This window comes from Streptomyces sp. NPDC021080, assembly GCF_044333225.1.
Classification (GTDB): Bacteria; Actinomycetota; Actinomycetes; order Streptomycetales; family Streptomycetaceae; genus Streptomyces.
The window spans coordinates 291658-624433 of record NZ_JBIRQM010000002.1 but is presented as its reverse complement, the minus strand read 5'-3'; the positions used below and the strand labels follow the sequence as shown (position 1 = coordinate 624433).

Sequence of the window (332776 nt, the reverse complement as noted above, 5' to 3'; positions counted from 1 at the left end):
TCACTAAAAAAATCTAACTTACACTCCACCTTTTCCCGGTGTTCGTCAAATCCCCCCCCCAACTCTTAATCAACCCCCCCCCCCCCCGCCCCCCCCCCCCGCCCCCCCCCCCCCCCACGGCGCTGTCCGCTCGCGGCTGCGGGGAGTCCGAATCCGCTGGAGCTCTTCATGAGTCAACCTCCCGGCAGCGCCGTGTCCTTCGGGCCGGCGACGCCCGCCGAGGCCGTCCCCCGTACCGACGTCCCCGCGCCGCCCGAACCCCTGGCGGCCCAGCGGGTCCTTCCGCTCCGGCGCCCCGGCCGCTGGATCGTCACGGCCGTCGTGCTCGTGCTGGTCGCCCAGATCGCCCACGGCCTGGTGACCAATCCCTTCTACCAGTGGGACCGCTTCCAGTACTGGTTCCTTCGTCCGACCATTGTCGACGGCCTGCTCATCACCCTCGAAGTCACCCTCTACAGCGCCGTGCTGGGCCTGCTGGGCGGCATCCTGCTGGCTCTGGCCAGGCTCTCCCCGAGCCCGGTGCTCCGCGCGGTGAGCTGGGTCTACACCTGGCTGTTCCGTTCGGTGCCGCTGATCGTGGTCCTGCTGTTCCTCTACAACTTCAGCGCGCTGTACCAGACGCTGAGCGTGGGCGTTCCGTTCGGGCCGGCCTTCTTCACCTTCGACGAGTCCCGCCTGGCCACCGACATGGCCGTCGCCGTCGTAGGACTGAGCCTGAACGAAGCGGCGTACGCCTCCGAAGTGGTCCGCGGCGGCCTTCTCTCCGTCGACCAGGGCCAGCACGAAGCAGCCGCCGCCCTGGGCCTGCCGATGCGGTACCGGTTCACGAAGATCGTTTTTCCGCAGGCGCTGCGCTCCATCACCCCCAACTACGTGAACCAGCTGATCGGTCTGATCAAGGGCACCTCGCTGGTGTTCTACGTGTCCCTGCTGGACCTGTTCGGCTCCGTGCAGAGCATGGGCAGCACCTACCCCGGTGACATCGTGCCGCTGCTCCTCGTGGCCACAGCCTGGTACCTGATCCTCACCAGCGTCGTGTCCGTCATCCAGTTCTACGTCGAGCGGTACTACTCGCGGGGCGCGCTGCGCGTCCTGCCGCCGACCCCGCTGCAGAAGGTGCGCGGCGGTCTGCGTGACCTGAGGGCGCGCGTCCGGAGGGAGACGGCGATATGAGCGTCGAGACGAACAGCCCGCGGCCCGCGGCCGTCGACGTCCACGACGTCCACAAGTGGTACGGCGCCCAACACGTCCTGAAAGGCGTCCGGTTGACCGTGCGGCCCGGGGAGGTGACGGTCGTCGTGGGGCCGTCCGGATCCGGCAAGTCCACCCTGCTGCGCGTGATCAACCATCTGGAGAAGCCCGAGAGCGGCCATGTCGGTCTGAACGGCGAACTCATCGGCGTACGCAGGCAGGGCGCGCGCCTGAAGGAACTGAGCGAGCGGGTCATCCTGGCCCAGCGCAGCCGCATCGGGTTCGTGTTCCAGAACTTCAACCTCTTCCCGCACCTGACCGTGCTGGACAACGTGGCCGCGGCTCCCGTCGCGGTCGGCCGGCTCTCCAAACCCGGGGCCCGGGAAATGGCGCGCGATCTGCTCGCCCGTGTGGGGCTGGCGGACAAAGCCGACGCCTATCCCCGGCAGTTGTCGGGCGGGCAGCAGCAGCGCGTGGCCATCGCCCGCGCTCTAGCCCTGCGGCCCGGGGTCATCCTCTTCGACGAACCGACGTCGGCGCTCGACCCCGAACTGGTCGGCGAGGTCCTCGCCGTCATCAAGGACCTGGCCCACAGCGGCACCACGCTCGTCATCGTCACGCACGAGATCGGCTTCGCCCGTGAGATCGCCGACCGGGTGGTCTTCATGGACGACGGCCGGATCGTCGAACAGGGCACACCCGCACAGGTGCTGGACCATCCGCGACAGGAACGGACCAGGGACTTCCTGAGCAAGGTCCTCTGAACCCGCGGCCACCGCGAGGGGGCCGTCCCGACCGACTGCGGCCACCGCGAGGCGGCCGTCCCGCATACCCGCGGCCCGCCGGAACCACCCCCCACATCTCTCACCGCACACACCCGAAAAGGACAGTCATGCGCACCCTCAGCCCGAACAGCAGGACCCTGCGCGGCGTCGCCGCGACCGCCGCCGTCGCCTCCCTCGCCGTCTCCCTCACCGCGTGCGGAGCAGACAGCGACGCCGCCACCCGGACGCGGACCGACGCGGCCGGAACCGTGACCGTGGGCGCACTGTCCAACGGCGCCGCCGAGGAGACCACGCTCAAGGTGCCCGAGGTGAAGTCGATCCGCGCGGAGCTGCCCAAGTCCATAACCCGAAGAGGCACGTTGGTGGTGGGCATCGGCGCCCTGCCCGCCGGATCACCGCCGTTGAACTTCGTCGGCGACGACCAGAAGACACTCACCGGCAGCGAACCCGACCTCGGCAAACTGGTCGCGGCGGTCCTCGGACTGAAGCCGGTGGTCAAGAACTCGACCTGGGAGAACCTGTTCGTCGGTGTCGACAGCGGCAAGGTCGACGTGGCCTTCTCCAACGTCACCGACACCGAGGAGCGCAAGAGGAAGTACGAGTTCGCCTCCTACCGGCAGGACAACCTCGCCTTCGAGGTTCCGAAGAAGAGCACCTGGAACTTCGCCGGCGACTACCGCAACCTCGCGGGCAAGACCGTCGCGGTGGGCGCCGGCACCAACCAGGAGAAGATCCTCCTGGAGTGGAAGGCGAAGCTGGCCGAGGAGGGCAAGAAGCTCACCGTCAAGTACTACCAGGACAACAACGCCACGGCCCTCGCCCTGAACAGCGGGAAGATCGACGCCTCCTTCGGCCCCAACCCCGCCGTCGCCTACCACGTCACCCAGAACGCCAAGTCCCCGCACCCGACCCGCAACGCGGGGCAGTTCTCCGGCGCGGGCGCGACGATCCAGGGGCTGATCGCGGCCACCGCCAAGAAGGACAGCGGGCTCGCGAAGCCGGTCGCCGACGCGATCAACCACCTGATCGAGAACGGCCAGTACGCCAAGTGGCTGGCCGCCTGGAACCTCTCGAACGAGGCGGTGAAGACCTCCGAGGTCAACCCGCCCGGCCTGCCGCTCGACAACTCCTGAACCACACCGCCCGCCCAGGGGACTCCGCCGTGCCCCGGCGGAGTCCCGGGGCGCGTCCGGCCGCGTTCCAGATACGGAGAACCCGCACCGCCATGTCCACCAGCCTCCACCTCGTCCCCTCCCCGAGTCCGACCGCACCGCACATCCTCGACAATGCGGTGTGGGCCGCGCTGACCGGCCCGCACGCCCACCTCGCCGAGCGCGTCGGGCGGGCCGCCCGCTATCCCCGGGACGTGTCCCCGTTCGCTGCCGTCGCCGACCCCGCCGACCCCCGCTCGTGGGACGACCTGGCCGAACTCGTCGGTCCGGGCACCCTCACCCCGGTCACCGGGGTCCAGGCCGTACCCGTCGGCTGGAGCGTCGAACAGAGCGGTGAGGGAGTCCAGTTGACCGCCACCGCGCTGCGCTCCGAGCCCGCGCCCGAAGCGGTACGACTCGGCCCCGCCGACGTGCCCGAGATCCTCGAACTGATCGCCCTCACCCGGCCGGGCCCCTTCCTGCCCCGTACCGTCGAACTCGGCACCTACCTCGGCATCCGCGAGGACGGTCGTCTGATCGCCCTGGCCGGCGAACGGCTGCGCCCACCGGGGTGGACCGAGATCAGCGCGGTGTGCACCCGTCCCGGCCACCGGGGCCGGGGCCTGGCCACCCGTCTGGTCCGCGCGGTCGCGGCCGGGATCGGGGAACGGGGGGACACCCCCTTCCTCCACGCCGCCGCCGAGAACACGAACGCGATCCGGCTCTACGAATCGATCGGGTTCACCCTGCGCCGCCGCACGCGGTTCATGCTCGTCCGCACCCCCGGCGGACAACAGGACGCGCGAGAGAGACAAGAAGAAGCCCGGCAGCCGGAAGAAAAGGCATAGCCGTGCGGTTGCCCTTGTCCGAGGGCGTGCGGCGCCCCGCCGGAGACCCGTGGCGGCCCGGCGGACGCGGAACCCGGGAACACCGGGCCGAGAAGGCGGAGGTGAGGCACATGCGGCAGGTGTCCCGCCGTGCGCCGAGACCGCTCCCACCCCGCCGCACGCACCTGTACGGCCGGCCGCACATCGATCTGCTGCGGGTCGCCGGCGCGCTCTGTCGCCCCTGACCCGTTCCCACGCAGCCGCGCCCCGCTCGCCGGGGCGGGCTTCCTCGTACGGTCGATCAGGAAGGCACCTCCGTGTCCTCGTCACCCTCTTTGCTGCACCTCGCCGTCGCCCTGGACGGCGCCGGCTGGCATCCGGCCGCCTGGCGCGAGCCCGTGGCCCGCCCCCGCGACCTGCTGACCGCCGGCTACTGGACCGACCTCGTCACCGAGGCCGAGCGCGGTCTGCTCGACTTCGTGACCATCGAGGACGGGCTCGGCCTCCAGTCCTCCTCGTTCACCGGACCGGACGGGCGCACCGATCAGGTCCGCGGCCGCCTGGACGCCGTCCTCATCGCCTCGCGCGTCGCGCCGCTGACACGCCACATCGGCGTGGTGCCGACGGTCGTGGCCACCCACACCGAGCCGTTCCACCTGTCCAAGGCGATCGCCACCCTCGACTACGTGAGTTCCGGCCGGGCCGGCCTGCGCGTGCAGGTCAGCGCACGCCAGAACGAGGCCGCGCACTTCGGACGGCGCACCTTCCCGCCGTTCCGCCTCGAGGACTACGACACGCCCGCCGCGCAGGAGCTGGTGACCGAGCTCTTCGACGAGGCCGCCGACTACGTCGAGGTCGTGCGCAGGCTCTGGGACAGCTGGGAGGACGACGCGGAGATCCGGGACGGCGCCACCGGCCGCTTCATCGACCGCGACAAGCTCCACTACATCGACTTCGAGGGCGGCAACTTCCGCGTCAAGGGCCCCTCGATCACGCCCCGGCCGCCGCAGGGGCAGCCGATCGTCAGCGCCCTGGCCCACGCCACCGTCCCGTACAAGCTGGTGGCCCGGTCCGCCGACGTCGGCTATGTCACCCCGCACGACGCCGGCCAGGCCCGTGCCGTCGTCGGGGAGATCCGCGCCGAGCAGACCGCGGCCGGCCGGGGGGACGAGACCCTGCACGTCTTCGGCGACCTCGTGGTCTTCCTGGACGACGACCCCGAAGCCGCCGAGGCCCGCCGCGAACGGCTGGACGCCCTCGCGGGCAGTCCGTACACGAGCGACGCCCGGATCTTCACCGGAACACCCGCCCAACTCGCCGACCTGCTCCAGGAACTGGGCGAGGCGGGGCTGTCCGGCTTCCGGCTGCGGCCCGCCGTCGCCGGACACGACCTCCCCGCGATCACCCGTGCCCTGGTGCCCGAACTCCAGCGCCGGGGCGCCTTCCGGCGGGCCTACGAGGCCGACACCCTGCGCGGGCTGCTCGGGCTGGCCCGCCCCGCGAACCGCTACGCCACGACCGCCTGAGCCGGAAGGACCCCGACCATGAGCAAGCCGCTCAAGCAGATCCACCTCGCGGCGCACTTCCCCGGCGTCAACAACACCACCGTGTGGAGCGACCCCGAGGCCGGCAGCCACATCGAGTTCAGCTCGTTCGCGCATTTCGCGCGGACCGCCGAGCGCGCCAAGTTCGACTTCCTGTTCCTCGCCGAAGGCCTGCGGCTGCGCGAACAGGGCGGAAAGATCTACGACTTGGACGTCGTGGGGCGGCCCGACACCTTCACCGTCCTCGCCGCGCTCGCCGCCGTCACCGAACACCTCGGGCTGACCGGCACCATCAACTCCACCTTCAACGAGCCCTACGAGGTGGCCCGCCAGTTCGCGAGCCTCGACCACCTCTCCGGCGGACGCGCCGCCTGGAACGTCGTCACCTCCTGGGACGCCTTCACCGGTGAGAACTTCCGCCGCGGCGGCTTCCTGCCGCAGGAGGAACGCTACTCCCGGGCCAAGGAGTTCCTGAGCACGGCGAACGAACTCTTCGACTCCTGGCGCGGGGACGAGATCGTCGCCGACCGGGAGACAGGAACGTTCCTGAGCGACGCCAAGGCCGGAGCCTTCGTCCACGAGGGCCTGCACTTCGACATCGAGGGGCAGTTCAACGTCCCGCGCTCCCCGCAGGGCCGCCCGGTGATCTTCCAGGCCGGTGACTCCGAGGAGGGCCGCGAGTTCGCGGCGTCGAGCGCGGACGCGATCTTCAGCCGGTACTCCACCCTCGAGGAGGGCCAGGCCTTCTACACCGACGTCAAGGCGCGCCTCGCCCGCCACGGCCGCCGCCCCGAGCAGCTGCTGATCCTGCCCGCAGCGACCTTCGTGCTCGGGGACACCGACGCCGAGGCCCAGGAGCACGCCCGTGAGGTGCGGCGCCAACAGGTCAGCGGCGCCACCGCCATCAAGCACCTGGAGTTCGTCTGGAACCGCGACCTGTCCGCGTACGACCCGGACGGACCGCTTCCCGACATCGACCCGGACCTCGGCGAGCACACCGTCGCCCGCGGCCGCGCCCAGGTCCGGATGTACCGCGACCCACTGGCCACCGCCCGGGAGTGGCGCGAGCGGGCGGCCGCCAACAACTGGTCCATCCGCGACCTCGTCATCGAGACCGGGAGCCGGCAGGCCTTCGTGGGCAGCCCGGCGACGGTCGCCGAGACCATCGACCACTTCGTCCAGGCCGACGCCTCCGACGGCTTCATCCTCGTCCCGCACATCACGCCGGGCGGCCTGGACTCCTTCGCGGACACCGTCGTCCCGCTCCTCCAGGAGCGCGGCGTCTACCGCACCGAGTACGAGGGCAGCACCCTGCGCGACCACCTCGGCCTCGCCCACCCCGACGCCGAGGCGTACGCCGGCCGGGCGGCGTCGTGAGGTCCCCGGCGCAGCCCGTTCTCGAACCGATCCGCACAGCCGCCGAGCGCTGAGGAGACCTCCGCACATGTCCGAAATCCCTCTCGGTGTCCTCGACCTGATCCCGATCTCCTCGGGTTCCACGGCGGCGGACGCGCTGCGCAACTCCATCGACCTGGCCCGGCGGGCCGAGAGTCTCGGCTACAGCCGCTACTGGTTCGCCGAACACCACCTCAACCCGGGCGTGGCCGGGACCTCGCCCGCGGTCGTCCTCGGCCTGACGGCCTCCGCGACCTCGACCATCCGGCTCGGCGCGGGTGCCGTGCAACTCGGCCACCGCACCGCCCTGTCCACGGTCGAGGAGTTCGGCCTGATCGACGCGCTGCACCCCGGGCGCTTCGACCTGGGACTCGGACGCTCCGGCGGACGGCCTTCCGGCAAGTCCGCCGCCCCGCCGGCGACCGCGACCCCCGTGGTCGACGGCCGTGCGCCGAACGGACTCCGCATACCGGCCCGCTTCTCCTTCGAGCACCTTCTCGGCTCACCGCGGGTCGCCCTGCAGCGCACGCTCCTTCAGCAGCCGGGCGCCCAGTCGCAGGACTACGGCGAGCAGATCGACGACATCCTCGCGCTGCTCGCGGGCACCTACCGCTCCGCGGACGGCGTCGAGGCGCACGCCGTCCCGGGCGAGGGCGCCGATCTGGAAGTCTGGATCCTCGGCAGCAGCGGCGGGCAGAGTGCCGAGGTCGCGGGCCGCAACGGGTTGCGGTTCGGGGCGAACTACCACGTCAGTCCGGCGACCGTGCTGGAGGCGGTGGAGGGCTACCGGGCGGCGTTCCAGCCCTCCGACGTTCTCGACAAGCCGTACGTCAGCGTGTCCGCGGACGTCGTGGTCGCCGAGGACGACGAGAAGGCCCGCGAACTCGCCACGGGATACGGCCTGTGGGTCCGCAGCATCCGTACGGCCGAGGGGGCCATCGCGTTCCCCACTCCGGACGAGGCGCGCGCCCACGTCTGGTCGGACGCCGACCGGGCACTCGTCCAGGACCGCCTCGACACCCAGTTCGTCGGCTCCCCGAAACGGGTCGCCGACCGACTGGAGCAGCTCCAAGAGGCGACCGGGGCCGACGAGTTGCTCATCACCACGATCACCCACGAGCACGCGGACCGGGTGCGGTCGTACGAACTGCTGGCCGAGGAGTGGCGCACGCGGTGAGCCGGCATCGGCCTCCTGAGAGACGGCCGGAGCCGACGAGCGTGCACCCCGTGCCCGGAGCTCCGGGCACGGGGCCGTCCCCATGAACGCCCGCACGTGTTCCTCACGAAGGACAGGCGATAGCGTGCGCGCATGACATGGCGGGGACCGACCTATCGGATGGTGGACGGAGAGCGAATCGACGGGGCCTGGTGTCACGTCTGGCGGCGGTATCGGCCGGATGGTGAGTACTACCCCGAGGACCTGATCGTCTTCGCGGACGGAGCGATCACCTGCGGAGAAGGCACGGACCTGGCCGGGCTCGGGAGGATGCTGGAAACGGGCCGGCTGGCGGTGACCCGGCCCGATGGGCCGCCGCTTCCCGACGAGCCCTCGAAGTGGGCCTCTCGTCACGGCGAGCCGCTGACGCCGGAGGGATTTCTTCTGGACGTCGCCGACCGCATCGAAGAGCTCAACGAACGGCCGACCGCCGGGCAGCGCTGCCGGGAGGCGATTCGGTGCTTTCAGCAGGAGCAGACCGAGTCCAACCGGGAACTTCTCCGAGCGGCCTATCTGGCCGTGCCGGCGCATCTTCGGATCTACGTCCTCGGCGACATGGACCGCCAGGACCGGCCTTTGCGGATCCTTCTCACGGACATCGGCGAGAGAGTCGACGGAGACGGCCCCGTGGTGACGGCGCAGATGCATCAGGACGTCCTGGACTACTTCGACCGCGGAGATCAGGGAGTCCAGCGCGAGCGGGAGCGGCGAGCCGTCCAGCATTCCGACGATCCCTCAGGACCCGGCCGGCCGGCCCTCGTCTCCCACGAAACCGTCTACCCCCGGGGCTGGCCCGAGGAGCCGGGGCTGTTCATGCTCCGCAACGACTTCCCGGCTCGGATCGAGTTCACGGGCGAGTGCTACGCGTCCGTGCTCCATGGCTACTGGGCAACGGCAGCGGCCGACGACGCCGACAGAAGCAGGATCAAGGACGCGGCCTCCGGCCGGGAGGCGCGTGACCTGGGCGGCCAGGTGAAGCACAGGAGTGACTGGCCGAGCGTTCGCCTCGCGGTCATGGCGGGGCTCCTGCGCGCGAAGTTCACCCAGCACCCCGAACTCGCCCAGGTACTCGCCTCCACCGGGGACGCCAGGATCAGCTACACCGGCCTCTGGGACTCACCGTTCTGGAGAGACGAATCCGGCGGCCGAGGGCGGAACTGGGTCGGGCGGTTGCTCGAACTGACCCGCTCCGAGCTCGCCGCCCGGCAATAGTTCCGCTCCGAGGAACCCGGTGCTCGCATTCAGCCGGTCGACGCGAGTGCGGTCGTACGGCCGCCCAGCGCGGCCGAGAAGTGGTCCGTCACCTGCTCCAGTGCCTGGGCCGCGCCGGGTGCGATCACGACGGTGCCGTCCTCGCCGGCGGCGATGTCCTTGTCGAGGGTGAACCAGCCGGGCACGATGTGCGACGCGCCCATGGACGTGAGCACCGGGCGCAACGCGTAGTCGATGGCGAGGACATGGGCCGTACTGCCGCCCGTGGCGAGGGGCAGCACCGTCTTGCCGGCCAGCGCGTACTGCGGGAGCAGGTCGAGGAGCGACTTCAGCAGGCCGGAGTAGGCCGCCTTGTAGACGGGCGTGCCGATCACCACGCCGTCGGCCCCCTCGAACAGGGCCGCCGTCTCGACGATCGCCGGATGCCGGAAGTCGGCTCCGAGCAGCGCGTGGGCGGGCAGCGTACGCACCTCCAGGGGGACGACCTCGTGGCCCTGGAGGCGGAGCCGGTCGTCGAGGTGGCGCAGGAGCCGTGTGGTGCGGGAGGTGGGGGAGGGACTTCCGGAGACGGACACGATCGTGGCCATGGCGGACCTTCCGGGTCGGGATTCGGTTGCGTGGAAGCGGGTGGTCGTGTGCCGGCCGGTCGGCCGGGCCTTCTCGTCGGGAGAGCCGTCGGCGGACGTCGGCCGGCGGCTCTCCCGACGGGCTCTCACCAGGCGCTGGACCGCACACTGATCAGCGGCCGCAAGTCACCCCGCAGTGCTTCCAGGAAGCCGACGACCTCGGCCGCCACCGAACGGTGCTGGAGGTCGTTGAGGACGTCGTGGTGAGCGCCGTGGACGACCGAAAGGCGGGCCAGGGGAAGCGACTTGGCCAGACTGGCGAGTGCCTCGTCATCGGCGAGCGGATCGGCGTCGCCGACGAGCAGCAGGGTGGGCAGGGGAGACTCGCTGTCGTAGGCCGCGCCGACCAGGGAGTCCGGGACCACGTCGTCGAGCGACCCGCGCCGCACCTCGGGGTCCTGGGTGAGGCGGCCCCGATGGGTGGGGCACGCGGTGCGGACGTCGAGCTCGGCGTCCCACGTCCCGCCGGCGGCGCCGGGCTTCGCGGACGGGCCGGGAAGACCGGCGAGGACCAGGGCGTCCGGCCACCAGGCGGCCGGAGTCCGGGCCCCGCCGAGGAGCGCGGCGAGCGCGACGGCCCCCGCGTCCGCACCGACGAGGACGACCGGCCGTACGACACCGTCCTTGGGAGCGGTGTCCTCGACGGCCTCGGCGAGCCGGGCCTCCAGCTCGGTCAGGGACGCGGCCGGGTCCACGGCGTCGAGGGACGGGGGGTCGATCACCCGGACCCGGTAGGCGTCGGCGGCGAGCCGTCCGCCGAAGCGCGCATAGGTCGCCCGGGTCTCGCCGCGGCCGGGAACCACGAGGATCGTGCCGCGGACGAGGAGCCCTTCGGGCCCGTGGTGGTCGGTGTACCGGTGCATCTCAGGCTCCTGCGGATACGGGTTCGACGGTTGCGGGCTCGCTCGTGCGCGCGGGCTTCCAGCCCAGCGCGGGTGCCACCTCGGTCGCGATGAGTTCGAGGGCACGGACGGCGGCGTCGTGGTCGGGGACGGCGGGGTTGAACTGTGCGATCAGGTCGGTCGCCACGGGCAGGACCTTCTCCCGGCTCAGCGCTTCGACGACGTCGTCGGGATGGCCGTGGAAGGAGTGGAAGCGGCGCAGCGCCTCGTCCCTGTCGAGGCCCTTGGGGAACGCGCCGCTCTCCGCCATGCGCAGTGCCGCCCGGTGCACGTCGTCGCCGATCGCGCGGAGCGCCGTGCGCCGGTCCTTGGCCGGGAAGACGAAGCGGGACAGGCCGAGGCGCGGGCGGTGCGGCTGGTCCCACGCGGCGAGGAAGGCGTCGGCCCAGGGCCGCTGCACCTCGTCGGTGGGGGAGTCGAATCCGTAGGCCGCCCTGTTGAGCAGCAGGTTCGAACCGCGGCGCGCCGCGTACTCGGCCCCTTGCGCGCTGAACACGCCCTGCCAGACGCGGCGGCCGAAGTCGCCGGGGCGGGGCTGGATGCGGAAGCCCGGTGCGCCCACCTCGCCGTGGGCCAGGGCCCGCCGCAGGACGTCGAGGTTGTCGCTGGTCAGCTCGCGTCTGCGGTCGGCGTCCTTGCCGAACGCGGCGTACTCCTGGGCGCTCGATCCGCTGCCCACGCCGATCTCGACGCGGCCACCGCTGAGGGCGTCGACGGTGGCGATGTCCTCGGCGAGGCGGACCGGGTCCTCCAGCGGGAGGACGGTGACGGCGGTGCCCAGGCGGATCCGGGTGGTCCGTGCGGCCGCGTGGGCGAGGAAGGTCCAGGGCGAGGACAGTCCGCCACCGCCGAGGGCGACGTGGTGCTGGGCCACCCAGCCGACGTCGAAGCCGAGCTCGTCCGCCACGGCGAACAGGTCCTGCGCGTTGCGGTAGGTACGGGCGATGTCCTGATCGCGTCCCTGGACGTGGGTGAGGAAGCCGAGCCTGAAGCGTGGTCGCTCGCTCGTCATGGGATGTCGGCCTTTCGGTGGCGGGTGATCTCGTCGGGGCGCCGTGCCGGACGGTTCTCGGGTGAGGCGGCCGCCGGGCGCGGCCGGTGGAGGCCGGTCCTGCTCCACCGGCCGGTCGCGGCGGGGTCTCAGTCGTTCGCGAGCTGCGGCCCGCGGGTGTACCGGTTGGCCGGCACGGGCAGGCCGAGGTTGCCGCGCAGGGTGTCGGCCGCGTACTCGGTACGGAACAGCCCACGCTTCTGGAGGATCGGCACGACCCCGTCGACGAAGAGGTCCAGTTCGTCCTCGGTGCGGAAGGCGAGGTTGATGCCGTCGAAGGTTCCGGCGTCGAACCACTGCTCGATGGTGTCGGCGACGGTCTCCGGAGCGCCGACGAACGGCGAGCTCCGGAACTGGTTGACGGACTCGGCGACCTGGCGCAGCGTCAGGTTCTCGGTGCGGGCCCGCTCGATGAGGGCGGCCGCGCCGGTGCGGCCGCCCTTCTCCGCGAGGTGCGCGACATCGGGGAAGGGTGCGTCCAGGTCGTGCTTGCCGAAGTCGTAGGCGCCGAAGGAGCGTCCGAGCAGTGCGAGGTTGCGTACGAAGTCGTTGTCCTCCTCGAAGATCTCCCGTTCGCGGCGCCGGGCCGCCTCGTCGGTGGCGGCGACGACCGGGCTCCCGTGGATGAAGATCTTGATGTGCTCGGGGTCGCGGCCGTAGGAAGCGGTGCGCTTCTTGATGTCGGCGTAGTACTCCTGGGCCTGCTGGAGCGTGCCGCCGGGCGCGTAGATGCCCTCGGCGACCTGCGCCGCGAGATCGCGTCCCTCCTCGGAGACCCCGGCCTGGAAGATCACGGGCTGGCCCTGAGGGGAGCGGGAGAGGTTCAGCGGACCCGCCACCTTGAAGTGCTCGCCCTCGTGGTCGAGCGCGTGCAGCTTGGCCGGGTCGAGGAAGACGTCGCGGGCCACGTCGGCGGGGAAGGCGTCGTCCTCGTAGGAGTCCCACAGACCCCGGGCCACCCGGACGAACTCCAGGGCGCGGCCGTACCGGGCGGTGTAGTCGAGGTGTTCGTCGAGCCCGAAGTTCCGGGACGTGCCGGTGTCGAAGCTGGTGACGACGTTCCAGCCGGCCCGGCCGCCGCTGATGTGGTCGAGGGAGGCGAACCGGCGGGCCAGGTTGAACGGCGAGTTGTACGTCGAACTCGCCGTGCCCACCAGGCCGATGTGCCGGGTGTGCGTGGCGACCGCCGACAACAGGGTGAGCGGTTCCAGGCGGTTGAGGTAGTGCGCCGGATAGGTGGCGTTGATGAACTGGCTGTCGACGATGAACAGGGCGTCGAACAGGGCGTGTTCGGCCGCCTTCGCCAGCCGGATGTAGTAGTCGATGTCGATGCTCGCGTTCTTCGCCACGCGAGGGTCCTTCCACAGCCCGTGCTGGCCGGGACCGCCGACGCCGTAGGGGTGCAGGGCGAGATGGATGGTGCGGGTCATGGTGTTCTTCCTGTCTTCGAGGGCTTCAGGCGTTCAGCATGGCGCGCAGGGCGGCGCGTTCGGCCCGGTCGGCCGCGGCGGTGCGCAGGGTGGGCGCGGAACGCACGAGCAGGCGCGTGTAGGGGTGCCGGGGCCGGGCGATGACATCGCGGGCGGCCCCGGTCTCGACGAGTTCGCCCCGGTAGAGCACGGCGATGCGGTCGGCGATCCCCGCGACGGAGCCGAGGTCGTGGGAGATGAAGACGAGGGCCACTCCGTCGTCGCGGAGTTCCTCCAGGATGCGCAGGATCTGGACGCGGTTGGCGGAGTCCAGGGCGCTGACCGGCTCGTCGAGGATGACCAGCCGGGGTTCGGTGACCAACGCCCTGGCCACGGCGACGCGTTGGCGCTGACCGCCGGAGAGTTCACCGGGCAGCCGGTCCAGCAGGTCCTCGGAGAGATGGACGCGGGCCAGGAAGGCGCGGACCCGGTGTGCCGTCTCGGCGCGGGACACGCCCCGGACGAGCAGGGGTTCGCTCAGCGAGGCCTCGACGGTGAGGTCCGGATCGAGGCTGCGCAGGGGGTCCTGGAAGACGTACTGGACCAGGCCGCGGCGGCGCAGCGCACGCCACTGCCTGCGGCCGTGGGCGGCGACGTCCTCGCCGTCGACGACGACGGACCCCGCCGAGGGCCGCACCAGACCGAGCACCGCCCGGGCCAGGGTGGACTTGCCCGAACCCGTCTCGCCGATGATCCCGACGGTCTCGCCCGGCGCGACGCTCAACGAGACGCCGTGCAGCGCGTGCCGGGGCCGCCTGCGCGGTCCGTAGCGGACTGCGAGGTCCCTGATCTCCAGGACGGGACGCTTCGGCTCCCCGGCCGGGGCGGATCCGGTGGCCGGGGCGGACCCCGGGGCCGGAGCGGACTTCACGGTGTCGGTGGTCATGACTCCCCTTCGGGCGCGAGGAACTTCTCCAGGCCGTACTGCTCGTGCTCGGCGATCAGCAGCCGGGTGTACTCGTGCCGCGGACGGTGGAGTACGTCCTCGGCCGGGCCCTGTTCGACCACCTCGCCGTGGCGCATGACGAGCACCTCGTCGCACAGCTGGGCGACGACGGCCAGGTCGTGGGAGACCACGACCAGGGCCAGTCCGGTCCGCTCGCGCAGGTCGGCCAGCAGGTCGAGGATCTCGGCCTGGACGGTGACGTCGAGCGCGGTGGTGGCCTCGTCGGCGATGAGGATGCGGGGACCGGCGGCGATGGCCACGGCGATGAGGACCCGCTGGAGCATGCCGCCGGACAGCTCGTGGGGGTACTGCGAGGAGACGAGTTCCGGGTCCCGGAGCTGGACCGACCGCAGCAGTTCGATCGTCCGGAGCCGTGCGGCGCGTCGCTTCAGCCCCGTCTTGACCCGGAGGACCTCGGCGATCTGGGCCCCCACGCGGATCGAGGGGTTGAGGTAGGACGCCGGGTCCTGGAAGACGGCACTGATCGTGGCACCGCGCAGGTCGGTCCACCGCGCCGGGGACAGGCCGGCGATGTCATGGCCGTCGATCTCCACCGAGCCGCCGGTGATCTCGAAGGGGGCGGGCAGGATCCCCAGTGCGGCACGGCAGGTGAGGGTCTTGCCGCTGCCGGACTCGCCGACGATGCCGACGGCGCTGCCGGGCGTGAGCGTGAAGCCGACGCCGTGGACGATCTCCCGGCCGCCGCCCCCTTCACCGATGCGCACATCGCGTACGGCCAGCACCGGGGACGGCGGTTCGGAGGGTGTCGTCGGAGCGGACTCGGTTGTCTCCGGCGTTTCTTCGACCTTCACGGTCTCGGTGAGGAGTTTCCCGGACAGGGTCGTCATCGCACACCTCCGGCGGGAACGGGACCGGCCTGGGAACGCCGGTCGGGGCGGGTCCTGCCGCGGCCGGCCGGAGTGCGGCCCGCCTCGCCGGAGACGTCACGGACGGCGTCGGCGAGGAGGTTGCAGGCCCAGACGGTGACCATGATCAGCAGGGCGGGGGCCAGTGGTGCCCACGGCTGGTGGCTGAGATAGCCCAGATCGGACGCGAGCAGACCGCCCCAGGTGGGCGCCGGGGGCTGCACCCCGATCCCGAGGAAGGTCAGGCTCGACACGATGACGAAGCCGACGCCGACGGTCTGGGCGAGCGCCACGGCGATCGGCGGGAGCACCTTGGCCCACACGTGACGGCGTACGATCCAGCCGGTCGAGGCGCCCGAGACGATCGCGGCCTCCACGTACGGCGAGCGGGCGACGGCCAGGGTGGCGGCGCGGGCCACGCGGTAGAACAGCGGGGACACCAGGGCGCCCGTGACGAGCATGGCCTGGGTGAGCCCGTTGCCCAGCAGCGCGACGACGGCGACGGCGAACAGCAGGAACGGCAGGGCGACCAGCGTGTCGGCGAGCCGGAGCGTGACCCATTCGAAGGCCCGGCCGAGGTGGACCGACAGGATGCCGGGGACGGCACCGATGGCCAGGGCCGTGAACGCGACCTCCAGCGAGCCCAGGACGCTGACGCGGGAGCCGGCCAGGAGCCTGCTCAGCACGTCACGGCCGAGGTAGTCCGTCCCCAGCCAGTGGGTGCCGGAGGCGGCGGCGAGCGTGTGGTCGCTGGTGGCCAGGGGGTCCTGCGGAGCGAGCAGCGGCCCGAACAGGGCGAGCACGGCGATCGCGGCGAGGACGGCGAGCGCGATCCGGGCGGAGGTGAGGGTGAGAACGCGGCGCACCATGCTCACACCCCCCGCCGCGCGGCCGGCGTGACGCGCGCCAGCACCAGATTGACGAGCAGGTTGAAGGCGACGACCAGGACGATCGACACCACGAGGACCCCCTGTACGGCCGGTACGTCGCCGGCCTGCGCGGAGTCGTTGGCGAACCGTCCGAACCCCTGGAGCCCGAAGATCCACTCCGTGACGACGGAGGCGCCGACCAGGGCGGGGAACTTCAGTCCGAGGGTGGCGAGCGCGGGTCCGAGGCCGTTGCGCAGGACATGGCCGAAGAAGATCCGGCGCGGGCTCAGACCCCGGACGACCGCGCCGGTCACGTAGTTCTCGCGGTAGGCCCCGACAAGGCTGCCGCGCAGCTGCCGGGCGACGTCGGCGACGACGTCGAAGCTGAGTGCCACGGCGGGGAGGGTGATGTGGGCGAGCCACGGACCGAACCCCTGCTCCGCCGGGACGTACCCGGCGGAGGGGAACAGATGCAGTCCCACCGAGAAGACGGCGACGAGCACGATGCCGACGACGAAGGCCGGCATCACCGAGATCAGCGTGACGAAGCCCGTGATCGCGCGGTCGATCCAGGTGGTGCGGCGCACGGCCGCGACCGTGCCGAGGGCGAAACCCGCGACGACGCCGATGAGCAGCGCGAACGTCGCCACCGACAGGCTCACGCCCAGGCCGAGGCCGATGAGCGTGGAGATGTCCGCGCCGTTGGTCCAGCTCGTGCCGAGCCGTCCGTGCAGGACGCCCCCGAACCAGTCCCCGTACTGGACGAGGAAGGGCCGGTCGAGGCCCCAGTGGGCCTCGACACGGGCGACCGCCGCGGGCGTCGCCTCCTCGCCCAGCTGGATGCGCGCCGGGCTCAGCCCGCTCAGCGACCGCAGGGCGAAGGTCACGAACGTCGCGACCACGAACACGGGCACGAAGATCGCGGCCGACCGGGCGAGGACGGTCAGAACACGGCCCAGGGTGTGCCCGGTCCTGACCGCGGCGCCCGGGAGACGGACACCGGACGGGGCCGGTGCCTCCGTCGTCGTCATGGGTTGCCCCCTCTCTGTCGTGGGCGGGTCGTCAGTTGCCGCCGGCGATGGTCACGCCGGTCCAGTCGATGTGGGCCGGGTTCTTCGGCAGGGCGGAGATGGACTTGCTCTTGGCGATGAGGTTGGGCGAGGAGTACGTGAAGACCAGCGCCTTGCTCTTGAGGCCGGCCCGGGTCGCCGCCTGGAGGACCTTCGCGTAGTCCGGCGAGTCCAGCGGGGTCCGGCGCACCTTGGCGATGGCCGCCTCGAAGCCGGACGGCTCGTAGGGGGAGCTGAGGTTGAGCGGACCGTTCGGGCCGAAGTGCGCGGTCAGGGTCTGTGCCGCGGAGTCACGGCCCGTGGTGCCGTACAGCGAGAACGTCAGGTCCTTGGCGAAGAACGGCGTGGCCCAGTTCTTGTCGATCTTGATCGTGACCTTGACGCCGACCTTCGCCAGCTGCGCCTGGACGATCTCGGCCTGCGGGTCCTCGGCCGGGATGACCAGGTTCAGCTTGAGGGCGCCCGCCTTGTAACCGGCCTCGCCCAGCAGCTTCCTGGCCTTCGCGGGGTCGTAGGCGTACGCGTTCTCGGACTCCGGGTCGTAGGCGACGTATCCCTTGGGGAACGGCTGGTCGGTCACCGAGCCGTAGCCGAACGTCAGCTTGTCGACGAACTCCTGACGGTTGATCGCGTAGCGGACCGCGTCGACGACCTTGTCGTTGTCGAACGGTGCCTTGTTGGTGTTGAGGCTGAGGTTGGAGGCGTTGAAGCCGGGCTGGACGAAGACGTCGAGTCCGGCCTTCTTGGCCGCGTCGGCCTGACTGGGCGCTATGTCGGCGAAGTTGTAGACGCCGGTCTGGAGTCCGGAGACGACGGTGGAGGCGTCGGGGGCGGAGCTCAGCTCGACGCGGTCGATGTGGATGTTCTCGGCGTCCCAGTAGTCCGGGTTCTTCTTCAGCACCGCCTTGGTGCCGGGGACGAGCTGGGTGACGACGAACGGGCCCGCGCCGACCGGGCTCTGGTCCAGCTTGCCGGGAGACGCCGCGGCCCTGGGGCTGGCGATCTGCAGGACGCGCTCGCCCAGCAGTTGGGGGATCTGGTAGTCGACCTGGCTCAGGTGGATCACCGTGTCGAGACCCTTGGCGTCCACCGCCTTGATGGAGGTCAGATCGCCGAAGAGGGCGGAGTTCTTCTGCTTCTTGGCCCGCTCGATGGCGGCCTTGACGGCGCTGCCGTCGACCGGGGTGCCGTCGCTGAACTTGAGATGGGGGCGCAGATGGAAGGTGATCACATCGCCCTCGGCGTTGTAGTCCCAGCTCTTGGCCAGGTCCGGGACGGCCTTCCCGTGCTCGTCCGTCCGGGTCAACGAGGCGTAGACCAGGGCGAGTTCACGGAATTGCGCACCGCTGCCGCTGACGACCGGGTCCCAGTGGGCGGGGAAGTAGGAGGAGGTCCACTTCAGTGCGGTGGAGCCGGTGGCCGACGCGGCCTCGCCGCCGCAGGCGCTCAGCGCGGGGACGAGCACGGTGGCGAGGGCGGTTCCCAGGGCGGCGGCGCGGAGCCGCCCGGGGCGCCGGGAGGAGCGGAGTGCCGCTGCGGAGGGGCGGGGCGTGAGGCGTCCGGACATCGGTTCGCTTTCTGCGAGAGCTCCCGCCCGCGCCGGGGCGACGGAGGGGGGAGCGAAGGACGGCAGCCCCGACGACGGGCGACGCGCAGCCCGGGAACGGGCATGCCGGTGCGTGCTCGGGCGCACACGGGGGCATGCCGTGTCAGGGCAGGAGGCGTCGGCGGGCCGCGGGGAGGGCCGGGAGACTGGGGGAGGGGAGGCGCGGGAACGCCGGGAGGGCGGCGCGCTACGACGGCGGCCGGGCGGCGACACGGCGCGGGGCCGGTGCCGGCGGGACGGGAGTCAGGCGCCTGGGAGCCGTGGTCGGCGGGCGGTCAGCGACAGAGAGCGCTGGAGGTGCGCCGCAGGTCCACGTAGCGGCACACCACGCCGGGGTGCGTCGTGAGCATGGTGCACATCCTGGGGCCGGTTCTCGACGGCTGTCAATGGACACCAATTGGTGTCTCATTGGGCGGGACGGGTTCTGACCGCTGATCAGAAGGCCGCAGGGCCGGGCGGATGCGCCTCGCACCGGTCGCCACGGCCCGACCGCCGACGGGAAGGCCGGCGGACCGGTCCGCCGACCGGAAAGACCGTCCGGCCGTCCGCCGGCGGGCCGTCAGGGTGCGGCAGGAGCTCCGCGGTCGCGGGCCGGGTGCACGGCGGCCTCGTCCGGGTGCAGCCAGAGGGGGCCGTTGCCGGTCTCGACGCGCACGGCGTCCCGGGGAGGCCACGGTCCGTCGCTCAGTACCGCCGCCTCCGGGCCGGTCAGACTCCGGTACCGCGCGAGCGCATCCGCCCCTGCCGGCCTCGTGGGCCGCGTCGGCAGCCCGGGGCTCAACTCTTCGAACACCGCCGCGTACTCCTCGTACGGCCGCCAGCCGGGGACGGCGCGCCGCCCCGCGGGAGTGCGCACCAGCAGCGTCGGCAGCGCGTAGCGGTACCCGCCCTCGGCGGTCTCCTTCGCGGCGCCGGGATGCGGCGAGTCGCCGCGCACCGACAACACCTCGGCGACCGGTCGGCGCGCCTCGGCCCGGTCGGCACGTACCGCTTCCCGTACGGCCGCTGACGCGGCGTCGGCCGCCAGCCGCTCATGGTCGAGGCCGGGCACACCCCGTACCGCGGACAACACCAGCGCCGCCGTGTCCGCCGGTTCACCCAGCACGAACACGCTCTCCCGCAGCCGCCGCAGCACCCGCTCGGTCACTTCGTCGCCCTGCCGCTCCGCGGCCTTGGCGGCCAGCGAGGACGGCCAGGAACTCGCCGCGACCCGGCTCAGCCGCCGCGCCCGCGGGGCCCCCGTGTGGGCGCCGATGTCCTCGACGTAGCGCGCGTACCAGGCGGTCTCGGCCTCCAGGTCGGGCGCCGGGTCGTCGTCGTCATCGAACAGGACGCAGTACGCGCGTCGCCAGCGGACCCGGCCGGCCAGCGCGGCGCGCAGCCCGCGGAACACCGGCTCCGATCCCCAGGCCCAGGGACACAGCGGGTCGGTGTACTCCACGACCTCCACCACGTCCACGGCGTCCGCCTCAGGCGCCGTCGGGTCCGGGGCGCGGTTCACGCAGCTCCCTCGCGGTCCATCCGCCCGGTCGCCCCGGCGGGCAGCAGCGCGGCCAGGGTCGTCCCGCCGAGAACCGCCGCGGCGTCCGCCTCGATACGGCGCCATATCCCGGGGAGTCCGGAGGCGGGCCCCGGGTAGTCGAGCCCGGCCAGCGGCTCGCCCCGCAAGGTGATCAGCTCACCGTCCACCGCGCGTACGACGTCCAGAAGGGTGATCTCGTCGGCGGGCCGGCCGAGCCAGTACCCGCCCTCGCAGCCGCGCTGGCTGCGGACCAGTCCGGCCCGGCGCAACTCGCCCACCACGGACTTGAGGAACCGGAACGGAACGTGTTGTGAGGAGGCCATGGCCTCGCAGGTCAGGGGGCGGGCCGGTTCGCGGGCGAGCTCCAGCAGGGCCCGCGTGGCGTAGTCCGCCTTCGCGGAAATATGCATGCGCACATGATGCCCGACGCGGTGTCCGCCGACCGGGTTTCTCCCCCTTCCCCGCATACATTGCGGGAACATTGCCGCAGGTGAACGGCAATGGACACCTCTTGACATCCTTTTCCGGGCCGCTCTAGCGTCCCCCTCCATGAGCGAGCCGCCCACGACCCCCGGCGAAGGTTTCCACCCCCATCTCCCGGACGCCGCAGCGCAGTCCGGACACCCGCTGCGCACCCGCCTGCACCACATCCGCGCCGACGCCCTCGACGGCGACACGGCGCAGACGGGAGGCATGCGCCGATTCGCCGCCATCAGCGGCACCACCGTCGGCTCCGAGAAACTGTGGATGGGCCAGACCCACGTCGCCCCCTCCACCGCGTCCTCGGACCACCACCACGGAGAGTCCGAGACCGCCATCCATGTGGTGAGCGGGCACCCCGAGTTCGTCTTCGTCGACGACTCGGGGGAGCGGCCCGAGGAAGTACGCCTGCGCACCTCGCCCGGTGACTACGTCTTCGTGCCCCCGTTCGTCCCGCACCGCGAGGAGAACCCGGATCCCGACGAGGAGGCCGTCGTCGTCATCGCCCGCAGCACCCAGGAGGCGATCGTGGTCAACCTGCCGCGGCTGTACGCGCTCGGGCAGGGCGACGAGCAGGCCTGACGGCCGGGCCCGGTCACCCGGTGGGTACGGTGGCGGGGAGATCGCCGTCACCGGCGAACCGAGCGGACCGTGGAAGGAACCACCGAGATCATGCGCGTCATCGTGGCCCGCCGCCGGACGGAGGCGTTCGGATGAACGGCACCGAGGCGTCCGGCGCGGAGGAATCCGTCCTGCTGCGCACCGACGGACGGGCCGCCCACCTCACCCTCAACCGGCCCAGGGCCCTGAACGCCCTGAACCACGCGATGGTGCGCCGGATCGACGAGGCGCTCACCGTCTGGGAGCACGACCCCGCCGTCGAGACCGTCGTCATCACCGGCGCCGGGGAACGCGGGCTGTGCGCGGGCGGCGACATCCGTGTCGTCCACGACGACGCGCGCGACGGGGACGGCACCGCCTCCGCCGCGTTCTGGCGCGACGAGTACCACCTCAACGCCCGGATCGCCCGCTACCCCAAGCCGTACGTGGCGGTCATGGACGGCATCGTCATGGGCGGCGGCGTCGGGATCTCCGCGCACGGCAGCGTCCGGATCGTCACCGAACGCTCGCGCGTCGCCATGCCCGAGACCGGCATCGGATTCGTCCCCGACGTCGGCGGGACCCGTCTGCTCGCCCTCGCCCCGGGCGAACTCGGCACCCATCTGGCCCTGACCGGCACCTCGGTCGGCGCCGGGGACGCGATCCTGTGCGGTCTCGCCGACCACCATGTGCCGTCCTCCTCGCTCCGGCAGTTCGTGTCCGACCTCGCGGACCGGCCCGTGGCGCAGGCACTGGCCACGCACACGCGGCCCGCGCCCCCGGCGGAGCTCGCGGAGCGGCGCGCGTGGATCGACGCCTGCTACAGCGCCGACACGGTCGAGGAGATCGTCCAGCGGCTGCTCGCGGTCGGCGACCCGGCCGCCAAGGAGACGGCGGAGATCCTCCTCGGGAACTCGCCCACCGCCCTGAAGGTCACGCTGGCCGCCCTGCGCCGCGCCCGGCGGCTCGGCTCGCTGGAGCGCGTGCTGGACCAGGAGTACCGGGTGTCCTGCGCGGCTCTGTCCGCCCCCGACCTGGTGGAGGGCGTCCGGGCCCAGATCATCGACAAGGACCGTGACCCGCGCTGGTCCCCGGCCACGCTCGCCGAGGTCACCGACGCGGACGTCGAGCGCTTCTTCGCCCCCCTCGGGGAGCGTGAACTCGGGCTGTCCGACGGCGCCTTCTGACCGCTGCGAGGACCCGCCACCTGGGACGAGAGGAAGATCACCCCGGTCGGCGCGGTCTTGGCGGGGTAGTCGGCACGCGGTACGGTCGGTCCGATATCGATGACGTCAAGACGGAAGCCGGTGGAAATCCGGCACGGTCGCGCCACTGTGAACGAGACGTCCCAGCCACGCTGGGCGCCGCGTGAGTCAGACCCGTAGGCGTCATCCTGTGCACCACCGAGATGGGACGCGAACTCCCGAGGAGGTCCTGCCATGGCGCAGACCGTCGCTCCGCCGACAGCCACCACTTCCGCTCTCCCCGCCAAGCTGCCGATCGGTGCGATCGTCCCCTGGGCGGTCTTCTTCGGCATCCTGATGCTGGTCCTGCTGTACTTCGTCGGCGCCGAACAGGGCGCCACCTCCGTCGTCTCCGGCGAGGACGTCCACGAGTGGGTGCACGACGCCCGCCACCTGCTCGGTTTCCCCTGCCACTGACGCGAGGGACAGCACTCACTCATGAACTCCGCAACGGTAAGAAACCTGCTCGTGCGCGGCATGCTCGCCGGCCTCGCGGCGGGTGTACTGGCCCTGGTCGTCGCCTACTTGCTCGGTGAGCCGACTGTCGACAGCGCCATCGGCTTCGAGGAGGCCCACTCGCACGCCCACGGGCACGAGGTCGAACTCGTCTCCCGCAGCCTCCAGTCCACCGCGGGCCTCGCCACCGGTGTCCTGGTCTACGGCGTCTCGTTCGGCGGCATCGCAGCGCTCGCCTACTGCTTCGCCCTCGGCCGCGTGGGCCGCTTCGGTCCCCGCGCGACCGCGCTCCTGCTGTCCGGGACCGCGCTCCTGGCCGTGTACGTCGTGCCGTTCCTGAAGTACCCGGCCAACCCGCCCTCGGTCGGCGACCCCGACACCATCGGCAAGCGGACCGCCCTGTACTTCCTGATGATGGTCCTCAGCGTGCTCCTCGCGGTGGGTGCCACCATCCTCGGCAAGCGCCTCGCCCCGAGTCTCGGCACCTGGTACGCCACCGTCACCGCGGTGGCCGCCTTCGCCGTCGTCATCGGCCTGGCCTACGAGTTCCTGCCCGTCATCAACGAGGTGCCCAAGGACTTCCCGGCCACCCTGCTGTGGCGGTTCAGGCTCTCCGCCCTCGCCATCCAGACCGTCCTGTGGGCCGGATTCGGCCTGGTCTTCGGCGAGTTGGCCGAGCGCATGCTCAACCCCAAGCCCGCGACGGTCGCCTCCGGGCGAACGGTTCCGACTGCGAGCTGAGTCGCCCGGCATGAAGGAGAGCCCCTCGGTACCGTCCGAGGGGCTCTCTCGCGTCAGGGCCGCGGAGACATGCCCGAGGCCGGTCTCACCGACTACCGGCTTCCTGCCGGACCGCCTCCGCCTCCGGACCGGGCTCGGCACCACGGCGCTCCTGGACCTGCGCGTAGGCCATGAGGCCGAACAGGACGACGAGCAGCACGGCCGACGAGCCGGCGGTGCCGAGGTCGAGTCCCCCCTTGGCGATCGGCTTGGTGAGGAAGTCACCGGCCGTCGCGCCGAGCGGGCGGGTGAGGACGAAGGCGATCCAGAACAGCAGGACGTTGGACACCGGCGGAACCTTCATCAGCGCGACGAGCACCGCGAGCAGCCCCGTGACGAGCAGTGCCCCGCCCAGGTAGCCGAGGCCGGAGCTGTCGGAGAGGAAGTCGCCCATCGACGTGCCGAGCGTGTTGGACACGAGGATCGCCGACCAGAACAGGGCCTCGCCGCGGAAGGTGACGATGTCCCGGATCTGGAAGGTCATCCCGCTCAGCTTCCAGGCGAGGAAGATCGCCAGGAGGAGCGAGATCAGGATGGCCGCGCCCTCGGGATAGCCCAGACCGAGGCCCTGCGGGCCCCAGCCGAGCGAGGTGGCGCCGCCCGAGAGGTACTTGGCGCTGGCGTCGCGGTTCATGAAGTCGGACATCGTGGTGCCGGCCATGCTGGTCGACAGGATCACGGTCCAGTAGAAGAACGGGTTGTACCGGCGGGACCTGAGCTGGACGACCAGCGTCACGACGAAGAGCAGGAACAGGATGATCGTGGTCACGAAGTAACCGAGCTTGAGGGTCTGGGCGAAGAGGTCACCCGCCGTCTCACCCAGGGTCGTCGCGGCGATCTTCATGATCCAGAACGCCAGAGTGACCTCGGGCAGCTTCTTCATCACGGATTTCGTCGTCAAAGGAGTTCTCCTGCGGCATGTGGGGGATTTGATCTCTGTCGAACCTTGACAAGGTCAACCTGAACGCGTCCTGAACGTGCGCGGCATACGTATTGACGTACTGCGCCCGTGCTGATCCCACTCTGGTTCTCGGCACCGTCTGCACCTCGCCCGATAGCAACGCCCGTCCGGCTCGAAGACCCGGCGGCGAGACGCCGGAGGGTCAAAGAGCAGGAGCACCGGAAGGTTTCCGGTGCTCCTGTGTACGGCGGCCGGGCGGCCCGTGTTCATGACGTGCGGTGCGGCCCGATGGGCAGGGCTGCTCGGGGACCGACGGGCGGGGCTGCTTCGGGGACCGTTCGCGCGGTCACCCGGCGCCGCGGCGGCCGGGGCCGGGCACCGGTGCGGTGCCCGGCCCGCGACTGCCGGTCCTGAGCGGTGGCCGGGCTCCGACCTGCCCCGCCACCGCCGTTCGTGTCAGCGGCCCTCGCCGCCGAATGCCTTCAGAATCCGTTCCGCCGCGAGCGTCGCCGTCAAGGCGCCCTCCCGTACCTGCCGTTCGAGGTCGGGAGCCATGGCCCGTACGGCCTGGTCGGAGCGCAGCCGGCCGAGGAGCTCGTCCCGGACCATGGTCCAGGTCCAGTCCACCTGCTGGTCACGGCGCTTGTCGGCGAGAGCGCCGGTCGAGTCGAGCAGCGTCCGGTGCTGTTCCAGACGGTCCCAGAGAGTGTCCAGGCCGGCCGACTCACGGGCGCTGCAACTCAGCACCGGCGGCGTCCAGACGGCGTCCTTGCCGTGCATCAGCCGCAGCGCGCCCGCCAGTTCACGTGCCGCCGACTGCGCGTCACGCTCGTGCGGGCCGTCCGCCTTGTTGACGGCGATCACGTCCGCCAGCTCCAGGACACCCTTCTTGATGCCCTGCAACTGGTCGCCGGTACGGGCCAGCGTCAACAGCAGGAAGGAGTCGACCATGTTCGCGACCGCGGTCTCGGACTGGCCGACGCCGACCGTCTCCACCAGTACCACGTCGTAGCCGGCCGCCTCCATCACCACGATCGACTCGCGGGTCGCCTTCGCCACCCCGCCGAGCGTGCCGGCGGTGGGGGAGGGGCGGATGAAGGCTGCCGGGTCCACGGCGAGGCGCTCCATACGGGTCTTGTCACCGAGGATCGAGCCGCCCGTACGGCTGGAGGACGGGTCGACGGCGAGCACCGCGACCCGGTGCCCGAGCGAGGTCAGCATCGTGCCGAACGCGTCGATGAAGGTCGACTTGCCCACGCCCGGCACCCCGCTGACGCCGATGCGCCGGGCCTTGCCGCTGTACGGCAGCAGTTCGGTCAGCAACTCCTGCGCCAGCGCACGGTGCTGGGGCCGGGTGGACTCGACGAGCGTGATGGCGCGGGCGACCAGCGCCCGCTTCCCGTCGAGCACACCCTTGACATAGGTGTCGAGTTCGATCACAGGTCGTGCCCGAGGTCGGCAGAGAGCCGCTGGACGAGGTCGTACGCCGCGTCCGGGATCACCGTCCCGGGCGGGAAGACCGCCGCCGCGCCCATCTCCAGCAGCGTCGGCACGTCCTGCGGCGGGATCACCCCGCCGACCACGATCATGATGTCCTCACGCCCCTCCGCCGCCAGCTCCTCGCGCAGCGCCGGTACGAGGGTGAGGTGTCCGGCGGCCAGCGACGAGACGCCCACGATGTGCACGTCCGCCTCGACCGCCTGCCGGGCCACCTCGCCCGGCGTCTGGAACAGCGGGCCGACGTCGACGTCGAAGCCGAGGTCGGCGAAGGCCGTCGCGATCACCTTCTGGCCGCGGTCGTGACCGTCCTGGCCCATCTTGGCGACCAGGATGCGCGGGCGCCGGCCCTCGGCCTCCTCGAACGCGTCCACCAGGGTGCGGGTGCGGTCCACGGACGGGGACTCCCCTGCCTCGTTGCGGTACACCCCGGAGATCGTACGGATCTGGCCCGCGTGCCGGCCGTACACCTTCTCCAGCGCGTCGGAGATCTCGCCGACGGTGGCCTTCGCGCGGGCCGCGCGCACCGCCAGCTCCAGCAGGTTGCCCTCACCGGCCGCCGCCCGCGTCAGGTCCTCCAGCGCCTCCTGGACCGCCTGGCTGTCACGCTCGGCCCGCAGCCGGCGCAGCTTCTCGATCTGCTGCGCGCGCACGGAGGAGTTGTCGACCTTGAGGACGTCGATCTGCTCGTCGGTCTCCACGCGGTACTTGTTGACGCCGATGACCGGCTGGCGGCCGGAGTCGATGCGGGCCTGGGTACGGGCCGCAGCCTCCTCGATCCGGAGCTTGGGGATGCCGGCGTCGATGGCCTGCGCCATGCCGCCCGCCGCCTCGACCTCCTCGATGTGCTGCCAGGCACGGCGCGCGAGGTCGTACGTCAGCTTCTCGATGTACGCGCTGCCGCCCCACGGGTCGATGACCCGGGTCGTACCGGACTCCTGCTGGATCAGCAGCTGCGTGTTGCGGGCGATCCGCGCGGAGAAGTCGGTGGGCAGGGCGAGCGCCTCGTCCAGGGCGTTGGTGTGCAGCGACTGGGTGTGCCCCTGGGTCGCGGCCATGGCCTCCACACACGTACGCGTGACGTTGTTGAACACGTCCTGCGCGGTCAGCGACCAGCCCGACGTCTGCGAATGGGTCCGCAGGGAGAGGGACTTGGAGTTCTTCGGGTCGAACTGGCGGACCATCTTGGCCCACAGCAGGCGCGCCGCCCGCATCTTGGCGATCTCCATGAAGAAGTTCATGCCGATCGCCCAGAAGAACGAGAGCCGCGGAGCGAACGCGTCCACGTCGAGGCCCGCCTCGCGGCCCGCCCGGATGTACTCCACGCCGTCCGCGAGGGTGTAGGCCAGCTCCAGGTCGGCCGTCGCGCCCGCCTCCTGGATGTGGTACCCGGAGATGGAGATGGAGTTGTAGCGCGGCATCCGCTGCGAGGTGTACGCGAAGATGTCGGAGATGATCCGCATCGACGGCTTCGGCGGGTAGATGTAGGTGTTGCGGACCATGAACTCCTTCAGAATGTCGTTCTGAATGGTTCCGGCCAGCTTCTCCGGCGGTACGCCCTGCTCCTCCGCCGCCACGATGTACAGCGCGAGGACCGGCAGCACGGCGCCGTTCATCGTCATCGACACGGTCATCTTGTCCAGCGGGATGCCGTCGAAGAGCTGGCGCATGTCGTAGATGGAGTCGATGGCCACGCCCGCCATGCCGACGTCGCCCGTCACCCGGGGATGGTCGCTGTCGTAACCGCGGTGCGTGGGCAGGTCGAAGGCGATCGACAGACCCTTCTGGCCCGCGGCGAGGTTGCGGCGGTAGAAGGCGTTGGACTCCTCGGCCGTGGAGAAGCCCGCGTACTGGCGGATCGTCCAGGGCTGGTTGACGTACATCGTCGGGTACGGACCGCGCAGGTACGGCGCCACGCCCGGGTAGGTCTCCAGGAAGTCCAGGCCCTCCACGTCACGGCCGGTGTACAGCGGCTTGACCGCGATGCCCTCCGGGGTCTCCCAGAACGTGTCACCGGCGCCCGTGGCCTTGCCCGCGGCGGCCTTCCACTCGTCGGCGCCGCCCTCGGCGGTGGGGGTCCCCAGGTCGATCCCGGAGAAGTCGGGGATTCCCATCAGGAGGACACTCCCATGCGGTCGAGGGTGGCGGTCAGGACGGCGACGGCGTCGCAGCCCGCGAAGACGTAGGAGTCGACCCCGGCGTGGTCCGCGGGGCGGCCGGCCAGGAAGACGTGCCGGGCACCGGCCGCGGCGAGGGCTTCGGCCGCGCTCGCCGCCTGCTCCTCGTACAGCGCGTCGCTCGAGCACAGGACCGCCTCGGTGGCGCCGCTGTCCTCGAACGAGCCCTGCGTGACCGGCTCGATGCCACCGGCCTGGAACAGGTTCGCCACGAAGGTGCTCCGCGCGGTGTGCGCGGCGGCGGGGCCGATCGTGGCCAGGTAGATCCGGGGACGGGCCCCGGTGGCGGCGAGATGCGCGTCGGAGCGGGCCCGCAGCGCCTCGTACGCCTCGTCGCGGCGCACCCGCGGCAGACCGCCGGACGGCGCCTCGGGAGCGGGCTCGCGCTCCACCGGGCGCTCCGCCAGATGCGGGAACTCGCTGACGCCGGTGATCGGTTCGCGCCGCTTGGCGAGCTTCGCCGAACGGGCCGCCCAGGTGTCCGCCAGGTCGCGCGCCAGTCGGCCCGAGCGCAGCACCGCGGCCTGGCCGCCGTCCCGCTCGATGCCCTGGAAGAACTCCCAGCCCGCGTGGGCGAGTTCGTCGGTCAGCTTCTCCACGTACCAGGAGCCGCCCGCCGGGTCGATCACCCGGGACAGGTGCGACTCCTCGATGAGGATCGTCGAGGTGTTGCGGGCGATGCGCCGCGCGAACGCGTCCGGCAGACCGAGAGCGTGGTCGAAGGGCAGGACGGTGACGGAGTCGGCGCCGCCCACACCGGCCGCGAGCGTCGCGATCGTCGCGCGGAGCATGTTCACCCACGGGTCGCGGCGCGACATCATCACCGGCGAGGTCACGGCGTGCTGCGTCTGCGCACCCGCGCCCGGCGCCCCGCACACCTCGGCGACCCGCGCCCACAGCCGGCGCGCCGCGCGAAGCTTGGCGATCGTCAGGAACTGGTCGGCGGTCGCCGCGTACCGGAACTCCAGCTGCGCGCAGGCCTGCTCGACGGACAGTCCGGCTTCGGTCAGCTCGCGCAGATAGGCGACACCGGTCGCCAGCGAGGCGCCCAGCTCCTGCGCGGCCGAGCCGCCGGCCTCGTGGTACGGGAGCGCGTCCACGGTCAGCGCCCGCAGCCCCGGGTACTCACCGGCGCACCGCAGAGCGAGCGGGACGACCGTCGCGAAGTCCATCGCGGTCCCCGTGCGGGCCTCGTGGCCGAGCGGGTCCGCGCCGAGGTTGCCGTGCACCGCATCCGCCGCGACGCCCCGCGCCGCGTACAGTCGCAGCAGCTCCCCGGCCGCCGCCTCGACGTCGGCTCCCGCGTCGAGGACGACGGGTGCCAGGTCGAGGTACACGCCGTCCAGGACCGCCGCGAGCGAGGGGAGCGGAATGCCGCCCTCGCCGACCGTGAGCCACAGCGAGGTGACGCCGTTCTCCAGGTCACCGAGGACCAGGGCGTTGTCCGCCGCCGTGTGCCGCTGCCGTACGTCCCAGCCGCCCGCGGTGTTGCCCTCGGGCCGGCTGCCCCGGACGAAGGGGGCGAAGCCGGGGAAACCGGCATCGGCGGCCGCGTCGCGCGCGGTGTAGAGGGGCCTGGTGGCGAGCCCGTCCTCGAGCGCGGTGGACAGCGCGCCTTCGGCTGCCGGGCCCGAGGCCTCCTTGCCCGATTTGCGCAGCACGCCTTCTACCAGGAGTTGCCACTGGTCATGGGTCGCGGAAGGGAACTCGGCGGCCAGCGCGAGCCCGTCGTTGGGCAGGACTGTCATGCTCGGATGCTAGGTCAGAGAGCTGCGACGACAGCAGAGGTCAGGCCTGTGACCTTGACCTCTCGGTAGCGGTGATCCAGATCTCTCTGCCAGGCTGAAGCGATGCGGATACCCAGGCAGGCAGCCAGAGTCGCGGTGCTGGACCCGGACGGCGCCGTCTTCATGTTCCGGTACGACAACGAGGAGGTCGGCGTCCACTGGGCGTTGCCCGGCGGGGGACTGGACCCGGGGGAGACCCCGCACCAGGCGGCGCTGCGCGAGGTGCGGGAGGAGACCGGCTGGACGGACATCGAACCCGGCGGCACGGCGCTGTGCTTCTGGGAACACGACTTCACCCGCGTCGGGGTTCCCGTGCGGCAGTACGAGCACATTTTCCTCGCGTACGGGCCGCACCGGGTACCGGGAGGTGAACTGGGCGCGTCCCAGGCGGCGGAAGGCATTCTCGGGGGCAGATGGTGGTCGCCGCACGACCTGTCCGCCCCGGCGGAGGCCCTGTGGCCGCCGCGCCTTCCGGAACTGCTGGACGCCGTACGGCGGGACGGCCCGCCCGCGACGCCCGTCGACCTCGGTTTCACTCCGCACGGAGGGCTCACGCCCTGAGCCGGGGACGGGCCCCCTACGGCGGGCACCCACCGTGCCGAGCCCGCTCCGGGCGCCCGCCGCGGTCAGTACACGTCGCGGACGTACCGCCTCTCGGCCGTGAGCTGCTTGAGGTACGCGGCGGCGCCGTCCGGGCTGTGGCCGCCGTGGGTGACGGCGATGTCCCGCAGGGCCTGGTCGACGTCCTTGGCCATGCGGGACGCGTCGCCGCACACGTAGAAGTGCGCGCCGTCCCGCAGCCAGGACCACAGCTGGGGACCGCGCTCGCGCATCCGGTCCTGGACGTAGACCTTGGCCCGCTGGTCGCGGGAGAAGGCCGTGTCGAGGCGGCTGAGGGTGCCGTCGGCGAGGAAGGCGTCCAGTTCGTCCTCGTAGTAGAAGTCGGTGGCCCGGTGCTGCTCGCCGAAGAACAGCCAGTTGGGCGCGTGGTGGCCGAGCGCGCGTCGCTCGTTCAGGAACCCGATGAAGGGCGCGATGCCGGTGCCCGGGCCCACCATCACCATGGGCGTGGCCGGGTCGGCCGGTGGCCGGAACCGGGGGGAGGGCTGGACGAAGACCGGTACCGGCGTGCCGAGGGGCGCGTCGGCGAGAAAGGGCGAGCAGACTCCCTGGCGCGGGCGCCCGCCGGGACTCTCGTAGCGGACGACGGAGACCGTCAGCGAGACGAGAGCGGGGTCGGTCAGCGGGCTGGAGGATATGGAGTACAGCCGGGGCTGCAGCGGCTTCAGCACCTCGGCCCACTCCTGGGCGTCGGCCCGGACCGGGTGCTCGGCGATGAGGTCGACCGCCTGACGGCCCCAGGACCACTGGGCCAGTTCGTCCTTGTTGTCGGGGCGCAGGAGCTTCTTCAGCACCCGGTCGTGGGTGCGTTCGGCGACGAAGCGCAGCAGCCCGGGAGTGATCCGGGTGATGTCCAGGTGCCGGTGCAGGGCGTCGTGCAAGGAGACCTCCCCGCTTCCGTCCAGGCGCACGGCGCTCTCCGGCGCGAGTCCGGTGGTGGCCAGCCATTCCGAGACGAGTCCGAGGGAGTTGACGGGGCGTACGCCGAGGGCGTCGCCGGCCTGGTAGACGAGCGGGGTCGCGCTGTCCCGGGTGTCGAAGGTGAAGCGCCGGACCTCCTTGCCCGCCCCGGGCAGGCTGAGCAGCTGGTTTCCGGCCAGGCGGGCGGTGACCGGGCCCGGCCTCTTCGGCGGGGCGGCCGACGGCGGCCCGGAGGGAGAAGGCGCCTCGGGCGTGGCTGTCGCCGGTCCGTCGGTCAGGGAGGCGAGGACCTGGTCGAGCCAGGCCGTGGCCGAGGGCCCGTAGTCGGGTTCGCAGTCCGTGCGCGGGGCGAGCTGTACGGCGCCCAGTTCACCGAGGCGCTGGTCGAGGCGGCGGCCGTGCCCGCAGAAGTCGTCGTAGGAGGAGTCGCCGAACGCGAGGACCGCGTAGCGCAGGCCGTCCAGGCGGGGCGTGTCGGGTGCGGCCAGGGCGTCCCAGAACCCGGAGCCGTTGTCGGGGGCGTCGCCGTCGCCGAAGGTGCTGGTGATCAGCAGGACGTCGGCGCCGGCGGGCAGTTGCCCCGGGTGGGTGTCGTCCATGCCGACCAGGGTGGCCTTGTGCCCCGTGGTGGTGAGCCGGTCGGCGGCGGCCGTGGCGAACTCCTCGGCGTTGCCGGTCTGCGATGCCCACAGGACGACGACCTCCCGGACGGGGCCGACGGGCGCCGGGGCCGGGGGCGGTGTTCCGGGCGTGGCCCGTGAGTACATGCCGGCGAGCACACCGTTCACCCACAGGGCGTGCTCGGGGCTGAAGGGCGCGCCCGGCGGCAGCACGGGCACCCCCGGAGCGCCGGGTTCGATGCCGGAGAGGAAACCGATCAGGTACTGGCGCTCGTGCTCGGCCAGGACCGGTGGCGGAGCGGGCTCGAGCCCGAAGACGCCCGTGGGACCCGCCGGACCCGCGGGCAGCGCGGCCGGCCCCCCGGGCGCGCCGGCCACCGCGACGGCGGACCCCGAACCGGACCCCGAGCCCGATCCGGCCCCCGTTCCGGCCATGGCCGGTGCCGTCACGGACACCGCGGTCGCCACCTTCGTCAGGGACACCGCGCAGACCTTGAACTCCGGCTGGAAGGACAGCGGGTCGACGGCATCACTGGTGACCGCGTTGACACTCAGGTACTCACCGAACAGGTCGTTCCAGTGGAAGGGCGCGAAACAGCAGCCCGGCCGCACCCGGTCGGTCACCACCGCGGGCAGCACCGCCCGGCCGCGCCGCGACGCGACCTCCACCGAGTCGCCGTCGGCGACCCCGAGCGCGGCGGCGTCGTCCGGGTGCAGTTCCACGAAGGGCCCGGGGTTGAGCTTGTTGAGCTTGGCGACCCTGCCCGTCTTGGTGAGGGTGTGCCACTGGTGCTGCACCCGGCCGGTGTTCAGGACGTACGGGTAGTCGTCGTCCGGCATCTCGGCGGGAGGCAGGTGCGGGCGGGCGTGGAACACCGCCCGCCCGCTCGCCGTGGGGAACACCGGCCCACCGCCGCGCTCGTCCACATAGCGGATCGGGTTGCGGTCGGGGCCGTCCTCGCGCGCGGACGGCCACTGCACCGGCGTGGAGCGCAGCCGGTCGTAGCTGACGCCCCGCAGGTCGTAGCCGGTCCTCGGGTTGTGGGCGCGCTTGATCTCCTCGAAGACCTCTTCCGCGCTGTCGTACGAGAAGCCCTGCTCGTAGCCCATCGCGCGGGCGACGGCGGCGATGATCCGCCAGTCCGCCGTCGCCTCCCCGGGCGGGTCCACCGCGGGCCGGGCGAGGGTCACGTTGCGCTCGCTGTTGACGAGCACGCCCTCGGTCTCGGTCCACAGCGCTCCCGGCAGGACGACGTCCGCGTACGCGTTGGTCTCCGTCTCGGCGAACACGTCCTGGGCGACGACGAACTCGGCCCGCTCCAGGCCCTCGATCACGGTCCTGCGGTTGGCCACGGAGGCGACCGGGTTCGTGCAGATGATCCAGCAGGCCTTGATGTCCCCGTCGGCCATCCTGCGGAACATCTCGACCGTGCCCTGACCGGACCCGTCCTCGCGCAGGGTGCCGGGGGCCAGCTCCCACAGGTCCTCGACGAAGGCCCGGTCCTCGTCGAGGAGAACCGACCGCTGGCCGGGCAGTCCCGGACCCATGTACCCCATCTCCCGGCCGCCCATGGCGTTGGGCTGGCCGGTCAGCGAGAAGGGGCCGCTGCCGGTCCGGCAGATCGCCCCGGTCGCCAGGTGCAGATTGACGAGCGCGTTGGTGTTCCAGGTGCCGTGCGTGGACTGGTTGAGGCCCATCGTCCAGCAGCTCATCCACTCCCCGGCCGCGCCGATGAGCCGGGCCGCCTCGCGCAGGTCGTCCTCCGGGACACCCGTGATGTCCGCGACCGTGGCGGGCGGGTAGTCGGCCAGGAACTCCGGCATCGCCTCCCAGCCCTCGGTGTGGGCGGCGATGAACGCGGGGTCGGTGTGCCCGTTCTCGTGCAGCAGGTGCAGCAGGCCGTTGAGGAGGGCCAGGTCCGTGCCGGGCCGGACCGGCAGGAACAGGTCCGCCTTGTCGGCGGTCGCGGTGCGCCGCGGGTCGACGACGATCAGCTTGGCGCCGCCCGACTTGACCCGGTCCATCATCCGCAGGAACAGGATGGGGTGGCAGTCGGCCATGTTGGAGCCGATCACGAGGAAGACGTCGGCGTGCTCGAAGTCCTGGTACGAGCCGGGCGGGCCGTCCGCGCCCAGCGACAGCTTGTAGCCGGTGCCCGCGCTGGCCATGCACAGCCGGGAGTTCGACTCGATCTGGTTGGTCCCGACGAATCCCTTGGCCAGCTTGTTCGCCAGGTACTGGGCCTCCAGGCTCATCTGCCCGGACACGTAGAACGCGAAGGCGTCCGGGCCGTGCTCGTCGATCACCGCCCGCAGCCGCCGGGCCGTCTCGGCGATCGCGGTGTCCAGCGGGGCGGGCTCGGCCTCCGCTCCCCGCTCGGTCCGCACGAGGGCCGAGGCCAGCCGCCCGGGGGCGGCGAGCATGTCGGCCGTGGTGGCGCCCTTGGTGCACAGGCGTCCGAAGTTGGCGGGGTGCGTCTTGTCGCCGGACGCCTTCAGGACCGTACGCCGTCCGTCGGGCCCCATACCGATGTCGAGGACCATCCCGCAGCCGACACCGCAGTACGAGCAGACCGTCCGCACCTGCTGGGTGGTCGTGGTCACGAGCGGCCCTCCGTGTGATCGGTACCTTTCCCCACCGACGCTACGAAGGCCCCATTACGCGGTTGTCACGCCGCTCGATCACCGGGGGTTACACGCTCCACACACCACCTCTCCGAGCCCTGTGAGGTGCGGCCGCCGGAGTGGCCTGCACCGATGGCGCGGATCGTACGGTCATCGCCGACCAGCGGGCCGCGTCCGACCGGCGCGAGCCTTCTTCGCCGGCGGCTTCCATGACGGGGCGTACACGCTGCACCACTGTGTCCCGTCGTGCGAGCGGGACATCCGCCGACGCCGGAAGAGACACCGCTTCCGTCTCAGTAGCCCAGGCTGGAGGTGGTGTACGCGCACTCCGTGTAGACGTAGCCCGGCGACAGTTTGGCCGTGTCGGAGGCGGGGGACTTCCCCGTGCTGGTCCGGGACTTGTGCACGAAGTAGGTGGTGCCGACGGGCAGGTGGATGGTCCGCTGCGGGTAGTGCTTGCCGCTGTTGCTGCACGGCTTGAAACCGATCCTCAGGGTTTCGCCGAGCGAGTACGAGGTGCACTTCCCGCAGCCCTTGAGGGTGAAGCTCCCGGTCACCGGCCCCGTGTACAGGACCGTGATGTCGTCGGGGCTGTCGTTCTTGACCGTGACGGCGATGCTGCCGCCCGAGGCCGTGGTCGGAAGACGCTTTCCGGCCGCGGGCACCGTCTGCGCGACCTCCGCGGCGATGGCGATCTTCTGGGCGCGCGCCCGGTTCTTGTGGTGCGGGTTGTTCTTGGCGAAGTCGTTCATGGTGGTGACGGCGTCACTGAACTTCTTGTCCTTGTACTGGTCGACACCGCAGGCGTACGCGCCCGAACGTGCGCTGCCCGAGGCCCGGTCGGCGTCCTTCCCGAGGGCGTCGGCCACCCCGGCCTGCTCCCCGGGCAGTCCGCGGACCTGGGTGTCGAGGCCGTCGAGCCGCTGCACCGCGGCACAGGGGTCGTCACCGCCCACGGACTTGACCGCCTTGTCGACCGCGCTCTTCACGGCGGGCTCGACCTTCCCGGCCTGCGCGGATCTGGGGAACGTCGACAGGAGCTCGCCGAACTGCGCGGTCCAGCCCTCGCTTCCCTCGCTCAGGGAGGCGGCCGCGCACGAGTAGAGCGACGTGGCCAGCCGGTCGTCGGGCCAGCCGGCGAGGTCTCCCAGCTCTTTCCTGTCGATCGTGCGCGGCACCGTACGCAGGTACTTCAAGGGCGCCACGGCCGAGCAGTAGTCCTTGCGCGCGTAGGGGGTGGCGACGGTCTCGTAGTAGGTCCTGAGCCGGTCGGGCACACGCCGGGCCGCGCGGGAGCCCGGGTGGTCGTCGCTGAGCGCGCCGTAGGCGGACAGGGCGCGGCGATAGCCGGCCTCGGCCGTCGTGAAGTCCTGCTTCCCGGACTTCACGACGAGTTCGTCGGCCCGGTCGAGCCGGTCGAGGAGCATCCGTTCCGTGGCCTCGTCGCGCGCTCCGTCGTAGAGCACGACCCCCGCGGCGGGCACGGCCAGCAGGACGACACCGAGCACGGCCGCGATCAGGGCGCTCGGCAGCCAGGCCAGCCGGGTCCGCAGGCCCACGGACGCGCCGTGCGCGGCGGCGAGTGCCAGGAAGACGAGGTACAGCACCACCGTGGTGCCGGGGACCCCGTCGGGGTCCGCGGGCAGGGCCACCAGGAGCAGGATCGCCGTCGCGACCCAGCACACGGCCATCAGCCCCCAGCGGCGCACGGCCGCGTAACCGAGCCCGAGCCCGCTGAGGTTCAGCAGCGCCACCGCGAGGGCCCGCCAGGGATGAGCGGGTGCGGGTGGCGGCGCGCTCGGCATCGGCGGAACGACGAAGCCGTCGCGAGCACCTTGTTGATCCCAGGACATGACGGTCCCCCCGTCGATCACGCCCGAAGCTGTTGAGTTGTCAGCGTACGGACAGTCAGCGCCCGGCAACAGAGCAGACGGCCGCGGACTGTGATCCACCTGCCGCACAGGACGACTTCTGCCCCTCACGCAACACGCGGGCGGCCGACGCGATCGGGCGCGTGGCGAACGCGCGTCGCGCCCACCTCCGTGACATCGCGCACCTCCATGACATGTGGTCCGGGCGGGGTCTTCGGTGCCGTCCTGACGGGTGGTTTCGTGACGGTGAGCCAGGGCCCGGCCATACCTCGGTTGCCGCTCGATGAGCGGGTCCGCACATGAATGCCGAGCCGCCGTGGGGCGTGTGTGTCTGTGGCGCCGCTCCACCTGACGGCCCTCGCTCTCTGGTGAGAGGCGCTCTCGCCGTGTAACGTCGCCGACAGATGTCGTGGTTCGCAGTACCTGCCCGCGCCGTGGTGCGGGCGTTTTGCTGTGCAGTGCCCGAGGACCAGGACGACTACCTCCGGGTTCGCGCGGTGCGGACCCGTCATCGAGTGAGAGGCACTGGCATGGCCAGCGGAACTGTCAAGTGGTTCAACGCCGAAAAGGGCTTCGGTTTCATCGCGCAGGACGGCGGCGGCCCCGACGTCTTCGCCCACTACTCCAACATCAACGCCACTGGCTTCCGTGAGCTCCAGGAAGGCCAGTCCGTGACGTTCGACATCACGCAGGGTCAGAAGGGCCCGCAGGCGGAGAACATCACCCCCGCCTGACCTTCGCGTCACGCCGGCACGGCGCCTCGACCCACCTGTGTGATCGAGGCGCCGTGCCGGACGGCGGACGGTGAAGTCCGCCGCGGCCCCAGGAGGGGCTTCCGCGCCGCGTGCTGACACGACGTCGGCACGCCACATGCGCCCCTGGCCGGGCACGCGCCGCTCTTCCGGCGTTACCGCGCCGATGGCTCCGACGACCGAGTGTCCGCCGTCCTCCCTCGTCGGTGTCCGAACTTTCTTGGCCTGAACTTTCTCGTGGAGCGCCGTGCCGAGGCGCCCGAGTCCTTCCGGTCCGCGGGATCCTGATATCCCCGTCGATTCCGCGGCCCGTGTTCCCTGTGGATTCCCCCGCCTGCCGCCGTTCTGACGACGTGTCCGCTTTCCGGGTCCGCGAGAACGGCCTGTCACACGGCCGTGCCGGACCGGAGGGGCGTTACTCACTTTCGGGTGACCGGCGCGCGGACTGCGGTGACGCGGCGGATGCCCGAGTGTGCCCAGGAGGCCACAGGCGCAAGGGAGTTGGTGACGACGAGCCCGTCACTCATCAGCTTTCAGCAGTTAAAGGGCTGATACATGCATCCGTAACCGACATGTCCGTAATTGGTAACAGCGGACGGGTGTCGCCCGTCCTGGGCGGGGATGTGCAGCAAGTTATGAGTCCTCGGCCACACCGGGCCGGGACTCGCACAGGGTCGCACCGTGCGGGCTCCCCGAAAGGGGTGTCCGCACGGGGTGTGCCGGCTCTCGAACCTTGAGGAGCTTTCATGTCCCCTTCCACGTCTGTCACTGCCCGCCGTCTGGCGGCCGCCGCCCTGGCGGCCGGCGCTCTGGTCGGCTCGGCCTCCGTGTCGGCCTCGGCCGCGGAGCCCCGCTTCGAGCGCACGCACGTCGCGATCAGCCGGGTCCAGGCCGACGCACCGGGCTTTGACGACCGCTCCGCCCGTTCCCTGAACGCGGAGTGGGTGGAAATCACCAACGAGGGTCGCCACGGCGTGAACCTGGACGGCTGGACGCTGTCGGACCGGGCGGGCAACCACTACACGTTCAACCACTACCGCCTGGCCGGCCGTTCCACCGTCCGCGTCCACACCGGCTTCGGCCGCGACACCAGCCGTGACCTGTACCAGGACCGCCGCAACGAGGTCTGGGACAACCGCTCCGACGCGGCCACCCTGCGCACCGAGCGCGGCCGCTACGTGGACAGCGTCTCCTGGGGCCGGCACCACGACCGTGACGGCCACTGGGGCCACGGCCGTGACGACCACCGTCGTGACGACCACCGTCGTGACGACCACCGTGGGCCCGGCGACCACCGTCGTGACGACCACCGTGGGCCCGGCGACCACCGTCGTGACGACCACCGTGGGCCCGGCGACCACCGCGCTCCCCTCGGCCACTGAACGGCCCCTGACGGCAAGCCTGTTCGGAGCCGGATGATGGCGGATGCCCGACCGAAGGCCGGGCACCGCCGAACCCCGTGATCACTCGGCTCACCGGACGGCCTCGCTGTGGAAGACCCGCACCGCACGGTGCGGGTCTTCCGCGCGTCTGCCCACGCGCCCGTTCGCCTGAACAGCCGGACGCCGGCGACGCCTTCGGTACGCGGGCCGGGGCCACGGCGCCCGTGAACCCCTCTCCCGCCCGGACGAGGCTCGCGCCCAGGGCCCACGACGTTTCAGCCGGCCCCCATCCCGGTGCCGCCCAGCAGCAGGGCCACGTCCACCGCGGCGACGACGACCGCCGTCGCGAACGCCAGCCGCTCCCGGCGGCGTCCGAGCACCGTCCCCGTCACCGCCACCAGGAAGACCAGGGCCAGCGCCGTCACCCCGCGCCGGCCTGGTGGTCCTGGAGGCCCGAGGGCCAGCAGCGCGGACGCGATCACCAGGGGCACCGGCAGCAGCAGCCGCACACGGTCGGGGCCCAGCCGCTGCGGCCACCCGCGGACACCCGTCGCCAGATCACCGCGGATGTCCGGAAGCACATCGCCCAGATGCGCCCCGATCCCCAGGAGCGCCCCGGCGGTGAGGACCCACCAGGCCGGCCATGGACGCCCGGGCAGCCCGAGCGTCACGAACGCGGGAAGCGCGGCGAACCCCAGCGCGTAGGGCACCCAGGACCAACGCGTGGCCTTGAGCCGCAGGTTGTACGCCCATCCCGCACCGACCGCCGCCAGGTGGACGGCACCGGCCCAGGGGCCGTTGAGGAGCGAGAGGGGCACGCACAGGGCCAGCGCCGTGCACGCGGCGGCCCACACCTGAACCGCCCCGACCGCTCCGTCCACGACGGGCTTGCCGTGGCGGCCCGTCGCGATGTCCCGTCCCGCGTCGAACGCGTCGTTGCACCAGCCGACGGACAACTGCCCCGTGAGCACGGCGGCCCAGGCCAGGACGCACCCCCCGGCCCCGCGGCCGGTGATCACGGCCAGCGCCGCCGTCAGGCTCGTGACGGCCACGACCGGCCCGGGATGGCACGACCGGACCAGACCGCCCGCCAGGCCGCTCCCACGCCCCGCGGGGTCACCGGCCGTCGCCTGCTCGGGAGTACCCACCCGGCGATGGTAGGAGGCGTCGTCCACGCGGTCCGGGCGCGCCACGGGACGAACGGCCGGACGGGCGATCCCTGGTGGCGGGGTGCCGGTCCGGGGAAGGCCTGTTGAGCAGCCCACCCCAGTCGGTTCGGACGGGAGCCCTATGACGCGGATCGCCGCCGTTCACGGAACCCTCGCGCCGCACCGCTACGACCAGTCCGAGATCACGGACATGGTGGCCCGCAGATGTCTGCCCGGCGGCGCCGACCGCCGCACGCTCGACCGGCTGCACCGCGCCGCGACGGTCCGCGCCCGCCACATGACACTGCCGCTCGAACAGTACGAGGCGCTGGACGGGTTCGGCGCCGCGAACGACGTCTTCGTCCAGGCCGCGACCGACATGGGCGCCAAGGTCGTCCGGGAGGCACTGCGCCTCGCCGGACTGTCCGCGGCCGACGTGGACCTGCTGGTCTTCACCTCCGTCACCGGCATCGCCGCGCCCTCCGTCGACGCCCGGGTCGCCGGCCGCCTCGGACTGCGGCCCGACGTCAGGCGCGTGCCGATGTTCGGCCTGGGCTGTGCCGGAGGAGCCGCGGGCCTGTCCCGTGTCCACGACTATCTGCTGGGCCGGCCCGACGAGGTCGCAGTGCTGCTGTCGGTGGAGCTGTGCTCGCTCACGTTCCAGCGCGACGACGCCTCCTTGGCCAACCTGGTCGCCACCGGCCTGTTCGGCGACGGCGCCGCCGCGGTGGTGGCCCGCGGATCCCGTCGTACGGGCGACACCACCGGTCCCGTGATCGTGGACACGCGCAGCCGACTGTATCCGGACACCAGCCGCATCCTGGGCTGGGACATCAAGGACTCGGGCTTCCAGGTCGTTCTGGACCCGGAGGTCCCCGACGTGGTGCGCCGTCATCTCGCCGATGACGTCCAGGAGTTCCTGGACGGCCACGGACTCAAGCCGAAGGACGTGAGCGCGTGGGTGTGCCACCCCGGCGGGCCCCAGATCCTGGACGCCGTCGGCGAAGCACTCGACCTGCCCGAAGAGGCACTCGAGGTGAGCCGGCGTCATCTGGCCGAGGTGGGCAACCTCTCCTCGTCGTCCGTGCTGCACGTACTGCGCGACACCCTGGCCACCCGCCGCCCGCCCGGCGGCACACCGGGTGTGCTGCTCGCGATGGGACCCGGCTTCGCCTGCGAACTGGTGCTGCTGCGCTGGTAGGCCGCCCGGCGCACGACATGGAACGGTGGGACACGGACACATGGACTGGTACGTAACTCTGGTGGCCGCCGTCGCCGTCGAACGGGCCGGTGAACTTCTCGTCGCCCGCCGCAACGAACGGTGGAGCCGGGCGCGCGGCGCCACCGAGACGGGCCGGGGCCACTACCCGGCCATGGTCGCCCTGCACACCGCCCTGCTGCTCGGCTGCCCGGCCGAGGTGTGGCTGGCCGACCGGCCCTTCCTCCCGGCACTGGGCTGGTCCATGCTGGCCGTGCTCGCGGGCGCCCAGGCGCTGCGCTGGTGGTGCATCACCACCCTGGGGCACCGCTGGAACACCCGGGTGATCGTCGTGCCCGGTCTGCCGCTGGTGGCCCGTGGCCCCTACCGGATGCTGCGCCATCCGAACTACGTGGCGGTCGTCGCGGAGGGAGTGGCCCTCCCGCTGGTGCACACCGCCTGGGTCACGGCGGTTCTGTTCACACTGGCCGACGCCGCCGTGCTCACCGTGCGCATCCGGTGCGAGAACCGGGCGCTGGCCGGCACGGTCTCCTCGCCCGGGTCCGTTCCGGCGTGATCGACGTCCTGGTGGCCGGTGGCGGCCCGGCCGGTCTGGCCGCCGCGATCCACAGCGCGCTGGCCGGTCTGGAGGCGGTGGTCGTCGAGCCGCGCACCGCACCGGTGGACAAGGCCTGCGGAGAAGGCGTCATGCCCAGCGGCGTCGCCGGGCTGCGGGCCCTCGGCGTCGAGGCCCGGGGGAGGGAACTGCGCGGAATCCGGTACGTGGACGGCACCGCCCGCGCCGAGGCGTCCTTCCGCGGCTCCCGCGGCCTGGGAATCCGCCGTACAGAGCTGCACCGCGCGCTGCACGAGCGCGCCCTCGGCCTCGGCGTACGGATCGTGCCGGGCAAGGTGGGGGAGGTGCGCCAGACCACCGGGACGGTCACCGCGGCGGGTCTCACGGCCCGCTGGCTGATCGCCGCCGACGGCCTGCACTCCGCCGTCCGCCGGAGCCTCGGGCTGGACCTGCCCGGGGGCACGCACCGGCGCTACGGACTGCGCCGCCACTACCGGGTCGCGCCCTGGACGGACTTCGTCGAGGTCCACTGGTCCGGCCACGGCGAGGTCTATGTGACACCGGTCGCCGACGACCTGGTCGGTGTCGCGGTCCTCAGCCGGCTGCGTCGCGGATACGACGAGCACCTGGGCGACTTCCCGGACCTCACCGCGGCCCTCCACGGGGCCGGGGCCACGGACGTGCGAGGCGCCGGGCCGCTGCTCCAGCGGGCGCGGCGCCGGGTCGCCGGGCGTGTCCTGCTCGTCGGTGACGCGGCGGGCTATGTCGACGCCCTCACCGGCGAGGGGATCGCGCTCGGCCTGGCGACGGCCGACGCGGCGGTCCGCTGTCTCGCGGCGGGGCGGGCGCGGGAGTACGAGCGGGCGTGGACCCTGCTGACCCGGCGGCACCGGCTGCTGACCGGAGCCCTGCTGACCGCGAGCCGCCGCCCCGCCACGGCCCGCCTGGTCGTCCCGACGGCGTCCAGGCTGCCCCCGGTGTTCACGGCGGCGGTGCGCGCACTGCAGTAGCGGAGGGGAAGGCCGTACGCGGTCACGGGTCCGGGCCGCCCGGTGCGGGAACGTCGTACGCGGCTTCGGGTCCGGTTCGAAGGGAACGGCCCTGGACCGGCGGGATCGGGGTACCCGGTTCTCGGTGATCGCCGGAGCGCGACGGAGTGCGCCGGCCGAGCCGGGCTGTCACCGTGGTGCTGGGTGTCATGGCGGCGGTCATGGCGCTGACCGGGAAGAAGCAGGCCGGCCGGGCGGCACGGCCCGAGCCCGAGCAGGCGATCGAGAACGTGAAGACCGATGCCGCCGAGATCAAGAGGAGTGCCCACCGATGAGCGAACCGTCCGACGACAAGCACACGACCACGAACCCGGACGAGATGCGCGAACAGGTCGAACGGACCCGCGCCGAGCTGGGGGAGACCGCCCAGGCACTGGCGGACAAGGCCGATGTGAAGGCACGCGCCAAGGACAAGGGCGCCGAGGTCAAGGAGAGGACCGTGGAAGTCGCCGAGCAGGCCAGGCAGAGGACGGTGGAGGCCGCCGGGCACGCCAAGGAGAAGACCGCCGAGGTGGCCGAGCAGGCCGCCGCCAAGGCGGCCGAGCTGAGGACCAGGGCGGCCCGGGCCGCCCACACGGTCCAGGACAAGGTGCCCGACCCGGTCAAGGACAGGGCGGCCCAGGCCGCGGACCAGGTGCGGGACAAGGCCGCGCAGGCGGGCGGTGTCTGGCAGGAGAAGGCACCCGAACCAGTGCGTCGGCAGACGGCCCAGGGCGTGCGGCTGGCCCGCGAGAACCGCATGCTGGTCCTGGCCGTCGCGGGCGCGGCCGTCGTCGTATGGCTGGTGCTCCGCCACCGGAAAGGGTGAACAGGCGCGCACGGCCGTAGGGACGTACTCCCGGGCCGACCGTGAGCCCGCCGGTCTCGGGGGTGCTCGGGGGTACGTACGGGCCACGCCCGGGAAGGGGACGCACCATGCCTGCGGGATCGGACGACAAGCATGAGCGGCAGTACGAGCACATCAAGCGGAGCGCACGGGAGCGCGGGGAGTCCGTGCGCCGCGCCAGGCCCGAGCCGGCGTCGCGGCGGGGCGGCGAGCGTTCGCACTCCGGGGCCCAGGGCACCAGCAGGGACCAGCGGTACGAAGAGGCCAGGAAGCGCGACGTCCGGGGACGCTCGTCCATGAGCGGGCAGCAGCCGAAGAACGCGCCGGGCCGCTGAGCGCCGTGCCGCCGGGAGAAGGGCCGCCGATGCGGAGCGGCAGAGGAAGCGACGGACGCGACGGACGCGACGAGTCGCCCGAGGAGCGGGCCGACCGCAAGTGGAGCGACCTGCTCCAGGAGATCCGTGTGGCCCAGACCGGCGTGCAGATCCTGTTCGGCTTCCTGCTGACCGTGGTGTTCCAGCCGTCCTACCGGCGGCTCTCCGACGCGGACCAGACGCTGTACGTGGTCACCGTCGTCCTCGGGGCGACGGCCATCGGGGCGCTGGTCGCCCCCGTCGCGTTCCACCGCGTCGTGACGGGCCGCTTCATCAAGCCGGAGGCCGTCGTGTGGGCATCCGGGCTGACCCTGCTCGGCCTGCTGCTCCTGCTGCTCACCATGGCCTCCTCCCTCCTGCTGGTGCTGCGCACGGCCACCCACGACGACTCGTACGTGCCCTGGATCGTCGCGGGTGTGGCCGGGCTGTACATCCTGTGGTGGTTCGTCGTCCCGGCGGCTCTGCGGATGCGCCTGGCTGGCCGCAGAGCCCACGCCCCCGACGTGGACGGCGGCGAAGCGGACCGGAACTGACTCCCCCGTCCGCGCCCGGGGGAGGGGCGGCCTTCCCGGCGGGCCGCGCGTCGTGCGGGTCCGCGTGGGACGTGCTGGTGTCAGCGGCTGCGGATGGCGCTGGTGGTGAAGAATCCGGTGGCGGCGGCGGCGACGAGAGCACAGACGGAAAACAGCATGGTTCGACGCACGGGACGTCCTCTCTGACTGGCGTTGAGTTGGCATCCTGCACAACGCCGCTCATGCCGCCGGGGGCTCGCCGCCGCCCCATACGCCACCCGCATGGACGCGATGCCGGGCCGCGTCGCCCGGATCGCCGGGGCGCGGCTCCGCCGTTCCGGGCACGCTCAGCGCACGCGTGCCACCGCCGCGTAGATGCCGCTGTCCTCCTGCGCCGGCGCAGGAGCCGACTGGAACCACTCCGTCGCCGTCACCAGACCGGGAGCGACGAGGTCGAGGCCGCCGAAGAAGCGCTCCACCTCGGCCCGGGTACGGAAGCCGAGCTGGATGCCGCCCTTCGCGTACTCGGCGGTCACCTGCGCGGAGAGCTCCGGGAAGATGTCGGAGGAGGCGTGCGACAGCACCAGGTAACTGCCCGAGGGCAGCGTCTCGACCAGGTTGCGCACGATGGAGTGGGCGTCCTGCTCGTCGGGTATGAAGTGCATCAACGCGATCAGCGACAGCGCGATCGGGCGGTTGAAGTCCAGCACGTGGCGGGCGTGCCGGACGATGTCCTGCGCCTGCCGCACATCGGCCTGGATGTAGTCGGTGACGCCCTCGGGCCGGCTGACCAGCAGCGCCTCGGCGTGACGCAGCACGATCGGGTCGTTGTCGGTGTAGACGACCTTCGCCGACGGCGTGATGCCCTGGACGATCTGGTGCAGGTTGGGCTGGGTGGGGATCCCGGTGCCGATGTCGAGGAACTGGTCGACGCCCTGCTCGGCGAGCCAGGCGGACGCCCGGTGCATGAACTCGCGGTTCTGCCGGGCCGCGTCCCGGGCCTCGGGCGGCAGCTTCTCCGCCACGGCCTCGTCGACCGGGTAGTTGTCCTTGCCGCCCAGCAGCCAGTCGTAGACCCGCGCGGGATGCGCCTTGCTGGTGTCGAGCGGCGGAAACGACTGTCGGTCGATCGTCATGCTAGCTCCCATCGCACCACGCGAACGCGGGCAGGCCAAATGTTCGATCATCCTACTCGGCACGGCCATGTGGTCCGCGTGGTAAGGGAGTTGAGGTGAGCGAAGCAGCCGATGAGGTGGTCCGGAACGCAACCGGAGAAAATCGGCGGCGGGACGAAGGGCGGGCTGATAGCTTCCTTTCGACCGTGACACCGCCCGAGGAGGTGAGACCCGTGAACGCTGTATCGACGTGGGTGCTCCCCCTTTCCGACACGGCCGGACGACCGACATAGGTGTCGCCGGGAGCGCCTCGACCACCAGGCACTCCCGAAGGGCAACACCTCATGCATTCTCTGCAGTTCACCCACCGGACGTCGTCGAACGGCATGACCGAGCGCGACTTCGTCGTGGCCGGGGTCCCCGGCGTCCTCTGGTCGCCGCCCTCCGGCGCCGACCGGGCGCCCCTGGTGCTGATGGGGCACGGCGGCGGCAACCACAAGAAGCATCCGGCCATGGCGGGCCGCGCACACCTCCTGGTGACCGGCTGCGGTTTCCACGTCGCCGTCATCGACGCCCCCGGTCACGGGGACCGGCCCCGCTCGGAGCACGACGAGCGGGAGATCGCCGCGCTGTACCGGGCGAGGGCGGCGGGTGAGCCGGAGGGCCCGATCGTCGTCCGCTACAACGACCATCTGGCGCACCTCGCCGTGCCCGAGTGGCGGGCGACCCTGGACGCGCTCCAGGAACTCCCGGAGATCGGCACGGACGGGCCGGTCGGCTACTTCGGCATCAACATGGGAACCGCCATCGGAGTCCCGCTCGTGGCCGCCGAACCCAGGATCACGGCCGCGGTGTTCGGCCAGCACTGGCCCGATGCCCTGGCCGCGAAGGCCAAGGAGATCACCGTCCCGGTCGAGTTCGCCATGCAGTGGGACGACGAGCACATCCCCCGCGAGGCCGCGCTCGCCCTGTTCGACGCCTTCGCCTCGAAGGAGAAGACCCTGCACGCCAACTCCGGACGGCACAAGGAACTGCCCCGGTTCGAGGCCGACAGCGCGGTCCGGTTCCTCGCCCGGCATCTGAGCCGCCCCGGCACCGGCACCCGGGCGTGAACAGCCTGAAGTGACGGGTCATCGGCGCCCGGCCGTCGGCCGGGCGCCGGTACCGGAGGTGTTGCGCGCCGCAGCCGTGCGGGCGAGGGTGCCTCCCGAGTCGGGTTTTGAACCGCGCTTTACACATCCACTGCAACCGCGGACCGGCGTCCGCAGTCCAAAAGAGATAGTGAGGCAGGCACGATTGTGAGCCGGGGTAAAAGTGAAGCGACGTAGCGGGATATCGATGGCACTCGTCATGACGGCGGTGCTGGCGGGCGCCAGCGCCTGTGGCGGGGGTACACCGAAGGCGAGTTCGGACGACTCGAAGGGCGGCGGGTCGAAGAAGCCGGCGGCCAGTGCGAAGCCGTCCCCGACGAAGCCCGCCGGGCCGCCGATGCTGTTGGAGACGATCACGCCGCAGACCGGTGCCACGGTCGGCGTCGCGATGCCGATCTCGGTGATCTTCACCAACCCGGTGGGGCAGAAGGCCCGCGCGGACATCGAGAAGCACATGAAGGTCACCAGCTCCCAGCCGATGACCGGCGCGTGGCACTGGTTCGGTGACCGGCGCGCCGACTGGCGGCCCAAGTCGTACTGGGCGGCCGGCACCAAGGTGAAGGTCACCGCCGACCTGAAGGGCGTCACCAACGGCAACGGCCGCTACGGCACGCGGTCCTACGTGCACGACTTCACCGTCGGCGACGACGTCCGCGCGGACGTGTCCGTCACCGGTCACACGATGAAGGTCACGAAGAACGGCGCGCCCGTACGGACCCTGTCGATCAACGCGGGAAGCGCCGAATACCCCACGTGGAACGGTGTGATGGCGGTGATCGACAAGGCGAAGACGGTCCACATGACCTCGTGCAGCGTCGGTATCAGCTGCACCAAGGGCGCCCCCAACTATTACGACCTGACCCTTCCCTGGGACGTCCACCTGACCCAGTCCGGGACGTACGTCCACTACTCGACCGGTGACCCGAACCCGGGCAGCGGCAGTGCCCGCGGCTCGCACGGCTGTGTCCACCTGTCGATGTCCGACGCCGAGTGGTTCTACAACCAGGTCAAGCAGGGCGACCCGGTGTCCGTCACCGGCTCCCCGCGCGCGAAGGCCCCGGCCGACAACGGCTACGCCTCGTTCAACCTGAGCTGGGACCAGTGGCTGGCGGGCAGCGCGAGCGGCGAGACCACCGCGGGCTGACCCGCGGCGGCGCACCGGGGCCGGGCCGGTCGGAAGGGCTCAGAAGAGCATCGACAGATCGCCCGGCCGCACCCGGGCCGTGACGGGGAGGGTGGCCTCGACCTCCCCGTCGGCGCCGTACGGCACGGGCCGGTCGGCCTCGATGCGGATCTCCCGGCCCCGCAGGATCACCACTTCGGGTCTGGCCACGTGCGCGCCGGTCTTCAGCTCGTTCATGAGGGTGAAGAACAGCCGGCGCGGGGCCTCGCGGATCATGACGACGTCCAGCAGGCCGTCGTCCGTCAGGGCCAGCGGGGCGATGATCCGCCCGGAGCCGTAGTAGGCGGAGTTGGCGGCCACGACGGTGTAGCCCCGGTGGAAGTGCTCCTCCCCGTCGACGGTGACGCGGTACGACACCGGACGCCAGCCGGTGACCGCGCGCAGACCTCCGGCGTAGTACGAGGCCGCCCCGCGCAGCACACGCGCGTGGTTGGCGTGCTGGTTGGCGAGCGCGTCGACGCCCGCGTACACGCTGCCGAGCACCACGGTGCGCGGGTGCACCGCCGATTCCACCTCGATCGTGTCGACGCGGCGGGGTTCGTTGCGCAGCAGGACGCGGGTCAGGTCCTCGGCGGCGGTGGGCAGCCGGAGCGCGCGGGCGAAGTCGTTGCCGCGGCCGGCCGGGACCAGGCCCAGCACGGTGTCCGTCCCGCTGAGGGCGCCGCCGATCCCGCCCGCGATCCCGTCGCCGCCCACGGCCAGGACGACCCGGCCCCGCTCCCCGGCGCGCAGGGCGAGCTCCTGCGCGTGGGCCAGGCTGCGGCTGTACTCGGTCTCCAGACCGGCTCCGGCCTCCCGCAGCAGACGGGCGACCGGGAGCAGCGCGGCCGCCCCGGTGGAGCCGCCCGCGGTGGGATTGACGACGGCGGTGAACTGTCGCATCGGTGTGCCTCCGGGCAGTGACGGTGGGAGGGAGCGGGGCAGGGGCGGAACCTGTGCGCGGCAGCGGCGTCGGGCCGGGGCTGCCGCGGAACGTGCGCGGCGGGCGTCAGTCGACGGGGAGCAGGATCCCGGGACTGAGAACGCCGTCGGGGTCCAGCCGGCGCTTGACGGCCCGCAGTGCCTCGACGCCCAGTGGCCCCGCCTCGCGCAGATACCAGTCACGGTGGTCCGTCCCCACCCCGTGGTGGTGGCTGATGGTCCCGCCCGCGCCCAGCACGGCCTCGTTCGCGGCTTCCTTGGCCGGCGCCCAGTGGGCCACGGCGTCCTCGCCCTGGGCGGAGACCACCGTGAAGTAGAGCGAGGCACCGTTCTCGTAGACGTGCGAGATGTGGCACATGATCAGGGGCGGGGTCCCCGCCGCGGTCAGGGTCCCGGTCAGCGCGGTGCGCACGGCGGCGTACAGCTCGGGGACGCGGGACCAGAACGTCGCGGTCTCCAGGGTCTCGGCGAAGGCCCCGGCGTCGAGCAGCGCGTCGCGCAGGTACGGCGCCGAGTAGCGGCCGTGCGCCCAGCGTTCACCGGGCTCGGCGCCGAGGTAGGTGCCCCCGGCGGCGCGCAGGACCGCCGCGGCCTCCTCGCGGCGGCGCGCGGTCTCCTCCTCGGTCCCCTCGTACCCGGCGATCGCCGTGCAGCCGGCGGTCGCGGAGGCCTCGGCCGAGCCGATGGCGTCGGGCTGGGCGAGACCGACGAAGGTCTCGGTCTCGTCGGACAGCCGCAGCACCGTGGGGCGCGGTCCGTCCTGGGCGAGCCGGCGCAAGGCGGTGGCGCCCTCCTCGAACGAGGCGAACCGCCAGCCCTCGTACACACGCGTCTGCGGCAGCGGCCTGATCCGCACGGTGACGGAGGTGATGACGCCGAAGGCGCCCTCGGAGCCGAGGACCAGCTGCCGCAGGTCGGGGCCGGCCGCCGAGCGGGGGGCGCGGCCCGTGTCCAGGGTGCCCTCCGGGGTCGCGAGGGTGAGCCCGAGGACCATCTCGTCGAACCGGCCGTATCCGGCGGAGGCCTGACCGCTGGAGCGGGCGGCGGCGAACCCGCCGATGGTGGCCCATTCGTAGGACTGCGGGAAGTGGCCGAGGGTGAAGCCGTACTCGGCGAGGAGAGCCTCCGCGTCGGGTGCGCGCAGGCCCGGCTGGAGCGTCGCGGTCCGCGAGACGGGGTCGATGCCGAGCATGGCGTTCATGCGGCGCAGGTCGAGGGCGACGAAGGCGCTGCGCTCCGGGGCGAGGCCGCCGACGACGGAGGTGCCGCCGCCGAACGGGACGACGGCGAGGCCGTGTTCGGCGCACACGCGCAGTACGGCGAGCACCTCGTCGTGGGTCGAGGGCAGGACCACCGCCCCGGGGGCGTCCCCCGCGTCGCCGGCGCGGATCTTCAGCAGATCGGGCGTGGACTTCCCGCGGGTGTGCCTGATCCGGGTCTCCGCGTCGGTGCGTACGTGCGCCGGGTCGCCGACGGCGTCCGCGAGCGCGCGCAGGACCGGGGCCGACGGGGGCTCGGCGAGGGGGATCTCGTCGAGAGCGTGCGGGGCGGTGTCCCGCGGCTTCACGCCGAGCAGGTCCCGCAGCAGGCCGGTCACCGAGTCGGGCAGCGGCGCCGCCTTCGCCGGGTCGCCCCAGCCACTCCACAGCATGTCCATGAACGTAGTCCTCATCGGTCGGTTCGCGACGCGCCGGCTCCCGCACGGCCGCTCAGGGCGTTACACTGTGACACATGGCGCCTATTCGTCACAACCACTCGGACGGGGACCCCGTCCTCGACGCCGTACGCGACTGCGTCCTGGCGGTCGGAGTCCGGCGTACCACCCTGACCGACGTGGCCCGCCGCGCCGGTGTCTCGCGCATGACGCTCTACCGGCGCTGGCCCGACGTGCGCTCGCTCGTCGGCGACCTGATGACCCGTGAGTGGATCGACGTGGCGACCCGCGCCATGCCGGAGCCGCAGCCGGACGGGCAGACGCGGACCCTGATCGTGGACGGTCTGGTGGCCGGAGTGGAGGGCTTCCGGGCCCACCCGCTCTTCCGCAAGATCATCGACGTCGACCCCGAACTCCTGCTCCCCTACGTACTGGACCGCCGCGGAGCCAGTCAGGAAGCCCTCCTGGAACTCCTCGCCGACGCCCTGGAGCAGGGGCACACCGACGGCTCGGTGCGGATCGCCCCCACGAGACGGCAGGCCCGTGCCGTGCTGCTCGTGGTCCAGTCCTTCACCCTGTCGCTGCGGACCATGACCGACGAGGACGACCCCGAACTGACCAGCACCGCCTTTCTCGACGAGCTGCGCACCCTTCTGGAGAGGACCCTCACGCCATGAGTCCCACAAGCGGTCCGTCCGGCAATGAGTCCGGCATTCCGTCCGGCCCGGCGGCCCCGGCGCCCGGATCGTCGCTCTCCGCCGACCGCCGCCGCCGTGAACTGGCCGAGGCCGTGGGGGGCGACACCGTGGACGTCCTGGTCGTCGGACTCGGCGCCACCGGCGCCGGGGTCGCCCTGGACGCGGCCGCGCGCGGTCTGAGCGTCGTCGCGGTCGACGCCCACGACCTCGCCTTCGGCACCTCCCGCTGGAGTTCCAAACTCATCCACGGCGGACTGCGCTACCTGGCCTCCGGGCAGCTCGACGTCGCCCACGAGAGCGCGGTCGAACGCGGTGTCCTCATGGAGCGCACCGCCCCCCACCTCGTACGCGCCCAGCCCTTCGTCCTGCCCCTGACGCCGTTGGTCTCACGCGGTCAGGCCTCGCTGGCCTGGGCCGGATTCCGGGCCGGGGACACCCTGCGGCTGGCGGCCCGCACGTCGCGCGCCACGCTGCCCGCGCCGCGCCGCCTCACCGCGGTCGAGGCCCGTCACCTGGCGCCGTCGGTGCGTTCCGCGGGACTGCGCGGCGGTCTGCTGTCCTGGGACGGCAAGGTGACCGACGACGCCCGGCTCGTCACGGCGCTCGCCCGCACCGCCGCCGCCCACGGCGCGAAGATCCTCACCCGGGTCAGGGTCCTCGGGACCGGCGGGAGCGTCGCCCGCGTCCGCGACGAACTCACCGGAGAACAGGGCGAGATCAGGGCCCGAGCGGTCGTCAACGCGTCCGGCGTGTGGGCGGGCGAACTGGTCGAGGGCATCCGTATCCGCCCCTCGCGCGGAACCCATCTGGTGCTGCGCGCCGACCTGTTCGGACCACTGCCCGCCGGACTGCACATCCCGATCCCGGGCGAGTCCAACAGGTTCGTCCTCCTCCTGCCGCAGGACGACGGCCGCGTGTACGTCGGCCTGACCGACGAACCCGTCGACGGGGACCTGCCGGACGTGCCCGAGGCGCCCGAGTCGGACATCGGCTTCCTGCTCGACGTCGTCGGCTCCGCGCTGGACACCCCGGTGCGACGCCACGATGTGGTCGGCGCCTTCGCGGGGCTGCGCCCCTTGCTCGACACCGTGCCCGCCCGCTCGGGAGAGGCCGCCCGCACCTCCGACATCTCGCGCCGGCACGCCGTCCTGACCTCCGACGACGGAGTGGTCACCGTGGTCGGAGGCAAGCTCACCACCTACCGACGGATGGCCCAGGACGCCGTCGACGCGGCGGTCGAGGCCCGGGGACTGCGGGCCGGTCCCTCGACGACCGCCTCCCTGCCGCTGGTCGGCGCGGCGGCCCCGCACCGGCTCGGGGCACTGGCCGTCCCCGGCCATCTGATCCGCCGGTACGGTGCCGAGGCGCCCGCCGTCCACGCCCTCGCCGCCCGCGATCCCCGGCTCGGCGAGCCCGTGGTGCCCGGACACCCGGTCACGCGGGCCGCGCTGCTGTGGGCCGTGCTGCACGAGGGCGCCCTCGACGAGGCCGACCTCCTGGACCGGCGCACCCGTATCGGCCTGGTGCCCGAGGACCGGGCAGCCGCTGCGGCCGCAGCCCGGGAAGCCCTCGACACGGCCGCGGAGTACACCGTCTGACGCAACGTCACAACAGCCTGTGCGGCAACGTCACAGCAGCCTGTGCGGAGAGGGGAAGGCGATCCCTGGGGGCGTCTCATCGCCGGCCGCCGGACGGGACGCACGGCGGCCTCCGCCACGGCCTGACGGCCGACGACGGTACCGGGGCGGGGCCGGTCGGCCGCTCCCCGGTACCGAGCCGCACGCGGCGAAGCCGTGCGGGCCGGACAGGCCCTAGTCCGTGGTGACTCCCCAATAACCGATCTGTGCCGGCTCGCCATCGGCGTACAGCACCGTGCATCTGCCCTGTGAACGGACAGGGAAGTCCAGTCGGCCGGAGTCCAGTGCCGCGTCCCAGTCGGCGTGAGTGGGCCGGCCGTCGGGGGCCCAGGCCCGGATCTCCTCGTCCGTCAGGGGGCGCATGAACGGGCCGTCGTCGGGGTCCGTCGCGTCGATCATCTCCGGCTGGTCCAGGACAGTGGCGGTACCGCCGGTGAAGATGTACTCGTGCCACTCCGGGTCCCGCCACAGCTCCTCCACGGTCCGGCCGGGGAAGCCGTGGTCGTCCTCGGACAGCTGTTCCTCCTGGGCCCTGCGGAACGCAGCCGCCAAGTCGGGCTCGTACGGTCCTGTGTGTGCCCAGCAGTCGCCGCCCATGCCGTTCCGTCTCCCTCGTCCTTCGAACAGTGGGTGAGCAGTTTAGGAGGGGGCACCGACAGTCCGGCCGTCGCACGGTGCGCGCACGCCGACCGAGGCCTCGGCGCGCCGTCCATTGGCGGCACGGTCGTCGCGTTTCGGCCCGGACACCGCGGCTGTGGCGGCGCCGTTGCCGAGACTGACCGCATGAGTGAAGAATCCGGACCGCCGCCGTCCGCCGAACGACGCGAACGCCGACGAACCGTCGTCATGGCGACCCTCACCGTCCTCGCGGGCGCCTCCGACGCGGTCAGCTTCCTGACCATGGGGCACGTCTTCACCGCCCTGGCCACCGGCAACGTGCTGTTCCTGTCCTTCGCCGTCGCCGGTGAGGGACAGACACCGGTGGCTCGCCCGGCGATCGCCCTGATCGCCTTCGTCCTCGGCGCGCTGGCCGGTGCCCTGACGACCAGAGGTCTCGTCGCACGCCACCGGCACTGGTTCGCGGCCGCGCTCGCGGTGGAAGGGGCGTTCCTGGCACTCGCGGGCGCGACGGCATTGTGGCGGCACGGCACCGGCTCGCTCGCCCAGGACCCGGACAACCTGGTCATCGCCATCGTCGGCTTCGCCATGGGGCTGCGCGCGGACACCGCTCTGCGGGCGGCCGTTCCCGGTATGCCCACGCTGCTCGCCCAGGTGTCGCTGGTCCGCCTGATCCACGGTCTCTCCGGAGCCGTCCCCGCGACCCCGGAGCGGCACATGATCCGTTCCCGGCTCGTCGCGACCGTCGCCGGCATCTTCGTGGGCGGCGTCCTCGGCTCCCTCATCACGCCGTGGGGCACGGGCCGGGCGCTGCTCACCATCGCCGCCGCGGTCCTGGTCATCGCGGCGCTCGATGTGCTCTTGGTGCGGTACAGGCGCGTACCGGAACTGATCGGCTGAACTCACCGGAGCCGAACCGGTGGTGGGGACCCGGCGGCGCGGCGACCGCCTCCCGACCTCGCGGCCGTTGCGGACATGGGGGGCCGGACGGGAGTATCTGTGCAGGTCACGGCCGTGCATCGGTTCGCGGAGCGGGGTTTCTGCTGAAGATCGACAGCGGCTAATCTCCGCGTATGTCCCCAACCGCTGCGCAGCGTCTGCTGCGTGACGACCCCCGCACCACCGAAGTGGCCGCCCGGGAGATCGCCCTTCCCCTCCCCAAGGCGGAGGCCCTGCTCCGTACGCTCCGGTCCGGGGAGAAGGTGCTGGCCCTCTACCACCAGGGGATGGGGTACGCCGCTCTCACCGGGGGCGCGCTCATTCTCCTGAGCGGAAAGGAGCCTTCGAGGATCGCGAGGCCCTTGGTGGTGCTGCGCCCCGCGTACGGGGCCGCGTCGCGTGTCGACCTGGCCGTGAACGGGCGACGGATCACCGTGTGGGGATCGCGGATCGACGCGTACGGCGCGCTCGTGCAGGGGACCGGCCGCGAGGCGTCCGGTTCCCTCGCCGACGATCCCCGCCTGGCCACGGTCCTCGTCGACGAGAAGCCCTCGCTGCCCGACGACCACAAGACCGTGCTGCTCGCGGAGCTGGGACCCGGTGAAAACGTCCGGGCTCTCTACCACTGCGGCTGGGGCTACGCCGCGCTCACCGACAGAGGACTCGTCCTCCTCCGGGGCCTCATGTCCCCCAAGGCGGCCCGGGTGGCCGAACCCTTGGCGATCCTTCGCCGCGAGCACGGCATCCTCGACTCCACCGTGATCGTCGTCGACGGCAAGGAGTACGGCCTTCACGGGTCCCGGCTCGATCCCAGGGGAGAACTCCTCGCGGCGAGGGGCGAGCTCCTGCCCGTCGGCTCCTCCGCCCGCCCGCGCGGCGGAGCGCGTGTGTCGGCATGGGTCCGCAGACGCCCCGTGCTCGCCGCGACGGTCGCGGCCACGCTGGTCTTCGCCGCCTGGGGCACGGGACACGACACACCGGCTCGTGCCGGCGCCGACCGCTCCGTGACGATGCGGGACTTCGAGGGCGCGGCCCTCACCACGGCCGTCGTGGACGCGCGACGCCAGTCCTGGATGTCCGTGACGACGGCCGACGCCTCCTCGTCCTTCCGGCCGGTGAAGGGCACCGCGCCCGGCTGGAAGGTCTGCTTCCAGACACCTTCCCGACAGGAGAAGGTCCGCCCGGCCGTCCGCGTGCTGACGCTGTACGCGGTCCCCGAGAAGGAGGCGTGCCCCACGAGCCTCCACGCCCCGCGACGCGTGGTCATGCCGGACCTCCGGGGCGAGAGTCACGGCGTGGCCTCGGGTGCCCTGGACGACCTGGGGTTCGCGTACACGGCCGCCTGGCACGCGCACACGGGCGAGCGCCTCGGCGCCGGTACCCGGCACCTGGAGGACTGGCGGGTGTGCCGCCAGCGGCCGGAGCCCGACCGCGAGGTCGTGCTGCCGACGCGGGCCGACCTGTGGCTGATCGGTCCGGGCGACTCCTGCGCCAAGCCCGGCCCGAAGCCCACTCCGAAGCCGAAGCCCACTCCGAAGCCGAAGCCCACTCCGAAGCCGAAGCCGAAACTCAAGCCGAAACCCGAGCCGAAGCCGCGTACCGGGGGCACGAGCGGTTCCACCACGGCGGGCGGCACGTCAGGAGGCGGCAGCGGCGGCGGTGGTTCCACGGGAGGTTCCTCCGGCGCCTCGGGCGGAAGCAGCGGCGGCACGGGCGGCCGGTCCGGTATCGGGTTCGGACAGTACTGCTCTCCCGTGGGCGCCACCGCGACCACGGCCGACGGACGCCCCGCGAAGTGCTTCATGGGCAGGGACGGCCACGCCCGCTGGGGCTACAACTCCGGCTGACCTCGGCCGGTCGGGGCCGGCCCGCGTACGCCCTCGATCTTGCCGGGAACCGGCAGGCCGGCCGGGGTCCGACACTTCCGGGACCTGCCGTGTCGGCCGATCGGACACGTGTGACCTAATGCCTCTGGACGAAGGAGATGCAGCGGTGGCAGCGCAGACGACGGACCAGCGGCCCTCGGCACGGATCCGGCGGGAGTGGTGGCATGCGGCCGCCTGGACCCTGCTCGGACTGGCCCTGTCGGCCGTGGCCGTGGGCGTGGGTCTCCTGGTCCCCGGACGGGTCGCCACGGAGGCGGCCTTCGAGGGTGCCCGGTCCTGCGTCGGTGAAGCCGTGGCGCGGGACGACGGCGCGAGCTGCCTGCGCACGATCCGCGGGACGGTCCTCTCGGCCCGGACGGCCAAGAGCGGGAGGACGACGGTCTTCCGGGTGCGGTTGCGGCCGCCGGTTCCCGCCCCTGCCGATCAGTCGATCGACCTCGACTCGCACGGCGACCTGTCGGAACTCATCCGGCCGGGGGAGCGGGTGGACGTCACGACGTGGCGGAACGACGTGGTCGCCGTGAGCCGGGGCAGGGTGCGCGAGAGGCTCGCGGGACTGCCGGACGAGGACCCCACCGTCTTCACCGGAGCCGCCTTGGCCGTCGTCTGGTCGGCGGCCCTGACCTTCATCGGCGCGTTCGGCGGCGCCCGGCGGGCCCGTTGCCTCGCCACCGGCCGTCCCGTGGTCCCCCGGGTCCCGATCGGGGCGAAATCCGTGGCCGTGATAGTCGTGCCGTTTGTCGCGGCTTTCTGCGCCGGGCACTTCTGGGACACCTGGACGGCCGTGGTCATGGCCGTGGTCATCTGGGCCCTGATAGCGGTCCCGGTCACGATCCTCGCCCTGCGCTGGGACCGGGAGCCGTCCTCGACGCCCCCGCCGGGCGAACAGGCCGACGCCCGGATCACCGTGTCCGGCTGACCCGGTACGAGAGGGAGTTCGAGGCGCGGCCGCGCGGACTCACCGTCGGGTCCGCCGCCGGAGGGCCTTCACCCCGGTGGAGAACTCCTCGTGTGCGAACCGCCCCGCCAGCGCGCCGCCGAAGACGACGACTCCGACACCGACCAGCCAGGACTGGACGACCAGGACGGTGCCGAAAGGACCGTAGGTGACAGCGCTGGAGGCGATCAGGGGCGAGAAGACGTGACGGGAGAAGACCCGCAGGCCGAGCAGGCCGAGAGCCGTCAGCACCGCGCCGGGCAACAGGGCCTTGCCGGGGATCCTGCCCCCGAGCAGCATCCACTGCGACCACCAGAAGAAGAGCACGGCGCTCAGTGCCGCGGCCGGCGTCGCGGCGGCCGAGTGCCGCCACAGTGTCGTCGTCGCGGTGACGTAGAGGGTGCCGATGAGCACGGCGAGCCAGAGGACATGGCGCCACCGGGCGTACCAGCGGGCCGGCGGCAGGTTCCAGACCTTCTCGTAGCCGGTCTGGACCGCCGCGCCGAAGCTCAGGCCGAAGACGGCGAGGGCGGCGAGGCCGAAGGCCGTCGTCGTCCGCAGTACCTGCGCGGGCCCCGCGAACAGCCGTGCGACCTCGTCCCGGGCGGCTCTCGACACGCCGAGTCCGTCGCCCAGCCATTGGGCGAAGCCCCGCCCGTGCGCCGGATCGGCGGCGGAGACGACGATCAGCAGCGGTACGAGCGTGAGGAAGCCGAGGGCCGCGAAGCCCAGTGACCGCTGCCCCAGTTCGATGTCCTTGCCGTGCCGCCATCCCCGGCCGACGGGGGAGTCGCGCAGCGTCGTGGAGAGCCGTGCCCGCAGGGTGGGCCGGTCGTCGGCGGAGGGAGCCCTTTTCGGCATGAAGGTCGATTACCACAGACACCGCCGGCGCCGACAGCATCAGGACAGGGCGGTCCGGGATCCGCCTCTGCCGGTGCGGACACGGGACGGCCGGGGCGCGATCAGGAGGGGCGGACCGTCCGTGCCGGTGAGCGACGGGCGGGCCCGGCCGGACATCGGGTCCGGCCGGGCCGAAGGGCGGCGAGGCGGGGTCAGCCCAGCGCGAACTTCTGGGCGGCGGCTCCGTTGCAGTCCCAGATCTGCAGCCGCGTGCCGTTGGCCGTGGCGCCGTTGGGGGAGTCCAGGCAGCGGCCCGACTGCGGGTTGAGCAGCGAGCCGTCGGCCTGCTGCTGCCAGATCTGGCCGCCGGCCGTATTGCAGTCCCACAGTTCGACCTGGGTGCCGTTGGCGGTGCCGTTGCCGACGATGTCGAGGCAGCGGCCCAGGGTGTGCAGCCGGCCGTCCGAACTGTGGAACCAGTGCTGGTCGACCGCGTACGACTGGCAGCTCCAGAGCTGGACGGCGGTCGCGTTGGTGCCGTTGTCGTCACCGGCCACATCCGCGCAGGTGCCGCCGGGGCCGATGACCGGCGCGCCCGCGTTGACCGCGAACCGCTGGGCGGCGGACCCGTTGCAGTCCCAGATCCGCAGCCGCGTGCCGTTGGCCGTGGCGCCGTTGGGGGAGTCCAGGCAGCGGCCCGACTGCGGGTTGAACAGCGAGCCGTCGGCGCGCTGCACCCACTTCTGGCCGCCGACCCCGTTGCAGTCCCACAGTTCGACCTGGGTGCCGTTGGCGGTGCCGTTGCCGACGATGTCCAGGCAGCGGCCGATGGTGCCGAGCGATCCGTTGGCGTTGTGCGTCCAGTGCTGGTCCTCGGCGTACGACTGGCAGTTCCACAGCTGTACGGCGGCACCGTTCACCCCGGTGTCGTCCGCGGCGACGTCGACGCACTGGCCGCCGGGGCCGCCGATGGTGGCCTGCGGCCCGTTGGGGACGTTGGTCTGGCCCGCGTAGCCCACGGAGACGATGTTCGCCTGGACGGCGTTCTCGGCCGCGTCGGTCGGATAGCCCGCGACCATGACGCCCTCGAAGAACGTCCCCATGTTCCAGTTGCTGTTGTCGCCGCCCGTGCCCAGGATGATGCCGCCCTCCTGCTGCATCGGCCGGTAGCCGCCGCGGGTCGGCAGCGCCCCGTCCCACCAGGTCGTCAGGCCGCCCGACTGCGCGTTGCCTCCCTTCAGCGCGTACGTGGTCTGCCCGTTGTTCTTGAGGACGGCCGTCACATACGTGCTGCTGTTGCCCTTGTTGGCGGTGTTGGAGCCGTTGTCGCCCTGGAACATGCCGTTCTCCAGGTCGGCCTCGATCCAGGGGCCCGAGCCGCTGCAGGGAGCGAAGTAGCAGGTGGTGGCGATGGACACGGCATCCATGTGGCCGTTGCCGGTGTCGGCGGGGGTGGCCTCGGCGTTGCCGTAGTCGAAGCAGCAGGCGGAGCCCACGTGGGTGCCGCTGGCGACCATGTAGGCGCCTTCCGCCTGGCCGTTCACCGCCGTGCCGGACGCGGCGCCGTGCGAGCGGTAGCCGACTCCGGGGGAGATCCAGATCCCGTACACCTTGTGGCCGCCCGCCGTGACGGACAGTTCACCGGCGTCCGCACCCCGGTCGGCACCCATGCCGGCCGTGCCCGCGGGCCCGGGGAACAGGTCGTTGTGGCGCGACGTCTGGTCGTACACCTTCGAGATGCTGCAGGTGGTGTTCGCGCAGAAGCCGTCCTGCCGGTCGGCGTTCGCGTAACCGCCGGCCGCCAGCAGTCCGATGTCGGCGCTCGCGCCGTCGGAGACGCGGGTGACCTGGTACAGCGGCCCGTTGTACGCCGCGAACAGCGCGCGGGTCGTGCTGTGGGCGGCGACGCACGGGGTGCCCGCGCCGGCGTAGATGTCGCACGGCTGGGACGACGCGGCCCGGGCGACGCCGGGCATGCCGGCCAGGACGGTCACCAGGAGACCGAGGACTGCGGCGGCGGACAGCAGGGCACGGCGCAGTCGGGACACCGGACCGGCCGCGGGAGACGGGAAGAGACGCGAGGGGGCGGATCTTCTTCTGCGCATGTGTGCTCCCAAGGTGGAGGGTGGAGCTACAACTCGCCCTCGGAACAGCCGAGTTCAGACTGCCTGGCGACTGAGACGGAAGTTACAAGCGCTGATTGATTGCGTCAATATTTGTTGCTTTCCTTTCTGCTGGATCCCCTTCCTGTGTCCGAACGTGTGGCTTTGTGGCGGCCGGGTGGTCCGCGCGGCACTCTGCCCGGGCCCTGCGCCCCCGCTCCACCGGGGCGCGGGCGGCGACAGGACGTACAAGGTGGTACCACCGCGTATCGCCACCGTTCCCCGGCCCGCCGTCCGGCCCGGCTCGACCCACTTCGGCTGGATCATCCCGTTTCCCCTCGCGGCCCCGCCGTTCGTCCTGAACATGCGGGGCACGACCGGAATTTGAAAGGGATACGACGACCGAAAAGTGCCTACGGCGGCCCGGGGGAGTTTTTTCGACCCGCCCTGCTGTGCAACATTCGGGCGAGGCCGAGCAACACCCTTGGAGGGGAAGCGCATTGTCGCCCACCACGGGATCCGAGCGCGGGTCCCTGCACGTCCTCACGCCGTCCAGTGACGAATCCACGGCCGCCGAATGGGCCGGTGGAAAAGGGAAGAACCTGCACACCCTGACCGCGTCCGGATTTCAAGTACCGCGCTGGTCGGTCATCGGCCTGGACGTATTCGCGGAATTCTGCCGCGACGGCGGCCTGGACGGACACCTGGCACGACTGCTCGCCGGCGACCTCGAGTCCCGAGCGGGCCGGATCGCCGCGGAGATCGCCCGTCTGATCGAGGACGCGCCGCTCGGCGACCGTCTCACCGACGCCATCGGACTGGCCTACGGACTGGCCGGCGGCGGCGCGGTGGCCGTCCGCTCGTCCGGCCCGCAGGAGGACGGCGCACGCCACTCGTTCGCCGGTCAGTTCGACACCTTCCTCAACGTCCGCGGCCTCGACGAGGTCATCGCCCACGTCCGCCGCTGCTGGGCCTCGGCGTTCTCCGAGCGCTCCCTGCGCTACCGCGCACAGCGCCGGCTGCCCGTCGGCACCCGCGGCGTCGCCGTCGTCCTGCAGCACATGGTGGCCCCCGAGCTCAGCGGAGTGATGTTCACCGCCGACCCGGTGACCGGACGACCCGACCGGTACGTCGTGAGCGCCGTCCCCGGGCTGGGGGAGGGGCTGGTCTCGGGCGCGGTCGACGCCGACACCGTCGTCCTGGACGCCACCACCGGCGAGCCGCTGACCACGGTCATCGGCGACAAACAGGAGCGCTACGACGCCGGATCCGGACCCGGCTGCCAGGTCTCGTCCGTCGCCGACGAGGACCGCGCGGCACTGTCCCTGACCGCCGGCCGACTGGAGCGGCTGCACGCGGCCGGGGCCCGCCTCACCACCCTGTACGGCGCCCCCCAGGACATCGAATGGGCCATCGCCGAGGACGCCCTGTGGATCCTGCAGAGCCGGCCCGTCACGGCCCTCGCCCCGGCCGCCGACCCCGCGCCGGGGCCCGGGTGGGACCTGCGGCTCTGGGACAACTCCAACATCATCGAGAGCTTCAGCGGTGTCGTTTCCCCGCTCACCTACAGCTTCGCCGCCGACACCTACGCGAAGGTGTACGACAGTTACGCCCGCGCCCTCGGGGTCCGCGGGAAGCGGCTGCGCGAGGTGCAGGAGTGGACCCCGCACCTGCTCGGCCATATCCACGGACGGGTCTACTACAACCTCTTCCACTGGTACCGCATGGTGCGCCTCGCCCCGCTGTACCCGCTGGGCCGGCGCGTCCTGGAGAAATCCCTGGGCGTCGCCGAGAGCATTTCCGACGAAGTCGCCGACACACTCCACCCGTTCACACCCCGGCCCGGACTGCGCGGTCAGGTCTCACGTCTGACACGTACGGTCATCTTTGCCGGAAGATTTCTCAGCATCCGAAAATCGGTCGCCACGTTTCATCGAGATTTCTATCGCGAGTACACGGTATTCAACAATGTCGACTACGACGCACTGCCGGGAGACGAGACGTACCGCCGTTTCCGGCGGCTGCAGCGGGAACTCATCGAGAAATGGGGCCCGATGCAGACCCTCGACGCGACGATCCTGCTCTCCGTGGGACTTCTGGCCCTGCTCACCCGCCGCTGGCTTCCGGCGGCGCCCGAGTGGTTCACCTGGGCCGCGGCGGCCCCCGGCGCCGCCGTCGAGTCCGCGGAACCCGTGTGGGCGCTGCGTGAGCTGGCCGCCCGGGCACGTGCCGACACCGAGATCCTGGAACTGCTGGAACACACCTCCGACGCCGAGGCCCACCAGGCCCTGCACGACGCCGGTCACACCCGGTTCCTGCGGGCCGTCGACGCGTACATCACGGACTACGGCTACCGCAGCCCCGACGAACTCAAGCTGGAGGTCCCCGACCTGCGCGAGAACCCGGCCGGAGTCTTCACCCTGCTGCGCGAAGCGCTGCCGGACACCGGCGACGGCGACGGCGCGCCGGACCGTGGCCGCGAGGCCGGCGCCTACCTCGACGAACACCTGAGCCGCCCGCGGCGCCTGGTGTACGAACGGGTGCGGGCCAAGGCCCGCACCGCGCTCGCCGACCGGGAACGGCTCAGGTTCTGCCGCACCCGCGCCTTCGGAGCGGCCAAGCGCATGCTGCGCGCCCTGGGGCGCGACCTGGCGCGCGCCGGCGCCATCGACGCCTGGGACGACATCTTCTTCCTGCGTCTGGAGGAGATCCGGGGCGCCTACGAGGGCATGATCGTCCACACCGAACTGCGGGACCTGGTCGTGCTGCGGCGCAGGCAGCAGGCCGCCGACGCCGCGCTGCACGCTCCGTCCCGCTTCACCACCCGCGGCGCACCGTACTGGTCCGGCAACCTGGAACGGGCCGGCTGGAGCGGCGGCCCGGCCGCCCCCAGCGGCGCCCGCGAACTGAGCGGAGTCCCCTGCTGCCCCGGCGTCGCCGAAGGGCCCGCCGTGGTCACCGACACCCCGCGCGACATCGGCGGCGGCATCCTGATCACCTACCGCACCGACCCGGGCTGGGTGCCCGCGCTGTCCTCGGCCGCCGCCCTCGTCATCGAACGCGGCAGTCCGCTGACCCATGTTGCCGTTGTGGCAAGGGAGTTGGGCATTCCGACCGTCGTCCAGGTCAAGGGCGTCACCACCGACATCCGCACCGGCACCCGGCTGCGGGTCGACGGCGCCGCCGGGACGGTCACCGTACGCGCCGACCCGCCCCACGACAGCACGGCCGCCGCCCCGGACAGCCCCCGAACGGAGACACGCCAGTGATCCTCACCGAGGAACGGCTGCAGGACCTGCTCGACAAATCCCTCGCCGAACTCCCCCCGGACACCGAGTGGGCCGTGACCCTGGAGGGCTCCATCGCGGAAGGGTTCGGCAACCCCTCCTCCGACATCGACTTCCTCCTCGTGAGCCGCCACGACGACGACCCGCCGACCATGCCGTCGCTTTTGTTCGTGGACGGCAGACGGGTGGAGATCCGCACCCGGTCGGTGCGCCAACTGGCCGACCAGTTGCAGGAGGTGGAGAAAGGAGCCGGACGACCGGACCGGCTCTCCGAGGACCTCCTCAACCGCTGCCAGCGCGTCCTGCACAGCCACCCGCTGCGCGGCCACGCCCTCATCGAGGAGGTGAAGGCGCTGCTGCCCGTGGAGCGGTTCCGCCGGATCACCGCCGACTGGTGGGCACACCGGGCCCGGCAGTCACTGCGGCACGCGATGGCCCTGCAGTGCCTCGGCGAGAGCGACGAGGCGGTCGACTGGACCCGCGCCGCGCTCGTACAGAGCGTCAAGTCCTGGGCCGCGGGCCTCGGCGAGACCTATCTCGAACCCAAGTGGCTGTCCATGCAGCTGGACCGGGCGGGACGCACCGACATACGCGACCGCTACTGGGAGCTGGAGGCGGCCGCCGTACCGCCCGGCGACGCCGATGCCGCCCAGGTCCGGCTGACCGCCTGCCTCGACTTCGCCGAGGACCTCGGACTCACCGATGTCCCCCGGCGGCCCGAGCGGCTCACCGTCGAACGCGTGGCCCGGGTGACCACCTGGCAGACCGGCGAACGGGTCCACGTCGTCCGCGGCCGGCGCGACGTGTTCGTCCTCGGCACCGACGCCGGAACCGTCTGGCGCTCCCTCGTCCTGGGCAGGCCGCTGCTCCGCGTGCTGGCCGAGAGCGCCACCACCGGCGTCAGCGGCCCCGGCCCGCTGCTCGCCGCCTTCCTGCGCTACGGACTGGTCCGGCTCGCCTGGAAGGGCTCCGGAGCCGTCACCCCAGCGCTTCCGCTCGCCGCCCCGCCCGGCCCCGTGACCCCGCCGCCCTCCACCGCGCAGCCCCTCCTGTCGGTGCGCGGCGCGGCCGTCACCGGATCCCGCGCCGTCGACCTGATGCCCCTGCCCGCCGACCGGTTCGCCGCCGCGGCCATGGCCCTGGTGTGGTCCAACGTGGTGGTCGAGAACGCCGTCGAGGACCTGACCGGGGCCCTGCAGCGCGGCCAGCGGCGGGTCGCCGAACTCACCGCGCGCCGCGCCGTCCACGCCGCGCTGCGCGGGCTGTTCAGCGCCCACGGGGTCAACCCGCTGCCCGCGGACGCCGATCTCGTACGCCGCATGGACCTCCTGCCCGACTCCACCCGGCCGATCGGTGTGCGCGCCGGGGAACTCCTGGCGCGGGGCGTGGACTCGGCGGAGGACGGCGACGCCCTCCGTGCGGAGCTGCGCCGTTTCATCGCCCTGGTGCGCGGTGCCGTCGGCGCCGACTCCTTCCCGCTCTCCTTCGACTCCGCGTACGCCTGGCGGGCGACGCTCCAACTCGGCCACGACTGGCTGCGCATGGGCGCTCACCTCGGCGCGGAGCTGCCCATCGAGGAGGCCCGCGACCTGCTGGCCGGCAACGGGGCCCAGCCCCACCAGGTCCGCTGACGGGCCGACTTCACCAGGCCCGCAGACGGGCTGGCCCGGCGAGGCCCGCCGACGGGCCCGGGTTCCCGAGCATCCCACCCGACGTTCCGTGCGGAGGATCCACCGATGTCCGATCAGACGCATCCCGATCAGACGCATCCCGATTCGGCGACTCCCGATCCGAGGACCCTCGATCCGGCGACTCCCGATCCGATGACGGTGCTGGTGACCGGTGCCAGTGGTTTCGTGGGAGCCGAGGTGACCGCCCGGCTCACCGCCGCCGGCCACACCGTGCTGGCCGTGCTGCACCGCAACGGCGACCTCGTCCGCAACAACGGCAGGAAGCTCACCGCCGGTCCGGGCACCCTGACCCGGATCACCGGCGACATCACCCGCCCCGGCCTCGGGCTGAGCGGCGCGGACCGCCGCCTCGCCGCGGGCGCCGACCGGATCGTGCACTGCGCCGCCGTCACCGACTTCGGACTGCCGCCGGGCCGCTACGAGCGACTCAACGTCGAGGGCACCCGGCACGTCCTGGGCGCCGCCCTGGCCTGCCGCACCCCCCTGGTGCACGTCAGCACCGCCTATGTGTGCGGGGAACGTGAGGGCACCGCGTACGAGGACGAACTCGACCTCGGCCAACGCCCGGGCAACGACTACGAGAAGAGCAAGCTGGCCGCCGAGACCCTGGTCCGCAAGGCCGCGGCGGACGGCCTGCCGGTGACCGTGGTGCGCCCGAGCATCGTCACCGGCGCCACCCGCACCGGCCGCGTCCGCGACCTCAAGACGATCTATCCCGTGCTCCGGGTCCTGACCAGGGGGCTGGTCCGCACGGTGCCCGGCCACCAGGACGCCGTCCTCGACCTGGTCCCGGTCGACCGGGTCGCCGACCTGGTGACCGAGGCCGCCGTCCGGTTCCAGGACGCCGAGGGCCGTACCCTGCACGCCGTCGGCCACCGGCTGACCCTGCGGGACATGTCCGACGTCCTCGCCGAGTACCCGTCCTTCCACGTGCCGCGGTTCATCCCGCCGTCCGCGTTCTCCGCCAGGGCCCTGCCCGGCCGCGAACGCCCGTACTACGACCGCGTCGTCTCCTTGTACGCGCCCTACTTCCGGCGCCGCGTCCGCTTCGACGCCACCCGCGCCGAGGCCTTCGGCCACCGTCCGCCCACGACGGGCGCGCACTCCTACTTGCGCCGCCTCCTCGACCACTGCCTCGCGACCGGCTATCTCGGCCCGCCCCCGCGCAAGGAGCAGGCCGCCGCCCGACCCGACGGGAGCACCCACCGATGACCCCCGCCCACCTCGCCGAGCCCTCGTACGGCATACCCGTCTCACCGCTGCTGACCTGCCATCCCGCCAAGCAACGGCTGTACGGCGCCGACACCTACTACCAGGAGAGCCACGACCAGCTCGCCGCGCTCACCGGCGACATCACCGGCTTCGCCCACCGGCACGCCGCGCTGCTGCTCAAGCCCGACGCCGTCGTGGCCCGCAGACTGCACACGGCCGTGGACTGGCTGTCCGGGCAGGGCTTCAGGATCGTCGGCGCGGCAGTCACCCGGCTGACCCGCACCATGATCCGCTCCCTGTGGTACTTCCAGTGGAACCTCGCCACTCCCTACCGCAGGCGGCTGGCCGCACTCTTCCTGGAGGACGCCGACGCCCTCGTCCTGCTCGTCCGCCCCGAGTACGACCTGGACGTGCCCGCCTCGGTCGAACTCACCCGGCTGAAGGGACCCACGGACCCGGACGCCCGTCGGCCCGGCCAGCTCCGTCATCTCCTGGGCCGCTACAGCTACTTGCTGAACCTGGTGCACACCCCCGACGAACCCGCCGACGTCCTGCGCGAGTTGGCCGTCCACTTCGACGACACCGACCGCGACCGTCTCTTCCGCTCCGCCCTCGCCGACGAGGACCGCACCGCGCACGCGCTGGAACTGGCCGGCCGGCTCCACGCCGCGACCGAACCCCGGGACCTCGACTTCGACCCCGCACTCGCGCGGCTGCGCGACACCGTGTCCCGGCACCGGGGCGCCGACCCCTTCGCCACCCCGCGCACGCTGCTGGAGACCGCCTGGCGAGGGGGGATCGACCTCGACCCGTGGGACGCCGTCATCGTCGGCTCGAAGGTCCTCCCCATGCGGCAGCCGGGCCGCGCGCCCGTGCTGGACGGCGCCGACACCGACACCTGGCGCCGCCACCTGGAGATCGTCCACGCCACCGCGAACTGAGGGAGAGAGCCGTGCAGTTCACCCGGACACTTCCCAAGGAACTGGTGCACCGCTCCGCGGTCGCGGAGGTCTTCCTGACCGACGCCGAGCGCCACGGAGACGACGAGATGCTGCTGGCCGCGCGGTTCCCCCGCCGTCACGCCTTCTACGACGACACCCTCGGGCCCCGGACCCACCTCGACCCCTTCCTCCTCCTCGAGGCCTGCCGGCAGGGGATCTTCGTGGTCGCCCACCGCCACCTCGGCGTCCGGCTGGGGCACAAGTTCCTGCTCCGGGCGGTCGAGTTCGAGGTTCCGGACCCGGCCGCCCTCACCCGGGGAGGGGGACCCACCGAGGCGGTCATCACCACCCGGATCGACAAGCGGTTCCGTACCGGGGCCGCGATCCGTGGCCTGCGGCTCCGCTTCACCCTCGCCATCGGCGGCCGCGAGGCCCTGCTGGCCCGCATCGACTACTCCTGGATGCCGCCCGGGGACTGGGCGAGTCTGCGGGCCGGACAGCGCGGCGCGCTCGGCCTGCCCGCCGTGCCCGTCGCACTGCGCGGACCACACGTCGACCCCGCGCTCGTCGGCCGGCGCAGCCCGGCCAACACGGTCATCTCCCCGCCGCGCACCGCGGACGACGGCAGCCACACGGCACACCTGGTGGCCGAGACCTCGCATCCCACTCTCTACGACCACTGGGTGGACCACGTGCCCGGCATGCTGGAGCTGGAGGCCTTCCGCCAACTCGCCCTGCGCGCCGCCGTGTCCGCGGGGACCGTGCGCACGTCCAGTCCGCTGCCGGTCGCCCTGGCCGCGCGGTTCCGCAGTTTCGCCGAGATGGATCTGCCGCTGGAGTGCCGGGCCGCTCCGGCCCTGCCGGGTGCCGACATCGAGTGCACCCTGAGCCGGCCCGGCGCCCTGGCCGCCGAGGGCCGGATCAGGCTCGCCGACGCGGATGGGGGACCGGCGCGGGCCCTGGCGGCGCCGACCGCGCACAGGGCCGCATGAGCCCCCGCCCACACTCTCCCGAGCCGCACCCGTCCACGGCGCGCCCACTCCGAGCCACATTCGTCCGAGCCGCATCCGTCCGAGACACACCGGCCCGAGACACACCGGCGCGAGCCGCACCCGCCCGGAGGGACGCAGTGACCGCCACCGTCGCCGCCCCACAAGTGCCCGCCCGGCTGGGGCGTTTCGTGCTCCGCAGGTTCCGGCCGCAGCTCTACGTCACCTACGGACTGCTGTGGGTCTTCGCGCTGGAGGGCTCGGCGGTGGCCGCGACCGGCACCGCCTGGCGTCCCTCCGGCGCCACCTGGATCCGGGTCGCCAGCGTCGTACTGGCCCTGCTGTTCCTGCGGATGCTGGACGAACAGAAGGACCTCGCCCACGACCGGGTCCACCACCCGGACCGGCCCCTTGTCACCGGCGCGATCACCGCGGCCGAACTGCGCGGCGCGATGGCGGCGATCACGGCGGTGGTGACCGGACTGAACGCGGCCCTCTCGGCGACCGACGTCCTGCTGATCCTCGCGGCTCTCGGGTACGGGCTGTTCCTCGCCCCGCTGGAACGGCTGTGCCCCGCGGTGCGCGACCGCCCGTTGCTCGGCCTGGCGGTCGCCTACCCGGTCCAACTGCTGCTCGGCGGCTATGTCTACGGCTCGCTCGTCACCGCGGGCACCGTCACCGCCGACCGGCGCGGCGCCGTGCTGCTCGCCCTGTGCGCCGGTGTCTTCCTGCACTTCGAGTTCGCCCGCAAGACGGCGTGGGAGGCGGTGCCGGGGGCCGGGCTGTACTCGGCCGGCCTCGGTCCGCGGCGCGCCGCCGCGGTGACCGCGGGCTTCGCGGCCGGCGCAGTCGCCTGCGAGGTCCTGCTGTTCGCACCGCGGGGCCCGCTCGCGCTGCTGCCCTGCCTCGCGGTCGTCCTTCCCGTCCACGGCGCCCGGCGGTTCCTGGCCGCGGGGCGCGGCGGGTGGCCGATGCCTGCCGCGGCCGCTTTCGTCGCGGTCACCCACCTGGCGCTGACCGTCCTGGCGGTGCTGCGACCATGACCGGCGAACTGCCTTTGTCCTGCGAGGAGTTGCTGACCACCACGCGGTCCGTCCGGCACGGTCTCGACCTGGACCGGGCCGTGGACCCGGCTCTGGTCGAGGACTGTCTGCGGATCGCCCTGCAGGCGCCGAACGGCAACAACCGGCAGAACTGGCGCTGGATCGTGCTCACCGACCCGCGTGTCCGCGCCGACGTGGCCGAGGTGTACCGGGCCGCGTTCTACGAGCGCAACGCCGCCTGTCTCGGCCGGCTCGCGGAACTGCCCGGCGCCTCGCGCTCCGTGCTCACCGCGGCCCGCGCCCTGGCGGACCGGCTGCACCGGGTGCCCGTCCTGGTCATCCCCTGCCTCGAACTGGCCGGCGGGCGGCTGCCCGCGGGCAACCAGGCCGGTCTGTGGGGGTCGTTGCTGCCGGCCGCCTGGAGCTACGCGCTCGCCGCGCGCAGCCGCGGTCTCGTCACCGCCTGGACGGCGGTCCACCTGGACCGCGAGCGGGAGGTCGCCGACCTGCTGGGCCTGCCGCCGACGGTCCGCCAGGGCGCGCTGCTGCCGACCGCCCACCCGCTGCGCGGCACTTTTCGTCCGGGCCCACGGCTGCCCCTGGACCAGGTCCTGCACCACAACCGCTGGCAGGGCACCCGGCCGGACCGGCCCCGGGGCGAGGGGGCCGTCTGACGAGGCCGGAGGGTGTTCCCCGGACGTGAGGCCGCCGGCCTTTGCCGGTCAGCCGACCGTCGGGCTGGGGGTCGGGGTGTCCGTGTGCACGTTCAGGTCCGGGCGCGGGGTGAGGACCACCGTGGGGGCGCCCGGCTGCGGCGGGGGCGGGGTGAGCTGGTCCTTGGGGAGCGTGGGCGGGGCGCTCTGCGCGGCGTTGACCTGGTTGAAGTCGATGGTGCCCGTCTTCTCCATCATGGTGATGTGGTCGAGGACCGTGTCGTTGGCGAGGTCCGCGAGCTCGCGCACGAGGGAGTTGTCGGTGGTGGCGCGCACCTTGGCGATCACGGAGAAGATGGAGCCGTGCGTGATGCGCAGGATGTTGGCGGCGGTCGTGTCGAACGCCTTGCCGTTCTGGGCCACGGAGGTGGCGATGAACTGCTGCTGCTGCGGGGACGCCTGGTTGGGCAGCGTGATGTTCAGCTGGGCGGCGACCTTGCGGTCCAGCTCGTCCAGCCGGGCGTGCCCCACTATCAGGTGCTTGCCGGCCTCCCGCATCGCCGGTGTCGAGCCCTTCTTCAGCGCGATCTCGCCCAGGGGGTACTCCCACAGCCCGGCCGCGCGGACCTTGACGACGAAGTCGCGGTCGCCCTCGGTGAGCGGACCCCACTGGGTGTCGGCGATGACACGGGTCTGGGCGCTGGACGCGGTCTGGTAGCCGAGCATGGTCGGGTATACCAGCGCGGCGAGAGTCAGGGTCACCGCGCCGCCCACGAAGACCGTTCCTGCCAAGTTGCGTGAGACGGGCATGATGCCTCCTGACGAATTGATCAGATTTCACAGGGGGTACGGATGCCGCGGCCCCGGTGATCATTTTGCTGGGTAAAATCTGACGTCCCCCCTGTGTTCTGCGTCACAGTCGAAGCACAGGTTCCCGGCGGGGCGCCGCCGGTGCGCCGGGCCGTGGGCCGGCCGGGCGAAGCGGGCGGGTCGCCCTCGGCGCACTTCATCGGCAGGAGCGTACGGCCGGGCCGCGGGCGATGCGGCGACGTTCGCGAAATTGTCTCCATCAATCGATTGATCGACGTGTTCCCGCGGCATATCCTCCCCGCCATGTCCGACTCGCCACCCGCCGCACCGGCCCCCGCCCCACCGCCCGCCGATGCCAGCCGCGAACGCATCATCGCGGCCGCCACCTCCCTGTTCGCCGACCACGGCTACGACGGCACGAGCACCCGCCGGATCGCCGCCGAGGCAGGGCTGAACATGGCCACCGTCGCCTACCACGTCGGCGGCAAGCCGGACCTCTACCGGGAGGTCATGCTCCGCGCCCACCTCGCCGAGCAGCGCGTGCTCACGGACGCGCTGGCCGCGTTCCGGGAACTCGCGCCCACCGATCCGGTCGCGGCCGTCACCGGCCTGGTCGACCGGTACCTCGACTTCTGTCTCGACCAGCCGCACATCCCGGCCCTGTGGATGCGCCGCTGGCTCTCGGACGCCGCCGAGTTCGCCGACCTGGAGGCCGCCTACGCGCGGCCGCTCGTCGAGGCGGTCCGCGACACCGTGCGCGAGGCCGTCCCGGCCGGGCCGCCCGCCGGGTCCGGCGCGCCCGCCGACGTCGAGATGACCGTCTGGACGGTTCTGTGGAGCACCCACGGCTTCTGCCGCTCGGGCATCCGCGCCGACGTACCCCGCTTCCGCGCCCACCTGCGCGCCCTCGTCCTGCGTGATCTGGGGCTCGACGCCCGGGAACAGCGCGACCAGGAGCGCGGATGACGACAGCCCTCGTCCCCCCGGCCGCCGTCGGGGAGATCACCCGGCGCCGCCTGTTCGTCTACGGCCTCGGCTCCGTGGGCACCGGTGTCTTCTCCACCGTCCCCGGCCTGCTGCTGCTCTACTTCATGACCGACGCGCTCGGCGTTCCCGCCGGCATCGCCGGACTCGTGGTCGCCCTGCCGAAGGCCTGGGACGCCGTGTTCAACCCCGTGGTCGGGGCCGCGAGCGACCGTGAGGCCGTCCGCACCGGCCGCCGGACCAGGCTGCTCGTCGCCGGCGGACTAGCGCTGCCCGCCGCGTTCGCGGCGATGTTCCTGTCCCCGATGACCGGCACGGGCGCCGCGGTGTGGGTGACGGTCACCTTCGTCCTGGCCGCGAGCGCCTTCTCGTTGTTCCAGGTGCCCTACGTGGCCCTGCCCGCCGAGATGTCGTCCGTGCCGTCCGTCCGCACCCGGATCATGGTCTGGCGGATCGTCTTCCTGACCCTGGGCATCCTCGTCGCGGGCGGCGCGGCCCCCCTCGTCGTCGACGCCGCGGGCGGAGGCCGCAAGGGGTACGGAACGATGGGGCTGACCGTCGGCCTCGTCATCGCGGCGGTCCTGCTGATCCCCGCGTTCGGCACCCGCTGGGTGCGCTCACGGCCCGGACCCGAACCCCTCGGACTGGTCGCGGCCTTCCGTACCGCACGCGGCAACCGCGCCTTCTTCGCGCTGCTGCTCTCCTTCGTGCTGCAGGCCGCCGCCGTCGCGATCATGCTCGCCGCCGCACCCTACGTCGCCACCTACCGCCTCGGCGGCTACGGCCTGACCTCGATGCTCTTCGTCTGTCTGGTCGCTCCCAGCGCCGTCGCCGTCCCGCTCTGGGCCAAGGCCGCCGGACGCTGGGGACGGCTGCGCTGCCTCACGGTCGCCACCTGCGGCTACGCCGTCGGCGCGGCGGGCCTGTTCCCGGCCGCGGGCAGCGGCAGCGGCACCACCGCGGTCGCCGCGACGCTCGCGCTCTGCGGGCTGCTCGGCGTCTGCTACGCGGCGCTGCAGGTCCTGCCGCTCGCCCTGCTGCCCGACACGGTGCACGCGGACACCGCCAGGACCGGACAGGTCCAGTCCGGCGCGTTCACCGGACTGTGGACGGCCGGGGAGACCGTCGGCCTCGCGGTCGGACCCGGCGTGTACTCCATCGCCCTGGCCGCCACCGGCTTCGTCTCCTCGACCCTGGACCACCCGGTCGCCCAGACCGCCACCGCGCGCACCGGCATCCTCCTGGGCTTCAGCCTCGTACCCGCCCTGCTCATGCTGCTCTCCCTGCCCGCCCTGCGCGCCTACGGCCGCCGCCGCGCCGTGCGAGAAACGGAAACCACCTGATGACGACGCCCCAGCAGACCGCCGCCGACGCCCCGGCCGCCCACCCGGGCCTGCCCGAGACCGGCCGCTCCGGCGCCGACCTCCTCGCCGAACTCGCCGTCCTCACCGCCGCCGACCTCCCCACCCGGGGCGGCAACACCACCGCGTACGTCTACGACAGCGGCCGCCCCGAAGTGCGCGAGGCCGCCGAACAGGCGTACCTGACGATGATGGAGGTCAACGGCCTGGACCCGACCGCGTTCCCCAGCATCGTCACGCTGGAACGCCAGGTCGTCGGCGCGACCGCGGCCCGCCTCGGCGGCGACGACACCACCCCGGGCATCTTCACCAGCGGCGGAACCGAGTCGATCATCCTCGCGGTGAAGGCCGCCCGGGACGCCCGCCCGGACGTCCTCGCCCCCGAGATCGTCGTTCCCGTCACCGCCCACGCCGCCTTCCACAAGGCCGGCAGCTACCTCAGGGTCACCGTGCGCAGCGCACCGGTCGATCCCACGACCTACCGGGCCGACCCGGCCGCGATGGCCGAACTCTGCAACGAGAACACGGTCCTCGTCGTCGCGTCCGCCCCCTCCTACGCCCACGGCGTCATCGACCCCGTCGCTGAGATAGCCGCCGACGCCGCCGCACGCGGCATCCCCTGCCACGTCGATGCGTGCGTCGGAGGCTGGCTGCTGCCCTGGCTCGCCGAGGCCGGCGCGCCCGTCCCGGCCTTCGACCTCTCCGTCCCCGGCGTCACCTCCCTCTCCTGCGACCTGCACAAGTTCGGCTACGCCCCCAAGGGCGCCTCCGTGCTGCTGTTCCGCGACGAGGCGCTGCGCCTGGACGCGTACTACGCCTGTGCCGGCTGGCCCGGCTACACCGTCGTCAACTCCACGATCCAGAGCAGCAAGGGAGCCGGACCCCTCGCCGGGGCGTGGGCCACGCTGCAGGCTCTCGGCGCCGACGGCTACCGCGAACTGGGCCGCGCCGCCCTGGCCGCGACCCGGGCACTGATCAGCGGCGTCGAGGAGATCGACGGCCTCACCGTCCTCGGCACCCCCGAGGCCACCCTGGTCGCCATCGGCACCGACCCGGCGGCCGAGACCCCGCTCGACCTGTTCGCCCTCGCCGACGAGACCCGTGCCCGCGGCTTCTTCCTCCAGCCGCAGCTCAGCCTGGACGGCCTTCCGGCCAACCTGCACCTGACCCTCACCGGGGTCAGCGAGCGGGGCGTCGGCGAACTGCTCGCCGTCCTGCGCGAGTGCGTCGACGTCGTCCGTCCGCTCGGACCCCCGACGCCCCCCGCGGACATCGTCGACCTGCTCCGGCACGTCGATCTGACCGAACTCGACAACGCGTCCTTCGCGGCACTGCTCCCGGCCGCGGGCGTCGACCTGAGCGGCGACAACGCGGCCCGGATGGCCCCGGTCAACCGCCTTCTGGACGCCCTCCCGGCAGCGACCCGCGAGGTCATCGTCACCCGCTTCCTGTCCGCGCTCTACAGTCCGTATCTCGGAGGCTGAGGACAACACCGTTCCTGTGGGCTGAGCGAGCATGGGTCCTGTTGCCAGGACTCATGCTCGGCCGAACGCCCCGGACGGTGTTGGGCGTTCTGGTTGCCCGCGTTCGCTGCGCGTCCGGGCGCCACGGATCGTGTCCGTGGTCCGGGGATGCGGGGGCGGGGGCCCTCACACCCCGGGGTTTCCGGTCTGGCCTGGACGGTAGAGCAGTTGCATCCCCGGCTTTGTCTGGGGGCGGCCCGGGTATAACCCGGGACCTAGCCAACGGTCGGGCTTCATGGATGGCTAGGGAGAGACCTGCCAGCGTCGGCCGCCCCGAGCATGGCGTCGCCGCGGGAGCAGCCGTACGTTTTCCAACTGTGGTGGTGGTCCGTCGGGCCTGGTGCCAGCCCATTCACCTGCGTTCATGCCCGTCCGGATCCTCAGCGTGAGTCGACGGCTGAACCCTCGTGAACGGTGGCGATCGTCGCTGAATGAGACGGAAACTGAGTCAGACAGGCGCCGCCTGAGCGGGCCGTTCGAATCACTGGCCGCAGGCACATCCCGCCGCAACTGCTGGGGCCTCCTCCTCGGTGGCCTGGCTGGTGCAGCAACCGTCGCCGGAGGCGCTGGGATCGGCACTTTTGCCGAGCGTATCGGCGTCGGCCTTGACCACGTACACCTCCCACGGCTCCTTCCCGGGCCGTGGACCCACACCTTGTCCTGAAGGGCGTAGCAGCAGGATGGGGTTCAACTCCCGGTACGCGGCCCTGCTCGCCTGCCTGGACCGCGCGTTCAACGGCAAGCCCGCGTCATGGCCCTGGCTGTGCCCACCAAGCTGGAGCTGCGCGACCGGGCCGAACAGTTCCACCACAACCCTCACCTCGATCCGGCGCTGGCGGCGCTCGGCATCTTCGCCGGCCCCACCTTCGAGTTCGGCCGGCCCCAGTTCGACGTCGCCGCGCAAGCGGTTGATGCCGACATCGCCCTGGCCGGCTTCGAAACCGGCGAGCCCGTTGATCTGTCCGCCCTCACCCCTGCCACCGGCGAGACGTTCGCCTGAGCGGACGTAGCCGGCATGTTCTCGGCCTGAAATCACCTGAGCTCACCTGAGCTGCCTCGGCCGGCCGAGTGTGATCGCCCTGGCGGCTGTCACCCGCTCCTCGGTCTCACCGCCGCCCGGCTCGGCTCGCGCGCCGCGCCGGCGGGTGTATGACGCTGTCCCTGCCGCCGCACAGGCCTGACACCTACGCCGCCAGGCCTGTGCATGGTCAGAGGTCGGTGCGGCAGTACATCGTCACCAGCAGTACCGGGACCAGCAGTACCGGGTCCTTGGACAGGGTCCGTGAAGGCTACGAGGAGGTCTCCAGCTCGTGGTGGTCGGTGCGTGCCGGTCACAGACCGCGCAGGAAGGAGAGCGAGGGCATGAAGAAGTACTCGCCGCCCTTCATGGTCACGGCCTGCACCATTGCAGGGACTTCCTGGCCCTCCGCCCTGCCCCACACCCGCGGCCAGGTCGCCGGGGGGCGATCGCCTTGCCCGATGACCTGGTCGAGACCGGGGGCCGACTCACCTTCACCGGGCTCTGGGAAGCCAGGGTTGTTGGCCCAGGTGTGCTGCGTGAACTCGAACTGTTTGTTCAGATCGGAGTTGAATGCCATGAACAGCAGGCCGACGCCGGTCTCGGGAAGGTCGCCCTCGGACCGCTCGCCATAGGTCTGCCCGCGCCGCGCCATCAGGTGGCGGCGTTCGGCTTCCGGTGGCTGCCCGAAGCCGCCGGAGCCGCGCGGGTTGGTCTTGCGGATGTGTGCCTGGTACGGACACTTGTCGGCGGCGCCGTCGCTCGCGTAGTTGAAGTTGTTCATCACCGGGCTGTGTGTTCCGGGCGTGGCCTGCAGCGTGAGCGGAGTGCCGTCCTTGAAGCGGCCGACGAGCATGGCACCGGCTCGCTCTCGGTCGTTGTTCTCAAGCTTCAACGCATCGGCGAGGGCTTCCTCCGCCTGCCTGAACGCCAGGACGTTCTGCTCCAGCTTGCGCAGCACGAAGTAGCTGCCGAAGTCCGTCGCGGGGTCGGGTGCGGCCGGATCCGCGACCAGTACGCGTTCCAGTGGCTGGGTCGGGTCCCATACGGAGACTCCGTCGGTCCGGCGGAGCTCTTCCTCCAGGTCCTCGGTAAGGAACAGCGGCTGGCTGCGGCCGTCGACATAGCCGAAGTGCTCGATCCCATCACCGTTCGCATTGTGCATGCCGTGGCCCGTCTCCCTGCCGAGCACACGGATCGAGCCCGTCAGCAGACCCTCAATCTCCTGGTGCTTGCTGTCCACCGGGCCGGCTTCGGCGCCGCCGACCAGAACGACGGCGTGGATCGTCTCCTGAAAGCCGGCTTCCCACTGCGCGACCTCCGGGTCTCCCAGCTTTTCCCGGGCCCCGTCGTCCCGCATCCCCCTCCTGAACGCCTCATCGGAGGGAGCCCGGTCCGCCAGTTCCAGCTGTTCGTAGCCTGCGAATGTCAGTCCCACACCGACGTAGGGCACGTCCGACACGTCCATCGGCCCGTTCTCCTTGAAGGCCTTCACTTCCTGAAGTTGCGTCTTGGCCGACTTCACCAGCGGGGCCAGCCCGGTCAGGAACGCCCGCGCCTCCGCAATGGCTTCCGCGCCCTGGCCGAACTGCAGCAGCAGGATGTGAAGGTGTTCGCGTACGTGGCCCTTCAGAATATTGGCCTGCAGATTCTGCAGCATCGTGTCGGCGTCACCGGTGGCGTTCTTCCACGACAGGGGATTGTTGAGATCGACGGGCATGCGGGCCCCTTTCATCGAGCCTGGAACGTGACGTCTTCCGGGCTGGCCTACAGGGTGGCCGGTGCCGGAAAAGAAGCCCGCACCGTGGATGGGTCCGTCTGACCTGGATCAGTCGGAGGCAGCAGAAGGCTGTCGTGGGCGGTGCAGGACCTGATGTCCAGCCTGGTGGATCATTCAGTGATACGCGACTTGGCCATCACGTCCTCAGTTGCTCCCGACTGCCGACTTGCGTTCACCTGAGCACGAGGTTGCCCGACAGCTTCGCGAGTGAAGGCGGGCTCCAGGAGCACCGTTCCTCTTCTGCGGTCACCTCCGCGGAGGCCTGTCGTGCCGGTTCGCACTCCGACGAGCCGCGGCCAAACAGGTGAATGTGACAGCAGTCGACACGGGAATCCCTACCGGGCCACAGGAATTCCTCCCCGAGCGCCGATTCGACGTATCGCAACCCGCGCCGACCGTACGGATGAACTCTGCCAGCGCGATCTCACACCTCCAGTGACGCACACCCGCCGTATTTCACAATGAATCAGAATCCCCCGTGAGCGAGAAGGAGACCACTGTGTCCACGGTTCTCAACTATCGAAGCAATATGATCGTCGAACTGATGCGGATGCCCGCCGAGGAACACGACGAGCTGTGGCTAAAAAACGCACTGCAGCAGGCGGTCCTGCTGGAGCTGGCGACGCTTCCCCCTTACTTGTGCGGTCTCTGGTCGATCGAAGATCCGGACCGTGACGGCGACGTCTCTGAAACGATCAAGGAAATCATCTTCGACGAGATGTCCCACATGGGCCTGGTCTGCAACATGCTCACCACCATCGGCGGCGCCCCCCGGATCGCCGACGCGGCACTGGTGCCGAAATATCCCGGCCCACTGCCCGGCGGCGTACAGCCTGAGCTGTCCGTTTCCCTCACCGGCCTGACCAGGGAGGCGGTCAACATGTACTCCCAGATCGAGAGGCCCGACGACCCTGTCGTCGAGGACGCGGAAGTCCACACGTCCATCGGGGCCTTCTACACGCAAATCCTTGAAGCGTTCCGGAACCAGCCGCAGCTCATCAAGGGAACCAGGCAGGTCACCAGGGACATGTCGTTCCACGGCAAGGGGAACGATGTCGTCGCACTCACATCGCTGGATGACGTAGATGCTGCCATCACCATCATCAAGGAACAGGGGGAAGGGACTACCGCGTCGCCGGACAACCCCTTCCCGGGGCAGCCGGGGGAACTGGCCCACTTCTACTCCTTCCGGGAGATTTTCCACGGCCGAAAACTGGTCCTGGTGTCAAGCGACCCGCAGCGGTTCGACTTCCAAGGCGACGAGATTCCCATGCCACGGACCTCCCGCATGGGGACAGTCCCCAGCGGTGGCTGGGAGCAGGGAGGGGTTCCGATCTCCAGTGAGGTGCGTGGACTCCTTGACACCTTCAATCAGCACTACAGTGCGATGCTTCGGTCCCTCGAAAACGCCTGGCAGGCTGATCCGTCAAGTACGCCAACACCGGCACAATTGCTGAACCAAGCCGTCAAGGAGATGCGCAAACTGGAGAATCCGGCGCGGCAGCTGATGCAGATCCCACTGTCGGATGGCAGCGAGATGACCTTCGGTCCGGAATTCCGGTACGTCGAGGCCGGAGGGTGACCAGGGCCCCGGCGCTTGTCCGGATCATCTCGTCCTGGGGTGATTGATCTCGGCGGCGGGCCCCAGAAGCAGGTGAAAACGGCACCTGTGGATCATGTAGTTCTCTACGCTGCAAGATCCACGAAGGTGCCGTGTTCGTTCCTCCATCATCCCCTGTCGCTGTCCACGCGCCTCATGCGCCCTGCCTGGCTGTCCTCGGCGAGAGGGCAGCCAAGGACCAAGTCCGCGGCCTGGTTGCCGAGTTCGAGTCGGTCACCGATCCGAGAGGGGCTTGCGGAGTGCGGTACCGGCTCTCCTCGCTGCTGGCCCTGGTGGTCTGCGCGATGACACCCGCCGGCCACGACTCGATCACCGCGGCGGCGGAGTGGTGCCGGCGTGCGACGCTGGAGGAACTGGCCGCCTTCGGCCTGCCCTACCACCCGCTCCTTGGCCGCTACCGGGTGCCGAGCGAGAAGACCCTGCGCAGCGTCCTATGCAGGCTCGATTCCGGTGAAATCGGCGCGGCCAGCTACGCATACCTTCGGCCTCTGCTGTCCGCACAGCCCCACCGGCCAGAGCCGGTGATGCCCGACGGCGGCACCGAGCGCGAACAGCGCCGGGCCCACCGGGCAGCCGCCCGTGCCGAGCCCGTACGGCTGCGGCGGCGGGCGATCGCGGTGGACGGCAAGTGCCTGCGTGGCGCGAGACGCCCGGACGGCAGCCGGGTCTTCGTCCTGTCCGCCGTCCGTCACGGCGACGGTGTCACTCTCGCCTCCCGCGAGATCGGCGCGAAGACCAACGAAATCCCCGAGTTCGCACCACTCCTCGACCAGATCGACGACACGGATCTCGCGGGAGCGGTCGTTACCGCCGACGCCCTCCACGCCCAACGCGACCACGCCACCTACCTGCGCGAACGCGGTGCTCACTACCTGCTGACCATCAAGAACAACCAGCGCGGCCAGGCCCGTCAGCTCCACGCCCTGCCGAGGAAGCGAACGCAGCCGAGATCGCGTCCTGGGCTCGCGGCACTGGACCGTGGAAAACACCGTCCACTGGTGTCGAGATGTCACCTTCAACGAGGACAAGTCCCAAGTCAGGACCCACAACGCGCCCGCCGTACTCGCTGTCCTGCGCGACCTGATCCGCAGCGCGCTCAAGCTCGTCGGCTACGTCAACACCGCCGCCGGACGACGAGCTCACACCGAACGCCCCCGCGTCCTCGCCCTCTACCGCATCACATGATCAAACCGGACGATCCAGGCACTCGCCGGGGCCTGGGAGGGTGACAGAGAAGATCGGACCGGCACATAATATGCACCCCTTCGCGGCATCGTGACTGTCGCCGCAGTACGTCGCCGGCTCCTTTCCTGACCCGCCGACCGGTTCCTGGGAGGCCCGGTTCAGTGGCACAGAGCCGTTTCCACGACACCCCCAGGCGCTTCTGGGTCCCGGGTTCAGCCCTCGTGAGCCTGCCGTGCCGCACAGCTTCACCGTTGTACCGATCACACACCCGACGTTCAGGAGGCACTCGGAACATTGCGTCATCCGTCCTCCCGCACCGGCGCACCCGGCCTGGTCCGCGGGCCCGACCTGCGGTGGAGGGAGGGGTGAAGCTTCCGCCTCAAGCCAGGCCGACACCCGTGCTCGCGCAGCTCACGGATTCGTTCAGCCGGGCCCGGGCGACGAGCTCCTCGCAGGCGTCGAGCTAGGCGATGTGGACGGCGGCCGTCAGCGCCTCGCGGGTAGCGAAGCGCCGGTAGACCGTGCGCCGGTCGACCACCCCGGCTGTCGCGATCGCCGCGATGCTCGTGCCGGGGCGAGCGGCGACAACGGGCCGATCTTGGCCCCGCTTCGGTGGGCCAGAGGCGGCGAAGGCGAAGATCAGGTGTCGGGCCGTACAGAAGATTTCAGTGGGCGTGGCTGTGACCTGGGCCCTGAAATCTTCTGTACGGCGCCTCGGGGCGGTGCGAGCGCACCGATCACTTCGTACCTGGTGGTCGTGACGTCTGCGGTCTCTTCTGCGGTGGGGCTGGTCGGTGGGGACCGGGATCACTGCCGGGATTCCGCGGCGTCGCGGATGGCGCGGGATGAATAGGCCTTGTCGGTCAGGACCGCATCCGGCCTGGGCCGGGGTCTTTCGATGGGTCGTGGCATCCGGACCTTGGCCATGACGTGTTCGAAGGCGGGTGCGTCGTCGGCCTGCCCGGGTGTGAGGACGAAGCACAGTGAGCGGCAGCGGCCGTCGGCGGCCAGGTGGATCTTGGTCGTCAGACCGCCGCGGGACCGGCCGAGGGCATGGTCGCCGGGCTCGTCGGCCGGGGCCCCTTTTTGCGACGTGTCCTGGCTGATGGCCGCGCTGTCAGGCATTACGCGTAACCGGTCGACATACCCGCCATGCCCGGGGCAAACTTCACAGCCCGCCTCCGGGCCGCTGTGTGTCCGGCTGGTCCCGCCGGCACGCGCAGAGCTCGCTCAGGCCGCTCCGTCATCCCACCGGAACTCCGGACGGATCCCTCGCTTGATCAGGTCCCGCCCGAGGGTCTGAAGCTGGAACATGGCCGCCACGTTCGGCGGTGCGCCAGACGTCCAGCACGTCTCCAGGTCGACCAGCAGCTTCGACAGGGCGCGGTTGAACTCGGTCGAGGGGTTCGGCCGGGCCTGTGAGGACGCGAAGTCGTACACCTCCGGCAGGGTGACGGGAGCTCCGCTGAAACTCCACTTGCCGCCGGTTTTGACCAGCCGCTTCTGGACGTAGAGCTCCTTGAACAGGTAGTAGTGCGCGTGTCCGCTACCCCCTTCCTCCGGCGGCTGATCGGGGGAGCCCTGCGTCCCCTCCCCCTCGCGCTTGATCCGGTCGATCGTGTCGACCGCGTCGGCGACCGTTCTGATCGGCTTTGCGAAAGGCACCTCCACCGCGTGGGCCTTCAGGTCGATCGCCGGCTCGAGCTTCTGGAACGTCTGGATGATCGTGTCGTAGAAGGCGCCGATCGTGGCAGGTGGCCGCCCGCGCAGGAGGGCGATCGGGGGGAACTCCGGGTACTCGATCTGCATGAACACCGCGAGCTGGTGCTTGACCAGCGGCTTCAGATCAACCGGAAGCTGCTGCGGAATGCCGCCGGGCAGCTCGTCGGCCGGATAGGTCGGCAGGAAGTCCGGGTGCGCGATCGACGGCTGGCCGCCGATCGCGGCCAGCAGGTTTCCGGCCAGTGCGAAGTGGTTCATCTCCTGGCTGACGATTCTGTGCAGCGCACCCTCAGTGCGGTCCGGGTCGTCCTTGACCGACCACTGCGCACACAGATACGGCGGGATAGTGGCGAATTCCAGCCGCATCGCGAGCTGCAAGGCGCCTTTGAGGTCGTCCAGCGGCAGAACCCCCGCCTCGACGTACTCCCTGATGGTCTTCATGCGCGGAGTGCCCGCGGTCACCGAATTCACGCTACAGCCCCAGCTTCCTGAGTTCGTCGTCAATAATGCGCTGCGCCTCCGGCGGGACGCCCGGAAAAGCGAGCAGCGGCACGTTCCCGGGATAGCCGATCGCCTCGAAGCCGATGTCGGAGGTGAAGTAGCCGGCGAGCAGCAGGGACCGGAACCTCGTGAAGAAGCTCCGGTCCGTCGCGGTGGCCGACGCGATCTGGTCGACGATCGTGCGCTGCCGGGAGCCGTCCAGTTCGACGAACCCCGTCCCGAACTGGCGCCGCGCCTCCGCGTCGACCATGGCGAGGCCGGTCGTGATGACGGTCCTGTGGCCCTGCTGCGTCGTGTAGGGAGCACTCACCCAGTCGTCGAAGAAGTCGGCGATCCCCATCGCACTCGGCGCCGGGTACTCGGCGGTGCCCGGCAGAACGATGTCGGCGAGGGCCCCGACGAGTGCGCGCTCGCGCTCCGAGAGGGTGCGCGACCATGGCGTGTGCGGCGTCACGAGGTTGGGATCGGTGCCGTAGCCCTGCGGTGCGGTGCCGGCCTCGGCGGCACTGTGCTGGTCCATCTCTTCCTTTCGCTTCCGTTGTACCGTCATCCGGTCGCGCTCGCTCGGCTGTTAGGTGCCTGGCGTGGTCAGATGCCACCGCTCCTCAGCAGTTCGAGGATGCGGGCCGAACTCCGCGCGGCCAGGGCCAGGATGGTGAGCGTGGGGTTCTTGTCCGGGCTCGACGCGAATGAGGCGCCGTCGACGACGAACAGGTTCCTCACGTCCCAGCACTGGTTGTAGGCGTCGAGCACGGAGTTCTGCGGCGAGGTCCCCATCCGCGCGCCGCCGACCTCGTGGACCGCCCCGCCGCCCTGCGGCATCGCGACGGGACTGGTGTCCGGCGCGCCGCCGAGCAGGCTGAAGACCTTGTTGAAGGTGTCGCGCATGTGCGTGACCTGCTGGACTTCCGGGTTTCCCCATTTCCAGTGGAACCGCAGGACCGGAACACCCCACTTGTCCTTGACCGTCGGATCGAGCTCGCAGAAGGAATCCTCGTTCGGGATCATCTCGCCCTCGCCGATGAGAGTGACGGCGGTGCCGTACCTCCGCCGGACCTCCGCCCGCAAGGCGTCGCCGTAGATCGCGCTGCTGTTGTCGATCAGGCTTCCGATGCCGGTGGTCGGCATCCTGCGCCCCCCACGCGGCTCGATGTGGTACCCGCGCGGGAACCCGAGCTGCCCGGCAGCCTGCTCGGGCAGCAGCCACCACGGCACGTAGATGTGCGGGGTGAAGATGCCGTCGTCGTTCAGCACGGGGAGTTTTTCGAGCATCGGAATTCGCGACGAGCGCGAGAACTCAACCGAGTCCATCAGGTACTTGCCGACCAGCCCGTGGCCGTTTCCGATCCCGTTGGGGAACGCGGCGCTTCGCGAATTGAGCAGGATGCGCACTGACGAGCAGGTTCCCGCCGCCAGCACCACCACCCGCCCCGTGACCGAGAACTCGGAGCCGGTCACCCGGTCGTTGTAGGTGACCCCGGCGGCCCGCCCGGTCGCGTCGACGTCGACCCGGGACACCATGGCGTTGCACACGACGGTGAGATTGCCGGTGGCGTGGGCCGGAGGAATGAGGACGGTCGTGCTCTGGAAGTTGGAACGGCTGGAGCAGCCGCGGGTGCACTGGGTCGAGTACAAGCACGCCGCGCGGCCGTTCAACGGGCGGGTGAGTACGGCCGCCCGGATCGCCGCCGTCTTCATGCCCAGGTGCTCGAACGCCCGGCTGAGGACCATCTCGAAGGCGCGCGGGGGCGGCGGTGGGAGCTGGACGCCGGGCGGGGAGTCGGGGGCGTTCTCGATCCCGTGGGGAAGGCCGGTGACACCGATGAGGCGTTCGGCCTTGTCGTACCACGGCGCCAGGTCGGCGTACTCGATCGGCCAGTCGAAGCCCAGTCCGTCACGGGTCTTCGGCTTGAAGTCGTACGGTCCGAAGCGCAGCGCCACCCGACCCCAGTGGTTGGTGCGACCGCCCAGCATCCGCGGCCGCCACCAGCTGAACTGATTCGACCTATCCGGATTCGGGGGGTCCGCCTGGCTGTAGGGCTCACCGGCGATCTGTGAGCCGCCATCGACGGTGGCGTCGTAGAAACCCTGCGGCTTGTCCGACGTCGAGGCCGCCCGCAGAGGCGCGTCCTGCGGCGTGTTGAACATCGGCGTCTCGGTCCCTGGATCGTAGTCCCGGCCCGCTTCCAGTATCAGGACGCGAGCACCCGCCGCACAGAGCTCGTGCGCCGCCATTCCACCGGCAGCCCCGGAGCCGACGATAATGACGTCGAACGCCTGAATATCGGACAAGAGATCACCTTTCACCGGATATCACTGCACAGCGCATGGATATCACTTTCAGTGAGCCCATTCCAACTTCAGGCGACATCGGGTGTGTCAATTTAACGGCTTATCTTGGTTGTTGATGGTCAGCTGTTGCTCGGGGTCAGGCGTCCCTCGAAGGCGATCTGGAACGCGTTGAGGGGTGCTTTCCAGTACCGCCTGCGGCCCTTCCCGGTCGGGTCCAGGCTCATCAGCGCCATGTAGATGCACTTGAGGGCGGCGGCCTCGTTGGGGAAGTGGCCTCTGGCCTTGACCGCCCGACGGATGCGGGCGTTGACCGACTCGATCGCGTTGGTCGTGCAGACGATGCGGCGGATCTCGGTGTCGAAGCGCAGGAAAGGGGTGAACTCCTCCCAGGCGTTCTCCCAGAGTTTCACGATCGCCGGATACTTCCGGCCCCAGGCATCGGCGAATTCGGCGAACCTGTCCAGGGCGGCCTCTTCGGTGGGAGCGGTGTAGACGGGCTTGAGAGCCTTGGCGACCTTGTCCCAGTCCTGACGGGCGGCGTAACGGAACGAGTTCCGCAGCAGATGCACCATGCAGACTCCCCCTGTCAACCTTCCGGGTTGTGGATCACGAGACGTGCGTTGTTTCGGATGGGACTGAGGGCATGTCGAAGAGCCGAGGGTCGGTGGTGTGATCGGCGTTCGCGATGGCGCCGTCACGCGCCCGCACCTGGGGCCGGCGCGGGCAGACTCCTGTCGTGAGAGTGCGGGGACGGTCCCGGCGGCGGATCTCGGTCGCCGCACTGTGCTGCTACCGGCCCGGCGAACGGTCCCGGCTGATCTACCGGCCCGCTTCCATTTACTCGTCAAAGGAGCACGCAAGAGTTTTGCCTGGCAGGACTACCGCGACCTCCTGGTCCGAGCTCACCTGCAGCTCGGCGCCCCGATCGTGGCCGTCTGGGACAACTTGAACACCCATCGTGCCGCCGGGATACGGAAGTACGCAGCCGACCACGACTGGCTCACCATCATCCAACTTCCCTCCTACAGCCCGGACTTGAACCCCGTGGAAGGCATCTGGTCCCTGCTGCAACGCGGATGGATGGCCAACACCGCCTTCACCGACCCCGACCACCTCACCCGGACCCTCCGCCGAGGACTCACCCACATCCAGCGCCATCCCGAACTCATTGACGGCTGCCTCACCGAGACCGGACTGACCCTCACCCCAGACCACCCGAAGCCAATCCGAAAAGGTCAGTAACCGGCGTATCGAGGACCTGTTGCGCGAGTACGAGTGAGACAAACCGGAGAGGAGCGCCCGAGCTAAGGGCGCTTCTCTCCTCAATGGCCCCTGAAAGTGGAAGGATCTCAACACCGCAGAGGTGGGAGGAAGTCTGTGTCGAAACAGGTCATACGTCCGAGTGATGTGAACCCCTCGGCTGAGATGGCTGAGTTCCAGTTCTGGAAGTGCCGTCAATGCGGAAGCGAGCCCTTGGGGCTGTTCGTCGACGAGCGGGGCCGGTACCACTACCGGCACGACGACCCTGATGGCCTGGATCCGCACACCGATGTCGTAGCTCTTGGGTACGTGGACGGGGTACTGACCCGGTTCTGAGGTACGGACGCGCAGCGGCCCTGGATTGCTAAAGCATCCAGGGCCGCGCCCGTTTGCCGGCTCGGTGACGTAGGCGGATTCACGGTCTTGTGGCCTCATGTCTCTAGCTGCTGCCATGTCGGCAACGTCAGTTCGAGAGCGCAGGGGGCCTTGTGGAACTGCACGTAACTCGCTGGAAGCGCTATGGGCATGATCGTCTGTACGTCAACCTGTCTGATGGCACCGCAGTTGGCTGGGCGGACGCCAAGACCGGGGACATCGTGGTCTTACGGACCGACTATCGCGACGACGTCATTGCCGTGTTGACCCAGCACTTACAGAGCTTCACCGAGCCAGTTCCACCCGACAGGGCGCCTGAGACCAAGGCGCGTCCGGTGTTGCCGCCGCTGACGCCGGCCGACGACCTGGCTGTCAACCCTCCCGGGAGGTCCCTGCGTGAACTGCTCGACAAGTCGGGCCCGGGTCTCGTGGAGCGAGCTGTCACACGCCTTCTACGGCGACCGACGGAGTGGGACTCCTGGCAAAAGGGATTGGCGGGGGAGCGGCGCGTGGGAGCTGAGCTGAACCGCTTGTCGCGCCATGGCTGGCACGTCCTGCACTCCATACCCCTGGCCGACAAAGTGGATGTCGATCACTTGCTGATCGGGCCCGGTGGCGTGTTCAGCATCAATACAAAGCACCACGACAAAAGGGCGAGCAATGCTCGGAACCTGTGGATCGGTGCTGGGAGGAACGCGGAGGGCGTACCTTCCCGATGATCCTTTGATGGTCTCCGAGTAGGCCCGCGTTGCAGCGCGGGTCGGGAAGGTACGCCCGTGCTCAGCGTAGTTACCGGTGACGGTTCCACCCAGTTCGGCTCCTTGATTGACGAGATCGTCCGCGAGGGCGCCCGCCGAATGCTGGCCGCCGCACTGGAAGCGGAAGTGAACCAGTACATAGCCGAGTTGGCAGCCGAGACCGACGAGCACGGACGGCGTCTGGTCGTCCGCAATGGCCACCACCGGCCCCGGACCGTGGTTACGGCGGCTGGCCCGGTCGAGGTGAAGGCCCCGCGCGTGAACGACCGTCGCGTCGACGACGCCACCGGCGAGCGCAAGCGGTTCTCTTCGAAGATCCTGGCTCCGTGGTGCCGTAAGTCGCCGAAGATCTCGGAGGTCCTGCCACTGCTCTACCTGCACGGATTGTCGTCCGGCGACTTCGTGCCCGCGCTGGAGCAGTTCCTCGGCGGCGCGGCCGGCCTGTCGCCGGCGACCGTGACCCGGCTGACGAAGCAGTGGAGCGACGACCACGCCGCCTTCCAGGACCGGGACCTGTCCGACCGCGACTTCGTCTACGTGTGGGCGGACGGCGTCCACCCCAAGGTCCGGCTCGGGCAGGCGCACTCGTGCGTCCTGGTCCTGCTCGGTGTCCGCCTGGACGGTACCAAGGAGCTCATCGCGATCGCCGAGGGGCTCCGGGAATCGACCGAGTCGTGGGCCGACCTGCTGCGGGACTGCCGCCGCCGCGGCATGCGCGACCCCGAGCTCGTCATCGGCGACGGCGCCATGGGCTTGTGGCGGGCGCTGGCCGAGGTGTTCCCCGCCGCCCGTCACCAGCGCTGCTGGGTTCATAAGGCCCGGAACGTAACGAACTTTCTTCCGAAGGCCGCACAACCGGGCGCACTCAAGGCACTGCAGGAGATCTACAACGCCGAGGACCGCGCCCACGCGGAGAGAGCGATCGAGGCGTTCGCTCGCACCTACGGCACGAAGTGGCCCAAGGCCGTCGCGAAGATCACCGATGACCAGGACGAGCTGCTGGCGTTCTACGACTTCCCCGCTGAGCACTGGGTCCACCTGCGGACCACCAACCCGATCGAGTCCACGTTCTCCACGGTCAAGCTGCGGACGAAGGTCACCCGCGGCGCCGGCAGCCCGGCCGCAGCCCTGGCGATGGTGTTCAAGCTCGTCGAGTCCGCTCAGGCACGCTGGCGTGCGATCACTGGTGCCCACCTGGTCCCGCTCGTCCGTGCCGGCGCTCGGTTCGAGAACGGCGTCCTGGTCGAGCGAGAGGAGACCGAAGCGGCATGAATTCAAGTGGCGCTCCTGCCGCTACCTTCGAGATCATCCGCCCATGTCGCATGACGAATCAGAATGGAACGATGCTGCCCCGGCCAACGCCCCGGCTGGCGAGACCAGCGGTGTTGCACTGCCTGACCAGGGGCCGGGCGGGCTGATCATCTTCCTGAACGGAACTTCGAGCTCCGGCAAGTCGAGCATCGCCCGAGAGCTTCTCCAGATCCTGGACGAATCGTTCTTTCACATGCCGGTGGATGCCTTCCACGCGATGCGGTCCGATCGGGACATCCCTGACGAACACCTGCAGGCCGAGATCGACCGAACCGCCATGGGCTTCCACCGCGCCGTCGCCGGGATGTCCGCGGCCGGCAACCACGTCGTGGTGGACCACATGCTGACCCAGCGTTGGCGCCTCCTCGACTGCCTCCGCCTGTTCCCTGCCGAGAGCGTCGTCCTGGTGGGCGTTCACTGCCCGTTGCCGGAGCTGGAGCGACGGGAACGGATCCGCGGCGACCGGACGCCGGGTCTTGCCGCGCGGCAGTTCGAGCAGGTCCACGCACACGGTATTTACGACCTCGAATGCGACACGAGTAAGAGCACCCCGGGGGAGATCGCCCAGCAGATCAAGAACACCCTGGCTCAGCTGCCGACTCCGACAGCATTCACACGACTGAAGCTCGCCCTGCACGACAGCGATCCGAACTGAGCTCCACCCACAAGTCTTGACAATTGCTCCAAAAGGGCTGTGTGGGTCGGAGATGACTCCGTGAAGGTCGATCACGGAAAGCCGGCGCCCTACGCGCGCAAGAGCCGGGCGGAGGCCAAGCGAATAGGCCGAGTGCTTGAGCACTATTGCGGCTTTTCTGTACCGGTGGAGCCGGTGCTCGTCTTCGTCGGCGTGACTGATCTCAAGGTGGTCGCCACGCAGCTCAGCGTGCGCGTGTACCGGGAGCGTGAGGTGGCGGCACTGGCGCCGCTCTCAGGAGTGCTGACGGCCGAGCAGATCGAGCAGGTGTACGGCGTCGCACGCCATCGCCGGACTTGGAGAGGCGTCGTCGACGGCGACACGAGGAATCTGAACATCTAGGGCCTGTTTCATAAGTGGATCAAGGTCTGTCATGATCCACTCGTGGGCCGTGGAGATCTGACGAGCGAGCAATGGGCCAGGCTGGAGCCGCTGTTGCCGGTGGGTAAGAAGCCGGGGCGGCCTCTGGTCTGGTCCAAGCGGCAGCTGATCAACGGCATACGCTGGCGGACACGGACCGGTGCGCCCTGGCGCGACGTTCCCGCACGTTACGGCGAGTGGGAGACTGTCTACGGCCTCTTCCGGCGCTGGCAGCGGGACGGCACCTGGAGTCGGATCCTCACCCAGTTGCAGGCCGAGGCCGACGCGGAAGGCCTGATCACCTGGGATGTGAGCGTGGACTCCACGGTTGCGCGGGCCCATCAGCATGCGGCCGGCGCCCGCAAAAGGGGGATCTGCAGCGGGACAAACCCGGCGGAGTCGCAGTCGAGCCAGCCGACCACGGGCTCGGACGCTCACGCGGTGGACTGACCACGAAGGTGCACCTGGCGGTCGAGCACGGCCAGAAACCGCTGTCCTTCCTGGTCACCGCAGGCCAGCGGCATGACAGTCCCGAGTTCCAGCCGGTCCTGGCGCGCATCCGGGTGCCCCGCGTAGGTGTCGGCAGGCCGCGCTGCCGACCGGACCGCGTTCGGGCCGATAAGGCCTACGGCTCCCGAGCCAACCGCGAATACCTGTGCAGACGCGGCATCCGCTGCACGATTCCGGAGAAGTCCGACCAGATCCGCAACCGCAAGAAGCTGGGCGCGCGCGGCGGCCGTCCGCCGAAGTTCGACAAGGTCGATTACTGCGAGCGCCACGCGGTCGAGTGCGGGATCAATCGCCTCAAGCGCCACCGGGCCGTGGCCACGAGGTACGACAAGCTTGCCGTCCGCTACGAGGCCACTGTCACGGTCGCCGTCATCAACGAGTGGCTCTGACCTTGCCTGCCACGCTCGGTGAGCGAGTAACGCGGTATCGCTGCAGGTCGCCAGGCATTTAGCCTGTGGCGCATGCATCAGCCCCGAAGGCGCGACCGGCACCTGTCTCGCCGTCTGCCGTCGGAGCCGGCCCAGCGCCAGGCGTTCCGATTCACGGCCGTGGGCGCTGATGTTGTCCTGGTTGGCTTCTTCTCTGCGAAGCAGAAGGACTTCGAGACACTCATGGCGTCGGCGGCCACAGAGCTCGCAGCGCGCGGCGCTCGGGTCGTCGTGCAGATCGTTCAGCGACGAGGTGTCTCGGACGGCGGGGTCCAGAAGATGGGGCTGCCCTACTCCTCGCGGACTCTGCTGAGCTACGGAAAGATCCGCGAGGTAGCTCAGGCCTGCGCTCAGGCCAACGCCGACGCAGTGATCTTCGTTGCCTCCTTGACTGAGCGCCAGCAGCGCGTGCTGACAGGCATGCTTGGCCGCCCGGCTGTGAGTCTTTCCGACATCCTCGCTGCCGACTGAGGGCTCACTCGAAGCAGGCTTTTGAAACAGGCCCTAGTTGCGCCACGCTTTGGGCTGGTGCTCTCGGGATGACGCCGATCGATGTGGCCCCTGCTGGTGGGTAGCTGCGGTCTCGTCAGCCCCACTGAGTGACGATGGCTTCCTCGACGCTGAAGACCGCATCGCACTCGGCGCACTGCGCGTCACCGAAGACGTGGGTCAGTTTCCGGGCGATGTCCGGCTGGCCGTCTGCAAATGCGCGGGAGTGGAGTCTTTGGGCCAGTCCCTCCAAGGCTTCGGGGGCCCGAGGCCGTAGCGGCACCTGCCTCGCCGAGGTGGAGGGCTCCATGTACATGCTGTCCGTGGTCGAAAAGAAGCCGTACTCGCCGAAAGCTATGAAGTTCTCCGTGCCGCATGCGGGGCAGGGTACCTCGTACTCCTCGTCGTTCAGCGCGTCGAACTGCTCGCCCCAGACCTCGACGCCCTGGAAGCTGAGCAGCGCGGCCAGAAGGTAGACGTAATTCGTGGGGTCGTCGGCGAGCCCGGGATCCTGGAGGGCTTCGTCGGTCAGTTGCGCCAACTCGGAAATCTGGGAGGCGTAGGTGACGTGGGGATCATCGTCGCCGTATGGCTGATCTGTGCTGGCCACAATGGAGCCGGCCAGGCAGAGGGTCATCCTTCGGTCCACCGCTGACCACTGACGCGCCATTGCGGTCAGAGCGGGCAAGGCCGCGTAGCTCGCCGAGTAGACCGTGCCCTGATGGCACAGTCGGGACCAGAGTTTGGTCCAGCCCGGGTCCTCGGCGTCAGGGCCCACTGCGGCAAGCAGTCCGGGGACGTCTTCTGCCGTGCCGTAGGCGTGGTGGAGCCGGGACCAGTCCGTCATGCTGATGATCTAAGCAGTCGGGCGCCGCACGATGCCGCGGCGGCCGCGAGGGCGTGTGAGCCGGCCGTCTCTGAAATCCGGCAGTGACCTGCGGCGATAGGCCAAGATCCCGTCCACGCCTCGTCCACAGACCCCGACATAGAGCCGCTTCGGACTGCATCTGGCTGCATACGCGAAGACCCCGGCCTCAGCGTTTCCGCTGGTGACGGGGTCTTTGGGAACCTTATGCAAGGTGCCCCCGGCAGGATTCGAACCTGCGCACACGGCTCCGGAGCCCAGGTGAGACGGATGGGCCTTGGCTCCTCTGACCTGCGGCGTAGGCCCCGATCAGGCGAGCGCTGAGCAAGGTCATTACGCCCCTATTACGCGGGCGGTCTGTCGGGCTGTCGGTGCGGGCCGTATGGTCGAAGCATGATCTCGGGCAGCGGCGAGGGAACGGTCGGCGGCGGCACGGAGTTCACGGCGGAAGGCCTGGAGCCAGTCCTCCAGGAGGCATGCGCGACGGCCGGACTCGACTACCGCGGCGCCGAGTTGCTGCGGCTCGGATCGAACGCGGTCTACCGCCTGGCGTCGTTACCCGTCATCGTTCGCATCGCACGTGATCCGGCGGTTGAAGCGGAGATGGCACGGGCCGTGGGTGTAGCCCGGTGGCTTGAGGAGCAGGACTTCCCGGCCACGCGTGTGCCGGCGTCCATCGCTCAGCCGCTTGTCGTCGGCGGCCTGGTGGTCACCTTCTGGGAGAGCGTCCAAGAGACCGAGGAGTACGCGACGGTCGCTGAGCTGGCCGACCTGATACGCCGCTTGCACTGGCTCGAAGAGCCCGAGTTCCTAGGCCTGCCGTACTTCGATCCGCTGGCCAAACTGACATCGTCGCTCGATGGGCTCGACGGCATTCCGGGGGAGGACCGCACGTTCCTGGAGGAGCGAGCGGCGAGGCTCGCCAAGGACTACGACCGGCTGGACTTCGTTCTCCCCTTCGGCATGATCCACGGTGATGCCAGTATCGGGAACATCCTCCGCCACCGGGACGGGCACGCTGTGCTCATCGACCTGGACGGCTTCGCCCTCGCTCCCCGCGAGTGGGACCTGATCCAAACGGCGATCTTCTACGACAGGTACGGCTGGCACACCAAGGCGGAGTACGCCGAGTTCGTGCACCGGTACGGCTTCGACCTGATGAACTGGCCGGGCTACGAGACGCTCGCTGATCTACGAGAGCTGATGATGGTCAGCTGGCTTGGCCACCAGGTCGCGACGAGTGACTCGTCTGCTGCTGAATTCGCTCGGCGAATGCGATCTCTCCGCACAGGGGAGGGGCGGGACGAGTGGGACCCGATTTGAACGCGCGTCGACCCTTGCGAGCACGGGGGTTCTGGAATCTGTCGCATCCGCCTCGAAGGTGGCGGTCGTGCAGTTCGGCATGGACTTCGGTTTTGCCGAGCAGACCAGCGAGTGGAAGCTGTCCTAATCAGACAATGATGATCGGCCCGGCCATACCGCTCCCAAGTGGCCTGACTGGGCAGCATCATGCACGGCAGCAGTCAACTCCCCGGGAGACACCATGCGCCGTCGCACCGCCACCGCCCTGCTGCTCACCGTAGGCATCGCACTTTCTGGCTGCTCCAGCGAACACCACGCCCCTGATCCGGCCGCGTGCCGGAAGGCGATCAAGGCGCAATACGAGCCGGGCACTCTGAAGTTGAAGGGGAAGCCGGAGCGGCCCCAGGAGTGCGACGGGCTGAGTACGGACCAGGTATCGAGCATTGCCCAGAGCGTGATCGAGGAGATCACCAAGTAGTTGATGACGCTCAGAGGGCGCCACTCCAGGTTCGGGCAGGATCTCTGCCGTGCGGTGATGGGGGCCAGAAGCTGGCCTCAATCCAGTCCGGCCAGCCCGACCCGGTCCAGTACGCGAAGCTGGCTGGGGTGCCAGTGCCCACGCTCGGGCTGAGGCGGAAGCAGCGGAGCCATGCGCTCCTACGGAACCTTTGAATCAAGATCACCGGGCACTTCGCAGACCCTGCCTGCGAAGATCGCCGACCATCAAGTGGCATGCTCATCTCATTTTGAAACCATCGGCTCGATACCGAGGTGATCGCCTGAAGCTATCCACAGCCTGTGATCTCTGATCTGCTCAGTAAATGCCTGGACTTCGGCGGTGTCGTCGACCGCTGCGAGATTCTGTCGGAACTCGGCCAGGTAACTGACGCACCGTGCCGACTTGAGCTGTTCACCCAGGTCAAGTGCATCGACTGCCACGCGGCAAGCCTCCTCAAGGTCCCCGGCACGTAGGTGGGCGTCGGCCAGAACCATGGTCGCGAAGAAGTCGCTCCGCACATGGTTGCCGCTCATCGCGTTCTCGGCATGGGCGACGGCCTGACGGGCGCTGTTGACGTCACGGAAGCAGTGGGCGGCCTCTGCGGCGAGCTCGGCTTCGTCGAAGTAGCTGATCCATTCGGGTTCGTCGTCGGTGTTTCGGCTCTCCAGCGCTTTCGTGGCCGCGCTCAAAGCGGCCTCGCAGGCTCGTACATCCCCTGTCCGGGCAAGAGCGCGGGCCTCCATGGCGTGGAACTGAGCGCGAAGTGTGGGCGTGGCCACCGGGGAGATGCCCATGAGCGCAGCGCGGGCGAGTGTCGCGGCCTGTGTGTAGCGACTGAGGAAAGTCGCCTGGTGGCTCATGGCCGACAGGATGCTTCCGGCGAGCCGGCGGTCGTTGGCGTCCTGGGCCAAGCGGAGAGCTTGGAGGAAGTACCGCTGTGCCAGACCGTGACGGCAGGCGTCGTACGACATCCAACCGGCGAGGAGCGTTGCTTCCGCCGCGGTGGAGAGCAGCGCACGGCCGACCTGCTCGGTGTACTGACCGCGCAGGAGCGGGGCGACTTCGGCGCTGAGGTACTGGATCGCCGCGTGTCGTGCGTGGTCGCCGCCGAACCGGTCGTCCAGTTCGGCGAACATGTCCGCAGTGGTCTTGATGGCGGCCACGTCTCCGAGACCGACGCGGATTCCGGCCCGGCGCTGCCGGGGGACGGCCGGCTCGGGTGCCACGAGCCACCGGAGGGACGCTTCGTTCCATGCGGGCTCGGACGGCTCGGCCTGTAAGAGGGGCTCGTACCGGTTGAGGTCGGCACGCCACAGCTGGCCGACTGCTTCGATCGCGTCGTCGGGGCTTGCTGGATAGCTGACGTCCATGAGTGATGTATCCCGGCCGCTCTCGTGGTTCAGCCCGAGTTCGGCCGCGCTGAGGCCGTACGCCTCGCAGAGGAGCGGCCCGTAGAAGTCGTCCGGAACGCTGTGACCGTTCTCCCAACTGGCAATACGCCGCTTGACACTGGCGTCTGCCGGGAGCTGATGACCGCGGTGGGCCGCTGCCTGACGCAGTTCGCGCACCAACCGCGGCTGACTCCACCCGCGATCCGAACGGGCCTGCCGTAAGCGAACGCTGGTCGATTCCATCGAAGACGTGACCGTCCTCTCCCGGTGAGTGAACTGGTGCGACCACTGGGGCGCACGACTCTGAGGCCGTAGGACCGAATGTACGCGCGGTTCGTGGCCGGATCCCCCAAGTAGCAATAGATCGGCGGTGATTGAGCCAGGACGGGGGATGACGCGTCCACGCGTAACGCGTCATCCCCCATCACCCCTCGTCATCTGCCCCGACCAGGGTGGCGAACGTGAGTCTGGAGGCAGAGCGGCATTGCGGCCGCGAATGAGACTGACCGAGGTGAGATGACGTGCAGAGGATGACCACCAGGGGCGTCGAATGGCTCTCTGCGGCGGCCGACGATCCGGCCGGCTGCCGGGCGACCTGGGCGGACGACCCACGCGCACCGTACGCGCTGGCTGCCGGCCGCTTCTTCGACGTGGTGACGGTCGAGCAGCGGGTCGGCATGGAAGCCTTCGACCAACTTCTCCACCGGGGACTGCCGTTTGGCCCTGCGGTGCTCGATCACAAGGCCCGGCGAGTGGGCTTCTTCCTCAGCTCACGGAGTCAGGAGACCTTCGTTCACTACCTCGCCCAGGAAGACGGTGCTGCACCCGCGTACCGCTATCTGGGGCACGGCTCGGTAGTCGTTGTTCCGGGTCCCATGCCCATGAGCGGTGACCGCTACCAGTGGCTCCGGGCCCCGACTCGACGCCCCACCGCCAACCCCCTGCGTCCGGTGGCTCTGGCCACCATGCTGGTTGCCTCCGCCGAACTGCTCGCCCGTGTGGACCGGTATGGCGAGCGCTACCCGTCTGCGGCTGCCCTCGCCCTCCCTGTCTTCGAGGGGACTCCGACCGATGCGGGATGACCCCACTCATCGGCATGATGCTGCCACTTGGTCGCCTCTTGACACTGACGACTGGTACGCCGCACGCAATGCCACGACTGCCCTCCGGGACGCCCTGCTCCGTGCTGGCCTGGAGAAGGACTTCCCGTACCTGCGAGCCGACTTGAACGCATTCGGGCATGGCTTGGTCGACCTGGGCCGAGTCTCGCCGGCCACCGCCGAACGCCTGGCGGAACTGCTGCGACTGGCGCTTTCCGCGGGGCTACAGAGATTAAGAGAGGGTGGCGACGGAGCTACCGAACATCGCGGAGAAGAGGACTGACCTGATGACCGACCGACGCGGAGTCGTCGCCAAGCGCGCAGAGAACCTGATGCCTGGTGTGCCGTACGTCAGGGGCTGGGCACAGGCTAGACGTGGCGCTGACGAGCTGGCTGCGCAACTGACCGCCCTGGGACTGGAGCCGGACTTCCCCGGCCTCACGGCAGACGTGAACGTCTCGGGCGACGGCCTGGTACGCCTTGGCGTCGTACGGCCTGATGCGGCCTTGATCCTGGCGGAACTGATCGTCGCGGGCCTCGCGGCAGATACGCCTACGCATGTCGAGACGCTGGCACAAGAGGCAGGGAGCGCCCGTCGCAACTCGACGGCTGCCTGACTGCTGCGTTCCGAGAAGCCCCGGCAGGTCGTGGTCCGAGCATGCTCCTGCGATTCGCCGGACTGGCCCCGTGCGTCGCTGTTCCCCAGCGGGACGATGCGCGGGGCTTCTCGCTGCCCGAAGTCCCGCCGATTGTGGTCTGCCGTTCGGCCGGGACCGGCGCCCCAGCGCCGCAGCCCGGACGAAGCGGCAGACAACCACGCCTGAGTTCGCACGGGCAGCTCTACTGGCGCACCAGCCTGACGTTCTGGATCGTGGCGCGCAGTTCGCTGTCCGTATGCGCCGACGAGTTGGGCCTATGGTCGAAGGAGAGTACCCACGTGGACGTGGCGCCATCATCGGCACCTAGCAGCATCGTGAGCTCGTACTTCCCATCGCCAGCCAGGACGGTTTGTTTGTCTTCGGGGCTAAAGTCATAACCTACTTCGACTTCGAGCTGTCTGTCGCTGTAGCCGGGGGTTTGGATTCGGTATCGGAGAATGTCAAGGCGTAGCCACATGCCTGGGAGCACCGACTGTGGCTCCGGTCCGATGCTCGACCAAATCATTGGACCGCTGGGAACGACGGAGCGGATGGGGTCGCTGTTCGCTCGCCGCACTCTAACGAGTCTGACTTGGGTACCTCGTGCGGTGCGCCGACGCTGCTTGGCTATGACCTTTGCCCTGACCCATAGTTCCACGACGCTGGGACTTGTACCGTCGCTCCGTATGACAACAATGTCCTCTTCATCGGAGTCTTCCGAGATCTGCATCATTAGGGCTGGGCGGCGGCGCCACACCAAGTAGACCTGGACGAACAACGCCAGAATCACCGCAGAAACAGTTCCCACAGCTTCGGCAATCTGAGCAGCATCCCCCACTGGTGCCCTGCACCCCCATGCTTGCAGCTTCGATCGGCCGGTAGCGTGACTACCCGGATCGACGGGCAGCGAACCTCTGCCGACTACTCACCCACAAGCCGTGAGTCTCTAACTGGCACGCCATCAGCTTGGGAAGCTGCGGGCCTTTGAGGGTGGTTCGCGCGTAGACCTGGGCGAACAGCCGAGATGCGGCCTCGCGTGGCCCGACTGATTTCACCGTGGTTCCCCGCTGTGACCCGCACGATCTGGTGCGGTTGTGGTGCGAGCCGCACAGCGGCGGAGATCGCACCCGCCTGTTGAGGGAAATGAAGCGGGAGCACACAGTTCCGGCCGCTCGACTCATGGGCAGCATCTCTGGCAGATCCGCCCAAAGCCGGTGGTATCCGGGCTAGCCTGCAACTCCAATGCCTTGGGGGGATGTATGGGACTGCGCATCAACAAGTCGTTCAAGATCGCGCCAGGCGTGCGCGTCCGACTCGGCAACAAGTCGAGCAGCCTGAGTATCGGAGGCAAGGCCGGCCGGGTCACTATGAACAGTCGCGGGCGCCGGACCACGACAGTGCGCCTTGTCCCTGGAGTGTCGTACTCCACCTCTAGCTCTCGCTCGGGCTCTAGCCACACAAAGCCCAAGCCAGCCCGCTCTGTTCCAGAAACCCCAGCGGCCCTCACCGTGAGCGCTCCCCTTGGCCCGCTCATCGCACCACGCCGAAAGACGATTGACGGCTGGGTTGCGGCAGACCTTCGTGGCGTCGTCGTCCATCGGCGGGCCCTCGACGAGGTGCGCATCCCGTTGGTCCAGCTCATCAGTGCAGAGCTGGACGGTAAGGAACTGACTCTGAAAACCTCAGACGTGGTGACGTACCGCCTGATGCTGACCACGTTCTCCGCCGCACGAGATCTCCACTTCGTAGAGACCTTGGCTCGTGCCGCGCGACTGACTCAGAGCTGACCGCAGCAACAAGTCGGTCTTCTGCGACACTCGCATTAGGAGTTCGATCAGCCGCACAGTCAGTCGCGAGACTGGGCACGTCGCGGGTAGGTGGTGCGCTGTCCAGGGTCGGTACGGGCCGATGCCGTTGCCGTCCAACCGCATGTCATCGGACCGCCTTTGGTCGTCCACAAGCCGGGTGAAGGTCCGTACACAGACCTGGAGTCCGCGGCCAACGTGACGGCGGTCCAACGAGGCTTCCGGCCGTGTTGCACGGGCTGAACCGGTTTGCTGAAAGGGCGTTATGGCGGGCCGTCAGGAATCCGGTCTGTTGCGGTGCCAGGATCGCTAGCATGGGGCAAGCCTCAGTCAACAGGCGGAGGCCGAATCATGAGGTTCGGGGGCGTTGTGGGGGCGAGTGCTGATTCGGCGGGGCGTGGAATCTTTGACTGTGATGAAGCCTATAGGACACCTGTTTCATCCGACTATGAGCGACTTTTCCAGGTGGGCTTGATCGCACTTGATACGAACGTCTTGCTCAACCTGTATCGATCGAACGAACGCACCAGGAAAGACACTTTTGCCGTTCTTGATAGGCTACGAGATCGCCTCTGGGTGCCGCATCAAGTTTTGGTAGAGTTCTGGCGGAATCGGGCTCTTCCTTCAGTTCGAGGACATCATCACAGTAAGGCACAGGAAGTCAGCGCCTCTCTAAATAAAGCATCTCGATCGGTTCATGACGCGCTGGACAGATGGATGAAGGACGTTCACCTGTCCAGCGATGAAGAAGTGCGCCGCCGTATTGACTCCAGTAGGAGTACTCTAAATGGCACACTTGAGAAGCTTAAATCGCTTATTCAGGAACAGGCTCAAAAGGATGCCGTTGGCGGGACTGCTGTCACGCATGGTGACCCGATTCTTAGAGAACTTGAAGGACTGCTTCAGGGGAGAATTGGCGAGCCGCTGTCAGTCGAGGAGTTCGGCAAGGCGGTTCGAGAGGCGCAAAGTCGTGCCGATAGTGAAATCCCTCCAGGATACGCAGATTTCCAATCAAAGTCTCCAGAGCAGGCGGCGGGGGACTATATTCTGTGGAAGCAATTGCTGGATGAGGTCGAGAAGCGCAAGCAGGACGTTCTGATGGTCACTGGCGACGTGAAGGAGGACTGGTGGGTCAGGCGTGACGGGGAAGTCCCAGCTCGCCCAAGGAAAGAGCTTGGAATGGAACTACGTCAGCGTGCGGGAGTCAGCCTCTTCATGATGACCCCGAGTCAGTTGCTCGCGGAGGCGAATGAGATTCTCGGGTTGAAGGTCGATAAGAGATCCGTGATTGACCTGGCGCTTTCAGAGAATGTGGACGCTCAGAACTTTCCACACGATTTCATTCGGCAGTTCCTTCCTCTATCTCGCATTGCACATCGTCGTGCGCGCGAGGCGACTGAAGCTACTTCAAGGGGGGACCTAGGGCACGTCTATCAGTCTGCTCTGTCGATCGCATTATTGAGGGAACTTTGCCGAGAGGCAGTCGCGCAAAGGGGGGCGACTGTTCCATTTAGAGGACGTCATTACCCTCTCATTGAAGGAAATGTTGTGATCCCCTTGGCCTGCGGTAAGCATGAGGGAGACTTGCGGGATGCTCATGTGCGTGTCGGTTCGAGCGCCAGGATCGCGAGAGCGATTGAGTACCTGGAAGCCTCTACGTATTCTCGGAAGAGCGTAAATGGGCTTAGTGAGGAGATCTCCGCTTGGGGCGAATCTGAAGTGAAAGGAATTGCCGTGGTCGCCTATGTCGCCAATGTAGAGAGTGGCGTGACCGTGATTCAATATGGGAAGCTGACGCGAATTGATAAGGGGGGAACGACCTGGCGACTGCGAGGCGAAGCTAGGGACACGGGTGTTATTAGCTACCCTATGTAGGTCGTGGCCTTCGGCTGTCGATGAATGGCAGCAGTAGAATGCCGTTCAGCCCTTCGACTTAGGTGCGGTTCCTGCTAGACAGCGTCTGTCCGTCGTCGGTCGCCACCGTCGATATCAGCGGGAGCCCTGCCAACGACCAACAGGTGCGAGCTGTCGGTGAGTAGTTCCGGGTACGGCTCTGCCATACGGGCTGTGTACCTGGCTTCGAACCTGTGACACCCGCTTTAGGAGTTCGATCTGCACCCGCGTTCGGGGCCGTCCACGGCTGGTCCGGTGGTCGCCCAGGGGTCCTGTCGTATGCCGCCGTCCGGGCTCGTTGATGTCAGCCGTGGATGTCAGACCGCCGTGACATCGCTCGTGCCAATGACCTGGGAAGACTTCGGGGCGCTGATAGCGATCTTGGAGGGTCGCGCCACCCAGCGAACTGCGAGCGCCTCGCCGAAGAGTTGAGCCGCCGCTCTGCTTACATCGTCGGCACTTGAGTGGTTGCCGAATTGAGCTCCCCCAGTCGGGGAGCTTTAGCTACCATGCTGAGGTGGCAGAATCAGCGGAGCATCAATTCTTATCTCAGTGCACGACAGAAGTCCTAGAGAGATTGTCGCGCACCAGCCTGTACGCATACGTAGAAGCCGAACGTCGAAAGTTTGACTTCGCTTGCGAACTCCGACGCGACTGGTCGCGACCCCTTGTGGGGCAAACTCTCTGGAATCACACGGCTGGAGTGGATAAAGATGTCCGCACCATGCTGCTAGATACAGAGGCTGATATCTGCGCGTATGTGGCCAGGGATACGATTAAGGCTCGTCGACTTTTGTCGGAAGCCATAAAAGACTTCAGGTCGGGTCGTGATCTTGCACGATCACATCGGCTGCGCATTTTTTGGATCCCTGAAGGGTTTGATGCCGATGATGAAAGTCAGCGTGATTTTGTAGCCGAGCTACTTGAAGAGCAAGTCAGCAGAGACATTCTAATGAACGTAGTCTTCGGAAATCTGACTGCCGAGGACGTTCGATTCTTCGGGCGCACAAGCGGTCTGGCGGGCTTGCACCTTGCCCTCTTGTTCGCCATCTCGACGGCCTCCGAAGAATTTTCCAGTACTCGCGACTTGGCCGAAAGGCTTCAGGTCTCGCAGGGGGCAGTGAGGGAGCGCCTCATTAGGCTCGCAGGGTGCGGCCTGTTGAGGCAATTCGGCGGTGGCGCCACTTTGGCGGGCGCCACTTTGAAGGGGCGAGTCTTTTTGGATTTCTGCGGCGTGCTTCGCCGGGAAATCGACTCGGAGGCCATGTCGGCCGAATTGCTTCATTTGATGCGACTGCTGGATATGCGTTACGCGCCGTCAGCGCTGCAGTATGCTAGAGATAGCCTTCACCTTGCAGGGCCGGCCTTGACTGAGGTGCCCGAAATGGTTACTGGGCGCTTGGTGAGTACTATCGAGGTGGCGGAAGAGCGATGGGGTGTTGATTTGCAGGATATACCTCACGTGATTCACGAAAATAGGGACTGGGGTCTGGCGGGAGATGAACTCGCTCGGAGATTTCGCGAAGAAAGTCGGCGTTACGACCCGTGAGGTCGGTGAATTCTCAATGACCGATGCAAGCTGGCGGGGCGCCGTCCAAAGGTTGAGGACGACGCCCCACGCTGGACGCGGGATTTGAACCTCTGACCTCATCCTTATCAGGTCGATCCTTTGGGGCTCCCGGGCCTGCATTGAAGCCGCTCCGTGCCCTTAGATCGGCCGTTCAGGTCCGCACTGATCCGCAGTCGTTCGCCGCTGTTGGTGTCAGCCATTGATGTCAGACATCAGTCGCCGCTTGACGCTCTGACCAAGACCAATGAAGCTCGAAGCCACGGAGCGTCACGGAGTCCACGTAGGATTCCGAAGCTCGATCGCCGGTTATCGAAAAGTCACATTCGGTGCGGTATGGCTCCGTCCTGCCAGCGGTAGAGGTCGCGCAGCAGGGAAATCTCAGCGCCGTGATGGATCAGTTCCCTATTGACGTGCAGGACCCTGTTCTCCATGGGAAACCGCTCGGGACCCACTGTGGGCGGATTCTCCAGGTCGGCGTCCGAGAGCGCGCGGACCCCCTCGTTCCATCTCCCGTACATCTCATCGAGCTGTTTCAGCGCCTCGTCAGCTGTCCCCGCGTAGGCGAATGTCTGGGAGTCGACGTCCTGGCCGCCGAAGTACCATCCGACCCGATAGCCCAGGCACGAGACGATGATGTGTGCCAGCCGCCAGGCAATCGTGGTCACCGGCGCTGGCACTGGACCAGGGGACGCGAAGTCCACCGTCCACGCCCCCGAACCTTCCGACATCGGTGCGGCCGACGTGCCACGCGGGCGGACGCTCCAGCAGCCGCGCACCGGCTCCCAGAAGTACTCCTCATCGGTAAGACCGTCCAGCCGTGGCCGCAGGTTCGTGCGCCAGTGCCAGTCCAGCTGCTCCCCGAGCCGCTCGCCTCTTGTCATTTCCGCACACTACATACAACGGAGACCTGTGACTGAGCAGTTCACTTGGCGAGTTGAGCGTTGGTCGGGCACATGTCGTCGACGGACTCAACCAGACCCGTGGCCTCGGCTGCGACGACGTCGCCCTTCCTCCGCGGAGTACCGGAAACCAGCGGCGCGCTTACCGCCAGGCAGTGGTGGTGGCGATGACGGCTTGGGCCAAGGCCACGGGTTGGTTGCGGGCAATGAGGTGCCCGGCGCCGCGGATGGGCCGGACTGTGGTGTGAGGAGCCAGGTGCAGCAACTGGTCGATGTCCTCGCCGGTGAGCGCCGAGCCGTTGTCGCCATGGACGAGCAGGAGGGGCAGGTCGAGTTCCGCGGTGACCTGCCGTAGCCGTGGGACCTGGGCGAGGATGTCCTCGACGAGCTCGGTGTGGGCGCCGAGCGGGCCGACGGAAGCGAGGAAGCGGCGAACCCTGGAGGGCTCAAGGCAGGGTACGACGTCGACCAGCACCAGCCCCGCCACCCTGACTCGCACTGCCGGATCCGTGAGAGCGGCGATGGCGGCGAGCCCGCCGAGTGAGGCACCGACGACCACGCTTGCCGGTGGCTCGGTGTGCACCATCGCGGCGACGTCGTCCGCGCACGCGGACAGTGTCCGAGCGCTGCCCTCGCTGTCGCCGTGGCCTCGCTGGTCGAAGGCCAAACATCGGTACCCGGCATCAACGAGGACCTCGCTGACCGGTCTCCACACCTGACGACGTTCGCCACCGGCGTGAAGGAGCAGGAAAGTCGGTCCGGCACCGACCTCCTCCCCGCGCAGGATCACATCGGGGCGAGTGATGCGCCGTTCGCGTGGGGCGGTAGGGCCGATCATGAAACTGACACCTCCCCTCCTCCTGCCGCAAGTGTCCTTAGCCAGGCCGCCAGGGTCGGCCAGTGCCCCAGCTGAACGCGACACTTCATCCTGCCCGCAGGGCACGTTGGGAACGGTACCGCCACCTGTGCAGGTGTTGACCCAAGGCGGCACGAGCACGCGCTCATCGGGCGCGGCGGCTGATGTCGGCAGCCCCAACAAGGTGCCAACCTGGCACATTGCATTCTGTCAACACCGCAAGCTCAACTCGCCAACTCAACCGCTCATCCGCCAAACGAAGCGCTCAGTCACAAGACCTGGCTGCGCTCTATCCACTGGGCTACAAGCATTCAAGTCGTAGTCCATGAAGTGGATTTGAGGCGAATCGGGAATCCAAACGATCACGACACAGACTTCCGCAACCCCCACCACCCCCAGCTCCCATCCCGTCCGCCGTCGACCCACACACCGTGGAGCGGGCGTGGTTCAGGGGCGTCAAGGTGGAGCGCGCCACTGTACGAACGACCTTGACGCCCCTGGGCCGCGTCTGCTCGGCTCTGCCTGGGTCGACGGCGGACGGGATGTGAGCTCCCCACGCACGCCCTCTACGGGCCCGCGGTCGGGAACGGCGCCCCCACCATCCCGGTGCCGGCCGATCCCCCGCCGGAGGCATTGTCTTGACCGTGGGCCGCTCTATGTGGTGATCGACTCATGGCCGTCGGCCCTATCTACCTGTGGGCGCGCGGAGGCGCAGCCGGGGCGGAGCGGGCCGGAGGCAGGAGCGGCGCCCCGAGCGGAGCCGGGAGCGTGCCCGGCGGAGCGGAGCGCAGCCGGGGCTTGAACCAGTAGAGAAAGTCTGAGCCAACAGGCCTTCTGCTACAGCCTGAAGGAGAGCTCCAAGTCGTCGCCAGGAAGGTGGAACTCCTCCAGTGCGAGCGGCTTCTCTGCCGCAGTGAGTGTCACGCGGATGATGTGGAGCAGCGGCACGCCTTCGGGGAGTCGGAGGGCTTGGGCCTGGTCTGGGAGTGGCATGCGCGTGCGGATGTACTCCGTGAAATGGAGTTCGTGACCCAGCTCGGCGAGCGCTGCGTAGAGCTCCGGGGCCGGCGGGGGCGCTTCCTCTTCGTACTTCGTGTCGATCAGCACGGAGAACGGCACGTATGTGCGGTGGAGTTGGCGGAGGCGGCCGTTGTCGGCGGTCTGCAACGCGTCGTAGGTGAACATCGGCTCGCCCGGCGGGATGCGCAACAGGTCGGCGAGTGCGAGCGGGGCGTCTGTGCGGGTAGCCACTGGGGGTTCCGCGTTGGCCCAACGGATGCCGTCGGCCTCGACGTAGCCGCCGTCTGGTGTGCGTCGGATGCCGCGCGGGCGCGTGTGGCTGGGGCGGGTCTGGGGTGAGCGGGCGAAGGTGCCCCGTCCCATGATGACCTCGACGAGACCGGATGCCCTGAGCTCGGTGAGGCCCTGACGGACTGTGGGGCGTGTCACGCCGAACTGCTTGGCCAGTGTTTCCTCGGAGGGGAGTGGCTGGCCGGCAGGGTACGTGCCGTTCAGGATGCCTTCGCGCAGGTACTCGGCGATCTGCCGGTACTTCGGCTGCGTGTTCTGTGGCGGCATGTAGGCCCTCCGTGGCCGTGATTCTGGGCAGCTTGCCCAACTCCTTGGACAGCGTCCCCCATCGCAAGACGGTTGACAACCCGTACTACGGGTGGCCACTCTGGATTCCGAACCCGTAGTACGGGTTGTAAATCAGCCCGAGGGATCGGCCTTCGGGTGCGATGGATGAGGAGTCCAAACAAGTGGCAAGCCTTCCGATCGACACCGCGAAGTTCACGGGGATCATCTGTGCCGTTCCCCCTGCTCCGCGGATCGCGAACCGTGAGACCGGTCAGCTCCGCGTTGACCGCGACACGGGCAAGACCATGTACCAGGTCGGCCTGTGCCTGATGTCGGGCGCGTCCGCCGACGTCGTGACCGTGAACGTCCCCGGTGAGCCCAACGGCGTGCAGCTCGGCATGCCCGTGGCCGTACGGGACTTGGTGGCCACGCCGTGGGAGAACGACGGCCGGCACGGCGTCGCCTTCCGCGCTGCGGAGATCCGGCCCCTGAGTGCTCTGGCTCCGGCCGGGAAGGGGGCCGCGCAGTGATGATCCTGGCCTCCACCGCTTCGGCCGGGACGACCTGGCCGAGTTCGTTTCTGGTGGCGGCCGCAGTGCTGGTGTCGGGCCTGCTCCTCGCAGGCCCGGCCCTGCACCGCCGCTACCCCGTTGCCTGGTGGCTCTTATTCGGGCTCCCGGTCGCATGCTGTCGCGTCATCCGTACGTGGCGGCCGTTGATGGCCGGGTGCGGTCTGGCCGTGAGTCGCCGCCCTGCCCTGACGGTCGTGTCGGGGCTCGTCGGCAAGGGGGCGCCACCCCCTCAGCCGTTGGTGCCGCGGTTTGGGTTCATACGGCCGACTGTCGGCGGCTTCTGGCTGCTGGCGCGCCTTCTTCCGGGTCAAGTGCCCGACGACTTCGTCAAGGCAGCGCCCGCCATGGCTGAAGCCTGGGGGATGCATGCCGTCCGGGTCACTTCCCAGAAGCCGGGAACGGTCCGGATCACGGCCTCCGTCACTGACCCGCTGGCGTACCCGCGCATACCGAAGCAGCGTGGGCCCGTGCATTTGCTCCGCGTTGCGGTCGGGGCACTGGAGACCGGCGCCGCGTGGGTGATCGACCTGCGTCGCATACCGCACTGGCTGATCGTCGGTGCCACCCGTTCCGGGAAGTCCACGCTGATCAACGCACTCGTGGCGGGCCTGGCTCCGCAACCCGTGGCCTTGGTCGGCGTCGACTGCAAGGGCGGCATGGAACTGTCGCTGTACGAACCGCGGTTATCGGCGCTCGCGACCAACCGCGAGCAAGCCGTCAGGCTCCTGGCCTCGTTGGTCGATCTCACCCTCGACCGCATGACCGTCTGCCGTGCGGCTCGCGTTCGGAACATCTGGGGCCTCCCGGAGCAGGAGCGGCCGGTCCCAGTGGTCGTGATCGTCGACGAGATCGCGGAACTGTTCCTCATCGCGAGCAGGAACGAGAAGGACGAAGCGCACGCGGCCGGTACGGCGCTGATCCGGCTGGCCCAGCTCGGCGCGGCGCTCGGCGTCTTCCTCGTCGTCGCCGGCCAACGCGTCGGCTCCGACCTAGGGCCCGGAGTCACGGCCCTACGTGCCCAGCTCGGCGGGCGAGTCTGCCACCGCGTCGCAGACCCCGGCACAGCAGAGATGGCCCTCGGTGACCTCAACCCGGACGCGCTCAAAGCAGCGCAGGCGATCACGCCGGAACAAGCCGGTACCGCGGTGCTGGCCTCCGGCGACGGCTGGGAACGCGCCCGATCCCACCTGATCACCGAAGCGGACGCGGAAGCCATCGCGGCCGAGTACGCGCACCTCACCCCGCACCTTCCCGAACTGCTGGACGCGAAGTGAAAGGGGGCCACCGTGCTCGTGTCCGTCTCGGCGGTGCTGCTGCTCGGACTGCTCATCTGGTTCCTGCTGCGCATCCGCTACCTGCGCTGGGCCGACCTGCTGCTCTGCTCGGCCTTTGGCTTCCTGCTCGCCCGGACGATGGCCGCGCCCCTCGTGGCCACGGTCCTCGACGGCCTCGGCGCCTTCCTCGGAGGGCTCCGCTTCTGATCCGTCCCGCACGACCTCAGCTGAACAGCGCCCGCACAACGGGCTCCCGACGGGGCGCGAAGTCGCCAAACCCGACCCCGTCAGGAACCCACTCCATCCGCCACGTGAGCAGTGAAAGGAGCACCCTCACTTTGTCCACCGCGCATCGTCCGCGCAAATCCCCTCTGCTCGAATGCGAGCTGAGGGACAGAGAACAGCCGACCTGCGCCGGACGGGAACAGGTCGTTCTCGTCGGACTCGACGGCTTCGAACGCTGGCTCTGCCCGGCGCACGCCGCCGCCCTCTGGCTCACCGATCCGACACTTCGCTTCAGTGCCAAGACTCGGCCCCAAGGGATCTCTGCCGTCATGGGGCAGGCGTTCGGCGGGGGTGGTCGTCCATGACCACGTCTTCCCTGACCCTCCCGAAGGACGTCTCCGCGCTGATCGACAGGGCCGGAGAACCGGGCTTCGAGGCCTGGCGACGCCAGATCATCCGCCTCGGGGGCTGCGCCAACCCGATTCACCTCGTCGGCACCGCCACGGTCGTCGACTCGTCGACCGGCGAGGCCCTGCTCTCGTACGGCTCGGACGTCTACGGCGGCCGACTGCTCACCGCCTGCGGCAACCGCCGGGCGACGGTCTGCCCGACCTGCGCCCGCATCTACCAGGCGGACACGTACCAACTGATCCGTGCCGGGCTGGTCGGCGGCAAGAACGTGGGGGAGGAAGTGGGCGGCCACCCGCGGGTGTTCGCGACGTTCACCGCTCCTGGCTTCGGCCCGGTCCACACTCGCCGGGAGCGTGACGGTCGCGTACGGGCCTGCCGACCCCGCAAGTCCGGGGAGCCCTGCCCGCATGGATCGCTCGCCGGATGCCACGCACGGCACGCGGACGACGACCCGCGGCTCGGGGAACCTCTCTGCCCGCGCTGCTACGACTACGCCGGAGCCGTGCTCTGGCAGGCGCAATCAGGCGGACTCTGGCACCGCTTCGTCCTGGAGCTGCGCCGCGAGATCGCCCGGACGGCTGGGCTCTCCCGAGGGGAGTTTGGCGAGAGCGCCCGGCTGTCGTACGCCAAGGTCGCTGAGTACCAACGGCGCGGACTGGTCCACTTCCATGCCGTCATCCGCCTCGACGGCCCGGAGGGGGCCAACTCGACTCCACCGGGCTGGGCCACGACTGCCCTGCTCTCGGCAGCTGTCCGCGGTGCTACCGAGAAGGTGCGGCTTCTGGCCCCTGGGCGGGACATCGTCGGCCTGCGCGTGCTGCGGTTTGGAGAGCAGATCGACGTACGCCCCATCTCCGCCTTCGGGGCAGGGGAGCGGCTGACCTCGGCGGCTGTCGCCGGTTACATCGCCAAGTACGCGACGAAGGGCGCTGAGACCGCCGGCGCGGTGGACGGTCGTATTCACGGGGCGCGGGACCTGGTCCTGTTGCCCGTACGCCCTCACGTGCTCCGCATGATCAGCACGTGCTGGTGGCTCGGTGGCCTGCCGGACTTCGCATCGCTCGGCTTACGGCGCTGGGCGCACACGCTCGGCTACGGCGGCCACTTCTCCAGCAAGTCGCGTCGCTACTCCACCACTCTGACCGCCCTCCGGCAGGCTCGCGCAGATCATCGCGCGGAGGAGCAGCGAACCGCTCTCGGTATCGGCTCGCGGCCCACGGTCACGGTCGGCGCGTGGCGCTACGCCGGGCGCGGCTACTCGCCGGAAGCGGCGCTCCTGGCTGCTTCGGTACGGGAGGGCGGTGCTTCCCGTGGTGCGTGACGCCCGTACGAAATCGGCCGAACTTCTCACCGTTCGGCAGGTGCTCGATGAGCTCGGCGGCATTTCCCGGCGCACCTTCTACCGCTGGCGGGAGCTCCGTATCGCCCCGGCCTGTATACGGCTGCCGAACGGTGAGCTGCGGGTTCGGCGTGACGTGCTCGACGACTGGTTGGAGGAGCGGGCGGAGGGGGTGGCCTCGTGAAGTCGTACAAGGTCTCTGTCTGGAAGCTGTCGGTCAACAAGACCACCAAGAAGCCGACTTACCTCGTGCGCTGGGTGGTCGACGGTCAGCCGTTCAGTGAGTCGCACAAGACCAAGGCGCTGGCCGATCGCTTCCGGGCCAAGCTGGTGCGGGCACTCGACAAGGGCGAGCCGTTCGACACGGTGACGGGTCTGCCCGATTCCCTGCGGGGCGGGAAGGCGGCCCTGTCCTTTCTCGACCTGGCGGTCAAGTACGTCGATGCCCGGTGGGCGGAAGCCTCGGCCAAGCATCGCGACAGCGTGACCGATGCCCTGGCGACGGTCGTCCCGGTCCTCGTCAAGCCAGGACGGGGGCGGCCGACCCCGGAAGCGCTGCGTCGCGCACTGCGTTCGTACGTCCTGCCCGTGCCGCGCAGGGACCGGGAACGGCCGGAAGAGATCGCCTTGGCTGTTCGCTGGATCGAGAAGGCGTCGCTTCCGGTCGGAGAGCTGCAAGAGATTGCCCGTGTCCATGAGCTGATCGACGGACTGGGGCGGAGGCTGGACGGCAAGCCTGCGGCGACGCAGACGTATCGGCGTCGGCGGGCGGTGGTCTTCAACGCGCTCGAATACGCCGTGGAACTGGAGCACCTCACGTCCAACCCGCTGAGCCGGGTACGTCGCAAGCGTGGCAAGCGCGCGGTGCAGGAAGTCGACCGCCGGGTGGTGGTCAATCCACGGCAGGCTCGGGAGCTGCTGACCGCGCTCACCTACGTGGGCGGCTTCGAGCGGGCGAGCGGTCGGCGGCTGCGGGCGTTCTTCGGATGCCTGTACTACGCGGCCATGCGGCCGGGCGAGGCGCTCGGACTACGCCGGTCCGACTGCACCCTTCCAGCGTCCGGCTGGGGACGCATCGAACTGGCGGAGACGCGGCCCTCGGCGGGGAAGGCGTGGACCGACTCCGGCGAGGCACATGACCGGCGGGGGCTGAAGCAGCGGGCCCAGGGCGAGGTACGCATCGTGCCGATCCCGCCTCCGCTGGTGCGCCTGCTGCACGACCACTTGAAGGAGTTCGGCACGGCGAAGGACGGCCGGCTGTTCTCCAGCGAGCGGGGCAACGTGATCGCGGCCTCCTCGTACTCGCGTGCGTGGAAGCAGGCACGGGAACTCGCCCTCGTCCCCGATCAAGTGGCCTCGGTTCTCGCCTTCCGGCCGTACGACCTGCGTCACGCGGGAGTCTCCCAGTGGCTCAACTCCGGTGTCCCGGCCCCGGAGGTCGCCGCTCGCGCGGGTCACTCGGTGGACGTCCTTCTGAAGATCTACGCCAAGTGCATCGATGGCCAGGAGCAGGAGATGAACGACCGGATCATGCAGGGGCTGGGGGAGGAGGACGACACCGCAGACTGATCAATCGCACGACTGGCGAACGCGAGCCCCGGGCTGGGAACGGTCCGGGGCTCGCGCCCGTCCACGTATGGTCCACAGAGCTTCATTCGGAAGTGGGGCGCAGGCTCTCTGACCTGCCGCGAAGCCCTTCAAGATCAACACGTCATTACAACGTGATCACTGGCAAACGACTGCTTTCGGCGGCATCTGCCTGCGCATGACCGTAGATACGCGAAGACCCCGGCCTCAGCGTTTCCGCTGGTGACGGGGTCTTTGGGCACCTCATAAGGGGTGCCCCCGGCAGGATTCGAACCTGCGTACACGGCTCCAGGGGCCGCTTGCGTTGTCGATCAAGAACGCAATATCTTCACCTGCTGTGACCATGACACGCAGAGCGATCATCAAGGGAATGGCTGCCGCCCCGTTCATCGGTGCCGCGGGCAGCATCCTCTCCGCCTCCCCGGCCCAGGCGGCCACCATCGACGCAGGCCAGTTCACCCTCGCCGCCCGGACCTCCAACAGCTACGGCGAGTTCGCCGATCTGACGGCGGGTCTGGCCACGAAACTGCCCAAGGTGGACGCGACGACCGTCATCGCCGACGTCAACCGCAACGCCACCCACCTGACCAGCGCACCCAGCACCTCCGAGGCCTTCGAGACGGGCTTCGCCTGGGACGCCGACGACCAGGCGGTCGACTACTGGATCCCGCAGGGTGTCACCACCAGCGCGGACGCCTACGGCGACGGCACCTACCCCGACGACGGGACCAACCGCGTCGTCCTCGCCTCCTGGTACTTCGAGACCGACCCCGACGGCGACGGCGTCGACAACTACGCGCTCGACAAGGGCCTGCGGCTCACGTTCGTCAACTACAACAATGCGTCGGCGCCGAAGTACCGGCACGTCCTGCTGGTCGAGCCCGTCAAGACCGCCACGGGCGAGTTCTCCTTCAACCCGATCCGCAAGCACGCCGGCGGCATCATGTGGTACGGAAACCTCCTCTACGTGGTCGACACCTACAAGGGCCTGCGGGTGTTCGACCTGAACACCCTGTTCAAGGTCCCGCTGACCGAGAAGGATGTGTGCGGTCTGCACACCGACGGTCAGTACTACGGGTACGGATACCAGTACGTCCTGCCGCAGAGCCACGCCTACGACAACGCGGGAACCTATCTGCGCTACACGGCCATCGGACTCGACCGCGCCAGCACCCCCGACAGCCTCGTGATCAGCGAGTACTCCCTGTCCGGTGCGGTCAGTTACACGGACGGCACCTTCAACGGCACCGGCGCCGGCACCACCACGCCCAAGGTGGTCCGCTGGAACCTCGACTACACCGACCGGCAGCTCGCCTCGCTCACCGCGACCGAGGCCGTCACCGTCAGCCAGCAGAAGATCCAGGGCGTGGTCTCCCGCAACACCAAGCACTACCTCTCCGCCAGCGACGGCCCCTCCACCAAGGGGACACTGCGCACCTTCACCTCCGGAGGCTCGACGGCGAGCGCGGTCTGCGACCTCGTCATCGGCTGCGAGGACCTCAGCTACCACAGCAGCGGAGCGTCCAACTGGGCGTTCAGCGAGTCCGTCATCTGGAACGTGGGCGAATATGTCAACAAGCGCTACGTGTACGCGGTCCACGCGGACGGTTCTTGACATCCTCCCCGGCCTAAGGGCCGGGGATTCCCGCCTGCCCCCACCGGATGGGTGGGGGTTTCGGGTGGGTTCCTGTTTCGCTGCGCGGTGCAGGGACGGGTCCCGGTCTTACCTGCGCTCCGCAGGCTGACACCGCCAGTCCGGCGGCCTTGGCGACGTTGACCGCCGCGTTGATGTCCCGGTCCAGGACCACCCCGCACGCCCCGCATGTCCACACGCGGACGTGCAGGGGCTTGGGGCCGTCCTTGACGCCGCAGGCAGAGCACACCTGGGAGGTCGGCTCGAACCGGCCGATGCGCACGAGGGTGCGGCCGTACCGGGCGGCCTTGTACTGGAGCATGGTCACGAATGCCGACCATCCGGCGTCGTGGACGGATTTAGCCAGGCGCGTGCGGGCAAGTCCCTTTACCACCAGGTCTTCCACGGCGATCGCTTGGTTTTCGCGGATCAGCCTTGTGGAGAGTTGGTGGTGGAACTCGTGGCGTGCGTCGGCGACTCGGGCGTGCGCGCGGGCGACCTTGACTCTGGCCTTGTCTCGGTTGTTGGAGCCCTTCTGTTTGCGGGACAGCTCCCGCTGTGTCTTCTTCAGTCGCTTCTCGGCCCGGCGTAAAAAGCGTGGGCTGTCGATCTTCCGGCCGTCAGAGAGGACCGCGAAGTGCCCCAGCCCAAGGTCGATGCCGATTCCGGGCGTCGTCTTTGGCAGTACTTCTTGCGGACCGGTCTCGACGATGAAGGATGCGAAGTACCGGCCCGCACTGTCCTTGATCACCGTCACTGTGGACGGGGTGGAGGGCAGTGCACGCGACCAGCGCACGGGAACGTCGCCGGCCTTCGGCAGGCGCAGCTTCCCGCCGGGCGTGATGGACCAGCGGGCGTTCGCGGTGAAGCGGATCGCCTGCCGGGTGTCCTTGCGGGACTTGTACCGGGGTGCGCCCATGCGCGGGCGCTTGCCCTTGAGACCCTCGAAGAAGTTGCGGTACGCGGTGTCCAGATCACGCAGGGACTGCTGGAGGATCACCGCCGACACCTCACCGAGCCAGGCCCGTTGCGGGGTCTTCTTCGAGGCCGTCAGGTTCTTGGACAGCTCCGCCGAGGTGACGAACGGCAGCCCCGCCGTGCGGGCCTCCTCGCGGATGCGTAACGCATCGTTGAAGACCACCCGTGCGCACCCGAACGCCCTCGCCAACGCCATGCGCTGGCCGGTGCTCGGGTACAGACGGAAGCTGTACCGAAGCTGCACGCCCATCACGGTACACACTTCGTTTATCAGGTTTATGGGTGTCGATGAGAACGTTCGGGGCTCCGCTGCGGTCGAGCAGAGGCCAGTCGTGGAGCCGGTCGGGCCAGTAACGGGCCTTGAGGCAGTAAGGGTCCTCGCAGCGCCAGTGATGGCGCAGGATCTTCTTGTGGGCCGGGTGGTGGTCCAGGTGCCGTTCGAACTTGAGGGCCTTGACCTCCAGCGTCCGTGAGACGTCCTGCGTAGAGATGGGTCGAATGCTGCTCGGCACCAGGCGGATGGTGCCGTTGTCCGTGTTCCACCTCAGGAACCAGTCCGGCGGTCGCGGGTCCTGGACACCTCAGGACCCGCGACGGTCCCCGAAACCCCAGGACCCGCGACGGTCCCGGACCGGCACCCGCACCGACCGCGCCCGCCCCGTGGCCGCGGGTCAGAGCAGGCTGTTCCAGTACGGCCAGAAGCGGGTCAGGACGAGGAGGGCGATCACTCCGTACCAGGCGCAGAGCAGCATCCAGTGGGTGTCCCGCACCACCGCCAGGACGCCGCGCGGCGCGGGCAGGAATCCCCGTTCCAGGCAGTGCACGGTGACGTACCAGAACAGCGCGATGGTGGAGATCCACACCCCGGCGCAGTAGGGGCAGATCTTGTCGAGTTCGTAGAGCGACTGCACCATCAGCCAGTGGACGAACACCACCCCCACCAGCGCTCCGGCGTCCAGTGCGAGCCAGAGTCCGGTGCAGCCGGGCGCCGGTGAGGACGGCGAGGCCGAGGGCGGCCACGGCCGCGAACGCGCCCAGCCCGAGAAGCATGTTGGGGAAGCCGAACACGCTGCCCTGCGCGCTGGACATGACGCTTCCGCAGCTCACGACCGGGCTGATGTTGCACGGCGGCTGATACGTGGGATCGCGCAGCAGACGCCAGTCGTCCACGGTCAGCTGGAAGGAGGCGAGCCAGCCGGCGATGCCGGTGAGGAGCAACACCACTCCGGTCAGCAGGAGGTCGAGGGCGAGCAGGAGTGGGGCGCCGGCGCGTTCGTAGGTGGCGACGAGAGCTGCCCGGAAGTCGACGCGGGTGCGGATGCCGGAGACGGAAGGGGCCCGCAGCGCGGCGAGGATGCTGCGGTACTCGGAGCGGGTGGCCCGCCATACCTTCAGCACGTCGCGTTCGTCCTCGATCGCGGCGCCGCAGGCCCGGACGAAGGCAACCACGATGTGCTCCTGGGGCGCAGCGTGCGGGCCGACCGCGCTTGAGGGTGCTTGCGGAGACGGCGTCGGTGTCCTCTCTGGTGCTGTCCGGCACCGCTGTTCGCCGACTGCTCTATGCCGGGTGCGGTCCGCAGGCGTCCGCGTATTCGTTCTCCTGTGCGGTCGCGCCGCCTTGGTCACGGCATCTCCACCGGTGTTCCATGACTTCCACAGGAGCGTCACCGGTCTCAGTGGTGCGCTCAATTCGGCCTGTGGGGGGCACAGTTGAATACCGCACACCGTCCCGGACGTCTCGCGGCCACGCTGCTCGCCGCCGCGCTTGCCGGGGCCGGCCTGACCGTCGCCGCCGCGCCCGCGGCCCATGCGGCGGCCTCCGAGGCCGTGGCCAAGCTGCCGATCGCCTCGTACTCGGCGCTGGCGGTGGACTCCGCGCACCAGCGGGTCTACGTCGCCGACAGCAACCTCGGCAGTCAATACAACCCCGGCCTGATCGCCGTCTACGACTTCCAGGGCAAGCAGATCACCACGATCAGCACCACCCGGCACGTCTCCGGCCTGGCGCTGAACGCCGACGGCTCCACGCTCTACGTCGGCGGACGCGATGTGGTCTGGCGCTACGACACCAGCACCTACACCCCGAGCGGCAACTACGTCTCCACCGACACCTGTGGCCGTAGCCTCGCCTTCTCCGGCGGCGCGCTGTACTACACGTCGCCGTACTCGGAGTACATCGCGCAGTGCGACACCGCGCTGACCTACCTGGACTCCTACGCGCCGGTCACCAACATCACGACGCGCACCAACTGGCAGGACCACGGCACGCTCCAGCTCGAGGCCGGTCCCGGCGACCGGATGCTGATGGGCCAGCCACTCAACTCGTCCGCCGCCGACCCGTTCCTGGCGGTGTACGACACGGGCGGCGGCAGCCTCGTACGCAATGCGGCCCGCCGCTTCGCCGACGCCGACGGCAAGGGCGCCCTGAACCTGAAGGACATGGCGTTATCCGCGGACGGCAGCAAGGTCGCCGTGGCCGACGCGAACGCCGGGACCCTGCTGCTGAACACCACCGACCTGTCCGACGCGGCGGACGGCTACCAGGCCCTGCCCGCCGGGGCCTCGGCAAGCGCGGTCGCCTTCGGCGGTGACGGCAAGTACCTCGCGCGCGGCGCCTCGGCCGACGGCTCCACGCCGGACCTGCTGGTGCAGCCCGCCGATCCAGCCGACTCCACCGCCCCGCTGGAGTTCGCCTTCGAGGGCAGCCTCGACGGCGACCGGGTCGCGCCGCGCGGCCTGGAGTGGGCGGCGGACGGTTCCCGGCTGTTCGCGGTGACCACGAACGCGGCCGGCAACCAGTACTGGCTGCACATCATCCAGCCCCCGGCCGTCCAGTACGACGCCCGCTTCACCGGCGCCCTCACCCACAGTCCCGCCCAGGCCGTCGTCGGCGAGGCGCTCGCCGTGCGCGGCAAGCTGGAGCAGGACGGACCGGAGCCCGCCGAGAGCCTGAAGATCAGGGCGACCCGCACCGACGCGGACGGCACCCACGACCTGGGCACCTTCACGGTCAAGGGTGACGGCACGTTCTCGGTCCTCGACGAGCCCGACCTGGTGGGCGACGCCACCTACCGGATCTCCTTCCTCGGCGACCTGACCCACCGTCCCGCCGAGGACGTCACCACCACGGTGTCCGTCGGCAAGGCCCCCACCTCGATCGCGCTCACCGCGCCCGAGGAGGTACCGATCGGCTCGGGCGTGGAGATCGCCGGCACGTTCACCGCGCAGGGCAAGGCCCTGCCGGAGCGTGCGGTCCTCGCTGTCGAGCGGTCCGACCGGCTCGGTACCGGCACGCTGTCGTCGGTGACCGTGGCCGCCGACGGCACCTTCACGATCAACGACATCCCGCGCACCCGACGCAAGGTGACCTATACGGTCAGCTGGCCCGGCGACGACCTGCACGGCGCGTCGACCGCCTCGGCGACGGTGCTCGTCACGCGCTGACCGCCGGGTCGTCCGAAGCCGCCGACGCCCGCGAAGGGGTACTCGCTGAGGCCGAACTGCCGGCGGAAGGTGCCGGAGACCTTCACCTGGGACCAGTACCGGTCGCCGACCTTCTCCACGGACCGGTCGCTCTGGTTGACCTGGGCGGCGTTGATGAACTCCAGGCGCCAGGTGGCGTCCAGGCCGGCACTGGGGCACACGCTCCACAGCCAGAAGTCGGCGTTGATGGTCCGCGGTGAGACGTCCAGGCCGTAGAGGTCGGTGACGTAGACGCCGACCTGGCAGGTCGGCGCCGCCGGGGCCGCGGGCGCTGCCGGGGCGGCACGAGTGGCGGCTGCCGGCGCCGCAGGCGCCGTCATCGCCGGGTCGGCGGCGAACAGCACGGTGTACAGCGGGAGCGTGACCGCCCTCCGGCATGCCCGGCGTCGCGGGTCTTCCTTCGCCGAGGCGCCGGGGGAGCGGTGGCCGGGACGGGAGTGGTCGGGCGTCACCATGCAGGGGACCGTACCTGCGCGAGCGGATCTTGCTTCGGGCTGCCACACCCTGCCCGCTGCGTTTTCATCACGCAGTGGTGTGGCAGGCGGCGCACCCCCCGGCGCGGCGGCAAGGGCGCGGGGCGGCGCCGAACTCCTCTTCCAGGTCCTGACCGAACGCGAGGAGAAGAACAGCGTGGCCATCGCTTCCAACGAATCCTTCTCCGGTTGGACCAAGGCCTTCACCGGCCCCCGCCTCCGCGCTGCCATCGTTGACCGCCTCACCTTCGGCGGCAATGTCATCGAGACCGGCACCGACTCCTACCGCCTCGCGACCGAGCCGAAACCGCAGAGTTGATCAACGCCCACGAAGATCTTGGAAGAGCCGAATGTCTTGCATTCCCCCTTCCTGAACTTGCCCCCTTCACCAGATCAGGCACCAGTAGTTCCCCTCGTTGCCGATACCGATCCGGTCCACGTGGGGGACGAGGCCGGGGTCCGGCGGGCCTGCCGAGGCCAGGGAACATGCGGGGTCGCCGACGGTTTCGGCCAGGGCCATGCGCTGTGCGGCGGCGACAGCGGTAGGGGACGTGTACCAGATGGTGGTGACCGGCCCGCTGCTTTCAGGGTGAGGCGTTGATGTCGACGGGCTGGGGAGTGGAGCCGAGGCGGTCGACGTCGGTCGCGTCATGGTCTCGGAGGGCCGCAGCACCGGCTGAGGACGTGTGGGTGGAGGGGACGTGTGTGTCGGCGGCGGTGGCTGGGTGGTATGCGGGCCGACCGCCGGCGGGTGGGTTGTCGGACGGTTCGTGGAGGGCACCGGCCTGGGGGAGTGGGATGTTGTGGTCGCGGTGGGTTCGGGTGTCGAAGGCGCTGAGGTGGAGGTGTGCGGCTCGGGTGTTTCCGACGGTCCCGCTCTTGACGGGGGTGTGCTCGGAGCCGTCGCCGCTGAGTCGGGTGTGTTCCCCTCCGATTCCAGCAACAGCCACGTTCCGGTGCCGCCGAGAACGAGAACGGCGGCGCCGCCCGCTATCCACGAGGCCCGCCGCGAGGGGCGTCGGTGACGGCTCATGGTTTCACTGTCGCATTGCCGCGGTGATCCCGCAGTGGTAAGGGGTCGGAGGCTCGACCGTGCTCTCCTGCGCGGGCCGAAGACGATCATGCCTGCAGGGCCCATGAGGCTGCGTTCCGCTCTGTCCTCGGCCTGCCGCGAGGAGCTGATCGCGCGCAACGTCGCCGAGCTCGTCGAGCCGCCCCGCACGGACAACCGGGAGCTGAAGCCCTGGACGCTGGACGAGACGCTCGACTTCCTCGCGGCATCCCGTCGAGATCCGCTCTACGCGGCCTTCGTGCTCGCCATCGCCATGGGGCTCCGTCGGGGCGAGATCATCGGCCTTCGACGGTCGGACCTCGACCTGGACAACCGGGTCCTTTGCGTCCGCCCGCCAGGTCGAACCGCGGAACGTCTACTGCTCCTTCACCCGTGTCGCCGAGTCCGCCGGCCTTCGCGTGATCCGGTTGCACGACGCTCGGCACGGCGCGGTCACCCTGCTCACGGCGGTCGGAGTCGCGCCCCGCGTCGTGATGGAGATCTTGGGGTACTTGCAGATCAGCATCATCATGGACGTGTACACGCACGTCGTACAGGACATGCGACGCGAGGCCATGAGCCGCATGGACCGGCTGCTCAGGAAGCGCCCCGGTCGTCAGTGACCGTGCGCGTTGATGTCGAAACTGGATGTCAAAGGCCCCAGATCATGATCGGTCCGGGGGCCTTTGGCCTTGTGCCCCCGGCAGGATTCGAACCTGCGACACCCGCTTGAGGAGCGAGGTGAGGCGGTCTGTGACGTGACCTGCGGATTCCCAGCCTTGGATGGAGCGGGTGCACGTACTCCGGTGCACCGCGATTCCCGTCGCGCCCTTCTTCCGGGACAGCCACGAGGACGTGCGCGAAGCCGCCGTCATCGCCGCGCTCATCCTTGCCGAACACCCCGCGCTCGCCGAGCACCGCGATCACCTCGCCGTACACGCGCGCCGCGTCCTGGACACCAGCGGCAGCGACCCCAACCGCCGTGTCGCGTGGAGGGCCCTCGAAGCGTGGGGCCACGATCCGACCGGCCCGGAGCCTCTTTCGGGGGAGGCCGAGGACCGGGGGTCGGGGGCCGCACAGCGACGGCCGCGGCGATCTCGAACCTCCCTTCTGACCGATCCGGCTGTACAGCGGAGAAGTGCACAACCCCCGGCAACCGGCAGTACCCCGCGCCGGCACCCATGGGCTTCTCGGCAGCCTGCCGAAGCCGAGCCCGGGATGCCCTCGGCTTCCCGAGTCCCTTGCGCGACAGGCCGTCCTGCAATCAACGGATGTCCATGGAAGAGCCTGAGGTCGTCTGGGTCCTGGAGGGGTACGGCAAGGCGGACGACACCTTGCGCACGGAGCACTCCATCAGCCGCGTGCAGATGCTCCAGTTGCAAGAAGCGATCACTCCGGATGCGGACGACCCCTGGATGCTCCACTCGTACCGCGTGCCCGTCGATCAGTGGCCGACGGTGGAGGCGGTTCTCCGATGCGGGCCGCCTGACCCGGAACTCGACTGCCTGACGGGCGCGCACGCGGCCATGTGAGCAGTGCTGCGCCACGGCCGCAGGACGCAGTGACTTCTCAGGCCGAAGGCTCACCGTCGACTTCAGCGATGGCTCACTGGACCAGTTCGATGTGCTGGTGCTCCGGGACGCCGGGCAGGCGTGGAGCTGCAAGTCGTAGGCGTCGGCGATGGTGAGGAGGGTGAAGTTCGCGGGCGGGGTGCCGAGGGGGAGCGGAGTCGGGTTCGTCCGTTTCTTCTCGGGCATCCAGCTCTTGCTGCCGGAGTCTCATTCCGAGCTCGCGACGGTGAGGAGCGGGGTCGACCAGGTGCTCGCCCTCGCCGAGGCCGGCCAGGGGTCGCTGGCGGGCAAGATGGTGATCGGCTGTCCCGACGCGGTCGACTACGCCTCGGGCCTGCTCGAACCGTCCACCGGATCGGCGGTGCGGCACATCGCCGAGCTGGTCTGCGACCTCGGCGGCACGCCCACCGTGATGGGCGGACTGGAGCACGCCCGGCAGCTCGAGGGCGTGGCGGCCTTCGTCATGCGGCTGGTCGCGGCGGGCCACGACCCCGTCACCGCCGTGCCCGTCGTCGACCGGACACAGGACTGACGAGGGGGAACCGCGCACGGCTGCCGGGGCCCCGGCCAGGACCGGGGCCCCGGCAGCGGATCACAGCAGGCTGTTCCAGTACGGCCAGAAGCGGGTCAGGACGAGGAGGGCGATCACTCCGTACCAGGCGCCGAGCAGTATCCAGTGCGTGTCCCTGACGACGGCCAGGACGGAGCGTGGAGCGGGGAGGATCCGGCGTTCCAGGCAGTGGACCGTGACGTACCAGAACAGGGCGATGGTGGAGATCCACACGCCGACGCAGTAGGGGCAGATCTTGTCGAGTTCGTAGAGCGACTGGAAGATCAGCCAGTGCGCGAACACCATCCCGGACAGCGTCCCGGCCTCCAGCGCGAGCCAGAGGGTCCGGTGAAGCCGGGCGCCGGTGAGGACGGCGAGGCCGAGGACGGCCACGGCTGCGAACGCGCCCAGCCCGAGAAGCATGTTGGGGAAGCCGAACACGCTGCCCTGCGCGCTGGACATGACGCTTCCGCAGCTCACGACCGGGCTGATGTTGCACGGCGGCTGGTACGTGGGGTCGCGCAGCGACCGCCAGTCGTCCACGGTCAGCTGGAAGGAGGCGAGCCAGCCGGCGACGCCGGTGAGGAGCATCACCGCTCCGGTCCGTCGGACGGACCCCTGCGACCGGGCGGCCGCGGGGGTCGTGGCGTTCTCCGAGAGGGTGGGGCCGTGGCTCACCGGGTCCGCCCGAAGTGCGGGGCCTGCCGGGTCCGGTCCGTCGTGGCCCTCGGGGCCGGCGCCGGCGTGGCCCGTCGGCGGTAGACGAGGTACGGCCGGGCGAGATACCCCACCGGCGCGCTCCACACGTGCACGAGCCGGGTGAACGGCCAGGCGGCGAAGAGCAGACAGGCGGTCAGGGCGTGCAGCTGGAACAGCAGCGGTGCCCCGGAGATCGCCTCCGGGCGCGGCTGGAGGGCGAACAGGCCGCGGAACCACACGGAGATGGTGGAGCGGTAGTCGTAGCCGGGGCCGAGGACGTTGTGGACCGTCGTGGCGGACAGCCCCAGCAGGACGGTCGCGGACAGCAGCGGGAACAGGACCTTGTCGCTGCGGTCGGTGCCCAGCCGGATCGGCCGGGTCAGCAGCCTTCGGGCGCACAGCATGCCGAGCCCCGTGACCATCGCGACGCCCGCCACCGAGCCCGCCCAGACGGCCGTGGTGTGGTAGGAGTGTTCGGAGATTCCCGCGGCCTTCGTCCACGAGTCGGGGACGGCGAGTCCCACGACATGTCCGCCGATCACCATGAACGCTCCGACATGGAACAGCGGACCGGCCCAGCGCAGCCAGCGGTGCTCGAAGAGCTGGCTCGTGCGCGAGGTCCAGCCGAACTGGTCCTGCCGGTAACGCCAGACGTGCCCGACCACGAACACCGCCAGGCAGGTGTACGGGACGGCGACCCACAGGAGCAGATCGGCGCCGCTCGCGGAGGCGGCCGCGACCGGGAGGAGCGGGGCGTTCATCGGGGGCCTTCCGTGCGGCTGGTCGGGTGGGTCGGTATCCGGGTCGGCGGTGCGGGCGGCGGCGGAACGAACGCGCCCGGAGGGGCGAACTCCCCCTGGCCGTAGGTCCCGTACGGGTCGAGCCCGACGTCCTCGTTCGGCGGGCCCTCGGCGATCAGTTGGTCCACCGCGGCCCGGTCCGCCTCGGTGGGCGGCGGGAGCAGGGTGAGCAGCGCCCCCAGCACATGCCGGTACGGCGAGTCGGCGTCGGTCAGCGCCCGGTGGATCAGCTCCAGTCCGCGCCGGTGCTGACGCAGCGGAGCCTCGCCCGCGCCCGGGCCGCAGAGAGCGGCGAACTCCAGGACGACCGGGAGGTGGTCGGGCAGTTCGCCCCCGTCGGTGTCCCAGCCGGCGGCCCGGTACCGCTGACCGAGGGTGAGCAGCGCCATCCCGCGGCGGCGGGTGTCGCCGTGCAGGTAGTAGGTGAGGTAGAGGCCGCTCCGCCGGCGCAGGTCGAACATCTCGACGTAGTGGCGTTCCAGCGCGTCCGGCTCCTGTGCGGTGAGCCAGCCCGTGAACGCGGTGAGTTCCTCGGTGGCGGGCGAGGGCGGCAGCGTTGCGACGGTAGTCGTCAAAGCCGGGTGGGCGGCGGTCAGTTCGGCGTCCGGGTACTGGAGGAGGAGCGAGCACAGCCGCAGTGTCAGCGCCCGGGCCCCGGCCTCCTCGGGAGTGAGCCGGGCCGGGCGGCGCACGGCCGCCCGGACGCGGGTGCGGATCAGGGAGGGAATGCTCGCGGAGCCGGGGGTCGCCCGGACGGAGTGCGGGGAAGGACTCACGGCCGGTCTCCGGTCTTCTTGCGGCGCAGGGTGGGGATCCCGAGCATCACCCGTCCGCCGGCGGAGTCGTCGGGGCCGCCGGACGATTCGACCGGGCAGCGGTTCTCCACGGCGGTGAGGGCCGCCGCGTCCTCCTTGTGCGCGGCCGGTACGACATAGCGGTCGGCGTACTTCGCCACGGCCAGCAGCCGGTGCAGGTCCTCCGCCTCCCGGGCGGTGAGGCCGACGGCCTTGAGCACCGTCTCGTCGCCCTCCTCGCCCAGCGTGCGTTCGCGCATGAAGGACCGCAGGGCGGTGAGTTTCATCAGCACTCCGCCGACCACGTCCGTGTCGCCCGCGGTGAACAGCTCCGCCAGGTACTCCAGCGGGATCCGCAGCCGGGTGACGGCGGCGAAGACATGGTCGGGGTCGTCCTGGTTCCCGCCCGCCGCGTCCACGGCGTCCAGCACGGGCGACAGCGGGGGCACGTACCAGACCATCGGCAGGGTGCGGTACTCCGGGTGCAGCGGCAGCGCCACCTTGTAGCGCATGACCAGGTCGTACACCGGGGAGCGGCGGGCGGCGTCCAGCCAGTCCTCCGGGATGCCCGACTCCCGCGCCGCCGCGATGACATCGGGGTCGTGCGGGTCGAGGAAGACCCCGCGCTGCGCGTCCAGGAGGTCCTTCTCGTCCGGTGCGGCCGCCGCCTCGCCGACCCGGTCGGCGTCGTAGAGGAGCAGTCCGAGGTAGCGCAGTCGGCCGACACAGGTCTCGGAGCACACGGTGGGCTGTCCGGCCTCGATGCGCGGGAAGCAGAAGGTGCACTTCTCCGCCTTGCCGGTGGCGTGGTTGACGTACACCTTCTTGTACGGGCACGCCGTCACGCACATCCGCCAGCCGCGGCAGCGGTCCTGGTCGACCAGGACGATGCCGTCCTCGACCCGCTTGTACATCGCGCCGGACGGACAGGCCGACACACAGGCCGGGTTGAGGCAGTGCTCGCACAGGCGGGGCAGGTGGAAGAGGAAGGTCTGCTCGAACTCGAACTTCACCTTCTCGGCCCATGCGCCGCTGAGGTTGGGGTCGGCGCCGGCGTTCTCGCCCGCGCCGCCGAGGCCGTCCTCCCAGTTGGCGCCCCAGGTGATGGCGGTGGGTCTGCCGGTGAGGACCGAACGGGGGCGGGCCACCGGGAAGTCGGGGCCCGCGGGGGCGCTGACCAGGTTGTCGTAGTCGTAGGTGACCGGCTCGTAGTAGTCCTCGATGGACGGCAGGTCGGGGTTGGAGAACAGCGACAGCAGGCGCTTGACGCGGCCGCCGGAGCGCAGGACGAGGCGTCCGCGCTTGTCGAGCATCCAGCCGCCCTTCCAGTGCTCCTGGTCCTCGTAGCGGCGCGGGTAGCCGACGCCGGGCTTGGTCTCGACGTTGTTGAACCAGGCGTACTCGACGCCGGTGCGGTTGGTCCAGGTCTGCTTGCAGGTGACCGAACAGGTGTGACAGCCGATGCACTTGTCGAGGTTCATCACCATCGCGACCTGAGCCATCACGCGTCCGACGGTGGCTTCGCCACGGGCCATGTCAGTACTCCACATCCTGCGAGCGGCGGCGGATGACCGTGACCTCGTCGCGCTGGTTGCCGGTCGGGCCGTAGTAGTTGAAGGCGTAGGTGAACTGGGCGTAGCCGCCCGCGAGATGGGTGGGCTTGATCAGCAGCCGGGTCAGCGAGTTGTGGATGCCGCCGCGCTTGCCGCTGACCTCGGTCTTCGGCACGTTCACGTTGCGGTCCTGGGCGTGGTACATGTACACCGTGCCCTCGGGCATGCGGTGGCTGACCACGGCGCGGGCGGCGACGACCCCGTTGCGGTTGTACGCCTCGATCCACTCGTTGTCCTTCACGCCGATCTTCTCGGCGTCGGCGGTGGACATCCAGATGACCGGGCCGCCGCGGGACAGTGCCAGCATGTGCGCGTTGTCCTGGTAGTTGGAGTGGATGGACCACTTCGAGTGCGGGGTCAGATAGCGGACCGTGACCTCCGCCCGGCCCTGCTCGTGCAGTTGATCGTCCCCGTAGTGCCGGGGCGTGTTCAACGGTGGCCGGTAGACGGGGAGTTGCTCGCCGAACTCGGCCATCCAGTCGTGCTGGACGAAGAAGTGCTGGCGTCCGGTGAGGGTGTGCCAGGGCTTCTTGTGCTCGGTGTTGATGACGAACGCCGAGTAGCGCCGTCCACCGGTCTCGCTGCCCGACCACTCGTAGGACGTCATCACGGAGCGGGGCTGGGTGCGGGTGTCGGCGAACGTGATGCGCTCGCCCTCCCGTTCGGCGGCGAGTTCCACGAGGCCCTTGCTGCCGGTGCGCCGCTCCAGTTCACGGAAACCCTCGGTGGCGAGGCGCCCGTTGGTGGTGCCGGACAGCGCGAGGATCGCCTCGCACATGTCGGAGGCCGTGGCGAGCGACGGGCGCCCGGCGGCCACCCCGTCGCGGACGGTTCCGCAGCGGTGGCGCAGTTCCTCGATCTCCCGGTCCGGGTGGACCGTGACGCCCTTGGTGGTGGTGCCCAGGGTGTCCAGGAGCGGGCCGACGGCACGCATCTTCTGCGCCACCGCCGCGTAGTCCCGCTCGATGACGACGAGTCTGGGCATGGTCCGGCCGGGGACCGGCTCGCACTCGCCGGCCTTCCAGTCCCGCACCACCCCGCCGGGCTGGGCGAGTTCGTCGGGGGTGTCGTGCAGCAGCGGTACGGCCAGGACGTCGGTGCGGGTGCCCAGGTGCTCGGCGGCGAGTTCGCTGAACCGGTCGGCGATGGTCAGGAACGTGTCGTAGTCGGTGCGGGCCTGCCAGGGCGGGGCGATGGCCGGGGTGAAGGCGTGCACGAAGGGGTGCATGTCCGTGCTGGACAGGTCGTCCTTCTCGTACCAGGTGGCGGCCGGCAGGACGACGTCGGAGAGCAGACTGGTCGAGGTCATCCGGAAGTCCATGGTGACCAGCAGGTCGAGCTTGCCCTCGGGGGCCTCCTCGCGCCACACCACCTCCTGCGGCCGTGACTCGGGCGGGGTCTCCTCGGAGCGGACCGCCGCGTCGGTGCCCAGCAGATGGCGCAGGAAGTACTCGTTGCCCTTGCCGGAGGAGCCCAGCAGGTTGGCCCGCCAGACGGTCAGCACCCGGGGGAAGTTGGCCGGGTCGTCGGGGTCCTCGGCGGCGAACCGCAGCCGCCCCGACGTGAGTTCGTCCACGATGTGCTCGGCGACCGGGCGGCCGGCCGCGGCCGCCTCGTCGGTGAGGTCGAGCGGGTTGCGGTTGAAGCCGGGGTGGCCGGGGGTCCAGCCCATGCGGATCGCCTGGGCCAGACAGTCCGCGGTGGACCTGCCCGCGAAGCGGCCCTCGCCCAGCGGCGACGCCAGCTCGTCCGGTCCGATGGCCTCGTAGCGCCACTGGTCGGTGTTCAGGTACCAGTACGAGGTGCCCGCCATGTGCCGGGTGGGCCGCTGCCAGTCGAAGGCGAACGACAGGTGCTGCTGCCCGGTGACCGGGCGGACCTTCTCCTGGCCCACGTAGTGGGCCCAGCCGCCGCCGTTGACGCCCTGGCACCCGGTCATGGTCGTCAGCGCCAGGAAGGCCCGGTAGATGGTGTCGGAGTGGAACCAGTGGTTGGTGCCCGCGCCCATCGCGATCATCGAACGGCCCTGGGTGCGCTCGGCGTTGCGGGCGAACTCCCGGGCGATCCGGGCCGCCTGCCCGGCCGGGACCGAGGTGATCGTCTCCTGCCAGGCCGGCGTGTACGGCTCCGAGGCGTCCTCGTACGAAGCGGGCCAGGTGCCCGGCAGTCCCGGCCGGGTCACGCCGTACTGGGCCAGCATCAGATCGAACACCGTGGTCACGAGCCGCCCGCCGATCCGGCGGACCGGGACCCCGCGCACCATCGTCGCCCCTCCCTCGCCGGCCCCCTCGTCGAACCGGGGCAGCACGACTTCGACCGTGTCCTCGGCCCGCTCCAGCAGGCTCAACTCGGGTACGACGTGACCCAGTTCGAGGTTCCAGCGGCCCTGCCCGGTCTCTCCCCACCGGAAGCCGAGCGAGCCGTTCGGCACGACGGGCCCACCCGTCGCGCTGTCCACGAGAACGGTCTTGGACCCCGCGTTCTCCGTGTCCCCCTCCTCGCCCCCGAGGTCGGCGGCGGTCAGGAACCCGTCCGGGACCAGCCCCAGCGCGTGCTCGCGCAGGGTCACCAGGAACGGAGCGTCCGTGAACGTCCTCAAGTACTGCCGGAAGTACGGCACTTCGCGGTCGACCAGGAACTCGCGCAGGATCACGTGGCCCATGGCCATCGCCAGCGCCCCGTCCGTCCCGGGATGCGGGGAGAGCCATTCGTCGGCGTGCTTGACGTTGTCGGCGTAGTCGGGGCTGACCGCGACGACCTTGGTGCCGTTGTAGCGCGTCTCGGTCAGGAAGTGCGCGTCGGGGGTGCGGGTCACGGGGATGTTGGATCCCCACATCACCAGGTAACCGGCGTTCCACCAGTCGGCCGCCTCGGGGACGTCGGTCTGGTCGCCGAACACCTGCGGAGAGGCGACCGGCAGGTCGGCGTACCAGTCGTAGAACGACAGCAGCGTGCCGCCGATCAGCGACATGAACCGGGTGCCCGCGGCGAACGACGCCATCGACATCGCCGGGATCGGCGAGAACCCCGCCACCCGGTCCGGACCGTACGCCTTGACGGTGTGCACATGGGCGGCGGCGACCAGCTCGCTCACCTCGTCCCAACTCGCGCGCACCAGACCGCCCTTGCCGCGGGCTCGCTTGTACGCCCGCGCCTTCGCCGGATCGGAGGTGATCTCCGCCCAGGCCGCGACCGGATCGCCCAGCCGCTTTCGGGCCTCGCGCCACAGCTTCAGCAGCGTGCCCCGCACATACGGGTAGCGGACCCGGCTGGGGGAGTACGTGTACCAGGAGAACGACGCCCCGCGCGGGCAGCCGCGCGGCTCGTACTCGGGGCAGTCGGTGCCGATCGACGGGTAGTCGGTGGCCTGGTGCTCCCAGGTGATGATGCCGTCCTTGACGTACACCATCCACGAACAGGAACCGGTGCAGTTGACACCGTGGGTGGACCGTACGACCTTGTCGTGCGCCCACCGGTCGCGGTAGAAGCCCTCCCACTTCGGGTCGCTCTCGCCGAACACGGCACGGCCGTCGGCCGACACCTCGCGGCGGGTGAGCAGCCGCCGGGCGGCCAGCGGCCAGTCCTCGCCGAGCGACGCCCGCCGCCGTACGTTCTGATCGTTCTCCATGGCGCTGACGCTAGGCGCCGCAGATCTCGGCGTACCTGGTCCGGCGGTCCCTGCCGGACCGCCTTCCGGCCCCCTTCGAACGGCTGTATCGGGGCCGAACGGCCCCTGTTCCGGACCCGGTCGGCCGACGGGTGGGACGCGGCCCCGGTTGCATGCTGGCCTCGGCCGAACCGTTCGAGAGGACCGTCGGCCGACACGCCGGCCACCGCCACCGGCGGAGACCCGTTCCAGCGCCCCGATATCCAAGCCTTCGCATGACCCGAACCGCAGGACCACCAGAAGATCGCCTGATGCCCTGACGGACGGCCCCGAGGGGTCAGCCCCGCAACGCGGCAGCGACGAGTGCGGGCAGTTTTGTCAGGCTCGGCGCCGCCGTGAAGCGAGTGAGGTGCTTCACCGTTTTCAGTGCATTGCGGTGGGTGACGAAATACGGGGGCCGCAGGGACAGCGACGGATCTCCCGTGACGAGTCCCCGCAGGGCTGGTGTGAAGGGGGCGCGCAGCACGGTCTTCTGGATGTCTTCGAGCATGAACGCGTTGTGCACGAAGCCGATGCCGCTTCCGATGTCCTGGCGGGTGTGGGCGGGATAGGCGCCCCAAGGGGTGAAGCCGATCAGGAAGCCGACGCCCGACCAGCAGTTGACGCCCACTGTGCCGTAGCACAGATCGGCGACGGCGGTACGCACGGCCTCCGTGTCGGCCTTCTCGGTTCTCGGGTGGACGATCAGGGTTGCGCCGAGGGTGCCGGGCAGGGTCTCGTTGGCGAAGTCGACGGCGTGGTGGAGGAATCCGGCCGGAGCCGTACCGGGCAGGCGTACCACGCCCAGGGCGCTGCCGAAGACTTCGTCGGTGACCAGGAGGCTGTTGTGGTCGGTGATGTCGGGTACGAGCAGCCGACAGCCGTCGGCGAGGGCCTCCGCCGTGGGGTGGGCCGCCTGTACGGAGGTGAGACGGTCTGCGGCGCCGGGGTAGTAGTCGACCCGCGCGGGCAGTTCGCTCAGCACGTGCCGGATCTCGTCGAGCAGCCGTTCGGTACCGTCCCACTCGCGCGGCAGGACGAGGATCTGGCTGGCGATGCAGTTGTGGCCGGAGTTGTTCATCTTGCTGGTGACGATGTGCTCGGCCTGGAACCGGAAGTCGGCACCGGTCCACGGGCCCGGCGCCACGATGCAGGGGCTGACCCCGCCCAGTTCGCTACTGAAGGGCTTGGTGAGCAGCGGGAGGTCGTCACGGCGGCGTTGCTCGGCGTTCTCGTCGCAGCCCCAGACGATGGCGTCGTGGGTGCGGTCGCTGCCGGTGACGTGAGTGGCGTCGACGCCTTGGTGGCGTGACAGGTAACTGCCCTCGGCCGCATCGCCGTCGACGAAGCGCAGCCAGCCTCGTTCGACGAAGTCCGCGAAGATGTAGTCGAAGTGGGGGCGTACATATGCGTTGACCGGGTTCATCTTGGCGATGACGACCTGACCCTCGGCATAGAGCTTGTGCAGGATGTCGAGTGCGGCGATGGCTGCGACGTTTCCGGCACCGAGCACCAAGGCGAGGGCGGGAGCCGCCTGCCTGCCCCGGTACTCACCCGCGGCGTTCGCCAGCGTCTGCTGTGCCGTGACGCCGGGCGCATCCACACCTGGGCCGTGAATCCGTTGAGCAGCAGAGGGTCCCAGCCGGTGGCCGGGAAGACGTCCACGCGGGTGAGGCCGTGCTCCTCGCGGACCGCCTTGTCATCGAGCGGATCCTTGCCCGCGGCAATCCGCCGAAGGACATGGAGAAACGCCGCGGTGTTCTGGGCCAGAGCCCAGGGTCCGCCGATCCAGTCCTCGGCCGCCCAGGGGGAGTCCGGTCCGTATCCCTTCGCCCGTGCCCCCGCCGCGGCCATCTCGGACGCACGCGAGGTGATGCGTGATCGCAACTGCTCCAGAAGGGCGATGCGTTCGCTGAGCGGCGTGGTGGACCACGATTCGGCGTTGCCGCGTACATGGGCCACGGCGCGGTCGAGGAAGGAGGTGTCGAGGGCGTGGGTGTTCAACAGTGTTCCTTGCGGCAGACGGAGAGGAGGAAGGAAGGATCTGCTTCGTGTGCTGCGCTGAAAGTGGGCACGCCCGTGTGGTCACACGGACAGCCGGTGGCCATCGCGGTCCGGGTCGATCAACGTGACGGCGGCGACTCCGCCCAGCAGGAGTACGGCGCCGGTGATCAGGACCGCGTATCGGTAGCCCTCGTGCGGACCAGCCGGAACACGGTGGGCAGCCCCTCGATCGCGGGGTCGCGGCCGTGGCTGCCGACCGGCCCTGATCCGACACCGGCCGGCTGCGGGCCGCGCTCGCCGGCTCGCACCGGGAAGTGGCGCTGAGGGTTCCCGGCCGACGCTGATGCGAAAGGTGCAACCAGGCCTGGTTGACAGCGATTTGCGGCTGGCGAGTTCTTGCCATGGCGAGGACTCGCCGTCGTTCGGCCTTCTCGTCGCCAGGACCCGGCCGATAGACCCAGGGGCATGTTCTCTCTCTCCCAGTCTTCCGCCTCCTGGCACAGACGGCGGCACCTGATATCGGCTGCCGCCGTGGCGTCGTTGCTGGCGTCGGGGCTCGCGGTTCTGCAAGAGCCCGCACACGCCGCCCCGAGCAAGCCCACCGCTCCCGCCTCGTCCACGGCGACCCACAAGATCACCCTGGTCACCGGCGACGTCGTCACGGTCACCACGATGGCTGACGGCAAGCAGACCGCTGATGTCGACCGACCGGACAACGCCGTCGGCGGCGTGAAAATGCAGACGGTCAACGGCGATCTGTTCGTCATCCCTGACGAGGCGGCGTCCCTGCTGGGCACCGGCAAGCTGGACCGGCGGCTGTTCGACGTCACCGACCTGATCGACATGGGATACGACGACGCGAAGACGTCCGCGGTGCCACTGATCGCGACGTACGCCAAGTCGGCGTCCCGCACAGCCGTTGAGCCGACAGCCCCTCGGGGCAGCAGGCTGACCCGGACGCTCAAGGGCATTCGCGGTGCCGTGCTCAGCACCCAGAAGGTGCGAGCCCGCACCTTCTGGAACACCATCGCGCCACGGGACAGCAAAGCGATGGGCGCCGGAGTGGCGAAGCTGTGGCTCGACGGTCGGGTGAAGGCCGACCTGAAGGAGAGCGTGCCGTTGATCGGCGCGCCCGAGGCCTGGGCGGCCGGCTACACCGGAAAGGGCGTCAAGGTCACGGTCCTCGACACCGGCATCGACGTCAACCACCCCGACTTCGCGGGCCTGATCGACGGCACGGCCAGCTTCGTACCGGGTGAGGGCATCACCGACCTCAACGGACACGGCACGCACGTGGCCAGCACCATCGCCGGTTCCGGCGCCGCCTCCGGGGGCGACTACAAGGGCGTCGCTCCCGGCGCCGACCTGTACATCGGCAAGGTGCTCGGCGGCGCCGAGGGCTACGGCCAGGACTCCTGGGTCATGGCAGGCATGCAGTGGGCGGCCGAGTCCGGCGCCGACGTCGTCAACATGAGCCTCGGCGACTCCTACCCGACCGACGGCAGCGACCCGATGTCGCAGGCGGTCGACGCGCTGTCCGCGAAGTACGGCACGCTGTTCGTCATCGCCGCCGGCAACGCGGGCCCGGAAAGCATCTCCTCCCCGGGTGCGGCCGCCTCGGCGCTGACCGTGGCCGCCACCGACAAACAGGATCAGCTCGCGTCCTTCTCCAGCACCGGCCCCCTGGCGTCCTCCGGCGCGATGAAGCCGGACATCGCGGCGCCCGGCGTGGACATCACCGCGGCCCGCTCCCAGGAGATGACCGACGGCGGGACGGGCCTGTACCGCACGCTCAGCGGTACCTCCATGGCCACTCCGCACGTGGTCGGCGCGGCGGCGGTCCTGGCCCAGCAGCACCCGGACTGGACCGGCGCGCAGCTCAAGGAACAGCTGATGAGCACGGCGAAGGGCCTGGACGCGGGGTATTCGCCGTACGAGGTCGGCACCGGCCGCGTCGACGTGGCCGCCGCGGTGCGCACCACGGTCCGCAGCACCGGATCGCTGTTCTTCGGGAACCACACCTGGCCGTACGATCCGAGCGGCGGGGCCGTCACCAAGGACCTGACCTTCACCAACACCGGATCCTCCGACGCGACCCTGAACCTGGGCCTGACCGATGAGGGCGGCCCGTTCACCCTGGGCGCGACCACCGTGACCGTCCCCGCCGGAGGCACCGCGGCCGTTCCGGTGACCGGTGACCCGCGATCCGTCCCGGCGGGCCGGCACGTCGGCTACGTGATCGCGACCGACGCGGCCACCGGGAAGCCGGTGACCCGCACGTCCGTGGCACTGCTCAAGGAGGAGGAGCGCTACGACCTGAACATCAAGCTGGTCGGCCGGGACGGCAAGCCCGCCTCCGGCTGGGTCGGCGTCAACCTGGCCGGCGACTCGTGGCCGTGGAACATCTACGTCGACGGCTCGACCACCCTGCGCATGGCACCCGGCACGTACACCGTCGCGGGATACCTCGACGTGGCCGGCGAAAAGGCGGACCGCTCGGGTCTGGCCGTGCTGGTCGACCCGGAGACGGTGCTCAAGGACGGCCCCGTGGATGTGGTGCTGGATGCGAGCAAGGCCCGTCTGCTCCAGACCCAGGCGCCGCAGCGCACCGAGGACCGCCAGCGAAAGGTCGACTTCAACGTCCACTACAAGGGGCAGGACCCGTACACGGACTACCGCAGCGCGTATGTGCTGCCGGCGACGTACGACGACGTCTACGTCGCGCCGACGGAGCCGATGAAGCACGGCGAGTTCCTTCTGACCACGCGCTGGCGCAAGGGCGAGCCGCAACTCGCCCTGAGCGCGGCGGGCGGCCGCCTCCGCTTCGACGCACTGGTGCAGCCCGGCAGCGCACTGGGCACCGCCACCGACAGCCGCGACGTCGTCTACGCGGGCAACGGCGCCCGGACCGCGTACGAGAAGGTCAGGGCCAGGGGCAAGGTCGTTGTCGTCGTGCGCAGCGACGAGGTCTCGCCGCAGGAGCGCGCGGAGGCCGCCGTCGAGGCGGGTGCGAAGGCGCTGATCGTGGTCAACGACGGTGCCGGCGCGCTGATGGAGTACGTCGGCGAGTCGGCCATCCCCGTCGCAAGCGTCCACCACAACGCCGGCAGGACCCTCGTCGCGATGGCCAGGTCCGGCATCGCGAAGCTCACGGTGAAGCAGACCCGGTACACGCCGTTCGTCTACGACCTGACCCGCGACTATCCCCGTCAGGTGCCGAACCGGGCCCTGGTCTACAAGCCGTCCAAGCGTGATCTCGCCCGGATCGACGCGCACTACTACTCGGCGACAGGCGGCACGTCGGCGGAGGGCTACCGCTCCGACTTCACCCTCAGCCCGTCGTTCAACATGCCCGAGAGCGAGTGGCATCCGGGTACGCGCACCGAGTGGGTGACTCCTGGGCAGGTCTGGAGGGAGTTCCACACACAGGGCGTCGACGGACCCCTGCCATGGTCGATGGTGTCGGGCGACAACACGTACTCCAAGGGGAGCACGACGCGTCTGAACTGGTTCGCCCCGGTGACCCGGCCCGGGCAGAGCGAGTCCTTCGGCGTGTACAACTCCCGGTGGCAGAACTACATGACCTGGAACGTGCAGGCGTGGGCATCCGCCAGCGACAACATGCGGCTGGGCGGCTATCTGCCCTGGGGTGAGACGCCGTCCCACCTCCAGGTCTTCCAGGGCGACACGCGGATCTACGACAACCCCGTCAGCGGGGACATGCAGTGGAAGGAGGTACCGGCGGGCAACCTGCCCTACCGTGCCGTCCTCGACGCGGAGCGGCCCGGAGACGTCTTCCGGCTGTCGACACGCACCCACACGGAGTGGACGTTCATGTCCGACACCGTGGACTCGGACTTCTTCGAACCCTTCTCGGTGCTGAACCTGAACTACAAGCTGGACTCGGACCTGCACGGCGACGTCAAAACCCGTGCGGCTCAGGCGATAGCGCTCAAGCCTGTGTCGATGGACGGCGGCACCGTGCCCGGCAAGGTCATCACGGTGAAGCTCGATGTCTCCTACGACGACGGCGCCACCTGGCAGAAAGTGCCCCTGACCAAGGGCACGGGCGGCTACTGGACGGGTCCGTTCAGGACGGCCAAGAAGCCCGGCGGTTTCCTCTCGATCCGCGCAAGTGCCGCCACGAACAGCGGCTTCGGTGTCAAGAACGAGATCATCCGGGCGTACGGGCTGCGATGAACCACGCTGTCAGGCCCCGGGGAGGCAACTCTTCGGGGCCTCTCGTGCCACACCCGCTTCCACCGGAGACTGTTCGGAGTCTGCCGCCATGGCGCATACTCTCCCCGCTGCGACGAGCGGAGGAGAGTCGGTCGCCGATGCTGGATGTTCTGGGCCTCGAACCAGACGATGAGCGGGTCTACCGGGCACTCCTCGGACGCCCGAACTCCACCGTGGTGCAACTGTCGGATCCGCTCTCCCTGACACAGGATCAGGCCGACGATGCCCTGTCCCGTCTCGTCGCATGGGGACTGGTGACCGGATCGGCGGACGGTCGGTTCACCGCCGCACCGCCCGCCATGGCGCTCGGCGCCCTCATCAGCCAGCGCCGGGACGGGCTGCGCGCGGCCGAGCACGCGCTGGTCACCCTGGCCGAGGAGCACCGGGCGGCCATGACCGCGAGCAGCATCGTCGATCTGATCGAGATCGTCACGGGCATCGACGCCGTCCGTCATCGCTACCTCCAGGTGCAACAGGCCGCCCGCACGCAGGTCCGCACCTTCATCACCGCACCGTTCGTCGCCCTGCCTCCCGACGAGAACACGGCCGAACCCATGGCTCTCGGCCGTGGCGTGAGCTTCCGGGCGGTACTGGACCGGGCCGTCCTGGAGGAGCCGGGCATCATCCACGACGCGATCGATTCCCTGCGCAACGGTGTGCAGCTGCGGATCGCCGACCAACTGCCCATGAAACTCATGCTGGCCGACACCGAACTCGGCCTCGTCCCGCTCGCGACCACGCCGACCGGAGAACCTGGAGCAGTGCTGCTGCACCGCAGCGGCCTGCTGGATGCGATGGATACGCTGTTCGAGACGGTGTGGCGCACCGCCCACCCGCTGGCGCTGCCTGCCGACGAAGAAGCCGAAACCACCGTCGAACTCGAAACAGAGGGTCCAACAGCCCTCGATCGAAGGATCCTCGCGCTCCTGCTGGCCGGTGTGACCGACTTGACCGCAGCAACACAGCTGGGCCTGTCGCAGCGCACGATGCACCGGCGATTGCGCCGGCTCATGGACATAGCCGGAGTGCGGACCCGGATGCAACTCGGCGGTCACGCCGTCCGGCACGGCTGGGTGGAGGCCTCGGAGACGAGGCAGACGTGAGTGCGCTGGTCGCAACGCTCGGCAGCCGCCAGGCGTTGCCCGACGCGAAGAGACGAACGTTGCCCAGAAGATCATTCCGTCAGGATTTCCGAGCTTCGCTTTTGTCCCCGCGAGTGCCGGATCGCAGGTCTTGCGGCTGTTTTGACTGCGGGATGCCAGGTCGCCGGGCCTCGTCGGGTGCCTTGTGGGCGGCCTGCGGAGCGTCCGCAGGGGTGCGGCGGCTCGGCCGGTGTTCCCACTGCTGCCTGAACGTGACGGCAGCGACGGGGGCCGTACACCGCGCGCCTGCGCGGACTCCGTGCCGGACTCCGTGCCGGACTCCGTGCCGGGCTCGGAGGCGGGTCCGGAGGCCGGAGACCGAGCGGGCGGGTCCTGATCGGGGAGGAGAGCGAGCGGGCGGGCACTGATCAGCGAGGGGCACCGGACGGGTGGGACCCGCCCGGCGAGCGACCGGGCGAGTGGGACCCGCCCGGCGAGCGGGACCGGGCGGGTGTGACCTGATCGGCGGTCACCGCGTCACGCGTGTCCCCTGAGGTCGCGTCCGGTGACCATCTCCGATTCGATCCTCACGAACACCGTGTTCCGCAACGGCATCCAGGACGTCGGGCCGACCTGCGACAGCCGTTCGTGCTCGGCGGCGCCGGTCACGACGGTGGCCCGTCCGGTGACGACCACACTCCAGCCGGACCGGGTCTCCGTATCGAACTCGTCCGCCTCGAAGGCGACCACGACGCCGTCGATCGCGCGGACGAGTTCGGAGTCCGCCGAGGTGCGCAGCAGGACGGAGTCGTCCGTGTCCAGACAGAAGTTGACCGGGAGGACCGCGGGCAGCGCCTGCCGGGTGTACACCACGCGGCCGACCGGAACCTTCGCCAGGAGGCGCAAGCACTCCTGCCGGTCGAGTTCGTGAAAGGTGTCTTCCTGGGACATCCAGCCATGGTCCCTCCGCGCGCCGGGGCCGAATAGGGCCGGTCGGCCCTATTGGGAGGGAGCCGAAAGGCAGGTCCTCGTGCCGGACGGCCCAGGGGGCAGGGCCTCGCGCACCATGAACACGTCCACCGGATCCTCCGACTCGACGGTGAACCCGTACCGCTCGTAGAGCCGCCGGGCCGGACTGCCCTGGAGCACGTTCAGCCGGACCCGGACACCGGCGCGATCACACCGCTCCAGCAGCTCGCTCAGCACGCCCGAGCCGATGCCGCACCCCTGGAGTCCGGGCGCCAGATAGAAGTGCTCGAGCCACTGGGCATCCTTTGCCGGCCGCAGGGCGACGGACCCGGCGAACGCGCCACCGACCTCGATCACCCAGGTGTGGGCCGGGTCGAATCCGTCCCGCAGCCGTTGGCGCACGCGGTGCGGGTCGTAGCGTCCGAGCCGCTCCAGATCGGCCCGCATCACCACCGCGCGCAACTCGACCACCGCCTCGACGTCCCGGAGCGACGCCGGACGAAGATCCCAGTCGGTCATGATGATCACACTATCGCGCGGGATCGGTCAGAGGCCTGCGGCCTTCCGTTCGTCCTCCGTCAACGGGGGACCGTCCAGAAGGGGCTCCTTCCGGCCGAGGAAGACACGGAAGAGCATGTCGGGCGCGAGGAGCCGGGCCGGGGTTCGCTCCATGCTCATGACATCCAGGAGTACCCGCAGGGCGTGGGGGTTGCGCGCCCCGGCATCGACCGCGCGGTCGATGTACCCGGCGGCGACACGTTCCAGTCTGCTCGGCGCCCCGTCCGTGGCGCCCGGGTAGAGGATGTCCTGGCCCACGGCGAGATCCCAGGCCTGCCCCACGGGGAGTGCCGCGCGACGCTGGATGCGCACGGCCGTTTCCGGGGAGTCGAGAGCGTGCCTCGCGAGCACCCGCTTGAGCGCCAGGACGCTCTGCGCGGCAGCTGTCAGGCCGTGTCCGTAGACAGGGTTGTATCCGGCGACGGCGTCTCCCAGGACGGCGAAGCCGGCCGGCCAGCTCGGCGACTTCTCGAAGTAGCGCCGCTTGTTGGCCGTGCTGTGGGTGGTGACGACGTCGGTGAGCGGTTCCGCCCCGGTGAGGAGGTCTCCGATGACGGGATGGGCCAGAGAGCGGGCGAAGGACACGAACTCATCGTTGTCGCGACTGGGCCGGCCTCCTCTGGTGCCGGAGAGGGTGACGAGCCACCGGCCTTCCTCGACGGGGAGGATGATGCCGCCCCTACCCGGTGGCTGCCGGGGGTCCGCCTGCACGTTGACGATGGGGAAGTCCACACCCGTGGAGGCAGGGGCCCGGTAGATCCGGCTGGCATACCCCACGCCGGCGTCGACGACACGCTCCTCCACCGGCGGCAGGCCGAGGTCCGTCAGCCAGACCGGTGCGCGGCTCGCGCGTCCGGTGGCGTCGACGACCAGGTCGGCCGAGAGGGTCCCGTCCCCCGCGGCGTCGTGTGTGCGCACCCCGGTCACGCGGTCCGAGTCGCCTTCGAGGGCGATGAGTTCGGTCCGCTCGCGCAAGGTCACGCGGGGGAGCCGGAGGACTTCGGTACGGATCGTGGAGTCGAGCAGATCGCGGCTGCACACGAGGCTGTGGTGATGGGCGTCGTCGAACCGTCTGAACCACTGGCCGGAGGGCGCCTTGCTGACCATGCCCGACATGATCGGTACGCGGCGGGCGCCGCGCCCGATGAGCTGATCCGTGATGCCCGGCAGCAGGTCCTCGAGGGCCCGCACCCCACCGGACCAGAGCAGATGGGCGTGGCGGGCCTGAGGCAGTCCCTTGCGCGGGGCCGGCAGTCGGGGCAGGACGTCGGACTCGACGACCGTGACGTCCGCGTGCTCGGAGAGCACGGCCGCCGCGAGCATGCCGGTCATACCTCCTCCCATCACGAGCGCGGCAGGCCGACGACCGGACGATCTCTCGGGCATTGGCGGGAGCACCCTTTCTGGCGGCCGTCCGGCCGTGAAGGCTCCTGGCAGGCAATCGCCGCCAGAAGCACCGGAGTTCGAACTGCGGGGGACAACGTACCGTCACGTCCACGGACACCGCGGCGTGGACCGGGACGACGGGACGTCCGGCGTACCCGGCATCGGCCGGCGGCGCGGTCCTTCCGACGGGAGCGGCACCACGTACGCGGTCGCTCTGCTGCCGCGATCACTCCAGGTGTGCGTTCTGCAGGGCCGCGCGCCGACGGGCTGCCGCGACGATGGGCGAGGTCTCGATGGCCCGGGCGAGCCTGACCCTGGTGTGGGCTCTCTCCACGGTCTCGAGAAGCTTCACCTCCGGTGCGTGGTACGCGCTGTGACGATCCGTCACCTGCATGCGGGCCGCGGCCAGCATGGCGGCGTCCGCCACCACCCTCGCGTCCTCCAGCACCGCCTGTGGCGCGCCGGAATCCGCCGACGGGACCGACTGGCGAAGCGCCTCGGCGTAGGCGGCGTCGCGGATCTCCATGTCCAGATAGGGCACGCAGGCCAGGACGCCGTCCAGGATCGTGATCTCCTGCTGGGTCAGTCGCACCACGGGAGAGGTCCACCAGCGGAATTCCGCTGTGGCCGGGCCGCGCAGCTCGCACAGTTCCGCCCAGAGCGGCTTCTGGAGCCGGTAGCGGTTCCAGGCTCGTACGTTGTCCGCGAGAGGAGGGCCGAGGCGGGGCAGTGCGAAGCCGGCGGCGACAAGGATGCCGGCCGTCGCGACCAGGGGCGGCGACACGTCGGTGCTGAGCCAGTCCCAGTCGTGGCCGGTCCAACGGGCGGCCATGGAGGTGTACTTCGCGACTTGGTAGGACAGGTCGAAGCAGCTGCCGATGCAGATCAGGGTCAGACCGGTGCGGGTGGCACCGGTGATCATCCGGAGCCAGCCGAGGCACATGCCCGTCAGGGCGACGGTGGCGAAGGTGTGGAACACCAGGTACAACAGGATCATTTCGCGCATGTACGGTGTATTGGCGTAGTAGGTGTCCATGTCCCGTGTCCGCTCGACGGGCGCGTCGGCCAGCCCGAAGAGCACCACGATCCCGATGATCACCAACGTGTAGAGGGCCACGACCAGAAGAGTCCGCCGCTTGAGTGCGGAGCGCGGCCCGCCCCGCCACGCGATCATCAGGGAGAGGTATGCGGCGCTCAGCGCGGACATGCCGGAGTACACCAGCGGTCCGGAGAAGTTGGCTATCCCGGTGAACGCGTTGACCGCGGTGATCGTCGGGGGCGCGGAGAGGACGCACACGGCGGAGCCGATCAGCAGGATCGCGCTGCTGGGCAGGGTCGCAGGCTCCCGCCACCTCCCCTTCAGGGAGGGGACTTTGACCACGACGGCGATCAGCAGGATCGCCCCGGGGACGTAGAACACCAAGCTGCTGCCGTTCATCCCTCACGGGCCTTCCGGGTAGGGGCTCGCGTGCGGGTTCACCGCGAGCCTGGGCGTGAGGACTTCACGGCGCGGCCGGGGACCGGTGCGGATGCGGGCGCGTAACCGTGCCCCGGAGCACGCGAAGGGCTCCGGCGGCTCCCCGGGCGTACCGGTCCGGCGGGGGAGCGGCGCGGTCGTGGACCCCGCGGGTGGGGTGGCGGAGGGGCTCATGTGGATGATTTCTCGCCATCCTCGATGTGGTTGACGGCGGGAGGGGACGGCACCGCGCGATCCGCGTGGACGGCGGCCACGATGGGCGAGCTGCGCAGGGCGCGGGACACGCCCACGAGAGCGGCGCGCGCGGTCGGGACGGCGGAGTCCCCGGGAACGCGCGGTGCGCGGGTGCGGCCCTGACGAGTGGCCTGGGAGGCTGCGCGGATCATCGCCGCCTGACCGATGAGAGCGGCGTCCGGGCCGGTGCTGCCGGAGGCTTCGGCGGCCGATTGCGCGCGTGCGCGGAACTCGTCGTCGAGCTGTGGACGCACGAGGCTCAGCCCGTCCTGGATGCCCGCCTCGCGCCGGGTCAGGTGGACCTGGGGCGAGGCGTACCAGCGGATGGGCGCGGCGAGGGACGTACCGGGGCTGGCGCCACTGAGTTCGTCCCACAGCGGCCCGAGTCGTACGTAGGCGGCAAGAGTCCGTCCGGTGGCGACCGCCCAGGGCCCCACCAGGGGCAGCAGGAATCCCACGATGGCGAAAGGGGCGGCCATGGCCGAGAAGAGGGGGGAAAGGGTGGTGCTGAGCACGTCCCAGTCCCGGCCGCTCCTGTGGGCGGCCACCGCGGCGAGCTTGAGGCCGCTGAAGGAGAGGTTCAGCAGCCAGCCGACGCACAGGATCCACAGGCCGGCACGCAGCCAGCCGTGGACCTGGAGAGCCCAGCGCCAGCACATCATGGTGGTGACCAGGGCGGCGGTCATGTGCGCCAGGAGGTACAGCATGATCATCTCGCCGATGAACGGCGCCGACGCGTAGTACGTGTCGAAGTCGGTGCGGCGTTCGTCCGGAGTGTCACCCAGGCCGAACAGGAGGATCAGGACGGCGACGACCAGCGTGTACGCGAGGAGCCAGTGTCGTGAGACCCGGCGCACGTGTTCAGGTGACCCGCCGCGCCAGTGAACGATCAGCAGCAGGCAGGAGGCGCTGAACCCGCTGATGATGATGTACACCAGCAGACTCGAGGCGTTCGGGATCCCGCTGATGCCGTTCACCGCGGCGATCGTCGGCGGAGCCGCGAAGAAGAAACCCGCGCCGCCCACGGCGATGACGACGCAGACCGACCGGACGAGTGGGTCGCGCCAGGCTCTCCGCAGATTCGGAAACTTCACGGCGAAGCAGATCCACAGAGCGGCGGCGGGTATGTAGTAGGCGAAGGAGTTCACGGCTCAGACCTGCCGACGACGGTTTCCCAGCGACGCACTGATGCGTCCGGCGATGTCACCGCGACCCGTGGGTACGCTGCCGGGCTCGCTCTCCAGCCAGACGCGGAACCGCGTGGCGGCCAGCAGGCCGAACGTCTCGGCGGTCCTCTCCTCGTCGTGCTCGAACTCCGAGCGCGCGGCCACCCTGCGCACCGTCTCGTCGAGTTCGGGCAGATCCGGGCGGGTGGAGATCATCCGGGTCGCCACGGTCCGGCCAACGGCGTGGTTGCCGCAGGCGCCGTCGAGCAGGTGCCAGACCTCGTGGAAGAAGATCGCCAGCTGATGGAGCGGGGTGGCTCGCTCGTCGATCACGATGATGTCGCGGTCGTGCAGGTCGAGCCAGAGACCGCTGGCCGTCCGGTGCGGGAACTCCTTTCGCAGGACGGTGAGTTCCCGTCCCGTCTTCGCGCTGACCAGGCGGATCAAAGCGTCGAACAGGGCGTCCGGCTCGGTGGGGACCGGCAGCGCGACACCGGCGACCAGTTCGTCGACGAGACGACGCATGACCCTCCCCTTGCGCACTGTTCTCCCCCCAGGAAGTGCGAGAAGCCTGCGGCTTCGTGTCGGCGTTCTTCGCTCTGCGTCTGTCGAACCGTCCACGGGTGCGCCCGCATGCCGGACCCTGGCCGGCTGTCCGTCGGTGTTTCCGGCCGGCCGGTCGGTGCCGATCCGGGGCGGTGACGCGGTCGGTCTCCGTACGCAATATGCCAAACCCGGGCTTGCCGTGCACGGGGCAACCAATCGAAGGTGACACCGGGGTGGGCCATATGATGCTGAACAAGTCCGATATAGGCAGACTCGTGAGTGCTCGGCCGGATGACTGGTTATTGCCGTCGTCCGTACAGTCCGAAACGCCCCTCCGGCGGCAGCGACGGCGTCGGCCGCCGCCGCTCGTGAATCGTGGACTCATCTGTCGTCCGTCCACCGGGGAAGCGTCCGGGGAAGCGTGCTTCGTGCCCCCCGCTCTGCGGGCCGGTGAGGCGGGGGACGAGCGTCCACGAGCTTGCCCCCCGCCCCGGCGGGCGGGAAGGCCGGGACGACCGTGCCCAGGCCGTCGCCCGGGCAGTCCGAAGGAGAACTGGTCATGACCCCATTCCTCACCGCGCGAGCCGTCCGGACGACCCCGGAGGGCCTGTTGTGGGAGCCCAGCGGACGCTGGGTGCGCGGCTGCCGGGGCGAGGTGACGGTGGTGGACAGCAGGCACCCGGTCCTCGTGTGGGAGCCGGAGGTACCGGTGCCGACGTACGCCTTCCCTCGCGAGGAGGTGCGCGAGGACCTCCTCCGGCCTGCGAGGAACCCCCCGACGGGCAGGCACACCGGATCGCGGATCTTCTACGACCTCGAGCTCGACGGCGAGCTGCTGGAGAACGCGGCCTGGACGTTCCCCGCCGCCGACCTGGCCGGACACATCGCCTTCGAGTGGTTCGGGCGGGTCGGCCGGGGCCTGGACCACTGGTACGAGGAGGAGGAAGAGATCTTCATCCACCCGCGCGACCCGCACAAACGGGTGGACGCCCTGGTGAGCAGCCGGCACGTGCGGGTCGAGATCGACGGCACCCTCGTCGCCGACACCGTCCGCCCGGTGCTGCTCTTCGAGACGGCGCTGCCGACGCGGTTCTACATCCCGCGCGAGGACGTCCGCCTGGAACTGTTCGTCCCCACCGACCACCACACCGGCTGCCCCTACAAGGGCACGGCCGAGTACTGGTCGTGGCGGGGCGGTGCCGCCGTCCCGCCGGACGTCGTGTGGAGCTACCCGGATCCGCTGCCCGCGGTGGGCACGATCAAGAATCTCCTGGCCTTCTACAACGAGGCGGTCGACATCACCGTGGACGGCGAACGCATGGAGCGTCCCGTCACCCCGTTCACCGGGATGCTCGCGCGGCAGATGCGGAGCTGACGGAACAGGGCCCGTGACCGACGGCCCGCACGGTGCGGGAGGCCCGTCGTGACGCGGCACGGTGTACGGCGACGCAGATCCTTCCACCGGGCGACACGAGGGTTGCGCTCCGGGGCTGAAACGCCAGTCGCGGAGGGGGCCGGGGATGCGTCGAGCACCGATCGGCCGGATCATCCCGTACGTGATCGGCGGGAGCCTCCTCGTCGGCTCCATCGCCCTGCACCTGCACAGCCGGCACGAGCGGGCTTTCGCCGCCGCCTTCCTGCTCGGGGCCTGCTGCCACCTCCTCTTCCACCAGTGGCGACAGCAGGGCGATACGGCCGCCCGGGCGTGGTGCCTCGCGGGTGTCGCCCTGTGGGCACCCACGGTGGCCGTGACGTCGTTCGACGACAGCGCGGCGGCTCCGGTCGCCGGGCTCGCGGGACCGGTGGGCGTCGCGGGCGCTCTCACCACCCTCGTGCGCACGGCGCGGCTCCGCGGGGAGCCGGCCCCCACGACGCCCGACGACTGATCACGAGCGACCGTGGACAGACCGGGCCCGGTCGCCCGCGGTGATGGGCCCCTGCGCCGAACCCCAGCCCAGGAAAAGGGCGTTGGCCGTCCTTCGGCCGGTCGACGGCGGAGTATCGCGCGGGGCGGAAACGGCGGGGCGCCCCGGCTCGTTGCGGGCGGGGGCGCCGCCGCGTGCGGAGGTCAGCCGTGGGTGGGGAGTACCTGGTAGCACTTGCTCAGGTGGACGCCGTACGGGGTCATCCTGTCGTCGCCCCAGTAGATGGTGTTCTGCAGCGACTGCCACAGCTTGTCGCCGGTGTCCTTGCCGGCGACGCCGTCCGGCGACAGTCCCGAGTCGGTCTGGAACTGCTTGACTGCCTTGAGGGTGTCCGGGCCGAACGAGCCGTCCGATTCCGTTCCCGCCCCGGTCTACGAAGGCGCATTTCGAATCCCCCTGATCGTTCTGTCGTCGGACGGCCGGGATTATCACCGGAGTGGTCGGCGAAAGGCAAAGGGCTTTTCGGCGACGTCGCCCGAAACTGTGAGGCGGAAATTTTGTGGGTGCCCCAGGTGTCCAACATCGGAACCGGATCCATCGGTTCCATGATCGAAAATAAGTCAACTCGATAGAGGCTCGATAATCGGCACTCGGAACCTTTGATTCCAATGTGGATCATGTGACGATCCCTTCATGCGAAAGATCACGCGTGCACTCGTCACGGTCGCCAGCAGCGCCATGCTCGTCATAGGCTTCACGTCCTCCGCCCACGCCGATGGGAATGTCACCTGGAAGAGTGACTTCACCGGTCTGTGTCTTGCCTCCATCGACAACAACTGGGGTGACCCGAGCAATGTGGCCATGCGCGGCTGCGGAAATGCCGGGACCAGCTGGCACGACCAGAGTCTCGGTGACGGGACCTATCTGATGAAGACGAACAGTGACACCGACTATTGCCTCACCGCGTACAGCGACCACGACGTCTACATGGAAAAGTGCTCCGGCAACATCTGGCAGCGCTGGCACGAGGAGTGGGACGGCGGCCGCGGCGTCTGGCGGCTGAAGCACGAGGCGACGGGGTGGTACATCACCGACTACGACCGTGGCCTTCAGATCGGAGTCGACCCGCTCAACTCTCCGGACAACCGCCAGTGGTGGCACTGACCCGGTAGGACCACTCAGGCCCTCGGCCCCGCGCGCCGTTTCGGCGGCGGGGCCGAGGATTTGAGCCGCAGCCGCCCCGGGCGGCCGGCCGAAGCGGCGACCGCTCAGCCCCTCAGGTGCCCCAGCACGGACCGCAGCGCGCGTTCTACGGCATGGCGTGCCTGCTCGGAACGGTCGGTCGTCTCGAAACCGTGGCGGCCGTGCGGCACGTCGATCACCTCGACATCGGCATCGCACTCCTTCGCGGCGGCCAGGAACTCCTCGACCGTCACCGCGATCTCGGCGCGCTCCAGCTCGACCCTGGTCAGCACGACCGGCAGCCGCTCCGCGCCGCGTACGGCGACCGCCGGACGGAACCGGGGACCGGCGAACCCCCAGTTCGGCATCGGCGCGAGGACCGGATACGTCGCCGCCACGCACCGCAGCCACGAAGGGGGCGCCGCGAGCCAGTCCGCCGACAGCAGCCCCCCGGCGGAGAAGAACCACAGTGCCACGCGGTCCGCGTCGACCCGTGGATCGGCCCGTACGAGGTCGACCGCCGCGGCGATGTCCTCGGCGGCCCGTCCGTAGTCGTCGAGACCGTGCAGCCGATGGTCCACGGTCACGCCGACCGCACCCATGCCCGCCACCGAGCGGGCGTATCCGACGAATCCCGGCCAGTCGCGAGGGGTCGGCCGCACATCGGGGTGGACCGGACCGCCGTGGACGAACACCACCGCCGGCCACGGCCCCTCGGCCTCAGAAAGGCCGTCAGGGAGGTCACCGCGCACACCGTCGTCACCGGGCAGATCACCGGGGAGGTGGAGATCGACCCGTCCGATCCGCTCGCGGCGCCGCTCCGGCACGTCCAGCAGGAACGGGCGCAGATGCCCCGGCTGTTCGCTCACCGCGGCGGTCACCCGGTGGCCTTCCCCCGCGGCGGCCCGGAGCAGTGTCCGGGCCACCTCGTCCGGGCGGGAGAGCATCGGCCAGTGCCCGGTGTCGAGTTCGAAGAAGGTCACCCGGGGCTCGGTGAGCGCCCGGAGCCCGGGGTCCCCCAACGCCACCAGGCCCTCGACCATCGCGATGCTCGAACCGTTGCCGGTGCACAGCACGCCGGTCGCCGGCAGAGCCCCGGCCGCTCCCGTCAGCCGCAGCGGCCGGGTGAGCGTGCCCACCGGCTGCGGGACGGCGTTCTCCGCCAGGAGGGCCAACAGGTCCGACGGGATCCCGGCGACACTGCCCCACCGCTGCCACGCGTCGGGCACCGGCGGAGGGATCAACCAGTCGCCCTCGTACTCGCCCTTGCCCTCGTGCTTGTCCTCGTCCGCGTCGGCCCGGGCCGACAGCCGGTCGCGTACCTCCTCGTCCGGCACCAGGGCCAGTGCCCGGTCGCCGTGTCCGGGCATCCCCGCGTCCAAGTGGACGATCCGGGCGATCCGTTCGGGCCGGCGGTCGGCCGCGCCGAGCACCGGGTGGATGCCGTAGCAGTGACCGACCAGGACCACCTCCTCGGCGTCCACCTCGTCGATCAGCCGCAGCAGATCGTGGATGTGCGTCTCCAGGTCCGTGCCGGGCCCCGCCGGACGGTCCGGGTCCCCCATGCCGGTGAGCGTCACCGGATACGCCCGCGCACCCGACTCCCGCAGCCGGGCGGCCACTTCCTCCCAGATCCAGCCGCCGGTGTGGGCACCCGCCACCAGGATGAACGCCGTCATCTCCGCCTCCTCGCACTGTGGTCGGCGGGGCCGCGCGTACCGGCGCCCCGCGCTCGCCGGTACGGTAGGAACTCCCCCTGAGGGAGGTTCAAGTCCGTGTCTTCCGAGAGCACCTGGAGCATCGGAGAGCTCGCCGAGCGCGCCGGCGTCACCGTCAAGACCGTCCGCTTCTACTCGGACCGGGGACTGCTGCCCGAAGGGGCCCGCAGTACCGGCGGTCACCGGCGCTACGGTCCCGAGGCGCTCGACCGGCTGCGCCTGATCCGCTCCCTGCGCACCCTCGACCTGCCGGTTCCCGAGGTGGAACGGATCCTCGACCGGGAGGACACGCTCGAGGACGTCGTCGCCGGGCAGCTGCGGCAGATCGGTTCGCGGCTCAGCGCCCTGCGCTGGCAGGAGGCGGCCCTCCGTCTGGTCCAGGACTGCGCCCCCGAGGAGCGCGCCGCCCGCCTGCGGCTGATCGGCGCCGTGTCCGTCCCGCCCAGTACCGCCCCGCTGGCCCGCTTCTGGCGGCGCTGGCTGCCGCCGCGGCTCCCGGCCCGGCTCGTCTCCGCGATCGTCGACCACTCCGTTCCGCAGCTTCCCGAAGGCCCGACACCGGCCCAGGTGCTGGCCTTCACCCGGCTGCACGCCTTCGTGACCGCCCCGTGCCCCGGCACGGACAACGGGCAGCCCGCGGCACACCGGCCCGACGGGGGCCGTCCGGCCGTGCTCTACGACGGACTCGTCGAGGCGTACGCGCTGGCGTCGCCGCAGCTCCGGGCGGACCGGCCACCGCGAGCGGGCGAGGCACTCGACTGCTTCGTCTCCGCCTACGCCCGCTCACGCGGCACCCGCGACACGCCCGCCTTCCGCCGCGGACTCAGCGGCCAACTGGCCGCGGACCCCCGTATCGACCATTACTGGAACCTCACCGCCGAGGTCACCGCCTCCCCGGACCCGACCCCGGGCGCCGTCCACGACTGGCTCCGCGCCGCGCTGGACGACCAGATCGCCGGTGCGGCCGGCTGACGGCCGGCCGCACCCGTCGGCTCCGGAAGCCCGCCGCTCAGAAGGACCACCGGGTATGGGTGTAGACCCCGTTGTCGCGACCGAAGCCGTAGGCCGTGGCAGGGGGCACCGCGTACACCGTCGCGTGTCCCTTGCGGAACGAGTCCCCGATGCCGTGGAAGGTGCCCTCGGGCGAGGTGATGTGCGGCCCGTATTTCGCCTCGTACGCCGCGATCACCCGCTCCAGCGTCGCCGGATCGGCGACGGGCTCGGCCGTGCCCTCGACCACCAGGTCGAGCCCTTGCGTGAGCGAGTTCCCTCCGGTGGTCAGCGCGCAGTGGCCGTCATGAGCGAGGTTCCTCGCCTTCTGCTCCCCGGCACCGGTGGAGAAGTACAGCACCCCGTCGTGCCAGGCGGCGATCACCGGAGTGACGTGCAGCCGGCCGTCGGGCCGCACCGTGGACAGCCAGAAGATCTCGGCGGCCTCCAGGTGCCGCCGGCCCTCGGCCCACGCGGTGGCGGTGACGTCCGCGGCACCCGGGCGCGGATTGAGTGCTGAGCTGTACCGTGCGTCGAGTTCCGCGGTGGGCTCGTTCACGGGTTCCTGCGTCGGCATGGCGGATCTCCCTCGTTCTCGCTGACAACGACGACACCTGTTCCTGACGACGACAGCTGCGCCTGGCGGCGGCTGTCCCTGATGACGACCGGTCGCGCGCCCCGAAATCATCGCCGCGCCGGGGGGATCTTCCGGCGGGGCACCCGTGAGAGGGTGGTGATATGGCCATCACCGTGCGTCCGGCATCGGAGGTGGAGGACGTCCGGGCGCTCGTCGGCCCGAAGTCCCCGACGGCCACCGTGTGCTGGTGCCTGAGCCACCGCATCCCGGCCGGGCTCGACAAGGAACTCCGCGGCCGGGCCCGCGGCGAGTACGTCGCCGGGCTGTGCCGGAAGGATCCCGCTCCGGGAGTCCTCGCGTACGAGGGCGCCGAGCCGGTCGGCTGGGCCGCCGTGGCACCGCGCTCGGACACGGCGTACGCCCGCAGCCGTACGATCCCGCACATCGACGACCTCCCGGTGTGGTCGCTGTGGTGCGTCCGCGTGCGGCCCGGTCATCGGAAGAAGGGCATCTCGCACGCCCTCATTGCCGGCGCGGTCGACTTCGCCCGCGCGCACGGCGCGCCCGCTGTCGAGGCGTACCCCCTGGACAACGGCGAGGCCGAGGTGGACGTGACGATGGCGTACGCCGGCATACGGAAGAACTTCGAGCGCGCCGGGTTCGTGTACGCCGCCGACACCACCTCGGTGCTGGCCGGTCACCCTCGCGTCCTGATGCGGCTCGACCTGCGCTGACATCCGTTCCGGACCTGATCGGGCCCGGCCGGGAAGGCGCGTACGGGCCGAGCCGCGGCCGTCCACGCCGTGCGAGCGGTCCGAGCCGTGCGAGCCGTCCTGTGCGTCCGAGCCGTCCGAGCTGTGCGAGCCGTCCCGACCTCCCGGCTCTCGTCCCGTCCGGATCAGGACGCGACCAGGGCGCTCAGCCCGTAGCCCAGCTCCGAGCCGTCGACCAGCAACGCCTCGACCGTACGTGTAAGAGGGTCGATGTCGGCCACGATCCCGTCCCCCGCGTAGCGCGGGTAGCCGGTCTCGCCCGTCTCGCCGGTCGCCTCGACGACCGCCGATCGCACCGCCGCGTCGCGCGCGGAGACGGCGTCCTTGTTCTCGACGTACTCGGGGACCAGCAGGACGGTGAATCGCTCAGGTTCGGTAGTCACGCTCCGGTATTCAAGCGCCTCGCCCGTCGTCCGTCGCGCAGGCGCACGGCAGTTCTTCGCACCCCGGTGGTCGGCCGAGCGGGCGGCGACGGTCGGATCACGCTTCCCGCGTCGGGCCGGCGCCGCGGCCCGTCGGTCACGAGGCGTCCGGTACAGGGGCGTCCGCGGGCTCGAGCGGGGCGGTGCCGGCACCGGGCCCGGGGACGGATCCGCCGCGCAGTTCCGGGGTCCTCGCGCCGACCCAGAGAACCGCGCACAGGCAGAGGAGCCCGCCGCTGACCAGGGCGGTCGCCCCCGAGGTCCAGCCGGCGACGACGCCGCCGCGCAGATTCCCGAGGTTGGGTCCGGCCTGGCCGACGATCTGCTCGGCCGCCGTCACCCGGCCCAGCAGGGCGTCCGGTGTGTGGGTCTGCACGATCGTGCTGCGCGAGATCACCGAGACCGCGTCGGCGGCGCCCGCGAGGGCGAGGAGCGCGAGCCCGGCCCACGGATCACGCACCAGGCCGAACGCCGCGAGCGCCACGCCCCACAGTCCCGCCCCGCAGAGCATCACCGGCCCGGGACGGCCCAGCCGCGTGATCGTCCCGGACAGCGCGGACGCGGCGATGCCGCCGACGGCGAGCACGGACAGGAACAGACCGAGGGTGCGGGGACTGCCGCCGAACCGTTCGGCGTTGACCAGCGGGAACAGACTGACCGGCATCGAGAGCACGGTGGCGGCCAGGTCGGTGATCAGGGCGCCGCGGACCGCCCGGTGACCGGCCAGGAAGCGGAGGCCGTCCAGCACTCCGTGCACTCCGGCCCGGGACGGCTCACCCGTGGGCGCAAGGGCGGGCAGTCCGAACGCGCCGTAGAAGGCGAGCCCGAAGGACAGGGCGTCGAACAGATAGCAGGGGCCGATGCCGGCCCAGCCGAGCAGGAGGCCGCCGAGCGCCGGGCCCAGGAGCATCATGGTCTGGCCGGTGACCTGCTGGAGCGCCAGCCCGGCCGCCACCTGCTCCTGCGGCAGCAGCCTCGGCACGAACACGCCCGCCGCGGGACCGCCGACCGCCGAGCAGCAGGACTGCGCGGCGACCAGCGCGAGCACACCCGCCACCGGAACATGCCCGGTGAAGCCCTGCACCGCGAGCAGCAAGGAGACGGCGGCCTGACCGACGGTGGCGAACAGGAAGATCCGCCGACGGTCGCCGCGGTCCGCCCAGGAACCGGCGAACAGCCCGAACACCACCATCGGCAGCGCCTGCGCCAGTCCCACCGCACCCGTCCAGACCGTGCTGTGCGTCATGTCCCATACCTGGTACATGACGGTGACCATGGTCATGAAGCTGCCCAGCACGGACACGGTCCGGCCGATCAGCAGCCGCCTGAAGACCGGTGACGTACGCAGGGGCCGGACGTCGATCAGGGTTCGGGTGAGGCTCATGAGGGACGGCGGGAGGCACGGGGGTCGTTCACGTCGCGCAGGGTAACGGGCGCCCTCCGGCCAGGGCGAATGGTTTTGGCCCGGACCGCGAGTGCCCCGCGGGGCCCGGCAGTTTCCCGTACCGGCCGGGCTCTCGGAAGGAGCGAGCGCGTCAGTGCGTCCGACGGCGGGCCTCCTTCACCTCGCGGTGGACGGCCCAGGCGTCGGCGACCGGGCCCAGGTGGCCGAGCTTGTCCGGGTTGAGCACCGAGCGGATGGCCTGGATCCGCCCGTCGAGCACGTCGAGGGCCAGTGTGTGCAGGATCCTGCCGTCCGGGGCGTGGAAGACCGCGCCGGGCTGGCCGTTGACCTCGTGCGGCTCGAACGTCACGTCGATCCGGGCCATCGCGGGGAACGCGGAGGCCAGCAGCCGTGCCACGTTCCGCGCGCCGACGACGGCCCTGGCCAGGTTCGGGGCGTTGCCGCCGCCGTCCCCGACCATCTGCACGTCGGCCGCCAGCAGGCTCTGCAGGGCGTCCACATCGCCGTCCCGCAACGCGTCGAAGAACCGCGCCGCCAGTTCCTGCCGCTCCCGGCGGTCCGCCTCGAACCGGGGCCTGCCCGCCCGCATGTGCCGTCGAGCCCGCACCAGCAACTGTCGGCACGCCGCCTCCGAACGTCCCACGGCCGTGGCGACCTCGTCGAAGCCGAAGGCGAACACCTCCCGCAGCACGAACACGGACCGCTCCAGCGGGCTGAGCCGTTCCAGCAGGAGCAGGGCCGCCATCGACACGGAGTCGGCCAGCTCCGCCGAGCGCTCCGGATCCTGGTACGGATCGCTCAGCAGAGGCTCGGGCAGCCACGGACCCGCGTACTGCTCCCGCCGTACGCGCGCGGAGCGCAGCACGTCGATCGACACCCGTGTCACCGTGGCCGACAGGAAGGCCTTGGCCGACGTGGGCAGGGTCGTGGAGCGGTCGAAGCGGAGCCAGGTCTCCTGCACCGCGTCCTCGGCCTCGCTCACGCTGCCCAGAATCCGGTAGGCGATCGAGAACAGCAGCGCGCGCAGCTCCTCGAACTCCTCGGCCTTGCTCACGTCGGCTCCCCTTCCCATCGATCCTGCCCTGCCCTGCAACCGGTTGCCGGTGTCGATCAGTGGAACTGTCCGGGTTCGTAGGCGCCGGCCGGCTGCCGGGTGATGATGTTCAGCCGGTTCACCGCGTTCATGAAGGACACCAGCATCACCAGAGCGGTGAGCTGTTCCCCGTCGTAGTGCTTGGCGGCGTGCGCCCACACCTCGTCGCCGACCCCCGGCGCCGCGTCCGCGACCCGGGTGCCCGCTTCCGCCAGCTCCAGCGCGGCGCGCTCGGCCTCGGTGAAGACCGTGGCCTCCCGCCATGCCACGACCAGGTTGAGCCGCACCGAGGTCTCGCCCGCGGCCGCCGCCTCCTTGGTGTGCATGTCGACGCAGACGGCACATCCGTTGATCTGGCTCACCCGCAGCGCCACCAACTCCTGCGTCGTGGCCGACAACGCCGAGTCCTTCAGCACCCTTCCGGCCGACATGAGGTGCTTGAGCACCTTGCCGGCGGCCGGGTCGGCGAAGTAGTCCAGTCGCGCGTCCATCGTGGGCCCCTCTCGTTCGTCCGTGGTCACACCCCCGAGACGAGACAGCCGGTCCGCCTGTGACATCAGCGAACGCGACCCACGTCACACCGACACCCACCGGCCGGGCGGTCTCGGCCGGGGCGGCCGGTTAGCCTGCCGGGATGTCACAGCTGTCGCTCGCACCGCTCGGTTTCTCCCCCGAGGAGATCGCCGAGGTGGTCGGGCTCTACGCGAGCAATCCGGAGTACTGCCGGGCCGCCGGCGAGTACGACCCCGAGGACGTCCCGGCCGGCAGGGTCGAGGCGGATCTACGGGAAGAGGCGGGCACCGAGGGCTGCGAGGTCCTGCTCGCCCGTGACGAGCGGGACCGGATCGTGGGCCTGCTGTGCCTGCTCGACCGTCATCCCGTCGACGGTCACCCGTGGATCGGGCTGCTGCTGGTGCACGGGAGCCTGCACCGGCGTCGGATCGGAAGGCGGCTGGCCGGGCTGGTGGAAGAGCGGTACCGGCGCGAGCACAGGGACGGCATCAGGCTGGCGGTTCTGGAGAACACCCCGGCATCTCTGGCCTTCTGGAGCTCCCTGGGCTGGCGGGAGATCGACCGCCGGACCGACCGCCAGTACGGCCGCCCCTGCGTCGTCATGCACAAGCAGCTGACCTGAGGCTCTCCCCGGACCCCGTCCGCCGCGTTCACCGGAGCGCGAACGACGCCCGCTGCCGCCACCGTGATCCGTCATGGACCATGAGGTCGACCGACGCCACGCGGGCGACGACGGGGAGCCGGCCCCGAAGGTCGGCCTCGGCCTCGTCCAGGACGGCGTCGTCCTGCCCCTGGGCGACGGTCAGATGCGGCACGATCTCGTCGAACTCGCCGCCGAAGGGCGGGGTTTCGGGCCACCGGTCCACGACGGCCTCGGTCAGCGCGCGAAACGACGTGTCAGCTTCCGGGGCAAGGTACAGGATTCCGGGGAACCGCCCGCAGCGCTCGAACCGGGCCTCGAAGGACCGGTGACGCCCGATCACGCCATCGACGGCGGCCAGGGTCCCGCCGTCGATGCGGCTCTCGTGGAGAAAGGGGAAGAGCACGGTGACATGGGCCGGCACACCCGCACGGACGGCCGGGTCCAGCCGGTCCCGCCACGCCCGGACCACGGGTTCCGCCTCGGGGACTGTCACCACCAGTCCCGAACGGCCTGCTTGGCTGCTGCTGGAGTCGTCGGCTGTCATCGCCCCTGTCTATCCGTGGCCGAGGAGGGACGCGAACGATTTTCGAGACCTGTCGTCGGTGCCGTTCCTCGCCTCCCGCTCGACCACCCCGCTCGGCGACGCCCGTTGTGCGTGCCGGGGGAGGACGCCAGGCCCCGTCACGGCCGCAGCCCCGCCTGCCTGAGCGTCAGCCTGGACAGGTCCGCGATCACCCGCTGGTCCCCGCGGCGCCAGGCGTCGGCGAGGCCGCCCGGCGGAGCGGGAATCGCGGTGAGATCGCGCTGCGGTCCGGTCAGGGCGCGCAGGGCGAGCAGGTCGGCGCCGCCGGGAGCGTCCAGGAGGCGGCGCGTGGTGGCGCTGCGCCGGATCCAGCGCAGACGCGGCGGAAGCCACAGCACCAGGACGATGGCCACCGAGAGGACGATCAGGGCCACCGCCGCCAGCAGGGCCACGCGGCCCACCAGGTCCTCCAGCGACTGTCCGGCGTCGGAGAGACCGGTGGCGGCGTCGGCGGCGGACCGGAGCGGCTTCTTCAAGGAGCCCCCGACGAACGGCACCTTCGACGCCGCGTCGCCGGCGTCGTCGAGGCCGCCGGCGAGGCTGTCGCCGGCGCTCTGGGCCTTTCGCCCCGGCTCGGCCAGCAGCATGATCGCGTGGTGGACGACCAGGGCGAACTTCACCGCTGCCGCGATCAGTGCCACGGCGATCAGGTCGGCGACCACCTGACGGCTCCGGCGCGCTGGGGTCTGGGCGTAGAGGCGCATGGGCGTGCTCCTGTTCCGGCGATGCCGTGGACCGGACCGGCCGTACGAGGTGCCGCGGCCGTGCTGCCGAGGCCGGGCCGGTCGTGTGCGAACGGGGGAGTGGAGGCGGGTTTCGGGGAACGGGGAACGGTTTTCCACGGCCGGTGAGGTGCGTCGACGTGGTCGAGCGGTGGTGGTGCTGGTGTGCCGGCCGGAACAGCCGGGGGCACGGTGGGCGGGTTCGAACGCTTTCCCGGGCAATGGTGACATTCCGTCAGGGCGACTTCCCGTCTTTCGCGCGGTCGTGCGGGTGTGTGGTGCGTGGTGGAGACGGGAGAGGGCTCCGGCCGTGGCTGCGGACAGCCCGGCGGTCCGGGTGGACAGCCCGGCGGCGGTGGCCGGTGGACTGTCCGGCAGGTGTGGCCGACGTGCCGGCCGGGGAGCACCGCCTCGTTCAGCCGCGGCCCGCTCGGGCCAGGGCCTGTTCGGCCTCGGCGGCGAGGGTGGCGACAAGGTCGGCGGCGGGCGGCAGGTCGGTGACCAGGTCGACGCCCTCGCCGGCCCAGACCGGCACGGCGGGCACGTCCCCGCTCGCCACATCGGCCTCGTACGCCAGGCGTACTGCCGCGGGGTCCGCCGCGAGTTCCCTCTCCCGGCCCCGCCACAGGTCGAGGTAGGGGTGGCCCAGGGTGCGGGCCGTGTACCGCTCCGGCCATCGGGACCTCCGGGCGATGTCGAGGATGCGGTTTCTCTCCGTGTCCTGCCCGCGTCCGGCGACGAGCGCCTGGGCGGTCGACGGATCGACGAGGGCTTCGGCCGTGGCCTGGAAGCGCGTGCCGATGACCGCCCCTTGGGCTCCCAGGGCCAGGACGGCCGCCACACCCCGGCCGTCCGCGATCCCGCCGGCCGCCAGTACCGGTACCCCGTCGGCCAGGTCCACGACGACCGGCACGAAGGGGAGCGTGGACCGCCCGTGCCGGGCGCCGTGCCCGCCGCTCTCGGTCCCCTGCGCCACGACGACGTCGGCGCCGAGGTCCAGGGCCTGCCGGGCCTCTTCGAGATCGGTGACCTGGATGATCACGGCCGCGCCGGCCGCACGGACCCGTGCGGTGAACGGGCTCGGGTCGCCGAAGGAGAACATCACGGCCGTGGGGCCGTACTCCAGTGTCTGCTCGATCACGGCGGTGCCGGCCGCCCAGGTCTGGAACCCGGCGCCCCACGGTCTCCCGGCCCCCGCCACGATCGGCAGCTCTCGCGCCAGCCAGTCCGGATCGCCCCCTCCGGCGCCCAGCAGTCCGAGTCCGCCTCCCCGCGAGACGGCCGCCGCCAGCTCGCCGCCGGCCGATCCGCCCATCGGAGCCAGGACGACGGGGTGCCGGACACCCAGCAATGCCGTGAACGCGGTCGACAAGGCCATGACCGTCATCATCGCCCCTCAACGGGACGGTGCCTATGGGGCGTTGCCTCGCACGCGCTCCCGCCTGCGGCGCCCGGCGGTCGGCGGGCGGCAAGGGTACGGGTCCGGGGCCCGCCACGACCGGGTCGGTGAGTGTACCGATGCCTTCGGCCGCCGGCGTGACCGTGTCACCGGGCCCGAGGGGCGGCGGGCTCCGAGGCGGCCCGCGCCGGCGCCGTGAACCGGCGTGGTGCAGGGTGGAGGGCATGCCTGCCGACGACCGACGTGCCCGGAGTCTGCTTCACACCGAACAGCTCGCCCGCCTCTGCCCGCCGCCCGGCGCCGGCCGGACCGTGAACTGGGCAGCCGTGGAGGCCGAGTTGGGCGTCACTCTGCCGGTCGACTACAAGCACCTCATCGACCGGTACGGCGGTGGAGTCTTCTCGGGAGTGCTCTGGCTGCTGGAACCCGGTTGCCCGGACCCCCTGTACGACCTGCTCGCCCAGACCGCGGAGCGTGAGGAGATCCTCGCCGGACTCTGGGAGGACGGCGAGGACAAGCCGTCGGAACTCCTCGCGCCCGGAACGAGGTTGGTGCCCTGGGGGTACGCGGAAGGCGGCGGACACCACCTCTACTGGCTGGTCAGGCCCGGCGTCGAGCCCGAGGAGTGGACCGTCGTCCTGAACGAGGGGCGCGGTCCTCTCTGGGAGGCGTACCCGATGTCGTGCGGCCAGTTCCTCCTCGAGGTGGTGGCGGGGACGACGGCCTCGTTCTACTTCAGCGGCCTGGACGACATCGTCGAGCCCGGCGAGAGGGGGCGCTTCGAGCCCAACGCCCGCATCCTCAATCCGTGACCGTGCAACTCGCCTGATCCAACAGTCTGTTGTCACAAGGTGGTAAGCAGGCCGTCGAGCGGGGCGGGTACCTGGCCGGGGGAGAGGGCCTCGACGAGGACGCGGCCATAGTGGATCTTTCGGCCCTTCTTCGTGCCGAGGAAGCGCCGCAACCGCTGCTGTGAGGTGCGGTCCTGCTGGGCGGGCTGACGCGTGAAGGTCCGCAGGGCTCGCAGATCGCCCTCCTCCTGGACGAGTTCCTCCACCCGGGACACCCCCAGCGCGCGGATGAGCTCGTCCTCCAGATCCGCCGAGCAGACGAAGAACTCCTGTCGGCGCGCCCCGGTCCCGTCCGGGCCGCTGTGCCGAGCATCACTGTGCCGCGCATCGTCGTGTTCCAACGCGCGGGCGTAGTAGCCGCGTTCCGCCTCGTCGCACAGCCCCGTGAGACGCAGACCCAACCCGGGCGGCCCGAGGACACGGGCGAAACGTCCCGCGCTCATGGCGCCGTTCATCGCCAGGACGCAGACCCCTTCGGCCTCCAGGTCCCGGCCACGGCTCGCGGCGAGCGCGTCGACCGCCGCGAGGTCGCTCGGCCCTTCGAGGAGAACGGCCGTCCGGACGGACAGCCGCGCGGCCAGCTCGCGCGCACGGTCGCCGGGGCCACCGGCCGCCCAGGCGGTCACCGTCTCGCGGAACGCCCCCATGTCGGTCATGCGCCGAGTCTGATCTCCTCCCCTCCGGCACGGCAACGAATTTGTCCGCCGGTTCCACCGCGGTTCGCGGCGCCGGACAGCGAACGGAAGTCCTCCCGGCGTGCGCGGATGGATGCGTGAGTATGCTCGCGGGGTTGTCCGTCATGAAGCGGCGGAATGGTGGCGGGTGTGGGGGTTCATTCGATGATGACGTCGCAGCCCGGGGCCACCGGCGTGGCTTCGCCCGAACCAGGCCACGCCGCGGCCTGGGGGACGGAAGAGCCGTCGGTGCTGCTGGTCGAGGACGACCCGGGCGACGCGCTGCTCGTGGAGGAGATGGTCGCCGACAGCGCGCTCGGCATGCGGCTGCGCTGGGTGCGTTCGATGGCCGAGGCCTGTGACGTGCTCGCGTCCGAGGTCCCCGACTGCGTGCTCCTCGACCTGCATCTCCCGGACGCACAGGGGCTGCAAGCGGTGTCCCGGGTACGGGAGCGGGCCGAGCACGTCGCCGTCGTGGTGCTCACCGGACTCGCCGAGGAGGGGACCGGTCTGGCGGCCGTGGCCGCCGGTGCGCAGGACTACCTGGTCAAGGGCCGGGTCGAACCGGAGCTGTTCGGACGGGCGGTCCGCTACGCGATCCAGCGCAAGCAGGCCGAGCGCGACGCCGTGGCGCTGCAGGCCAGCCGGATGCAGGCCCGGGAGAACGCCCGTCTGGAACGGGGACTGCTGCCGCGCCCGCTGCTGCGCGGGGACGGCGTGGAGGTCGTGACCCGCTACCGGCCCGGCCGCGCGCACGCACTGCTGGGAGGGGACTTCTACGACATCGTGCAGAGCGCCGACGGTACCGTGCACGCCCTGATCGGTGACGTCTCCGGGCACGGTCCGGACGAGGCCGCGCTCGGGGTGGCGCTGCGCATAGCCTGGCGCACCCTGGTGCTCAGCGGTGTCACCGGGGCCGACCAGGTGGGCCGGCTCGAGGAGATCCTCATGGCCGAGCGGGCGAGGAACGGAGTCTTCGCCACCCTGGTCGTCCTCAGTGTCAGCCCCGGCCGGCGGCACGTCCGGATGGTGCGGGCCGGCCATCACGGCGTACTGCTGTGCGGGGCCGGCGGCGTCGAGTGGGTGGAGGTCCGGGGCGGACCGGCGCTCGGGATCATTCCGGGCGGGGCCGGCTGGCCCGTCGAGGAACTGGCGTTCCCGGAGGGCGCGGCGCTGGTGCTGTTCACCGACGGCCTCTTCGAGGGACGTATCGGGCGCGGCGCGCAGCGGCTGGGCGAGGAGGGACTGCTGGCGATGGCCCGGGAACTGGCCGGTCTGGCCCCGGCCGCGTTCGTCGACGGACTGATCGACCGGGCCGAGGCCCTGGCCGAGACACAGGGCGGCCTGGCCGACGACGTCGCCGTGCTGTATCTGCGGTGCGGCTGATGAGGGTGAAGAGCGTGCGGGAGAACAGTGACGTCGAGGACGGGACAGGGAACATGACCGGCGGGCGGTGGGCCGGTCGCCGGCTGACGGTGCAGGGCTGGATCGGACTGGTGCTGGCGCTCATGGCGCTGGTGGTGGTCGCGGGCGCAGGGGTCGGCGCCGTACTGCTCCAGCGCACCACCTCGGTCACCGACCATCTGCTCCTGGACGTCGAGCCCGCGCAGACGGAGGCGTACCGGCTGCAGTCGGCCCTGGTGAACCAGGAGACAGGAGTCCGCGGTTACGCCATCGCGGCCGACCGCCAGTTCCTGGCGCCCTACACACAGGGCCGCAAGGACGAGGCGCATGCCGTCACCAGGATGCGCACCCTCATCGGGGACCGCCCCGAACTGCTCGGTGAACTGGAGACGGTCGAGAAGCGTGCGGCCGACTGGCGGCGCACCTACGCCGAACCCCTGATGGGCGGCATCACACCGGGCCGACCGCGCACGATCGACGCGGCGGCCGCCGAACGCGGCAAGAAGTCCTTCGACACCATCCGCGGCGCGTCCGCCCGGCAGATCGCCGGACTGGCGAAGGCGATCGACGAAGGCCGGGACCAGCTGGCATCCGCGCGGACGTTCCGCGACGCGGTGCTCATCGCCATGGTCGTGGCGTTCCTGCTGGCCGGCGTGGTCCTGACGATCCTCGTCCGCCTGCTGGTGACACGTCCACTGGACGATCTGCGGATCGCCACACGCCGGGTGGCCCAGGGCGACTTCGAGCACGTCATCAGCGGCGGCGGCCCCGTCGACCTCGCCGCCGTGGCGGGCGACGTCGAGAACATGCGGCAGCGGATCGTGGCCGAGCTGGACTCCTCCCGCGAGCAGCGGGAGGTCCTGGCCCGGCAGACCGCCGACCTGGACACACAGGCCGTGGAACTGCGCCGCTCCAACGCCGAACTCGAACAGTTCGCGTACGTGGCCTCCCACGATCTGCAGGAACCCCTGCGCAAGGTGGCCTCGTTCTGCCAACTCCTCGAGAAGCGCTACGGCGACCAACTCGACGACCGTGCACAGCAATACATCGACTTCGCCGTCGACGGCGCCAAACGCATGCAGATCCTCATCAACGACCTGCTCACCTTCTCCCGCGTGGGCCGCGTCAACGACGCCCGCCTCCCGGTCGATCTGGACCAGGCACTCGACAAGGCGCTGGCCAACCTGGACAGTTCGGTCACCGACAGCGGAGCGCGCATCGACCGGCCGGACGAACTGCCCCAGGTGGTCGGGGATCCGACACTGGTCACGATGCTCTGGCAGAACCTGGTCGGCAACGCCGTCAAGTTCCGTCACCCCGACCGTCCGCCCCACGTCCGCATCACCTGTGAGCGCGACCCGGAGGACTCCCGCGCCTGGCGCCTGTGTGTCACCGACAACGGCATCGGAATACCGGTCGAGTTCGAGGAGAAGGTCTTCGTCATCTTCCAGCGGCTGCACAGCCGCGACGCCTACGGCGGAACCGGCATCGGCCTCGCGCTGTGCAAGAAGATCGTCGAGTACCACGGCGGCCGCATCTGGATCGACACGGCCCACACCGACGGCACGCGTCTCTGCTTCACCGTCCCGTCCGCCGACGCGGCGGACGCCCTGCACGACAACACCGAGGACAAGGCCCTGACATGACGACTCCCGCCAGCACCCCCATCGACGTCCTCCTCGTCGAGGACGACCCGGGCGACGAGCTGATGACCCGGGAGGCGTTCGAGGACAACAAGATCGGCAACACCCTGCACGTGGTGCGGGACGGCGAGGAGGCGCTCGACTTCCTCTACCGGCGCGCCGCCCATGCCGACGCGCCGCGGCCCGACCTGATCCTCCTCGACCTCAACCTGCCCAAGTACGACGGCCGGCAGGTCCTGGAGAAGATCAAGTCGGACCCGGACCTGTCCCACATCCCGGTCGTCGTCCTCACCACCTCGGCGGCGGAGGAGGACATCCTGCGCAGCTACAAACTGCACGCCAACGCCTATGTCACCAAGCCGGTCGATCTGGACCAGTTCATCGCGGCCGTCCGCCAGATCGACGACTTCTTCGTCCAGGTGGTGCGCCTGCCACGGCAGAACGGCTGATCAGGAAGCGGCGGCTCCCGGCTGCCAGGTGGCCTGCACCAGCGCCCGTTCGACGCCCGCCAGATAGACCGCCGCGGCGAGCCAGGACCGTGCGTAACGGTCCGGGTCGGCTCCGCCGGTGCGGCCGAAGACGTCACGGGTGCGTCGGTCGGCCTCCGCGGTGAGAGCGGCCGCCAGGTCCGCGGCCGTGCCGAAGCCACCACGTCGCAAGGCCGCCCGGTCCCCGCGCAGATCACCGTCACGCGCGGGTTCCGCGACGGCTCTGCGACCGCCCGACACGGCGACCTCGACCAGCCGCCGCAGCCGCCACAGGGGGGCCTGCGCCAGCGGGTCCGGCGCTTCGTGGCCGAGCCCGGCCACAGCGGGCTCGGCGGCGGCCACGACCTCCGCCGGCGGCAGATGCGCGCCCTCCAGGCGGTTGTAGCCCAGGTCGGCGTGGCCCTGCCACTCCGGGGGAAGCCGCAGGGTCGCCTCGGTCCCCGGCAGCGGGGCGACGGCCAGCGGGCGGAGCGTGGCGGCCCGGTCCGGGTCCAGTCGGCCGACGACACGCAGCCGCAGACCCGGCCGGGAAGCGAGCCGACGGAAGTTGGCCGTGTGGGCGAGGGCGGGGTGATCGCCGGCCGGGGCCAGCCGCATCAGGACGCCCTCCGTTTCCGGCCGTCCGGAGGGCAGTTCCCGGGCGATCAAGTGATCGCCGGCAGCTCCGACGAGGACCAGGTCACAGCCGACCAGCTCGCGTGCCGCCTGCTCGGCCTGCTCCGGGTCGGCGTCCGGCGCCACGGTGAGCCGCTCGGCGACGACCTCGGCGAGCGGACGGGCGAACAGCGCGGCGAGCGGGACCGAGGTCCACGACCCACCGGCCGGACCCGACGTCGACGACCCACCGGTCAGCGGAGTCGCCCGCACCCCCTTGCCGGAGCCGAGGCGTCCGTCGCCGGACACCGTCGCACCGGAGATCAGCAGCCCGCCCCGGGAGAGCCGGGAGTGATCCAGGTTTCCGGAGCCGAGCGCGACGGTCGCGGTGGCCGCGCCCTGCGCGCGAGCCGGTCCGCCGGGTTTGACGTCGGCCACGGAGAACCAGCGTCCGTCCTCGGAGACGACATGGGTGACGACGCCGCTGTAGCCCGTGGCGGCGATCACCGGCTCACTGCAGACCCCGTGGACCCGCAGACTGCCACCCGGCCGGTAGGCACGGCGGGCGGTACCGATCAGCGCCGGCCGCGGCGCGGCCGCGGCCAACAGGGCCGTGGTGAGGAGCAGTTCCCTCGTCTGCGCGACGAGGTCGGTCAGCCGATGGCCGTCCTGGCGGGCCCGCGCGCCGCGCAGCCCTCGTACGACCCGCAGCGCGGCCGCCTCGGCGCGGTGCAACCCGGCGAGCCGGGCCGTGTGCGCGGCCCGCAGCAACGCGGCCTGGGGGACCGCTCCCGCGGCGGGGACCCCGGCCGCGAGCAGCGCCGCTGCCGCCGTCCACAGCTCGGACGCGGCGGCCAGCTGGGCCGGGGTGAGCGGGACGGCCGTCTCGGGCCCGGCCTCCGCCTCGGCGGCCGGCGACACGGTGGCCGCGGCCCTGGGCGACGGACCGGGAGCAGCGACGGCCACGGTGTCGGCGCTGGCGCCGGTGCCGTCGGCGGCGGTGGCAGGGGCGCCGAGGACCGCGTCGGCAAGCGTGCCGGAGTCCGGCGGGGGCGTGCCGCTGTCGTCCTCGGTCTCCCCTGCGGCCTCGGGGTCGGCCAGCGGGCAGGCGCCGAGGACGGCGGCCCGGTGCAGGCACCGGGGAGCGAGCAGACAACTGCACACCACCTGGTCCGGGCCCGTGACGGAGCCGGCGGGACCGGGAGTGAGAACGACCTCCGCGTCCTCACCGCACCGCACGCGCCGGACCGCCCCGTCGGCGACGACCGGCAGGGCCGCGTACGACTCGATCGCGGCGTCCAGCTTCTTGCGCAGCCTGGTGGTCAGGCCCTCCACGGCGGCGGCGACCACATCGGGCGCCGCAGGGGGCAGTTCGGGGTTCATCGGGTCTCTCCGCGGAGAACGTCGCCCACCCAGCGGGCGAGGGCGAGGGGGCTGAGCGCGGCGACGGGCATGCCGGCCGCTACGAGTTGCTGCGCGACGGGCACCGAGTAGCGCGGGTTGCCGGTGTCGTCCAGGGCGGCGCATCCCATCAGGTGCACCCCGGAGCCCGCCAGGGCCCGTACCTCGCCCAGGAGTCCGCCCAGCGGGTAGCCCTCCTCGAAGTCGCTCACCACCACCACGAGGGTCCGGCTGGGCACGGTGACCAGGGAACGGGCGTGTCTGAGCCCGGCCGCGACGTGGGTGCCGCCGCCCACCCGTACCTCCAGAAGCAGCGACAGCGGGTCGTCGACCCGGTCCGTCAGGTCGATCACGTCCGTCGAGAACGCGAGGAAATGCGTGGACAGGGTGGGTACGCCGCCCAGCACGGCCGCTGTCAGGGCCGACCAGACGACGGAGGCCTCCATCGACCCGGACACGTCGACCACGAGGATCAGCCGCCAGTCCGCCTCCTTGCGCGAGCGGGTGCTGAACACCGGCCGCTCCGGGACCACCACGGTGCGTCCGTCGGCCGTCCGCCGGGCGTGGGCGAGGTTGGCCCGCAGGGTGCGCGGCAGGTCGAGCCGGCCGCCGGGGCGCCTGGTGGGGCGGGGTGTCGCGAGCCCGGTGAGGGCGGGACGCATCCGGGTCGCGAGTTCCTTGGCCAGCTCGTCGACCAGACGGCGTACGAGCGGGCGCAGGCGGGCCAGCCGCTTCTCGGGCATCCCGCCGGCGAGGGACAGTACCGAGGTCAGCAGATCGACCGACGGGCGGACCGTGGCGGGGTCGAGTTCGGCCAGTACGTCGCTGCGGCCCTGGTCCGCGGCGCGGGCCAGCACCTCCTCCCGGACCTGCGCCCCGAACAGCGCCTCCAGTTCCTCGGACCAGTCGCGGGCCGTCGGGAAGGACGCCTCGCGGCCTCCTCCCCCGCCCGGGGAGCCGCCTTCCCGGCCGAGGTCGACGGAGCCCTCACCGCGGCCGGTGCCGTACAGCTCGTCGAGCGCGTGCGCGTACCTGCGGGCGCTCCGCGGGAGCTTGTCGGTCTCCCGGCCGAGAAGCAGCCGCCAGCGGTCGGCGGGGGTGAGCCGGACAGCGGCGGGCGGTGCCGCGGCGGCGGTTGCCGGCGCATGGTGCGGCACCGCTGCCGCCGCGGGGACCGGTCCTGCCGCGGGCGCGGGCGCGGTGACCTCGGGTTTCCCGGAGATCGCACGGACGCCGGATTCCTCCGCCGGAGCGGCGTCCGTGCCGGCGGGCAGGCCCAGAGCACGCAGGGCCGCGAGGCCCGCGGCGTCCGCGGCCGTCCACAGGGCGAGGAGGTGCGGTGAGGCGGTGAGTGACAGATCGGGACGGTCACCGAGCCGTTCGGTCACGGTGTGCAGGAGACGGTCGCGGCCCGCGGGGGTGAGCGTGTCGAAACCCCCGCGCAGGGCGGGCAGCCGGTCGAGGAAGCCCCGGTCGGTGAGCGTGTCGATGCGGTCGAGAAGCGGGTCCAGCGCCGTCGGCGCCGCCTGGAGCAACGCGGCCGCGCCACTGAGGAGGCCGCCGAGCCGACGGCTCAGCGCCTGCCGTGCCTCCGGGCCCGTGGCCGTGTCGATCCAGCCCGCGGTGCGCGCGCCGAGGACGGTCGCGTCGTCGAGGTCGAGCAGCACCCGGGCGGCCAGCGCGGCGCCCTGGACGAGGGGGGAGCCCGTGCGGGCGAGGGCGGCGAGGGCGTCGTCCATCCGCAGTCCGAGCCGGTGTTCACCGGCCCGCGAGGCCAGTTCGACGAGCGCGGCGGTGTCCTCCGGGCGGTCGCTGCCCGCCAGGCCGGGCAGGGAGCGGACCGCCGACTCCAGCAGATCGCCGGCCAGTTCGGCGGCGGCTCGCCGGGTGTCCGAGGTGGTGCCGGGCAGATGGCCGCGGCGCAGAGCCTCCAACAGGTCGAGTGCGGCGAGGAGTTCGGGCAGTGTCGCCGTGGCGGGGAACAGCGTGGCGGCATCGGCGAGCCGCTCCGACACCAGCGCGGGCAGATCGCAGCGGGCGGCGGCGCCGAGTGCCGCGAGGACATGGGCGCAGGTGGGCCCGCCGTCGGCGGACTCCCTGCGGAAGGTCTCCCGCAGCGTGCCCTCGGCGGCCAGGGCCGCGGTCACTCCTCGCATGCCGGCCAGGTCCAGCCGTACGGGGACGGACGGTGTCCAGGCCACCCGCCACCGGGTGGCCAGCGCGGCGGCGTCGCCCGTACCGGCCACCGCCACGGCCTCGCCGTAGCCGGCGCCGCACACGGCGAGGCGCTGGAGCAGGACTTCGCGGCGGCCGTCGAGAGCGGAGCGGAGCGGGTCGAGGCGCACCTCGCGCGCCGCGGGGTCGTCGGGGCCGGGCAGCCGCAGCGCGGCGACCTCCGCCTCCACGCACGGGCCGAGACCGGAGCGCGGGGTGCCCGGCGCGATCCGGCCCCGGTCGGTGCCGACCAGGACCGCTTCGAGCGCCCGCGCGAGGGCACGGCCGCGGCCCAGGGGTTCGCCCTGGCCCATCACGCTCGTCAGCGCTTCGACGACCTCGCCGCGTCCCGGCGCCGCGAGTCCGCGCACCCGTGCGAGGTCCTCCGCCATCCGCAGGGTCTCGGCGGCCTCGCCCGTTCCGGCGGGATGCCCGGCCGCGCGCAGCTCGCGGACCACGTCGGTGACCGCTCGCGCGGCCGCGTCCCGCACCTGCCCGGGGTCGCCCCCGGCCCGGAACACCGCCTGCTGCCAGCGCGGGTCCCGGATGCCGGCCGGGTAGCCGGAGCGGGAGTCCAGCAGGTCGAAGGCGTAGGGGACGAGAGAGGTGACCACGTCCGGGTGCCGCGCGCCGGAGCCGTGACCGACAGCCGCCGAACCCGTCCCGGAGGTACCCCCAGGCGAACCCGAACCCGGCCCCGAATCCGAACCGGGCGCCGAGCCCGAATCCGAGCCTGAACCTGAACCCGGTCCCGAACCTGAGCCTGGCCCCGCATCCGGACCCGGAGCTGTGTCGGACGCCATCGTCCGGCCGGTGGCCGTCAGTGCCGGGGCGTGGAACGCGCCGACGACGGCCGCGACCCGGCGCCCGTCCTCCGCGGCGCGGGCGATCGTCTCGCGCATGTGGGCCTCACGGGCCAGGTCCAGGGCCGGTGCCCCGCCCGAGGCCTCGGCGTCGCTGCGCAGTGCCCAGCCGACCCCGAGCGCGGCGCGGCGGATCGCCTCGGGCGTGGAGCCGGGGGCGAGGACCTCCACACAGCGGTCCCACAGATCGTCGCCGTCACGGCCGGTCCCGGACGCGGCCAGCGCGTTCCCGAAGGAGACGGGCGGGGGCACGGGCACCTCCTCGGCGACCGCGGTCCGCGTGTCACCCGAGGGGAGGGGACCCTCCGCGGTCCACCGGGGATCGGACATCGGCAGATCGCAGCACACGACGTCCGCTCCACGGTCCCGGGCCCAGCGGACCGCGGCCAGCTCCGGGGAGAAGTCGGCGAACGGATAGAAGCCGAGCCGGCCGTTCGCGCCCGCCCCGGCGAGCGCGACCGGCGCGAGCGTGCCCGGAGCGGCCAGATGGGGCAGCCACGGCTGGAAGTCGGCGGGCAGCTCCACGCACACGACCTCCGCCCCGCAGGCGTCGAGCAGGGCGGGCACCGCCGAGGCGAGCGCCGGACTGTGGTGCCGTACGCCCAGCAGGTACGGCGCCACGGAGCCGGCGAGGGCGGCGACGGCCGCCCGTGGATCCTGGGGGTGGGTCACCGGAGGTTCTCCCGCAGGTCCCAGAGCCTGCGCCACAGCGCGGAACCGTCCTCGGCGCGGCGGCGCACCGGACCGTCCCAGTAGCCGAGCAGCCGCGCGTGGTCGGCCGGGTCGTCCTTGCGGACGACGCCCAGCAGGTGACCGGGGACCAGATCGAGCGAGTCGGCCCCGGGGAGGTAGGCGGCGGCCACCCCGAGGGAGACCGCGACCTGCACCGCCTCGGCCGTCGACATGACCGTGCCCGGCCGCTCCACGTCCCAGCCCTCCGCGGACCGCCCGGCCCTGAGGTCACGGAAGACGGTGACCAGCACGTCCAGGACCGCGTCGTCGACGCCGAAGACGGCGCCGGCCCGCTCGACGGCCGCGACCGCCTGCCGCCGTACGAGCGAGGTCTCGGCCTCGACGTCGGCGATCGGGTGCACGGTCTCGAAGTTGAAGCGGCGCTTGAGCGCGGCGGACATCTCCGAGACGCCGCGGTCGCGCAGGTTGGCGGTGGCGATGACGGTGAACCCGGGGGCGGCCGCGACCTGGGCGTCGTCCGTGCCGGCCAGTTCGGGCACGCTCATCCGCCGGTCGGACAGGATCGACACCAGCGCGTCCTGCACCTCGGGCAGACAGCGGGTGATCTCCTCGACGCGGGCCACCCGCCCGGCGCGCATGGCGGCCAGCACGGGGGAGTCGACGAGCGCCGTCGGCGTCGGGCCCTGGGCGAGCAGCAGGGCGTAGTTCCATCCGTAGCGCAGGGCGTCCTCGGTGGTGCCCGCGGTGCCCTGGACGGTCAGTGCGCTGGTGCCGCAGACGGCGGCGGACAGCAGTTCGGAGAGCATGGACTTGGCCGTGCCCGGCTCACCGACCAGCAGGAGCCCGCGTTCTCCGGCGAGGGTGACGACACACCGTTCCACCAGGGCGCGTTCGCCGACGAACTTGGGGGTGATGACCAGCTTGTCCGGCAGCGTGTCGTGGCGCTCGGGGAGCGCGAGGGACTCGCCGCCGCTGCCGCAGACGAAGGTGATCACGGCGCGGGGCGTCAGCCGCCAGCCGGGCGGGCGGGGGCCCGTGTCGTGGGCGGCGAGGAAGGCGAGTTCGGTGGCGTGGCGCTCCTCGGCGGGCAGGGTCTGCCGTGCCGGAAGGGCCGTCGCCGTGTCGGTCGGGGGCATGCGTGTTCCTTGATCGGTAGGTACGTGTGTCGTCAGGGGGAAAGTGCCGGGCCCTCGCCGGAGACCGCCGGGGCCCGGCCGTGCGTCAGCGGCGGCGGCCGGGTCGCACCGTGAACTCCTCGAACCGCGGCCCGCCGCCCTCCTGGACCAGCCGCCAGGCCCGTCGGTACAGATCCGCGACCGGTTCGGTCGGCGCGATCACGCCGAGCAGCGCCTCCTCGCGCCACAGCAGGTCGTCGTAGAGCGGCCGCTTCCACTGCTCCAGCGGAACGCGCGGGGCCTTCGGCACCACCCAGCCGCCGGGCAGGAACAGCGAGCGTCCGGCCCGGGTGCGGCTGGCCTCCACCACCAGGTCGGTGGCGGCCAGTTCGGCACGGGCCGCCTTGAGACGGGCCGGCTTCCACCCCGTCCACCGGGCCGTCATCCGGTCCGTCGGATCGGGCATGGCGAGGAGCATCAGATAGAGCGCCGCCGCGTCCTCCCCGAGCCCGTACTCCTTGGCGGCCTCCGTGACCAGGTCCGGCACCGAGCGGGTCGGGTCCTGCGGCCACCAGGTGCCGTCCTTGCCCCGCTCGCCCGCCTGCGGGTCGCCCGGATCGGCGAGCAGGGCCTCGAAGCGGGCGGAGCGGGCCAGACGCAGGGCCACCTCCACGTGGTAGGGGCGCTGGCCGTCGACGCGCAGCGCGGGCAGGTACGGGTCCTGGCCCGCCTCGTCGAGCAGGGAGACCCGCAGGGCGGGGGACGGCTGGTCGTCGTGCGTGGCGAGCACGACGGCCCCGTACCGCTCGAAGCCCTCGCCGACCTCCGTGGGTGCGCCCGCCGTCTTCCGGAAGTCGGTGATGCTGACGTACCGCCCGAGGTCGAGCATCAGCCCGGGGTGGGACAACCGGTCGCGTACGGCGTCGAGCGCGGCGGGCAGCGCGGCGCGGATCGGATCACCGGCCGGGAGCCGGTGGGCGAGCCAGGCGGCGAGTCCGACGAAGCCGATCAGGACCGGTCCGGCGAATCCGGGCGCCTCCTTGTCGACGGACTTGACCCGGTCGCCCTCGACCACCCACTCGTGGTCACGGCTGAGCCGGGGCTCCTGGGCCGGGTCGAGGATCGCGGGCAGCGCCTGGCGGGCGTTCCACTGTCCGTACTTGAAGGCGCGCACCGCTTCGCCGAGCAACTCCTCCGGTACGGCGGCCCGTCGGCCCAGCCTGCTGTTCCAGACCTCGGCCGCGGCGGCCCAGTCCGGTCCCTCGGTCCACAGGCGGGCGGGTTCGGCGGGCAGCAGCGCGGCCACGACCTCGGCACGGACCGCCGAGTCCAGTTGGCGCAGCTCCTCCTTGGCGACCCCCGCGGGACCGGGCTTCACCCCGATGGCCGCGCAGGTCTCCGGGGTCAGGTACGAGCGTTCGTGGATGACCTGGGGCATCCCGGCCACGATCAGCCGGGCCATGGCATCGGTGACGCCTGTCAGACGGGCGAACTCCTCGGCGGCCCGCGGGAACCAGGGCGCCGGTCCGCGTGCGGACAGTTCCCCGAGGAACGCGCCGAGCCGGCCCGCGGGACCGTCCTCGCCCAGCGGGGCGGACGTCCGGAGCGTGTAGGGCTCGGGCGTCTCGAAGCGCCCGGCCGGATCGTGGAAGAAGCCGGTGAAGACACAGCCGTCGTCGCCCTGCGAGACACGTCCCACCACGGCGACGAAGGAACCGTCGCCCAGGGGAAGCAGCCCGTTCCACACGCCCTCACGCCATTCGCCCGACGGGGTGCGCACCACGTCCGCTCCCAGGTGCAGCTCCACCTTGCGCCAGGGCGAGGGACCGGCGGACGGCGCCAGGCCCAGGGCGTCGAACTCGGTGAGCAGGGCCCCCAGGGCCTCCCGGTGGTCGTCGGGGGTGGTGCGGGCCGCTGCCCGGAAGGCCAGGGCGGACACGCGGTCGAGCAGCGTCTCCAGGCCCGGCTGACCGACGGGCACCCGTCGTCCGTCGAGGTGCAGGGGTGCCGCCGAACCCTCGGCCACGGCGGCGTCGGTGAGCCGGGTCGCCCGCTCGAACTCGCGCAGGGCACGGAAGACGGTGTCGGCCTCCTTGTCCTGGTTCCACCAGGAGCGGGTGGAGTCGCAGAGACCGTTCGCCGCGTCGAGGAGCACGGTGTCCGGCGGGCCGGCCGGGCTCTCCTCCTGCGGGCCGCCGTCGAGGGCGCGGGTGAGCCGGGCGGCCACCGCGTCCAGGACGGCCTGCTGACCGGCGGCGTGCCGTACGACACCGGCGATCCCCGCGACCAGCGCGGTGTGGGTGACCGGGAGAAGGGAACGGATCGCACCGGGCAGGACTTCCTTGTCCTTGTCCTTGTCCCCGTTCTCGCCGCCCGCGGCGGACAGCAGGGCCGCCGCCGTGTCGCGGTCGACGTGCCGCAGCGACGCGGAGCCCTCGGGATCGCGGGCCGTCAGGCATTCCCAGTACTGCACCGGCGGCAGCAGCAGCGAACCCTCGCCGAACGCTCCGGGCGCGCGGTCGGTCTTGGCCACCGAGGTGGTGACTCCGTCCGCGTCCACGACGGCCAGGCTCCAGCTGCCACGGACGACGGCCGTGGCCTGCTCGGCGCCGGGGAAGACCACGAGCGCCGAGGGCCGGCCCGCGTCCGCGGGCAGGGTGACGGTGTGTCCGGCCAGATCCTCGGCGCGAGTGGAGCCGTCGGGCAGCCCCACGACACGCAGACCGACCAGCCCGTCCACGGGCGCGGAGGCGGGCGTGGCGCCGGCGGTGGGCGAGGGGGCCAGCCGGCCCCCGCCGAATGTGCTGCCCTCGGGGGCGTCCCGCAGGGCGTCGGCGAGGAAGGCGGGCTTGCTCGCACGCCCCGTCTCGCCCGTCGCCGGGTCGTACTCGTGCCAGTCGTGCGCCCCGCCGTCGGCGCTCCACACCCAGTACGAGACGCCGTCGCAGAGCAGTTGGCGTTCCTCGGGCAGGGTGGTGTCCCCGGCGTGCAGGACCCCGCCGCCGGTCGTGCGGCCGCCGCCGGGCAGCGACAGGGTGATGGGACCGTTGCCGTGGTACCAGTCCATGCGGGTGCCCCGGGTGTTCCGGGCGCCCTCCAGGGACAGCGGACGGTCGGGGTGGCTGTGCCAGTAGCCGCGCAGGCCCTCGGTGCGGTCGTTCCAGTAGACGAGAAGCTCTCCGTCCACGTGGTGGAAGCCGGGATCGCCCCAGTGGCTGTTCGAAGGAATCCGCAGGTCATGGGTGAGGAGCGTGCCCTCGGCGCCGATCACCCGTGCCTGGGACGCCCCGGCCACGACGAGATGGGGCCAGGCGTCGGCGACGACCACGTCCTCGACGTCGGACCTGGGGACGAGGGAGGCGACCGCGTCCTCCCAGGCGGGCCAGCCGAGTTCGTCGAAGAGCCCCGCCCGCAGGGTGCGCGCCAGCACCGGCGCGAGGTCGGTGCCGGCGGCCTCACGCACCTCGTCCTCGGCCAGCATCAGCGCCTCGGCGGGCAGCCACTTCAACCGCGCCAGCGCGTCGGGCAGTTGGGGCAGGCCCACGGCGGTGAACCGGCGTACGACCGTGCGCACCCAGTCCGCGAGCAGCGGACGGCCGCCGGGCGAGGCCGCGAGGAGCGCGATCGCCCGCAGCGACTGGGCGTCGTCGCCGAACCGGTCCGCGCCCTGTCGGAAGGCCCCGTGGAAGCGGCTGTCGGCGGCCACCGACAGCAGGTCGCGGCGCCCCTCGCCCAGGGCCCACTGCGACAGCAGCAGCTGGTCACCCTTCCGGGGAGCGGCCACCGGAACGTCCAGCGACAGCAGCAGGTCGATCAGGTCGAGATCGTGGACGACCCTCAACGCGCCGCCGGACGCGCCCAGTTCGGCCCGCAGCCGGTCCGCGGTCCGCTCCACCAGGGGATACAGCTCGGCCATGCGGCTGGGGTCACGCCACGACCTGGCCCGCTGCCAGTAGCTCAGGAACCGCTCCAGCCAGCCCGCGGCACCGTCCTGCGGTCGCTGGTCCTCGGGCAGGGAGTCGTCCCACAGGCCCGCGGTGGAGCCGGAGGTCTCCAGCAGCTCCAGCCACATCGCCGGCATGTCGCTGTCGGGTGCGGCGGGCATCAGGTCGAGCAGGGTGCCGCGCACCTGCGGCTCGCGCGTGGCGAGGGCGATCAGTGCCGTGCGGTGGCCCTTCCACCAGCCGGCCGCTGCGCGCAGGGTCGCCGGGAGGGCGAGGAGTTCGCGGACGTACTCCTGCTCCGTGAGGTTCGCGTCCCGGCCGGCGGCCCGGGCCAGTTTGCGCAGGTCGGTCGCCATCTGCACCGACGGCGGCAGCCCGCCCGCCGTGCGGCGCAGGCACAGCCGGGTGAAGCGCCGCAGCGCGTCCTCGGCCGACACCCGCGCCGCCAACTCCCTGGCATAGCCCGACAGCACCTTCACCGGGAGTGCCCCGGCCAGCGCGAACTCCAGGAACACGGCGTCCAGCCGCTCCTCCTGCACCGCCAGACCGTGCTCCGCCTCGGCCTTGCGGGCACGCGTGAACAACTGGGCGGCGTAGGTGGCGTTCTCCTCCGCCAGGAACACGCGCCCGGCCTGCTCGTAGAACGTCGGAAGGAAGTGCGGCACCGAGGCCGCCAGCCGGTCCCCGAGTTCCACGAAGGCGTCGAGAGCGGCCTTCGGACGGGACTTGACCTGGCGCCCGGCCCGCTCCAGGTCCGGCACCACGCGCAGCGCGTGATGACCGTCCTGCGGGTGGTGCACCAGGACCCATTCCGGAAAGCCCAGCGACTGGCGCGGCCCGAACCCGACCACGACGGGCTCGGCGTCCGGCTCCAGGCCGAGGAAGCCCGCTGCCAGGTCCTCCGCCGCCCCCAGCTCGCCTGCGACCAGCCGCACCACCACCCGCTCGTCCAGGCCCGGGTGACGGTACGTCCGCGCCGTCAGCGGCACCGCCTGCTCCCCGGCGTCCTCCGTGTCGGGCGGCAGCACCGCACCCGCCGTCAGCAGCTCTTCGTACGACACCCGCGTTCCCCCGCTCATGCGTTCTTGCCCTCCTCGATGACGCGGCCGGCGTACAGCGCCGCGGCCATCCGCATCCCCTCCGACCAGGCGACCGGTCCCACCTCGGCCAGCGGCAGGGCGCGGCCGTCCTGGTCCTGCCAGGTGAGCGCCCCGGTCTCGGCCTCGCCGTCCCAGTACGGTTCCCCGATCCACACCGAGGCGTCGAAGGTGCGTACGCCGTCCCGCACCCGGGCGGTCGCGTACCCCCCGGACACGCCGTAGCCGAGCGAGCTGGCCCGTGCGGCGAGCGCGAAGCGGGAGCGGAACGAGCCCCCGGCGAACTCCCTCACCTCGGTGGACTTGGCACGGAGATCCTCCGGCCGCCGCCATATCGCCCGGTGGATCTGCTCGACACGCTGGACCATGCCCAGTTCGGCCGCGAAGTCGCGCAGGTCGTCGAGGTCCGGGAGCAGCACCGGGTGCGGCAGTGAGACCGTGCGCGGGGCGATCCGGACGGTCTCGCCGTCCAGGTTCACCAGCCGCAGCTCGCCGGCGTCGGTGGCGCCGCGCAGGAAGCCCACGTCGTCCGGGTCGTCACCGACCACGACCAGGTCCCGCAGCGCGGACTGCCAGGCCTCGTCCGGCCAGACCCGGGCCAGCAGCCCGGTGGGCACGGGCAGCGACGACACCATCCACGCGTCGACCTGCGCCACACACGCCGTGGCGTGCCGTTCGAGCCATTCGGCGAACCGTCGCAGCCGGTCCACCTCCGGGTGGTCCTTGAGCGCGCGCGGGAGCGATTTCAGCTGCCGTCCCGCCGCCCGGCCCGTGGTGGCACGCACGGCCACCCGCCCCTCCACAAGGGCGACTTCATACCCGTCACCCGCCGACAGCCACCCCACGAGCCACAGCCTTTCGCGTCAGGAACACAAGACGAGCGCACAGTTCACCCAGGTCAGTCCGTCCCGGGCCGAGTGCGACCATGCAGCGAACGCTAGCGTCGGCCACTGACAACCGGCCCCCCAGCCCCACGGATCCCGGCGGGCCCACCCGTCCTGAGAGTGCGGTCGGGCAACCGGACTTCGGCTTTCGAAGGAGCCGGGGCGGGCCGCCGGGATCCGTGGATATCGTGCGTACGTGACCGACTCGTATGCGGGACTCGACGACGCCGCGGTCGCGGCAGCGGCGGCGCGTGCCGGCGCGGACGTGGTGCGGGCCCTGTACGGCCGGCGTCTTGCGCGCATCGACAAGGGCGGCGGGGACTTCGCCACCGCCGCCGACATCGAGGCCGAGAAGGCGATCCTCGGCGTTCTCCGCGAAGCCCGGCCCGATGACGCCGTGCTCGGCGAGGAGGGCGGACCGCAGGGGGCGGCGGGGGCCGTACGCCAGTGGCTGGTCGATCCCTTGTGCGGCACCCACAACTACGCCGTCGGCACCATGCTGGTGGCCGTCAACGTGGCGCTGCGCGGCGGCGGCGCCGCCGCGGTCGCCGATCCGTTCGGCGGCGAGGTGTTCCTCACCGACGGCGAGAACGCGTGGGTGCGGCACGACGGCGCCGACACGCTCTTGGCGCCCACCTCCGCCACCCGGCTCGTGGACGTCAATCTGGACCCGCCGTTCCCGGGCGCGCCCGGCTTCCGAGCTGTGGACCTGCTGGCCCGGCCCGCCTTCGTGGACCGCTTCCGGCCTCGGGTCGTCTCGACGACGCTGGCCCTGGCCTGGGTCGCCGCGGGCAAGCGCGCCGCGTACGTGACGGACGGCGGCGACCTGTCCGGGAGCGTGCACTTCGCCGCCGGCATCGCCCTGTGCGAGGCCGCCGGCTGCGTCGTCACCGGGATCGACGGCGCCCCGATCGGACGGACGGGCCGCGGACTCGTCGTCGCCGCCGACGGCGAGACCCACGGTCTGCTGATGTCGATGATCGGAAGCCCCGGAGAACACCGGGGGTGATCGCCGTCCGCCGCGCCGGCCCGGCCGGCCGGCGTTCGGCGTGCTCGGCGCGGTCTCACACGGCCGGCGCCGGGGACCCCGGCCGGCGTGTCCGTCGAGGCCAGGGCCGCAGGTGTGAACGACACCCCCGAACGGGACCGGTGCGTTGACACACGAAGCGGCAAAATGTCCTAATGCCACATAATGATCGTTTATGTGTGTCGCGTACCGGTTCGTCGTGCCGTGGGGCGCCGGGAAGGAGCCGTCCGGATGGCGGGACGCGGGAGACGCCCGGGGCTGCGGTCACCGAGCACCCCCGCACCGGACGGATCGGCCGCTCCCGGCGCCCTCGGGGGGAACGGCTCATGACCACATGTGCCGGCGGCGGCTTCACGGCGATGAAACACCTCGCCCCGCTCGGAGCGATGACGGTCGCCGTCGCGCTGGCTCTCACCGGTTGCGGCGACGACAGCCCGAAGGGCGTTTCGCCCTCCGCGTCCGGCACCGGCACGGCGGCGCCGCTGTACGACGAACTGCCGGCGCCGGTGAAGAAGGCCGGCGTCATCAAGGTCGGCTCGGACATGCTCTACCCGCCGATGGAGTTCATCCGGAACGGCAGGCCGACCGGAGTCGATCCCGACCTCGCCGCCGTGCTGGGCAGGCAACTGGGGGTGAGGTTCCAGTTCGCCAACAGCGCGTTCGACACCCTGCTCACCGGCCTGCGGGCCAAACAGTACGACGTCGTGATGTCCGCGATGACCGACACCAAGGACCGTCAGCAGGGGCTGGACCCCTCCACCGGGGAGAAGATCGGCGAGAACATCGACTTCGTCGACTACTTCACCGCCGGATCGTCGATCATGGTGAAGAAGGGCAACCCTGAGGGGATCAAGTCACTGGCCGACCTCTGCGGCAAGAAGGTGGCCGTGCAGAGCGGCAGCACCGCGTACGACCTGCTGCAGGCCCAGAAGTGCGACGAGCCGATCGACATCGAGGCCTACGACACCCATGACGAGGCGCAGGCCCGCCTCGAGTCCGGCGGTGCGGTGGCCGACGTCGCCGACTATCCGACGGTCGCCTACGCGGCGAAGACCGCGGGCGGGGGCGAGGACTTCGAGGTGATCGGCGAGCAGATCGGTCCCGGCCCGTACGGTATCGCGGTGCTGGGTTCGGACGCCGGACTGCGGGACGCACTCCAGGCGGCCCTGGACGCCGCCATCCGGGACGGTTCCTACGGGAAGGTCCTGGACAAGTGGAACGTCAGCGACGGCGCGGTGACCGATGCCAAGATCAACAGCGGCACGTGAGCGGCCGCTCACGTACGGGTCGGCGCGCGGGCCCGGCACCGTCGCCCCGTCTCCGGGGCGACACCGAGACCTGCGCCCGCTCTGCCGGACACCGGCTCCGTGGGACCGGACCGGTCCCACCGGTCCGGTCCCACGCAGTCCCGGACGGCCGTCAGGTCATGGGCGGCCCGACGCACCGTGCAGCGGCGAGATGTCGAGCGACTTGAAGACCGGCCACCGGTTCCCGGCCTTGTTGATGCCGGAACGGATGGTGACACCGCCGGAGAGCTGATCGGCCGGCTGGTTGGACTCATGGCTCAGTCTCACCCGGCCGTCGATGGAGGCCGTGGTGGTGTCCCGTCCGACCTCGACGGTCACGGTGTGATCGGACCTCGGGTCCAGCGGCCGGGAGGCCACCTTGTAGCCGTTCGCCAGCAGCGTCGCCCGGTTCCGGGTGACGACCACGGTCATCGGTTCCTTGCTGTTGGACCGGACACCCAGCGCGGCCTGGTTGGTGCCGTTGCCCAGCGACCCGATGAGCGCGGTGGCGCTGTAGTCCGTCCAGTCGACGCTGCTGTTCGGCCGGTAGTCGGCCTTGGCGTACCGGGGTGTCTGCGCCGACTTCGGCGCCCTGCCCAGGAAGACGTCGAAGCTCGTACGGGTCTGGCGCCCTCCCCAGTTCTCCGTCTCGTCCAGGGGATCGCGCACGTCGGGTGAGACCTGGACGTTCTGCCGGACGCCCGCCAGCATCTCGTCGGGAGTGGTCCGGGCGAAGACCTCGACGCGCTGGACGAGACCCGCCGACGCGGACCGCCGGCTGGCGGTGAGCGGAACGCTCGAATGGTCCGTCATCACGAGCGGGAACATCTCCTTGAGCAGATGCCTGGCCAGCGAGTCCTGTGAGTCGGCGTCCTGCTGACCCGGTCCGTCGGAGAAGGGGACGGCGAACATCGTCGGGGCCGGCATGCCGTGGCCGGCGATGTCCTTGACGGAGCCGGCGAGGTCGTGGAGCACGCGGGCGCGGTACTCGGCCGGGTTCTCCCGCCGTCCCTCGTCCTGCAGCCACAGGCGGTTCACCAGCGGCGCGCCCGTGTTGCCCGTGGCGTCGACCGGCTTGACGCTGTGCATGGCCCGGGTGTGGCTCTGGAAGTCCCAGCGGCCCGAGTTGTGCATCCGCTCGATCTCGCGCCAGGTCAGGTAGTAGGGGCGGTGCTTGTCCATCGACCCGGTGATCAGGAAGATCGTGCCGCGCATCTTGTGCTTGGCCAGGATGCGGTCGGCGTACTTCCACAGCCCGTCCGTGCCGTCGTCGAAGGTCAGCAGCACCGAACGGCGCGGCGTCGGACCGCCGTTCATGTAGGTGGTGAACTGCTTCGCGCTCAGGGTGCGGTAGCCGGCCTTCTCCAGCGCGGTCAGGTGGGCGTCGAAGGCCTCCGGGGTGATCGCGTAGGGGCTCGTGCTCTTCTCGTTGACGTCGTGGAAGGTCAGCACCACCGGCGGAGCGTGCTCCGGCAGCCCCAGGCCCTGCCTCGTCCAGTCGACCTGGTCCGCGGAGGTGAAGGACGTCCGGGACAGCGGTGCCTGCGGGGTCATGTACTTGAGGCTGAGGTAGCGCTCGATGCCGGCGGCGCCCGACGCCACCACCACGGAAAGCGTGAGTGCCCCGAGCAGGACGCGGACGGGCCACTGCGTCCAGCCCCGGCCCCAGCCGTGACCGCGGCCACGGCTGCGGTCGTGGCCCGCCTTCTCGGCGTAGTCACCGCGGGAACAGGGCTCGGGACCGTGGCCGTGGTCGTGCACGAGCAGGTCGGCAGGCTCCTCGAGCGTGCGCCTCAGAGCCATGACAGCACGTTTCCTCGTGACAGAACGACCAGATAGATGCAGCTCACCATCGCGATGGCGACCACATCGGTGATCACCCGGACCACCTTTCTCCGCGGGAACTTCTTCATCACCGAGTCCTTGACCAGACGCCGCGACGGATGGTCGCGAGGGAGTAGGGGAGCAGCCACGACAGCAGCAGCGCCGACAACAGGCTCATCAGCGGCCGGTAGCGCCATCGGGGGTCACCCGGGTTGTCGATCTTGAACGCCAGACCCCAGATGCTGCCCTTGAGGACCACGCCGCACAGATACAGCACGCTCACGAACATGCCGCCCTGTATCGGCGACCAGATCATGTGGCGGACCGCCATCAGCGGCGCGGCGAGCACCCACAGCACATGCCCGTAGTACAGACAGGACGGGCCGACGCCCCGCCGCCACATGAAGGTTCCGGTGAAGAAGGTGTTGCGGATGAAGCTCTTCTTCCAGCGGATCTGCTGCTTCATGAACGGCCGGAAGTGCTCGGGGACGTTGGTCCACACCTTGGCCGACTGGACGTAGCCGATGCGCCACTTGCGCTCGGGATAGTCCTGCGCGGTGACGAACGGGGAGTCGGCGTACTGCTTCTTCAGCTTCTTGCCGACCCACAGCTGTCCCAGCAGGTAACCGGTGAGCTGACGGTCGGTGGCGAACCGGAAGGGGGCGCCCAGGAAGCGGTCGCCGGCCCAGGCCGGGAAGTAGTTGTACACCGCGTCCCGGCGGAAGACCGCCAGCGGACCGGAGACGCAGGTGACCGATCCGAAGACGGACTCCGCGGCCTTGGCCACCCGGAACTGCCCCTCGTACCAGACGTCCTGGGCCCGGGTGAAGAGCGTCTCGTCGACGTTCAGTGCCCGGCAGTGGCCGCTGACCGCGCCCAGTTCGGGGTGGTCGACCAGGGCCTGCACGCACTTGCGCAGCGCGTCGGACGCCAGGACGCAGTCGGAGTCCGTGAACGCCAGCACGTCGCCGGTCGCGATGCCCGCTCCCCTGACCAGGGCGTGCTTCTTGCCCAGGTTCTTCTCCAGCTTGAGCAGGGTGATGCCGAGCTCCTGCGCCAGTCCGTCCAGGATCTCGCGCGTCCCGTCCTCGGAGAGATCGTCGATCACGATGATCTCCAGGTCCGGGTAGTCACTGGCCGCCATCGAGCGGACACAGCTCTCGATGTACTCGGCCTCGTCCTTGACCGCGAGCAGGAAGCTCACCTTCGGCACGTCGGGCAGGGACGGGAAGGAGGCGAGGTCCTTGGGGCGCCTGCGGAGCGTACGGACCGACGGGTCGTCGTAGCGGCTGTACGCGATCTGCAGCATGGCGATGGTGCCGACCAGCACGGTGATGCCGTAGCCGATGACCATCGGCTTCTCCGGCACCAGCGGGAGCTCGCGGGCCAGGACCAGGCCCAGCGGCAGCAGGCAGAACATCGCCAGCACCCGGCGCACCGCGAAGCGCACGTCGGTCTGCATCCGGTTCGTCCAGCGGGTCAGCGGGCCGGGCGGCCTGCCCACGACGGCGGACGAGCGGACCCGCGGCAGCGGCGCGGTCGCCCTGGGGTGCGGGTTCGGCAGGATCAGTCCGCACGAGGCGGCGCCCACCGGGACGGTCGCGTCCTCACGGCCGGCCGTCGTGTCGGTGTCGGTGTCGGTGTCGGGAGATTCGGCCGGAGCCGCCTGACCTGGCACGCCGCCTCCCGGCGCCCCGGGCAGCACTGCCCCGGGCACCTCGAGGGCCGCGTCCGCGGCTCCCGGCGTCCGCAGGTCGCTCACAGCGTCTCCCGGGTCTCCACGGAGTCCAGGCGGTAGGTCGCGTCCAGGACGTCGTCGCGGTCGTTCAGCCAGGACAGGTCGGCGTTCGGGTGCACGGTGTGCACGAGCACCAGGTCCCACTCGTGGTCCTCGGGCGCGATCACGCTCTCCTGGATGCCCCCGGCCACCCGGGCGGCGCGCACCATCGAGTCGGTGAAGCGGACCTCGGCGCCCTCGTGGACGAGTTCGTCGAAGATCTCCAGCGCGGGCGATTCCCGCAGGTCCTCGACGCCCGGCTTGTACGCCATGCCGACGATCAGGATCCGGGCCCCGGTGAGTCGCTTGCCGCGCTCACCCAGCGCCTCGCGCACCCGGCGCACCACATGGCGCGGGCGGCCGGCGATGGCGTTCATGGCGGCCTCTACCAGCGGGGAGGTCACACGCTCGGCGCGCAGCTGCCAGAGCAGGTAGTGCGGGTCGCAGGGGATGCAGTGCCCGCCCACTCCGGGGCCGGGGTAGAAGGGCATGAAGCCGAACGGCTTGGTCGAGGCGGCCTCGATCACCGGGATCGGGTCCAGCCCGAGGACGCGGCAGTTGTCGGCGAACTCGTTGGCCAGGGCGATGTTGACCGCGCGGAAGGTGTTCTCCCAGAGCTTGGTCATCTCGGCGGCCTCCGGCGAGGGCAGCACGTACACCGAGGAGGCGGTGCGGGACAGCACGGAGATGGCCCGGTCGACGGTCTCCTGGCCGGCGCCGCCGACCACGCGCGGGGTGGTGTCCTGGGTGTGGCTGGCGTTGCCGGGGTCGATCCGCTCCGGCGAGAAGGCCACGAAGATGTCCTCGCCGACGGTGAAGCCGCGCTCGGTCAGCGGCTCGGTCAGCAGGTCACGGGTGGTGCCGACGTAGGTGGTGGAGGTCAGCATCAGCAGCTGGCCGGGGACGGCGTGCTCGACGACGGTGGCCGCAGCGCCGGTCAGCGCCCGCAGGTCGGGGGCGAGATGCTGGTCCACCGGGGTGGGCACGCACACCAGCACGGTGCGGGCGCGGGCGAGCGCCGACGGGTCGTCGGTGAGGGTGAAGCGCGGATCGCCGTTGAACTCCGACAGCCGCTCCAGGTCGCTGGGCAGCAGGTCGACGTCGCCGCCGCGGATGGCCTCCAGCCGTTCCGTGCTCGCGTCGATGCCGATCACCTCGGTGCCGGCGGCCAGCAGGCCGAGCGCGGTCGGCAGTCCGACATAACCGAGGCCCACGACCGCCACGGCCCCCACATCCCGCGCGTCCAGCGAGACTTGACCGCCGAGGGTCTCGAAAGCTTCGCCGAGGTGCAGTCCTTGGGTGGCAGGCAGGGTGCTCGTAAGCATGATCGACGCTCCAGATGTCGCTCGTGGGTTGCACGCCGACCGGCGCGCACGCATTGCCTCGGTGGGGACTTCACGTCCGCCGCAATGTCCTTGGGCAACACAACCATCCCAATGGATTGTTTAGTGGTCAAATGCTAGGAAAGGTGGGTTATGTACCATTTCGACCTGTTTATGAAATGGCTACCTGCCCTTTGAGCAGGGCTTTCTCTCCGCTTTCGCGCGCAGAGGGGTCCTCCCTGTGCTCGTGGTGGTGTGATGTGGCAGTCAATTCTGGATCGGCGAAAGTGGCGCATTTCACATCGTTTGGGGCTTGACCGGAAATGCGCCGAGTCGCGCCTCTGGTGCGGTTCCGGATGGGCGCTCCTGCTTCATGCCGACGTGCCACGGACTTTCGCCCCTGCTTCGTGAAGGCGTTCCGTGGAAGGATGGGCGAAGCCGCGGAGTTGCCGTTCCGTGAGCGAGGCGCCGCACCGGTGAAGCCGACCGGGGCGCCGGATCAGGCGAGTGGTCTCACCACCGCGAAGTGTCGTGCCCGCTGTCCGGGCCGACTGTGAACGCGAACAAGCGGGAATTCCTCATGACTTGTGGCATCGCGGCGGCATATTGCTGTCGATTCTCCCTGCCGGACGAACCGTTGGGGCGCTCTCCCGTCGAGCGCCGGACGGCCCGGTCGTGACGCGAAGACGGCGAACGGCCTGCCTCGTGGCGGCCGTTATCGCCGGCGGCGCGATGACACAGACGGCCTGCGGCGGTCCGGCCTCTTCGGCGCACCCGCCCGGGTCGTACGACGTGGAGGTGCGGGCCGACTCGCCGGCCCTCTATCTGCCGCTCGGCGCCGGGCACGGCGCGAACCGGTCCGCGGGTGCGGTCGAGGCCACCTGGCATCACGCACCCGGGGTCACCTCCATGCCCAACGGGAACCAGGCCTCCCTCTTCGACGGGACCTCCCAGTATGTGGAGGTCCCGGACAGTGACCGGCTCTCGGTCACCACGACCGGTGAACTCACTGTGGAGGCGTGGATGCGGCCCGACACGCTGACCTTCGCCAGGACCGCGGGCACGGGCTACGTCAACTGGCTGGGCAAGGTCTCCGGCAAGGAGGCCCGGGTCGAGTGGCTGGCCCGTATGTATTCGCGGGGCAACACCGAGGAGCGCGCCAACCGCATCAGCGGATACGTCTTCAACCGCGGCGGCGGCCTCGGCGCCGGATCGTACTTCGAGGACCGGGTCCGCCCCGGCGAATGGATCCACTTCGCGCTCGTCATCAACACCCGTGAGAAGAGCGCCGCCTATCCCACCGGGTACGTCAAGGTCTACAAGAACGGCGTGCTCCGTGACCAGGACGCCCTGGACGACTACGACATCACCCCCAGCAACACCGACGCCCCGATGCGGATCGGCGCCGCCGGCACCAAGTCCTTCTTCAAGGGCGCGATCGGCAAGGTGGCCGTGTACGACTCCGAGGTGCCCCGGTCCCGGCTCGCCGCCCATTACCGGGCCATGGACGCGGGCCGGCGATCCGTCGCCGGAACCTGATGCCTGCCCCCCCCCGGAGGTCCGCGAGTTTCGCCGGCCGGCTCGCACGGGCGGTTCGTGACGCCCTTCTGGACAGCGGGGTCCCATCGTGCTGTCATGTCCGCGGCGCCATTTCCAACGTTGTAGAAACCCTCGGTACCTTCGTTCCCGGAAGCGCCGCGGAGCCGGATCCCGATGATCCGACGTTTCGGACCAGCCCTGCCGAACCGGGCGGGACAACGTTGTCACACTGCAAGCGGACCCTTTGCGGAAGGCAGGTCACCTGCATGTCAGTGAGCAGACGGAGAGCGCTCGCCTTAGGCTCCGGTGCGCTGGGCGGCGCGGTTCTCGGAGGTGCGTCCGCGGGGGCCGCGGTCGCCGCGCCCCGGCCACGTGCCGAGACGACGCCGGCCGACGCGTTCCGGAAACTCCCGCCGGGAAGCGTGGTCGCCCGTGGCTGGCTCGCCGGGCAGCTCCGGCTGCAGCTCGCCGGTCTGTGCGGGACGTACGAGAATTTCTCGCACTTCCTCGACTTCACCGCGACCGGCTGGGTGCATCCCGAGCACGACGCCTGGGAGGAGGTGCCGTACTGGCTGCGCGGCTACATCCCGCTGGCGATCGCCACCGGCGATGCGCACGCCCTGGCGCGGTCGCGCGAGTGGGTCGACGGGATCCTCGCGACCCAGCAGAGCGACGGCTTCTTCGGGCCGCGCGCCCTGCGCACGGCACTCGGCGGCGGGCCGGACTTCTGGCCCTTCCTGCCGCTCCTGCAAGCACTGCGAACGCACGAGGAATACACCCACGACCAGCGGATCGTGCCGTTCCTCGTGCGTTTTCTCCGCTACATGAACGCCCAGGGTCCGGGTGCCTTCAATACCAGCTGGGTGTCCTACCGCTGGGGCGACGGACTCGACATCGCCGTATGGCTCCACCGCCGTACCGGTGAGGCGTTCCTGCTGGATCTCGCCGCCAAGATGCACGGTCACGGCGCCGACTGGACCGGGGCCACCCCGAGCCGGCACAACGTGAACATCGCCCAGGGCTTCCGCGAGCCGGCCCAGTACGGGCTGCTGACCGGCTCCGCGGACCTCGTCCGGGCCACGTACCGGGCCTACGACACCGTGATGGGCGCCTACGGGCGGTTCCCCGGAGGCGGGCTGGCCGGGGACGAGAACTACCGGCCCGGATTCGCGGACCCCCGGCAGGGCTTCGAGACCTGCGGCATCGTCGAATTCATGGCCAGCCACGAGCTGTTGACGCGGCTCACCGGAGACCCGGTCTGGGCGGACCGCTGCGAGGACCTGGCCTTCAACATGCTCCCTGCCTCACTCGACCCCGACGGCAAGTCCGTTCACTACATCACCAGCGCCAACAGCGTCGACCTCGACAACCGCCCCAAGACGCAGGGGCAGTTCCAGAACGGCTTCGCCATGCAGGCCTTCCAGGCGGGCGTCGACCAGTACCGGTGCTGCCCCCACAACTACGGCATGGGATGGCCGTACTTCACCGAGGAACTCTGGCTCTCCGGCGCCGACGGCGGCCTCGTCGCCGCGCTCTACGCCCCGAGCCGCGTCCGGGCCACGGTCGCCGGCGGAACGACGGTCACCGTCACCGAGGAAACGGGATACCCCTTCCAGGACACGATCACCTTCACCGTCTCCACGCCGAAGCCGGTGCGCTTCCCCCTGCAACTGCGGGTCCCCGGCTGGTGCACAGGGCCCCGACTGCAGGTCAACGGCGTGGCGGTCGCGGCCTCGGACGGCCCGTCCTGGGCGCGGATCGATCGCACCTGGAGCGACGGCGATGTCGTCCGTCTGCGGTTGCCCCAGCAGGCCCGGCTGCGCTCGTGGCCCGGCCAGCACGGCGCGGTCAGCGTCGAACAGGGCCCTCTCGCCTATGCGTTGAAGATCGGCGAGCGCTACGACCGCTACGCGGGGGACGACAAGTTCCCGGCGTACGAGGTGCACGCGACCACCGCCTGGAACTACGGCCTGCTGCCGGACACCTCACTCACCCCGGCGCGGACCGGCTCCGCCGTCCCGGACCAGCCCTTCACTCCCGGCACCACGCCGGTCTCCATCTCGGCGCGGGCCCGGAAGATCCAGGAGTGGATCGCCGACGACGAACACGTCGTCGCACCGCTGCAGGACTCTCCCGCCCGCAGCGACGCGCCGGTCGAGACGGTCACCCTCATCCCCATGGGCGCCGCGCGCCTTCGCATCGCGTCCTTCCCGACGGCGGCTCCCGACGGCAGGCCCTGGACACCCGAACCCCCCTTCCGCAGACTCGCCAACAAGAACAGCGGCAAGGTCCTGGCCGTCGACGGAATGTCGACCGAGAACAGCGCACGCGTCGTGCAGTTCGACAACACGGGGACGGGCGACCACGCCTGGCAGCTCATCGACAGGGGCGACGGCTGGCATCTGATCCGCAACGGGAACAGCGGCAAGGTGCTCGGCGTCGACCACATGTCGCTGGACAACAGCGCGATCGTCGTGCAGTTCGAGGACAACGGAACGGACGATCACCTGTGGACGCTGGTCGACAACGGCGACGGCTGGTACCGCGTCCGCAACAAGAACAGCGGCAAAGTCCTCGGTGTGGACCGCATGTCCACCGGCAACAGCGCACAGGTCGTCCAGTACGACGACAACGGCACGGCCGACCACCTCTGGCGCTTTCTGTGAACACCTGAGCCCGGGGGCGGCCGGAGCGATGATGTCCGGACCCGGCCGCCCCCGGGCCGGATCCCCCTGCTCGCGCCGCCGCCCACGCCGGACCGTCCTCAGTCGAAGAGGGCCACGAGGCCGTTCACCCAGATCGCGAGGACGGCGACGACCGCCACCAGGCATCCGGCGCCCGTCAGGACGTCGGTGAGGCGGCTGCTCGTGCCGTCCGGCTCGGGGGCGGAGGGTGTTGTGTCCCAGTCGACGTCCTGTCCCAGGGCGTCGGAGCAGGCCGCCCGGACCGTCTCCAACTGCTCTTTGGCGAAGGGCGTTCGGGCGAGCGACTCGGAGCCGCGCCAGGCGAGTGCGCGCATGCGCTCCGCGGCGTCGCCGTATCTGGCCTCGAAGGCCGAGGTCTCGGCCTCGTCCCGGTCCGACTCGAGGTACATCCAGCGGCCCGCCTGCGCGGGCTCGTCGTACAGCCGGTATATCTCGGCGAGGCGGCGCCGAAGCGTCAGGTCGTTCGGGAAGGACGACACGAGCCCGCGCAGGCGCTGGCGCGCGGCGGGGACCCGGCCGGCGGCCAGGTCCGCGTCGACTCGTGCGAGGGTGTCTTTCAAGGGCATATGCCAATGATCGACTCCCGGACGGCGGCCGTCGACTACTTTTGGTGCTCAACTGCCCTGGTCACAGGCATTCGACTCGGCAGGGATTCGACTTGGCCGGAATCGAGTGGAATTCGGGCAGGCGTTCCGGTGGCACCGGTTCCCGTTCTTCCCGGGAAACTCCGTCGGCACCGGCATGCTCCGTCGGCACCGACATGCGAACGGCGGAGCGGGCCGCCGCTTCGCCGCCGGGTCTCTGCCAGGATCGTCGTCCATGGGCATCGACATGACACCGGCCGATGTGGCCGACTTCCACCAGGTCCTGGCCGATCACTCCCGCTACTGGGGCGAACGGGACCTGCGCTCGCTGCATCTCCTGGCGTTGGTGCGGGAGTTCGGCTCCACCTGTCTGGTCGCCCGGGCCGAGGACGGGATCCGGGGGTACGTCTTCGGTTTCGTCACACCGGACGGCACCGGTTACGTCCATCTGATCGCCACCCGGGACGACACCCGGGGCACGGGTCTCGGCCGCCGCCTGTACGCCGCGTTCGCCGAAGCGGCGGAGCGTCAGGGCGCGCGGCGGTTGAAGGCGATCACGTCCGTCGGGAACACCGGCTCGATCGCCTTCCACCGCAGCGTCGGCTTCGATGTGGAGATCACCGACGACTACGACGGCCCCGGCCGCGCCATGGCCGTCTTCCGCCGCGAACTGCCGCTCGCGTCCTGACACTTCAGGACACCTGGGCGACCCGGTTGAAGAGCCGGCCGGCGATGTCGATGCCGGTGACCGTTCCGGCGGCGTCGCGGGAGAAACAGCCGCGCTGTCCCGCGAGGCCGCCTTCGGTGACGACGTACTCGTCACCGTCACCGGGAAGGAAGCCGATGCCCGCGGCCGGGTGGTCCGGCGGCATCTCCTCGTCGGATGCCGCACGGATCTCCGGCTTGATGCCCACCCCCAGGGTGAGGCGGGCGCCGTCGACGGCGATGTCGAGCCGCATGGCGTCGATCTCGTAGCGGCCGACGACCTGCCGGGCCCGTTCCTCGTCGTACGGGAGCGGCCGCGCAGGCTTCTCGGTGACGCCGAGGCAGTGCTCGAGCGCCCACCGCACGACGGACTGGTTGAAGGGGTAGCCGTCCGGACCGAGGTTGGCCAGGGAGACCACCGCGAAATCGCGCTCGGGCACGATGAGCAGTTCGGCGAACTGGCCGTTGCCCGACCCGCCGTGACCGATCCCGCGCAGGCCGCCGAGGTCCTGCAGGAACCAGCAGATGCCGAAGCCGTCGCCGAGGGTGCTGCCGCGGAGTTCCACCGTCCGCTCACGCATGCGGTGCAGCTGGGCGGCGGGCAACAGGCCTTCTCCGTCGCCGAGTTGGAACCGTGCCCAGCGCAGCAGGTCGCTCGCCGAGGAGGCGAGTCCGCCGCCGGGGTTGTCGCCGCGGGCACCCTCCTTGAAGGCGTTCCAGGGCCGGGCGACGCGCAGTTCGCCGTCCTCGGCGCGGTTGTGGCCCACGGCGAACTTGCGGACCATCGCTTCGGCCAGCCCGTACACGGTGTCCGTCAGGCCCAGCGGCTCCAGCAGGAGTGATGCCATGGCCTGCTCGAACGGCAGGCCCGTGACCTTCTCGACGATCCGGCCGGCGAGGTTGTAGCCGGCCTGGCTGTACGAGGCGCGGGTCCCGGGCGGTGCGATCAGCGGGAGTTCGGGCAGTTTCGCCACCAGACCGGCCAGGGAGCGGTCGCCCCTGCCGTCGTCGATCAGGTTCCATTCCAGGCCCGCGGTGTGGTTCAGCAGGTTCAGGACGGTGATCCGCGCCGCGGCCCGCTCGTCGGCGAGCCGCAGTTCGGGCACGTAACGCCGCACCGGCGCGTCCAGATCCACCTTTCCCTGCGCCACCAGGCGCATCAGCGCGGTCGCGGTGAAGGTCTTGGACACCGAGGCCAGGGGGAACAGGGTGTTCTCGTCCACCGGCAACGGGTGGGCGAGGCTGGTCGCGCCGTGCGATGCGTAGATCTCCCGGCCGTCCATGAACACGCCGACGACCGCCCCGGGAATGCCGTGTTCCGTGGCCTGCGACGCGACGAACTCCGACAGCGTGTGGTGCGACATGGCTCCTCCTGGGCTCGCTCGAACTAAGTACAAGCAGGAGCGTAGGAGTGACTTGAACAAAGTGCAAGGAGCTCCATGAACTAAGTTCAAGTAAAGTGGTGGGCATGCCGCGAGACACGCTGACCGCAGACCGGATCGTCCGTGCCGCCATCGAGCTGCTCGACGCCGAGGGGCTGGACGGCCTGAACATGCGCAGCCTCGCGCACCGCCTCGGTTCGGCCGCCACGGCCGTCTACTGGCACATCAAGAACAAGGACGACCTGGTCAGGCTCGCCAGTGAAGCGGTCTGGGGCGAGGTCGAGCTGCCCGACCTGGACACCACCGACTGGCGGACGGCCGCGGACGCCCACGCCACCGGCGTGTTCGCGATGCTCACCCGGCACCCCTGGCTCGTCCAGGCGTTCGGCAGCCATCTCCTGTACGGCCCCGCCCAGGCCCGGCACAACGACTTCAGCCTGGCCGTCTACGAGAAGGCCGGCTTCGAGGCCGCCGACGCGGACCGGGCGGCCGCGGCCGCGCTCGCCTTCGTGCTCGGCAGCACGCTCGGGCCGGCCGCGCAGGTCTCGTTGAACCGCCGGCTGGGCAAGACCGGCGAGGACCCGGGCCAGTTGGTGGCGGACGCCATGGCTCAGGCCACCGAGACCGCGAAGCAGTTCCCGCACCTGCGGAAGCGCCTCGACACGGCGGCCGCCGCCGAGTACACCGGTGCCCCGGACCACGCCTTCGAGTTCGGGCTGCGGTCCCTGCTTGACGGATTCGAGGCCCGCCTGGCCGCCGACCGTGCGGACGCGAAAGGCTGACGGACCGTCACCGTGCCGTTCGTCAAGGGGAACAGTGCGGATCGGTCATGGTCCGGGTCGGCCGAGGGGCCGGCGTCGGCCGGTCGTCACCCGGTGCGGACGGGGGAGTAGGACATCTGGAAGGCGAGCCGTTCGTCGGCGCCGTCGCCGATGCGCGTGAGGACGTCGTCCAGGTCCAGGAACTCCTCCCAGGCATGCCTCCCGCTCGCCGTCGCCAGACCGGCGACGACCAGGCCCTCGAGCTCGGGGACCCGTTTGTTCTTCCAGATCTTGTCGGCCAGGCTGACCAGCAGGTCCTCCATCGCGATCCCGTCGTTGGTCCAGGAAGCGTGCGTCGCTGCGAAGCGCGCCCTCGCGGAATCGACACCCCGTGACACGAGCAGCTCGCGGCCCGCCGGCTCGTGCCGTGCGCCGGGAGCCGACAACTCCTCCGGGTGCAGGGCCTTTCCGATGTCATGGGTCGCCGCTCCGAAGAAAACAGCCTCCGGATCGACCCCCAGGTCGAGGCCGCGGCCGTCGATCCACACGAGGAGTTGCGCGGCGACATCGTGAACGGCCCGCAGATGGGCGACCAGTCGCGGAGGAGCGCCGACGTCGTCCAGCAGCGTCGCGGCCTCGGCCAGCAGGGGGCGCAACGGGGGTCCGGGGGATTCCTGAAGGGCTATCGACAGTACGGGCGAGGTCGTCACCGCGACAGGGTGGCCCTGCCCTCACTGGGAGGGCCGGGTTGTTGCCCCTGCCTTGCGCGACCGGCTCGTCGGGAGATCGGCGGGCCGCCCGCTGTCGGAGGCCCCTTCAGGTGTGCGGCACTCATGTGTCATTGTTCTATTCGAAGGCGAACAATGATGCGAGGGGGACCGAGATGAACGTCGTCCGCAGGTGTGTCCTGACGGCTGCTCCGTTCGGCGTGGCCGCCGCTGCCTACGCCGCCGTCTTCCGGGCCGGCCACGACCGGCTGCCCGACCGGATGGCCACCCACTTCTCCCTGGACGGCACGGCCGACGGCTTCATGGGCCGCACGGCCGCACTGTGGTCGGGAGTCGGCGTGATCTGCGGTGTGGGAGTCCTGTTCACGGTCCTGGCCGCGGTCGCCATGAAGGGCGCGGGAGCACGGATGACGGCCGCGCTGGGCGCCGGTACGGCGGTGCTCATCGGCTACGCGCTGATCGCCACGGTCGTCGCCGACACCGGCGTCGACGACCCGGCGGACGCGCGGCTGCCCCTGTGGCACCTGGCCGTGCTGCTGGTCTTCGTCGTGGCGGCCACCGGCGCGCTGGTGTGGTGGCTGGCCAGGACCGGGCCGCGACCGGCGCCCGCGTCGGAACCCCCTTCGCTCCCGCTCGCCGAGGGCGAGATGGCGGCCTGGAGCCGTACCGTCGTCACCCGCGTGCTCCTGATCCCGGCCGGTGCGATCACCCTCGGCGGCCTCGGTACCCTGCTGTTCGGTCCCTGGCAGGTGGGCCTGCCGCTCCTCGTCCTCGGCCTGGTGTGCGCACCGATTGCCGCAGTACGGGTCACCGTCGACCGGCGTGGATTGACCGTCACCTCGACACTCGTGCCCAGGCCCCGGCTGCACCTGCCTCTGGACGGCATAGCCGACGCGGACAGCACGCGGATCGACGCCATGGGAGACTTCGGCGGCTGGGGGTACCGGATCCTCCCACACCGCCGGGGCCTGGTACTGCGCTCCGGGGAGGCACTCTCCGTTCGTACGGTGAAGGGACGCGACTACGTGGTCACCGTCGACGACGCGACGACTGCGGCCGCCCTGCTCAACGGCCTGGTCGCCCGTCACGCGGGGGAGCGTGCGCCGGGATGCTGATCCGTGTCCTGCCCGGCTCGCCCGTACCCCTCGGCGAACAGATCGCCGCCTGTGTACGGGGGGCGATCGCCGACGGCAGCGCGGCGCCGGGGGAGCGGCTGCCGCCCGCCCGTCAGGTCGCCGCGTCGCTGAACGTCAATGTGCACACCGTGCTCCGCGGTTACCAGCGTCTGCGTGACGAGGGACTGATCGAGCTGCGCCGCGGCCGGGGCGCCATGGTCACCACGGCACCCGGGATCGCGCACCGGGCCCGGCTCACTGACGCCGTGCACGGTCTCGTCGCCCAGGCCCGCGAACTGGGCCTGTCCGACGAGGACTTGCTGGCCCTGGTGCGCGACGGCCTCGCGGGCGCCCCCGCCGTCACGGCCGAGGGTTCCGGTCCGGCGGACGAAGTGGAGTAGTGAGCCGGGCCCGGGTCGTGACGTCCCTGCCGGATGTGCGGACGGGTCCTGGCCGGCATCGGGCTCGTCCGGTCGGCCTTTATTGGTGCTGCGTCAAGTGCCGGGCGTGGCAGCTGGATCTGGGGAGGTGGATCACCGCTTGGGGTCAACGTGCCTGAGCGGCGCCCGCGTCGGGGGCCGGGCCGCGTCGGGAAGGTTTCGACGTCGCGCCGTCCGGCCGTGGCCGTTCCTTCCCGATGACGTCACTCCGCCGCCGTGATCTTGCACCTTGCGCCCGCTCGGACGCAGCGGAGCCGGGCCGACGGTGATCGCGGACGGCGCCTACCTGGTCACCGGGCTGATCGTCCCGCACCGCAAGTGAACCGGACGCCCGCCTCCTGCGCGGGCAGGAGGCGGGCGAGCCGAACACCGACGCGTGGGAGCCCGCGTCGAGCACACCTTCGCCCGCATGAAGAACTGGAAGATCTTCCGCGACTGCCGTCAGAAGGGAGACGGCCTCCACGACGCCGTCCAGGCCGTCGTCACCATGCACAACCTCGCCATCGTCGGGTGGGAGGTCCCAGAGAAGGCACGACGCATGAGTGTCTGTTCGGCGATCGTCAATAAATCCCACGAGTGCGTGATGTGAATGCTCCCATCGCGAGCGGCCCGAGCCAGGTCCTCGTTCACCCGCCTCGTTCGATCAAGAATTTTTGCGGGTCGACAGACGCCCGCGCTATCTGCGGTCGCACCGGGCGGCAGACGAACACGAGCGTCACGGCATGGAGCAGAGCGATCGCAGCGTGCCATTCATATGACCCTGTGTAGCCCGCTATAACGTGAAAATTTGCCAGGACGGTCCAGTCCGGCATTTTGCTGAACGACTGCCCGCCGGTGGCCTGGATTCGATGTCGTTGATGCTTCAAAGGCTGCGAACGCGGCTGACTAAGAACTCCTAACGGAATGACACTTTGGGGTCGGCTCCTCGTTGTGGGGTGCCGTCGGGCAGCATGGGGCGATGGACTTCGATCAACCGCTGCCTCGCGAGCTGAAAGCCGTCGATTCGGCCTTGCTGTTCAGGCTGGAGGGGCGGGCGTGTGAACTCGGCCTGAGCCAGCGGTTGGACCCGGTTTGGGTGCAGGCGAATGCGGCGCCCGACGGTACCCACTACTTGTGGCCGGCCTTGTGGCACAGCCTGTCCCACCGCCCGGACGTTCCACGTCAGTTGCGGTGCGAGCTGTTGATCACTCTGCGCGCGGGAGACCGCGTGAGGAGTCTGCTGGACGTGCTTCCGGACGACTTCACCCCGCTGCCGAAGGTGACCTCACGCGAAGAAGGCATGCAGGTCAGCCAGCTCATTGACCGTGCTCCTTCGGTCCGGGAATGGCTACTCCGGGAGGGCGAGGGCTCGGACCGGCTGTGACAGGCGTCGCCAGCAGATGAGTGCGCATCCCAGGGTGAGGAAGGCTTCGTGGATGTCGTCGCGGATCTCCCAGCGGATCCGCAGGCGGCGGAACCAGTGCAGGTGGGCGAATGCGCGCTCGATAAGCCAGCGTTGGGCTCCGAGCCCGGAGCCGTGTTCGGTGCCGCGGCGGGCGATCAGCGGCTTCACGCCGAGCGCGCGGACGAGGCGGCGGTATTTGTCGTGGTCGTAGCCGCGGTCACCCAGCACGACGTCGGGGCGGCGCCGAGGTCGGCCGCGCTTGCCCGGCACGGGCGGCACGGCCTGGAGCAGGGGGATCAGCTGGGTGACGTCGTTGCGGTTGCCGCCGGTCAGGGTGGCGGCGAGCGGGATGCCGGTGGCATCGGTTATCAGATGATGCTTGCTGCCCGTCCTGCCCCGGTCAACAGGGCTTCGTCCCGTCTTGGGGCCCCTTTTAACGCCCGGATGTGGGAGCCGTCGACGGCCGCCCGCGAGAAGTCCAGGGCGTCCGCGCTCCGGAGCTTGGCCAAGAGTGCTTCATGGAGGCGGGGTTACACGCCGGCCTCGGTCCACTCGGCCAGGCGGCGCCAGCACGTCATGCCCGAACCGAAGCCGAGCTCCTGCGGCAGGTGTTCCCAGGCGATCCCGGTGTGCAGCACGAACAAAATGCCCTGAAACACCTGCCGGTCCGGATGCCGCTTCCGCCCCGGATGCCGGAACCGACGCTCAACCTTCGGCAGTAGCGGCTCGATCACCGCCCACAGCCCGTCCTCGACATCCCACGGCTTCCGCCGAGTCACCGCGCACCCCCAGATCAACGGCCCCGGAGTGATCCAACCACCTTGAAGATCATTTCGTTAGGAGTTCTAAGGGCCTGCCGATCATCAAGGTGTTGCTTTCGGGGCTGGGGCTCGTTGGTGTCGTATGCGCATCCCGGACAAAACTCGTGAGCAACTTGCCGTGAAGTTGGCGGTGTTGTTCCCGCATCCGGACGCCGCCGTTCGAGCCCCTGGACCCGATCACTGGTACGGCGCCTTACGGGGAATCGCCGGGGGACTTACCTTCTTCCAGCGTGCCATCCGCGCCGCCAGCGGCGGAGTCGGGCTGCACCATCGACACACGATCTACATCACGAAATTGGACTGGAGTATTAGGCACGATAGAGCGCGTGTTGGGGTGCACCAGTCTCCCACCGAGAGTCATCTCCCGCGCCCGTCGGGCAAGTTGCCGGGGCGCGGGAGATGACCGCCCGCTACCGACAGGCACGGGCGCCGGAACTACACGTGACCGTCTCCGAGCTTCCACTCACGGTTCAACGCGCCCAGCGGAATGGCGCGTTGGAACACGGGCGTGCCGAAGACGGACAGTTGCATCCGCAGGGTGCCGGTCAGATCGACACCGCCGTAGAGAGCCCAGGCGCCCGTGGCAGTGGCCTCCGTCTTCACCGCGGATCCCGTCGTGGTCGTGGTGCCGGCCGAGCCCGTGGCCTCGCCCCGCAGGTAGGGGGCCAGGTCGGCGGTGACACCGACGGCGCCGTAGAGACCGACACTGGCCTCCGCGCCGAGGGCCGCCTTCACCCGTCCCGCCGCACTGACGGAGGTACGCACCGGACTGCTCGTCATGTGCGACTCGTCGACCGGCGTCCAGCCCTGGGCGGGACCGAAGGCACCTCCGGCCTTGAAGTCACCCTTGAGATGCTGTTCCACGTCGAGCGTGACGACTCCGTCGGCGCCGATCTGGAAGTAGCAGGTCAGATCGAGGTTCACCACGACGGGGATCGGGCCGACCTGGAGGACGGGGTCGGCGTGCAGCTTTGCGAACGGCACCCGCCGGGGCTGCGCGGAGGCGGCGGCGCGCCCCCTCACCGCCCACTGTGCGTCCCAGTCGCCGGAGACGCCGAGGTAGGCGGTGCCGGGCCCCGAGTCGGCCGCGCCACCGCCGTAGGAGAAGTCGACATCCGGCGCGACCTGCACGAATCCGGAGACGGACGCCGACGCCGAGGCAGGCGCCCCGGGCGCCGTGGCCACCTTCGCGCCGACGTCGATGCGCAGGTTGCCGAGCGGAACCTTCGCCCCCTCGGGGCCGACGTGGACGTCTCCGGCCTTCGCCCACGAGACCTGCACGTCCGGCAGCAGTTTCTCGACGTCGAAGGAGGCCGGGTCGACGGGGACGGAGCCCTTGGCGTCGTCGTCACCGAGCAGCGTGTCCAGGGTCGTCGGCGCGGTCTGCACCTCGGTACCCTCACCGCTCTCGCCGATCACGTCGGTCACCCGGGCGAGGAGGCCGTCGGGGGCGCCGGGCGCCGGGGCACTGGCGATGACGTCGCCGACGGCCGTGCCGTGCGGCTCGGCCGAGGCCCCGGTGGACGGGGACGGTGGCTGCGTGCCTTTTCCGTCCGAACCACCTTGGCCCACACGGGATATGACGGCTCTTCGGGTCTTGCTGTCGTACGACGCCACCTTGAGGGCGGCCCGGTGGGCCCGGCCGCCCGGCTCGCCTGGACGGGCGACGGCGGTCGAGGTGGCCGCCGCCTCGGGGGCCGCGGCGACGGCGAGCGGCCGCCCGGCGTCCTGGATGACGGAGGCCGAGGCTGCGGCGGGACGTGCGCGGTCGGCACGGGAGGACGGCTCCGCGGGACTGGCGGAGCAGCCGGCGGCGAGGAAGAGGGCGGATGCGGCGAGCGCGGGCACGACGGCCCGCGGGGCCCGCTTGCGGATGCGCAAGTTCAGTCCTTGAGGGGGGTGGGGGGTGACTCGGGATTACCGACGGGTAATCAGAGGCGAGGGTGTCATGAACCCGTGAAGCCCCGCCTCGCGTTTCGGCGCCCGCCGGGGTGATGTGTGCCACGCCCGTCCGGAACGACCCGAAGAGTCGTCGACCGCTCAACCAACCTGGCTGTAAACAAACATGACGCGGCATCAGTGGACGTGTCAACCCGGCCTTGAGGGTCTGGGAGCGGTCTCCGCCCGCGTCGCGGATGTCCTTCCCCTGTGGCGTGGAGTCCGTGATGGCAGGGGAGTTGGGGTCCAAGCGACCGATGTGCGCGTCTGACCTGACGGCGGCGCCAGTGTGACCGGGATGGGCGGCGTCTTGCCGAGGATGTCGGCGAACTGCCAGGCTGTGTCCTCCTCGATCTCGGGCCGCTTGGCAGGCGGTCTCCGCACTCCGGCATCACCCGTGATCTCAAGGCGATGCAGGGGTTCATCACCGTGCGCCACTGTCAAGGAGTCCAGACGGGGAGCAGTTGCCATCAGCGGAACGACTTCATCTACGTCTTCCCTCGGGCGACCGTCAACGCCTCTTCCCTGCTCAAGTCGCATCCAGAGGTTGCGAGTTCGCTGATCGATGCCGTGGTCATGTCATCGCAGAAGGAGTGGAAGGAGCCGGGCGAGAATCTGAACGCCGCGGTGCGTGCCGCGCTCAATTCACCCCAGGTGCTCGATGCGATCCCAGACCGGTCGATCAATGTCAACCCCCGGATCACCGGTGTCCTGCGCGACCGTGACGGGGTCAGCATCGGCGACAGGTGCCACACGGCCGACTTCAAAGCCGTCATGGTCGAGCTCAGGAAGCCACAGAACCTGCCCAAGCACGTGGTCAAGGAATCCAAGCGCCTGATGGCCATGGCCACCGAACTCCGACGGAAGGCCTTGGCGGGGAAGGAGCCTCCCACCGCTCCTTCCCCGCCGCCTGCGCCTTCAGGGCCCTCCAGGCCATTCAGGCCGTCCGCGCCCTCTGCGTACGCGCCCCCGATCAAACCGCGTCGGCGCGTCAGGAGCGTGTCTGACCCGGACGGATTGCTGCCACCCCCTTCCTTGCGAAGCCCGAACCACACGCCGGAACCTCCGTCGGGTCCTCAAAGCCCCTCGTCGGGACGCGGGTTCGGTCTCTGGTGTTCTGGCCGGGAAGCTACTGGGTTGGCGGGTCATTCCTGCTTGACCATGACTCCCGTTGTTGCACCACCTCACGCGCCACCTCCTGCGCTATCTCCTGCCGCATCCCCTGCCCTCGACCATCGACCATCGACCGACCTTTTCAACACTCCAGGTCAGTAGGTCTCTTACATGTGGTCGGGGGAGCTGACATCCCCTCTACGCCACCCAGGCCCGCCCCGAACACCAGGAAAGGGAAGTGTGGGGGTGAGGTGCGGGCCGGGCGGCGGGTCAGGGGATCGGGCGGCGAGTCGAGTGTTCCGCACGGCGGCCGCCGCGCGGTCCCGCCAGCACGTTGCTGCCGGGCGCGGTCAGCAGCAGATCACGGCAGCAAGCTGTGGGTCATTGACCCCGCAACGCGCTCCGGGCCGTGCTGCCCGACGTGACAGATCCCGGTGGCAGCACGCTAGACGATCAACGGACTCCTCCGACCGCGGTGTTCTCGACTACAGGACCAGACTCCCCGGCGTGGCTTGGAGTGCCGCCAGGCTCTTCGCCGACGGACCGGCGAGCGACAACACGGACCAGCCCGACGGCAAGGGCTGGGACGACTACCCGATGGCCGACGAGTACGCACCGGGCAAGTTCTGGGTGGTCTGGGAGTTCGACACCACGCGCATCAAGACGAACAGGCTCGACGTCTCCGACGCCCCCTGACCAGCCCACCCCGACAGCTTCTGCCCGCCGGGGCGTTGACGACAGCGCTCCGGCGGCCGCGCACCGCGGCAGTAGGTTGGGCACATGACCGACTCCCTGCCGCCCGGCGGTGCCGTACTCGATGCCGACGCGGTCGAAGCCCGGTGGGCGCACGCCTGGCGGCCGGAGCAGGTCGCGGAGCGGCTGTCCGGGGTCCGTACGCCCTGGTGCGTCGTTGCGGGATGGGCCCTCGGCCTCTTCCGCGGCGGGCAGTCCCGGCCGCACGGCGACCTGGAGATCGCGATTCCCGCGGCGGGATTCGAGGAGATCCGGGACCGCTTCCCGGAGTTCGCGTGCGACGCGGTGGGTTGGGGGCGTGTCTGGGCGGACGCGGGCGCCGAGGAACTGGCGGCCACGCACCAGACATGGTTCCGGGACCCGGCGAGCGGCCGGTATCTGTTCGACGTCTTCCGGGAGCCGCACGCGGGTGGGACGTGGATCTGCCGGCGCGACGAGACGTTGCGGCTCTCGTACAGCACGGTCGTCGAGCGCACCGCGGACGGCATTCCCTATCTGGCAACGGAGTTGGTGCTGCTGTTCAAGGCGAAGGCCGTCCGGCCCAAGGACCGGCGGGACTTCGACGGTGTGCTGCCCCTGCTGGGTCCCGAGCGGCGGGACCGTCTCGGCGGGTGGCTGGAGCGGGTGCACCCGGGGCATCCGTTGCTGGCGGCGATCGGCGACCGGGCGATACCCGGGACGAGAGGTCCTTTGCCCACGTGACAGTGAACGCGGACGACCGCCATGCCGGTGTGCGCCGTCGGCCCGGGCGATGACCGAGGACGGACGCGTGAGCGAGGAGGGAAGCGTGACCGGGGAATCGAGCGCAACCGGGGATTCGAGTGTGGCGGGGGCGTCCAGCGTCACGGGCCATTCGAGCGTCGCGGGGGCGTCCGGCGTCATGGGGGACGCGGGCGAGGTCGCCCTGAGCAAGCAGGACCTCCGGGAGGTCACCGGGTTCGCCGCTGCGTGCGCGGAAGCCGTGCTCGAGGTGTTCGAGGCCGATCGTCCGGACGACACGCGGCCTCGGGAGGCGCTCGCCGCCGCGTGGGCGTTCGCCGGGGGCGGTGAGCGGGGCAAGCTGCTGCGCGACACCGCTTGGGCGGCACTCAAGGCGGCCAAGAGCGCGGACACCCCGGCCGCGGGCGAGGCGGCCCGGGCGGCGATGGCCGCCGCGGGCGCCGCCTACCTGCATCCCCTGGCCAAGGCCACCCAGGTCAAGCACATCCTGGGAGCGGGCGCCCACGCGGCCAGGGCGGCTGAGCTCGCCGTCGGCGACGATCCGGGCAGGGCCGATGAACTGGTCGGGCAGGCGGTGCGCCGGGCGACACCGGCTGTCGTGGACGTGCTCGAACGCTTTCCGGCGGCACCGGCCGGCGGCGGACGTGTGGGTGAACTGACCCGGGCGCTGGACGCCGCCCTTCGTTCACGCAAGGGCACAGGAGAGCCGGCCTAGGGTCTGTGGGCAGCTCGCGTCGTCGCCCACCGGGCAGACGGGAATTGTCAGACAGGCCTAAGATCACCTGCATGGCCCTGATCATGAGTGACGTGGACCGGTTCGAGGCTGCCAGGCCCCGGCTGGAGGCCATCGCCTACCGGCTGCTCGGCTCGTCGGGCGAGGCGGAGGACGCCGTGCAGGAGACGTTCCTGCGCTGGCAGGCGGCCGACACCGGCCGGATCGAGGTGCCCGAGGCCTGGTTGACCAAGGTCCTCACCAACTTCTGTCTCAACCAGCTCACTTCGGCCCGCGCGCGGCGCGAGACGTACGTGGGACGGTGGCTCCCCGAACCACTGCTCGCCGGGGACACGATGCTCGGCCCCGCCGACACCGCCGAACAGCGCGAGTCGGTGTCGTACGCCGTCCTCGTCCTGCTGGAGCGCCTGTCGCCCAAGGAGCGGGCGGTCTACGTCCTGCGGGAGGCCTTCGACTACCCGCACCGGGAGATCGCCGAGATCCTGGACATCACCGAGGCGGCCGGCCAGCAGATCTACCACCGGGCCAAGAAGCACGTCGCCGAGGGCAGGGCGCGCACCGAGGTCGACGAGGCCGCCGCCCGGCGGATCGTCGAGGAGTTCCTGGCCGCGGCGACCAGCGGCCGGACCGAACCGCTGGTCCGTCTACTCACCCAGGACGCGGTCTCGGTCGGCGACGGCGGCGGCAAGGTCCCCGCCCGTGCGAAGGCGTTCGAGGGCGCGATCGCGGTCGCCACCTTCCTGCGCGGCCTGTTCAAGCCGAGCGACGCGAAGCGGAAGTACGTCGGCGGGGCGCCCGCCATGTACGCCACCACCGCCAACGGCGGGCCCGCGGTCGTCGCGGTCGTGGACGGCCGTGTCGTCGGGATCAGCTGCCTGGAGGTCACCGAGGACGGCATCGTGGCGGTCCGCAGTCAGGTCAACCCCGACAAGCTCCTCCGCGCGACCGAGCGGTGGGCCGCGATGGACCACGACGAGGAGCCCCTCTACATCCTCTGAGGTGATGTGACGCAGGTCACATCTGAATCCTGTCAGGAAACGCGGGGCCGCCCGGTTCAAGGGGCGACACCACGCCGGACAACGGCGGACCCCGCTCAGACAGGAGCACGGACATGCAGCACCGCATCGTCGTCCTCGGCGCCGGCTACACCGGAGCCACCGCCGCCGGCCGCCTCGCCAAGCGGCTGCGCCGCGAGGACGTCACCATCACCCTCGTCAACCCCGAGCCCGACTTCGTCGAGCGCGTCCGGATGCACCAGCTCGCCACGGGCCAGGACCTCAAGCCCCGCCCGTTCGCCGAGATGTTCGCCGGTACGGGCGTGGAGCTGAAGGTCGCGAGCGTGACCGCCGTGGACGTGGACCGCAGGACGGTCTCCGTCACCGGCGCCGACGGCCCGGCCGAACTCGCCTACGACACCCTGGTCTACGCCCTCGGCAGCGGCTGGAGCGACGGGGGTGTCCCCGGTGCCGCCGAACACGCCGACGAGGTGGCCAGCCGCCCGGGCGCCCGGCGCCTGCGCGACCGCCTGGCCGCACTGGAGGCCGGCCGGCCCGTGGTCGTCGTGGGCGGCGGTCTGACCGGTCTGGAGGCCGCGACCGAGATCGCCGAGGCCCGCCCGGACCTCGCCGTCTCCCTGGCGGCCCACGGCGCCCTCGGCGACTGGCTCTCGGCCAAGGGGCGCAGCCACCTGCGCAAGGTCACCGACCGGCTCGGCGTCGAGGTCCACGAGAACGCGGCGGTCACCGCCGTGACGGCCGACGGCGTGGAGACGGCCGACGGCCGGAGCGTCCCCGCCGCGGTCACCGTCTGGACCACCGGCTTCGCCGTCCACCCCGTCGCCCGGGCCACCGCCCTGGAGACCACGGAGCACGGCCGGATCGTGGTCGACGCGACGATGCGCTCGGTTTCCCACCCCGACGTGTACGCCGTGGGCGACGCCGCGATCGCGACCGGCCCCCAGGGCAAGCCCCTGCGCATGTCCTGCGCCTCGGGCGTCCCGATGGCCTGGCAGGCCGCCGACGCCATCGCCGCCCGGCTCACCGGGACCAAGGTGCCGCACGTCTCGATCCGCTACTTCCAGCAGTGCGTCTCCCTGGGTCGCGGCGAAGGCCTGATCCAGTTCGTCACCGCCGACGACCGCGCGGTCGACCGCACCCTGACGGGCCGCACGGCCGCGCTCTACAAGGAGCTGATCTGCAAGGGCGCGGCCTGGGGCGTCGCCAACCCGACGCTGGGACTGCCGTCCCGGCGCCGCCGGGTGGTGCGGCAGGACGTCCAGGACCTCGCGAGGGAGGGCGTGAGTGCCTGAGCGTTCGGGCCGGGAAGCCCCGACGGGCTCCCCGGCCTGCCGGGCCCCGACAGGCTCCCCGGCCCGTCGGCGGTCTTGCCGACGCCTGGCTCAGACGCCGGCCGCCTCGGTGAAGCGGGCGGTGACGTCGGCCCAGTCGACCAGGTCCCAGAGCTTGGCGACGTAGTCGGGGCGGACGTTCTTGTACTGCAGGTAGTAGGCGTGCTCCCAGGCGTCGAAGACGAGCAGCGGTGTGCTGCCCAGGCCCACGTTCCCGTGATGGTCGTAGACCTGCTCCACGATCAGACGCCTGCCCAGGGGTTCCCAGGCGAGCACGCCCCAGCCCGATCCCTGGACGCCGGCGGTGGCGACGGTGAGCTGCTTCTTGAACCGCTCGAAACCGCCGAGGTGCTCGTCGATGGCGTCGGCGAGGGCGCCGTCGGGGCGGTCGCCGCCGTCGGGGGACAGGTTCTGCCAGAAGATCGAGTGCAGGACGTGGCCGGAGAGGTTGAAGGAGAACGTCTTCTCCAGCCCCACCAGGGGCGCGGGCGCGATCTCGTCCCGGTCGCGGAGCTCGGCGAGCTGCTCGAGCGTGTCGTTGGCGCCCTTGACGTAGGCCGCGTGATGTCTGGCGTGGTGCAGCTCCAGGATCTCGCCGGTGATGGCCGGTTCCAGCGCGGCGTAGTCGTAGGGCAGGTCGGGAAGCACGTAGGCGCCCATCGGGCAGGTCCCCTTTCCGGGTGGGTGATCTTCCCGGAACACCCTAGACCTTTATTGCAAGCAACTTGCAACAACGAAATGAGTGCAGCAACATGGTCCTTGGCGGGGCCGGCCCGTCAGTCTTCGGTTCCGAACGCCGTTCCGTCCGTCCGGCGGGTCCTTCCCGGAGAGTGATCGTCTTCTCACCCGGCACCAGCCGGTTCCGGCCGGCCCCGCTCCTGCCCGCGGCTGGCTCGTGTGCGGGGTCCGACCGGCGTTCCGTGGCTGTGGGGGACGGTCGTAGGGGATGGCTGTAGGCCGGTCGTCAGGCGTGCTCCGGCACTCCGAGGACCGCGCACACCGTCCGTGCGATGTGGGGCGGGGTGGCTCCCGGGTCCTGGGCGGGCAGCAGCATGTGGCTGACGGTGAGGCGTATGGTCAGATCGGCCGCCGCAGCGCGGCGGTCGTCGTCGGCTCCGGGGACCGTATGGTCGAGCCATGCGCGGAGCAGTCGCCGGGTGCGGGAGAAGACCGGTTCGGGTCTGCTGGTCAGGAAGGGCAGCAGACCGTCGGTGCCCCCGCGCGTAGCGGTCAGTACGGCGCCGACGAACGGGTTGACCTCCGCCTGCTCCAGAGCGTGGGCGACAGCGGCCTGGAGCGCCTGGGTGAAGTTGCCGCGATGGGCGTCCAGTACGGCGGCAAGGCCGATGAGGAACGCGTCCGTCTCGTGCTCCACCAGGGCGCGGCCGATGCCCGCCCGGTCGCCGAACTCCTTGTAGATCGAGGGGCGTGACACCTCGGCGCGCAGGGCGAGGTCGGCCACCCGGACACGGTCCCAACCGTCCTCTGCGGCCAGCGACTTGGCCTCGGTGATGACCCGCTCGCGCATCTGCTTGCGCCAGGCCACGCGGGGAGGATCCGGCCGGAGGTGCGGCGTCGCGGAGGCGGGAGCTTCGGACATGGCCGCAGTGTGCCATGGGAGGGAAGGGGGTCGGGGGTGATCCTGGCGGGCGGTTGGCTGTTCGTGGCGGACTGTCGGTGGCGGGCGGCCGGCGACGGGGGGCGGGGCTCGGGATCGCGCCCCGTTTTCGCCGTCGACGGCGTCAACACCCTTCTCCACGCGCTTCCGCCGGTCCCGCCCGGGAGTCGGCGGAAGCGCGCTTGGTGACGAGAGTGCCACTGTCCGTGCGCTTCGACAAAGGGGGCCCGTTGTCAACTTTCTGAGTGATCGTCAGATGGCTGAGGTGGTCCCGGGTGAGCGCCCCGATGGCCGGGCCCGTCTGTCCCGGGTGAGCGCCCCGACGGTCGGGCCCGTCCCTCCCGGGTGAGCACCCCGGCGGCCCTGCTCGTCCGTCCCGGGTGAGCGCCCCCGGCGGTCACGCCCTCGGTCCCTGGCCGGCACGCACCAGCCGCCACGCCTCGGTGAACAGCGCGGGCAGGGTGTCCGGCAGCAGCTCGAAGCCGGTCACCTCACCCCGGTAGGTGTTCAGACGCGCACCGAGCAGCGGACCCTTCCAGACCTCCATCGGCGGCAGGGGCTTCTTCGCGTGCGCCCACGGACCGGGCAGGAAGAGGGTGCGCCCCGCGCGAGGTCTGCGGTCCTCCACCACCAGGCCGGCGGCCACCAGTTCCGCCGAGGCCGCCTTGTGCCGGGCCGGCGTCCAGGCGTTCCAGCGCCGCACGCCGCGGTCGGACGGCGCGGGGAGTACCAGGATCTGGAGATAGAGAGTGGCGGCGTCCTCGGAGAGGCCGAGCGTCTCGGCGACTTCGGCGACCAACTCCGGGACGCAGGCGCGCGGGTCCGACTCGTAGCGGCCCGGGGGCAGTGCGCCCGGTGCGACGCGGGCGGCGATGCGCTCGCAGGTGCCGTCCGTCAGCCAGTCCAGGCGCCGGCTCCGGTCGCGGCCGCGGACCAGCGCCGTGTGCAGGAGCGCGTCCGGCGCGTCGCCTCCGGCCGGTGCCTCACGCAGCCGGCGGACGGCCGCGGGCAGTCCCTCGCGCACCGGGTCCCCGGCAGGGAGATCCATGTACGCCCATGCCTGGCCGGCGAGGACGGCGTCCACGACGCCACTGGCCTCGTAACTGCCCGTGACGTCCCACGGGGCGCGCGGACGGCCGTTCCCGGCCGGACCGGACCGCATCGCCGGGGAGGCGTCCGGTCCCTGGGTGGAGCCCGCCGGGTCGAGGAAGAGCCGGCACAAGTGGGTCGCGGGTATACGGGTGCCGAGCGCGACCGCGGCCTGCCAGGTGCTCCACGGCGCGGCCGGGTGGGCGCCCTGCCGCTCGCCCCAGGCCGCGGCGATGCGCTCCGCCAGCCGGGCAGGGCCGCCGGGTTCCCACAGGTCGGCGGGGTCCTCGGGCAGCACGTCGGCGAGCAGGGCGAGCCGGTCCCCGTTGTTCAGCAGCCATGCCAACTCAGCCTGTGCGGAGTCGAGTTCGCCGCTCTTGAATCCAAGGACGGCCCGCTCGTGCTGATCGAGGAAGGGCTTGTAGTAGTTGTGCGTACCGGGGTTGCCGGCCAGCACGAGGGCCGCGGCGGGGCGACTCAGTCCCGTCGCCTCACTCAACGTCACAGCGGCGTCCGCGTCCCAGGTGAACGGACCGCGTTCCCGGACGAGTTCCACCAGGCGCAGCAGCTGCCCGGGAGTACCCCAGCCGACGTGGCAGTCCGTGACGTCCAGCGGTTCCTCGGGGCGCGGCGCGCCTACGCCGCCAGGCACCACGGCCTCGAAGTAGAGAGAAGTGCGCGCCCCCGGCAAGTGGAGGCCGAAGGAAACCCCCTGGCGGCTACGGACGTTGAACGAGGTCGTCCCGGCGAGCCGGCCCACGCGGAAGCGGTAGGCCGGATCGGCGAACGGCGTCCCCGCCCACATCTCCAGGAAGCCGAGCGCCACGTCACGGCGCTCCGGCCGGGTCGCCGGGGACGCCACGCGCAGGGCGAGCGCGCCGACACGGCCGACGAGTTCCGTCCACCTCCCCGCACCGGGCAGCCGGACCTCGCCCGCGCCCCGCTCGGGCGCCCGGCTCGCCGCGCGTTCCGCCCAGGTCTCTTCCGGGGACAGATGAACGTCCTGGTCGCCGGGACCGAGCGTCCGGCTGTCCTCGACGTAGCGCCCGATGCGCCTGATGTCGTCGAAGGCGCCCGCGTTCCAGCCGTCCGGGACGGGGACGAGCCCCTGCAGGGTGGCGCGCAGGGCGTGGGCGTCCCGCACGAGCGGAGTCGAGGGCCGAGCCGAGTCGATCGCGTTCATGGGTCCGATCATCCCGGACGGCACCGACAACGGGCCCTGCGGACGGCGGCTACGGGCCTCGCCTTCCTTCCCCCGCCCTCAACAGCCCTCCGCCGAGCTGTCGTTACGCCCTACCGGTCGTCGTCACCGTCCAGCAGGCGACGCAGTTTCCGCGCGTAGCAGGGATCGGGCAGGACGAAGCCGCCGGGCTCCTGCGAGGGGTGCGACAGCTTGCGCAGCGGGGCCGACGGGAAGGGCCATCGCGTCTCGACGGACCAGCGCACCCCGCTCAGTTCGGCGCCCGCGAGGTCGGCACTCCGCAGGTCGGCACCCGAGAGATCGGCTCCAGTCAGCCGGGCCGCGCGGAGCGACGCGCCCTGCAGGTCCGCGCCGCGCAGATCGGCGCCGGTGAGGTCGGCGTCGGACAGCACCGCGACCATGAGGTTGGCGTTCGCCAGCCTGGCCCCGGTCAGGTTCGCTTCCGTGAGATGGGTCGTGTACAGCTGCGCTTCCGACAGATCCGCACCCGTCAGGTTCGCCTTGCCGAGGTAGGTGCCCGCGAGGTCGGCGCCGGCGAGACGGGCGTCGGACAGCTCGGCGAACGGCATCATCGCAAAGGACAGTTGAGTCTGCGTCAGGTGCGCCCCCGCCAGCCGCGCCCGGATGAGGATCGCGCTGTCCAGGTTCAGACGGGAGAGGTCGAGGCCGGCCAGCACGCCTCCCGGGAGGTAGACCATCTCCTCGACGAGGTGCCGCAGTTCCCTGACCGGGGGTGTCCGCGGGTCCCGGCAGGCCTCCGGGTGGGCGCGCTGCCAGTCGGCCAGTTCACGCACACGGTCGAGGCCGGTCACAGACATCGGCATGACGCGGGTCCGGGGGACCGGGTTCAGGGCGGGCGACGAAGCCCCGACATCCAGGAGGACGGTCGCGTCGTACGGGGAAGGGGCGCCCGGCGCTGCCCCGGTGGAACCGGCCACCCCGGCCCCGGTGTGGGCCGCCGCGTCGGGGGCGATGTCGGCCGGACCGTGCGCCCGGGTCCACGCGTCCATCGCGGCCCCGACCATGCTCCGCGCCGCTCGCGCGTCGGCGGGCCGGTCGTCCGGTCCCGGAGCGAGGAGCGCGAGGATGAGCGCGTCGACCTCGGGAGGCAGCGGCTCGCCGGAGCTGGCGGAAGGCGGGAGGGGCAGCCGCCGCTCGTACAGGCCGCCGCACTCCGGGCGCGCTCCGGTCAGCAGTTCGTACAGGACGCAGCCGAGGGCGTACAGATCGGCCCTGCCGTCGGTCGTGCCGGGTGCGCCGAGCTGTTCGGGCGCCATGTAGGCGGGGGTCCCGACGGCCTGGCCCGCCAGGGTGAGCCGGCCCGCCGGATTGGGCTCCTGGACGAACCGGGCGATCCCGAAGTCCAGGAGCTTCACCGTTCCGCCGGGCGTCACCATCACGTTGCCGGGCTTGATGTCCCGGTGCAGCAGCCCGGCCGCGTGTGTGACCTCCAGGGCCCGGCAGATCTGTGCGGCCCAGTCCAGGATCAGGGGCACCGACGCTCCGGCCGCGGCCCGGTCCAGGGTGTGTCCGGCGACCAGTTCCATGACGACGAACACCGTGCCGTCCGCGTCCTGCCCGTAGTCGAGCACCGCCACCACGCGCGGGTCCCATATCCGCCCCAGCGCTCTCGCCTCCGCCGCGAGCCGTTCCTGCGTGGCGGGCACGCCGTACGCGGACGGCAGCACCTTGAGCGCCACCGTGCGTCCGATCCGCTCGTCCTCCGCCCGCCACACGACCCCCATGCCGCCCCGGCCCAGTTCGTTCTTGAGCCGGTAGCGCCCGGCGAGCAGTGCCTGTGTCATGGCTCCCCCTCGACAAACAAATAGTGTCACATCGACGAGAATTCTCGTCGATGTGACGCTAGCTCAGTCGTGGGTGCCCGGACAACCCGGCCCGGGCGGTCAGCGCACCACCTCGTCGGCGAGCAGGTCCATGAGAAGGCCGTCGTGCCAACTGCCGTCCGGGCCGCGCTCGTACCGCCGCATGACGCCGACCGGGCGGAAGCCGACCTTGGTGTAGCAGCGGATCGCCGCGGCGTTGTCGGCCGCCGGGTCGATGGTCAGGCGGTGATGGCCGTGGACGTCGATGAGATGGCAGGCCAGTGTGCGTACGGCGTCGGTGCCCAGGCCCCTGCCGTGCACCGCGGGATCCAGGAAGAGGTCGATGCCGGCGTGCCGGTAGTCCGGCTCCTCCTCGGCGTGCCACTGGATCATGCCGATGATCCGGCGGTGGTGCTCCACCGTCAGGCACCGGGTGCCGGCGTCCCGCAGATCGGCCGCGACGTCCGCCGCGAGATCGTCCCCGCCCCGCCACCGGGCACGTACTTCCGGTGTGGCCCGGATGGCGGCCAGGGCGGGGACATCGGCCTCGACGGTGGGCCGGAGGACGACAGAAGCGCCACGCAGTACGGTCATGGCCCACGACCCTAGGGCGACCGGCTTCGTGGCGCCGCGCTCCGCACCCCGCACGCCACGCGCCGCGACCGCCCGATTCCGGCACCGCTGAGCGCGCGGGGCCGGTAAGCCGCCTCGCCGGGTCGGGCAACCACCCCTGACGCGGGGCCGGTTGAGTAGGGTCGCCGCATGAGACTGACCGTTCTCGGAGGCTGCGGCGCCTGGCCGACCGTGCAACAGGCATGCAGCGGCTATCTCGTCGAGCGCGACGGTTTCCGGCTGCTGATCGACCCCGGGTACGCGACCTTCCCCCGGCTCCTCGGACATGTCACCCCGGACGAGGTCGACGCCGTGCTCGTCAGCCACGGCCACCCCGACCACTGCGCCGACCTCAACCCGCTGCTGCGGGCCCGTGCTCTCGGCGACACTCCTTCGTCCGCGATGCCGTTGTACGCCCCGCACGGGGCGCTCGACGCCGTGCTGGCGTTGGACCGGCCGGGCATGCTGGCCGCCGCGTACACGCTGCGCCCCTTCAGGCCGGGGGAGCGGTTCGGGATCGGCCCGTTCGCCGTCGACACCTGGGAGCTGCCGCACTTCGTGCCCAACGCGGGACTGCGGCTGACCGCCGACGGCACCACCCTCGCGTACACCGGCGACACCGGACCGAGCCCCGACATCGTCCGGCTCGCCCGCGGCGCCGATCTCTTCCTGTCCGAGGCCACGTATCTGTACGAAGTGCCCGACCCGGGCGATGCCCCGTACCTGCTCACCGCGCGCGGTGCCGGCCGGTACGCGGCCGCGGCCGCCGCCGGACGGCTGCTGCTCACCCATCTGTGGCCCGGCACCGACGCGGCCGTCGCCGCGGCGGTGGCGGGGAAGGCGTACGGCGGGCCGGTGGCCGTCGCGACCGCCGGTCTCGCCGTCGCGTTCTAGGAAATTCGTGATCCAATTCACTCCGGAGTTGATGTCATGTCGACCGCCTCGCGGGGTAGAACGGACGTCGGTACCGTCCGGTGACGGGCGGTGCCGTCTCATGAACCAGCCGGGGGTTGCCTCGGCGATATCGAAGGACAACAGCATGGCCAGCGGCACCGTCAAGTGGTTCAACTCCGAGAAGGGCTTCGGTTTCATCGAGCAGGACGGTGGCGGCCCTGACGTCTTCGCCCACTACTCGAACATCTCCGGCAACGGCTACCGGGAACTGGTCGAGGGCGAGACGGTCACCTTCGACGTGACCCAGGGCCAGAAGGGCCCGCAGGCGGAGAACATCGTCCGCGGCTGACCCACCCGGAGTGAACCACGGGGCCCCGGCGACAGCCGGGGCCCCGTCGGCCGTCTGCGGGGCGGTGATCCGCGCGGAGTCGGCCCGGCGGCCCCTCGGGCGGAGGACCGTGCCTGGTCCATGGCCTTGAGCGCGTCACGCCTCGGCCGGCCGTATCACCTTGGAGTCCCTTTCCGCCGTGCCGGGTTCCTGGCGCAGGGCGTCAGGCCGCGGGCTCGGAAAGGCGGACGCGCGAGACCGGCGGGACGGCTCAGGGGGAGTACGGGGTGTACGTGATCGAGGAGACCTTGAGGTAGCGGGCCCCGTCCGCGGTGGCCCAGGTCGAGGAGTCCGGGTTTCCCGGCCAGTCGCCGCCGACCGCGGTGTTGACGATGAAGTGCATGCCGACACCGGGAGCGGTGGTGTACCACTTGGTCCCCTGGAAGGCGCCGTCCACCCAGAAGTCGATGTGATCGGGCCACCAGCTGAACGAGTAGACGTGGAAGCTGTTGGTCCAGCCCCCCGAGTTGTTCACGGCCCACTGGGTCTGGGCGTTGCTGGTGTCGTGGAAGGTCTGGTACACGGTGCCGGGGTTGGATCCGACGATCTCGGCGGCGTCGAACTCGGGGAGCCAGGGGTTCAGATAGGCCGCCCACACCGCGGGGAGCAGCCCCTGCCCGCTGGGCATGTTCGCGGTGAAGCTGTAGGTGCCGTAGCCGTAGAGGGCCTTCGACTCCACGCGGCCGGAGTAGTAGACCCCGCCGCCCGCGCTGTAGGTCTTGATCATCAGGGTGTCGCCGTCGTACCAGACGCAGTTGGGCGTGTAGGTCTCCAACTCGTTGTTGGCCGTCCATTTGCCGCTGATGACGTTCCAGGAGTTGACGGTCTGCGGTGTGCCCCAGGATCCGGCGTGCGCGGGCTGCTGCGCCGAGAGCAGCATGACGCAGGCGGCGAGTACCGCGACGATGAACCACCTGGGCCGTACGAGGATTGTCGTCATCGGAGCTCCGTTGCTCGATGGGGGACAAGGCGTGGGAGCGGTTCCATGCCTTCCTTCGGAACGTAGAGCTCTGTTCAGGACCTGACAATAGGCGCGGCGGGGATCGCTGCTTGTGTTCCGGTCGTGAACGAACGGCCCTGCGGCGCGCGGGTCCGGTGGCCCCCGGCAGCCGTGCGGCCCGGTCCCGGCTCGCTCACGGGACCCGCGCCGCCGGCACGCTCGACCCGCTTCGGCCGGGGGACCGGTGGTGTCCGGTTCGCATGGTCAGGACTGCGAGGGTGACAGCGAGGAGGCTTCCCAGGTGAAGCCGTCCGGGTCCGTGAACGCCGTGGCGGAACCGGTGAGGGCGATCCTGTGCGAGCCGGTGCCGTCGTCGGCGACGCCGACCTCCTTGGCCAGAGCGGCACGCTTGTACAGCGCCAGCTTGAACTGGCCCGGCTCGTCCGCCGTGAACTCCGCGTACTTGCCGCCGAAGCTCTTCGCGACGGTCAGCCCCTGCTCGACGTAGAATCGCTTGGTCGCCTTCACGTCCTCGACGCCCAGCAGGAGCACCCTGTCGTCGATGGTGCCGGTGGCCGGGCCGGTGTCCTTCTTCGCCGAGGTCGCGACCTTCCAGATCGTTCCGTCGGGAGCCTGGACGACGCCGCCGTAGCCCCAGAAGGACTTCGACACCGGCTTCAGCGATGTGGCGCCGGCCGCGAGCGCGCCGTCGATCAGGCTCACGACGTCGGCCGGCTGGGACACGGTGAGCGCGAGCGAGAATCCGCGGAAGCCCGTCGTGGGCGCCTCCGCGGTGCGCAGGCGCAGCTGGGAGCCGAGCCCGAAGGCGTCGGCGTAGAACCGCTCGGCGGCGGTCGTGTCGTCCACTTCGAGGGTGATGGATGCGATGGAAGTCATGCGCTTCACGCTAGTCGCGGCCCGTCGGCGGTGGCTTCTTCGATCCTGCTCGATCGGTTCGACTCAGGACCCGGTGATCGCCTGGCTGGCGATGAGCCGCTGGTAAGGGGTGCAGCGCGCGAGGAGCGTGGGGTGGTTGCCGGTGTCGGTGACGGTGCCCTGGTCGAGCATGATCACGTGCTCGGCGTGCTGCACGGTGGTGAGCCGGTGGGCGACGACGATGACCGCGCGCGTCGTCGCCAGCTTTTCGATGATGGTGCGGAAGCGTTGCTCGTTGAGGCCGTCGAGCTGGCTGGTGGGCTCGTCGAGCAGCACGATGTCGGCGTCGGAGAGCAGGGCGCGGGCGAGCGCCATGCGCTGCCGCTGGCCGCCGGAGAGGTCGGTCTCGCGGCCCAGGTGGGTGTCGAGGCCCTGGGGGAGGCGGGCGATGTCGTCGCCGAGTCCGACGGCGTCGAGGGCGGTGGCGAGCTCGGCGTCGGTCGCGGGGGTGCTGCGGCCGAGCTGGAGGTTCTCCCGGGCGGTGGCCTCCAGGAGCGTGAAGGCCTGGTCGACGTACGCGATGCGGGTGCGCAGCGCGTCCAGGGGCCAGTGCCGCATGTCGTGGCCGAGCACCGTGATGGTGCCGGAGGAGGGCCGGATGAAGCGGTCGATGAGGGAGAGGGTGGTGGTCTTTCCGGCCCCCGACGCGCCCACCACGGCGGTGAGTCCGGTGCGGGCGGTGGTGAACGAGATGCCCTGCAGGGTGGGGTGGCCGGCTCCGGCGTGGGTGTAGGAGACGGAGTCGAAGGCGACGGCGGGCGCGTCGGGCAGCGGGGTGGGGGCGGCCCGGTCCTCGTCGGCCGGGTCGTTCTCCGGGGGCAGGAGCAGCAGGTCGTTGCAGCGGTCGCGGGCGGCGAGGCCGGACTGCAGCCGGCCGAGACCGGTGGCCAGCGTGTTGACGGACGGGATGGCCTGCAGCAGGTACAGGAGGAACGCGGCGAACGCGGCCGCCGTGATGTCGCCCGCGGCGAGGCGGGCGCCTCCGGTGAGGATCACGGCGATCATGGCGAGCTGGTTGCCGAGGGTGAGCACGGCGGGGATCAGCGTGCCCAGCCGGGCGCCTTCCAGGGAGACGGCGCGCAGCCGTTCGGCGTCCTCGGCGAGGGCACGGCCGGCCAGCGGCTCGGCCCGGTTGGCCTTGATCGTGGTGAGCGCCTCCAGGTTCGCGGTGAAGCGCTGGGCGATGTGTCCGACCGCGTCCTGCTGGCCGGTCACGTTGGCCCGCATGCGGCGCAGGACCAGCATGACCATGAGGGTCAGGGCGGACAGGGAGACGAGGGTGACCACCGTGAGGACCCAGTCGATCCACACCATCACGCCCAGGGTCGCCGCGATCGTCACCGTGGCCAGCGGCAACTGGCTCGCCACGTCGACGATCTGACGCAGCAACAGGGCGTCGGAGGTGATCCGGGCGGCGAGTTCTCCGGTGCCCTGGGTCCGGACGACGGGCAGGGGCAGCCGCAGCGCGTGTTCCATCAAGGTGATGCGCAGCCGGTACGCCATGCGTTCGCCGATGCGGGCGAGCAGGAAGCCGGAGCCGGCCTGGGTGAGGGCGCCGACCGCGGCGACCCCGCACATCAGGGCGATGTGCTCGCCGAGCGGACGATGGAGGGAGAAGTCGGTGATGACGTCCTGGAGGAAGAGGGGGAGGGCGAGCGCGGCGGCGGTGGCGGCGAGCGCGAGGAACAGCGCGGCGGTCAATGGGCCGGGCTCGGAGGTGAGTTCGCGGCGCAGTCGCAGGGGGCCCGTCGTACGGGAGGCGCGGGGAGCGGGCTCGTCGGCCACGGGGAACCTCTCTGGTGGGCGAGGGGGTGTCGCGCGGGGGCGCGCACCTGACGGTGGGACGGGCTGCCGGGGCCGGACATCGGGACGTTCGGCGACCGGCCGGGCCCCTGGTGGTGGCCCGGCCGGCAGTACCGTGTGCCCCTACGGGGCGTCGTCCGCTAGAGGCAGAGGACCGTGCTCACCGTGCTGGTGCCGCAGTTGAGCACGCTCAGGGAGCTGGTGCTCGCGAGGGTGTCGTCGATCGGGGTGGCCTCGGTCTCGGGCAGGTCCATCGTCTGCAGGTCGAGGATCATCATGTCTGTTCTCCTTCTTTCACTGACGGGTGGATCACCCGGCCGGACGGCCGGGAGTCTGGGGTGCGCAATTCGGCTGTTTCCGTTGCGCCTCGGAGGGGCCGGTCAGGCGTGGCCGACCGGGTGCCCGGCGGGGGCCGGGCGGTGCCCGGCCGTGGCCGGGGCGGGCCGGGCCTCGCTCGGTCGTGCCGGCCGGATTTCGCCGGTCCAGGGGAGGAAGGGGGTGCCGGCCAGGGCGGTGCCCAGGGCCAGGAGCACTCCGGCGGATCCGGTCGCCAGGTCTGCGGAGAGCCGCAGGAGCTGGTCGCCGGGGAAGGCGAGGTGGCCCTGGTACGAGATCTGGTGGAGGGCCAGGAGCCTGCGGTGGCGGTCCAGCGCGGTCTGGCGGTGGGCGGCCGCCTCCGCGTCGTCCGGCGTGCGCGGGGAGTGCGGTGCGCCCGGAGGACACGACCGGGGCCGGGTCAGGGCGAGGTAGCCGAGGAGCCCCGCGCGGCCGTTGAACAGGCCGGGCTGGATGATGAATTCGGGTTCGGCCGCCCGGCTGATCGGCGTCCGGTAGCGGGCTGTCGGGCTTTCGGGGTGATGGCCGAGCAGGGCGTCCAGGGCCAGCCCGATGCCGGTGCTGCCGGTCTCGATGTAGGGGAGTACCCGGTACTCGTCGAGGACTTGGACCGTGCCGTCCGCCGCGGTCACACACCGCTCCAGGTCCAGTTCGAGGAGGGTCTGGGCCCGTTCGAGGAGACCGTGGTCGCCGGTGTGTTCGTGGAGACGGACCAGGGCGAGGGCCGCACCGGACGCTCCGGCCATCAGACCGGCCTTGCGGCGCCCGCTCGACGGACCCTCCTTCTCCAGCTCGTCGGCCGCGGCCTCGGCGTGGGTGACGGCGGTGTCGAGCAGGTGCGGGTCGCCGGTGGCCGAGGCGAAGTGCGCCAGGGTCAGCGCGATGCCGGCGCGGCCCGAGGAGAGGTCCGGGCCCGGCGGACCGTCCGGGATCGTGCGGGTGAGCCGACCCAACAGGTCGAGCGCGGCGTCCCGTTCGCCGAGGAGGTCGAGGGTGTAGGCCACACCGTGTCCGCCGGTGTAGAGACCGGGCCGGGCCGGGCGGGTACGGGCGGCGTCGAGGAGCCACCGCACGTGTCCGGGGTCCGTCCCGGCGCCCGTGACGTGGAGGGCGTACAGGACCCCGGCCGCTCCGTGGGCCAGGCCCAGGCTGTCCTGGGTGAACTGGGCGATGTCGCCGGGGAAGAGCCGGTCGTCGCGGTGCGGGGTGGCCATGGCCCGGATGCCCGCCGCGAGCGAGTCGCGGATGGCCGGCCAGTCGGCCCCCGGTCCGCTGAGCAGGGCTTGTGTCTCGGCCCTGCGCACGCCCAGTTCGGGCCGGGGAGTGCGGCCGTCCGAGGGGGAGGGGGCCAGCATGCGGCGGATCTCGGCGGTGTATCCGGTGGGCACGGGGAACCGGCGCTCGATGACGTCGGCGAGTTCGGTGCCCTTGCCCGCGTCCAGGGTGGGCAGTTGGGCCAGCGGCAGGAACAGCCACAGGCGGATCGCGGCCAGTCCGTACAGGTCGATCTCCGGCCCGGTGTATCCCCGTGGAGCGGTGAAACCCGCGGCGCCCAGCGCCGGACGGACGAACGCGTCGACAGGACTGGCGAGTTCGAAGTCGATGAAACAGATGTCGCCGTCCGGCCGGATGATCAGGTTGCGGGGGTGGAGGTCTCCGAAGACGACCCCGCGGGCGTGCATGGCCTCCAGGATGCGCTCGATCCGGTCCACGATCGCGATCGCCTCGCGGGTGTACTCGGCGACCGTCGTGTCGTCGGCGTCCGGATGGATGAGCGGGTACTTCGCGGTCAGCCACTCGCTCAGGGACTGTCCCTCGACGAACTCCTGCACCAGGAAGCGGTGTTCCCACACGGTCAGCAGTTCGTGCAGCACGGGGACCCCGGGCGAGCCGGCCAGGCGGGCCATCATGTCGTGTTCCTGCTGCAGGCGGGCGACGGCGTCGACCCCGCGCTGGTCGAGACCCGCGTGAGGGCGGGCCTCCTTCAGCACCACCCGCGGACTGTCCGCGTCCTTGCGCCCCAGGTAGACACCGCCGGCGTTGGAGAAGTGCAGGACCCGCTCGACGGTGTAGGGGAGTGCGGGTGCCTGCGGGGCGGTGCGCTCGGCGATGGCGGCCTCGACGAACGGGGGCACGGGCGCCCAGTCGGGGACCGAGAAGCCGGGGCCGCGGACGTCCGGGACCAGCCGTCCGTCCGGGTCTTCGAGGGCCAGCACCCGCTGACCGGCGTCGTTGTGGCAGTGGCGCTCGGCGAACCCCCCGTAGCGCAGATAGAGCGGACCCTCCCCCCAGCGCAGATCGCTGAGGATGTACGGGCCGCGGCGGCCGGCCAGCAGCGGGCCGAGACCCTCCAGACATCGCCGTAACTCGGCGTCGCCCACCGGGTAGAGCGTGCAGAACTTCCCGCTCGAACCGCGCGGGGAGTACTTGGAATTCTGCATCTGCAGGATGGGCATCCCGCGCAGGAACTTGAACGTGATGTGCTCGCGCAGACAGTAGTCGTAGACCTGCTCCAGGACCGCCTCGGCGTCCTCGGCGCACGAGGACACGTGGATCTTCCAGCCCTGCGGGGGCAGCTGTACGTCCGTGGGGCGTACGACCGCCCAGATCTCCAGGTCGCCCCGCTCCCATCCGGCGGGCAGCGGCCGGCTGACGGCCGCGAACTCCTCCTGGGCGCCCCAGCGCCGGGGCGAGTCGTAGAAGATCGGGTCTGCGTAGGCGTAGGCCTCGTACCGGTTGTCCATCGGACTTCTCCTCAGGGCAGGGACGTGTGCAGGCGGGACGGCAAAGGGGAGCGGTGATCCGGCCGGCCTGGAGAGCGGAGCGGGGAGCCGTGCCGGCCCGGGGAGCGGGAGCGGGCTGCGCGGTGTCGGGTGGCGGCCGGAGTCCGTGGGGAGGTCCCCGGCCACTCGAAGTATTGGGAAAGCGATACTTCGACCACAACGGCGCGAAAGAAGGCTTTTCCGAAGATATTCGCCCCGGCGTGACGGGTGGACTGCGCATCGTCGACAGCGCCGAGGCGCACACCGGATCACCGAAGCGGCCCGGAGCGCCGCGCCGCCGCGGGCACGGCCGGGGCCGGAACCGCCCGTCCAGGCCTCTGACCGGGACGTTTCGTGAAGGTGGGTCGCGTCGGCGGACCCGGCCGATTGGGCCCTGGAGGCGCGGTTGAAACGGCATATGCCGGGTGCGGGGCGACGCGGAGTATGACCCGGGGGCGCTGCTCGTGCCGGGGGCGTGGATTTGTCGTACCGGCAGGGGAAGTGGGCAACCGTCTCCTCGGCCGCTCGGACTCCTCCGCGGGCCCGGTGGCGCGGTCGCCGGACGATGCCGGTCCGCCCCGGACCCGCGGCCGGAGGCGCAGGGCGAGTTGCCGAATTCACGGATGCCATCGAGCGACGGGATCCGCGGAACGGTCGATGTTCGTTGGCCGGCGTGTCGTCGCCCGTACATCTGTGCGCTACTATTTCCCCAGAGCCGGTCGGAGGAAGTCACTCCGGTTGGTGATGCGTTGGTGGTCCAAGGAAAGACGCCCCGCTTCCTGCGGGGAAATGCAGGTGCAAGGCCTGCCCGGCGCTCTGAAGAAGCCCTGTCCCGCGTTGTGCGGGACAGGGCTTCCTGCTGTTCGGGGCCGGACCGGGGCCGGGGTCAGCTCGCCTCGACCTGTTCCGAGACGGGGAACACGTCACCGCAGTCCGGGCACGCGGCCCGGCCGAAGAGGTGCGTGAGAGCGCGCGCGATGTCCTCGTGCCCCGCCTGTGCCGCGGTGCGGTGCAGGCGCGCGGGGAGGGGAGCGAGGGCGGCCGGATCGGCGGGCAGCAACGCGGACTTGGCCGGGTCGGCCGTCACGTAGTCGCCGGCCGAGGCGAAGGTGCCGTGGTCACCGAAGGCGATGCACAGGTCCGACGCGCAGTTCGGGCACTCGATCTCGTACTCCTGCTGGAACAGGCCTTCCAGCCGCCCGGCGCTCCATACCCGTTCCCCCTCGAACGCGAGAACGCACTGGAGGAAGTACACGAAGGCCACGTCGTCGTCCTGCGCGTCCAGCAGGCGGCGGGCCACCGGGAGGAGGACGGCGATCTCTCCCGCGTAGCGCGCGCTGCGTTCGTCGTCGGCGGCGGACGCGATGAGACCCGCCATCAGGACGGCGTCCGCCGGTGCGCCGGGGGCGCGGCCCTCCGCGATGGCCGCCAGATGAGGGAGGGCGAGGTAGCTGTCGCTGTAGACGCACCCCTGATGGCACAGGTCGTCCCACAGTTCGCTCCAGACCTGACCCTCGTCCGCACCACCCATGCGTGCGAAGGTGCCGGCCAGGTCGTCGGAGGGTTTCGGGGTCATGCCACCGGATCATTGCAGGAACGCGTCCTCACCGGACGGCGGGGTCCCGGCGCATCCTTCCTTCGGCGGCCCGTCCGCGTGGAACCCGCCGCCACGACCTCCGACATGACAGTGTGTCACCGAGTGATCACGTTACGTCCGGTGGGAGGATGCCATGTCAGTCATTCCGAAAGATCTCAAGTACACGGACGACCACGAGTGGGCGCGCTTCGAAGCCGACGGGACGGTGACGGTCGGCATCACCGACCACGCCCAGAAGCAGCTCGGGGACGTCGTGTTCGTCGACGTGCCCATGCTGGGCAAGAACGTCCGGGAAGGTGATGCCGTCGGCACCATCGAGTCGGTGAAGGCCGCCTCCGAGGTGTTCACCCCGGTGGCCGGCGAGATGATCGCGGTGAACCAGGACCTCGCCGACGAACCCGAGGAAGTGAACAACGCGCCCTACGAGAGCTGGCTGTTCAAGATCAAGCCGGAGGCGGGCGGTTCCACCGTCACCCTGCTCTCCGCCGCCGAGTACGAGAAACTGATCGGCGACTGACCGCCCGGCGGTCCGGACCACGGCACAGGCCCGGGGCCCGGCGGCGCCGGGCCCCGCAGGGCGTGCCGAGCCACCGGTCGCGCGACCTGATGGTGCCGGTCACACGATCCGGTGGGCGCGGTCTAGTAGTAGTGCCGTCGTCCGCCGACCTCACGGCCGACCGATCCCAGGATCCACAGCAGGACGCCGACCGCGACCAGGATGATCCCGATGGTCCAAAGGATTCCGATACCGGCGACAAGGCCGATGACAAGCAGGATGACTCCGAGGATGATCATGGCGTCCTCCGGTGGGCGGGACGTCGTCCGCAGGCGTCCCCATTCCCCCGCCGGGTTTCCTGCGGTGCGCGGGATAAACAAAGGTGACGCGTCGTGCGGAGGAGCCCGACGCACGGCACGAGGGAGACAGGATGGCCGACAGCGGTCGCGGATACGTCAGGGACCGGCGCGGGTGCCGCCATTGGGGACCCCACGGGGCGGCGGGCCTGCTCCTGCGCGAGGACGGCCGGTTCCTGCTCCAGCGCCGCTCCTGGCGGGTCCACCACGGCCGTACCTGGAGCGTTCCCGGTGGCGCGCTGCACGCCGGTGAAAACCCGTGGGACGGGGCCCGCCGGGAGTTCGCGGAGGAACTGGGCGGCGTTCCGGCACTGCGCCGCATCCACACCTTCGTCGACGACCACGGGGGATGGGCCTATCACACCGTGGTCGCGGAGGTCACCGAGCCGTTCTCCCTGCGCCGTGGCGACGGTGAGGGGGCCGCCCACCGGTGGTGCGCCCCCGCCGAGGTGGACTCGCTGCGCCTGCATCCCGGATTCGCGGCCACCTGGACGCAGTTGCTGGCCGGCCTGGACGGGCTCTGAGGATTCCCCGCCGCTCGTGCGGACCGGGGAAGCCGGACGGGGCCGGGCCGTCGCCGCGGCCCGGCCCCGTGTCGTGGTGCCCCGCCGCTCAGGACGGCGAAGCGTGGAACACCTCCGAGAGGATCAGTTTCGTCAGCTCGTCGGAGGGAGCGGTGCCATCGGGTGACTGGTTGAGGTTGACCAGGACGACGACGGTCGCCTTCCGCTTCGGGTCGTGGCCCACGAAGCTGTTGTAGCCGGGGATCTGGCCGTCGTGGCCGAGGAATCCGGAGAAGTCGACGATCCCCAGGCCGTACGTGGGCGTGCCCGGGACGTCCGAGGTGGGGACGAAGGTCAGCCGCTGGCGCTGGGTCCGCGGGCTGAGGAGCTTCCCGTCGGCGAGCGCGGGGGCCCAGCGGAGCAGGTCGTCCAGGGTGGAGATGCCGGCGCCGGCCGCCCAGGCCCACGAGGGGTTCACGTCGGTGACGTCCATCGGGTTGCCCGCCGACCAGTCGGCCCAGGCGGCGTCCTTCCCGGTGAGCACCGGCGCGGTGAGGCTGGCCACGTTGCCGATGAACTGGTAGCCACGAGGGTGGGGCGCGGGGAAGGCCGTGTCGGTGGCCAGGTTGGTGTTCGGCATGCCGACCGGGCGGAAGACCCGGTCGCGCAGGAGCGACGTCAGCGGCCGGTGGGTGATCTGCTCGGCGATCAGCCCGAGCAGCACGTAGTTGGTGTTGGAGTAGTGCCAGCCCTGCCCCGGCGGGAAGTACGGCTGGTGGCGGAAGGCGATCGCGAGCAGTTCCTCGGGCGTCCACTGCGTCTCGGGACGGTCGTCGAGGACCTGGTTGAAGTGCAGGTCCTCGCTGTAGTTGTAGAGGCCGCTGGTCATCTGGAGCAGCTGGCGGATGGTGATGTGGCGCCCGTTCGGCACGTCGGGGCGGTAGCGCGAGACCGGGTCGTCCAGCTTGATCCGGCCCTCGTCGACGAGTTCCAGGATCACCGTGGCGGTGAAGGTCTTGGTGATGCTGCCGATCCGGAAGTGTTCGTCGGCCGCGATCGGCTTCCCGGTCCTGAGGGACTCCGTGCCGAGCGTCTTGGTCCAGGTGCCCCACTGCGGAGTGCGGATCGACACCACGGCGCCGGGGACGCGCAGCCGCTGCATCAGGGCGATCAGATCCGGTGTCAGGGTCTTGGCGAAGGGCGGGGCGCCGTCCTTCGGGTGGTGGACCTCGTCGGCCCTGGTGGGTGTGGCCAGGGCCGGTGCGACGGGGGTCAGGGCCAGCAGCGTGGCGGAGAGCAGGACGGTGAGCCGGGGACGCCGCCGGATCGGCGCGGGGGCGCGCCGGTGGCGTACGAGGGAGCGGGGGAGCCGGGTCGGCATGGTAAGTCCGTTTCGTCCGGTGGATCGACGCCCCCAGGGATACCGTCCGGCGCCGACGTCGGAGCGCTGTTGGGCCACCGGTGGGCGTTTTCGCGCCGACGGCTCGCCCTGCCGCTCCACACGGCGGCGAACACCCAGGACAGGACCGGGGACCGCCCGGTTTCTCCGTGGCGTGCTTGCCGTACGTTCGGCCCGTGACACACGCCGGTGAATGCCGCCCGGAGCCTCGATGAGCGGCTGGTGGGACTACTTGGAGGAACGGACCCGCCGGGAGGCCGACGCGCAGGTGCTGCGCGATCGGCGGATCGCGGCCCTCAAGGTCGTGTGGGTAGCGCTGCGTCCGCTGGGGCTGGGTCTGCGCGAGGCGGAAGAGGTGGTGCACGCGCGGTACGAGGCCCTCGGCGACCGTGTACGGCACCGGCCGCCCGACGCCCTCGACGTCCCCTCGCTCGCGGCCCGTGCCGCGACGTTTCCGGGCCGGATCGCCGCGGTCGAGGCGCTGTGGGACGGCGACACCGTGCACGACTGGTTCGTGGTCCTCGTCGCGGTCCTGGACGACCCGGCCGGGGAAGGCCACCTGGCGGTCGTTCACCAACGCTCCGGTGGGCTCCGGCCGGGCACCGCCGCCGCGGAGGCAGGCCGGGCCCTGGCGGACTCCCTCGGCGTCCCGTTCCACTTTTCTTCACCGGACGTTCCCGACGACGAGGCCCCGCGCTGGAGACCGTCCCGGCGCTCGCCCGACGCTCACTGAAGCCGGTGCCGGCCCGCGGGGCGGGGGTTCCGCACAGTGGTGGTTCCGCACGGTGCGGCAGTTCCGCGCGGTGGTGGTCCGGCCCGCGGCGCGCACCGCAGAGGGCCGTTCCGGTGGGCCGGAGGACGGTATTCGGGCCCCCTACACTGGTCCGGCGCACGAGTGAGGCCGTGGACGAGCGGGAGAAGGCTGTGACCGGGAACACCGGTGGTTTCGAGGACCCGTCCGCCGAGGTTCTCGCCGAGGCCGCCGCCGCGTTCGGGCTGCTCGCCTCCTCGGCCCGGCTGCACCTGATGTGGGCGCTGTCGCAGGGCGAGTGCGACGTCACACATCTCGCCGACCGGGTCGGCGGCGCGCTGCCGGCCGTCAGCCAGCATCTGGCCAAACTGAAGCTCGCCGGACTCGTGCGTTCCCGCCGCGAGGGCCGACGACAGGTCTACTACGTCGACGACCCCGACATCGTCACCGTGGTGCGGGTGATGGTCGGACAGCTCACCGCTCGCTCGCGGCCCGCCCTCGCGCCCCCGCGCGAAGCGCACCGGACCGGTGGCTGAGGCCGGCACGGTCCGGAACCAGGGCAGTGGGACGCCCGCTCCACCGGGCAGCGCGCATCTCGAGGAGGTTCCACCGGGACATGCCGCGCCCACCGTTCTGGAGGTGCTGCGCGGGCTCGGCAGCGGCCCGCGCGGCCTGACCGAGGCCGAGGCCTCGGAGCGTACGGTCCGGCCGGGCGGGAACAGCGGCCCCGCCCGGCGCGAAGCCTCCTGGCCACGCCTGTTCGTCCGCAGCCTGCGGGACCCGTTCACCGCGGTTCTCGCCTGCCTCGGCCTGGTCTCGGCGGCCGTCCTCGCCTGGGGCACCACCTCGGTGATCCTCCTGCTCGTCGCCGTGAGCTGCGCCCTGCGCGCCTCGGGGGAGTACCGGGCCGACCGGTCCACGGCCGCTCTGCGCGAGCTCGTCGCCACGACCGCCACCGTTCTCCGGCGGATCGACGAGGAAGCTGTTCCGTCGGTCCGCGAGATACCTGTGACCGACCTGGTACCCGGCGACGTGATCCGGCTGGGCCCCGGCGACCTGGTGCCGGCGGATGTCCGGCTGCTGCGAGCCGTCGGCCTGACCGTCCATCAAGCCGTGCTGACCGGCGAAGCGGAACCCGTCGTGAAAACCGCCGACGACCTGGCCCGGCCGGCCCGTGGCGGGCCCTTCGAGCAGCCGCAGCTGTGTTTCCAGGGCAGCGGCGTCGTCTCCGGCAGCGCCACGGCGGTCGTCACCGCGACCGGCGCGCGGACCCGGTTCGCCCGGGCCCACGACCGCACGTCGCTGCCGCCTCGGGCGAGCGCCTTCGACCGTTCCGTCCACGGCATCTCCTGGATCCTGATCCGGTTCATGCTGCTGACTCCGCCGCTGGTCCTGATGGCGAACACGGCCCTGCGCGGACGCGGCCTGGAGACGCTGCCGTTCGCGGTGGCGGTGGCCGTCGGGCTCACCCCGGAGATGCTGCCGGTCCTCGTCACCCTCTGCCTGGCCCGCGGGGCCGCGCCGCTCGCCCGCGCGCACGGTGTCATCGTCAGGCGGCTGCCCGCCCTGCACGATGTCGGCGCGGTCGACGTCCTGTGCCTCGACAAGACCGGCACCCTCACCGAGGACCGGCCGGTCGCCGACCGCGCCCTCGGCCCGGACGGCCGGGACGATCCCGCGGTCCTGCGCTGGGCCGCCGTGAACGCGTGGTGGACGCTCCAGCTCGGCGACCTGCCCCAGCCCGACGCCCTCGACGGGGCGATCCTCGACGCGGTCGACGAGGACGAGCTGACGGCGTACGACGGCGTCGCCTCCGTGCCCTTCGCCCCGGACCGGCGCCATGCCACCGCGGTGGTCCGGACCCCCGGTCGACTCGGCGGCCACACCCTGGTCGTCAAGGGAGACGTCTCCTCGGTCCTGGAGCGCTGCGCCCTCGCGGACGACGAGCGGGAACGGCTGCTCGCCCTCGCCGCACGGCAGGCCGACAGCGGGGCGCGCGTCCTGGCCGTCGCCACCGCGGAACGTGTCGCCCACGGACGCGCGTACACACCGGCCGACGCGCGCGGCCTCACCTTCCGGGGCGTGATCACCCTGCGGGACGCGCTCGCGCCCACCGCCGCCGACGTCCTCAAGGCCCTCACCGACCGGGGCATCGCGGTGAAGGTCCTCACCGGTGACCACCCGGGGACGGCTGTCCGCGCCTGCCTGGACCTGGGCGTCCCGGTCGCCGAGGACGCCGTGCTCACCGCCGGGGACGTCGATGCCCTCACCGGCACCGAACTCGCCGAGGCGGCAGCCCGTACGACCGTCTTCGCGCGCTGCACCCCGGAACACAAGGCCCGGATCACCGAGGCCCTGCGGCGCGCCGGGCACACGGTCGGTTTCCTCGGCGACGGCGTCAACGACCTGCCCGCCCTGCGCGCCGCCGACGTCGGCATCGCCCCGCGCGATGCCGCCGACGTCGTCCGGGACGCCGCCGACGTGGTGCTCGCCGAGAAGGACCTCGCCGCCGTCGCCCACGCGGTCGACGCGGGCCGGCAGGCGGGCGGCAACATCGCCACGTATCTGCGGATCACCCTGTCGTCCAACCTCGGCAACGTCCTCGCGATGCTCTCCGCCGGACTCCTGCTGCCCTTCCTGCCGATGCTCCCGGCACAGGTCCTGACACAGAACCTGTGCTTCGACGCGGCCCAGCTCGCCTTCGCCCACGACCGCCCGCACCCCCGTGTGCCGGACCGCCCCACCGTGCTGGACCCACAAAGGCTCCTGCGCTTCATCACCGGGTTCGGGGTCCTCAACGCCGTCGCCGACCTGGCCACCTTCGGCATCCTGGCGCTCGCCCTGCACGGGCCCGGGACCGGGGACGACGAGGCGGTGTTCCACTCGGGCTGGTTCACCGAGAACCTGCTCACCCAGGCCGCGGTGATGGTGATGGTGAGCGTCGGCCGCCGTGTCGCGGGATCCCGCCGGCCGAGCCCGGTCGCGTGGGCCGCCGTCGCCCTGGCCGCCGCCGGACTGGCGCTGCCCGCCTCACCGCTGGGGCCGGTGCTCGGACTCACCGCCCTGCCGGCCGTGTACTACCCGCTGCTCGGTGCCGTCCTGTTCCTCTACGCCGGAGGGCTCCTGGCGGCCGGGAGCCGTTTCCGCCGCCGGCGTGGCGGGGCGGGACCGGGGGAGGAGAAGGGGGCCCGCGCGGCGGGTGACAAGGGCGCCGTACGGCCATGTCCCGAGGGGCGGTGGAACTGAGTGGCGCGATCGAACGTCTCTTCAGGAGACGGTTCCACCACGTGCCCCACCGGTTCCACCCCGTGTTCCATCCGTTCCGTGAGATGCCTCACCTGTGAATGGGGGAGGGGCCCTGCTGCTCGAGTCATCGATTTGTTAGATTGCGCAACTGTGCAACTCACGTAGATGCCCGCTTCATTCGCCCGTACACCACAGCAGCACCCGCCCGGCCGTAGCCCTGACGGACCGGGCCCGACGGGCCCGACAGTTCATGGGAGTGGGAGATGAGCGACCCCTGGGACGCCCCGGGTGGCCAGACCACACGCAGTCGGACGTCCCGGGTTCCCGGACAACGCGCGCCGGAAACGGACGGAACTCTCCTCCCGGGGGGCCGGTCCGCGTCCAGAGCGGGCTCCCGCTCGCACGGCGGCAGACGGGGACGCCGGGGGGGACGCGGCAGGCGGGTCCTGCGGATCGCCGGAATGTGTCTCGCACTCCTGGTGCTGGGCACGGCGGGTGTCGGCTGGTGGTTCTACGAGCACCTGAACGGCAACATCGACACCCTTCCGCTGGACGGCAAGGGCGGCACGGAGAAGGCGGACGCCTTCGGCCGCACCCCGATCGACATCCTTGTCATGGGCTCGGACGGCCGCACGAGCAAGACCGACTGCAAGCTCGGCGGCGGCTGCGCCCGGACCGGGGTGCAGACCGGCAGCAACGCCGACGTGCAGATGGTGGTGCACGTGTCCGCCGACCGCTCCAACGCCACTGTGATGAGCATCCCGCGTGACACCATGACCCGTGTCCCGGCCTGCAAGGACAGCGAGACCGGACGGTCGACCGCCGGTTACTACGGCCAGATCAACAGCGCGCTGCAGTACGGTCCGGCCTGCCAGGTGGCGACCGTTCACCAGCTCACCGGCATCCCGATCAGCCACTTCGTCAAGCTCGACTTCTCCGGCGTGGTCAAGATGTCCGACGCCGTCGGCGGCGTCGACGTGTGCGTCGACAACGACGTGTACGACACCTACTCGCACCTGAAGCTGTCCAAGGGCAGCCACACCCTCAAGGGCGTCGCGGCGCTGGAGTTCGTCCGCTCCCGGCACGGCTTCGGCGACGGCAGCGACCTGGGCCGTACCGTCTCCCAGCACATCTTCCTCAGCGCGATGATCCGCAAGTTCAAGAGCGCCGGCACGCTCACCGACCCCAGCGCCGTGTACCACCTGGCGGACGCCGCCACGAAGGCGCTGACCGTGGACGAGGGCCTGGGCACCGTGAAGAAGCTGATCGGACTCGCATCGGACCTGGACAAGGTTCCGACGAAGCGGATGACCTTCACGACGATGCAGACGGCGCCCGACCCGGTCGACAAGAACCGTGTCGTGGTGGGCGCGGGCGCGAAGAGCCTGTTCGCGACGATCGCCGACGACAAGTCGCTGACCACCGGATCGGGCAAGAAGTCCGCGGCGGCGTCCGCGACCAAGAAGCCCGGCGCCTCGGCCGTACCCGCCTCGCAGGTCGCCGTGACCGTGGAGAACGGCACCGGGATCACCGGCCGCGCCTCGGTCGTCGCGAACGCGCTCACCGGGAACGGCTTCAGCCCGAGGACGACGACGGCCAACGCCCCGGTCTCGGCCACCACCACGACCCTCACCTACGGAACCGGGGAGAAGGGCGAGGCCCAGACGGCCGCCAAGGCCCTCGGGCTGTCCGCCTCGCACCTGAAGCAGGGCACGAGCCCGGGTCTGGTCCTGGTGGTCGGCAGCGACTGGCCCAGCGGCACCACCTACCCCGGCGGATCGTCGTCCGGCTCGGACGACAGCAAGACCGCGGTCGCCGACGCCCACGCCTCCACCGCCGAGGCCAAGAAATGCGCCAACGTCAGCCCCTACAAGACGGTCAGCCTCAATGGAGTCCCCATGACACCGGAGCAGGCCTACGCGGCGGCGCGGAACAAGCCGGACTCCGACGAGTGAGGCGTCCGGACGCCGAAGAAGCCGCCCGGGGCCGTCCGGGCCGCACGCGGGGGCACGGGCCCCGGCCGGAGACTCAGGAACCGGCGGGGTTCCCGTCGCCGAGGGGCCACGCCTCGATGTCGCGGTAATGGATCGGGCCGCTGCTGCGGCCGACGTTGCTGCCGACCAGATGCAGCCGCTCGGCGGGCCACCGGAGGCCGGTGAACCCGGCGAGCCCCCGGGCGATCTCGTGTGCCGAGGACCGGTCCCCTCTGCGGGCGCGGGCCAGCGTCAGGTGGGGGCGGAAGGGCCGCTCCTCGAGGACGATCCCGCAGTCCTTGACGGTGGTACGGACATCCCCGGCCAGTGTGTGCAGCTCGTCCAGGTCTCCGTCGACGCCGCTCCACAGCACCCGGTCGTCGAAGTGACCGCTGCCGCGCAGTGCCAGGGACGGGGGCTGGCGGGCCGCCGCGAGGGCGGCGAGCGGCGGACGCAGCAGAGGAACCGTTTCGACCGGCAGCTCCCCCAGGAACGCGAGGGTGATGTGCCAGTCCTCGATACGGTTCCACCGCAGGTCAGGATGCGTGCCGTAGGCGGGGCGCAGCTCCCTGGCCAGCTCATCCTTGGCCTGGTCGGGCGGGGCGAGGGCGATGAACACGCGTATGGTCGCGGGTCGGGTCTGATCGTGCACAACAGACTTCTTACCGCACCTTCCACCGGTGACGACGTCCTCGCCGTGTGCCGTGGGCCACGCCCGATGCGTCAGCCCTCCTCGCGCAGGCCCCAGGGGGACCCGTACTCGACGAGCAGGTCGAGGAAGGGGCGGGGCGGCAGGGCCTCCGGGCCGAGGACGCCGCTCGCCGACCAGGCTCCGCCCGCGATGAGTTCGAGGGCTACGACGGGGTTCACCGCCGTCTGCCACACCACCGCCTGGGAGCCGTACTCGCGCATCGACCACTGGTTGTCGACCACGTGGTAGAGGTACACCTCGCGCGCCGAGCCGTCCTTGGTCCCCTTGACCCAGGTTCCCGCGCAGGTCTTGCCGGTCATGCGGTCGCCCAGGGTGGCCGGGTCGGGCAGACACGCGGCGACCACGTCACGCGGGGAGACCTCGACGGGTCCGTTCCCCGAAGGGACGGTGACCTTCTTCGTGGAGTCCAGGCCCAGCTCGTGGAGGGTCTTCAGCTTGGCGATGAAGTCGTCGCCGAGGCCGTACTTGAACGTCACCCGGCGGGCGTCGACCCAGCGGGGGACGAGCAGCACCTCCTCGTGCTCGACGTTGACGCACTCCACCGGGCCGATGCCCTCGGGGAAGTCGAAGACCTCCGGCTCGCTGAAGGGGGCGGTGGTGAACCAGCCGCGGTCCTTCTCGTAGACCACCGGGGGATTGAGGCACTCCTCGATGGTCGTCCAGATGCTGAAGGACGGGGCGAAGTCGTAGCCCTCGACCGTCAGGTTCGCGCCGTCGCGGACACCGATCTCCTCGATCTCGTCGAAGAGTTCGTCGGCCGCGTACCGGGCGAAGACGTCCGACAGGCCCGGCTCCACCCCCATGCCGACCAGGGCCAGCCGTCCGGAGTTCTCCCAGGCGTCGGCCTGTTCGAACTGGGCGTCGCCGAGCTTCACACCGCAGCGCTCGTGGGGATGGGTGGGGTGCGGAGCGGAGAGCGACATCGCCATGTCGAGGTAGTGGGTGCCCGCGGCGCGGGCCGCGTCGAACAGCGGCATCACGAACCGCGGATCCGTCGCGTTGAGGAGCGCGTCGCACCTCTCCTCGGTGAGGGCGCGGCGTACCGCGTCCTCGTCGGAGGCGTCCAGGCGCATCGCGCTGAACCGGTCCCCGTGTTCCTTCAGCGCCACGACGGCCGCCTCGGCGCGGGCGAGGTCGTAGTCCGCGACGACCATGTGGGTCAGGAAGTCGCGCCGGGCCGCGATCCGGGTGACGGCAGTGCCCACGCCGCCCGCGCCCACGAGAAGTACTCGCATGTCACACACCTTTCGTCGCCGGAGACGGGTGCCTCCCGGCCGGACAGATGCAACGGGATGTCCTCGGTTAAGGTCAATCATGTTGGCATAAGGCCCGGCGGCGCGCGGGGAGCAAGGAGGGTCGGCATGGCGAAGCAGGTGGTGCCGGAGACGGAACGGCGCAGGCGCCGGCCGACGCGGCAGGGCACGGTGCTGTCCGAGAAACTGATCGTGCGGACGGCGTTGCGGATGCTGCGCGAGCACGGCAGCGCCGGACTGACGGCACGCAGGCTGGGCACCGCCCTCGGTGCCGACCCCAGCACCCTCTACCGGTACTTCGCCGGACTGGACGATCTGACCAGGGCCATCGGCGAGGAGCTGATGGGCCGGGCGCTGGACACCTGGACGGCGACGGGGGAGTGGCGCTCCGACCTGCGGGCGCTCGGCCGGGCCATTCACGCCTCCTATCTCGCCCACCCGCAGGCCGCCGTGCTGACCGCCAGCCGGGTCACCGGCCGGCCGCGGGAGATCGCGGTGGACGAGACGATCCTCGGCATCCTGCGCGGCGCGGGCTTCCCGGACGCGGACGCGGTCGTCGTCTACCACGCGTTCATCGACCTCACCCTGGCCTTCGCGGCCCTGGACGCCGGGTCGCTGGCGCTGACGGACGAGGCCCGCGCGGCGGACGAGGAGATGTGGCGGTCCACGTACGCCGAACTGCCCGCCGACACCCACCCGCACATCGCGGCCACCGCGCAGCTCCTGGCCGGACGGATGACCCACAGCGCCTACCCGGTCGTCCTCGACACCCTGCTGAACAGCGCAGCGGAGCAACTGGCCTGGGCCCACGCGCGCCGCACCCCGGCACCGTGAGCGCCCGAAAGCCCTGACGCGGGGCCTTATGCCAACGCTGTCGACCGCGGAAAGCCGAGGTCGGCCATATGGACACCGTGAGAGTCGACATGCTCTGATTCCCAGGGTTGATCTCCTCGGCCGCGGGCCGAGGACCCGTTCCATCCTGCACCGCCGCACCGCCGGAGGATGCCGCAGCCCGAACACTGCCCGCGAGCGGCAAGGCAACTCCGGGTCTCGTCCGGCACAGGGGGCGCTCCTCCCTGCTGAGAGCAGAACGGATGTTGCGTATGACGACCGCGTCAAGAACGTCCAAGGTGTCCGAGGCGTCGAAGAGACGACGGCTGAGGTCCGCACGACGGCAGGCGAGCGTCGCCGCCGTCCTCGCCGTGGCCGCCACCACGACCCTGACCGGTGCCGGCTCACCGCCGGCCGGTGGTGCGCGCGGTCAGCGCATTCCGGCCGTCTCCTCGGGCGACGCCCGCTTCGAGATCCTCTCGCCCACGCTCATCCGCACCGAATACGCGGGCGACGGCACGTTCACCGACGATCCGACCTTCAACGCCATCGGCCGCGACGGGTTCGAACCGGCCCCGTACAGTGCCACGACGTCCGACGGCTGGCTCACCATCAGGACGAGCGCGATGAGCCTGCGCTACAAAGTCGGATCGGGTCCCTTCGACGCCCGGAACCTCTCCCTGCGGTCGACGGCGGGCGCCACTCCCGTGACCGCCGCTCCCTGGCAGCGTCTGACCTGCGCGCTCGGCACACTGTGCGAGGCCGAGAGCCTGCGTCTCGACGGGCCTTCCGTCGCCGCCGACCACGCCGGCCACACCGGGAGCGGATTCGCCGCGGGATTCGAGGGCACCGGCAGCTCGGCAGCCGCTGACATCGATGTCAAAGACGGCGGGACCTACCGGTTCGACCTGCGGTACGCCAACTCCCGCGGCGGGGACGGCCAGACCCGCACCCGCACGCTGACGCTCACCGTGGACGGCGGCGCGCGGCAGACGCTGTCCCTGCCGGTCACGGCGAACTGGGACACCTGGAACGTCACGTCGGCGAGCCTCACGCTCGGCGCGGGCCACCACACCGTCGCCCTCACCCGGACCGCCTCGGACTCCGGTGACGTCAACGTCGACAGCGTCGCCCTCGTCCGGCCCGGCGACCCCTACCCGCCCGTCTCCAGCACCGCGATCACGGACTGCGCGTACGCCGTGAGCTGCGAGGCGGAAGCCGGACGCATCGGCGGTACGGCGGTCGCCGCCACCGACCACAAGGGATACGCGGGCAGCGGCTTCGTCGGTGACCTCCACCAGGGATCGAGTCTGACGACCCACGTGGTCGGCGTGCCCGCCGACGGCGTCTACACCCTGCGGGTGCGGTACGCCAACGGCACCGGCGGCGACGGCCTCCACCAACAGCGCACCGCCACCGTCTCCGCCGCCGGCACCGACAGCACCCTGTCGTTCCCCCCGACGAAGGACTGGGACGACTGGCAGACGGCCTCGCTGCCCGTCACCCTGACCACGGGCACGAACGACATCACCCTCGGCTGTCCCGGTACGGCGAGCTGCCACATCAACGCGGACACCGTCTCCGTGGCCGCCCCCGACGCGGCCGCGCCCCCGCCGCACCTCGCGCTCGGCGGATACCGCCGCGGCCTCGACGGCGTGACCGGCAACGAGAGCTCCGTCCCCACCACACCCGGCCTGCTCAACCAGGACGGCTGGTACCTCCTCGACGACACGTCGTCGGCGGTGTACGACCCCACGGCGCACACGGCGACCCCTCGCCCCGACCACGGCGGCACGCCCTACCAGGACGGCTACGTGTTCGGCTACGGGCACGACTACAAGCGGGGACTCACCGACCTGGCCACGCTGACCGGCCCGCCCGCACTGCTGCCGCAATGGGCCTACGGCGTCTGGTACTCGGAGTACATCGACCGCACGGCGGCCGACTACGAGAACACGATCCTCCCGGCGTTCCGTTCCGAAGGCACGCCGCTGGACGTCCTGGTGACCGACACGGACTTCAAAGCCGTGAACACCTGGAGCGGTTGGGAGATGGATCCCACGAAGTTCCCCGACCCCCAGGGCTTCTTCGACTGGTCCGAGTCGCAAGGGCTGCACAACACCCTCAACGTGCACCCCAGCATCCTCGCGTCGGACCCCCAGTTCGCCCAGGCGCAAGCCACGGCCAAGGGCAAACTGACCAAGGGCGGCTGCGCGTCGGGGGCCTCCGTCGAGAACAACTGCTACACCTTCGACTTCGGCGACCCCGACCAGCTCAAGGCGTACATGGACCTGCACCGGACCATGGACCGGCAGGGCAACGACTTCTGGTGGCTCGACTGGTGCTGCGACGGCTCGCAGTCGTCGCTGCGGGGCGTCACACCCGACGCGTGGATCAACCAGCAGTACGCCACCGCCGGTTCGGCGAACCTCGGCCGCGGATTCGTCCTCTCCCGTGCGTACGGCTCGTTGCAGGCGGCCGGGTACAGCGGCCAGCAGGGGCTGCCGACCGGGCCGTGGGCCGACAAGCGCAGCACCGTCCACTTCACCGGCGACACCTCCTCGACCTGGGGCGCGTTGAAGCTGGAGGTCGGCTACACGCCGGGGGAGTCCGCCGCGACCGGGATGGCGGCCATCACCCACGACATCGGCGGACACAACGACACGACAGGGCTGACCGGTTCGGAGAAGTACACCGAGGGCGGACAGAGCCGCACCACGCACAAACTGCCCGACGACCTGTACGCCCGCTGGGTCCAGTTCGGCACGTTCCAGCCCGTCGACCGGCTGCACAGCAACCACAGCGACCGGCTGCCCTGGCAATACGGTTCCGCGGCACGGCAGTCGGCCGACAAGTTCCTCAACCTCCGCGAGAACCTGGTGCCTTACACGTACACGCTCGCCGAAGAGGCGAACCGCACCGGCGTGCCCATCGTCCGCCCCACCTACCTGGAGTACCCCGACGACCCCCAGGCGTACGCCGCCGCCGGCAGCGAGTACTTCTACGGCTCCGACATCCTGGTCGCCCCCGTGACCACGCCGGGCACCTCCGCCACCACCTCGGTGTGGCTCCCGCCCGGTCAGTGGACGAACTACTTCACCGGCGAGACCTACACCGGCGGGGGCACCCGGGACGTGACCACCGGCCTGGACTCGATGCCGGTCTTCGTCAAGGCGGGCGGCATCCTGCCCACCCGCACCCACGACGTGACCGGCAACGACGGGAACCTGCTGACCGACGTCACGCTCACCGTCGCCGCCGGCCGGCCGGGGTCGTTCCGTCTCTACGAGGACGACGGAACCACCCGACACAAGGGCCGGAGCGCCACGACGACGATCCGGTACCGGCAGAAGGGGCAGCGTCACACGGTGTCGATCGGTCCGGCGCGGGGCTCCTTCGCCGGTCAGGTGCACAGCCGCCGGTGGACGATCGCGCTCATGGCCGCTCACGCGCCTGCCGAGGTCTCGGCGACCGGCGTGCGCCTGTCCCCGCAGGCGTACCACTGGGACGCGACCACGAAGACGCTGACCATCACGCTTCCGCGCAGCAGCGTGCGTACTCCGATCACCGTCACCTACCAGGAGAAGGAGGCGAGTTAGTCTCCTGGAACGACCCGGGTCCGGTCGCGGAGCGTGCCATGACGCTCCGCGGCCGGCCGTCTTCGACGGCCGGCCCGGGGCCCATGAAGACCGGCGCACGGTTCACCCGGGAGACAGCAACGCATGCAGACGCCACCACCGCCGCCCGCGTCACCGCCCACGGGGGCACCGGCGGACGGGCCGTCCCTCCGGATCGGCGCCCTCGCACCCCTGACCCGGCCCGGCTGGGCCGAGGCGGGCCGGCATCTGCTCGCCGGACTCGAACTGGCCGTCCGTGAAGTCAACGACTCCGGTGGGATCGCCGGAAGACCGCTGGAGCTGGTGGTCAAGGACACCGCGGCCGATCCGCGGAAGGCCGCGGCGGCCGTGGACGAACTGGCCCGGCTCGGCGTGGCGGCTCTGGCGGGGGAGTACCACAGCGTCGTGGCGCGCGCCGTCGCCGCCAGGGCCGACGCCCTCGGTGTTCCGTTCCTCTGCTCGTCGGCGGTGCTCGACACGCTCACGGAACAGCCGACGCGATGGGTCGCGCGCATCGCCCCGGCGCAGTCCCACGGCTGGAGGATCTACGCGGACTTCCTTCTCGGCGCGGGGCACCGTCGTATCGCCGTGGCGGCCGATCCGAGCGTCTACTGGGCGTCCGGGGCCGCGGTCCTGCGGGACCGCCTCGCCTCGCACGGCGGTACCGTCGTCGAGCTCGGCATGCGCGCGCTGACCCCCGCGGCCGTGTGCGACGAACTCGCCGCCCGCGAGGTGACGGCGCTCCTCCTCCTGGTCGGCCACCCCGAGCCCGCCGTGTCGATCGTCGAGGCGGTCCGCCGCGACGAACGCCTGCCCGGGATGATGATCGGGGCCCCGGCCGGGCAGCCGGAGTTAGCCGAGTGGGCCGAGCTGACGGGCGACGACGGCGCCGCCGTCCCGTTCCTGCGCTACCTGCCGGAACACCTGAGCCCCCTGGGGGCGCGTGTCGGGAGGGCCTTGCGCGAGCGGCTGGGACAGGCGCCGTCCTTCGTCGCCTTCGAGGGCTACGACACGGTCACCGTCCTCGCCGATGTCCTGCGCGGCCAGGGCGCGGACCGGGAGCGCATCGCCGCGGCCTGGCCGGATGTCGACGTCGAGGGGACCCGCGGGCGGATCCGGTTCTCCCATGTGCCGGGCATCGGGGTCTGGCAGTGGTCGTGGGCGCCGGTCCAGGTCGTGGAGCGGGACCGGGCGGAGCCCGACCGCTTTCGGATCCTTCACTCCGGGTGAGAGGCGCCGCGCCCCGGCCGACGTGGGACTTCGAGCCGCCGCCTTGCCGGGCGGTGTATTCGGTCGTGCACTTGGTCGTGCACTCGGCCGTGCGTGCGACCGCCGCCGACGGCTGATCCGGCCTGCGGAGTGAATGCGCCACAACAGGGCGTCGGCACTGCAACCATTCGGACCCCGGACATGTCTCCCCCAGTGAAATAGTCTGTCCCCTTCACCAGGAGCCTCTGGGGGCGTCATGCACCATCACTCATCCCGCGCGGCCGTCATCGCCGGCCTCGTCCTCACCGCCGTCGGCGCCACGATCCCCGCGTCCGCGATCACCCAGACGAAGGCGGCCGCGACGCCTACGTCGCCCGCACGCGTCGTCAACGCCCGGTGGGGCGGACACTGCACCTACGACCGGCTCGTCATCGACATCAAGGGCGGTACCCCGTCCGTCGGCGTGAGCCGCGTCAGCTCCCTTCACTACGATCCTTCGGGGCGGAAGGTCCCGCTCGCGGGCAACTACTTCCTGTCCATCAGGCTGTCCCCCGCGGTCGCTCACAACAGCGCGGGAACGTCGATCTACAGCGGCCCCCGACTGGCGACGGTCCCGCTGTACAAGCTGAAGGGCCTGGCCCTGACCGGTGACTTCGAGGGCGTCGTGTCCTTCGGAACCGCGTTCAAGACCAAACCCACGTGGAAGGTCACCAAGCTGCACAGTCCCGAGCGCGTGGTCGTGGACTTCGCCCACGTCAACCGGTGCGCCTGACATCGGGATCATTACCTGAGAGCACGGACATGACCGAGGCGCCCAGCGGCTTCCGGCAGGTCGTCACCGACCGTCCCCGCCGTCTGGACGCCTCGGCACCGTTCAGCCCCAGATGTTCTCCTCGTCCTCCGTGCCGCCGAGGCCGTCGTCCGGAAGGCCCACGTAGACGCGCAGGCCCGCACGGGTGTCGGGAAGCCGCCGATCCGTGAGGCACTTCTCGAACTGCTTCCCGTACCTGCCCCAGGGGCCGTTCTTCACCAATGCCCGGAGGAGACGCCTCTGCCCCTCGGTGAGTTCGGTGAGGGGGGTGCAGCAAGGCCGCCCGTCGTGCGCAGGCCCGGCGAAGAACACGGTCAGCGCGTCCCTCGCGGTCGCGTCCAGATGGTCACGGGAACGGATGCCCGCCAGACAGTCGGCCACGCCACCGATCACCGTCTCCCGGTCGTGATCGGCGAGCGCCAGAAGAGAGCGACCGGTGTAACCGGGGATGTCCTCCTCGTTGTAGTAGATGCCGGGCTCCGGGGTCCTCACCGCCGCGGCGGCGAGTTCGCCGATCACCGCCCGTGCCAGATCGGGGCCGAGCCCTGCCGTGCCGTCGGTGCTGCCGATCCGGGCCAGCGCGGTGGCCGCCGCCCAGCGGATCAAAGGCTCCGTGGCATCCAGCTCAGGGCTGAGCCGGGGCACGAGAGCCGCGTCGCCGAGCAGACCGACCGCCACCAGCGCCGTGGCCCTCACGGCCACCGAGTCCTCGACCCGCAGGCGATGGAGCAGGCACGGCAGCACGGCCGGCGCCTCCTCCGGAAACCAGGCCGTCAGGTAGGCCGCCGCGCTCCGGACAGCGGGCTCGGGATCGTCCAGCAGCGGGAGCAGGGCGGGCAGTTGGGCCCGGACCGCGTCGTAGGAGCGCAGGGCGCTCTCCCGGGAGCCCATCAGCCGCCCGGCGGCCCACTCCGCACGGATCTCCCCGAGCCTGCCGCGCTTCTCCTTGTCCGGTTCGGCGGCGATCCGCTCGTCGTACCAGGCCAGTGCCTCGTCCATGGTCAGTTCGGCCGCGGCTGCCCGCCAGGCCTTGATGTCGATGCCGCGAGGAAGGTCGTATTCGTCGTGCCAGTCGATCGCGAGCCTGGTCAGCAGACGCAGCACCCCGTCCCGTATCGACTGGGGGCCTGCCAGGGCGATACGGGCCAGGAAGGGCACGGCGTACGGGGACGCGGAGTACCGGGTGCCCTGGTGGAAGATGTTGCCGAACAACGACATCAGGGCGCTCTCGCGGGCGGTCGCGTCCGGCCCGCACAACGCGGTGAGCTGCCCGGGGACGTCCACCGCCCTCCCGTACGCGTGGCCCAGCTCGGCCCAGTCCACCTCGTCCAGGCCTTCCAGGAGGCCGGGTTCCATGTCGATCATCGTCCGACTGTCGCACGTCCCACTGACAGTGGGGACGGCCGAGTACCGCAGCCCGGCCGGTCCGCGGGCTTCCCGGACAGGGGAACGGGGCGGGCGGGAGCCGGTTCCCCCGGCTGCTCGCCCGCCCCGGTCACTCGGACGGCGGTGGGTCGTCCTTACGGCGCGATCTCGAACCGCGGGGGCTGAAGACCCGCGAGGCAGGACGTGTCCGCCGCCGTCGGCGTGTCGAAGAACGACCGGGTGATCGTCTGCGCGCAGGGTGATTCGGCGAAGGCGACATGGGCGACGTACGGGACGGTCACGGTGGTGGCGCGGCTCAGGGTACGGGCCACGTAGGGCCCGTTGCTCGGCGCGGTCTGCGCGTCGAAGCCGCCCGACATGACCAGCGTGGGGATGTCACTGCGGACCACGCTGCGCACGGAACGCGGTTGCGCGGGAACGTTCCAGGCACGGCAGTCGTCGTGGAGGAAGGGAAGCTGCGGGGCGCTGGCCAGAACGGAGCGGGGGAACGTGGGGAACACCCGCCGTCCCGCTCGGAGCACCTGCGCCTCGGTCTCGTACGGTGTCCACTCGCCGCAGAAGACGCCGTAGGCGAGCCCGTGCGCCACCCGGCCGATGGCCTGCGGGCTGAGCTTGCCCCCGGCCCACTGCTCGGCGACGCGCTGCGGATTGCCGTGGGCCAGCTCGTCGATGGAGCGGGGTACTCCGGCCGCCAGGTGGGTGGCGGAGGTCAGCCACGTGACCAGCACGCCGCCGTCGATGACGACCTTCACCGGTCCGGGCTGCCCGGGGAGGGTGACGTGGGTGGTGACCGGATGGGCTTCGAGTCTGCTCACCAGGCGTTCGAAGGTGCGTGACAGATGGGGATAGCGCTGGTTGCACGCGGGTTGTTGCGCGCAGGCCGCGAACAGGCCGTCGAAGCCCTCGCGCGCCGCCTTCCAGGTCACGGCGCCCCCGGCCAGGGACGGCGGCAGCACACCGTCGATGCCGACGGACCGGACGCCCTGCGGGTGCGTGCGCATGTAGGTGAGGGCCAGGTCGGTGCCGTACGAGATGCCGAAGACGTTCCACCGCCGGAGGCCCAGGGCGACGCGCAGGTCGGCGTAGTCGGCGGCGCTCTCGGTGGTGTTGTAGGCGCCGAGGTCGGCGGTGCGCCGCACCAGTTGCCGGCGGCACTCCCGTGTCGCCTGTACGTGCAGACGCCCGGTGGAGGGGGCGTCGTAGACGAGGCCGACGGCACGGGCGTTGAACTCGTCGATGTTCGGGCAGGTGAGCACCGGGTCGGCGGAGTAGGTACCGCGCTGGGACATGAAGATGACGTCCCGGTCGTGGTTCAGGCCGCCGTCGACCGCCAGCTGGGCCTCGGAGACGGCGTCGTCGCCGGGCCCGCCCGCGAACCACACGATCGGGTCGGGCGCGTGTCTGCGGGTGGCGGCCGGCACGACGGCGACGGAGAGGGTGATCTTCCGCCCCTGGGGGCGGGAGCGGTTCTCGGGTACGGAGAGCGTGCCGCAGCGGGCCCCCGCCAGCGCGGGGACCGGGTCCGCGGTCCGTGGACAGGGGCCCGGTACGAACCGGGAGTGACCGGCCGTCCGGGCCGTCGTGCCCGGTGGCGCCGTCGTGCCGGGAACGGCTCCTGCCGGGGCCGCGGTGAGACCGGCGAACAGGAGGCCGGCCGTGGCTCCGGCGAGGGCGGCGGGGAGCCGTCGCGCGGTACGCCGGTCATGGGGCGGGCGGAGGGGCGTCATGGGGTCTCCAGAGCGGGAGTGATCGTGAACGGTTTCGGCGTCAGGCCCGCCACACAGCCGGTGTCGGGTGCGTTCGGACGGGAGAGGAAGGAGGCCAGGACGCTCTGGGCGCAGGGCGACTGAGGCACCACCCAGTGGCCGATTCCGGGGATCAGCACGGTGGTCGAGCGGAACAGCGTGCGTGCCGCGTACGCGCCCCAGCGCGCCCCTGTCTTGGCGTCGAAGGTGCCCGAGAGCACGAGCGCCGGCACGTCGCTGACGGTCGTCACCCGCTGGACCGGGGTGCGGTCCGGGACGTTCCAGACGCGGCACACGTCGTTCTCGAAGGGGAGCTGCGGTGCCTGGGCCAGGACCGAGTCGGGCCACCCGGGGAAGGCCCGCCGCCCGGCCGCCAGCAGGTCGGACGGCGAGTAGCCCGGGACCCATTCGCTGCAGGCCACCGATTGGGTGAGCCCGTGCGCGAACTCGCCGACGACGGGCGTGGCGCCGGCGGCGCGGGCCCGCGCGAAGCGCTCGGGATTCCCGTGGGCGAGTTCGTCGAGCGCCGCGGGGACGTCGACGGCCGGTACGGCGTTGGCGACGAGCAGGTTGACGAGGGCGCCCCCGTCGAGGACCACCTTGACCGGAGCTCCCCCGGACGGCGGCTGCGCCATCACCGTCAACGGGTGCGCCTCGAGCCGCCGGATCTGCTGGGTCAACGTGCGCGAGAGGTTCGGGTAGCGGTCCTTGCACGCGGGCTGGGCCGCGCAGGCGGCGAAGACGGCGTTGATGCCTTCCTGGGCGCTGTCCCAGGTCCAGGGCAGGCTGACGACCTGGGGAGGTACGACGGAGTCGATCGCGACCGAGCGGGTTCCCTGGGGGTGACGGCGCAGATAGGTGAGGGCCAGGTCGGTGCCGTACGAGTATCCGTACACGTTCCACCGGCGGATGCCCAGCGCCCGGCGCAGATCGGCGAAGTCCGCCGCGTTCTCGGTCGTGTTGTAGGCGCTCAGCTCGACACCGCCGGCCGTGAGACGGTTCCGGCACTGCCCGGCCGCGCGCACCAGGCGCCGTCCGGTCGACGGCGCGTCGTAGCGCAGACCGACGGCCTGCGCGTAGAAGCGGTCGATCTCCGGGCAGGCGAGGTTCGGCTGCGAGTGGAGCGTCCCGCGCTGAGCCATGACGATCAGGTCGCGGTCCTTGTTCACGCCGGAACCGATCAGGAACGGAATGTCGTCGATCGCGTCGGCGCCGGGGCCACCGGTCATGAACACCACGGGGTCCGCCTCGGGCCTCGCCGAGACGGCCGGGACGATGACGACGGTCAGCCGGATCGTCCGTCCGCCGTGACGGGCGCGGTTCTCGGGCACCTCCAGGAACCCGCACCGTCCCGGGACCGGTTCGGGCGTCTTCGGGCAGGGACCGGGCACGAACCGTGCGGGTGCCCCTGGCCGCGGCCCGTTCACGGGGCCGGTCACGGCGTGACCCGGTGCCGGGGCCAGCGCGCCGAGGACGGCCACGCCCGCCGCGACGACAGCCACCCGGGTGCGTGCCCCACGGGAGCGCCGCCACGCGGACCGCGACGGCGGCCGCGCCGGTTCGGACCCGGCGCGGCCCCGGTGGGCGTCGCCTTCGCGACGGCCACCACCGCTGCCGCTTCCGTCGTTCCAGCCGCTGCCGCCACCACCGTTGCCGTCGTTCCAACTGCCGCTGCCGCTGCCGCTGCCGCTGCCGCTGCCGCTGCCGCTGCCGCTGCCGCTGCCGCTGCCGCTGCCGCTGCCGCTGCCGCTGCCCCGGCCTTCGCCGTTCCCGTGAACGGGCGGCGGACAGCCTGTTCTGATGCCCTGTTCCCTCATGCGATCCCGTTTCTCTGACGTCCCCGGCCACACGGCCGCCGCTACGGCGGCACCCGGGCTCGGCCCGCCGGCCTCTGCTGCGGGCGGGCATCACGTGGGCCAGCCTGAGCGTGTGGACAGACGTCCACCACCCATGGGCTCCACTCGGAGCAGTCCTTGATCGCGGAGTGCGTTCACCCGCGCGCGGCCACGACGGGGCCGCGGCTCGCCGCTTCACCGTCCTTCTCGGTGACCACGGCGGTTGCGGCGAGCAGCGTCGCGGCGGAGAGGCTCCCCCAGAGAGCGGCTGGGCCGTGGGGTGCGAGCGCGGTGATGACCGCGGGAGAGACGGAGAGGCCGAAACCCGTCGAGAGTTGGAAGCGGGCCAGGGCGCGTCCGAGGACGGGGGCCGGGGCCAGGGCGGTGACGAGCGCGGTGGCGCTTCCGGCGTGGACGATCTCGCCGACCGCGCAGACCACGGACACCGCGGCGGCCACCGGGGCACCCCAGCCGGACCCTGTGGAGCCCGCCGCGAGAAAACCGAGGCAGGACAGGGTGAGCACCGCGCCGGCGAGCGCCAGGACCGTCCGCCGGGGGAGCCGCGACAGCAGCATCGTGACCGGAACCTGCAGGGCGATCACCAGCACCGTGTCGGCCACGAAGACGGCGGCCGACCAGACCGGGGACGTGTGCAACTGTGTCACCAGGACCAGGGGAGCGCGGTTTCAGGGACGTTGAGGCAGAAGACGTAGACCACGTTGGCGGCCGGCGGCGCGCCCATCCGGGGAGCGGGCTCCGGGTTCCCGTCGCCGGCCGGGGCGGCGGCCGGACCGGCGTGCAGGTGGACCGACCACGCCGGCGCGGCCGCGACGAGGTAGGCGAGCCCGGTGACGGCCGCCGGCACCTGCAACGCCGCGGTGCCGCCCGTCAGGCAGGCGGTGGCGACGAGGCCGCCCGCACCCAGTCCGGCGTTGCGCAGGGCGCGGCCGACGGCGAGCGCGGCATCCCGTTCCCGGCCGTGGGCGACCGTGGCCACGAGAGCGGAGTGGGAGCCGACCTGCCGGCAGCCGTACTGCGTTGAGTCGGAGAGCCGTCCCCGCCGTTCGGTCCCCCGGGCGCCCCACTTACGATGCTTCCTCTGTCGCGCAACCGACATGGAGGGGGAGCCGTGGCGATAGCACCGCTGAAATCCGAGGAGTTGCTGCCCGGTGAGGGGATCATCCTTCGCAAGAACGCCAACGCGGTCATCGATGTCCGAGCGGCCGGTCTGTCCCGGTTCGCTTTCGACGACCTCATGTGGCTGGTCGGCATGCGCAACGCGGAGGCCATCGGCGGACGGCTCTATCTGACCAACTACCGGCTGGTCTTCAAAGCCCACCGCTTCAACCGGGTGCGCGGCACGTTCAGCATCTTCCTCCCGTGCGTCGAGGAGGTCCGGGACTCCTCGTTCGCGGCCACACGGCAGATCACCGTCCACACCGGGACTCAGGAGTTCACCTTCGTCGTCTGGGGCGTCCCGCGACTGATCGGCACCGTCGACGAGTGCCGCTCCGAGTTCGACGACGCGTACGTGGCCGACCTGGCCGCGCTCGCCGTGGCCGAACCGTGGAAGCTGGGCGCCGGTTTCCGGACCGTCACCCGCATCGAAAGTCTGAACCTCGCGTTGAGTGCCCTGCGGCGGGGCAGTTCCGACTTCTCGACCGCCGCGACGTCCGTCGCCGGCCTCATCGACAGCGGCTTCGACGTGGCCGACGTGGCCGGGACGCTGCAGACGGTCGAGCTGCTGATCCGCGCGGGCCAGGACCCGGCCGCCCACCAGCGGCAGTCGGGAGACAGCGGCTGAGACCGGTCGGCCGCACGACCTCGCGGCGGCCGGGCCTCACGCACGTTCACCGCAGGCGGCGCGGAGCCGGAAACCCGGCGAATGCCGTCCGGCAGTGCCGGACCAGTTCGCGGACCGGTGGATGGTGCGGGTTCTTCCAGACCAGCGCGAGCAGCGCCGGTGTCCTGACATCGTCGATGGCGTGGGCGGTGAGCCGGTCGCCGTGCCTCTCGGCCATCGAGTCACTGAGGACGGCGACGCCGAGCCCTCGGGCGGCGAGGTCGGCGACGGCGTCCGCGGCACTGGCCTGCAGCGCGATCGTGGGCCGGAGGTTCTGCGCGGCACAAGCCTGGTCGAAGACGGCACGCAGGCCGGTGCCGACAGGCATGCACACGATCGGGTAAGGCATCAGGTCGCCCAGGGTGACGCGCCGCCGCTTCTCCAACGGGTGCCCGGCCGGGACCGCCGCGGTGAGCCGTTCGCTGATGACCGTCAGCGCGTCCAGCTCCTCGGGGACGGCGTTCGCGGCGCCGATGAGCGCTACGTCGACGGAGCCGTCCCGCACTCCTTCGAGGAGCCGGTCGGAGGCGTCCTCCAGCAGCGAGATCTCCACACCGGGATGCGCCGCGTGGAATGCGGCGAGGGCGTCGAACAGCGGGGTGAGGGTGCAGCCGATGACCATCCCGACGGTGAGTCGGCCGCGGATCAGGCCGGTCACCTCGCCGACCGCCTGGCCGACCGCCCCGGCCGCGGCGAGTGCGGCACGGGCGTGGTCGAGTGCCGCGTTCCCCGCGGCGGTGAGGGTCACGGTGCGGGCCGACCGGTCGAACAGCTCGGCACCGAGTTCCTGTTCGAGTCGACGGATCTGGGCGCTGACACCGGACTGGCTGATGTGCACGCGCTCGGCGGCGCGGGTGAAGTTCCGCTCCTCGGCGACCGCGACGAAGTACTCCAGCTGCCTCAGGTCCATGACTGCAGATTCTAGTTCGCAGAAGATCCATCTGTTGGACTTCTGGACGGCGGTCGACCAGGCTGGGAAGTGCCGGAGCCCGACAGACGGAGGAATCCATGCCGGAGTACGAGAAGGCCATGCGACCCGAAGACATCACCCGCTTGTTCGTCGAGCGGTCCAACGCCGGTGACGCGGCCGGGGTCGCCGCGCTCTACGAAGAGGACGCGGTGATGGCCTACCCGCCCGGCGAGGTGACGGCCGGACGGGAGGCGATCCGCGCGCTCTGGGAGAAGGTGCTCGCCGGCGCTCCCCGCTTCGAGCTGGAACCACCCCTGCAGACGCTGGTCAGCGGCGACATCGCGCTCACCTCGACCCCGCCGAAGGACGGGGCCGGCGCCCGGGCGCAGGTCGTCCGCCGCCAGCCCGACGGAAGCTGGCTGCGCCTGCTCGACCAGCCCGAGTTCGCCCCGCCCGCCCGCTGACCCGGAGCGGTCACCGGGTCCGGGTGCGACAGGGCGGGTACCGCGCGGGCGCAGGCGTGCCCGGGCGGGGGCTGCGGGCGCAGGCGTGCCCGGGCGGGTACCGCGGGCTCAGGTGTGTCCGTCACCGCGACGACGCGGCCGGGTCATGGTCGGCGGTGTGCCGGTCGATCCAGGCCTGGGCCGCCGCGCGTTCGGCCTGGGCCGGCGTCGGCTTCAGCTGGTCGGGACGGCGGATGAGCAAGTGTTCGCGGGCGGCCCGCAGCCCGACGGCGCGGGCCTCCGGGGAGAGTTCGGGGTGCTCGGCGACCTCCACGGCGCGCTGCCACCAGCTCCGGTTGTGGGGGCTGATGGAGTAGTGCCACAGCGGCTGCCCGGGGTCGGCCACGCCGAGCAGCACCCGGCGCAGGACGTGGTCGTTGACGCCCGGGGTGCCGAGCAGCCGGTCGGCCACGAGCAGCGGCTGCTCCCCGTCGAGGCGGGCCCGGACCAGCACCCAGGTCATCAACTGGCCCACGTCGTGGGCGGATGAGGTGACGTACTCCCACAGTTCGGCGGCCTTGGCCTCGTCGGGGGCGCCGAGATGGGTGAGGAGCCGCTGCTGGTCCTTCCACACCGGTCGGGCTCCGTTCCACCAGGAGACCAGCTTTCCCGCGGCCGGATGGTCCAGGTCGAGGGCGAGACAGGTCAAGGTGACGAGCGGGTGGCGCCATTCGGTGTACGTGGTCCGGTACGTCTTGGTGAGGTCCTTCAGCCGGCGCGGCAGCAGCGCCTCGACATCGTCCTTGGTCGCCAGGCCATGGGCGAGGAGGAGTTCGAGGCAGAAGCCGAGTCCCTGCAGACCGGTGTCCGGATCGGCCACCCGCTCCCGCAGCCAGCGCACGTCCGTGTCGGTGAGGGTCCGGTACCGGTGCCACTCGCGGGTGAGTGCCCCCTCGCTGCCGGTGAGATCGGGCCCGGTGCCCGACAGGAGCCCGTCCCGGGCGGCCTCGAAGCGGTCCACGGCGGCCAGCACCTCGGCGGTGCCGGTGCCGACGAGCACGGAACCGCCGGACCGCAGCGCCTCCTCCCGTACGAGAGCCACCTGGTCGCGGGCGGTGCCCGCCGCGAGGACGCGCAGGGCATGGGGCAACCGTTCCTCGGTGCCGAAGCGGACCGCCGCGAGGGCCGCGTAGGACAGGCCGGCGTGGTAATCCGCCCCCGTCTCCCGGCGCCAGTCGGCCGTGACGTTCGCGATCAGTGCGTCGTACAGCCCGCGCAGTGAGTTCTCCGGGGCGCCGGACGCGGTGAGTTCCGCCGCGAGATCGGCCGCGGCCCCTACCGCGTCGGGCTCGCGGAGCGACCGGTGCAGCGCCAGCCAGGCGTAGACCGAAGCGCGGTCGCCCGCGAGCGTGAACTCCCGCACCGCGGCCAAGCCCCGCTCGGACGGGACCTCACGCAGAACACCGGACGCGCCGGAGCGGAGGTCGGCGACGATCTCCCACGCCTCCTCGCGGCCGTGGCGCAGCAGCGCGTGGAGCAGTTCCCGCCAGGCTCCCCACTTCGAGAGCTGCCCCTCGTGCTCCAGCCGCCAGGCGCTCAGCAGGCGTTCGGTCTCCTCGGGTGTGAGTCCGTCCCGCCGCTCCAGCGAGACCACGAACCGGGTCGCCGCGGAGAGGTCCAGGGGGTCGCGCAGCCGGTCGTGGAGCCATGCCGCCTCGGCCGGCGACAGCGACCGGTACCGGAGGTCGGAAGTACTGCGATCCACCGGCTCGTCGAGCGCCGCGAGGAACTGGCGTACGCCGTCGGGGTCCATGGGGTCGGGCAGACCCGCCTCGTCCCGGGGGGTGATCCGGTCCAGCCGGAAGGCGCTCTTCGGCCCGCCGTCGACGACCCGGAAACCGGTCGGCCCTTCGCCCAGTCCGGCGGCGACGGTGGCGTGATCGCCGCCCCAGTGCAGCAGCAGTTCGCCCGTCAGGGAGCCGGAGCGGTCGAACGCACGCCGGTGGGACTGCCAGTGCCAGTAGGCGAAGGAGGCGGGGCTGGTGAGGCCCCGCGCCTCGAAGAGTTCGGCGGCGTCACCATGGCCTTCGGACTGGGTGTAGCGGGCCCGCCTCGGCGGCGGCAGCACGAGGAACCCGTCGGCGCCGAGCCCCCGCCACCAGTCCGTGATCGTGGTGAGGTCCGAGCGTCGCCGCGTCGTGGGCCGCCCGGGCGGGGCGGTGTCGGGGCTGGTCACGTGCTGCTCCCTGGGGTCTTCGGGATCCGTCCCGGGCGAATCCTCCGTCCGGGAATCACCCTGTCACAGGGGGCTGACAGTCCTTTCTGCGCCCAGTGGCCGGCCCGTCGGTGACCTCGACAGGTCGTGTACCTCAGGCGTCGCCCCGGTTCTTGCCTTGTCCGCCGGTGCCTTCCGTGTCCAGCGGGTCCTCGCCCTCAGCCTGCGAGGGTGTCGTGCGGGGGACGTCCGGGTGGATCGTCTCCACCTGGTCGTCCGTGCGTTCGCCCTCCGCCTGGGACGGGGTCGGGAATGTCTCACTCATGATCGGCCTCACTGACCGGAGCGTCGGATCCGGTTCCATGGCGTTCGCCAAAGCCCCGTGACGGCCCGGTGGCGAGCCGCGCGAACGAACGCAGGCACCCGCCCGGTGCGGACCGTCGTGCTCCTGAGCCGCGAGTACCCCGTGGTCGAGTGTTCTCACATCGCGGTCCCGCCACGAGCAGCCCGCGGATCAGGAGCCCGCCTCACCCGCGGCTCACCGCGCGGACGAACCGGGCTCCGCGGGACCCGGCGGCAGGCCGCGGGGGAGCGGGCCCGAACTCTCCCTGCGGCCTCGGCCGGCTCTGCCGCCCGGCTCCTCCGGCGGTCCCGTCGCACCCGGGAGTATCCCGCCGAGGGCGATCATGCCTTGATGTCAGCGGCCTACCACCACGCGGAGCAACGCGCGGTGTTGTCCCCGTTCGCCTGGACACAGACCCGGGCCAGCGCGGGGGAGTTGTCCGGCATGGAGAGGGACTCCTGGCTGCGCCCGGGGTCGACCCAGACCCGCTGGTTCAGACCGGTGTAGTGGCTGGTGTCGCCCCTCTCGGCCCAGTCGATCCAGCCCGAACAAGTGGTGCTGCCGGAGGTGTTGTTCACGTAGTTGCGGACCTGCCAGCCCGCGGAGCCCGCGAGGTACGTCGTCATCAGGGTCCCCGAGCAGTTCTTGCTCCAGACCGTGGACTGCGCGGTCTCCGCGGAGGCGACTCCGCCGCCGCCCAGCACCAGCGCGGCGACTCCGGCCAGCGTTCCGGCCCCGACAACGGCCCGCCGCGCGACAGTGCGTGCGTTCATGTTGCGTTCCCTCCCTCGTGTGCGGCGGCGCTCGCCGCACACGAGGGATCATCCGAGACGGTTGCAACAGGCTGCCAACAGAGCGCCAATCACCGCTTTTCGCGCGTTGAGCGGCCGGCCGGCTCAGAATCCGCTGATCCGGGCCACGAAGTATCCGGCGACGATCACTGAACCCACGACGATGAACGTGAGCCACATGTATGGGTGTTCCCAGATCCCGCCGTCGGGCCGTTCCTGATGGGCTTCCGCGATGGAGCCCTCCACGGGCGGGGTCTCACCTGGGGGCATGAGTGGATGTGTCATGTTTCAACGGTCCGTCCAAAGGGCGGGCGGCGCATCTTCGTACGATCCGGCCGTCCTCGCTCGTGGACGGTGCCGTCTCCCGGGCGGTGCGCTCCTCTCCGCGCCGTCGCGGGCTTCGGTACCGGGCCCTTGCGCGAATCGTTGACATGCCCCTGCCCTGTGGCTAGCTTCACGAAGAGTTCTCGTCTGCGCCCCCAGGTATGCGCGGCCCAGGCCCCGTCAATGCGTTCGCATCGCCAGGCACCTCATCTCGACGATGCGACAACGTTGTCGACCTCGACTGCTGCCCAAGTGAAGCGTCCCACCAGGAAGACAACGTTGTCAGGCTTCAACTCCCGCTCCCGAGTAGAGGAGAAACCCCCGTGAGAACACGATTGTCGAGACGTCCCGGAACCGCCGCGATCGGATTATGCGCGGCGGTGGCACTGGCCACGGCCGGGCTGTGCGCACCCGCGTGGGCTGCCGGAAAGGCCGCGCTCGTCACGTCGCCGGCCACCGTGGTCAACCCGTTCATCGGAACGTCGAACCAGGCCGACGACTTCCCGGGTGCCGACGTGCCGTTCGGCATGGTGCAGTGGAGCCCGGACACGCCCTCGCGCCCCGACGGCGGCGGTTACGAGTACAACGACTCGTCCATCACCGGCTTCAGCCTCACCCACATCGCCGGACCCGGCTGCGGCGCGGCGGGCGACATACCGGTGCTGCCCACCGTCGGCGCCGTGAACACCGGGGCGACGGACGCGTTCTCGCACGCCAACGAGTCGGCGTCCGCAGGATCGTACAAGGTCGCCCTCAACAACCAGGTGACCACGGAACTGACCACCACGACACGCAGCGGCATGGCCCGCTTCACCTTCCCGTCGAGCACCCAGGCGAACCTGATCTTCAAACTGACCGGCAGTCAGAACGGTGCCACCTCCACGCAGTTCACCAAGATCTCCAACACCGAGGTCAGCGGGCAGGTCACCAGCGGTCACTTCTGCGGCGCGGGAAACACGTACACCGTGTACTTCGACATGGTCTTCGACCAGCCGTTCGCCTCGCAGGGCACCTCGCTCGCCAAGGCGCCGGCCGCGACCCCCGCCAAGCCGCGGACGGCGTCCAAGAACGCGGCCGAGAAGCCCAACAAGCCGGTGCTGCACGGCAAGATGCCCACCGCCGCGACACCGAAGGCCGCCCAGGACGGCGCCTCTCCCAGCGCCGCCGCCTCGAACGGCTACGTCACCTTCAACACCACCTCCAACCCGGTGGTGCAGGCCAAGGTCGGCATCTCCTACGTCTCGGTGGCCAACGCGACGGCCAACCGGGCGGCGGAGAACACGGGTTGGGACTTCGGCGCCACCCGCACCGCCGCGCAGAACGCCTGGAACAGCACACTCGGCAGGATCCAGATCGCCGGCGGAACGGCCGCGCAGCAACAGAGCTTCTACACGGCGCTGTACCACTCGCTGCTGCACCCGAACGTCATCAGTGACACCAACGGCCAGTACTTCGGCTTCGACGGCAGGACCCACACCGTCGACACGGGTCACAAGGCCGTGTACGCGAACTACTCCGGGTGGGACATCTACCGTTCGCAGGCCCAGCTCGAGGCCCTGGTCGCTCCGCAGGTCGCCTCGGACACGGCACAGTCGATGGTCGACGACTACGCCCAGACCGGGATCTTCCCCAAGTGGTCGGAGAACAACGGCGAGTCCTATGTCATGGTGGGCGACCCGGCGGACGCCATCCTCGCCGACTACTACGCCTTCGGCGCCCGGGACTTCGACACCACGACGGCCCTCGCCGACATGGTGAGACAGGCGAGCACGGCCAACAACGACCGGCCGGGCCTCACCTACCTGAACTCGCCGGGATACATGCCGCACGACGGCAGCTACGGCTGCTGCAACTTCTACGGTCCCGTGGCCACCACCCTGGAGTACAACACCGCCGACTTCGCGCTCTCCGCCATGGCCGGGGCCCTCGGCGACACCGGGAACCAGAAGACGTACGCCAACCGCGCCCAGGGCTGGCGCAACGTGCTCAACCCGGCCTCCGGCTTCGTCGAGCCGCGCAACGCCAGCGGCTCCTGGACCGGCGGCTTCGATCCCACCAGCGGCACCGACATGGTCGAGGCCGACTCCTGGATCTACACCGGCATGATCCCGTTCAACATCGGCGGCCTGGCCCGCGCCAAGGGCGGCAACACGGCGATGAGCCACTATCTGGACACGGTGCTGCGCAGCTACACCGGCGACAAGGGCTACGCGTGGGTCGGCAACGAACCCAGCATCGAACTGCCCTGGGAGTACGACTACATCGGACAGCCCTACAAGACGCAGGGCACCGTGCGGGCGATCCAGGACCAGATCTGGGCCAACACCCCGGGCGGGCTGGCCGACGGCAACGACGACCTCGGCGCGATGAGCGCGTGGTACGTGTGGTCGGCGCTCGGCATGTTCCCCGAGACGCCGGGCACCTCCGACCTGGCCCTCGGCTCGCCCCTGTTCACCCAGGCCGTGATCACCCTCCCGTCGGGCAACACGCTGACGGTCAACGGCGACGGCGCCGCGGACAACGCTCCCTACGTACAGTCCGCGACATGGAACGGCGCCGCCTGGAACAACGCCTACGCCCCCACCTCGGCGATCACCGCCGGCGGCACGCTGAACTACACGCTCGGCACCAGTGCCAACACCTCCTGGGCGACGGCCGCTTCCGCGGCTCCGCCCTCCTACGCCGGTGACACCACGGCCCCGGCCTCGCCGCGCATCGGCGCCATCACCTCGGCGGTGGCCTCGAACCTGTGCGTCGACGACGCGAGTTCCTCCACCACCGACGGCAACCACGTCCAGATCTGGACCTGCAACACCACCTACGCCCAGGACTGGATCGTCGCCGGTGACGGAACGATCCGCAGCCTCGGAAAATGCCTGGACGTCGACCACAGCGGGACCACCAACGGCACCCTGATCCAGCTGTGGACGTGCAACGGCACCGGTGCCCAGCAGTGGACCACCGGCGCCAACGGATCGCTGATCAACCCCCAGTCCAAGCTGTGCCTGGACGACCCCAACTCCACGACCACGACCGGTACCCAACTCCAGCTCTACACCTGCAACGGCACGGCGGCCCAGAACTGGAAACTGCCGAGCTGAGCAACCGGGACCAGATCACTTCGCACCTCTGAGCAACCCCTCCGCGCCCCCGTGTGTCCCGGCCCGCAGCCGGGACGCACGGGGGCGCGCCGCATCGCGCCCGGCCCGCCGGCCGACCGCGGCGTCACCCGTCCGGGTAGGGCTGACCCCCCGTCACAGACGCCGGTCCACCGCAGTGCACACACACCTGCGTACGGACGACTGTGGACGCATGTCACCGGAACCCGCCACGCGCCCGCCCACGGCGAAGAGGACCGAGCTCTCATGATGCTGCGTTACGCCCTGAAGTCCGTCCGTGCCCGCAAGGCCGGGTTCCTCGGCGCCTTCCTCGCCCTGATGTGCGCGGCGGCCCTGATCACCGCCTGCGGCACCCTGATGGAGACGGGACTGCACGGGGCGATCCGAACCGAGCGGTACACCGCCACCCCCGTCGTGGTCTCGGCCGACCAGAACGTCCACCGGACCACCGTCGAGCACAAGAACGGCAAAACCAAGATCAAGCACAAGGCGAAGCCCGTCGTCGAGCGCGCCTGGCTCCCGCAGAGTCTGGAAGGCACCCTCGCACAGGCTCCGGGCGTCGCCCGGGTCGTGCCCGAACTGACCTTCCTCGCACAGCCGTTGACACCGGACGGGACGGGCGGCCGTACCGCTTACGGGCACGCCTGGGACTCCGCCGCCCTGACGCCCTACAGGCTGACCACGGGCCGTGCGCCGAAGGCCGCGACCGATCTCGTGGTCGACTCCTGGCTCGCCGGGCGGGCCCACCTGAAGACCGGCGACCGGCTCACCGTCCAGTCGACACAGGCGCCGCGCAGCTACAGGGTCTCGGGAATCGCCGCGCCGGACACGGACGTACGGCACCAGACGTCGCTGTTCTTCTCCACCGCGGAAGCCCGCAGGCTCGCCGCGCGTCCCGGGCAGGTCACCGCGTTCGGCGTCTTCCCCGCCCGGGGCACCGGCACCGGACGTCTCACCCGAGCCGTGACGCAGGCGCTGCGGGGCACGAACGCACAGGTCGGCAGCGGGAATGCCCGAGGCGCCGTGGAGTTCCTGGACGCCGCCGCGGCCCGCACCAGGCTGGTCAGTCTCGGTGGCGCCATGGGCGGCACCTCGCTGCTGGTGGCGGTGCTCGTGGTCGTCGGCACTCTCGCGCTGACGGTGCAGCAGCGCCACCGCGAACTCGCCCTGCTCCGCGCCGTCGCCGCCGGCCCGGGACAGATCCGCGGCCTTCTGGGCCGTGAGGCGCTGATCGTCGGCGCGGTCGCCGGGCTCACGGGTGCCCTGCTCGGACTGCCGCTGGGCAGTGCGCTGTACAGCAGGTTCGTCGCCATGGGAGCCGTTCCCGCGACGCTCCGGCACACCGTCGGTGTCTTCCCCGTGATCGCCGGCGTCGCCGCGACCCTGGCCGGAGCCTGGGTCGCCGCCCGGGTCGCTTCCCGCCGGATCACCCGGATCCGGCCGGCCGAGGCGCTCGCCGAGTCCCGTGCGGAGCCCGCGCGGCTTCCGTGGGGACGTGTCCTCGCGGGACTCCTCCTGCTGGCCGGCGGTACGGTCCTCGTCGTCACACTCACCTCCCTGCGCACCGAGCCCGCGTCGACACCCGTCACCTTCCTGGCGGTCGTGGTCCTGTGCACCTCCGTCGCCCTGCTGGGGCCGCTCCTGGTCAAGGCGGCCATGCTGCTCCTCGGCGGCCCGCTGCGGCTCATCGGGCCGGCCGGCCGGCTGGCCGCGGCCAACCTGCGCGGCAACGCCGCCCGCATGGCAGCCGTCGTCACCCCGCTCACCCTCCTCGTCGGCATGACCTGCACGGTCCTGTTCGTCACGCCCACCCTCGGCGACGCCGCCCGTGTCCAGGCCCGCGAAGGGGTGCGCGCCGACTGGGTCGTCGTCCCGGCCGGACCGGGCGTTCCGGCCGAGGCCGCCCGGGAGTTGCGGGCGCACCACGACGTGGCCACCGAAGTGGTGCGTACGACCGTCCGGGTCGGCCTCGACAAGTACGCGGCGCAGGGCGTCACTCCCGCCGGGCTCACCCGCACCTGGGACCCGGGTGTCACCGCGGGATCCCTCGGCCGGCTCACCGACCGCACCGTCGCCGTGAGCGAACTTGCCGCTAGCCGACTCCACTTGAAGCCCGGCAGCACACTGCGGCTCACGCTCGGCGACGGCACGCCCGCCCGGCTGACCGTCGTCGCCGTCTATACCAGGGGGCTCGGCTTCGGGGACCTCACCCTCGCGCACGACCTGGTGGCACGCCACGTCGACGATCCCCTCGCCACGGCCGTCCTCGTCGGCACGACCCGTACACGGACACAGATCGCGACCACGCTCCATGCGGTCCCCGGCGTCCGTGTCGTCTCCCCGCGGACCGCCGACCACCTCCAGGCACAGCGGCAGCGGGCGAACGCGGAGGCTGATTACCTCGCCATGGGAATGGTCCTGGCCTTCACCGCCATCGCCGTGGTCGACACACTCGTCATGTCGGTCTCCGAACGCGTCCGTGAGTTCGCCCTGCTGCGCCTCACGGGGGCCACGCGCCGACAGGTCATGCGCATGCTGCGGGCCGAGGCGCTGTCGGTGCTGCTCCTGGCCACCGCGCTGGGCAGCGGCATCGCCCTCGCGGTCCTGACCGCGTTCAGTGTCGGCATGACCGGCCGAGCCGCCCCGGCCGTCACTCCGCTGCTGTACGCCGCCGTCGTGGCCGTCGCCGGACTCCTCGCCCTCGTCGCCACCGCACTGCCCGGACGCGCGGCACTCCGGGCGCGTGCGGTGACAGCGGCCACCGCGAAGGAGTGAGGCCGGGTGGCCGGCCGTGCGGGCACGCCGCCCGCACGGACGACCCGGCCGCGGACCGTTTCGGCGGGCCCGTTCGGAGCGCCCCGCATTGATAGGCAAGTGCATACTTGCCTATGGTGGAGGGGTGGCCGACGATCTGTTCAAAGCCCTGGGTGACCCCACCCGCCGCATCATCCTCGACGAGCTGGTGCAGAAATCCGGACAGACCCTGTTCGAGATCTGCTCCCGGCTGAGCATGAAGCACGGGCTCGGCATCTCGCGGCAGGGGGTCTCCCAGCACCTCGCGGTGCTGGAGGCCGCCGGGCTCGTGGAGAGCCGTCGTGAGGGCCGGTACAAGTTCCACGACCTGAACACCGCTCCGCTCCGGCGGATCACCGAGCGGTGGCCCGTGCCGGACGCGTCCGAAACGAAGGAGAACACCCCGTGAGAATCCGTCTGACCAGCATTTTCGTCGACGACCAGGCCAAGGCGCTGCAGTTCTACACCGAGATCCTCGGCTTCGTGAAGAAGCACGACATCCCGCTGGGGGAGCAGCACAGGTGGCTGACCGTCACCTCCTCCGACGAGCCCGGCGGCACCGAACTCCTGCTGGAGCCCGCAGGTCATCCGGCCGTCAAGCCCTACCGCGACGCCCTCGTCCAGGACGGCATCCCGCTCGCCCAGTTCGCCGTCGACGACGTGCACGCCGAGTACGAACGTCTGCGCGTCCTCGGTGTCCGCTTCACCCAGGAGCCCCTGGAGATGGGGCCCGTCACCACCGCCGTCTTCGACGACACCTGCGGCAACCTCATCCAGATCGCCGGCCGGCCGCAGTAGGCCCCGGCGCGGCGGCCTCGTCGCCCTGCCAGTACTCGAACGTGCCGGTCAGGCCGGGGAGCCGGGGCCGGGCGGGATGTGGACGGTCATGATCAGGTGGCAGGTCTCGTGACCTGATCCGCGGTAGGCGTGGGGGGTGTCGCTGTCGAAGGCGGCGGTCTGCCCCGCCTCGACGGGGTGCTCGGTGCCGTCGACGACGAGGACCATCCGTCCGGCGGTGACACTGACGGTCTCCACGACACCGGTCTGGTGGGGATGGCTGGAGTACTCCTCGCCGGGCTCCAGCTTCCAGCGCCAGATCTCGACCGGGGCCGCCCCCGAGGTGGTCAGCATGAGCCGCGCCTCACTGCCCCGGTCCGCCGTCCACAAGGGCGTGACGGCATCGGCGGACACGACCCGGACACGGCCTTCGGGCGGCCCCTCCATCAGTGCGGACACCGAGATGCCGAGGGTGTCGGCGAGACGGACCAGGGTGGCGAAGTTCGGGTTGCCCTGGGCCTTCTCCAGCGCCACCAGGGCGCCCTTGCTGACCGCGGCGCGGCGGCCGAGTTCGTCCAGCGACAGCCCTGCGCGACCGCGCGCCGCGCGGACGTTGCGCGCGAGCGTCCGCAGTGCCGCTTCGGTCTCGGCCATCGCTTCGTCCCTTCAGGCGGGCGGGTCACCACACTGCACCAGGCGGTCGTTCGGTTGACGACTCTCGGTCGGTGCGTTGTACGGTGTAGTCGTTCCATTGATAGTAAGGGATGACCCCGTGATCGCTCTGCTGCTGGCCCTGGGCAGCTCCCTGGCCTATGGATGCGCCGACTTCCTCGGTGGCCTCGGCTCCCGCAAAGCCCATGTCCTGCGCACCGTGATGATCGCCGCCCCGGCCTCACTGACCGTCGAGCTGCTCCTGTGGCCTTTCCTCGGCGCCTCCTTCGCGCCCGGCACCCTCGCCTGGGGCGCGGCGTCCGGCGTCGCGTCCGCCGCCGCGTTCGCCCTGCTCTACCGCACGCTCGCCATCGGCCCGATGAACGTCCTCTCGCCCGTCACCGCACTGGTCTCGGCGATGCTGCCGGTCGGCGTCGGGCTGCTGCAGGGCGAACACCTGGGCCCGGCCGGCCTGATCGGCCTGCCGCTGGCACTGGCCGCGGTGGTGCTGGTCAGCGCCGGACACGGCGCCGGCAGCGCCCGCCCGTCGCGCACCGCACTGCTGTCGGCCCTCGGCGCCGGGGCGGCGATCGCCCTGCAACTGGTCTTCCTCCACCAGACGCCCACGGACAGCGGCGTCGGCCCGCTGATCGTCGGCCGCGCCGTCTCCTCCGCCGTCACCCTCGCCGCGGCCGGGGTGATGTACCGCAGGCTCGGCGCCGAGAAACCCGCGTACGCGATGTCGGCGGCGGCCGGCGTACTGGACTCGGTGGCCAACCTGCTGTTCCTCCTCGCCGCCCGCGGCGGCGACCTGGCCGTCGTCGCGGTGATCACCGCCCTGTACCCGGCCGGCACCGTCCTGCTCGCCCGCGGCGTCCTCGCCGAACGGATCCACCGCGGCCAGCTGATCGGTCTGGGCACCGCCGCCGTCGCCGTCAGCCTCCTCGCCCTCACCTGAACGACACCGGCCCGGAAGGACCCGCCCATGTTCATCCAGCCCTGGGACGCCGCCCTGGACGCAGCCGAATGGCAGACCTGGATCGCCGAGGGCCACGACTTCGGCATCCTCAGCGTCAACGGCCTGCCCGGACAGGCGCCCATCGCCGTGCCCACCCACTTCACCGTCGACGACGACAGCCTGCTGATCCACCTCGCCCGGCCCAACCCCGTCTGGGAGGCCATCGAGGCCGGTCCCGACGTCACGTTCACCGTCACCAGCGACTACGCCTTCGTCCCCGGCCCCTGGCGCGCCCAGCCCGGCACCCCGCCCGCCGACGGCGTCCCGACGAGCTACTACACGGCCGTCCAGTTCACCTGCCGGGCCACGATCATCGACGAGCCCGACGCCAAGGCCGAGCTCCTGCGCCGTCAGTTGGCCCACTTCCAGCCCGAGGGCGACCACGCCCCCGTCGAGGCCGGCCGGCCCCCCTACGGGCGGATGCTGCCCGGCATCCGCGGCCTGCGCCTGCACATCACCGACGTACGCGCGAAGTTCAAGTACGACGACCACAAACCCGTCGAGCAGCGGACCGCCACCGCCCGCCGGCTCACCGAACGCGGCACCGCCCTGGACGCGCCCACCGCGGCCCAGCAACTGCGCCGTCTGGACCGCATCGGTCCCTGGAAAGCCTGACCCGCCGCACCGGCCCGCCCACCCGAAACGGACTCCCACGCGATGACCGCCTTCCGCATCAGCTCCGCCGTCGCCGACGCCTTCCCCGACACCCTCATCGCCGTCGTCACCGCCACCGGCCTGCGCGGCCACGAACCCTGGCCCGCCACCACCGCCACCCTCGAGGACCTGGAGCAGCGGCTCGCCGACGGCACCTGGCGGCCCGCCGACGAGACCGATCCGCGCATCGAGGCCTGGCACACCGCGTACCGCGCCTTCGGCACCAATCCCCGCCGCATCCGGCCCAGCGTCGACGCCCTCGGCCGCCGCCTCGCGAAGAAGGGCACCCTGCCGCGCATCAACCCGGCCGTCGACTCCTACAACGCCGTCTCCGTCCGCCACGGCCTGCCCGCCGGCGCCTTCGACCTCGACCGCGTCACCGGCGACGTCGAGATCCGCCACGCCGACGGCAGCGAGACCTTCACCCCGCTCGGCGAACCCGACACCGTCGAGAACCCTGGACCCGGCGAGATCATCTACATCGACACCACCGACGTACTCACCCGGCACTGGAACCACCGCGACGCCCACCGCACCCGGGTCACCGGCGACTCCACCCACGTCGCCTTCCTGCTCGAAACCCTCCACGCCACCCGCGACGGGCATCTCCTCGAAACCGCCGCCGACGAACTCCGGGAACTGCTCGCTCCGCACGCCGGGCGGACCACGGTGCACTACCTCGCCCCCGCCACCAGCGCCTGAGCCGGTCCGACGGCCCGACGGCCCGACGGTCCGAAGGCGCGCCGTCGCCGCCGGACTTTCCGACGTAAAGCGATCGCCTCCGCGTCGACGCACCCGTAAGGTGCGCGAGTCGATCTGACAGGGAGGGGGTTCGGGGCGTGGCACCCATGAGCATGGCGCGGGAGCGGTTGGCAGGAGCGGCGCGGACCGCGATGGGCGGTGGAAGGCGTCTGGAGACGGTCGAGCGGGTCGCGGGCGGCAGCAAGAAGGGCGTGTACCGCCTGGTGATGGACGACGCGACGACGGCCATCGCCTACCTGTGGAACGACGCGGAGAACTACTGGCCGGCGGCTCAGGGCGACGACGACCTCGCCGACCCGTTCTCGCCGGGTCTCGGGCTGGATCTGTTCGAGGCCGCGCACGCGCGGCTGGACGCGCTCGGCGTCCGCGTCCCCACGATCCGTCTCCTCGACCGCGACGGCGCCCACTGCCCGGCCAGCCTCGCGATCGTCGAGGACCTGCCGGGCGAGAACCTGGAGGACGTGCTCGCCCGCGACCCGGGGGCGGCGGCTCCCGTCATGGCCCGGCTCGGAGAGGCGCTGGCGGCGATGCGAGGTCATCGGGCGTCCGGGTACGGCAAGGTGGCCGTCGTCGACGGGGGAGGCGCATCGCACGGGTCGTCGTGCGAGGGGGCCGTCCTGGACCGTGCCCTGCGGGACCTCGCCGAGGCGGCGGCACGTGATCCGCGGATCGCGGCTGCGCGCGACCGGCTGGCGGAGCGGCTGCTGGGTCTGGCGGCTGCGGTGCGGCCGCGCGCCGAGTACGCGGTCGTGCACGGCGAACTGGGGCCCGACCATGTGCTGGTGGACCAGGACGGGAACCCCGTGCTGATCGACATCGAGGGCCTGATGTACTTCGACGTCGAGTGGGAGCACGTGTTCCTGCGGATCCGCCTCCACGACGCCTACCCGCCACTGGAGGCGGAGGGGCTGGACGAGGACCGGCTGGCGCTCTACACGCTCGCGCAGCGGCTCTCGCTGACGGCGGGCCTACTGCGGCTGCTCGACGGGGACTTCCCCGACCGGGCGTCCATGGCGGGCATCGCCGAGCACAACCTGAGGCACGCGCTGAGCCTGGTCCACGCCTGAACGCCGACGGCTTCCCACCCCGGCGGGCCGGTCGAGCGGATCACCTCGAAGAGGGATCGGTGAGGCGGTCACCGATGTCGGAGCCCGGATCCGGGACCGATGGAGAGGTCAGTTCTGGTTCACCGGCCAGACCGCCGCCGGATGGCAGTGGTCCGGGCACGCCAGCAGGTAGACCTCGTTGGCGAGGAACAGGTTGTAGGTGTCCGCACCGATGCTGTACGGCTGCTCCGGCAGGCCGGGGTGAACAGCGAACTCCATGCCCTCCGGCACCTGGCAGAGGTACACCAGGTCGGCGCCGCACGCGCACCTGTAGTGCTCGGGATCCTGTGCCCAGGAGGGCGTGCCCCCGATCTTGAACGTCTGGGCCCCGAGACCGCGCGGACTCGGAGTGTCGACGAGGGGCCGCAGCGTCAACGGCATGGCGCGGACGGAGGGTTCGGTCTCCGGAGCCGGCAGCGACGCGTGGCGCTGGAGCAGGACGCGCCAGAACGGACGCGGGTACGGCGGCTGCGGGGCGTCCCAGTATCCGGGCACGAGCCGGCCGTCGGCCGACTCCGGGTCGGACGCGTCATTGTGGGCACGGCAGTGGAAGACCAGCAGATGGTCTCCGGCGAAGTGCTGAATGTCCGCGGGGATGTCGAGTTGGAAGAACAGGGCCATCCGCTCGCCGCAGAAGCACTCGGGCCATTCGGCGGTGTCGTCGAGGAAGGGCCGGCCGCCCGTCGAATTCCGTGCCGGGCGCTCAAGGGGCTCGGTCCCGACCTCGATGGTGTGGGCGGGCAGTACCGCCCGCGTCGTCCCCGCGTCGCCTTCGATCATCGGGTCACCATAGACGCTGTCCTGTGACCGCTGGGTACGGGTGGGACGGGCTCGGTGCTGCGGGTACGGCAACTACCCGGGCAGGTGACGGACTTGCCCGACCCTCGCGGCGCCGGTGATGTCGATCGGGGAACCCGGTGAACCGTTCCGTGCAGTGGCCCTGACGGTTGAGGGGTGGCCCAGGGCGTCACCCAGGTCGACGTCGATCCGGGGTGTGCCGTGACGGGCGAGCAGGTGGGCGGCCAGACAGGCTGAGCTGTTCACGTTGGCGACGTCCTCGGGCACGCCGATCGACGGGGCGAACATACGGGCCGCGATCCGGGCCGATGCCGACACGGGGGAGTGGGCGAAGCAGCCCAGCAGGCCCAAGCGGTCACATGCGGCGGCGAGCCGGTCCGCATCCGGGGACAGGGAGGCGAGGGCGGCCCGGCCGGTGACGGGGACGAGCAGTCGCGGACGTCCCAGCGTGGCGATGCGGGCTTCTGGGCCGACCTCCGCGGGGAGCCCCAACGCGGGCAGAAGCAGCGCGAGTTCACTTCTCCTGGGCTCGCGCAGGTGCACAGGCCCGGCTTCGAAGGTGACGTCGAAGGACGTCGGGTCTTCGCGGGCCGCGCGCCCCTTGACGACCTGTCCCGACACCCGCAGGTCGCCCCGGTACTCGCCGCGGCCCGCTCGCGCGGCGAGGAAGGCCAGTGCGGCCACGGTGCCGTGGCCGCAGGCGGGCAGTTCTCCTTCCGCGGTGAAGAACCGCACCGGGACCACGGGGGGTTCGTTCCCGCTCCCGTCCGCCGGATCGCGGCCGTCCGAGAGGAAGACCGCGTGCGAGGTGCCGGCGAGGCCGGGCACGCGACGGCGCTCGTCATCGGTCAACGGCCGGCCGGCCCGGAGGGCGTCGGCCTCGTCCACGACTGCCGTCGGACTGCCGCCACGGCCCTCGCGCAAGCACGCGTGCGTGATCGTGACCGGCAGGTCGTCCCGGCCCGTCGGAGACCGGAACGGGCGCCTGCTCATCGCACGCGGGGAAGGAAATCGGCGAAACCGGGGGCGCCGGGCTCGTGCGGCACGCGCGCGGCTCGCGCGGCGAAGCTGACGGCGTGGTACCAGCCGCACAGCAGGAGCAGGTCGAGCAACTGGAGGTCGTCGAAGACCGATGCGAGCCGTGCCCACAACGCGTCGTCGATGTCGGAGTGCTCGTGCAGCGCGTCAGCGGCGAGGATGAGCAGCCGTTCACGCTCGGACGTCCAGCACGCGTCGCCGGCCCCGCCGTGGACCAGCGACGCCGTCTGCTCGTGGGCCAGGCCGACCCGCTCGGCGTACGTCATCACGTGCACGCCCCATTCGTACGAGCAGCCGCACAGCGCGCACGTCCGGTCGATGACGATCTCGCGTTCCCGCGGGGTGAGGCTCAGCTGCCTGCCCAGCTCGTAGCGGCCCCACCCGTGCATGGCCTCGGCCATCGGGAGGTTTCTGGCGAACATCCGGAACAGCCCGATCGGCGGAGCGCCCCCGGGCATCATGCGCGCGAGCAGTGCCGTGGCCCGGTCGGTGTACGGCGGCTCGAGCAGGGCTATCCGAGGCATCGACGCTCCCGTCAGGTTGTTTCGTTTATCGAAACGTAGGGCAGATGCTAGTGTTTCGATAAACGAAACGCAAGGAGAGTCATGTCGGTACCACGCCCAGGAACACCGGTCCGTGGTTCGGCGACCGGCCGTCCGATCATGGCGGCGATGGACCTGTTCGGCCGTCGCTGGGCCCTGCGCATCCTCTGGGAACTGCGGGAGGGACCGCTCGGTGCCCGGGCGCTGCTGACGCGATGCGAAGGGCTGTCGTCCAGCGTTCTCTACCAGCGGCTGCGCGAACTCGCGTCGAGCGGGATCGTTGCGAACTCACCCGACGGCTACGAGCTCACCCGACTGGGAGCAGCCCTCGGACATGCGCTCCGCCCGCTCGACGACTGGGCGGTCTCCTGGGCGCAGGCGCAGGCGCAGGCGCAGGCGCAGGCGCAGGAACAGGAACGGGACGGCCAGAAGCCCGCGGACGCGTGAAGCCGGTAAACCCGGATGACGTCCACCGGACGGCCCGTCTCATCCGTGAAACCGCGCCGTGCCCCACCGGCTGAGGCGACGCACCGCCCTCACCGGCGAGGCGGCGGCTTCGAACCCGGCGCTCGGAGGGCTCGAGGTCTGCCGGGGCCGATCGTCACGTCATCGTCTGCGTCAGCTCGCTGCGGTTCGCCGAGTGGACGATCCGGCCGTGCGCCCCGTTGACGATCGGCATGTAGGGCGGGACGTGGCCGCACTCGACGTCCGCGATGACGGGCACGCCGAGGGGACCCAGCGCGTCGAGGATCGCCTCCCGGTGGCTGAGGGAGCTGTGGTCCCGCGACCTGCTCCGGCCGACGAGGACCGCGTTCGCGTGGTCGAAGAATCCGGCGAGCCTCATGCCGTGCAGGCTCCGGCAGATCGTGAAGACGTCGCTGCCCGCGTCCTCCACGTACACGAGGAGCCCGTCCGGGGCCTCGGCGCGGGCGAAGGCGGAGGCGTCGAGGTACTTCGTGCCGGCCAGGTTGCACAACGCCTCGACGCAGCCCCCGATCAGCCTGCCTTCGGCCTCCACATCATCGGTTGCGTCGAGCCGGGTCCATGTGCCGGGGGTGTCGAGGGTGAACTCGCGTACCTCGGGGTGGCCGACGTAGTCGTCGAAGCCCGTGGTCCGGTGGCGGCCGGGCGGTTGCTGGGTGAACCGGTGACCCGCGGGCGCGGTGACGATGTCGAGCCACGACAGCAGACCCTCGGGAACGCGGTACGGCGTGTCCATCAGGTTGTTGCCGTGGAGAGTCGCCGTGCCGGTGAGCAGGGTCAGCGGTGTCATCAGGGTCGAGGTGTCGGAGAAGCCGACGAGCCAGGTCGGCTCCGCCTCGCGCAGCCGGTTCCAGTCGAGCAGCGGAATCAGGTCGATCGCGGTCTCCCCGCCCCATGGCGGTACGACCGCGCGGACGGTGGGGTCGGTCAGCATCGCCATCAGTTCGCCCGCGCGGTCGGCTGCCGGGGCGCTCACGTGCCCGGAACCGTCCATGCACGCTCCGACCACGACCTCGTACCTGCGTGCCCGCACGTCACGGACGGCGACGTGCAGCCGTTCGCGCATGTCCTCGGGGACGCCGCTGGAGGGAGCGGTCACGCCGATCCGGTCACCGGGGCGCAAGGGGCTCGGGTATCGCACTGGCATGCGCGGGATTCTGGCACGGTGCCGCGCCGGGGCGACAACCGATTTCCGGCCTCTGCGCGACCGCACCGGCGACGGGCCAGGGACAGGGTGTGCGCGGTGCGGACCCGCCGTCACGCCGGGCCGCCGGCAGGGTGGGGCGGTCACGGCAGGCTGCAGGCAGGGGGCGGCCGGCCGGTCCCTGGAGGCGGAACGGCCCGGCATCCGGCCGCCTCGGTGCTCGCCGTCGGCGGCGCAGGGGCGGCACGGGCCGGCCTCGCGAAACAGCGGGCTACGGCGCCTTCGTGCGTCGTACGGCGGTGAGGGTCGCGTACACCACCACGTTGCCGCGGTATCCGCCGTCCCCGGCCTGGCCGCCGCAGGTGATCACGCGAAGTTCGGGCCGGCCGGAGTTGCCGTACACCTTCTCGCTGGGGAAGCCGGCCTTGTCGTAGACCTCCACGGCGTCGACGGTGAAGACGGCGGTACGGCCGTCCGCCCGGCTGACTTCGATCGTCTCGCCCTTGGTGACGGCGCCGAGCCGGTAGAAGACCCCGCGTCTTCCGTCGCGCGTGTCCACGTGTCCCGTGGTCACGGCCGTGCCCCGAGAGCCCGGCGCCGTGCCCCCGCCGTACCAGCCGGCGAGGGTGAGGTCGCCTTCGGGCGGGGGCCGCAGCGCCCCCGCCCTGTCGAGGCCCAGCCGTGCCAGGGACGCGTCCACGCCGATCGCGGGGATACGGAGCCGGACGGGCTCGGCGGGCGGCAGCGGTGGAACGGCAGGGTGGGCCGGCGGGGCCGCCCGCCCTGCCGGCGGGGTGGAGAAGGCCTGGTCGGCCGACGGCTGTGGGGGCCGCGTGTCGACCATCGTGCCGAGCACCAGCAGGATGCCCGCCACCAGGGCCAGGACCAGATACGCGACCGGTGGGACGAACACGCGCGAAGGCGTGCCGGCCTCGTCCCTGGATTCCTTGTCCCTGGATTCCTTCAAAGTCGGGCCTCTTGCCTGGAGGGGGCGGGTCGGGGGTCGGCCCGGCGGTCCGGGGACGGGGTCCCCGGTGGCCGGAGCGGAAGGTCAGGAGCGGGCGTCGCCGTGCGAGCGGCGGCGCATCCTGTACAGGGCCCCGGCCGCGGCCGCAGTGATCAGCGCACCGCCCACGGCGACCTGCGTGTCGCTGTCCTGGGCGTCCCCGAAGCCCGCATGGACGGCGCCGTTCGGCTGCTGCTCGGAGATCTCGTACGTGTCCGTGAGCTTGATCCGCGGCGGGCACTTCACGGTGACGGTGTCCGTGCCGGACGCCCCCTCCGCCGGGATCTGGAACTCGCCCGCGAGCACGCCCTTGACGTCGCCTCCGAACATGTTGAACTGACCCGCCACCGTCGACTCGCCCTTGCCGTAGGTGACGTCCGGCCCGCAGGCCGTGGTGGTGACCCGGACCGTGGAGCCCGGCAGGGCGTTGCCCGGGTTGATACGGATCTCCGGGTCGCCGGCGGCCGCGACGGCCGTGCCCTGCAGAGCCATGACCCCGAGGAGCAGTCCGGCACCGACGGCGGCAACATGTGTGTTTCGCAAGGGAATCCTCCGACAAAGCAGTGGCCGGCCTGTCCGCTCGGCGCTCCTGTGATCTCCACGAACGAGAAAACCGACGCCCCATCAGCTCCGCAACAGGAAGCATGGGTACGGGCGTCACCCGGGCGGACGCCGCGACCGCTCGGGCGCCGGTTTGTTTGCGCAGGTCGCGGAAGCCGTGGCGTCGTCGCGGGAGGCGGATGGGCTAACGATCTTCATCCCCGAACGGGGCGCGTGGGTACGGCCGTCCGTGGGGCCCGTCCCGGTCGGCGTCCGAGAACTCCGCGCCGTCGGCGGTGGCGCCCGTTCCCTCCACCGGCCCCTGCCGGAGGAGGGGCGGGCCGGACGGGACCCGCACCTTGGCCACCCTGCGGAACGTGCCGCCCGGAGCCGTGCGGTGCGACCGCACCCCGCGTCAGGTGTTCCAGGACATGCCGGGCCTGCACGGCGAAACCGTCGGCTTCGTCGTCGACGGGACAACTCCCGTGTCCGACCTGGCCGATCGCGTGGCCACTCGTTTCCGGCCGGGCCTCGGGAGACGAGCCCTCGCCCGCTCTACAGGACGCTGACCTCCGCGGGGGCGCTGCCGCTGTCGCCGGTCGTCTCCGACGCCTGCGCCGGAAGGCGTCGTACGGCGGGGACACAGAGAAGCGCCAGCGCGGCGGGGACCGCGATGATCGTCATCGCGTACAACGTGGGGCGCACGCCGAGGGAATCGGCCACCGGACCGGCGAGCGCGAGGCCCAGCGGCATGAGTCCCGTCGACAGCAGATAGTCGTAGGAACTCACGCGGGACAGGGCGGCTTCCGGTATGTGCGTCTGCAGCGCGGTCTCCCAGATGACGAAGAAGAGCGAGACGGCGACGCCGGTGACCGCTTCGAGGACGGCGATCACGACGACCGTCGCGCCCGACCCGATGATGACCGCTTGGCAGGAGCCGACGGCGAGCGCCGCGGCGGCGAGTGCCATCGGGTGCTCGACCTTGAGCCGGTAGGCGCAGACGTCTCCGACGATGGAGCCGATGCCGAAGCCCGCGGTCACGATGGACCAGCCGGCCGCACCGCCCCACTCGGACTCGGCCAGGACGGGCCCCAGCACGAACACCGCGGGCAGCACGACGACGTGGTAGACCGATATGGCCGCCATTCCTGACCACACCCATGTCCGACCGCGGACCTGCGTCCATCCGGCGCGCAGGTCCGTGATGAAACCCCCCTCCGAGGAGGGCCGGGTCGTCGCGGCCGCCGGGTCGCCGGGTGTCAGCCGGGCCAGGAACGCGGCGCTGACCGCGAAGGTCAGGGCGTCCACCGCCAGCGCACCGCCGGGACCGGCCAGCGCCACCAGCCCCCCGGCCAGGGCCGGGCCGACCACCAGGCTCGCCGACTGGACGAACCCGCGCAGGGCGTTCGCCTCCCGCAGCCGGCCGGGCCCGACCAGCAGGGGTATCAGCCCTGTGGCCGCCGGCATGAAGAACGCGTCGGCGGTGCCGAACACGATCATCAGCAGCACCAGGTGTCGAACCTCGGCGACGCCGGTCAGCAGCAGCACTGCGGCGAGCCCCTGCGTGGCGAACCGCACCAGGTCCGACACCAGCATGATCCGGTGCCGCGGGAAACGGTCCGCCCACACCCCGCCCACCAGGGCGAACAGCAGCATGGGCACGAGCCCCGCGGCCGCCAGCAGACCCACGTCGGAGGCGGATCCGCCCACCGAGAGCACGGCGAAGGGCACGGCGACGAACGACATCCGGTCGCCCACCACCGACAGGGACTGCCCGAAGAACAGGCGGGCGAACTGCGGCTCGTCACGCAGCACGGCGGGAACCAAGGATTTCACGAAATGACCGATCAGAGGCGGTGGGCCAGGACTGCAGCGCCCGATGGTAAACAGTGCCCGCAGCGCCGGTCGACTGTATTTCGCAGGTCAGGACCCGTTCCCCCGGCCTCGGCATTTCCCCGGACGTGTTCTGTCCTTGGGCGGGTTGCCTGTCGGCCGGGCAGGCAGGGGCCGACCTCTTCCCGGGGCTGCTGGGCCGACAGGTACGACAGCGCGTCTGCTCCGACCGTGGTGGCGTGTTCGTGACCTCGGTGGCCGGATTCCTTTGGCTCGATGTGCCTGCTACTATTGATCTTGAGCCGGTCGGAGGAAGTCACTCCGGATGGTTCGCGCGTTGGTGGTCCAAGGAAAGACGTCCCGCTTCCTGCGGGGAAATGCAGGTGCAAGGCCTGCCCGGCGCTCTGTTGGAACCCTGTCCCGCATGTGCGGGGCAGGGTTCCTTGCTGTTCGGGGCGGTCCGGGAGTGCCGACGGCGGGAACCCGGCGGACGGTCTCTGGACCTGGCGCCGGACGGGCCGCTGCCCGCCCCTCTACCGGCGGGCCCGGCGGTAGGCGATCAGCAGTCCCAGCAGGATGCCGACGAGGAGCGTGACCGTCAGGACGATCCACAGGGGGAGGGTCACCTCAGGGATCCACAAGCGGATGGTCACGGAGTTGGTGTTGGCGGCGATGAACCAGATCGTCAGGGCTGCCAGCACGAAGAAGCCGATGCTGCGTAGCCGGTAGTCCCGCCCCTTGACCGTCACCGTGGACGGCCCGTGTTCCTTCGCGGTCTTCTGGGCCATGAAGCCAGTATCCGGCTGTTCATCCGAGTGGGCGACTCAGCGGCTCGCCGGCTCAGTCGTGCGACGGCACGGCGCGCGGAGGGCGGGGACCCGAGGTTCGGCTTGGGTCGATGCGCCGACGCGCCCGCGCTCTCGGTGCCCAGGGGGCAGAGGGGACCCGTCCGCGGTGACCGGTGCCGCCCGGCGCGGCTGTCGGCCGATCGGGGCGGGCCACCGACCCCGCCTCGTGGATGCGCTCGTCCCCTTTCCGGGGTCAGGCCGCGGCCTCGTCCAGGGGGATGCCGAGCCGGCCGGCCACGGTCGTGAGGGCCGTGCCCAAGGGGAGTGCGACCCGGGTGAGGGCGTGCCGGTCGCCGCGGGTCGCGTCCCGGTTGACGATCAGGACCGGCTTTCCGGCATCGGCCGCCTGACGGACGAACCGCAGTCCGGACATCACCGTCAGGGACGAGCCGAGGACCAGCAGGGAAGTCGCCTCACGGACCAGCTGACGGCAGTGCTCGACCCGCGACGGCGGAACGGACTCGCCGAAGAAGACCACGTCCGGCTTGAGGATGCCGCCGCAGACCGTGCAGGGGACCACGTGGAAGTCCCCGACCTGCTCATCGGTGAGGTCGGCGTCACCGTCCGGGTTGACGGCGGCGGCCACCGGTGCGAAGCCCGGATTGGCCTCCTCCAGCCGCCGGGCGAGTTCGCGGCGCGCGGTGCGGTCACCGCAGGAGAGGCAGACGACCCGCTCCAGGCTGCCGTGGAGTTCCACGACGCCCTGACTGCCGACGGCCTGGTGCAGACCGTCGACGTTCTGCGTGATCACTCCCGAGAGCAGACCGTGCCGCCCGAACGCGGCCACGGCCCGGTGCCCGTCGTTGGGACGGGCGCGTCCGAAGGTCCGCCAGCCGAGATGGCTGCGCGCCCAGTACCGCCGCCGGGCCTGAACGGTCGCGGTGAAGTCCTGGTAGGTCATCGGGGTGTGCCGCCGCAGGCTTCCGTCCTCGCCCCGGTAGTCGGGGATGCCCGACTCCGTCGAGATGCCCGCGCCGCTGAGCACCAGTACACCGCCGGCGCTCAGTGCGGCGGAGACCGGTTCCAGATCCGTGGTGCCCGGCGGCAGATCCCCGGAAGGGATCCAGCTCAGTGTGGGGCGCATGCGCATGCATCCAGGGTACGGACACGACGGGGTATCGCCGCCGTCGTGCACGGGGCCGCTCCCCGTCTCCGGGGAAGGGGGCTCATCGCGTACTCCTGGTCGGCGCGCGCACCCTCGTGGCCGCGTCCGGCCGCGCGCCTCAGTTTCCGCCCGCTCGTCGAAGCCGCGCGGCGAGATGGTGCTGCAGCGGCCGGCCGACCGCCGCGAGGTCATGGAGGAAGTCGAGCGAGCCGGTGTCCGTCAGGGTGTACCGGCGGCGGGTGGCGACGACCTCCTTGGCCGTGGGAGCCAGCGCCACCTGCTCGGTGGTCATGTCCACCGCACCGTCGGCGGCCCGGCCGACCAGGATCTCCGCGATGCCGGTCGGCTGGGTGATCAACGCCTCCACCCGTCCCTCGGCCTGCACGCGCCACCAGCCGCTCTCCCGGGCCGACGGGCGCAGCGGAGCGCCGTCCGTGTCCAGCAGCCAGGCGCGTGCCTCGTAGTGGAGGAAGGGCCGGCCGTCGTGGCTGAACGTGACCTCCTGGGCGTACACGAATTCCTCGTCGAGCGTCGGATAGCTGCCGCGGCCCTGTCCGGCCCAGGTGCCGAGCAGCCAGGTCACGGGCGCGAGCAGCGCGTGCGGTGCGGGCGTCTCGTCCGGTCGGAGGGCATCGGGGTACGGGTGCTTCCCGACGGGATCGAGCATGACATCCACTCCTGGGTTGGGGCCGGTGGCGTCCTGCAGCCTAGGACCTGTCCGGCCGATCCCGGCGGAGACGCGGTCCGACGCACGGGTACTACCTGGACGTGCCGTTGGCCGAGATCCTCGCCCGGCACGCCACCAAGCCGATCGCCGATGACGTCGACGAGACGCGACTGCGCGACTGGTACCGGCCGCTCGATCTTCTGCCCGGCGGCGTCGAGACGGTCATCGGCGCCAGCAGCGCCCTGCACGAGACCGTCGACCGCATCATGCTCGACACCGGCCTCGCCCATCTGCCCGCGCTCGAACGCTGACGGAGCCGACGCTCCAGCCGTGCGGGTGCCGTCGTCACTCGATCCAGCGCGCAGCGGCCTCGTAGGTGGTCGCCGGCGTGCTGTTGAACGCGATGGCCGCGTCGGGTGCGTGCCGGCGGACAAGGTTGATCACTTGCTCGAGGAGTTCGACCTGGTCGTCCGAGTGCCGTAGGCCGCCGCCGATGGTGACGCACTCCCACGGATGGGCTCGCAGCGCCTTCCCGACGACCGTTTCCACGTCGTCACGTCCGTCGAGGCCGATGAGGCAGGTCTCCACGCCCACGCCGTGCTCGGCGAATTCGGTCAGTCCCGCCTCGATCGCCCTGGCCACCGGCTCGGGATCCCACGGTCCGGGCACCCGGTACGGATCGAGCCCGATGACGAGGACGCGGGGTGAGCCTGCGGTGTCCATACGGGGACGGTACGCGCCGGACGTCCCGCGCAGCAGGAACTCAGCCGCCGCGCCGGACCACTTCCTCCGCGTCCCCCTCCTCGAAGCCCCGCCGGACGGTCGGCGCGGTCCGTTCCGGCTCGGGGTGGGCCCGGCGTACGCGCAGGTCGGCGACGGCCAGCAGCAGGGCGATCACGCTCATCCCGACAGCGGTGAGCAGCCCGAGCTGAATGGCTGTCACGGAGCGACCGTGCTCGGCCTGATGGGCGAAGTACACCGAGCCCACCACGGCGATCCCGGCCGCCGAGCCGATGCGCTGCCCCGTCTGCAGGACACCGCCGGCGGCGCCGGCCCGCTGCACGGGCACGCGGGTGAGCGTGAGCGTCGTGTTGGGGGAGACGGTGAGGCCCGAGCCGATCCCGCCGACGACCATGGGCAGGGCCGTGGCCCACCCGACGCTCTGCAGGGGCACCAGTTGGACCGCCACGACCACTCCGAGGAGGCCCACCACCACGGCGAGGAGGCCGAAGACGACCAGCTTGCGTCCGTGGCGCATCACCAGCCGTCCCCCGATCGCGGCGCCGACCGCGGACGAGGCGGCGAAGGGCAGCACCGACAGACCGGCCGCCAGCGCGCTGTATCCGGCCGTGTTCTGGAGGAACAGGGAGTAGACGAAGAAGACCGTGGTGAAGCCCGCGAAGTAGGTCAGGCTGATCAGGGAGCCGAGCGTGAAGGAGCGCAGGGCGAACAGGTCCAGATCGACGAGCGGGGCCCGCCCGCGCAGCTTCTGGCGCCGTTCCCACGCCCAGAACGTGATCAGCAGCAGCGCGGCCACCGGGAGCAGGGCCCACTTCAGCCGTCCGGTCCACTGCTGTTCCTGGACCAGGGGCAGCATGAGCGCGAGGACCGCGGTGCCGAGGAGCAGCACGCCGAACGGGTCGAACTCCTCCCGCCTTCCCGTCGACGGGAAGCGGGGCAGCAGCCGCAGTCCCGCGGCGAACGCGGCCACTCCGATGGGCAGGTTGACGAAGAACACCCAGCGCCAGCCGTCGTCGGTGCCCACGGCGTCGATCAGCACACCTCCGACCAGGGGGCCCGCCGCCGTCGAGACACCGATGACGCTCCCCAGCAGACCGAACGCCTTGGCCCGTTCGGCGCCCTGGAACATCTGCTGGATCAGCCCCGAGGTCTGCGGGGCGACCATGCCCGCCGCCGCGCCCTGGATCAGCCGGAACAGCACCAGCCAGGAGGCGCTGGGAGCGAGACCGCACGCCCCCGAGGCCAGCGTGAACAGGGCCAGTCCCGCCAGGAAGGCCTGGCGCCGTCCGCGCATGTCGCCCAGTCGGCCCGCCGGGACGAGCACCAGCCCGAAGGTCAGGGCGTATCCGGAGACCACCCAGGACTGGGCGGCCTCCGAGGCGGCCAGCCCGTGCTCCATCGAGGGCAGCGCCACGTTCACGATCGAGGTGTCGAGCAGCGAGATGAAGCCCGCCGTCAGACAGACGGCGAGCGCCTTCCAGCGCCGTTGGTCGGGGGCGGGCACGGCTTGGACAGTGGTCATGGGGTCACGCTAAGCAGCCACCCCGCCCAACGCATGGAAGGAGACGTTCCGCGCGCGTCGTAGCCGACGGGCCCGGCCGGGCCCGTTGCGCCGTCCGTGCGGGAAGCCGTGGCCGCCGCCCCGTGCGCGTTCGGAAAGCGCCCGCCGCCGTCCACGGTGACCATGGACTCGTGAACACCCTTGAGTCGTCTCTCGACGGCGACGCGACGGCGAACCGGGGAGTGGCCCGTGAGTGATCAGGTGCTGGCGAGCTGGAACGAGGGCCCGGCCAGGCGGGCGGTCCTGGACTACGTCCACGAGGCGACGTCACCGGGTCCGGCGTTCGTCGAGCCGGCCGACCGGATCGCGACGTTCGACAACGACGGCACGCTGTGGGTCGAACAGCCGATGCCGCCGCAGTTCGACTTCGTGTTCCGTGCCTGGGAGCAGGAGGTGAAAGCCGACCCCTCGCTCGCGGAGCGGCAGCCGTACAAGGCACTCGTGCAACGCGACCAGTCGTTCTTCGAGGGCCTGGCGACACAGGAACCCGATGCGGTGGCGACCCTGCTGGAAGCCTTCGGCCGGTCCTGGGCGGGCACGACACCCGAGGAGTTCGACGCGCAGGTGCGGGAGTGGACCCGGACCGTGCGGGACCCTCGGTTCGGTGTCCCGTACGTGGAGCTGGTCTACCGGCCGATGCTGGAGCTGTTCGACCTTCTGCGGGCCAACGACTTCCGGGTGTTCGTGTGTTCGGGCGGCGGCCGCGACTTCATGCGCGTGTTCGCCGAGGACACCTGGGGGATCCCGAAGGAGAACATCATCGGCTCGGCGGCCGCGTACACCTACACCGACGGCAGGATCGTCCGTTCCGGCGAACTCCTGGGCGGCCTTGACCTGGGGCCTGGCAAACCCGAGCACATCTTCGCCCACACCGGCCGGCTGCCCGCCTTCGCGGGCGGCAACGCCGACGTCGACATCGAGATGCTCCAGAGCGCCGCGTTCGCCCTGCTCGTCCGCCACGACGACGACCGGCGCGAGTATGCCTACACCAAGGGCGCCGAAGCCTCGCTCGGCACGGCCGAACGTCTCGGCTGGACCGTCGTGAGCATGAAGAACGACTGGACGACACTGTTCTGACCCCGCCCAGCCTCGTCCAGGCCCTTCCGACCTCTTCCGACTTGTTCCGATCCGTTCCGGCCAGGAGGCCGCGTTGAACGACCTGACCGCCGTCGACGTGCTCGTCAACCCGGACGAGACGACCCTGCGGCACGCCCACACCTGGAACGCCCGGATGCGCGAGAGCGTCCCCGAAGGCTTCGCCCTGGACGCCTCCCATCAACCGCACATCACCACGCTGCAGCGGTACATCCGGACGACGGACCTGGACGATATGTACGACGCCGTCCACCAGACCCTGGCCGCGACCGACACGAGCACCCTTTCCTACCGGGCTGTCGCCATCAAACATGCCGACTGGGGTGTGCCCGGCCAGGGCCTTGCGGTCATCCTCCTGGAACCGGGCCCGCAGGTTCTTGACTTCCAGGCCGCGCTGCTGTCCGCGATCTCCCCGTTCACCGGCTCCGGAGGCACCGCCGCCGCCTTCGTCACCGACCCGGGAGAGGGCATCAGCCAGAGCACCCTCGACTGGGTCGACGGCTTCGTCCCCGCCCAGATCGGGCCCGACCACTACACCGCTCACATCACCGTCGGTTTCGCCACGCTCGACGACCTCAGGACCATCGAGGCCGAGCCGTTCGAAGCCTTCACCGTCCGTCCGGCCGCCGTCGCCGTCCACCAGCTCGGAAACAGCGGAGCCGCCCGCAGACTCCTGAAGGCCTGGCCCACCCCGGACTGACCGGACCCCTTGTGCGGGTGCGCGATCCACAGACGGCCGGTGCCCGGTGGGCGGACGGTCGCTGCCCTGGTCCACCCGCCGCATCAGCCCAGGAACAGCGCCGCCCCGTCCCGCCTGCTCCTGCGGGCCCGAAGACCCAGGACGGCGAGCGCCGCGGCCAGCCAGCACGCGCCGATCAGCGTCTCCCGTCCGGCCAGCGCGGCCGTGTGCGCGCTCGCCCCACCCGCCAGTACCCCGCGGATCGCGAGCAGCCCGTGGGTGAGGGGCAGCATGCGGCCGAACCCGGCGAGGACGGGGCCGACGGCGTCCGGCGGCACCTCCGGTCCGCAGACGATCAGCATCACCGTGAACGCCGCGTTGGACACGACGTTGCGCAGGTCGACGGCGGTGAGCACCAGGGATCCGAGGAAGAGGCCGAGGCAGTAGCTCGTCACCGCGACCAGGACCAGCAGGGCGAAGACCAGGGCCACCGTGGCCACCGTCAGCGTCAGTCCGGCCACCGGGCCGAGGACGAGGACCGCCCCCAGCCCGCAGGCCACCCCGTCCGGCAGCCAGAAAAGGCTTCGTCCGACGAGGACCAGCGCGGGGCTGCTGGGCGAGGCGACCAGCAGCGGAAGGGTGCCGTTCTGGAGTTCCCAGGTGGTGGACGCGGTCGCGGACACGCCGTGCAGTGCGACGAGCGCCACCGCGTTGCCGATCAGGAGATGGCGGGCCTGCCCCGGCCCGAGCAGATTGCCGATGGTGGCGAAGAAGAGCACCTGGGCGAGCATGCGGACGAACCAGCCGAGCAGCCACGTCTTCCAGGTGAACACCGTGCCGTAGTCGGCGGCGCCGGCCCGTGCGGCCCAGCCGAGCACCCGTGTGCGGCGACCCGTCCGGATGCCGTACGCCATGCGGCTCATCGCAGTCCCACCGTCCCGTTCTCGCGGACCAGCCGTACGACCCTGCCGAGCAGGAGCCGGCCGCCGGCCCCGGTGAGAAGGCCGAGGCCGAGGATGACGCCGGTGCGCCCGGCGACGGAGGTGACCGTGGCCGGGGTGAGCGCGTCGCGCAGCAGGTCGGAGCTCCAGGAGAGGTAGACGAGGCGGCCGACGGGATGGGTCCACTGCGGCAGCCGGTCGAGGGGGGTGAAGACTCCGCCGAGCAGCAGGACGGGGTAGCTCAGGGAGTTCTGGAAGGTGCGGGCCGTCCGGGTCGCCACGAACAGGGCCGCCATCAGCGTGGCGGTGCCCGCGGTGGCGACGGCGGTGGCCAGGAGCGCCACGGCGAAGACGCCGGGGTGCGGTACGCGGGGGACGGTGCCGAAGCCGAGGACCGCGACGGCGGCGACCTCCAGCACCGTCAGCAGGCTGATCGCGGTGGTCACCCAGACCCGGCTGAGCACCATTCGGGCGAAGTCGACCGGCGCGGCGATCTGGAGCTCCAGCGTGCCGAGCCAGCGGTCGTTGTCCACGACCTCCCCGGAGATCAGCACGGCCATGCTCCACACCCCCATCAGCACGGGGGCGAGGAGACCGTTGGCGAGGAGGTCGGGGCGGTCGTTGTGCCGGATCAGGAGCAGGAAGACCGCCGCGAGCAGCGGGGTGCGCACGAGGTCGATGAGGTAGTCGCGGTGGGTGAGCACCAGGCGCCCCTGGAACCGGCCGGCGGCCGCGAGCAGGCTCACCGGTTCACCACGCTGCGCGTCTCGCCCCGGTGCACGAGGTGCAGGTAGACCTCTTCGAGGCCGGGCAGTTCGGTGCGGACCTCGGTCACACCCCGTTCGACGACGAACGCGAGCACGCGCCCCACGGCTTCCTTGCCGTCCACCGTGACGACCGTGGTCCCGTCGTCGGCGGGTTCCACGCCGAGGACCCCGGGGAGCGCGCGCACCAGGGCCATCAGGGGTTCCTCGGCGCGGACACGGACGCGTTCCTGGCGGGTGACGAGCCGGGCGAGTGCCTTCGGTGCCTCCGCCGCGACCACCCGCCCGTGGTTGATCATGGTGACGCGGTCGCAGAGCGCCTCGGCCTCGGCCAGGTCGTGCGTGGCGAGCAGCACGGTGCGTCCCTCTTGGGCCAGCCGCAGGATCAGTTCGCGCAACTGCCGTGCGGCCAGCGGGTCCAGGCCGTTGGTCGGCTCGTCGAGCAGCAGGACGCGGGGGTCGCCGATGATGCCGCGAGCGAGGTGAAGGCGCTGGCGCATGCCCACGGAGAAGGTCTCCACCCGGTCGTCGGCGCGTTCGGCGAGCCCGAGTTCGTCGAGCAGCGCGTCGGTGCGGGCGGCGCCGTTCCGCGTCGTCAGACCGTACAGGGCGGCCCAGTACCGCAGATTCTGACGTGCGGTCAGGCGAGGGTAGAGTCCGCGTTCGCCGCCGAAGACGATGCCGAGCAGCGGGCGGATCCGCCGGTGTTCGGTCGTCAGGTCGTGGCCGAGCACCCGGCCGCCGCCCGAGGTCGGCAGCAGCACCGTGGAGAGGATCTTCATCAGGGTGCTCTTGCCCGCGCCGTTCGGACCGAGCAGTCCGTGCACCTCGCCCTGCTCGACGGTGACCGAGACGTCGTCGAGCGCCACGACCGAGGGGCCGCGCCGGGTGCGGTACTCGCGCCGCAACCCCCTTGTCTCGACGGCTGGTTCGCCGTTGCCCGCACCGGTACCACCGACCCTGCCGCCTGTGCTGTCCGTCATCGCGCTCCCGTTGCCGTGGGGATCGTCGGGCCCTCGTCCGCAGGGTGACGGGGGAGGTTCACGTGCCGGGGTCCACGGCGGCCCGGTTGCCGCCGGCCGCCTCGTCGAGCCACTCCTGCCGGGCGGCGCCCGAGACCAGCAGGAACGAACCGAGGGGCGTCCGCGCGACGAGATGACGTCCGACGTCGTCCAGGCGCAGCCGGTCGGCCGGCTCGTCGTCCAGGGGTACGCCGAACAGCGGCAGTCCCGCGCCGAGCAGTCGCCGCGCGCCGATGAGACGGTGGGCGAGGTCGGAGGCGAGTTCCGCGAGCCGGCCGCCCTCGCCCTCGACGCCCGACTGGGCGATCAGCGCGGGCGCCCGGACCGGGCTGCTCCAGCGCGTTGTCGTGCGGGCCGCCCGCAGCAGCCGGGCGCGTGCCGCGGCCGTGCGGGTGCGCGGGAGCGTCACGGCGGGCCGCCAGCCCAGCCGGGCCATGGCGCCCGTCGCTTCACGCCACTCCGGCCACAGACCGGTGCGGGCGAGGTCGGTACGCAACTGCCGTACGCCCGTGTCGTCGAGGTGCCGCAGCAGCAGCGCCAGGTCGAGCAGGTCGCGGCTGCGGAAGGGGCGCTCCCGGCGTTCCGCCACCAGGGCGACCGCACAGGAGGCCAGGGGGGAGCGGGAGGGGCGGGTCAGCTGCCAGGCGGGGGCGCGCACCTCGGTCACGATCTCCGCGGTGAACAGGCCGACGGCGTAGGGCTCGGGGGAGGGTTCGGGTGCCGGGCTGCGGAACTCGGCTCCCAGGTGCAGGGGCACACGGTCGCCGGTCCTCGCGGGGCTCACGGTGAAGGCGGCCAGGTCCCAGCCGTTCGTGGTCAGAAGGCGGGCGCAGTTCCACAGATCCTCGTGGCCGGGGCAGACGACATCGAGGTCGCCGGCCGCGCGGAGGACCCCCGGCGGGTAGAGGCCGGCGATCGTCATGCCCTTGAGCAGAAAGGCGCCGGGCGCCGCCGTCCGCAGCCGGGACCAGATCCCGCGGTAGTGCTCGACGCGGTCCCGGTGCAGGCGCAGTTCGGCCGTCTCCGCCCCGGTGAGGGTCTCGCCGTCCGCGGACCACAGGCTGAGCAGGGTGGCGGCGAGTTTGTGGCGGCCGTCGCGGGCGGTTCGCAACACGGTCTCCCGCGACGCCGTGGGCCCGGCGCCCAGCAGGGCGAGGACGGTCGCGGCCGACACCTGTGCGTCCGTCGCCGTTCCGGTCGGTGCGTCTGTCAACGCCGGCTCCGCCCCGGTGCGTGAAGGTGGACGAAACCCCCGGGCCGGGGGCGTCCGCGATGGCCGAGGAAGAATGCGATCAGGATCGCTGGAGGGTGAATGGGCCCGGATCCGGATCCCGATCGCATCCGGGGGATCGACTACTTGCCCGGCTTCGGGCGGACCTTGACCTGCTTGAAGGCGACACTCATGGGACCCTCCTTGATGTGGTCGGTCATGGAAAGTAGCCTCAGCGTATTGCCCTCGAATGGTGCATGACAATGACGCAACTCGCTTTGCATACAGCGGACTTGGCGTGCCGTGCGGGTGCTCGATCGGGCCCGGCGGACGAGCGGAATGCCGGAGGAGCATGACGGTCCACGCGTGGTTGAGGGCGCCCCTGACCCATGATCCGGAAAGGCGCCGCACCTATCCCGACGACGTCTATTTCCGGGAAATGGCGGCTTTTCTGGACGGCTGGGAGACGGACAGGGCCGACCGGGCGCTGCTGGGGTCGACTTTCGTGATGTTCAAACCGGACGCCGTCGTCGGCCGGCGCATCGAACCCGCGCTCGCCTTCCTGGCCGGGCACGGCTTCGAGCCGCTCGGCGCCCTGACCGTGCGGGTGGACGCGCGGGTGTGCCGGGAGCTGTGGCGCTACCAGATCAACGCGGCGCCGCTGGCGGTCATCCGGGCCGTGGACATGGTCCTCGAGTCCGGACCGCCCTGCCTCTTCGTCGCGCTCCGTGACATCCGGGGTCCGCGGCGCACCGGGACGTCCGCGGCGGAGCGGCTCGCCGAGCTGAAGGGATCGTCCAAGAACCGTTCGGTGGACGGCGGTTCGCTGCGCGGGGTGCTCGGATGCGAGCTGATGTGCCTCAACTTCCTGCACGCGCCCGACGATCCCGCCGACCTGATGCGCGAGGTGGGCGTCCTGCTGCCCGGACGGCGGGAGGAGGCGCTGTCCCTGCTGGCCGCCGACGTGGTCCCTCGGGGGCCGGCCGAACCGGTCGCCGTGGCGCGCGCGTTGTACGCCGCGCATCCGGCCCACCCCCTCACCCCTCCCGCGTCCACGGGAACTTCGCGCCGCCCGGCCGACCCGGGATCGCTGCTGGCGCGGGTGGAGGAGCTCGCCTCGGGCGAGGGAGGGCTTCCGCTCTGGGACCGCATCGTGATCGCCGCGGACCTGGTGGAGGGCCTGCCCTCCGAAGGCCGGCCGCTGATCGGCCCGCCGCCCGGCAAGCGCCTCACCCACCCCCGCACGGTCCGCTCCACCGGGCCCACGGCCCCCGCGGCGGCGGACCGCTGACCGCTGAACACACCTGGCCCCACCCGACCGAAGAAGCTCCGGACAACCAGGAGGAAGGCACCGATGGCCGACGCCGACGTCGAACTGCACGGACCCGCGAACGGGGAGGGACCACCGCGCCGGTACGGGCCCGTCACCCGGGTCGCCGTGCTCTCCGACGTGCACGCCAACATCCCCGCCTTCGACGCGGTGCTCGCCGAACCGGACGTCGCCGGGGCCGACTTCGTTGTCCTGTGCGGCGATCTGACCTGGGGGCCGCAGCCGCAGGAGACGTACGAACGGATCGTCGCGCTGGGCGAACGCGCCCTGTGCGTACGCGGCAACGCCGACCGCTACGCGGCCCAGATCGGCACGGCCGCGCGGGTCGCCGACACCCCGCGGCAGTCGTGGATCGCCGCACGGCACTCGCCCGAGGCCATCGCCTTCCTCGGCCGTCTCCCCTTCGGGGTCGTCGTCGAGATCGGCGGACTCGGACCGGTGCACTTCTGCCACGGTTCGCCGCGCAGCGATCATGAACTGGTCACACCGGGAACACCGCCCGAGCGGTTCGCGGAACTGTCCGCGGCCGTCGACGCCCGGGTCCTGGTCACCGGACACTCGCACCTCCAGTTCGACCGGGCCGTGGCGGGCCTGCGCAGTGTGAACCCGGGCAGCGTCGGGCTGCCGTACCACACCGGTGAACCGGGCACCGCGTACTGGGCACTGCTGGGCCCCGACGTCCGGCTCAGGACGAGCCGCTACGACGTCGAGGACGCCGTGGCGCGCGCCCGCGGCGCCGCCGACCCGGACGCGGACCGCTACGCGGAAACGCTCTCGAACGCACCCGATCCGGAAAAGATCGTCATGGAGGCGGAAAGGCTGATCTTCGTGAATTGACCGACGCGGCCGTGACCACCGTACGAAAGCGACCCGCGCGGCCGTGATCGCAGAACGAAATCGATCTGCGCGGCCGTGATCGCGGAACGAAAACGATCTGCACGGCCGTGATCGAAGTTCGACGGAATTACCCGCTCCGTCAAATACGGGAAACAAAACGCGAGTCGACGGTGGATTCCCGGCATGACGTTGACATGCGAGCGCGCCATGTGCTGACCTGTGCATGCAAAATTGGCAAGTTGTTTGGCGCGTTTCTCTGGCACCGTTCCCGGCAGGAGGAATCCATGCAAACAGCTCCACTTCCCACGGCGAAAACCCCCACCGAGGTCACGCCCACGTCGACCCCGGCGCCCGTGATGCTGCTGCCCCGCCTGGTCGAGCGCATGATCACGGAGCGGCAGGCCGCGCACATCGCCAAGTTCCGCACCACCTGCACCGACTGCGTGCCGAACTTCTGAGCACGGCGTCGCGCGTCGGCGGACAGTCGACAGCGTCCGCCGACCTGCGCAGCGTCACCGGAGTCGTCGCGGGCACCCTGCGCGCCGCCTCCCGGGGACTGTGCGTCCTGGCGGTCGACGGCCTGTCGCTCGAAGTGGCCGAGTCCGCGCTCTCCCACGCACACATCCGGCCACTGCGCTCCACCTTCCCGAGCACGTCGACGACGGCCTGGCTCACCGCGGTCACCGGCACCGGCCCCGGTGTCCACGGCGCCGTCGGCATGGTCCACCGGGCCCCCGGCGCCGACCGCGTCACCCACCTCGTCACCGGGGAGACGTACGCCTTCGGCCCCGGACGCACGCCCGGGAACGCCCTGCTGCACGCGGGACCGACCCTCTTCGACCACGCGGCCGCATCGGGCCGGCCCGCCCTCGCGATCGGCGCGGAACTGGAACGGCTGACCGGCCCGTGGGTGGACGCCTTGCTGCACGGCGCCCGGATCGTGCCGTCACCGGCCGCCGCCACGCCCCTCACCACCGATCCGGTGAACGTGGCCGAGCGGACCGTGCGCGAGGCCGGGGCCGTCCTCGCGCGCCCCTTCGACGCCCCGCCCCTGGTGTGGGCGTACGTGAACCTCGACGACCACATCCACGCACACGGCTACGACGCCCGGCTGCGCGAGGCGCTGCTGCTGCTCGACACGGCGGCCGCGCGCTGGGCCGACGCCGGCTGGAGCGTCCTCGCCCACGCCGACCACGGTCAGGTGGAGGTGACCCCGAGCGAGGCCCTCGCCGAAGCGTGGGCGCGCCTCGACGCCCCCGCCCACTGCCGCATGCCCGGCGGCGGCGCCGGCCGCGTCCGCTGGCTCCATCCGCTGCCCGGCCGCGAGGAGAGCGTGGCCGACGCGCTGCGCGACGCCCTCGAGGACCACGCCCTCGTGCTCACCCCGGACGAACTGCACGCACGGGGACTGCTGTCCGTGACCCCCGTCGTCCGCGAGCGCATCGGCGAGGTGGTCGCGCTGGCCGCCTCCCCGCACTTTCCCGTACCCGACCCCCGCGTGGCCTGGGAGCACGGATCCGTCTCCGACGGCGAGACCCTCGTACCGCTCGCCGCCTGGAACCCGGCACCCGGCCCCGCCCTGCCCTGATCCCGGAACCTCACGACACGATGGGAGAACCCGTGAGCACGGTCGTGTTCCGCAACAAGACCGGTGGTTCGGAGACCCTGCACGCGACACCGGGACAGCGTCTCCTGGACGTGCTGCGCCTCCACGGAATCCCGGCGAACGCCGTGCTCGTCCACCGCAACGGGGAGGTGATCCCCGAGGCGACGGCCGTCGTCGGGGCCGACGACGTCATCGAGGTGCGCCAGGTGCGCCACTACGACCTCGACGTCCTGCGCCGGCCCAAGGAGCACGTCTACGCCGCCCCGGGCCCCGTCTACGCCAAGTCCGTCCTCTTCGACCACGGCGGCACCCTGGAGCGGCGCACCGAGCAGTTCACCGCCGAGACCTTCGTGACGTACGTGGAGGAGACGTTCGTCCAGAGCATCGCCGCCGGCGCCACCATGCGGGCCGGGGACCGGGTCGTCATCGGACTCTCCGGAGGCCGTGACAGCGTCGCCTACCTCAAGCTCCTCGAACGCACCCGCGGCCGGTGGCCCGAGGTCGACATGACCGCGGTGACCATCACCGGACTGCCCGACTGGGACGAGCCCGCCACCTTCCGCACCGCCCTGGACGCCTGCGCGGGACTCGGCGTGGACCACGTCGTCGTCACCGCCGACGACGTGGCCGAGGTGTTCGGACTGCGCGAACCCTTCGTCGACGTCATGAACAAGGTCGTCGCCGGCGAGCACCGGAACATGAACATGGTCATCGGCCACCAGGTGCTGCGCCGCATGCTCGAGCGGGAGGCCGAACGCCGGGACGCCCCCGTCGTCGCGTTCGGCTTCAACGCCGACGACCTGGTCGCCAGCATGGTCACCTGGTTCACCACCGGTTACCGGATGGGCGGCATCCCGGTCCGCGAACTGGGTTCCCTGCGCTACGTGTTCCCGCTGTACCGCATCACCAAGAAGGAACTCACCCTCTACCTGGAACTCGTCGCACCCGGCCTCAACCGCCAGGGAGCTCCGGGCCGGTTCACCACCGGCTCCGACGAACGCTCCCTCGCCTACGCCGTCGCCGACCACCTCTACGACCTGTGGCCGGGCATCGACTACTACCTCTTCAACGCCTTCGAGAACGTCCAGCGCACCCTGCTGCCCCTGGTCGACGACCTGTGCCGCGTCTGTGGCGGACGGTATGTGCTCCAGGAGGGCGTGGCCAACCCCGCGGGCCTGTGCGACGTGTGCGGATTCCTGCACCGCCAGGAGGCGTTGCGGGCGGACGCGGTATGAGCGATGCCCGCCGACCGGACGGCCTGCCCTGGTATCTCACCTTCTTCGGGGAGGACTTCTGGGCCGTCGCCGACCACGAGTACACGCCTGAACGCACCGAAGCCGAGACCGGCTACCTCGCCGCCGTCCTCGACGCATCGGCCCCCGGCCGCCGCGTCCTCGACCTGGGCTGCGGCACCGGCCGCCACGCCGTCGCCCTCGCCGCACGGGGGTTCGGCGTCACCGGAGTCGACGCCGGCGCGTGGGCACTGGAGCGTGCCGAGGCCGCCGCCGTCGCGAGCGGCGTCCACGTCGACTGGGTGCGCCTCGACCTGCTGCGGGAACTGCCTTGGCCCATAGGTGAGTTCGACGCGGTCGTCTGCGTCCAGTCGTTCGGCTGGGGGAGCGACGAACAGCAGTTGCGGTTGCTCCAGGAGGCCCGGCGTGTGCTCGTCCCGGGCGGGCTGCTGCTCCTCGACCACTCCAACGTGCTGGCCATCGCCGGGAATTACGTGCCGGAAGCCACCTTCGAGGCGGAGGGACTGCGGGCCGGCTTCCGCCGCACCTACCGTGCCGCCTCCGGTCGCAGCGCCGGTGCGATCGAGGTCAGGCGGGGCGAGGCGGAGCCGGTGGTCATCCACGACGACGTCCGGATGTACCAGTCGGCCGAGGTGGGCGGCCTGCTGGGCCGCGCCGGCTTCGCCGTCGAGCGCGTCGACGCCGACTTCGCCGTCGGTCGGGAGCCCGTCCCGACGACGCGCTACGTCCAGTTCGTCGCCCGGAGCCCCGCGAGCACACCGGGCGCGATCACCGCATGGGAACGGACGCCGGAGACCCGGTCCCGCGCGCTGGACCTGCGCTGGTCGCCGGACGAGATCGACTTCGTACGGCCGTCGGTGGACGCGGCCTTCCAGGGCGCGTACGAGGACGGCGGTCTCGCCGAACTCGCGCGCGCCTACTCCCTGTCCGACCCCTACGCGGCGGACCTGGCCGCACCCGTGCTGTCCGGGCACTTCGGACTCGACCTCACGCCCGACATGGTGACCGCGGGGGCGGGCGCCACCGGTCTGCTGCACGCCTGCGCGGGGCTGGCCGTGCCCGGACCGGTGCTGCATCCGGCCGGCGGACACCCGGATCTGCCCCGCTGGGCCGCGCGCCTCGGCGTCAGGACGATCACGACCCGGTACGAGGACCTGGCCGCCGACCTCGACCGGCACACCCCCTCGGTCCTCGTCCTGGACCGGCCCACGATCACGGGAGACCTCTTCGGAAGGGACCGGCTGGACGAGATCGCCGAGACCGCCCGGACGTACGGTACGACCGTCCTCCTCGACGAGGCGTACGCCGTCTACGCCGGGCCCGGCGCGAGCTGTGTCCCGGCGGTCGCCGAGCACCCCAACCTCGTCGTGCTGCGCAGCATGTCGAAGGGGTACTGCTGCGGCGGACTGCGGGTCGGATTCGCCTTCGCGGGACCGGAGTCGACGCGGCGGCTGCGCGAGATCGCGCCGCCCCTCGGCGCGGGCGGCGCCGGTCTGGCCGTCGCCCTCCGCCTCCTCGAGCAGGGCGACATCTTCGCGGCGCTGCGGACCAGGATCGCCGAGGCGAAGCCGATCGTGTCCGGGACACTGCGGCGGGCCGGCCTGAAGGTCACCGAAGGGGCCGGCTGCCTGCCGTGGGTGACGGTGGAAGGGGAACGGGAGACGAGCGCGGTGTGGGAGAAGCACGGGGTGCGGGTGAAGGAGGTCGGCGGCCCGGGGGCGGGGTTCGGCGGGAGGGCGGCCGACGGGCCCGGCAGCCGCGGCCGCCGTGACGGCCCGCTGTGCAAGATCGCCGTACCCCTCTCCGAAGCCCGTCTGACCGCCTTCCGTGACGCGTTCGCCGATGCCGGGTAGCCTCACCGACCTCGTCGCCGGGATCCATCACGGCATCGACGCCGACGAGGCGATGCGCCAGGTCGCCCGGCTCACCGAGTGGGACCGCCACCAGGGGTCGGCGGGTATCGCGGCCGCGGCCGACTTCGTGGCGGGGGAGGCCGAACGCGCCGGGCTCGCCGGGGTGGAGGTCCTGACCTTCCCCGCCGACGGCCGTACCCGCTGGTGGACGTTCACCGCACCCGCCTCGTGGACCCCGCGCTCCGCGCACCTGTCGGTCCCCGGCAGGACCGCGCTGGTCGACTATCCCGCCCAGCCGTACACCCTGGCCGCCCACTCGGCCGCCGCACACCGCGAAGCACCCCTCGTCCGCGCGCAGGACGACGGGTGGCCGCCGGGCGCGGTGGTCCTCGTCCCGTCGGCGGCGGGACTCGACGGGAAACTGTTCGCCCGCATGCGCGAGGAACGGGCGAGCGGCTTCTGCGTGACGACCGGCTCCGACCGGCACGACGGGGCGGGCCGCGTCGAACTGCCGCCCGGCAGCACGCTGTTCGGCTTCAGCGTGGTCCCGGGGCAGATGGACGCGCTGCACCGCGCCCACCGCCGTGGCGAACGTGCCCGTGTGGTCGTCGAGGTCGACACCGCTCCCGCCCGGATGCCGGTGGTCGTCGCCCGTGCCCCGACGGGATCCGCCGCCGCGGCGCCGATGTCGCCCGACGCCTGCCTGATCACCGCGCACCTGTGCCACCCCGCCCCCGGCGCCAACGACAACGCCTCCGGAGTCGCGGCCGCCCTCGCGGCCGGGCGGGTCCTGGCGGCCCGCGAGCTGCGCAGGCCGGTCGGTTTCCTCTGGGCACCCGAGTTCGTGGGACTGGCGGCCCACGTCCACCGGCTCGTGGAGGAGGACGGGGGGCCGCTGCCCATGATGGCGGTCGACCTCGACATGGTGGGGCAGGACCAGCGGCGCTGCGGAGGCCCGCTGATCGTCGAACACAGCCCGGAGTACCTTCCGCACTTCGCCAACGCCCTGGTCGAGGCCTGTGTGCGTGCCCTGCCTCCCGCGGCGCGCTCCTACAGCGGGGCCGTCGGCTGTGACGTGTGGGCCTGGCGTACGACCCCGTTCGTCGGCGCCTCCGACCACGCGGTGCTCGCCGACCGTGCGATCGGCTGTCCCGCCGTCCAACTGGGCCACTGGCCCGACCGGTTCAACCACTCCGGCGCCGACACGCTCGACAAGGTCGATCCGCAGGAACTGCGCAGGTCCGCCGCGATCGCCGCGTCCGCCGCGGCCGTCGTCGCGACGGCCGGTGCCCCGGAGGCCGACCGGCTCGCCCACCTCCTCACACGCTGGACGGCACGCCGGATGACCGCCTGCCTGCCGCCCGGCGACGGCCCGTTCGCCGCCACCCTGCTGACCCGCCGGGGCCGGTACGGACGCGACGCGCTGGACACCCTGCGGCCGCTGGGCGCCGACCCCGGCGTCCTCGGCAGACAGGCGGGTCTCCTCGCCGATCTGCAGCACACCCTGGCGACGGCCTGGGACGACCTGCCCGCCGCGGGGCACGGGAGTCCGCCGCTGCACAGGTCATGGCCGGGCCCCTTCAACCTCCGTGCCCTGACGGCGGCCGTGGACGAGACAGACCGGCAGTGGTTCCTGCGCCGGCTCGCCGACGACCGGGGCGGGTTCTACGCCTCGGCGATGTCCCTGGCGCAGAGCGTCGACGGAGTGTCCGGCACGGCGGACGTGGTCCGAACCGCCCAGCTCGACGCGGGAATCCGGTGGGAGCCGGGCTTCGGGGAACGCTTCCTGGCCGCGATGAGGGGGGCCGGCTGGGTGAAGGAAGGGGAGGGGCGAACGAGTTGAGCACGCGGCACATCACCGTCACCGACTCCATCGACGACGTCGACACCGTCCAGTGGGCACAGGTCGCGGCGGCGGACACCGCGCCCGTCCACTACACCCCCGCGTATCTGCGGGCCTACCAGACAAGCCCGTTGAGCCCGTTCCTCGCTGCCCGCTACGTGACGGTCGCCGAAGCGGGCCGGACCCTCGCCGTACTGCCGTGCTACCTCCAGCAGCAGGGCGACCCGTACGGCTTCCTGCGCGGCGTCGGCATCGAGGAGGCCGACGGCCCGGCGCTCCTCGGGCACAACTGGTACTGCTACGACACCCGTGTGCCCGTACGGGCGACCGTCCCCGCCCGACGGGATCGCATCATTGGAGCCGTCCTGGACGCCCTGCGCGAGCAGGCGGCCGCCGACGGCGCCAGGACGGCGGGACTCGTCAGTGTCCCCGAGGCCGACCCCGTCCTCGACGTCGCCCGGGACAAGGGGTGGCGGGTGGCACCGATCGTCACCCGCTTCCAGCTCCCGCTGCACAGTGCGGCGGGAGACGTCTTCGACTCCTACGACGCCTATCTCGCCACTCTGGGCGCCCGCACCCGGCGCACGATCCGCCAGTACCTGCGGCGCGCGGCGGACGCGGGCGTCACCACCGCCGTCGAGGCACCCCGGCCCGATTTCCTCGGGACGGTGGGCGACCTCACCCGCCGCACGGCGGCCAAGTACGACAGCGCCGGCATGTATCCCGAGCATGCCTTCACCGACTTCGTCATGGCCCTGGGCGACAACGCCCGCGTGGTCCGCGTCGACCGGGGCGGACAGACGCTGGCCGCCGCGATCGTCCTCCTCGACGACGAGCGCCTGCACATGTGGGCGGGCGGCACGAGCCACGCCACCGTGGACGGCTTCAGCCCCAACTACCTGCTGTGGGCCACGGAGATCCGTACGGCCATCGAAGGGCGGAAACGCTGGGTGGAGGGCGGCCGCAGCAACCAGCCGATGAAGACCCGCCACGGCATGAAACCCTTGCGCCTGTACGCCTGCGTCACCCCGTCAGGGGCCTGACCGGTGGCCCTGGCGTCGGTGGTGCAGCAGCCCCGTGGAGCGGGGCGGCAGAACACGGCGCATGCACACCCAGCCCCCATGTGCAGGCCGCGCGACACTGACCGGAGCTGGTCGAAGGGCTCGCGCAGCACCGCCCGGCGGCCGTGCGACCGCTCGCCGTCACCATCGGACTCGACCACGTTCCTGAGAGCGGGCCCGCCTCACGGTCCGCGCCAGAGGTTGGCGAAGGCCGCGTTCTCGATGGTCCGCCGCTGGCGTACGGCCTCCAGCTCCATCACCGCGTCGTGGACGGCGGCCACCACGATCGTCACGGCCTCGTCATCGAGGCCGGTCTCATCGTCGGATCGTTCGTCGTCGACGCTCAGGACCGCGACGAGGGCGGTCAGGACGGGTTCCTTCTCCTCCCAGCGGTCGGCTGCACGGCGGCGCGCGGGCGTATCGACCGGTTCCAGGCTTTCCGAGCCGAAGGACAACAGGCTGCTCCGCTGCGGCTTCAGCTCACCGTTCTCCTCCAGGGCGGCCTGGTACGCGGCCGAGAGGTCCCGGCCCCGGCGCCACAGCCAGTCCTCGATCCGCTCGTGCGGTGCCTGCCGAGGGAGGCCTGCCGCGGCCTCGCCCAGGAATCGATCGCCCGGCGGCGGCGGTCCACCTGGCACGATGTGGTCGCCGTCCACGGTGACCGCCCCCGCACCGATGAGATCGATCAGCTCGGCTCCCGCCAGCGCGAGGGACAGATCACCCTGCCCCACGGGATGCTTCAGGTCCATGGCGGTGATGAACAGATCCTTCGCCGTGGTCATGAACGGCTCCCCTCGCAGACATCGACAACGGGGCGTCCCCACCGACCGTGCCCGCGTCCGGGGCAGGACGGCGGCGGGGCGACGGTCACGATCAGTATCGTCCCGGCCGCGCGGCCGAAGCCCTCTCGCGGAGCGGCGGGGGCTGACGGTCGTCGGCGGCCTCCTCGCGACTACACGGTGTGCAGGGGTTCCTTGAAGGACCTGCGGAACACCGGACCGGCGAAGGGAATGATCGAGGACTTCATCTTTGATGTGAACGAGTCGGGGTGCCGTTCCAGTCTGACGTCGACGCGGGTGCCGTCGTCCGTGGGAGTCATCTGGAACTGCCAGCCTCCCGAGCCGAAGGGCACCGAGTCCCGAGTGGTGACGGTGACCCTGTTCGTCGAGGGGTCCCATTCGTAGCGTGCACGCTCCCACGACTTCTCGTTCCCCTCGGTCACCTCCGCCCAGGTATCGCCCCGCTCATGGACCTGGAAGTGCTCGGCATCGATGGAGGGCCACTCCTCGACACGGGAGGGGCTGAAGTTCGTCAGCACACCCATCACCTCCCCCGGGCTCAGCGAGGAGTTCACGTGGAAGTGTAGGGACGGCATGACCTACTCCCTGGTTCGGGACGACCGTTGTCCGTCGGCGGCCATCGGTACGCACCCCACGGGTGCCTGGCTCGCTTCGCCGACGCCGGTTCGCGGACCCGGCCCTGCCGAGGCCTCGCAAGAGCCTGCTGGGCAGGCTCACCGACCGGGACGCTCACCTTTCAGAATGCACCTGCGCCCAGCACCGCGCACCAGCAGGTTCCTGGCCCGCACGCGTGTGACCGTGTGCGGGACCAGAGGTGTTGTCGCGGACCGTGTCCGGGACCAGACGTGGTGTCGCCGGGTGAATAGGGTACGCATCGCCGCAAGGGAACTGATTGCCGCGACCGGCTGCGAACCCGGTCGGGAACGTGGAATCCGGCAGCGGTACCGGACAGCCATGGATCAAGCCCCACGCCGGCTGTCACAGGACTTCGGCCCCATCGATCCTGCGTCGATCGAAGATGAGCCGCACCGCTGCGGAACCCTCCCCAACCGCGGCGGCGACTCGTTTCACGCTTCCACTTCGCGCGTCACCGACGCAGAACACCCCGGGCACGCTGGTTTCAAAGGGCAGCGGCATGCGATGGCCCGCCGGTACGGCGACGTCCTGTCCGGTCAGCAGGAAGCCGTCGGGATCCATCGCCGGCCGCTCGTCGAGCCAGTCCGTGCAGGGCGTGGCACCGATGAACACGAAGACGGCGCTGACAGTCAGGGGGGAGCGGCGTCGGCTCGTCCGGTCCACTACATCAAGCCCTGTCACCTCGGAGTCAGCGGAAATACCGACCACCTCCGTGTGTACCCGCACATGGATCTTCGGGTCGGCGGTGATCGCGTCGATCAGATAGCGAGACATCGAACGATCAAGGTCGTCTCCGCGGACCACGAGGTGCACCGGATCAGACGTCCGGGCCAGGAACAGTGCCGCCTGACCTGCCGAATTCGCGCCGCCGATCACTGCCACAGGTCGCCCGCGCGAGTACGTCGCCTCGACAACCGTGGCGGCGTAGTAGACGCCGTTGCTCTCCCAGGCTTCGATGCCGGGCACGGCCAGGCGCCGGTGGTTGGCACCGGTGGCGATGATGACGTCGCGAGCGCTGAACGCCCGGCCGTCGTCGCAGGTGACGGTGTGGATACCGTCCTCGCTGGTGAAGGCTGCCGCGCGGGCGTTCCGGTGAAGCCGCACTCCGAACTTCGCTGCCTGGATCGCCCCTCGGGCCGCCAATTCGGCACCGGGCAGACCAGCCGGGAATCCTAGGTAGTTCTCGATTCTCGATGATGTGGCGGCTTGACCGCCAAAGGCGTCCGCGTCGATGAGGGCGGTCGTCAGTCCCTCGGATGCGCCGTATACCGCGGCCGCCAGACCGCCTGGGCCGCCACCGACAACGAGCAGGTCGCACATCTCTTGATCGTCGACTGCGTGCGGCGATTCCCCGAACTCTGCAGCAATGTCGGCCGGCTGTGGATTGCGCATCATTGGCCGGCCGGGGACGAGGATGACGGGAAGGTCTGTCAGGGATACCTTGAGCCTTCGCAAAAGCACCTCGGTCTCCGGCCGATCCTCCAGGTCCAGCCACTCCACGGCCGTCCTGCTGAGTGAGAACGAATGCAACAGGACTCGGCATCGTTCGTCGTAGCGGGAACCGATGAGTGTGATACCCGCACCCCTTCTCAATAGGTTCGCCCGTCGTGCGAGGAATGTCCGAAGGATGAGCTCGCTCAGATCACTGTCTTGCGCGACGATCGTCTGGATCTGCTCCAGCGGCACCCTCAGCAGTCGGCCCGGGCTCTTCATGACGCCGGCAAAGCGTGAGCGCTCGCCCGTCAGCATGCCTATCTCGCCCAGGAACTCGGATTGGCCGTATGGCGCGACGAGCCGCTCTTCCGGCTGACCCAGCCGATCGATGATTTCCGCGGTCCCCTCCAGGACGACGAAGAAGTCGTAGGACGCGTCACCTGCCAGAAAGAGAACCTCGCCGGCAGGTGCCGGATACTCTGATCCGAGAGCCGCCAGCTTCTTGAGCTGCTCCCCGGACAGCCGCGATACCGGAGCCCACTCCACGTTTTTCCCCCGCGCAGGCTTGTCCACAGGGCGCCTTCTTCCGCCTGGGCGGGAACAACGCGGCCGCCGTCAGGTCGTTCACCCGCCGAAGGACGATGCGGGTCACGACGGCAGTTCGGTCCCGGCCTGCTCGCGCACCATGTACAGGGCGTACCAGTCCGGCCAGTTCGGGTCCTCCGCACCGATGCGTGCCTCGTGCACCCCGTGCGCGGCCGCGGCGCGGCGCAGCGCGCTCGCCAGGTCCTCCGCGGAGGCGAACGTCGTGGTCGCGGGGTCGAGGCGTCCCGGGAGCCGGGTGGTGATCTCCTGGAGGAGCCAGCCGTTGCCGTCCGGGTCGCTGAAGGACAGGAACGAGCCGTAGCTCGTGCGCTGGGGATCCGGCCCCGGCAGCCGGGCGTCCGTTCCGGCGTGGTGGAAGACGCCGCCGGCGTCGTGGAACACCTCGCTCGGCTCGGCACCGAGCCGTTTCAGCTCGTCGTATGCGGCGTTGATGTCGTCCACGATCAGTTGCAGGCCCTGAGCCGAGCCCGGCGTCTGGGACGTGACCGAGGTGCCGAAGATGACCGATGCCGGCGAGCCCGGCGGCGTCACCTGCACCACCCGGAAGTTCTCGTCCGGGGCGATGTCCGCGTCCAGCCTCCAGCCCAATCGCGTGTAAAAGCTCTTGGCCCGGTCGACGTCGGACACCGGCACCACCACGATTTCGAGTTTCATGTCCATGACTGACGCTTCCTCTGTTCGTACAAGATGCCGACATGACGGGACCCGCACGGCCGGACGCGGGCCGTGCCCGGGAATCCGGTGGACGGTGGCCCGGTTCGCGCCGGGGCCGGCAGCCGGTTCACGGTCTGTGGCCGACGGCGCCGAAACCGAGTCGGCTGAGCAGCCAGAAGGCGATCGCGGTGCCGGTGCCGTAGGCGACGTGCGCACCGAAATCCCAGGCCACGGTCGTGGCGTCGTACTGCCAGATCGGCTTGTAGAGCCCTGCGGCCGGCAAGGCGACGTAGTCGCCGGCGAACACCGCGGCACCGAAAGGCACGCCGTACACGGGGGAGGGTCTGGGCAGTGAACCGGCCAGGACGCCGTAGGCCGCGCCGGCCGCCGATCCGTAGGCCCAGTGAGCGATGGTGCTCGTGAGCCAGGCGGAACCATCAGGAAGCCGGCGCTGGGTGAAGCCCTCGATCACCCGCTTTGCCACCTGCCCCGGATCAGGGGCCTTCTCCCAGCTCTCGACCGGTGCGAATTCCCAGGCGAGCGGGCTGTCCGTCCCGCCTGCGCGACGGTACTTCAGGTAATGGACGGCATCCAGGCACACCGTTCCCACCGCCCCGGCCAGCAGGCCGGCCGTCACCGCCTCGAGGGGAGTCGGCGGAATCCTTGGGGAGCGCATGGCGCAATCTCCTCATCGGTCGGGGTCAGGGAGGAAGGCCGATGTCCTTCAGCGCCTGACCGCGGTCGGGAGGCATCGAGCCCGCATCGAGTATCCGGCGGCCAGGACGTGCGCGCACGAGGAGAACGTCTCCGGGCGCAGGCGGTGAGGGACCCGCGGCGGGCGGTCGGGCATCAGCGTGCCGACCACAAGGGGCTCGGTGGAGACGCCTGCCGGGTACCACGAGCGGCCTCGTCCAGGACAGGACTCGACGCGCGTGATCGCCCCGGACCTGTTGCCCTGGTAGCAGGCTCTTGCATACATCCATCGGAGGGACCGATGAACACCTACCGAGTCGCGCAGGTGACCGCCCCGGGCGGCACCTTCGAAATCGCCGAGCGAGAGGTGCCGCAGCCCGGCCCCGGACACGTCAGGATCGCCGTGGAGGCGTGCGGTGTCTGCCACAGCGACGCCAGCTTCGTCGAGGGGCATCTGCCTGGTGTCTCGTTCCCGGAGGTGCCCGGACACGAGATCGCCGGGCGGATCGAGGAACTGGGCGACGGGGTGCACGAGCGGGGGTGGCAGGTGGGCGACCGCGTGGCGGTCGGCTGGTTCGGCGGCAGCTGCGGCCACTGCACACGCTGCCGTCAGGGCGACTTCATCGTCTGCGACAACCTGAAAGTCCCGGGCTGGACCTACGACGGAGGCTTCGCGGACAAGGTGATCGCGCCCGCCGACGCGCTCGCCGGAATCCCTGACGATCTCGCGGCAACCGACGCGGGGCCCATGGCATGTGCCGGTGTGACCACGTTCAACGGATTGCGGCGCAGCCCCGCCGAGCCCGGAGACCTCGTCGCCGTCCTCGGCCTGGGCGGCCTGGGTCACTTCGGAGTCCAGTACGCGGTCGCCATGGGTTTCGAGACCGTGGGGATCGCCCGTGGCCCCGAGAAGGCGGAGTTCGCCAAGCGACTGGGCGCCCACCACTACATCGACAGCACGTCGGACGTCCCGGTCGCGGAGGCGCTGCAGGCCCTCGGCGGCGCGAGGACCGTTCTGGCCACTGCCGGAAACTCCCAGGCCATCAGTGCGACCGTGGAAGGCCTGACGCCGCGAGGTGAGCTGGTGATCATCGGAGCGGATCCCTCGCCCATGAGCATCACCCCCGCACAACTCCTTCTCAGCGGCCGTGTCGTCCGCGGCCATCCGTCCGGCACCTCGCAGGACGTGGAGGACACCATGGCCTTCAGCGTCCTGCACGGCATCCGGCCGATGACCGAGACCGTACCGCTGGACCACGCCGGTGAGGCCTTCCAGAAGATGCTCTCCGGAGCCGCCCGCTTCCGGATGGTGCTCACACCTGGCTGACTCGGGCCGGCGGCCATCGACGGGTGCGGAGGCCGATCGGCGCGCGATCCCGCCGGAGTCGGACAGGTCCCACCGGGTCAACCGACCGGGCGGTCCAGCGGGTTCGCCCGGACGCGGTCGGCGAGGCCGCCCCGGACCGACACGGCCGGTGAGCTCTGCGGCTTGCGGGCGGCCTGGTCGTGGAAACAGGCCAGGAACTCGTCCGAGAGTCCCGCGCGCGGGTACCGGGCCAGCACGTCCGCCCGGAACCCGGCGGTGAAATCGTCGAGATGCCGTCCCGAGACGTCCACGCCGGTGGCCCGCTCCAGCAGATGGCCCTCCGGGTCCTCCCGCACGTCCACCGTGTCCCACATGTGCCGGACGATGACCTCCGACAGCCGCCGCCGACGCTCCGCCGGCCACCCGGCACCCGCCGCGAACACCCAGGCCACGTGCCCGCCGGCCACGTCGAAGTCGACCGTGTGACTGTCGAACTCCGGGACCAGGCCGATGTCGTGGAGCAGCGCGGACACGTACAGCAGCTCGGCGTCGTGCTCGATGCCCTGCTGCGCGGCATACGCCGAGGCCCACACATAGGACCGCACCGAGTGGTTGAGCAGCGCGGGGGAGCAGTACGCGGTGGCGACTTCGAGGGCGGCGGTGCAAGCGGCCGTGTCGGGGGCGACGGGCACGGTCAGGCCTTCGTGGGGGCTGTGATCGGTCATGCCGCCGAGTATGCCTTTCCGTTCCGCCCCGGCCGCTCCCATTCCGCTGTCGGGACGACCGCTCCTCGACGGGCCAGGTCGGGGAGGGGATGAGCCGTGGTCCGCGGCGCGGTCGGCTTTCGCGGCCCCACACAATCACGCAAGAATTTTCGTCACTTGCGTTCGTTTGCGGTGTCGCCTCGTTTGGTCCACCGAGGCTCATGTATTGCTCCAAATGTCGGTCCGGTGGGGATGTCCGGTCGTCCCTTGGTGCTGAGGCGCGGGTGTTGATGGTGAAACTTGTGGCGTCCTGGCCGTAGACGTGTTCACATCACTCTGCAATATTGCGATGAAACAATGCAAGAAGCTGCGCACACGGCCATCCCTGTCGGGAGCCATGTACGCCCGTGCCGACTCTCTTGCCGCTCTGTCGTACCGCGCCACCGCTCTGCCCAGGAACGAGCCGACCCCGCCGCCCCTCCGGCGCGCGAACCTCCGCAGGGAGTGAACCCCGTATGACTCCACACAAGCCGAGATCCTGGAGAAGCCGCGCAGCGACCGCCGCGCTCGCTTCCCTCGTCATGGTTCTGGGCCTGCCCGCCGTCGGTGCCCACGCGGCCGGCGGACCGAACGCCGCCGCGGACGCCGCCACCAAGGCGGGCAGTGCCCGTGGCGCCCACACGGCCGCCAACGTCACCGACGGCGACGCCGACACCTACTGGCAGGCCGGGAAGAAGTCGGCCCAGTGGGTGCAGACCGACCTCGGGCGGACCGAGCGGGTCCGTGAGGTCGTGCTGCGGCTGCCCGCGCAATGGCGGACCCGCAAGCAGACGCTGGCCCTTCAGGGCAGCGCCGACGGAAAGAGCTTCGCCACGCTCAAGTCCTCGGCGCAGTACGTCTTCAGCCCCGGCAACGGCAACACGGTGAAGGTCTCCTTCCCCGCAACCCTCGCCCGGTACGTGCGGGCCGACTTCAGCGGCAACTCGGTCGCCTCCACGGCCCAGTTGGCCGAGATGCAGGTCCTCACGGCCGCCACTTCGACCCCCAACCTCGCTAAGGGCAAGCCCTTCACCGAGAGCGGGCACGCCGACGTCTACGGCGCGGCCAACGCCGGTGACGGCAACCGCAACACCTACTGGGAGAGCACGAACAACGCCTTCCCGCAGTGGCTCCAGGTCGACCTCGGATCGTCGGTCAAGATCAACCAGGTGACGCTGCGGCTGCCGAGCGGCTGGCCGAGCCGCAGCCAGACGTTCAAGGTCCAGGGCTCGACGGACAACCAGAACTTCACCGACCTGACGGCCTCGAAGGCGTACACCTTCGACAGCTCCGACGACCAGTCGGCGACCATCAGCCTCGACACGGTCTCCACGCGGTACGTGCGCGTGCTGTTCACCGCCAACACCGGCTGGCCCGCCGGGCAGGCGTCCGAGCTGGAGGTCTACGGGCCGGCCACCGGCGACACCCAGGCGCCGACCGCGCCGGCGAACCTGGCCCTCACCGAACCGGCCACCGGGCAGATCAAGCTGACCTGGAGCGCGGCGAGCGACGACACGGCCGTCACCGGGTACGACATCTACGCGAACGGCCAACTGCGGGCGAGCGTCGCCGGGAACGTCCTGACCTACACCGACACCCAGCCGGCCGGCACCGACATCACGTACTTCGTACGCGCCAAGGACGCCGCGGGCAACGTCTCCTCCAACAGCAACAGCGTCACCCGCCAGGGATCGGGCGGCGACACCCAGGCACCGACGGCGCCCGGCAACCTCGCCTACACCCGGTCCGGCAGCGACGTGAAGCTCACCTGGCAGGCGTCCGGCGACAACGTCAAGGTCACCGGCTACGACGTCTACGCGAACGGCCAGCTCCTCAAGTCCGTCGCGGGTGACGTCACGACGTACACCGACACCCCGTCGGCGACGGCCACCGTCACCTACTACGTGAAGGCGAAGGACGCGGCAGGGAACGTGTCGGCGGCGAGCAACAGCGTCACCAGGGCCGGTTCGGGCACCGGCACCGACCTCGCGCAGGGCAAGCCCGTCGAGGCGTCCTCGTACACCTTCACCTATGTCGCCGCCAACGCCAACGACGGCCAGATCGGCACCTATTGGGAGAGCGGGGGCGGCGCCTACCCGGCCACCCTCACCACCAAGCTGGGCGCGAACGCCGATCTCGGCCAGGTCGTCGTCAAGCTCAACCCGGACGCCGCCTGGTCGACCCGTACCCAGAACATCCAGGTGCTCGGCCGCGACCAGGACGCGACGGCCTTCACCAGCCTCGTCGCGGCGAAGGACTACACCTTCAATCCGGCCACCGGCAACACCGTGACCATCCCGGTCTCCGGTACGGCCGCCGACATCCAGCTCAGGTTCACCGCCAACTCGGGCGCCCCGGGCGCGCAGGTCGGCGAGCTGCAGGTGATCGGCACCCCGTCCGCCAACCCGGACCTGTCGGTCACCGGCATCACCAACAGCCCGGCGGCGCCGGTCGAGTCGGACACCATCAGTCTCTCCGTGACCGTCACGAACGGCGGCACCAAGGCGTCCAAGGCCACCGACCTGAACTTCACGCTCGGCGGCACCAAGGCGGCCACGGCCGACGTCCCGGCCCTTACGGCCGGTCAGTCGGCGACGGTCACCGCGAGCATCGGCACCCGGGACGCGGGCAGTTACCCGGTCGGCGCCGAGGTGGACCCGTCGAACAAGGTGATCGAGCAGAACGAGGGGAACAACACCTTCACTCGCTCCGACGCCCTCGTCGTCAAACCCGTCTCCAGCTCCGACCTGATCGCCGCCCCGGTCTCCTGGACGCCGTCCAGCGCCTCCGCCGGCGACAACGTCACCTTCTCCGTCGCCCTCAAGAACCAGGGCTCCGTGGCCTCGGCCTCCGGCTCGCACGGCGTCACGCTGACGATCCAGGACGCGAACGGCGCCACCGTCAAGACGCTCACCGGCTCCTACAGCGGCGCCATCGCGTCCGGCCAGACGACCGCACCGGTCGGCCTCGGCTCCTGGACCGCCGTCAACGGCAAGTACACCGTCAAGACCGTCATCGCCGCGGACGACAACGAACTGCCGGTCAAGCGGGACAACAACACCACCACACAACCCCTGTTCGTCGGCCGCGGAGCCGACATGCCCTACGACATGTACGAGGCCGAGGACGGCACACTCGGCGGCGGTGCCAAGGTCGTCGGCCCCAACCGCACCATCGGCGACACCGCGGGCGAGGCGAGCGGCCGCAAGGCCGTGACCCTCAACGCCACCGGCCAGTACGTCGAGTGGACCACCCGCGCCGACACGAACACCCTCGTCACCCGCTTCTCCATCCCCGACGGCACGAACACGACCCTCGACGTGTACGTCGACGGACAGTTCCTCAAGGCCATCGACCTCACCTCCAAGTACGCCTGGCTGTACGGCGACGAGACAGCGCCCGGCAACTCGCCCGGCTCCGGTGCCCCGCGCCACATCTACGACGAGGCGAACCTGCTGCTCGGCAAGACCGTTCCGGCGGGATCCAGGATCCGGCTCCAGAAGGACGCGGCCAACACCTCCACCTACGCCATCGACTTCATCAACACCGAACAGGCCACGGCGGACCCGAACCCCGACCCGGCCGCGTACGCGGTCCCGGCCGGATTCACCCACCAGGACGTGCAGAACGCCCTCGACAAGGTCCGCATGGACACCACCGGCAAGCTCGTCGGTGTCTACCTGCCCGCCGGTGACTACGAGACCTCCAGCAAGTTCCAGGTCTACGGCAAGGTGGTCAAGGTCGTCGGAGCGGGACCGTGGTTCACCCGCTTCCACGCACCCTCCTCGCAGGAGAACACCGACATCGGCTTCCGCGCCGACTCCACGGCCAACGGCTCGACGTTCGCCGGCTTCGCCTACTTCGGCAACTACACCTCCCGCATCGACGGCCCGGGCAAGGTGTTCGACTTCGCAGGCGTCGCGCACATCACCATCGACGACATCTGGGCCGAGCACATGGTGTGCCTCTACTGGGGCGCCAACACCGACAGCATGACCATCGAGAACTCCCGCATCCGTGACACGTTCGCCGACGGCATCAACATGACGAACGGCTCCACGGACAACCACGTCACCAACAACGAAGCCCGCGCCACGGGCGACGACAGCTTCGCCCTCTTCTCCGCGATCGACGCCGGAGGCGCCGACGAGAAGAACAACCTCTACGAGAACCTCACTTCGACCCTGACCTGGCGCGCGGCCGGTATCGCCGTCTACGGCGGCTACGACAACACCTTCCGCAACATCCGCGTCGCCGACACCCTGGTCTACTCCGGCATCACCATCTCCTCGCTGGACTTCGGCTACCCGATGAACGGCTTCGGCACCGATCCGACGACCATCGAGAATGTCTCCCTGGACCGCACCGGCGGCCACTTCTGGGGCTCCCAGGTCTTCCCCGCCATCTGGGCCTTCTCCGCCTCGAAGGTGTTCCAGGGCATCCGCGTCAACGACGTCGACATCGACAACTCCACCTACGGAGGCGTCATGTTCCAGACCAACTACGTAGGAGGACAGCCCCAGTTCCCGGTGAAGGACACCATCTTCACCGACATCTCCATCACCAACTCCAAGAAGAGCGGAGACGCCTTCGACGCCAAGTCCGGATTCGGCATCTGGGCCAACGAGCTGCCGGAACCGGGCCAAGGTCCCGCCGTCGGTGAAGCCACCTTCCGCAACCTGCGGATGAGCGGCAACGCCCAGGACATCCGCAACACGACCAGCACCTTCAAGATCAACGTCGAGTAGCCGCCGCACGGCACGGCAGGAAGCCGCCGCACGGCACGGCGGAAAACCGAACAGCACGGAACGGCAAGGGGCCGCCCCCATGGTCCACGGGGGCGGCCCCGCGCTGTCGAGCGACCGGAGGCGCTCGCTCAGAGCCCGGTGACCTTTCCGCTCCCGGAGACCTCGTACACCAGCGTCACCGTGCGGTGCCCGCCCGGCGTCAGGGTCACGTCCCAGCGGGCGATGCCGTCGGCGTCGACCCCGTCGGGCTCCGGCGCGCACGCTTCCTTGCGCAGCCGCACCTCCACCGCCGAGACCTCGGAGACCGGGATCCGCTCCCGCAGCGAGACGACCTGCTCGCCCTGTTCCCCGGGCGCCGAGAAGCGGGACAGATGGAGCCTGACCGTGCGGGTGACGACGGTTCGCTGGGTCAACGAGGTGGTGTCCCGGGTCTCTTCGGCCTGCCGGACCACCCGGTAGTCGTCGTGGCTGCCGAAGGCGAGCTCGACGGGAGCGCCGGGAGCGGTGAAGCCCAGCGCGCCGCGACCGGTGAACCCGCTGTCGCGGACGAGGTCCACGGGCCCGGCCAGCAGCGCGTGGCCGGACGCGTTGTCGAACCGCACGACCCGGGTGACCAGCGGGGACAGCTCCGGGGAGGAGGCGTACTCGCTTCTCGCGGCACAGGTGACGGCGGAGAGCGGGACCCTGTGCGCGCGGCCGTCCGCGGGCACGGAGACGGGCACGGGGGAGTGCAGTACGCGGGCCTGACCGCCGTCGTCCACTCCCGGCAGTCCGAGGACCGGAGCCGGGCCGATCTCCGCGATCTCCTCCTCCCGGAACTCCACGTCCACCGTGCGGCGTTCGGCGGCCGTGCGGTCCGTGAGCGTGAGACGGTCCTCGGTGAGCCGCGGTGGCTCGCCGGCCCGGGCCGAGCGGGCCGTCGACAAGGTCAGACGCACGTCCGACCAGTCCTCGCCGGTGCGCTGCCAGACCATCGCGTCGGTCTCCAGGGTCAGCGAGTCCCCGTCGAGCACGGCCCGGTAGGCGGGGCGCCACAGCGCGCACGGCGTGAGGTGGCTCAGGCGCAGCCGGGCCGGACCGGCCTCGGCGGCCTGCACGGTCAGCTCGACATGACCGAGCAGTTCGGCGGGCTGCTCCTCGGCGAGATCGAGTGCCCTGTAGATGTCCGAGATCTCGGTGGAGAGCTTCTCCGACTCGGCTTCCACGGCGCGCAGTTCCTCGCCGTAGGTGTCGCGCTCGCTGTCGACGCGGTCCAGTTCACGGGTCCAGCGGCTCTCGTCCGTCTCCCCGAAGCCGGTGCCTTCGGAGATGTCACGCAGCAGATCGGTGGCGAGCCGGCCGAGCGCTTCGATGCGGGCCCGCAGCCGGTCACGACGCCTGCCGAGGGCGAGTTGCTCGTTCTCGAGTGTGTGCACGCGCTGCCGCAGGGCGGAGTCGTCGGCGGCGGGCAGCGGCCCGTGCGGCGTCCAGGCACGGACGATCCGCACGTCGAGGACGGTCGCTTGGTGATCGCCGGTCAGCTGGGCGTGCAGGGTGCGGTCGACCGCGAGCGCACTGACCGGCCCGAGACGCAACTGCTGGATGCCGGCGCTCAGTTCGAGGTCGGTGGTGCGCTCGACGTGGGCGCGGTCCTCGAGGCAGGTGACGGCGGTGACGGGCAGCGGGATCGGCTGGGGGTGGGTGGACATGGTGGGTCAGCTCCTGCGGTTGCCGCCGACGATGGCCTTGGCGGCCGGGACACGGATCTCGTAGCCGCCGTCGAGGGCGGCGCTGCCTCCGGCGGGCAGGTCCACCCGCCAGACGCGGGTGCCCGGTGCGGGGCTGTCGGGTCCGGCGTCCTGCCGGGGTGTCGTCCAGTCGGCCCGCTCCTCGATCCGGACGTCCGCGTGGGAGGTGACCGGCACCTGTTCGTGGACCTCGACGGTGACGGGCCTCGCGAGGCGGTTGGCCAGTTCGATGTGCACGTGGTGGTCGAGCACGGTGGTGTTGCCGCGCAGCCCCGACGCTGACTCGCGCAGGTTCGTCCGCCGGGTGACCTGGACGCCCTCGGCCGGTCCGAGCCCCATCCGGCGGACACCGCCGGGGGCGAGCGTGGGCAGCGCGGCGGTCAGCAGGAACTCGTCGTCCACGGTGACCTCCACCGGACCGGCGAGCAGGGCCTGGCCGGTGGCGTTGGAGAGCACCAGCGTGGCGTACGTCGTCTGCTCCACGGCCGGTACGCACAGGTACTCGGTGCGCAGACCGACCGGGATCTCGGTGACGGTGACCGTGTGCCAGGTGCCGTCCGAGGGGATGTCGGTGCGGGCGGCGGCGTCGAAGCGGTGGTCGAAGGAACCCGCCGACTCGCGCGGCCGTACGGCATGTCCGGGCAGGGGCAGCGCCGACACCGCCTCGGCGCGCCGTCGGTACTCGACCGCCACGGGGTCGAAGGGGGTGTGGGGGAACAGCCTGCCCCGGCTGTCCGTGGTCACCTCGGGCCCGGACAGGACGAGCGCGGCGTAGTCGAGCTCCGCGTCGCTCGGCCGCGGTGGACCGGCCGGCACCGGCGCGGAGGCGGGCGACGGGGGCGGCGGGGCCGCCCGGCCGGGAGCCGAGGGCGCCAGGGCGGCGGGAGCGGCGGCGCGCCGGGCACGGGCCCCGGGCCTGCCTCCGGGTCCCGCACCCACGGGCTGCGGCGCGTCGGGCAGGGCGCCGCCGAAGGCCGTCGGCGCGGCACCGGCGGCGCCGGGCGGTGCCATGGGCGCGGCGAGCGGCATGCCGTACATCGGCGGTGCCTGCGGCGGTGGGACGGGACCGGGCGCGAACGCGCCCGCGGCGGCCACGGCTCCGGCGGCCACGGCCCCGCCGGTCGTGACCGGGCGGGGTCCCGCCGCGTCGTACCCGGCGAACAGGTCGGCCAGTCCCGCCGGCGGCTCCCGCCAACCGGAGGGCGCGGGGGCGGTCTGCCGCCGTCCGACCCGCAGGGAGCGCAGCCGGGGCAGATCGGTGCGGCGCCGCAGATCCGCGGTGGCCAGGGCGATGCGCACCCCGGTCCAGTCCTCTCCGGTGCGCTGGGCGACCGAGGCGCGCAGGACCAGGGTGCCGGTGTCGTCTCCCTGACGGTGGGTCAGACGATAGGCCGGCACCCAGACGGCCCCCGGGACCCCGTACTCCAGCTCCAGTTCCGCGTCCCCGGAGCCCTCGAGGGTCAGGACCGCGCACACCGTGGTGTCGACGTGCGTCGACCGCGCGTCGGTGGAGGCGCGGCTCCAGCGGTCCAGGGCGATCTCGAACTCGTGCTCGGCCAGGCGCAGTTCCTCCTCCAGTTCGGCGAGACGCCGATGGAGGTTCGTGAGCCGTTCGTCGACGAACTCGACGAGCCGCAGCCACGCGTCCACGGGGGTGGAGCGGTGCGGGTCGTCACGTTTGCGGGCCGGGGGAACCGGGCGCAGGGCAGCCACCTCGGCGATCAGACCCTCGTGCCGGTCACGGCGGCCCCGGACACCGTCGCAGACGTCGCGCAGCCGCTCCATCTCGTGTCGCAGCGCGTCGGCCGTGCCGGTGCCGGAGGGTTCGGCCTCCACCTCCACCCGTACCTCGGTGACCCGGACGCCCTCGCCGCCGACGGCCTTGGCGCGCAGCGAGTCCGGATCGATCGACCGGGGCAGCCCCGCCACCCGCACCCTGCCGTCCGGCGGCACGGTTCCCCGGGCCACCCGGGTGCAGAGCGCACCCTGCGCGTACACGACGACCGCGTCGAGAGCCGACGCCCATCGCTGTGTTCCCTCGGACCTCATGTGTGTCGCCCCCGTCCTGTTCGTGCCCGGCGAAGCCTACGCGGTCGCGATCGCCCTGAGTTGGTGCAGCCGGAGTCCGAGCCGGAGTTCCAGGTCGTTCTCGCGGCGCCAGTCGAGGCCGAGGACGCTGTCGGCGCGGTCCAGTCGCTTGAGCAGCGTGTTGACGTGCACGTACAACGCCCTGGCGGTCGCCGCCACATTGGCGCGGTGGACGTAGTAGGCGCTGAGGGTGTCCACGAGATCGGTGCCGCGCCGCCGGTCGTACTCGAGCAGCGGACCGATGGAGTCGGAGATGAAACGGTCGAGCTCACCGACCCGTTCGGGGTCGAAGATCATGGCGTAGAGGGCGTACCGGCCCGTCGTCGCGCCCAGGTCGGTGTGCCCGATCGCCCGCATCACGGCGCCGCAGCGGCCGGCCAGGGAGAAGGCGCGTGCCCAGTCGTGATGGACCACCCGTTCCCCGACGACGGCGACGGGACCGCCCACCGCCCGGCGCAGCCGACGGTGGACCTCCTCGACGGTGCGGTCGTCGTCGGCGCTCGGCAGGATCATCGTGGCCCGGCCCAGGTGCTCACCGGCCAGACCGGAGCGGTCCCGGGCCAAGTCGTGCAGGTGGCGCGAGAGTTCGGTCGATGACAACGTTGCCGAGTCCGCGACGAGGACCAGGTCCAGCCGGTCGGTGTCGATGTTGCGGGCCCGTGCGCGGGCGCGCTGGGCGGGACCGGTCCCGGGGCTGCCGACCATGAGCTCGGTCAGGAGCTCTCCGCTCAGGCGCTCGCCCGCCTCGGCGACAGCCCGCTCCTTGAGGATGAGCAGCCCCAGGATGTGGGTGGCCCGCTCCAGGGTCCGCAGATCCGTGTGGTCCGGGGCGCCGTCGCCGGCGGTCGCCTTCCGGCTCCACACCAGTGCGCCGAGGTAGCTGTCGCCCGCCTGGATCGACGCCACACTGCGGGCCACTCCGACGGCGTCGACCGAGGTCGTGCAGCGGCCCGAGCGGTGCGCGTTCTCGACGGCGGCGGCCAGACCGCTGTCCGTCGCGGTCCGGCACGGACTCGACGCGGATTCCCGGCGCACCAGAGCCTCACCGGCCCGGTCGAGGAGTGTCACGCTTCCGCCCAGCTGATCGGCGAGGAGCTGCGTGACATCGCCCGGTGTCCCGCCCCGGAGGACCACACCGGTCAGGGCTTCGTGGATCGCCTGCGCCCGCTCCACGACGGCCATGTGTTCCTCGATCCTCCCGTACGCGATCCGCAGTTCCTTCAGGGCGGTTCGGCTCGCCTCGTAGAGACGGGCGTTGTCGAGGGCGACCGCGGCGTGATCGGCGAACGCGCGCAGCAGCGCGATCTCGTCGGCGTGGAAGGACCGTTCGGACCGGTCCGCGGCGAACAGGGCGCCCACCGCACGCCCCCGGACGACCAGGGGCACGCCGAGAAGCGCGACGAGTCCTTCGGTGGTGACCAGGCGGTCGAAGTCGGGATCGTGGTCGATGAGGGTCGTGCCGGCGTAGTGGCGCACCCAGTGCGGGCGCCGGGAGGCCAGCACCTTGCCGCCCAGCCCCACATCGGCCGGTATGCACGCCGCGAGGAAGGCGCCGGACACCGTCCCCTCCGACGCTCTGACGGACAGTCTGCCGTCCGTGCCGACCAGCGAGAGGTAGGTGAAGTCGGTACGGATCAGATCGTGGGCGTGATGGACGATCGACTGCAGTACCTCGTCGAGTTCGCCCAGTGCGGTCAGTGACTTGGCCGTCTCGTACAACGACGCCAGTTCGCGCTGGCGACGCGCGAGCGAGCACAACCCTGCTCCGCCACCGGGGTCGCTGACCACAGCGCCATCCCTCCTCGGCATCAGGTGGAAAAAAGACCCACCGAATCGGCATGAGGTGTGGGTGAAGCACACCTCAACCGCAGCGCAACGGCGCCCTAATGTAACCGCCATCACCCCCCTGCGCCATGGACGAAGGCGGCACCAATGGCAACTCCGCTCGCCCAACCCGAAGGACAGTCCGGCAGCCTCCCCGGCACCGGTCTGCCCACGCCCCGGCGCCGAGCCTCCCGCAGGCTGCTGGCCGCCGGGCTCATCGCCAGCTCGCTCGAGTGGTACGACTTCTTCCTCTACGGCACCGCGGCCGCGCTGGTGTTCCCCCATGTGTTCTTTCCGCACTCCTCGGCCCTGACGGGGACCCTCCTCGCCTTCAGCACGTTCTGGGCGGGCTTCGTGGCCCGTCCCATCGGCGGGGTGCTGGCCGGACACCTCGGTGACATCCACGGACGCAAGCCGGTCGTCGTCACCTGCCTGGCGCTCATGGGAGCCGCCACGTTCCTGATCGGATGCCTTCCCAGCGCGGCGACCGCCGGTGCGCTCGCCCCGACGCTGCTGGTCGTCCTGCGTTTCGTGCAGGGGCTCGCGGCGGGCGGCCAGTGGGGCGGCATCATGCTCCTGCTCACCGAGTCCGCCGGCCCCAAACGCCGCGGGTTCGCCGGAACGTTCGGCCAGACCAGCGTCCCCGTCGCCGTGATCGTCTCGAACCTGATCTTCGTGGCCGCGAGCGGTCTGATGCCGGACGACGCCTTCCTCAGCTGGGGCTGGCGCATCCCCTTCCTGGTCAGCGTCGTGATGTTCGTGGTGGTCCTCTACATCCAGACCAAGGTGGAGGACACACCGGAGTTCCGCGAGCTGCAGCAGGAGGCGGCACGGCCGGAGGCCGCGGTGGCCCGGGCCCCGCTGGCCCAGGTGGTGCGCGACAGGTGGAAGACCATCCTGCTCGGCTGCGGACTCCTCTCGGCCACCAACAGCCTCTTCTACGTGAGCATCTCCGGGCTCCTCAGCTACGGCACCCATACGCTCGGACTCGCGCGCAACCCCCTGCTCGCGGTCGTGCTGACCAGCTCCGTGGCCATGCTCGTCGTCCTCCCCTGGTCCGGGCACCTCTCGGACCGGCTGGGCCGCCGGCCCCTGATCCTGGTCGGCGGTCTGGGAGTCGCGGTCTGGGCCTTCCCGTACTTCCGGCTCATCGACACCGCGTCGCTGCCGCTGATCTTCGTCGCGGTGACGGTGGGCTTCCTGTTCCAGTGCCTCACCTACGGCCCCATCGCGAGCTTCCTCGGCGAGCTGTTCCCGCCCGGCGTCCGCTACTCGGGCGCGTCGCTGGCCTACCAGCTCTCCGCGATCGCCGTCAGCGGCAGCACACCGTTCCTCATGACAGCCCTCATCGCGGATACCGGGAGCACCCTGCCCGTCGCCGCCTACATCATGTGCATGGGGCTGATCACCACCGCCAGCGCGTGGTTCCTGCCCGAGACGAACACCGCCGAGGTCCGTGCCGATCCGGACGCCGTCCCGGGCACACACCTCTACCACTGACATGGTGCAGGAGTACGAGGAAGACCAAGGCCAGGACGACCCGAGGAGACCGCGAAGGCGGCGGCGCTCCCTGCCTAAGAGCTTCGGACGAGGAGCCGACGTGAGCGGAACACCCGCAAGGCGTACGAGGATTCGCCGGTTCATCGTGCCGAGCACCCTGCTTCTGCTGGCGGGAGCGCTCCCCGTCCTCGGGGCCGGACCCGCGGCCGGAACCGTCTCGTCCGGGGCCGGCCGCTCGGTGGCCGTGCCGCAGTGCGCCGGCCTGGACGGGACGCGGATCCCGGCAACGGCCATGAGCCTGCCGACGACCGGCGGCCTGGTCGAGTCGGTCTCGGTCATGACCGGCCAGGTCGGCGGCGAGACGATCACCTACTGCCAGGTCGACGCCGACCTGTTCCCCGTCGATCCCTCCGCGCCCCGTGTCAGGATGCGCGTCGACCTGCCGTACGACTGGAACCGCAAGGCGATGATGTTCGGTGGCGGCGGCTTCAACGGCACGATTCCCGACCTGGCGGAGAACGTGCCGTTCGGCCCCACGGACCGGCCGGTGCCCCTGGCCCGGCACTACGCGACCTTCGCCAGTGACTCGGGCCACCAGCAGAACCCGGCCTCCCCTCCGTCACTGGACGGGTCGTTCGGGGTGAACGACGAGGCCCTGAACAACTTCGCCGCCGGTGACGCGCTCAAGAAGACGCGCGACGCGAGCCTGTTCCTCATCCGGCACGCCTACGGGACGAACCCGGCCGAGGTCTACTTCTCGGGAGGCTCGACCGGCGGCCGCGAAGGTCTCGTCGTCGCCCAGCGATGGCCGGAGGCGTTCGACGGAGTGATCTCGGCGTTTCCGGCCTGGAACAACCTGAGCGAGGGCCTGGACCTGGGGTATCTGGCGCAGGTGCTGTCCCGTCCGGGTGCCTTCCCCGGACCGGAGAAGCAGACACTTCTCTACGACAGCGTCATCGGCGCGTGCGACGCCCTGGACGGGGTCGAGGACGGCGTCGTCTCGAACCCGTCCGGCTGTCACTTCGATCCGCACACGCTGCGCTGTCCGGGCGGCGCCGACACCGGTCCCGGCTGTCTGTCGGACCCTCAGATCGGCGCCGTACTCGCCATGTCCTCCCCGTTCAGGTGGCCGTACCGCATCGCGAGCGGTGAGACCCGATACCCCGGCTTCCCGTTCCTGTCGGGGGCGGACATGAGGACCCCGTTCCTCGGATTCGGCACCACCGCGCCGGCCGACCCCATGCCGGTGACGAGCGGCTACGGGCTGCAGTACTGGGACCAGTGGGTCAAGTACTTCCTGACCCGGGACCCGCACCACAACTCCCTCGACGTGGATCCCCGGAACCCCGGCAAGTGGCTCGACCGGATCAGCCGCCTGTCCACGGTCGAGGACCGCAACGACGCGGATCTCGGCCCGTTCGCCCGCGCCGGCGGCAAGCTGATCCTGCTCCACGGCGCCGCGGACGAACTGGTCTCGCCCCTGTCCACGAGCGACTACTACGAGCGGGTACGCGACCTCCTGGGCCCCCGGTCGACCGGCACGTTCCTGCGGTACTACGTCGTGCCCGGGGCGAACCACGCGAACTTCGGCACGCCGGCGTTCGCGGCCGCCTGGGACTCGCTCTCCGCGCTCGAACGCTGGGTCGAGCAAGGGCAGGCGCCCGCGAACCCGATCGTGTCGGACACGCTCCACCACCGCACCCGTCCCCTGTGCGCGTACCCGAGCTGGCCCCGGTACCGCACCGGCGCCCCGGACGACGCAGCTGGCTTCGTCTGCGCACGGTGACGAGGACGCCGCGGACAGGCCGGGCGGGCCGTCGCGCGGCCCGCCCGGCCTCCGGTCGGCGTCGGCGCCCTCGCGCCGCGCCGCCGTCCACGACCCCTGGCCGGGTTGCTACTGGGCCATCTCGTACGCCCCGGACAGCGCCTCGACCCGCTGCCAGATCTCCGCCGAACGCGCCTCGTCCACGACGGGACGCCGGATCGCGCCGAGCGCCCAGCCCTGCTGCCGCTCGGTGGCGGAGTCCTTGCCGTGCAGTTCGACGCAGTGCCCGGAGAAGTCACGGACCAGCACGGAGAACAGCTCGTCCAGCACGGACTCGTCGAGGTCCGTCAGACGGGCCTGCTCCAGGATCAGCTGCCCGTGCACGACCAGCGCGAACAACTGGCCCACGGAGAGCAGGAAGTCGAGGTCGCGGCTCTGCGTCTCGTCGGGGGCCATCGTGGTCACGAACGCGCACAGCGCGTCGGCCTGCTCGCGGAAACGGGCGACGTTCGGGACCTCGGCGTACGCGTCGTAGGCGGCGCGCCAGTCGTGGAAGCGGACGGAACCCAGGCCGCGGGCCGGTCCCTGCCGGAAGAGGAAGTCGTCGTCGGCCGCGTCGAGGCGGGTCGGCACGGCGGGCGCGTCGATCGGGTCCAGCAGGTGGTTGCGCATGAACTTGAGGATCAGCGCGAGGTTGACGTGGACCGTGCCCTCGAGCTTGGGCAGGCCCCGGATCTCGATCGCGGCCTGGGAGAAGTAGTTGTCCTTCTCGAAGCCCTTGGCGGCGATGACGTCCCACATCAGGTCGATGACCTTCTCGCCCTCCGTGGTCACCTTCATCTTCGTCATCGGGTTGAAGAGAAGGTAGCGGCGGTCCTCGGGACCGGCCGAACGGAAGTAGTCGACGGCACGGTCGCTGAACAGCTTCATGCCCACGAGACGCACGTAGGCCTCGGCCAGCTCCCGGCGCACGTGCGGGAAGGCGGTGACGGGACGGCCGTAGAGGATGCGGTTGCTCGCGTGGGTGACGGCCTCGTACATCGCGTGCTCGCAGATGCCGATCGAGGCGGTGCAGAGGTTGAACTTGCCGACGTTGACGGTGTTGAGAGCGGCGTCGAAGGCGGCGCGGCCGGTGTGCAGGACGTCCTCGGGGGCGACCGGATAGTCCTCCAGGCGGAACTCGCTGACGAACTTGGAGGAGTCGACGACGTTCTTCACCAGGTGGTACGCCGGGTGGCGGCTGTCGGCCGCGAAGAAGACGTATCCGTCCGGACCCTCGACGTCGGTGCGGCGGCCGAACACGGAGACCAGGCCCGCGGCGTTGCCGTTGCCGATGTAGTACTTGGAGCCGGTGGCCAGGAAACCGCCGTCGCCCTGGGGCTCCAGCAGCATGTCGGTGGAGTAGATGTCGGCGCCGTGGGCCTTCTCGGACAGGCCGAACGCGAAGACCTCGCCCTGGTTCAGGAGGTCCGCGGCCCGCGTGCGGGCAGCGGCGTTGTCGCTCTGCCAGACCGGGCCGAGACCGAGGATGGTCACCTGCCAGGCGTACCAGTAGTCGAGACCGTAGAACCCGAGGATCTCGTTCAGGGCGGCGATCCGGGCGGTGTCCCAGCGCTGGTCCTCGTCCCCGGCGGCGGAGGCCGGCGTGAGGAAGGTGGCGAACAGGCGCTCCTTGGCGGCGAAGGCGAGGAAGTCACCGAGCCAGGCGCGGGTGCGGTAGTCCTCGATGATCCGGCGCTTGCCGCGCTCCTCGAACCAGTCGACGGTGGCGCGCAGCAGCCTGCGCGTCTCGGGGTCGAAGTGCGCCGGGTCGTAGGTGTGCGGATTGAACAGCAGGGGGGTGGTCATGGAGGTCCGCCTTCCGGGGGATGGGGGTCGAGAACTGCCGTGCGTGAGGAGGAGGAAGCGTGAGGGGGCGCTCAGGCCGACGGCTCCGGGGGGCCGCTGCTCCGCGGGCCGTCCGTCGCGTCGGCCGCCGTGCCCAGGGCGCGGAGGGTGGCCAGGACGTCGTCGAGCCAGGCGATCGTCATCCGCTCGTACGCGATGCCACCGCGCAGCACGACGTGCTGCAGTTCCTGGCCGGCGTCGAGGGGGGCGGGGGCGTCGGGTCCGGTGAAGTCGCGCAGTTCTCCGGTGAGATAGCGCGCGAGCCGGTCGCTGTGGACCCGGTGGTGCCGCTGGACCTCGTCGACGAGCGCCGCCGGGTCGTCGAAGGCGGCGCCGCGGATCTTCACGGCGAGATCGTGCCGGATGCTCTCCGGTTCGATCGGCTCGTGCAGCCATCGGGAGAGGACGGCGCGCCCGGGGTCGGCGACGGAGTACACCTTCTTGTCCGGTCGCCCCTGCTGCGGCACCTCCCGGACCGCGAGGACGCCCTCGCTCTCCATGCGCTTGAGCACGCGGTAGATCTGCTGGTGCGTGGCGGTCCAGAAGTAGCCGATGGACCGCTCGAACCGCCGGGCCAGCTCATAGCCGGACCCCGGCTTTTCCAGCAGGGAGACGAGGATCGCGTGTTCGAGCGCCATGCCGTACAGCTTTCTATGCAACTCGTTGCATAGACAAGCGCAGCCGCGCGGGTGAGACACGGCTCACCCGCGCGGCCGCATGTGCCACGACGCCCCGCACGGGTACGGACGCGAGGGCGCCGTGGCTGAACGCGTCGTGTCGGGGAATGTCCTTCCTCGAGGATGTTCCGCACGGCTGCGGCGTTCCGGAGAACGGGCAGGGCCTAGTGGCGGTGCATGGTCTCCAGGGCGGCTGCCAGTACATGCGGGTCGTGGTGGCCCTTGTAGACCTCCGGTGGGTGCCGGTCGAGCTTCAGCAGGCGGGCCACCGCCGTCCAGGCGGTGCGCACCGAGTACTCGACGGTGAAGACGACGTCGTCGGGCACCTCGGCGAACTGCCCGATGAAGGCGAGGTTGACCGACCCCTCGGGCACGACCTCGGGCCGGTCGTCGCGGCGGCGCGCCAGGAACTGGCTCGTGATGTACGGCATCACGCAGGGGACGACGGTGGAGGTCTCCAGGACCCGTGCGGCGGTCGGTCCGTCGAAGGGGAGGTGGTGCAGGACCTCTTCGAGGATCTCCCGGCCGGAGCACGCTGTCATCGGCTTGCGGACGTGGTTGCCGTCGCGGTCCGGGAACAGGCCGTAACCCCACCAGACGGAGACGCCCTCGGGCTGGTCGCGGTAGACGGGCTGACGGTTGGCGACGACGGTGAGCAGCCAGTCGGAGCCCGTGAACGTCATGAGCCCGCCCTTGCCCGTGGGCCGGCCGCTGAACTCCTCGAGCGCCCGCAGGAAGGCGGGGTCCTTCGTGGTGACCGTGAACGACTCCCACCGGGATTCCTCGACGTGCTTGTCGAACGCGGCCGGGTCGCCGAAGTCGTCGCGCCCCCGGGCCAGCCGGTGCCACAGCAGCCAGGCGTCCGAGCGGTGCGGCGCCGCGGGCGGCGGCGCGGTGTGGGAGCCGAGGCTGGAGGCGTCGGTCATCGAGCCGTTGGTGACGAGGACGAGGTCGCCGGGTCCGACCGGGACCGTCTCCTCGTGGCCGCCGCGGTTCAGGCGAAGGGCCGTGACCGTGCCGCTGCGGAGGCCGGGGGCGAACGCGAGGTCGGTGACCCGGCAGCCCGTGTGGACGGTGACGCCGCGCTCGCGCAGCCACGCGGCCAACGGCCGCACGATCGAGTCGTACTGGTTGTACCGGGTCCGGTGGATGCCCGACATGGACGCGAACCCGGGGAAGAGATGGATGAACCGCTTCAGGTAACGGCGGAACTCGATGGCGCTGTGCCAGGGCTGGAAGGCGAACGTGGTGCACCACATGAACCAGAAGGTGGTGGTGAAGAAGTGCTCGCCGAAACAGTCGGTGATCCGCCTGCCGTCCAGACGTGCCTCGGGCGTCGACAGGCAGCGGACCAGCTCCAGCCGGTCGTACTCGGAGAAGCCCATCGACGTGGTGTCGACGATCTTCCCGTCGCCGTCGACGAGCCTCGCGATGTCGTCCCAGGCGAAGTTCTCGTGCCCGGCGAGGATCTCCTCCGTCACGGAGACGGCGGGGTCGTCGAGCGTGGGGATACCGGAGAGGAGGTCGTACGTGCAGCGGAACTCGGCCTCGAACATCCGCCCGCCGCGCATGGTGTAGCCCGCCTCGGGCGTGCCGGCCGCGTCCAGGCTGCCGCCGAGGGCGCGTTGTTCCTCGAAGAGATGGATGTCGCTCCCCTCGAAGCCGCCGTCGCGGATCAGGAACGCGGCCGCCGCCAGCGCCGCGATCCCGCCGCCCACCAGGTAAGCCTTCGCCATCACAACTCCTTGTTCCCGTGCCGCACGTCGATGGGCCGTTCTTCACCGCGTCACCGCGTCACCGCGGACGGCGGCCCGGCCGGCGCGTGGTGGCCGGCCGGGCCGCCGTTCCTCACGGGCTCACGCCGTCCTGGAGCGCTCCGCCGCGCCACGGCGGGGCCGTGGTGCCATGGCCGTCGTCCCGGGTGTGGGCGGCCCGGTCGGTCTGGCGGCGCAGCCGGTCCTGCAACCGGTCGACGAGCTCCGTGCCCGTCGCCTCCTCGGCCATCGCGACGACCTGACGGCTCCCGACGCGCAGGTCGGCCGTGGCCGACCACGGGTGGCCGGCGTGGTGGGCCGCCGCCCGGGCGATGCGCACCTCGCCTGTGACGGCGGGCAGTCCGGGCCGGGTCAGGACGGCGTCGATCTTCGTGCGGGCGTAGGCCAGGGTGGCTTCGTCCACGGCGCCGTCGGAGCGCAGCCGGACCAGCGGGGTCCGCCGGGTGCTGTCGGTGGTCACGGGGGTCCTTCTTTCGGAACGGGACGACAGTTCGGAACGGAACGGCAGGGGGAAGGTCAGGCCGCGGCGTCGGGAAGCCACAGGTCGGGGCCGAAGACCTCGTAGCGGATGCGGCGCGGGGAGACACCGGCGGCCAGCAGCTGTCCGCGGACGTCCCGCATGAACGGGAGCGAGCCGCACAGGAACACCGTGGCCCCGCCCGGGATCCCGGTGTCGCCCAGGTCCATGAGGCCGGTCCGCGCGTCGGGCTCCTCCGGTCCCGGGCGCTCGTACCAGAAGACGGACCGGGCGTCCGGCAGCCGTCCGACGAGCGCGTGCGTCTCGGTGCGCAGGGCGTGGCCGGCGGGGGAGCGGTCGGCGTGCAGGACCAGGACGGGGCGGGTCGAGCCGGTGGCGGCGAGGTGGGCCAGGATGCCGGTCATCGGGGTGCAGCCGATGCCCGCGGAGACCAGTACGACCGGGGTGAGCGCATCGGTCGGGTCGTCGAGGAAGACGTCGCCGAACGGCGCGGACAGCAGCAGTTCGTCGCCCTCGTGGAGACTTTCGTGCAGGAGGGACGAGACCTCGCCGTCCGGCTCCGCGCCCTCGCCCGTGGCCCGCTTCACCGTGATCCTCCGCAGCTCCCCGCCCGGGTCCGAGGACAGGGTGTACTGGCGCAACTGGTGGACTCCGTCGGGCATGCGTACGCGGACGCTCACGTACTGGCTGGCGCGGGCCCGTGGCGCCGGCTCGCCGTCCGCCGGGCGCAGCAGGAAGGACACGGCGTCGGAGGTCTCGGTGCGGCGTTCGACGACCGTCCAGGGCCGCCAGGTCCCGCCGGGCCGGACACCCGCGTCCTGGTACAGGAGGGCCTCCCGGCTGATCAGGGCGCCGGCCATCAGCCAGTAGACCTCGTCCCAGGCGGCCGCGACCTCCGGGGTGATCGCCGCTCCGAGGACGTCCGCGATCGCGCCGAACAGGTACTTGTGGACGATCGTGTACTGGTCGTCGGTGACGCCGACGGCGGCGTGCTTGTGGGCGATCCGCGACAGCAGCGCGTCGGGCCGCGTGCCGGGGTCGTCCAGGAGCGCCGTGGCGAACCCGGCGATCGAGCCGGCCAGCGCGCGGCGCTGGGCACCGCTGGCCTGGTTGCCGCGGTTGAACATCCCGTCGAGCAGTTCCGGCCGCTCGCGGAACATCGTGCCGTAGAAGCGGGTGGTGATCTCGTCGAGCGCCCCGGCCACGGCGGGCAGGGTGGCCCGTACGAGGGCTGCGGACTCCGCGGACAGCATGGAACCTCCAGGGAAGGGTGGTGTGAGGGGGCAAGGGGGAGGGGCGGGGGCCCGGTCAGGCGGAGGGAGCGGCGGCGCCGCCGTCGTGCGCGGCGCGGCCGTAGTAGGCCGCGCGCATGAGCTCCCGCATGTCGTCGAGCATCGGCGTGCGGGGGTTGGCGGGTGCGCACTGGTCCTCGTAGGCGTTCAGCGCCTGCTGGGGCAGCGCGTCGAGGAACGCGCGCTCGTCGACGCCGAGGGACCGGAACGTCGGCTCGATGCCGACACGGTCCCGGAGCCGCTCCACGGCCGCCGCGAGGGACTCGACGCCCTCGGCCGGGGTGGCCGCGGGCAGGCCGAGGGTGCGGGCGATGTCCTGGAAGCGTTCGGGGGCCTGGTAGCTCTCGTACTTGGGCCAGCCGGTGAGCTTCGTCGGGACGGTGCCGTTGTAGCGGATGACGTGCGGCAGCAGTACGGCGTTGGTGCGGCCGTGCGCGATGTGGAAGGTGGCGCCGAGCGTGTGGGACATGGCGTGGACGATGCCGAGGAAGGCGTTGCCGAAGGCCATGCCGGCGATGGTGCCCGCGTTGTGCATCTTCTCCCGCGCCCGTTCGCTCGCCGCACGGTCGTTGACCGCGGCCTCGATGTTCTCGAAGATCATCCGGATCGCGTGCAGGGCGAGGCCGTCGGTGAAGTCGTTGGCGTAGACCGAGACGTAGGCCTCGATGGCGTGGGTGAGGGCGTCGAATCCGCTGTCGGCGGCCAGAGTTCGCGGCAGTCCGGTGGTGAGCAGCGGGTCGACGATCGCCACGCTCGGGGTGAGCGCGTAGTCGGCCAGGGGGTACTTCTTGCCGGTCGCGGGGTCGGAGATGACGGCGAACGGCGTCACCTCGGCTCCGGTGCCCGAGGTCGTCGGGACGCACACGAGCCGTGCGAGCTTGCCGAGGACCGGGAAGCGGAAGGCGCGCTTGCGGATGTCGGAGAACTTGTGCCGCATGTCGGCGAAGTCGACGTCCCTGCCCTCGGCCTGCTGCTCGTACAGCAGCCACATCACCTTGGCCGCGTCCATGGGGGAGCCGCCGCCCAGCGCGATGATGGTGTCCGGGCGGAAGTCGCCCATGAGCCGGGCGCCGCGCCGCACGGAGTCGATGGTGGGCTCGGGTTCGACGTTGTCGACGACCTGGACGGTGACCGGTTCCCGGCGTCGGCGCAGGACGCTCTGGACCCGGTCGACGAGGCCGAGGCGGGTCATCGTCGCGTCGGTGACGATGGTGACGCGGTGGACGTCCGGCATCGAGGCGAGGTAGCGGATGGACCGGGGCTCGAAGTAGATCTTGGGCGGCACCTTGAACCACTGGAGGTTGTTGCGGCGGACGGATACCCGCTTGATGTTGAGCAGTTGGGCGGCCGAGACGTTGTCGGACACCGAGGTGCTGCCCCACGAGCCGCAGCCCAGGGTCAGCGAGGGCAGCAGGCTGTTGTAGATGCCGCCGATGGCGCCCTGCGAGGACGGGGCGTTGACGATGATCCGCACGGTCTTCATCCGGCGGCCGTACGCCTCGGCGAGTTCGAGGTCGCCGGTGTGGATGACGGCGCTGTGGCCCTGGCCGTGGAAGGCGACCATGTCGGCGGCCAGGTCGAACCCCTGCTCCGCCGAGCCGGCCCGCAGGACGGCGAGGACCGGGCAGAGCTTCTCGCGGGTGAGCGGCTCCTGCGGGCCGACCCCGTCGGCCTCCACGAGGATCAGCGAGGTGTCCCGCGGCACGGAGAAACCGGCCTGCTCGGCGATCCAGGCCGGACTCCGCCCGACGGCGGCGGAGTTGACCTTGGGTTCGCAGCCCGCGCCCGTCGTGCCGACGGGGAACAGGAACGTCTCCAGCTTCGCCTTCTCCTCGGCGGTGGCCAGATGGGCGTGCAGGGTGCGGAACTCGGCGAGGACCGCGTCGTAGATCTCCTCGTCCAGGATGACGGCCTGCTCGGAGGCGCAGATCATGCCGTTGTCGAACGACTTGGACAGCACCAGGTCGTTGACGGCCCGGCGCACGTCGGCACTCCGGTGGACATAGGCGGGAACATTGCCCGCGCCCACGCCCAGTGCGGGCTTGCCGGCCGAATAGGCGGCCCTGACCATGGCGTTGCCGCCGGTGGCGAGGATCAGCGAGACGCCGGGGTGGCGCATCAGGACGCCGGTCGCCTCGACGGACGGCGCCTCGATCCACTGCACGCAGTGCTCGGGTGCCCCCGCCGCGACCGCGGCGTCGCGCACCACCCGCGCGGCCTGCGCGCTGCAGCGCTGGGCGGAGGGGTGGAAGGCGAACACGACGGGGTTGCGGGTCTTCAGCGCCATGAGCGCCTTGAAGACCGTGGTCGAGGTCGGGTTCGTGACGGGGGTGACCGCGCACACCACTCCGACGGGCTCGGCCACCTCCGTCATGTCCTCGATGTCGTCGCGGGCGACGACGCCCACGGTCTTCATCGGACCCATGCTGTGCGTGACGTACTCGCAGGCGAACATGTTCTTGGCGGCCTTGTCCTCGAAGACACCGCGGCCGGTCTCCTCCACCGCGAGCCGCGCCAGCGTGGTGTGCTGGTCCAGGGCCGCGACCGAGGCCTTCTTCACGATGTGGTCGACCTGCTCCTGGTCGAGCGACTCGTACGCGGTGAGCGCCTTGAGCGCGTTCTCCACCAACTGGTCCACCGCGACGGCGATGTCGGACGGAGCACCTGCGATGTCGGACGGAGCACCTGCGAGGCCGTCCGGCACGCCTGCGATCCGGGCCGGCACGCCTGCGGGGTCGATGGTCGCGGTGCGGTCGTCGTGGCGGGTCATGGGGGTGAGCCTCCATGGTCGGGTGAGGGGCGCGACGCGGGTGGGACGCTGGGGCCGGAGCGGCGCCGCGGGTGCCGCGGGCCGGTTCCTGCCGCACCCACAGCGTCTCCCGCCGGCGGTGCCCGTGATCAGGTCCCGATGGGTCCTCGCCGGGGGCCGGTCGGCCCCGAAGCGGCGGGGAGAGTCGGCCTGTTGACGATGGGGGCCACAGTTGTGGGTTCGGTCGGCCGGTCCGGCACGCGTACGACGTCGTCGTGAACCGCCTCTTCCCCCCTGGGCGTCCATACAGCTTGACGGCCCGTCACCTCACCCGCGGTCCGCGGCCGAGGATCTCGTGCGTGCGGCCCGGGTCCGCCGACCCGGGCCGCACGCATCCTCCTCCGTCACCTGCTGTCGCTCGTCCCCGTCCCGGAGAGCGCGGCACGTCCGGCCTCCAGCCGCGCCACGGGGACGCGGAACGGCGAACAGGACACGTAGTCCAGGGCCGCCGCGTGGAAGAAGTGCACGGACTCGGGGTCCCCGCCGTGCTCACCGCAGACGCCGATCTTCAGGTCGGGACGCGCGGCGCGGCCCTCGTCCACCGCGATGCGGACCAGCCGGCCCACCCCGTCGCGGTCCAGGCTCTCGAACGGCGAGGTGGCGAAGATGCCCTTGTCGAGGTAGGCGGAGAAGAACGCCGCCTCGACGTCGTCGCGGGAGAAGCCCCAGGTGGTCTGGGTGAGGTCGTTGGTGCCGAAGGAGAAGAACTCCGCCTCCTCGGCGATGCGCCCGGCCGTGAGCGCGGCCCGGGGCAGCTCGATCATGGTGCCGACCGGGAGCCGCACGGGGATGCCGGACTCCTGGGACACCTCGGCCAGGACGCGTTCCACCTCGGCCCGCTCGATGCGCAGTTCCTCGACCGCGCCCACCAGGGGGACCATGATCTCCGCCTTGGGGGAGCCCCCGGCCCGCGTGCGTTCGACGACCGCCTCCGCGATCGCGCGGACCTGCATGGCGACCAGGCCCGGTACGACGAGCCCCAGGCGCACGCCCCGCAGCCCGAGCATGGGGTTCTCCTCGTGCATACGGTTCACCGCGCCGAGCAGATCGGTGTCGTGCGGGTCCGACCGCTCGCCCCGGGCCTGGTCGGCGGCGATGCGTACGGCGAGTTCCGTGCGGTCGGGCAGGAACTCGTGCAGCGGCGGGTCGATGAGCCGGATGGTGACCGGCAGGCCGTCCATCGCCTCCAGAATGCCGCTGAAGTCCTGCCGCTGCAGGGGCAGCAGCGCGTCTAGGGTCCTCTCGCGCTCGGTCTCGTCACGGGCCAGGATCATCGCCTCGACCAGCTTGCGGCGCTCGCCGAGGAACATGTGCTCGGTACGGCACAGACCGACGCCCTGCGCGCCGAACCGCCGGGCACGGGCCGCGTCCTCGGGGGTGTCGGCGTTCGCCCGCACCTCCAGACGCCGTACGCCGTCCGCCCGCTCCATGGCGTCCGCGACGGCCCCGACCAGCGCGTCGGACCGCTCGCCCGTCTCGAAGTACCGCATCACCGCGGAGTCGACCAGCGGGGCGGCACCCAGGTACACGGCGCCTTCCGAACCGTCGACGGAGACGACCGTGCCCTCCTCGACGACGGTGGCCCCCACGGTGAACCGGCGCGCCCCGGTGTCCACCACGATCTCCTCGGCCCCGCACACGCACACCCTGCCCATGCCCCGGGCGACGACGGCCGCGTGGCTGGTCTTGCCGCCGCGGCTGGTCAGCACCGCCTGCGCGGCGATCATGCCGGGCAGATCGTCCGGGGTGGTCTCCTGACGCACCAGGACGACCTTCTCGCCCGCCGCGGACCGGCGTACCGCCTCGGCCGAATCGAACACCGCCGCGCCCACGGCCGCGCCGGGGGAGGCCGGCAGACCGTGCGCGAGGGCCTCGCCGACGGCCGCGGTGTCGAAGCGGGGGAACATCAGCCGGGCGAGTCCTTCCCCGGTGACCCGGTCCAGACCCTCGTCCGGAGTGATCAGGCCCTCGTCGGCCAGTTGCGCGGCGATGGCGAACGCGGCCGCGGCGGTGCGCTTGCCCACCCGGGTCTGCAGCATCCACAGCCGGCCGCGCTCGATCGTGAACTCGATGTCGCACAGGTCCCGGTAGTGCGTCTCCAGCGTCCGCATGTGGGAGCGGAGGTTGTCGTACGACACCGGGTCCAGCTCCGCGAGAGCCGTCAGCGGGACGGTGTTGCGGATGCCCGCCACGACGTCCTCGCCCTGCGCGTTCGCGAGGTAGTCGCCGTACAGGCCGGGCTGCCCCGTGGCCGGGTCGCGGGTGAAGGCGACACCGCTGCCGGAGTCGGCGCCGAGATTGCCGAAGACCATGGTCTGCACGTTGACCGCGGTGCCCAGGTCGTCGGGGATGTGCTCACGGCGGCGGTAGATCCGGGCGCGCTCGCCGTTCCAGGACCGGAAGACGGCGAGCACGGCCTGCCGCAGCTGCTCGGCCGGGGACTGCGGGAAGTACTCACCGGTCTCCTGGCGGACGAGATTCTTGTACGACTCGACGAGCCCGGCCAGGTCCGCCGCGGTCAGGTCCAGGTCGGTCGACGCGCCGCGGGCCCGCTTCAGGTCGTCCAGGACGCCTTCGAAGAGGGAACCGGCGACTCCCATGACCGTACTGCCGAACATCTGCACGAGTCGACGGTAGGAGTCCCAGGCGAAGCGCTCGTTGCCGGAGACCTTCGCCAGGCCGAGGACGGACTCGTCGTCGAGACCGATGTCGAGGATCGTCTCCATCATGCCGGGCATGGAGAAACGCGCCCCGGAGCGCACGGACAGCAGCAGGGGGTCGTCCGGCTGCCCCAGCCGCCGTCCGGCCGCCTCCTCCAGGGCCGTCAGATGGTCGGAGACCTCCCGGATCAGACCGTCCGGTTCGGCGCCGGTGGCCAGGAAGGCCCGGCAGGCGTCCGTGGTGACGGTGAAGCCCGGCGGAACCGGCAGTCCGAGCCGGGTCATCTCGGCCAGGTTGGCACCCTTGCCGCCGAGCAGTTCGGCCAGGTCGCGGCCGCCCTCCGCGAAGTCGTACACGTAACGGACCATGACGCCGGTCTCCTCTGTCGGATCGCGGACTGGATCGGGTCTCCAGCCTCCGACGCGTCGGGACGGACGGGCAGGTGCTGTCGGGCCCTTTCAGGGGGTCGGTCGGCCCGCAGGGAGAGGCCGAGGGGCTTCTGTGCAGGCCCCGGAGGCCGAGAGCCGATCAGAACCACGGAGTGAAAGGGCCCGTGGTTCTGATCCACCTGCCCAGCAACCTGACGGTCTGCAGGACGGTGAGCGGCCACAGAACCGCGAAGCACCAGAGAAGCGCGGCGTTCGACGTGCGGATGCCGACCACCGCGAGAGCCGTCGAGCACATCAGCATCAGCACGACCGCGAGGGGCAGTCGGCGTCCGCCGGGCGGGCGGCCCGGCGCCGGTTCGGGGTCGTGGTCCTGCCGCAGCCCCTCCTCGATCTCCGCGAGCGCGGCACGTTCGCGCGCTGTGAGCCGGACGCCGTCCGCGCGGTCCCTGTCGTCCACGGCGACGCACCTCCTGAGAGTTCTGCCGCGGCAGCCGGTGGGCGCGAGCCCCCGGCGCCGGGGCGGCGGGTTACGTCACCCGCGGGCCGTTCTGGGGTTCCTCGTCCGGTTCGTCCGGCAGACGCACGTCGCCGACGGCGACGTTCACCTCCACGACCTCCAGACCGGTCATGCGCTCGACGGCGGTGACCACGGCGACGCGCATGTCCGCGATCACGTCCGTGATGGGGTACCCGTACTCGACGACGTCGAGATCCACCGCGGTCTGCCGTTCACCGACCTCGACGCTCACACCGCGGGTCTGACCGGGGCGCCCGGCGGGCACCCGGTCGCGGACCGCCCCGAGGGCCCGGGTCATGCCGGTGCCGAGGCCGTGGATTCCGGGCACCTCGCGCGCGGACGCCGCCGCGATCTTGGCCACCACGCCGTCGGCGATGGTGGTCCGTCCCTTGCCGCCCGGATCACCTGTGCCGGAGCGCCTGCTCTCTGTGGCCCTGCCCGTCTCGTTCTTGGTGGTCGCGGAGCGGGTGGTCAGATCCGTCATCAGGACCTCCCTCGGTCTGCCGTACGGACACCTCGCGTGACGCTCGAGGAGAACGACCCTCGCCCCCTCAGCAGCCATCGTCACACGAACGGCCCAATTCGTGCGATCCGGGGTGAATCGCTCGGCGTCCGGATCGGGGGCGCCGTCACAGCGCTCGCGCCGCGTAGGCCCGTACGTCCGCGTCCGAGTCGGCTGTCGCCGCGGCCAGGGCGGCGCGGGCGTCCTCGGTGCCACGGTGCCGGGTCAAGGCCAGGACAGCGGCCTTGCGCACGTCGGCGTTCGGATCGGCGAGGGCCTTGGCCAGGGCGGGGACGGCGATGTGCGGGTCCGCGGCCGCCAGCGCCGCGGCGGAGCCGGTCCGCACCTGCCAGGCCGTGTCGGACAGGGCGGCCACGGCGAGGCCGTCCAGAGGCGGCGGGCAGCCGGTGGTGCCCAGCGCCCCGTAGGCGGCCGCCCGCACGAGGGCGTCCGGATCGGCGATGAGCTCGGCCAGGACCGAGCGGGCCCGGCCCGGCCAGGGACCCGGCGACGTCCTGTCGCCGAGCTGCCCGGCGATGGTGGTGCTCAGTGCCTTGGCGATCGTGACACGGACCTCGCGGGACGGGTCCGCGGCCACGCGGGCCGCCTCGTCGGCGGCGTCGACCGACACGAGCGCCCGTACGGCCTCGATGCGGACGGCGATGCTGGTGTCCGACAGGGATCGCGTGAACAGTTCGGCGTCACCGAGGCGAAGGGCGCGCAGGACGTCGAGTGCGGCGGCGCGCACGACGGGGTCGTCCACGGACAGGGCAAGGGCGAGGCCCTCCCGCAGGTCTTCTTCGGCCGGCAGCGTCTCGACGAGTTCGCGCAAGGAACCGGCCGCGGCCTCGCGCACGCCGGCGTCGGCGTCGGCGAGCGCGGCGGCGAGGGCGGGTCCGGTACCGGGCGGCACGGTCTCCGTCAGGACGGTGACGGCCGTCCGGCGGACGACGGGATCGGAATCGGTCAAGTAGGGCACGAGGGAGGAGAGTTCGGGCTCCTCCTCCGCGAGCGCGAGGAGCTGGAGCAGACGTGGTGTGTCCGGTGCGTCGGTGGTGCCACCGCCGGGGAGGGGCGTGCCGCTGGGCGCGGGCTCGTGCACCGTCGTCACCGGCGCCGCTTCCCGGGCCCCCGCCGTGGCCACCTGCTGCGGGTGGACCTCACCGAGGCGCCGCGAGGGGCCGCCGACCGGGGTGAACCCGTCGACCGCGACCGGATAGGGAGCCACCGGTCTGGCCGTGAACTCCATGGCCCCGGAGGGGGACTTGTACAGGTCCAGGTGGTGGAACCAGGACGTGTCGTCGCGCCGCGGGTGGTCGAGGCGGTCGTGGTAGAGGCCCCAGCGGGACTCCGTACGGGCCAGGGACGCCCGCGCCGCCATCTCCGCGCAGTCGCGGATGAAGTCGACCTCGGCGCAGCGCATCAGCTCGTGCGGGGTACGGGCGCCCATCTTGGCGATGTCGGCCCGCATCCGCTCGAACGCCTCCAGGGCGAGGGACAGCCGGGCGCCCGACTTCGGCGGGGCCACGTAGTCGTTCACGAAACGGCGCAGCTTGTACTCGACCTGCGCCTGCGGCGGACCGTCCGGGTTGCGCAGGGGGCGGTAGATCAGTTCGTGGGCCTCGCGCAGTTGCCCGGACGGCAATTCACCTTCGTACGCCGTGTACCGGGCCGCGTCCGCGCCCGCCAGGTCGCCGAACACGAAGGCGCCGATCATGTAGTTGTGCGGTACGCAGGCCAGGTCACCGGCCGCGTACAGGCGCGGCACCGTCGTACGGGCGTGGTCGTCCACCCGTACCCCTGAGGCCGAGTGGCCGCCGCACAGACCGATCTCGGAGATGTGCATCTCGATGTCGTGCGTGCGGTAGTCGTGGCCGCGGCCGGAGTGGAACGTGCCCCGGGTCGGGCGCTCGGTCGAGTGCAGGATCGACTCCAGGGCCGCGACCGACTCCTCCGGGAGATGGCTCAGTTTCAGGTACACCGGGCCGCGGTCGGAGGCCACCTCGGCGGCGAACTCGGCCATCATCTGCCCGGACCAGTAGTCGGAGTCGACGAACCGTTCTCCGTGCCGGTTGACCTGGTAGCCGCCGAAGGGGTTCGCCACGTAGGCGCAGGCCGGACCGTTGTAGTCCTTGATCAGCGGGTTGATCTGGAAGCACTCGATGCCGGTGAGTTCGGCGCCCGCGTGATACGCCATGGCGTAGCCGTCGCCCGCGTTGGTCGGGTTCTCGTACGTGCCGTACAGATAGCCGGAGGCGGGCAGGCCGAGGCGGCCGCAGGCGCCGGTCGCCAGGATCACGGCGCCCGCGCGGACGGTGACGAACCGCCCCGTACGGGTGTTGAACCCGGCCGCGCCCACGGCCCGCCCCTCTGCTGTCAGCACACGTACCGGCATCACCCGGTTCTCGATGCGGATCCGCTCCCGCATCTCACGCCGCCGCAGCTGCCGGTACAGGACCTTCTTGACGTCCTTGCCCTCCGGCATGGGCAGCACGTAGGAGCCGGAGCGGTGCACCTGGCGGACCGCGTACTCGCCGTGCTCGTCCTTCTCGAACTTCACCCCGTACGACTCCAGGCGCTGCACCATGGCGAAGCCCCGGGTGGCGGTCTGGCGGACGGTGGACTGGTCGACGATGCCGTCGTTGGCGCGGGTGATCTCGGCGACGTAGTCGTCGGGCTCGGCGCGGCCGGGGATGACCGCGTTGTTGACGCCGTCCATGCCCATGGCGAGCGCGCCGGAGTGCCGGACGTGGGCCTTCTCCAGCAGGAGCACGGCCGCGCCGTGCTCGGCGGCCGTCAGCGCCGCCATGGTGCCGGCGGTGCCGCCGCCGATCACGAGGACGTCGCAGCTGAGCTCCTCGGCGTCGGCGAGGGCGGGGATCTCCAAGGGGGTGTTCACCGGGGTCGTCACCGAAGTGCCTTTCAGGTACCGAGCGAGGAGAGGACTTCGCGTCGCAGCGCCACGCGCGCCGGATCGTCGTGCGCCGTACGGTCGCGCGGGCGGGGCACCTCGTGGAGTGCGGCGAGCCGGCCGGAGCCGAGCAGCGCCACCCGGTCGCCGAGGAACAGGGCCTCGTCGACGTCGTGGGTCACGAACACGACGGTCGCGCCCGTGCCCCGCAACACCTCCACCAGCAGGTCCTGCATGCCGGCGCGGGTCTGGGCGTCGAGGGCGCCGAAGGGTTCGTCCATGAGGACGGCGCGCGGTGCCGGTGCCAGGGCGCGGGCCAACTGCGCGCGCTGGCGCTGGCCGCCGGACACACGGTGCGGCAACTGCCGTGACTGCTCGGCGAGTCCGACCCGGGTGAGCCAGGCATCGGCCCGGTCGCGGCGTTCGGCGCGGGACAGTCCCTGGATGGCGAGGGGAAGTTCGACGTTCGCGCGCAGGGTGCGCCAGGGCAGCAGGGCGTCCTCCTGGAAGACCAGGGCGCGGTCGGCACAAGGGCCCGTCAGCGGGTGCGCGTCCTGGGCGGCCTCTCCGGCGAGAGGGGACAGCAGCCCGGCGAGCGTGCGCAGCAGGGTCGACTTGCCGCAGCCCGAGGGGCCGACGACGGTGAGGATCTCGCCGGGGGCCACGTCGAGGTCCACCCCGTGCAGCACGGGCGCGTCCGGGTGGCCCAGGGTGGCGTCGCGCAGGGCGAGTCCCGCTCCTGTGCGCGAGGCCGGGCGGACGTCAGACGAACTGGTCATGGGGCACCTCCTTCTCGGTTCCCGGCGCCGCCGGTGCGGTGGTGAGGGTGTCGCGCGCCGCTCGTGGGGCTCGCGCCCCGGGGACGTACGACGTACGAGGCAGCCAGCGGGTCAGGCGACGGCCCAGGATCTCCACGGCGGTGGAGGTGATCCAGCCGAGGACGCCGATCGTGACCATCCCGACGAAGACCCCCGGGTAGTTGACGATCGTGTAGTCCTGCCAGGTGCGGTAGCCGACGCCGTACTGGCCGGAGATCATCTCGGCGGAGATGACACAGATCCAGGAGACGCCGAGGCCGACCGAGAGGCCGCCGAAGATGCCCGGCAGCGCACCCGGCAGGACGACCGAGCCGAGGACGCGCAGACGGCCGGCGCCCATGGTGCGTACCGCCTCTTCCCAGACCGGTGTCAGGGCCCGTACGGCGTGCCGGGTGGAGACCAGGACCGGGAAGAAGGCGGCGGTGAAGGTGATGAAGACGATGCCCTGTTCGTCGGACGGCAGCAGGAGGATCGCCACGGGGACGAGCGCGATGGCCGGGACGGGCCGGATCACCTCCACGAGCGGGCCGAGCAGGTCCTCGGCGAGGCGGGAACGGGCCACGAGCACGCCCGTGGCCACGCCCAGGACGGCGGCGAGCAGGAAGCCGGTGAGGATGCGGGTGAGGCTGTCGGTGAGGTCCGTCCAGTAGTCGGGTCCCGACAGACGGTCGGCGAAGGCGCGTGCCACGTCGGCGACCGTGGGGAACTGCGAGAAGCGCAGCCACAGGTCGACGTCCAGGCCGGTCAGCAGCTGCCACGCACCGAGGGCGGTCGCCAGCGAGCCGAGGCGCAGCGCGAAGCGGCCGGCCCGTCGTGGATACCGTGGCGCGAACCGGCCGGCCCGTCGTGGATTCCGTGACGGGAACCGGCCGTCCTGTCGCGTGTCGTGGGTCATGACGCCCGCCGCAGGGCGTCGGCGTAGGTGATGACGCGGGCGCCGGTGTGTCCGGCGGCGTACGCCTTCGCGGTCGCCGGTGCGACGAAGGGGAGCAGCCGGCCGCCGTCGGCCACCCAGACCGCCCGGTCGGCGAACCACAGGGTGCCGGTGGTGGCGTCGGGTACGTAGGCGGCGCGGATCCCGGCCTTGTGCCGGGCGAGGTGACCGAGCAGTTCTGCCGGGGACTTGAAGGTACGCGTCCGCCGGGCGCCCTTGGGCCACACCTCGCTCGCGGCCGGTGCGGGCCCTGCGGCGAGGCGCTCGGCGTAGGCGGGTCCGAGGGCCTTCCTGACGTACCGGTCGTCGACGAAGGCGTCGACGTCCACGTCGCCGGTGAGCTTCGCCGACTTCAGGATCGACACGTCCTGCTTCAGGGCGGAGACGAGCCGCGGCTTGATCGCCGGGTCGAAGGTGGAGATGCCGTGGGCGCCGTTGTACAGGTAGACGACCTCGGCGGGCAGTCCGGTGGCCTCGGCGACCTTCTCGGCGGCGGACACGGGGTGGGCGTCGAGATAGTCCGTGGTCTTCGCCTGGGCCCTGAGGAAGGCTTCCAGGACGGCGGGCCGCTTCTCGGCGAAGTCCTCGCGTGCGGTGACGCCGTGGAAGGTCGGCAGGTCGAGCTCGGCGCCGTCGTACAAGGCCTTCGCCTTGCCCTGGTAGGCGAGCAGGCCCGGCCAGGCGACGAACTGGGACAGCGCGTCGACGCTGCCCGCGGAGAGTGCGGACGCCCCCACCGCCGGCTGCTGGTTGAGTTTTTCGATGCCCTGGTCGGGGTCGATCCCGGCGCGTCGCAGGGCCCGGACGAGGGTGCCGTCGGCGGCGGAGCCGATGCTCGTGGAGACCTTCCTGCCCTTGAGGTCCGCGAGGGAACCGATTCCGGAGCCAGGGGCGGTGACGATGGTGTTGAGGCCGCCGCGGAGGTTGTAACCGGTGACCGACACGAGGCGTGTGGGGCGGCCGAGCTGCCTGCCCCGGGCCGCGTTGATGAGGAGGGGGAAGTCGCCCATCGAACCGATGTCGATCTTCCCGGCGGTCATCTGGGCGGTGATGGGGGCGCCGGTCGCGTAGTCCTGCCAGTCGACCTTGTAGGTGTGGCCGTCGTGGAGGGCGTCGAGCTCCTTCTCGAACGTGCCGAGGGAGCGCAGGAGGGTGCCCGCGGTGACGGTGTTGATGGTCTTGGACTGGTAGCCGACCGTGACGGTGACGGTGGAGCCGTCACCTCCCGCCGCAGCCGCGCCGCCGCACGCCGTCAGGGGGAGGAGCAGCAGGAGACTCGCGGCAACCGCTGTGTACTTCATGGGAGTTCGAGACCTTTCACCGGAGCAGATAGGGCATGTTGACCGTGACGGCTCCGGTGGGACAGCGGGCCGCGCACGGGCCGCAGTACCAGCACTCGTCGACGTGCATGTACGCCTTGCCGCTGCTGTCGTCGATGGCAAGGGAGTCCAGCGGGCACATGTCCACGCAGAGCGTGCAGCCGTCGATGCACTTCGACTGGTCGATGGTCACGGGCACGTCGGCCCGCTGGGGCGCCAAGGGCATGGCTGTCTCCGGGAAGGTCGTACGGAGGGAAGGGTGGTGGGGTCAGTGGGAGCGGTGCAGGAGGCCGCTCATGGTGATGCGGTCGCCGCGGAACCGGATGAACTCCAGGTCGACCGGGCGGCCGTCGTCGAGGTGCGTGAGCCGTTCCAGCATGAGGACGGCCGTGCCGCGCGGGGCTTCGAGCACGGCGGCGGAGTGGGCGTCCGCGGTGACCGCCTCCAGGGTGATCTCGGCGTGACCGAGGGGCCGGCCGGTGATGCCTTCCAGGAGGCGGAACACGTCGGTGTTCTCCAGGTCGGCGCCGAGCAGGGCGGTACCGATGTCGAGAGGGACGTAGGTGAGGTCGAGGGACAGCGGGAGACCGCCGAGGCGGCGCAGGCGTTCGATGTAGAGGACGTCGGTGCCGGGCGGGACACGGAGGCGTTCGGCGACCGGCGCCGGAGCGGGCGCGGGACCGGCCGTACGGACCTCGTTGGTGACCCGGCCGTGCTCATGGAGGGTTTCGGCGAGGCCCATCAGGCGGTCGAGGCCGTGCGGGTACTTCCGGGCGACGACCACGGTGCCGACGCCCGGCTGGCGTTCGACCAGGCCCTCGGCGCGCAGGAGGTCGAGGGCTTCGCGGACGGTGTTGCGCGAAACACGGTAGTCACCGGCGAGGATCGACTCGTGAGGCAACGTGTCCGTGGGGAAAGCGCCGGTGAGGAGTTGGCGGCGCAGGAGGTCGGCGAGCTGCCGGGCCCGGTCGGCGCGCAGCCGACGCCGCGCGCGGTGGGCGGCGACGGTGGTCGCGCCCTGGCCGGCGTGGTCTCGGACGCGGTCGGTGGAAGGCACGGGTCGAACCCTATCGATCCGGTAGGGATAGCCGTGTTGCCGGAATGTTGCGCCACTTGACGGAAGGTCAGATGCGTTGCCGGCCTGGGGTTTCCGGCGGGCGGAGGGCCGGATGTGCCGGTGGCCGCGGGTTCTCGGGCACGGTGGCCACCGGGTCGCGCGTGGTGGGTCCCGCGGCCTCAGGGGTTCGCCCAGGCTCCCGGAGCGTCGGTCAAGGCGCAGACGTCAGGCGGCAGTTGGGCCGACGCCACGTCGGCGAGCGAGACCCCCTCGAGGATCTCGCGCACGTTGGACCGCAAGGCGATCCACAGGGGAAGCAGGGACTGGGCCGGACCGGTGTAGGAGAGGTCCGGGGGGCGGACCCCGCGCACCGAGACGAGCGGTCCGTCCACGGTGCGGATGACGTCGGCGATGGTGATGGACCCGGCGGGCCTGGCCAGGCGGTAGCCGCCGTTGCCACCGCGCTGGCTGAGCACGAGACCGCCCCGGCGCATGTCGTTCAGGATGCCCTCGAGGAACTTGTGCGGAATGTCCTGCGCGTCGGCGATCGCCTCGGCCTTCAACGGCGCCTCGTCCCGTGACGCGGCGAGTTGCAGTGCGGCACGTACCGCGTAGTCCGCCCTGGCTGAAATCCGCATGTGCGTATTATCCCGTACGGCTCGGGCCGGTTTCCACGCTCTCGCGTTCAGACGGGCAGGACGAACGGAGGGTGCGCGCCGTTGAGGAAGTAGTCCCCGACGTCACGGAGTCGGTGACCGACGGGCTCGTACAGGGTGTGGGTTCGCGCGTTGCGCCAGAACCGGTCGAAGCCGAGCCGGGAGGACGCGGAGCGGGCGCCGATGACGTCGAGGGCGCGCGTGGTGGACTCCTGTGCGGCCCTGGACGCGGCGGCTTCGGCCATCGCCACGAGGACGGAGATCTCCGCGTACTCGTCGTAGCTCAGGTCTTCGCCCCGCGTCAGTCCGCCGTGCACCGCTTGCACCGCCTGCTCGGTGAGTGCCGAGGCGGAGCGGGTGAGAACGGTGAGTTCTCCGTGCAGGGTCAGGATCCGCGGGTCCGAGGGAGAGCCGACCGGCCAGGCGGGATGCCGGAGCGAATGGCCCGCCCTGCTGTACTCGCGCACTTCGGTGAGTACTCCCTCGGCGATGCCGAGAAGGAGCTGGACGGAGAGAAGGCGCCCGACCGGCGATGTGAAGGCGGTCGGGGGTGACAGGACGTCCTCGTCCGCGGACAGGGATCCGAGCACGTTGCCGGCGGGGACCGGTACGGCGTCGAAGTCCACACTGCCGCCGGCCGCGAGCCGCTGGCCGAAGACGTCCGGGTCGCCGTCGATCCGTACACCGGGATGGGCGGCGTCGACGACGACGGCGAAGGGCTCGCCGGTGTCGGCCCGCTCACCCCGTACGGCGAGGCGGTCGGCGACCAGGACCCCGGTGGCGTAGCTCTGCCGGCCTTCCAGGACAAAGCCCCCGGCTTTCCTGGTCAGTCGCAGAGGCGGTTCCTGGCGGGCGAGACCGCCACCCCAGAGGAAGGGCTTCCTCGTGGAGCGCTGCACGGCCTCGGTGGCGCGGGCGGAGTCGGCGAAGGACAGCGCGCTCCACGACAAGAAGTAGTGACAGCCGAGCAGTTGACCGATCGCGCCGTCGGCGGCGGAGATCTCCCGGACGACGGCGTAGGCCGTCGTCCAGTCCGCGCCACCTCCTCCGGCGTCGGCCGGTACCAGGAGCGTCAGCAGTCCCGCCTCGCGCAGCCGGGACACCTCGTCGAAGGGGGCCTTGCCCGCCTGCTCCCTGGTCACGGCGTCCGTGGCCAGGTCTTCCGCCGTCTCGCGGGCCGCACGCAGCCAGTGTGTGTGGTCGGGTCCGGCCGGGGCCGACCCGGCCGGGTTCGGTCCGGTCCGGTCGGCTCCGGAGCCGGTTCCGGACGGCGCGGTGGCAACGCCCATGATGATGGTTTCCTCAAGGTCGACGGCAAGGTGCCGTGTCGGAAGTCTCTTGCCGGTCGGGCACGCACGCGTGGCTCACGCGCCCTGTGGTGACGATCCGGCGCGCCGCTGGGCCGTGCCCGGCTCGGGGCAGGGGCGGATTCGCCTGATCACCTGGGGTGGGAGAGAAGGGGGCGGCACGCGCAACGGGGTGCCGGGAGCCCTACGCGCTGCAACAGACGGCGCTGGCGACGTGACCGAAGTCGACGTGCCGACGGCGAACCAGTCGCTGCTGCGTGGGGGGCATGTACATCATCCTGCGCATCCGTTGGACGTCCGGTCAATGGTTTCCTAGTAAATCGATAGGAAATAGGGGGGAGCCTCGAACCCGCAGGTGCGACAGGACCCGATGAGTACCGGCCAAGGCCCGTCGGCCGTCACCCGGGCCGAAGTTGACGGGAAGTCGGCTGTACTGTCCGTGCGCGCACCCACGGTCGTCGTGGGCGGTCCCCACGGGCGGCCTCGGCCGTCTCGGCGGCCCGGAACGCACCTCGGGCCGGCCGGTGCGTGCGGACTCGCGGGCCCTTCTCCTCGGCCGGTTCCATGGTGCAGACTGCGGGTCGAGACGCAGCCGAGGGCGGGAGGCCGGTCGTGGGGGAGGACCTGACGGTCAACCTCGTGGCCTCGCTGCTGGCGTTCACCGTGGGCTGGCTGGGCCGTGCTCTCGTGCACTACCACCGCACCCGATTGCCGGCCGCCCGTGTGTGGCGGCTGGACCGCGACCGGCGTGTGGTGGTGATCGTGGGTGAGTCGGGCCGGGCGACGTCCGCCTATCCGAAGCTCCATGAGGCCGACGCCCTGGCCGCCATGAATCTGCGGCAGTTCCTGTCCCAGGACCTGCGGCTGCACGAGGCGCTGACGGTCAGGGCCCGGGCCTTCGCCATGGCCTCGGACGCCGAGGAGAACCTGGTCGTGATCGGCGGCCCGGCGCACAACGGGGTCTGGCAGTTGATGGCCGACCGGCTCGACGTTCCTTATGCGTTCAGGGAGTTCTCCGGCGAGTACCGCATCTCCTGTGCGGAAGACGGCGCCGAGTACGGCGAGTCGGAGCCGGGCGCGACCACGCTGGTGGACCACGCCATCGTCGTGCTGGCACGCAATCCCTTCGCGGCCAGGAGCCGCCTCGTCATGATCGCGGGCTGCGACACCCTGGCGACCTCGGGGGCGACCCAGCTCTTCGCCCGCGCCGAGATCCGCAGGCTGGCGAGAACGTACGACACGAGGTCGCCCCTGGCACTCGTCGTGCGGGTGGAGAGCGTCGGCGGATACGTGCGTCCGCCCGTGGTGGTGGCCGCCGCCAACTTCCCCCGGACCCCGGCTGTCCGCACCGACCCCGCTTCCCGTTCCTGACGCGCCCTCGGCCGGCCGCGGCACGGACCGACCGAGGACTGCCGACGGGCGCGCCGGGGAGAGCGGCGGCCATCAGCCAGGGGGAGCGCGGCCCTCCAGCCAAGGGGAGCGGTCGTCAGTCAAGAGGAGAGGCCGTCAGCCAGGCGGAGTGGCCGTCAGCCAGGGGGAGCGGCCGTCAGGAGAGGTCGGCCTCCAGTCCGTCGAGGAACTCCCGCTCCTGTTCACGTATCCGGTTCCGCTCCCGGACCTGTGCGCAGAAGGCGGCCAACGCTGCCGGATCGGAGGCGAGTTCACCGTCCACGACCGTGCGGGAGCCGTCACCGACCTCGACGATCGTCTGGTCCATGCGACCGCTGCCCAGGATGCCCATGACGGTCAGCCACTCGTCGATGACGGCCGGAGTCAGGTCGATGTCCAGCTGACGCTCGGACGGAGGGTCGTCCGGACCGACGGGCTCGGCCATCCCCTCGAGCAGGGTGGAGACGAGGGTGCGCAGGTCCGCGTACTCCTTGGGGTCCATGACGTCTTCGAGCGTGTCGAGGTAGAACCTGGCGAGTTCGTGGGCTTCGGGGCCCGGAGCGGCGTCACTGCTCGGGTGATCGTGCAAAGAATCTCTCTCTCGTGAATTTTGTTTCCCTGGGACATCGGTGGACGTGTCGGCCGATGCGGCAGCGTGGGCACCGGCTCGCCCAGCCCTGCCGCAGGGAGATCCGTGTGCCGCGGCAGGCGTCGAGGCGGGTGCCCTCAGCCCCCCAGCCCCGCCTCCCGCTTGAGGCGGCGCAGAACGTAGTCGCTGAAAAGGTGCCGGCACCGGTCGAGTAACTCTCCGGCTTCTTCCGCGTCGTCGCGCGGCATGTCCGGCGACGGATGCCAGCGCTGCACGGACTGTCCGGCCCAGGTGCGGAGCTTCACGTCCGGGTCCTGCAGCAGCCCGACCGCCGCTCGCAGCGCCACGATGCCGCCGCTCGCGTCGAGCAGCCGGAACGCGCCGAGGCGCACGTGCCGTGGCCGCTCGGAGCCAGTGCGCTGCAGGAGCCGGTCGGCGGGCAGGTCCTTCGCCCCGGGCAGCAGGGCGACCACCGCCTCACGGACGACACCGGGGGAGGGGTCGTCGAGGAGCGGCCGTACCCGCCACGGATCCACGCAGTCCAGGGCTCGCAGCCCCGCCACCGTCCGCGCCCGTACCCGGGCATCGGGGTGGGCGAGCAGCGGCCGGAGCAGTTCGGCGTCCGCGCGGTCGCCGCACTCGGCCAGCCCGATGACCGCACCGGGCGCCGGTCCCCGGGCGTCCGCCGTCGTGCATCGCCGCCGGTACCAGGCCACCGGATCACCTCCGTGCTGCCGTACGACGTACCGGGCGCAGGCACGCACGAGCCCGGACCCGTCGGCGAGGAACGGCTCCGCCCGCTCCGGCTGCCCCGCCCGCCGCAGCCCGGTGACACCGGCCGAGCGGGTACGCGGGTTGCGCGCGGACAGCAGGGCGGGCAGCACCTCCTCGTACGCCGCCTCCTCGGCGCCCAGGGCCGAGAGCGCCGCCGTGGCGCACAGGTCCTGGACGACGGTGTCCGTGTCCCGGGCGGCCGCGCGCGCCAGCTCGGCGGGACGCAGCAGCCGGTCCTCGACGGCCAGCCGGTACGCGAACCGCCGCACGGCCCGGTCCGGGTCGGCGAGGAGAACGGTGAAGTGCTCCCGGGACGCCCCGCGCAGGATCCGGCCCAGCACCTCGGTGCCGAAGGTGCCACGCTCGCGGCGCCCGACCCGCAGGACCAGCGACGCGACGCCCACCGCGGAGTCCGCGTCCAGGGTCTCGCGCAGCACCTGCCGGGCGTGCTCGCGCACGGGGCCCACCCAGTCGGCGCAGCGGATCACGACGAGCGGCAGCAGTCCGGGGTACCGGGCCGAGCGGCTCACCGCTTCCTGGCGGATCCGCCCGTCGCGGTGGCAGAGGGCGAGTGCGAGCCGGGACTCGTCGAGTCGATCCAGGTCGGCGGGCAGCGGAGCCGAGGGGTACCCCTTCGGCGGCGACGACGGTCGGTACCAGGCCGTTTCGCGCACCGCCGCGTCCAGCGCGAGCCAGTCGCCGGGGTCGGCGGCATCGAGCGTGCTCTCGAGCGACGCTCCTCCCGCGAGCCGCACGACCGCCGCCGTCCCGCCCTCGAAGTCCTCGATCACTTCCGTCCCTCCGGCAGTCGATCGAGTGATCGTAAGGCGCCCGGTTCGCGCAGGTCGCATGAATTACGGCCGCCGGCACCGGCATGGGTGCGGCGGCATCCGGAGGCCGACGAACGGATCGTAGGAACCGAGCCACCGCACGGCCCGGAGTGGGGTGCTCGGTTCGCCGAGGCGTACGAGCGCCCCACTCCGGGCCGTGGGTGCCGCCCCGGTCACCTCAGGGACGGTGCCGCCCTGGCCTCACCTCAGGTCGGCGGTGCCGCCCGGTGTCACCTCAGGCCGTTCCGCAGGGCTGGACCGGCAGCGCGGCCAGACGTCGGTGCAGATAGCCGCCGCCCCACGACAGTTCGTTCAGCGGCACCGCCGGCTTCAGGCCCGGCCAGCGGCCGAGCACTGCGGTCAGGGCCACCGTGAGTTCCAGGCGGGCCAGTGCCGATCCGGGACAGTAGTGCGGGCCGAGGCCGAAGGACAGGTGCCGGCCGGCCGTGCTGCGGTCCGGGTCCAGGGTTCCCGGGTCCGCGTGGCAGCGCGGGTCGTGATTGGCCGCCGCCACGGAGAGCAGGACACCGCTGCCCGCCGGAACGACGGTGTCCCCGAACCGGACGTCCTCCAGCGCCACCCTCTTGGTGCTGAACGGCCCCGGGGTGTCCCAGCGCAGCAACTCGTCCACCGCGCGCGGAATCCGCCCCGGATCGTCGCGCAGGGAGTCCTGGACGTCGCGGTGGCCGAGGAGCGCCACCACGCTCATGCCGATCGCCTGCACCGTGCTGTCGAAGCCGGCCAGCAGCAGCATCGCCAGGAGGGAGGCGACCTCGTCCTCGGTCGCCCCGCCCTGCTGGTGCCACGTCGCGAGGACGCGGGAGACGACGTCGTCACCCGGAGCCGCCTCGCGGCGGGCCGTCTCGGCGCGGACGAACGCGTCGATACGGGCCACGCTCTCCTCGACCGCGCGGGCGGAGCGGCCCGTCTTGTCCGCGAGGAGCGCCACCGGCTCGTACAGCGCCGCCCGCTCCTCCTCCCGTACGTCGAAGACCTCGCACAGCGACCGGAAGGCGAACGGGCGGGCGAAGCCGTCCATCAGCTCCACCGGGCCCCGCCCGCGGGCCGCGTCCGCGGCGTCGAGGAGTTCAGCGGCGGCCTGCTCGATGCGTTCGCGATGGGCGGCCATGCGGGCCGGGGTGAGGGCCGGCGTCGCCAGACGGCGGATCCGCGTGTGGTCCGGCGGGTCGTAGTTGACCAGCGTCACGTCCAGAGCGCGCCGGCGCACGCCGGGGTCGGGAACGCGGCCCCCGCTCAAGGAGAGCCGGGGGTCCGTGAATCCGGCCCGCACGTCCTCGGCGCGGGTCACCAGCCACGCGGGCCGTCCGGCGGGCGTCCTGATCCGAGTCACAGGGCAGGTCTCCCGGATCTCGGCCAGCGTCTCCTCCGGCCGGGCCAGGAACCCGGCCCCGAGCGGCTCCGGCAGCCGCTGCCGTCCTGCCGGTGCGGGCGGGGCGGCCGTGACGACGGGCTCGGTGTCCATACGGAGGCGTCCTCTCGCGGTCGGTCGCGGAGTGTGCGGCGGTCACCGTAGGAACGACCGGTTGCCCGGCGGTTCGCGCCCGGTGCGATTCCGGTATGCGTCGCCGACATCGCGGGGCCTTCGGGGTGCCGACCTGACCGGTGGAGCAGCCATGGCGTCGTCGTCCCGCACGCGTGTGCGCCCGCGATGACCACCTAAGTGATCGCCGACGACGCCGAGCGTCGTCCCGCACGCGTGCGCGCCCGCGGCACGCGTTCGCGGCCGACGCCTCGAGGGGCCTCCGCCCCGAGATGCCTCCGCCCGACCGCCGTGCACCCCAGGTGGCACGCTCGTCTCCCCTTCGGGGCCCACCCCGGGCCGTACCAACGCGTCCACCAGCGGATTCACCACGGGCCAACCGGCGTTGAACCGCTGCCGAACCCCCGCCTCCTAGCTTCCTGGCGGTCGGCGCAGCGCTGCCGTCCGTCGTCCCGAACGCCCGTCGTATGGAGGACCATCATGGCCGAGAACGTCGAGCCCAACGAGGAGACCACCGAGACCCCCGCGGAGGAGACTCCCGAGGTCGTCGCGCACGCCGCGTCGAACGTCGCCTGGTGCGGGGTGCACCAGGAGACCGCCGCCGACGAGCCCGAGGTCGTCGCGCACTCCGCGTCGAACGTGGCCTGGTGCGGGGTGCACCAGGAGACCGCCGCCGACGAACCCGAGGTGGTGGCGCACTCCGAGGAGGGCGAGGACACCCCGTGGTGCGGTGTCCACCAGGAGCACAACGCCTGATCGGCTCACCACCGGCGCGGTCCTCCCGGTCGCGGGGGGGGGGGGGCGCCCCCCCCCCCCCCCCCCGCCCCCCCCCCCCCCCCCCCCCCCCCCCCCCCCGCGCCCCGGCCCCCCCCCC

271 protein-coding genes, 14 pseudogenes and 1 riboswitch are annotated in these 332776 nt (G+C 71.1%); of the genes and pseudogenes, 138 read left to right on the top strand and 147 right to left on the bottom strand.

Annotation, left to right across the window (positions count from 1 at the left end):
- Positions 1–168: 168 nt before the first annotated feature.
- The 9 genes from ACH4S8_RS06790 to ACH4S8_RS06750 all read left to right on the top strand — a co-directional run bounded on the left by ACH4S8_RS06790 (position 169) and on the right by ACH4S8_RS06750 (position 9321).
- A complete protein-coding gene (locus ACH4S8_RS06790) occupies positions 169–1173 on the top strand; it encodes an amino acid ABC transporter permease (RefSeq protein ID WP_398391579.1) in 1005 nt (334 codons plus the stop codon).
- Positions 1170–1955 (top strand): amino acid ABC transporter ATP-binding protein, encoded by a 786-nt coding sequence (locus ACH4S8_RS06785; RefSeq protein WP_398391577.1) that lies wholly within the window; start codon positions 1170–1172, stop codon positions 1953–1955. Before ACH4S8_RS06790 ends, ACH4S8_RS06785 begins: the two co-directional genes overlap by 4 nt.
- Positions 1956–2083: 128 nt before the next feature.
- Positions 2084–3109: an ABC transporter substrate-binding protein gene (locus tag ACH4S8_RS06780; RefSeq protein ID WP_398391575.1), complete on the top strand. Its 1026-nt coding sequence runs from the start codon at positions 2084–2086 to the stop codon at positions 3107–3109.
- Between the two features lie 92 nt (positions 3110–3201).
- Complete coding sequence (locus tag ACH4S8_RS06775; RefSeq protein WP_398391573.1) at positions 3202–3975, top strand: GNAT family N-acetyltransferase; 774 nt, start codon at positions 3202–3204, stop codon at positions 3973–3975.
- A gap of 110 nt (positions 3976–4085) precedes the next feature.
- Positions 4086–4199 (top strand): putative leader peptide, encoded by a 114-nt coding sequence (locus ACH4S8_RS06770; protein ID WP_398391571.1) that lies wholly within the window; start codon positions 4086–4088, stop codon positions 4197–4199.
- Between the two features lie 72 nt (positions 4200–4271).
- The gene (locus ACH4S8_RS06765; RefSeq protein WP_398391569.1) at positions 4272–5480 is read left to right on the top strand and encodes an LLM class flavin-dependent oxidoreductase; all 1209 of its coding nucleotides are present in this window, start codon (positions 4272–4274) and stop codon (positions 5478–5480) included.
- Between the two features lie 18 nt (positions 5481–5498).
- Positions 5499–6875, top strand: coding sequence for an NtaA/DmoA family FMN-dependent monooxygenase (locus tag ACH4S8_RS06760; protein ID WP_398391567.1), 1377 nt, complete (start codon positions 5499–5501; stop codon positions 6873–6875).
- Positions 6876–6942: 67 nt separating this feature from the next.
- Positions 6943–8070 (top strand): MsnO8 family LLM class oxidoreductase, encoded by a 1128-nt coding sequence (locus tag ACH4S8_RS06755; protein ID WP_398391565.1) that lies wholly within the window; start codon positions 6943–6945, stop codon positions 8068–8070.
- Between the two features lie 132 nt (positions 8071–8202).
- Positions 8203–9321, top strand: coding sequence for an NADAR family protein (locus ACH4S8_RS06750; protein ID WP_398391563.1), 1119 nt, complete (start codon positions 8203–8205; stop codon positions 9319–9321).
- A 29-nt stretch (positions 9322–9350) separates the two neighbouring features.
- Here the strand turns inward: ACH4S8_RS06750 and ssuE are convergent, their stop codons facing one another.
- The 11 genes from ssuE to ACH4S8_RS06695 all read right to left on the bottom strand — a co-directional run bounded on the left by ssuE (position 9351) and on the right by ACH4S8_RS06695 (position 20658).
- Positions 9351–9908 (bottom strand): NADPH-dependent FMN reductase, encoded by a 558-nt coding sequence (gene ssuE, locus ACH4S8_RS06745; RefSeq protein WP_398391561.1) that lies wholly within the window; start codon positions 9906–9908, stop codon positions 9351–9353.
- A 125-nt stretch (positions 9909–10033) separates the two neighbouring features.
- Entirely contained in the window at positions 10034–10810 is a 777-nt protein-coding gene (locus ACH4S8_RS06740) for an alpha/beta hydrolase (RefSeq protein WP_398391559.1), read from the bottom strand.
- A gap of 1 nt (position 10811) precedes the next feature.
- Positions 10812–11861, bottom strand: coding sequence for an LLM class flavin-dependent oxidoreductase (locus ACH4S8_RS06735; protein ID WP_398391557.1), 1050 nt, complete (start codon positions 11859–11861; stop codon positions 10812–10814).
- 128 nt (positions 11862–11989) lie between these two features.
- Positions 11990–13330 carry an LLM class flavin-dependent oxidoreductase gene (locus tag ACH4S8_RS06730; protein WP_398391555.1) on the bottom strand — a complete coding sequence of 447 codons (1341 nt, stop codon included), beginning with the start codon at positions 13328–13330 and terminating at the stop codon, positions 11990–11992.
- Positions 13331–13355: 25 nt separating this feature from the next.
- Positions 13356–14255 (bottom strand): ABC transporter ATP-binding protein, encoded by a 900-nt coding sequence (locus tag ACH4S8_RS06725; RefSeq protein WP_398391553.1) that lies wholly within the window; start codon positions 14253–14255, stop codon positions 13356–13358.
- Positions 14252–15163: an ABC transporter ATP-binding protein gene (locus tag ACH4S8_RS06720; protein WP_398391551.1), complete on the bottom strand. Its 912-nt coding sequence runs from the start codon at positions 15161–15163 to the stop codon at positions 14252–14254. Before ACH4S8_RS06720 ends, ACH4S8_RS06725 begins: the two co-directional genes overlap by 4 nt.
- Positions 15160–16050 (bottom strand): ABC transporter permease, encoded by an 891-nt coding sequence (locus ACH4S8_RS06715; protein ID WP_398391549.1) that lies wholly within the window; start codon positions 16048–16050, stop codon positions 15160–15162. Before ACH4S8_RS06715 ends, ACH4S8_RS06720 begins: the two co-directional genes overlap by 4 nt.
- 2 nt (positions 16051–16052) lie before the next feature.
- A complete protein-coding gene (locus ACH4S8_RS06710) occupies positions 16053–17081 on the bottom strand; it encodes an ABC transporter permease (protein ID WP_398391548.1) in 1029 nt (342 codons plus the stop codon).
- Positions 17082–17112: 31 nt separating this feature from the next.
- The gene (locus ACH4S8_RS06705) at positions 17113–18687 is read right to left on the bottom strand and encodes an ABC transporter substrate-binding protein (RefSeq protein ID WP_398391547.1); all 1575 of its coding nucleotides are present in this window, start codon (positions 18685–18687) and stop codon (positions 17113–17115) included.
- A gap of 598 nt (positions 18688–19285) precedes the next feature.
- Positions 19286–20227 (bottom strand): DsbA family protein, encoded by a 942-nt coding sequence (locus tag ACH4S8_RS06700; protein WP_398391545.1) that lies wholly within the window; start codon positions 20225–20227, stop codon positions 19286–19288.
- Positions 20224–20658, bottom strand: coding sequence for an RrF2 family transcriptional regulator (locus tag ACH4S8_RS06695; protein ID WP_398391544.1), 435 nt, complete (start codon positions 20656–20658; stop codon positions 20224–20226). Before ACH4S8_RS06695 ends, ACH4S8_RS06700 begins: the two co-directional genes overlap by 4 nt.
- 139 nt (positions 20659–20797) lie before the next feature.
- On the opposite strand from ACH4S8_RS06695, the gene ACH4S8_RS06690 reads away from it, so the two are divergent.
- The 4 genes from ACH4S8_RS06690 (at position 20798) to ACH4S8_RS06675 (ending at position 23769) form a co-directional block, all read left to right on the top strand.
- Positions 20798–21310, top strand: coding sequence for a cupin domain-containing protein (locus ACH4S8_RS06690; protein ID WP_398391542.1), 513 nt, complete (start codon positions 20798–20800; stop codon positions 21308–21310).
- Positions 21311–21441: 131 nt separating this feature from the next.
- Positions 21442–22515: an enoyl-CoA hydratase/isomerase family protein gene (locus ACH4S8_RS06685; RefSeq protein ID WP_398391540.1), complete on the top strand. Its 1074-nt coding sequence runs from the start codon at positions 21442–21444 to the stop codon at positions 22513–22515.
- A 65-nt stretch (positions 22516–22580) separates the two neighbouring features.
- A riboswitch (cobalamin riboswitch) is annotated at positions 22581–22727 on the top strand.
- A 40-nt stretch (positions 22728–22767) separates the two neighbouring features.
- On the top strand, positions 22768–22989 hold the full coding sequence (locus tag ACH4S8_RS06680) for a CbtB-domain containing protein (RefSeq protein WP_398391539.1): 222 nt from the start codon (positions 22768–22770) through the stop codon (positions 22987–22989).
- A 21-nt stretch (positions 22990–23010) separates the two neighbouring features.
- Positions 23011–23769, top strand: coding sequence for a CbtA family protein (locus tag ACH4S8_RS06675; protein ID WP_398391538.1), 759 nt, complete (start codon positions 23011–23013; stop codon positions 23767–23769).
- A gap of 85 nt (positions 23770–23854) precedes the next feature.
- Here the strand turns inward: ACH4S8_RS06675 and ACH4S8_RS06670 are convergent, their stop codons facing one another.
- The 4 genes from ACH4S8_RS06670 to ACH4S8_RS06655 all read right to left on the bottom strand — a co-directional run bounded on the left by ACH4S8_RS06670 (position 23855) and on the right by ACH4S8_RS06655 (position 30131).
- The gene (locus ACH4S8_RS06670; RefSeq protein WP_398391536.1) at positions 23855–24709 is read right to left on the bottom strand and encodes a hypothetical protein; all 855 of its coding nucleotides are present in this window, start codon (positions 24707–24709) and stop codon (positions 23855–23857) included.
- A gap of 456 nt (positions 24710–25165) precedes the next feature.
- Positions 25166–26149: a methylmalonyl Co-A mutase-associated GTPase MeaB gene (meaB, locus tag ACH4S8_RS06665; RefSeq protein ID WP_398391534.1), complete on the bottom strand. Its 984-nt coding sequence runs from the start codon at positions 26147–26149 to the stop codon at positions 25166–25168.
- Complete coding sequence (scpA, locus tag ACH4S8_RS06660) at positions 26146–28320, bottom strand: methylmalonyl-CoA mutase (protein WP_398391532.1); 2175 nt, start codon at positions 28318–28320, stop codon at positions 26146–26148. Before scpA ends, meaB begins: the two co-directional genes overlap by 4 nt.
- The gene (locus tag ACH4S8_RS06655) at positions 28320–30131 is read right to left on the bottom strand and encodes a methylmalonyl-CoA mutase family protein (protein WP_398391531.1); all 1812 of its coding nucleotides are present in this window, start codon (positions 30129–30131) and stop codon (positions 28320–28322) included. The genes scpA and ACH4S8_RS06655 overlap by 1 nt, the downstream gene beginning before the upstream one ends.
- Before the next feature lie 102 nt (positions 30132–30233).
- On the opposite strand from ACH4S8_RS06655, the gene ACH4S8_RS06650 reads away from it, so the two are divergent.
- On the top strand, positions 30234–30731 hold the full coding sequence (locus ACH4S8_RS06650; RefSeq protein ID WP_398391530.1) for an NUDIX hydrolase: 498 nt from the start codon (positions 30234–30236) through the stop codon (positions 30729–30731).
- A 65-nt stretch (positions 30732–30796) separates the two neighbouring features.
- Here the strand turns inward: ACH4S8_RS06650 and ACH4S8_RS06645 are convergent, their stop codons facing one another.
- Together ACH4S8_RS06645 and ACH4S8_RS06640 are read right to left on the bottom strand one after the other, a co-directional pair.
- The gene (locus tag ACH4S8_RS06645) at positions 30797–34876 is read right to left on the bottom strand and encodes a molybdopterin-dependent oxidoreductase (RefSeq protein WP_398391746.1); all 4080 of its coding nucleotides are present in this window, start codon (positions 34874–34876) and stop codon (positions 30797–30799) included.
- A gap of 374 nt (positions 34877–35250) precedes the next feature.
- Positions 35251–36810: a hypothetical protein gene (locus ACH4S8_RS06640; protein ID WP_398391529.1), complete on the bottom strand. Its 1560-nt coding sequence runs from the start codon at positions 36808–36810 to the stop codon at positions 35251–35253.
- Positions 36811–37358: 548 nt separating this feature from the next.
- On the opposite strand from ACH4S8_RS06640, the gene ACH4S8_RS06635 reads away from it, so the two are divergent.
- Positions 37359–37562 (top strand): cold-shock protein, encoded by a 204-nt coding sequence (locus ACH4S8_RS06635; protein WP_398391527.1) that lies wholly within the window; start codon positions 37359–37361, stop codon positions 37560–37562.
- Positions 37563–38326: 764 nt separating this feature from the next.
- The gene (locus ACH4S8_RS06630; RefSeq protein WP_398391525.1) at positions 38327–38962 is read left to right on the top strand and encodes a lamin tail domain-containing protein; all 636 of its coding nucleotides are present in this window, start codon (positions 38327–38329) and stop codon (positions 38960–38962) included.
- 275 nt (positions 38963–39237) lie between these two features.
- Here ACH4S8_RS06630 and ACH4S8_RS06625 read toward each other — a convergent pair whose 3' ends face one another.
- Complete coding sequence (locus ACH4S8_RS06625; protein ID WP_398391523.1) at positions 39238–40110, bottom strand: UbiA family prenyltransferase; 873 nt, start codon at positions 40108–40110, stop codon at positions 39238–39240.
- A 142-nt stretch (positions 40111–40252) separates the two neighbouring features.
- Here ACH4S8_RS06625 and ACH4S8_RS06620 point away from each other — a divergent pair, with 142 nt between their 5' ends.
- The 7 genes from ACH4S8_RS06620 to ACH4S8_RS06590 all read left to right on the top strand — a co-directional run bounded on the left by ACH4S8_RS06620 (position 40253) and on the right by ACH4S8_RS06590 (position 44667).
- On the top strand, positions 40253–41311 hold the full coding sequence (locus ACH4S8_RS06620) for a type III polyketide synthase (protein ID WP_398391521.1): 1059 nt from the start codon (positions 40253–40255) through the stop codon (positions 41309–41311).
- Between the two features lie 40 nt (positions 41312–41351).
- On the top strand, positions 41352–41885 hold the full coding sequence (locus tag ACH4S8_RS06615; protein ID WP_398391519.1) for an isoprenylcysteine carboxyl methyltransferase family protein: 534 nt from the start codon (positions 41352–41354) through the stop codon (positions 41883–41885).
- Positions 41882–42895, top strand: coding sequence for an NAD(P)/FAD-dependent oxidoreductase (locus tag ACH4S8_RS06610; protein WP_398391517.1), 1014 nt, complete (start codon positions 41882–41884; stop codon positions 42893–42895). Before ACH4S8_RS06615 ends, ACH4S8_RS06610 begins: the two co-directional genes overlap by 4 nt.
- 146 nt (positions 42896–43041) lie before the next feature.
- Positions 43042–43209, top strand: a complete 168-nt coding sequence (locus tag ACH4S8_RS06605) for a phage holin family protein (protein WP_398391516.1) — start codon at positions 43042–43044, stop codon at positions 43207–43209.
- A complete protein-coding gene (locus ACH4S8_RS06600) occupies positions 43206–43742 on the top strand; it encodes a DUF3618 domain-containing protein (protein ID WP_398391514.1) in 537 nt (178 codons plus the stop codon). Before ACH4S8_RS06605 ends, ACH4S8_RS06600 begins: the two co-directional genes overlap by 4 nt.
- Before the next feature lie 107 nt (positions 43743–43849).
- Complete coding sequence (locus ACH4S8_RS06595; protein WP_398391512.1) at positions 43850–44095, top strand: plasmid stabilization protein; 246 nt, start codon at positions 43850–43852, stop codon at positions 44093–44095.
- A gap of 29 nt (positions 44096–44124) precedes the next feature.
- A complete protein-coding gene (locus ACH4S8_RS06590; protein ID WP_398391510.1) occupies positions 44125–44667 on the top strand; it encodes a DUF6328 family protein in 543 nt (180 codons plus the stop codon).
- Between the two features lie 326 nt (positions 44668–44993).
- On the opposite strand, the gene ACH4S8_RS06585 is transcribed toward ACH4S8_RS06590, so the two are convergent.
- Positions 44994–45782 carry an SAM-dependent methyltransferase gene (locus tag ACH4S8_RS06585; RefSeq protein ID WP_398391509.1) on the bottom strand — a complete coding sequence of 263 codons (789 nt, stop codon included), beginning with the start codon at positions 45780–45782 and terminating at the stop codon, positions 44994–44996.
- Between the two features lie 323 nt (positions 45783–46105).
- Here ACH4S8_RS06585 and ACH4S8_RS06580 point away from each other — a divergent pair, with 323 nt between their 5' ends.
- Positions 46106–46873 carry an alpha/beta hydrolase gene (locus tag ACH4S8_RS06580; protein ID WP_398391507.1) on the top strand — a complete coding sequence of 256 codons (768 nt, stop codon included), beginning with the start codon at positions 46106–46108 and terminating at the stop codon, positions 46871–46873.
- 226 nt (positions 46874–47099) lie between these two features.
- Positions 47100–48056, top strand: coding sequence for an Ig-like domain-containing protein (locus ACH4S8_RS06575; RefSeq protein WP_398391505.1), 957 nt, complete (start codon positions 47100–47102; stop codon positions 48054–48056).
- 39 nt (positions 48057–48095) lie between these two features.
- On the opposite strand, the gene ACH4S8_RS06570 is transcribed toward ACH4S8_RS06575, so the two are convergent.
- Together ACH4S8_RS06570 and ACH4S8_RS06565 are read right to left on the bottom strand one after the other, a co-directional pair.
- Positions 48096–48977 carry a diacylglycerol kinase family protein gene (locus ACH4S8_RS06570; RefSeq protein WP_398391504.1) on the bottom strand — a complete coding sequence of 294 codons (882 nt, stop codon included), beginning with the start codon at positions 48975–48977 and terminating at the stop codon, positions 48096–48098.
- 106 nt (positions 48978–49083) lie between these two features.
- Positions 49084–50673, bottom strand: a complete 1590-nt coding sequence (locus tag ACH4S8_RS06565) for an FAD-binding oxidoreductase (protein ID WP_398391502.1) — start codon at positions 50671–50673, stop codon at positions 49084–49086.
- Positions 50674–50747: 74 nt separating this feature from the next.
- Here ACH4S8_RS06565 and ACH4S8_RS06560 point away from each other — a divergent pair, with 74 nt between their 5' ends.
- On the top strand, positions 50748–51347 hold the full coding sequence (locus ACH4S8_RS06560; protein ID WP_398391501.1) for a TetR/AcrR family transcriptional regulator: 600 nt from the start codon (positions 50748–50750) through the stop codon (positions 51345–51347).
- Positions 51344–52966 carry an FAD-dependent oxidoreductase gene (locus ACH4S8_RS06555; protein ID WP_398391499.1) on the top strand — a complete coding sequence of 541 codons (1623 nt, stop codon included), beginning with the start codon at positions 51344–51346 and terminating at the stop codon, positions 52964–52966. Before ACH4S8_RS06560 ends, ACH4S8_RS06555 begins: the two co-directional genes overlap by 4 nt.
- A 213-nt stretch (positions 52967–53179) precedes the next feature.
- Here the strand turns inward: ACH4S8_RS06555 and ACH4S8_RS06550 are convergent, their stop codons facing one another.
- Positions 53180–53557 carry a hypothetical protein gene (locus tag ACH4S8_RS06550; RefSeq protein ID WP_398391497.1) on the bottom strand — a complete coding sequence of 126 codons (378 nt, stop codon included), beginning with the start codon at positions 53555–53557 and terminating at the stop codon, positions 53180–53182.
- Positions 53558–53788: 231 nt separating this feature from the next.
- Between ACH4S8_RS06550 and ACH4S8_RS06545 the strand changes: the two genes are divergently transcribed.
- The 3 genes from ACH4S8_RS06545 (at position 53789) to ACH4S8_RS06535 (ending at position 57367) form a co-directional block, all read left to right on the top strand.
- Positions 53789–54523, top strand: coding sequence for a YoaK family protein (locus ACH4S8_RS06545; RefSeq protein WP_398391495.1), 735 nt, complete (start codon positions 53789–53791; stop codon positions 54521–54523).
- Between the two features lie 173 nt (positions 54524–54696).
- Positions 54697–56409 carry a hypothetical protein gene (locus ACH4S8_RS06540; protein ID WP_398391494.1) on the top strand — a complete coding sequence of 571 codons (1713 nt, stop codon included), beginning with the start codon at positions 54697–54699 and terminating at the stop codon, positions 56407–56409.
- A gap of 145 nt (positions 56410–56554) precedes the next feature.
- The gene (locus ACH4S8_RS06535; RefSeq protein ID WP_398391492.1) at positions 56555–57367 is read left to right on the top strand and encodes a hypothetical protein; all 813 of its coding nucleotides are present in this window, start codon (positions 56555–56557) and stop codon (positions 57365–57367) included.
- Between the two features lie 39 nt (positions 57368–57406).
- Here the strand turns inward: ACH4S8_RS06535 and ACH4S8_RS06530 are convergent, their stop codons facing one another.
- Positions 57407–58246, bottom strand: coding sequence for a ribonuclease BN (locus ACH4S8_RS06530; RefSeq protein ID WP_398391490.1), 840 nt, complete (start codon positions 58244–58246; stop codon positions 57407–57409).
- A gap of 191 nt (positions 58247–58437) precedes the next feature.
- A complete protein-coding gene (locus ACH4S8_RS06525; RefSeq protein ID WP_398391488.1) occupies positions 58438–60330 on the bottom strand; it encodes an arabinofuranosidase catalytic domain-containing protein in 1893 nt (630 codons plus the stop codon).
- A 497-nt stretch (positions 60331–60827) separates the two neighbouring features.
- Here ACH4S8_RS06525 and ACH4S8_RS06520 point away from each other — a divergent pair, with 497 nt between their 5' ends.
- The 7 genes from ACH4S8_RS06520 (at position 60828) to ACH4S8_RS06490 (ending at position 70164) form a co-directional block, all read left to right on the top strand.
- Positions 60828–63596, top strand: a complete 2769-nt coding sequence (locus ACH4S8_RS06520) for a phosphoenolpyruvate synthase (RefSeq protein WP_398391486.1) — start codon at positions 60828–60830, stop codon at positions 63594–63596.
- Positions 63593–65245 carry a nucleotidyltransferase domain-containing protein gene (locus ACH4S8_RS06515; RefSeq protein WP_398391484.1) on the top strand — a complete coding sequence of 551 codons (1653 nt, stop codon included), beginning with the start codon at positions 63593–63595 and terminating at the stop codon, positions 65243–65245. Before ACH4S8_RS06520 ends, ACH4S8_RS06515 begins: the two co-directional genes overlap by 4 nt.
- 105 nt (positions 65246–65350) lie before the next feature.
- Positions 65351–66517 carry an SDR family oxidoreductase gene (locus tag ACH4S8_RS06510; protein ID WP_398391483.1) on the top strand — a complete coding sequence of 389 codons (1167 nt, stop codon included), beginning with the start codon at positions 65351–65353 and terminating at the stop codon, positions 66515–66517.
- A complete protein-coding gene (locus ACH4S8_RS06505) occupies positions 66514–67458 on the top strand; it encodes a nucleoside-diphosphate kinase (RefSeq protein WP_398391481.1) in 945 nt (314 codons plus the stop codon). The genes ACH4S8_RS06510 and ACH4S8_RS06505 overlap by 4 nt, the downstream gene beginning before the upstream one ends.
- An 11-nt stretch (positions 67459–67469) precedes the next feature.
- Positions 67470–68450 (top strand): ScbA/BarX family gamma-butyrolactone biosynthesis protein, encoded by a 981-nt coding sequence (locus tag ACH4S8_RS06500; RefSeq protein WP_398391479.1) that lies wholly within the window; start codon positions 67470–67472, stop codon positions 68448–68450.
- Positions 68451–68587: 137 nt separating this feature from the next.
- Positions 68588–69490: a hypothetical protein gene (locus tag ACH4S8_RS06495; protein WP_398391477.1), complete on the top strand. Its 903-nt coding sequence runs from the start codon at positions 68588–68590 to the stop codon at positions 69488–69490.
- Entirely contained in the window at positions 69487–70164 is a 678-nt protein-coding gene (locus tag ACH4S8_RS06490; protein WP_398391476.1) for a nitroreductase family protein, read from the top strand. Before ACH4S8_RS06495 ends, ACH4S8_RS06490 begins: the two co-directional genes overlap by 4 nt.
- Positions 70165–70212: 48 nt before the next feature.
- Here ACH4S8_RS06490 and ACH4S8_RS06485 read toward each other — a convergent pair whose 3' ends face one another.
- A complete protein-coding gene (locus tag ACH4S8_RS06485; protein ID WP_398391474.1) occupies positions 70213–70953 on the bottom strand; it encodes a DUF4142 domain-containing protein in 741 nt (246 codons plus the stop codon).
- 303 nt (positions 70954–71256) lie between these two features.
- Between ACH4S8_RS06485 and ACH4S8_RS06480 the strand changes: the two genes are divergently transcribed.
- Genes ACH4S8_RS06480 through ACH4S8_RS06470 form a run of 3 tightly spaced genes read left to right on the top strand, consistent with a single transcriptional unit; the run spans position 71257 to position 74782 of the window.
- Complete coding sequence (locus tag ACH4S8_RS06480; RefSeq protein WP_398391472.1) at positions 71257–71919, top strand: TetR/AcrR family transcriptional regulator; 663 nt, start codon at positions 71257–71259, stop codon at positions 71917–71919.
- Entirely contained in the window at positions 71916–73280 is a 1365-nt protein-coding gene (locus tag ACH4S8_RS06475) for an MFS transporter (protein ID WP_398391470.1), read from the top strand. Before ACH4S8_RS06480 ends, ACH4S8_RS06475 begins: the two co-directional genes overlap by 4 nt.
- On the top strand, positions 73280–74782 hold the full coding sequence (locus ACH4S8_RS06470) for a pyridoxal phosphate-dependent decarboxylase family protein (protein ID WP_398391468.1): 1503 nt from the start codon (positions 73280–73282) through the stop codon (positions 74780–74782). Before ACH4S8_RS06475 ends, ACH4S8_RS06470 begins: the two co-directional genes overlap by 1 nt.
- Before the next feature lie 520 nt (positions 74783–75302).
- Here ACH4S8_RS06470 and ACH4S8_RS06465 read toward each other — a convergent pair.
- Positions 75303–75502, bottom strand: a pseudogene (locus ACH4S8_RS06465) (glyoxalase/bleomycin resistance/dioxygenase family protein); the annotation flags it as partial.
- A 70-nt stretch (positions 75503–75572) separates the two neighbouring features.
- Here ACH4S8_RS06465 and ACH4S8_RS06460 point away from each other — a divergent pair.
- Entirely contained in the window at positions 75573–75821 is a 249-nt protein-coding gene (locus ACH4S8_RS06460) for a hypothetical protein (RefSeq protein WP_398391466.1), read from the top strand.
- 331 nt (positions 75822–76152) lie between these two features.
- On the opposite strand, the gene ACH4S8_RS06455 is transcribed toward ACH4S8_RS06460, so the two are convergent.
- Positions 76153–77559, bottom strand: coding sequence for a Dyp-type peroxidase (locus ACH4S8_RS06455; RefSeq protein ID WP_398391464.1), 1407 nt, complete (start codon positions 77557–77559; stop codon positions 76153–76155).
- Positions 77560–78097: 538 nt separating this feature from the next.
- On the opposite strand from ACH4S8_RS06455, the gene ACH4S8_RS06450 reads away from it, so the two are divergent.
- A complete protein-coding gene (locus ACH4S8_RS06450; protein WP_398391462.1) occupies positions 78098–79201 on the top strand; it encodes a ferritin-like protein in 1104 nt (367 codons plus the stop codon).
- Positions 79202–79332: 131 nt separating this feature from the next.
- A pseudogene (locus ACH4S8_RS06445) lies at positions 79333–80425 on the top strand (ISAs1 family transposase).
- A gap of 766 nt (positions 80426–81191) precedes the next feature.
- Here the strand turns inward: ACH4S8_RS06445 and ACH4S8_RS06440 are convergent.
- The 5 genes and pseudogenes from ACH4S8_RS06440 to ACH4S8_RS06420 all read right to left on the bottom strand — a co-directional run.
- Positions 81192–81475 (bottom strand): annotated as a pseudogene (locus tag ACH4S8_RS06440) (transposase); the annotation flags it as partial.
- Between the two features lie 180 nt (positions 81476–81655).
- Positions 81656–82609 carry a ferritin-like protein gene (locus ACH4S8_RS06435; protein ID WP_398391460.1) on the bottom strand — a complete coding sequence of 318 codons (954 nt, stop codon included), beginning with the start codon at positions 82607–82609 and terminating at the stop codon, positions 81656–81658.
- A gap of 10 nt (positions 82610–82619) precedes the next feature.
- Positions 82620–83168 carry a gluconate 2-dehydrogenase subunit 3 family protein gene (locus ACH4S8_RS06430; RefSeq protein ID WP_398391458.1) on the bottom strand — a complete coding sequence of 183 codons (549 nt, stop codon included), beginning with the start codon at positions 83166–83168 and terminating at the stop codon, positions 82620–82622.
- Between the two features lie 68 nt (positions 83169–83236).
- Complete coding sequence (locus ACH4S8_RS06425) at positions 83237–84940, bottom strand: GMC oxidoreductase (RefSeq protein WP_398391456.1); 1704 nt, start codon at positions 84938–84940, stop codon at positions 83237–83239.
- 119 nt (positions 84941–85059) lie between these two features.
- A pseudogene (locus ACH4S8_RS06420) lies at positions 85060–85515 on the bottom strand (transposase); the annotation flags it as partial.
- 110 nt (positions 85516–85625) lie between these two features.
- Between ACH4S8_RS06420 and ACH4S8_RS06415 the strand changes: the two are divergent.
- The 8 genes and pseudogenes from ACH4S8_RS06415 (at position 85626) to ACH4S8_RS06380 (ending at position 91107) form a co-directional block, all read left to right on the top strand.
- Positions 85626–86182, top strand: a pseudogene (locus ACH4S8_RS06415) (transposase).
- 183 nt (positions 86183–86365) lie between these two features.
- Positions 86366–86536, top strand: a complete 171-nt coding sequence (locus ACH4S8_RS06410) for a hypothetical protein (protein ID WP_398391455.1) — start codon at positions 86366–86368, stop codon at positions 86534–86536.
- Positions 86537–86688: 152 nt separating this feature from the next.
- Positions 86689–87294: a nuclease-related domain-containing protein gene (locus tag ACH4S8_RS06405; protein ID WP_398391453.1), complete on the top strand. Its 606-nt coding sequence runs from the start codon at positions 86689–86691 to the stop codon at positions 87292–87294.
- Positions 87295–87351: 57 nt separating this feature from the next.
- The gene (locus tag ACH4S8_RS06400; protein WP_398391451.1) at positions 87352–88605 is read left to right on the top strand and encodes an IS256 family transposase; all 1254 of its coding nucleotides are present in this window, start codon (positions 87352–87354) and stop codon (positions 88603–88605) included.
- A gap of 43 nt (positions 88606–88648) precedes the next feature.
- Positions 88649–89299, top strand: a complete 651-nt coding sequence (locus tag ACH4S8_RS06395; protein WP_398391449.1) for a chloramphenicol phosphotransferase CPT family protein — start codon at positions 88649–88651, stop codon at positions 89297–89299.
- 60 nt (positions 89300–89359) lie between these two features.
- Positions 89360–89680, top strand: coding sequence for a hypothetical protein (locus ACH4S8_RS06390; protein WP_398391448.1), 321 nt, complete (start codon positions 89360–89362; stop codon positions 89678–89680).
- Between the two features lie 42 nt (positions 89681–89722).
- A protein-coding gene (locus ACH4S8_RS06385) for an IS5 family transposase (protein ID WP_398391446.1) occupies positions 89723–90597 on the top strand; the annotation gives its coding sequence in 2 pieces (ribosomal slippage) (positions 89723–90098 and positions 90098–90597; 876 coding nt in all).
- Between the two features lie 72 nt (positions 90598–90669).
- Positions 90670–91107 carry a hypothetical protein gene (locus ACH4S8_RS06380; RefSeq protein WP_398391444.1) on the top strand — a complete coding sequence of 146 codons (438 nt, stop codon included), beginning with the start codon at positions 90670–90672 and terminating at the stop codon, positions 91105–91107.
- Positions 91108–91222: 115 nt separating this feature from the next.
- On the opposite strand, the gene ACH4S8_RS06375 is transcribed toward ACH4S8_RS06380, so the two are convergent.
- Positions 91223–91972, bottom strand: coding sequence for a hypothetical protein (locus ACH4S8_RS06375; RefSeq protein ID WP_398391442.1), 750 nt, complete (start codon positions 91970–91972; stop codon positions 91223–91225).
- A 411-nt stretch (positions 91973–92383) separates the two neighbouring features.
- Here ACH4S8_RS06375 and ACH4S8_RS06370 point away from each other — a divergent pair, with 411 nt between their 5' ends.
- Positions 92384–93313 carry a phosphotransferase family protein gene (locus tag ACH4S8_RS06370; RefSeq protein WP_398391440.1) on the top strand — a complete coding sequence of 310 codons (930 nt, stop codon included), beginning with the start codon at positions 92384–92386 and terminating at the stop codon, positions 93311–93313.
- Between the two features lie 220 nt (positions 93314–93533).
- Positions 93534–93770 (top strand): hypothetical protein, encoded by a 237-nt coding sequence (locus tag ACH4S8_RS06365; protein ID WP_398391438.1) that lies wholly within the window; start codon positions 93534–93536, stop codon positions 93768–93770.
- A gap of 263 nt (positions 93771–94033) precedes the next feature.
- Here the strand turns inward: ACH4S8_RS06365 and ACH4S8_RS06360 are convergent, their stop codons facing one another.
- Positions 94034–95425 (bottom strand): hypothetical protein, encoded by a 1392-nt coding sequence (locus tag ACH4S8_RS06360; protein WP_398391436.1) that lies wholly within the window; start codon positions 95423–95425, stop codon positions 94034–94036.
- Between the two features lie 287 nt (positions 95426–95712).
- Here ACH4S8_RS06360 and ACH4S8_RS06355 point away from each other — a divergent pair, with 287 nt between their 5' ends.
- The 6 genes from ACH4S8_RS06355 to ACH4S8_RS06330 all read left to right on the top strand — a co-directional run bounded on the left by ACH4S8_RS06355 (position 95713) and on the right by ACH4S8_RS06330 (position 102167).
- A complete protein-coding gene (locus ACH4S8_RS06355) occupies positions 95713–96264 on the top strand; it encodes a bifunctional DNA primase/polymerase (RefSeq protein ID WP_398391745.1) in 552 nt (183 codons plus the stop codon).
- Positions 96254–96565, top strand: a complete 312-nt coding sequence (locus ACH4S8_RS06350) for a hypothetical protein (RefSeq protein WP_398391434.1) — start codon at positions 96254–96256, stop codon at positions 96563–96565. The genes ACH4S8_RS06355 and ACH4S8_RS06350 overlap by 11 nt, the downstream gene beginning before the upstream one ends.
- Before the next feature lie 4 nt (positions 96566–96569).
- A complete protein-coding gene (locus tag ACH4S8_RS06345) occupies positions 96570–96899 on the top strand; it encodes a hypothetical protein (RefSeq protein ID WP_398391432.1) in 330 nt (109 codons plus the stop codon).
- Positions 96900–98179: 1280 nt separating this feature from the next.
- On the top strand, positions 98180–98707 hold the full coding sequence (locus ACH4S8_RS06340) for a DUF4236 domain-containing protein (protein ID WP_398391431.1): 528 nt from the start codon (positions 98180–98182) through the stop codon (positions 98705–98707).
- Between the two features lie 369 nt (positions 98708–99076).
- Entirely contained in the window at positions 99077–100600 is a 1524-nt protein-coding gene (locus ACH4S8_RS06335; protein WP_398391429.1) for a PIN-like domain-containing protein, read from the top strand.
- Between the two features lie 535 nt (positions 100601–101135).
- Positions 101136–102167, top strand: coding sequence for a hypothetical protein (locus ACH4S8_RS06330; RefSeq protein WP_398391428.1), 1032 nt, complete (start codon positions 101136–101138; stop codon positions 102165–102167).
- Positions 102168–102505: 338 nt separating this feature from the next.
- On the opposite strand, the gene ACH4S8_RS06325 is transcribed toward ACH4S8_RS06330, so the two are convergent.
- From ACH4S8_RS06325 to ACH4S8_RS06315, 3 genes are all read right to left on the bottom strand, one after another.
- Positions 102506–103069, bottom strand: coding sequence for a DinB family protein (locus ACH4S8_RS06325; RefSeq protein WP_398391427.1), 564 nt, complete (start codon positions 103067–103069; stop codon positions 102506–102508).
- Positions 103070–103229: 160 nt separating this feature from the next.
- Positions 103230–103925, bottom strand: a complete 696-nt coding sequence (locus ACH4S8_RS06320) for an alpha/beta fold hydrolase (RefSeq protein WP_398391425.1) — start codon at positions 103923–103925, stop codon at positions 103230–103232.
- 855 nt (positions 103926–104780) lie between these two features.
- Positions 104781–105521: a GntR family transcriptional regulator gene (locus ACH4S8_RS06315; protein ID WP_398391424.1), complete on the bottom strand. Its 741-nt coding sequence runs from the start codon at positions 105519–105521 to the stop codon at positions 104781–104783.
- A gap of 182 nt (positions 105522–105703) precedes the next feature.
- On the opposite strand from ACH4S8_RS06315, the gene ACH4S8_RS06310 reads away from it, so the two are divergent.
- From ACH4S8_RS06310 to ACH4S8_RS06280, 7 genes are all read left to right on the top strand, one after another.
- Positions 105704–106051, top strand: coding sequence for a hypothetical protein (locus ACH4S8_RS06310; RefSeq protein WP_398391422.1), 348 nt, complete (start codon positions 105704–105706; stop codon positions 106049–106051).
- Positions 106051–107367 (top strand): FtsK/SpoIIIE domain-containing protein, encoded by a 1317-nt coding sequence (locus tag ACH4S8_RS06305; protein WP_398391420.1) that lies wholly within the window; start codon positions 106051–106053, stop codon positions 107365–107367. Before ACH4S8_RS06310 ends, ACH4S8_RS06305 begins: the two co-directional genes overlap by 1 nt.
- A gap of 12 nt (positions 107368–107379) precedes the next feature.
- Entirely contained in the window at positions 107380–107574 is a 195-nt protein-coding gene (locus ACH4S8_RS06300; protein WP_189189195.1) for a hypothetical protein, read from the top strand.
- A 379-nt stretch (positions 107575–107953) separates the two neighbouring features.
- Positions 107954–109324: a replication initiator gene (locus tag ACH4S8_RS06295; RefSeq protein WP_398391418.1), complete on the top strand. Its 1371-nt coding sequence runs from the start codon at positions 107954–107956 to the stop codon at positions 109322–109324.
- On the top strand, positions 109314–109526 hold the full coding sequence (locus ACH4S8_RS06290) for a helix-turn-helix transcriptional regulator (protein WP_398391416.1): 213 nt from the start codon (positions 109314–109316) through the stop codon (positions 109524–109526). Before ACH4S8_RS06295 ends, ACH4S8_RS06290 begins: the two co-directional genes overlap by 11 nt.
- Entirely contained in the window at positions 109523–110911 is a 1389-nt protein-coding gene (locus ACH4S8_RS06285) for a tyrosine-type recombinase/integrase (RefSeq protein ID WP_398391414.1), read from the top strand. Before ACH4S8_RS06290 ends, ACH4S8_RS06285 begins: the two co-directional genes overlap by 4 nt.
- Positions 110912–111272: 361 nt before the next feature.
- Positions 111273–112544 (top strand): hypothetical protein, encoded by a 1272-nt coding sequence (locus tag ACH4S8_RS06280; RefSeq protein WP_398391412.1) that lies wholly within the window; start codon positions 111273–111275, stop codon positions 112542–112544.
- A 13-nt stretch (positions 112545–112557) separates the two neighbouring features.
- On the opposite strand, the gene ACH4S8_RS06275 is transcribed toward ACH4S8_RS06280, so the two are convergent.
- Both ACH4S8_RS06275 and ACH4S8_RS06270 read right to left on the bottom strand, forming a co-directional pair.
- Positions 112558–113784 (bottom strand): RNA-guided endonuclease InsQ/TnpB family protein, encoded by a 1227-nt coding sequence (locus ACH4S8_RS06275; protein WP_398391411.1) that lies wholly within the window; start codon positions 113782–113784, stop codon positions 112558–112560.
- Between the two features lie 427 nt (positions 113785–114211).
- A pseudogene (locus ACH4S8_RS06270) lies at positions 114212–115349 on the bottom strand (vitamin K epoxide reductase family protein).
- Between ACH4S8_RS06270 and ACH4S8_RS06265 the strand changes: the two are divergent.
- Entirely contained in the window at positions 115251–116984 is a 1734-nt protein-coding gene (locus ACH4S8_RS06265; protein ID WP_398391409.1) for an Ig-like domain repeat protein, read from the top strand. The pseudogene ACH4S8_RS06270 and the gene ACH4S8_RS06265 overlap by 99 nt on opposite strands.
- Here the strand turns inward: ACH4S8_RS06265 and ACH4S8_RS06260 are convergent.
- A complete protein-coding gene (locus tag ACH4S8_RS06260) occupies positions 116909–117478 on the bottom strand; it encodes a hypothetical protein (RefSeq protein ID WP_398391408.1) in 570 nt (189 codons plus the stop codon). The genes ACH4S8_RS06265 and ACH4S8_RS06260 overlap by 76 nt on opposite strands.
- Positions 117479–117596: 118 nt before the next feature.
- Here ACH4S8_RS06260 and ACH4S8_RS06255 point away from each other — a divergent pair.
- Positions 117597–117815, top strand: a pseudogene (locus ACH4S8_RS06255) (ATP-binding protein); the annotation flags it as partial.
- 66 nt (positions 117816–117881) lie between these two features.
- On the opposite strand, the gene ACH4S8_RS06250 reads toward ACH4S8_RS06255, so the two are convergent.
- The gene (locus tag ACH4S8_RS06250; RefSeq protein ID WP_376453458.1) at positions 117882–118016 is read right to left on the bottom strand and encodes a hypothetical protein; all 135 of its coding nucleotides are present in this window, start codon (positions 118014–118016) and stop codon (positions 117882–117884) included.
- Between the two features lie 622 nt (positions 118017–118638).
- Between ACH4S8_RS06250 and ACH4S8_RS06245 the strand changes: the two are divergent.
- From ACH4S8_RS06245 to ACH4S8_RS06235, 3 genes and pseudogenes are all read left to right on the top strand, one after another.
- Positions 118639–119170: pseudogene (locus ACH4S8_RS06245) on the top strand (tyrosine-type recombinase/integrase); the annotation flags it as partial.
- A gap of 654 nt (positions 119171–119824) precedes the next feature.
- A complete protein-coding gene (locus ACH4S8_RS06240) occupies positions 119825–120079 on the top strand; it encodes a hypothetical protein (protein ID WP_398391406.1) in 255 nt (84 codons plus the stop codon).
- Between the two features lie 148 nt (positions 120080–120227).
- On the top strand, positions 120228–120650 hold the full coding sequence (locus ACH4S8_RS06235) for a hypothetical protein (RefSeq protein WP_398391404.1): 423 nt from the start codon (positions 120228–120230) through the stop codon (positions 120648–120650).
- A gap of 60 nt (positions 120651–120710) precedes the next feature.
- Here ACH4S8_RS06235 and ACH4S8_RS06230 read toward each other — a convergent pair whose 3' ends face one another.
- The 6 genes from ACH4S8_RS06230 to ACH4S8_RS06205 all read right to left on the bottom strand — a co-directional run bounded on the left by ACH4S8_RS06230 (position 120711) and on the right by ACH4S8_RS06205 (position 129823).
- On the bottom strand, positions 120711–121346 hold the full coding sequence (locus ACH4S8_RS06230) for a vitamin K epoxide reductase family protein (protein ID WP_398391402.1): 636 nt from the start codon (positions 121344–121346) through the stop codon (positions 120711–120713).
- On the bottom strand, positions 121343–122128 hold the full coding sequence (narI, locus tag ACH4S8_RS06225) for a respiratory nitrate reductase subunit gamma (protein WP_398391400.1): 786 nt from the start codon (positions 122126–122128) through the stop codon (positions 121343–121345). The genes ACH4S8_RS06230 and narI overlap by 4 nt, the downstream gene beginning before the upstream one ends.
- Positions 122125–122943 carry a nitrate reductase molybdenum cofactor assembly chaperone gene (gene narJ, locus ACH4S8_RS06220; protein WP_398391398.1) on the bottom strand — a complete coding sequence of 273 codons (819 nt, stop codon included), beginning with the start codon at positions 122941–122943 and terminating at the stop codon, positions 122125–122127. Before narJ ends, narI begins: the two co-directional genes overlap by 4 nt.
- Positions 122940–124496: a nitrate reductase subunit beta gene (gene narH, locus ACH4S8_RS06215; protein ID WP_398391397.1), complete on the bottom strand. Its 1557-nt coding sequence runs from the start codon at positions 124494–124496 to the stop codon at positions 122940–122942. Before narH ends, narJ begins: the two co-directional genes overlap by 4 nt.
- Position 124497: 1 nt before the next feature.
- On the bottom strand, positions 124498–128202 hold the full coding sequence (locus tag ACH4S8_RS06210) for a nitrate reductase subunit alpha (protein WP_398391395.1): 3705 nt from the start codon (positions 128200–128202) through the stop codon (positions 124498–124500).
- Between the two features lie 316 nt (positions 128203–128518).
- The gene (locus ACH4S8_RS06205; protein ID WP_398391394.1) at positions 128519–129823 is read right to left on the bottom strand and encodes an aldehyde dehydrogenase family protein; all 1305 of its coding nucleotides are present in this window, start codon (positions 129821–129823) and stop codon (positions 128519–128521) included.
- Positions 129824–130755: 932 nt separating this feature from the next.
- On the opposite strand from ACH4S8_RS06205, the gene ACH4S8_RS06200 reads away from it, so the two are divergent.
- Complete coding sequence (locus tag ACH4S8_RS06200; RefSeq protein ID WP_398391392.1) at positions 130756–134424, top strand: S8 family peptidase; 3669 nt, start codon at positions 130756–130758, stop codon at positions 134422–134424.
- Positions 134425–134561: 137 nt separating this feature from the next.
- A complete protein-coding gene (locus tag ACH4S8_RS06195; RefSeq protein ID WP_398391390.1) occupies positions 134562–135566 on the top strand; it encodes a transcriptional regulator TrmB in 1005 nt (334 codons plus the stop codon).
- 516 nt (positions 135567–136082) lie between these two features.
- On the opposite strand, the gene ACH4S8_RS06190 is transcribed toward ACH4S8_RS06195, so the two are convergent.
- The 6 genes from ACH4S8_RS06190 to ACH4S8_RS06165 form a co-directional block, all read right to left on the bottom strand.
- Positions 136083–136496: a pyridoxamine 5'-phosphate oxidase family protein gene (locus tag ACH4S8_RS06190; protein WP_398391388.1), complete on the bottom strand. Its 414-nt coding sequence runs from the start codon at positions 136494–136496 to the stop codon at positions 136083–136085.
- 48 nt (positions 136497–136544) lie between these two features.
- The gene (locus ACH4S8_RS06185; RefSeq protein WP_398391386.1) at positions 136545–137033 is read right to left on the bottom strand and encodes a GNAT family N-acetyltransferase; all 489 of its coding nucleotides are present in this window, start codon (positions 137031–137033) and stop codon (positions 136545–136547) included.
- Positions 137034–137060: 27 nt separating this feature from the next.
- The gene (locus ACH4S8_RS06180) at positions 137061–138458 is read right to left on the bottom strand and encodes an FAD-dependent monooxygenase (RefSeq protein ID WP_398391384.1); all 1398 of its coding nucleotides are present in this window, start codon (positions 138456–138458) and stop codon (positions 137061–137063) included.
- A 226-nt stretch (positions 138459–138684) separates the two neighbouring features.
- The gene (locus ACH4S8_RS06175; protein ID WP_398391383.1) at positions 138685–139896 is read right to left on the bottom strand and encodes a hypothetical protein; all 1212 of its coding nucleotides are present in this window, start codon (positions 139894–139896) and stop codon (positions 138685–138687) included.
- Positions 139897–140105: 209 nt separating this feature from the next.
- Positions 140106–141317 (bottom strand): MAB_1171c family putative transporter, encoded by a 1212-nt coding sequence (locus ACH4S8_RS06170; protein ID WP_398391381.1) that lies wholly within the window; start codon positions 141315–141317, stop codon positions 140106–140108.
- Between the two features lie 3 nt (positions 141318–141320).
- Positions 141321–141860 (bottom strand): toxin-antitoxin system, toxin component, encoded by a 540-nt coding sequence (locus tag ACH4S8_RS06165; protein WP_398391379.1) that lies wholly within the window; start codon positions 141858–141860, stop codon positions 141321–141323.
- A 580-nt stretch (positions 141861–142440) separates the two neighbouring features.
- Between ACH4S8_RS06165 and ACH4S8_RS06160 the strand changes: the two genes are divergently transcribed.
- Together ACH4S8_RS06160 and ACH4S8_RS06155 are read left to right on the top strand one after the other, a co-directional pair.
- The gene (locus ACH4S8_RS06160) at positions 142441–143256 is read left to right on the top strand and encodes a DUF427 domain-containing protein (protein ID WP_398391377.1); all 816 of its coding nucleotides are present in this window, start codon (positions 142441–142443) and stop codon (positions 143254–143256) included.
- A gap of 145 nt (positions 143257–143401) precedes the next feature.
- The gene (locus ACH4S8_RS06155) at positions 143402–143767 is read left to right on the top strand and encodes a hypothetical protein (protein ID WP_398391375.1); all 366 of its coding nucleotides are present in this window, start codon (positions 143402–143404) and stop codon (positions 143765–143767) included.
- A gap of 182 nt (positions 143768–143949) precedes the next feature.
- On the opposite strand, the pseudogene ACH4S8_RS06150 reads toward ACH4S8_RS06155, so the two are convergent.
- A pseudogene (locus ACH4S8_RS06150) lies at positions 143950–144150 on the bottom strand (peptidoglycan-binding protein); the annotation flags it as partial.
- A gap of 289 nt (positions 144151–144439) precedes the next feature.
- Between ACH4S8_RS06150 and ACH4S8_RS06145 the strand changes: the two are divergent.
- Complete coding sequence (locus ACH4S8_RS06145; protein ID WP_398391373.1) at positions 144440–144910, top strand: hypothetical protein; 471 nt, start codon at positions 144440–144442, stop codon at positions 144908–144910.
- Positions 144911–145014: 104 nt separating this feature from the next.
- Here ACH4S8_RS06145 and ACH4S8_RS06140 read toward each other — a convergent pair whose 3' ends face one another.
- Complete coding sequence (locus tag ACH4S8_RS06140) at positions 145015–146607, bottom strand: alpha/beta fold hydrolase (protein ID WP_398391371.1); 1593 nt, start codon at positions 146605–146607, stop codon at positions 145015–145017.
- 96 nt (positions 146608–146703) lie between these two features.
- Here ACH4S8_RS06140 and ACH4S8_RS06135 point away from each other — a divergent pair, with 96 nt between their 5' ends.
- Positions 146704–147618, top strand: coding sequence for a MerR family transcriptional regulator (locus ACH4S8_RS06135; RefSeq protein WP_398391369.1), 915 nt, complete (start codon positions 146704–146706; stop codon positions 147616–147618).
- Positions 147619–147655: 37 nt separating this feature from the next.
- Here ACH4S8_RS06135 and ACH4S8_RS06130 read toward each other — a convergent pair whose 3' ends face one another.
- The gene (locus ACH4S8_RS06130; protein ID WP_398391367.1) at positions 147656–148213 is read right to left on the bottom strand and encodes a pyridoxamine 5'-phosphate oxidase family protein; all 558 of its coding nucleotides are present in this window, start codon (positions 148211–148213) and stop codon (positions 147656–147658) included.
- 161 nt (positions 148214–148374) lie between these two features.
- Here ACH4S8_RS06130 and ACH4S8_RS06125 point away from each other — a divergent pair, with 161 nt between their 5' ends.
- Entirely contained in the window at positions 148375–148947 is a 573-nt protein-coding gene (locus ACH4S8_RS06125; protein ID WP_398391365.1) for a GNAT family N-acetyltransferase, read from the top strand.
- A 164-nt stretch (positions 148948–149111) separates the two neighbouring features.
- Here ACH4S8_RS06125 and ACH4S8_RS06120 read toward each other — a convergent pair whose 3' ends face one another.
- From ACH4S8_RS06120 to ACH4S8_RS06105, 4 genes are all read right to left on the bottom strand, one after another.
- Complete coding sequence (locus ACH4S8_RS06120; protein WP_398391363.1) at positions 149112–149369, bottom strand: hypothetical protein; 258 nt, start codon at positions 149367–149369, stop codon at positions 149112–149114.
- A 136-nt stretch (positions 149370–149505) separates the two neighbouring features.
- Positions 149506–150792: an MFS transporter gene (locus tag ACH4S8_RS06115; RefSeq protein ID WP_398391361.1), complete on the bottom strand. Its 1287-nt coding sequence runs from the start codon at positions 150790–150792 to the stop codon at positions 149506–149508.
- A gap of 151 nt (positions 150793–150943) precedes the next feature.
- Positions 150944–151867, bottom strand: a complete 924-nt coding sequence (locus ACH4S8_RS06110) for an RNA polymerase sigma-70 factor (protein WP_398391359.1) — start codon at positions 151865–151867, stop codon at positions 150944–150946.
- Between the two features lie 56 nt (positions 151868–151923).
- Complete coding sequence (locus ACH4S8_RS06105) at positions 151924–152397, bottom strand: carboxymuconolactone decarboxylase family protein (RefSeq protein ID WP_398391357.1); 474 nt, start codon at positions 152395–152397, stop codon at positions 151924–151926.
- 143 nt (positions 152398–152540) lie between these two features.
- On the opposite strand from ACH4S8_RS06105, the gene ACH4S8_RS06100 reads away from it, so the two are divergent.
- Positions 152541–153041, top strand: coding sequence for a GNAT family N-acetyltransferase (locus ACH4S8_RS06100; RefSeq protein ID WP_398391355.1), 501 nt, complete (start codon positions 152541–152543; stop codon positions 153039–153041).
- A 28-nt stretch (positions 153042–153069) separates the two neighbouring features.
- Here ACH4S8_RS06100 and ACH4S8_RS06095 read toward each other — a convergent pair whose 3' ends face one another.
- From ACH4S8_RS06095 to ACH4S8_RS06085, 3 genes are all read right to left on the bottom strand, one after another.
- Positions 153070–153606 (bottom strand): 2'-5' RNA ligase family protein, encoded by a 537-nt coding sequence (locus ACH4S8_RS06095; protein ID WP_398391353.1) that lies wholly within the window; start codon positions 153604–153606, stop codon positions 153070–153072.
- A 137-nt stretch (positions 153607–153743) separates the two neighbouring features.
- Entirely contained in the window at positions 153744–154349 is a 606-nt protein-coding gene (locus ACH4S8_RS06090) for a hypothetical protein (protein ID WP_398391351.1), read from the bottom strand.
- A gap of 433 nt (positions 154350–154782) precedes the next feature.
- Positions 154783–155745: an NAD(P)H-dependent flavin oxidoreductase gene (locus ACH4S8_RS06085; protein WP_398391349.1), complete on the bottom strand. Its 963-nt coding sequence runs from the start codon at positions 155743–155745 to the stop codon at positions 154783–154785.
- 245 nt (positions 155746–155990) lie between these two features.
- Between ACH4S8_RS06085 and ACH4S8_RS06080 the strand changes: the two genes are divergently transcribed.
- The gene (locus ACH4S8_RS06080; protein ID WP_398391347.1) at positions 155991–156578 is read left to right on the top strand and encodes an SMI1/KNR4 family protein; all 588 of its coding nucleotides are present in this window, start codon (positions 155991–155993) and stop codon (positions 156576–156578) included.
- A 32-nt stretch (positions 156579–156610) separates the two neighbouring features.
- Here ACH4S8_RS06080 and ACH4S8_RS06075 read toward each other — a convergent pair whose 3' ends face one another.
- Positions 156611–157273 (bottom strand): TOPRIM nucleotidyl transferase/hydrolase domain-containing protein, encoded by a 663-nt coding sequence (locus ACH4S8_RS06075; RefSeq protein ID WP_398391345.1) that lies wholly within the window; start codon positions 157271–157273, stop codon positions 156611–156613.
- 186 nt (positions 157274–157459) lie between these two features.
- Between ACH4S8_RS06075 and ACH4S8_RS06070 the strand changes: the two genes are divergently transcribed.
- Genes ACH4S8_RS06070 through ACH4S8_RS06060 form a run of 3 tightly spaced genes read left to right on the top strand, consistent with a single transcriptional unit; the run spans position 157460 to position 160787 of the window.
- A complete protein-coding gene (locus tag ACH4S8_RS06070; protein WP_398391744.1) occupies positions 157460–158677 on the top strand; it encodes a PP2C family protein-serine/threonine phosphatase in 1218 nt (405 codons plus the stop codon).
- Between the two features lie 53 nt (positions 158678–158730).
- Positions 158731–160341 carry an ATP-binding protein gene (locus ACH4S8_RS06065; protein WP_398391743.1) on the top strand — a complete coding sequence of 537 codons (1611 nt, stop codon included), beginning with the start codon at positions 158731–158733 and terminating at the stop codon, positions 160339–160341.
- Entirely contained in the window at positions 160338–160787 is a 450-nt protein-coding gene (locus ACH4S8_RS06060; RefSeq protein ID WP_398391343.1) for a response regulator, read from the top strand. Before ACH4S8_RS06065 ends, ACH4S8_RS06060 begins: the two co-directional genes overlap by 4 nt.
- On the opposite strand, the gene ACH4S8_RS06055 is transcribed toward ACH4S8_RS06060, so the two are convergent.
- From ACH4S8_RS06055 to ACH4S8_RS06035, 5 genes are all read right to left on the bottom strand, one after another.
- Positions 160788–162803: a hypothetical protein gene (locus ACH4S8_RS06055; protein ID WP_398391341.1), complete on the bottom strand. Its 2016-nt coding sequence runs from the start codon at positions 162801–162803 to the stop codon at positions 160788–160790.
- Positions 162800–166570 carry a DUF5682 family protein gene (locus ACH4S8_RS06050; RefSeq protein ID WP_398391339.1) on the bottom strand — a complete coding sequence of 1257 codons (3771 nt, stop codon included), beginning with the start codon at positions 166568–166570 and terminating at the stop codon, positions 162800–162802. Before ACH4S8_RS06050 ends, ACH4S8_RS06055 begins: the two co-directional genes overlap by 4 nt.
- Positions 166567–167727 (bottom strand): AAA family ATPase, encoded by a 1161-nt coding sequence (locus ACH4S8_RS06045; protein ID WP_398391337.1) that lies wholly within the window; start codon positions 167725–167727, stop codon positions 166567–166569. The genes ACH4S8_RS06050 and ACH4S8_RS06045 overlap by 4 nt, the downstream gene beginning before the upstream one ends.
- A gap of 85 nt (positions 167728–167812) precedes the next feature.
- Entirely contained in the window at positions 167813–172729 is a 4917-nt protein-coding gene (locus ACH4S8_RS06040) for a DNA-binding protein (protein WP_398391335.1), read from the bottom strand.
- Positions 172726–173592 (bottom strand): DUF4132 domain-containing protein, encoded by an 867-nt coding sequence (locus tag ACH4S8_RS06035; protein WP_398391333.1) that lies wholly within the window; start codon positions 173590–173592, stop codon positions 172726–172728. Before ACH4S8_RS06035 ends, ACH4S8_RS06040 begins: the two co-directional genes overlap by 4 nt.
- A 235-nt stretch (positions 173593–173827) precedes the next feature.
- Between ACH4S8_RS06035 and ACH4S8_RS06030 the strand changes: the two genes are divergently transcribed.
- Together ACH4S8_RS06030 and ACH4S8_RS06025 are read left to right on the top strand one after the other, a co-directional pair.
- Entirely contained in the window at positions 173828–174640 is an 813-nt protein-coding gene (locus ACH4S8_RS06030) for an inositol monophosphatase family protein (RefSeq protein ID WP_398391331.1), read from the top strand.
- Between the two features lie 344 nt (positions 174641–174984).
- Positions 174985–175926 (top strand): ABC transporter substrate-binding protein, encoded by a 942-nt coding sequence (locus tag ACH4S8_RS06025; protein WP_398391329.1) that lies wholly within the window; start codon positions 174985–174987, stop codon positions 175924–175926.
- A gap of 156 nt (positions 175927–176082) precedes the next feature.
- On the opposite strand, the gene ACH4S8_RS06020 is transcribed toward ACH4S8_RS06025, so the two are convergent.
- The 3 genes from ACH4S8_RS06020 to ACH4S8_RS06010 form a co-directional block, all read right to left on the bottom strand.
- A complete protein-coding gene (locus ACH4S8_RS06020) occupies positions 176083–177747 on the bottom strand; it encodes a polysaccharide deacetylase family protein (protein WP_398391327.1) in 1665 nt (554 codons plus the stop codon).
- 109 nt (positions 177748–177856) lie between these two features.
- The gene (locus ACH4S8_RS06015; RefSeq protein ID WP_398391325.1) at positions 177857–179530 is read right to left on the bottom strand and encodes a glycosyltransferase; all 1674 of its coding nucleotides are present in this window, start codon (positions 179528–179530) and stop codon (positions 177857–177859) included.
- Positions 179527–180870 carry a nucleotide sugar dehydrogenase gene (locus tag ACH4S8_RS06010; RefSeq protein ID WP_398391323.1) on the bottom strand — a complete coding sequence of 448 codons (1344 nt, stop codon included), beginning with the start codon at positions 180868–180870 and terminating at the stop codon, positions 179527–179529. Before ACH4S8_RS06010 ends, ACH4S8_RS06015 begins: the two co-directional genes overlap by 4 nt.
- A gap of 729 nt (positions 180871–181599) precedes the next feature.
- On the opposite strand from ACH4S8_RS06010, the gene ACH4S8_RS06005 reads away from it, so the two are divergent.
- Together ACH4S8_RS06005 and ACH4S8_RS06000 are read left to right on the top strand one after the other, a co-directional pair.
- Positions 181600–182406, top strand: a complete 807-nt coding sequence (locus tag ACH4S8_RS06005; protein WP_398391321.1) for a LamG domain-containing protein — start codon at positions 181600–181602, stop codon at positions 182404–182406.
- Between the two features lie 266 nt (positions 182407–182672).
- A complete protein-coding gene (locus ACH4S8_RS06000) occupies positions 182673–185072 on the top strand; it encodes a beta-L-arabinofuranosidase domain-containing protein (RefSeq protein WP_398391319.1) in 2400 nt (799 codons plus the stop codon).
- 98 nt (positions 185073–185170) lie between these two features.
- Here ACH4S8_RS06000 and ACH4S8_RS05995 read toward each other — a convergent pair whose 3' ends face one another.
- Positions 185171–185677, bottom strand: coding sequence for a DUF6584 family protein (locus ACH4S8_RS05995; RefSeq protein ID WP_398391317.1), 507 nt, complete (start codon positions 185675–185677; stop codon positions 185171–185173).
- Between the two features lie 253 nt (positions 185678–185930).
- On the opposite strand from ACH4S8_RS05995, the gene ACH4S8_RS05990 reads away from it, so the two are divergent.
- The gene (locus ACH4S8_RS05990; protein ID WP_398391315.1) at positions 185931–186383 is read left to right on the top strand and encodes a GNAT family N-acetyltransferase; all 453 of its coding nucleotides are present in this window, start codon (positions 185931–185933) and stop codon (positions 186381–186383) included.
- Positions 186384–186387: 4 nt separating this feature from the next.
- On the opposite strand, the gene ACH4S8_RS05985 is transcribed toward ACH4S8_RS05990, so the two are convergent.
- A complete protein-coding gene (locus tag ACH4S8_RS05985; RefSeq protein WP_398391313.1) occupies positions 186388–187764 on the bottom strand; it encodes a serine hydrolase domain-containing protein in 1377 nt (458 codons plus the stop codon).
- Positions 187765–187868: 104 nt separating this feature from the next.
- Between ACH4S8_RS05985 and ACH4S8_RS05980 the strand changes: the two genes are divergently transcribed.
- Positions 187869–188564 (top strand): TetR/AcrR family transcriptional regulator, encoded by a 696-nt coding sequence (locus ACH4S8_RS05980; RefSeq protein ID WP_398391311.1) that lies wholly within the window; start codon positions 187869–187871, stop codon positions 188562–188564.
- Positions 188565–188650: 86 nt separating this feature from the next.
- Here ACH4S8_RS05980 and ACH4S8_RS05975 read toward each other — a convergent pair whose 3' ends face one another.
- The gene (locus tag ACH4S8_RS05975) at positions 188651–189253 is read right to left on the bottom strand and encodes an HD domain-containing protein (RefSeq protein WP_398391308.1); all 603 of its coding nucleotides are present in this window, start codon (positions 189251–189253) and stop codon (positions 188651–188653) included.
- 173 nt (positions 189254–189426) lie between these two features.
- On the opposite strand from ACH4S8_RS05975, the gene ACH4S8_RS05970 reads away from it, so the two are divergent.
- The 4 genes and pseudogenes from ACH4S8_RS05970 to ACH4S8_RS05955 all read left to right on the top strand — a co-directional run bounded on the left by ACH4S8_RS05970 (position 189427) and on the right by ACH4S8_RS05955 (position 192189).
- Positions 189427–190386, top strand: a complete 960-nt coding sequence (locus ACH4S8_RS05970; protein WP_398391306.1) for a DUF1648 domain-containing protein — start codon at positions 189427–189429, stop codon at positions 190384–190386.
- On the top strand, positions 190380–190787 hold the full coding sequence (locus ACH4S8_RS05965) for a GntR family transcriptional regulator (RefSeq protein WP_398391304.1): 408 nt from the start codon (positions 190380–190382) through the stop codon (positions 190785–190787). The genes ACH4S8_RS05970 and ACH4S8_RS05965 overlap by 7 nt, the downstream gene beginning before the upstream one ends.
- A 295-nt stretch (positions 190788–191082) precedes the next feature.
- Positions 191083–191331 (top strand): annotated as a pseudogene (locus ACH4S8_RS05960) (transposase family protein); the annotation flags it as partial.
- A 453-nt stretch (positions 191332–191784) separates the two neighbouring features.
- Entirely contained in the window at positions 191785–192189 is a 405-nt protein-coding gene (locus ACH4S8_RS05955; RefSeq protein WP_398391302.1) for a hypothetical protein, read from the top strand.
- Here ACH4S8_RS05955 and ACH4S8_RS05950 read toward each other — a convergent pair.
- Both ACH4S8_RS05950 and ACH4S8_RS05945 read right to left on the bottom strand, forming a co-directional pair.
- Positions 192154–192989: pseudogene (locus ACH4S8_RS05950) on the bottom strand (IS5 family transposase). The gene ACH4S8_RS05955 and the pseudogene ACH4S8_RS05950 overlap by 36 nt on opposite strands.
- 477 nt (positions 192990–193466) lie before the next feature.
- Positions 193467–194906, bottom strand: a complete 1440-nt coding sequence (locus tag ACH4S8_RS05945) for a hypothetical protein (protein ID WP_398391742.1) — start codon at positions 194904–194906, stop codon at positions 193467–193469.
- Between the two features lie 1683 nt (positions 194907–196589).
- Between ACH4S8_RS05945 and ACH4S8_RS05940 the strand changes: the two genes are divergently transcribed.
- From ACH4S8_RS05940 to ACH4S8_RS05920, 5 genes are all read left to right on the top strand, one after another.
- Positions 196590–196778, top strand: a complete 189-nt coding sequence (locus tag ACH4S8_RS05940; protein ID WP_398391300.1) for a hypothetical protein — start codon at positions 196590–196592, stop codon at positions 196776–196778.
- Between the two features lie 84 nt (positions 196779–196862).
- Positions 196863–197537, top strand: coding sequence for a nucleotidyltransferase domain-containing protein (locus tag ACH4S8_RS05935; RefSeq protein ID WP_398391298.1), 675 nt, complete (start codon positions 196863–196865; stop codon positions 197535–197537).
- A 67-nt stretch (positions 197538–197604) separates the two neighbouring features.
- Complete coding sequence (locus ACH4S8_RS05930; protein ID WP_398391296.1) at positions 197605–198270, top strand: putative immunity protein; 666 nt, start codon at positions 197605–197607, stop codon at positions 198268–198270.
- A 71-nt stretch (positions 198271–198341) separates the two neighbouring features.
- On the top strand, positions 198342–199286 hold the full coding sequence (gene sigJ, locus ACH4S8_RS05925; protein WP_398391294.1) for an RNA polymerase sigma factor SigJ: 945 nt from the start codon (positions 198342–198344) through the stop codon (positions 199284–199286).
- Between the two features lie 113 nt (positions 199287–199399).
- On the top strand, positions 199400–200596 hold the full coding sequence (locus ACH4S8_RS05920; RefSeq protein ID WP_398391292.1) for an NAD(P)/FAD-dependent oxidoreductase: 1197 nt from the start codon (positions 199400–199402) through the stop codon (positions 200594–200596).
- Between the two features lie 90 nt (positions 200597–200686).
- Here ACH4S8_RS05920 and ACH4S8_RS05915 read toward each other — a convergent pair whose 3' ends face one another.
- From ACH4S8_RS05915 to ACH4S8_RS05895, 5 genes are all read right to left on the bottom strand, one after another.
- Entirely contained in the window at positions 200687–201295 is a 609-nt protein-coding gene (locus ACH4S8_RS05915; protein WP_398391290.1) for a superoxide dismutase, read from the bottom strand.
- A 304-nt stretch (positions 201296–201599) separates the two neighbouring features.
- A complete protein-coding gene (locus ACH4S8_RS05910; RefSeq protein WP_398391288.1) occupies positions 201600–202235 on the bottom strand; it encodes a TetR family transcriptional regulator in 636 nt (211 codons plus the stop codon).
- A gap of 415 nt (positions 202236–202650) precedes the next feature.
- Positions 202651–204525, bottom strand: a complete 1875-nt coding sequence (locus ACH4S8_RS05905) for a hypothetical protein (RefSeq protein ID WP_398391286.1) — start codon at positions 204523–204525, stop codon at positions 202651–202653.
- A gap of 110 nt (positions 204526–204635) precedes the next feature.
- Positions 204636–206348 (bottom strand): serine/threonine-protein kinase, encoded by a 1713-nt coding sequence (locus tag ACH4S8_RS05900; RefSeq protein WP_398391284.1) that lies wholly within the window; start codon positions 206346–206348, stop codon positions 204636–204638.
- 99 nt (positions 206349–206447) lie between these two features.
- Entirely contained in the window at positions 206448–206960 is a 513-nt protein-coding gene (locus ACH4S8_RS05895; protein ID WP_398391282.1) for a GNAT family N-acetyltransferase, read from the bottom strand.
- A gap of 168 nt (positions 206961–207128) precedes the next feature.
- Between ACH4S8_RS05895 and ACH4S8_RS05890 the strand changes: the two genes are divergently transcribed.
- Together ACH4S8_RS05890 and ACH4S8_RS05885 are read left to right on the top strand one after the other, a co-directional pair.
- On the top strand, positions 207129–207872 hold the full coding sequence (locus ACH4S8_RS05890; protein WP_398391280.1) for an MBL fold metallo-hydrolase: 744 nt from the start codon (positions 207129–207131) through the stop codon (positions 207870–207872).
- A 145-nt stretch (positions 207873–208017) separates the two neighbouring features.
- Positions 208018–208221, top strand: a complete 204-nt coding sequence (locus tag ACH4S8_RS05885) for a cold-shock protein (protein ID WP_037623149.1) — start codon at positions 208018–208020, stop codon at positions 208219–208221.
- Positions 208222–208471: 250 nt separating this feature from the next.
- Here ACH4S8_RS05885 and ACH4S8_RS05880 read toward each other — a convergent pair whose 3' ends face one another.
- The 6 genes from ACH4S8_RS05880 to ACH4S8_RS05855 all read right to left on the bottom strand — a co-directional run bounded on the left by ACH4S8_RS05880 (position 208472) and on the right by ACH4S8_RS05855 (position 216613).
- Positions 208472–209200: a family 16 glycosylhydrolase gene (locus tag ACH4S8_RS05880; RefSeq protein WP_398391277.1), complete on the bottom strand. Its 729-nt coding sequence runs from the start codon at positions 209198–209200 to the stop codon at positions 208472–208474.
- A 264-nt stretch (positions 209201–209464) separates the two neighbouring features.
- Entirely contained in the window at positions 209465–210097 is a 633-nt protein-coding gene (locus tag ACH4S8_RS05875; protein ID WP_398391275.1) for a glyoxalase, read from the bottom strand.
- A 63-nt stretch (positions 210098–210160) separates the two neighbouring features.
- The gene (locus ACH4S8_RS05870) at positions 210161–211921 is read right to left on the bottom strand and encodes an ABC transporter ATP-binding protein (RefSeq protein ID WP_398391273.1); all 1761 of its coding nucleotides are present in this window, start codon (positions 211919–211921) and stop codon (positions 210161–210163) included.
- 158 nt (positions 211922–212079) lie between these two features.
- Positions 212080–212217: a SapB/AmfS family lanthipeptide gene (locus ACH4S8_RS05865; protein WP_103554207.1), complete on the bottom strand. Its 138-nt coding sequence runs from the start codon at positions 212215–212217 to the stop codon at positions 212080–212082.
- Between the two features lie 102 nt (positions 212218–212319).
- A complete protein-coding gene (lanKC, locus tag ACH4S8_RS05860; RefSeq protein WP_398391270.1) occupies positions 212320–215019 on the bottom strand; it encodes a class III lanthionine synthetase LanKC in 2700 nt (899 codons plus the stop codon).
- A 904-nt stretch (positions 215020–215923) separates the two neighbouring features.
- The gene (locus tag ACH4S8_RS05855) at positions 215924–216613 is read right to left on the bottom strand and encodes a hypothetical protein (RefSeq protein ID WP_398391268.1); all 690 of its coding nucleotides are present in this window, start codon (positions 216611–216613) and stop codon (positions 215924–215926) included.
- A gap of 154 nt (positions 216614–216767) precedes the next feature.
- Between ACH4S8_RS05855 and gcvH the strand changes: the two genes are divergently transcribed.
- A complete protein-coding gene (gcvH, locus tag ACH4S8_RS05850; protein WP_398391266.1) occupies positions 216768–217151 on the top strand; it encodes a glycine cleavage system protein GcvH in 384 nt (127 codons plus the stop codon).
- A gap of 122 nt (positions 217152–217273) precedes the next feature.
- On the opposite strand, the gene ACH4S8_RS05845 is transcribed toward gcvH, so the two are convergent.
- Complete coding sequence (locus tag ACH4S8_RS05845; RefSeq protein ID WP_398391264.1) at positions 217274–217429, bottom strand: DUF6131 family protein; 156 nt, start codon at positions 217427–217429, stop codon at positions 217274–217276.
- Positions 217430–217560: 131 nt separating this feature from the next.
- On the opposite strand from ACH4S8_RS05845, the gene ACH4S8_RS05840 reads away from it, so the two are divergent.
- The gene (locus tag ACH4S8_RS05840) at positions 217561–218010 is read left to right on the top strand and encodes an NUDIX domain-containing protein (RefSeq protein ID WP_398391262.1); all 450 of its coding nucleotides are present in this window, start codon (positions 217561–217563) and stop codon (positions 218008–218010) included.
- Between the two features lie 88 nt (positions 218011–218098).
- On the opposite strand, the gene ACH4S8_RS05835 is transcribed toward ACH4S8_RS05840, so the two are convergent.
- Positions 218099–219370: a serine hydrolase domain-containing protein gene (locus ACH4S8_RS05835; protein ID WP_398391260.1), complete on the bottom strand. Its 1272-nt coding sequence runs from the start codon at positions 219368–219370 to the stop codon at positions 218099–218101.
- Positions 219371–219599: 229 nt separating this feature from the next.
- On the opposite strand from ACH4S8_RS05835, the gene ACH4S8_RS05830 reads away from it, so the two are divergent.
- The 4 genes from ACH4S8_RS05830 to ACH4S8_RS05815 all read left to right on the top strand — a co-directional run bounded on the left by ACH4S8_RS05830 (position 219600) and on the right by ACH4S8_RS05815 (position 225340).
- Positions 219600–220121 (top strand): hypothetical protein, encoded by a 522-nt coding sequence (locus ACH4S8_RS05830; RefSeq protein ID WP_398391257.1) that lies wholly within the window; start codon positions 219600–219602, stop codon positions 220119–220121.
- Positions 220122–220312: 191 nt separating this feature from the next.
- Positions 220313–220675 carry an ArsR/SmtB family transcription factor gene (locus ACH4S8_RS05825; protein WP_398391256.1) on the top strand — a complete coding sequence of 121 codons (363 nt, stop codon included), beginning with the start codon at positions 220313–220315 and terminating at the stop codon, positions 220673–220675.
- The gene (mgtA, locus tag ACH4S8_RS05820; protein WP_398391254.1) at positions 220668–223385 is read left to right on the top strand and encodes a magnesium-translocating P-type ATPase; all 2718 of its coding nucleotides are present in this window, start codon (positions 220668–220670) and stop codon (positions 223383–223385) included. The genes ACH4S8_RS05825 and mgtA overlap by 8 nt, the downstream gene beginning before the upstream one ends.
- 263 nt (positions 223386–223648) lie before the next feature.
- On the top strand, positions 223649–225340 hold the full coding sequence (locus ACH4S8_RS05815; protein ID WP_398391252.1) for an LCP family protein: 1692 nt from the start codon (positions 223649–223651) through the stop codon (positions 225338–225340).
- A gap of 73 nt (positions 225341–225413) precedes the next feature.
- Here the strand turns inward: ACH4S8_RS05815 and thpR are convergent, their stop codons facing one another.
- Together thpR and ACH4S8_RS05805 are read right to left on the bottom strand one after the other, a co-directional pair.
- Positions 225414–226010, bottom strand: coding sequence for an RNA 2',3'-cyclic phosphodiesterase (thpR, locus tag ACH4S8_RS05810; RefSeq protein WP_398391251.1), 597 nt, complete (start codon positions 226008–226010; stop codon positions 225414–225416).
- A gap of 71 nt (positions 226011–226081) precedes the next feature.
- Complete coding sequence (locus ACH4S8_RS05805; RefSeq protein WP_398391249.1) at positions 226082–227305, bottom strand: saccharopine dehydrogenase family protein; 1224 nt, start codon at positions 227303–227305, stop codon at positions 226082–226084.
- A 126-nt stretch (positions 227306–227431) separates the two neighbouring features.
- Here ACH4S8_RS05805 and ACH4S8_RS05800 point away from each other — a divergent pair, with 126 nt between their 5' ends.
- The 4 genes from ACH4S8_RS05800 to ACH4S8_RS05785 all read left to right on the top strand — a co-directional run bounded on the left by ACH4S8_RS05800 (position 227432) and on the right by ACH4S8_RS05785 (position 233752).
- Positions 227432–228157, top strand: a complete 726-nt coding sequence (locus tag ACH4S8_RS05800; protein ID WP_398391248.1) for a TetR/AcrR family transcriptional regulator — start codon at positions 227432–227434, stop codon at positions 228155–228157.
- Positions 228158–228426: 269 nt separating this feature from the next.
- Positions 228427–231753, top strand: a complete 3327-nt coding sequence (locus ACH4S8_RS05795; RefSeq protein ID WP_398391246.1) for a TIM-barrel domain-containing protein — start codon at positions 228427–228429, stop codon at positions 231751–231753.
- Positions 231754–231876: 123 nt separating this feature from the next.
- On the top strand, positions 231877–233001 hold the full coding sequence (locus ACH4S8_RS05790; RefSeq protein ID WP_398391244.1) for an ABC transporter substrate-binding protein: 1125 nt from the start codon (positions 231877–231879) through the stop codon (positions 232999–233001).
- A 235-nt stretch (positions 233002–233236) separates the two neighbouring features.
- Positions 233237–233752 carry a hypothetical protein gene (locus ACH4S8_RS05785; protein ID WP_398391242.1) on the top strand — a complete coding sequence of 172 codons (516 nt, stop codon included), beginning with the start codon at positions 233237–233239 and terminating at the stop codon, positions 233750–233752.
- Positions 233753–233854: 102 nt separating this feature from the next.
- Here ACH4S8_RS05785 and ACH4S8_RS05780 read toward each other — a convergent pair whose 3' ends face one another.
- The 4 genes and pseudogenes from ACH4S8_RS05780 to ACH4S8_RS05765 form a co-directional block, all read right to left on the bottom strand.
- Complete coding sequence (locus ACH4S8_RS05780) at positions 233855–235156, bottom strand: HEAT repeat domain-containing protein (RefSeq protein ID WP_398391240.1); 1302 nt, start codon at positions 235154–235156, stop codon at positions 233855–233857.
- A gap of 155 nt (positions 235157–235311) precedes the next feature.
- Complete coding sequence (locus tag ACH4S8_RS05775; protein ID WP_398391238.1) at positions 235312–236904, bottom strand: alpha/beta fold hydrolase; 1593 nt, start codon at positions 236902–236904, stop codon at positions 235312–235314.
- Positions 236901–238739, bottom strand: a complete 1839-nt coding sequence (locus tag ACH4S8_RS05770) for an alpha/beta fold hydrolase (protein ID WP_398391236.1) — start codon at positions 238737–238739, stop codon at positions 236901–236903. Before ACH4S8_RS05770 ends, ACH4S8_RS05775 begins: the two co-directional genes overlap by 4 nt.
- A gap of 173 nt (positions 238740–238912) precedes the next feature.
- Positions 238913–239769 (bottom strand): annotated as a pseudogene (locus ACH4S8_RS05765) (MFS transporter); the annotation flags it as partial.
- A gap of 117 nt (positions 239770–239886) precedes the next feature.
- Here ACH4S8_RS05765 and ACH4S8_RS05760 point away from each other — a divergent pair.
- Positions 239887–240561 (top strand): hypothetical protein, encoded by a 675-nt coding sequence (locus tag ACH4S8_RS05760; protein WP_398391234.1) that lies wholly within the window; start codon positions 239887–239889, stop codon positions 240559–240561.
- A 46-nt stretch (positions 240562–240607) separates the two neighbouring features.
- Here the strand turns inward: ACH4S8_RS05760 and ACH4S8_RS05755 are convergent, their stop codons facing one another.
- On the bottom strand, positions 240608–241510 hold the full coding sequence (locus ACH4S8_RS05755) for a LysR family transcriptional regulator (protein ID WP_398391232.1): 903 nt from the start codon (positions 241508–241510) through the stop codon (positions 240608–240610).
- A gap of 98 nt (positions 241511–241608) precedes the next feature.
- Here ACH4S8_RS05755 and ACH4S8_RS05750 point away from each other — a divergent pair, with 98 nt between their 5' ends.
- Complete coding sequence (locus ACH4S8_RS05750) at positions 241609–241974, top strand: YybH family protein (protein ID WP_398391231.1); 366 nt, start codon at positions 241609–241611, stop codon at positions 241972–241974.
- Positions 241975–242095: 121 nt separating this feature from the next.
- On the opposite strand, the gene ACH4S8_RS05745 is transcribed toward ACH4S8_RS05750, so the two are convergent.
- The 4 genes from ACH4S8_RS05745 to ACH4S8_RS05730 all read right to left on the bottom strand — a co-directional run bounded on the left by ACH4S8_RS05745 (position 242096) and on the right by ACH4S8_RS05730 (position 245587).
- Positions 242096–244189, bottom strand: a complete 2094-nt coding sequence (locus ACH4S8_RS05745) for a hypothetical protein (RefSeq protein ID WP_398391229.1) — start codon at positions 244187–244189, stop codon at positions 242096–242098.
- Between the two features lie 133 nt (positions 244190–244322).
- The gene (locus tag ACH4S8_RS05740) at positions 244323–244493 is read right to left on the bottom strand and encodes a hypothetical protein (protein ID WP_398391228.1); all 171 of its coding nucleotides are present in this window, start codon (positions 244491–244493) and stop codon (positions 244323–244325) included.
- A 380-nt stretch (positions 244494–244873) separates the two neighbouring features.
- Complete coding sequence (locus tag ACH4S8_RS05735; RefSeq protein ID WP_398391226.1) at positions 244874–245284, bottom strand: hypothetical protein; 411 nt, start codon at positions 245282–245284, stop codon at positions 244874–244876.
- Positions 245285–245407: 123 nt separating this feature from the next.
- Entirely contained in the window at positions 245408–245587 is a 180-nt protein-coding gene (locus tag ACH4S8_RS05730) for a DUF6480 family protein (protein ID WP_398391225.1), read from the bottom strand.
- 362 nt (positions 245588–245949) lie between these two features.
- Between ACH4S8_RS05730 and ACH4S8_RS05725 the strand changes: the two genes are divergently transcribed.
- The 4 genes from ACH4S8_RS05725 to ACH4S8_RS05710 all read left to right on the top strand — a co-directional run bounded on the left by ACH4S8_RS05725 (position 245950) and on the right by ACH4S8_RS05710 (position 252336).
- Positions 245950–248727 carry a lectin gene (locus tag ACH4S8_RS05725; RefSeq protein WP_398391224.1) on the top strand — a complete coding sequence of 926 codons (2778 nt, stop codon included), beginning with the start codon at positions 245950–245952 and terminating at the stop codon, positions 248725–248727.
- 264 nt (positions 248728–248991) lie between these two features.
- Complete coding sequence (locus ACH4S8_RS05720; RefSeq protein WP_398391222.1) at positions 248992–251520, top strand: FtsX-like permease family protein; 2529 nt, start codon at positions 248992–248994, stop codon at positions 251518–251520.
- Between the two features lie 124 nt (positions 251521–251644).
- Positions 251645–251947, top strand: a complete 303-nt coding sequence (locus tag ACH4S8_RS05715) for an ArsR/SmtB family transcription factor (RefSeq protein WP_398391221.1) — start codon at positions 251645–251647, stop codon at positions 251945–251947.
- The gene (locus tag ACH4S8_RS05710) at positions 251944–252336 is read left to right on the top strand and encodes a VOC family protein (RefSeq protein WP_398391219.1); all 393 of its coding nucleotides are present in this window, start codon (positions 251944–251946) and stop codon (positions 252334–252336) included. Before ACH4S8_RS05715 ends, ACH4S8_RS05710 begins: the two co-directional genes overlap by 4 nt.
- A 48-nt stretch (positions 252337–252384) precedes the next feature.
- On the opposite strand, the gene ACH4S8_RS05705 is transcribed toward ACH4S8_RS05710, so the two are convergent.
- Positions 252385–252969, bottom strand: coding sequence for a helix-turn-helix domain-containing protein (locus ACH4S8_RS05705; RefSeq protein ID WP_398391217.1), 585 nt, complete (start codon positions 252967–252969; stop codon positions 252385–252387).
- 118 nt (positions 252970–253087) lie between these two features.
- On the opposite strand from ACH4S8_RS05705, the gene ACH4S8_RS05700 reads away from it, so the two are divergent.
- The 4 genes from ACH4S8_RS05700 to ACH4S8_RS05685 all read left to right on the top strand — a co-directional run bounded on the left by ACH4S8_RS05700 (position 253088) and on the right by ACH4S8_RS05685 (position 256467).
- Positions 253088–253924: an EamA family transporter gene (locus tag ACH4S8_RS05700; protein ID WP_398391215.1), complete on the top strand. Its 837-nt coding sequence runs from the start codon at positions 253088–253090 to the stop codon at positions 253922–253924.
- A gap of 27 nt (positions 253925–253951) precedes the next feature.
- Positions 253952–254599, top strand: coding sequence for an FMN-binding negative transcriptional regulator (locus ACH4S8_RS05695; RefSeq protein WP_398391213.1), 648 nt, complete (start codon positions 253952–253954; stop codon positions 254597–254599).
- Between the two features lie 42 nt (positions 254600–254641).
- Entirely contained in the window at positions 254642–255340 is a 699-nt protein-coding gene (locus ACH4S8_RS05690; protein ID WP_398391212.1) for a B3/4 domain-containing protein, read from the top strand.
- 152 nt (positions 255341–255492) lie between these two features.
- Positions 255493–256467, top strand: a complete 975-nt coding sequence (locus ACH4S8_RS05685) for a phosphotransferase family protein (protein WP_398391741.1) — start codon at positions 255493–255495, stop codon at positions 256465–256467.
- A gap of 108 nt (positions 256468–256575) precedes the next feature.
- On the opposite strand, the gene ACH4S8_RS05680 is transcribed toward ACH4S8_RS05685, so the two are convergent.
- From ACH4S8_RS05680 to ACH4S8_RS05670, 3 genes are all read right to left on the bottom strand, one after another.
- Positions 256576–257286 (bottom strand): hypothetical protein, encoded by a 711-nt coding sequence (locus ACH4S8_RS05680; protein ID WP_398391211.1) that lies wholly within the window; start codon positions 257284–257286, stop codon positions 256576–256578.
- Positions 257287–257358: 72 nt separating this feature from the next.
- Positions 257359–258297: a PhzF family phenazine biosynthesis protein gene (locus ACH4S8_RS05675; RefSeq protein WP_398391209.1), complete on the bottom strand. Its 939-nt coding sequence runs from the start codon at positions 258295–258297 to the stop codon at positions 257359–257361.
- The gene (locus tag ACH4S8_RS05670; RefSeq protein ID WP_398391208.1) at positions 258294–258866 is read right to left on the bottom strand and encodes a carboxymuconolactone decarboxylase family protein; all 573 of its coding nucleotides are present in this window, start codon (positions 258864–258866) and stop codon (positions 258294–258296) included. The genes ACH4S8_RS05675 and ACH4S8_RS05670 overlap by 4 nt, the downstream gene beginning before the upstream one ends.
- Positions 258867–259004: 138 nt before the next feature.
- Here ACH4S8_RS05670 and ACH4S8_RS05665 point away from each other — a divergent pair, with 138 nt between their 5' ends.
- Positions 259005–259331, top strand: a complete 327-nt coding sequence (locus tag ACH4S8_RS05665; RefSeq protein ID WP_398391740.1) for a winged helix-turn-helix transcriptional regulator — start codon at positions 259005–259007, stop codon at positions 259329–259331.
- A 154-nt stretch (positions 259332–259485) separates the two neighbouring features.
- Here ACH4S8_RS05665 and ACH4S8_RS05660 read toward each other — a convergent pair whose 3' ends face one another.
- The 7 genes from ACH4S8_RS05660 to ACH4S8_RS05630 form a co-directional block, all read right to left on the bottom strand.
- On the bottom strand, positions 259486–260514 hold the full coding sequence (locus ACH4S8_RS05660; protein WP_398391206.1) for a S66 peptidase family protein: 1029 nt from the start codon (positions 260512–260514) through the stop codon (positions 259486–259488).
- Positions 260515–260782: 268 nt separating this feature from the next.
- Entirely contained in the window at positions 260783–261355 is a 573-nt protein-coding gene (locus ACH4S8_RS05655) for a class F sortase (protein ID WP_398391739.1), read from the bottom strand.
- A gap of 207 nt (positions 261356–261562) precedes the next feature.
- The gene (locus ACH4S8_RS05650; protein ID WP_398391205.1) at positions 261563–262060 is read right to left on the bottom strand and encodes a sortase; all 498 of its coding nucleotides are present in this window, start codon (positions 262058–262060) and stop codon (positions 261563–261565) included.
- A gap of 552 nt (positions 262061–262612) precedes the next feature.
- Complete coding sequence (locus ACH4S8_RS05645; RefSeq protein ID WP_398391203.1) at positions 262613–263893, bottom strand: MFS transporter; 1281 nt, start codon at positions 263891–263893, stop codon at positions 262613–262615.
- 530 nt (positions 263894–264423) lie between these two features.
- Positions 264424–264678 carry a lipopolysaccharide assembly protein LapA domain-containing protein gene (locus ACH4S8_RS05640; RefSeq protein ID WP_398391202.1) on the bottom strand — a complete coding sequence of 85 codons (255 nt, stop codon included), beginning with the start codon at positions 264676–264678 and terminating at the stop codon, positions 264424–264426.
- Positions 264679–264931: 253 nt separating this feature from the next.
- Positions 264932–265828 (bottom strand): NAD-dependent protein deacetylase, encoded by an 897-nt coding sequence (locus ACH4S8_RS05635; protein WP_398391200.1) that lies wholly within the window; start codon positions 265826–265828, stop codon positions 264932–264934.
- A 133-nt stretch (positions 265829–265961) separates the two neighbouring features.
- Entirely contained in the window at positions 265962–266510 is a 549-nt protein-coding gene (locus tag ACH4S8_RS05630; RefSeq protein WP_398391198.1) for an FABP family protein, read from the bottom strand.
- 62 nt (positions 266511–266572) lie between these two features.
- Here ACH4S8_RS05630 and ACH4S8_RS05625 point away from each other — a divergent pair.
- A pseudogene (locus ACH4S8_RS05625) lies at positions 266573–266821 on the top strand (kinase); the annotation flags it as partial.
- A 34-nt stretch (positions 266822–266855) separates the two neighbouring features.
- On the opposite strand, the gene ACH4S8_RS05620 reads toward ACH4S8_RS05625, so the two are convergent.
- Together ACH4S8_RS05620 and ACH4S8_RS05615 are read right to left on the bottom strand one after the other, a co-directional pair.
- On the bottom strand, positions 266856–267233 hold the full coding sequence (locus ACH4S8_RS05620) for a hypothetical protein (RefSeq protein ID WP_398391197.1): 378 nt from the start codon (positions 267231–267233) through the stop codon (positions 266856–266858).
- A 40-nt stretch (positions 267234–267273) separates the two neighbouring features.
- A complete protein-coding gene (locus ACH4S8_RS05615; RefSeq protein ID WP_398391196.1) occupies positions 267274–268773 on the bottom strand; it encodes an MFS transporter in 1500 nt (499 codons plus the stop codon).
- Between the two features lie 228 nt (positions 268774–269001).
- Between ACH4S8_RS05615 and ACH4S8_RS05610 the strand changes: the two genes are divergently transcribed.
- Positions 269002–269889 (top strand): HAD family hydrolase, encoded by an 888-nt coding sequence (locus ACH4S8_RS05610; RefSeq protein WP_398391194.1) that lies wholly within the window; start codon positions 269002–269004, stop codon positions 269887–269889.
- A gap of 73 nt (positions 269890–269962) precedes the next feature.
- Positions 269963–270607, top strand: a complete 645-nt coding sequence (locus tag ACH4S8_RS05605; RefSeq protein WP_398391193.1) for a hypothetical protein — start codon at positions 269963–269965, stop codon at positions 270605–270607.
- An 83-nt stretch (positions 270608–270690) separates the two neighbouring features.
- On the opposite strand, the gene ACH4S8_RS05600 is transcribed toward ACH4S8_RS05605, so the two are convergent.
- From ACH4S8_RS05600 to ACH4S8_RS05585, 4 genes are read right to left on the bottom strand one after another with little or no spacing between them, the layout of a single operon-like run.
- Positions 270691–271509, bottom strand: a complete 819-nt coding sequence (locus tag ACH4S8_RS05600) for an ABC transporter permease (RefSeq protein WP_398391191.1) — start codon at positions 271507–271509, stop codon at positions 270691–270693.
- Complete coding sequence (locus ACH4S8_RS05595) at positions 271506–272273, bottom strand: ABC transporter permease (RefSeq protein WP_398391190.1); 768 nt, start codon at positions 272271–272273, stop codon at positions 271506–271508. The genes ACH4S8_RS05600 and ACH4S8_RS05595 overlap by 4 nt, the downstream gene beginning before the upstream one ends.
- Complete coding sequence (locus ACH4S8_RS05590) at positions 272270–273274, bottom strand: ABC transporter ATP-binding protein (RefSeq protein WP_398391188.1); 1005 nt, start codon at positions 273272–273274, stop codon at positions 272270–272272. Before ACH4S8_RS05590 ends, ACH4S8_RS05595 begins: the two co-directional genes overlap by 4 nt.
- A gap of 58 nt (positions 273275–273332) precedes the next feature.
- Positions 273333–274526: a hypothetical protein gene (locus ACH4S8_RS05585; RefSeq protein ID WP_398391187.1), complete on the bottom strand. Its 1194-nt coding sequence runs from the start codon at positions 274524–274526 to the stop codon at positions 273333–273335.
- A 349-nt stretch (positions 274527–274875) separates the two neighbouring features.
- Between ACH4S8_RS05585 and ACH4S8_RS05580 the strand changes: the two genes are divergently transcribed.
- The 8 genes from ACH4S8_RS05580 (at position 274876) to ACH4S8_RS05545 (ending at position 284288) form a co-directional block, all read left to right on the top strand.
- Positions 274876–275814 (top strand): nucleoside-diphosphate kinase, encoded by a 939-nt coding sequence (locus ACH4S8_RS05580; RefSeq protein WP_398391186.1) that lies wholly within the window; start codon positions 274876–274878, stop codon positions 275812–275814.
- Positions 275815–275877: 63 nt separating this feature from the next.
- The gene (locus ACH4S8_RS05575) at positions 275878–276690 is read left to right on the top strand and encodes a metallophosphoesterase family protein (protein ID WP_398391184.1); all 813 of its coding nucleotides are present in this window, start codon (positions 275878–275880) and stop codon (positions 276688–276690) included.
- A 284-nt stretch (positions 276691–276974) separates the two neighbouring features.
- On the top strand, positions 276975–277148 hold the full coding sequence (locus ACH4S8_RS05570) for a hypothetical protein (RefSeq protein ID WP_398391182.1): 174 nt from the start codon (positions 276975–276977) through the stop codon (positions 277146–277148).
- A 134-nt stretch (positions 277149–277282) separates the two neighbouring features.
- The gene (locus ACH4S8_RS05565; RefSeq protein WP_398391180.1) at positions 277283–278278 is read left to right on the top strand and encodes an alkaline phosphatase family protein; all 996 of its coding nucleotides are present in this window, start codon (positions 277283–277285) and stop codon (positions 278276–278278) included.
- Positions 278279–278310: 32 nt separating this feature from the next.
- Entirely contained in the window at positions 278311–279531 is a 1221-nt protein-coding gene (locus tag ACH4S8_RS05560; RefSeq protein ID WP_398391179.1) for a hypothetical protein, read from the top strand.
- Positions 279528–281402: an aminotransferase class I/II-fold pyridoxal phosphate-dependent enzyme gene (locus tag ACH4S8_RS05555; RefSeq protein WP_398391178.1), complete on the top strand. Its 1875-nt coding sequence runs from the start codon at positions 279528–279530 to the stop codon at positions 281400–281402. Before ACH4S8_RS05560 ends, ACH4S8_RS05555 begins: the two co-directional genes overlap by 4 nt.
- Complete coding sequence (locus ACH4S8_RS05550) at positions 281392–283245, top strand: M28 family peptidase (RefSeq protein ID WP_398391176.1); 1854 nt, start codon at positions 281392–281394, stop codon at positions 283243–283245. The genes ACH4S8_RS05555 and ACH4S8_RS05550 overlap by 11 nt, the downstream gene beginning before the upstream one ends.
- Positions 283242–284288, top strand: a complete 1047-nt coding sequence (locus ACH4S8_RS05545; RefSeq protein WP_398391175.1) for a GNAT family N-acetyltransferase — start codon at positions 283242–283244, stop codon at positions 284286–284288. The genes ACH4S8_RS05550 and ACH4S8_RS05545 overlap by 4 nt, the downstream gene beginning before the upstream one ends.
- Before the next feature lie 200 nt (positions 284289–284488).
- On the opposite strand, the gene ACH4S8_RS05540 is transcribed toward ACH4S8_RS05545, so the two are convergent.
- The 5 genes from ACH4S8_RS05540 to ACH4S8_RS05520 all read right to left on the bottom strand — a co-directional run bounded on the left by ACH4S8_RS05540 (position 284489) and on the right by ACH4S8_RS05520 (position 289073).
- Positions 284489–285088 (bottom strand): GPP34 family phosphoprotein, encoded by a 600-nt coding sequence (locus ACH4S8_RS05540; protein WP_398391173.1) that lies wholly within the window; start codon positions 285086–285088, stop codon positions 284489–284491.
- A 170-nt stretch (positions 285089–285258) separates the two neighbouring features.
- Positions 285259–285681 (bottom strand): hypothetical protein, encoded by a 423-nt coding sequence (locus ACH4S8_RS05535; protein ID WP_398391171.1) that lies wholly within the window; start codon positions 285679–285681, stop codon positions 285259–285261.
- A gap of 403 nt (positions 285682–286084) precedes the next feature.
- On the bottom strand, positions 286085–287749 hold the full coding sequence (locus tag ACH4S8_RS05530; protein WP_398391169.1) for an FAD-dependent oxidoreductase: 1665 nt from the start codon (positions 287747–287749) through the stop codon (positions 286085–286087).
- Between the two features lie 75 nt (positions 287750–287824).
- Positions 287825–288442, bottom strand: coding sequence for a VOC family protein (locus ACH4S8_RS05525; protein WP_398391168.1), 618 nt, complete (start codon positions 288440–288442; stop codon positions 287825–287827).
- 121 nt (positions 288443–288563) lie between these two features.
- Positions 288564–289073 carry a hypothetical protein gene (locus ACH4S8_RS05520; RefSeq protein WP_398391166.1) on the bottom strand — a complete coding sequence of 170 codons (510 nt, stop codon included), beginning with the start codon at positions 289071–289073 and terminating at the stop codon, positions 288564–288566.
- Positions 289074–289430: 357 nt separating this feature from the next.
- Here ACH4S8_RS05520 and ACH4S8_RS05515 point away from each other — a divergent pair, with 357 nt between their 5' ends.
- Positions 289431–290456, top strand: a complete 1026-nt coding sequence (locus ACH4S8_RS05515; protein ID WP_398391164.1) for an alcohol dehydrogenase — start codon at positions 289431–289433, stop codon at positions 290454–290456.
- A 77-nt stretch (positions 290457–290533) separates the two neighbouring features.
- Here ACH4S8_RS05515 and ACH4S8_RS05510 read toward each other — a convergent pair whose 3' ends face one another.
- Entirely contained in the window at positions 290534–291160 is a 627-nt protein-coding gene (locus ACH4S8_RS05510) for an HD domain-containing protein (RefSeq protein ID WP_398391163.1), read from the bottom strand.
- 494 nt (positions 291161–291654) lie between these two features.
- Between ACH4S8_RS05510 and ACH4S8_RS05505 the strand changes: the two genes are divergently transcribed.
- Positions 291655–295926: a discoidin domain-containing protein gene (locus ACH4S8_RS05505; RefSeq protein WP_398391161.1), complete on the top strand. Its 4272-nt coding sequence runs from the start codon at positions 291655–291657 to the stop codon at positions 295924–295926.
- Positions 295927–296054: 128 nt separating this feature from the next.
- On the opposite strand, the gene ACH4S8_RS05500 is transcribed toward ACH4S8_RS05505, so the two are convergent.
- From ACH4S8_RS05500 to ACH4S8_RS05490, 3 genes are read right to left on the bottom strand one after another with little or no spacing between them, the layout of a single operon-like run.
- Positions 296055–297614: a mucoidy inhibitor MuiA family protein gene (locus ACH4S8_RS05500; RefSeq protein ID WP_398391159.1), complete on the bottom strand. Its 1560-nt coding sequence runs from the start codon at positions 297612–297614 to the stop codon at positions 296055–296057.
- A gap of 6 nt (positions 297615–297620) precedes the next feature.
- On the bottom strand, positions 297621–299702 hold the full coding sequence (locus tag ACH4S8_RS05495) for a DUF4139 domain-containing protein (RefSeq protein WP_398391157.1): 2082 nt from the start codon (positions 299700–299702) through the stop codon (positions 297621–297623).
- Between the two features lie 36 nt (positions 299703–299738).
- Positions 299739–301529: a helix-turn-helix domain-containing protein gene (locus ACH4S8_RS05490; RefSeq protein WP_398391155.1), complete on the bottom strand. Its 1791-nt coding sequence runs from the start codon at positions 301527–301529 to the stop codon at positions 299739–299741.
- A 144-nt stretch (positions 301530–301673) separates the two neighbouring features.
- Here ACH4S8_RS05490 and ACH4S8_RS05485 point away from each other — a divergent pair, with 144 nt between their 5' ends.
- A complete protein-coding gene (locus tag ACH4S8_RS05485; RefSeq protein WP_398391154.1) occupies positions 301674–303065 on the top strand; it encodes an MFS transporter in 1392 nt (463 codons plus the stop codon).
- A 100-nt stretch (positions 303066–303165) separates the two neighbouring features.
- Entirely contained in the window at positions 303166–304851 is a 1686-nt protein-coding gene (locus tag ACH4S8_RS05480) for a tannase/feruloyl esterase family alpha/beta hydrolase (RefSeq protein ID WP_398391153.1), read from the top strand.
- A 108-nt stretch (positions 304852–304959) separates the two neighbouring features.
- Here the strand turns inward: ACH4S8_RS05480 and ACH4S8_RS05475 are convergent, their stop codons facing one another.
- The 17 genes and pseudogenes from ACH4S8_RS05475 to ACH4S8_RS05395 form a co-directional block, all read right to left on the bottom strand.
- Positions 304960–306678: an acyl-CoA dehydrogenase family protein gene (locus ACH4S8_RS05475; protein ID WP_398391151.1), complete on the bottom strand. Its 1719-nt coding sequence runs from the start codon at positions 306676–306678 to the stop codon at positions 304960–304962.
- A 71-nt stretch (positions 306679–306749) separates the two neighbouring features.
- A complete protein-coding gene (locus tag ACH4S8_RS05470; protein WP_398391149.1) occupies positions 306750–307355 on the bottom strand; it encodes a PadR family transcriptional regulator in 606 nt (201 codons plus the stop codon).
- A gap of 203 nt (positions 307356–307558) precedes the next feature.
- A pseudogene (locus tag ACH4S8_RS05465) lies at positions 307559–309172 on the bottom strand (oleate hydratase); the annotation flags it as partial.
- Positions 309173–309242: 70 nt separating this feature from the next.
- Positions 309243–309629, bottom strand: a complete 387-nt coding sequence (locus ACH4S8_RS05460) for a hypothetical protein (protein ID WP_398391148.1) — start codon at positions 309627–309629, stop codon at positions 309243–309245.
- Between the two features lie 56 nt (positions 309630–309685).
- Positions 309686–310900 carry a globin domain-containing protein gene (locus ACH4S8_RS05455; RefSeq protein ID WP_398391147.1) on the bottom strand — a complete coding sequence of 405 codons (1215 nt, stop codon included), beginning with the start codon at positions 310898–310900 and terminating at the stop codon, positions 309686–309688.
- Positions 310901–310955: 55 nt separating this feature from the next.
- Positions 310956–313709 carry a bifunctional acetaldehyde-CoA/alcohol dehydrogenase gene (gene adhE, locus ACH4S8_RS05450; protein WP_398391145.1) on the bottom strand — a complete coding sequence of 918 codons (2754 nt, stop codon included), beginning with the start codon at positions 313707–313709 and terminating at the stop codon, positions 310956–310958.
- 383 nt (positions 313710–314092) lie between these two features.
- Entirely contained in the window at positions 314093–316777 is a 2685-nt protein-coding gene (gene ppdK, locus ACH4S8_RS05445) for a pyruvate, phosphate dikinase (protein WP_398391143.1), read from the bottom strand.
- 160 nt (positions 316778–316937) lie between these two features.
- Positions 316938–317255 (bottom strand): DUF3040 domain-containing protein, encoded by a 318-nt coding sequence (locus tag ACH4S8_RS05440; RefSeq protein WP_398391142.1) that lies wholly within the window; start codon positions 317253–317255, stop codon positions 316938–316940.
- A gap of 70 nt (positions 317256–317325) precedes the next feature.
- Positions 317326–317799, bottom strand: a complete 474-nt coding sequence (locus ACH4S8_RS05435) for an Asp23/Gls24 family envelope stress response protein (RefSeq protein ID WP_398391140.1) — start codon at positions 317797–317799, stop codon at positions 317326–317328.
- A gap of 145 nt (positions 317800–317944) precedes the next feature.
- Entirely contained in the window at positions 317945–320728 is a 2784-nt protein-coding gene (locus ACH4S8_RS05430) for a fumarate reductase/succinate dehydrogenase flavoprotein subunit (protein ID WP_398391138.1), read from the bottom strand.
- A gap of 11 nt (positions 320729–320739) precedes the next feature.
- Positions 320740–321507 carry an ABC transporter ATP-binding protein gene (locus tag ACH4S8_RS05425; protein ID WP_398391136.1) on the bottom strand — a complete coding sequence of 256 codons (768 nt, stop codon included), beginning with the start codon at positions 321505–321507 and terminating at the stop codon, positions 320740–320742.
- Entirely contained in the window at positions 321491–322441 is a 951-nt protein-coding gene (locus tag ACH4S8_RS05420; protein ID WP_398391135.1) for an ABC transporter permease, read from the bottom strand. The genes ACH4S8_RS05425 and ACH4S8_RS05420 overlap by 17 nt, the downstream gene beginning before the upstream one ends.
- Positions 322438–323781 carry an ABC transporter substrate-binding protein gene (locus tag ACH4S8_RS05415; protein WP_398391133.1) on the bottom strand — a complete coding sequence of 448 codons (1344 nt, stop codon included), beginning with the start codon at positions 323779–323781 and terminating at the stop codon, positions 322438–322440. Before ACH4S8_RS05415 ends, ACH4S8_RS05420 begins: the two co-directional genes overlap by 4 nt.
- Before the next feature lie 16 nt (positions 323782–323797).
- Complete coding sequence (locus ACH4S8_RS05410) at positions 323798–324025, bottom strand: ferredoxin family protein (RefSeq protein ID WP_037623574.1); 228 nt, start codon at positions 324023–324025, stop codon at positions 323798–323800.
- A 42-nt stretch (positions 324026–324067) separates the two neighbouring features.
- Positions 324068–324856: a GntR family transcriptional regulator gene (locus tag ACH4S8_RS05405; protein ID WP_398391132.1), complete on the bottom strand. Its 789-nt coding sequence runs from the start codon at positions 324854–324856 to the stop codon at positions 324068–324070.
- Positions 324857–325035: 179 nt separating this feature from the next.
- Positions 325036–325494 (bottom strand): RrF2 family transcriptional regulator, encoded by a 459-nt coding sequence (locus ACH4S8_RS05400; RefSeq protein ID WP_398391131.1) that lies wholly within the window; start codon positions 325492–325494, stop codon positions 325036–325038.
- 47 nt (positions 325495–325541) lie between these two features.
- The gene (locus ACH4S8_RS05395; RefSeq protein WP_398391129.1) at positions 325542–326801 is read right to left on the bottom strand and encodes an acyl-CoA dehydrogenase family protein; all 1260 of its coding nucleotides are present in this window, start codon (positions 326799–326801) and stop codon (positions 325542–325544) included.
- Positions 326802–327431: 630 nt separating this feature from the next.
- Here ACH4S8_RS05395 and ACH4S8_RS05390 point away from each other — a divergent pair.
- Complete coding sequence (locus ACH4S8_RS05390) at positions 327432–328190, top strand: hypothetical protein (RefSeq protein ID WP_398391128.1); 759 nt, start codon at positions 327432–327434, stop codon at positions 328188–328190.
- Positions 328191–328365: 175 nt separating this feature from the next.
- Here ACH4S8_RS05390 and ACH4S8_RS05385 read toward each other — a convergent pair whose 3' ends face one another.
- The 3 genes from ACH4S8_RS05385 to ACH4S8_RS05375 all read right to left on the bottom strand — a co-directional run bounded on the left by ACH4S8_RS05385 (position 328366) and on the right by ACH4S8_RS05375 (position 331884).
- Entirely contained in the window at positions 328366–328797 is a 432-nt protein-coding gene (locus ACH4S8_RS05385) for a hypothetical protein (protein WP_398391127.1), read from the bottom strand.
- 137 nt (positions 328798–328934) lie between these two features.
- Entirely contained in the window at positions 328935–330362 is a 1428-nt protein-coding gene (locus tag ACH4S8_RS05380) for a hypothetical protein (protein WP_398391125.1), read from the bottom strand.
- A gap of 274 nt (positions 330363–330636) precedes the next feature.
- Positions 330637–331884 (bottom strand): cytochrome P450, encoded by a 1248-nt coding sequence (locus ACH4S8_RS05375; protein WP_398391123.1) that lies wholly within the window; start codon positions 331882–331884, stop codon positions 330637–330639.
- Between the two features lie 498 nt (positions 331885–332382).
- Between ACH4S8_RS05375 and ACH4S8_RS05370 the strand changes: the two genes are divergently transcribed.
- Positions 332383–332658 carry a hypothetical protein gene (locus ACH4S8_RS05370; protein ID WP_398391121.1) on the top strand — a complete coding sequence of 92 codons (276 nt, stop codon included), beginning with the start codon at positions 332383–332385 and terminating at the stop codon, positions 332656–332658.
- Positions 332659–332776 lie beyond the last annotated feature (118 nt).

Bases quoted from the DNA above. Each gene is read 5' to 3' on its own strand.
- ACH4S8_RS06780 (WP_398391575.1), top strand. From the start codon at position 2,084: ATGCGCACCCTCAGCCCGAACAGCAGGACCCTGCGCGGCGTCGCCGCG.
- ACH4S8_RS06140 (WP_398391371.1), bottom strand. From the start codon at position 146,607: ATGACGGCGTTCATCCTGGTGGCGGGTGCCCACACCGGCGGCTGGATC.
- gcvH (WP_398391266.1), top strand. From the start codon at position 216,768: ATGTCAGTCATTCCGAAAGATCTCAAGTACACGGACGACCACGAGTGG.
- ACH4S8_RS06540 (WP_398391494.1), top strand. From the start codon at position 54,697: ATGTCCCCAACCGCTGCGCAGCGTCTGCTGCGTGACGACCCCCGCACC.
- ACH4S8_RS06235 (WP_398391404.1), top strand. From the start codon at position 120,228: ATGGTGAGGAGGGTGAAGTTCGCGGGCGGGGTGCCGAGGGGGAGCGGA.
- ACH4S8_RS06645 (WP_398391746.1), bottom strand. From the start codon at position 34,876: ATGGTCCTCGACATCGGTATGGGGCCCGACGGACGGCGTACGGTCCTG.
- ACH4S8_RS06335 (WP_398391429.1), top strand. From the start codon at position 99,077: ATGAGGTTCGGGGGCGTTGTGGGGGCGAGTGCTGATTCGGCGGGGCGT.
- ACH4S8_RS06680 (WP_398391539.1), top strand. From the start codon at position 22,768: ATGGCGCAGACCGTCGCTCCGCCGACAGCCACCACTTCCGCTCTCCCC.
- ACH4S8_RS05395 (WP_398391129.1), bottom strand. From the start codon at position 326,801: ATGGGCGTTGCCACCGCGCCGTCCGGAACCGGCTCCGGAGCCGACCGG.
- ACH4S8_RS06575 (WP_398391505.1), top strand. From the start codon at position 47,100: ATGGCACTCGTCATGACGGCGGTGCTGGCGGGCGCCAGCGCCTGTGGC.
- ACH4S8_RS05675 (WP_398391209.1), bottom strand. From the start codon at position 258,297: ATGAGCAGGCGCCCGTTCCGGTCTCCGACGGGCCGGGACGACCTGCCG.
- ACH4S8_RS05425 (WP_398391136.1), bottom strand. From the start codon at position 321,507: ATGACCAGTTCGTCTGACGTCCGCCCGGCCTCGCGCACAGGAGCGGGA.
- ACH4S8_RS05915 (WP_398391290.1), bottom strand. From the start codon at position 201,295: ATGGGCGCCTACGTGCTTCCCGACCTGCCCTACGACTACGCCGCGCTG.
- ACH4S8_RS06760 (WP_398391567.1), top strand. From the start codon at position 5,499: ATGAGCAAGCCGCTCAAGCAGATCCACCTCGCGGCGCACTTCCCCGGC.
- ACH4S8_RS06360 (WP_398391436.1), bottom strand. From the start codon at position 95,425: ATGGAATCGACCAGCGTTCGCTTACGGCAGGCCCGTTCGGATCGCGGG.
- ACH4S8_RS05770 (WP_398391236.1), bottom strand. From the start codon at position 238,739: ATGAGGGAACAGGGCATCAGAACAGGCTGTCCGCCGCCCGTTCACGGG.
- ACH4S8_RS06075 (WP_398391345.1), bottom strand. From the start codon at position 157,273: ATGACCGACATGGGGGCGTTCCGCGAGACGGTGACCGCCTGGGCGGCC.
- ACH4S8_RS06475 (WP_398391470.1), top strand. From the start codon at position 71,916: ATGACGACAGCCCTCGTCCCCCCGGCCGCCGTCGGGGAGATCACCCGG.
- ACH4S8_RS05580 (WP_398391186.1), top strand. From the start codon at position 274,876: ATGACGGTCCACGCGTGGTTGAGGGCGCCCCTGACCCATGATCCGGAA.
- ACH4S8_RS06165 (WP_398391379.1), bottom strand. From the start codon at position 141,860: ATGCGTCGTCTCGTCGACGAACTGGTCGCCGGTGTCGCGCTGCCGGTC.
- lanKC (WP_398391270.1), bottom strand. From the start codon at position 215,019: ATGGACAACCGGTACGAGGCCTACGCCTACGCAGACCCGATCTTCTAC.
- ACH4S8_RS05655 (WP_398391739.1), bottom strand. From the start codon at position 261,355: ATGGTCGACACGCGGCCCCCACAGCCGTCGGCCGACCAGGCCTTCTCC.
- ACH4S8_RS06025 (WP_398391329.1), top strand. From the start codon at position 174,985: ATGACCACATGTGCCGGCGGCGGCTTCACGGCGATGAAACACCTCGCC.
- ACH4S8_RS05935 (WP_398391298.1), top strand. From the start codon at position 196,863: ATGACCGACTCCCTGCCGCCCGGCGGTGCCGTACTCGATGCCGACGCG.
- ACH4S8_RS06650 (WP_398391530.1), top strand. From the start codon at position 30,234: ATGCGGATACCCAGGCAGGCAGCCAGAGTCGCGGTGCTGGACCCGGAC.
- ACH4S8_RS06095 (WP_398391353.1), bottom strand. From the start codon at position 153,606: ATGACAGCCGACGACTCCAGCAGCAGCCAAGCAGGCCGTTCGGGACTG.
- ACH4S8_RS05410 (WP_037623574.1), bottom strand. From the start codon at position 324,025: ATGCCCTTGGCGCCCCAGCGGGCCGACGTGCCCGTGACCATCGACCAG.
- ACH4S8_RS05845 (WP_398391264.1), bottom strand. From the start codon at position 217,429: ATGATCATCCTCGGAGTCATCCTGCTTGTCATCGGCCTTGTCGCCGGT.
- ACH4S8_RS05515 (WP_398391164.1), top strand. From the start codon at position 289,431: ATGAACACCTACCGAGTCGCGCAGGTGACCGCCCCGGGCGGCACCTTC.
- ACH4S8_RS06640 (WP_398391529.1), bottom strand. From the start codon at position 36,810: ATGTCCTGGGATCAACAAGGTGCTCGCGACGGCTTCGTCGTTCCGCCG.
- ACH4S8_RS06710 (WP_398391548.1), bottom strand. From the start codon at position 17,081: ATGACGACGACGGAGGCACCGGCCCCGTCCGGTGTCCGTCTCCCGGGC.
- ACH4S8_RS05375 (WP_398391123.1), bottom strand. From the start codon at position 331,884: ATGGACACCGAGCCCGTCGTCACGGCCGCCCCGCCCGCACCGGCAGGA.
- ACH4S8_RS05455 (WP_398391147.1), bottom strand. From the start codon at position 310,900: ATGCTGTCCGCGGAGTCCGCAGCCCTCGTACGGGCCACCCTGCCCGCC.
- ACH4S8_RS06545 (WP_398391495.1), top strand. From the start codon at position 53,789: ATGAGTGAAGAATCCGGACCGCCGCCGTCCGCCGAACGACGCGAACGC.
- ACH4S8_RS05685 (WP_398391741.1), top strand. From the start codon at position 255,493: ATGGCGCGGGAGCGGTTGGCAGGAGCGGCGCGGACCGCGATGGGCGGT.
- ACH4S8_RS05420 (WP_398391135.1), bottom strand. From the start codon at position 322,441: ATGACCCACGACACGCGACAGGACGGCCGGTTCCCGTCACGGAATCCA.
- ACH4S8_RS06380 (WP_398391444.1), top strand. From the start codon at position 90,670: ATGCATCAGCCCCGAAGGCGCGACCGGCACCTGTCTCGCCGTCTGCCG.
- ACH4S8_RS05855 (WP_398391268.1), bottom strand. From the start codon at position 216,613: ATGACCCCGAAACCCTCCGACGACCTGGCCGGCACCTTCGCACGCATG.
- ACH4S8_RS06395 (WP_398391449.1), top strand. From the start codon at position 88,649: ATGTCGCATGACGAATCAGAATGGAACGATGCTGCCCCGGCCAACGCC.
- ACH4S8_RS06590 (WP_398391510.1), top strand. From the start codon at position 44,125: ATGCGGAGCGGCAGAGGAAGCGACGGACGCGACGGACGCGACGAGTCG.
- ACH4S8_RS05875 (WP_398391275.1), bottom strand. From the start codon at position 210,097: ATGACTTCCATCGCATCCATCACCCTCGAAGTGGACGACACGACCGCC.
- ACH4S8_RS06060 (WP_398391343.1), top strand. From the start codon at position 160,338: ATGACGACTCCCGCCAGCACCCCCATCGACGTCCTCCTCGTCGAGGAC.
- ACH4S8_RS06105 (WP_398391357.1), bottom strand. From the start codon at position 152,397: ATGGACGCGCGACTGGACTACTTCGCCGACCCGGCCGCCGGCAAGGTG.
- ACH4S8_RS06195 (WP_398391390.1), top strand. From the start codon at position 134,562: ATGCTGGATGTTCTGGGCCTCGAACCAGACGATGAGCGGGTCTACCGG.
- ACH4S8_RS05910 (WP_398391288.1), bottom strand. From the start codon at position 202,235: ATGTCCGAAGCTCCCGCCTCCGCGACGCCGCACCTCCGGCCGGATCCT.
- ACH4S8_RS05505 (WP_398391161.1), top strand. From the start codon at position 291,655: ATGACTCCACACAAGCCGAGATCCTGGAGAAGCCGCGCAGCGACCGCC.
- ACH4S8_RS06480 (WP_398391472.1), top strand. From the start codon at position 71,257: ATGTCCGACTCGCCACCCGCCGCACCGGCCCCCGCCCCACCGCCCGCC.
- ACH4S8_RS05740 (WP_398391228.1), bottom strand. From the start codon at position 244,493: ATGAGTGAGACATTCCCGACCCCGTCCCAGGCGGAGGGCGAACGCACG.
- ACH4S8_RS05400 (WP_398391131.1), bottom strand. From the start codon at position 325,494: ATGCGGATTTCAGCCAGGGCGGACTACGCGGTACGTGCCGCACTGCAA.
- ACH4S8_RS06010 (WP_398391323.1), bottom strand. From the start codon at position 180,870: ATGCTTACGAGCACCCTGCCTGCCACCCAAGGACTGCACCTCGGCGAA.
- ACH4S8_RS05970 (WP_398391306.1), top strand. From the start codon at position 189,427: ATGAACGTCGTCCGCAGGTGTGTCCTGACGGCTGCTCCGTTCGGCGTG.
- ACH4S8_RS06785 (WP_398391577.1), top strand. From the start codon at position 1,170: ATGAGCGTCGAGACGAACAGCCCGCGGCCCGCGGCCGTCGACGTCCAC.
- ACH4S8_RS06485 (WP_398391474.1), bottom strand. From the start codon at position 70,953: ATGCCCGTCTCACGCAACTTGGCAGGAACGGTCTTCGTGGGCGGCGCG.
- ACH4S8_RS06315 (WP_398391424.1), bottom strand. From the start codon at position 105,521: ATGCCGCCACAGAACACGCAGCCGAAGTACCGGCAGATCGCCGAGTAC.
- ACH4S8_RS05780 (WP_398391240.1), bottom strand. From the start codon at position 235,156: ATGATCGACATGGAACCCGGCCTCCTGGAAGGCCTGGACGAGGTGGAC.
- ACH4S8_RS05475 (WP_398391151.1), bottom strand. From the start codon at position 306,678: ATGACCACCCCCCTGCTGTTCAATCCGCACACCTACGACCCGGCGCAC.
- ACH4S8_RS06240 (WP_398391406.1), top strand. From the start codon at position 119,825: ATGGAAGAGCCTGAGGTCGTCTGGGTCCTGGAGGGGTACGGCAAGGCG.
- ACH4S8_RS06580 (WP_398391507.1), top strand. From the start codon at position 46,106: ATGCATTCTCTGCAGTTCACCCACCGGACGTCGTCGAACGGCATGACC.
- ACH4S8_RS05775 (WP_398391238.1), bottom strand. From the start codon at position 236,904: ATGACGCCCCTCCGCCCGCCCCATGACCGGCGTACCGCGCGACGGCTC.
- ACH4S8_RS06295 (WP_398391418.1), top strand. From the start codon at position 107,954: ATGACCACGTCTTCCCTGACCCTCCCGAAGGACGTCTCCGCGCTGATC.
- ACH4S8_RS06720 (WP_398391551.1), bottom strand. From the start codon at position 15,163: ATGACGACCCTGTCCGGGAAACTCCTCACCGAGACCGTGAAGGTCGAA.
- ACH4S8_RS05635 (WP_398391200.1), bottom strand. From the start codon at position 265,828: ATGCGCATGCGCCCCACACTGAGCTGGATCCCTTCCGGGGATCTGCCG.
- ACH4S8_RS06210 (WP_398391395.1), bottom strand. From the start codon at position 128,202: ATGGAGAACGATCAGAACGTACGGCGGCGGGCGTCGCTCGGCGAGGAC.
- ACH4S8_RS05415 (WP_398391133.1), bottom strand. From the start codon at position 323,781: ATGAAGTACACAGCGGTTGCCGCGAGTCTCCTGCTGCTCCTCCCCCTG.
- ACH4S8_RS05550 (WP_398391176.1), top strand. From the start codon at position 281,392: ATGCCGGGTAGCCTCACCGACCTCGTCGCCGGGATCCATCACGGCATC.
- ACH4S8_RS06510 (WP_398391483.1), top strand. From the start codon at position 65,351: ATGTCCGATCAGACGCATCCCGATCAGACGCATCCCGATTCGGCGACT.
- ACH4S8_RS05600 (WP_398391191.1), bottom strand. From the start codon at position 271,509: ATGAGCCGCATGGCGTACGGCATCCGGACGGGTCGCCGCACACGGGTG.
- ACH4S8_RS06100 (WP_398391355.1), top strand. From the start codon at position 152,541: ATGTCACAGCTGTCGCTCGCACCGCTCGGTTTCTCCCCCGAGGAGATC.
- ACH4S8_RS05900 (WP_398391284.1), bottom strand. From the start codon at position 206,348: ATGACACAGGCACTGCTCGCCGGGCGCTACCGGCTCAAGAACGAACTG.
- ACH4S8_RS05495 (WP_398391157.1), bottom strand. From the start codon at position 299,702: ATGAGGTCCGAGGGAACACAGCGATGGGCGTCGGCTCTCGACGCGGTC.
- ACH4S8_RS06180 (WP_398391384.1), bottom strand. From the start codon at position 138,458: ATGCCCGAGAGATCGTCCGGTCGTCGGCCTGCCGCGCTCGTGATGGGA.
- ACH4S8_RS06130 (WP_398391367.1), bottom strand. From the start codon at position 148,213: ATGCCGACGCAGGAACCCGTGAACGAGCCCACCGCGGAACTCGACGCA.
- ACH4S8_RS06770 (WP_398391571.1), top strand. From the start codon at position 4,086: ATGCGGCAGGTGTCCCGCCGTGCGCCGAGACCGCTCCCACCCCGCCGC.
- ACH4S8_RS06750 (WP_398391563.1), top strand. From the start codon at position 8,203: ATGACATGGCGGGGACCGACCTATCGGATGGTGGACGGAGAGCGAATC.
- ACH4S8_RS05470 (WP_398391149.1), bottom strand. From the start codon at position 307,355: ATGGCGCTCGAACACGCGATCCTCGTCTCCCTGCTGGAAAAGCCGGGG.
- ACH4S8_RS06490 (WP_398391476.1), top strand. From the start codon at position 69,487: ATGACCGGCGAACTGCCTTTGTCCTGCGAGGAGTTGCTGACCACCACG.
- ACH4S8_RS06085 (WP_398391349.1), bottom strand. From the start codon at position 155,745: ATGGCCTTGTCGACCGCGTTCACGGCATTGCTGGGTGTCCGGCACCCC.
- ACH4S8_RS06355 (WP_398391745.1), top strand. From the start codon at position 95,713: ATGACCACCAGGGGCGTCGAATGGCTCTCTGCGGCGGCCGACGATCCG.
- ACH4S8_RS05570 (WP_398391182.1), top strand. From the start codon at position 276,975: ATGCAAACAGCTCCACTTCCCACGGCGAAAACCCCCACCGAGGTCACG.
- ACH4S8_RS06560 (WP_398391501.1), top strand. From the start codon at position 50,748: ATGGCGCCTATTCGTCACAACCACTCGGACGGGGACCCCGTCCTCGAC.
- scpA (WP_398391532.1), bottom strand. From the start codon at position 28,320: ATGGGAATCCCCGACTTCTCCGGGATCGACCTGGGGACCCCCACCGCC.
- ACH4S8_RS06705 (WP_398391547.1), bottom strand. From the start codon at position 18,687: ATGTCCGGACGCCTCACGCCCCGCCCCTCCGCAGCGGCACTCCGCTCC.
- ACH4S8_RS06525 (WP_398391488.1), bottom strand. From the start codon at position 60,330: ATGCGCAGAAGAAGATCCGCCCCCTCGCGTCTCTTCCCGTCTCCCGCG.
- ACH4S8_RS06090 (WP_398391351.1), bottom strand. From the start codon at position 154,349: ATGCGCCTCTACGCCCAGACCCCAGCGCGCCGGAGCCGTCAGGTGGTC.
- ACH4S8_RS05730 (WP_398391225.1), bottom strand. From the start codon at position 245,587: ATGACACATCCACTCATGCCCCCAGGTGAGACCCCGCCCGTGGAGGGC.
- ACH4S8_RS05880 (WP_398391277.1), bottom strand. From the start codon at position 209,200: ATGACGACAATCCTCGTACGGCCCAGGTGGTTCATCGTCGCGGTACTC.
- ACH4S8_RS06735 (WP_398391557.1), bottom strand. From the start codon at position 11,861: ATGACGAGCGAGCGACCACGCTTCAGGCTCGGCTTCCTCACCCACGTC.
- ACH4S8_RS06365 (WP_398391438.1), top strand. From the start codon at position 93,534: ATGCGCCGTCGCACCGCCACCGCCCTGCTGCTCACCGTAGGCATCGCA.
- ACH4S8_RS05680 (WP_398391211.1), bottom strand. From the start codon at position 257,286: ATGATCGAAGGCGACGCGGGGACGACGCGGGCGGTACTGCCCGCCCAC.
- ACH4S8_RS05815 (WP_398391252.1), top strand. From the start codon at position 223,649: ATGAGCGACCCCTGGGACGCCCCGGGTGGCCAGACCACACGCAGTCGG.
- ssuE (WP_398391561.1), bottom strand. From the start codon at position 9,908: ATGGCCACGATCGTGTCCGTCTCCGGAAGTCCCTCCCCCACCTCCCGC.
- ACH4S8_RS05985 (WP_398391313.1), bottom strand. From the start codon at position 187,764: ATGTCGCACCACACGCTGTCGGAGTTCGTCGCGTCGCAGGCCACGGAA.
- ACH4S8_RS06325 (WP_398391427.1), bottom strand. From the start codon at position 103,069: ATGACAAGAGGCGAGCGGCTCGGGGAGCAGCTGGACTGGCACTGGCGC.
- ACH4S8_RS05665 (WP_398391740.1), top strand. From the start codon at position 259,005: ATGGCGGCGATGGACCTGTTCGGCCGTCGCTGGGCCCTGCGCATCCTC.
- ACH4S8_RS06630 (WP_398391525.1), top strand. From the start codon at position 38,327: ATGTCCCCTTCCACGTCTGTCACTGCCCGCCGTCTGGCGGCCGCCGCC.
- ACH4S8_RS06070 (WP_398391744.1), top strand. From the start codon at position 157,460: ATGACGTCGCAGCCCGGGGCCACCGGCGTGGCTTCGCCCGAACCAGGC.
- narI (WP_398391400.1), bottom strand. From the start codon at position 122,128: ATGAACGCCCCGCTCCTCCCGGTCGCGGCCGCCTCCGCGAGCGGCGCC.
- ACH4S8_RS05965 (WP_398391304.1), top strand. From the start codon at position 190,380: ATGCTGATCCGTGTCCTGCCCGGCTCGCCCGTACCCCTCGGCGAACAG.
- ACH4S8_RS05830 (WP_398391257.1), top strand. From the start codon at position 219,600: ATGAGCGGCTGGTGGGACTACTTGGAGGAACGGACCCGCCGGGAGGCC.
- ACH4S8_RS06690 (WP_398391542.1), top strand. From the start codon at position 20,798: ATGAGCGAGCCGCCCACGACCCCCGGCGAAGGTTTCCACCCCCATCTC.
- ACH4S8_RS05525 (WP_398391168.1), bottom strand. From the start codon at position 288,442: ATGGACATGAAACTCGAAATCGTGGTGGTGCCGGTGTCCGACGTCGAC.
- ACH4S8_RS05510 (WP_398391163.1), bottom strand. From the start codon at position 291,160: ATGACCGATCACAGCCCCCACGAAGGCCTGACCGTGCCCGTCGCCCCC.
- ACH4S8_RS06715 (WP_398391549.1), bottom strand. From the start codon at position 16,050: ATGGTGCGCCGCGTTCTCACCCTCACCTCCGCCCGGATCGCGCTCGCC.
- ACH4S8_RS05485 (WP_398391154.1), top strand. From the start codon at position 301,674: ATGGCAACTCCGCTCGCCCAACCCGAAGGACAGTCCGGCAGCCTCCCC.
- ACH4S8_RS06430 (WP_398391458.1), bottom strand. From the start codon at position 83,168: ATGGACCAGCACAGTGCCGCCGAGGCCGGCACCGCACCGCAGGGCTAC.
- ACH4S8_RS05590 (WP_398391188.1), bottom strand. From the start codon at position 273,274: ATGACGGACAGCACAGGCGGCAGGGTCGGTGGTACCGGTGCGGGCAAC.
- ACH4S8_RS06065 (WP_398391743.1), top strand. From the start codon at position 158,731: ATGACCGGCGGGCGGTGGGCCGGTCGCCGGCTGACGGTGCAGGGCTGG.
- ACH4S8_RS05535 (WP_398391171.1), bottom strand. From the start codon at position 285,681: ATGCCGTCCCTACACTTCCACGTGAACTCCTCGCTGAGCCCGGGGGAG.
- ACH4S8_RS05865 (WP_103554207.1), bottom strand. From the start codon at position 212,217: ATGATGATCCTCGACCTGCAGACGATGGACCTGCCCGAGACCGAGGCC.
- ACH4S8_RS06595 (WP_398391512.1), top strand. From the start codon at position 43,850: ATGCCTGCGGGATCGGACGACAAGCATGAGCGGCAGTACGAGCACATC.
- ACH4S8_RS05690 (WP_398391212.1), top strand. From the start codon at position 254,642: ATGACCGCCTTCCGCATCAGCTCCGCCGTCGCCGACGCCTTCCCCGAC.
- ACH4S8_RS05835 (WP_398391260.1), bottom strand. From the start codon at position 219,370: ATGCCGACCCGGCTCCCCCGCTCCCTCGTACGCCACCGGCGCGCCCCC.
- ACH4S8_RS05555 (WP_398391178.1), top strand. From the start codon at position 279,528: ATGAGCGATGCCCGCCGACCGGACGGCCTGCCCTGGTATCTCACCTTC.
- ACH4S8_RS06740 (WP_398391559.1), bottom strand. From the start codon at position 10,810: ATGCACCGGTACACCGACCACCACGGGCCCGAAGGGCTCCTCGTCCGC.
- ACH4S8_RS06185 (WP_398391386.1), bottom strand. From the start codon at position 137,033: ATGACCGACTGGGATCTTCGTCCGGCGTCGCTCCGGGACGTCGAGGCG.
- ACH4S8_RS06790 (WP_398391579.1), top strand. From the start codon at position 169: ATGAGTCAACCTCCCGGCAGCGCCGTGTCCTTCGGGCCGGCGACGCCC.
- ACH4S8_RS05790 (WP_398391244.1), top strand. From the start codon at position 231,877: ATGCAGACGCCACCACCGCCGCCCGCGTCACCGCCCACGGGGGCACCG.
- ACH4S8_RS06345 (WP_398391432.1), top strand. From the start codon at position 96,570: ATGACCGACCGACGCGGAGTCGTCGCCAAGCGCGCAGAGAACCTGATG.
- ACH4S8_RS05750 (WP_398391231.1), top strand. From the start codon at position 241,609: ATGCCGGAGTACGAGAAGGCCATGCGACCCGAAGACATCACCCGCTTG.
- ACH4S8_RS05705 (WP_398391217.1), bottom strand. From the start codon at position 252,969: ATGGCCGAGACCGAAGCGGCACTGCGGACGCTCGCGCGCAACGTCCGC.
- ACH4S8_RS06145 (WP_398391373.1), top strand. From the start codon at position 144,440: ATGCGAAAGATCACGCGTGCACTCGTCACGGTCGCCAGCAGCGCCATG.
- ACH4S8_RS05620 (WP_398391197.1), bottom strand. From the start codon at position 267,233: ATGGACACCGCAGGCTCACCCCGCGTCCTCGTCATCGGGCTCGATCCG.
- ACH4S8_RS06455 (WP_398391464.1), bottom strand. From the start codon at position 77,559: ATGCCCGTCGATCTCAACAATCCCCTGTCGTGGAAGAACGCCACCGGT.
- ACH4S8_RS05500 (WP_398391159.1), bottom strand. From the start codon at position 297,614: ATGTCCACCCACCCCCAGCCGATCCCGCTGCCCGTCACCGCCGTCACC.
- ACH4S8_RS05660 (WP_398391206.1), bottom strand. From the start codon at position 260,514: ATGCCAGTGCGATACCCGAGCCCCTTGCGCCCCGGTGACCGGATCGGC.
- ACH4S8_RS06280 (WP_398391412.1), top strand. From the start codon at position 111,273: ATGACACGCAGAGCGATCATCAAGGGAATGGCTGCCGCCCCGTTCATC.
- ACH4S8_RS05895 (WP_398391282.1), bottom strand. From the start codon at position 206,960: ATGACCGTACTGCGTGGCGCTTCTGTCGTCCTCCGGCCCACCGTCGAG.
- ACH4S8_RS05995 (WP_398391317.1), bottom strand. From the start codon at position 185,677: ATGCCCTTGAAAGACACCCTCGCACGAGTCGACGCGGACCTGGCCGCC.
- ACH4S8_RS06600 (WP_398391514.1), top strand. From the start codon at position 43,206: ATGAGCGAACCGTCCGACGACAAGCACACGACCACGAACCCGGACGAG.
- ACH4S8_RS06635 (WP_398391527.1), top strand. From the start codon at position 37,359: ATGGCCAGCGGAACTGTCAAGTGGTTCAACGCCGAAAAGGGCTTCGGT.
- ACH4S8_RS05370 (WP_398391121.1), top strand. From the start codon at position 332,383: ATGGCCGAGAACGTCGAGCCCAACGAGGAGACCACCGAGACCCCCGCG.
- ACH4S8_RS05955 (WP_398391302.1), top strand. From the start codon at position 191,785: ATGGACTTCGATCAACCGCTGCCTCGCGAGCTGAAAGCCGTCGATTCG.
- ACH4S8_RS06155 (WP_398391375.1), top strand. From the start codon at position 143,402: ATGCGTCGAGCACCGATCGGCCGGATCATCCCGTACGTGATCGGCGGG.
- sigJ (WP_398391294.1), top strand. From the start codon at position 198,342: ATGGCCCTGATCATGAGTGACGTGGACCGGTTCGAGGCTGCCAGGCCC.
- ACH4S8_RS06565 (WP_398391502.1), bottom strand. From the start codon at position 50,673: ATGGACATGCTGTGGAGTGGCTGGGGCGACCCGGCGAAGGCGGCGCCG.
- ACH4S8_RS06000 (WP_398391319.1), top strand. From the start codon at position 182,673: ATGTCAGTGAGCAGACGGAGAGCGCTCGCCTTAGGCTCCGGTGCGCTG.
- ACH4S8_RS06410 (WP_398391455.1), top strand. From the start codon at position 86,366: ATGGCTGAGTTCCAGTTCTGGAAGTGCCGTCAATGCGGAAGCGAGCCC.
- ACH4S8_RS05795 (WP_398391246.1), top strand. From the start codon at position 228,427: ATGACGACCGCGTCAAGAACGTCCAAGGTGTCCGAGGCGTCGAAGAGA.
- ACH4S8_RS05980 (WP_398391311.1), top strand. From the start codon at position 187,869: ATGCCGCGAGACACGCTGACCGCAGACCGGATCGTCCGTGCCGCCATC.
- ACH4S8_RS06755 (WP_398391565.1), top strand. From the start codon at position 6,943: ATGTCCGAAATCCCTCTCGGTGTCCTCGACCTGATCCCGATCTCCTCG.
- ACH4S8_RS06040 (WP_398391335.1), bottom strand. From the start codon at position 172,729: ATGAGCGGGGGAACGCGGGTGTCGTACGAAGAGCTGCTGACGGCGGGT.
- ACH4S8_RS05785 (WP_398391242.1), top strand. From the start codon at position 233,237: ATGCACCATCACTCATCCCGCGCGGCCGTCATCGCCGGCCTCGTCCTC.
- ACH4S8_RS06555 (WP_398391499.1), top strand. From the start codon at position 51,344: ATGAGTCCCACAAGCGGTCCGTCCGGCAATGAGTCCGGCATTCCGTCC.
- ACH4S8_RS06615 (WP_398391519.1), top strand. From the start codon at position 41,352: ATGGACTGGTACGTAACTCTGGTGGCCGCCGTCGCCGTCGAACGGGCC.
- adhE (WP_398391145.1), bottom strand. From the start codon at position 313,709: ATGACCCGCCACGACGACCGCACCGCGACCATCGACCCCGCAGGCGTG.
- ACH4S8_RS06350 (WP_398391434.1), top strand. From the start codon at position 96,254: ATGCGGGATGACCCCACTCATCGGCATGATGCTGCCACTTGGTCGCCT.
- ACH4S8_RS06115 (WP_398391361.1), bottom strand. From the start codon at position 150,792: ATGAGCCTCACCCGAACCCTGATCGACGTCCGGCCCCTGCGTACGTCA.
- ACH4S8_RS05735 (WP_398391226.1), bottom strand. From the start codon at position 245,284: ATGAACGCACGCACTGTCGCGCGGCGGGCCGTTGTCGGGGCCGGAACG.
- ACH4S8_RS06685 (WP_398391540.1), top strand. From the start codon at position 21,442: ATGAACGGCACCGAGGCGTCCGGCGCGGAGGAATCCGTCCTGCTGCGC.
- ACH4S8_RS06305 (WP_398391420.1), top strand. From the start codon at position 106,051: ATGATCCTGGCCTCCACCGCTTCGGCCGGGACGACCTGGCCGAGTTCG.
- ACH4S8_RS06260 (WP_398391408.1), bottom strand. From the start codon at position 117,478: ATGGTGACGCCCGACCACTCCCGTCCCGGCCACCGCTCCCCCGGCGCC.
- ACH4S8_RS06080 (WP_398391347.1), top strand. From the start codon at position 155,991: ATGCCTGCCGACGACCGACGTGCCCGGAGTCTGCTTCACACCGAACAG.
- ACH4S8_RS05615 (WP_398391196.1), bottom strand. From the start codon at position 268,773: ATGACCACTGTCCAAGCCGTGCCCGCCCCCGACCAACGGCGCTGGAAG.
- ACH4S8_RS06585 (WP_398391509.1), bottom strand. From the start codon at position 45,782: ATGACGATCGACCGACAGTCGTTTCCGCCGCTCGACACCAGCAAGGCG.
- ACH4S8_RS05890 (WP_398391280.1), top strand. From the start codon at position 207,129: ATGAGACTGACCGTTCTCGGAGGCTGCGGCGCCTGGCCGACCGTGCAA.
- ACH4S8_RS06655 (WP_398391531.1), bottom strand. From the start codon at position 30,131: ATGACAGTCCTGCCCAACGACGGGCTCGCGCTGGCCGCCGAGTTCCCT.
- ACH4S8_RS06530 (WP_398391490.1), bottom strand. From the start codon at position 58,246: ATGCCGAAAAGGGCTCCCTCCGCCGACGACCGGCCCACCCTGCGGGCA.
- ACH4S8_RS06570 (WP_398391504.1), bottom strand. From the start codon at position 48,977: ATGCGACAGTTCACCGCCGTCGTCAATCCCACCGCGGGCGGCTCCACC.
- ACH4S8_RS06675 (WP_398391538.1), top strand. From the start codon at position 23,011: ATGAACTCCGCAACGGTAAGAAACCTGCTCGTGCGCGGCATGCTCGCC.
- ACH4S8_RS05640 (WP_398391202.1), bottom strand. From the start codon at position 264,678: ATGGCCCAGAAGACCGCGAAGGAACACGGGCCGTCCACGGTGACGGTC.
- ACH4S8_RS06250 (WP_376453458.1), bottom strand. From the start codon at position 118,016: ATGGCCCTGGCCGAAACCGTCGGCGACCCCGCATGTTCCCTGGCCTCG.
- ACH4S8_RS06045 (WP_398391337.1), bottom strand. From the start codon at position 167,727: ATGCCCCCGACCGACACGGCGACGGCCCTTCCGGCACGGCAGACCCTG.
- ACH4S8_RS06005 (WP_398391321.1), top strand. From the start codon at position 181,600: ATGACACAGACGGCCTGCGGCGGTCCGGCCTCTTCGGCGCACCCGCCC.
- ACH4S8_RS06375 (WP_398391442.1), bottom strand. From the start codon at position 91,972: ATGACGGACTGGTCCCGGCTCCACCACGCCTACGGCACGGCAGAAGAC.
- ACH4S8_RS06125 (WP_398391365.1), top strand. From the start codon at position 148,375: ATGGCCATCACCGTGCGTCCGGCATCGGAGGTGGAGGACGTCCGGGCG.
- ACH4S8_RS05920 (WP_398391292.1), top strand. From the start codon at position 199,400: ATGCAGCACCGCATCGTCGTCCTCGGCGCCGGCTACACCGGAGCCACC.
- ACH4S8_RS06730 (WP_398391555.1), bottom strand. From the start codon at position 13,330: ATGACCCGCACCATCCATCTCGCCCTGCACCCCTACGGCGTCGGCGGT.
- ppdK (WP_398391143.1), bottom strand. From the start codon at position 316,777: ATGGTCCGTTACGTGTACGACTTCGCGGAGGGCGGCCGCGACCTGGCC.
- narH (WP_398391397.1), bottom strand. From the start codon at position 124,496: ATGGCCCGTGGCGAAGCCACCGTCGGACGCGTGATGGCTCAGGTCGCG.
- ACH4S8_RS06370 (WP_398391440.1), top strand. From the start codon at position 92,384: ATGATCTCGGGCAGCGGCGAGGGAACGGTCGGCGGCGGCACGGAGTTC.
- ACH4S8_RS06775 (WP_398391573.1), top strand. From the start codon at position 3,202: ATGTCCACCAGCCTCCACCTCGTCCCCTCCCCGAGTCCGACCGCACCG.
- ACH4S8_RS05670 (WP_398391208.1), bottom strand. From the start codon at position 258,866: ATGCCTCGGATAGCCCTGCTCGAGCCGCCGTACACCGACCGGGCCACG.
- ACH4S8_RS05755 (WP_398391232.1), bottom strand. From the start codon at position 241,510: ATGGACCTGAGGCAGCTGGAGTACTTCGTCGCGGTCGCCGAGGAGCGG.
- ACH4S8_RS05435 (WP_398391140.1), bottom strand. From the start codon at position 317,799: ATGACGGATCTGACCACCCGCTCCGCGACCACCAAGAACGAGACGGGC.
- ACH4S8_RS05840 (WP_398391262.1), top strand. From the start codon at position 217,561: ATGGCCGACAGCGGTCGCGGATACGTCAGGGACCGGCGCGGGTGCCGC.
- ACH4S8_RS05575 (WP_398391184.1), top strand. From the start codon at position 275,878: ATGGCCGACGCCGACGTCGAACTGCACGGACCCGCGAACGGGGAGGGA.
- ACH4S8_RS06190 (WP_398391388.1), bottom strand. From the start codon at position 136,496: ATGTCCCAGGAAGACACCTTTCACGAACTCGACCGGCAGGAGTGCTTG.
- ACH4S8_RS05630 (WP_398391198.1), bottom strand. From the start codon at position 266,510: ATGCTCGATCCCGTCGGGAAGCACCCGTACCCCGATGCCCTCCGACCG.
- ACH4S8_RS06160 (WP_398391377.1), top strand. From the start codon at position 142,441: ATGACCCCATTCCTCACCGCGCGAGCCGTCCGGACGACCCCGGAGGGC.
- ACH4S8_RS06320 (WP_398391425.1), bottom strand. From the start codon at position 103,925: ATGATCGGCCCTACCGCCCCACGCGAACGGCGCATCACTCGCCCCGAT.
- ACH4S8_RS05540 (WP_398391173.1), bottom strand. From the start codon at position 285,088: ATGACCACGGCGAAGGATCTGTTCATCACCGCCATGGACCTGAAGCAT.
- ACH4S8_RS06725 (WP_398391553.1), bottom strand. From the start codon at position 14,255: ATGACCACCGACACCGTGAAGTCCGCTCCGGCCCCGGGGTCCGCCCCG.
- ACH4S8_RS06460 (WP_398391466.1), top strand. From the start codon at position 75,573: ATGGCCCTGGCTGTGCCCACCAAGCTGGAGCTGCGCGACCGGGCCGAA.
- ACH4S8_RS06620 (WP_398391521.1), top strand. From the start codon at position 40,253: ATGACGCGGATCGCCGCCGTTCACGGAACCCTCGCGCCGCACCGCTAC.
- ACH4S8_RS05695 (WP_398391213.1), top strand. From the start codon at position 253,952: ATGTTCATCCAGCCCTGGGACGCCGCCCTGGACGCAGCCGAATGGCAG.
- ACH4S8_RS05800 (WP_398391248.1), top strand. From the start codon at position 227,432: ATGGCGAAGCAGGTGGTGCCGGAGACGGAACGGCGCAGGCGCCGGCCG.
- ACH4S8_RS06175 (WP_398391383.1), bottom strand. From the start codon at position 139,896: ATGAACGGCAGCAGCTTGGTGTTCTACGTCCCCGGGGCGATCCTGCTG.
- ACH4S8_RS06470 (WP_398391468.1), top strand. From the start codon at position 73,280: ATGACGACGCCCCAGCAGACCGCCGCCGACGCCCCGGCCGCCCACCCG.
- ACH4S8_RS05905 (WP_398391286.1), bottom strand. From the start codon at position 204,525: ATGAACGCGATCGACTCGGCTCGGCCCTCGACTCCGCTCGTGCGGGAC.
- ACH4S8_RS06695 (WP_398391544.1), bottom strand. From the start codon at position 20,658: ATGCATATTTCCGCGAAGGCGGACTACGCCACGCGGGCCCTGCTGGAG.
- ACH4S8_RS06020 (WP_398391327.1), bottom strand. From the start codon at position 177,747: ATGGCTCTGAGGCGCACGCTCGAGGAGCCTGCCGACCTGCTCGTGCAC.
- ACH4S8_RS06055 (WP_398391341.1), bottom strand. From the start codon at position 162,803: ATGAACCCCGAACTGCCCCCTGCGGCGCCCGATGTGGTCGCCGCCGCC.
- ACH4S8_RS05805 (WP_398391249.1), bottom strand. From the start codon at position 227,305: ATGCGAGTACTTCTCGTGGGCGCGGGCGGCGTGGGCACTGCCGTCACC.
- ACH4S8_RS05885 (WP_037623149.1), top strand. From the start codon at position 208,018: ATGGCCAGCGGCACCGTCAAGTGGTTCAACTCCGAGAAGGGCTTCGGT.
- ACH4S8_RS05720 (WP_398391222.1), top strand. From the start codon at position 248,992: ATGATGCTGCGTTACGCCCTGAAGTCCGTCCGTGCCCGCAAGGCCGGG.
- ACH4S8_RS06340 (WP_398391431.1), top strand. From the start codon at position 98,180: ATGGGACTGCGCATCAACAAGTCGTTCAAGATCGCGCCAGGCGTGCGC.
- ACH4S8_RS05990 (WP_398391315.1), top strand. From the start codon at position 185,931: ATGGGCATCGACATGACACCGGCCGATGTGGCCGACTTCCACCAGGTC.
- ACH4S8_RS06505 (WP_398391481.1), top strand. From the start codon at position 66,514: ATGACCCCCGCCCACCTCGCCGAGCCCTCGTACGGCATACCCGTCTCA.